Below are 461,373 nucleotides of genomic sequence, written 5' to 3'. Positions count from 1 at the left end.
CCTTCTGGGATTAATAAATCACCTACATTGTTTAATTCTTCATTTTTTCTTTGCAAATAAGCTGGATAAACCAACTTTGCGCTCATATTTAACAGCGAAGGGCGAGGCTTCACGGCAATAGTAAAAGCTGCGGAATTAAAGCCTCCACCAAAAAAGCGAAGTGATTTATTTTTTTGAATATTCTTAAACGTATAATTGAAATGACCAATATTTTCCTTTGCTAATTTATAGGTATTTGCACCGTCTTCAATGTAAATATCTTGCGGAAATTCATTGCCATTCAGCTGCAATTTAACTGTAAAATCATCGCCCTGCGTAACACTTAAATTCTTGTTTAAAACCACAAAATCAAAAGGAGCTTTAGGTAGAATTTCTTCGTTGTAACGGATAAAGCTAGTTGTTCCTTCTTTCAATATCGCGGGAGCTATTATGCCAATGAAAATGATAATCGCCAACGGCAATAAAATGTATTTAATATGCTTTCTATTATCATTAAGGTTAATTGCGCTCGCAAATGGAATGGGTCTTAAATCGCTAATTTTTTGATCGATACCCGCTAAAATTAACTGACTATTTTGAGGGGAATCATCGGCCAAAGCTTTAAGTTGCAAGGTATTTAATAGTCTATCTTTTACATTAAAAAAGTGATTGCCAATTAATCCCGCAGCTTGTTCTACACTTAATGTTTTGCTCAATTTAAGATAAGAAAGGGCTGGTTTAATTATCCAAAAACCAATAGCAACTAACGCGATAAATAAAAATGAAAAGAATAAAGTGGTTTTGGTTCCAGTTCCAGGATGAGCATAATAAACAAGCACAAAAAGGAAAAGATACAGCCCTAAAATACTTGCCGCAGCATAAATGCTTCCACGCAAAAGCTTATTTAAATAAAACTTTCGGGTAAATTCATTAATCTTAGCAAGTAAAAGATCGTAGTTGCTGCTCATCAATCAATAAAAATACATATTACATCCATAAAATGGATTAAATAAACACAAAGTCGGGTTTTAATATTTAATTGGTTATTTTTATTAACATAAAAAATGCCGTTTTGGTATATAACATTAAGCACAAAAGATGGGATTAATATCACCCGTTTGGGGTGATGTTAATTATTTTAAATCTATTTATTTTGCGAGGATAATGTCAAATCAATCACCCTCCTATTTTTCTAAATTAATACTCACAGTTTTAGTTAGCCTTTTTTTGAAGGTTGGCCATGCACAAAACTATAATTTTTCGCTATATGGTTTAAAAGAAGGCTTGGCGCAATCGCAAATTATGGCGATGTACCAAGATCATAATCATTTGCTATGGCTTGGAACTTATGGCGGTGTAAGCCATTTTAATGGCACCGATTTTACGTCCTATAGTAAGGCAAATGGCTTAGCATCAAATACTATTCATAGCATAACAGAAGATGGAAAAAACAGGATAATATTAGGTACAGAAGCAGGGATAAGCATAATTACAGCTGGTAAAATTGAAAATCTAAATTTTAAGGAACCCGTTGGACAATTGGTGTGCGATAAAAATAAAACTGTTTGGGGACTTAGCAGATACGGCTTGTTTAAATTGGTTAATAATCAAGTCGTTTTTGGCAGGCAAACTTTTGCGAAAGAAGCAACAGCTTTAAGTCTAGATTTAAAAGGAAATGCATACATCTCAGTATATGGAGAAGGAATTTATGCGTTGAAAAATGACACGTGGGTTTTAACCTATCCCTTTCCTGCAAATGCTAAAAATATTTACGGACGAAAAATCCTTTTTGATAATAAAACCCCAAATAAATTTTATGTACTAACACCTCAGGGTCTTTATGTAAATGAGAAAAATACATTTAAACCTTATACTCTAGTTCTGGCAAAGGATAATCTATTTTCGTCCATTGAGCAAGATAATATAGGGAATTTGTGGATAGGTGCTCAAAGAGGAGCCTATTTAGTCCGTCAAGATTCTACTGTAATTTATCTAAATAATGAAAATGGGTTATCGCAAAAACGAATAAACAAAATTTTTAAAGATGTTGAAAATAATATTTGGCTATCATCCGATGGAGAGGGGCTTTTTAAGTATGAGGGTGATGGTTTTGTTCATTTCGATAAGTTTAAAGGAGTTAATTACTCATCTGTCATAAGCGGTATTGTAGCCGATAAAAACGACAACTTATGGATAGGTACTTTTAGTAATGGTTTGATAAACTACAATAGTAAAAACAATACCGCATGGTATTTAAACAGACCAGAATTTAAAAATAAAACCGTTTTTTACTTGTATAAAGATGCGGATAAAAATGTGTGGGCAGCTATACAAGGCAATGGTATTTGGAAATATGATGGTACAGAACTTAAGCAAGCAATTCTGCCTAAACCTTATGATTATAACATCGTTTTAATTGATAAACAAAAAACACTTTGGTACACTACGCCTTTTAATTGCTTTTATGTTAAAAATGGAGTAGAATACAGAATATCTGGCTTTAAAGGGTACGCCAATAGTTTGCGTCAACTTAATGATAACACCATGTTGTTGGGCACAACAAAAGGAGTTTATTTGATTAAGGATTTTATTTTTGACGAAAACAATAGAATTAAGGAATTGGACGGTGTAAATGTCTTATCCATAAATGCTTATCGCGATGAAATTCTTTTTGGCACTTTAGGTGATGGTATCATTTCATGGAATCCTAAAACGAATAGCAGACAAAAATATACAACACTTAATGGGCTAAGTTCAAATGATATTTATAGCTTAACTTTTGATGGTAATGGGAATTTATGGACGGGTACTGGCAGAGGAATAAATAAATTAGGATACAACAATGCTGCTCATAAATTCGAAATTATAAACGATCGCAATCCTATTGTTATAGAGTGCAACCAAAATGCCATATTAAATTATAATGGAAGAATTTTGGTGGGTACCATTGCAGGGGTTGTTGCGGCAAAACCAAATCTTATAGCAGATCCTGCTGTTAAACCTTATGTATACATCAGGAGGTTAACAGTACATTACGACCAAGCAAAAAATGCCGACAGCATTATTAGAATTGCAACCGCGATTTCAAAACCAATCAGTTTAGATGCGGACCAAAACCAACTTACCATTAGTTTTAAAGGTGTCTTTTTAACGAGCCCTCAAAATGTGGTATATGAATATCGATTAAAAGGAGTTGAAGAAGACTTTAGCCGCCAAATTAAAATGGAAGAAGTGGAGTATCCGTTTTTAGAACCTGGCAACTATACTTTTGAAGTTAGAGCCGTAGTAAATGGGAAAAAATCTAATACAGCGCAACTAAACTTTATTATTGCTACACCTTTTTACGCTACATGGTGGTTTAAAATATTAGTCATTTTAGGGATAATACTTCTTATTTATTTAGGCCAGCATTATATTTTAAAAGCTCGTATCAAACGGAAAAGGGAAATAGAAGCCATTAAGTTAAATGAGCAAACTAAAATTAGAAAGCAAACCGCCGAAGATTTTCATGATGATATTGGTAATAAGCTAACGAGGATAAATGTGTTATCAGAAATATTGGATAAAAAAATTACTGAAACTCAAACCGACGAGAAAGAACTAGTGAAAATGATTAGAGATAATGCACAAACTCTTTACTCGGGCACGAAAGATATTTTGTGGGCATTAGACCCTAAAAGCGATAATTTATTCGAAATCTTAAATTACATTAAATCATTTGGGATTGACCTTTTTCAAGGAACTGGAGTTAATTTTAAAATGGAAGGACTTGTTGCTGAATATCAACAAACACATCTTTCCATGGAAGTTAACCGTAATCTGACCTTAATTTTTAAAGAAGTTTTAACCAATGCGTTAAAATATGCAGAAGCTAAAAGCGTAATCATTAAAATTAGTGTTACTGATAAAAAAACAATCGATATTTTAGTTACTGATGATGGAAAAGGATTTTCTACAGAAAAAATCACGCAAGGAAGAGGATTAAATAATATTAAAACACGGGCAAATAGAATAGATTCTACAGCTCAAATACAATCAGAACCAGAAAAAGGAACAAACATTACAATTTCTACAAATATTTTTGTCACATTTTAAGCGCTCTCACGTCTTATACAAGCTAGTAACCCACAAACCCGATGAATAAGAATATCAGAATTGTAATTATTGAAGACGACTCCGTTTTGCGCATGGCCTATAAATCGCTATTAAGCGATGTAGATGACTATTCAGTAGTTAATACCTACGCTTCTTTTGATGAAGCGAAAAAGGAATTAATAAACGATAATCCCGACATTACACTTTTGGATATTGAAATGCCTGGCACAACAGGGCTAGAAGCAATTCCTATTATAAAAAAGATACTTCCACAAACGCATGTAATTATTTTAACGGTTTTCGATTCAGAAGAAAAAGTTTTTAATGCACTAATTAATGGCGCTAGTGGTTTCTTAACAAAGAACTCAAGCTCAATTAAAATTATAGAATCTATACATGAAGTTGCGCAGGGCGGAGGTGCAATGAGCATGAATATTGCTAGAGTAGTAATGCGGTCGTTTCAAAAAAACCTAGATTCTCCTCTAACCAAAAGAGAAACAGAAATTTTAGATTTAATTGCTGAAGGACAAACGAAAACGCAAGTAGCCGACCAATTATTTATAGATTTAGAAACCGTACGCAGTCACGTTAAAAACATCTATATCAAACTAGATGTTAATTCTAAATCGGATGCTATAAAAATCGCTAAAACCAAAAAATTCATCTAATACATTATTTTAGTTACAAAAAATAGGTTAAAATCACCCGTTTTGGGTGATTGCTTGTGTACGATATCCTCGTAGTTTTACCATACACAAAATGAACCGACAATGTCACTATCAATCAAATATGTTCCAATCAGCGTAAGCAAATTAGAAACAGCAATAGCTTTCTTTAAAGAGCAATTGGGTTTAGAGCAAACCGAAACCTCAACGCTATTTCAATCAGAAAAACAATTAATTGTGAAAAGCCTTAATGGCGATACTAGTTTTTTGCTGTTAGAAAGTAACACGAAGCAAAGCCCTAGTAAAATTGTTTTAAAAACAGATGATTGTATAAAAGATTATCACACATTAAGCTCAAGAGGCGTAGTTTTTCAAACGCAACCAAATTATTTAAACGAAGGCCTTTCTGCAAGTTTTTCTGATCCCTTTGGCAACCAATATGTTTTGTTAGAAGAAAGAAGTTACGTAGAAGATTAATTTTTGGATCAATGTTAAAATACACGAAAGAACTAAGCAATAAAAACAAGCTGCAAACAGAAAGCACTTGCGAGGCTAACTATGTTAAAGAGGCAGATGGGCAAGTTTTTAAATGGGTGTTTAGTGGTCGAGAAGAATGTGCGGTTGGCAATAGAACACTTTCTGTACATCCCGATAGTTTTTTAATCTTAAATCAAGGCTCTAAATACACTGAGAAAATAGATTCTATAACACCCGTAAATACACTTACCATCGGTTTTAATCAAGCGTTTATAACCGACTTTAATAACAGCAATCAATGTACAATTGATGCGCTTTTATGTAATGAGGGAAAAGAAACAGAACAACCTCAATTTATGGAGGCGATTTATCCTTTTACTGGCGATATGCGCTTTAATATTTTGCACTTAAAAGCTCAAATAGATCAAGGAGTTTCTGATGAATTGCTAATTAACGAGTACTTACATCATTGCTTATTAAATTATTATAAAATATATAAAAAGGAAGTTTTGGCAACGGCCGAAAAATTATCTTTTGCAAAAACAAAAACTCGCACAGAAGTGTTAAAGAGATTAAGCGTAGCGAAAGATTATATCATTAGTAATTACGACAAAAACTTTAGTTTGGAAGATGTGGCTTCTGCCGCATGTTTATCAGTAAATCATTTGTTGCGCACTTTTAAAGAAGCATATAACGATTCGCCTCATCAATATTTAACTAATGTAAGGCTAAGCAGAGCGAAATATTTGTTGCGCACCAGCAATTGCCACATTAATGAAATTGTAAGCTTGGTAGGTTTCGAATGCCCAAGTTCTTTTATACGATTATTTAAAACAAAATTTAAAATTACACCAATAAATTATAAAAAAAATAGACTCAATTAAGAGTAAAAGAGTGATTTCTGCATATTTAGTTACTATGCCGTACACTACTTTTGAAAGTATCTGCAAGATAAATTTTTAGTACAAGTTTTTTCTTGTTAGGTTAGTTAATAGAAAAAAAGCAAACTGCCAGGATTGGAGTTTGCTTTTTTGTTTTAGTGTCATTTTTCTCTAAAAATACCCTTTTATTTTAGGTGAAATTCGCATATAGGTGATTTTCGCATGTTTTAAAATTTGCGTTAAATCTAACTTGCTTCATGGTTTAGCAGAATAAAAAGCTAGCCAAAAATTTAATTACAAACTAATTATTTAAAAACATGAAGCAAAAATTACTATTTTTTTTCGTGATGATTTCTTTGTCTTATTGCAGTGCGTTGTATGCACAAAATAGAACAATTTCAGGAAAAGTCACAGGAACAGACGATGGGTTGCCAATACCGGGCGTATCCGTAAAAGTAAAAGGCACAAATGTGGTAGTACAAACCAAAGGTGAGGGAGAATTCTCTATTTCGGTACCACAAGATGCAAGCAGTTTGATTTTTTCTTATCTCGGTTATACCGAACAAGAAGTAAGAATTACAGGCTCAACTAACATGAATGTTAAACTTTCTCCATCTTCAAGAGAGTTGTCAGAAGTTGTTATTTCTGGGTACGGAATTAAGCAAAGCAAACGAGATTTAACTGGAGCTAATGCAATTGTTTCTGGTAAAGACATTGCTAACATCCCAGTACAAAGTTTTGATAATGCATTGTCTGGTCGTGCTGCTGGGGTTCAAATCACTTCTTCAAGTGGTATTCCAGGAGCAAATGTTACCGTTAATATTCGCGGTATTAGCTCAATAACTGCCGGGAATGATCCCCTGTACATCATAGATGGAGTAGAGGTTATTTCTGGAGATAAATCTAGAGCCTTTCCTACTTCAAATGCTTTAGCGGGGATTAATCCTAATGATATTGAATCGATAAATATTATGAAGGATGCTGCTGCTGCCTCAATTTATGGAGCGCAAGCGGCAAATGGAGTTGTTATTATTACCACTAAAAGAGGTAAATCTGGCAAAACTCAAATTAATTTTAACGCCTACGGCGGAGTTTCGAAAGTGATTGAAAAAGCGCCAATACTTAACACAGCAGAATTTATCACCTTATCGAGAGAAGCGGTTATTAACAGATATGGTAGCATTGCACTGGCTCCTGCAGCTGTACAAACTGTATTAACTTCTTTTGGAGATCCGCTTACCGCACCAACTTATGATTGGCAAGACGCAGTGTACCGAAGCGGCGCTCTTCAAAATTATGATTTAAGTGCTTCTGGTGGTGATGAAAAAACGAAATTCTTTATTTCTGGATCTTATAATAAACAAATTGGGCAAGAAATTGGGCAAGATTTTAAACGCGGAGGTGTTAGGTTTAATATCGACCATAAATTAAGCAACAAAATTTCTTTTGAAACAAGTTTGAATTTAAGTTCGTTTACGCAAAATGGAACAAGTGGAGGAACTGCATTTGCAAGTCCAAACAGAACCGCGATGTTAATGCCACCTACAAATCCAATTTATAACGCAGACGGAACATATAACACGTTATTATATGGTGGTTATCCTAATAATGTGGTTCAAACGGCAGAATATAACATCACTAGAGCAAACACAAAAAAGGCAATCGGAAACTTTACTGGAAATTATCAAATTACTAGTGATTTCAAATTCCGCACCTCATTTTCTGCTGATTTCTCTTATATAGCCGAAGATGGTTATACCGACCCAAGAACACCCGATGGCGCTGGTGTGAGTGGAAGAGCTTCGGTTGCAAGTACAACATTTAAAGATTTTAATACTGACCAAACCCTTAATTACGCACATACATTTAATAAACACAGAGTAAGTGCAATAGGTGGATTAAGTTATAAACAGGAAATAAATGAAGGTAATAACGCTAGTGGAACAGGATTTCCTAGTTACCAATTTAAAACATTGCAGTCTGCAGCAACGCCAACAGTAGCGAATTCGTTTTATACTGCCTATAAACAAATAGGATATTTTGTTCGAGCGGATTATGCTTTTGACGATAAATATTTAGCTTCTGCAACTGTTCGTTATGATGGTTCATCAAAGTTTGGTTCAAATAAACGTTATGGTGCATTTCCAGCAGGATCTGTAGGTTGGCGTTTGTCTAAAGAAGCATTTTTATCAGATGTGAAATGGATTAACGAGTTAAAACTAAGAGCAAGTTATGGTATTTTAGGAAACTCGAGAATCGGGAATTTTGATTCGAGATCTCTATATCAAGGAGCTGGAGATTATGCAGGTTTACCAGGAATTAATCCAACATTGGGTAATGATAATTTGACTTGGGAAGAAGCTGCGACAGCGGATGCTGGAATCGATTTCTCTTTATTTAAAGGACGAATTTCTGGAGGTGTTGGCGCATTCATTAAAAAAACCTCACAACTATTGTTAAATAGAAATTTACCAATCACTAGTGGTTTTGCTACCATCGCTACAAACATTGGTAAACTCGAAAATCGTGGTATTGAAATAGAGTTAAATACGACAAATATCCTTGCGGGAGGTTTTAAATGGGAAACGGCTTTAAATGCAACTTTCTTAAGAAGTAAGCTATTAGAATTAAATGATGGTTTGCAAAGTTTAGACAACACGTATTTTGTTGGACAAGAATTGTTAATGTACAATACTTCTAAATATGCAGGTGTAAATCCAGCAGACGGAAATCCAATGTGGTACGATGCAAATGGAAATATTACATATAGTCCAGTTGCTGCTGACCGCCAGTTTTTAGGCAGTCAATTACCAAAAGGATATGGAGGGATAACAAATACGTTTAGCTACAAAGGCATCTCGCTTTCTGCGTTTATCCAGTACCAATACGGAAATAAAATTAACAATGGTGATGCTCAATTTACCAGACGTATGGGCAGTACAATTGATAGAAACCAAGACAGAAGTGAGTTACGTAGATGGCAAAAACCTGGTGATATTACCGATACACCAAAACCATACTACAATACAGGAGTTCCAGCGGCAGCGCAATCAGGTGGTGTAACGTATGCTTCACCTTATGGCGCTACAGGTAGATTTATTGAGGATGGGTCTTATCTAAGACTGAAAAATATCAGCTTCGGCTACACTTTACCTAGTAAATTACTAAGTAAAACAGGACTTAGAAACGTTCAAATTTATGCGCAAGCGTATAACTTATTTACGATAACCAAGTTTACTGGTCTTGATCCTGAAGTACAAGGAACTACCTCAGGTATTGTCCCTCAATACAAAAACTATACACTAGGAATTCAATTAGGGCTTTAATTTAAAAGGAACATAACAATGAAAAATAAAATAATCATAATAACCCTGGGTGTTGCGCTTACATTATCCTCTTGTAAGGATGTGTTAGACACAGAGCCTCGCCAATCAATTTCGGCACAGGGAGCCCTAAGTAGCATAACCGGAGTAAAGGGCTTGCTTACAAACGTTTACGATAATATTCAAGCATCTGGTTTATATGGTCGAGATGTAATTATCCAATCAGAAGTTTTGTCTGATAATTGCCGAATTACTACAGTAAACTCTAATCGCTTTATTTTAGAATACAATAATACCTTACGCACAGGTCATTTCGATGATTTTGCGGCCATTTATCCAATTATAAATAAATGTAATTTGGTAATAGATAATGTAGATAAAACTACTGATGGTACTCCAACTCAGGTAGCAAGTGTAAAAGGGCAAGCTTTGTTTTTAAGAGCATGGATGTACTTTACTTTAGCGAATGAATACGCTTATAATCCAAAACACATTCAAGGAGGCTTTGATTTAGGTGTTCCATTAATGTTAGAAGGCGTTTCGGGACTAAGTCAGGTTACGTATCCTAAAAGAGCTAAAATAGGAGAAGTTTATACTCAAATTAAAAACGATTTGGATGTTGCAATTTCTATATTGGATAATACTGGAGGCAAAATATTAGCGGGTAAAGCAGCAGCTCAAGCCTTAAGATCAAGGGTTTCTTTATACAACGAAGAGTGGCAGTCTGCAATTGATAATGCAACGTTAGCCATTAATTCTAACCTTGCAACATTTGTTACTACACCAACAGTAGCAGGCTATGCAAGTATCTTTAATCAGAAAATAAGCCCAGAATCTTTATTTGAATTAAATTATGAAGTAACAGAAAGCTTAGGAACCACTTCTATTCAAAACATTTATCAGCGTTTAGGAAATTCAGCAACCAGTTCTTCTGGTTATGGCGATGTGGTTCCGCAAAACAATTTATTAGCAGCGTATGAAGCTAATGACGTTAGAAAGGCCGCAACGTTACTTGCAGTTAATAAAGGCGGAGAGCCAGTATTTTGGGTGCAAAAATATGCAGGTTCTAGCGGAACATTTAGTGTTGATAATATTCGTATTATTCGTATTTCTGAAATGTATTTAAACAGAGCGGAAGCCTATGCCCGTTTAGGCGGACAAGACGGTTTAGCGCAAGCTGATGTAAATAAAATTAGAAATAGAGCAGGTTTGCCTTCTACGTTAGCAACTGGCGCAGCATTACTTGATGTGATTTTAAAAGAACGTAGAATCGAATTGGCATACGAAGGTGATCGTTGGTTTGATTTGATTAGACGTGGAGCTGACATCGTTAAAGATAATGGCACGCTAACGTTTGCCACAGATATAAGAATTCTAGCGCCTATTCCGCAAGCTCAATTAGATATAAATAATCCAAATCTGGTAAAAAATCCAGGGTACTAATTTTATTAAAAATGAAAAACGAAATAAAATATATTTTCATCGGATTAATCATGGTATTATTCTCCGCATGTAAAAAAGAATATACAACTTATGATGGACAAACCGTTGTCGAATTTATACCAGCTGTTAATAGTAAATCGCAAGGAACAGTTGCCGCCCCAGGTTCAGATAATGCAAAAGTTCAACTAGTTGGCGCTCAAAGAACAGCAGATTTAGAGTTAACTTATACTGTTGATGCATCGAGTACTGCGGTAGAAGGAGTTCATTATAGCCTTCCAAATAAAGGTAAATTTACCCTTCCTGCGAACAGTAGCTTTGGGTATATAAAAATAAACTTAATTCCAGGCAGTATTCCTAATAATACAACGACAAGTCAAAAAAAGTTAGTGTTAAAATTAGCTGGCAATGCCGATGTACCTGCTAGTGCTAATTATAAAACATACACTTTAACAATTACATTCTAAATTAAAATCAAACCATCCCAATAGCCTTTAAAAGTTATTGGGATAGTTTTTCATCACATTTTAGTTACCTAAGAATTTAGGTGGTTTTCGCTTATTGAGTTGTGGTTTTTGTGTTGAAATTTAATAAAAAAACACAAACATTATGGAACTTAAAAAAGCAATAGCAACATTAATACTAGGTATTACAGTTGTAACTCAAGCATTAGCTACAACAAAACCAACCGAAACTTATCAAACTGTGATAAGTCACTATATGGATAGCTATAAAGCATCTGATTATAAAAAACTCAGAGCTATTTTGGCAGAAGATGCTGTTTTTAAATCGAATAGAGATGTTAGGGTAGTAAAACAAAGCGGCGAGGCGATAATTGGGTTTTTGAAAAAAAAAGGCTTATCAGAGGAGCAAGATTGCAACCTTTCTTATGAAATTATTTCGAAAACCAATGCCATAGTTATAGCCAAAGTAAGCGTAAAATATGAGCTGTTTAATGGCGATCAAGATAATTTTTTAGTCATAGAAAATCAGGGGAAAGATGAATGGAAAATAACCCAAGTCTACAAAATGTATTTAGAAAATAATATCAACGAAAAGTCGGATAAAAAAATTCTAGCAGCAAATAAGTAGTTAACTGGAGCCGTTTTAGTTTTAAATCAAAAGACGTCAAGGACACAAATTATACGTGGACTTGACGTCTTTTGTAGTTTCTAATGTAAACCTATTAACAAATCATTCAAGCTAAGGCTCCATGACATTCGGCATTAATCAAATTTAAAATATATAGCAACGCTCATTTTTTTGATTTTCTCAGATAAGTTAACAAAGAATCAATATAAATTTTGTTTCAAAGTCTTACTTTTAACAGATTAAAACAAACACATGAAACAATTATCAATTGCAGTCTTACTTATATTAATGATTTCTAATAGTGTATTAGCTCAAAAAACGATTACTTCTTGGAATAAGAACCAAGTTATCGCTCATCGCGGAGCATGGAAAAAAAATAACCTTCCCGAAAATTCAATTGCTTCATTAAAAGAAGCTTTTAGGATAAAATGTTTTGGTTCGGAGTTCGATATTCATATGACTTTAGATAGTGTAATGGTGGTTAATCACGACCCGACCTTTTTAGGAATACCTATTTCAAAATCTACATATAAACAGTTATTGGCAAAAAAACTCTCTAACGGAGAATCAATCCCAACTTTAGAAAGCTATTTAAAAGAGGGAATGAAGCAGAAAAAGACGAAGCTTATTTTGGAATTAAAACCTCAAAATATGGGTAAGGAAAGAGATGAGTTTTTAGCTGAAAGCGCCCTGCAAATGGTTAGAAAATTAAAGGTAGAAGCATGGGTAGATTACATCAGTTTTGGTTATGATATTTGTACTTATATCATTGGTCATATGCCAAATGCCAAAGTTTCTTACCTTGCGGGAGAAGTACCACCTGAAAAACTGAAAGCAGATGGTTTTGTGGGTTCTGATTATCATTACTCTGTTTTTCAGAAAAACAATTGGATTGCACCATCTAAAAAACTTGGTTTAACTGTTAATGCTTGGACAGTAAATACAGCGCCAGAAATGGAATGGCTGTTGGCAAACGAAGTTGAATATATTACTACGAATGAGCCCGAATTATTATTTGAAACCATTAAAAAATCGCCAATAGCTAACGGATGGAAATTAAAATGGGCAGATGAATTTAATGCGAAAGGTTTACCAGATGCTAATAACTGGACATATGATGTTGGTGGTACAGGTTGGGGGAATAATGAAAAACAATATTACACCAATGCAGATACTTTAAACGCGAATATAAATAAGGGCAGTTTAAATATTATTGCTCGCAAAGCGGATAAAGAAAACAAGAATTACACTTCGGCAAGATTGGCTACCCGCAAAAAATTTGATTGGAAATACGGACGTGTAGAAGTGAGAGCAATGTTGCCAAAAGGAAGAGGCTTATGGCCTGCAATTTGGATGTTGCCAACGGATTGGAAATATGGAGCTTGGCCAAAAAGTGGCGAAATAGATATAATGGAACATGTAGGATATGACGCAGATACAGTTCATGGAACAGTACATACCGAAGCTTTTAATCATGTAAAAGGCACACAAGTTGGAAAAGCATTAAAAATGGAAAATCCTTATACAGAATATCATGTTTACGCAATAGAATGGTTTGAAGATCATATTGATTTCTTTATAGATGGACAATCCTATTTAACATTCAAAAATAGTCGTAAAAATATTGCTGAATGGCCTTTTGATCAGCCATTTCACTTGTTATTAAATGTTGCCGTAGGCGGAAATTGGGGTGGCACAAAAGGAATAGACGAATCTGTTTTCCCTGCAACAATGAAGATAGATTACGTAAGGGTTTTTCAAAAGTAAAAATCAGTTATTACTAATCTAGCATTGAACACAGATTAAAATCTGTGCATCTATGGCGCCATTTTAGGAACAATGACCTAAATCAATCCGTGTACTTGCGGCAGATTTAAAAAAGCTCTAAAAACAAAAAAGCCCCGATTTTCGTCGGGGCTTTTGGTAAAATATGATAATAATTAGATTACTTTCACATTAACGGCGTTTAAACCTTTTTTACCGCTTTCAACATCATATTCAACTTTATCGTTTTCACGAATTTCGTCGATAAGACCTGTTGAGTGTACAAAGATTTCGCTATCGCCGTTTGCAGGGATAATAAATCCAAAACCTTTTGTTACATTAAAAAATTTTACTGTTCCTTCTTGCATTGTATTGTATATTAATAATTAAGTGCGCAAGGTACATAATTTAATTTTAATAAATGCAAATACCTCATTTTTTGATAAATATACTATAAAATGAAAGTTTATTTCGATTGTTTTCCGGTTACAGTTAGCGTTATTTCGCTTGAATGTGGAATGCCTAAAGTTTTGCCTGGAGTAATTTTCAATAAGTTTTGCAGATAGACATCTATAATTCCTTGTATTAATTTTTTACGAGCTTCAAGATGTTCTGCCAGTACAATACTTCCTAATCTGTTTAAATACATTTTTCCATTTGCATCAACTACTACAGAAAAATTATAAGCAAATTCCTTATAGGATTTTAATATTACAATTTCATATTCAGGATAAAGATAATCGTATGATTTTGGACGATGATTAAGTTCATCTACCGTGCTTATTTTTTTTGCAGTTATAAACTTACTTTTTGGTTCAAAAATCACGGGCTCTCTAGCTGCAAATGCGGTATCTGCATTTTTAGGGTTTCTATAGGTGCGTTCGGATAATTGTTTAATAAAAAGTGTATCAGCTTTAGATGGTCTTTGTAGTTCACTAATCGTAGTGTGCAGTTTATTTTCGATGTAATCTTTCGTATAATAGGTGCAATAAACATCCGATCGTTCATCTTCATCGCCCAAAATTACTCTCCCATTTACCTGTAAACGCTGCAAAATCAAACTATCCTTGCTAATCACTTTTGCCCTGAAAAACTCTCTAGCGAAGTTATAAACCTTTTCATGATCATGTTGAATATAAAACCCTTGCATTCGAGCTATCTCTGGGCTATAGGCAAGCATTGTGTCTGGCGCCTTAAATTCTATTATCCACGTTGGTTCTTGTTGAAATCCGATTTTGTTAAAAGATAATCCATTTTTAAAGCGGCGCTTCACCTCATAAAAACGTACGCCATTAACATCCTTAAAACTTAAATTGTTTTCAGGAATTTCTGATGGAGCAATATTTTTCTGCTGCTTTTTTGACTCTGAACGACAAGCCGCTAAAAACAAAAAACATAGAACAATGGAAGAAATAATAATAGTTTTGAACTTCATCTTAAATCGGACACGAAATGTTTAACAGCGGCAAAGATATTATTGTTTCTTCTTTAGCAAAATAACATTTGCAACTTTTCTAGCACCCTCATGGTCCCATTTTTTATTATCTGATGGATAATTTACAATCCCATTTTCAGGTGCTTTGGAAACCCATAAAGTTGTAGAACCTCCACCGTCTAAATTAATAGCGCTTGTACAGCCCAACCAACGCATTACTTTGGTTAATTCGAAAAGACTTACTCCAGCAGAATTTTCTTGTCTACCATCTACAGTAAGTAAAATAATTTTCCCATTAGGCTTAATTCCAATTGCACTTCGTGGATGTCGTAATCGATTAAAAGCAGATGTATCTAAGGCTTCGTCTAGTTGATTAAAAATTAATAAAGGACCGCTTAGCATGACATTTTTTTCTGTTAGATTTTCCTCCCAATTCGAAGTGTTATCCCATTTTTTTAAAGCAAGTTTTCCATTTTCTATAACAAGTGCTGCTTTTTGATGCCTTGCTCTACTATTATTTTTCTCCAATTTAGTCGAGTTAATTACTTGTCCATTTACTTTGACGAAATCTACAGAACCACCATTTTTCACATCGAAAAAAGTGCCGTTTATTGCTGCAAAAGCAGCATTCTCTTTGCCAAATGTTGGTGTGGTTTTAAGCTCCTTTGGTGAAGCGCTAATTTCAAATACAGGAGAATTGCCTTTATTTTTCACTTCTACATAACTAATATTTTGATTGGCTAAGAAAAGATTTTTCTGATCGAAATGATAGGTAATTAATTTTGTTTTTGGCGCAACTCGTTGTTTGTGCCATTTTGCATTTACGAGTGTAATCGAATCTACATTTTGGGCAAAAGCTAAATTGCTAAATGTAATAAATAATAAAAATAAGGTTTTTTTCAACATAAAAAAGGCAAAATTTAACGTCAAGCAACAAGGTTTAAACCCTGCGTTTTAATTTAATTAGTTTCATAATTGTTTGATCATTTCTCCAAATTTCTATAACTACCGCTTGTCCGTCATTCGATTTAAAAAGACCACTAATATCATCAAGCGTATAGTTATTTATGGATTTAAAATTAATAGCAGTTATTTCATCATCGACTAAAAAGCCAGCCTTTTCTGCAGGAGAGCCTGCTTCTAACCTACTAATGAAATAACGTGTATAGGGCTTGTCTGTTGCATAAATCTCAATCCCAGACATATCATGATCAAATGGGTTCCTAAAATTATCATTCTTTTCCAAATACATGTTGGCATTTTTGTAATCGAAAATTACATGAAAACGATTTAAAATGTCGGAACCTAAGTTTCCATTTCTTTCTTTCACCCTTATCTTTGTTACTACTTCGCTATATTTAGGAAAATTAGTTAACACATCTTTAAACTTAAACCGCCCTATCTCTAGATTTGTAACTCTGCCAATATATCCGCTTATTTCACCACTTAGTCCTACCCCTAAATTTCCATAGATATTTGGAGACGGCACGGGGAAATTACTATTATTAAATGCTTCTAAAGATAGAGCATGGCTAGCCCCACAATCAACAATAACTTTGGCATTTATTAATCCTGTTTGAGGAGTTTCTACTTTTATATTAATGTATGGCTTATTATCAAAAAACTCTAGCGGTATTTTTTCTCCTCTTATTTTAGTTTTTCCATTATTAACGCTAAACTGTATTTTTTTTTGAACGTAGTTTATTTTTACTAAAAAGCTATTAAAAAAGCTGTATCCAATAAGACCATAAACTTTTTTGCCAACATAACCTGATAAATTAAAAAAATCTTGCTTAAAAATTACTGTTGATATTGATTCTATGCTTGCATCACCAACTTTTACATGTATGTTATTTGTTAAAAATGCATCAATCTCATCACCTCCACCAAAACCATTAATTTTAACCGACCTAGTTTCCATTATAGACAAGCTATCTTTTAATATAGGGTCTGTAATCACTAGAGGGTTTACTCCTGTATCTAAAATAAAGTTAAAAGGACCTTTTCCATTGATATATATTGGAATAATTATTAAATTTTTAATGAAGTCAAAATATAGGGTGTTCTTTTTACGCCCTCCTTCAAACGTGAAATTTTGAGCGTGGCAATTACCCACAAACAGAGTTTGCACAACCATTACTCCAAAAATTAAAGATAATAGTGGGATTTTTATTGCCTTTTGCCAATATTTCATGAAACTAAATTAATAAATTAGGGCGCACATTTTTATCATAAATGGATTTATAAATGGAAAACCTTTCTCAACGCTATAAAAAACAGTTTATTTATTTGATTTTAATTACAGCAGCTTGTTTTTCTGCTTGCGCACCTAATAGAATTATTGCTCATAAAGTTAAGAAAGAGTTTAAAAATTCAGCAATTATTAAACAGTATCAAGTCGGATTTGCGCTTTTCGATTTAGCAAAAAAAGAAATGATTTTTCAGAAAGACGCAGATAAATATTACACCCCAGCATCAAATACAAAACTCTATACTTTTTATGCGGGTTTAAAAATGATGCCCGATTCTATTCCATCCTTAAAGTATATTGAAAAAGGAGATTCACTTATTTTTTGGGGAACTGGTGATCCATCTTTTCTACATACAGAATTGAAAGGAACCAAAGCATTTAACTTTTTAAAATCGACCAATAAAAAACTATTCTTCGCTCCGGGAAGATATACAGGAGATTTTTACGGAAATGGCTGGCAATGGGATGATTATAACGAATACTATCAGGCAGAAATTAACGAATTACCGTTACTAGACAATATGGTTTTAGTGAATTCTACCGCTGCAGGATCAATGCATATTTTACCACAAACATTTGCCTCTTGTTTTGTAAAGGATAGCTTAAATGTTAAGCCATTTAAAGTTAGTAGAGATTTTAATAGTAATCGATTCAATTATCCAAATACCGTTATTCCAGCAAAATATGCGCAACAAATTCCATATAAAGTTAGCTCTTCAACAACAGTAAATCTTTTGAGCGATACGCTAAATAAATATGTGGGAATTATAAATATGAAGATGCCTATCGATGCAAAAACAATTTATAATGTAAAAAGCGATTCGGTTTTTAAACACATGCTTTTGCCTAGCGATAATTTTATTGCCGAACAATTATTGTTGGTTTATGCCAATAAGTTAGGCGAAGAATTGAATAGTGCTAAAGTGATAAATTATATTGAAAAACAATATTTATCGGCTTTGCCTGATAAACCAAAATGGGTAGATGGGTCGGGATTATCTAGAGGAAATTTGTTCACACCAAGAGATATGGTAAAGTTGTTAGAACTAATTTATGGCGAAGTAAATAATCAAGAAAAGTTATTTAGTATGTTACCTGCCGGAGGAAAAACGGGCACACTTAAAAATGCGTATCCAAAAACTGATAGCCCATTTGTTTTCGGTAAAACCGGAAGCCTTTCGAATAATCATAATCAAAGTGGATATGTGGTGACCCAAAAAGGAAAGGTTTTTATTTTTTCTTTCATGAACAATAATTTTGTTTTGCCTACGGCAGATGTTAGGAAGGAAATGGTTAGGGTGATGACTTATATTCATGAAAATTTTTAATTCTTAGATCCACTTTTTTGCAGCATTATGCAGCTTTTGTGAAATAAAATTGCAAATAAGTGTAATAATTTGATTTTTTTACTGATTTTAGTTTAAAAATAACGCAGATTCCCGAATCTAAAACCGTGAGACCATGAAATTATTTCTAATTAGCTTTTTGCTTTTATTTGGCCTTTCTGTTTCTGCTCAGGACCAGCTCATTTATCAGAGTAAAAACTTACCAAAGGCTGACACCACTTGGGTTTTTAAGCCAAAAAAGTATAAAAAGCTAGAAAAACTTCCTGTTATGTTTTTATTGCATGGTTATAGTGGAAATTATAAACAATGGAACGGCATTATGGATGCTCAAAAATATGCCGATGAATACGGTTTTATTATTGTTTGCCCCGATGGATTATTTAGTAGTTGGTATCTAAACAGTCCTGCAAAAGCCGATTGGCAATATGAAATTTTTTTCTTTGATGAGCTTTACCCCGATATAAAGCATAAATACAAAGTTGATGATCAAAATATTTTTATTAGCGGGTTAAGCATGGGTGGACATGGAGCACTTTATCTATTTATCAAAAAACCAGAACTTTTTAGTGGAGCAGGAAGTACAAGTGGGGGCGTGAAATTATCAGATGGATTTGGTAAGTTTGGATTGGGGGATTTACTCGGAAATCCATTGGCAGACAATGAATTATGGAAGAAGTTTTCCGTTTATGACAACATTGATAAATTAAAAGGGAATACAAAACCAATTATTTTTGATTGTGGAGCATCAGATTTTTTCTATGTTTCTAACAATCAATTAAAACAAAAATGCGATGAATTGAAACTTAACGCGACATATATTTCTCAGCCTGGATCGCATAATAAAACGTATTGGGCAAAATCTATTAAACAACAATTCGAATTTTTTAAAAACCAATTAAAATAGATACATGAAATTAAAACATCTACTAATTGCTTTAGCTCTTACTTTAAGCATCGGCGCTTGTAAAAAGAGCGATACAGCACCAGACTCAGGTCAATCAAATCAAGTTACTCCGCCAGTTGTTACGCCCTATACCGCAGATAATAGCTTTAAAATTGTAGCGTATATGCCGAGCTATAAAGATCCAGAAACAGTGGATATTAGCAAGTATAAAATGATTACGCATCTTTTTTATGCTTTTTTAGAAATTAATGCATCAGGAGACGGGTCTCTAAATGCGCTTTCTCAGCAAACTAGATTTATTACGGTAATGCAAAGGGCAAAAGCAAATAATGTTAAAGTTGGAATCTCGGTTTCGGGAGCTAGTGCAAACTTTGCTACTTTGGCAAGCTCTGCAACAGCACGCACCAAGTTTGTAACGAATGTAGTCGCATTTGCAAAAAATAACAATTTAGATGGAGTTGATATCGATTGGGAATATCCCAGTACATCAAATGGATCTGCAGATAATTTTACGTTATTAATGAAAGAATTATCAGTGGCGCTACATAACGTAAATAAATTTTTAAGTGCTGCGGTTACACCTGCTGTATATGCTGGCGGAATTAGAGATGGAATTAAGCCTGAAGTTTTCCCTTACATAGATTTCTTTAATATTATGCAATACGATGGTCCAAATTACGATACCACTGAGCCGTTAAACCACGCATCATACAAAATGAGTGTGGCGAGTTTAGATATTTGGTTGGGCTCAAAAGCTTTGCCTAGAGAAAAAGCAATTGTGGGCATTCCTCTTTATGGAGAAAATGCTTCGGGGGCGGCAAAAAGTTATAGAGATATTGAAAATTCTGGTGCAGATGTAAATTTAAATCTTGCAACCGTAGCAGGAGTTGAGTATGGCTTTAACGGAATTCCTTTAGTGAAACAAAAAGCCCAATTGGCAAAAGACAGAGCAAATGGCATTATGTTTTGGGAATTTTCTTTCGACTCTAATTCTTCAAAATCACTAATAAGAGCAGCCAACGATCAACTTGGAAGAACCTATTAATGCAAGGAAAAAACAGTTTTAATCAACTTAATGTTCCATTATCATCAAAAATTAATATAGATGGACAAAGCTATCTTTATTTTGGTGGTACAGCTTATTTAGGTATTCCGCAAAATGATAATTTTATAAAACTTTACCTAAAAGGAATTGAATATTTTGGACTGAATAATGGCACAAGTCGAAATAATAATATTCAGTTAGGCATTTATGATGAAGTAGAAAACTATGCGGCGAACAGATTTGGTTCAGAAGCCGCATTAATCACATCAAGTGGATATTTAGCCGCACAACTTACTGTAAAGCAATTATCAGCCTTTGGCGAAATAAGATATGCGCCTGCAACTCATCCCGCTTTGTGGTTAAAAGAAGATCCAAAAACCGCAGGTTCTTTTAAGGATTGGACAAAAAATATCATTAACGAAATTAATTTAAGTGAAAAGAAAAATTGGGTGCTAATTAGTAACTCAATGAATAATCTTTTCCCTGAGAGTTATGATTTTTCCTTCATCAACCAAATAAATAAAGAAAAACAAGTTGTTTTGGTGGTTGATGATTCGCATGGAATTGGTATAAATAACAATGGGTTGAGTGATTTATCAGCAATTCCGAGATGCAATAATGTGGATGTTTTACTCATCGCCTCAATGGCAAAAGCACTTGGAGTAGATGCTGGGTTGGTTTTAGGCCCAGAAAAAATCATCAAACAATTAAAAAAAAGCAATGAATTTTTAGGTGCTTCACCCCCATCTGCCGCAGGTATTTTTGCCTTTATGCATAGCGAAGAAATCTATAAAAGTGAGTTAGCAAAACTTAAAGAAAACATGTTGCTCATGAATAATGCTTTAGTAGGAAATAACGATTGGCATTTTATAACAGATTTTCCTGTGTTTTTCTGTAAAAATGCAGACCTTAGTGCAAAGTTACTCAAGCAAAATATTTTAGTTTCATCGTTTCCTTATCCAGATAAAGATGGACCAAACGTAAACAGAATAGTGTTAAGTAGTTGGCATAGCAAAGCTGATATTCAAGAATTAATAGCGTCATTATAACCTGATAACATGAAAAATTTTATCCCTATCCTTTTAGTTATTTTGCTAGGTCAGCAGAATTTAAGCGCACAAAAAACTGTAAAAGTTTGGGTGGTTAGACATGCAGAAAAACTAACAGACGATCCTAAAGATAAAGACCCAGATTTATCTCCAGAAGGAAAGGAAAGAGCCGAAGCACTTTTAAAAGAACTTAAAGGAGAAAACGTTGATTCTATTTTTGCTACAAATTATAAAAGAACCAAATTAACAGGCTTTCCATTGGCAGATAAAATAGGAATTTCTGTTAAAACATATAATCCAGAAGATCAAAAAACATTAGCAAAACAATTGATAGTTAACGCTAGAGGAAAGAATATTTTAATTGTTGGCCACTCTAATACAGTGCTTGAAATAGTGGAAGCATTTGGCGCTAAAAAACCAGTAAAAGAATTAACGGATGACGATTACGACTATCTTTTTGAAGTAACTGTTAAAGGAGATAAGGCGGATGTTAAGGTTAGTCGCTATGGGAAAGAACACCACAGTAAGGAATAAGTATTACAACTTTTCAAACGGAATGTCCATTAAATCATAGTTTTGCCAGCCATTAAAATCAAAATGCCACCATTCGTTGTAAATGACTTTAAAGCCATTTGCCTGCATAGTGTTGATTAAAAAATCTCTGTTTTTAATAATTGCTGGTGGAAGATTTTCGAAATGAGGTGCTGCTTCTGCTGCAAAGCTATCGTAAGGAGTTGGCATTGGTACATCTTTACCGGTTTTAAGATCAATAATAGTTAAATCTACAGCACAACCACGATTATGTTTAGAGCCTTTTGATGGATTCGCCACAAAGTTTTTATCGCTAGCTTTTTGGTAAAATGAAATGGTAATCGCATACGGACGATAAGCATCAAAAATCTTTAATCCGTATCCTTTTTTGTTTAAAATGGATTGAATTTTCTTCAAATGTTCTACAACAGGTTTTCGAGCGAAAGCTTTAGCTTGTTTATACATTACCTGATGCATAAAATTGTTTTTAGTTGCATAGCGAATATCTAAAACAACTGAAGGAATAGCTTTTTTAATTTCTACAAGCTCATTATTTGGGTTTGTTTCATTATTTGCTTTATAAGTTTTTAGATCATTTATGATAGTTAACCCATATGGATTTTGTGCATTTTTTTGTGCGCAAGAATTAAGACAAATCGCTAGAAAAAAAAGGAAGAGAAAGTTTTTCATCAGCTATTTATTGGTTGGAAACAACTAGCAATTCTAAATCCTTAAAAGGAAGATTGTACATATTAGCTAAATCTTTATTGGTTAAATGACCTTGATAACAATATAGTGCTTCGCGGATGCCAGGTCTATTCCAAACCATGTTCATTAAGCCGCCCATATCGCCAATGTCAACCAATATTGGCGCAAAGATATTGGTTAAAGCATAAGAAGCGGTACGGGGAACACGAGAAGCGATATTTGGCACACAATAATGAATTACATCATGTTTAATGAAAACGGGATCTTTGTGGTTCGTTACTTCCGATGTTTCGAAACAACCACCTTGGTCTATACTTACATCAACCACAACCGAATGCGGTTTCATTTTAGCAACGGTTTCTTCCATCACTAAGCAAGGGCTGCGACCATGTTCTGAGCGAATGGCACCAATAACCACATCGCAAGTTGTGATGGCTTTTGCTAACACAATAGGTTGCATTACCGAAGTAAAAACCCTGCTCCCTAAATTATTTTGTAGGCGACGCAATCTAAATATTGAACTATCAAAAACTTTTACTTCTGCACCTAAAGAAAGAGCTGTACGAGCGGCATATTCCCCAACAGTACCAGCGCCTAAAATTACAATTTCGGTTGGAGGAACGCCTGTAAATCCGCCGAGCATTAAGCCCTTGCCCCCAAAAGCACTACTTAAATATTCTGCGGCAATAAAAATAGAAGCAGCACCAACAATTTCGCCCATGGCACGTACTACACTTAACACATTTCCTTCATCACGCAAGTTTTCAAAACATAAAGCGTTAATTTTTTTATGAAGAATGGCTTTTAAGTCGACCTCTTTAAGTGTACCAATTTGCAAAGCAGAAATAAGCGTTTGACCTTTGTGCATCATACCAATTTCCTCTAAAGTTGGCGGAGCAATTTTTACAATAATATCTGCGGCATACACATCTTTTTTGCTGAAAGATATTTGTGCGCCTTGTTCGCTATAATCTTTATCGGTAAAATTCGCGCCAACACCAGCGCCAGATTCTATAACAACTCGATGGCCATTGTTTATTAATAATGCAACGGATAATGGTGTAAGTGCAATGCGACACTCTTGAAAAGAAATTTCTTTAGGAATGCCAATGTATAAACTATTGCTTTTTTTACTGGTTTCCAGCATCGACTCTTGGGGTTGCATTAAACCTCTTTGAGCAATGGCGGCCATGCCTTCGCGTAATCCTGTAGCCATGATATAATGTGGTAGTTTTTAGGTGTTTGAAGATACAGAAAATCTATGAATACCTCAACATTAAATCTTAATTAGAAATCTTACTAAAATTAAGAGTCCTCGTGGTATCTCCAGTAATCATAATTTCCACTTTTATATAGTGCTCTGGCAATAATTCTTCAATTTTTTGAGGCCATTCTATTAAGCAATAATCACCACTATAAAAGTATTCTTCATAACCGATATCGTATGCTTCTTGTAAGTTTTTTATGCGATAAAAATCAAAATGATAGACTAAACCATTTGCACTTTCGTATTCATTTACAATTGAAAACGTCGGACTGCTTACCACATCTTCAACACCTAAAACCTTACAAAATGTTTTGATAAAAGTTGTTTTCCCTGCGGCCATTTCTCCCTCAAAAACAAAGAATTTTTCGCCATTGGCAAAAGCTAAAAGTTGTTCTGCAACAGTATTTAATTCAGCTACGCTATTAATTGATATAGATTTCATTTTTGAGAACTTTGTCAATCTTTTAAAGATTGACAAAGTTAATATATCTAAGGCATTTTGCTAAGATGATCTAGGGTTCTTTAGATGGTAAAACAAAAAATTATTTGGAACTATATGTTACAACTGGGATAATCATTTCTTCTAACGAAATTCCACCATGCTGAAAAGTCTCGTTATAATAATTTACAAACTGATTATAGTTGTTTTGGTACACAAAGTAATGATCTTCTTTGGCAAAAATATAATTAGAACTGATGTTTATTTTAGGCAATTGCGCTTCATGCGGATTTTTAATTAAAAATACTTCCTTCGCATTATAATTTAAGTTTCTACCTTGTTTATAACGCAAATTCGTGTTTGTATTTCTATCACCAATTACTTTACTTGGGTGTTTAACTCTAATCGTTCCATGGTCTGTTGTAATGATAACTTTTACTCGCTTTTGCGAAATTTTCTTTAGCAAATCTAATAAAGGCGAGTGTTCAAACCAAGATAAGGTTAAAGAACGATAAGCGGCATCATCATTTGCCAATTCGCGGATCATTTGCATATCTGTACGAGCATGAGAAAGCATATCCACAAAGTTGTAAACAATGGCGTTAAACTCGTTTTCCATCAGATTACCAACTTTTTCTGTTAGGTCTTTACCTTGATCAAAAGTTAAAATTTTATGGTAACTAAACTTGCAATCTTTTCGTAAACTTCGTTTGATTTGATCTCCTAAAAAAGTCTCTTCATGTAAATTTTTTCCGCCTTCATCATCGTCATTTTGCCATAAAGCAGGAAAACGTTTTTCCATTTCTAAAGGCATCAAGCCTGAAAAAATAGAATTGCGAGCATATTGTGTTGCAGTAGGTAAAATACTCGAATATGTATCTTCTTCATCTAAACGGAAGTATTCACTAATCAATGGATTAATAATTTTCCACTGATCGTAACGTAAATTATCAATCAAGATAAAAAATACAGGCGTGTTCGAATTAATTAAAGGAAAAGCTTTCTTTTTTAATAACTCATTTGACAATAATGGCGCCTCTCCTTTCCCATTAACCCATCCTAAATAATGATCTTCAATAAATTTAGAAAACTGTGTATTTGCTTCCGATTTTTGCATGGTTAAAATTTCATGCATTTGCGGATCGTCTAATTTCTCCAATTCAAGTTCCCAAAAAACCAATTTTTTATAAACTTCTACCCATTCCTCATAACTTAATTTATCATTTAAAGTCATGCCTAAACGCCTAAAATCTTGTTGATAAGCAGAAGAAGTCCGCTCACTTACTAAACGTTTGTTGTCTATAATTTTCTTTATAGTTAATAATACTTGTTTCGGGTTAACGGGCTTAATTAAGTAATCATCTATTTTAGAACCAATGGCATCTTCCATCAGATTTTCTTCTTCACTTTTAGTAATTAATACCACAGGTACATCAGAACGGATGTTTTTGATTGCAGAAAGCGTTTCCAATCCGCTAAGTCCAGGCATATTTTCATCTAAAAAAACAAGGTCAAAATGTTCTTTCCCAAAAGCTTCTAACGCATCATTCCCATTGGTAAATGTTGTAACATGATATCCTTTTTCGTTTAGCAATAATATATGTGGTTTTAATAAGTTGATCTCATCATCGGCCCATAAAATTTTGGTTTCCTGCATTATATATACTTTTTATGTAAATTAAAGTTTTTAAAAGATCATGTCTTTTTTACTATCGATAAAAATAGCAATTTTTGTACCGTATAATTTATTTTTGAGAATTGAACAAAAAGAAAATAATAAACGACCCTGTTTATGGGTTCATCAGTATTCCTTCGGCCTTAGTTTATGATCTAATTTCACATCCGTATTTTCAACGGTTAAGATATATCAAACAATTAGGAATGACCCATTTGGTATATCCAGGGGCATTACATACGCGTTTTCATCATGCTCTTGGGGCAATGCATTTAATGAGTTTGGCGCTCGAAGTATTAAGAAACAAAGGCCATGAAATAAGTGCGGAGGAAGAAGAAGCGGCAACCATTGCAATTTTACTACACGATATTGGGCACGGCCCTTTTTCTCATGCATTGGAGCATACACTAGTCAACGGTATTAAGCACGAAGACATTTCTATGCTTATGATGGACCAGTTGAATGAAGAATTTGAAGGCCGATTAACACCTGCGATTAATATTTTTAGAGGCAATTATTATCGTAATTTCTTTTGTCAATTAATTTCTGGCCAGCTAGATTTAGATAGAATGGATTACCTGAATCGCGATAGCTTTTTTACTGGCGTCAGCGAAGGTGTAATTAGTTTCGACAGAATTATTAAAATGTTCAATATTGTTGATGATCAATTGGTTATTGAAGAAAAAGGGATTTATTCTATCGAGAAATTTTTAATCGCCCGCAGATTAATGTATTGGCAAGTTTATCTCCATAAAACAGTAATCGCAGCAGAACAATTGTTGGTTAAAATTTTAGAACGGGCAAAAGAGCTTGCATCTAGCGGAACTAAATTATTTGCTACACCTGCATTGCAGCATTTCTTGCAAAACGATATTACTGAACATAATTTTTTTGAGGATGAGAACCATTTGCTTCAATTCTCAAAATTAGATGATCAAGATATTTATGCTGCAATAAAGGTTTGGGAAAGCCATGAAGATCCGATTTTGTCAAAACTTTGCCAGATGTTAAATTCACGTAAACTATACAAAGTAGAGATAACAAATGTGCCTCCATCTGCAGAAAGAATAGAGCGTTTGGCAAATCAAACTGCTATAGCTTTAAACTTGTTGGATGATGATGTAGCTTATTTTGTTTTTACAGATACCATTAGAAATAGAGCTTATAATGCCGGAAATAGCAATATTAATATTTTAATGAAGAATAATGAGTTGGTTGATATTGCAAAAGCATCAGATTTATCTAACTTAGAATCTTTAGATAAGACCGTAAAAAAGCACATTCTTTGTTACACAAGAGATATTTAGCATTTTTTAACAAAATATTTAACCTTTTGCAACGTTTCGTGTCTTATCCTTGTAATGTGAGATTAACAAGTGTTGTTTATTTGTTCATATCAATTTAACATTTAACTTTGTAACATGCAATTTACTGCCAAGCAGATAAGCGAATTTTTAGACGGCGCCATAGAGGGAGATGCAACTGTAAAAGTTGGAGAGCTTTCTAAAATAGAAGACGGCAGTGCTGGCTCGTTATGTTTTTTATCAAATCCTAAGTACGAAAGTTATTTGTACACTACAAAAGCCTCAGTGGTTATTGTATCCAATGATTTTGTGCCATCACAACCAGTAAGTTGTACCTTAATAAAAGTAAAAGATCCATATAGTGCATTTTCTGTTCTTTTAGAAAAATATAACGAAGCACTAAATCAAGATAAAACTCAAGCTGGAATTACAGAACCTTGTTTTATTCATCCGACAGCAAAAATCGGAAAAAATGTTTTTATTGGCGCTTTTTGTAGTATTGAAGAGAATGTAGAAATAGGTGATAATTGCAGAATTTACACTCAAACATATATCGGCTCAGATACTAAAATTGGTGGCGATTGCACTATTTATCCAGGAGTAAAAATTTATAATCGCACTAAATTAGGAGATAGAGTAACAATTCACTCGAATGCTGTAATTGGTAGCGATGGATTTGGTTTTGCGCCTCAAGCAGACGGAACTTATAATAAGATTGCACAGATTGGCAACGTTATTATTGAGGACGATGTGGAAATTGGTGCAAATACTACAATTGACAGAGCAACAATGGGTTCTACTTTTATTCGTAAAGGAGCAAAATTGGATAACTTAATTCAAATTGCGCACAATGTGGATATAGGCGCTCATGCTGTAGTTGCTGCACAAACTGGAATTTCTGGAAGCACAAAATTAGGGGATAACTCTGTGATTGGGGGACAAGTAGGAATTGCGGGACATTTAAATTTAGGTAAAGGAACACAAATTGGTGCTCAGGCAGGAATTAATTTTGATACCGAAGAAAATAAACAATGGCATGGTAGCCCGGCACAACCACTAAAAGAATGGATGCGCTCTACTGTAATATTTAAAAAATTGCCGGAAGTTGATAGGCGCATTAGAGATTTAGAGGCCAAAATAGCGGAACTTACTGCTATACTAGAAAATATAAGTACAATACAAAAATAAGAATGAACGTTAAGCAAAAGACCATTAAAGGTGAAATTTCGGTTAAAGGTGTGGGTTTACACACAGGTGCAAATGTTACTTTAACTTTTTGCCCTGCTCCAGATAATCATGGTTTTAAATTTCAAAGAATAGACCTTCCTGGACAACCAATTGTTGACGCAGATTGTGATAATGTAACCGATACAGCTCGTGGAACAACCATTACTCAAAATGGAGCGAGCATAAGCACGGTAGAACACGTAATGGCATCTTTAGTGGGTATGGATTTGGATAATGTTTTGTTAAAACTTGACGGTCCTGAAACTCCAATTATGGATGGGAGTTCGATTTTATTTATCGAAGCCCTAGAAGAAGTCGGAGTGGTATCTCAAGAAACGGATAGAGAATATTTCACTATTCCTCATAACATTACTTATACAGAAGCAGATAGAAAAGTGGAAATCGTGGCTATGCCATTAGATGATTATCGCTTTACTTGCATGATAGATTACAATTCTCCTGTTTTGGGAAGTCAACACGCAGGTATTTCTAGCATAGCTGAATTTAAAAAGGAAATTGCTTCATGCAGAACGTTCTGCTTTTTACATGAATTGGAATATCAACTGCAAAACAACCTAATTAAAGGGGGCGATTTAAATAACGCAATTGTAATTGTAGATAAGGAAGTAACAAAGCCTGAATTAGAGCATTTGGCTAAGATTTTTAACAGAGCAGCAATAGAGGTTGCCCCACAGGGGATCTTAAATAATATGGAATTGCGTTACCAAAACGAACCAGCTCGTCATAAATTATTAGATATGATTGGCGATTTAGCTTTAGTTGGTGTGCATTTAAAGGGTCATATTATGGCCGCAAGACCAGGTCATGCTGCAAATGTTGCTTTTGCAAAGAAAATTAAAGCAGCAATTAAAAAAGAAAAAGGAAAAAAGATCCAAAAAATATATGATGCCAATGCAAAACCTTTATATGATGTAATGCAAATCATGGATATTTTACCGCACAGACAACCGTTTTTGTTTGTCGATAAAGTATTAGAGCTTTCTAAAACACATGTGGTAGGCGTTAAAAACGTAACCATGAACGAAGACTTCTTCAGAGGGCATTTTCCTGGCGCACCAGTAATGCCTGGAGTAATTCAAATTGAAGCAATGGCTCAAGTTGGCGGAATTTTAGTTTTAAGTACCGTTCCAGATCCAAGAAATTATTTAACTTATTTCTTGAAAATAGATAATGTGCGTTTTAGAGCGCAAGTTTTACCAGGCGATACGATTGTTTTTAGATGTGATTTAATGGAGCCTATTCGTAGAGGAATTGCCCAAATGAAAGGCATTGGTATGGTAGGAGAAAAAATAGTAGTAGAAGCCGAAATGATGGCTCAAATTTCAAGAGTAAAAGAAACCGAAACAGTATAATGATACAACCTTTAGCATACATACACCCACAAGCAAAAATTGCAGATAATGTTGTAGTTGAGCCATTTGCTGTAATTCATAAAGATGTGGAAATTGGTGAAGGAACCTGGATTGGTTCTAATGTTGTGATTATGGACGGTGCGAGAATAGGCAAAAATTGCCGGATTTTTCCGGGTTCAGTAATTTCTGGTGTTCCACAAGATTTAAAATTTGCTGGTGAAGTTACTACAGCCGAGATAGGCGATAACACAACCATCCGCGAATGCGTAACCATTAATCGTGGTACAAAAGATAAATGGAAAACCGTTATTGGAAAGAACTGTTTAATTCAAGCATATTCTCACGTTGCGCACGATTGTGAAGTAGGCGATTTCTGTATATTTTCTAATAGTACAACATTAGCGGGGCATATTACAATAGGTGATTATGTAGTTTTAGCAGGTTTGGTGGCTATCCATCAATTTGTTAAAGTTGGTTCGCATGCTTTTGTAACTGGCGGATCGTTGGTGCGTAAAGATGTTCCTCCGTATGTTAAGGCTGCAAGAGAGCCGCTGTCTTATGTGGGTATCAACTCTGTTGGTTTACGTAGAAGAGGGTTTTCTCCAGAAAAAATTAACGAAATACAAGAGATCTATCGTGTGCTTTTTGTTAAAAACAACAACGTTACTAAAGCATTAGATATTATAGAAGCAGAATTTCAACCAACCGAAATTCGCGATGAGATTGTAGATTTTATCCGCAACTCTAATCGCGGTGTAATGAGGGGTTTTGGTACGGGCAGCTAATTCATCCATTAGATGGAAATCAGCTTAAATAATGTTGGTCGTAGGTTTAATAAAGAGTGGATATTTAAAAATATTAACTACATTTTTAAACAAGGCGAAAAATATGCCATACTTGGGCCAAACGGTTCAGGTAAATCAACTTTGTTAAGCGTTTTATTGGGAAACTTAACTCCTTCTGAAGGAGAAATTACTTACACTGATCCTGACGAAATTAGAGTGGAGAATATTTATCAATCCATCAGCTTTGCGGCACCTTATTTAGATTTAGTTGAAGAATTTACATTACAAGAAACCATTGATTTTCATTTTCAATTTAAAGCTTACGCTGATGGTTTAAATGCTTCGTCCGTTTTAAGCCTGCTTGGATTAGAAAAATCTCAGGACAAAGCTTTAAAACACTTCTCATCGGGAATGAAACAGCGTACTAAGCTTGCTTTGGCATGTTGTGCGAATACATCTGTTTTAATATTGGATGAACCCACCTCCAATTTAGACACACAAGGAATAGATTGGTATTTGGCATTGATAGAAAAATTTGCTACAAATAAAATGATAATTGTTGGCTCAAATCAAGCGCATGAATATGATTTTTGCAAACATCAATTAAGTATTACTGATTACAAATAGCTGGTAATAGTTTGTCAAATCAGTATCAAATAAAACATATTTTAGGGTCTATTGAGTTCAAAAACTAGCCTATTTCTGTTTAAAACCACCTCTAAAAATTATTTTTAATTTACTATTGCAGAATTGAAATATAGTATATACCTTTGCGCCACGAAATAAGGCGTAATATTTAGCTAAATTTCAAACATATTGATAAAAACGATTGCTAGTATTCATCAATAAAGACGATAAGTGAAGAGGGATTTAGCAATTAGAATATATAAAAAGAATAAAATAAGAATTTTCATAGTTTAGTTTTAGGTTTAGGTTGATTGTAGCTTCGGAGTGGTTCCCGAAGCTATCTTTTTTTACAGCTTTTTGAAAAATAGTTTTTACCTTGCGCCTTCAAAAAACAACCAAATTAGTAGTGATTTTTAAAATATCATGGCAAAAGCATCAGAAATAAAAGTAGGTAACATTCTTCGTTTTAATAGCGAGTTGGTTACTGTTGAAGAATGGAATCATCGCACACCAGGTAAAGGCGGAGCATTTTATACAGGTAAGTTTCGTAACATCAAAACTTCTAGATTGGTAGAAGCTCGTATGAATACGGACGAGGTAGTAGAAATTTGTCGTGTTGAAACTAATGATTACCAATATTTATATGAAGATGGTGATTATTTAGTGGTAATGGATAATACATCTTACGAGCAATTTAACGTGCCTAAAACGTTATTTGGAGCATCTATTAAATTCTTAAAAGAAGGAATGAGCATTTTGGTCGCTTTAGAAAGCGAAGAACCAATTCAAGCAAGTATTCCGAATTTTGTAGAAATGGAAGTTGTGTATTCAGAGCCAGCAGTTAAAGGCGATACTTCTACAAATGCGTTAAAAGCGGCAACGGTTGAAAACGAAGTTGAAATTAAAGTGCCAATGTTTGTAAACCAAGGTGATAGAGTTAAAATTGATACACGTACTGGTGAGTATGTAGAAAGAGTAAAATAGAGCAGGATTTAAGGATTATAAGATTTTCTGGATTTCCTTAAGCTGTCGAAATAATAAAGCCGCAGATTCGCTGATTAAATCAATCGGTAAATCTGCGGCTTCTTTCGTCATACTCAACTTGATTGGGTATCCTAATGCGATAAAAGATTTTTAGCTTTGTATATTGCTTTAAGATTCCCGTTTTCACGGGAATGACGAAACAACGGAAAAACATGCTTAAATCAGCCCTGCGAAAACAAGCTTTAGCACAACGAAATTCTTTAACTGCGGATGAACTCCATGTGTTAAATGAAAAGCTATTAACGCAGTTTAAAAAGCTTGATTTATCGAATATTAGAATCTTACATATATTTTTACCAATCATTCACCAAAAAGAACCCGATACTTTTTTACTAATCGAATGGTTGCAAAAAAATCATCCCGAAATTCAGATTATTGTTCCAAAAGCAGATTTTGAAACAAGATTAATGAGCAATTTTATTTATGTTGATAAGAAAGATTTAATAAATAATCAGTACCAAATTCCAGAACCTCAACTTGCAAAACCTTTTAAAGGTATACCAGATATGGTACTAATTCCGTTATTAGCTTTTGATGAACGAGGATATAGAGTAGGTTATGGCAAAGGATTTTACGATCGTTTTTTACAAAATATATCCACTCAAAAAATAGGATTATCTTTTTTTGATGCTGTGGCAGAAATTAATGATGTACATTTGAATGACATTCGATTGGATAAATGCATCACACCTCACAAAATCATCGAATTTAATAGTTAAAACATGGAAAAGGAATTTAAAATAACTTCTGCTAAGCATTACGAAGAAACCATGATTAACATTTTCGAAATGCAAGAACAAGAAGATCCATTAACGAAGGCACAAATAGCAGAAATGGAAGTTATGATTAAAGCTGCGGATAAATACGAGGCAGAAGAGCTTTAATCTTTTAAATCAAGATATTTATTCATAAGCGAAACTACACCATAAAGAATCGTGCCCGATAAGAGTGTTAAAACAATCGTCGTTTTTAAGCTTTCTGCTTGAAATGCCAAGCAGAGATATACACCAATCCCAATACAACCGATCAGAATCCTAATTTTTATAGCTGTTTCTAATTTGAAGAGCTTTTGAATGAAGAATGAAATGAGATATAATCCGATTATGAATAAAAATGGTGTGATAGATTTTAGATATTCCATTTAATGAGTATTTAGATTATATGTTTGGATTAAAATTGTTATTGCTTAATCAAGTATACTTTAATTACTCCAACTAACATTAGATTTTGCTTTTTATTTTATAAAATAAAAGGATTGTTTCTTTGAAGTTAACAATATAATTATTGAAGAAAATTTTCGGGATTTTACAAAGCACTTTTAATAAAATCACTAATCAAATACGCGATTGTTTTTCCAGTAGTCAAATTTTTTCTGCCGTCTGTTAATTCAGTTGCGCCCTCACAAATGTGTAAATAGCTGTAATTTTTCCTGTTTGATAAAAGAATTTTACGAACATCATTTAAAGCAAAACCCGAAGGACTAATTGCGCTAGATAATACATTTTCAATACTGTCTAAATCTATTTCTAGTCCGCAGGGCGACGCCAAATCTCCTGTAAATTCAGTCCAGTTTTGGCAAATAGATTTATTGGTTTGTAATAAATCTTCGAAATAAAAAGCGCTTATGTTTTTACTCGCAGCTAGATGAGTGGGCAAATCCTGATTTACATAATTTTGATGCAAGCCAAAAATCTTGTATTGATTTAAAAAGCTATGCTGTATCGCATAACTAAAACCATTTCCACTATGCCTTCCCTCATTAATATCCCTTAAATCTGCATGCGCATCTATATTAACTACATTTATTGGCTTATTTAAAGCAATTGAAACCCCAGAAATTATCGGAGCAGCATTGTTGTGCCCACCACCAATTACAATTGGAATTTTTCCTGCTTGCACAATTTTTTGAATAACAGGGTAAACTAAAGCATCAATATCATTGGTCTTATTTCTCAAGCCCTGAACCCTACTATCTGTGGGTTCTTCAATTTCAAAATGACCCAACACCAAAACCTCTTCACCTTGTAAAAAAGGATTACTTTGAATATTTAGAAGTGCTTTAACTGCCGAATTCCAAGCGGTTTTTGCGCCACCAATTCCGTAGTTTGCTCTTATGCCAATATCTTCAGGAATGCCTAAAAGAACATATTTTGCAGAAGAGTTTTGCAATTCATTTAACGAAGAAATTACTTGCACTTTTTCGCCCAATCTTAACTCACCAGTCCGTTGATTTACCAATGCCAAAACATCGCTCTGCGAATAAATTTTAAAGCCATCCATTGTAAATTTCTCCGTTTAAAATAACAGTTTCTATTTGTAATTGTCCAAAACTATAAGGTAAAAATGCTAATGAAGACATAGCTCTTGTGATGAATAAATTCGCTTTTTTGCCAATGGTGATACTGCCCATTTCTCGACTTAATTCCATCGCAGCAGCACCGTTTAATGTGCTTGCATTAATCGCTTCTTCGGGTAGCATTTTTAACTTGATACAGGCTAATGAAACCACAAAATTCATATTGCCAGAAGGTGTAGAACCAGGATTATAATCTGTAGCTAAAGCAACGGTTGCATTCGAATTTAGCAAACCACGAGCATTCGCAAAAGGAATATTCAAATAAAATGAACACGATGGTAAAAGCGTTGCGATAGTGTTGCTGTTTGCTAAAACACTTAATACTTCATCATCGGTTTCTTCTAAATGATCTACCGAAATTGCCTGATGTTTAACACCAATTTGTACTCCGTCAGAAACCGAAAGTTGGTTGGCATGAATTTTTGGTTTTAAACCATATTTTGCAGCTGCGGATAAAATTTCATCAGTTTCTGAAACAGAAAAAAAGCCTTTTTCACAGAAAACATCAATGTAATCGGCTAATTTTTCTTTGGCAACTGCCGGAAGCATTTTATTGATAATGAGATCGATATATCCTTGATGATTACTTTTGTATTCAGTTGGATAAGTATGTGCGGCTAAAAAAGTTGCTTTTATTGGAATTGGGAAAACTTGCTTTAACCTTTGAATAACGCGAAGCATTTTCAATTCGCTTTCTATCGTTAAACCATAACCACTTTTAATTTCAACAGCTCCAGTGCCCTGCTTAATCATATCCTTAAGACGAAGGCTAGCGCTTTCGAAAAGCTCATCTTCAGAGGCTTGTTGTAGTTTATGTGCTGAGTTTAAAATCCCTCCACCAGCTGCGGCAATATCTTCGTAGGTTTTGCCTGCAATTTTCATGACGAATTCTTCTTCACGTGGAGCGGCAAAAACAATGTGGGTATGACTATCGCACCAACTTGGAAATACGAATTTGCCTTCGGCATCAACGGATGGAAGATGTAAAATAGAAGGAGGAATGTCGTTCATCAACCCAAAATCTTTAATTAATCCATCTTCTAATAAAAGCCAAGCATTTTCCAATACAGGTAAATTAGCCATTTCGCTGCCACGAAGAACCAATTTTTCTTTTGGATGTACGCCTACAAGACCTTTTATATTGGTGATTAACATTGTTGAATTACGGGCTATTCTATTTCTAACAATACTGGACAATGATCTGAATGTAATGCATCGGGTAATATTTTTACATTTTTTAATCTGCTTTCCATTTGTCGTGTAGCTAAATGATAATCGATACGCCAACCTAAGTTTTTACCTCTCGATCCTGCTCTATAACTCCACCAAGTATAATGATGCGGGTCTTTATTAAAATGACGGAAAGTATCGATAAAGCCATTGTTCATAAATAATTCCATCCACTCGCGTTCTTCAGGTAAAAAACCAGATGAATTTGCATTCGATTTTGGATTGTGAATATCTATCGCCTGATGGCAAATATTGTAATCGCCAGAGATAATTAAGTTTGGATATTGCTTGCGTAATTCATCAATATATACATCAAAAAAGCGCATAAACTCGTATTTTTTAATTTGCCTTTCATCGCCACTTGAACCCGAAGGCATGTATAAACTCATTAAAGAAAAGCCATCAAAATCTGCTCGTAAAATTCTGCCTTCAGCATCAATCCATGGTTCGCCGCAACCATAAGAAACGTTGTTTGGTTTAATTTTAGTTAAAATTGCTACGCCGCTATATCCTTTTTTCTCGGCCGGAAACCAATAATGATGATAGCCTAATTGCTCAATTAAACCAATAATTTCTGGAATTTGTTCTTTTAGCGCTTTTACTTCTTGCAGGCAAACCATATCTGCATCGGTAGCTTGTAGCCAATTAAAAAGACCTTTTGTAGCTGCGGCACGAATGCCATTTACGTTATAGGAAATAATTTTCATCAGTATTATGTGTTTTGTTTGACTGCATTTTTAGCCAATTCTTTTTCTAATTTTTTAGCTTCGCGTTTGGTTAAAACAGAAACAGTCATTTTGATATCGTTTTTAGGGCGATTGTTTTTATCGGTTAATTCCTCTGCAATTGCATCAACCATTTCTAATCCTTTTACCACTTCACCGTACACCGTATAATTACGATCTAAATGTGGCGTGCCGCCAATAGTTTTATAAACTTGACGTTGCCATTCGGGGATTTTAAACTTCATACGTTTGGTTTCAACTGCGTTTAAGGTAGAATCTGTCCAAATTTTTCCTTGTACAATATAAAACTGACAACTGCTCGATGCTTTTAATGGATTAACGTCATCACCTTCTCTTGCTGCGGCTAAAACACCTTTTTTATGGAACAAACTATCTCTAAATTCTGAAGGAATGGTATAACCTAAATCGCCATTTCCTAATAAAGAATCTGGTTTTGCATTTTTAGAATCAGGATCGCCACCTTGAATCATAAATGCTTTTATCACCCTGTGAAATAAAGTGCCATTGTACGTGCCATTTTTGGCTAATTTTAAGAAATTATCTCGATGCAAAGGGGTTTCGTTATACAATTTAATAATGACTTCGCCTTTTGAGGTGCTAATTTTTACATATTGATTTTTAGGCTTAGCGGCAAATGCCTGTATGCAACAAAGGCTTAAAAAAAGGAAGAGAATTTTTTTCATACTTAAAATGAATTTATGCTAAGTTATTTAAAAAACTAGAACAGCCTTATATCAACCCTTAAATTTTATTTACCAATTTTTAACAAAGCATAAAATCTGATTTTAAAAATTTATGTATAGCTTTGCCTTTGATGAAGTTAAAGCAAAAACTTGCCCTTAGTCTGTGCACTTTTTACCTAGTAAGCGTAATTGGTGTGGCGTTGAGCATGCACTTTTGCGGAGGAGAACTTGCTTCGGTTTCAGTTTTTACCGATAGAGCAGCATGTAAATATTGCAAAGCAGAGCCGAAAGACAAAAAAGACGATGGTTGTTGCAAAAACACCAAAGTTGAAGTTAAAGTTAAAGACAGTCATCAAACCGAAAGTTCGTTTAAACTTCCTAAGCTTTTTAGTTTAGAAACGTATCTCCCAAATAGAATTAGCGAACTGTTCAAGCCATTTTTTCCTGCATTTTTTAGCAGAATGGAAAATAAAGCTCCCCCAAGATCCACGGGAGTAGCGATACACGTGCTTAACTGCGTTTTCAGAAATTAACCAAAAGAATACTAAAGTAATAGCTTAATTAGCTGTGCTTTGCTATGTTTTATATTTCCCCAAAGGGAGATAATTTAGTATTCACTTAAAAATTTCGACAATGAAAACGATTAAAATCACCATATTATTTTTGTTATTTTTTGCTATAAAAATATACGCTCAACAAATAACTACCGTAGAAATGCAAGTAACTGGATTAACCTGTTCAATGTGTTCTCAAGCTACCGAAAAATCTTTGCGCACTTTAGATTATGTGGCCAATGTAACGCCAGATTTAAACAGAAATCTTTTCGTAATTACCTTTAAAAAAGACAAAGCCGTAAGTTTTGATCAACTGAATAAAAAAGTAAAAGATGCTGGTTTTTCTGTTGGAAAATTGGAAGCTACAATGAGCTTTAATCAGGCAAAAATTGATGAAAATGGTCAAACCATTATTAATGGCAATGTTTATCGTTTTATAAACGCAAAAGATAAAGTGTTAAACGGTTCGGTTAAAGTTAATGTTATTGATAAAAACTTTATTTCAAACTCAGCGTTTAAACAAAAATCAACAACTGTAAAATTCGATTCGTATGCTAGTGGAACAGCGCTAGTTAATGGCAAAAAAACAAGAGTTTATCATTTAAGTATTTAAAAGATGATAAAGAAAATAATTGCATTTGCGCTGATAATATTCGGCGCAAATCATTTGGTTTATGCACAAGAATTATATGTGTTTACTGAGCCTGCCAGCAATATGCCATCAAAATCTATCGGCATGAGATTAACAAATGAAGGCTTTTTCAGTCCTGATTTTAGAAGTAGATCTGTTGGCGAAGTAATGGTTGGATTTAATAAAAATCTAATGTTTCATGTGCAGGGTTTCCTTTCTGATATGGATGGAAAATATCGCTTAGAAGGCGGAAGTTTGTATGCAAAATATAGATTTTTATCTTTAGATGAAGCACAAAGCCATTTCCGTGGAGCTGCTTATGGGAGAATTAGTACCAGCAAAAGACCAGCCTATACGGAAGATATTAATTTGGAAGGCGATAATTCGGGCTGGCAAGGTGGATTAATTTTTACGCAGCTAATTCACAAATTGGCTTTATCTGCCACACTAGGTTATAGTCAAACATTTGAGGATAAAAGCAAGCAACTAATTGGAATGCCTACGCCAGATAAAATGTTGAATTACAGTTTATCTTCTGGCTATTTAGTGTTGCCTTTTGTGTATAAAAACTATAATCAGCCTAATTTTAATTTATATTTAGAAGTACTAGGTAAAACAAATCCAACTAACGGAAATTCTTATTTGGATTTAGCACCAGCTGTTCAGGTAATTTTAAATAGCAGAACAAGAATAGACTTGGGCTATCGTTTTCAAGCAACTGGAAATGTACAAAATAGATACTTGAAAAACATGTATTTAGCCAGAGTAGAATTTAATTTTTTTAACGTATTAAAATAAAAAATATGAAAAGAATACTTTTAATTATAACGATTTTAACCGGCACATTTATCCTTACAAAAGCACAAAGTATTGATGCTAAAAAAGGATTTAACAAAACATTACAAGCGTATTTCGACACTAAAAATGCTTTAGCAAAAGATGATGTTCGTTTAGCTAATATGAGCGCTAAAGGCCTAACCATAGCTTTGACAACATTTCCAGTTGAATCATTGTCTGCAACACAACAAACCGTTTGGAAAACACAGACTGCGCAGATTATAAAATCAGCAGATGCTATTGTATTACAAAAGGATTTGAAAGAACAACGTAAAAGTTTTTGGCCACTTTCATCAGCTATGCTGAAATTAGCAAAAGAACTTAAATTAAACACGAATGATGTTTATGTTCAGTATTGCCCAATGGCTAAAAAAAGTTGGTTAAACGAAGTTGAAGCGGTTCAAAATCCATTTTATGGCAGTATGATGTACGATTGTGGCGAAGTAACAGAAACTATCGCTAAAAAATAATGAAACTGTATATCAAAAATATGGTATGCAACCGATGCAAAATGGTGGTTAAAACTGAGCTCGAACAGCTTGGTTTTAATCCCGTTTCGGTACAATTAGGCAAAGTTGAACTGTTACAAGAAACACTCAGTACCACACAAAGTGAAACGATTAAAGAAAAACTTAACAAATTTGGATTTGAACTTTTAACGGATAAAAAGAAGCAATTAACAGAGCAAATTAAAACGGCTATAATTGAGTTAATTCATTATCAAACTGAACCTTTAAAAAGTAATCTTTCTGATTATTTGAGCAAAAAACTAAATACGGAATACGCTTATTTGAGTGCTGTTTTTTCTGAAACTGAACAAAGTACCATTGAAAAATATTTCATCCAGCAGAAGATAGAAAAAGTGAAAGAATTGCTTACGTATGGCGAGCATTCTCTGAGTGAAATCGCTTTTCAATTGAATTATAGTAGCGTAGCACATTTATCAACTCAGTTTAAAAAAGTAAGCGGACAAACACCATCCGAATATAAAGCGTTTCAACATACAATTCGTAAAACGTTGGACGAGATTTAATTGTAATTATATTTTCTTATCATACATCAACAAAGTGGAGGTGCTGCTTGTTGTAGCTTTGTATCACTAAAAAGATTTGATTATGAAAAAATTACTTTTATTTATTCTGGCAAGTAGCATCAGCATTGCTTCTTTTGCCCAAACAAAATGGACGGTTGATCCAATGCATTCATTTGTAAATTTCTCTGTAAAACACATGGGAATTTCATTTGTAGATGGTTCATTTAAGAAATTTGATGGAACAATCACAGCCGCAAAAACAGATTTAACGGATGCAACAATCAATTTTACGATTGATGTTGCGAGCATTAATACCAGTGTAGAAATGCGTGATAATCACTTAAAATCGGATGATTTTTTCAATGCAGAAAAATATCCAGCAATGACTTTTGTAAGTACTTCTTTAAAGAAAATTGCTTCAAAAGTTCCTAATAAGGCTAATAAATATTATACACTGAGCGGAAAATTAACCATAAGAGATGTAACTAAAGATGTCAAATTTATGGTTACTTATGGAGGTACAGCGAAAGATCAGCAAGGAAATACGAAAGCAGGTTTTACGGCAACTACAAAAATTAATCGTTTAGATTATAATATTAAATATGATCCAACTGGTGCTGGTATTGCAAAAGACGTTAACATTACATTGAACTTGGAGTTCGTTCAAGCTAAATAAAAATTTACATGTCATATTGAACTTGTTGAAGGATTTTTCTAAGAGAATTTGACAGGTTCATATTGACAAAATGCAAAATCTATGGAAACGCTAAATCAATTTAAAAATTTCACCTCAAGTTTAGCTCAAACAGAGTTGATGCCTGTACTTTTTATGGGGCATGGCTCGCCAATGAATGGAATTGAAATAAATGAGTTTAGTGAAAAATGGATTGAAACCGCTAAAAGTATTCCCGTTCCGCAAGCTGTATTGATAGTTTCTGCGCATTGGTTTACCAGAGGAACTCGAATTACAGCGATGGATTTTCCAAAAACTATTCATGATTTTGGTGGATTTCCACAAGCACTTTTTGATGTGCAATATCCTGCTCCAGGGAATCCAAAATTAGCACAAGAAACAGCGGATTTAGTAAAATCAACCTCGATAATTTTAGATCACGATTGGGGTTTAGATCATGGAGCTTGGTCGGTAATTAAACACATGTATCCTGCGGCAAATATTCCAGTTTTACAACTTAGTATCGATTATACAAAAGATGCTCAATATCATTATGATTTGGCTAAAGAATTATCCGCCCTGCGCAAAAAAGGCGTTTTAATTTTAAGTAGTGGCAACATGGTACATAATTTAAGAATGATGAGTTGGGAAATGATAAACGGTGGTGGTTACGATTGGGCTATTAAAGCCAATGAAAAATTGAAAAATGCTATCCTGAATAAAAACCATCAGTCATTAATGAACTTTCAAACTATGGGTAGTGATGTAATGTTGGGCATACCAACTCCAGAACACTATTTGCCATTAATGTATACGCTTGGTTTGCAAAAAGAGAACGAGGAAGCAACTTTATTTAACGATAAGGCTGTTGGCGGTTCTTTAACCATGACATCTGTAAAAATCACCTAAATCAATAAGTTTTCTCGTAATTATATAAATCATTCCGGTTAGGATATAACACTTGCGCAAACTCTTGCCGTAATTTTGTGTTATAAAATAATAACGATGAAACATACTTATCAAGTTACAGGCATGACCTGTTCTGGGTGCGAAAATAAAGTAAAAAGCAGTTTGCTTTTAGTACCCGATATTATGGATGTCGAAGTTTCAAAAGACACAAATTCGGCGACCATAACTATGGAAAAACACGTTGGCTTAAGCACTTTACAAGATGCTTTAGGTGGCAACGATTCAAAATATCAAATCTCTGCACAAGCGCATAGCGAAATACTAGAAGAAACCAAATCCTTTTGGGAAACCTATAAACCTGTGCTTTTGCTTTTTGGTTACGTAGGCATAATTTCTCTTATCGCCAGTTGGCAAAATGAAACGATAAATGGAGAACTATTTATGCGCTTTTTTATGGCAGGATTTTTTCTTTCATTTTCATTTTTTAAGTTAATTAACCTAAAAGGATTTGCAGAAAGTTATGCGATGTATGATATTGTTGGCAAAATCTTTAAACCATGGGGATACATTTATGCGTTCATCGAATTAGGTTTAGGGCTTGCTTTTGCACTTAATTTTAATCCTGTCGTAACGAATTTGGTTACGTTGATTGTGATGACAATTAGCATAATTGGCGTGTTGCAAAGTGTTTTAAATAAAAGAAAAATACAATGTGCATGCTTAGGTGCAGTTTTTAATTTGCCAATGAGCACGTTAACTATAATCGAAGATTTTTTGATGATTGCAATGAGTGCAACCATGTTAATTATACTATAAAATGAAAAAGACACTAATCACATTAGCTGCTGCAGCAGTATTATTTTCAGCTTGCAATCAGGCAGAAAAAACAAGTTCAAATGATCATTCGGCTACCAATCATCAACCTATAAAAGAGAAAAATGTAATGATGCAGGCCATGGATGAAAGCATGATGGCAATGCATAAAGCGAAACAAACAGGAAATCCAGATTATGATTTTGCTTCGATGATGATTCCTCATCATGAAGGCGCAATTGTAATGGCAGAAGCCGTTGTGAAAAATGGAAAATCTCCAGAATTAATCAGTTTTGCAAACAAAATAATTGAGGCGCAAAAAAAGGAGATTAAAATGCTCCAAGATTTCCTGAAAACAGCCTCTCAAAAACCCTCAAATAATGCTGATAAATTTAAAACCACGTTAAATAATTCGATGAATCCGATGATGGAGGGAATGAGTAAAGTGAAATTAACCGACAATATTGAGAATGATTTTGTAGCATTAATGATTCCTCATCACCAAAGTGCAGTTGATATGGCAAAAGCATATTTGCCATATTCAAATAACACTCATATTCAGTTAATGGCCGAAGATATTATTAAAGCTCAAGAAGAGGAAATTAAATGGTTAAACACACAACTTAATAAGTTTTAAGTAGTGATTTGTCATTCAGAGCGAAGCGAAGAATCTCTTGCCACCTATAGATTCTTCGTTCTGAATTGTGCCATCATTCTCGTGAAAACGGGAATCATAAAGCGTAAAAAAGTCTAAATTGCTTTACGATTCCCAATCAAGTTGGGAATGACGAATAATTATTTTTTCCGTTGATAGCGAAACTCAGATTTACCTTTTTTGCCATTTCTCTCTCCTTCTATCCAAGCTAATAACTCATCTTTACCTAGGTTTTGGTAAACAATTCGCTGCGGAAAATCATGCGTTGCATTTTCAAAAACAAAAGTGTTGTTCTCAGTAGATATTAATTTGAAATTTACAGTTTCACCATTGTTTTGTCCGTTGACATTTGAGCAATAATAAAAATTACCATTAATTTTTTTAATCAATAGCGTTTCCATCAAAACACTATCGCCATTTAAAGTATGACGGTAGCTTTTGCCACTTAATTCGACTTTATTTTGCACCCAACTTTCGGTGATTTTTCCTTTTGTGGTCTTCATCTCCCAATTACCTAATATAAAAGAGAATTGTTGTAAAGAGCTATTTTTTTGCGCATTGGCGGATAAATGAAATGCTACTCCAAAAACCAGCAGGATTAAATATTTCTTCATTTTATGGTAGATTTAATGTGAGCTAAATGATGTTTTCCATGCCAAGCATAGTTACCAAGTAAATAGCCTAAAGTAAATTCTTTTTTTGCCTCTGGATGAAAATAAGTCCGTTCAAAATCATTAGCGTTTAGTGTTCGAAGTAAAAAGACTAAGCGCTCATGAATAGCTTTTAAAATGGCTATAGAAAGGTGAATATTTCCAGTTTTTCCGTCAGGTAATTCTGCCCATTTATCTTCAAAATACGGACGAATAGTTGGGCATTCTTCAGTTAAAGTTAAATGAACACGAGTATATGCGTTAATGTGACTATCTGCTAAATGATGAACCACTTGTCTAACGGTCCAACCATCTGGGCGATAAGGAATTTCTAAATCAGCGTCGCTTAATGAAGAAGTAATTGTAGCAATTTCTTGAGGAAAATTCGCTAAATCTTCAATCCATAATTGAATTTGTTCATCATCAATTTTTACTGGCGGAATATATTTCCCGATGGGATATTTTAATTTTTCTAGCTCTTGCATAATTCAAATTACATAATTCTTTTAAGCATTTTTAAAACCCATTCTTTACCAACATAAGGAGGATAAATCATATTACTAAAATCTAACCTCGACTGAAAAACAACCGCTCTTTCGTGAGAGAAATTTTTGAAACCAAAAACCCCGTGACAACTTCCAATCCCACTTCCATTTACACCGCCAAAAGGTAATTTAGGGTTAGAAATATGAATTAAAACATCGTTTACACAAGTACCACCAGCGCTTGTATTTTTAATAATATGTTTGATGTTTTTTCCGTTTTTACTAAAAATATACAATGCTAACGCTTTGCTTTTTGAGTTGATTTGGTCAATTACTTCGTCTAAATTTTGATAAGAAATAATAGGTAAAACAGGGCCAAATATTTCTTCTTCCATTATTTTTGAGCCGTTAGGTATTTTACTTAACACAATAGGATTTATAGTTTGATTAGCTTCATCGAAAGTTCCTCCTAAATCTATTCTTGCACCTTTTTCTACAGCTTCATCAACTAAATCTTTTAATCTTTTATAGTGCTTGGTGCTGATAATTTTTCCATAAACTTTCGTGTCCAGTTTATCTGTTTTGAAATACATTTTGTTTACTGCAGCTTTATACAAACCAATAAATTCATCAAGCTGTTGCTCATGTACAAAAACATAATCTGGCGCAATGCAAGTTTGTCCGGCATTAACTAATTTGCCCCAAGCAATCTTTTCTGCTGCTTTTTCTATGTTTACCTCTTTATCAATAATCGTTGGAGATTTTCCGCCAAGTTCTAACGTTACTGAAGTCAAATTTTTAGCGGCAGCTTCCATTACTATTTTCCCAACTTCGGTACTTCCAGTAAAAAATATATGATCAAAAGGTAATTTCAATAACAACGTTGATATGCTGGCATTCCCTTCAAAACAGGCAACTTCTTGTTCATCAAATGCTTCGGCTATAATTTTGCCAATTACTTTACTAGTAGCTGGGCTTAATTCTGACGGTTTAACAATAGCACAGTTTCCTGCTGCAATAGCAGAAATTAATGGGCTCATGACCAGTTGAAAAGGATAATTCCACGGTGCAATAATCAAACAAACCCCTTTCGGTTCGTAGTATATTCTGTTTTTTGCAAAAGGAGTAGTTAAGGTGTTGCCAATGCGTTTTGGAGACATCCACTCGTTTAAATTTTTAATGGCAAAATCCAATTCTCCATAAATAAAAAACAACTCGGTAACCGCAGTTTCAAAAGCACTTTTGCGTAAATCGCTTTGCAACGCCCTATAAAGCTTGTCCTCGTACTTTTCTATGGCATCTTTTAGCGCTTTTAATTTAACAATACGTTGTGCCGCATTATTTTTTCTAAGCGTATATTTGTAAGCTTGTTGAGTTTTAAAAACCACTTCAATCTTTTGTTCCATACCGTTGAGCGCTACTGGGTTTGTGAATTGTTAAATATAGTTAAATGGCAATAAAATTCATTAAAAACACATCCAATTAAAGCATATTGCATATATAATCTTATAACACTATAAAATGAGAAAAAATTTATTTTTTGTTTTGATATTGATGGTCTTCTTCGATTATGCAAACGCACAAACAGTGAGACCAGGCGTGTTGGTAATTGGAAACGGAAATGCAGCAGTTGCGGCAGGACTTCAATCGGCTATTTCTGGTGTAAAAACAACTATTTTAGTACAAGCTGGAGGATTTGATATTTCGCCAATTGAAGCTGATTTAAGTTCGGGAATACAAGCAACATTCTCCAAAAAATATAATGCATTTCTGAATAAAAACGGCGGAAAACAGTCAGCAGAATTTGATAAGCAAGTAGCAAATAACGTGTTAACAGCTTGGGCGGATAGCATTAAAAATTTAACCATCATTAAAAATGTACAGTGGGTTAAAGCAGAACGTTCTGGAAATAATTGGAGTTTTAAATTAAGTGATGGAAGCACAATAAAACCTAAAGTGTTCATTAATCCTGGAGATGTAAAGTTGAACGAAGCTTTAAAAATTGAGGTAAAATCAACAAGAAATTGGATGGAATTAGCGTATAACACAACAGTTTACAGAACAAGCGTAGCTGCAGGGAAATCTGTTAACGGAACAAATGCTACTATCTTTTCATTATATGATTTCTTTATTCCTCAACAAGAGAATTTAGTATGGATAAACGATTCGCATAGCATGATTCTTGGTCAAGCGGCTGGGGCAACTGCAGCCTATTCCGCTTTTTATGATACTAAAACTTCACTTTCTAATTTGAAGAAAATACAAGGAGAATTAATTAATTATAAGTTAAATTTAATGCCTTTTGCCGATATAAAAACAATAGATACGAACTGGAAAGCGATACAAATGGTTGGCGTAACAGGAATTTTGAAAGCAGATGTTAACGAAACAACAGCCAGTTTTTCGCCAGATAAATTGGTAACCACCGAAGAAATTAAACAACCAATTAAAGATTTCTATTACAAAGCTCAAATTTGGTTTGATGATTATAAAAACCCGCAAATAACAATTGGATCTGCCTTAGAGATGATTTGTTATGTAGGAAATAAATCGCTAGAAAACACTAAAAAAGAGATTGCTAAAAAATGGAAAACGACCTATCAATTTAAAACAGAACTGGATTTAAATAGACAGATAAATCGCCGAGAATTAGCTGTTTTATTGCAGGATTATATGCCTCCATTTAATGTAAATATTGATCAGAATGGTAAAGTGGTTAGATAGCCTATGTGGTTTTAATTCTGCTCTGTAACATTTTATAATGCTTTAGATTATGTAATTGCTTTTTTCTATAAATTGCAAGCATAACCTAAACAAACATGAAGAAACTTTACCTTTTTAATCTGTTTTTTCTGCTATTGCTATGCAATGTCTCCGCACAAAATCAACAGGATTATAGTAACAATGCTCGTCTTGCCCAAAGGGTAAAAGCGCTCGCAGAAAAATATCCACAATGGGTTAAAACCAAATCTTTAACGCAAACCGTAGGTGGTAAAGACATCTGGATGTTGACCATTGGTTCTGGTAAAACAGAACAAAAACCAGCAATCGCAGTAGTTGGGGGCGTAGAAGGAAAACATCTTCTAGGCGTAGAAATGGCAATCGGCTTTGCGGAAAAATTAATGGCATCTTCTAATGTAGATAGCATTAAAAACCTGTTGAATAAACAAACATTTTATGTGTTTCCAAACATGAGCCCAGATGCTACTGAGCAATATTTCGCTAAAGTTAAATCAGAGCGTAGTGGAAATGCAACTAAAACCGATGATGATAGAGACGGAAAAGTAAATGAAGATGATGTAGATGATTTGGATGGAAATGGAAAAATTACTTGGATGCGTATTCTTGATCCAACAGGAAAATACAAAATAAATACAGATGATCCTCGCTCTTTATTACTGGCAGATGCTAGCAAAGGTGAAAATGGGAAGTATATTTTATTGCCAGAAGGAATAGATAACGATAAAGACGGTGATTTTAACGAGGATGGTGATGGCGGAATCCATTTCAATAAAAACTCAAGTTATAATTTTAAAGGATTTATTCTGGGCGCTGGAGATTATGCAGTTTCGGAAAAAGAGAACAGAGCGCTTTTTGATTTCTTGTTCGATGCCTTTAATGTGTATGCTGTAGTTACTTTTGGCCCAACAAATAATTTATCTACACCAATTACTTTTAATTCGGCAGCAATTTCTAAAAGGGTAATTACTGGCTGGTTCGATAGTGACGCAAAATCAAATGCTTTAGTTTCCGAACGCTACAATAAAATTACTAAAACGAAAGACGCTCCAAAAACACAAGCCGAAAGCGGCGATTTTTCACAATGGGCGTATTTCCATTATGGACGATTAAGTTTTAGTACACCAGGATGGTGGGTTCCTAAAACTACATCAGATTCGACCCGAAAAGAAAAGAAATTTACAAATGAAGATCCAATCGCATCTTATTTGCGCTGGGCAGCAAGTCAAGGAATTACCGATACATTTACACCTTGGAAAGCAGTTTCTCATCCAGATTTCCCAGGGCAAACAGTAGAAGTTGGAGGTATTGATCCTTTTGTATTGATTAACCCGCCGTATAAAATGGTGAATGGAATTGTAGCCAAACACACAGATTTTATTGTAGGATTAGCAGCAATGGCACCTCAAATAGATGTGGTAAATGTGAAGACTGAAAAAGTTTCCGATGGCTTAACTCGTGTTACATTAAGTGTTTTAAATACGGGCGATTTACCAACCTATACTAAAATTGGCGACCGCAGTTATTTCTTAAAAAAGATTGCTGTAAAAGTTAATCTCAACGCAAACCAAACAGTAGTAAGCGGACGAAAAACGCAATCGTTAGAAGGTATTCAGGGTAAAGAGTATAAAGAATTAACATGGTTGATAAAAGGTAGCGGCAAAATAACTATCGATGCTGGCAGCCCAACCACAGGAAGTAAATCTATTGAGGTAACACTATAAATCAGACAAGACAATGAGAATCAAACCTACTATTCTTCTGGCTGTACTAATTTTGTGTGCCGGAATTTTAAAAGCTCAAAAACCCGAAAATCTATTGGCGGCAGTTGGAACGCCACCAAATCCTAAAGTGCAAATTAGCTGGAACCGTTACAACGATCATACGGCGATTACTGAAATTTGTAAGAAACTAGCTGCGGCTCATCCAAACTTGGTTAAGCTTGAATCGATGGGAAAATCTTTTCAAGGAAAAGAACTTTGGATAATGACCATTACCGATACAAAAGTTGGCAGTGCCGATAAAAAACCAGCCATGTACATCGATGGAAATATACACTCTAACGAAATACAAGGAAGTGAGTTTGCTTTGTACACAGCTTGGTATTTAGCAGAAATGTTTGATGCAGGCAATAAAGCAATCCAATCTTTATTGGCCGAAAAAACATTTTATATCGCACCAACAATTAACCCAGATGCGAGAGATAATTTTATTCATCAGGCGAACACGGCACACTCTCCTCGTTCTGGATTAATCCCAATTGATAACGATAGAGATGGAGCGACGAATGAAGATGGCTTTGATGATTTAGATGGCGATGGAAACATTGTAATGATGCGTCGTAAAAGTGCAACCGGTCGTTACAAAGTTGACCCTACAGATTCAAGACGAATGATTATGGTGGGGAACGATGAAAAAGGTGAATATGAATTATTAGGATCGGAAGGAATTGATAACGATGGCGATGGTTTTGTAAATGAAGATGGAGAAGGTGCTTATGATCCTAATCGCGATTGGGGATGGAATTGGCAGCCAAATTATATTCAAGGAGGTGCGTATAAATATCCATTCTCAATACCAGAAAATAGAGCGATTTTAGATTTTGTAATGAAACACCCTAATATCGCAGCAGCACAATCTTACCACAATAATGGCGGAATGATTTTAAGAGGTCCAGGGGCTTTGGAAGATTTAGACACCTACAACGCACAAGATGTTAGAGTTTATGATGCATTAGGTAAAAAAGGCGAAGAAATGCTTCCAGGCTATAAGTATCTAGTGGTTTATAAAGATTTGTATTCTGTTTTTGGAGGAGAATTAGATTGGTTTTATGGCGGAAGAGGAATTTATACATTCTCTAACGAATTATGGACTGGCTATTCTATGTACAACAAACCTGATGGAGAAGATAGTCAAACCCAAATTTATACTTTCGATAAAGATCTATTGATGAAAGATGCATTTGTAGATTGGCATCCGTACAAACATCCAACTTATGGCGATATTGAAATTGGAGGATTTAAGAAAACATATACGCGTTTACATCCAGGCTTTTTGCTAGAAAGTGATGCGCATAGAAACATGGCTTTCAGTATTTATCATGCTTACAATACACCAAAATTAAATGTTGGAGAAATTGAAGTGAAAGAAATTGGTGGTGGATTAACACAAGTAACGGCAGTCATAACGAACGATAGAATGATCCCTACACATTCTAGTCAGGATGTAAAAAATAACATTGAAACACCAGATGTTATTTCTTTAACTGGCGGAAATGTAGTTGCGGGAATGGTAGTAAACAACCGCGATATGAACTTTACAACTGAACAAAAAATGGATCCAGCAAATATCAAAGTAAATAATATTGCTGGTAATTCTTATGTAACTGTTCGCTGGTTGGTAAAAGGTGGTAGTAAATTTACTGTGAATGTGAGCAGTAAAAAAGGTGGTTTAGCAAGTAAATCAAATTAAAATTTTGTGAATAATAGAATGAAAAAATATCTAGTTTTCTTTTTGCTTTTAACGGGTGTGGCACAAGCACAACAGCTTGCTCCTCTAACCGTTCAAAAAATAATGCGTGACCCAAAATGGATGGGTGTTTCTCCAACAAATTACCGTTGGTCAGAGGATAGCAAAACTGTTTTCTTTACGTGGAATCCTGAAAATAAAGAAAAAGATCAAGCGTATAAAGTAAGTGTTTCAACCAATAAACCAGAAATTGCAGCAGATAATGAAGCAGCAAAAGCTGCGGGAAATAATTATACGTACAATAAAGACAAATCTTTAGCCTTGTATGAAAAAGGTGGAGACATTTATTTTTACAATTTTAAAAGTAAAAAAGAATCTAGATTAACGAATACAGTTGACCGCGAAAATGGCGCTTATTTTTTATACAATAATGATGTTGTTTTTCAACGTGGAGATAATTTATTTCAACTGAATTTACAAACCAACGAGTTTAAACAATTAACCAATTTTGTAAAAGGAAAAAGACCAGCTATTCCAGAAAGAGCTGTGGCTACGATGCAAGATAGTTGGCTAAAAACAGAGCAAACAGAACTTTTCGATATTATTAAAAAACGTAATAAAACAGGAGGAAGGGTTCAAGGTTTTGGAGGTCGTGGTCGTTTTGGCGCTGCCGATGCTAATCAAAAAACAATTAAACCTATCTACCTTGAGGACAAATTTTTATCAGGTTTGGTGGTTAGCCCCGATGGAAGATTTGTAAGTTATCGTTTAACTACGCCAGTAATCACAAATCACAATACCATCGTTCCTAACTATGTTACCTCATCTGGTTATACAGAAGATATCGCTGGGCGTACTAAAGTTGGCGAGAACTTAACTGTATCCGAAAACTTTTTATACGATGGAGAAAAAGATAGTGTTTACACAGTTAAAACAGCTCAAATCACAGGTATAAAAGATTTGCCAGATTATGTAAAAGACTATCCTAAACAATTAGAAGAACGCACTCAAAAAAACGAAGATCGTAAAGTAAATTTAGGAAGCCCTGAATGGAATGAGAATGGAACTACGGCAATTATTACTGCTGACGCACAAGACAATAAAGATTTATGGGTTTTAAAACTAGATGCTGCAACAGGGAATGTAACCGTATTAGATCGTCAACGTGATGAAGCATGGATAGGCGGACCTGGAGTTGGCAGAGGTATAGATTGGATAGATAATAATCGTTTTTATTTCCAAAGCGAAGCAACAGGTTACTCTCATCTTTATGTTTTCAATGTAGCAACAGGTGAGAAAAAACAAATCACCTCTGGTAAATGGGAAGTGCAAAGAACACAACTATCAAAAGACAAAACCACTTTTTATATCACCGCGAATAAAGAACATCCAGGCATTACGCATTTCTATAAGGTTAGTGTAAATGGAGGCGAGTTAGTTCAAATTACTTCCATGAAAGGCGGTAATGAAATCACATTATCTCCAGATGAAAAATGGTTAGCTATTAATTACTCCTACATGTATAAACCTTGGGAATTATATATCCAAGCTAACAAGCCAGGGGCTAAAGCAGTTCAAATTACAAAATCTACCACTGCAGAATTTGATAGCTACAAATGGCGTCAACCAGATTTAGTTTCTTTCAAAAACCGCTACGGAGATGATGTTTACGCAAGAGTTTATCCAGCGGCAAATCCTCACCCAAATAAACCAGCGGTAGTGTTTGTACATGGTGCAGGTTATTTGCAAAATGTTCATTACTGGTGGAGCCAATATTTTAGAGAATACATGTTCAACAATTTACTGGCGGATAATGGATATACCGTTATCGACATTGATTACACAGCAAGTTCTGGATATGGAAGAAATCACCGCACAGGAATTTATAGAGATATGGGCGGAAAGGATTTAACCGATCAAGTAGATGGCGTTAAAATGTTGGTAGAGAAATATGGAGTTAACCCTAAACATGTAGGCTTGTATGGTGGTTCTTACGGTGGTTTTATCACCTTAATGGGAATGTTTAAAGAACCAGAAGTTTTTGCTGCTGGCGGAGCTTTACGTTCGGTTACAGATTGGGCGCATTACAATCATGGATATACCGCAAATATTTTAAATGAACCTTTAAATGATCCAATTGCTTATAAACGCAGCTCGCCAATTTATTATGCCGATAAACTAAAAGGAAACTTGTTAATGTTACATGGTATGGTTGATGAAAACGTGCACTTCCAAGATATTGTGAGATTGACACAACGGTTTATCGAGCTAGGCAAAGACAATTGGGAACTTGCTGTTTATCCAGTAGAAGACCACGGTTTTGTAGAGCCAAGCAGCTGGACAGATGAGTACAAACGTATTTTTAAATTGTTTGAAACAACGCTGAAGAAATAATTCCTTTTGTCATTCAAAGCGCAGCGAAGAATCTCATTTATATTTTAGCCGCAGATTTGCAGATTTTGTCATCCTGAGCGTAGTCGAAGGAAATCTGCGCATCTGCGGCTATTTTTTTAACCAACCCAACAAATAGACAAAAACTAATGATCATTAATAATGTATAGTTTTAATCTATATCGCTATCAATATTTAGTATGTATGATAAGTTAAACTTGGTTGTTTAAGAAGGCTTATTGGCTTATCTTTGCAAAAAAATTAATTTATATATGGCTATAGTAGGTAAAAAATTCCCGAGTGTTAGTATTGATGCAATGTCTGAAATGGGCGATGATTTGAAGATCAATATATTTGAAGAAGCAGTAAATAAAAATTCTAAAGTGTTGTTATTCTGGTATCCAAAAGACTTTACTTTCGTTTGCCCAACAGAATTACATGCATTTCAAGCAGCCTTACCTGATTTTGAAAAAAGAAATACAATCGTAGTTGGCGCATCATGCGATACAAATGAAGTTCACTTTGCATGGTTAAACACAGCAAAAGATAACGGCGGTATTGAAGGCGTAACTTATCCTTTATTAGCGGATACACACAGACACCTTTCTAACATCCTAGGTATTTTAGATCAAGATGTTGAATATAATGAAGAAGGTGAAGAAGTGTTTTCAGGATCTAACGTTACGTACAGAGCAACCTATTTAATTGATGAAACTGGTAAAGTTTTCCACGAAAGTGTAAATGATATGCCGTTAGGCAGAAACGTAAAAGAATATTTGCGTTTAATTGATGCCTATAGCCACGTACAAAAACATGGTGAGGTTTGTCCAGCAAATTGGGAAGAAGGTAAAGAAGCAATGAACGCAAACAGAACAGGAGTTGCAGAATACCTAAGCGCTAATTAATTAAAATCATATGTTTTTAGAATTAACAGAAGACAACCTTCAGCAATATTTGGCTGATAACAGCAAAGTGATGGTTCAATATGCAGCATCTTGGTGTGGCAATTGCAGAATCATGAAGCCGAAGTTTAAAAAAATGGCATCAGAAAATGAAGAAGTTGCATTTTTAATTGTTGATGCTGAAAAATATCCTAATTCGAGAAAGTTTGCTAACGTTGATAATTTACCAACTTTTGCAGCTTTTGAAAACGGTGCATTGGTTGATCAAGTTCAAACGAATAAAGCTGAAGGATTAGCCGAATTATTTACAAAAATAAAGTAATGAAAATTCCAGTTATAAGACAATTATTTCAAAATAGCACTCCAGAGAAATTGGAAGCAACATTAGAAGTTTTAGAAGCGTTTTGTGAGTTTAGAGGCGTAAGTGAAACAGAGGTTGATGTTGCAGGTGAAATGATTACCAATATTTGCGGAGCGTTAGAAGTTCATCAAATGGTAAAAGATGGTGCAGTTGAAAAAGATGCATTGAACGCTTTCGGACAAAGAGTAATGGGGTCGATTGATAGGTAATTACAATTAGTTCATTGGTTCACTTGTTCATTGGGTTGGGCTATATAAAAAAGGTCTTAGCGTTTTGCTAAGACCTTTTCTTTTATTCACAATCGCGTCATTGCTTCACCACCTTTGTCATTCAGAGCGCAGCGAAGAATCTCAAATAAGAACGCTAATAGAGATTCTTCGCTGCGCTCTGAATGACAAGTTTGAAATTAGGTTTCGTCCCGTGAAAACGGGAATCGTAATGCGTAAAAAAGCCTCTTATTGCATTACGATTCCCAATCGAGTTGGGAATGACGCAAGATGGCTTATACTCCTTACCCAATGAACTAATGAACAAGTGAACCAATAAACTATCTACGCCAAATTACGCCCTGCGTTTACAATACCATAAACAGTACGAATAGCTAATTTCTCATAAGCCTGTTTTTGTTCGTCGCTTAGTTTATGTTGTAGTTTTTCTAAAGCATAATGCTGAATAAGCACCAACGGCAAAATTATTTTCTCACGTACAGCAATAGAACGTTTCTCTACCGGATAATTTTCCATTAAACTATGATGACCAGCCAATTTCAGCAGCATGGTTTTAGAAAGCTCAAATTCTTCATGTAAGGTTTTCCAAAATTTGCCGTATGTTTTGTCTTGTGCTAAATAAGCAGTGATGGTAAAATCAGATTTACTCATAGACATCATACAGTTATCTATAATGGTTTTAAAATAGCCTGATTCCTGATAAGTTTTAGTTACTTGCTCCCAATTACCAGCTTTCTCTTGGTTTTTTAAAGCTGTTCCTATTCCGTAAAAGCCAGGTATATTTTGTTTTAACTGACTCCAAGAAGTAACAAAGCTAATAGCTCTCAAATCTTCTAATTTTAAGGCTTCACCAGAGTTCCTTTTAACTGGGCGACTACTAATTGTAATTTTAGAAAGTAAGCTTAAGGGAGATAAAGTTTCTAAGTAAGGTAGAAACAATGGATGCTGACGTAAAGCTAAAAATGATTCATAACTATCATTCGCCATCACTTCTAACGTATCGTAATTTTCTGGATCTAACAATACATTGTGTTTCTCTTTAACGCCTGAAGAAATACCTGCATTAATCAGTTGCTCAATATTAAAAGCAGCGCTATCAATAGAGCCATATTGTGAGCTAATTGTTTGTCCTTGTATGGTAAGTTGAATATTTTTGTTCGCAATTTCTTTACCCATTGATGCGTAAAAACGATGTGTTTTACCTCCACCACGAGAAGGCGGGCCACCACGACCATCAAAAAATGCTAATTTGATATTGTGTTTTTCTGCAACTGTAGTTAAATCAACTTTTGCTTTAAAAATAGACCAGTTGGCCATTAAATATCCGCCATCTTTTGTGCTATCAGAAAACCCAAGCATAATATCTTGTTTTCCGCCTCGGTGAGCTAAATGTTTTTGATAAAATGGATGCGTGTATAACGTTTCCATAATTTCGGCTGCGCCGGATAAATCATTTACAGTTTCAAAAAGAGGAACAAAATCGATGGTTAATTCATCAGCTTCCCAACCGTTCCATAAAAACAATTCTATCAATTGTAAAATGTCGCTAGCTTGCTGACAATTACTAATAATAAAACGATGACAAGCCATTTCGCCATTGCTTTGTTGCATCTCTTTAATTTGAGCAATGGTTTGCAACGTATCTTCAATCAAGCCGCTTTGCTCACCGCTGTAAATTATTTTGGCGTTTCTAAAAGAAAGTGCTTTTAGTTTTTCTGCTTCTGATAAATCATCATAATTCTCACTAAACAACGCATTAATTGGTTTTTGCTGACGGCAATACGCATGCACATCACGTAATATGCGACTATCTTGTCTAATGTCTAAGGATGCAAAATGACTACGGTACAATTCAACTTTACGCAATAGATCATCAACTAAATCTGCAAAAAGCCCATCATGATCAGTAGTTAAAATGTCTTTAATTTTATGAAGGTTTTCGATTAAGAAATCTGAAATATCTTTTGGTTCTAAATTACTATCGAATGCATTTTTATACAACACATCTTGTAAAACAGCAATAGCATCCTCAACTCCTCTAAATGTAATACGGCGTTTTATGTTTCTAAAATCACGGTAGTAACATCTAAATAAAATTTGACGCAGCATTTTAGAAACCTGCAACGTTGTTTCTGGGTGCACATTCGGATTGCCATCTCTATCGCCACCTGGCCAAAAACCTAATTCAATAATTTTTTTTGGATCGATATGATATTCGCTCAATAAAGAGTTTAATCCCGATTGGATATTTGCTGCGGCGAAATAAAATACGTTTTCTAAATACCATGCTAAACTCAACGCTTCATCAACAGGTGTTGGAGATTTTTTATTGAAGAAAGGCGTTTTGCCCAATTGTTGCAACAACTGATTAATGGTACTGATATCGTTTGTCTTAATCGCGATTGTTAAATCGTTAATAATAGCCAACACACTACCAGGGTAAAATTGTGTTGGATGTGCCGTTAAAACCAAGCGTAAAGAAAAATCTTCTATCAGCTGATCAACCTTGTGATGTAGTTTTTTATTGTCGTTAGCCTTTAAAAATAGTGCTCGTAACGAACTCTGTTCATCCGTAATATTTAACTTATTAAATGAAGCATCTTCAACCGCGTCAAACAATACCACTTGCCTTTCAATGTATTGAATAAACCGAAACAATAAGTCTATAATATCTTTGCTATTTGTGTTTTGAGTATATTTTTTAAAAAAAGCTTCAATCAGCTGCGCTGGAGTTTCATGTTGTTTTACACCTTCTTCGCAACTTTTAATAAATAAAGGAAGTAAAGTTCCAGTGTCTTTTACCTTATAAAATGGAAGGGTTAAAAACAGACTATTGTACAACTCGAAACGAGAAATAACCTCGTTATTAAAAACTGATTCTCGCTGACTGGTAGGTTGGTTTGATTCCATGGCGAAAAGGTACGGAATTTGTACCTAAACAACAAAAACATTACAAAATCAATTAAGAAAACGCTGAAATTATCAAATAATTTTAAAATTTACATAGAATTAACTCGAAAATAACTTTAACAAGATTTATAGTTGTTGTTACGCTAGCTAAATCAAATTATTTTAAATGATGCTCAAAAAAAATGACAATTAATTATTTTGAACTTTTATAAATAAATCTTATCTTGGATTTTATTAAAGGTTAAACAAATCTTTTAAAAGTATCCGCAAGATTTTTGTAAGAAAACTCTTGTAACAATTGTTAATTTTTTGGGAAAAAAAAGTCCCGGCATTTATGTCGGGACTTTTTTATTTAGCACCAAATCCATCCACCTTGCGTCATTCCCGCGAAAGCGGGAACCACGAAGTGCTCAGCGTAGCTAATCTTAAAGCTATATATAGCTTTCAATAGCATTACGATACCCAATCGAGTTGGGTATGACGATAAGAACTATAGGTTAATGCGCATCAGTAACAATATTTGCGTTCTTTTTAAACTTTTGCAGGTACAGCAAAGGAATAGAGAATAGCATAATTAGTCCGGCTACCCAATATGCATCGTTGTACGTAAGCAACATGGTTTGTTTAATTACCGATCCTTCAATTGCTTTCATTGCCATTAGCTTTGCATCTAAATAAGAAGCACCTTTTGACATGAAATTACCAATTAAGCCATTTAACTTTTGCGTAAATGAAGGATTATACTCGTTGATATTAGTCAGCAAGTTACTTCTGTGAAAGCCAGCACGAACGTGTATTAATGTAGTTAATGCTGCAATCCCGAAAGAACCACCTAACTGCCTACTCATGTTGTTTAATCCAGATCCTTGTCCAATTTCTGCACCTTTTAAATCTTGCATGGCCAACGTTGTTAAAGGAACAAACAATAACGCCATTCCAAAACCTCTAATTACTAAAGGCCAAAAGAAGTCGCCAGTTCCAGAAGCTAACGTTGATTTACTCAACATCCAACAGAACACAAAGAACAAGAACATTCCTCCCGTTGCCATAAACTGTGCAGGAACACCTTTCTTAAGCATAATACCAATAAACGGCATCATAGAAATGGTACAAATACCACCAGCAATAAAGAGTTTACCAGTTTGTAAAGGCGTAAAACCTAACAGATTTTGTGCAAAGACGGGGAAGACAAAGACGGAACCATACAAGCCAAAGCCTAAAATAAAGGAAGTAAACATCCCGATGGAGAAACTTCGCTTCTTCATAATCCTTAGGTTTACAATAGGATGGTCGGTGCTAGCTTCTCGCCAAATAAACAAGATCAATCCAAAAACAGCTGCAACAGCTAAGGCCGTAATATAAGGAGTAGAGAACCAATCTTCGCTTTCGCCTTTTTCTAATAAGGTTTGTAAACTACCAACAGCAATTGCCAATAATCCTATTCCATACCAATCTACTGGTTTTCCTTTTCCATCTTTTGGCGTCTCTCGAATAAAGGTAATGGTACAGTACGCGGCGAGTATCCCGACGGGAATATTTACATAAAATATCCAAGGCCAATCTGCAATCTCTAAAATATAACCACCAATTGTTGGTCCAACGGTTGGGCCTACAACCGCACCCAAACCAAATAGAGCAGTAGCAATACCAACATCTTCACGCGGCCAAGTTTCTATCAAAATAGCCTGAGCGGTTGAAATCAACCCACCACCAGCTAAACCTTGCAAAATCCTGAACAAAATCAGTTCATTTAATGAGGTGGCATTACCACACAAAAAGGAAACAAGCGTAAAAACGATGATAGAGGTTAAGAAATAATTTTTACGTCCGAAGCGACTACCCAACCAACCCGACATGGGTAAGATGATTACATTCGCAACGGCGTAACCTGTAGATAACCAAGCGATATCCTCGAGGGTTGCGCCTAAGTTACCTTGTATTTGAGGGATAGCTACGTTTACAATTGTGGTATCAATCAGCTCTAAAAGTGAAGCCGTGATTACCGTAAACGTGATTATCCATTTTTTAAAACCTACTTCGGCCATTGTGGTTAGTTATTTATAGATACAGAAACTTTCACGCTCATTCCTGGACGTAATTTTTCTAGTAATTCTTTGTCTTTAGCTAAAAATTTGATTTTTACTGGTACACGTTGTACAACTTTAACAAAGTTACCTGTTGCATTATCTGGAGGTAATAAAGAACCTTTTGCACCAGTAATTGGAGCGAAATTATAAACCTCACCTTCAATCGGCTGATCATCGTAAGCATCAACAGTAATTTGAACTTTCGAACCTACTTTGATTTTCTCTAATTGTGTTTCTTTAAAGTTAGCAGTTACAAATAAACTGTTCTCATTCACGATAGCGAATAAAGATTGACCAGGTTGTACCAACTGTCCTTTTTGAACATTCTTTTTAGAAACAATACCAGTTGCAGGGGCTTTAATTGCTGTGTATGATAATTGCAGTTTAGCAAAATCTACATCAGATTGACGTTGACTTACACCAGAATTGCTCACGCCAAGTTGAGATTGAGTAGTTCCAACTTGTTTAACGGCTGCATTATATTGATCTACCGTTGCTTGATAAGCTGCCTGAGCTGATGCTTTTGCAGCTTCTGCCGATTCTTTATTGGCCTTGGCTTGGTCGAAAGCTTGTTGTGTGATGGCGCCATCTTTTATCAAGTTTGCATAACGATTAAAATCTTTCTGTGCTAAATTTAATTTAACATTTGCCACCTGAACATTAGATTGAGCAGCTTCAATATTTGCTTTAGCTGTGCTTGTATTTGCAGAAGTTGCAGCAATTTGTGCTTGCGAAACACCTACACCAGCACTTGCACCAACCTGACCAGCTTGTGCTTGCTCTAATCTAATTTTGTAATCGCGATCATCTAAGGTTACTAAAACTTGATCTTGACTTACTTTTGTGTTTTCTTCAAAGTTAATGTCCTTTACATATCCACCTACGCGAGCTACAACCGGACTTATATCTCCGTCTATTTGCGCATCGTCTGTATCTACGTGTTTGCTAGCGTACATATATTCTTTAATACCTAATGCTGCACCAGCAATTATAAGTATTGCTAATACGATTGGTAAAACTTTGTTTTTCTTTTTTGCTTCCTTTGTCATTGTCGTATGTTGTTATGGTTATATTATTGAGAAATTTTTCCTGTTGATTTTAATAAAGTATAGTACGCTAACTTTGCATCGGCCTTTGCCAATTCTAAATTAATTTTAGCTTGATATAAAAGTGTTTCTGCATCAATTCTATCTGTTGCAGATGCGATGTTGTTTTTATATTTCGATTCTAATAACCGATCGTTTTCAGATGCCTGAGCTATAGAAGTTTCTAAAACATTAATTCGTTGTACAGCTAGGTTATAATTCTGATAGTTTTTATTCAACTCTGTTTTTACATTGTCTGATAAAATATCTTTTTGCAAACCGATTTCCTTTTGTTGAATTTTTGCTTCAGCTACTTTGTTCTTGTTGTTCCATAAAGAAGCTACATTCCAAGAAACGGTAGCACCAATAGTAATAGGCATAATAAACTGCTCTGATGGCGGAATAAAACTGCCACTCGGGTTGATGTAATATAAATTAGCACCAACACCTACGGTTGGTCTTGTGTTCGCTTTAATGCTTTTGATGTTAAAATCGGCCACCTTATTTTGCAAATCTAATTGTTGCAATTCTTGTCTGTTGGTAAAAGCAGAGCTGATGTAAGAACTTAACGGTTCAACAGTTTTTAAAGGTAAATCACTTTCGGTAATTGCTAGTTCAGTATCTTCAGGTAAACCTAAAAGGATATCTAAATTGTAATTGATGATTTTGCGATTGTTCTCTATTTCTAAATCCGTTAAGGAAACATTTGCTTGTTGCAATTGAAATCTCAATACATCATTTTTAGTTACGATGCCTTGTTCAAAAAAGCGTTGTGCTTGTTTTAATTGACTTGCAATAGCTTCTAAGTTTTGAGCAACTACTTTTTTGCTCTGCATTACTTTAAATAAAGAGAAGTAGGTATTTATAACAGCATAGCTAATTTCTTCTTTGTTTTTATCGGCATCTAAACGAGCAACATCCGTTAGTAATTTGGTGCTTTCTTGTGCGTATTTGTATTTGCCACCACCATAAATAACTTCTTGTATAGCTGCGGTGCCTACAAAAGCATCAGCTCTGCTTGGCAAATGAATAGGATTACCACCGCCAATAGTTAAGGTGTTTGTAGGAATTTCGGCATGATTGTATAAAAAACTTGCAGATGCACTTGGCAAAACATTGTCTTTAACAACCGCTAGTCTTGCTACAGCTTCATCAATTTTATTTTGCGAAAGCTTAAGGTTTTTGCTGTTGGCTATGCCTAAATCTATAGCTTCTTGCAGGCTTAATGTTTTAACCGTTTGTGCATTAATTATCGCTGGAAACAATAATGCGGTTAAGAGAATTTTAAATTTATGAGTTATCATTTGTTTGGGATTATTATATAGGATTGTACGAGGTGTTGTAAAAAAGCCGACAAACGTTGGCGAAGTTCTTCGCGTTGTTTATCGTTTTCGATATCAAATTTTGGATCATCTATCACTTTATCGGGTTGTGATGATACGGATGTAATAGCACCGAAAATTGTGGCAATCAGCATGCGACCATCTACTGCTCTAAAGCTGCCATCCTTTACACCATCTGCAAAAATTTCTTCTATTACTAAGCGATTTTCTCTTATCGCGTCTTTTATTTTGCTGTATATCTCTGGTCGCTGACCTAAAGAAAGTTCTCTTTGCATCATTCTGTGGAAGCATACATTAGAGAAAATCTTTTTAGTGTATTGGTCAATCACCTTCATTAGCTTGTCTACAGGTGATACCTGAAGCTCGCTTATTTCTTTCAATGTTGATTTATGTCCAGAAATACGTGCTTCCATAATTTCTAGAAACACACCCTCTTTACTGCCGAAGTAATAATTAATCATCGCCATGTTGGCGCCCGACTCCTTCGCAATTTGACGAGTAGAGGTACCCTCGAAACCAAATTCAGAAAACAACATCTCTGCTGCTCTAAGGATCTCAGTTTTTTTATCAGTTTTTTCCATTTGTCTTTTTGATGGCACAAAATTAATCAATCGATTGATTAATTTCCAAATTTATTTGGTATGGTTTTACAATTAGATGATAAATGAGCAAAATAATCTGTAGAACTGTCGTCATTGCGAGAAGCGCAGCGACGAAGCAATCTTTCTCGTCATTGCCACTTTGTATGTTTGTCATCCTGAGCTAGCTTGCACTGAGCGTAGTCGAAGTGAAGGACCTTTTCTTTCTAGTTCACATGCGTCATTCCCGTGAAAACGGGAATCGTAAAGCGATAAAAAGAAACTACCAATGCATTACGATGCCCAGTCAAGCTGGGCATGACGCGATGCTCTCACTGCTAACGGTGCGTTATTGCCTTAATCCCCACCACATTAAACTTCAATTTTCTTTTAATAAATTATCGTAATAGTAAACATAATTAACTGATAGTTAATTAGTTGTCGTTAGAAATTACTTGCATTGTTTCTTCTTTATCTCTACATTGGGAGCAGAAGAAATGGATGATTTTTGCAAAACAATCAAGCATACTTTTACCAGTTTACGCAGCTTAATGCATTAAGCGTAGGAACAGGGATAAACCGTAGAAATTAAAAACTATACAATGATCAATCTATTATTAAAAACAAACTTGTTCTCTTTATTTGGTGCGTTACCAGAAAAAAGAGGACGGCTCCCACCAAAAGTAAAAAACCTTAAAAAGTGGCTATACGGCTTAAAAACGACCATTGAAAGGTTGAAAAACCTAATTGCTACACAACATTGACCAATTGTAATATGCTTTTAGCTAATTGTTGTATAACAACGAGCAATTGTAATATGCTTTTAGCCAATTGTAATATAACAATGATCAATTGTAATATGCTTTTAGTCAATTGTAATATAACAATGATCAATTGTAATATGCTTTTTGTCAATTGTTGTATAACAATGATCAATTGTAATATGCTTTTAGCTAATTGTAATATAACAATGATCAATTGTAATATGAATTTCAGGTATTGTTAATAGCCACTAATTTATAATCATACTTTAAATAATCTTATACATTCAACATAAAACAATTTATCTATTAATTTCATACCCTGTTATTTGTTCCTCATTCATTTTTATTTGAATAAGAATAATAAAGGGCTAAATCTAAACTTATGAATAAACCAAGAATTATAACGGGCTTTGACCGTTACCGTAACACAGAACTAGATGTTAAGGCAAAATTTATTGTGGATAGCATGACAGGCAATCCGAATTTTGACATGCCTCTTCCGCCATTAGCAGATATTACAGCAGCAACTACTGCTTATATTGAAGCCTTAAGTAACGCCGAAGGCGGAGGGAAATCTCAAATTGCAATAAAAGACAAAGCCCGCTTACAATTAGAAGGGTTGTTAAATAAACTCGCACTATATGTTGAGGCCTATGGCAAAAGCGACGAAGTTGTTTTACTAAGCTCAGGATTTAGTTTAGCAAAAACAGTTACTCCGGTAGGTGTTTTGCCCAAGCCAGATGGCTTTACTGTACAGCCTAAAGAAAAAGGCACTATTAACTTAAAGTTAAGTGCAATACGTGGAGCAAATAGCTACCTGTTTGAGTATCGTGTATTAGGCGATGAAGCATGGATTATAAGTGTGCAAAGTAAAAGCTCTTTATCCTTAACTAATTTACAAAGTGGATCGCAATATGAGTTTAGAGTAGCAGGAATAGGTAGCGCTACAACTCGGATTTATAGCGACGAAGTTAGAAGCTTTGTGTTGTAGGGAGCGGATTGATTAATGTAAAAGGCCACTCATATAATGAGTGGCCTTTTTCGATTGAAAGAGTTTATGTTTATTCTTTACTTAGTTTTATTAACTCTCTCTTTCTCTGCAATAAATCTGTTGAATAACTTTAAGAAAGCATCAGATTCATTTGAATTTGATTTTTCAATCTTCCAAAATGATTCTCTTCTTTTCCTATCAGGAGATTTACTGGCGCTTTTTGGAGTTGAATAATGAATTACGCCAATTTTATATAGCTTACTGTGCGCTCGTGCATCAAATTCAGGATTAAAAGAGAAATCAATGGTAGAAAGATCTTTGCTATAATAGCGATAAAGAGAATCAGGTTCATTTTCTCCCTTTAGTTTATTTTCAAATTTCTCTATTTCTATTTCTTTTGTTTTAGGGTTTATTTCTGTTTTATCTGGCTTTCCTAAATCAAGTTTAAAGAAATCATAATCGTTAAAATTTAAGCCTTCTAATTTCAAAAACGTATCCTGTTTAAAAACCTTCCATTTATTTTCATCAGTAAGGACTAAACCACTTTTTTCTCCTTTTTTAAAAAAATAATACTGATATGATTTAATTCCAGTTGTGTCATTAAGATACACATCAGTATTTAGAGAAGTGCCTCCTGCATTGCTAGATATAACTGTAGTTTTATACACTATATAATCTTTATAATAAGCAATATCAATGCTATTTTTTACTTCGAAAATTTTCCCTGATTCAAATGTGAAGCCATACGAAGAATAAGTTATCATCGAAACAGCATCGTTTGAATGTTTTTGTTTTTGTGTGCAACCGGCTAAAAAAAGTAGTAAAACAAGAATTCTATTGATTATCATCATCTATCTTTACCTTTTTGCCTTCCTCAACAAATACTTGCCGATTAGATAAACAGCGGTAATTAATAAAATGACATTCATTATTTGCCATAACACAATGCCTATATCAGGTAAAAAAAAGTCCATATTTTAATTATCTATTGTAAAATAAAAGTAAACCCACTCGATTGAATGGGTTTACAAGTGAATAGGGTGGCTTTACTATAAATGTTAATTTTTTATTGGTTTTCCTCGGCTTTCTATTACTATAGGACTCAAAAATATTTGCTTCCGCTTCATTTTTTCGTTTTTGCTAGTAGTGCTTGAAATAGCAAGCCACTCTGAGATTAACTGATCTCCATTATTTATCTTAAGGAAGTAGTCATCTCCTCTAAATACCATAACTACTAATGCAAGGAGTTCATTTTTATAACCAATAAAATTTAATTTATCCATTTGAATTTTATTGATGATGGTCTTAAAGTCAAACAACTTATTAAGTTCTTTGTCATCTTTCTTAGAGATAATAACTGTGTCGACAATGCCTTTATTATTCACACCAATGTTGATAGAAAAGGCATGGGCTTTTTCATAAAACTCATCTGAATAGAAAGCTTTGTCGTTAAGCTTGATTGCTTTATGAAGAGCATTGTACATTTTGTCATTTTGCGCATGGCACACCGTAGTTGAAAAAATAGTAAGGGTTACCAATAAGATTAATTTTATTTTCATATTTTTCAATTTAATGGCATTTAGTTCCTAAGGTACCTTTTTTATATTTATTTAAAATATTTATCAGATCGGCCTGTGCATTACTACCTTTCAACCCCCACATCGGTGTATTCTGTAAGCCAAGCCAAGCTAGAGAGTTAGCATCACCATTTGAAAGTGCAGGAAAAATTCCTTGTAAAGAGTTTGATAGCTTACTAACAAAAGTTGATGCTATGTATTGATGTTGTGGACCGTTGTTATTTCCATATAATCCCCCCAGTGTCAGTAAATATGCATGCAGAATCTCATGATATAAAGTTACCACTGCCAATTCCTGAGATGCGCCCCCTAATACATTTTTATTTAGGGTTATATTTATCGCTCTGTAATCCTGCTGGTTTTGCGTAAAGAAACTAATATTCGAAGTAATGCCAGCGGTCGATGTATCAGGCAAATTATTAGCGTCAAGAAGGTTTCCTTCATTAATGGATAGAATTAAGTTGTCATCTTCTAAGAAAGTATTGTCCATTATATTTTTAAAATCATTTTTAACTCCACTGGCTAACGCCTTCTGAACAGCATCTTTTAAGCAAGAATCCAAAAGATTATTCAATGTGTCAACAGGAACTGGCTCTACTGGAATTTCACAACCTCTACAACCTTCTCCTCCATCCCCTCCACACTCTGCGGTATTAAAGTTTGCAGGATCTAAGCATGGATCATCTCCCCCAGGAGGAGGGCATACTTCTATTGTAGTGACATATTCAGCGAAAGGTTCGCCACAATAATATGGCTCAGGGCTGTCTCCAATATAATAGCAGTACTGAAACCATTCATAAATGTCGACATATTCGCAATCATCGCCACTAAAAGCTGTCTTTCTGAATTTGGTCTTATTTTCAAGAGAGAGCTTTTTTATAGCCCTTCCGTCTTTGATTATCAGTGCGAACAGAAATGCTCCATTCCATTCCCTATAGATGAGCGTTCCGTCAAAGTCCTTGTCAAGCTTGTTGCTTCTGTTATGGCTGATATCGCCGTTATGTCGTGCGAGATACTGCTCGGTAGGAATAAAGCTGATAATGCGTTGATTGACCTTTCCATCCTTGTTTTTATAGATGATCAATCTGTCAAGGCTAGCCTTCAGCACGTCCTTGTTTGCCGTTTTAACTGTGTTTTTGCCTTCTTCATGACTGTACAACATGGGTGTGACCTTGCTCGTGTATTTTAACGGCACCTCAACAAAATCGTAAAGTCTGGTCTTACCCTCCATTGCTTTCTGCCATATTGGGATCTTCATATTTCCCTTCTTTTGCGACATTAGGCTCGCTTGTAGTGCATCTGTTATGTACTGTCGAGGGTCTACTAAATTTCCTTCATTAGGCAGTAAGGATTCCTTAAAATAGTTTTTTGCCCACTCAACTTTTGGGTCAACATCTTCTCCAGACAAAAAGTCCTTTCGGCAGGAATAGACTAAGATAATGAGCATACACAAGGCCACTATGGCAATGTAGGGGTTTTTGTTTTTCATCATTGTTTAGATTTTTTACGGTTTGTTTAATAGCCTCAACCCTTTCCGAAGGAATTTTGACTGGCATTGTGAGTATTATCTTGCGCCAAAACTTGGCTTGCTCGTATTGTTTGTTCTTGCTATAAAATCTATAGAGTGCTTCTTTCGGCACAAACCTGTTGGGTACCATATAAACGGATTGTAGCAATGCTATTTCTGCTTCCTTGTTCATGTCAAGTTCTTCATAAATAGTTGCCATTTCCAGAAAGGATATGTGGCTGGTATAGTGCTTAAGAATTTCCTTTAACAGAAATATCTTTTTACTAGCATTGTGATGCCCTACAAGCACCGCGTTGTAGTTCTTCAGAAATTCGATATCACCTTTTAGTTGTGGGTAGAGTTCTGTATATATTTTTTGGCTTTCGAGAATATACCCTGTTGCAGACAATGTTTTTGCATGCTCCAATTTTCTGTAATTACCGATATTTTTTAGCTCAAAGTAATATTGGAAGAGGGCGAAGGTTGCTGTAATGGTTACTATCGTAGCATTTTGTAAATTTTTTGTTTTAACATTAAACACGCTTGGTAAGGCTAAATAAGCTAAGATGAACGCCAGTACTATTTTAAAAGGACGATGTTCAACTACATGAGTAAACAAAGCCGCAATGCCAATAACCAAAAAAAGAGCTAAAAGAAGTTTTAGAATATCATCCTTTAGGTTGGTATTGAGACGACGGTAAACTAGGCTAACTAAAAAATAGAGAGAAGTAAATAAACAAACTGCTCCAATGACCCCCGTCTCTACAATGAATTCCCAATAATCATTAAAGGCGTAAAAGGTATTATCAGCCAAAAGAAATTCCTTTTGTGTGAAGTTTCCGGCACTAAAATATGCTGCTTGATATAACCCATAATCTCTTTGGAAATTGCCCCAGCCAATACCTGTAATGGGCTGATCTAAGAACATGCTCCACGAAATTTTATAGATGAATATCCTACCTAGACTAGAATCGCTTTTTAGAAAAATAGTAGCAATAGAGATTGCAATCACTACAAAAAGAAATGAGAGGCCAACAGTTTTTTTGCTTAACGCAATTTTTTTAAAAACAAATACCAAAAAAATAACTCCCGATAATGCACCAACAAAAAATGCTCGGTTTAACATTACTGCAGATATAGCTAGTATTATGCACAGACAAGCAATGCTTAACATAAAAGAATAAGGTTTTAAATATTCTTTTATCATTAGCTTGTGATAAGGGACTTAATGATCTGTTTCATAAATTGTTGACATACATTTTGTTTTTAATAAAAATGAAGATATGTATTACAGAGAAGTGATTTTGTAGTCTTTTTGGGGGGGTAAGGGTTTGCAAACTTTCTAACTTACACTGTCATTTCCAGTCAAGTATGAAGGTCTACCTAGGAATGAACAACTCTGTTGTTGAAGCTATTGTAAAAGGTATGCTAGACTTTTTAGCCGCTTAATTAATTATTGTAATTTGGTTTTGTGTTAGCTTACTCGTCATTCCCGTGTACTTAATACTTGCTTAATTCAACCGTAAAAAATACTAGCCTATGAAAAAATTATCCCTATTCAAAGCCCTTTTACTAGTCCTTACCTTAACCTCCTTTATTTCAAAACCAGAAATAGATGCAAACAACAGTTGGATAAGAATTAACTTATTGGGTTATCAACCTAAAGCTACTAAAGTTGCCATTTGGGCAAGCAAAACAAATCAAGTTCCAGATAAATTTGAACTCATTGACCAACAAAGCGGAAAAGTAGTTTATACGTCCACCAATATTAAATCATTTGGCGCTTATGGTCCGTTTACGGCAACTGCCCGATTAAACTTCTCAGACTTTAAAATATCAGGAAAGTATTTCATCCGCATTGCGGAAATCAAATCTCCAGAAATTATCATTAACGATGAAGTGTATCGCCACACGGCAGACTTCGCGTTGCGTTACATGCGCCAACAACGAAGTGGATTTAACCCGTATTTAAGAGATAGTTGTCATACTCACGATGGTTTTGTGTTGTACGGTGCCAAAGCCGGAATTAAAGATAGCACACATTTCGACGCATCTGGCGGATGGCATGATGCAAGCGATTATCTGCAATATTCTACAACTTCTGCCAATGCCACCTATCATTTGTTAATGGCATATCGAGATTTTCCTCAGGCATTTGCCGATACCAAACAAGCAAATGGTTTAGATGGTAAAAACGGAATGGCAGATGTGTTAGACGAAGCAAAATGGGGATTGGATTGGTTGGTGAAAATGCATCCAAAGGATAACATCATGTTTAATCAACTGGCAGATGATCGGGATCATATCTCCATGCGAATTCCAAAAGAGGATAGTCAGTATGGAAAAGGTTTTGAGCGACCATTATATTATATAGATGGCGAACCACAACAACGCGGCAAGTTTATGAACAATACCAAAGGCACAAGTTCTACGGCTGCCAAATTTACCAGCGCCTTTGCTTTAGGGTCTAAAATTTTCGCATCGGCGGATGAAAACTATGCACAACAATTAAAGCAGAAAGCAATCAGTGCCTTGGCGTATGCGAATATTAAAAAAGGAGTAACGCAAACTGTTTCTGTAAAATCTCCTTATATATATGCAGAAGATAATTGGGTTGATGATATGGAATTGGCGTATGCATCGATGCCGTTAATAGCCGAAAAGACTTGGAAAAAGAATAGCGGAATTGCATTTGACTACGCCAAACAAGAAACTATCACTCCTTGGTTAACTAAAGATACGGCAAATCATTACCAATATTATCCGTTTGTAAATATTGGGCATTATGAATTGGCAAAGAACTCTCAGCCACATAAACAAAAGCTAGCTAGTTATTATAAACAAGGCATTGAACAGGTTTGGGAAAGAGCACAGAAGAATGCTTTTTATCGCGGTGTTCCATTTATTTGGTGTAGCAATAATTTAACGGTTGCTTTTGCACAACAATGTATGTGGTATAAGCAATTAAGTGGCGATGAAAGTTTTAATGAATTAGAACAAGCAAACTTCGATTGGCTTTTGGGTTGTAATCCATGGGGAACTAGCATGGTTTACGGTTTACCAAATTGGGGAGACACACCAACTGATCCGCATTCGGCGTTTACACATTTAAAAAATTATCCAATAGATGGTGGTTTGGTTGATGGCCCAGTTTATACGAGTATTTATAAAAATTTAATTGGTATTCAATTAACAAAACCCGATGCTTATGCTGATTTTCAAAGCGATTTAGCTGTTTACCATGATGATTATGGAGATTACAGTACAAACGAACCAACTATGGATGGAACGGCTTCGCTTATTTATTTATTAGCTGCTTATGATAGCAGGACGAAAACTATTCCGAAAGAATTTCAGAGTTTGCAAGGTGCAATTATTAGAGGTAAAGCCACCGAAAAGAAAGTTGCTTTAGTTTTTACGGGAGATGAATTTGCCGATGGTGGAAATAACATTAACAAAACATTGGTTGATGAAAATGTAAAGGCGTCTTTCTTTTTAACAGGGAGATTTTATAGCAAACTCAAAAACAGAAAGTTAATTGAAACTTTAAAAACCAATGGGAATTATTTAGGTCCACATTCTAATGCACACCTTTTATATAACGATTGGATTAAAAGAGATAGTTTGTTGGTAACAGAACTTCAATTTAAAACAGATTTAATGTGGAACTACGGAGCAATGGAAAAGGTTGGAATTAAAATGGATGATGCGAAATATTTTTTGCCACCATACGAATGGTATAACCAGCAAATTGCAGACTGGACAAGTCAGATGGATAAACAATTAATCAATTTTACTTCGGGCACTCGTTCAAACGCTGATTACACGTACCCAGAAATGGGGAAATCGTATCGAAGCACTGAAGAAATCTATAAATCGATACTAGATTATGATAAAAGCAAAGCCGATGGATTAAATGGTTTTATACTTCTACTACATATAGGAACAGATCCACGTAGAACGGATAAATTTTATAATCGATTACCAGAACTAATCAAATACCTTAAAACTTCTGGCTATGAGCTGGTGAAAATCAATGAATTATTAAAAACAGAGCAATGAATAACCTCGAATTAGTATTCACAAAATTAACTTGTCATTCAGAGCGCAGCGAAGAATCTCTAAGCATCAGCCTAACAAAATAGCCGAAGATTATCAGATTTAAGATTTATGCAAGCTTTTTAAAGACTTTTGTTAAGTAGGCAATAAAAAATCTGTTAATCTGTGGCAGAAATGTAAACCCAAGGCAGCGCCTCGAGGAATTCTATTGATTAAATGCATAAAGTTTTTTAAAATAAATATTTACCTTTGGCACAAATTATAACAAAAATGAGTACAGAAGAAAACAAAAATAGTTTTGAGTGGGTTTGGTACGTATTAGGTCTTTTAACTGGTATGGGTGCCATTTTATCGGTAAGCACTAACGTTGGTTTAGTTCTTTTAGGTGGAATTTTAGGTCTAATCTTCGCTGGAGTATTTTTAAATAAAATTGTAAAAGGTCGCGAATACTAGACTTTTTATATCCCTTTTTAATCTTTATTTACTATGAAGAAATTAAGCATATGCCTTGTTTTGGCATTATTTAGTCTTGCAGTAAACGCACAAAATGCACCGACTGTTATTAAATTCCCAGGTTTGGATGCTAGTCCATTGGACGTTCTTTATTATCCGCTTAATGCCTCAAAAGTTAAAAAGGAAGATAAGTCAATGCCTATTATCAAGGTTTTGTATTCTCGCCCGCAAAGAAAAGGAAGAGAAATTTTTGGTGTTTTAGAACAATTTGATAAAGTGTGGCGTTTAGGCGCAAATGAAAGCACCGAGATTTACTTTGATAGAAAAGTAACCATTGGTGATAAAAAAATTAAAGCGGGTACCTATAGTTTATATGCTATTCCGAGTAAAGATAAATGGACAATTATTGTAAATAAGCAAACTTGTAGATGGGGCCTTAATTACGATGAAACCAAAGATTTGGTTAGAGTTGAAGTTCCAATAACTAAACTAGAAAAACCTATTGAAGCTTTCTCTATGACATTTACAGAATTAGCTGATGGTGCAAATTTAGTAATGGCTTGGGATTTTACTCAAGTAGCTTTGCCAATACATTTCAAAAAATAGTTTAGCTAGCACAATACACATGAAGGGAGATTTAGTCTCCCTTTTTTTGTGCTGAAATTTTTCTTTTCCTTAAAAAGCTATCTAAGTATAATAAACCTAAGGCTACATCAACCAATAAGAATAGTTGAATAGTGGTAGGATTAATATATTTTCCTACATTAAAATTCATTGCTGGCATTTTGAAATCGAAAGTTAGATTGCTTGTTGCTAATGCGTAAATAAATATGCTTAGCATAGATAAGGCAAAGAATCCGCCAATGCTATAAATAATGCGATTATCTATTTTCGTTTTTAATGCAACAGGCTTCAATTCTAAATTCACCTTGTCCATTACATTGCGTGTAAAAGACATAGAAGGTTCTTCAAAATCTATCTTGTTAAGCTCGTTATGAACGACTAATAACTCTTGATAAATGCTATGATATTGAATATTGACAGCTATTTTAGTTTCAATTTCAATTTTTTCTTCGGCAGTACAATTACCGTCGATGTAGTTCCAAAGTTGTTCTTCTATCGTGTTCATATCAATTCCTTAACTTCATCTTTTAACAAATACTGTAATTTATCTTTTAATCGTTGTCTTGCTCTGTGCAGTTTTACCTTAACCGTATTTGGTTCCATACTTAAAGCCTCACCAATTTCTTCTAAACTTTGCTCGCCCTTATAAAACAGTGTGATGATTGCTGCATCATCTGGCAAAAGTAGATCAATTGCTTGGTTTAAATACGCATAGCTTGATTTCTTTTCCGCCGAATTACTGGCATCAAAATCAGTACCATTGTTTGCGATTTGTAAAACGTTTTCATCATCATTTATAGACTGAGTATCCAATCTTTTCTTGCGTAAAAAAGTCATCGCGGTAGTATACGTTATTGTATATAGCCAAGTAGAAAATTTAGAGGTTTGTTTAAATGTTCCCAATGCTCTATAGGCCTTAACAAAAACATCTTGTGCAACTTCTTCAGCATCTTCCCTGTTTTTTGCGAAACGTAAAGCTAGCGTAAACACAAAGCGCTGATGACTTTTAACTAATACCGCATATTGAGCGGTATTGCCATTTAGCACTGCTGTGATTAATTCTAAATCTGTTTCTTTTGGCTGCATAAGATATAACTAAGACGCAGAGTTTTAAAACTAGGTTACACTAATGTAGAAGTATTTAGTTGTTAGTATATAGTATTTAGATTAAAATAGGTTTTCCTCTACGTTCGTCATTCCCAACTCGGTTGGGAATCCTAATGCAATAGGAGGCTTTTTTACGCATTACGATTCCCGTGTTCACGGGAAAGACGAGCAAGATGGCAGGTAATTCGATTAACCAATTCTATAGTTAACCCATCATGGTCTTTCATCTTTATTCTTTTATCTTTTTTCCTCTAGGGTGTAACCTAAACTTTTTTGCTGTTGTCATAGTATTCAGAACACGTTTAGAAACAAGAATTCAAAATCAATAATTAACAATTTAAAAAAATAAAATCATGAATGAAGTATTTATACCAATAACGTTTTTCATCTGCACATTTGCAATGATATTCGGAATCAGATATTTTAACAACAAAGAAAAAATGGCAATGATTGAACGCGGAATAGATCCGGGCGTTCGCAAATCTACCCCACAACCATTTTTAAGTTTAAAATTCGGTTTATTATTAGTGGGTTTAGGCGTTGGCCTATTAGTGGCACTATTTACTGTAAGAGGAGTATTCGGTGGCGATATGACTAACGGAGAAAATGGTCAAGCAGTTGCAATTTACTTTGGTTGCCTAGGTATCTTTGGCGGATTTGGCTTAATCACCTCTTACATCATTGAGAAAAACTGGTTAGATAAACATAGTTAGTCCGAAAGTTGGGAAAGTCCGAGAGTCAGAAAGTCTGGAAGTTTATAATAACTCCCAGACTTTCTGATTCTATATCTTCGGACTTTCTGTCTTTCCGACTCTCCAACTAAAGCGGTTTCGGCAAAATAGCAACGGTTAAACGACTTACACAATTCATTTTCCCTTTATCGTTATACATTTTAATTTCCCAAATTTGGGTTTTTCCACCTATGTGTAAAGGTTTACAAATACCTTTCACTAGTCCAGAACTTACAGGGCGAATATGATTGGCATTTACTTCTAAACCAACGGCGATATGCTTTTCTGGATCAATACACATGTACGATGCAATACTTCCTAAAGTTTCAGCTAAAACTACAGATGCACCACCATGCAAAATGCCTGCAGGCTGGTGAGTTCTTTCGTCAACTGGCATTGTTGCACACACATAATCTTCGCCAACTTCTGTAAACTCAATCCCTAACAATGCACCAATATGATTTTTTGGTCTATCATTCAGCATTGCTGGCGTAAATTCCCTAAACCAAATCATAAATAACGTTCTTTAATCACATTTGTATGATGAAGAATATGACCAGCAAGTACATAGACTAAAGATCTTACACTCATATCTTTTCCATTTGCATTACCAATAATGCTCAATTCATCTTCATTTAAAGAATTGATTAGAAACAAATTCGCTTTTCTTAACAATGTGAATTCTTCAGAAAAACTAAATAAACTACGATCTTTAAAATGCGCAGCAGCTACGTAATCATCTTCTTCGAAACCCGGTAACTTCGCTTTTTCTCCTCTGGCAAAACTTAATAATCTAAAAACTAAAATGCGTTCGGTATCTACAATATGTCCAGCTAATTCTTTAATTGTCCATTTGCCGGGAGCATAAGCATAATCAGCCTTTTCGACTAAACTATTTATGAAATCTGCAAATTCTGTAGCTTGTTTAGTTAGTATCTCAATCACATCACCTTCAACAAGGCGAATGTACGTGTTACCCCATTCTGGGTACTCCTGTGTTTGTGGTCGGTTCATATGTAATACTGCTTTTTAATATAATTCTAAAGGTTGTGCCTTTGCCTAATTCAGAGTCTTTTACAAATATTTGCCCTTTGTGGTAATTCTCTACCATCCTTTTAGTTAATGATAAACCTAAACCCCAACCCCGTTTTCGCGTAGTATAACCCGGCTGAAAAACAGTATCGAATTTAGAGCGAGGAATACCTCTCCCTGTATCGCTAACATCTATGAATACTTCTTCTTTGGCTAAGTTTTCAATAATATTGATGGTAATCGTTCCTTCATTTTCTATCGCATTAGCTGCATTTTTCAATAGATTTTCAATCACCCAATCAAATAATGGAACACTCAATAAAGCTCTTACCTGATTATCTCCAGTAATAATAAAATTGATTTTATCGGAGGTCCTAATCTTAAAATAATCTACAAAATTTTGAATAACGATATACACAATGTGATCTTCGAGTATAGGTTTAGAACCAATTTTAGAAAAGCGATCGGTTATAATTTCTAATCGATGAATATCGTTTTCCATCTCTGCAACTAACGGATCATCCTCTGCATCAAATCTGGATTTTATGAGTTCTACCCAAGCCATAAGTGATGAGATTGGCGTACCTAATTGATGTGCTGTTTCTTTAGCCATACCAACCCAAACTTGATCTTGCTCAGCTTTTCGGGCCTGACTAAAAGCTACGTAAGCGGCTAAAACAAATAAGGCTACTACGCCAAGTTGTATGTATGGAAAATACCGTAGTTGGGTTAAAATGAAAGAATCTTTGTAATAGGCAATTAAGGGTTCGCCTTCGCTACCAACCATTCTGGCAGGTAAATGTTGCTTCTTCATTTTGGCCAATTGCCTTACATAATATAAAGAATCGTATTGTTGCTTTTGGTTTTTATCAACGTTAAAAAATGTTTTGGTGCTATCTAAACCATCGTAAAGATAAATTGAGTCATTTTTTTTAGTGATGATAATGCCCATTTTATTGTTTTTCTTAATCAGATCGAAAACACCCGTTAAGTGCTCGTCATCGTACATTTTCATTTGTGCTTCGAGAACTTTAACACGAAGTTGAAATTGAGCGGCTTCTTCTCGTTCCATCTTTTTTACAAAAAAACCAGAATAAAAAACAGAAGCACCACCAATAACGATAGCAAAAACAAGTAAAAATATCTTCCAGCGGCGCTTTTTCTGATATGGGTTCATAACGGTGCTGGCAAATTACAAAATAAGAAGGAAAGGGCAAAGAGTTTGAAAGTTCGAGAGGTGAACACCGAATGACAAATGAACGAATGAACCAATGAACGAATTACCTATCTTTGCACCCAGTATTAGATTATGGAACAAAAAGTTAGAGTTAGATTTGCACCAAGCCCAACTGGGGGCTTACACTTAGGCGGCGTTCGTACCGCATTATTCAACTATTTATTTGCTAAAAAACACAATGGAACATTCGTTTTACGTGTAGAAGATACAGATCAAACTCGTTTTGTAGCTGGCGCAGAAGAGTACATTGTAGACTGTTTAAATTGGTGTGGAATTACGCCAGATGAAAGTCCGCAAAAACCAGGAGCTTTTGGCCCTTATCGCCAAAGTGAACGTAAAGCGAGCTATAAACAATACGCAGAACAGTTAATTGCTAACGGATACGCTTATTATGCTTTCGATACGACTGAAGAATTAACTGCTAAAAGAAATGATCAGCCTAACTTTTTGTACGGACAAAAAAGCCGTATGGAGATGCGTAATTCGTTAACATTATCGCAGGGTGAAGTAGACAAATTATTAGCAGAAAATACGTCTTACGTAGTGCGAATTAAAATTCCAGAAAACGAAACTGTTTCTTTTGTGGATATGATTAGAGGACTGGTAAGTTTCGATACGAATTTAGTTGATGATAAAGTTTTGCTAAAAGCTGATGGTATGCCAACGTATCATTTAGCAGTTGTTGCAGATGATAAAGCAATGGAAATTAGTCATGCTTTTAGAGGTGAAGAATGGTTGCCATCTGCACCAATTCATATTTTATTATGGAAATATTTGGGATGGGAAGATGAAATGCCACAATGGGCACATTTACCGTTAATTTTAAAACCAGATGGTAACGGAAAACTAAGCAAACGTGATGGCGATAGATTAGGTTTCCCAGTTTATGCGATGAATTGGACAGATCCAAAAACAGGCGATATAACTAAAGGTTTTAAAGAATTAGGCTTTATGCCCGAAGCTTTTGTTAATCTTTTAGCCATGTTAGGTTGGAATGATGGAACTGATAAAGAAATATTCTCATTAGCAGAGCTGATTGATTTATTCTCGATAGAACGCATTAGCAAAGCTGGTGCAAAATTCGATTTCGAGAAAGCAAAATGGTACAATCACGAATGGATAAAACAGTCGTCAGCCCTCAGTCTTCAGTCTTTAGTCCAAGGCGCCTTAGCTGAAAAAGGAATCCAAGTAAAAGATGAGAATTTACTATTAAAAGTAATTGATTTAGTTAAAGATCGCTGTAATTTATTGGGCGATTTTGTGGATCAAAGTACTTACTTCTTTTCTTCGCCAGTTGAATATGATTTAGCAGCAGTTAAGCCAAAATGGAGTCCTGAAAAAGCGGCATTTTTCCAAGGATTTGGCCAAAACTTAACAGATGGTGCTACTGCTTTGCAATGGGAAGAACAATTTAAAGCATTAGCTGAAACAAAAGGATTTAAACCTGGGGAATTGATGTTGCCATTCAGAATTATGCTGGTAGGTGGCAAATTTGGACCTGGCGTTTTTGATATTGCTACCTTATTGGGTAAAACCGAAACACAAAGCAGAATAGAAAAAAGCATTGTTGCTTTCAACTAAGGATTATTTTTTAAATTGGTATAAGAATTGTCTCCAACTTTAAAATATAAATCGAAAAATTATGCAGTGGTTCGGAAAAGGTAGTGAAAATGTAGAGGATAGTAGGGGCAGTAGTGGCGGCGGAGGTCGCGTTGCTTTAGGCGGTGGTGTTGGAATTGTAATCGTTATTGTTGGACTATTATTTGGTAAGGATTTAACAGGATTAGTTAGCCAAATGCCTGCGGTTGAACAAGGAGAAGTTAAGAGAGGTACACCAACTGACCCCCAAGGTAAATTTGTAGCGGGGATTTTAGAATCAACAGATTCGGTTTGGATTGCTCAGTTTAAAGAATTGGGCGGAGAATACGAAAGACCAACATTAAGATTATTTACTGAAGGCGTTCAGTCTGCTTGTGGTAATGCAAGTTCGTCTGTAGGGCCGTTTTATTGCCCAGGCGATCATAAAGTTTACATCGATTTATCTTTTTATACAGAGTTACAAAACCGTTTTGGAGCCGCTGGCGATTTTGCACAAGCATACGTAATCGCTCATGAAGTTGGTCACCATGTACAAAATTTATTAGGAGTATCTGCTAAAATGGAAGAAGCTCGTGGCAGATTGAGTGAAGTGGAATACAATAAATTATCAGTTAAATTAGAGCTACAAGCCGATTTTTATGCTGGTCTTTGGGCGCATCATGCTCAAAACCTTAAAGATTTTAGATTGGAGGCTGGAGATATTGATGAAGCTTTAAACGCAGCCAATGCCATAGGCGATGATAAACTCCAAAAACAAATGCAAGGTGAAGTAGTTCCAGATGCTTTTACTCACGGTACTTCTGCTCAACGAATGTATTGGTTTAAAAAAGGTTTCGAAACCGGAGACATTAACCAAGGAGATACTTTCAACGCCACAAGGCTTTAAGAAAGCTCATTATTCTTAAATCTCTTTAAGCTCTCTCAAACAATTCTGTAAAAATTTTGTTTTCATTGCTTATAGTGGTTTTACGCATTAAAAAATCGTCTATAATTGCATAAGCCAAGTTTTAATTATTTTTTGAATGATTCTTATTGTAGATGATACGCCAGAAAACCTAATTTCTTTAAAAAAGGTTCTCGAAAAACATGATTTTGAAGTAGATACAGCTTCGTCTGGAGAAGAGGCACTAAAAAAAGTTTTAAAAAACTCTTATGTATTAATTATTCTTGATGTTCAAATGCCAGGTATGGATGGCTTTGAAGTCGCGGAAGCTATTTCTGGCTACAGTAAGGCTAAGGAAACTGCAATCATATTCTTGTCTGCAGCAAATACTGAATTTAAGTTTATAGCAAAAGGATACTCGTCTGGTGGTTTAGATTACATTACTAAACCAGTTGATATGAATATTTTGCTCCTCAAAGTAAAAACATTCTACCGCATTTATGAGCAAAATAGAAAGCTAAATGAAATGCAGAAATCTTTGCTCGAAGAAATCGAATTTCGTAAAGAAGCAGAGCGAAAAAAGGATGAGTTTATTAGCATTGCTAGCCACGAATTAAAAACGCCGTTAACTAGTGTAAAAGGTTACGTGCAATTGTTGGAAAGAAGTGTAAACAAAGGTGATACTGAAACCGTAAAAAAACATCTCGATAAAGCTCAAATACAATTAGAAAAACTGAATGCGCTAATTGCAGATTTGTTAGATATTTCTAAAATTGAAAGTGGTAAACTTAAATTCAATAAACAAAACTTCTCTATTGATTGCCTTTTAGATAATGTAATTGAAGTAATGAATCAATCCAATCCCGAATTTAAAATACATAAAAAAGGGATGGCGAATAGTGAGATTTATGGGGATGAAATGCGTATTGAACAAGTGGTTGTTAATTTTTTAACAAATGCAATAAAATATTCGCCCGGAACTAGTGAAATCCAATTAACCGTAAATGTAGAAAACGATGAACTGTATGTAGCAGTAAAGGATAGCGGAATAGGAATGCTGCCAGAGCAATTAGATCATGTATTCGACAAATTTTACCGTGTAGAGGAAACTTCACAACGTTTTCAAGGGTTAGGGATTGGCTTATATATTTCTTCTGAAATTATTAAAAGACATGGTGGACGTGTGGGCGTTAATAGTGTATATAAAGAAGGCTCAGAATTCTATTTCTTTATGCCTATAAATTTAAAAACTGAAGATTGATTAAAAATTACTCCTTAAATGAAACTATCTCTAAAAAGTAACCTTCGCTTGGGTTTGGGTTTATCATTGTTAGTCTTGATTATAAGCTCATTAGCGTCATATGTAAGCATTAGAAATTTAATTAAAACCTCAGATTTGGTTGCGCACAGTAACGAAGTAATGAATGGTTTGGATAATATTATCTCCACCTTAAAAGATGCAGAAACAGGGCAAAGAGGATATTTATTAACGGGAAACAAAACTTTTTTAGATCCCTATATTGGTGCTCAGGAAAAAGTTAACACATTCTATAATAAAGTAAATGCAGAAACAAAAGACAATCTTTTTCAGCAAAGAAAACTATATGAAATAAAAGAAATTTTAGATGCTAGATTAGGAATTATTGAAAAAACCATTGCTATTAAAGCGAACAATGGAACAGTGCCTTTAGCAAACTTATTAGATGGCAAAGCTTATATGGATAGGCTTAGGCAAATTATCAAGGATATGCAAACCGAGGAGAAAAGGCTACTTAACGTTCGTACAGCCGATATGAATACCCTTTCTGGGTATACGCCTTTGTTAATAATTTTGGCCTCAGTTTTCTCTTTACTAATTACCATTTTCTTTTACAGAAAGGTAGCTTCTGATTTTGATACACGTACAAAACTGCAACAACAACTACAAGCTTTAAATGAAGAAACAGATAAAAGAATACAAGTAATTCAGGGTATTGCCAGACAAATATCTAGTGGTGATTATAAGGTTAGATTGGATGATGCTACGAAAGATGGCTTAGGTAGTTTGGCTGTGTCATTAAATGCAATGGCAGAGTCGTTACAATATTCTTTTAGTTTATTAGAAGATAAAGAATGGTTGCAATCTGGTATTGCTAAACTTAACGATCAAATGGTTGGCGAAAAGGATATTAAAACCTTAGCTAATGATATGTTGAGTCATATTGTTGAACATACAAAAAGCCATGTAGCTGCACTTTATATTTTAGAAGAGGATAAAAATTTATACTTAACTGGTGGATATGCATTATCAGCAAACGAAAAAAGTAATAAAATAGCAATAGGAGAAGGTTTAGTTGGTCAATGTTTAAAATCTGAGAAGCTTATTTTATTGGATAAAATACCAGAAGACGAAACTACCATCAGCTATGCTACGGGACAAACAAAACCAAAAAATGTAGTTGCATTTCCATTGCATAGAGATGGAATTATGGTTGGTGTGATTGAGTTAGCGACGTTAAACATATACCCAAAAAGAAAAATAGATTTTTTAAATGCTATTTCTGGTACTATTGGTGTTGCAATTCATGTAGCACAGAACAGAAAAAAACTGCAAGAATTTTTAGAAGAAACACAAGCTCAAGCAGAAGAATTACAAGCACAACATAGCGAATTAGAAGGGTTGAATGCTGAACTTGAAGCACAAACACAAAAAATTCAAGCTTCTGAAGAAGAACTTCGTGTACAGCAAGAAGAGTTGTTACAAAGTAATCAAGAGTTGGAAGAAAGAACGAGTTTGCTCGAAGAAAAAAACCAACTTATTCAGGAACGAAATATTGATATTCAGCAAAAAGCAGAACAATTAGAGCAAAGTACTCGCTATAAATCGGAGTTTTTGGCTAATATGTCGCATGAGTTAAGAACACCTTTAAATTCAATTTTATTGCTGTCTAGATTAATGGCAGATAATGAAGAATTGGATAAAGAATACACCGAATACGCATCAGTAATTCAAAGTTCTGGTCAGGGCTTGCTAAATCTAATTGATGAAATTTTAGATCTTTCTAAAATTGAAGCAGGCAAAATGAGTCTAGAAATAGAAGAGGTTACAATAGAGGAAGTGACAACGGATATGAACTCTTTATTTAGCCCGATTGCTAAAGATAAACACTTAGAATTGGAGGTTGTGGTTGACAAAAATGTGCCAACACAAATGAGTACAGATAAAATGAGGTTAGAACAAATCTTAAAAAACCTGTTGTCAAATGCGTTTAAATTTACGCCAGCAGGAAAAGTAAGCCTCTTGTTATCGACGGATTTAAACCATAAAACCTTAATTTTTAAAGTTAAGGATTCTGGCATCGGCATTGCCAAAAACAAAATAAATATGATTTTTGAGGCTTTCCAACAAGCAGACGGTTCTACACGACGTAAGTTTGGAGGAACAGGTTTAGGCTTATCAATAAGCAGAGAGTTGGCGAAATTATTGGGCGGAGATATCAAATTGAAAAGTGAAGAAAATGTAGGTAGCGAGTTTACGTTAACAATCCCCATAAATTTTACCGAGAAAGAAGCATTTTTAGAAGAACAATTATCCAATAAGGAAACTTATCATAGCAATTATGCTGAGCTTGTTCCGCCACCAGCAGAACGATTTACGGTTGAACATATTCCAGGCGATGTAGAAGATGATCGAGCCAGTATCCAATCAGATGATAAAGTAATTTTAATTATTGAAGACGATACTGCTTTTGCTAAAACACTATTAGATTTTACACGAAAAAGAAATTATAAAGGTATCGTTGCAGTTCGTGGAGATGTGGGTATAGAATTAGCTAATCAATACAATCCTTTAGCTATTTTATTAGATATTCAGCTTCCCATAAAAGATGGTTGGCAGGTGATGGAAGAGTTAAAAGCAAATCCGACTACACGACCAATTCCAGTTCATATCATGTCCTCACTTTCGGTGAAAAAAGAAAGTTTACTAAAAGGAGCAGTAGATTTTATTGATAAACCCGTGGCATTGGAGCACATGAAACAAATTTTCGAAAAGCTTGAAGATGCGTTAAGTAGGTTTCCAAAAAAGGTATTAATTGTTGAAGAAAATGAGCAACATGCAAAGGCATTGAGTTATTTTTTAGGCACATCTAATATTCACAATCTAGTTGCTGGTAATGTAAAAGAAAGCATTGAAGCACTTCAAAAAAAGGAGATAGATTGTGTAATTCTAGATATGGGAGTACCTGATAAAGGGGCATATGAAACGTTGGAAACGATTAAGAAAAGTGAAGGCTTAGAAAATCTCCCAATTATTATTTTTACTGGCAAAAATTTATCCAAAGGAGAAGAAAGTCGTATTAAGCAATATGCCGATTCTATTGTGGTAAAAACTGCTCACTCTTACCAACGTATTTTAGATGAAGCAGGTTTGTTTTTACATCTGGTAGAAGAAAAAGGCAAGCAAAGTAAAACTGGTGTTAGAAATAATTTAGGTGGTTTAAACGATGTGCTAAAAGATAAAGTAGTATTAATTGCTGATGATGATGTGCGTAATATTTTCTCTTTAACCAAAGCTTTAGAACAACATAAAATGAAAGTTTTGCCCGCTACGGATGGTAAGGAGGCATTAAAAGTTTTAGGAGAAAATCCTAAAGTTGATGTGGTTTTAATGGACATGATGATGCCAGAATTAGATGGTTATCAAACCACAAAAGAGATAAGAACAATGCAAGCTTACAAACAATTGCCCATTTTAGCTGTTACTGCAAAAGCAATGATGGGAGATAGAGAAAAATGCATTGCTGCGGGAGCATCAGATTATATCTCTAAACCTGTTGATATAGATCAGTTAGTTTCTTTATTAAGGGTTTGGTTGTATGATAAAGTTTAAAATACTGTTTTAAAAATTTATGGAAGTTAAAGCAAAGAAGGTGTTAATAATAGACGACGATAGCAGGAATATATTTGCATTAAAAGCAGTTTTGAAAGCTAAAAAATTCAATTGTTTATCTGCAAGTAGTGCACAACATGGGTTTGATATTCTTGCAGATGATAAAGAAGTAGCCGTTGTTTTAATGGATATGATGATGCCAGATATGGATGGTTATCAGGCGATTTCGGAAATGAAAAACCACCCAGAAATGAAAGCTGTGCCAGTAATTGCGGTTACTGCACAAGCAATGGTTGGCGATAGAGAGCGTTGTATAAATGCTGGTGCAGTAGGTTATATTTCTAAACCTGTTAATGTAGATGAATTGGTTCTTCAATTAAAAAATTATATCTAGTGCCATATTCAGCTGCCATAAATGACGAGCAAGTAGAAGTTTTAATTACTGATGTTTTAGAACAATACGGCTATGATTTTACGGGTTATTCAAGGGCATCTTTAAAAAGAAGATTACTTAGACTATTTGGTTTAGATAAGCAGGTTAGTTTTGCAGAATTCAGATATAAAATTGGTAACGATAGCACTTATTTTAAACGTTTTGTAGAGCAAATTACGGTAAACGTTACCGAAATGTTTCGTGATCCTGCGTTTTATAAAGCATTAAGAGAAAAGGTTTTGCCAAAATTAGGAACTTATCCTTTTATTAGAATATGGTTGGCGGGTTGTTCTACTGGAGAAGAAGTTTATTCTATGGCAATTGTGTTAAAAGAATTGAATTTGCTCCATAAATCACTAATTTATGCTACAGATATTAATCCTACAGTATTAGAAAAAGCAGCCCAAGGAATGTTCCCACTCAGCCAAATGAAACAATATTCTGAGAATTATATCGCATCTGGCGGAACAAAAGACTTTTCATCGTACTACAGTGCAAATTATTCTTTAGCTAAATTTGATAATGAGTTAAAAACTAAAATGATTTTCTCTACCCATAACTTGGTTTCAGATCATTCATTTAATGAATTTCAATTGATATTATGCCGTAATGTTTTGATTTATTTTGATAGAGATTTGCAATTTAAAGTGCTGCAACTTTTTGACAACAGCTTAGAGAATTTAGGTTATTTAGCGCTCGGGACAAAAGAAACAACCGACTTTTCGCCTATTAGCAAACGTTACAAAAGATTAGAGACAGAAAAAATTTGGAGAAAATTAAGCGATGAAAACCTGTAAGGCATTAATTATTGGCGGCTCTGCTGGAAGTTTGGATGTGCTTTTTAAAGTGCTGCCAGCTCTCCGTATCGATATTCCGTTCCCAATTATTATTGTCTTACATCGTAAACAAGGTACAGACTCATTATTGTCAGGTCTTTTATCTTCTAAAACAGCATTGATAGTTAAAGAAATTGAGGAAAAAGAAAACATATTGTCTGGAACTATTTATGTTGTACCTTCAGATTATCATTTATTGATTGAAAAGGATTTAACTTTTTCATTAGATTATTCAGAAAAAGTAAACTACTCACGCCCCTCAATTGATGTAACTTTTCAGTCGGCAGCAGAAATTTATAGTGATGATCTAGTTTGTTTATTGCTTTCTGGTTCTAATGCGGATGGTGTAAACGGGTTGATTACAGTGAAGAATTATGGTGGAGAAACAGCGGTACAAGATCCGGTTACGGCGCAAGTAGAATACATGCCAGCACAAGCAATTTTAAGGGCTAATGTAGATCGAGTTTTAAAAATAGAAGAGATTGCAGATTATATAAATTTATTAGGTTAAAACGCTCAAAAGATGAATAAAAAGGTTTTTATTTTTGATGATAATGCAGATATTTTAGAATTATGTTCTTTAATTTTAGAAGATGCTGGTTATGAAATTAAAACTTCAGCTACCTCAAATCATATCGTAGATCAGGTATCAGCATATATGCCAGATTTAATTTTTATGGATAATTGGCTGCCAGATGTTGGTGGTATTGAAGCTACGCAAGAACTAAAAAGGCATCCAGATTTGAAACATATTCCAGTAATTTATTTTTCGGCCAATAATGATGTAAGTGCATTAGCAGAAAAAGCTGGTGCTGATAGTTATTTATCTAAACCTTTTGATATTCAAACACTAGAAGAAATTGTACATAATTATATTGGAAAATAGTTACTCGTCATTCCCGTGAAAACGGGAATCGTAATGCGCAAAAAATCTGAAATGCTTTAGGATTCCCAATCAAGTTGGGAATGACGAGTATAACCTTAATTCTTCATTCTGCCTTGCTCATCTTCTGTTCCAGTTGAACGTCTACGAGCTGGTTTAATTTCATTTTTACCAAAACGATAAGTGAAACTAATTCTTCCAATTTGGCTTTCGTTTTTCTGATATAAATCATATTTCAAGCCTGGATAAGCACTTGTTAATTCTGTATCCATCGTATTAAAAACATCACTTAATGCTAATTTTAAACTGGCTTTTTTATTGAATAGAGATTTACTTAATCCCATATCAACAAAATAACGAGATTGAATGCTCAACGTACCATAATCCAATGGCGATTCGTAATTTCCGCTTAATTCTCCAGTTAAACCACTTACAATAATAAACGTATGTTGCGTTTTAAATTGGAAAGATGTTTTTCCTGTTTTTAAAACTTTTCCTGCCAAGTTTGGCGCTTCAAAACTCAAATTAAATACGTTTAAGTTGTTATTGGTTTCCCACCATTTAGCAATTTTTACAGGGATATTTAAGTTAAAACCATAGCTGATGTTTTTAGCAATATTGGCATTAGTTTGGTACAATGCTTTTTGAGCTGGATCTGGTAAAATTACCTCTGTTATCACATCATTTACTCGGCTATAATTTATCGACAGCAAGTATTTTTGCATAAAAGTGTAAGAAACCTCAAAATTGTGTGTGTATTGTGGGTTCAAAAACGGATTACCTTTACTGTATGTGTATTGATCTAAATAATAAACGAATGGATTTAACGCATCATAACTTGGTCTGTCAATTCTGCGGCTGTAAGAAAATCCGATTTGATTATTTTTTGAAAGTGTTTGTTGTATAAAAGCTGTCGGAAAGAAATCCCAATAACTTCTTTTAACAACCGTATTATTTGTAATTAAATTACCAGTAGAATTCGTTTGCTCTACTCTTAAACCTAATTGTACACTTGTATTTTTAAACTGTTTATTGAAATTAGTGTAGGCAGCATTTACATTTTCGTCGTACACAAATTGATTACTACGACGAACATCATTTTGCCAAACATTATTTTTGTATTCTTCGGCTCTTAAATCATTATCTGTTTTTACCCAGCTACTTTTTACACCCGCTTCTAACTTTATACTTTTGCTTAATGCAACGGTATAATCTATCTTAAAAGCCTTGATATCTATTTTGGTAGGCGTAGCATTTCTAATGTAATTGGTTGGACGAATTGGCGTTCCGTTAGCATAGAAAAAACTATTGTTATAGGTTGCGTTATCATTACCATTATATCTCGAATAATCTAAATCGGCAGAAATTTCTTGTCCAGCAGTATCTAATATCGACTTGTAATTAAGGTTATAGGCAAGGTTGTTATACTTATTGCGTATGATATTATCAGATACCAACGATGAGTCTCTTTGCTGAAAAGAAGGGCCAATTAAAGTATTGCTATTGTTTGTTTCGGTACCGTTATTTAAATAACCATTCACCAATAAACCGATGGTGTTTTTTTTATCTATAAAATAATCAATACCCGCTTTAAAATTGTTATTATATCTCTTCCTAAAGCTATTTCCATCTTGCATAAAATAAGTATCTGGACTTCCATTACTAATGCGATCTATGCTAATAAAATTATCGCGACCATTTAGTCCATAATTGTAATTACCAAAAATGTTTACATGATTGGTTCTATTGTTCAGGTTGATACCAGCATTACCTCTAAAGTTTTTACCATAACCAGCAGTTGCATTTACACTACCGTTTGTACCACCATTTTTATTCTTTTTAGTTTTAATGTTGATGATACCAGAATTTCCAGAAGCATCATATTTTGAAGAAGGATTGGTAATTAGTTCAATCGTTTCCAGCTCAGAACTTTGCATATTTCTTAAAAGATTAGCAACATCAGCACTGCTCATATAGGTTTGTTTGCCATCTAATAAAATCAACACACCTTGTTTTCCTTGCATAGAAATGTTATCGTTTTGATCAACCGTTACGCCTGGTGCTTTTTGTAAAACTTCTAACGCAGATGAGCCAATGGCGATACTACTATTTTCTACATTCATCACCAATTTATCGGTTTTACGCTCAATAAGTGGTTTAATAACGGTTATGCTTACTGTATTTAGTGTTTTGCTATTCGTTTTTAAACGAATTTCTTCTAAGCTTAAAACTAAATTGGCATCTGTTAATTGAAAAGTTTTTCCTTTGTAAATACCGTAGCCCATCATATTAGCTTTCACGAAATAAGATCCAGTATTGATGTTTGCAAATTCAAATTTTCCATCAGCAGTTGTTAAAGCAGTTTTAACCAAAGATGAATCGGATGTTTTAAAAAGGCCAATAGTTACATAATCAATCGGCTTGCTTTGTTCGTCTAAAACAACGCCGTTTATGGTTCCTTGCTTTGTATTCGGAAGGGCGATGTTTCCTGTTAATAGTGCAAATAATAAAAAGTAAATAGTTCTCATTTTGTGTTTGTTTGGTTTAAAAAATAGGGCATAAAAATTTCACAGCGCTCACACGCAAATTTTTTCATTTCCAAAAATTTTAAGTTTAGTTTAAAAGACCGGAAGCCTTTTCTGTTAGTTTGTATCTTATAGACGAGAGGAACACAAAAAAGGTTACAAGAAATTTATTCTTTTTTTAAAGCAATTACTTGTAGGCCAAAAACACAACCTTTTAGCTCAAATTTTTCAAGCACCGAAAATAAGTTCTTTAATAACTATTTATTTAGTTATATTCACATTAAGAAATTCTGGCATGAGATATCTAAGTTTATCCATTTTGGTAATAATTGTAGTTTGTTTTTGTTTATGGCAACAATTGAGAGAACCTCCTATCAATTATAAGTCTAGTAAAAGAAAGCATAGTACTGGAATAAAATGGAATGATAGCCTTTTTAAGCATCTTCCAGAAAATATAGATACTAGTGTTATTGTTTTTGATATTCATGGCACACCATTACATTTTCATCAATATATTAAACCTGTTTTCGAGCATAATGCAATGATTTATCATGATAGGGGTTTATGGAAATTGCATCGTTTTACAGATGGTGCAAAGGATTCTTTGGATAAAGATGTGCATGCAACTGCAAAATCAGCAAGGTATATTGCTTTTAGAGAAGTAGATACCATTAGTAGTTGGAAAGTTAAATTAAATGCAATTGCCGAAACCCTAGCACAGGCTGATTATGTATTGGTGTTAAAAAGTAAACGTTTAATGTTACTTAAAAGAAAGGGGTTAATTGTTAAAACGTTAAAGATTGATTTAGGTTTTACTCCCATTGGCCAAAAGAGTGCAAATAAAGACGGAAAAACTCCTGAAGGAATCTATCACTTGGATATGAAATATGCACGACCTGATAAATTTTACAAAAGTATTTGGGTTTCCTATCCGAATGCGGAAGAAAAGGCATTAGCAAAGAGTAAAGGTATAGATCCTGGATTTGGAATATCAATTCACGGAACTCCAAAAACTAGAATTAATGCAAAAGATTGGACAGCAGGATGCATCGCACTTCAAAATAATGATATCGATACCGCATTTAAGTACATTCCTGAAGGCGTTACCATAGAAATTAAAAAGTAACGCCTTCAAAATGTAAAATCATTATTTCATTCCTAAAACATCAACCCCTTGTTCAAAAACAATGTCAACTGGAATACCCTTTTTGCTTAAACGATCTAAATCTGCTTGTAATTCTGGCTGAATAATTCCTTTTGCTTTTTGTGCTTTTTCTACCGCAACTTTATCGCCATTACCTTGTAAAGTAATAATGAAATTGCTCAAATCATTCATTGCAGCAGCAAATTTGTCGAAATCTACACGATATGTTCCATTTGCCGTTCTTTCAAAAGCACCTTTTTCTTTAAAGAAATTGAAACATTGCATGTTTGCTTTTCCATGTGCTTCAGATGCACCAAAGCGTACCGAACGTAAAATGCCAGCCATAAAAGTGGTGTAATAATCTTTTATATCGCCAGTTAATTCTCCTTTTTTAAGTAAGCCAGTTACCATATACAAACCTAAAATATCGGCCTTGCCTTCTTCTAGCCAAGAGTATTGTTCTTTTAACGCAGAGCGGATAGTTCCTTTGCCTGTAATTGTATTTTTTATGCCTAAACCATGTGCAACTTCATGAAACATTACATTGGCGAAAAAAGCATCAAACTTAATATATTGTTGTTGGTCTTTGTCAATCAATTCTTTTGATATCGGCACTAATATTTTATCAAATTTAGCCTGCATTGCATTTTTCAACTGCGAACGACGCGTTCCTTTTTTCTGCTGAATGGCTTCATCATTTGGTAAGTTTACAGCAATGGTTTTTGATCCTGCATTGCAATCTCCAGCATAATACACTACATCATAAGCATTTAACTCCGAATCAGTTCCTGGCACTTCTTTTTTATACTTTGCATCAACAGGTAAACCTTTTTGTAATTCTGGCAACATTGATACATATTTGGCCAAACGTTTACTCCAAACTTTATCCTTCACTAAAACATACGATTCGAAAGATGCACGAGCATTAAATAGCTTATCCTCGTAATTTTCTATCGGGCCAATAATAATATCCAAACCATTGGTTTTCATATCTAACCAAGCATAATCGCTGGCAGAATAATCATCAGTAACCAAAGCATCGGCTCTAAGATTTAAGTATTTTTTTAAGCCAGCATCATCAGCTAACAAAGCTGCTTGTTTAAGCAAACTACTTGCTTTTTGTAATTCAGTTGCATAAACAACATGGTATGGAACAGAAATCAATTTGCCTTTCTCAGTTCTAATCACAGAATACAAACCATATTTATCTTTTACATCAGATTTTTCTAGCGCTTCTTTGGTCATCCCAGCAGGATAAAAAGTTCCAGTTTCTGATTTTGGACCTATGCCAGTTACAAAAGGTTTGTCACCATTTAATCTATCCCATGGACCATAATTAATATCTATAAACTGCTTAGTTTTTTCATCCTTAATTGAGTTTTTAAGGCTATCACGTTGTGGATATGCTTGTTTCCAAAACAAATCATCCATAATTTTTGCAGCTTCTATCAATAATGGTAATACCTTTCGTTCACTTACAGTAAGTTGATTAAGATTGGTAGTTAATCGTACTTTCTCATAAATTGGTAAACGTTGTGCTACGTATTCTTGTAACGAATCTTTAGTTGTACTGTCTTTTTTATCAGTAGATTGTTCAGAATTATTACATGCAAATAGGCTCGCAGTAATTGAAAATCCGATAAATAAAGCGCCGATTTTATTAATGTTCTTCATTTGGTTACGAAATTGTTTTTCCTTTTATTTCAATGTACTAAATTAGCAAAAAATATAAGCATGTATAATTTTAATATATTGCATGCTCAACTTCTTATTCCTAAATATAAATCATGTTAGTAAACAAAATAACATTAAAAAGCGCTGTACTACTTTCTTGCGTATTGTTGTTAACCAATTGTAGCACGAGTAAATATGCTGCTACAGATAAAGTGTACAAAAATATGGCAAAAGGCTTTTCTAAAATAATTAAAGCCACTCCGCCCGAAGGTCAAACTATTGATTCGTTAAACAATGAGCAATATTTTGTGGGTACCGTAAACATGGGTATTCGTAAACCTAATTTTGTAATTATACATCATACTGCTCAAGATTCTACTGCACAAACTTTAAAAACTTTTACCATTGCCAGAACTGCTGTTAGCGCACATTATGTGGTTGGCAGAGACGGGAAAGTGTATCATATGGTAAATGATTATTTGAGAGCGCAACATGCCGGTGTTGGGCGTTGGGGAAATGATACTGATTTAAATTCTTCCTCTATCGGGATAGAAATGGATAATAACGGCACAACCGATGTGTGGACAGATGCTCAAATTAATAGCCTTTGTTCGTTATTAGCAACATTAAAAAAGAAATACAGTATTCCTACTGCTAATTTTATTGGTCACGCAGACATTGCACCAACTCGTAAACCCGATCCTAATAATTTTCCTTGGAAAACATTAGCTAAAAAAGGATTTGGATATTGGTACGATGATGTTTTGCAACTACCGCCAGCAGATTTTGATACTACAATTGCGCTAAGAATTATTGGATATGACGTAAGAAATTTACCTGCAGCAATTACCGCTTTTAAACGTCATTTTGTTGGTACAGATATTACACCAAAATTAACCGAACCAGATAAATTGATTTTATACAATTTGTATAAAAAGTACATGTAAGTTTAAGTCAAAAGAAAAGCCGCAGATGCGCAGATTAATTTAAAATCTGCGCATCTGCGGCTTACTGTTTTAAGCCAATTACACTTTAGGTTTCCAAGCTTCTTTTAGCGAAACTGTTCTGTTAAAAATTAATTGACCAGGTTTAGAATCTTTATCTACACAGAAATAGCCTTTACGGATAAATTGATAACCTATACCTTCTTCTGCATTTGCTAAATAAGGCTCAATGTAAGCTTGTTTAATCACATCCATACTTTCCGGATTTAAGTAATCTTTAAAATCACCTTCTTCGCTATCTGGCGATTCCACCGTGAATAAACGATCATATAAACGAACTTCTGCAGTTTGCGCATGTTTTGCACTCACCCAATGGATAGTTCCTTTTACATTAATTCCACTTGTATCTTCTCCACTTTTCGATTCTGGAATATAAGAACACTGAATTTCGGTTACATTGCCGTTTTCATCTTTCTTAAAATCTTCGCATTTTACAATGTAAGCATGTTTTAATCTTACAGTTGCACCAAGCGCTAATCGGAACCATTTTTTAGCAGGTTCTTCCATAAAATCTTCACGCTCAATCCACAATTCATTACTAAAAGGAATTTCACGCGTTCCACCTTTATCTTCAACTTCTGGGTTATTTTCGCCAATTAAAATTTCTTCTTTTCCTGCCGGATAATTGGTAATTACTAATTTAATCGGATCTAAAACGCCCATTACACGATTTGCACTTTTATTCAAATCTTCGCGGATGCAAAATTCTAACAACCCCAATTCAATTAAGTTTTCTCTTTTGGCAATGCCGATGCGTTCACAAAATTCTTTAATACTTTCTGGCGTATAACCTCTTCTACGCAAACCACTAATGGTAGGCATTCGAGGGTCATCCCATCCGCTAACTAAATTATCGTTTACCAATTGCATTAATTTGCGTTTACTCATTACCGTATACGTAAGATTTAAACGAGCAAATTCATATTGTTTAGAAGGAAAAATTTCTAGTTTTTCGATAAACCAATCGTATAATTCACGATGCGAAACATATTCTAACGTACAAATAGAGTGGGTGATATTTTCAATACTATCACTTTGTCCATGTGCAAAATCATACATTGGGTAAATGCACCAAGTATTTCCAGTTCTATGGTGATGGGCATGTTTAATGCGATAAATAATAGGATCACGCATTAACATATTAGAACTTGCTAAATCAATTTTAGCACGTAATATGCAAGCACCATCTTCAAATTCACCGTTTTTCATGCTCGCAAACAAAGCTAAATTTTCAGCTACGCTACGATTTCTATAGGCACTTTCTTTGCCTGGTTCTGTTGGTGTTCCTTTTTGTTCTGCAATTTCTTCAGCTGTGCTTTCATCTACATAAGCCAAGCCTTTTTCAATCAGTTTTATGGCAAAACCATGTAATTGATCAAAATAATCTGACGCATATAATTCGTTTTTCCACTCAAAACCCAACCAATGAATATCCTCTTGCTGGCTATTTACATATTCTGTTTTCTCCGTAACCGGATTAGTATCATCAAAACGCAAATTGGTATAACCACCATATTTTTGGGTTAAACCAAAATTAAGGCAAATGGCTTTTGCATGGCCAATATGTAGGTATCCGTTAGGCTCTGGCGGAAAACGTGTAACCAAAGTTTTCGTTTTTCCACTACTTAAATCATTCTCTATTAGCTCTTCAATAAAGTTCAATGATTTTTCTTCACTCATAAAAATTATAAATTATAGACGCCAAAGTTAAGAAGATTAAGGGTATTTTAAGGTCGTTTTTAAGGATTTGATTAATAAAACGGCTAATTTATTTACATTTACATCCTACTTTAGTATCAAATATGAACAAAACATTGAATAGACCAATTAGGGTTTTAGTGGCAAAAGTGGGTTTAGATGGGCACGATCGTGGCGCAAAAGTAATTGCAACCTCACTACGAGATGCAGGGATGGAAGTAATTTATACTGGTCTACGCCAAACGCCAGAAATGGTGGTAAATACAGCGCTGCAAGAAGATGTTGATGCAATTGGAATTTCTATTCTTTCGGGGGCACACATGACGGTTTTTCCAAAAATTGTCGCCATCATGAAAGAAAAACAACTAACAGATGTTTTGTTAACAGGTGGAGGAATTATTCCCGAAGGAGATATGAAAAAACTGCAAGAAATAGGCGTTGGCGAACTTTTCCCGCCAGGAACACCGATGGCAAGTATTGTAGAATACATAGAGAATTGGGTGATTACAAACAGAAATTTTTAAGAAATGGTTTATCAGCAAATTATAGCAGAAGTAAAAGAAAATATCTTTTACATCACCATAAATAGAGAGCAAAAACTTAATGCATTAAATAAAGAAGTGTTAACAGAACTGGCACACGCAATTAAGTTTGCTACACAGAGCGATGAAATTCGCGGCGTGCTACTTACTGGTGCTGGAGAAAAAGCTTTTGTAGCTGGTGCTGATATTTCTGAATTTCAAAACTATAGTTTAGCCGAAGGAAAAGAATTAGCGAAAGTTGGTCAAACAAATGTTTTTGATGCGATAGAAAATTGTCCGAAACCTGTTGTTGCCGCTATAAATGGTTTCGCCCTTGGCGGAGGATTGGAATTGGCGATGGCTTGTCACATTCGCATTGCGAGTGAAAACGCAAAACTAGGTTTACCAGAAGTAACATTAGGTTTGATACCAGGCTACGGCGGCACTCAACGGTTAACACAATTGGTTGGCAAAGGTAGAGCGATAGAAATGATTACTACTGCCGATATGATTACTGCGGAAAAAGCATACAGAATTGGTTTGGTAAATGAAGTTGTACCACAAGCAGAACTGATAAGCAAAGCTGAAGAAATCTTAAATAAAATAAAACAGAGAGCGCCATTAGCAATAGCAAGTGCGATAAAGGCAGTTAATTCATCCTTAAAAAATAATGTAAATGGCTTTGACATAGAGATTGAAGAATTTGCAAAATGTTTTCAGACTGAAGATTTTAAAGAAGGAGTAGGCGCATTTTTAGAGAAAAGGAAAGCAGTTTTTAAAGGGGAGTAAATTCACAAAATAAGAATTTTTAAAGCCGTTGATGTTTGATTATCAATGGGTTTTGTTTTTATGCGTACTGTTGGGTAGTTAAATATACCAGTGCGAGGGTATTTTATTGAGTAGTGTTTGTTGCAATATTTGTTTAAACAAATAATAAACTTAAAAACCAACAAACATGAAAAAATTAGCACTCACTTTATTAGCTGGCGCAATGTTGCTAGTTAATGTAAATTTAAAAGCACAAGACTCAAAAGGAGGCGTAAATGGCTTTAGATTTGGTATTGGCTTGGAGGGGGCATTACCTTCGGGCGGATTAAAAGCGTATGACGCAGGAGCTGGATTAACCTTAAGATTTAGTCAAGGTGTTGCCGAAAATTTTGATGCTACACTTACTTCTGGAGGGATAGCTTTTTTTCCTAAAAGTTTGAGTAATGCAACCGCTAACACCAAAGCTTCCATCTTTATTCCTATTAAATTGGGCGGTCGTTATATGTTTTCAAAAAATTTTTATGGCATGGCCGAAGCAGGAATGACCATCGCTAAAACCTATACTGTTAAAAGTTTTAGTGGTACAACTCCGAACTATGGTTTTGTAAGCAGCTCAAGCTTTACATATGCTCCATCTATTGGTGCACGTTTTGGTGGGTTTGATATTGGTGTAAGATATGAAGGTCTGGAGGGTGGTGGATTTATGGGTTTAAGACTAGGTTATGATTTTTAACTAAGACGAAAATAATTTCTTTAAAAGCATCAAAACTCTTTGATGCTTTTTTATTTTAACAAAATTTGCATGATTTTCATGAAAAAATAGTGTAGAAAATATTTCCCATATCAAATATTTCTTATATTTAGCTATTATTTGCCAGCCACTTATAGAAAGTATGAAGAAAATATTAATAGTTGATGATGAGGTTAATATAGGATTATTGTTATCAAAATTTTTAACGAGAAATTCATTTAGTGTTGAAACGACTACAAGTGGTAGTTCTGCTATGGATTACCTTTCGAAACAAAGTTTTGACTTGGTTTTATGTGACTACCGTTTGGAGGATACCGACGGAAAAGAAATGCTAATTAAAATTAAAGAAAGTTACCCAAGTACTGGTGTAATTATTATTACTGGTTATTCTGATATTAAACTAGCAGTTGAACTAATTAAATTAGGTGCATACGATTATATTACGAAACCGCTTTATCCGGATGAGATTTTAAACACCATTAATAAAGCAATTGAAACTCAAATTGCTCTAAATGAAAATAATTCAGAATCTGAAACCGCTGAAAATAAAAAGGATAAGGCATCTAAACAGATTCAAGCAGAAACTGGCGAATTTGTAGTTGGACAAAGTAGCGCTTCTAGAGAATTAATGAAGCAAATTATGCTGGTTGCGCCAACATCTTACAGTGTAATTTTAACAGGCGAAAGTGGTACAGGGAAGGAATCTGTTGCTAAAACTATCCATTTAAATAGCCCTAGAAAAGACAAACCATTTATTGCAATGGATTGTGGTTCTTTAACCAAAGAATTAGCAGGAAGTGAATTTTTTGGGCACGAAAAAGGATCTTTTACAGGAGCCTTATACACTAAAATTGGTCATTTTGAAATGGCAAATGGCGGCACATTATTTTTAGATGAGGTTGGAAATTTATCGTATGATATTCAGGCAGCTTTATTAAGAACAGTACAAGAAAGAAAGATTAAACGGATTGGTAGCACTAAAGAAATTGATTTAGATGTGAGGATTATTGTTGCAACCAATGAAAACTTAGGAGAATCTATTCAAAAAGGCAGGTTTAGAGAAGATTTATACCACAGATTTAATGAATTTTCGATCCATTTACCGCCGATAAGTCAAAGAGGGCGAGATATTATGGTATTTGCGCATACGTTTTTAGTGCTGGCTAATCAAGAATTAAATAGGAATATACAAGGTTTTTCTGCAGAAGTTGAAGAGTGTTTTTTAACTTATAATTGGCCAGGGAATGTTCGCGAACTTAAAAATGTGGTGAGGCGAGCTACTTTATCTACTGAAACACAAGAAATTCAATTAAAAGCATTGCCACTAGAAATTTCTACTTATGCAAAAGCAGCTTCAGTAGAAAATGCAGTCGGTAATTCTATTATAAGAACACCTATTTTGAGTAAACCTAGAAACTTAAAAGAAGCTGCACTAGAAGCTGAGTACGAAGCTATTTTGAACGTACTGAGAGAGGTGAATTTTAATAAAACTAAAGCTGCAAAAATTTTAAACATAGATCGCAAAACGCTTTATAATAAAATGAAAGCAATAGATTCAGATAATGAATAATCAGTTTTTAAGCTCTTAAATAAAACAAAACTGACTAAAACAATTTGAAGGCTTTTGTGTATTATTAATATATATCTAAAAGCTCCGTATGTCTCTATTTACCTATAAACAGCGCAACTATATCAACCTTGTTATTATCATAGCATTGGGGTGTTTAATAGCATATTCCCTAATGGGGATTTTCGGTTCTTTGTTAAGTACGCTTGTCTTATACACTATTTTGCGTCCAAGTTATATTTACTTAACTGAGGTGAAAAATTGGAATCGTAGGTTTACTGCAATATTGCTATTGTTTATCTCTATAATTGTTCTTGTGCTTCCATTTTATGCACTAAGTAGCATGGTTATTAATAAAATTACTGAGCTAAATAACGATCAAATTTATTTCAAGAATTTACTGTATAAAATTCAACACTTATTACCTGTTAATGGAAATGTAGAGAAAATTATAGAAGATGGACTGAAAAGCATTGGAAGCTGGGCAACAGGTTTATTTCCATCCTTAATTTCAGGTGTATTTAATATTGTACTTGGATTATTACTGATGTATTTTTTGCTTTATTTTATGCTCGTAGAACGAGAAGCTTTTGAAAAAGCATTAGTAAAATACGCTCCGTTTAGAGAACAAAATGCGTACCGTTTTGCCGAAGAAATGCGAAATACAACGTATGCAAATGTAGTCGGACAGGGATTTATAGCCATTGTGCAAGGTTCGTTAGTCAGTTTATCATTTTATGTTTTAGGCTACAAAGACCCACTTTTTTGGGGTGTAGTAACCTCCTTTATTTCTCTTGTTCCAGTTTTAGGCCCACCAGTAATATTTGTACCCGCCGCATTATTGCAATTGGCAGATGGAAATAATTTTGCTGGCTGGGCGATGATAATTTTCGGATTTGTGGTGATTATCAACATAGATAATGTGCTCAGATTTATGATTGCAAAAAAAGTTGGAAATATTCATCCAATAATTACTGTAATTGGCGTAGTTATTGGTATTCCTTTATTTGGTATATTAGGGCTGGTGTTCGGACCGTTGTTATTATCTTATTTTTTCTTGCTCATAAAAATCTATGAAACCAGTTCAATGGCGTCAGAAAGATTGGAAAGAATTAAAACAATTCATGAACATGATGAGTTATAAAATAAGATTAACAATAGCATAACATCAGCAATGCTATATTTGAAATAATAATTGTTAAACATTAAAATTAAAAGATCATGAATGATAATTCGAAAGTATTAATAGGGCTATTAGCTGGTTTAGCTGCGGGTGCAGCATTAGGTTTATTGTTTGCTCCAGAAAAAGGAAGCGAAACTCGCGATAAATTAGGTCAATCGTTAAAAGATTTTGGCGATTCGATTAAAGATAAAGCAGCAGATGAAATTAACAATCTAAATAGTTTAAAAGACAAAGTAGTAAGCTCTATTAAAAGCAAACTTCGCGATGTAGAAGATGAATATTCTTCGGAAGTTGAAAACGTTTGAGCTATTTAATTACAAAAACATATAATGGAAGAAAATAAGGAAAAAGATATTGAAGATCTATTTTTTGATGCTAAAGAATATATTGATACAAGAATTGAATATACTCGTTTATCGGCAGTAGAAAAAGGATCAAAAATATTTGCAGATTTAATTACTAACGGAGCTGTAATAATTTGTTTTATCCTAGCTTTTCTGTTTGGCACGTTTACCCTTGCCCTTTATCTTTCTGATGTTTTAGGTAGTCATACCCGAGGTTTTGGATGTGTTGCAGCTATTTATCTTTTGCTTGCCATCATCTTCTATTTCGCTAAGGATAAGTTTATAGAGAGATATTTGGTAAGCTTGTTTATCAGAAAATACTTTGATAAAGTGGCCGATAAAGACGACGACGATGAAGAGAAATAATAACATAAGAACTTTAGAAGAACTACAAAATGAGGTTCATCGTTTAAAAGCAGATTATAAACATAGAGGTGTAATGCTTAATCAGGATGCTAAAACCTATATTAAGCAATTTACATTAGGAGGTTTGATTAAAAAATATGCTACTCCGAGTGGTCTTTTAAAATTGGATGAAAATACAAATATCACCAGTAAAATTATGTCGGTAGCATTGCCGATGTTGTTAAACAGTACTCTTTTTAGAGGGTCTGGGTTGATTACAAAAGCACTTGGAGCATTGGTTTCTGGCAAAGTCGGTAAGTCTTTAGATGCAGAAAATTTATCTGGAATTTTTAATATCGCTAAATCATTTTTTAGTGGTAAAAAGAAAAAAGAGAAAGAAGTAGCATTTGTAGATTACGGCATCCCGCCGGATAGTGAAACCTATTAGTTCATTGGTTCAGTCGTTCATTAGTTTGGATTCTGAACTAAATGTATATTAAATAAAAAAGGTCTTAGCAATTTGCTAAGACCTTTTTTATTCTGTCCCCAGCCCAATGATACTAATGAACCAATGAGTTATTGAACTATAGATCCGTCTTTATCTTCAATTCTTTCAATTGTTTGTCATCAATTGTACTAGGACTATCAATCATTACATCTCTTCCCGAATTATTTTTAGGGAATGCGATTACATCTCTAATTGAATCTAAGCCTGCAAAAATTGAACACAATCTATCAAAACCGAAAGCAATACCGCCATGTGGAGGTGCTCCAAATTCAAACGCATCCATTAAGAAACCAAATTGTTTTTGAGCTTCCTCAGTGCTAAAACCTAAATGTTTAAACATTAAAGCTTGCAAAGCTCTATCATGAATACGAATAGAACCACCACCAATTTCAGTTCCGTTTACCACCATATCATAAGCGTTAGCACGAACATTTTTAGGATCTGTATCTAACATGGCAATATCTTCTGGTTTAGGAGAAGTAAATGGATGGTGCATCGCATGGTAACGTTCTGTTTCTTCATCCCATTCTAAAAGAGGAAAATCTAAAACCCAAAGTGCAGAGAATTTATCTTTATCACGCAAACCTAAACGAGAACCCATTTCTAAACGCAGTTCGCTTAATTGTTTGCGAACTTTATCAGTTCCACCAGCCATTACCAAAACTAAATCGCCTGGTTCGGTTTGGCAAGCCACCGACCATTTCGCTAATTCGTCTTCGTTATAAAATTTATCAACGGACGATTTTAAAGAACCATCTTCGTTATGACGTAAATAAATTAAACCAGTTCCGCCGATTTGTGGTTTTTTAATAAAGTCTGTTAATTCATCTAATTGCTTACGTGTGTAATGTGCGCAACCTTTTGCATTAATGGCAATTACCAATTCTGCATTGTCAAAAACAGGGAAATCTTTGCCTTTAACAATGTTATTCATCTCGATAAATTTCATATCAAAACGAGTATCTGGTTTATCAGAACCATAAAAACGCATCGCATCTGCATATTGCATACGAGGCACTTCTGGTAAATCGTAATTACGAACTTCTTTAAACAACGTACGAATTAAACCTTCGAACGTATTTAAAATATCTTCTTGCTCGATGAAAGACATTTCGCAGTCAATCTGTGTAAATTCAGGTTGTCTATCTGCTCTTAAATCTTCATCTCTAAAACATTTTACAATCTGAAAATAGCGGTCGAAACCAGAAACCATTAACAATTGTTTAAACGTTTGTGGCGATTGCGGCAAAGCGTAAAACTCACCAGCATTCATTCTGCTTGGCACAACGAAATCTCTTGCGCCTTCTGGCGTAGATTTAATTAAAACAGGAGTTTCTACTTCAATAAAATCTAAAGCATCTAAATAACGACGAACAGATTGAGCCATTCTATGACGTAAAATCATATTGTTTCTAATCGGGTTACGACGTAAATCTAGGTAACGGTATTTCATACGTAAATCATCACCACCATCAGTTTTATCTTCGATAAGAAATGGGGGTAATTTTGCTGCGTTTAATATTTCTAATGCAGTAACTTTTATTTCGATTTCGCCAGTTGGGATTTCTTTATTTTTATTTGAACGTTCTACAACGGTTCCGCTAACTTTAATTACAAATTCGCGACCAAGGCTACGAGCGCCAGCGCATAAATCTGCATTATCATTCATATTAAAAACCAATTGGGTTATACCGTAACGATCGCGGATATCTATAAAAGTCATCCCGCCTAAATCTCTAGAATTCTGCATCCAGCCGCATAGTGTTACATTTTCGCCTAAATTTTGCAGTGTTAAAGCACCGCAAGTAGTTGTTCTTAACATGGTTTTATATCGTATTTGTATATTATTAATTTATTATGCGTGCAAAAAAACATCAGCTGGCAAGTTAAAAAAGCTTACTAGTTTTTGTGCCATTTTTAATGTTAACTCTCTGCGTCCCGATAGAATTGAAGAAACATGACCTTTTGAACCGATAATTGGTTCTAAGTCTTTAGATTTAATTCCTTGCTCTTCCATTTTAAATTTGATTACTTCTATCGGGTTTAGTTCTGGTAATTTTATGTTTTTAGTTTCATAATCATTAACCAACAACAAAAGTAAATCCAATTCATCAGATTCTGGTGAATTTTGTTCAGCATGGAAAATTTCGATTGTACGAGCAAGTGCTTCTTTATAATCAGATTCTGTTTTTAGAATTTTTGTGATGGTCATAATTTGTTGCTTAATGCTATGTTAATATCAAAAGAAATAGTTTCTACGTTAATTTTATCATATTCAGAATGATTGCCAAACCAAATTACATATGCCAATTGTTTTGAAAAATTTATTGAAATAACTAATCTGTAATCGTTACCCTTTATATTAAAAACAACCCTGTTTTGTGCTACTAAACTTGCGTTTTTGTAGACAGATTTAAGTTGGTTAAAATTTGTAAACTTATGTTTTTCAAATTCTTTATGCCAAGCTAGTAATGGCGTTTTAGCTTTGTGGAATTTTTCAATATAATATAAGATAGTTCCTTTAGCTATCACATTCATTTGGCAAAGATAGGTTTTCTTTTTGAAAACAAAAACATTAAAGTTGTTATAAACCACAAAAGATAAGTGATGTTATATTGGTAAGCTTATCGGTTCTTTTTCATTACTTGCACAAACCTTTATTTTCTAAACCCGATAGGATGAATGCCATTTTTCATGGCAGAAAGTATAGCGGGGCTGATGGTTCAAAAAAGCTACTGCAATTGCTTTTCAAGCCTATTGTAAAAAATTTTTCTACCTTGATGCAACGTTTTTAAAATTACCCTGTCTATTAACATGAACGTTTAGAATTTGGAAACTGTATACATAGATAAGCACGTAGAGCTGGTAAATGAGTGCCGAAATGGTAGTCGTAAAGCGCAATTTGAAATTTACAAATTGTATGCTAATGCGATGTACAATGTGGCGGTGCGCATAGTAAATGACGATGCCGAGGCTGAAGACGTTTTGCAAGAAGCATTTTTGGATGCATTTAATCGCATTGCGGATTTTAGGCAGGAAACAACTTTTGGCTTATGGCTAAAGCAAATCGTAATTAACAGAGCGATAAATTACTTGAGAAAAAGGAAAGCGGAATTTGTAAGTATTGATGAGGTAGAAGTTGCAGATGAACCAAGTACAGATTACGAAGAAACAACGCTGAAAGTTGAAGCGATTAAAGCGGCAATGACCGAATTACCAGATGGATATAGAGTTGTTTTAACACTTTATTTGTTTGAAGGATACGATCACGAGGAGATAGCACATATATTAAAAATAACAGAAAATACATCACGCTCTCAATACATGCGGGCAAAAAGAAAGTTGAATAGTTTATTAGAAATGAAAGGAGTAGTAAGATGAACAATAAATTAGAGGGGTTTGTAAAAGACAATAAGAAGGAGTTTGAAGTAAGAGGTCCATCTGACAAATTGTGGGAAAAAATTGCAGCAGAGCTGGACAAAAAACAAGAACCGAAAAAAAAAATTGAGTTATATAAATGGCTCAGCATTGCTGCTATGTTGGTAATTAGTTTGGGCATTTATTTTACCTATAACTATACACAAGCAACCACAGGAATTAATGTTGCGGATATCAGCCCAGAATTTGGGCAAAAAGAAGTACGCTTTGTAAACCAAATTGAAGAGAAGAGAGATAGTTTAGCAATTTATGCCACAGCAAATCCTGAATTATATAAAAAGTTTACCAACGATCTGAAAAATTTAGATGCAGATTATGAGCGTTTAAAAGTTGAATTACCTGAAAGTCCAAATCAATTATTAATCGTAAAAGCGATGGTTAGAAATCGCGAAATGCAATTGCAGATTTTAAAACAGCAATTAATGATTATCAATCAAGTCAATCAATATAAAAAGGAGAATTCAATATGAAAAAATTAACGCTAAGTATTTCGGGCATGCTGTTGCTCGCTATACAAGTAAACGCACAGCAACAACCTTCAGTATCTGTTAATGTTAGCACTAGTCCAACGGTTTCAGTTACTAAATCATCAAATATATCTTACACTACAAATAGCAGTGTTAATGTAAATTCTGATGTGAATGTTACAACATCGGTAAACGTTCAGGAAGTGGGCGATGATCCGATGAAAGCTAAAACATTTTCTAAATCATTTAGCTTAGATAAAAACGATAAAATAAACTTGTCTAACCAGTACGGTAACATCGTTATTAAAACTTGGGATAAAGACGAGATTAAAGTAGATGTTGACATTAAAGCCTACGCAAAAACAGACGAAGATGCTCAAAAATTATTAGACGATGTTTCAATTACTGCAACTAAAACCGGAGATTTAGTTACATATAGAACAAATGTTGGTGAGCGAAATGGCGATTGGGGAAGAAGAGTAAAAAATGGAAAAACTGTTTGGAGAAGGGAAGCTAAAGTGTATTACACAGTTTATATGCCGTCGTCAAATGCTTTAACGGCTGGTCAAAGTTATGGAAACATTACCATGGACGATTTTTCTGGTCCAACATCTTTAAAAGTACAATACGGTAATTTAATTACTGGAGATTTAAGAAACACTAATAATTATGTAAATGTTCAATACGGAAAAGCCAATCTTAAAAATGTAAATCAGGCGAGAATTAATCATGAATATGGTGGTGGTTTAACAGTGGCTAGCATTAATGATTTGGAGCTTGATGCACAATACACTTCAGTAAATATTGGCACCATTAAAAATAACGCGAATATAAAACAGCAATACGGAAGTGGATGTACCATTGGTTATGCGGGTAGTTTAAATTTAACTGCAGAATATTCAAATGTTAAGTTGGATAAATTAGGGGGCATTTTTACTGGTAAAGTAGAGTATGGCAAATTAGATATTGGCACTGTAGAAAACGGCTGCAAGATTTTAAATGTTGACGCTGATTATTCTCCCGTTATTTTAGGTTTTTCGCCAGCTTTTAATGCAGAATTTACAGTTAACACAAGTTATGGTGGCTTTAAATACGGATCTAATGTAACTGCCAAAAAACAGGGTGATGATAGAAGTTATAGTTCATCAAAAAGTTATAGCGGCCAAATTGGTAAAGGCGGAACCGCTCGTGTCAGTGTTAAAACAGAATATGAGTCGGTAACTTTCAAATAAACAAACCAAACAAATAATACCGAAGCCTGTTGATGTAAATCGACGGGCTTTTTTTATATTCGTGCCAGATAAAATTAACTATGGAATTACTTACCAGTCCCGAAGCGTGGATTTCGCTTTTTACCCTAACACTTTTAGAAATCGTTTTAGGAATAGATAATGTAATATTTGTAAGTATTATTTTAAATCGAGTAAATGTTGCATCTCAAAAGCGAGCACGCCTAATTTGGATGATAACTGGTATCATTTCTCGTTGTTTAATGTTATTTGGCTTAAGTTGGTTATTACAGCAAAAAGGAAATTACATCATACCAGAAAGTTGGTTTGGCAAAGGTTTCGATTTAGCAAGTTTAGTAATGCTATTTGGAGGTTTGTTCTTATTGTACAAATCGGTAATGGAAATTCACCATAAATTAGAAGGTGAAGATCCAAGTACAAATCAAGAAAATAAAAAGCCATTAGCATTTGGCGCAGCTATTTTTCAAATTATGTTAATAGATGCAGTTTTCTCTTTTGATAGTATCATCACCGCTGGTGGAACTGCAAAACACTTAGAAGTCATGATTATCGCAGTAGTAATTGCCATGATTATCATGTTTACATTTAGTCCAAAAATAGCTGGTTTTATACACAAACACCCTACTTTAAAAATGCTGGCTTTATCATTTTTAGTAATGATTGGTTTAAGTTTAATTATTGAAGGTTGGGATGCTGCTGCGGCACACGAAATGCACCTAAAAAACTACATCTATTTTGGTATGGCATTCTCTGTCGGTGTGGAAGTTTTAAATATGGTTTTCAGAAAACGTCAACAAAAAAACCGAGTAGTAGAACTTAACGAGCCAACTATAAACGATAAAAACAAGTAAGTTTTTTCTTAACTAAAGGACACGAAGAGAATTTCGCAAAGTTGTGGAAGAATAACTTTGTGTCCTTTGCGTTAAACTTCTTTACCTTACGCCTCAATCTAAAAATATGATCACTTTCTCCGAAGCAACATTAGCAGAACTTTCTATACACAGAATTGGGAATAAACTCCAAGACGAATTTTATGTGCTTTCAGATCAATCTATGCATTTGGAAGATGAAATGTTAAAGCAATTGTTGTTGCAATATTTTTTATCTCCGTATGAAAAGGTAAACGAGATTTATCGTTTCATGCATCCAAATAACGATCTCAATTTAAATGAGGTCTATCATTTTGCAGCAGAAATTTTCGCAAACGGAGCAGTTTTCCATGATAATACTAAAAAGCTAGCCACTTATTTATTCGAAATATCTAATCACCCAAAAATAAAGTCTGGAGAATTATATGTAGCCTATTTTGAGAATGTTCAAATAGAAGGAGATTTACATGATGCCATTGGTATTTTCAAATCAGAAACTAAAGAAAGTTATTTAACAGTTTACCCAGAACAAGGAGGCTTTGGCTTAAAATACGAGCAAGAAGCCATTAACATTAATAAACTGGATAAAGGTTGTTTAATATTTAATACTGATGCAGCAGAAGGCTATAAAGTTGCTGTAATAGATCAAACTAATCGCAGTGCGGAAGCTGTTTATTGGAAAGACGAATTCTTAAAACTTAAAGTTCGTAACGATAATTATAGTCAAACACAGAATGTTTTGGGGGTGTACAAAAGTTTTGTAACCGAAAAACTAGATGAAAATTTTGAAGTATCTAGAACAGATAAAATCGATTTGCTGAATAAATCAATGAAATATTTTAAGGAAAAAGAAACCTTTGATATTGATGAATTTGCAAATGAAGTTATTGCAAATAAAGAAGGGATCGAATCTTTTAAAAGCTACAAGAAAAATTACGAAGAAGAATTTGATAGCCCTATTGCAGATAACTTTGATATTTCTGATGCAGCAGTTAAGAAACAAGCGAAAACGTATAAAAACATCTTAAAACTTGATAAGAACTTCCATATCTACATTCATGGCAATAAAGATTTAATAGAAAAAGGCTTTGATGATGATCGTTCGATGAATTATTACAAAGTTTACTTTAGAGATGAACAGTAAGTCTCTACTTTGACAAATTTCTAGCTTTGTTGCCCGTAATTTGTAAAAGTTAATTCTATTTAAACTTTTACAAACCAATATCTGGGTGTATAAAAGGTTTGTCAAAGTAGAAAACAATTTGACAATCAAACAATTTAACAATAGGTTTACTTTAGTATTTTAGCTTAATGGCAATCCCGCATAAGATACTTACCCGTAAAGATGAAATAACAGCTAAATTTTTTGAGCTGTTAGAAAAACATATGGGAGAAATTATGGCGGGAAAGGTTGACAAGATGTATCACATTAAGGATTTTGCAGCTCTTTTGTTTATCCATCCCACGCATTTCAGTAATACGATTAAATTAACGACTGGTCATTCGCCATGCCATTTTGCAGAAGAAAGAACAATGGATGAAGCTCGCAAAATGTTGAGTGAAACGCCAATGTCGATAGCAGAAATTAGTTACAAGTTAACGTTTAACGAACCCACAAACTTCACTAAGTTTTTTAAGTCGTTTGAAGGGATAACGCCCAAACAATACCGAAAGCAAATTATAGAATCGGAAACTAACACCATTAATTCGGAAACTAGCACCATTTTTTAAGCGCCTTTTTAACAGATATTTGCATTGTAATTTAAACATATAGCAAATGCAAACACAAAAAATAGCTCTAGTAACCGGTGGTAGCCGCGGACTAGGAAAAAATATGGCTTTGGCTCTTGCCAAAAAAGGTATCGATGTTATTTTAACGTATAACAGTAAACAAGCAGAGGCTGATGAAGTTGTTTCTTCGATAGCAACATTAGGGCAAAAAGCTGTTGCTCTTCAATTCGATGCAGGAAATGTGAAATCATTCGATGGTTTTATCGCCCAGGTAAAAGCCACTTTATCTGAAAAATGGGGAAGAGATAAATTCGATTTCTTAATCAACAATGCCGGAATAGGAATTCATAAAAACTTTACAGAAACTACGGAAGAAGATTTTGATTTGTTAAACAATATTCAATTCAAAGGAGTTTACTTTTTAACTCAAAAATCTTTGCCAATCATCGCCGATGGCGGAAGAATAATAAATTTAGCAACAGGTTTAACTCGTTTTGCCTTACCAGGATATAGCGCTTATGCTGCTATGAAAGGCGCAATTGAAATATTCACCAAATATTTAGCAAAAGAATTAGGGTCAAGAGGCATTGCTGCAAACGTTGTGGCGCCAGGAGCAATTGAAACAGATTTTGGTGGTGGTGTTGTTCGGGACAATGAACAATTAAATGCTGTAATTGCTTCAAACACTGCACTTGGAAGAGTGGGCTTGCCAGATGATATTGGGGGTGTGGTTGCATTTCTATGTTCTGAAGAGGGACGTTGGGTAAACGCACAAAGATTAGAAGTATCTGGCGGGCAGTTTATATAAAGATCAATGAATAAAGATTAAGTATCTAGTCCTTAATCTTTGTTCCTTTTCTATAAGTACTTGCAATTTGATTTTTAAAGCCTTAGTTTTAAGGTGTATGAGCTCAACAACTAAACCAAATAGCATTTTCAAAGTAATCGGCGCATCTTCATTAGGCACATTAATTGAATGGTACGATTTTTACATTTTCGGCAGTTTAGCCAGTATCATTGGCGCCCAACTTTTCCCTGCAGATGCAGGAGCTTCAGCCTTAATTAATACGCTTGCTATTTTTGCAGCAGGCTTTATCGTCCGCCCATTTGGTGCTTTAGTTTTTGGCCGCCTAGGTGATTTAATTGGTAGAAAATATACGTTTCTATTAACTCTGGTGTTAATGGGTGGCTCCACATTTTTAATCGGACTTATCCCGTCGTATTCAAGCATCGGCTATGCTGCGCCAATTTTGGTGTTAATTTTACGTTTAGTGCAAGGTTTAGCATTAGGCGGCGAATATGGTGGCGCTGCAACTTACGTAGCAGAACATGCACCGAAAGGTAAACGTGGGTTTTTTACCAGCTGGATTCAAACTACAGCAACTTTGGGCTTGTTCCTCTCCTTAGGAATTATAGTGCTTTCTAAAAACTTAATCGGTGCTGAAGCATTTGCAGATTGGGGCTGGAGAATCCCATTTTTACTTTCCATTTTATTGGTTGGCGTTTCAATTTACATCCGCTTAAAGATGCACGAATCGCCAATGTTCACTAAGCTTAAAACCGAAGGGAACATCTCTAAAAATCCGTTAAAAGAAAGTTTTAGTAAAAAAGGAAACTTTAAAATGGTGCTGTTAGCCTTATTTGGCGCAACAATGGGCCAAGGTGTAATTTGGTATACAGGGCAGTTTTATGCACAATCCTTTATAGAAAACACCTGTAAAATTGATTTTAACGATTCGCGATATATTTTGCTTTGGGGAATTGCTTTTGCGACGCCATTTTTTGTTGTATTTGGAGCATGGAGTGATAAAGTAGGTAGAAAATGGATTATGCTGACAGGAATGTTGTTGGGGATTGTTTTTTATCGACCAATTTATCAACTGTTTTTAGACAAGAGCGATGTAACTACTTGGAATACCTCATCAATTTTACAAGAAGATGCGCCAATAATTACAAGATTAGCATTACATGATAAGGGAGATAGTTTAATTACAACAAGTTCAAAAATAAGTCTTGTTAATGGTGCTTCATTTAATAAAGTATTGGTTGATACTGTGTATTCAGATTCAGCTAAAGCTATCGGCCACTCCAAAGAAATATATAAAGACAAAGTATTACCAACATCAACATTTTGGCTTTTTGTAGGTCTAGTTTTCTTCCAAATTTTATTAGTTACGATGGTTTATGGGCCAATTGCTGCATTTTTGGTAGAGCTATTCCCAACAAAAATTAGGTACACTTCAATGTCCTTGCCTTACCATGTTGGTAACGGAGTTTTTGGCGGTTTAGTTCCATTTATCGCCACATTAATTGCCAGTTTTGCAGGTTCTACGCCACTTTCTGGTTTATGGTATCCTATCGGGATTGCCACACTAAGTTTTATAATTGGAGCAGTTTATTTATCAAACAAAAGAGACGAAAACGTTAACGATTAAGCATATGAAATCTATTAAAAAAATATTAGGCGTTTTCTGGATTATTCTAGGTCCAGCAGCAATGATTTTTATGGCTTTTCAAGCTTGGGATAAAGTAAGCAAGGCTGAAGCAGGAATTGCGCAAACCAACACCGCATTGCAATGGGGAATTATCTTGTTAATCTTTATTCCGATAGCAATTGGGTTGGTTATTTTTGGTAAATACGCCTTAGCAGGAGAATATGATAAATTACCAGAAAACTCAGAAGAATTATAGGTGTTTTTAACATTAAGAAGTTAAGAAAATTTAAGCTTAATTTGTCTTAACTTCTTAATGTTTCCATTTTACAAAACCCTAACCAATAAACCCTTCAAATATTCTCCCTCAGGGAAAGATAAACGTACAGGATGATCTTCTGGTTGCGAGAATTGTTTAATCACTTGTACTTCTTTGCCAGCATCTAAGGCAGCCCAAGCAATAATTTGCTTAAAAGTTTCAATATCTACAGCGCCAGAACAAGAAAAAGTAGCCAATAAACCACCGCTTTCCAATAACAATAAACCCAAACGATTAAGGTCCTTGTAAGCACGAGCAGCTCTATCCAATGCAGAACGAGATGGTGCATATTTGGGCGGATCCAAAATCACAATATCAAATTTCTTTCCTTCTTCTTTAAAAGCTCGCAACTGTTTATTTACATCAGCTTGTATAGCAGTATGGTTTTTCGAATCGAATTTATTCAGTTCAATATTCTGTTTCAACGTTTCAATCGCTAAGGCAGAACTATCTACGCTCGTTACCTGTTTTGCACCTTTTTTGAATGCATTTAAGCTAAAACCACCACTATAACTAAAACAATCTAGTACATTTTTGCCATCAGCATATTCGGCTAATAATAAACGATTATCGCGTTGGTCGCAATAAAATCCAGATTTCTGCCCCTCGGCAATATTAATATGATAGGTAATCCCATTTTCCTTAACAGCGATGAAAGCTGCGGGAGCTTCACCCCAAAGCAAACCATTTTCTGCTGTAATTCCTTCGTGTGTACGAGCGGTTGCATCACTACGATCGAAAATCCCTTTGGGTTGTAAAGCCTTTACTAAGACATCAATAATTATCGGCTTTGCCTTTTCAATACCTGTACTTAAAATTTGTACAGAAAGAAAATCCGCATATTTATCTACAATTAAACCCGGTAAAAAATCAGCTTCGCTAAAAATTAAACGATAGGCATTGGTGTCTTTATTTTTTAAGAGATGCGCTCTCGATTCTATCGCTTTATTAATTTTCTGTCCGTACCAAGCTTCATCAATAACTTGATTTTCATCCCATTCTAACAGACGAACAGCAACCCGAGATTGATCATTGTAATAACCATATGCTAAAAAATCATTATTCGCACTGCAAACTTTAACAACATCTCCATTTTCAGGAGTTCCTTTGATTTTTTCTAATGCCCCAGAAAACACCCATGGATGACGTTGCAAAACTGCTTTTTCTTTCCCTTTTTTTAGCTTGATTTCTACCATGTTGCAAAGGTAATAAAATAGTTTTGGGTTGATGGTTTATAGACAATAGCCATGAACTAATGACCATTAGCCCTAATAGAATTACATATAAATTGTATTTTTACCAAATGGAAGAAATAACCTGGAGCGATTTTGAAAAAGTAGAACTACGAGCAGGAACCATACTTGAAGTTTTTGATTTTCCGGAAGCTCGAAAACCTGCCTATAAAGTAAAAGTAGATTTTGGTGAATTTGGAATTAGAATGAGCAGTGCACAAATCACCAAACATTACACAAAAGAAGAGTTGGTTGGCAAACAAATCGTTGGCGTAATTAATTTCCCTAAAAAACAGATTGGTAAATTTATGAGTGAGTTTTTAGTCACTGGTTTAGCAGATGCCAATGGCGATATTGTGTTAACCTCACTCGATAAAAAAGTGCCAAACGGCAGCAAACTAATATAAAATGACTTTTTATAATTTCGAAGAAAACGAAAATCCAGCAGTTGCTGATGAACATTTTATGCGTTTAGCCTTAAACGAAGCAAAAAAGGCATTTGATAAAGATGAAATCCCGATCGGGGCACTAGTAGTTTGTCAAGGTAAAATTATTGGGCGTGGACATAATTTAACAGAACAATTAAATGATGTTACAGCACATGCAGAAATGCAAGCTTTTACAGCCGCAGCACAAACTTTAGGAGGCAAGTATTTAAAAGATTGCACGTTATACGTAACCGTTGAGCCATGTGTAATGTGTGCTGGCGCTAGTTATTGGACGCAAATTAGTAGAATAGTTTTTGGTGCACATGAAGACAAACGCGGTTTTACCAAGATTAATCAAAACCTTTTACATCCAAAAACTGTTTTAAAAGGGGGTGTTTTAGCCCAGGAATGTGGGGCTTTAATGAGCACATTTTTTCAGCAAAAACGTAAAGAAAGTTGACAAACAATTGAATAAAACTTAACCTTTGTGAGTTATATTTGTACATTAACATTTTTAAACTTAAATAATAAATATTATGGCTTTTGAATTACCTGCGTTAGCATACGCAACCGACGCATTAGAACCGCATATTGATAAATTAACTATGGAAATACACCATGGTAAACATCACCAAGCTTACGTTACTAACTTAAATAAAGCTTTAGAAGGCAAGCCTGAAGCTAATTCGAGCATCGACGATATCATAAAAAACATTTCAAAATTTCCTGCTGCAGTTCGTAATAATGGCGGTGGTCATTTTAATCACTCATTATTCTGGACAGTTTTAGGTCCAAATAAAGGCGGTGAGCCAACTGGCGATTTAGCTAAAGCAATTAATGATGCTTTTGGTTCTTTCGCTGATTTTAAAACTAAGATTCAGGATGCTGGTGCAACTCGTTTTGGTTCTGGTTGGGCTTGGCTTTCGGTAGGCGCAGATAAAAAACTGGTAATTTCTTCTACTCCAAATCAAGATAATCCATTAATGGATATCGCTGAGGTAAAAGGCACTCCAATTTTCGGAGTTGATGTTTGGGAACACGCTTATTATTTGAAATATCAAAACATGCGCCCTGCATATTTAGCTGCAATTTGGAATGTAGTAAATTGGGATGCAGTAGCAGAACGTTACAAAAAAGCATTATAAATTTTTCTTTTTAGAAAAGCTCCAAAGGAATCCCTTTGGAACAAAAGCGGGGCAACTATCAAAGTTAGCCCCGTTTTTCGTTTCAATCTTTTTGTTTTTCGGCGGCTGTCATCCTGAGCTAGTCGAAGGATTTCTACTGTAATAGCGCTTCGATAAACTCAGCGTGACAGTAAGGGTAGGTAACGGAAAACAAAAAAGTATTTCCATTACAATAAGGTTTAGAGAACTCGGGGATGTACAATTATTTAGGATTATAAATCGTAAAAAGTATTTATATCTGTCGGTGAGATACCTGCAAATACGGAAATACAGAAAGAAGTCGCAACATCTAATATGAGATGCTAATGGTTCTGAGAAAGAATAATATCACATTCGTAACAGTTTAATTATTGGCTCAAGGTTATTTCGGGCTTCAGTCGCAGTTGGTTCGGGTTGAATTGTCACAAGCCCGAACCAAGTCCGACCTAACCCCGAACTAAGTCCGTCCCAACGGTTAATTTTTTAGCCTAATTTTACGACCCAATTGCTAAGAACAGCCGAAAGGAAGTCTACTATTTATAATAACATAAAAGGTATGGAAGCTTAGAATAATTCCATGTTTAAACTTATAATGATTTGAAAAGCTAGTTGCGGATTTCATTTGGTGAGACAGCAATCACTAGAATAACATTGTAAACTTGGATGCAGTAGTAGAACAATACTAAAAGATGAGATAGAAATACTAAAAGAGAGTTTTTAAGACTTTTGGATACCAAAATCTGCAAGCCTTATTTTTTTAATGATTATTTCTTAAATTTGAAACATGAAAAAATTAATTTTAATGATGATGTTGGTGCTAGGCACATTTTTTTCTAGCCAAGCTCAGAAAGTGCCAACTGCGGAAGAGATTGCTAAAAAGAATATCGAAGAGATAGATAAACGATTAAAATTAACTCCGACTCAGAAAAGTGTAATTTATAATTATACTTTTGATTTGGCGAAGGAACAATTGGCGCTTTACAAAAAGCAACAGGCAGGTACTTTTAAAGAGGAAGACGAAACGAAATTCTTTAAATTACAGAACGAAACCAACAAAAACATTAAAACCGTTTTAAAACCAGAACAGGTTATAGAGTACAACAAACTTACCGAAGAACGCTTAAGTGGTATCGATCCAAACAAGAAAAAAAGGAAACTTAAAAAAGGTGAAGAAGAAGAAAAAGTAGTAGGCATTGAGGGCCTTAAAACAGGTAATAACTAAATTCCAATTACATCTTTCTTTTTACGTTGCTTCATTGTTTTAGGAATAATTGCTAATATTTCTTCGCGTAAAGCATTCAACATTCTTTTTTTAATGAAGTTTTTGTGTGTAATTAAACTAATCTCACGTACAGGTTCTGGCGATTTAAAATAACGCACTTTATTGAGCTGTTTAGCGCTTAAATCAGCTAAAGCTAGCTCTGGTAACAACGTTGCGCCATCATTTACATCAACCATTCTAATTAGCGTTTCTACACTTCCAGTATTATAGGTTAACGATTGTAAACGATTATTTTTTGTAGAACGGCAAATGTTGAGCACCTGCGAACGCATACAATGTCCTTCGTTTAAAAGCCAAATATTCTCATCTTCTAAATCATCAGCGTCAATAGTTTTCTTTTTATAAAGTTTACTGTTTTTGCTAATATAGCTTACAAAATTTTCATAATATAAAGGCATTTCACTAATGTTAGCATCTACTAATGGCGTAGCCAAAATGCCACAATCAATCACGCCTGTTTTTAAATGATGAACAATATCTTCCGTGGTGTATTCCCAAATTAATAATTTTAAATCTGGATACTTTTCTAACATGGATGCAATAACTTCTGGCAATAAATAGGGGGCAATAGTTGGAATAATACCAATTTTTAATTCTCCAATTACATCTTGTTGCTGACTACTTATAATCTCTTTTATTTTTTTGTTTTCTTGTAAAACAATACGTGCTTGAGCAATAATTTGTGCGCCAATTTCTGTGGGAATAACAGGCTGCTTGCTTCTATCGAATAGTTTAACATTTAAAAACTCCTCAAGCTTTTGCACTTGCATACTTAATGTAGGTTGGGTTACAAAACATTTATCAGCTGCGCTAACAAAACTGCGATACGTGTCTACAGCTACAATATATTCGAGTTGAACTAATGTCATATAGTTAAAATTGATTATTAAATATAAATATATCAATTTTGATGATACTATCAAAACCCCCATTATTTATTGTTGTTAAATGTCATTTGTGCCCAGCAATATTACAATGAAGCAATAAAACAGTTGAGCCAATTACTATTGCTAATTAAATCTTACTTTTGTGTTTTAAGAATTTAAGCGTGGGTAAAGATAAATTAAGGAAATTCGCAGAGATAGATACCTTTCCAAATGTATATCAATTGCATTTAGGTAAAGTAATGCAAGGAAAATGGGCTTCAGATCATTTTAAAAACGATAATCCAGTTGTATTAGAGTTGGCTTGTGGTAAAGGCGAATACGCAGTAAACTTGGCAAAACTTTTCCCTGAAAAGAATTTTGTTGGTGTAGATTTAAAAGGAAATAGAATTTGGCGTGGGGCAAGAACTGGCGTAGATGAAGGCATTCAAAATTTAGCTTTTCTTCGTATTCAGATTGAAGATATTTTGGAATATTTTGCGCCTGGAGAAATTGATGAAATCTGGATTACATTTGCAGATCCACAACCACAAGAAAGTAGAGAGAAAAAACGACTAACTTTTCCAGGGTTTTTAGATAAATACAAAATTCTATTAAAACCAGGTGGCAAAATGAATTTAAAAACCGATAACGATGGTTTGTATGCCTACACCTGCGAAAAAGTGGCGGAATTAAATCTAATTACACATAAAAATACGGCTCATTTATATCAATCTGAGTTTGCAGATGAAGTTTTATCCATCAAAACACATTACGAAAGAATATATTTAAAATACGATAAAAACATCAATTATATTCAATTTTCATTTAGCTAATGGAAGCATCATTTTATGAACAAGTATTTGAAATTGCTCGTTTAGTTCCGAAAGGCAGGGTTACATCTTATGGTGCAATTGCTAAAGCTTTAGGCGCTGGTGGTTCGGCTCGTATGGTGGGTTATGCAATGAGTAATGCAGGAATTGCACAGCCAAAAGTACCTGCACATCGAATAGTTAATAGCAGCGGATTGTTAACTGGGAAATTCCATTTTTCACCACCAGAATTAATGCAACAACTGTTGGAACAAGAAGGTGTAAAAGTAGTAAACGATAAAATAAAAGACTTTAAAAAGGTATTTTGGAATCCTTTAGAAGAAATTATTTAACTAGTTTTTGCTTTGTAATCGGTTAGCATAAATACAACAAATATAGCTACGGATAAGCCAGCGTAATAAAAATGATCTACTTTATACTTACTAAAAACAGTAAGAGCAAGTACAGCTAAGGTAAAACTTACTACAAGTTCAATAAATCCATGAACGGGAAATGGAACTAGTTTTACTGCGCCACCTCTAAAAACGGTAAGTAGTGTTAGCAAAAAATGAATACCACCAAGTACCATTGAAAAGATTGCGGCAGTAGTTGATAAACCGATTATATTTGGTGCAACAATTAAAAACAGAGCAACAACATAATCTAAAACAGCGTGAACTTTGGGAGAGATAATTTTCATGATTGATTAGGGATTGAGTTCTTGAAATTACAAAAAATACAATTCAATATGGGAAAATTAGTAGAAGAATTTAACAGCTATCGTACAAAAATGAACGATAGAATTATGGAGACATCCAATACAAATATTAAACGGTTTTTCGCTTTAGACACAACAACTTATGCCGATGGCGCTTTAAATGTAAAAACTAAAGAAATGCTAGGTTTAGTAGCATCTATGGTATTGCGTTGTGATGATTGCATTAAATATCATTTAGAAAAATGTTATAACGAAGGTGTTAACGATGCAGAAATGAATGAGGTTTTTATGATTGCAAATTTGGTTGGAGGCTCAATCGTTATTCCTCATTATAGAAGAGCTGTTGAATATTGGGATGAACTATCAAGTAGTCTAGAGTCTTAAGTCAATAGTCTATTCATTTTCGTCATTGCGAGGCACGAAGCAATCTCCTTTAACAGATTGTCAACATGAAGGAGTTTGCTTCGTGCCTCGCAATGACGATGTTTTTAATAAAATTGGTATAAATAAAAATCTTGTCGAATATGGAAAACCTAAAACGCTGTCGCTGGTGCGGTACAGACGAACTTTACATCAACTATCATGATAATGAATGGGGGAAACCTGTTTTTGATGATAAAATATTATTCGAATTTTTGATTTTAGAAGGTGCACAAGCGGGTTTAAGCTGGATTACCATTTTACGACGAAGAGAAGGGTATAGAAAAGCATTTGCCAATTTTGATGTACAGAAAGTTGGAGCTTTTACAGAAGCTGATGTAGAACGATTAATGCAAGATGAAGGAATTATTCGTAACCGATTAAAAATTAATTCTACCATAAAAAACGCACAACTGTTTATCGCATTGCAAAAAGAATTTGGTTCTTTTGCAGATTATATTTGGGCATATTTACCTAATAAAAAGCCAATTGTTAACGATTTTAAAAACGGAGGTATTCCTGTAAGTACCGAAATTTCTGACGCGATTGCAAAAGACATGAAAAAAAGAGGTTTCAAGTTTTTCGGAACAACTATTTGTTATGCTTTTATGCAAGCCACAGGAATGGTAAACGACCATGTAATTGGCTGTATATCTAGATAAATTATTTTTACACCAATACTCCCTCTCCTTAAGGAGAGGGTTGGGGGTGAGGTTATTTTTTTCCAGAAGAATTATAAGCCTTAACATAAGCAGCCAAATTTTTCGCATCAAAACTTTCTGTTGCTTTTATGCTTTCAGCTAAATCTTCATCATTAGTTAGTTTCTGTAGCAATATGGTTTTTACAGCATTGCTATTATCCAAATTAACTTCTTGCATTGGTCCAGTTCCTGGTTTTTCTAAGAAATAACTTATCTTTCCTTTTGGGCTAGTACTTGCCTGATCGTCATTTCTTCGGCCACCGCCGCCAATCGTAATACCACCACCAATTCCACCACCAAAACCTCCGCTACCAATACCAACACCAAATGATGGTCTAACTTTTACTTTAGGCTGTGGCGCTTGTGCAACCACTCCTTTATCGCCGTAAGAATATAAATTTACAGCACCCGTTTCAAGCACTTTAAAAAAGCGGAATTCCATTTTCTTTTTAATCACAATGGGTTTGCTCGCGTAAGTTTCACCATTCCATACAAAAGATTGAATATCCTTTGCCTGATATTCAGCAATAGTTTGATCGTCTTGCATAATAGCAACTGAGCTAAAATTTGTGCCTTTTATTACGCCACGAACAAAATTCCCTTCGCTAATTAAAACTGCATCTTGTGCAAATAACTTAGCACTAAAAAGGAGAAATACGAACAAAAATTTAAATGCTTTCATACGCACAAATAACGTAAATTTTCTGGTCTTGTTGCATCATTTGAGTAAAGAATAAGGAGCAGAGAATAAAGATACATAGAGAAAAATAAAATCTAAATACCATTATCAAATTTGGTGGCTATTATTAACTTTACACTATCATGGATAATAAAAAACTTTTCCTTTTAGATGGGATGGCGTTAATTTACAGAGCGCATTTTGCATTGGGTAAAAACCCTCGTTTTACCTCAACAGGTATAAATACATCGGCTGTTATGGGTTTTGCGAACACGCTGATGGAGGTATTAAAGAAGGAAAAACCCTCTCATATTGCAGTAGTTTTTGATACCGCTGCACCAACTGAAAGACATACAGATTATGAAGCTTATAAAGCACATCGTGAGGCAATGCCAGAAGATTTATCTAAAGCATTACCCTACGTTTTTAAGCTGATAGAGGGATTTAATATTCCAGTAATTACCAAAGATGGCTTTGAGGCTGATGATATTATTGGAACCATGGCAAAACAAGCCGAAAAACAAGGTTTTAAGGTGTATTGTATGACGCCCGATAAAGATTTTGCACAACTCGTATCAGAAAATATTTTCATTTACAAACCTGCTCGTATGGGTAATGAAATGGAAATTTTAGGCGTAAAAGAAATTTTAGCCAAATGGGAAATTGAAAATGTACTGCAAGTTATAGATATTTTAGGTCTTTGGGGCGATGCTGTAGATAACATCCCAGGCATCCCAGGTATTGGAGAAAAAACTGCGAAATTGTTAATTAAACAATACGGCAGCATGGAAAATATCATTGCAAATAGCCATGAATTAAAAGGTAAACAGCGTGAAAATGTAGAGAATTTTGCAGCGCAAGGTTTAGTTTCTAAAAAACTAGCCACGATAATTTTAAATGTACCTGTTGAGTTTAATGAAGAAACATTACTAGTTGAAGAACCAAGTAGAGAATTATTAGAGCCATTATTTGCCGAACTAGAGTTTAGAACCATCGGTAAACGTGTTTTTGGAGAAGAATTTAGTGTAAACGATGCAAAAAACACAAGTCAGCAAAAAGATTTATTTGGTAATGATGTAGAAACAAAACGTAAAGAAGTTATAGAACAACCTTCGCTATTTGATACTCCAATTGATGCAAAAAATATTGATAATACACCGCATCAGTATTTTTTAATAGATAATCCCGTAAAGCGGAAAGAATTAATTGACGTTTTACTAAAACAACCAAGCATTTCTTTTGATACCGAAACTACTGGAACTGATGCTAATTTAGCCGATTTAGTAGGTTTATCATTCTCTATAAAAGCTGGTGAAGGCTATTATATTCCGTTGCCAGAAGATAGAGCCGCAACGCAAAGCATACTTGATGAGTTTAGGGTTGTGTTAGAAAACGAAAACATTGGCAAGATTGGGCAGAATATCAAATACGATATGTTGGTACTAAAATGGTATGATGTTCACATCAAAGGGAAATTATTCGATACCATGTTGGCTCATTATTTAATCGATCCAGATACACGTCATGGCATGGATGTTTTGTCTGAAAATTATTTGGGCTATACACCAATCTCCATCACCACTTTAATTGGCGCTAAAGGTAAAGCACAAGGAAATATGCGTGATGTACCCGTAGAAAATGTGGTAGATTATGCCTCGGAAGATGCCGATGTAACCCTACAATTGTCAACTATTTTCGAGCCGATGCTGAAGGATAGAAATGCAACAAAATTGGCCGAAGAAATTGAAAATCCCTTAGTGTATGTATTGGCTGATATTGAAAAAGAAGGCGTTAAAATCGATATCGACACTTTAAATGCGTATTCAATTGAGCTACAGATAGAAATTACCAAAGCAGAGCAAAGTGTTTATGAAAAAGCAGGGCTGAAGTTTAATTTAGCATCGCCAAAGCAATTGGGGGAAGTATTATTCGATCATTTAAAACTAGATCCGAAAGCTAAAAAAACCAAAACTGGTCAATATCAAACTGGAGAAGATGTGTTGACTTTGCTCGCTCATAAAAGCGATATTGTTCAGAATATTTTAGATTTCCGCCAGTTACAAAAACTAAAATCAACCTATGTTGATGCGTTGCCTTTACTAGTAAATCCTAAAACTGGACGGGTGCACACCTCATACAATCAGGCAGTTGCCGCAACAGGAAGGTTAAGTTCTAACAACCCGAATTTGCAAAATATTCCTATCCGTACAGAGCGAGGACGAGAAGTTAGGAAAGCCTTTATTGCTAGAGATGAAGACCATATTTTGTTATCGGCCGATTATTCTCAAATTGAATTGCGCATTATCGCGGAGATCAGTAAAGAAGAAAACATGCTTGATGCATTTAGTAAAGGCATTGATATTCATACTGCAACAGCAGCAAAGGTTTACGGAATTGCTATCGAAGATGTAGATTCTACTCAACGTAGAAATGCAAAAGCGGTAAATTTTGGTATTATTTACGGTCAGTCGGCATTTGGTTTATCGCAAAATCTAAACATCCCACGTAAAGAAGCGGCAGAAATAATTGAACAATATTTTACGCAATATCCGGGTATTAAACGTTACATGAGCGATACCATGCATTTTGCTCGTGAAAATGGATTTGTAGAAACCATAATGGGCAGAAGAAGGTATTTAAGAGATATTAATTCGGCAAACCAAACGGTTAGAGGTTACGCAGAGCGAAATGCGATTAATGCGCCAATACAAGGTTCGGCAGCAGATTTAATTAAAATTGCGATGATTAACATTCATAAAGATATGCAAGAACAGAAGTTGGGTTCTAAAATGACTATGCAAGTGCATGATGAGCTAGTTTTTGATGTGTTGAAAACTGAAGTCGAGCAAATGAAAGCCATCATTACGCATAGAATGAAAACTGCAATTAAAACGCAAGTGCCGATAGAAATTGAAATAGGTGAAGGTCATAATTGGTTAGCAGCGCATTAAATTTTATAGTTTAAAACAAACTATTTTCTCAAATATTAGGTTTAATAAATAGTCTTCTAAATGTAGCGCTTCCTTATTAACCTAATATTTGACTTATGAAAAATTTATTTAGACTAGCTATTTTATCTTATTTATTGATTTTTGCTACTTCTTGTTCGAAAGATAAAGATACAGACCCAATTGAAACACTAAATTTTACTGGCGTTAATACAAAAGCAGCAAATTTAACGATAAGGGTAATTTATCTCGTGCCCAGTGATAGGAGCTTGAAAAAGATTTACATTGACGGTGCTAAGAATTGTATTACGCAATTAACCACATGGTATAAAGGCGCTTTAGGATCTAACAAAACTTTTCATATCAACAATGACTTCATTGTAGAAACTATTCAAAGTTCACATAATGCCGCTTGGTTTAATGCAAATAATGGAACGAGCGGCGACAATGCAGATTACTATTTTTATCAAAATACAAAGAATGATATCAAATCTTTATTAGGAGCTTCTTATAACGAAACAAACTTTACGTATTTGGTGTATGTAGATGCACAAGGCAAAACTGGTGCTGGTGCTTTAAGCTTTACTGCAATGCCAGAAACTGATTTATTAGGATTAACAGGGCAAATGACAGAAGGTGTACCCCGCTGGATTGGAGGTGCAGGTCATGAACTTGGCCATGCATTTGGACTACCTCACCCCGATAATCAAAATGCAAATGCATTAATGTGGACTGGTTACACCTTGTACCCGAATTGTATTTTGCAAGACAATGATAAAGCTATTCTAAATGGCAATAAATTTTTTTATTAATATAGCTTAGTCTAATTTAAATATTCCTGCTAAATTTAAGATAAAATACTATCCAATGAAAAAGCATGTTTTTTTAATAGCGCTAGTTTTTGTTTGTTCTTGCGTTTTTGCACAGCAAGATACTACCACAGTTTATTCAGCTCCAGGGTATTCGAAAGATCCATTGCGCTCTAAATGGAAAAAGACTATTGAACAAAAAGACAGTTTATGGGTGGTAAATTTTTACGATAAAAAGGATATTTTACAAGAGAAAATCAGCTTTGCCGATAAAAAACTAGAGATAAGAAAAGGACCGTATGATTTTTACGATAACGGTAATTTAAAAGAAGAAGGTAATTATGAGAGGGGATATCAGAATGGAACATGGAAAAAATACTATCCAAATAAGCAATTAGCTGAAAATGCCAATTATACATGGGGCAATTTACATGGCATTTTTAAATCCTACTGGGATAATAATCAATTAAAAAAGGAAGGAAAATATTTCCGAGGTAAAAAGATAGGTGTTTGGAGATTGTTTTATCCAGATGGAAAACCCGCACTTAAAGAAAGATATACAGAACAAGGTGAATTAATTGATGGTGTATATTTTGATAAAGAAGGTAAAAGTGTGAATAGTATTTCCGTTATACAGCCGCCAAGTTATCCTGGGGGAATGCAGGCTTTTAATCGGTTTTTAGGTAAAGCAATAAGATATCCAGCAAATGCTGTAAAAAATAAAATTGAAGGAACTGTGAAATTAGAATTTACAGTAATGAAAGATGGCAAAATAGATGATATTAAGGTAAAGGAAAGTCCAGGTGCTGAACTAAGTAGGGAAGCTGTAAAAGTTTTAAATGCTTCAACAAATTGGATTTCTGCTAAGGAATTAGGAGAGCCTGTAAATATGCGATATATGGTGCCAATTAAATTTTCACTTCATGATTAGTTTTATTAACTTCATATAATCTTCATTTTAAAAGGGGAATTTACATCAATAAAAAAACGAAAAACATGAAAAAATTATTAAGTTTTATTGTAATCGCGGTACTTGGTATAAGTACTACTTTTGCACAAACAGCAGCTCCAGCAACTAAAGCTGCGGCAAAGAAAACTGTTTCAAAAGCTAAAAAAGCAAAGGCAGATGAGGCAAAAGCGCCAGAAGTAAAAACTGCTGCAAAAGCCAAAAAAGAGGCGAATGCTGCACCAGCTGCAGCTAAAGCTAAAGCAACTAAAGCTAAAGCAGATGTTGCTGCCCCAGCAGTGGCAAAAGCTGAAGCTAAAACAACTAAAGCTGCAAAAACTGCAACACCAGCTGTAGCAGCAAACGGTGTACGTCTTAAAAAAGATGGTACTGTAGATAAACGTTATGCGGCTAAAGCAACGGTGCCAGCTACAGCGGCTCCTGCAGCAAAAGCTGCCACAGCGGCAACACCAGCACCTGCTAAAAAAGAAGTTAAAAAAGTAGCTGCAGCGGCAGCGCCTACTACTGCAGCAAATGGTGTGCGTCTTAAAAAAGATGGTACAGTAGATAAACGTTATAAAGCTGGCGCAGCTTCATCAGCACCAGGCCCGCTTAAAAAAGATGGAACTCCTGATATGCGTTATAAAGTAAATAAAGAAGCGGCAGCAAAGAAAAACTAAGTCATAACTAGTTTTATTAAAAAAAGCCCTCCTGATTTTTAATCAGGAGGGCTTTTTAATTTAGGTGGGGTTTTATAAACCTATAGTTTCGCCAATAGCTGGCAAGAGTAATATTTTTTGTGCTCGTTTAAAACTTTCCACAGCAAGATGAGAATCAATTTCTATTACAGGGAAAGTATCATAATGTACACCAATAATTTTATTGCAGTTTATATAGTTTGAGGCAATAACTGCATCGTCAACATCCATTGTGTAATTACCTCCGATAGGTAAAATAGCGTAATCTAACTTGTAGAGTTCAGCCAATAATTTCATTTCTATGGTTAAGCCAGTGTCGCCAGCAAAATAAATTTGTTTATGATCTAATTCTAATACAAAACCAGCAGGATTTCCGCCATAACTTCCATCGGGTAACCCAGCAGAATGTGTAGCCCAAACCATGCGCACTGTTCCAAAATCAAAAGTGTGTTTGCCAAAATTCATGGGATGTACATTTTCAATTCCTTGTTTCATTACCCAACCAATTACCTCTGGTATGGCAATAACTTGAGCTTTTGTTTGCTTTGCAAGCGCAATTAAATCGCCTACATGATCGCCATGCCCATGACTTACTAAAATATAATCTGCTTCAATTTTTGTAATATCGATTTTACTAGCCAAAGGATTTGAGCTAATGAAAGGATCAAATAAGAATTTTTTGCTCTCCGTTTCTAACAAGAAACAAGATTGTCCGTAATACGTATATTTCATTTCAACTAATTTTATCCGCCAAACATACCACCAAGTCCACCTAGCATATCTTTGGTAGCAGCCTGCATTTCTGTAGCACTAACTTGGTCTGCTTGTGATAACGCTTTATTTATTGCCGTTAATAAAAGTTCTTCGACTTCTTCTCTGTCGGCATTTTTATAAAATTCTTCGTCAATTTCTACAGAAGTGATGGCTTTATTAGCGGTTGCTGTAACGCGAATTGCACCACCTTCAACTTCGCCAAATACCGAAATTGTATCTAATCGTTTTTTAATTTCATCTGCTTTTTGCTGAGCAGCCATTAATTTATCAAACATGATTTTTAGTTTTTAATATAAGTGGAAAATAAGGGGAATTGTTTTTAAAATCTTAAACCTAAGGTAAAAGCGGTAACTGTTTTGCTAAAATCTCTTTGAGAAGTAGCGGCGCCAGTCAATAAATTAATACTGTAAACTTTACTCACCCCAGCAACAGATAATATGGCGTAACCTGTATCTCCAGTACCAGCGCTAATAATGTCAAAACCATTTGAACCTTCTACGTCTATAGATAAATCTCCAATTGCAGTTAAAGTGCCAAGATTAGCATCTTGACTATATAATTTATTGCCAGTATAATCCATCACATAGAGTTTTGTGGTAGTCGCACCCACAAAATTACTGCTATACGCTGCGGCGCTTAAAGTTGCTGTAGCTGGGTTAATAGTTGCATCAACATTTACTGCGGCAGTTGTAGGGTTTATTCTTAAATTTTGCCCAGTATTGCTTACTACGCGAATAATATCTTCTACAGGATTAAAATCAAAACCAAAATTTACACCCGATAAGGCTGGGGATAAAGTTCCTGTGCCAACTTGGGTAAATGCTCCGGAACCCATATTTATAGTGTATAAGCGACCAGTACTTCCTAAAGCGTAAATCTGTCCATTTAGCGGTCTCATATCCATACCTAAAACAGTCTCGCCAGTTTGTAGACCTGTAATTAGCTTACTTACAGCTGCATCTGCAGTTAACGGATTAAAAATTAATAAACTGCTTTGGTTACTTGTTGCATCAAAAGTTACCGCATATGCAGCAGGGTTTGCAGGTATAGCAATGCCTTGTATCGCAGTTCCTATTGGGAATTTGCCAGATAATTTGGCTTTGCCAGTAGATAAATCAACAGTAAATAATTTAGTGCTATCACCTGTTTTTCCGACTGCTAAAACACTACTATTACTTGGAGAAATATCAAAACTTACACTACTACCAAAATCAAGTTCAAGATTACCAATTTTGGACAAAACGCCATCATTTGGTGAATCTTGTTTGTATAGTGTTTTAGCTGTCGGGTCAATATCATATAAAGTAGTTGTTGCTGCCCCAGCGATGCTATTTATATAAGCTACGCCTGAAATTGAACCACTACTAATTGCAGTTCCTGTGGCTACTACAACTCCAGTTTCTGGATTTAAACTTAAATTTTGACCTGTATTGCTTATAATTCTAATTCTATCTTCTGCCGGATTAAAATCTAAACTCACGGTAGTTCCAGTTAAAGCAGGCGTAAAAGCCGTACTTGAAACCACTCTTGCAATGCCAGAAATCACATTAATAATATAAAGTTTACTCGCATTCGTTACGCCGTATAATTCGCCAGTTGCAGGTCTAAAATCAATGCTTACTAATTTTTCTGAAGTCCCAAGACCTGTAATAGCGATTTTAGAAAGCTGAGTTTTAACATTTTTCGCATTAAATTTTAGCAAACTGTTATCAGATAATGCATAAAACTCTTGATCTGGACCAAAAAGAGGTAAGTTTTCTATAGTTTCCTCTTTTTTACAAGAGATTATCATGAGTATAAATAGCATGATATACCCAAATTTATGTAGTGATTTACCTCTTAAAGCGAAAAATTTCATCATACTTGTTTAGCGTTTGCTTATTCTAAAACGAATTTTATATAGTTATAGTTTTAAGCACAAGATAAGCTTAAAATTTCAGTTATGCTTTGTTGGCTTTAACATGTTTATCCTAGTTCATTAATCCTTTATTAAAACCAACAAATAGCTTAAATAAGTTTTCATAAACGGTAAAAGGCAATGTTTCTGGTTTATCGAAAACATCATGATAGGCAGAGATTCCACCTTGTGTATACAGGAAAAAAGCAGGAACTCCTTTTTCTGTAAAAAAATAATGATCACTATTCGCAGCTTTTCCTCGAGGATTTATTTTAACCAAAAGCTTATTTGCATCGTTTACCCGATTTAGCAAAGCAAACTCTTTAGGATATTGCGTTGCGTTTACCACTGTTGCGCCGGCTTCTCCTGTGCCAACCATATCCACATTAATTAAAAACCTTATTTTTTGTAAATCGATTAATGGATTTTCGGTAAAATATTTCGAGCCTAAAATGCCAGCTTCTTCTCCTGCAAAGCAGATAAATGCGATGGTATATTTTTGCGGATTTTCCGTATAATATTTAGCTAAACTCAGTAAAAATGAAACTCCGCTTGCATTATCATTTGCGCCAGGGAAATAGGTTTTTTTGCCCATTCCACCTAAATGATCGTAATGTGCGGTAATTAAAATAACTGAATCAGGTTTGGTTGTTCCTTTAACTACAGCGCAAATATTAGCCGCTTTAAATTCTGGCACAAAAACATTTTCGATAGTAGTTTCTATACTTTTTGGGATTTCAGTAAGCACAGATTTTTTGATTAAAATTTCCGTGTAATCGTTTATTTTTTGTGATACAGACCAAGTCAATTTATCTTTTAAATTAACTAGTATTCTATCTTTATCATCTAAAAAATTAACACTATCTTTTTGTGCTAAATCTGCTTTTGCTTTTACACCAGCACTTGCTTGTCCAACTATAAAATCTTCTCCAGGAATTAGCTTTTTGCCGTTAATTTTCAGCTCCATTTTCCCTGGAAAAGTATTTACAGAAAATGAAAATGATTGTTTAAAATCTTTTCCATCCATAGGTTTTAAGCCAAAAGACTTGAACTGATTTTCTATGAAGTCTGCTGCTTTACTCATTCCGTTTTTAGTGTAACCTCTACCCCAAAACTCTTTTGAGGTAAGTGTATTTAAGGTTTTACGAGCATAATTTAAATCTTGAGCATAACTATTTAAACTGGTTAAGAAGATTAAAAGCAGTATGATTTTTCTCATAAAGTGATTGTCGCAAATAATTTTGTTTAGCAATATAATAAATGGTTGGCAAACGGTAAACTCAAACATAGAAAAGCCGCAGATGCGCAGATTTTTCTTATCCTCAAGTAATCTGCAAATCTGCGGCTTATGTTTTCTAAACGTGATTTAGCCCGCTTTTGCTAAATAGGAATCAATCACTTTTTTGATGCTCTCTTTATTTTTAGCAGAACTCCAGTTTTCCTTTGCCGATTGATCTCCAAGTGCAAAAAACTGTTCATATAATAGTTTGTCATCAACTTTTGGAACTAGTTTAAGGTAATTGTTTTCTGCAAAAACTACATCCCAAGTTTCACGAGCATCTTTCCAAAACGCTTGTTGTTGTTTCCACCAAGTTTGCGCATAACCAAAAGATTTAGGATCGGTTTTAATAAACTCCTCCATACCTTTTTCCATTGCCAAAAGTTTATCGCCAGTTTCAGAGCGAATGATTTTTTTATTGTCTTGTTCAAACATCCAGCCATTTGCTGTTAGGTAAAGATTGTTGCCACGATTTAACACATTGTAATCGTTACGTTCAGTATTTTCTCTACGTGGAAGCGGAGAATCTGTAGTACTTTGCCATTGATGTCTACCATCAACATGCACCCAAGTTCCTATGGCTTGGTAACGCGGACTATCATCAACTTGGAAAACTTTTTGTGTCCATTTTCCTTTCACGGCATTTGCAGAAAGTGTTACTTTTTTCCACGCATTATCTTTGTCGTAAGCTAATATTTGAGTGTCTTCATAAGTCCAATCTTCTCTCCAATGTTTAATAATCATGCTATCTCCTCTCATAACCAATAAATGTTGAATGACAATTTTTTTAGGAGAATCTTCTAAAATGATAGCGATTTCTTTAGCCGAAGAACGATGTCTTTCATGAAATTTATAATCATCATCTGGAGAAAAAGTTTCTGCATAATTAAAAGTTACTTTGTAAAACCCAGCCAAAGCTTTAATCGCTTCGCGATCCTGTTCTATTTTAGTTTGGGCATTAATGCTTGATGCAAAAAGCAATAAGGCAAATAATAAGGTTAGTTTTTTCATTTTATATTGAGTTTAGTTTTTTTCTTTCTACCAAGCCAAATTAGTATTCCAGTAACGGGCATACTTGCAGCAATTAAACTGGCAAAAAATGCCATAATTTTTCCAGGCAAACCAACAATAGCCCCAACGTGGATATCGTAATTCATTCGAGAAATTTTATCAGCTGTGCTGGCATTCGCTAATTTGCCAAATAGGTGTTTTACTTCAATTTCTTTTAATGTATGCTGATCAAAATAGTAGTAATCAGCTTTCCAATACGTTTCTGGATCTGGGTTTTTAGCAATTTCTATTGATGCTTTTTCATTTTCAGGAACATGAACATCTAAACTTCCTTTAAACGATGGGTCTTCTTTTACAAAGCGAGCCCAAAGTTGATCAGCCGCTGCTGCATTTAAACTTAAAGCAGAAATTTTAGTGGTATCAGAAAAAGTTTCTTCGTAATTCTTAATTGCTTCCCCTCCAGAACTTAGCCAATAAACAGATTTTGCAAACCATTGAAAACCCATTACCATTCCCGATAAGGCAATGAAAATAACGATGAAAGACATATAAAAACCTAATACATTATGTAAATCATAATTAAGCCTTCGCCATTTTGATTTTAACTTTACACTAAATCGTTGCTTTCTTGCAGCTTTACTTTTTGGCCACCATAAAACTAATCCTGATATTAATAAAATAACAAATAACATAGTTGCCGTTGTTAATATCGGCTGACCAATTTCTGGAGGTAACCACAAATAGTAATGTCCCATAATTACAATTCTGAAGAAATCTTCACTCATGTCCTTAACTTTTACTACTTCGCCAGTGTATTGGTTTACAAAAACGATGTAATAATATTCGGGTTCGCCATTATAATAAACTACTTGAGTTGTTCTTCTGGGCTGATAATTAATGCTATGTGCTTTTTTGTTAGGGAGTGCTTTATCTGCAACTTCCTTTAATTTTGTAGGCGGTAATAAGGCTTTGTCTTGTACTTCCGTAAAACGATACGTTTGTACTGCATCTTCAATTTCTCTTTCGAAAGCTAAAATACAACCGGTTATGCCTAAAAAACACACAAATAGCCCAGAAATTAATCCGAGCCACAAGTGTATTCTACCTATCCAATATTTAAAACTTTTCGTTTTTTTCTTTTCTGGCATAAAATGATTTAAAATTTATAAGCAATACTTACGCGGTAATTTCTTGGCGCTTCCGCTTGATAGTAATACGCGTTTAACCATTGGTAATACGAGCCACTAAACAAGTATTTATCTAAAATATTAAAGGCGTTACCAGTGATTTTAAACTTAGAGTGCTCATAGAAAACACCAGCATCAACCTTAAAATAATTCGGTAATTTTTGTAAGCCAACACTCCAAGTATCTGTTGCTCTATCTGCCAAATAGGTAAAACCTCCAGAAACTCCAGCGCCTTTTAAAGTTCCTTCCTGCAAAGTATAGGTTAACCAAGCATTTGCTACATGTTTTGCAAAACCTGGCACAACATCACCAACATTTATGCCTGTAACACCAGGAGTTACTTTGGTTACTTTAGAATCTGTGTATGCGTAGTTTGCTATTAATTTAAGACCAGATGTAATTGTACCTCTTAGATCAAACTCAATACCTTGTGCTCTTTTTTCGCCTAAAACAACACTAAAATTTTGCGATGGCGTATTGGTTGGGTCAGCAGTTAATTCGTTTTGTTTAAGTATTCTGTAAGCTGATAAAGTTGTGTTCCATTTTCCATCAAACCAATCTTTTTTAATACCAATTTCATTATTGGTTCCTGTAATTGGTTCAACTTTTCCACCATTGCGTATTAAACCACTTTGTGGGGTAAAAGCTTGATCGTATACCGCATAAATCGCTGTGTTTTTATCAATTGAAACACTTAAGCCAACGCGAGGTGTAACACGTTTTGCCTGATCGGCTGCACCGCCCCAAGCAGATTGATCTACAAAAGTATAGCGACCTGCCAACGTTAAACGGATTTTGTTTTCGAAGAAACCCAATTCGTCTTGCGCATAAGCACTCAAATATTTCTGATCCATTAAACCACCAGCTGCAATTGCTCTTTGTGCTAAGGGAGTATCGCGGTCAAAATTTGGATAGCCATTTGATGGAAAACTATAATTTGGATTGTTTAAGTCAAATGGAGAGGATGGTAAATCTAAATTATGAGATTGGCCCCAGTCTGCAATGTAATTTTTCTTTCCGCCGTCAAATCCTACTAAAATACGATGATTTATTCCGCCAGTTTTGGCTTGTCCATTCACAAATAATTGCGCTAATTTCATGCTGCTTTCAGCATCCCAAATCCCAACATTTCTAATCACGGTATTATCTGCATTAACTGCAGATGGCCAAGAACTTGTTCCGGTTTGTAAATATTTGTAATAAGCCGCTTGAGCAGTTAACTTCCAATTATCACTAATTTGATGCTGCAAGTTTAATGTCAAGTTATGATCATTAATGCGAGTAGGCGTTACGCCCGGTTGCGTAAGTGTTAATTCTCTCGGAAATGCTGCGTAACCACCCGGAGAAAATATATAATATGAACCAACCTCAGTCATTTTTGCATTTTGCAAAGTATATTCTGCGGTAAGTTTAGTGCGATTTGATATTTGGTAACTCAATACTGGTGCAAAACTATATCTGTCATTTTGTTCATAAGGTCTAAAAGAACCTTTATTTTGAACCGCAGTATTTAATCGGAATAATAATTTACCATCGTTGGTTAATTTATGATCAAAATCTACAGTTGCTCTGTATAAATCAAAACTTCCCACGGTTAATGAAACCTCACCTTTATTAAATCCAGTAGGTTTTTTAGTTACTACATTATACATTCCACTCGGATCGCCATTGCCCAACATAAAACCTGCCGGACCTTTCACAAATTCAATGTGATCTACAAAACTCATATCTTCTGTTAATGGCCCCCAATACGATGAAACTACATTAAAACCATTGCGCATAGCCTGAATTTGAGAACCACGCATGGTAATGTTAGTGTACATATCTCCCCAATGTTCTAATCTTGTTGCACCACTTACATTTTTAATTAAACCATCGCTCATGCTAATAATTTGCTGATCTTTCAGCGTTAAATTGCTAACGGTTTGTATGTTTTGAGGAGCTTCTAAAAGTGGTTCGTTTAATCTCAGCGAAGCTGAAGGTAAGCTTACTTTATATCTGTTATTTTTCCCAGCAATGGTAACCACTTCTAAAGCTTGGCTATTTTCTGTAAGTACAAAATCAAGTACTAAAGTTTGTCCAGCTGTAATAGTTATATTTTTTTCTTGAGGATTAATACCAACAGCACTAACTTTTATAGTGTATGCACCAGGTTTAATTCTTGGAAACGTGTATTCTCCATTATCATTAGTAACGGCACTTATATTTTTGTTTTTCAAACCGATGTTTACATATGCGGTGGGTTGCCCATCGGTACTTGTAATTTTACCCTTTAAAATTCCATGTTGTTGTGCAAATGTTGGAGTAGAAAATAAGGTTAAGAGAAAGATAATTTTAAATCGTAGTTGTATTCGCATGATTATTGTTTTTATTTGGATTAATTCTAAACAGTGACAAATTAACAACGAAAAAAACTACTATCCAAATTATTTTGAATAATTCTAAATAAGGAATGAAAATAATTAATTTCGTGCAGACGAATAGTTGTAAAACAAAAAATGGGCAACCTTAATTGGCGCCCATTCTGAATTTACTAAAGTTTTTTTTGCTTAAATTTTGGAAAATTAAACTCGCTTATTGATGTAAAATAACTTGAATACCTAATGCATGTTCTGAACTGCTTGCTGGAGTTACTAAGCCACTTGAAATGATAGTGTAATATTTGCCAGCAGTTAAAACATTACCTGTTAATGTTGTTTTTACAGTTCCACCACCATCTTTTAAATCAAAAGAATAGGTTCCTGCTGTAATTGTAGTAAATGCACTAGCGGTTTTGTACGCTTTATTTGTAATTAAAGAATTTCCGTTGGTGATAGATAAATCTAACGCGGGCGCATCTGGCGATAAATTAATAAATCGGATAAAAGCTTTGTCTGTTGATGTTGCACTTAAATCGTCTGTAACTAATAATCCATCCAAACTACCAGGCCTATCAATTAAATAATAAGATTGGTAAACATTTGGAGTTAAAGAAATGCTTTTGGTTAATAAACTCTCTGATCTGCCAGCAGTTGTGAATTTTATAGTTTGGCTACCAGAAGCATATTGCCCATATTTAATAGTGCCTCCAAATGGTAATGCTGCACTATTTATTTTAACATCACTTAAATAAACATCATAAGTAGATAAAGTAGGTGATGCATTTACAATACTTAAAGCGGTAACGTTAGTAGTGTCCGCCGTGTCTTTTTTGCAGGAAACTAGCGTTGCAAGGCAAATTAAAATAAACGAAAAATAAATTTTCAGTTGAGTTAATTTTTTAAATCGATGAGTTAAATAAATCTGTTTCATGTTGAAATAATTAATGAGGAAGGTGTAAAAAATTAGGAGTTAAGTTTTATAAAAATCTCGCCAATACAAATATTAGTTTTATCTAAATAGGTCGATGTTAAACTTTGTTAAATGATAGAGGTTAAGAAACAAGCTCTTAACTAAATTTTAACAGTTTGTTTAAATGACGGCAGTTTTAGTCAAAATAGTTTAATAAAACTGGTAAAAAACGTAAAAAAATCAGATTCTTATTGCACAACTCAATTTTTATTTAAACCTTTGCGGCTCAAGTAATTTAATACAGGTTAGCATACAAAATAATGAGCAAGCACATCATCCATAAACTTTCTATTTTAGAAGCAAAAAATATTGCATCTAAAGGCTTGTTTATTGAGCGCTTACGACCCGTATTTTTCATCACCACAAATCGGCAAAATTATACGCCGCGTATTTAGTACATCTTACTAATACCAATGAGGAATTGATCCTCTCTAAAAACCCAATTAACAAGAATACCTTAATTTTTCGTTAAATAAATTAATGAATATAAACGATTTTATAGTGCAAGTTGCACTTCCTGAACATCGTGCCTTTGCAGAAGAAATCTGTGAAGAAATGGCAGAATCTGCTAAAGCACGTGGTACAGGTATCGCTAAGCGTTCGCCAGAATATGTTTCGGGCAAAATGGAAGAAGGCAAAGCGGTAATTGCTTTTCACAAAGATGGATCTTGGGCTGGCTTTTGCTATATCGAGACCTGGAGTCACGGACAATTTGTAGCCAACTCTGGCCTAATTGTAAGCCCGCAGTTTAGAAAAGCTGGCTTAGCAAATGCGATTAAAAAGGAAATTTTCGGATTGTCGAGAGCATTGTATCCAAAAGCAAAAATATTTGGCTTAACTACTGGTTTAGCTGTAATGAAAATCAACTCTGATTTAGGTTATGAACCCGTTACGTATTCTGAATTAACACAAGATGAAGATTTTTGGAAAGGATGCCAAAGCTGCGTGAACTTTGAAATTTTAAAAAGCAAAGACCGTAAAATTTGCATGTGTACAGCAATGTTGTATGATCCGGCAGAAAAGAAACATGAAGCTGCCAAAAATTTTGCTGAAGAATTGCAAAAAAACCCAACATTATACGAGCGTTTTATGCGTATTAAGCAGCGCTTAGTAGTAAAACCAAAATCTGGATTAAAATCCATTTTAGTATTGTTTACCCTTATTTTTAACAAATAGATGAAGAAGAAAGTTGTTTTAGCATTTAGCGGAGGATTAGACACCTCATTTTGCTGCATTCACTTAGCTCAAGACCGTGGATTGGAAGTCCACTCTGTAATTGTAAATACAGGTGGTTTTTCTGATGAAGAATTGCAAGAAATTGAAAAACGTGCCTATGCTTTGGGTGTAAAATCCCACGCAGTTGTAGATGAAACAGAAAGTTATTACGATGGTTGCATTAAATATTTAGTGTTTGGAAATGTATTAAAAAATGCAACTTATCCACTTTCAGTTAGTGCCGAGCGTGTAAGTCAGGCGACTGCAATTGCAAATTATGTAAAAAAAATCGGTGCTGATTACGTTGCGCATGGCAGTACTGGAGCTGGAAATGATCAAGTTCGTTTTGATATGATTTTCAATATCCTTATTCCTGGAGTTGAAATTATTACACCAATTAGAGATTTAAAATTATCCCGCGAAGCGGAAATAGAATATTTAGCAAAACATGGTGTTGAATATAGTGCAGAAAAAGCAAGATATTCGATTAATAAAGGTTTATGGGGAACATCTGTTGGAGGAAAAGAAACATTAACATCTAACGAAACTTTGCCAGAAAGTGCTTGGCCAACTCAAGTTTCGGAAACTGAAGCTAGAAGAATTGAATTGACTTTCGAAAAAGGAGAATTGGTTGGCATTGATGGAGAAAAACTAAATCCAGTTGTAGCTATTCAAAGACTACAAGCAATTGCTCAACCTTTCGGAATTGGTAGAGATATTCATGTTGGTGATACTATTATTGGAATTAAAGGACGTGTTGGTTTTGAAGCTGCGGCTCCAATTATCATTATTAAAGCACACCATACTTTAGAAAAACATACGCTAACAAAATGGCAATTAAGTTGGAAAGAGCAGTTGTCATCGTTTTATGGAAACTGGTTACATGAAGGTCAATTCCACGACCCAATTATGCGGAATATTGAAGCATTTTTAACCGATACACAGAAAATGGTGAGCGGTAAAGTGTTTGTAGAATTATTACCATATCGTTTCCAAATTATTGGAATTGAATCTAACCACGATTTAATGAGCAATAAATTTGGTAGCTACGGCGAAATGAATAACGCTTGGAGCGGAGAAGATGTTAAAGGTTTCTCTAAAATATTTGGTAATCAAGTAATGATTTGGCATAAAGTTAACGAAGAAGAAGCTTAAATCTTCTAATCTATTCGTCATTGCGAGAAGGAACGACGAAGCAATCTTAAAGATGATAAAATGAAAAATATAAAAGCAGGAATAATTGGCGGGGCCGGATACACCGGAGGCGAAATGTTGCGCATTTTAATTAACCACCCGAACATTGAAATTGCTTTTGTAAATAGTAGTAGTAATGCAGGGAATTTAATTTCTGATGTACACACGGATTTATTTGGCGATACCGATTTAAGGTTTACAAATGAAATTCCTCAAGATATTGATGTGTTATTTTTATGTGTTGGGCATGGCGATGCAAAGAAGTTTTTAGCTGCAAATCCAATTAATGAAAACATCAAAATCATTGATTTATCTCAAGATTTCAGATTAACTGCAAATGCTAAATTCGAGAATCGTGAGTTTGTTTATGGTTTGCCAGAATTAAATCGTTCTGCGATAAAAACTGCAAAAAATATTGCAAATCCAGGTTGTTTTGCAACTTGTATCCAATTGGGATTATTGCCTTTAGCGGAAAAAGGGTTAATTAAAAGCGAAGTTCATATTAATGCGACAACAGGCTCAACTGGTGCTGGACAAAGTTTATCAAGTACTTCGCATTTCAGTTGGAGAAATAATAATCTCTCAATTTATAAAGCATTTGAGCATCAACATTTAAATGAAATTGGAGAAAGTTTAGTACAACTTCAATCTTCCATTTCAGAGGCTTTAAATTTCATCCCACAACGTGGTGCTTTTACCAGAGGGATTTTAGCTTCAATGTATTTAGAAAGTGATTTGACTTTGGAAGAAGCGCAAAAATTGTACGAAGATTATTATAGCGCTCATCCATTTACACACGTAAGTCGGAAAAACATCGATTTAAAGCAAGTTGTCAATACCAATAAAGTGCTGGTCCATGTTGAAAAACACGGTAATAAATTATTTATCATCAGCATTATTGACAACTTATTAAAAGGCGCAAGTGGACAAGCAGTTCAAAATATGAACTTATTGTTTGGCTTGGAAGAAACGGCTGGCTTGAAATTGAAAGCAGCTAATTTTTAATCACATTGTCATGTTGAGCTTGTAGAATCATCTATAAAAATCAGAATGATAAAAACTCTTTAAAAAATGAATTTATTCGACGTATACCCTCTTAACGATATAGAAATAACTAAAGCAGCAGGCAGTAATGTTTGGGATGCCAACGAACAAAAATATTTAGATTTATATGGCGGTCATGCCGTAATTTCCATCGGACATACCAATCCTCATTATGTAAAACGCTTAACTGATCAACTAAATAAAGTTGGATTTTATTCAAACTCTGTTAAAATCCCTTTACAGGTTCAGTTAGCAGAGAAATTAGGTCAGGTTTCTGGCAAAAAAGATTTCCAATTATTTTTATGTAATTCTGGTGCGGAGGCAAATGAAAACGCTTTAAAGTTGGCATCGTTTTACAATGGGAAAAAGAAAATAATTGCTTTTTCTGGTGCATTTCACGGTCGTACATCTTTAGCTGTAGCAGTTACAGATAATCCTAAAATTGTAGCACCAGTTAATCAAACTGATAACGTAATTTTCTTACCTCATAATAACGAAGTTGCATTAGAAGAAACATTTAAAGCACAAGGCGATGAAATTTGTGCTGTAATTATAGAAGGAATTCAAGGTGTTGGCGGAATTAAAGAAACTTCAAAAAATTTCTTGCAAAAAATTCGCTCACTTTGTGATGAATACAATGCAGTTTACATTGCCGATTCAGTTCAGTGCGGTTACGGTCGTACGGGTCAGTTTTACTCACATGATTACGCAGGTGTAGAAGCTGATGTGTATACCATGGCAAAAGGAATGGGTAACGGATTTCCTGTTGCAGGAATTTCAATCGCACCAAAATTTAAACCTTGGCATGGAGAATTAGGAACAACATTTGGCGGAAATCATTTAGCTTGTGCGGCGGCGTTAGCTGTTTTAGAAGTTATGGAACAAGATAATTTGATGAAAAACGCTGAAGAAGTTGGTAATTACCTAATCACTGAACTGAAAAAATTTGAACAAGTTATCGAAGTTCGTGGTCGTGGTTTAATGATTGGTATAGAATTACCAGAAGAATTAGCACATGTAAAAAAAGAACTGCTATTTAAACATCTCATTTTTACAGGAGAAGCAAAACCAAATGTAATTCGTTTATTGCCAGCACTGAACTTAACAAGAGCACATGCAGATGAATTTTTGACTGCATTTGAGAAAGCGGTTAAGGGTGTAGGGCATAAGGTATAAGGTGATGAGAGACTACAAAAAACTTGACGTTTGGAAAAAATCTCATGAACTAAATATGTTCATTAAGAAAGAGATTGCAACAAAATTTCCAAAAGAAGAAAGGTTTGAATTAACGTCTCAACTAACTAGAGCTTCATTGTCTATTCCTTTAAATATTGTTGAAGGATGTGGTAGATTTACAGATAAGGATTTCGCCCATTTTTTAGATACTGCTTTAGGCTCGACAAATGAAATAGATTATTGTTGTTTATGTGCGTCAGAATTGAAATACATAAGCGAAGAAGAATATTTGAAAGTTAACCAATCAATTAATGAAGTTAGAGCGATGCTAATTTCTTTTTTGAAATTTTTAAGAGGCGGTGCAGGGAAACCTTAAACCCTACGCCTTAAACCTCAAACCGTTTTAAGATGAAACTTTTCACTTCCGTACATGATGTTCCAAACATCAAACAATTTGTAAACGATGCATTGGCATTGAAAGCAAGCCCCTATGCAAACCAAGATTTAGGTAAAAACAAAACCTTAGGTTTAGTTTTTATGAATCCAAGTTTACGCACACGGTTGAGCACACAAAAAGCTGCGCTTAATTTGGGCATGAATGTAATGGTAATGAACATGGACAAAGAAGGTTGGGCTTTAGAAACGCAAGATGGCGTGGTTATGAATGGTTCGACAGTTGAACATATTCGTGAAGCTGCGGCAGTTATGGGAGAATATTGCGATATTTTGGGCTTACGTTCTTTTCCAAAATTGAACAACCGTGATGAAGATTATAATGAAGATTTCTTCACTAAGTTTGTACAATATTGCGGCGTTCCTGTGGTAAGTTTAGAGAGTGCAACTCGCCATCCTTTGCAAAGTTTTGCAGATTTAATTACCATTCACGAAACTTGGAATCCATTAAGGGTAGGCGCTAATGCTAAACCTAAAGTTGTTTTAGCTTGGGCACCACATGTAAAAGCATTGCCACAAGCTGTTCCGAATTCTTTTGCCGAATGGATGTGCAAAGCTCAACAAGAAAACATGTTAGATTTTACAATTGCTCAACCAGAGGGATATGAACTTTCAGAAGATTTTACAACAGGAGCAAAAATAGAATACGATTTAGAAACCGCATTAAACGGAGCAGATTATATCTACGTAAAAAACTGGAGTAGCTATAAAGAATATGGTAAAGTTTTAACATATCCAGATGGCTGGATGATGAATAACGAGAAGTTAGGGCTTACAAATGATGCGAAAGTAATGCACTGTTTACCCGTTAGAAGAGATTTAGAACTATCATCAGAAATATTAGATGGACCAAACTCTTTAGTTATTCAAGAGGCTGGAAATCGCCTTTGGGCAGCGCAAGCAGTTTTAAAAACAATGTTGGAAGAATTAAAATAATATGTTACGGGTTATAGGTTGCGTGTTGCAGGTCTTGATGCCTAAACCCGGAACTCATAACCTACAACCCACAACTCAACTATGAAACAACTCACCATCATCAAAATAGGCGGAAATGTAATTGATAATTCTGAAAATCTACATCAGTTTTTATTAGATTTTACCGCCTTACCAGGAGATAAAATTCTAGTTCATGGTGGTGGTAAAATTGCAACAGAACTCAGCGAATCATTAGGAATTGAAGCCAAAATGGTAGAGGGCAGACGCATTACCGATATCGAAACCTTACGCATTGTAACGATGGTGTACGCTGGATTGATCAATAAAAATATGGTTGCGGCTTTGCAAGCAAAAGGGAGTAATGCCATTGGATTAACTGGTGCAGACGGAAATATTATTAAAGCAAAAAAACGTCCTGTAAAGGAAATAGATTACGGTTATGTTGGCGATTTAGATGAAAATTCCGTGTCATCAACTATGTTGGATAATTTATTAAAAGCGGGCTTAACACCTGTTTTATGTGCAATTACACATGATGGAGATTCGCAATTATTAAACACCAATGCAGATACTATTGCTTCGGCTTTGGCAGTTGCCATGTCATCATTATATGAAAGCCGATTGGTGTATTGTTTTGAGAAAAAAGGAGTTTTAAAAGATGTGAATGACGATACTTCGGTTGTAAGAGAAATCAAGGCGGATGAATTTGAAGGATTAAAAGCGGATGGAACGGTACAAGGAGGAATGATCCCAAAATTGCACAATGCTTTCGAAGCAATTAAAAAAGGAGTTTCGGCAGTTTATATTGGCAAAGCCGATGAACTTTCTGAATTAAGCGATGGAATTTTTGGAACTAAAATGTTAAAATAAGAAGATATAAAAGCAATCAACCATAAACTAGAATCATGAAAAAAATAACCATTATCGGTAGTGGAAACATTGGTCTTTCGCTTGCAAAAGGCTTAGTAAACAAAAACTATTGTAAGCCAGACGACATTACCCTAACCAGACGTAACTTAAAACTTATGACTGATGAAGTGGCCGCTGGTTTTAACGTGAGCGACAATAATATTGTCGCAATTTATAACGCTGATATTGTTGTTTTAGCAGTATTGCCGCAACAACTAAAAAAGGTTTTAGAAGAAATTGCATCCTCAATAAATCCAGAAAAACAGTTGGTTATTTCGGTAGTTTCTGGCGTAACATGTGAAGATGTGCGCAAAGAACTGGGCAATAATGTACAAGTAATTAGAGCAATGCCAAACACTGCAATAGCAATTGGACAAAGCATGACTTGTATTGCTAGCGATAATGCGGTAGATAAAAACATCAAAGAAGTAACTATACTTTTTGAAACCGTAGGCGCGGTAATTACCATTAATGAAGATTTAATGACCGCAGCAACTGCTCTTTGCGCTTGCGGCATTGCTTTCTTTTTGCGTAGCATTAGAGCTGCTTCACAAGGTGGAGTTGAAATTGGATTTCATGCCCACGACGCTTTAAAAATGGCTGTTCAAACTGCAAAAGGCGCAGCAGATTTGTTGCTATTAACCCAAAGTCACCCAGAGGGAGAAATCGATAAAGTAACCTCTCCAAAGGGATGTACAATTGCAGGTTTAAATGAGATGGAACACAATGGTTTTAGCTCAGCATTTATTAAAGGAATTAAGCTCTCAGCTAAAAAAGCAGCTGGACTATATAATGATTAATTTGAAATGAGGAATTTCGAAATCTTAAATCAAAATTATGATTAACAAACTCATACAAGAAAGTACAGAACTGCTGCGTGAATTGATTAAAACGCCATCTTTTAGTAAAGAAGAACAGCAAACAGGCAATAAAATTGAACTTTTTTTGCAACAACATGGCGTAAAAACTATTCGTAAGCTAAACAATATTTGGGCTTACAATAAATATTTTGATGCATCAAAACCCACTGTTTTATTAAACTCACATCACGATACCGTAAAACCAAATTCGGGCTATACACGCAATCCATTTTCTCCAGATATTGTAGATGATAAACTGTTTGGCTTAGGAAGTAATGATGCTGGCGGCTGTTTAGTGTCATTAATTGCTACCTTTTTATACTTTTATCCGCAAGAAAACCTAACCTATAATTTTTGTATCGCGGCAACTGCCGAAGAAGAAATTTCTGGAAATGATGGCCTAGAATTGGTAATTCCAGATCTTGGTCCATTAGAATTTGCAATAGTAGGCGAGCCAACAGAAATGCATTTGGCCATTGCCGAAAAAGGTTTATTGGTAATAGATTGTATTGCTCATGGGAAAGCTGGTCACGCGGCAAGAGACGAAGGTGAAAATGCAATTTATAAAGCTTTACAAGATATAGAATGGTTTAGAACCTATAAATTTCCAAAAGTATCCGAAGTTTTTGGCCCAGTAAAAATGACGGTTACCATCATTAATGCAGGTTCGCAACATAATGTAGTGCCAGCAAGTTGCACTTTTACGGTTGATGTTCGCGTTACCGATTCATATACCAATGAAGAAGTAGTCGAAATTATTAAGCAACACGTAAACTGCGAAGTTAAACCTCGTTCGGTTCGGTTAAAGCCATCAAAAATTGATAAAAATCACCCAATTGTACAATCTGGAATTGCTTTAGGCAGAGATACGTATGGCTCACCAACTACATCAGATCAAGCATTATTAGACATTCCATCTTTAAAATGTGGACCAGGTTTTTCTGGTCGTTCGCATATGGCGGATGAATTTTTATACGTACATGAAATTAAACAAGGAATAGAAGGCTATATTAATATGTTGAAACCCGTAGTAGGTGGAAAATAAATTGCCATTGCGAGGCAGGAAGCAATCTTAAAGCTTTTTGTTTTGCAAATGATAAAAGTTAATTTTAAAAAGGGGATTGCTTCGTGCCTCGCAATGACGAAGAATAAAAATGAAAATCTGGCAAAAAAATATTGAAGTAAATAAGGGCATCGAAGCATTTACAGTTGGTAAAGACAGAGAACTGGATTTACAAATGGCAGCTTTTGATGTGTTGGGTTCTTTGGCGCATGTAGAAATGTTGGCCAGTATTAATTTGCTAACAGCTGATGAATTAATTGAAGTTCAAACGGCATTAAAAGTTATTTATAAAGAAATTGCTGAAGGTAAATTTACCATCGATGATAGTGTAGAAGATGTGCACTCACAAGTGGAGTGGCTATTAACGCAGCGCATTGGCGAAGCAGGTAAAAAAATTCATAGTGGTCGCTCACGCAACGATCAGGTTTTAGTTGATTTAAAACTCTATTTCAGAGCGTGTATTCAAGAAATGGTAGAAAATACCTCAACCTTGTTTAACCAATTAATTACGCTGAGCAATACGCATAAAGACAAATTATTACCAGGTTATACGCACTTACAAATCGCAATGCCATCATCTTTTGGTTTGTGGTTTGGCGCTTATGCAGAAAGCTTGGCAGATGATATGGAAATGATGTTGGCAGCTTATAAAGTTTGCAACAAAAATCCATTGGGTTCGGCGGCGGGTTATGGTTCTTCTTTCCCTCTAAATAGAACAATGACAACTGAATTATTAGGTTTCGAAAAGCTAAACTATAATGTGGTTTATGCCCAAATGGGGAGGGGAAAAACCGAAAGAATTTTAGGTCAGGCAATGTCTTCTGTGGCGGCAACTTTAGCTAAAATGGCAATGGATGTTTGCTTATTCATCAACCAAAACTTCGGGTTTATTAGCTTCCCTGATGAATTAACAACGGGTTCGAGCATTATGCCGCATAAAAAAAACCCAGATGTTTTTGAGTTAATTCGTTCGCGTTGCAATAAAATTCAAGCTTTGCCAAACGAAATCGCCATGATGACAACTAACCTGCCTTCTGGATATCACAGAGATTTACAGCTATTGAAAGAAAACCTTTTCCCAGCAATTACATCTTTAAATGAGTGTTTGGAAATGACAACGTTTATGCTGGAAAACATCACTGTTAAAGACCATATTTTAGACGATAAAAAGTACGATTATCTATTTAGTGTTGATGTAGTTAACGAACTAGCCTTAAACGGAACTCCATTTAGAGAAGCCTATAAAATTGTTGGTGAAACTATTGATAATGGAACTTTTGCGCCAAATAAAACAGTTAAACATACACACGAGGGGAGTATTGGCAACTTGTGTAATCCAGAAATTGAAGCGATGATGAATGAAGTTTTGGCTCAATTCAAATTTGAAAAAACAAATCAGGCCATCGCCAACTTATTAGCTTAGTATTAAACCCATATAAAATGAATGTATCAGTATTAGCAAACACACTTATAGGCTCAGAAATCATTAAAATCGGCAACGAAGTAAATGATATGAAGCGTAAAGGTGCACAAATTGCAAACCTAACTATTGGTGATTTTGATTCATCCATTTTCCCTATACCCAAACCACTAGAAGAAGCAATTGTAAAAGCATATCGCGAAGGTCATACCAATTATCCGCCAGCAGATGGTATTTTGCCATTACGCGAAACAGTTGTCGAAATTTTGAAAGATCGTTACGAATTAGATTATGCACTAAATGAGATTCTAATTGCTGGTGGTTCGCGTCCATTAATTTATGCGCTGTATTTAGCCTTAATTGATCCTGGAGATAAAGTAATTTACCCAGCACCATCTTGGAATAACAATCACTATTGCCACCTTTCATCTGCTAACGGGATTGCCATAGAAACTACAGTAGAAAATAATTTTATGCCTACCGCAGCGCAATTGAAACCACATTTAAAAGGAGCAACTTTATTGGCTTTATGTTCACCGTTAAATCCAACTGGCACGATGTTTACACAACAACAGTTGGAAGAAATTTGTGATATTGTTATCGAAGAAAATAAATCACGCAAAGCCGATGAAAAACCATTGTACATCATGTACGATCAGATTTATTCGTTACTAACCTTCGATAAAGAACATGTAAATCCAGTTAGTTTACGCCCAGAATTAAAAGACTACATAATTTATATTGATGGTATTTCTAAATGCTTAGCAGCTACAGGAGTTCGTGTAGGTTGGGCTTTCGGACCAGAAAATGTAATTGGTAAAATGAAATCCATTTTAGGACATATTGGTGCTTGGGCACCGAAAGCAGAACAAGTTGCTGTGGCAGATTATTTCAAAAATAAAAACTTGGTTAATGAATTTTTAAGCAGCTTTAAAGCACAAGTTCAAGCAAGTTTAAACGAATTATACAACGGTTTTCAGCAATTAAAAAAAGAAGGTTTTGCTGTAGATGCAGTCATCCCAATGGGTGCAATATACCTAACTTTAAAAATAGATTACATAGGTAAAACAACTCCAGCAGGAGACTTACTAAAAAATAGTGCAGATGTAAATTTCTATCTAATTAAAGAAGCACAAACCGCAATAGTTCCATTCTCGGCCTTTGGCAATGAAGAAAACATGCCTTGGTTTAGAGCTTCAATTGGCGGCTGTTCTTTACAAGATATTAAAGACATGATGCCAAGAATTAAAACTGCTTTAAACAAGCTAAAATAACTATAGGATTTATTAACGTCATCCAACCAATTAACAATTGAACTAATGAGCCAGTGAACTATTTAAACTCACTAGTCTTATGAAACTCAATATCTGGATAATCCCTCATTGTCATATTAATCATAAACTCATTATCCGCTAAATAAACCGGATTACCATCCTTATCCTCACCAATATGTTGTTGTTTACGCTTCAAAAACTCCTCTAATTTCTTCGGATCTTTAGATGTTACCCAATTTGAACGCGTGTAGGTTAACATCCTAAAATGCGCTTTAGCACCATATTCATGCTCCAATCTAAACGCAATAACCTCAAATTGTAAATCACCAACCGCACCAATCACCTTTCTATTTCCAGGCTGCATCACAAACAATTGCGCAACACCTTCCTCAGTTAATTGTTGTAAGCCTTTTTCAAGCTGTTTTGTTTTCAAAGGATCTCTATTCTCAACCTCCTTAAAAATCTCTGGCGAGAAGCTCGGAATGCCTTTAAACTGCAATTTCTCACCTTCAGTTAATGTATCGCCAATTTTAAAAGTACCACTATCATACAAACCAACCACATCACCAGGCCAAGCCTCCTCCACAATACTCTTTTCATTAGCCATAAAATCCATTGGGTTAGAGAATTTTATCTTCTTATTATTTCTAGTATGATAAAAGAACTTATTACGCTCAAACTTACCCGAACAAATTCTTAAAAATGCAATCCTATCTCTATGATTTGGATCTAAATTCGCATGAATTTTAAACACAAAACCACTAAAGTTTTTCTCCGTTGCTAAAACTACACGTTCCTCAGCCTCTCTACTTTTCGGACTAGGAGCGATAGTAATAAACGTATCTAACAATTCTTTAATCCCGAAATTATTAATTGCACTACCAAAAAATACTGGTGCTAATAATCCCTCCAAATACATCTCCTTATCAACCTTACCATAAACACCCTCAACCAATTCCAACTCATCTTTTAAAGTCGATAAAGTCTTCGCTAGTAAAAATTTCTCCAACTTTTCATCCTCCAAATTATCAACCTCAATTACCGGAGCACTTATTTTCTTCTTATCAGATTCAAACAAATTCAGGTGATTATTATAAATACTATAAACTCCCTTAAAAGTGTGCCCCTGACCAATTGGCCAACTCAAAGGACACAAACTAATGTTCAATTTACTCTCAATTTCATCCAATAAATCAAATGCATCCTTACCCTCACGATCCATTTTATTAATGAAAATAATAACCGGAGTATTCCTCATTCTACAAACCGACATCAATTTCTCCGTCTGTTCCTCAACCCCTTTCACGCAGTCAACCACTAAAATTACACTGTCAACCGCCGACAAAGTTCTATACGTATCTTCTGCGAAATCCTTGTGACCAGGTGTATCCAAAATATTAATCCGCTTGCCATTATACTCGAAACCCATTACCGATGTAGCCACCGAAATACCACGCTGTTTCTCAATTTCCATAAAATCGGAAGTGCTGCTTTGGTTCGCTTTATTCCGTTTTACGGCGCCAGCAGTATTAATTGCCCCACCAAACAACAAAAACTTTTCAGTTAAAGTAGTTTTACCAGCATCGGGGTGGCTAATAATGGCAAATGTTTTTCTTTTTTCTATTTCAGGATTAACCATGGATTTGTATTGAGAATGAGTGCAAAAATTTAATAAAATAGCGAATACAGCAAAGCTTTATAAAAAGCGAAGTGGAAATAAAATGGCTGTAGCTTGTTTCATTGCGTCGCAAAGGTAAGAATATTTTCTTTCTAGTATAAAGTAGTTAGGCTAAGCATAAAAAAAGCCGATTTTGCAATCGACTTTTTCACTATTCATACTTATATTTTATCCTCTTCCTGGGCGGCCACCACCTCTTTCACCACGACTTTCCGAACCACCAGAACTCCTTTGTGGAGGCGCTTGTTGTGAACGCTCATTACGTTGTTGTTGTGGCTGAGCCTGTTGCACAGGTTGTGGTCTTTCAGCTCGCTGTTGAGGCGCTTGCTGTACCGGTTGCTGACGTTCTACCCTTTGCGGCTGAGCTTGCTGCGGCTGCGGTCTGCTCTCTCTCTGTTGAGGAGCTTGTTGCACCGGTTGCTGACGCTCTACACGCTGCGGTTGCGCCTGTTGTTGCTGCGGCATCTCTCTACTACGCTCTACTCTTTGTGGCTGGCTAGTGCCACTTTCACGATTTCTTCCAAATACACTTGGTCTAGAACCTGCACCATTGTTGTCAGTTCTTGGTGTACCAACACGATTATCGTTATCTCTATTTGGGGTAGTATTTACTTCATTACCACCTCTAGCTGGGCGAGTAGACATATTGCCATTTCCTCTATTAGCAGTTCCGCTACGATCACCCTGTGTTACATTGCCATTGCTATTTCCTCTTTCTGGGCGAGTACTTACGTTATTATTATCCCTTCCATCTCTTCCAACAGGGCCACGGCTAATGTTACCTTGTACTGCATTTCTCGGAGCAGCATTTGCATTCGAAGTACCTCTACTAGGTCTTGGATTATAGATGTTAACAGTATTATTATCAATTCTAGATGCTCCAGGTCTGCTGCTTCTATTTACATTATAAACAGTCACATTCTGATTAGTAGCACGTCTAACTTCCTCTGCTCTCGGTCCAGTATAATATGTCCTGTTATTACGAATATAAGTGTTGTTAATAATTACCGTATTTTGAATATAAATTCTATTCCTACCGCCATAATAACGAGGATAGCTATTGTAATAAATATTACTGTATGGAATAAAATTCCAGCACATATCTGGCACACGATATCCACCTCTTCCAATGTTAATACCTATGCTAATGCTTGGACCTAAAGGAGCCCACCCATAATAACCACCACCACTTCTCCAACTTACCCAAGCTGGTCCCCAAACTGTATCTGGTATCCAAACCCATTGGTTGTAGCTGTTATATATCCAACGTCCGTAGTGAAAAGGAGCCCAACCCCAATCGTAGTTAGAAACCCAAGTATTTCCATACTCAGTCATCGCCCAACGGCCATTACTATAATAAGGCCTAAACTCTTCCTGATCTACATCTGGTCGCCAAACGTAACCATATTGTGGATCTTGGATCCATTGTCCATAAGGCGACAATTCATCGTAAAACGACTGCAAGGAAACATCCTCTTGTTGCGCCATGACTTTTTGTGTGGTTCCGGTAAGAAGGAGCATGAGCCCCAGCGCAATTGCCGGTAATTTGATCATGTTTTTCATTTTTTGTGTGTTTTAAAAATTTATAATTAACCTAACACTATACTGTATATCAATTTGAACACCATTTTTAACAAAGAATTAATCGAAAGATAATAATCCCTCTAATTACCATGGTTTAACGTATTTCTTTACAATTAAGTGTTTTAAAGTGTGCCAAAAGCCACTCCTAGTATGTGTAAAAAATAAGTCGGGCAGAACTAAATTTGCTACATTATATTAAATCCAATCAAACAATAACGTTGGTTTGCTGTTTAGCCAAACCTTTGTAAAATTTTAAAGGTTCAACTTATTGGCTTAAAACTGTACTTTTGTAGCTTAAATTTTAGCTATGCAAAAAGGCACGTTGTTTCTAATTCCAGTTCCGTTAGCAGAAAATGCGACGCAGAAATCTTTCACTCCTTATTTAATTGATACTATTAATGCAATTAAAACATACATTGTAGAGAATGAAAAAACTGCCCGTAAGTTTTTAAAAGAAGCAGGAATTAAAACACCACAAAGTGAATTGTTAATTCACGATTTCGGAAAACACAAACGTGGAAACTCTTTAGTGCCTTATTTTACGCAACTAATGTCGGGTATTGATGTAGGTTTAATGAGCGAAGCAGGTTGCCCAGGAGTAGCAGATCCAGGAGCAGAAATTGTTTCAGAAGCCCACAAACGTGGGATAAAAGTAGTGCCTTTAGTTGGTCCAAACTCAATGTTGCAAGCTTTAATGGCCTCTGGTTTTAGCGGACAAAGCTTTTCATTTCATGGTTATTTACCAATTGATAAAGTAGATAGAGCAAAGCGGATAAAAGAACTAGAAAGTCTTTCAGAAAAAAATAAACAAACTCAATTGTTCATGGAAACACCTTTTAGAAATAATCATTTACTAGAAGATGTATTAAAGAATTGCCATGGCAGCACTCAACTCTGCATCGCTTGCAATATTAATGGCGAAGATGAATTTATTAAAACAATGACAGTTGGCGCATGGCGAGGTGAAAGAATAGACTTGCACAAAAAACCAACCGTGTTTTTAATCTATAAAGGATAACTTTTGTTATTCCTTGCCGTTGGCTTCATCAGTCAGCTAAAGCAGACTGCAAGGAATTACTGGGGTTAGAAGGTATTCTATTCATTGCCGTTGGCTTCAGCCAACGGAATTAAAATTAGCGATACATATTTTTCTGCTCAATAAACTCCAACACACTATCTGGAACAAAAAACTGAATGTTTTTATTTTCTTTTAGCGCCTTACGGATAAAAGTAGAAGAGATTTCCATTTCAGGGGTATCAGTAAAAGTAATAGATGGATGATTTTCCCATTCACTTACATCTACTCCAGGTCTAGGATAAACATAAATATGATAGTCCTTCAATAGAATTTCAAAATTCTTCCACTTTTTAAGAGAACTTAAATTATCAGCACCCATAATAAGCACAAATTCTTTTTCAGGATAACGCTCATGCAGATGTGTAAGTGTATCTATAGTAAAAGAAGGTTGTGGTAATTTAAATTCAATGTCACTTATTTTAATTTGAGGAGCATTTTCTGTCGCCAGTTTTGCCATCTCCAACCTGTCGTACATATTTGCCAAACCGCTTTTCTGCTTCAACGGATTGTGTGGTGAAACGACTAGCCAAACTTCTTTTAAACCACTAAAAGTTGCCATATAATTGGCAATAACTAAGTGTCCAATATGAATTGGATTAAAAGAACCGAAGAATAGACCAGTTTTCATTTTTCGTTAACTGTAAATAGTTAGGCGGTAACTGATAACTGAAGAAAGTCTCCCACTAACTTTTCAGCCTCTTTACAAGCAATTTCTAAATCGTGGTTTTTAAGTATCACATCAAATTTATCAGCGTACAACAATTCTTTTTCAGCTTTGATAAATCGCTCTTGTAATTTTTCTGCGCTATCTGTTCCACGACCAGTTAAACGTTCTTTTAGTACCTCTAAAGATGGTGGTTGTACAAAAATCGCCAAGGCATCATCCTCATATTTACGTTTTAAACGCAAGCCACCTTCTACATCAATATCAAAAATTACATGTTTACCTTCATCCCAAATCCGTTCAATTTCCGAACGAAGCGTGCCATAAAAAGTGCCGTTATAAACTTCTTCAAATTCTACAAACTCCTGACGAGCAACTTTATGTAAAAAGTCTTCTTTACTGATAAAATAATAATCGTCTTTGTGCTTTTCACTACCTCTAGAATCTCTCGTAGTAGCGGAGATAGAAAAACTTAATTGCGGAAATTTCTTCAATAAGTGTCTAACAATGGTAGTTTTACCAGCTCCTGATGGTGCAGAAAATATAATGAGTTTGCCTTGTTTCATTTTAATTGGAAAGTTGAAAAGTTAGAAAGTTGGAACGTTAAAACATTTCAACCTTACAACTTTACAATACATTTAATAACTGTTCTTTAATTTTTTCTAATTCTTCTTTCATGCCCACCACCAACTGCTGTATATGTGCATCATTAGCTTTTGCGCCCATGGTGTTAATTTCTCTGCCTATTTCTTGAGAAATAAAACCAAGTTTTTTACCGTTGGCATCTTTACTTTTTAAAGTCGCCATAAAGTAATCGCAATGGCTTTTTAGACGAGTTTTTTCTTCAGTAATATCTAACTTATCAATGTAATAAATCAGTTCTTGCTCTAAACGGTTCTGGTCGTAATTTACTTTACCAACTGTTTCCTCTAAAAATTGAGTAAGTCTAGCTTTAACCTGTGGAACCCTTAATGGAGCTAGTTTATCTATTTGTGCAAAAAAATCAAGTATATTTTGAATACGAAGCTCTAAATCAGTTCTTAAAACAGATCCTTCATCTTCTCTAAACTGATTAAAGTTTGCTAAAGCTTTTAAAAAGGTCTGATGTAAAACCTCCCAATCGTTTTCGCCAACTTCTTCTTCCGTATAGGTAATTACCTCTGGGAAATTTAAAGCTGTTTGCAATAGATTAGCCGAGTTAGCGCCCAATGAAGCGTTAATTTCTTCTAATTGCTTATAATATCTAGTTAATAAAACGGTATTAATTGTAGCTCCTTTTTGGTTATCGTCACTACGTTCAATGTTGATAGAAACATTTACTTTTCCGCGTTCTATATCTTTGCTGCAAGTATTGCGCAACAAAAGTTCCTTATCTGAATATGCTCTAGGTAATTTTAAATTTAACTCTAAAAATTTAGAGTTTAAAGATTTTATCTCTACTGCAAACTTTACGTTTTCATGATCTGTAGAGGCCAAGCCAAAGCCTGTCATTGATTTTATCATGTGCAAAGATAGTAAAAAGTATAAAGTTTTGACTTCAACAAATAGCAATTGAACAATCTAACAATACCTTAGCTATATTTTAAGATAGCCTCTTCCATTAAGGTGTATACTTTTTGTTTCAGCATAGCTAAATCTTCTAATTGCAAGCCTTTTACATCCACAGGTGTGATAAAAACAGTAGTTAATAAACCTGGGTGTGCTTTTAAAGGATGTACTCTTGGTAATAATTTTTTATTATTGATCATTACAAAAGGCATCAATGGTGTTTGAGTTTCGATAGCAATTTTAAAAGCACCATCGTAAAACTCACTAAGCGGAGCATCGCTTTTATTCATTGTTCCCTCTGGAAATATAAGAATAGATTGCCCATTTGCAATATCACGTTTTAATGCAGCTACAGATCGTTCTCTGCTTTCTTTACTACTTCGATCTATCATCACTACAATACGTTTATAAATCCACCCAAAGACAGGCACTTTAGCCATTTCTATCTTCCCCAATGGGCTAAAATATTGCGGAACACTAATGCAAACTGCAATTGCATCTAAATAAGAACCATGATTGCCAACGTAAATATGTGGCACTTCGCGATTAATTAAATGTTTGTTAGTGGTTTTTACCCAAAAGAAAGTAGTTAAACTAAATCCCCATGCCCAGCATCGTAAAAAAAACATGCCAACTCGTTTACCAGTTGCTGGAGCCAAGAGTGCGGTGGCTAATAAAACAAAAGGTAAGGCGATGAACATCAATAGGATAAAAATTAATGCAGCATAAAATAAATACAAAGCAGATAAAACTTTACCCATTTATTAACGTTTTTTAACTTAAGGGATTAACAAACAATCCTTAAGTTTACAAAATAAAATTAACTCTGTAATGAGATTGGCTCGTTTATCTTTTTTTGGCATACTATTCCTATTCGTACTTTCTTCGGCAACTGTTTTTGCGCAACAAGAATTTATGCTGAATGGCGTTCTTATGGAAAATGGATCAAAAATTAGAATAGCCCTAGGAGAAATTAGCAATAAACGTAATCATTATAGTGTTGGAAGCAATGACATGGGCTTGTTTCAAATTAGAGCTAATGTTGGAGATACTTTAGAAATTATTAAAAGAGGATTTAATGATGTACAAGTAGTAGTTGCTTCTACAAAAGATATGGTAATTACGTTAAATAGAGGAAATACGCTAAGTGAAGTAGTGATTAACGGACAAAGTAAAAAGCAAACGTTGGATGATATTAAGCGAGATTTTAAAAATAAGGGATCTTTTTATGGCGGCAAACCACCTATCCTTTCCTACTTTTTCTCACCATTGACAGCTATCTATGAATTGTTCGGTCGAACGCCAAACAATGCCCGCAGATTTAACAACATGTATGTTTCCGAACTTCAAAACAACCAAGTAGATGAACTCTTTAATAAATTTACTATTAATAAAAATACTGGTTTAGAAGGAAAAGCATTAGAAGATTTCATGGTTAATTATCGCCCAGATTACGAGAAAGCAAAAAACTGGACAGTTTATGATGCCACAAAGTGGATTAAGGATTCTTACAAGAAATATACAGATACGTTAACGAAACCAGTTAAATAATTTTCTTTGGCGGTTTGCACCTCTAAATCCAAAACTGTTAATTGAAAATTGCCAATTGTTAAAACTAAATAGCCAACGATTCACAAGCTTTCTCTGCAGCTAATTTCTCTGCATTTTTCTTGTTATAATCTCTTCCAATACCATGATTTTCACTGTCGATAATTGCATGAATGGTAAATAACTTAGTGCTTTCGCCTTCGCCATTTTCTACCATATCAAAAGAAATATCTTTACCATGACGTTGACACCATTCAATTAATTTACTCTTGAAATTCGTTTCCGTCATTTCCAAAGTATGCACATCAATATATGGCTTAACAATGCGTTTTAATAATAAGTTTTTGGTGAAGTTGTAACCTTTGTCTAAATAAACAGCGCCAATTAATGCTTCAAAAGCATCTCCTAGCATAGAATGATGTTTGGATTGTACATTTACCGTTTTCTGATCAAAAACAATCAGTTGATCAAAACCCATTTTACGAGCAAGTTGATTTAGATTGGCTCTATTTACAATTTTAGAGCGCATTTCGGTTAAGAAACCTTCTTCCTTGTAGGGGTAGATTTTGAAAAGAAGCTCCGCGATAACAGACCCTAAAATGGCATCACCTAAAAACTCTAAGCGTTCGTTGCTACTTCTACTGCCATTTTTTAAAACTTTAGCAACAGAACGATGTCTGAAAGCCATTTTATACAAAGTCACATTTCCAGGCACAAAGCCTAAAATGTTTTTAAGTTTTTTTACAAACTCTTTGTTGGGCGATAAGTAAAGTTTATATAAATTGAAAAATGGCATTAAATCTTATAACAAAAAATTAAAAAGTTAACTGTGTAATGTATAAATATACAATACAAATATCAACAAAGATAGTTTTCGTAGGTTAACCTTCGTATTTTTTGAAAATAACAGATGCATTATGACCACCAAAACCAAAGGTATTACTTTGAGCAGCACGAATTGTGCGCTTTTGAGCCTTGTTAAACGTAAAGTTTAATTTCGGATCAAACTCAGGGTCATCTGTAAAATGGTTAATTGTTGGAGGAACAATGTCATTTTTTACAGCTAAAATAGTTGCAATTGCCTCAATAGCACCCGCTGCACCTAATAAATGTCCTGTCATAGATTTAGTAGAACTAATGTTCAATCTATAGGCATCTTCGCCAAATAAATCTACAATCGCTCTGCTTTCACTTACATCTCCAAGTGGAGTAGAAGTACCATGAACATTAATATAATCAATGTCAGCAGTAGTCATTTTAGCATCTCTCAATGCATTTGCCATTACTAATTTTGCGCCTAAACCTTGTGGGTGTGGAGCAGTAATGTGATTCGCATCAGCACTCATACCGCCACCTACAATTTCTGCGTAGATTTTAGCGCCACGAGCTTTAGCATGTTCTAATTCTTCTAAAATAATGGCCCCAGCACCTTCACCAGCAACAAAACCTTCGCGGTCTTTATCAAATGGACGTGATGCAGTTTTTGGATCATCATTTCTTGTAGAAAGCGCATGCATGGCGTTGAAACCGCCAATACCTGCTTCGTTAATAATAGCTTCAGAACCACCAGAAATGATAATATCAGCAATATCCAAACGGATATAATTGAAAGCATCAATCATGGCATTGGTAGCCGAAGCACAAGCCGAAACAGTAGAAAAATTTGGTCCACGTAAACCATATTTCATAGAAATGTGGCCGGGAGCAATGTCAATAATTACTTTCGGAATAAAGAAAGGGTTAATACGTGGAGTTCCATCGCCCAAAAAGAAATTCTTCATTTCTTCCTGAAACGTTTTAAATCCGCCTATGCCCGAGCCCCAGATTACACCTACACGGTTGGTATCGATTTTTTCCCAATCATAACCACCATCTTTTACGGCTTCTGCTGTAGCTACTAAAGCATACTGCACAAATGGGTCTAACTTGCGAGCTTCTTTTTTATCCAAATGATCTTCTGGATTAAAGTTTTTAAGCTCACATGCAAATTTCGTCTTGAACTTTTCAGTATCAAAACCTGTAATGGGCCCAGCGCCGCTCACACCATTAATTAAACCATCCCAAAATTCTTGGGTGGTATTACCAATTGGAGTGAGCGCCCCTAAACCTGTAACTACTACTCTTTTTAATTCCATTTATACGTATTGTACGGAAAGCGTATTTTATTACTTAACGTTTTTTTCTAAATAAGCAACTGCTTGACCAACTGTACCGATAGTTTCAGCCTGATCATCAGGAATAGCAACATTGAATTCTTTTTCAAATTCCATAATCAACTCAACGGTATCTAAAGAATCCGCACCTAAGTCGTTTGTGAAAGACGCTTCTGGCGTAACTTCGCTTTCATCAACACCTAGTTTTTCTACAATGATAGCCTTAACTCTTGAAGCAATATCAGACATAATTTTATAATTTAATGGTTAAATAATTCTGTGCAAAGAAAAATAAAATTCTAACACTTTTCAAATGTTTTTATTTCTCAATCAATTTTAATGTTTTTATTTCAAACTTAATGTAAAATTAGTTTTATAATTTCGTAATTCTAAAAAAATATTCTGTTTTGAACAAAACTTATTTAAAACTCTCTTTAGACCTTGATTTTGTTTTAATCGCGATAACGGCAGCTGCAAAAGATTATATACTATGCCATAAAATTAATAAAAGCTTAGAATTTGATTTCGAAAAGGCTGATGATCACGAGGTTTATTATAATATTGATGAAGCCCCACTTTCGTTTTCTAAGTTTTATTATTTTGTAGAACAGGGTGAAATTGAGTATTATTTGGTGAGTAATCGGAACAGTGAAGGATTTTTAATTCCGGAGATGAATAAAGTAGATTTTTTTATGATCATCCATCAATATATTGATAAAGAAGATCTTAATTTTATCCTGACAAGATTAAATAAACTGACTGATATACAGGTAGCTGCGCAAATAAATCCGCTTAAATTAAAGTCAAAAGAGAATTTAGTAATGTAAATTTTATATTGTTCGTGTATTAAATACACTATATTTGAATCTTAATAAAACTGAAACGCAACATAAACAAATAGATAAAACAACGTTATTTTCAATAAATTTCCACTTTTTTGTTTTATCGTCAATAAAATAATAATAAATGAAACCTTTTCATTCAAGAACTAAAATAGTGGCCACTTTAGGCCCGGCATCAGCCAAACCAGAAGTTTTGTATAGTATGTTTAATGCAGGACTAGATGTTTGCCGCCTTAATTTTTCTCATGGTTCTCAGGCTGATCATCAAGAAGTTTTAGATACCATTCGTAGCATCAACAAAAAATATAAATATAATGTTGGCATCTTGGCCGATTTACAAGGGCCTAAAATTAGAATTGGAACTGTTAAAGATGGTGGTATTCACTTAGTTAATGGTAGCCGTACCGTAATTACAACCAAAGAATGTGTGGGTAATGAGGAGCGGATTTACATCACGTATGAAAACTTCCCACAAGATGTAAAAGCAGGTGAAATTATCCTTTTAGATGATGGAAAATTGCAAATGCGAGTACTTGAAACCAATTATAAAGATGAAGTTGTTTGCGAAATTGTACATGGCGGTATTTTAACATCTAGAAAAGGTGTAAATCTTCCAAATACTAAAGTTTCTATCCCTTCATTAACGATAGAAGATCGTAAAAACTTAGAATTTGTTTTAGAAAATGATGTAGAATGGATTGGTTTATCTTTTGTCCGCAATGCGGAAGATATCATCGAGCTAAAAGATATTATTAAAGCGAGAGGTAAAACAGCAAGAGTTGTTGCTAAAATTGAAAAACCAGAGGCAATTGCAAATATCGACGAAATTATTGCTGTTTCTGATGCGATTATGGTTGCTCGTGGAGATTTGGGAGTAGAAATGCCAATGGAAGAAGTGCCATTATTGCAAAAAATGATTGTACAGAAATGTAGAGCGGCTTCTAAACCAGTAATTATCGCTACGCAAATGCTAGAAAGCATGATTACTACGCCTCGTCCAACGCGTGCAGAAGTAAATGACGTAGCGAATTCGGTTTTGGATGGTGCAGACGCGGTAATGTTAAGTGGAGAAACATCAGTTGGAGAGTTTCCGCTAATTGTAATTGAAACGATGCAGAAAATTATTTGTAACATAGAAGATAACAGTTATCCTTTCCACCCAGAAAAGTTTTTAAAACCTAAAGCAGATAGTTTCTTAAGCGATGCAGTTTGTGATTCGGCCTGCTCACTTTCTAAACAAACCAATGCGGTAGGTATTGTATCAATGACGTTGAGTGGTTATACGGCATTCGAAATTTCTGCACATCGCCCTAAATCGCCTATATTTATCTTTACCAGTAACGAAGCTTTATTAAATACATTAAGTTTAGTTTGGGGAGTAAGAGGTTTCTTTTACGATAAGTTTGAAAGTACTGATGATACAATTACCGAGGTTAATGAATTTTTAAAGAAAAAGAAATTAATTAAAAAGGGAGATGTGATTATCAATACAGCTGCTATACCAATGGAGATTAAAGGCAAAACAAACATGCTTAAAATTACTGTTATAGACTAAATCTAACCAAATATAATAATAAGATGCCCTCGCTTTGCTTGGGCATTTTTTGTTTTCAGGAAAAAGGGAGAGATATCAGAGTACTGGAAGTCTAAAAAGTTGGGGAGAGCATTTTTAATTTTTATCTGTAAGGTTATACCAATTGTAAGAAAATGTAAAGGATTTATTTGCCTCGTCTTCGCTCTATAAAAACATCGAAAAAGTATATTTGTTAAAACGGGCTTTAGACGGAGTTAGTTCGGGGTTGGTTCGGACTTGTGACAATTGAATCCGACCAAAGTCCGACTGAAGTGCGAGTTAAATTCGAAGTAATAGTTAAGCTGTTACGAACATGGTATCATCCCAATATTAAGCAGAGCATAATCAAAGGTCAGCTTTATGTTTTCAATTGAAATTCACTATCTTAGGTTTACTAAAGTAACAACTATGCTCAATCTCAAATTATCCGATTTAAATAAATTTGATCTGCTTTATTTGAATCGAAGATTTCATAAATAGGCTTTTCCTAATATTTAAGAGTTGTGCCGTATCTAAATAACAGCAAACCATATATCGACAATGAAAAAATTAATTCTTTCAATTCTTACGGCAATTCTTTCATTAGGTGCCTTGGCTCAAAAGGATAATAAAGTAACCATCGGAACAATTGATAGCATCCAATCGAAAATTCTGAATGAACAAAGAAAAATCTGGGTATATGTGCCAAGTAGCTGGAACGCCGATTCTAAACAGCGATATCCTGTAGTATATTTATTGGATGGTGATGCCCATTTTTATTCAGTAGTAGGTATGATTCAGCAACTTAGTCAAGTAAATGGGAATACTATTTCCCCCGAAATGATTGTAGTGGGCATTCCAAATACAGATAGAACAAGAGACTTGACCCCAACACATGTAGATGCTGACCCTCCTTTTATAGACAGTGCATCTTCAAAAACATCAGGGGGTGGCGAACGCTTTGTTTCATTTATTGAAAAGGAATTGATGCCACGTATTGATTCTTTATATTCAACGCAACCTTACAAAATGTTAATTGGGCATTCATTGGGAGGCCTAACAGTAATGAACGTTGCAATAAATCATACAAAATTATTCAACTCCTACATTTGCATAGACCCAAGCATGTGGTGGGATAAAATGAATTTGTTAAATACAACTAAGAAATCTTTGAGAGAAAAGAATTTTTCAGGTACTACTTTGTATTTAGGAATTGCAAATACTATGAACGAAAGTATGGATATCACTAAAGTTCGGAGCGACACATCTATTGGTACCAAACATATCCGTTCAATTCTTGATTTGGATAAAAATATTAAAGATCAAAAGCAAAACGGATTAAGGTATGAAAGTAAATATTATAGCAATGATGACCATGGATCTGTACCCTTAATTGCTGAATATGATGCTTTTCGTTTCATTTTTAGCAAGTATCGTTTTAAGCTTTCCTTTAAAGACTTTACAGATCCTACGGTAGATTTAGTAAATAAATTCGAAAAACATTATCAGGAAGTTTCAAAACTGTTTGGTTATAAGCTTTACCCACCTGAAAATATGATAAACGGCTTGGGGTATGAATGTTTACAGCGAAATCAATACCCCAAAGCTGGAGGACTGTTTAAACTAAATGTTGATAATTATCCTGAAAGTTTTAATGTCTACGATTCATATGGCGACTATTTCCTGGCAATTGGCGATAAACCAAAAGCGATCGAATGTTTCAAAAAATCTTTATCCATACAAGAAAATACAACGATTCGGGAAAAATTGAATAAAACATTGCAAGGGAAATAAAAAGGGAGATTTGCTTTACTATTTTTAGATATTTGTATTGTCAACATGAATATTTTTTTTACTAGAAAGATACCTCAAAAAGGAATTCAGTTACTTGAAGAAGCTGGACATACGCTTACAATTCATTCAGAAACACTAGCATTAACAAAAGCAGAGCTGATTAATTTAGCCAAGCAACATGACGCCGTATTAAGTGTTGGAGGAAATCAATTAGATGCCAATTTTTTTGAGCAGTGCAAACATTTAAAATGCATTGCTTTAATGAGTGTTGGTTACGATAATGTTGATATCAATGCCGCAAGTTTGTATAAAGTACCAGTGAGCAATACATCTGGTGTGCTCAGTAAAGCGACCTCAGATGTAGCTTTTTTATTAATGCTTGCCGTATCTCGTAACGCATTTAATATGCACAAAAAAATTGAGCAAGGTAATTGGAAAGGTTTTGAACCAACCGCAGATTTAGGCATCGAATTATACGGGAAAACCTTAGGCATTTTTGGTTTAGGTAGAATAGGCATCGAATTAGCAAAAAAAGCTAAAGCGGCTTATGAAATGAAAATCATTTATCACAACAGAAAACGAAACATAGAAACGGAAAATTTATTAGATGCTGAGTATGTTTCTTTTGATGAATTATTAAAACAAAGCGATGTAATTTCTGTACACACTAATCTTTCTGATGAAACCAAAGATATTTTTGATCAAACTGCTTTCAAAAAAATGAAACCCTCAGCACTATTTATTAATACTGCAAGAGGAGCTGTACATAACGAAAAAGACTTAATCGACGCTCTACAAAATAAAACCATTTGGGGAGCGGGGTTAGATGTAACTAATCCAGAACCGATGGATAAAAATAACCCCTTGCTTAATTTACCAAATGTTTGCGTGCTTCCACATATTGGTTCGGCAACTGTAGAAACCAGAGATCAAATGGCGCTAATGGCCGCAAGAAATATCATAGCTGCATTAAACAATCAAAAAATGCCGCAGGTAATTAATAAAGAAGTTTACGAATAGATAAATTACCCACGCTTATCTATCTAAATGTATTATTCCTAATACTTTGAAACCAATAAATAGAAAACATCCTATTTTTATCCCATAAGAAAATAAGAATATGAATAAATATTTACTTACGGTATCAGCAATTGCATTAACATTTGCTGCAAATGCCCAACAAGGCAGTTTAACTGCCAAAGATTACGAGAGAGCCGAAGGCTTTATGAGTTACAATACCGAGAAATTTATTGATGGAGTTCCTGGAAGACCTAATTGGTTGGACAACGATAAATTTTGGTACACAGTAAAAAATCAAGGTGCTACTCAGACTTTTTTGGTAGATCCAGCTAAAAAAACTAAAACATTAACAACCGAATATTCGGATGCTGCTGCGCCTGCACAAGGAGGAAGACGCTTTGGAAATAGAAATGAAGTTTTATCGCCCGATGGCAAAAAAGCAGTATTTATTAAAGACTGGAATTTGTGGGTTAAAGACGTGGAGAGCAAAAAAGAAACACAATTAACTACAGACGGGATTAAAGATTACGGTTACGCAACTGATAATGCTGGTTGGACAATGAGCGATGGACCAATTGTTCGTTGGTCGCCAGATTCGAAAAAAGTAGCTACTTTTCAGCAAGATCAAAGAAATGTGAGCGATATGTATTTGGTAACCACCAATGTTGGTGCACCAGTTTTAAAGGCTTGGAAATATCCTTTGCCAGGGGATAAAGTAATTGCAACGATTAGAAGAGTAATTATTGATGTAGAAAATGCAAAGGTAGTTAGCTTAAATATTCCTGCAGATCCGCACAGAGCTACATTGAGTGATGACATTGCAAGTAGCGGTACTTTCGATGATATCGATTGGAAAGCCGATGCCTCTGAAATGGCGTTTTTATCTACATCAAGAGATCACAAACAAGAGAAATTCCGCATTGCGGATGCTAACACTGGCGCTGTTCGCGAAGTATTTGAAGAAACAGTAAAAACACAATTCGAATCAGGGCGTGGTGCAATTAACTGGCGCTATTTACCAGGTTCGAAAGAAATTATCTGGTATTCTGAAAGAGATAATTGGGGACACCTTTATTTATATGATTCAGCCACAGGGAAACTAAAAAATCAAATTACAAAAGGCGATTGGTTAGTATCAAGATTGCTTAAAGTAGACGAGAAAAACAGAGTACTTTACTTTATGGGTAATGGCCGCGAAGCTGGAAACCCTTATTTTAGTTATTTCTATAAAGTTGGTTTTGATGGTAAAAACTTGACTTTATTAACTCCAGATCAAGGAAATCACACCATTACCCAATCACCATCAAACAATTATTTTGTAGATACTTATTCTACCCCAGAAATACCTGCAACTGTGGCTTACAGAGATATGAAAGGGAAATTGGTAATCAGTTTAGAAAAAACAAATGTTTCTAGGTTAGCGGCCACAGGCTGGAAAGCGCCAATTTCAGTAAATGTAAAGGCGAACGATGGTACGACAGATATTTACGGCTTGGTATTTACACCAACCAAAATGGATGCGAACAAAAAATATCCAGTTATCGATTACATTTATCCAGGTCCGCAAGGCGGAAGCGTAGGCAGTTGGTCGTTCTCAGCATCGAGAGGTGATCATCAGGCATTAGCTGAATTAGGCTTTATTGTTGTGGTAATAGAAGGTACAAGCAACCCTTTCCGTTCTAAAAGTTTCCATGATATGAGCTACGGTAACATGGCAGAAAACACCTTGCCAGATCAAATTGCTGCCATCAGACAATTATCAAAAACATATCCGATTGATACCAATAAAGTAGGTATTTGGGGTCACTCGGGTGGTGGTTTTGCAACTGCTGCAGCGATGTTCCGTTATCCAGATTTCTTTAAAGTAGGTATAGCCGAATCAGGAAATCACGATAACCGTAACTACGAGGATGATTGGGGCGAACGTTACAACGGTTTAGTAGAAAACTCGAATTACGAAGCGCAAGCAAACCAAAACTATGCTAAAAACTTAAAAGGAAAACTAATGCTAGCACACGGTATGATGGATAATAACGTGCCACCATCTAACACCATGTTAGTTGTTGAAGCCTTAGAAAAAGCCAATAAAAGCTTCGATTTAGTGCTATTTCCAAATAGCGCACATGGTTATGGCCCATACTCATCGTACATGATGCGTAGACGCTGGGATTATTTTGTACAAAACCTATTGAATATGGAACCACCAAAAGATTATTTAATGGGTGGTGCACAAAGACCAAGAAATTAACAATAAACAGCATATAAAAAGCCTTAATCTTTAATGATTGAGGCTTTTTTAGTTTACATCGTTTTCATCCTTTTTTACATGATCTGCTAAATCGTACCCTTTTTTCGGTTCAATTTTATCATCCAAAAACAGTAAAATGATTAAAGAAATGATAGGAATGAGGAAAGAAATGAAAAACCAGAACCAAAAATTTCTGCCCATGCTTTTTGCAAAAACTCCAGCAACAATTTGCGGAATTAGCATTACACATAATAAAAGTAACTCGGGCATAATTGAATAGTTTTGTACAACAAATATAAAAACTCGCCCTGCAGATAAAAACCTAAATAATCATTAAATTAGTTCTCACAATAAAACAAAAATGGATACAAAAGGAAAAGTTATACTAACTGGCGCAACGGGTATGGTTGGTGAAGGCGTACTATATGAATGTTTAGAAAGCCCAAAAGTAGAAGCAGTTTTAGTCATCAATCGTAAACCCTGCGGGTACAATCATCCTAAATTAAAAGAAATTATCCATCAAGATTTCTTTGATTTCTCTTCCATAGAAAATCAATTAACAGGTTACAACGCTTGCTTTTTTTGCTTAGGCGTTTCTTCTGTTGGTATGGATAAAGACCAATACTTTAAACTCACCTACACACTTACATTGCATGTTGCCCAAACCTTAAGCAAATTAACTCCCGATATGACTTTTTGTTATGTTTCTGGAGCAAGCACAAACAGTAGCGAAAAAGGCGGTATAAACTGGGCAATTGTAAAAGGTAAAACAGAAAACGATTTAATGAAGTTACCCTTTAAACAAGTATTTAATTTTCGGCCGGGAATAATAAAACCTATTAAAGGATTAAAATACACGCATAAGTTTTATAAGGTTTTTATGTGGCTGTTCCCTATTCTAAAGGCCATTAATCAAAATAGCTTTGTAAGCTTACACGAAATAGGTTTAGCAATGATTAACACTTTAAAATCTGATAATGAGAGAAGGGTTTTAGAAGTGAAAGATATTATTGCTTTAGCGAAAGAGAGTTAAAACAAAAAAGACCGCCTTTTACAAAGCGGTCTCCCTTAATTAACAAGCACAATTACGCTACCGTTAACTTAAAATTTAACACCTAAACCCAATTGAAACACTTGGTTTTTATACTCAGGAGTTTGTGTACTTCCGTTTTCGTTGTTTTTCTGGAAATCCAAAGCATAACGACCATTGATACCAACTTTGTTATTAAAGTCATATCTAAAGCCAATTACACCACCCACCAAACTCTTTTTAAAACGGTCAGCATCATCCTCAACAATTTGTTGTTCAGTAGTACCAAAACCATTCTCAAATTTATTATTAGTAGATAATAAGAATGATACTTGCGGACCAGCCACAACATTTAATCCCTCAGCCAATTTAATACTAGCTAAAATAGGAATATCAATAAAATGAGTAGTTTGGGTAAAATCGCCAAAAGTAGAGCTAGATTTATAACCTTTAGTAGAGTACAAAGCCTCTGGCGTAAAAGCTAAATTAGGTAACAACGGAATATCTAACGTGATACCTGCATGGTAACCTACCAAATAATCGGTTTTAAAATTGTTGTTTCCATCATCCTTAATAATATTAGAATAGTTAACACCAGCTTTAACACCTAATCGGATAGCCTTATCTGTTGATTGTGCATTTGCAACGCCCGTAATAAACAAGCCAATTGCTAGAATAATTATTTTTTTCATCGTTTTTTACAATATTGATTTCCTATCCTTAAGGAATAAATGTGCCAAACTAATTTAATTACTCTTATAAAACGCTAAAATAACACACTTATAAATTGAATACTAGCTATTTATACCATGTTTAAACAATTAAATAAAATAGAAGCAAAGCCGATTAAAACACCCATCAAAGTGTATCAAATTTAATACAATAACCAGCTAGCAACCCGACTTACCTAATTAATATTTAATATTGATGATTAAGTAGTATAGCGTAAACTAAATACGGCCCATCTATTTTCTCTATGTACCTATATGGGAAAGAAAATAGAAATTAATCAGCGCATCTGCGGCAATAACCTAGCAATATTTTACCTAATTTTATACCCAATCTACAATCCGAAGAAATGAAAAGAACACTATTTTATACCTTAAGCATCGCCCTTGGCATTACCGCAACAAACGTAAAAGCACAACAAACATCGTACATAGACCTATTAAAACAAGAACCAAAATGGGTAGATTCAGTGTTTAATAAACTGAACAAAAAACAAAAAATAGCGCAAATGTTTTTCGTTGCAGCTTATACAAATAAGAGCAAATCATTTACTGATTCTATTGGTAAAGTAATTAAAAGAGAACGCATAGGCGGATTAGTTTTCTTCCAAGGAGGTCCTGGCAGACAAGCAGCGCTAACCAATCAATATCAAAAACTAGCTCGCGTACCTTTACTAATTGCATCGGACGGGGAGTGGGGTTTGGGCATGCGTTTAGATAGTACAATTGCATATCCTTACCAAATGGCTTTAGGAGCCGTACAAAATAAAGAGTTGATCTATAAAATGGGTTTAGAAGTTGCCAAAGACTTTAAACGCGTAGGCATGCACATGAATTTAGCTCCCGATGTAGATGTAAATAACAACGCAAAAAACCCAGTAATTAACTACCGTTCCTTCGGTGAAAACAAATATAACGTAGCCGAAAAAGGTGCGGCTTACCTAAAAGGAATGCAGGATGGTGGTCTGTTAGTGAGCATTAAACATTTTCCTGGTCATGGAGATACCGATGTAGATTCGCACTATGATTTGCCTCAACTTAAATTTACCAAAGAGCGATTAGATACCTTAGAAATGTATCCATTTAAAGAATTGGTGAAAAAAGGTGCAGCAGGTGTAATGGTAGCACATATGAATATTCCATCGTTAGATGCAACTCCGAATATGCCTTCTACCTTATCTAAACCAATAGTTACAGGAATTTTGAAAGAGGAAATTGGCTTTAAAGGCATTATTATTTCTGATGCAATGGGCATGAAAGGTGTGGTTAAATATTTTAAAGATGGCGAGGCCGATGTAATGGGTATCATTGCTGGTAACGATATTTTAGAATTATCTGAAAATAGTAAAAGAGCAGTTAAAATGGTTCGTGAGGCGATAAGAGACCAACGCCTAACGATGGAACGCATTGATGAAAGTGTAAAGAAAATCTTGACTGCAAAATATTGGGCAGGTTTAAATGTGAAACAAACCATTAAAGAAGAGAATGTAGTTGCAGAGGTAAATCGCCCTGAAAGTTTGGTATTGCTACAACAACTGGCCGATGCAAGTATGACTTTGCTAAAAGGAAGAGAGTTTGTACAACAATTAACGCCTGATAAAAGAACTGTAATTATAAATATCGGAACTTCTGAAGGAACTGTTTTTCAAAAAGAATTAGCAAGCACTTATAAAAATTCTATCGCTTTTAGCTTAGATAAAACTGCTAATGCAAACGCAATTGCAAAAGTATTAGCAGAAATTAAACCAGAAGATCAAGTAATTATAGGGATTGTAGATACTCGTTTAAGACCTGGAAATGGAATGGTATTAAGCGCAGATTTAAAAATGTTTATTGCTGATATGGCTAAGAAAGATGCAGTATTTGCGTTCTTGGCTAATCCATATAATTTAGCTTCCCTACCGGGATTAGAAAATGCAAAAGCACTTTTAGTAGCGTATCAAAAAGAAGAGTTTATGCAAAAAGCTGCGGCTTCGGTATTTAAAAATCAATTAATGCCAACTGGTAAATTGCCAGTTTCAGTAAACAGCTTCTTTAAATATGGGGATGGATTGTAGGTAGTAAGTCCTAAAGTTAAAATAGTCTGGAAGTCAGTAAAGTTAATACGCTTTAACTTTACTGACTTCCGGACTTTCTGACTATATATTTTATTTATTATTCTCAGGCTGTAATGCGCCGTAATTCCAGTTTTTCAGGAACTCAGTAATTTTCTTCACGCTGTGGCCTTTGCCTTCTTCTAAATAAGCAGAGTTTTGCGTATGGATTAGTTTGCCATCGCCATCTAAAATTAAAAATACTGGGTAGCCAAAACGACCTGGATAACTTAATTTTTTAAGTACTTCCTGATTTTTATTTTCTTCACTATAGTTTACTAAAACAGTTTCATAGTTTTTATTTAGATAGTCTTTAAGCGCCGCAGTAGAGTCTACCAAATCGTGAAAACGAATGCACCAAATGCACCAGTTTCCTCCAACCTGAACAAATACATGTTTCTTCGTTGCTTTGGCTTTTGCAACAGCTGCATCAATATCTGCTTGCGCATTAGCTTGTGGATTGTAAAGATGAACGGCTTCTTTTGTTGCAGTTTGCGCAAAAGCTGTACTAGCAATAAATAAAGTGAATAGTATTGGGATTAATCTTTTCATAAGTTAAAATTATAAAATATTTGCGTCAAAATTATAGAATAAAATAAAGACTAGTGTTTTAGTAGGGTAAAATTATTGTTGAAAAACCACTTTTCAACTGTAAAGATTTAAACGTACTTTGGGTTAAGTATTTTAACATGTCTAACAAACCACTCAAAATTCTTCAAGCCTCTGCGGGCTCTGGTAAAACATTCAGTTTAACAGCGCATTACCTTACTTTGCTCTTTAGTGGCGAAAATAAATACCGTGAAATATTGGCTGTAACTTTTACCAATAAGGCAACGGAGGAAATGAAAACCAGAATTTTAGAGGTTTTGGTTGGCTTGGCAAAAGGAGATCCCGCTAAGAAAATTGAAGATTACAGGAAGTTGATCCTTGCTGCATATCCAAATCTTAGTGCACAGGAATTACAGTTTAAGGCAGAGAAAGTTTACCGTAAAATCCTTCACGATTATAGTCGATTTTCGGTAAGTACAATTGATGGTTTTGTGCAAAAAGTAATTCGTGGTTTTGCTTTTGAGTTGGGTTTAAATGCTGATTATAATTTAGAGATGAATTATGATAAAGTGAAAGATGATTTGGTGAACAAATTAGATGAAGCTTTGGATCATAATAAACAACTTTTACAATGGATTATAGATTTAGCCATTGAGCGAATTAGTGATAATAAAAGTTGGAACTATAAGATTGAACTTTACAATTTAATCGGCGAAATCTTCTCTGAACGGTTTCAAATTTTCGAAACAGCAGTTGAAGATTTAGGCTTAGAAAACATCGATGAATTATTCAAAAAATACATCAGCATTACTAAATCTGAAATTAAAAATTTTGAAGATGAAATTATTGCTTTAGCTACTGAAGCTAACGAAGCAATGGATGTTTTAGGCGTCGAAACAGATGACCTAAAAGGAAAATCTAGAAACGGGTTAAAGAAAATAATCTTAGTTACCAGAGGTGATTTTTCTCATCTCGAAACATTATTCAAATATATTGACGAACCAGAAGAATGGTTTCAAAAAAATGTAAGCCTGCCGGAAGTTTATGAAACCATAAATCCTATTCTACAGCAAATAAAGGTTCATTACTTAGCACATTTACCAAATTACAGTTTAGCGATTGCTTTCAATAAAAATCTATACTATTTAAGGTTGATGCAGGAAATCGCTGTATTATTGAAACAATATAGAGCAGAAAATGACAACTTATTAATCAGCGATGCACAAAAGTTAATCTCCGGAATCACTGAAGATGCTGGAGATAATCCTTCATTCATTTGGGAGAAAGTTGGTAATCGATATCGCAATTTCTTATTCGATGAATTTCAAGATACTTCAACTAGCCAGTGGGGAAGTTTCAAGTCGCTTTTAACTAATGCTATTGCTACACCAAATCCAGATGTAATTGACCATTTAATTGTTGGTGACACTAAACAATCTATTTATCGTTGGCGAAATGGAGATTGGAATATTTTACATAAATACGCCAAAACAGATGTTGGTGCGCACAATGTTTTAGAAGATAGTTTAGCTGAAAATTACCGCAGTACGGAGAATATCATCACGTTTAATAATTTTTTGTATCGGCAAATTCCATTGACATTGCAAAATGAGTTGAACGAAAATTTATTAGGTAAACCAGAAAGTATTTCCGCTTGGTGGCAAGCACAAAACTACCAGCAAATTATAACAGATATTTATGGAGCATCAACTCAAAATTTTGCGCCAAATACTTTAAAAGGTGGAACGATTAAAATTAAGAAGTTTGGCAAGGATGATGCACCAAATGAAGCAAGATTCACCGAAACTGTTTTTAGAGATTTAGCTTTAGCCGATGTAATAAATGAAATAAACTATCTAAAAAACGAACAGAATTATTCATTAAAAGACATCGCTATTTTAGTTCGTTCTAATAGCGAAGCGATGTTGACTGTTCAGCAATTGATGGAGCAAAATTTACCGGTTTTGTCTGGGGATGCTTTGTTGATTTCTAATAACTCGGCCATACAATTAATCATCAATACCTTAAAAGTGTTAGTTGGTATTGATACGCAAACAGCCTTGTATAAAGCAAATTGTATTGCGCTGTATCACTCATTACAAGAAAAAGAGCCAAATGCCAATCATTATTTAAACCTAAATGGGGTATCGTTAAGTGGTTTGAGCAATGTTCTTCCATCCACTTTGTGCGAAAATTGGCAAAGCTGGTTACAATTGCCTTTGCCAGAATTGGTAGAGATTCTAATTGACAGTTATGGCTTAAAAAACCTGCAAGAACACCTTCCATATTTATTGGCGTTTAGAGATTTAACAGCGAATGCTAGTCGAATGGGAGAGAAAGGAATTATAGCGTTTTTGACTTGGTGGGATGAGGATGGATTGAAAAAATCATTGCCGTCGCCTGAAGGTGTAGATGCGATACAAATCATCACCATTCATAAATCTAAGGGTTTGGCTTTTAGGGCTGTTTTTGTGCCGTTTTGTAACTGGGAAATTAAAGGGAAAGTGAATTCAATTTTTTGGGTTTCATCAGAAGATACGGTTTACAAAGAGTTGCGTGGCATTCCATTAAAATACACTGAGGATTTATCAAATTCTTCTATCTCAAAAGCCTATTACGAGGAGCTACTATACAATAATATGGATGCTTTAAATATGCTTTATGTGGCAACGACACGATCTAAGGATTATTTGTACATCGCCACAATGGCTAAAAAAGAACCAAAGCTTTCTACAATGGGCGATGTGATTAACCTAACCTTTGATGCTGAATTTGACGAAAATAACTTGTATGCGATTGAAGATTATGTGAAGATTGAAAGCAAAGTTGAAGAATCTAATTTCATAAGCCTAGCTACTTATCCTACTACAACTCGTTTATCTGAATTGTATGTGCCATCGGAAGAGAAACATTTAAGGCATTTGGTGAATATCGAAAAATCTGGGAGAAAAGGATCTTTATTACACGATATTTTGGCAAATGCAAGTACAGAAAAAGAAGTTGAAGCTTATATAACCGGATTGGTTTTGCAAGGAATTATACAAGATGAAGAACAATCAGAATTAAAATTAGCTGTGTTAGAAGTTTTAAATAATGCTGACCTGAAAGCAATTTTAAGTAAGGCAACAGAAAGTATCACAGAGAAAAATATTATCGATGCTAAGGGGAAATTGCACAGACCAGATCGGGTTTTAATTACCAATGATGAAGTAATTATTTTGGATTATAAATTTACTTTGGAAGAGAGCGATAAACACATTGAACAAGTTGATAGCTATAAAAACCTACTATTAGCAATGGGATTTGAAAACGTGAAAACATATTTGTTTTATGCGGTTAGTGGTAAGTTAAAACTGGTTTAATATGGAAATGAGAACAAAACCATTTTTACAGGAGGTTGCTGAAGATTTGATAGCGAAGTTTGGTTCGCAATTGCAGAATTGTGCCATTATTTTTAATAACAAAAGGCCATCAGCGTATTTGCAGAAACATTTAGCAGATATAATTCAGAAGCCATTTTTTAGTCCGTCTTTTTTTACGATACAAGAGTTTTTTGCAAACGCTACAAAATACAAGATTGCCGATTTTTACCTGCAGTTTTTCACTTTACATAAAATCTATAATCAGCTATTAGTTGAAGAGAAATTGGAAACCATTTCTAGCCATAAATTTTTCCCATTAGCGAAGATTATTTTAAGTGATTTTAGTCAGATAGATAGTGATTTGGTTGATGCAGAAAAGCTGTATCAAGATTTAGAAGATATTTCCATCATTAACAAAGACTTTGATTATTTAAGTCCAGAGCAATATGAATTTTTAGCTCAATTTTGGACATCCTATTCTGAAGGAAAACATAAAAAGCAACAAGAGCTTTTTATAAAAATGTGGCGAAGAATGCCGAAGCTTTATCACAAGTTTCACGAGACTTTAAAAGCACAAGATTACATTACCAACGGTCAAGCTTATCGCCTGTTGGCAGAAGAAAATATTAATGAGCAAGAATTTTTAAAAACTTTTGAAAAAGGAAAGATTGTTTTTGTTGGTTTTAATGCTTTAAGTAGTGCTGAAGCCAAGATATTTACGCAATTACAGGAGGCAGAAAAAGCATTATTTTACTTTGATGCAGATAAATATTATTTAGATGATCCATTGCAAGAAGCAGGTTTGTTTTTGCGTAAAAACATCAATCAGTTGGGCTTAAAAAATGTGTTTGAGAGCCAACCAAGTTTGATGAAAACCACTAAGCATTCGGTTAATGTTTTTAAAGTTCAGGGGCAATCGGCACAAGCAAAAATTCTTAATCATATTTTGGTTGATGATTATGAGGAAACAGAAGAAATTGGCTCAACAGTTGTTGTTTTGGCAGATGAAAGTTTACTCATTCCAACTTTGCAAACCATCCCTACAAATTACAACGGGAACGATATTGATTTGAATGTAACAATGGGTTTTGCGTTGGCTACATCGAGCATATTTGGCTTGGCAGATTTGTGGTTAACTAGTCAGTTGGAAGTTTTAAAAAGCGACAAGGTTTCTTACAAAAATGTAGAGGCTTTTGTTACTCATCCATTGTCTGGTTTAAGCCAGAAAATGAGGGATAAAATTCAAACGGCTTTACTAAATGAAAACATAGTAGAGATAGATCATCAACGTTTGTTAAAGCAAAGCGGATTATTTGAAGTTTTCTATAAAAAAATTGATAAACCAGAAAATGTTGTCACTTATTTATTAGAAGTTCTCGATTATGTTTTAACTCGATTATCAAATGCGAAAACGCTAAAGAAAATTGATGCAGAATTGTTCGTAAAAGCCATTCAAGAGCTTAATAGATTACACGATACATTTGGTAAACATATAAGCAAGGAAGAAATTCCTTTTGTTATTTATTTGGTTCAAAAATCTTTGCAGGCAATAGCTGTTCCTTTAGCTGGCGATCCATTAAATGGTATTCAAGTGATGGGATTATTGGAAACCAGAAATTTGAATTTCGACAAGGTTGTTGTTTTAGGTTTTAATGAGGGAATTATCCCTAAATCGTCCATTGGAAATAGCTTTATTCCAGATAGCATTCGAAGGGTTTATGGTTTGCCAGTATTAGAAAACTTGGATGCAATTTCATCTTATATGGTGTATCGTTTAGTACAGCGAGCGAAAAATATCAACTTTGTTTATAACAGCTTAACAGATGAATCTACTTCTGGAGAAGCCAGCAGAATTTTGAAACAATTGGAGTTTGAAAGTGGTTTTGATTTCAAATACCATGAGCTTAATCTGGATGTAAAAACAGAACCATTTAAAGAAGTTAAGATAGAAAAAGAAGGAAATGAGTTTATTCAGAAAACTTTACAAGTTTATTTAGATAAAAAGAAAGCCATCTCTCCGTCTGCTTTAACGCAATATATCTCCAATCCGATAGACTTTTTCTTCAATTATATTGCCTTAATTAAAGAGCCAAAAGAGGTTAGCGCAGTTGTAGAAGCAAACGAAATCGGTTCGGTTTTACACAAGGTGATGGAATATTTCTACCAAGATTTAAGGGTTGCAGAAATTACCGCAGAGCTAATTAATGAACGAAGAAAACTAGTTCCGTCATTGATACAAAAAGCATTCAACTTCGTGATGTTTAAAAATCCTGATAAGGTACACGAGTACAAAGGAATGCAAAAAGTGGTTTTGGCAATTGTTGATGCTTATGTAACGATTATTCTAGATCAGGATGTAAAACAAACACCTTTCAATATCATTAGCTTAGAGCAAAAAGTAGAAGCAGAAATCGCTTTCCCGCTTAACGGAAAAGAAGCAAGCATTAAGATTTTTGGCTATATAGACAGAGTTGATGTTAAAGATGGTATTACAAAAATCATCGATTACAAAACAGGTAGCGATAAATTGACTTTTAAAGATATTCCTGAACTTTTTAATTCTGATGGAAAACATATCAATAAAGCTTTAATTCAGACTTTGCTTTATACGTATGCCTATGAACAATATGCTGGTAAAACCAGTGTAGAACCAAATCTATATATTGTTAAAACCATGAATAAGGATGGTATTTGGTTTAAATCTGGCCGGCAAAATTTATCTGGAGATTACCTCGAAGAAATTAAACCTGAGTTTTTAGCAGAGCTGAGAAAAAAACTAACCGAACTATTTGAAGCGCCTTATTTTGTGGCTAGTGCAGTTCCAGATAATTACAAATACTCTATTTATAAAACATTGTTTGGGAAGTAAGGGGTGGCTAAAGGCAAATTCTGTTCTTTCTTAAACGTTGGCTGAAGCCAACGGCAATGAATTATAAAATCTTATAATAGCACGTCTTTATTTTTGCATCATCCATTTCATTGCCGTCTGCTTTAGCTGACGGATTTAGATTATGGTTTTGGCTTTAGCCACATTTTCTCTATCTTCATTATTACCTAATGAAAAACTATGTCTTATACCAGAATATGGGTGCATCTTGTATTTGCAACAAAAAACAGAACACCATTATTAACAAAAGAAATCAGATATAAAGTTCAAAATCACATTATAGAAAACTGTAAAGAGAAATCAATTTACTTACAGATTATTAACGGCTATACAGAGCATCTCCATTGTTTAATATCTTTAGGAAAAGATCAAACCATTGCTAAGATTGCTCAATTAATAAAAGGAGAGTCGTCATTTTGGATAAACAAAAATCAACTCACCGAAGAACAATTTATATGGCAAGATGATTATTTTGCAGTGTCTGTAAGCGAATCAAACCTAGAGATAGTAACTAAATATATCAAAAATCAAGAAACTCATCATGCTAAAAAATCGTTTGATGATGAAGTTAAAGAATTTGAAAAATTATATGGATTTTAGTCTTCAAAAAATAACATGCTAACCCTAAATTTTCCTTCCTTCCCAGTTTTAGAAACCGAAAGATTACTACTTCGAGAACATGCATTAACTGATGCCGATACTTTATTCGCTATGCGAACTAACGAAAATGTAATGCGTTTTATCGATCGTGAACGACCAAAAACCACTCAAGATATAGAAACATTTATCTCTACTTTTAACGAAGGATTTAAGCAAGGTCAACACCTAGCTTGGGTAATTGCATTAAAAGAAAACCCTGCTCAAATGATTGGCTCTATTGGTTATTGGCGAACAAACTTAGCTAATTACCGAGCAGAAATTGGATACATGCTACATCCAAATTATTGGCGAAAAGGAATAATATCCGAGGCGTTGAATAAAACCATCGCCTTTGGTTTTAGCGAAATGAAGCTGCATACCATACAAGCCAATATTAATCCAGGTAATGATGCTTCACGACAAATTCTACTAAAACATGGCTTTGTAAAAGAAGCCTATTTTAAAGAAGATTATTATTTTAACGGTCAGTTTTTAGACAGTGAGATTTATTCTCTTTTAAAGTAGTTGCATGTTATGGGTTGTGTGTTGCATGGCCAGATATATAGCCCAATTGTTTATCTTAGAGAGTATAAATCATGACTTGTAACCTATAACCCGCAACTCATAACTCATTTATTATGTTAAAAACCGCAACACCAATCCTCGCCTCCTTAAACGCAGACGAAACCATCAAATTCTATACAGAAAAACTAGGCTTTACCTTTCACAACAATTGGGATGGCTATTTAATCTTCAGTAAAGATGAAATATCAATTCACTTGTGGCCAACTGAAGATGAAAGCATTCCAAAAAATACTGGTTGTTATATTTATGTAACTGAGGTTGATAAACTCTATGACGAATACGAAAAGCAAGGCGTTGTTCATCCCAATGGGAAGTTAAAAAACATGCCTTGGCAAATGCGTCAGTTTTCTATTTTAGATAACAGCGGCAACATCATTCATTTCGGAGAAGATATATCCGAAAAATAAGGAATAAAACACCGCAGCTTTAACACATTAAAGAACATAATTTTGTGTGTTCAGCAATTTAAAGTGTAATTAAAACACTACTTTAAAATTACGATACAATAGTTATATTTGCGCTTGGTAATTTTTGAATAAACAATGAGAGAGATCCAATTTAGAGAAGCACTACGCGAAGCATTAAGCGAAGAAATGCGTAAAAACGAGAACATTTTTTTAATGGGCGAAGAAGTTGCGCAATACAACGGTGCATACAAAGTTAGTCAGGGAATGTTAGATGAGTTTGGCGACAAACGTATTATCGACACACCAATTGCCGAACTTGGTTTTGCAGGTATCGGTATCGGTGCAGCAATGAACGGATTAGTTCCAATTGTTGAATTCATGACTTTCAACTTCTCATTAGTTGCAATAGATCAAATTATAAATGCTGCGGCAAAAATCCTTTCCATGAGTGGTGGTCAGTTTTCAGTGCCAATCGTTTTCCGTGGTCCAACAGGTAATGCAGGTCAATTAGGCGCACAGCACTCTCAAAATTTCGAGAATTGGTTTGCAAACTGCCCAGGCTTAAAAGTAGTAGTTCCATCAACCCCATATAACGCTAAAGGCTTATTAAAAGCATCCATTAACGATCCAGATCCAATTATCTTCATGGAATCTGAAGTGATGTATGGCGATAAAGGCGATGTGCCCGAAGGCGAATACACCATAGAAATTGGTAAAGCACAAGTTGTAAAAGAAGGTAGCGATGTAACCATTGTAACTTTCGGTAAAATGTTAACTCGCGTAGTAAACCCTGCTGTAGAAGAGTTAGCTAAAGATGGTATTAACGTAGAAGTGATTGATTTATTAACTGTTCGCCCTATCGATTACGCAACTATTATCGAATCAGTTAAAAAAACTAACCGTTTGGTAATTGTAGAAGAAGCGTGGCCATTAGCTTCAATTTCTTCTGAGATTACATTTAACGTTCAGAAAAATGCATTCGATCATTTAGATGCGCCAATTCTACGTATCACCTGTGCAGATGTGCCACTTCCATACGCTCCAACACTTATTGCAGCTAGTTTACCTAATGCAGAAAGAGTAATTAAAGCGGTTAAAGAAGTAATGTACGTTAATAAATAACATTGATTTTGTCACGCTGAGATTATCGAAGCGTAAAATATAAATCCTCTAAGTTTTCTTAGGGGATTTTTTGCTTTCTTTAAGTTCCTTTCAGGCCATTTGATTGTAAAGCAAAATCACAATTCCATCGGTTCCGATAGCCCCGCTTTTCACTTCAAGTCCTCGCTACGCTGTGGGCTTTCCGTTTCAATCGGGTTTAAAAAACAAAAATTTCTGCAACTATTAAAAATTAGTTTTAATAACTAATTTCAATCTAATTATACAACAGAAAATGGAAAGAAAAATAATTGGGGTTTGGGAAAGCGATTTATTAGATCAACCTACTCGAAATAGTATAGGAAATATAGTGATAGAATTTACAGCTGATGGTAAGCTTACCTATAAGATAGTTGAGAATAAAAAAATGCACATCATCAATATGATATATCACGTAATCGGCGATACCATATTTTCTAATCAACCATCTAATCCTCAAGAAGAGAAGACCAAATTTGAATTTAAAAACGATGATAGATTGTTATTAAAATTTGATGGCGAAATAACAATTTTTAAAAGGATAGAATAAGGGTATATTCCATGGCTGTACTGCTGTTGTTAGCTTCGCCGTCAACAGGTTTCTTCAACCCGCCAGAGAATCGCCTAGTCAACAAGACTTCTTCTCTAGTCAGTTAAACCTCTTGCTCGGTCAACAAGACTTTTCCTCCAGTCATTTAGACTTTTTGCTCGGTCAACAAGACTTTACCCTCAGTCATTTAGACTTCTTTCTCGGTCAACAAGACTTTTCCTCCAGTCATTTAGACTTCTTGCTCGGTCAACAAGACTTTTCCCTCAGTCATTTAGACTTCTTGCTCAGTCAACAAGACTTTTCCTCCAGTCATTTAGACTTTTTGCTCGGTCAACAAGACTTTTCCTCCAGTCATTTAGACTTCTTGCTCGGTCAACAAGACTTTTCCCTCAGTCATTTAGACTTCTTGCTCAGTCAACAAGACTTTTCCCTCAGTCATTTAGACTTCTTTCACTATAAACAACATTAATTTCAATTCTGTATCCCCCTCTCATTTGGATAGGGGGATAACCCCCCTAAAAGACTAGAAATTTCAAGTCTGTTTTTATATACCTTGAAACTAGTTAACACAATGTTCTATTTTATAATTTAAACAATGTCAAAAGTCTATGAAACAGGTTGCGCTAAAAACGCGGCCAACTTTGAAACCTTAATAACTTATGCAATTGGGTATGGAGCAATTTATAAGCCATCAAAAACCTCAATTAATATAGGCAACATGCAAATACAATTGGTAAAAGTAAAAGATGCAGTCAGCGAGCTTCATACAACATTAGCAAGTTGCAGCAATGCAATTGCAGCCAGAGAAATAGGGTTCGAGCCTATCCAGAAATTAAGCACCCGGTTACTAAATTCATTAAAAGCAACAGATACTCCAACACAAATTATCGAGAACGCAGCAACTATAAATAGAAAGTTGCAAGGCAAAAGAGTATCCCCTAAATTAACAGAAGAAGAGAAAAACGCACTAGCAGCAGAAGGAAAAGTGATCAACCAAATTTCAGCATCGCAACAAAGCTACGATAGCGTATTAGATCATTTTGATAAACTAGTAAAGTTGCTTTCATCTATCCCACAGTACAAACCCAACGAAACGGAATTAAAAATTACTACGCTAACTGCACTAAATACAACGCTTAAACAGTTAAATACAACAGTTATTACTAATGAAATTGCACTAAGTAATGTGCGTTTATTGCGTAACGAGGTAATGTATAATTTACAAACAGGCCTAGTTGTTACAGCACAAGATGTAAAAACCTATGTGAAATCATTATTTGGTGCAACAAGTGTACAATACAAACAAATTTCAGGCTTATCTTTTAGAATGGTTAAATAATTGTATAGGTGAAATAATGGTGAGCGTAAGTCCTCTAAGTTTTCTTAGTGGATTTTTTTTGTTTCCGCACCCTGTCATCCTGAGCTTGTCGAAGGATATCCTTGCTTTTTACCTCCAGTCTCAAAACTATCTAACCCATGTTTCTATATGGTTAAAATGTTTAAAAATCTATCCAACCTTTCTAGTCTAAATCCATAAATTAGCTCCCTCTAAAACTACATATGAATACACATTTTCAACCCATTGCAAGCGCATTAAACATTTCAATTAAACAAGTTAGCGCAACTCTTGGCTTATTAGATGAAGGCGCAACTGTACCTTTTATTTCGCGTTACCGTAAAGAAGTAACGGGCAGTTTAGATGAAGTGCAAGTTGCTGCCATAAGAGATTTAGCACAACAATTAAGGGAGTTAGATAAACGTAGAGAAGCCATTTTAAAATCGCTTACGGAGTTAGAGAAATTGACACCTGCTTTAGAGAAACAACTAAATGAAGCCAAAACAATTACAGCTTTAGAAGATATTTATTTGCCGTATAAACCGAAGCGTAAAACCAGAGCATCGATAGCTAAAGAAAAAGGTTTGGAACCTTTGGCATTGCGCATTTTAGCGCAAAGTAGAATTGACCCATTGCAAGAGGCTGCGGGTTATATTAACGATAAGAAAGGTGTAGCGAATGAGGCTGAAGCTTTAGCTGGTGCTAGAGATATTATAGCTGAATTGATTAGTGAAAACGCAGAATCTAGAACTAAAATGCGCAACCATTTTATGCAAAAGGCAACGTATAAAACAGTGTTAGTGAAAGGAAAAGAGGAAGCGGGAATTAAGTATAAGGATTATTTTGAGTGGGAGGAAAGTGCTAAATCGGCACCATCGCATAGGGTGTTGGCGATGTTGAGGGGCGAGCAAGAAGGGTTTTTGAAGTTAGATGTGTTGCCGCCAGATGAGGCTGCGCTAGTGTTATTGGAAAATCAGTTTATTACGAGTAACAATGCATGTACAGATCAGGTACAATTGGCGATAACGGATGGGTATAAAAGATTGCTTCGCCCTGCAATGGAAACTGAATTAAGAGCAACGATTAAGCAAAAGGCGGATGAAGAAGCGATTAAAGTTTTTGCAGAAAATGCTCGTCAGTTGTTGTTGGCAGCGCCGATGGGACAGAAAAATGTATTGGCTATAGACCCTGGTTTTAGAACGGGTTGTAAAGTAGTTTGTTTAGATAAACAAGGTCAACTGTTGGTTAATACCACAATTTACCCACACACTGGACAAGGAAATTTAAAAGATGCGGCTTGGCAAATTACTCAACTGTACGAAAAACATGCGATTGAAGCGATTGCAATTGGCAACGGAACTGCTGGTAGAGAAACGGAAACTTTTGTTCGTGGTTTAAAAATACCTGATGTTTTGGTGGTGATGGTGAATGAAAGTGGTGCGTCTATTTATTCGGCATCGCCTTTGGCTAGGGAAGAGTTCCCGACGCAAGATATTACGGTTCGTGGGGCGGTTTCTATTGGTAGGAGATTGATGGACCCATTGGCAGAGTTGGTGAAGATTGACCCGAAATCTATTGGTGTTGGACAATATCAACACGATGTTGATCAGCATAAGTTGCAACAAAGTTTGGATGATACGGTGATGAGTTGCGTAAATGCGGTGGGTGTTGAATTGAATACGGCATCGAAACAGGTGTTGGCGTATGTTTCTGGTTTGGGCGATACGCTGGCGCAAAATATTGTGAACTATCGCAATACGAATGGGGCGTTTAAAAACAGAGAGAGTTTAAAGAAGGTTGCTCGTTTGGGCGATAAGGCTTTTGAGCAAGCTGCTGGTTTTTTGCGTATCCGCGATGCGAAACAAGTGTTGGATAGAAGTGGGGTACACCCAGAACGTTATGCTTTAGTTAACCAAATGGCAAAGGATTTAGGTTGTACAGTTGATGATTTGATGAAGGATGTTACGCTGCAAAAGCAAATCAATTTGCAACGGTATGTAAGCACAGAAGTTGGTTTGCCAACATTAACCGATATTGTGAAGGAGTTGGCTAAGCCTGGTCGTGATCCGCGTGAAGCTTTTGAAGCATTTAGTTTTGCTGATGGCGTGAATTCTATTGGAGATTTGAAAACTGGAATGAAATTATCGGGTATTGTAACTAATATTACCAATTTTGGTGCTTTTGTAGATATTGGTGTTCATCAGGATGGGTTGGTGCATACTAGTCAGTTGGCGAATAGATATGTAGCAAACCCGAATGAGGTGGTTAAAGTAAGTCAGGTGGTTGAAGTAACGGTGGTTGATATTGATGTGGCAAGGAAAAGAATTGCTTTATCGATGAAGGAAGGGAGTCCGAAAGACGGGAAGTCGGGAAGTCCGAAAGTTGATGGGGCAAAGGGTTTTGGGGCTAAAGCAAATCCGGTTGTTGCTAAACCTCAGCAGCAAACTAAAAAAGAAGCAGATGGTGATTTGCAAGAGAAATTGGCGAAGCTAAAAGGGTTGTTTAAATAGGTTTTTAATCACCTAAGAAACCTAAGGACATCTAAGCTCGGCGTATCGTCTTTGCGAGAATCATTCTCCGATTTTTCATCGGTAATGATCGCGGCAATCTCCTTTTTGGTTTGTTTTTAGGAGGAGATTGCTTCGTACCTCGCAATGACGAGCATACTACAACTCTATCTGTCTTTTAATGCTTTCTTCTAAGGAGATTAGTGTTTCAGTGCGTTGTATTCCTTTTACAGCTTGTATTTCTTCGTTTAATACATGACGCAGGTGGTCGGTATCTCGGCAGGTTATTTTAGCGAACATACTATAAGAGCCAGTTGTGTAGTGTAGTTCTACTACTTCTTTTATTTTGCTGAGTTGTTCTACGGCATCCTTATATAAAGAACCTTTTTCTAAGTAAATACCTAAAAAGGCAGTGATATCAAATCCTGCTTTTTTAGGATCAATAATTAAATGTGAACCTTTGATGATGCCCATATCTACCAATTTCTTCATCCTTACGTGTACTGTTCCGCCAGAAATGATGAGTTCTTTTGCGATTTCTGTGTAAGGTTTTGTTGCGTCTTGCATCAACTGTGTTAAAATCTGAATATCGAGGTTGTCAATTTCTAAATTTTGAGTTTCTTTTTTGAGCATAATTTTCTGAAATTTTATTGATACTGCTAATTTATTACAATTATCGTAAAAATACAAGAAAATGATTAAAATATTTGCAACATATTTGGTATTTGTCTTATGTTTGTATCAAGCAAGTACAACAAAATAGTTCTTTAAATCATTTGCTTATACTCTGTAGGGTGGTGAAATTGGCAGACACACCTCCTTGTCTCGGTGGTGGAGAAATTGGGAAATCCGGTAACGGTACAACCACTCTATGAAGGTTCGACTCCTTCCCCTACAGCAACTCAATTAACAGTTAACGGTTAGCAGTTCACAACTGCCAATTGAAAATTGCAAACTGAGTACTAAAGAATGTTGGGTGGTGAAATTGGCAGACACACCTCCTTGTCTCGGTGGTGGGGATTATGGGACAAACGCAATTTATGGGTTGACCACAAATTAATTTTGAATTGCAGCTAACTACCCCTTGAAGGTTCGACTCCTTCCCCAACAGCCAGTTTTATAAATAATAAGTTAGTTAAGGGAAGCGGCCCAGGTACAGGTCGCTTTTTTTGTGGATCAGGATTTATAGGATTTATGGATTTTCTTGATCAGATTTTTTAATAAAAAAGCCGCAGATGCGCAGATTTTCTTATTTGAATATAATCAAAAGAAATCTGCGCATCTGCGGCTAATTTTTTGTTAGTCTAAGCTTACTTTATTCCGTATTTATCGCTATACTTTTTATCTAACTGTTTGTGTAAGTTATCTAGGTTGATGTCTCTGCCTTGAATAAATGCTTGTTCTACTTTGTTGCCAATCATATCTAAAGCATCGCCGCCTGAGATAAAGAAAGTAGCATCTTTGCCTATTTCTAAACTGCCTGTAGTTTTATCAACTCCCATCGCTTTTGCTGCGTTTAAGGTAATTGTTTTTAAGGCATCTTCTTTACTCATTCCCCAAGCAGATGCTGTACCTGCCATAAAAGGCAAGTTACGTTGTCTCCAGAAACCATCGCCTCCATCAAAACTAATTACTACTGTAACACCGGCATTGCTTAAACGAGCCACATTTTTGTAGGGCATATTTACATCATCATCTACATTATTAGGTAAAGATTGAGGTTTTTTAACCACTACAATTACATTGTTAGCTTTTAAGAAATCAGTTAGTAAATAAGCCTCATCTCCACCAACAATTACTGGGGTAATCCCGAAACTCTTTGCAAAGTTAACCGCCGCTACAATCTCTTTTTGTCCATCTGCTGTGATAAATAATTTTTCTGAGCCATTAAATACACCTTTCAGTGCAGCCAAACGAGTGTTTGTTACTGCTGGAGGTGTTTCGGTATATACTTTAGCTTCTGAGAAAAACTTATTTAATTCTGCTATTGCGTTGTTGGTGCGTTCGTTAGGATCAACAGCAGTTGTGCCAACAGGAAGTCTGCCGCCACCACCAAAACCACCTCTACCTCTTGGGGCAACAGGCCATGTCATGTGCATTGCATCTTCCTTTTTGATTGCCGCATCTTCCCAATTCCAAGCATCTAGCTGTACAACAGAAGAACTTCCTGAAATTGTGCCACCAGAAGGTGTAATTTGAGCCATTAAAATACCATTACTACGTAAGGTGTTAATTACTTTTGAATCTGTATTGTAGGCAATTATGGAGCGAATGTGTGCGTTGTTTTCTCCCAATTCATCATCATCAACGGTTGCTTTTACGGCTTCGATTTCAATTAATCCCAAATTAGTTGTTGGGGCAATGAAACCTGGATAAATATGTTTACCATTTGCGGTTATCATTCTAGCATCTGTCAGGTTTAATTTAACAACGGTTGCATCTCCAACTCCAGTAATTTTACCTTTATCAAAAATTAAATAACCGTTCTCAATCACTTTCCCATCTCCCGTATGGATGGTAGCGCCCATTATGATAACTCTTTGAGATTGTGCTTTTGCAGGAGAAATAGTTGCTTGTCCGTATGTTAAACTTACGGATGCAAATAAAGCTATAGCTGTACTTATATACTTATTCATGATTGTTTGCTCCTTCCATTTCTAGTTGATTTTGTTCTGCCCAATAATCTTCTTCACTTTCGCAAGCATAAAGACGTGGAGGTCTATTGCCAAAAGCACGTTGTGTACTGGCGCCAGCACTTTTGCTTGCTGCTAGTTTTTGAATGATACGAGCTTTTTCTGCTTTTTGTGTAGTTTGTAATTGTGCATCACGATCCATATCCCAATATGCGATACCATCTACAAAAGTTTTTTCTGCTTTTGCGTAAATAGAAAGTGGATTAGCTGACCAAATTACAACGTCTGCATCTTTACCTACTTTTAAGCTTCCAACTTTATTATCGATGTGCAACATTTTAGCAGGATTTAAAGTAACCAATTTCAAGGCTTCTTCTTCCGAAACACCGCCGTATAATACAGATTTACCAGCTTCTTGATTTAAGTGACGAGCCATTTCAGCATCATCAGAGTTAAATGCAGTGGTAATACCTACGTTGTGCATAATTTTTCCGTTGTAGGGGATGGCGTCTTGAACCTCCATTTTGTAAGCCCACCAATCTGAGAAAGTTGAACCTGCAATACCATGCGCTTTCATTTTATCAGCCACTTTATAACCTTCTAAAATATGCGTAAACGTGTTTATTTTGAAACCTAAACTATCGGCCACATGAATTAACATGTTGATTTCACTTTGTACATAAGAGTGACAAGTAATGAAACGTTTGTTATTTAAAATTTCTACGATTGCATCTAATTCTAAATCTCTACGCACATTATTTCCTTTAACAGCCAATGCTTTTTCATATTCTTTAGCACGGGTAAATTCATCAACAAATGTTTGCTCAACTCCCATACGAGTTGATGGGAACCGTTGATTATTTGATGAAGAACTTTGTTTTACGTTCTCGCCTAATGCAAATTTGATAAAACCATCTGCGCCAGCAAATTTCAATTCTTCTGGTAATTTACCCCAACGTAATTTAATTAATTGCGATTGTCCACCGATTGGATTTGCCGAACCATGTAAGATTTGAGATGAAGTAACACCACCAGCCAACTGGCGATAAATGTTTACATCTTCAGAGTTAATAATATCTCCAATGCGAACTTCTGCAGAAACGGATTGTGCACCTTCATTAATACCACCAGTTCCGGCAATATGCGAATGTTCATCAATTAAGCCAGCCGTAATGTGTTTGCCAGTTGCATCAATTACTTTAGCCGCACCTGCGGATAGATTTTTACCAACGGCTTTAATTTTTCCGCCTTCTAAAAGAACATCTGCATTTTGTAGAATGCCTTCTTTTTCGTTAGTCCAAACTGTTGCGTTTTTTAATAGCACCGCTTCTTGAGTAGGAACTTTTTCTGTGCCAAATGCAATAAATGGATAAATAAGTGCACCATTCGCGATAGCTGGTTTAGCAGGCTCATCACGTTTTGGCATTTCTTTGGCAGCTTCTTTAAAAGTACCGTTCCAGAAACCAGCAGGAGCAGAGTTAATGACTACATCTCCACTAAATGCAACTGGATTTCCGTTAGTTAAATAGCCACTTAAGCGAACATCTCCAACTGGATTTTTCTTTAAGTTAAAACCGATAGTTACCCAATCGCCAGTACGTGTAAAAGTTGCAGTAGCTTTAACGCTATCAGCGCCTAAACGCTCAATTGAAGCCATTGGTGCAGTTGCGGTTCCTGTAATTCTTAATACAGTTGAGCCAATTCCATCAATGTTTAAACTGTATGTTCCACGTAAATCGGTAACATCCATTTTATTGACTACAAAACGTTTGCCTTGTACCCAGTTTTCGAAAATGATATTTCCAGCTTTAAAAATATTATCAGATGTAATTAAGAAGTTAGCCAATTTACCTTTTTCAATTGAACCAACTTTATCACTAACCCCTAAAATGGCAGCAGGTATTTCTGTAACTGATTGTAAAGCTTGTTTTTCTGTTAAACCGTTAGTTATTGCTTGTTGAATGTTTGTCCAGAAATCTTTTGGCGTTTCTAAACCAAAGGTAGTTAGCGCAAATTTCACACCTGCTTTTTCTAACACACCTGGATTTGTTGGCGCTAATTCCCATCCTTTTAATTGAGCTAAACTTAAATTTCTAGCTTCGGTTGGGTCTTCAACATCAAAAGCTTTAGGGAAACTAATTGGAATAATTAAAGTTGCACCTGTTGCTTTTACCGCATCAATACGTTGATATTCATCTCCAGTAGATTTAATGATGTATGATTTACCAAACTCTTTGGCAATTTTATCAACGCGTAAAATATTTGCCCAACCATCTGCTTCAAAAAGCTGCGGTAAGGTTTGTTGTTTATTAAATTGTTCTAGGGAGATATTATATTCTTCCTTTTGATTTTTATACCAGCTTGCATCTAAATAAGTTTGGCGCAATAACGCGATAGAACCCATTAATGAAGAAGGATAATCGTTGGTTGATGTACCTCTATTAAATGAATAATTAGCTGCACTTTGATCGTTAAGCATCACGTCATTTTCTTTGCTATCATTTAAGGTAACAGCCGAAGATGTGCCACGAGCAATACCATCGCGGTTAATTACGTTCACACTACCAAATCCAGCTTTGCGTAAATCATCTGCTTTTTTGGTATCGATAGTGAAGATGGTTCTTACCTCAGTTTCTGGACGAATACTTTCATTCCAACTGTAAGCTCCTTTTTTAGTAGAGGTGAAAACAGATTGTCTGCCAAAGAAACCACCACCAGCAGCAACACGTTGTGTTTCAGGAATTCCGTAAGAAGTAAAAGCATCAATTAAAGAAGGATAAATATATTTTCCTTTCAGGTCTATCACTATATATCCCTTTGGGATAGCAGTACCTGTACCAACCGATTGGATGGTTTTGTCTTTGATTAGCAACACGCCGTTGCTAATAGTTTGATTGGCGTTAACCACAATGTTTGCGTTGGTAAAAGCATATAATCCCGGTCTAACATCAAAAGAACCATTAACGGGATAAGTTTGCTGCGCAAACAAAAATGCAGTAGAAAACACCAACGCGAGCGCAAGTAAAATTTTCTTCATAATGTTTAGTTTGTTAAGTCCTTAAATCTATTGATAAATAAAGATTTAAATAAATTCTATCCTAGATTTTACATAATTTAAAAAGGCTTAAAAAACAAAGGCTACCTCTAGAAATTAGAGATAGCCTTTATAGGTAGATTTTTAAGTCTTAAAATCCGTAACGTAATCCGATTTGGAACTGATAAGGATTACCTGATGGATTTACTACACCAGAATTGTTAACACGATAATTGAATGCTTTTGCAGCTGCATCGTAATTTGGAACTGCAGGAATAGCTGGAGATGTAGGTGTTGCGGCTACTGCTGCTGTCCCGTTTAAAGCATATAGAGCTTGGCTACCTAAAGTTTCATTTACTCCCCATTTCTTTTTGATTAAGTTGGCAAGGTTGAAAATGTCTCCAGAAATTTCGATGTTATGCGTTTTGTACAGTTTGATTTTTTTGCTAATTCTTAAATCAACCAATCCGTAAAAACCATTAATACCACCGTTACGTTCGGCAAGTTTGCCAGAATATTTTAAGATGTAATCTTTTAAACTTTGGCTAGCTAAAGGATTATCTAACAACGTTTGTAAGCCAGCACGTACATTTGCCGGTACACTCGTGTTGTTTCTATCAAAAATGTAAGCTAAATCATTAGTAGCTACAAAATCACCGTTATTGTTAGCGCCACTTAATAAGCTATAACGTGTACCACCAATACCAGAATAACGAACACCAATTGTAACACCATAAAATGTTGGTAAAGTACCATAAATAACTACTTTATTACGGAATTGATTATCCGAGTACGTCATGTTACTTAAGTTTCTTGGATCATCTTTTACTGGCAATGATAGTGTTGCAGAGTTGGCTACGTTGCCATTAAATGATGTATTGTCCTTGGTATCATTATAGGTGTAACTCACTGAGATTTCACCATCTTTAAAGTACTGCCAAGTTGCGTCTAAAACAACTGCAAACTGATTTACTTTTCCTTTGCTATTTAGTTCTAACACACGACCAAATTTATTGCTGATACGACCTGTTTTCCAATCTGGAGAACCATTGCTTGGCATAGTTGGTACAAATACACCACGGTTATCTTCATTTGGTAAAGTGAAAAATGCATTTGCAGTCATGTTTCTATCTACATACATATAATTATGACGACCTAAAGTTGCATAACCAGTAATGCCTACTTTTAATTTATCGGTAATTAATTTACTATAAGATAAGTTGGCTTTGTAAACAACAGGTATTTGAGCGTCTTCAGCATTGGTATTGATTGTTGGTACTTGGAAGTTTGTTAAGCTTGGAGTACTTACTGATCCATTTCTATAACCAATGAAATTTGGCGTTGGTACATCTGCACCAAAAACGTCAACTGTTGCTAAGTGTTTACCATCAAAAGTTAAATTATTAATGGTTACATAATTGTTAATGTCCGAACCAAAAATACCAGCACCTAAACGAATATAATCTGTGTGATTTTCATTTAAATCCCAGTTTAATTGAATTCTAGGTTGTACTAACAATTGAGTTAATTTGTGGTCTGTTCTTATTTGTAATTCATCAAACAAAGTTTGATTAAATGGCGATGTTGGATAAGCACTATAATCAACACGTAAACCTCCAGTAAAATCTAAACCTCTACCCAATTTAGTTTGCATTTGCCCATATAATGCTGCATTCCAAATCCCAGATTTTACAGTTGGATCTTTCATTAAAGGCACTTCACGATAAAACCTATTTGGAATTAAATTCTCAAAATTTTGAAGAGAAGTTGCTGTAGTTGAGTTTGTATATTCAAATCGACCGTTTACCTCACTACCATATAATGAAGTAGCGTCAGTATACATTACATCAACTCCAAAAGTATATTTAACCTTATCGGTATTGTAATATAAATTGTCAACTAATTGAAAAACATTGTTTGTAAAACCTTCTTGTCCAAAACGATGACCACCAATTTGAACAGCAGTTCTTAGTTTTGAACCATTAGTAAGCACTGATTCTAAATTGCCAACAATAGCTCTCGGAATTGCCGAACTCAATTGAGCGTTCTGAGTACTCGCTTGGTAAGTATATAAATGTTGAACTTTTAATTCATTGGTTACTTTACTATTCACGGTTGTACGCAAAGTTGCTAGCAAGCTATTATCAATGTTTTTGTCGTTACCATAACTTTCAAAAAAGTTAATCGCTGTATTATCAGCTAAACCTAATGGATTTCTATCGTTTGTATAATTATCGCGAACAGTTAATAAGTTTCTATCATTAATTTGCCAATCGATACGAGCGAAAGCTGCATCAGAACCACGTTTTTTAGCAAAAGAACCAAATTGACGTTCGTTTGAAACGCCATATTTTGTACGAGCAGTAGTTAGAAAACTGTTTAAAGTAGCGTTGGTAATGTTAAATCTAGCTTCATCAGCAGGAGATTTTATATCTGCAATAATTAATGGGCGAGCATCTTTTTGATGATCCCAAGCTACAAAATAGTGTAATTTGTCTTTAATAATTGGTCCACCCAACGTAAAACCATATTGATAGGTAGAGAAATCGTTATCACGTTTATTTCCTCTAATATCGTAAGGGCTTGCCAACCAATCAGCTCTGCCATAGCCAAATGCGCTTCCGCTTACTGTATTTGTGCCTGCTTTAGTTACGGCACTAATTGTTCCTCCGCCACTGCGGCCTAATGTTACATCATACTGGTTTGTTACTACTTTAAATTCCCTTACAGCTTCGATTGAGATTGCATAAGGCGCACCGCTTCTGCTGGTTGTGGCACCTGCCGAAGTTGGGTTTTTAGCATTCATTCCATCAATAGTGTAATTGGTTGATGAACCTAATTGTCCGGAAATGTTACCACCACGACTTAAAGGCGATAAATCCATTAATGTAGAAAAATTACGACCATTAACTGGTAATTGAGTAATAGCTTTCGCCGAAATAGTTGTTGAAGCACCAAAATTTTCAACTTTGTTTCTTAAACCAGAGGCATTTACTTGTACCACATCCAATGTTTGTGCGGTAGCTTGCATGTTAATAGTTACTTTAACTGCATCACCTTGATTAAGCATATAACCAGATCTAGTCTGCTCTCCCAACCCAATGTAAGCTACTTTTACAGTATAAGGGCCACCTAACGGAAGTTCTTTAAAGATGTACTCGCCAATGGTATTGGTGTTAGTTTTAGCAGTAAAACCCGTAGATTCATTGCGCACTTGAACGGAAGCACCCGGAATTGGTTTTTTTTGCTCATCAGAAATTGTTCCTGAAATGGAAGCTAATGTTGTTTGCGCAAATGTTTTTGTTGTATATAAAAAACAAAGCGTTAAAACTGATAATAAGAGTAATCGTTTCATCATGATATGAGATAAATTATTTTTTACAAAAGTCTTCTTCAAAAATTAACAGATTTCCTCATTTCGATTAAGGAATTGTAAAGAACCTACCATTTGATAACTGTTTGGGTTATCATTATGTTAAGAATGGTTATAAATTATTGGGAGTTTAATAAGACAGCTTTAGAGATTTAATTATTTACTATTTTTGAGAAAAAAAAGCTATGGATAATTTATATGGAATTCTAAAAAGTGCTCATTCAGGTTGGAGATACATTGTTTTCGTTTTACTTGTAGTAGCAGTTATTAATGCTTTATCTGGATGGTTAGGCAAAAAAACATATACCGAAGGCAATAGAAAACTAAACGTTTTCACCTTAATCAGTGCGCATATTCAATTATTATTTGGATTGGTATTGTACTTTATTAGTCCATTAACCAAGCTTCCAGCTTCTGAAGCGATTGGCCGTTATTGGAAAATGGAACACATTAGTATGATGATATTGGCGATTATTTTAATTACGATTGGTAATTCAAAGTCTAAAAAAATTACGGATGGTGTTGCTAAACATAAAGCTATTGCCATCTTTTTTGGTTTGGCATTGGTGATTATTATTGGAGCAATTTTTATGATGGTAAAAGCAGATCCATCTAAAACTTTCTTTGGTGTTTCTTAAGGTTGATAAATAAAAAACGCAAAATATTTTGATTATTTAACTTTTTGTATATTTTTGCTGCTCAATGATTAACAATAACTTACATACATGGCAATGGCGTGGTAATTCTCAAAAGAGTTTCGTCGTAGCTTTGTGCACCTTATAGTTTATCAACCTAAACCTAAACTAAAACCACATTTAAAAACCCGACGTAACCACACGCCGGGTTTTTTGTTGTAAATTAATTACGAACTGAAAATATAAAACTTTACGCTCCCTCCCTTTTCGGGAGGGCTGGGGAGGGGATAAAGAAAATGAAAACATATACCATACAAACACATGCTAAAAAGCGATTAGCAGACACCACAACTCCAGTAAGCATTTATTTGCGCTTACGCGATGTTTTTCCGAATACGATTTTGCTAGAAAGTTCTGATTATCATAGTCGTGAAAATGCTACAAGTTATGTTTGCGCTGAGCCAGTTGCGGGAATTATTCTCCAAGATGGAAAATTGAATATATACTTTCCTGATGGGACAAAAGAAGCAAAAACGGATTTCGTTTTAGCTGATGAAATTGCTGCGTTTAAAGCTCGTTTTAATCCAATTAATCAGACAAAAGACAAACATATTTCTACAGGTTTATTTGGTTATTTTACATGGAATGCTGTTCAGCATTTCGAAGACATTTCGTTTACTTCGGCTACACCAGATGATGAGAAAATCCCAACGATGCAATACCATGTGTATAGATATATCATCGCGATAGACCATTTTAAAAATGAAGTTACACTGGTAAAAAATGTTTTTAATAATGATGAAAATGAAGATTTAACAAAAGTTGAATACATTATTCAGAATAAAAATTACCCAGAATATAGCTTTAAAACCAATGGCGAAGAACAGTCTAATTTAACCAACCAAGGTTTTATGGATATGGTAGAGCAAATGAAAAAGCACATTTATCGCGGTGACGTTTTTCAAATTGTGCCATCGAGAGCTTTTAATCAAGGGTTTTTAGGCGATGAATTTAATGTGTACCGTTGTTTGCGTTCTATAAACCCATCTCCATATTTGTTTTATTTCGATTATGGGAATTTTAAACTGTTTGGTTCATCGCCAGAGGCACAAATCACCATTGGTAATAACGTAGCAAATATTTTTCCGATTGCTGGGACATTTAAACGTACTGGAAACGATGAAGAAGATGCGGCATTAGCAAAAAAATTAGAACAAGATCCGAAAGAAAGTGCTGAGCATGTGATGCTGGTTGATTTAGCGAGAAACGATTTGAGCAGACATTGTAGTGGAGTTGAAGTGAAATCGTTTAAAGAAGTTCAATATTATTCACATTTAATTCATTTGGTTTCTAAAGTGAGCGGAAATTTACAAGATGGAGTGAGTGCATTTAAAGTGGTTGCAGATACATATCCGGCAGGAACTTTAAGCGGTGCGCCAAAATATAAAGCCATGCAATTGATAGATCAATATGAGGGATTGGGGCGTAATTTTTATGCTGGTGCAATTGGGTACATGGGCTTTAACGAAGACTTTAATCATGCGATTATGATTAGAACTTTTATGAGCAAAAACAACCATTTGCACTATAGAGCTGGAGCTGGAATTGTAGCAGATTCTATTGCAGAAAATGAATTAAACGAAGTGAATAACAAGATAGCAGCATTGCGTAAAGCAATCGAAATGGCAGAACAGATTTAAGGTTTTTAATTTACGAATTACGATTTTTGAAATGAATAAAGATAATAAAGGGACGATTTTAGTAATCGATAATTACGATAGTTTCACCTACAATTTAGTGCATTTAATTAATGAATTAGGTTATGAAGCTGTAGTTTGGAGAAATGATAAATTCGCATTGGAAGATGTAGCAGCATACGATAAAATTTTGCTTTCACCTGGACCAGGAATACCAGAAGAAGCGGGCTTATTATTGGATGTAATCAAAACTTATGCGCCTACAAAAAGCATCATGGGCGTGTGTTTGGGTCAGCAAGCAATAGCTGAAAGTTTTGGTGGAAGCTTATTAAATTTAGGCAGACCAATGCATGGAATTGCCACACCAATTACAGTTTTAGATAAAACCGATTTAACTTTTAAAGGTTGTGTTGAGCCAATTGAAGTTGGTCGTTACCATTCGTGGGTAGTTAACCCAACAGATTTACCAGCAAGTTTAACGGTTACAGCAACTGATGGCGATGGACAAATTATGGCTTTGCGTCATAAAGAATTTGATGTTTGTGGCGTTCAATTTCACCCTGAAAGTGTATTGACACCAAACGGAAAACAAATGATGAAAAATTGGTTAGAGAATTAGCATTTGTACAAAATGAACATTTTAGATAAAATCGTTTTACGAAAAAAAGAAGAAGTTGCTGAAGCCAAACAAAAAGTTTCGGTTCTAGAATTAGAAGCTAATGCTAACTTTAACAGACAACCTTTAATTTTTAAAGATTTTTTAATTGATGAAAAACGAACTGGAATTATTGCGGAATTTAAACGTCGTTCTCCATCCAAAGGTTTAATTAATGGTACAGCAGATGTTGCTGAAGTAACTCAAGCATATAATTTGGCTGGAGCTTCTGCATTATCAGTGTTAACAGATACCGATTTTTTTGGTGGCAAAGCCGAAGATTTATTTCAAGCAAGAGCAGTAAATCAAATTCCGATTCTGCGCAAAGATTTCATGATTGATGAATACCAAATTTTAGAAGCCAAAGCTTGGGGTGCAGATATCATTTTATTAATAGCTTCTATTTTAACACCACAACAAATTATAGACTTCGGCAAGTTAGCTCAAAGTTTAGGTTTAAATGTTTTGTTAGAAGTTCATAATCTCGAAGAATTAGAAAAATCAATTTGTCCGCATTTGAATGCAATTGGTGTGAACAATAGAAACCTTGGCGATTTCACTGTAAACATTCAAACTTCGTTTGATTTAGTGGATAAAATTCCCAATGAATTTTTAAAGATTTCTGAAAGTGCAATAGATAATCCAGAAGTTATTAAAAAGCTGAAAGCAGTAGGTTACAATGGGTTTTTAATTGGAGAAAACTTTATGAAAACAGCTAATCCTGGCAAGGAAATTTTAGACTTTGTAAAGCACTTGTAAATCTTAATGTATTGGTTTAATATGAGGAATATGCTCATAAATAATCGCTAATGGCATAATGTTTGTTTCTAGTTAGGAAATAACTAATTTCTACTAAAAACAAATACCCATGAAAAACATTGCAAAAATTTTATCCTTATCTTTTATTGTGTTAGCTGTAACAGTTTTATTTTCTTGTAAAAAAGATAATAATAACGATGGAACACATAAAGTAAAATTTAAGGCAGAAACATCATCAGATGCTAAACTTTCTTCTGTAGTTTATACTAGTGAAACAGGAGATGTGACCACTAATTCATCTGTAAATAGTAGTTCATTTGCGAGTGCAGAACTAACTATTCCATCATCTATTCCAATAATTAGTTTTGGCGCAAACGGTACTGGCGCAAGTGCTGGCTCTACTTTAAAGGTTCAAATTTGGGTTGATGGTGTTATGGTGAAAGAAAACATAAGCACAGGCACTACATTGTCTGCTACCACTTCTTATACTTTTTAACAAAATCATTAACTAATAAAATGCCCAGTTTGTAAAAGCTGGGCATTTTTTTTAAGCCCAAACTTATTTAACATTTCATGGCTTTAGTATGAAAATGAAACGATGATAGATTTTGTATCTTTGTAACTATACATGGGAAAACAAAAAACATACGATACCGCCCTTAAACAAGAACGAGCGGTACTTGTTGGGGTGATTACACCTGGAGAAAAACCTGAACAAACAAAAGAATACTTAGACGAGTTGGCCTTTTTGGTTGATACGGCTGGCGGTGTTGTAGAAAAAAACTTCACGCAAAAAATGTTGAAACCTGATAGGGCAACATTCGTTGGAACAGGTAAATTAGAAGAAATACAGGCTTATGTAAAAGCTGAAGAAATAGATATGGTCGTTTTTGATGATGAATTATCGCCATCGCAACTGCGAAATATTGAACGGGAACTACAGGTTAAAATTTTAGATAGAAGTAATTTAATCCTCGATATTTTTGCTGGAAGAGCACAAACAGCACAAGCAAAAACACAAGTAGAATTAGCACAATTACAATATTTACTACCTCGTTTAACGCGTTTATGGACTCACTTAGAGCGTCAAAAAGGTGGTATTGGTATGCGTGGGCCAGGTGAAACACAAATTGAAAGTGATAGAAGGATGATTTTAGAAAAAATCTCTCTACTAAAAGAACGCTTGAAATTAATTGATCGCCAAAACGAAACGCAACGCAAAAACAGAACGCAATTAATTCGTGTGGCTTTGGTGGGTTATACCAACGTTGGTAAATCTACTATCATGAATATGTTGGCTAAATCTGAAGTGTTTGCAGAAAATAAATTGTTTGCTACGCTAGATACAACAGTCCGTAAAGTGGTGATAGAAAATGTTCCTTTTTTACTGTCAGATACCGTTGGATTTATTAGAAAACTACCTCACCATTTGGTAGAATGTTTTAAATCTACATTAGATGAGGTTAGAGAAGCGGATATTTTAATTCACGTAGTGGATGTTTCTCACCCAAATTTTGAAGACCAAATACATACGGTTAACGAAACTTTGAACGATTTAGGTGCAAGAGATAAAGATACCATCATGATATTTAATAAAATTGATGCGTATGTAACGCCAAAAACGGATGAATATAACGAAGAAGAAATTGCACCTTTAACTTTATCAGATTTCAAAAAAAGTTGGATGGCGCATCACAGTTCGCCTACTATTTTTATATCCGCCACGCGAAAAGAAAACATAGAAGAGTTTAAACAATTGTTGTACGATAAGGTTAAAGCCATACATACTTCAAGATATCCTTACGATAAGTTGTTATATTAGCAGAAACAATAGCCCATTTTTGTAATGAAGAAACTTATTCTTTTTAGCATTTTTTGCTTTTTATGTAGCGCATCCAAAGCTCAAGTTGTGAGTTTAAGTACAGCCGAATTAACAAAGTTGAAAGATCTGATTAATTCAGATAGTAAAGTTGAAATGTATTCGATAGACTTACTCCTAACCGCCAATGCATCGCTTACCGCAACTCCTAATCCAGCTGATACTATTTTAACTGAAGGCATTTTACAAGGCGATCCTCGTAAAATAAAAACAGCGAAATGTTTAGAGGATATGCAAAAGATTTACGCTTTGGCATTTGTTTACAAAATTACTGGCGACAAAAAATATTTAGATAAAACGAGTGAGTTTTTATTGGTTTGGGCGCAAAGAAATCAGCCACAAGGCAACCCAATTAATGATACAAATTTAGATCGAATTATTTTTGCATATGATTTAGTGAAAAGCGACTTAGCTACAGATGTAAATTCAGCAGTTATAAATTGGTTAAGCAAAGTGGCACTTCAAGAAATTAAAACCTATAATGAAAAGGTGAAAAGTAAGAGTGCAACTTATTTTAACAATTGGAATTCGCATCGCATTAAAGAAGTAGCAGAAGTTGCGTGGGCAATTAACGATGAACAATTGAAAACTTGGGTAATTGAGAATTATAAAAAACAGATTTCTAAAAATTTAATGCCTGATGGAAGCAGTCATGATTTCCATGAAAGAGATGCCTTACATTATCATATTTATGATGTAGATCCGTTAATGGTTGCGGCAACTATTTTGAAACGAGATGGCAAATTTGGTGAAAATCCGTATAGTTATAAATCACCAGAAGGAAATTCATTAAAAAACTCAGTTGATTGGTTAGTTCCATTTTTTACTGGTGAAAAAACACACGCTGAGTTTGTCAATTCTAAAGCAGCTTTTGACAAAAAAAGAGCAGCAAATGGAGAAAAGGGTTATATTGCAGGAACGCTGTTTAAACCACAAGAAGCGAAAACTAGTATAGCCTTAGCAAATTATTTCGACAAAGAGATGCTAACATTTTATCAAGCAAACATCAATGCTAAATTGAAATATCCAAGTTGGCAATTTGTATTAAACGAGGTAAAAAAATAAAATAATAGCTAGAATCGTCCTTCGACAAGTTCAGGATGACATAAGATAGAAGAATATGGAAAGTAAAAGACAACAGAAGTTTGCAGGATTATTACAAGAAGAGCTTGCGGCTATTTTTCAGCGTGAGGGAGCGGCTTACTTGCCCAATACATTAGTTACGATTACAAAAGTTCGCGTTTCGCCAGATTTGGCTGTGGCAAAAGTATATTTAAGCTTTTTAAACACAAATAACACTAGTCTTTCTGTAGCTACAGTTAATTCGCATGCCAGCGAAATTAGATATAAATTGGGTTCACGCATTCGTCACCAGGCGAGAGTTATACCAACGCTTTCTTTTTTTGTTGATGATACCAACGAATATGTAGAGCACATGGATAAAATTTTTAATAAAATTGCCAAAGAACGTAAGGATACCGACGAAGAAAACGATGAGCAACACTAAGTATATCCGCGAACCAGGAAATTTTTTTACTCACATTGTTCCAGCGCTTTTAGCAATTCCGGGATTATACCTTTTACTACAAAAATCACATACTTATTTTGAGTATACGGCAGCTTATATTTATGGTATCGGTATTCTAATTTTATTTGGTGTAAGCGCAACATATCATAGTGTACCTAAAACAGAATACGGCATTCGGTTTTGGCAAAAATTTGATCATTGCTGCATTTATTTAATGATTGCAGGTTCTTTTACGCCAACTGCATTACTCATTTTCGATGGCTGGTTGCGTTGGTTATTATTCGGATTAGTTTGGCTGATTGCCTTAATTGGCTGTTTATTGAAAATATTTAATCGTTTAAAAAGCCAGGCGTTATCTACAGGTTTGTATATCGGTATGGGTTGTTTGGTAATTCCTTTTCTGCAAAAAATGTTGCAAGTTTTGCCAACTGCAGCAATTGTATGGTTAATTATTGGCGGTGTATTTTACGTTGGCGGCACTTATTATTATGCGAAGGATAAACCCTTAAATAGATTTTTTCATAGTCATGAATTATGGCATGTGTTTGTGAATTTTGGTGCGCTTTCGCATTTTATTTACAACTACGTTTACGTTTTTAATGTGTGATGAATCCCTTACAAAAACTTCAAGTTTTTTTAAATAATCCGATAAATAAAATTGGAAAAGTGGTTGATTTCGAGCCATCAACAGCTACATTATTGCCTTTCGATTTTACCGCAAACAATTCAGAATTAACAACCGAAATTTTAGCAAATACTAATTTTTTTTCCCTTTGGGTAGATGAAAAGTTAGCTAAAAATAACGCTAAATATGGAATTGGAGGTTATAACGAACACCGCACAATTTATAGTAGAAGCGCTCATTTTGATACTGTTGAAGAACCAAGAAGATTACATTTAGGCATTGATATTTGGGGGCCAGCAGAAACGCCGATTTATAATTTTTACGATGCAAAAGTGCACAGTTTTCATTTCAACAATAATTTTGGAGATTACGGCGCAACCGTAATTTTGCAATATCAATTGGATGATTTGACTTTGTATGCACTTTATGGTCATTTAAGTTTAGCATCGTTAACAGGTTTACAAGAAGGTCAATTTATCCCGAGAGGAAAACATTTTGCCAGTTTTGGCATTGCAGCAGAAAATGGATATTGGCCGCCACACCTGCATTTTCAACTAATGTTTGACATGGAAGGGAAAAAAGGCGATTATCCTGGGGTTTGTCAATTTTCTAATCGTGAGGTTTATTTACAAAACTGTCCCGATCCAAAATTAATTTTGCAGCATACTTTTACATCGGCTTTACCTTAAAATGCGTAAATTTAAATATGTTCAAAATTGCAGTAGCTTTTCTTCTGTTAATTTCTGTTTCAGTTAAGGCGCAAGAACCTCAGCTAAAGGGTGGATTATCATCTTTTTTAACTGAAAATAAAATCTATCCACCATATTCCTTAAACAATTGCATACAGGGAACTGTGACTATTGGTTTTAAATTAAATTCTAAAGGCAATGTTTATTATTCGGTAGTTAACAAAGGAATTGGAACAGATTTAGATGATGAAGCGCTACGATTAATTAGAATGACGAACGGAAAATGGATCGTTCCATTAACATATGATACGACAACTTTAGTGGTGGTTCCTGTTAATTTTTCATTGACTGGCTACAATTGTGATCGAAAAGATAAAAAGGAAATCGCCCTAGCCATTCAGGCGTATAAAGACGAAGAGGAATTGACCAATGTTGTGCTCAATTTTTATCGAAATAAAGAAAAAGGAAATTATAAACCAGAGGATGAATTGAGAGTTTTACAAATTAAATCAGATTTGAGAATTGATGATGAATATTTAGATGATAAAGTTAAATCTGGGCTTAAAAAACAAAAGCAAGGCGATATACAAGGTGCTTGCGAAGATTTTAATTTTGTGAAATATATGGGCTCTGATAAAGCAAATGATTGGCTCTTAAAATACTGTAAATAATATGCGCTTACTTTTTCGTTCGCTTGCTTTTTTAGATTTAATATCACTTGTTTTTATGGGAATGCAATTGTGGAATATTGCAAATCACTACAACGAAATGCCTAACCAACTTTCCGTAAAAATAGAATCTCTATTAATGTTTCCGATGTTTTTATTAGTTTTGGTTGGTGCTTATGGATTGTTTTTCACAAAGAAATTCGGTTTTATACTCTACTACATTCAATTTCCTTTTAGATTATATTTATGGGTTTTCACTGTCGGATTTATAACCCTTTTACCCGAAGCACTTGATAATTTCGAAGATAAATGGCCTAATATCCTGCTAAAAGTCTGCATTATGACAGAGTTTATTAGGTTGTATTTAACTATAAAAGGACAACTTAAACTGAAGGGCCAGCAATAATATATATAGCTTTTGAAATTAGCTTTGCCTCTATTTCATTAACTTTTCCTATGTATTCACCATCAACCTGAAAATGGACTTTATGTTTTGTGATTATTTTTAGACTAGAAACCTGAAAACTTTCAATCTTTTTAGGATTCCAAGGTAATTTGCTAATCCATATTTTAAGAATTTCCATCACAGCATATTCTTTTACCAAAATAATTTCAAAAAGAGCGTCGTCTAGCTTCCCATCAGGATTTATTTGTAAACCAGAACCATATTGTGTGGCATTTGCAATGGCAACCATCGCGGCTTTCTGTTTAATTAATTTCTTTCCAATTTTAAACTCAACATCCATTTTTCGATGATACCAAAAGGCATGCCATGTGGCTTTCGCATACGTCCACATTCCACGTTCCTGTAATTCATCAAATTTTTTAACCAAATACGCATTAAATCCAATATCAGCCAAATGGATACACAATTCACCATTAATTAGAATAGCATGAATTTGTTTTGGTTTACCACTTATTGTTAAGGTTAAAGACTCTTGTATTTCCAATGGAATTCTCAATTCCTTAGCCATTCCATTAGCAGAACCTGCCGGGATAATTCCGATAGGTGTGCCTGTTTCCAATAAACATTCTGCTACAAGTTTTAAAGTCCCGTCTCCACCAACGGCAATTACACGATCTGCTTTTGATTGTTTGATAGTTTCTTTTAAATCAACAATTGCAAAATCTTTTGGCAATTCATAAATCTCAAAAGTTTCTTCTTTAGCTTTAAAAAATGACTTTATTTCTTTTTTAAAATCAATAGTGTGATTACCAGAGCCAGGGTTTACAATAAAGAGCAGTTTTTGAATTTTCGATTTCACAGATGGTTTATTATGTCTTCCTTACAAACAACTTATGCTAAACTCTGTTTTAATTATATCATGAATAACGCTACAAGTGTAAAAGTATATCACGGTTACGGCCACACACACAATTTAGTTGTTTATGGACATGTGTTTAAATTTAAAGCAAAAACCACGCAAAATTTTAGCATTAATCTTTTCGTAAATATTGTTCATCTCTTTAAACTTTTTGTGGTTAAGCCTTATGCTTTTGCAAGAGTTAGATTAAATTTTTACGAGCAAATTGTGTATCAGAAAGCAGAATACGATGGCTTTTTTAAGTTTGAATGGAAAGCAGAGAAAGATGTTTCGGCAGGTTGGCATTCGGTGAAAGTTGAGGCGCTAAATGACGATAACGATGAAGTTATCGCCGAAGCAGAAGGAAAAATATTTGTGCCGCACATTACTCAATATGCTTTCATTTCTGATATTGATGATACCATTATGATTTCTCATTCTGCTACAATTGCGAGGAGATTACGAGAGCTTTTTATAAAAAATCCGCGTACGCGAAAAACGTTTCCATCTGTACAAAAACATTATCAATTATTAGCAAAAGCACATACAGAAATCGACCAACCAAATCCGTTTTTCTACGTGTCGAGTAGCGAATGGAATTTGTATGATTATTTAGTCGAAACCTTTCGTTTTAACCAATTGCCAGAAGGGGCTTTTTTGTTAAATCAGCTGAAAAGATGGAAAAGCTTAATTAAAACTGGCAAAACCGAACACGAGGGGAAATTGTTAAGAGTAATGCGAATTATTGATGCCTTTCCAAACCAACAATTTGTTTTTTTTGGAGATAATTCACAGCAAGATCCAGCTATTTATCATGCAATTGCAGAAAAATATCCACTAAATATTGCTGCGGTTTATATTAGAAATATCAGACCAGAAAGACAGGCTTACACAGAAAAATTATTAGAAAAAATAGAGCAAAAACAAATAAAAACTTGTTTATTTACACATAGTGATGAAGCAATTGCGCACTCAAAAAAAATCGGATTAATTAAATTATAGAGTTATGAAAAGAATATTTTTAGGATTTATCCTCGTAATTGCAATGCAAGCTTGTTCAGAAAAGCTAGGAATGAATAATGTTGCTAATTCCAAGTGGGTTTTAAGCGAATGGCCAGGGCAAATAATGCCCAACACTACAAAAAAAGCAACTTTAAACTTTGATACAGACAATAAAGTAAGTGGCAAATCTTTTTGTAACGGCTTTGGAGGGATGGTTACAATTGATGGCGATAAAATAAAATTTAGCGAATTAATAGGTACAATGATGTATTGTGAAGATGTTGGTCAGGCAGAAGGTAAATATACTGAAGGTTTAAGAACTGCCAATTCATTTAAAATAGTAAGCGGAAAATTACAACTTTTAAAAGATGGTCAATTGGCAATGGTTTTTACAAAAACAGAGTAGTTAACTAATCGATTTCCCGAAGGGAGAAAAGGCTAAATTCATCAGCTTAAAATGTTGTAACCCAAAGGGGATGCCCACAATTGTGATGCAAAATAACAGGCCAAAAATTAAGTGAGTTAGTACAATCCAAATTCCGCCAAATACTAGCCAAATAATATTCATGATGGTTGATAAACAACCAATATTTGAGGAGGTATCGGTTATTTTAACGCCAAATGGTGCTAAACCAACTATGGCAAATTTAAAACATTGAATGCCAAACGGGATGCCGACAATGGTTAGGCATAAAACTAATCCGCCAAAAATATATTGAAAGAATATAAAAATTCCACCAAAAATAACCCAGATAATGTTGCCTATAAAACTCATGTTTTTAAGACAGGAGCGAAGGATTTTTGTTACAATTCAATTTGTTATAATTGCACATGGTTTTCAGATTACTCGATGATGAAATAATTTTTCCAAATACTGCTTTAGCAGACCCAGATGGATTATTAGCCATTGGTGGCGATTTAAGTGTAGAACGGTTGCTTTTAGCTTATCAAAGTGGAATATTTCCTTGGTTTAGTGAAGATGATCCTATTTTGTGGTACGCTCCTTATGAACGTTGTGTAATTTATCCCGATAGGATTAAAATTAGCAAAAGCATGCGCAAGGTTTTACAAGCTGAAGTTTTTGAAATTACAGTTAATCAGGCATTTGATAAGGTAATTGAAAATTGTGCAAAAACACCAAGAGTTGGGCAAGATGGCACTTGGATAACCAATGATATGCAAAAAGCCTATTTAAATTTACATAAAAAAGGTTTGGCACATAGTATAGAAGTTTGGCAGGATGAAAAATTAGTAGGCGGTTTATATGGCGTTAAAATAAACACGGTTTTTTGCGGAGAAAGTATGTTTAGTTTGGTAAGTAATGCATCAAAAGTTGCCTTAATTCATTTGAGTAAAAATATAGGTTTTGAGTTAATCGATTGCCAATTACCAAACGAACATTTAATGAGTTTGGGTGCAGAAATGATTAGTAGAAAGAAGTATTTATCGATGCTAGGCTCACTTTAAAATCTCATCAACTTGATCTCTTGTCATACCAGGTTTAATTGCTGGTAAATACAAAGCAGAGATAATATGGATATCAAAAGCTTCAATTTTAATATCGTTGCTATTCTTAATGGTGAAAACACTACTAGGTGCAAACTCAGAACTGTTTGAAAATCCAATGCATTTAACAATGTTTTTTTTGATTGCATTTTTAATATTTGCTCTAGTGCCAAATTTTTTGGTGTTAATTAAACCTTGACCCCAATAAACTTCACCATTCTTGGTTGTTCTTATTCTGTATGATCCTATTGCTTCTAATGGTTTATTTGTTGCAGTATACGCTTGAAAATCTTCTGGTTTTTCTCCAAAAACTAGCATAAAATTTTCTTCAGATTCATTAGATGCTTTTTTAATATCAAGTGGAGTTATTTTCTTTAACAAATTGAAAAACGAATCGACTTCTTTAACAATATAAGCAGATGTATCGCCATAAATTTTATATCGAATAGGTTTTACCCATTTAGATAATGTTTCATATTCTCCAACCTGTTTTCTCTTATACACTAGCTCATCGAAAACTGTTTTTTCGTTTTCTGTTAATTTCTGTGCAAAGGAATTTAAGCTCGAAATAATTAGCAAAAATAGAATGAATTTTATTTTTGAAATTTTCATAAATCTAATTTAATAACTCCTTAATATCATCTTTACTTAAAGATTTAAAGAAACTTTCTTCAGTAGTAATTAACGAGTTTGCTAAAGATTTCTTACGTCTTTGCAGGGCAAGAATTTTCTCTTCAACAGTATCTTTTGAAATAAATTTATAGATGAAAACCTTTTTATCCTGACCAATTCTGTGCGTTCTATCTATGGCTTGTTGTTCAACAGCTGGGTTCCACCACGGATCTAAAATGAAAACATAATCTGCTTGTGTTAAATTTAAGCCAACACCACCAGCTTTTATAGAAATTAAAAACACTTTTAAATCTTTATTTTCTTGAAATTCTGCTACGATTTCCCCTCGATTTTTAGTTCCGCCATCCAAATAAGCAAAAGGAATTTCTTCCTTCTCAAAACAATTTTTAAATATGGTGAGATGTTTTACAAACTGAGAAAAAATCAAAACTTTATGACCACCTTTTAAAACATTATCTAAGGTATGCATTACGTTTTTGAACTTGCCCGAATCAGAATCATATTCTTCATCTATCATCACAGGATGATTTGCTAACTGCCTCAACGCGGTTAAACCTTGCAACAACTGAATTTGTTTTTTTGCGTATGTTCCATTATCCATGCTGGTTAACAAATCATTTCTATATGCCGATTTAGTTTTTTCGTAATACGCAGCTTGGTCTTCCGTCATATCGCAATAATAAATTTGCTCTGTTTTTGGAGGAAGTTCTGCCGCTACTTGTTCTTTCGTTCTACGTAAAACAAAAGGCTTAATAATCGCTTGTAATTTTCTTGCTTTTTCTTCGTCTTTGCGTTTTTCAATTGCCTGTACATATTCTTCATTAAAAAAAGATTGTGTACCCAATAATCCAGGATTTAAGAAGGTAAGTTGTGTCCATAAATCGGCAACAGAATTTTCTACAGGCGTACCACTTAAAACCAATTTATGCCTTGATTTTAACACTCTAACTGCTTTGAAAGACTTAGAAGATGGGTTTTTTATATTCTGACTTTCATCTAAAATAATATAGTTGAAATAGAATTTGCTAATTATTTCCACATCAACACGAGTAATACCGTAGGTTGTAATTACGACATCGTACTTATCGAAAAGGCTAATGTCTTTATTGCGAAAAGTACCTGTATGTGCGTGGATTTTAAGTTTTGGTGTAAATTTTTTCGCTTCGTTTAACCAGTTGTAAATCAATGAAGTTGGCATGATAATTAGCGAAGTGCTATGCGTCCCGTTTTGCTCATCTTCTTCCTTCAATTTCTGCAACATCGCCAACGTTTGAATGGTTTTACCCAAACCCATGTCATCTGCAAGGCAACCACCGAAATTATATTCACGTAAAAAACTAAACCAATTATAACCCGCTTTCTGATAATGTCGCAAATCTCCTTTAAAATTTACTGGCATTTGTGTATCAGCAATGTGCTCGAAATCATTTAAGCGTTGCAGCTTTCTATCTAACGTTACATTGGCTAAACTATCTTCAGCTAAATCATTAATTAACCCAATGTGATGTTTTTTCAGTTTCAGGTTTTTACCGCCATCGGCTAAGCTAAACAAGCTGCTGTATTGTGTAAACCATTTTTCTGGAATGATAGCGATATCTCCATCAGGTAAAATAAATTCTCTTTTTTTATGAAGAATATGTTGTTTTAACGCGATAAACGGAATTGGATGAACACCAAAATATACAATTGCATTAATATCAAACCAGTCGTTATCTTCCTTAATTTCGAAGTCAATTTTATTTGCGCCAAAAACAAAACGCTTACTACTGCTCGCTTGTTCAATCTCAAAACCTTGTTCTTGTAAAGTTTCAATATGTTCGTTTACCCAAGTAATTATCGCATAAGCTGGATTGTCATTCTCACTTAAATTGGGTAATTCTAAATGATGAAAAAGTGCACTTATTTTTTTTAATCCTAAGTTTTGCAAGATGGAAAATTTCTGTTTTTCCCAATCGCTATTTCGCTTAATGCGAGTAAACGTATAATTGTCGTCCTCTTTATTTAAACGAACGGTAACTTTATGCTCATTGCCCATTGCAAAAGCATAGCTTCCGTATTTAAAATAAAGTTGAATTTGTGAAATACCACCATCAACATAAATAACTTTTATTACTGCTGTCGGATCATGTTTTTCCGTTTTAATTTCAAATCCTTCTGCATACACATGATGTTTTTCTATCAGCGGAGCTACAAATTTTTCGAAATAAGTTTCTTCTGTAGCTTTTGGAATAGCGATGTAACGTTTATTTAAAAATGGAACAAATTTCTTTCCTTCTATATCTCCTTCAAAGCAGTAAAGCACATCATTTAACAACATCCAAGCAGGCTGATTGCACACAACTTGTGCATCTTTAAACATAAAATCAATACGTAAACCTTGATATTTTATCGTTGGAAAATAGCGGGTTTCAGTTTCTCCTCGTCTAAAATGGAAAAGTACAGTTGCTGGTTCGGTTGCCAAATCAATTTTTCGCTCTGCCGGCCAACCATCTTTATCCATTAAATATAAACCATCTTTTATTTTAAGGATTTCGAGAACTTCTGCTAGTTTCTTTTCAATTTTTGGGCGAACGCTATCGTAAAACTTTTCGTCGTAAAATTTACTGAAGAATTCAAAAGGTCTTATTGCCTTTTTATGGTACTTTTTGATGATGTAATCTTGCTCTGTATCATCTAAAATTTTGATTAATTTAAAATCAACCTCTGTTAAATGTTTCGAAAATTCTTTAGCAGTATGTGTAAATAAACGCTGATAAGTTAAAGAAAAATCGCCCTGCGGATTAAGTTGTACAATATGAGGTTCAATTAAATAGCCTAAAAACTCATGCTTACATAAGGAATATACGATTTTGCAAGGTTTGGAACTATTTACGCGTAACATTGGTTAAGGGCTAAAAGAAAGAAAAGATAAGCAGCTAAAAATTTCTAAACTTACAGTAAATAGTTGTGTAATCAAAAATTTGATGGATGATTTTGAGTTTTTCTACTCGACCAAAGTTCTTACTGTTTCTTTAACAATCCACTTTCCATCGATTTTTTCTAAGCTGCTATAGCCAGCGCCATATGCGTATTGAAAAATTACCACTGCTTTTTGCATTGAGGAATCAATTTGGAGATTCAATACTGAAGGAAAAGTAATGACATAACCACCATCTCCACCTTTAAACATACCATGAGATATGGTAATTTCATTTTTCAGAAAATTGTTTTTGCTGTCTTTTTTCGGAGTTGAATAGAACTTTCGTGTAAAAAAGTCTTTAAATATTTTTTCGTATTGATTAGAAAGATAGACGCACCTTTTATTCGTTTCAATATTAGGGTTAAAATTCACGATAGAATCTATCTTTAATTTGTTTTTCCCAACTGGGATTTCATGTTCATCTTTTATAAAAACATCTATTACTTGATACTTTATTTGATTTTGTAATACCCAATATTTAGGACGGTCGTAATTAAATTGATCTCCATGAACGATTGGAAGAACAACCAATGGATTATAGAAAGATTTATAAATGGCATAAACCTCCTGTTGCAATGCCGACAACTTATCTAATTCTGATATGGTTATTGGTTTGATTTCGTTTTCCCAATTGGCAAAGAAGTTATTGAGCATTTTATGGGAGTTCTGTTCATACGCTTTTTCCAATTGCAAAGGTTGGTTTTGAGCAAATACCTTTACAGTAATTAGGAGTAAAATAATAAAGCAGATTTTTTTCATACGAACCAATATACGAGTATAATGCTTCGATAACTCAAAATACTGATTGTAAATTTTAAGTATTACAATAAACCGATAACTAATGAACCAATTTCCCATTGCTGTTCGTCGAAAAATTACAGCCGTTCGTCGTGAGTTACTTGCTCATGGTCTAAAAGGAGAGAAAGCACTGCAACTTTTTTGATGTGTTGGCGTCTTAATTACGAAGCCTGCCAGCAAGGGCTAGCAGAAAAATAAAAATTATAAACATCAGACAAACAATTATTTAAAATATTAAGGATATGAAAACTTCTATTAAAAACCTATTCGCAGCAGCATTAACACTAGTAGTATTAACCAGTTCTGCATTCGCATCAACAGATGTAAAAGAAAACAATGTTACTATCTTAAATCAGGTAAAAAACATTAATAAAATTGTAGTAAGCGGTAACGTTGAAGTAATATTGGTACAGGCGCCAACTGAAAGCGTAAAAGTGTACGATAGCTATTACTCAAAAAATGCTTTAGTGCAACAAGAAAACGGTGTATTACGCATCAGTTCTTTTCAAAAAGAAACTTTAACTGTAGCGGTTTATGTACGTAACCTTTCTTCAATTGAAGGTGGCGATAACTCATCTATTAAAACTTATGGTAAAGTTAATTTCTTAAGCTTAGATGTGATTTTAAAAGATAAAGCAACTGCTGATATCAATGCAACTACGGTTAATTTATCTACTTCGGTAAAAGATGACGCAAGCTTAAAATTGGGCGGTTCAACTACAGATTATTATGCAGTTTTAAGCTCGAATGCGAAATTAAATATGGGTTGTTTTGTAGCTGAAACTTCAAGTGTTAATTCTACTGCGCCGATCTACGCAAAAGTAACCACAGTTAAAAAACCAACTTTAGAAAGTATTATACTAATTGATGAGTTGGCTAAGTAGGTCTATATAAAGCTGAAAGCAAAAAGACTAAGCAAAAATTATAACTCCATCATATATCTAAAAAAGAGTGCCGACCTAAAGTTAGCACTCTTTTTTGCATTATGCCCCCTCTCTTCTGGAGAGGGGATGAAGGGGTGAGGCGGGTTACAAATCAAATTTAATCCCTTGCGCTAAAGGCAATGTATTCGCATAATTTATGGTGTTAGTTTGTCTGCGCATGTAAGCTTTCCAAGCATCAGAACCACTTTCTCTACCGCCACCAGTTTCTTTCTCTCCGCCAAAAGCACCGCCAATTTCTGCACCCGAAGTACCGATGTTTACGTTAGCAATACCGCAATCAGAACCTTGAGCTGATAGAAACTGTTCAGCTTCTCTTAAATTCAAGGTCATAATTGCTGATGATAACCCTTGCGGAACACCATTTTGCAAAGCGATAGCTTCATCTAATTCTTTGTATTTTATCAAATATAAAATTGGCGCAAAAGTTTCATGCTGAACAATTTTATATTCATTTTTAACTTCAGCAATACAAGGTTTTACATAACAGCCGGAAGTATAATCAGCACCACTTAAAACACCACCTTCAACAAGAAAATTTCCGCCTTCGGCTTTGCATTTTTCAATAGAATCTAAATAGCTCGCAACGGCATCAGTATCAATTAATGGGCCAACGTGATTGTGTTGATCTAATGGATCTCCAATTCGTAATTGACCGTAGGCTTTAACTAATTTAGCGGTAAACGCATCATACACACTTTCGTGAATAATTAACCGACGGGTAGAAGTACAACGCTGTCCTGCTGTACCAACTGCGCCAAATACAGCGCCAATAATCGACATATCTAAATCTGCATCTTTCGAAATAATAATGGCATTATTCCCGCCTAATTCTAATAAACTTCTACCTAAACGAGCACCAACTGCAGCGCCAACGGCTTTACCCATTCTCGTAGAACCTGTAGCAGAAACTAATGGAATTCTAGAGTCATTACTTAGTAATTCGCCTACTGCTCTATCTCCAATAACTAAATTAGAAACGCCTTCCGGTACATCATTAGCCGCTAAAACTTTTTCTACAATACGTTGACAAGCAATAGCGGTTAAAGGTGTCTTTTCTGATGGTTTCCAGATACAAACATTGCCGCAAACCCAAGCCAAAGCCGTATTCCAGCTCCAAACCGCAACAGGGAAATTAAATGCCGAAATAATTCCAACAATTCCTATCGGATGCCATTGCTCATACATACGATGATTTGGTCGTTCACTATGCATGGTTAACCCATATAACTGACGTGATAAACCTACTGCAAAATCGCAGATGTCAATCATTTCTTGTACTTCACCAAATCCTTCTTGCAAACTTTTGCCCATCTCGTAAGAAACCAACGTGCCCAAAGCTTCCTTGTTTGCTCTTAACGCTTCACCGAATTGGCGCACCATTTCTCCTCTTTTTGGAGCAGGTACTGTTCGCCAGTGTAAAAAAGCTTTTTGCGCAGTTTCAACTACTGTATTATAATCTTTTGCAGAAGCAACTTGTACCGATGCTATTTTTTGGCCATCTACTGGAGAATGGCTTTCAATAATTTTTTCGCTAGCTGTTTTGCCCCAATTACTGCCTGTGCTGTAGGCCGGATTACTATTTTCAATTCCTAATTGTTTTAAAACAGCGTTGATATTTGTTTTCATGTGATGATGTTTTAGCTGAAAATCGATTTATACAAAACAACAAAAAATTAAGCAGGTTTGCCAAATTATAAATAGCTGATTATCTTTTGTAGCTTTCTACCTACCTTGTAACTTTATTTATCAAATTAAATCCAATAAAAAAATATAAATCATGAATAAACATTTTATAGCCGGATTAATGAGTCTGGTAATTTTAAGCGGAATTTCTTCGGCACATGCCCAAGAAGAAAAAGCAAAAGTAGATCCAACCTATCGGGTAACTGCTACAAAAGTTAACGATTTAGTGCACACCAAATTAGATGTAAGTTTCGATTACGCAAAACGATATTTATATGGGAAAGCTTGGATAACACTAAAACCACATTTTTACACCACAGATTCTGTAATTCTTGATGCAAAAGGCATGGATGTTAAAAGTATTTCGGTAGTTGGAGCCAAAGGAAATACATCTGTAAAGTTTACGAACGATAAAGAGAAATTGTACATTCAGCTAAATAAAAAATATGTTAAGGATGAAAAATATACCTTATACATTGATTACACAGCAAAGCCGAATGAATTAACCATAAAAGGAAGTGCTGCAATAACCGATGCAAAAGGATTATATTTCATAAATCCCGATGGTACCGAAAAAAATAAACCAACACAAATTTGGACGCAAGGCGAAACTGAAGCTTCTTCAGCTTGGTTCCCAACTATTGATAAACCAAATCAAAAAACAACTGCCGAAATTTCGATGACGGTTTTGTCTAAATACGTGACTTTATCAAACGGTAAATTAGTTTCGCAAAAAGCAAATACAAACGGAACAAGAACGGATACCTGGAAAATGGATTTGCCACATTCGCCGTATTTATTTATGATGGCCGTAGGCGATTTTAAAATTTATAAAGACACGTACAAAGGCAAAGAAGTTAATTATTATTTAGAGCCAAAATATGCGCCTTACGCTAAAGCGATTTTTGGTAAAACACCTAAAATGATGGGTTTCTTTTCTCAGGTTACTGGAGTTGAATATCCTTGGAATAAATACTCACAAATTGTTGCCCGCGATTATGTTTCGGGAGCGATGGAAAACACCACGGCTACTTTACATGGCGAAGCTGTGCAAGCAACAGATAGAGAATTGTTGGATGGAGATCAGGAAAGTACAATTGCACACGAGTTATTTCACCAATGGTTTGGCGATTATGTAACTGCAGAATCATGGTCGAATATTACAGTTAATGAATCATTTGCAGCTTTTTCAGAAATTATTTGGAAACAGTATGATGCAGGAAAAGATGCTGCGGATAGAACGAGATATGAAAAATTAAATACCTATTTATCATCTACTCAAAATGGCGAAAGTCCAACATTAGTACGTTTTAATTATAACGATAAAGAAGACGTTTTCGATAATATCAGTTATCCAAAAGGAGCAGTGATTTTATATGCATTGAAAAATCAAATGGGCGATGATGCCTTTTTTAAATCGTTAAACCGTTATTTAACTACAAATGCATTTAAAAATGGAGAAGCTCAACAATTACGTTTAGCTTTTGAAGATGTAACAGGAAAAGATTGGTCGCCATATTTTAACCAATGGTATTATGCAGGTGGACATCCAATTTTAGATGTGAAATCTGATTATAAAGATGGAAATGCAACTATAAATGTGAAACAAATTCAGGCGGCAGATGTACAAACATTTACACTTCCTATAAAAGTTGATATTTATGCAGGCGGTAAAAAAAACACTAAAGAAATTGTAATTAATAGTAGAGAACAAAGTTTTAGTTTTCCTGTTTCGGCAAAGCCAGATTTAATCGACTTTGATGCTGATAAAATTATAGTTGGACAAGTTAAAGAAGATAAAACTTTAGAAAACTATATTTTCCAATATACAAATGCACCATCTTATGCCAATAGAATTAAAGCGATTGAGCAAGCAACATTGAAAAACAAAGAAACTGCAGCTCAACAAATGCTATTATTGGCATTAAAAGATCAAAATGAAGCGTTAAGAGCGTTGGCGATTAAAGGTTTTAATTTGAAAGATGAAAAAATAAAAGATATGGTTGGGTCTACATTGGCAACCATGGCAAAACAAGATAAAAACTCAAATGTTAGAGCAACTGCTTTAGCAAGATTAGCTTCATCTGGTGATAAAACCTATTTACCATTAGCAAAAGCAAGTTTAAATGATCGTTCTTATAAAGTAATAGGTACAGCTTTGCAAGCGATAAATATGTTAGAACCTGCTTCGTTAAATGGAGTAATGTCAGGTTTAGATGTAGATACCAAAGCACATATTCCTAACCAATTGGCGCAAGTTTATGCAGCTTTAGGCGATGATAGCTACAATGATTTTTACTTAAACATTGTAAATACAGAAGGCATTAATAAATTAGCTCAAGTGGTTGGTTTTTATTCTACTTATTTAGCTAAAAACACAAATCCAAAAATTACGCAAACTGGTGTTCAAGCTATCATTACCAATATGGATAGAACTAAATTAACACAGTATTTTGGGAAACAATTTGTGCAATTATTTACGACTGCAGAGCAAGCAAAATTAAAAGCCGCAGAAACGGCTCCAAGCCAAGAAGCAAAAGATAATTTAATTAAACAAGCTAGTTATTTTAAAGCAGGCGCTGATGACTTAGCGAAAAAATAATTCCATCGAATATTTTTAAGCCGCGGATTTGCAGATAATCTTTAATAGGAAAAATCTGAGAATCTGCGGCTTTATTGTGTTTAAGCAAACTCAAAAATTGCAGTTATCTTTCCTTCGGGTATCAATGATATAAATAATTTTCCACCCATCTTCTCCTTTAAAAAGTTGGAAAGAATTAACGCCGCAATGGCTAAATTTTTCGCCTACGTAAAACTTATAATCCGTCCAAACGCTGGCAAGATTAGCATCGATTAATATTTTAGTAAATACAATACGTTCATCGTATTTTTCGGGATGTGGAGTGCCAATACTTTTAATAAAATCGCTTACATTTTCTGTTCTAACTACAAATTTCCCATCCTTGTTTTTTGCGATTGTCTGCATAGTATTTTGAGTTGCAAAAGCTTTGCGTATCATGGCAGTATCGGCATTTCTCATACCATCAAATAATAAATTAATGGTTGCTTTTACCGCTGTTTCTTCGGTGTTTGATTGTGCATAAAGTTGAATGCTTCCAAATAGAAATAGAATAATGCTTAATCGTTTCATGACTTGAATTTTACTGATTTAAGTTAAATATATGGTATTTTTGCAATTAGTTAAAAGAACAAATAGGTTGTAAATCAATCATCCCGCCATTCACACTAGCAAAAAGCTAAATCTTTTATTATTAATCAATTACCTTATAGAGTGTGTGTATGTTGAAAATTATTTTCGTAAGTCAGCTTGTAAATAGTGTAAACTTATAATGTATTTTAAATAATTGGGAATTGTTCTTTAAATATTCGAGAAATGGAAGAAGAATTTGAATTTGATTTTAATGATGATGCGCAACACTCTGTAGAACGTTACGAAGAGATGATCCGAAACCAGGATCAATACTTTTTTGATGCGCAGGCATTTGAATATATAATTGACAATTATATAGAAAAGAACGATCCGGTTAAAGCATTACAGGTTATAGAATATGCCTTAAACCAACATCCGTATGCTGCGGTTTTTTTGGTTAAACAAGCACAATTATTATTATTTACCAACCAGGTAGATAAGGCCTTTGCTGCGCTAGAAAAAGCAGAAATGTTAGAGGCATCGGAGCCTGATATTTATGTTTTACGTGGAAATATTTATCAGAATTTAGATCGCCATGCGGAAGCTTTAGAAAATTTTGAAAAAGCATTAACATTAGCAGAGACTACTGATGAAATTTTATTGCAAATGGCCTACGTGTATCAAAATATGCACGATTATGAAACTGCAATAGTTTACATCAAGCGTAGCTTAGAGCAAAACATGGAAAATAAGGACGGTTTATACGAACTTGCTTTCTGTTATGATATTTTAGATAAACAGGAAGAAAGCATTCAATTTTACCAAGAATACATTGATAGCGATCCTTATTCTTATGCAGCGTGGTACAATTTAGCAAACTCTTATCACAAGTTAGATTTGTTTGAAAAAGCAATTGATGCGTATGATTATGCCATTTTAATTAAAGAAAACTTTGCATCTGCTTACTATAATAAAGGCAATGCTTTAGTTCAATTGGATAAATACCAAGAGGCAATTGATGTTTACAAACAAACTTTTGAATACGAACCACCAAACGCAGATACGTATTGTGCAATAGGAGAATGTTACGAGAAGCTTGAAAAAATGGACGAAGCCCGTTCTTACTACAAAAAATCGGTAAAAATGGATTCAAAAATGGCTGATGCTTGGTTTGGTATTGGAGTAACTTTGAATTTTGAAGATCGTTTTTTCGAATCGCTTCACTTTTATAAAAAAGCATTGGAATTGGATGAAGAAAATCCAGATTTTTGGTTTGCTATGGCAGATGCGCATTATAAATTGGGTCAGATAGAAGAATCCGTTGAGGCTTATTATAAAGTTTTAGAATATAATCCGCTAGATATTGAGGCATGGCTAGATTTTTCAACTGTGTTATATGAGCAAGGGAAATTGTTAGAAGCTTCAGAAACAATGTCAGAAGCCATTAAAAATAACCCAGACGCGGCAGAATTATATTACCGAATGGTGGCTTATTTATTTGCATTAGGTCAAAGTAATGATGCTATTGCTTATTTAGAAACAGCTTTGGTTACCGATCCGGAAAAACATTATATCTTGTTCGAATATTTGCCACAATTACAAGATAATGGATTGATTATTGAAGTAATCAATAAATATATCAAATAGAAATTAACAAGAATTAACAGCTTTATTTTAAAAAATAGCAGAGTTTTTTTAACCTTTGCAGCATATATGAATTACAAATTAAATGATATTCCTGAGCGTTCGGTAAAACCTCGTCAAGGTGGATTAACCATGGTGATGGATAAAGGGCTGAGCCTTAGACAAGTTGAAGACTTTATAGATGTTGCGGGCGTACACACAGATATTGTAAAATTGGGATGGGCTACTTCCTATGTAACTCCTAAACTAAAAGAAAAATTAGCTATTTATCGTGATGCGGGCATTCCAACTTATTTTGGTGGAACGTTGTTTGAGGCTTTTGCTATTCGTAACCAGTTTGATGATTATCGTAGGGTTTTAGAAGAATTTGGAATGGAATATGCCGAAATTTCTGATGGTTCTATGGATATTGAACATGATGAAAAGTGCGAATTCATTAGAAAATTATCGACTCAAGTTACTGTAATTTCTGAAGTTGGTTCTAAAGATGCAGCTAAAATATTTGCGCCATATAAATGGATTGCTTTAATGAAAGCTGAAATTGAAGCGGGTTCTTGGAAAGTTATCGCGGAAGCCCGTGAGGGTGGAAATGTAGGTATTTATCGTGGTACAGGAGAAGTTAGAGAAGGATTAGTTGATGAGATTTTAACGCAAATACCAGAAGAGACTATCATTTGGGAAGCACCACAAAAAGAACAACAAGTTTGGTTTATCAAGCTAATTGGCACAAATGTAAATTTAGGTAATATCGCACCTGCGGAAGTAATTCCTTTGGAAACCATTCGTTTAGGCTTAAGAGGCGATACTTTTGATTATTTCTTGAATAAGGGAAAATAGTTACTCGTCTTTGCGAGGAGATCATTGCCGTCGACTTTAGTCGACGGTTTTTTTATAAAACATGAGAACATTCGGATTAATCGGCTTTCCTTTATCACATTCATTTTCTAAAAAATTCTTTTCCGAAAAATTTGAGAATGAAAAAATAGGAGATTGTAGCTATGAATTATTTCCAATTGAAAAGGCTGATGAAATGATGGAGTTAATTCAAAAAAATCCATCGCTTCGCGGACTAAATGTAACTATCCCACACAAAGTAAATATAATTCCTTTTTTAAATGAAATTGATAATGCAGCGAAAGAAATTGGCGCAGTAAATTGTATTTCAATTAACCAAAGTGGTAATCAACCTAAGCTAAAAGGATATAATACAGATGCGTATGGTTTTTCGGAATCTTTAAAACCGTTATTAGAAAAACACCATCAAAAAGCTTTAATATTTGGCGATGGCGGTGCAGCAAAAGCAGTTAAATATGTGTTAAATCAATTGCAAATTCCCTATTTGGTGGTGGTGAGAAACCCTGCTCCAAATGCAATTTTATATTCGGCAATTACCGAAGAAATATTGAATGAATATACAGTGCTCATTAACACAACGCCTTTGGGAATGTCGCCAAATTTAGATTCTTATCCGCCAATTCCTTATCAGTTTTTAACCACACAACATTTGGCGTATGATTTAGTTTATAATCCAGAAGAAACTGAGTTTTTGAAAAGAACGAAAAATCAAGGTGCAAAAATTAAAAACGGATTGGAAATGCTATATCTACAAGCGGAACGTTCATGGTATATTTGGAATACATAATATGAAAAAAAATATCCTTTTACTATTTGTTTTGCTGTCTGTTATTGCTGCGTGTACCAGTGAAAGCCCAAATACACCAAAACCTAAAGGTTATTTCCGCATTAATTTTCCAAAAAAGCAATACAGAACATTTAACTCAGATTGCCCTTTTACATTCGAATATCCAGTATACGCACAAATAACAGTAGATAGCGATAAAAATGCTCAGCCTTGCTGGAATAACATGAATTTCCCTCAATTTAATGGCAAACTTCATCTTACATATCATGGTGTTTTTTCTGAAAAGAACTATAATGAAATGACGGAATCTGCTAGAACATTGGCCATGAAGCATACCATCAAGGCAAATTCAATTGACCAAAAGTTAATTAATTATCCTGATAGGAAAGTTTACGGAATTTATTACGCGATAGAAGGAAATACGGCATCTTCTGTTCAGTTTTTTTTGACAGATAGAGCAAAACATTACTTTAGGGGAGCTTTATATTTTAACGAACGCCCTCAATATGATTCTATTCAACCTGTAGTTAAATTCCTTAAAAAAGATATCGACAGAATGATTGAAACTTTTAAATGGAAGAATTAACTTGCTAATTAGATTCCCAAACTATTAACCATTAGCCAAATGATCAGTTTAAAGAAATTTACATTTAATCCTTATCAAGAAAATACTTACGTTTTATACGATGAAACTGGAGCTTGTGTAATTATAGATCCAGGGATGTATGATGGAGCTGAGCAAGATGAATTGGTAGCTTTCATTAAAGAAAATCAATTAAAACCAGAACTTTTATTGAATACACATTGTCATATTGATCATGTTTTAGGTAATAAATTTGTATTCGATAATTGGGCATTAAAACCACAATTTCATAAAGGAGAATTATATATTTTACAAGCTGTTGCAGGGTACGCACCACAAATGGGTATGCGCTATGAGCTTTCGCCAGAACCTGAAGTTTTTTTACCAGAAACGGGTGCTATCGCTTTTGGGAACAGTAAACTAGAATTGATTTTTGCACCAGGTCATTCGCCAGCGCATCTATGTTTTTATGCAGTTGATGAAAACTTTTTAATAGGTGGAGACGTATTATTTTATCGAAGTATAGGTAGAACAGATTTGCCTGGAGGAAATCATCAGCAATTAATAACTAGCATTAAAGAAAATTTATTTCAACTGCCAGATGATTGTGAAGTTTTTCCAGGTCATGGCCCTTCGACAACAATTGGCTTTGAGAAAATGAATAATCCTTTTTTAGTGTAGTTGCTTAACATCAGTTTTACCGCTTACATTTTCCCTATCTTTATAGCGTGAATACAGCATTTTATATTGCCCGCAGATATCTTTTTGCAAAAAAATCGACCAATGCCATAAATATTATTTCGGCAATTTCTGTATTGGGAGTTTTTGTAGGAAGCACGGCTTTAATTATCATTTTATCTGTATTTAATGGTTTTGAAGAAGTGGTACTTAAAATGTTTAATACCATTACGCCGCAAATAATTATCATGCCATCGCAAGGCAAAACTTTTAATCCGAATACGGTCTATTTTAAAGAATTACAGGCAAATAAATCAATATTCTCTTATACGGAAGTCTTGTCAGAAAATGCTTTAATTTGGTACAATAACAAACAATCACCCGCTTTAGTAAAAGGTGTAAGTAGTGATTTTTTGAAGAATAAGAGCTTAGATACCATCATGATTGAGGGTAATTTTGTGTTGGAAAATAAGAATGGACCAAATGCCGTTATCGGCTCCGCTTTACAAGCTTATTTAGGTGTAAATTCGAGTGATCCCTTTGAAAAGTTACAAATTTATTCGCCCAAAAAAGGAGTTAAAGCGAGTTCGATTAATCCAATGGATGATTTTACAGTATTGAGTATTCCACCATCTGGAGTGTTTGAAGTTCAACAGGATTTCGACAATTTAATTATTGTGCCTTTAGCATTTGCTCGCGAACTTTTAGGCGAAGATAAAAATGTATCGGCTATAGAAATTAATGTAAATGATGGTGTAGATGCCGAAACGTTAAAAAACCAGATTGCTGGGAAATTAGGGTCAAACTTTGTAGTTAAAAACAGAATACAGCAAAATCAAGGTTTGTATAATGTTTTAGGCTCAGAAAAATGGATGGTTTATATCATTCTAACCTTCATTTTAATTATCGCCATATTTAATATTATTGGCTCATTAACCATGTTAGTTATCGATAAACTTAAAGATATTTCTATTTTAAATAGTCTTGGAGCGGGTAAAAAATTAATTAAAAGAATATTTTTGGTAGAAGGTATGATGATAACGTTAACGGGTTGTATCTTTGGATTATTAATTGGATTCGTTTTCTGTTTAGTACAGCAACGTTTTGGATGGGTTAAAATGGGAGAATCGAATTTATTAATGTCTAATGCTTATCCAGTTGCGTTTAAATGGAAAGATTTCGTGCTCGTTTTTATCACTGTTAGTATTTTTTCTTTTGTTGCTTCAGCTTTGGCATCAAATTTAAGCGTAAAGAAAATAGATCAATTAAATCAAGACCTTTAAAACATGAATAGCTATAAAAAATTAATTCTCCTATTATTTGCCTCAATGGCTGTTTTATTTGCTTGCCAAAGTGATAAAAAATCTGGTGATGGTAAAAGTAAAACTATCATAGCTAAAGGATTATATAGCTTTGGACCAGAAATTAAATCGTTTACAGATTGCGAAGAGGGAAGAGAATATTGGGTTGCAGATAGCGCTAAAACGTTAGAATTAGCATACAGCAATCTTGGTTTCGAAAAACCATATACACCAGTTTATATAGAAGTGGAGTGTAAATTGGTGAAATCTGATACGACAACAGTTACAGGCGATTATGATTCGACAATGGTGGTAACTAAATTGCTTAAAATTAGTAAGCAAATCCCTGATGGACCTTGTTCACAGTAATAGAATTTTACTTTGAAAATTAATCATCCAGCTTTAACCAAACTCTTACAACAAGCATATTCGGCAGAAAAAGCTGCGGCTTTTGCGTATATCGGTCATGCAAAAAATGTTAAAACCGAAGCCGAAAAACTAGCCATAAAACAGATTGAAATTGATGAATGGGGACACAGAACCGAAGTGTTGTCCATTATGAATGAATACGACATTCCAATCTCCAAATTTTACGAATTTAAATATCACATCATTGGTAAAACAATTTCTGGTTTATGTTATGTAATTGGTCGATTTATGCCTTTTTTCTTTGCAGGAAAACTAGAAAGTGGAAATGTTTGCGAGTATTTTAGAATGCGACAATATTTTAATGCTTTAAATATTACAAAACACGATGAGCTATTGTACGATATGGGCATTAAGGAAAAAGAACACGAAGTTTACTTTTTAGAACAAGTTAAAGACGATAAATTTTTACCCTTTTTTGAAAAAGTATTTTCTTGGGGAGTTAATACAAGCTATAATAATATTGATTTAGCAGATAAGCAATTGTCTGAAAATTCTGGAGATTATTGCAAGAAATAAGTTTTGAAACCAGGCGAACTAAACGTATAAATTTTGCTTAAAAGCAGGGATTATTTCGTTTTTAACTGCTTTTTCAAACAACGTATCAATAGCTTTTTTACCTTCTTCGCCTAAATCTATCGAGTATTTATTAACGTACAATTCTATGTGTTTGTACATCACGGCCTCATCCATCTCTTGTGCATGCTGACGAATAAAATCAATACCCGATTTAGGATTTGCAAAAGCGTATTCTACAGATTTTCTGATTAATCTATTTACTTTTTGTTGTATTTCTAAACTTAGGTTTCGATTAATTACAATTCCGCCCAAAGGGATGGCGCAACCTGTTAATTGCTCCCAATAATTGCCTAAATCAACTACTTTATGTAATCCTTTATCCTGATAAGTAAAGCGATTTTCGTGGATGATTAAACCCAAATCAATTTCTTCGTTTAGTAAAGCATTTTCAATTTCAGAAAACACCATTTCTTTTTTGTTGATGAGTTGAGGATAAGCAACTCCCAATAAAAAGTTTGCAGTCGTATATTTTCCAGGTATTCCAGTTTTCAGTTGACAATTTTCAGTTTTCAGTTGCTGATTAATTCTCTCAAAATTTTCTTTTTTACAAATCAATAATGGGCCAACGCCAAAGCCTAAAGCGCTGCCCGAATTTAAAAGCGCATACTTTTCTACCACATATGCAAACGCATGAAAACTCAATTTGGTAATGTCTAATTCGCCATTCATTGCCTTTTGATTTAAGGTTTCTACATCATCAAAAGAAACATCAAAAGTTAAACCTTCGGTATCAATTTTACCATGAATTAAAGCATCGAAAATAAACGTATCATTAGGGCAAGGCGAAAAACCAAGTGTAAGTTTCATAGGGCAAAAATAAATCTTTGTAGTATAGAAGCCGCAGATTCGCAGACTTTTTACAAATCTTGGTTAATCCGGTACTTTTTTTTACAAATTTAATCTGCGCATCTGCGGCAAACAAAATCAAGTTGTATAATTGATTAAAAAATCGATAACCCAATTGTTTAAATTTTTAATTGCCAATCCAATTTGCCAATTTTCTTTATTTCTTGGCTCAACATAGTTGGAAATACTTCTTACTTGCAAACAAGGAATATTCGACGTATTGCAAGCATAAAATACAGCAGCACCTTCCATGCTTTCTGTTTGCGGATTAAATCTTTGTTCAATTTTAGCGATGCTATCACTATTTCCATGAACTTTATTTACTGTAATTCCTTTCACCATCGGTAAATCAGCTAATTGATAACTAGCTTTAAAAGTGTTGTTTCCAAAGCCTAATTCATAAATTGTAATAAATTCATCGTGGTTTTCGGCGCCTAATTCTGCAAACGTATCCATGTAAATATTAACTAAACTTCCCAATGGGATATTTTTATCAAAACTTCCGCTGATGCCAATATTTACGACCAAATTATAACCATTATTCAAATGCTGACCTAATGCAAAAGCCGTAGCCGTCATGCCTACACCTGTAATCAGAATATCAAATTTAGCTTGCTGTACAAAATTTTCATCCGGCAGGTTAAAATGTTCAAATACTTTGCCCAACTCGGCTTTAGTGGCAGCAACAACCAATAGTTTCATAAGGTAAATGTAAAGAAATTCTTTCTATGCCAAATGGTCGACTGCTAATGGTCTATCTGCTATCAACCTTAACCAATATATAGTATATTTGTTCTTTATTTGATACAAAATGATTTATATAACACGCAGAGAGAGCTTTAATGCGGCTCACAAATTATCAAGAACAGATTGGAGTGAGGATAAAAATACGGAGGTTTATGGTAAGTGCGCAAACCCAAATTGGCATGGACATAATTATCAATTATATGTAACGGTTAAGGGGGAAGTTAATCCAGAAACAGGTTTTTTAGTAGATTTAAAATGGCTAAAACAGATAATTAATATTCATGTGATAGATAAAGTAGATCATAAAAATCTTAATTTGGATGTAGATTTTATGAAAGATATTTTAGCGTCTACAGAAAATTTAGCTATCGCGATTTGGGCTATTTTGGCACCTCATATTAAAGAAAGTGGAGCACAATTACATTGCATTAAAATTTACGAAACCGAAAATAACTTCGTTGAGTATTTTGGTTAATAACCATTAAAAACAAATATAAACTAATGGAAAACGATAAATACAATCACGAAGAAGAAACTGTAGGCTATCAAAAGATAGACCGATACGATGATGAAAAAATCGCTTCAGTTGCAGTACATTATAAAGATATTTTAGGAAAATTGGGCGAAAATCCAGAACGTGAAGGTCTTTTAAAAACGCCAGAACGTGTAGCTAAAGCATTGCAATATTTAACTCACGGTTACGATATTCAGCCGCAAGAAATTCTTCGCTCTGCAATGTTTAAAGAAGATTATAGCCAAATGGTAGTGGTAAAAGACATTGAAGTTTATTCTATGTGCGAACATCACATGTTGCCATTTTTCGGCAAAGCGCACATCGCTTATATTCCAAACGGACACATTGTTGGTTTAAGTAAAATACCAAGAGTGGTAGATGCTTTTGCTCGCCGTTTACAAGTGCAAGAAAGGTTGACAAATGAAATTAGAGATTGTATTCAAGAAACATTGCATCCGGCAGGAGTAGCAGTAGTAATTGAGTGTAAGCACTTGTGTATGTCGATGCGAGGAGTGCAAAAACAGAACTCTGTAACCACAACTTCGGCATTTACAGGAGAATTTATTAGCAATGATAAAACAAGAGCAGAGTTTTTGAGGTTAATAACAGCAGATCTTCATTAATCTGAAATTTCCAAAGAACAAAATTTTTAACAAGATATAAACTTCCCTTTGGGGATTAAATAGTATGAAAGCATATATATTTCCAGGGCAAGGCGCCCAATTTGTGGGTATGGGTAAAGACCTTTATGAAAATCCGTTAGCAAAAGAATTATTTGAAAAAGCCAACGAAATTATAGGTTTTCGTATTAGCGATATCATGTTTAGTGGCACAGATGAGGAGTTGAAACAAACTAACGTAACTCAACCCGCTATTTTTCTTCACTCGGTGATTTTAGCCAAAGTTTTGGGAGATGATTTTAAACCAGATATGGTTGCTGGACATTCTTTAGGTGAATTTTCTGCCCTAGTTGCTGCAAATGCGTTATCATTTGAAGATGGTTTGAGATTAGTGATTGCTCGTGCAAATGCGATGCAAAAAGCATGTGAACTTCAACCAAGTACTATGGCAGCTATTTTAGGCTTAGTAGATGAAGTGGTAGAAGAAATTTGTGCAAGTATTGATGCCGTTGTTGTTCCTGCAAATTATAATTGCCCTGGTCAATTGGTTATTTCTGGTAGTATTGAAGGAATTGATGAGGCTTGTTTGAAATTAACCGAAGCTGGAGCAAAAAGGGCATTAAAATTAAATGTTGGTGGCGCTTTTCACTCGCCGTTAATGGAGCCAGCAAAAGTAGAATTGCAAGCGGCAATTGAAAGCACTAATATCTCATCGCCAATTTGCCCTATTTATCAAAATGTAAATGCAAAGCCAACTACAGATCCAGCAACAATTAAGGCAAACTTAATTGCTCAATTAACTGGTGCGGTACGATGGACACAAACAGCTACGAATATGATTGCAGATGGAGCAACTGAATTTGTAGAAGTTGGACCTGGAAACGTGCTACAAGGTTTGGTGAAAAAAGTAAGTAGAGAAGTGCAAACTAGCAGTGCAAGCGTAGCTTAAATGCCGAAATAAAAGTTGCTTTTAATCAAATTAGAGCAACTATAGATAATTAATACCTTTATTAAAATAGCTTTGACGTGAGTATTGGAGGTAAAATCAGGTTTCTATTATTATTGTTAGGCATTTGCTGTATTGTTACAGCTTTGTCACTAAATAACTCGATTACCAAAAAAGACCTCCTTTTACACGAAGCCGAAGTGTTGCAGCAAAACTTAGCTGTAAAAGAGCGAATCGTTCAAAGTTATCTTACCAATCCGGCTAAAATAAATGAGCTTAAACGGCTATATAAAAACGATAAGTTAGCGTTAGATTTTATAACGAATAATCGTACAAATGGCATAAATGTTTTAGTTTATAAAGATGAAAGTCTCCAGTTTTGGAGCTCAATTAAAGCTTTTCCTCCCAATGTTGAACGTTTAAAAGAAGGAACTTCTTTTACGCAATTACCAAACGGTTGGTACGAGATAGTTAAGAAAACTATTGATAACTATACGCTTGTGTTTTTAATAACCGTAAAAACACAATTTAGTATAGAAAACCAATACCTAAAAAATCAGATTGTACCCGAACTTTTTCCTCGCAATAGCTTGGATTTGGCAACTTTTACTGATAAAGACATTACAGAAATCTTTAGCGTTCATAAAGAATATCTTTTCCCTGTTAAGCTGAGTGAAGAATATGCTAAAAACATCTATGCTACCATACAAATTTGGCTTTGGATTGTCGGCCTTTTTAGCATCTGTTTATTTGTAAATTATTATTGCTCTTGGTTAGCTAGAAAAGGCTTAGTTGTTTCTGCTACATTGTTGCTAAGCGTATTTTTTATCGCTTTTAGGTTATCAGATCTTCAGTTTTTTTGGTTTAATCACCAATTTAATCTCGAAATTTTTAGCCCTTCCATTTATGCACAAAGCGATTTATTTCCCTCATTGGGAGATTTATTGTTAAACGTTATTTCCATTACATGGATTGGTTTGTTTGCTTACACCCATCGTCATCAATATATATTGCCAAAATGGATGACTAAAAGTAAAGTAGTTGGCATTTTGTTTCACGTGGTATTGCTACTTGTTTTATCTTTTGCGGCATTTTTAATAGATAATATTTTCTTTGGGTTGATATACAATTCTAAAATCAATTTTGATATTACTAACATCATAAACCTTGACTGGATAAGTTGGGTTTGTATTTTGATTTTATGTATAGTTTGGTTAAATGTGTATTTGGCGGCCAACATTTTTATCGAGCTAAGTAAGCAGCTTAAAACAACTAATAAAGAAAGACTAATTGTTTTTTTAAGCCTACTTGCTGGTTATTTTATATATAAACTGGTCAGTGATTTTAATGTATTCTTTTTAGTTTATGCCTTGCTCATCTTTATTATAGGATGGAATAATTACGTTCAATTTCGTAAGTTCTCAATAGGAACTTTTGCTATTCTTTTCTTATGCATGGCTTTCCTTACTGCAATTAAATACATCAAATTTAATGATATTAAGGAGAGAAGCACTAGGGCTGCTATTGCCGAAAAACTACTAAACTCTGATGATCCAAAAGTTATTAACTCTATTGATAGCTTTGAAAAGGGGATTTCTACCGATTCGTCTATTGTAGATTATTTTAAAAACCCTCAACTTACCAAAACGTTTAGCTTTCACGATTATATCGAAAAGAAATATCTAGATGGGTATTTATCTCGCTTCGAATATAATTTGTACGAGTATGATAATCGAGATTCGACATTAAAAAAGGAGGAAAGCCTTCCTATTTCAAAATATAAAAACTTAATAAAATCTGGAGCGATTAAAACGCCAGAAGCAACTTATTCTTATCGAATTAACGACACGTTTGGGTATCAAAATTACTTCGGTCTTATTCCAATATTTGATGGGACAAATCTATTAGGAACTTTAGTTATTGAGTTAAAATCTCAACCTTATGATGTAAATAGCCATTTTCCAGATTTATTAATTGATGGAAAGACGAAAAGCGATGAAGACTTTACCGATTATTCTTTAGCTTTCTATAAGGATAATAAACTTTATAGTCAGTCTGGAAAATATACTTATCCCATGGTTAATACACGCTTTAAAGGTGTGGTTGGCAAAATTGAATTTGTAAGCGACAATGCACAAGATGAACTAGATGCGGGTGCAACTATAACAACAAGTTACAGCCATGCAGTTAACCGACCAAATCATTCTAAATTAATTATAATTAGTAAAGAAAAAGTGTCTTATGTAGTTCGTTTGGCTACCTTATCATTTTTCTTTCTAGTATTTATATTATTTGGTATTGCACTTTATTTGCTCATCTGGATAATTAAAAACATCGATGATAATAAAGCTGGATGGTTCAGTTTTAATCGATATTTAATGATTAATGCCAACAGAATTTTGTATAAAACAAGGATTCAAGTTTCCATCGTTTTATCTGTCGTTGCAACGCTATTAATTGTAGGTTGGACAACTTTTTTCTACATCAAAGATGATTATTTGAAACAACAAGAAAGTGGGATTAGAGAAAAACTAAGGAAGGTCCAGCTTTCGTATGAAAATCAGATTTTAAAAACAGGAATAATTAAAAATGATAACGAATCTGTATTTGCATTTAATCAGTTTGCCGATATAAATGCTGCTTTTTTAAACCTGTATGATACTCAGGGTAATTTGTATCTAACATCATTGCCAAAAATGTACGATTATGGTATAATTGGAAAGAGATTGGGGCCAAAGGCGTTTATCGCTTTAAATTTGATGCAACGCTCAGAATTTTTAAATCCTGGAGAAAAAATCGGAAGCTTTACATATGCTGCGGCTTATGCGCCAATTCGTAATGCACAGAACCAAACTATAGCCTATATCGGTTTACCTTATTATGCAAATGAAGCAGATTATCAAGCTAAAATTGGATTGTTTATCAATACATTAATTAATATTTACGCCTTGGTTTTTGTATTAATTGGAGTGCTCGCAGTATTCTTAGCCAATCAAATTACCAATCCACTTACTTTTATTCAAGAAAGTATTAAAAAAACTAAGCTAGGACAAAAGAACCAGCCAATTGTTTGGCACCGACAAGATGAGATAGGATCGCTCATTAAAGAATATAATAAAATGATTGCCGCTTTGGAGTTAAGTGCCACTAAATTAGCACGATCTGAAAGAGAAAGTGCTTGGCGAGAAATGGCAAAGCAAGTGGCACATGAAATTAAAAACCCACTTACGCCATTAAAATTGGGAGTGCAACTACTAGAGAAATCATGGAAAGAGAATGATCCAAACTTTGAAAGGAAATTTGAAAGCTTTAATAAATCTTTTATCGAACAAATAGATAGTTTGGCTACCATAGCATCAGAGTTCTCTAATTTTGCTAAAATGCCTGATACAAAACTGGAGAATCTAGAATTGCTTCCAGTAATTGAACAAGCCAAATCGGTATTTAATACAGCTGATAATATTGAAATTGTTGTGCTAAATCGTACGAATAGAAAAGTGGTTGTATTGGGGGACAAGGATCAGTTGTTACGTACGTTTAACAATCTCCTTAAAAATGCAATAGAAGCCAGCGAAGGCAAAGAAAAATGCGCTATTCAAATCCGCCTTATAAACGATGAAAAGAATGTTTATGTAGAAGTTCAAGATAATGGCAAAGGGATTGATTTAGCGTTACAGGACAAGATATTTGTGCCTAATTTCACTACAAAATCTTCGGGAACTGGTTTAGGCCTAGCCTTTGTAAAACAAGCGATAGAAAACGCTGGTGGTACGATAGAATTTTCATCAGAAATTAACCAAGGAACTATTTTTTATATCAGTTTCCCTTTGGCTTAGTAGGGCTGCTCGTCATTGCGAGTCTCCGATTTTTCATCAGGACGAAGCAATCTTTCATGGTTAGAAAGATTGCTTCGTTGCTGCGCTTCTCGCAATGACGATTTGGTAATACAATAGCCTTAAAACTAATATTTTTATTAAATTATTAATCTAAAGGAACCTAAATTTAAAGAAGATTTTAGCGTAAAGCGATTTGACTTTTACCCATAATAAAGCCATCGGTATAAAGAATAATGGCATAAGTTCCTTTTATAAACTCTTTAGGGTTTGTCCAATCAATTTTATAAACGGCTTCATCGTTATTATATGAAAACTCAATTGCGGTGCTGTATTGCATTTGCTGACCGTCTATTTCAAACATATTATTCTCATTAGCAACTAAATTTCCTGCCGGATCAAATACTCTTAAATATACTTTGTGGTAATTTTTTTCTGCTAACGAGTTAGGCACTACAGTAAAATTTATAGTGAATTTAGTTGCCGTACTAGCACGAGTTACCTCTACATTTTTGCCACTGCTTTTAACTTTAAAAGCAATAATGTTAATGTTAGCAGCTTTTAATGCCGCTCCAACTTTTACTTTAGCATTTAAATTTTGATTTTCTTTTTCAAGATTATCCGCCTTTTCGCTGTAAGAATTGGCAGTTGTTTTAAGGCTATCTCGTTCGGATTTTAAATATGTATTTTCCTTTTCTAAACGAGTAATTTTATCGTTGTAATTTTTTACAAATTCTCTTAATTCCTTAATTTGATTTTGAGCTTTTTCTAAATCACCCTGTGTAAGCTGACCTTTTTGTAAAGCCAATTTTAATTCGGCTATTTTTTCTCTTGCTAACTTCTGCTCTTGTTGTAGTTTTTCGCTTAAGGTTACGTTTAATGAATTTACTTTATCGAGCTCTACTTCAATTTTTTCTACCTCAAGATTAAGGCGCTCTTTTTCAGTATTTACCGTTACAAAGCGATTACTCTGTTGTTTATCTTTAAAATATAGGTACGCGTTTATGCCTAAAAGCGCAGCTATCACAATAACTAAAAAGTAAACTTTATTTCTGTCGACTTTATTTACGGGATCTTGGTCTTGCATGGTTATTAATTTCAAATTGACAAAATATGCCGTCAATTAACTTTTAATCTTGGTATTTCGATTTTATAGGACAGCTAACATAATATAAAAAAATGATAAGTGTAAAATTTGTAGCACTTTTGTGTCAGATTTTTTAAAAAAAGTCGTTTATAGAAAAAGCCAAAGGACAATTTATGTACTTTGACGACTACAAATCAAACCTGTTTTTCTTTTATACAAAACCAAATAATGAATAAAAGCCATATTTACGCACTTTTACTCTTACTAGCTGCTCCTTTCCTTTCTATCGCACAAAACACCACAAAAATTGCTCCAAAACGTGAGTTTAGAGGTGTTTGGATAGCCTCTGTTACAAATATAGATTGGCCTTCAAAACCAGGTTTATCCGCCGATCAACAAAAACAAGAACTGATTGGTATACTAGAACAACATAAGAAAAATGGTATGAATGCCATTATGTTACAAATTAGGCCTACGGCCGATGCGCTTTATGCTAAATCTAGAGAACTTTGGAGTCACTGGTTAACGGGTACGCAAGGTATTGCGCCAGCGCCCGGATATGACCCTTTAGAATTTGCCATAAAGGAGGCGCACATTAGAGGAATGGAGTTGCATGCATGGTTTAACCCATATAGGGCAACAATGAGCGCAGGAGCGATTACAAGCCCTGAACACATCACTAAAAAACGACCAGAATTATTTTATACCTATGGAGGTCAGAAATTGTTTGATCCAGGATTACCGGAGGTGCGAGCCTATATTTTACAAGTTATTTTAGATGTTGTTAAAGAATACGATATCGATGGAGTTCATTTTGACGATTATTTCTATCCATACCGTATAGAGGGGCAACGAATCAATGATGCAGCAACTTTTGCAAAGTATCCAAACGGTTTTACAAATATTGATGATTGGCGTAGAAATAATGTTAATATTTTGATAAAAACAGTAAATGACAGTGTTCATTACTATAAAAAGTATATGAAATTTGGCGTTAGTCCTTTTGGTATTTGGCGGAATTTTAGAGAAGATACCTTAGGTTCTAAAACAAATGGTTTATCAAACTACGGCGAATTATATGCTGATTCTAGAAAATGGATTAAAGAAGGTTGGGTAGACTATATCAATCCGCAAATATATTTCACGTTTGGTAGATCTGCAGCACCTTTTGGTGTATTGCTAGATTGGTGGGGAAATAACACCTATGGACGACATTTATACATTGGTCAGGCGGCTTATTTAGTTCGTGTGCCTACAAAAGTAGATCCAACATGGATGAAATTAAACGAAATCCCCAATCAAATTAGGTACATGAGAGAGAATAACAGGGTGCAAGGAAGTGTGTTTTTTAGCTCTAAATCTCTTTCTACAAATGCTAAATCTCTTGCAGATTCGCTTAGAAATGATTTATATAAATATCCTGCTTTGCCGCCACAAATGCCATGGTTGGATGATGTGGTGCCAAATGTTCCTCAGAATTTTACTGCAGATGCGCTTGAAGATGGAGTTAATTTAAAATGGGAGAAACCCCTAAAAGCAGCGGATGGTGAAACAGCATCGGGCTATGTGATTTATCGTTTTGAGGAGGGAGAAAAGATTAACGTTTTAAATCCTAAAAATATATTGAATATTAGCTTTAGAGATTTTACTTTTTATGTCGATACTAATGCAGAAAAGGGCAAAAGATATAATTATTTGATTACCGCTTTAGATCGTTTAAAGAATGAAAGTGAACCTAGTGGACCAGTTGGAGTGCAAGCGAAATAGAAACTAAAATAGTCCTTTAGCAATTAGTTCTTTCTCCTTTAATTGATTTAAAATATGATCAAGCTGTAAATCGGTTAAGCCATAAATACTTTCTTGTGTCCAAAATGCATCGTAAAGTTCAGCTTTGCTGGAAATGCCCGAATTTATAAAACCTAATAAAACTTCTTCGATGTGATTTAATTGAGTAGAGCGATTAGGAAAGCGCAATAAATGTGCTTTAAGTGCTTTTTTAAGCAGTGGTAAATTCCCAAAATCTCGAATTAAAAATGCTTGAATTTTTTCAAAATCATTTTCGATATATAAATCCCAAGCTTCGGCTGCGAATGCTAAATCGGCTTTTTGCAATTTAACTTTTTGATGTAAAAGTTCACTTAACTGTGTTGGGTTTAATTCGCCTAATCCTCTAAAATTTGGCATTACTTCTATACTTTCTGGACAGATTAAAGAAATGGAAGTGTCTTCGTTGTAATTTGAGTTTATACTAGATAAAATACAAATCAGATTAATTTGACAAGTTAAATCGTATTCAAACCAAAGAACAACTTCATCATATTTATCAATGTTATTTAATTTTTCAGCTTCTGTAATTACTTTCTGTTGGTAATTGGTAGAATTTTCTCCAAAAGTTTTACAAATCCAATCTGATCTAAGCTCCCATAAGTTGGTTTTGGAAACCGGACCATCGGCTAAAATTTCACGCCAAACTAATATATCTCCCTCAATTTTTGTCCGATTAAAAACGTATAAAGTAGCATCACCATTTAAAATATGAAGTGTTTTCATACTAGTTTAAACCTTAATAATGACATTCTTCTTGTACATGATCCAAAGTATCACATAAAAGAAAAGTATCACAAATATCGCGTAAGCCAATGATGCATTTATTGGAGAAAAATGAGGTGTAAAAAAGGTTTGATTAAAATAAGTTAATGAACCAATTTCATCGCCATTTGGCTGTTTAATTTTAATCATGTTTAGTAAGCGTGGCGTTAATCCCGACACAAAAAATACGGTAATTGCATTTACTCCGTACACTACAAAAGGTTTTGTAAAACGATTATAGTTATGCACATCAATTATCCAATACGAAAGCGCCAAAACTATAGTAGCCAAACCGCCAGTATAAAGCACATAAGAACTTGTCCATAATGATTTATTTATTGGAAATTCTAAATCCCATAAAAGACCTGCAATTACACACATACATCCGACAGAAAATAACCATGCAATTTTCGAAGCTGGTTCAACATCTTTACGTTTTAAATAAACGCCAACCAAAACTCCAAATAAACCAGTTGCAATAGCTGGTAAAGTGCTCAAAATCCCTTCGGGATCCCAAGTGATAGAAGATTTCCATAAATGAGCTTCGCCTAAAATAGTTCTATCGAGCCATGCGCCTAAATTGGTTTCCTTTTCGAGATTTGCATAGCCAACCCCAGGTACGGGTAAAAACATCATTAATGCCCAATAGGCTAAAAGGATAATAATAATGGTTCTGAAAATATTTTTTTCGGATGATTTTAAGAATATCACAGAACAGATAAAAAACACAACTCCAATTCGTTGTAAAACGCCGGGAATACGAACATGTTTAATCGATTCTATGAAATTAAAGTCTTGAAAATTTCTAGGGAAAATGGACAGGAAAAGACCTAATCCAAATAAAATTAAACCTCTTTTTAATGCTTTTAAGATTGTTTTTTGATGGCTTTTTGGGTCTGCTTTTTTACTGCCCATTGCATACGCAATAGAAACACCAACTATAAATAAAAAGAAAGGAAATACAAGGTCGGTAGGCGTGCAGCCGTTCCATTCGGCGTGTTCAAGTGGAGCATAAATGTGGCTCCAACTGCCTGGATTGTTAACTAAAATCATTGTGGCGACTGTTAGACCGCGAAAAAAGTCTAATGATAATAGTCGCTGAGGTTTAAGTTCCATTTCTTTAAGTTAAAATTATCTTCTATAAGACTAATATATAGAAGATAATTTTAAATCATTCATAAAAATGAAAGCAAGAAAGGTAACTAGAACTTATAACGAACAAAAGCTTCCATGGCTTCGTAATCGGCTAAACCTAAATTATCGTAAGCTTTTGCGGTTTCTCTGTTCCTATCCTCAGCTCTTTGCCAGAATTCTCTAGCATCATCACCTGGAAAAACAGCTCTATCTTTTTGAGATTGGTGTTTGAAGATAGCAAACTTTTTACGTTCAACTTCTTGCGGACTAAGTGGAACAGACATTTCGATTTCGTGAGTTTCAAACTCTAACCACGCACCACGATACATCCATAACCAGCAATCTTTTACCCAGCTTTCTGTTTTTTGTAATCTTCTTAATGCTTCTAAAATAATATTGAAACAAACAATGTGTGTGCCATGTGGATCTTCAAAATCGCCAGCGGCAAAAACTTGCTCAGGTTTAATTTTTTGAAGTAATTCCATTGTTAACAAAACATCAGCTTCAGTTACTGGGTTTTTTTGATTTTTACCACTTTCATAAAAAGGCAAAGCCATAAAATGGATGTGATCATCTTCTAATCCGCAATAGCGAGCACCAGCAATAGCTTCTCCTTTTCTAATTAAACCTTTAACGGTTTGTATTTCTGGAGTATCTATTTGGTTTGGTTTTTTCTGCTCAATAAACTGACGCATTTTGGTGTACATGTTTTTCATTTCTGGATGAGCGATACCCATTTTCTCAGAAAAATCATTGTTAAACTCTACAAAACGTAATGCATCATCATCCCAAACAGCAGTATTACCCGAAGTTTGATAAGCCACGTGTACATCGTGTTTTTGATCAACCAAACGAATAAACGTTCCGCCCATAGAAATTACATCATCATCTGGGTGAGGAGAAAATATAACAACACGTTTTTTAGCAGGTTCAGCTCTTTCAGGCCTTTGGCTATCATCTGCATTAGGTTTGCCACCTGGCCAGCCAGTAATTGTATGTTGTAATTTATTAAAAATATGGATATTAATATTGTAAACAGGTCCTTTTTCTAAGGCTAGTTGTGCCATACCGTTGTTATTAAAATCGTCTTCTGTTAATTTTAATATAGGTTTGTGCAACGTATTAGCTAACCAAATTACCGCTTTTCTAGTCAATTGATCAGTCCAAACACAATCTTTTACCAACCAAGGTGTGTCAAATCGGGTTAACATAGAAGCTGCATCCTCATCTAACACAAATTCTACATTATCAGAAAGTTGTAAGTAAGTAGCAGGTACTTCACTCGACATTTCTCCTTCAACAGCCTTTTTTATAATAGGAGATTTTTTACGGTTCCATGCCATTAACACAATTTCTCGTGCTTTAAAAATGGTGCCAATTCCCATTGTAATTGCCTTTGTAGGTACGAAAGATTTACCGCCAAAATCACGGGCCGCATCTCTACGGGTCAAATCATCTAAAGTAACTAAACGTGTACCAGAGTTAGGTGCAGATCCTGGTTCATTAAAACCAATGTGACCCGTACGTCCAATACCTAATATTTGCATATCTAGACCACCTACATCACCAATTTTGCGTTCGTACGCTAAACAAAAAGCAGGAATTTCTTCCAATTTAAGCGTGCCATCTGGAATATGAATATTGTTTTTATCAATGTCTATATGATCAAACAAATGCTCATTCATAAATGAAACATAGCTCTGAGCAGCAGTTGGTTGCATTGGATAATATTCATCCAAATTAAACGTGATCACATTTTTAAAGCTTAAGCCTTCTTCTTTGTGTAAACGCACTAATTCTGCATAAACTGCGATGGGAGTTGCACCAGTTGCTAAGCCTAGCACTGCATTTAAGTTGTTTTTTTGTTTGTCTTTTATGATGTTCGCAATTCTATGCGCAACATTGATAGAAGCTTCTTTAGGGTTTTTAAAGACGGTAACAGGGAGTTTTTCGAACCTCGTTTCTTCTAAAAGATTTAATCTTGCCATTAATTCTGTTGTTGTTTAGTGAACGGAGCAGTAAATATAGCAGTTAATGCGCAATTTTTAATAAAGGAAGTTTACTTTTATTACAAGTATTTTTATAAAAGAGCTTTAGTGCTATAATCAAACGGTTGATATTTAAACGCAATTTTCCCTGTAATAAACAACAATAGTAAAGAATCACATTTAGAAGCTATAAACGGAAAGATTAATGTTTGAGGCTTATATTTCACGAAAATTTTTTTACTCCTACAACTTTAATATAACACCCACATCCTTTGCAAAAAGAGAACACTATTAAACCTACTTCGGGTTAAGGTAATAGTAACACCAAAGTAAGTCCATAGTAAGTCCGCCTTTTTGAAAAATAATGCGGACTATACGCGGACTAACTGCGGACTTACTATGAATATGACCTACACTTATCCCTGTTTGTTTGCATCGTTAAACAAGGTTAAGAAATGTTGAAATAAGATAGATGAATTAGAGAATTGTTAACCCATTTTTCTATCGAAGGATGTCTGTATCCACCGGAACTAATGCGGCTAAATCCATTCTCATTAAGGATGGCTTTTCTATTTAATCGCATGTCTATAAATAGGTGTTTCCTGCTATCGAAATTTATAATACTTCATTTTGGTTAGTGCTAAACCGACCGATACTGTCGTAATATTCAAATTGATTCGATACAGGTGCAATTATGTACAAAAAATTATAGCAGCCATTGTTAATGCTTAAAACTTTTCGGAATATAACGGGCATAAAAGCTCAAGTATTATGCGTTTTTGTGCATTTTTATGCGGCTATTGCTTTGAGAATTGTATCAAAATAGTTGCTTTATTTATTTTTTAAGTAAAAAACATTTATGATATTTACTTATCAGTTGCTGATTTGCGCATTAATGCGTTTTTAACAAATGTTAATAATCAACAAAAAATAGAACTTAATCACTAACCAAATTTATGATTATGAAAAAAGAATTACTCATGCTTTTTTTGGCCACATTTGTGTTTGCTTTCCAAATTATGGCGCAAGAAATGTCGATTTCTGGTAAAGTCACATCCTCAGAAGATGGGCTTCCAATTCCAGGTGCCACGATAAAAGTTAAGGGAAGTACTACTGCTACCCAAACTAATTCTGATGGAACATATTCCATTAAGGCTAAACAAGGAGATGTACTACAGTTTGTTTATTTAGGAAGAACCACTATTGAGCAAACGGTTGGTAAATCTACTACCATTAACGCAGCGTTAGTTGGTGATAACAAAAATTTGAACGAGGTAGTAGTAGTAGGTTATGGTACCCAAAGAAAGGGTAACTTAACAGGTGCTGTTACTACAATCGATATTAAAAAGACTTTGGAAAGTAGGCCAATTGCTGATGTGGGTAGAGCGCTGCAAGGTGCTGCTCCTGGATTAACAATTATTACCCCTAGTGGTGAAGTTGGTTCAGATCCAATTATCAAAATTAGAGGTCAGATCGGATCATTCCAAGGCGGATCAGCTCCGCTAATCTTGTTGGATAATGTGGAAATTCCAAGTATCCAGTTAGTTAATCCAAGTGATATTGCTTCGATTACCCTTTTGAAAGATGCGGCAGCAGCTTCAATTTACGGTGCCAAAGCTGCATTTGGAGTAGTGTTAATTACTTCAAAACAAGGGTCGGGAACTGAAAAGGCTCAAATTAGCTATACCAATAATTTCTCTTACCAAAACCCATGGAAAGACTTGAAGATGGGCGATATAAGTGCACTTACTTACACTGTTGATGCCGCAGAACGAATAGGAAAAGTTACACCGGAAGGCGCATTTTACGGAGTGGATAGAGCTAGCTTAAACAAAGCTATCGCTTGGAAAGAGAAATATGGAAGTACGATTGGTGCTGATGATCCAACTGTTTTCGGAAGAGATTGGTATGTTCAAAATGGTACCAAGATGGGTATTAGAACCTATGATCCATACGAATCGATGGTAAAAGAATGGGCACCTACAATGACGCATAATTTGTCGGTAGGCGGTACTACAGGAAAAACGAATTATAACTTGGGATTGGCCTTCTTAGATCAAGCCGGTATGATGAAGGCATCAAAATCAGACCAATTTACACGTTACAATGCCTCTTTAAGAGTTTCAAGCGAACTTAATAAATATGTTACTGTTCGCGGTAGCTCTATCTATTCTCGCAGAAATAAAGAATATGCGTATGTAACTGGCCCTACTGGAGCTGATCCATGGTTGTATATGTATCGTTGGGCCTCCATCTATCCATTTGGTAATGATGAAAATGGAGATCCCATTCGTAGTCCAGCAAGTGAAGGAAATGCGGCAAATACTGCAAACATTCTTCAGAATTACATGAACATTAATTTGGGGAGTACGGTAAATATTATGAATAACTGGAAAGTTGATTTCGATTATACATACACTAATCAAGAGTCAATAAATAAGCGTCCAGGTACGCGTTTTACCGCTAGAAATTCTTGGGTTGCTCCCAAATTAAGACTTGATGGAAGCGGTAGCCAAGTATATGTAAATTCAGAAGGTCAAGTTGTTGCTGCTGGTACTCCTGATGCAATGGCTGCATACGATCTTGCTTACGAAACTTATACTGCATTAGGCGCAGCACCAGACAACTTCTATAGATCAGCAGAGAATTATAATTCACATACCATTAATGCATTCACTACCTATAATTTGAAGCTTAAGGAAAATCATGATTTCAAATTTATTTTGGGATTAAATAGGGTGGCACTTAACATCGAATCGCAATTTACCCAAATAACTAATCTTACAGATATTAATAACCCACAGTTCGCGTTTGGTGTAGGTACTACAACAGGTGGTGGTGATAGGTCTCAGGAAGCACAATTGGGCTACTTTGGCCGTATTAATTACGCTTACAAAAACAAGTACTTGTTTGAGGCAAACTTACGGTATGATGGTTCATCAAAATTCCCTATGGCCCTATGGTATAGATGGTTCCCTTCTTTCTCAGCTGGATGGGTAGCTAGTGAGGAAAGTTTTATGGATTGGGCAAAACCAGCTTTAAGTTCATTGAAATTTAGAGGGTCTTACGGTTCTATTGGTGATCAAACCGTTCCTTCTGGGCTTTATATCTCTCAGTTAACGCCAATAATTTCTACTTGGATTGGTGGTGGTAACTCTCGCGTAAATTATGCGAGTACTCCTACTGCGGTTTCTGCATTCATTAAGTGGCAAGATATCGTTACAAAAAATTTAGGGGTTGATGTTGGCTTTTTAAACAATAGTTTAAATGCAACATTCGAGGTTTACCAAAGAAACACGAACAATGCAATTGTACCTGCAGAAGGTATTCCATTAACTTTTGGTGTAGGTGCTCCACTAAGTAATTATGGCTCATTGAAAACAACAGGTGTTGAGCTATCGGTTAATTACAACCATAAATTCGAAAATGGATTAGGGATTAATTTAACAGCAAACATCTCGAATTCAAAATCAATAATTACTGCATATGGATCGGCTACAGGTGTAAACAGCAATTATGTAGGTAAAAAAATAGGCGAAATTTGGGGTTATCGTACAGATAGACTTTATCAAATGGATGATTTTGAGTTAGATGGCGCAGGAAAACCGATCTTGATTACGTTAACAGCTGCAGAAAGTAAACTTGCCGCAGGTAAACAAGCGTATAAATTGAAAACTGTAAACGGAGTTAAACCAGTTTATCAGCCATTCGTACAAACATCAGCCAATTTCCGCTATGGTCCTGGTGATGTTAAATTCATTGATGTAAATGGCGATGGCGAGATTAGTAATGGATCCAATACATTGGCAGATCATGGAGACTTAGAAGTAATTGGTAACTCTAATCCAAAATATGAATATGGTTTTAGATTAGGAGCAGATTTCAAAGGTTTTGATATTAGCGCCTTCTTCCAAGGGGTAGGTAAACGTGAAATTTGGGGAGATGGATTCCTTGCCATTCCTGGATATCAATCATCTGATGGTGCAATACCTGCAGCGATTTCTGAAAACTATTGGACGCCAACGCATACCGATGCATTCTATCCTGCGGCCTATAATAATGCAGGAAGTAACGTTAATAACAATATGCAAATTCAAGATCGATATCTATTGAATATGGCATATTTGCGCCTTAAAAACCTAACAGTTGGTTATACAATACCTCAACGTTTTGTTAAAAAAGTTGGTATTAGCTCATTAAGAGTATATACTTCACTAGAAAATATCCTTACTTGGGATCACCTTGGCGATTTGCCGATAGACCCTGAAGCAATATCTGGTGTAGGATTTTTTAACAACACTTACAATTTAAGTCGTACCGGTACAGGGATACCAACTTTTAAAAGCGTGTCTTTTGGTGTTCAATTAAACTTTTAAAAAATAAAGCGATGAAATATTTTAAATACATATATAGAATAGCTGCGGTAGCAATCTTATTTATCTCCTGCAATAAAGACGTTCTCGATCGCCCACCTCTTACCACTTACGTAAATGGTGAATTCTGGCGCAATGAGGATGATTTGAGGCTATTTGGGAATGGGTTTTATACAAATTATTTTAATGGATATAATACCGCATTTGGTGTAGATTATGCGCCAGTAAGAGGGTATACATTTTCAGATGATTTAACTAGCAGAAATGCACAAACCAGTTTCGAAAGTAGTATTCCTTCATCTAGAGGTACAACTTCAGAGACTGAAGCTTGGTTAACAACTTATGCTGGTCCAAGTTGGAATTTTTCATGGGTAAGAAAAGCTAATATTTTCTTAAATAGAATTGAAACTGTAGCAAAACCAAATATTTCAGCAGATGCTTATAAGCATTGGACAGCAGTAGCTCGGTTCTTTAGAGGGTATGAATATAGTCGCTTAGTGAGTGTATTTGGTGATGTGCCTTATTTCGATAAAGAATTATCAGATACCGAGCTCCCATTATTATACAAAGATCGTGATAGTAGAGGCCTAGTAATGGATAAGGTTTACGATGACTTTAAATACGTGTTAGCAAACATGCGCAACACTGATGGAGTACAGAATTTAAATAGATATATAGCTGCTGCTTACATTTCTAGATTTATGTTGTTCGAAGGCACATATGAACATTATCATGGCCTTGATGCTGCACGTGCTAAGAAATACTTAGAATTTGCTGTAGAGGCTGGGGACATAGTGATGGCGAATTCAGCCTATAGTTTCACAAGTGACTTTAAAGCATTGTTTTCGTCAGAAAGCTTAGCAAGCAATAAAGAAGTGTTGATGTATAGAACTTATGACGGGGCTTTGGGTATAACTCATAGTATTGGTTCATATAGCAATGGAACAGAAGTAAATACACAGGATGCAAACTTGGTGTTAGCCAAGGCATTTATTGTGAATGATGGTAATGTTTGGCAAAACACTCCTATTGCAGCAGCTAAAACCTTTAGGATGCATGATTTAGTGGCAACTCGTGATCCACGTTTTGAAGCTACATTTATTGATACAGCAATGATTACCTCTGCCAGTTTATTATATGGCTATAAATTTGCTTCTAAAGATGCAATTTCATATTATGGAGGAGCAAAAGGCCCATATCCAGCAATTTGGGGCAGCAGCACCAATACAAATGATGCGCCAGTAATGCGTTTAGGTGAAGTGGTATTAAATTGGATTGAAGCTAAAGCAGTATTGGCAGAGTACTTAGGAGGGCCAGGTGTTACCCAAGGTGATTTAGACAAATCGATCAACGCTATTCGAAATCGCCCTATCGAAGCTGCGGCACTCACAAAATATCCAACTTTGACTAAAACTCCAAAACTTGTACTCGGTGCTTATCCAGTTGATCCTGTTCGTGATGCGGATGTTCCAGCTTTAATTTGGGAAATTCGCAGAGAAAGAAGGATGGAATTTGCTTATGAAGGCTTTCGATTGTTGGATATCAAGCGATGGATGAAATTAAATTACATGAACTTCTCTACTAATCCAGATTATTTCTTGGGGCCATGGGTGGATCTTAATAATACGCCATTGCTTAAAACCACTTATTTAACAACAGCTAACATTAATGTTGTTAAAGTTAAAAAGATGGATGGTACAATAGTAATATGGAATGGTAGCAATGCTGCCAATATGATAGGATTTTGGATGATTACAAATGCTACAAATAGAAATGCATTTACAGACAAATCATACCTATCACCTGTTGGGCTAACTCAGATACAACAATACAAAGAAAAAGGATATACCCTTACCCAAACTACGGGGTGGTAGTTTCGTTTTAGCCAAAAGAAAAGGCCATCTATTAAGATGGCCTTTTTTAATTAAATGAACTTTATAAGTTAAAGAATACGTAATCCTTTAACCCGATAATTTTCTAATTGCAAATCTTCAGGTTCTAACTCTGTAATCAAATAGCTGATGTTTTCTAAAGAAGCTACTTTTATTCTAAGTGAAATATTTAGTTTTTCAGAAATACATAGGATTGCAGATTTTCTTGATGAACTGAGCATGGTCTTCTTTAGCTGATTGATTTCCCAATCTGTATCTGTAAGGCCGTCAATGGGGTGTATAGCGCTAGTGCCCAATAAACATAAATCAGCATTAATTTCAGAGAGTTGACTAATTACATGTCCGCCATAGGTGATTTGCGAGTTTTTAGAAAACATGCCACCAATTAAAATCACCTCAATTTTTCGGTATTTGGCTAACTCAACCGCTACTAATGGGCTAATCGTAAAAAAAGTGGCCATTAAATTTTCTGGCAGCTGTTTTACCAATTCAATTATAGTAGTTCCACCTCCTGTTAAAATAACCATTCCATCTTTAATTAAAGGAATAGTCTTTTTTGCAATAGTTATTTTGGCATCTTTAGCATAAACCGTACTGTCATCAAAAGAAGAATGATAGGATTTAGAAAGAGCGCCTCCGTGAACCTTATATAACAAATTATCATCAGACATTTCTTGCAAATCTCTCCTAATGGTATCTTCAGAAACATTTAACAAGTGAACAAGATCTGAGGTAAGCACTCGATTATGCAGATTAATTTGTCGCATAACAAAGTCATGCCTTTCTTTCTTTAACATAATATATAGTTGTTTGGAATACTAAGATATAAAAATTAAAAATATTCTGCTGGTTTTTGCTGGTTTTTGCAATAAAAATTTGCAATTATCATTAAAATAGTTGCAAACTTTCTTTTATTAGTGAAAAACATTTATCATATTTACTTAACAATTGTAATTCTGCGTATTAATGCGTGTTTAGCAAGAGTCAAACAATCAACAAAACAAAACTTATTTATTAACCAAATTCATGTTTATGAAAAAAAAACTACTCATGCTGTTTTTGGGCTCGTTTTTGTTCGCTATACAGGTTATGGCACAACAAATAACGGTTACTGGTAAAGTGACTTCTGCAGAAGATGGATTGCCCATTCCAGGTGCTTCTGTAAAAATTAAAGGCACTCTTACCGCGGTACAAACAAGTCCTACTGGTTTGTATTCAATTAAAACGAAAGCTGGAGATGTACTTCAGTTTATTTATCTTGGCATGACCACCAAAGAGCAAACTGTAGGTACAGCAACTGCAATCAATGTGGTTTTAAGCCCTGATTCTAAAGTGCTAAATGAAGTGGTAGTAACCGCTTTTGGTATCGAAAGAGATAAGCGATCTTTAGCTTATGATGCACAAACGGTTAAAGGAACCGACTTAGCGCAAACGCAACGAGAAAATTTTATTAATGGTTTGCAGGGTCGTGTAGCAGGTGTTACCATTACGCCTACTAACGGTACGCCAGGCGCTTCATCTTCTATAATTATTCGTGGTGCAGTATCTTTAGATGGCGATAACCAACCATTATTTGTTGTAGATGGTTTGCCTATTTCTAACAATACTTTTAGTGAGTATAATTTAGTTGGACAAGGTACTTTTAATAGAAACAACGATTACGGAAATAGAGGTATGGATATTAATCCTGAAGAGATTGAGTCTGTAACTATATTAAAAGGCCCTGAAGCAGCAGCTTTATATGGTACTCAAGGCGCTTCAGGTGCCGTAATTATTACTACCAAAAAAGCTAAAGCAGGCGCCGCAAGGGTAAGTTATAGTAATTCATTTACTTCTCAAACCCCTTATCGTTTTCCTGATGTGCAGACTGTATATGGTGGTGGTGCTGGTGGTATTTTTGATGAAGAAATTCGTACAAGAACGTTTTTTGGATCGAAATACCCTGAGAAATATAAAATTTATGATAATCTAGGTAGTTTTTATCAAACAGGTTGGACACAAAGACACAATGCATCTGTTGAAGGTGGTTCAGAAGCACTTTCTGTTAGAACAGGCTTAAGTTATGTTAACCAAACTGGTGTAATAGATGGTACAGATTATACTACTTTAAATGCTAAAGTTTCAGGTACTGCTAAAATCAGTTCTAAAATAAGCATGAATGCTTCTATAAATTTTATTAACTCAAAAACCAATAAAACTTATAAGGGGGTAGGTAGCCCAATGCTGAGTGTATTAACATGGCCAGTGGTTGATGATATTAGAAATCGTTATACAGCTACTGGTGATAGAAGAACAATTACTGGAAGCTTAAGCGGCGAGCTTGATAATCCACTTTGGGGTATGGAAAACAATCCTAACTGGGATAAGGTAAGTAGGGTTTTGTCAAACATAGGTTTTAGTTATAAACCTACAACTTGGTTAAGTTTTCAAGGTACAGCAGGCGCTGATATTTACTCAATGCAGGGTTTAGGTGCCTATCATCCACAATCTTATAATGCTAACGTTACTGGTGTTTATGCTGGTGGAGGTATTAATACATTTACTGATAACTTTAAGTTATTCAACGCATCATTAGTTGGTATTGTTAAAAAAACCTATGGCAAATTTAAACCAGTATTACGTATTGGTTATGATGTTTCTGATAAAACAGAAGATGTAACCGCTCAGTATGGTAGCAAATTTTATCAAACTAATTTTTACAGCTTAAATAACACAGATCCTACAACGCAACGAGTTGCTTATGCTAACCCAATTATTCGTAAAATGGGTGTGTTTGGTCAAGCAGAGGTGGGTTATGATGATATGTTATATCTAACTTTAACGGGTAGACAAGATTTTACATCTACATTACCTATTGAAAGATATGCGTTTTTCTATCCAAGTACATCTTTAAGTTTTATATTCTCTGAGTTGCCAGTATTTAAGAAAATAAGCTGGTTATCGGAAGGTAAATTAAGGGGTTCTTGGGCACAAACTGGTAAAGATCCACGAAATGCTTATATCACAAAAACTAAGTTGGTTCCTCAAACTACAACAGGTGGTGGATTTGCAGTGGATGTAACCTTAGGTAATCCGGATTTACGTGCTGAGTTTACCACTTCAACTGATGTAGGTATCGATTTAAGTTTCTTAAAAAATAGATTATCTGCTAGCTTCTCTTACTATAAATTAGTAAGTGATGGACAAATATCTGCTCCACGTTTAAGCTATGCAACAGGTGCTATTTTGGAAAATATTAATAGCGGAAAGGTTGTTAACCAAGGTTTTGAATTGACTTTAAAAGGTTCACCAATTAGAAAGAGCAATTTCTCATGGGATATTATTGCCAACATTACTCGTGCTAGAGGTAAATTAACTGCATTGCCAGGCGATCAAACTACTTTCTATGTATCTGATACTTGGTTATTTGATAACGTTAGAAGACAATATTTTGTTGGAAGTTCAATCTCTGCCCTTGCAAGTTTAGATTATTTGAGAAATAACAATGGAGAAATTTTAATTAACCCTGTTAATGGTATGCCAATTAAAGATACCAACTGGACTCAGATTGGTGACACAGCACCAGATTTTGGTATTGGTTTAACAAACAGCTTTACTTACAAGAACTTCAATTTATCTTTCCTGTTTGATATACGTAAAGGAGGAGATATTTATAATGCTACAGAACTATATCTTTATGCAAGAGGTATGTCTAAAACTAGTTTAGATAGGGAAGAGCCTAGAATTATAAAAGGTGTTTTAAGAGATGGTTTAGAAAATAGTGGTACACCAACTCCAAATAATATTGTAGTTATTCCTTACATCACTACATCTTATTATTCTACCTACTATAATACAAGAGATTTCATAGAAAAAGATATCAATTGGATTAGGTTAAAGGATGTTACTCTAGGCTATACTTTACCAAAAACACTTTTTGCTAATAGTAAAACCTTTAAAAGCGCCTCTGTTTTCGTAACAGGAACAGACTTATGGTTGTTAACAAATTACTCAGGTGTTGATCCTTCTGTTAATGGCTTGAGCGCGGCATCTGGTGGTACTGGTGGTACTGGTATTGATTTTGGATCATCTGGCCAACCAAGAAGTTTTAGTTTTGGTTTAAGAGTTGGATTTTAATTATGAAAACGATGAAAAAATTATATATTGTATTAATTGCATTTGCAATAACATTTTCTGGTTGTAAAAAGTATTTCGATATAAATACTGACCCTGCAACGCCGCAAAACCCAGAAAGTAAAACATTAACCCCACCACTGTTTGCGCAAATGGAGCGTGGTGTACAATTTGACTCAAGATATTTAGGTGGATTGATTCAATATTTTGGTGGAGCGGTAAATGTTGGCGAACAACACGGTTGGATTCAGATCAGTGATGCCATGGGAGAAATTTGGCGTACTAATTATTATGGTTTAGGAGCAAACCTAAATTTAATTATAAGCGATAGCGAAGGTAAACAAGAATGGAATTATGTAGGTATGGCCCAAGCTTTAAAAGCTTGGGGATGGCAAATTACTACAGATTACCATGGTGATATTATCTTAAAACAAGCTTACGAGCCAAACCGTTATGTGTTTGATTACGATCCTCAATCAGATGTATATGCTGAGGTAGTTCGTTTGGCTAATGAATCGATTAAAAACTTTAGCAGAACTGATGGTGCTGGAACTGTTGCTAAATTATCTAGTCCAGATTTAGCTTATCAAGGTGATCCTGCTAAATGGATTAAATTTAATTATGGTTTATTGGCAAGAAATGCAAGTAACTTAATCAACAAATCAACTTACAATCCCACAAAAATTATTGAATATTGCGATAAATCATTAGCATCAAATGCTGATAACTTTATAGTGCCAAATAATGGTAGTAATTCTGCTGATGCAAATTTCTTTGGTCCACTAAGACAAAATATGGGGGCGTATCGCCAAACAAATATAATTGTTGGGTTGTTAGATGGAACCTATTTTACTGGCACTTCTGGTTTAGTTATTGATCCTCGTAGAGATAATATGATAACTGCATCTGCTGATGGGGTATTTAGAGGAACTCTACCTTATAGAGCTGATGCAGGAACAGTTGCGGCTAAAAATCAAATCCCTAATCTTTGGGGCGTATTAGGTGGTGCTAATCCTGGTGCTGGTTTAGGTAAATATATCTATAAAGATAAAGCTGGCTTTCCAATCATGACTTCCACTGAAATTCAATTCATTAAAGCTGAGGCTGCGTTTAGAAATAGTGACCCAACACTTGCTTACACAGCGTATCTAAAAGGCATCTCTGAAAGTATAGATTTTGTAAGTAGCCAAGGTGTGGCAATTACACCAGCTGCTAAAACTGCTTATTTAACAAGTGCTGCTGTAAAACAAAGTGCAGCAACATTAACTTTGAGAGATATAATGCTACAAAAATACCTAGCATTATATGGTTACGGTTTTGTAGAAACTTGGAGTGATTTACGTAAATATAATTACATCACTGGAGATTCAAAAGGTAACAATCCTTATGTAAACGTATATGTATTCCCTACCACGTTTTATTCTGATAATGGAGGTAAACCTGCGCAACGCTACCGCCCTAGATATAACTCTGAATATATTTGGAATGTGGCCGCCCTTGCAAAAATTGGCGCTGATAAAATTGATTATCACACTATACCAATGTGGTTCGCTCAGCCTTAACCTTTTAAATTGAAATAGAAATGAAAAAAATATTATATTTTATAGCAGTATGCACAGTATTACTTGCAGCATGCAAAAAAAATGAAGGTACTGTTGAAAACACAGAATACGAAAAGGTCGCCCCTGGAGACCCCAAGTATTCATACCTTAAATTCTTGAATTTAACCCCAGGTAGCCCAGTAGCTAACTTTTATGTAGATGGTTTAAAGTTTTCGTCGGCACTGTCTTCTACAGGTGTAGAAAATGCAGGCTATGCGTATAACGGATTGTATCCAGATTTGGGTTACGCAATCACAGCGCCAGGTTCGCATAAAGTAACAGCAAATATTATACCTTCTGCAACAGTAGATAAAAATTTAGAAGTATTAAATGCTACAATTACACCTGAGGCTGGTAAGTATTATACCATATTTACTACTGGACAATATAGTTCGACGAATAAATCTATTGGACCATTGTTGGTATTGGAAGATGTTAAGCCCGCTTTGGATACTTCAAAAATCTTTATTCGTATGGTTAATTTATATAATGGTAGCCCAAATTTAGATTTGGTAAAAACTGCGACAAGTACAAAAGTAGCATCAAACGTTGCCTATGGTACAGCATCAGCTTTCGCTGAAATTCCAAGTCCTGGGCCAGGAGCTGCACCATCAAATGTTTTTGCTTTAAATAATACGGCTACCGGTTTGCCTTTATTAAGCAATATTACCATTGGCTTAACTAAAGGTAGGGCTTATACGTTTTATTTAAGAGGTGTTTTAGGTAGTACAACTTATCCTTTATCAGGAACCGTTTATACAACTTTCTATTAAGTTGTAAATATTTTATTACAAAACCAAGTCAGTGATGACTTGGTTTTTTTGTATCTTAACTTTTTAAATGAAAAAGATATTACTGGTTTTTTTTCTGGTATATTGTGTGAATAACCTTAAGGCTGAGGTGTTTACGGTTACTTCAAATGCTAATGATGGGTCTGGTAGTTTACGTGAGGCCATTAAGTCTGCCAATGCAAATCCAGTTGGCGGAATTGACTATATTGAATTTAATATACAAGGAAACTCCGTTCTTGATTTTACAATTGCTTTAGAAAGTGAACTTCCTATTCTCACTTCCAATATTGTTATAGATGCTACAACTCAACCTTCAATTGCTGGTTTAGTTTTACCTAATGCAAATATTAAAATCAATTTAATAAGAGTTGTAACAGCTTACTTTTCTGGTCTTAGGCTAGATAATGCTAAAAACATTGAGATTTATGGATTATCGTTTAGCAACTTCAAATCCGATCCAGCTGGATCAGTAGATGATAAGAAAGCAGGGATATTCCTTTTAAATACCAGTGATGTAATTATTGGCGCACCAGGTAAACCAAATTGTTTTAACAATAATTATGCGGGTATATTATCTCCTTATATTATCCCAAGAAATGATGTGGTGAATATTAAGATTTCTTCAAACATTATAGGTTTGGGAGAGAATGGCCTAAATGCTCAACCTAATGAAACGGGCATTGATTTAAGCTTTTTAAAAAATAGTATTATTGGTGGTGATACTCCAGAGGAGGGGAATTTAATAACCGCAAATACAATAAAAGGCATAGCCTTAGGTGGTGCAGATGGAGGCATTAAAATAGTAAATAATGTAATTGGGTTAGATAAAACTTTTATTAAAACAATAGCTTCACCGTCTGCGATAGGGATTTATGTTAATGGTGAATTATCTATTCCCATTATCTCTAAAAATATAATTTGCGCACAGAATATAGGAGTTGAAATGGATTATGTAAATGGAGGATTTATAATTTCAAATAATAAAATCGGAACGAGCGTAACAGGCAATGAGAGTTTTGGCAATACAACTGGAATTCATGTAAATTTTTGTAATAAGGGCATGATCGGGGGTAGCGTTGTTAATGATGGAAATTCAATAGCATATAATAAAACAGGGGTTTTAATAGAAATTGCATATCCTATATCTATGTTAAAGAATAGTTTTTATTGCAATAGCTTAGCGGCAGTTACCTATAAAAATCTGCCTGCGGGCAAATTTATAACGCAATCTCATATTACAAACTTATCTGCAACAGGCGCAAGTGGAACCTATTTACCTAATTCCATCATAGAATTATTTTATACAGATTCATGTCCAGATTGCCAAGGTAAAACATGGTTTGCTACAGTGCCAACAGATGCTAATGGTAATTGGGTTTACGATGGACCTATTACAGGAAAAGTTACAAGCATGGGTACAAATCCTGATGGCGCTACTTCAACTTTTTCTAAGCCCTTTATCGATAATACGAGCGCATCGATTGCGGGGGTAGTTTGTGGTGCAACAACAGGTAGCATTGAGGTTAATGTATTTGATTCGAGTGTGTTTGCATGGTATAATGTTAATAATCCGAATGTTGTTGTTAGTAATGAACGTAAGTTGACGAATGTTGGTGCAGGCACCTATTTCCTTAAAGCTGGACAAAACGGATTATGCGATCCGCCACAATCAGCTAATTTTACGATTGACGGCAATGCCAATGGAATAAACGATCTCCAAATAGACAAAAACCAAACCTATTGCGGATCATCAATGGGATATATTAAAAAAATAACTGTGGTAAACGATCTTCCCCGAACATGGTATAGAGTTGGTGGAGGTATAGTAAGTGATAAAAATGATTTGGAGAATGTACCAGCAGGGAAATATTATTTTACCATTGGAGATGGAGCTTGTAAAGTAACCTCTAACATTTATACTATTGAAAATATAATAATTACATATACTGCGAGGCCTAATCAAGTGCAAATTAAAAATGCAACCTGCGGGAATGACAATGGAAGCATTGCTATTTTGGGATATGAAAATCAAAAACCAGATAGTTTTAAATGGTTCGATGCGCAAAACAATGAGATTAGGGCTACAGAAAATCTTTTAGATGTTGCTCCAGGAAAGTATACCTTAATGGGTTATGGTATTAATGGATGTTCAAACAAGATAGGAGAATTTGAGATTTTCGAAGCACCGCTACCTATCATAAATTATGCTGCAATGCAACAGTATATAAATTGTGATGGAAAAGCGATAAGTACATCGGGCATTGCGATAAACGGAAGTACCAATCCTTACACTTATAAATGGTTAAATGAAGATGGGAATACGGTATCGAGCTTGCTTAATATAAGTGGCGTTGCTCCAGGGAAATATATACTCAAGGTAATAGATAAAAATGGATGTGAGGTAGATGGGCAACTTTTAGATTTTACCACACTACAATCGTCAGCTTTAGATATTCCAAATTCTATTACACCCAATGGAGATGGAGTGAATGATGTTTGGGAAATAAAAGGAACTCATAATTATCCAAACGGTGATTTTAGTATATACAATCGTAATGGAAATCGTGTGTTTTATTCTAAAGGCTATGCCAAGCCATTTAATGGAGTTTATAATGGCAGAATATTGCCTACAGGAGTTTATTATTATGTTATTGATTTAAAAACTAATTGTGGCATACAAAGTGGAAGTTTAACCATTTTGAGATAAATGAAATACAATACCTTAAAATTTTATACTTTTGTATCAAAGTATTTTAACAATGGCAAACTTTACACTTACTCCTGAAACCTGGGAAAGGGTTAAAATTAAATTCTTAAGAAAATACCGTGATTTAACTCAAGCAGATCTTTCTTTTTCGTCTGGTCAAGAAGATCAGTTAGTGCAAAAACTAATGACTTTGGTTAAAAGAGATCAAAAGTATATTGAATTTACAATTCGTAAAGCATTGGCCGATCCAACTGGCAACCGATTATAATATCTCGTTTTTAAATCATAACGCTTTTTTGTAAGTTTACTTTTACTAATAAAAGGGTAAATGAAGAAAGTTAAAATCGGTATCTTATTGTTTTCCATTGGCTTGTTATCGTTAACATTTGCCTTTAAAGAAGATTTATTTCTTGTATCTAAAAACTTAGATGTTTTTGCCTCGCTCTACAAAGAGATCAATATCAACTATGTAGAAGAAACAAACCCTACAGGTTTAATGCGCACTGGCATTGATGCGATGTTAGAAGGCCTTGATCCTTACACCGAGTATATTCCAGAATCTGAAATAGAAGATTATAAATTAAAGTATGTTAGCACGCAGTATGGTGGTATAGGTGCAGGAACCTTATTTATCGAAGGAAAACTTTTTGTTAACGAGGTAAGTGAAGGAAATCCAGCAAATAAACAAGGCATTAAACCAGGTGATCAGATTGTAAAGATTAATGGGATAGATACAAAAGGAAAAGATCGAGGTCAAATCAGTCAATTATTACGTGGGCCCAAAGGCTCTTCATTAAGTTTAGTTATTATAAGAGAGGGCGCCGTACTAAATAAAACTATTATTAGAGAAGAGATTAAACAACCAAACGTATCCTACTCAGGCATTTTAGATAATCAAATAGGCTATATCCGATTAGATAAATTTTTAGAAAACTCTGGTCAGGAAGTCGCGACTGCTTTAGAAAATATCAATAAAGAAAAACCCAAAGGTATTATATTGGATTTGCGCAATAATGGTGGAGGTATTTTACAAGAAGCTGTTAAAATTGTAAACCTGTTTGTAGATAAAAACATTTTAGTAGTTACTCAAAAAGGAAGAAATCCCGAAAAAACAATCGCATATAAAACTGTAAATCAACCTGTTTCTCCACAAGTCCCTTTAATTGTTTTAGTAAATGGTTCATCAGCCTCAGCGTCAGAAATTGTAGCAGGTGCATTACAAGATTTAGATAGAGCAATTATTATTGGCCAACGCAGTTATGGCAAAGGTCTGGTGCAGCAAACCTTTAATCTCCCATACAATAGTTTGGTTAAGGTAACAGTTGCGAAATATTATACGCCATCTGGGCGATGCATTCAGGCATTGGATTATTCACATAAAGACAAGAATGGCGAGGCTGAGAAATTTGCAGATTCTGTAATGAAAGCCTATGATACAAGGGCTGGTAGAACTGTGTATAATGGTAATGGAGTTTATCCAGATGTATTTGTAGAACCGACGAAATTTAGCCCCATCACTATTTCACTAATCAATAAAAATCTTTTGTTTGATTATGCCAACAGCTATAAAAAAACAAACAAAGAAATAACTAATGTTAAAACCTTTCAGCTAAGTGATGTAGATTATACTCAATTTGTTAACTCATTAGCCGATAAAGACTATAGTTACACTTCACGTACTGAGCGTTTATTATCTGATTTAAGAACAGAAGCAGAAAACGAAAATAAGCTCGTAGCAGTAAAGGCAGATTTAGAAGAATTGAAATCTAAAATGTTAAGCGCTAAAAAAACTGATTTAATAACACATAAAGCAGAAATTAAAAGAGTGCTAGAAACACAAATTATTAGTCGCTATTATTTCGAGAAAGGAAAAATTGAGCAAGCATTTCAATATGATAAAGAAATAGTGCAAGCCAAAACGTTGTTTAATAATCATTCACAAATGCTTGCTATTCTTAAAGGAGACGGAGCATTTAAAACAATTGGAAGCCCATTAAAATCCTTAACATCAGAGAATTAAAATCTTGATTAACTATGTTTTACGTTGTTTGCGATTTAATTTGAAATTCTCAAATTCTCAAATGTTACTCCTGAAAGTGTTAAAAAGTGTTAAAATTTAAACATCTAATTATCAGTTGGTTGTGTTTTAAATCAATTAATTTAATGCTTTAAAATTTTGATTCATATATACTTTTACTCATATTTAGGGATTAATTAACTATTAACTAACCTAAATTTATTAATTTATGAAAAAACTTGTACTAAGTTTATTCATCTTGCTTACTGTAACTGTAAGTGCGTTTGCTCAAGAACGTACAATATCAGGTACTGTAACATCAAGTGAAGACGGTCTCCCAATCCCTGGGGCATCCGTAAAAGTAAAAGAGGCTCCCGCTACTAGTGTAGCAACAGGAGCAGATGGCAAGTTCTCATTAAGAGTTCCTGCAAATGCAAAAACGTTATTAATTTCTTATTTAGGCTTTACTCAAGTAGAGCGAGCAATTCCTGCTAATGGTGTTGTAACTGTAAATCTAGTGCCTGATACTAAAACATTAAGCGAGGTTGTGGTTACATCAGCACTAGGTGTGGCTAGAACTCAAAGATCTTTGGGTACTGCACAACAAACTGTAAAAGCAGACGATTTAACTCAAACAAAACAACCTGACTTGAACTCTGCATTAGCTGGGAAAGTTGCTGGTGTTCAGATCTTGGGTGGATCGGGTGCTCGTTTCGGTACTGCTGCTATTCGCATTAGGGGTATTAGTAGTATAGATGGAGGTCGTGATCCTTTGTTCGTTGTTGACGGAATTGTTGTTCCATCAACTAGTATAAATATGGATGACGTTGAAGAGGTAACAGTTCTAAAAGGCCCAGCTGCAACATCATTATACGGTCAACGTGGTGATGCTGGTGTAGTAGTAGTTAAATCTAAAACGGCTAGTAAAAAAGGGTTTGGTATTGATGTAAATCACAGCACAACTTTTGAAAGCGTAGCAACTTTACCAGAATATCAAAATGAATATGGTGGTGGTGGTACTCAAGCATGGAATACATTTGTGTATAACGCTGCAACAGATGCGCCTGCTTTAGCTGCAATGAATGGCGCTAGATGGCACGATTTTCAAACAGATGAAAGTTGGGGTCCAAAATTTGATGGTCTACCTTATGCTCCTTTTTACTCATGGAATAAGTTTGATCCTCAATATGCTACACAAGTACCTTATGTTGCTCAGCCAAATAACATTAGAGATTTTTATGAAACTGGTATTGAAAACAACAGTAATATTGCTTTCTCTCAATCATCAGAAAAATTTAATGCTAGGGTTTCTTATACAAACATAAACCGTACAGGTGTATCGCCAAACACTAAAGCAGATCAAAATAGATTTAGTTTTAACGGTGAATTTAAACCAATCGCAAAATTAAAACTAACAGGTAACTTTAATTACAATGTAATTAATTATTTTAATCGCCCAGCTGAGGGTTATGGAACTCAAACAGCAGGATCTTTCAATCAATGGTTTCATAGAGATGTAAATATAGAGAAGCTAAAAGCTTACAAAAACCCAGATGGAACTTTCACTTCTTGGAATATTACGAACCCAAGAAACGCAGCGCCTAAGTATTGGGACAACCCTTATACTGAGGCTTATGAAAACACGGCTCTTAATAATAGCACAAGAGCATTTGGTTCAATAATGGCTTCGTATAATATATTGCCAGAACTAACTTTGGATTTTACTGCCAAAGGTACTTATGCAAGTGCTCGTGGCGAATCGAGAATTGCATCTAGAACATTAGTTTTAGAAAGATACGCTAATTCTCAGTCTCGCTCTAGAGAAAATAACTATGTGGTTGATTTAGGTTATAAAAAACAATTTGGTGATTTTAACTTTAGTGCATCTGCATACGGAGAATTGCGTGTAAATCGTGATGAAGACATCTCTGGTAATACTGTGGGTGGCTTTACAGTTCCTGATTACTATAATCTTGCAGCTTCTAAAGATAGACCGACCTTAAATAGCAATTTCTTTGACAAAAAAGTTAGAAGTGTTTATGGTTTTGTATCAACAAACTATAAAAATTACTTATTCTTAGATTTAAACATTCGTAACGACTGGTCTTCATCATTGCCAGACGCTAATAATTCTTATTTATACGGTGGTGCTTCATTAGCATTTGTGTTTACAGATTTGTTACCTAAAAATGATGTTTTAAGCTTTGGTAAAGTATCAACATCATTCGGACGTACTGGTTCTGATATTGGTGCATTAAATATTTATCAGACTTATAACTCTGCTGGATTTTGGGGAACAACTCCTGCATTAACAACACCAGACAGAATTCCTAATTTAAATTTAAAACCAGCGCTTTCTGATGCTGTAGAGGTAGGTGTAGATTTAAAGTTCCTTAAAAATAGATTATCATTTAGTGCTAACTATTATAACCGTAAATCTACAGATCAAATTATCTCTGTTACACTTCCTTCTACAACTGGTTTCACTTCTGCTTTAATTAATGCGGGTGAAATTACTTCAAAAGGATATGAATTTACACTTGGTGGCACACCAATTAAAACAAGTAGTTTTAGCTGGGATTTGAATGCGAATTTTGCAACTGCTAAAAACAAAATAGTTTCATTATATCCTGGATTGGATAATTTTGATTTTGGTTCATTCGGTTACACTGGTACTCCTAGAATCAGAGTTGAGCGTAGAGTTGGTCAAGCTTTTGGAGATATCGTTACTGGTGGGATTAAAAAGGATGCCGCAGGTAATCAGTTAATTGATGATGATGGTTTCCCTATTCTTGAAGAAGGTCATCATTTAGGTAGTTTTGTTCCTGATTTAACAGGTGGTTTAACATCTAACTTCAATTACAAAGGTTTTACTGCAGGATTTTCAATGGATTTCCAAATAGGTGGTAAATTATTCTCTGTAACAAAGGGTAATATGATGGGTTCTGGTTTATCGCCAGAAACTGCTGGTTTGAATGATAAAGGAAAACCTAAAAGAGATGCTGTATCAGCTGGTGGTGGTATCTTAATTCCAGGTGTTCGTGCATCTGATGGTAAACCAAATACAACGTATGTGGATCCTCAAGATTATTATGAAGGTTATATTCCTTATGCTTGGGAAGAACAAACATATAGAGCAACTTACTTTAAATTAAGAGAGGTATCTATAGGCTATAATTTGCCATCTAAACTAGTTTCTAGATTTAAAGCACAAAGAGCATCATTAACTTTAGTTGCCCGTAATCCATGGTTAATCTATACCGCAGTACCTGGTATTGATCCATCTGAGTCGGCTGGTAACTGGAATGAAGGTGGTCAGTTGCCTGGAACAAGAACAATAGGTCTTAATTTGAAAATCACATTCTAAATTTAAGTAAAATGAAAAGAAATTTTTTAAAATATATAAGTTTTGCAGCATTAACATTATTTGTTATAGGCTGTAAACCAGGAGATTTTGGGGACCTTAACGTCAGCGAAAACTCACCATCACAACCACAAACCAATTTGCTTTTTACTAATGCAGAGAGAAATATGGCAGGTGTTGTAAGTTCATTAACGGGAAGAATGTTTACTCAGCAAAATTCTGAAACACTTTACACTTCTGAATCTCGTTATAACCTTAAAATATATAGTTACGCTGGTACCTATAGTAACCCTTTACAGGATTTAGCTTTAATCATTAAGCTTAATACCGACGCAGCCACTAAAGCTGCACCAAATGTAATTGGAAACGGTACAAATGCAAATCAAATTGCTGCTGCTCGTATTTTGAAAGCATTCTTTTTTCAAAGCATGACAGATCGTTGGGGTGATATTCCTTATTCGGAGGCTTTACAAGGGTTATCAAAAGCAACACCTAAATTTGATAAACAACAAGCTATTTATACAGATTTGTTTAAAGAATTGAAAGAAGCTAGCGCACAGTTTGATGCAACGACTGTATTAAAAGGGGATTTTCTTTTTGGTGGATCTGTTGCGAAATGGAAAAAATTTGCAAACCAGATCAGATTAAATATGGCACTTCGTTTGTCAAAAGTTGATCCAGCAACAGGTAAAACTGAATTTAATTTAGCATTAGCTGCTGGTGTATTAGCTTCTAATGCAGATAATGTTTCTTACCCTTACCTTGCAGAATCAGCTAATGAGAACAATATGTACAACAATTATAATGTTGCAAAACGTTATGATTTTACAATTAGCAAAACGTTATTAGATTATTTGCAAACAAACTCTGATCCTCGTTTAGGTGTGTATGCAGAGAGAACAGCTCCTTTAGTTAATGGAGTTAATACTGGTCCTTATGTTGGTATGCCTTTTGGTATAACACAAGCAGCAGCATCAGCATATTCTATTGGTGGTTTTAATACAGCAGGGGTTTTTGCAGCTGGATCAGTTTCTGCTTTTGGAACAAAGTTTAGACAACAAAATTCAGTTGTTACTATATTTACCTATGCTGAAACTAAGTTTGCTATTGCTGAAGCCTATAAGTTAGGATGGATAACAGGTGTTCCTGATGATGTTAATGCTGCACTTAATTATAATGATGGTGTAACTGCATCTTTATCACAACATGGCGCTGCAGCACCAGCAATTGCTACTTATCTTGCACAGGTGGGTATCGCTTATGATCCTGCAAATGCTGTAAAACAAATTATTACCCAAAAATGGGTAGCAAACTATGAAGGTTATGGCTTTGAAGCATGGGCAGATTGGAGAAGAACTGGTTTCCCTACGTTATCTCCGTCACCAAATCCTCAAAATCTAGGTGGTCAAATTCCTAGAAGATTATGCTACACTGCAGATGAACCTAGTTTAAATAAAACAAATTATTTAGCTGTAGTTGCAAGTCAAGGACCAGATGAATTAAGTACCCGTGTATGGTGGGATAAACCATAATTGGTTTTAATATAGTATAAAAAGGCGGGCTCAATGAGCCCGCCTTTTTTATTTGCCAGCTCAACTTAATAAATGAAACGATGATTTTTAGGGTAGGGTCGTTTTACCACGTAAAAAATAATGAGCAAAAAAGGGGGCATTTTAAATGCCCCCTTTTTAATTTTTATAAATATCTTATAGTTTAGTCCATAGCATGTAACCTTACTTTAAGCCCGTCCATAGATGGGTTTAATTGTAATTGACAAGCAAGCCTGGAATTAGGCAATAAATCTGGTAAAGTATCTAGCATTGCATACTCATCATCGCTCATTTCGTTGAGCTTTTCTTCACCTTCCATTACGTCTACACAACAAGTTGCGCATAATGCCATACCACCGCAAGTAGCTAAGATATCGTATTCGCTAGCTTTTAAAAACTCCATTAGGCTTAAGCCCATATCAGTTGGAGCGATTAGTTCACTAATATTACCTTCGCGGTCTTCAACTTGTATAGAAATGTCGTTTGCTTCCATGCTTAAAATTCAGTTACACCATTAACAGTAGTATATTTCATAGTATATTTAATACCTGGGTTCATATACTGATAAGCACTATGGCTCATTAATGCAGCTTCGTGAAAACCACATAAAATTAATTTTAATTTATTGGTATATGTATTAATATCGCCAATGGCATAAATCCCAGGGATATTAGTCGAGTAGTCGTCGGTATTTACTTCAATAGCACTTTTACTTATATTCAAATTCCATTGCTCTATAGGGCCTAATTTAGGGCTTAAACCAAACAGTGGGATCAAATGATCAGCTTCGAAAGAAGTAGTTTCCATAGTACGATTATGTATTACCTCTACATTTTCTAATTTGCCATTACCAGTAACTGAATTTAAATTACTGTTTAAAACCAAGTTAATCTTTCCGCTTTCTGCCAATTCCATTACTTTGGCTACCGAATCGGGTGCGCCACGGAAACTTTCACTACGGTGGATTAACGTTAGTTCAGAACATATATCTGCTAAGAAGATCGTCCAATCTAAAGCAGAATCACCACCACCTGCAATTACCATTTTTTGACCACGATATTTCTCAGGATCTAAAATCATGTAATTTACGCCTCTTCCATTTTCGAATTGCTCTAAGCCAGCCACAGCAGGTTTACGAGGCTCAAAACAGCCTAATCCACCAGCAATAACAACAACTTTGGCTTCGATAATGGTACCCATGTTAGTGGTTAATACAAAATCTGCTTCGCCGCGTTTTTCTAAACCTTCAATTCTTTCGCCCAAGGTATAACCTGGATGAAATGGTTTAGCTTGCTCTACCAAATTATCAATTAATTCTTGAGCCAACACAGTTGGATATCCTGGAATATCATATATAGGTTTTTTTGGATAAATTTCTGAAAGCTGACCACCAACTTGAGGTAAGTAATCAACAAGATGACAACGCATTTTTAATAATCCGGCTTCAAAAATGGCAAATAAACCTACAGGTCCGGCGCCAATAATGGCTATATCAGTAGAAATCATGTATTAAAATTTGAGGCAAAGTTACAAAATCACAAACACTATTTAGATATGTTCCAAATTATTTTAATTAAAATCTACAAATTCAGTAGTTTTTAATTGGTATGGATGTTATTCGCGATAAAATCAGAACAATATTTTGTTTCGGCAGATAACACCCAAATTGTAAGATGCTAAAAATTAATCATTTTCCGCTACCTTTGAACTATACATGGATAAAAACATATATTTCGCTTCTGATTTCCATTTAGGCGCACCTAATTATAAGGAGAGTCGTAAACGTGAAGAACGCATTGTAAGTTGGTTAAACTTTATTGAGCCAACATGTGGAGAACTCTTCTTAATGGGCGATGTTTTTGATTTTTGGTTCGAATACGGTACGGTTATCCCGAAGGGATTTATTCGTTTGCAGGGTAAATTGGCTCAAATGGCCGATGCTGGTATAAAAATCTATTTCTTTAAAGGAAATCACGATATGTGGGTGAATGATTATTTTACGAAAGAAATCGGCATCGAAATTATTAGTGATGAATTAAGTATTGAACGAAGTGGAAAGAAATTTTATTTGCATCATGGAGATGGATTAGGCCCAGGAGATGCGAAATATAAATTCCTAAGAAAAGTTTTCAGAAACCGATTTTGTCAGTGGTTATTTTCTGTTTTGCCACCGCGTATTGGATTGTTTATTGCAAATGGATGGTCGGGAAATAGCAGAGTTGCTAGCAATAAAAAAGAAGTGTTTTTAGGTGATGAAAATGAATGGCTTGCTATTTTTGCCAAAGAACAATTAGAAAAAGAGCATTTTGATTATTTCATTTTTGGACATCGGCACTTGCCTTTAGATATTCAATTGAATGCGAATAGTCGCTATGTGAATATTGGCGAGTGGATTAATTACAATTCGTACGGCATTTTTGATGGAGAAGATTTGAAACTTGAATATTATAATTCGGTTCAATAGTTCATTGGCTAACTCCAAACTCTCTTTGGCTTTGGTCTTTCTGCTTTAAGCTTTAATTCGTATTTTTGCATCTTTATTGCACAGGTTTGTGTTAAATAAACCCGATTGAAGTGGAATTTTCTTTTTCTGAAAATTTTAAACGTAAAGCGGGACTTGCTTTGTTTTGTGTAGCGAAGCATATTTTCAAAAGAATTTAAAACTATGTTAGAGAAATTAGAAGCGATAAAGTTGCGTTGGGAAGATGTAGAAGAGCAATTGAGCAATCCGGATACGATACAGGATATGAAGCGTTTTGCTGCTTTAAATAAGGAATATAAGGACTTGGGCAAGATTGTGGATGAATATAAAATCTACAAAAATGTAATGAGTAATATTGATGCCAACAAGGAGATTTTGAGCACTGAGAAAGATCAGGAGATGCGTGAGATGGCGAAAGAGGAGTTGGATTTATTATTGGCACAACAAGAAAAAATGGAAGAAGACATCCGTTTGATGTTGATACCAAAAGATCCTGAAGATGCTAAAAATGCAGTTTTTGAGATTAGAGGCGGAACTGGTGGTGATGAAGCAGCGTTATTTGCTGGCGATTTATATAGAATGTATAGCCGTTATTTTGATACTAAAGGTTGGAAAGTTGAAACTGTTGATGTAACTGAAGGTACTGCAGGTGGATATAAAGAGGTGATTTTAAAGGTGAGCGGAGAGGATGTGTACGGACAATTGAAATATGAATCGGGAGTACATCGCGTACAACGTGTGCCTGATACAGAAACACAAGGCCGAGTGCATACATCGGCGGCATCTGTTGCTGTTTTGCCAGAGGCTGAAGAAATTGATTTGTACATTAATCCGGCAGATATTGAATTACATACATCTCGTTCTGGTGGTGCTGGTGGTCAAAATGTAAATAAGGTTGAAACTAAAGTGCAATTAACGCATAAACCATCTGGAATAGTAGTAGTTTGTCAGCAAGATAGATCGCAATTGGGTAACCGTGTAATTGCAATGGAGATGTTGCGTAGTAAATTATATGACATCGAATTGCAGAAAAAGAATGGTGATATTGCTGCTAGACGTAAGACGATGGTATCTACAGGAGATAGATCTGCTAAGATTAGAACGTATAATTACCCACAGGGAAGAGTGACCGATCATCGCATTGGTTTGACCTTATATAACCTAAATGGCGTAATGGATGGTGGTGTGCAGGAGTTGATTGATGCATTACAGTTTGCAGAGAACGCAGAAAAGATGAAAGAAGGTGCTGTAATTTAATGAGTTACAATTATTTTAACTTTTTTGTTGTAAAATAAATTAAAGACGCTATATTTGCAATCCCAATCCGAAAGTGATTTTGTTTTGGGAAACGGGCCGGTAGTTCAGCTGGTTAGAATGCCGCCCTGTCACGGCGGAGGTCGCGGGTTCGAGTCCCGTCCGGCCCGCAAGAAGCCTTAACGAAAGTTGAGGCTTTTTTGATTCTAAGGCTATTTCAATCTCTTTGATAATAGAAGTCTATCAAACAAAAAAATAATAGAAGAGTTTTTTGTTTTTGTAAGCAAAGCCTAGATCCTTTTGAAGCCTAGTGATGTAGAAGGTTATTGGCGCCCTATATCTTTCAAGCAATATGGTTAGGAAAGGACAATGAAAAAAACCTTTATACACTTTTCGAACTGTTCACCTAATTCAGTTTGAGATTTAAAATGGGTCAAAAATGACCTTGTCTTGAAACGGGCTTTAGACGGGGTTAGTTCGGGGTTGGTTCGGACTTGTGACAATTGAATCCGAACCAACCCCGACGCAACTCCGACTGTTTGGTGTAATGAATCTGAATTAGAGATAAACTAGTATCGAACTAAGTATTAACTTGGTACAATTAGAGTAGTCGCTTTGGCAAAAAGGTTAAGATCACGCCTTTGAAATTCGCTAGTATATCCCAAAATTTTCTGTTGCTGTCTATTTCGCTTTCGCCGCAATCAATAATATCGCTCCGCTTAATAATAAAGTCTGCAGCTTCTTCAACTAACTTTAGGCTAATTAAATTTTTCATCGCCTTAGCAAAATAACTAGCATACACATGCGCCCATATCTCTATAATTAACGAATCGTTAGAGATTGCTAATTCCTTCCCAAAAAGACTTAAATAATCTATTTTGATACTATTAACTAATACTTCCGAACGTTGTTCGATATCGGTAGTCAGAAATTTTTGTAATGCTTTTGGTTTTTTTATTCTGATCAGCTGATTCTTAAAAACAACTACTAATTTGCATCCACTCAGCTCATACGTTTTTTCCATTTAAATAGGCTTTTTTCATAAATACTAAGACTTCCTCATTTACATCTTCTATAAAATAAAGTCTTAAATGATGATTGAAATCATTACTTCCTGGCACTAAAGCTATCTTACGAAAACAAAAATTATCTTCAAAAGGTTCTTTAAAAGGAAATACAATATCAATAAAATCTTTTCCTAATTTAATGATATAAGCAAATCGCTTATCAGCTACTATGGCAATCATAGATTTTGTGGCTTGCAATTTTATATCTCCAATTTCTTTATACTTCAATATAAAATGATGGAATAAATCAACTGTTGTATCGCTTTTTCCATTAAGAAAATCGCCAATCGTGTTATTTCCACAATAGTGAATTTGATTTGTATTCTTAAAAGGTTGATTGCATAAAGGACAAGTCCACATATTTGGATGATCAGATAAAATTAACACTAAGTTAGGTATTTGTGCAGATTATCAAACGTTTGCGTTGTGTAAATCATGATATTTCTATGGCATAAAAGGGTATTTTTTATACTTTACAAGTAAATTGAAAACAACCTGAAACCAAAAACACAAAATGGAAAGAAGAGATTTTATTAAAAATGGTGCTCTTGCTGCTGCAGGCATAAGTATTTTACCTACCGGAACTTTATTTGCAAAAGATAACGGGAGAGTAAGATTAGGCTACATTGGCGTTGGAGCAAGAGGAATGAGTCACATTAGCGAAGGTGTATTAAGAGATGACGTAGAAATTGTGGCCATTTGCGATACACAAGAAAGCTCGTTAAAAGTATGTAGATCATTTATTGCCAAATCTGGCAGACCAGCTGCTAAAGAATATACTGGCGGAATTGACGCATACAAAGCTTTATTAGACAGAAAAGATATAGATGCAGTAATTATCGCTACACCATGGCAATTTCACCATTCGCAAGCTATATACGCAATGAATGCTGGTAAATATGTGGGTTGTGAGGTAGTTGCAGGTTTAACTGTTGAAGAGCACTGGGATATTGTAAAAACTTCAGAAAAAACAGGCGTACCATACTCTACTTTAGAAAACGTTTGCTATCGCAGAGATGTAATGGCGGTGTTAAATATGGTTAGACAAGGAGTTTTCGGAGAACTTGTTCACTTAGAAGGTGGTTACCAACATAACTTAAGAAACGTACTATTTAATAATGGTAAGGATTATTATGGCGGAGGTGTAGAATATGGCCCTAAGGCACTAAGTGAAGCACAATGGCGTACTCAATTTAACATTGATCAAGATGGAGATTTGTACCCAACTCACGGTGCGGGTCCAGTAATGCAGTATGCAAACATTAATAGAGGAAACAGATTTACTAATTTAGTGTCTTTTAGTTCTAAAGCACGCGGTTTAGCGAGCTATGTAAATGATCTTTCACCAGGTCATCCAAATTCAAAAATCAATTATAAAAATGGGGATGTAACTTCTACGTTAATTAATTGTGCCAATGGCGAAACCGTTTTATTATCTCATGATACACATTTGCCAAGACCTTATTCATTAGGATTTAGAGTGCAAGGAACGGAAGGTATTTGGATGGATGTTGCTAAATCAATATATATTGAAAAACAAGCAAAAAAGAATGATGCGTGGGAACCAGTAAAAGAATGGTTTGATAAGTATGATCATCCAGTTTGGAAAAAATACGAAAAAGATGCCTTAGGTGCTGGTCACGGTGGTATGGATTGGTTTGTATTTAATGGATTTATTCAAGCGGTAAAAGCCAAAAGACAAACGCCAATAGATGTTTATGATTCTGTAACCATGAGTGTAATTACACCTTTATCTACAAAATCTTTAAAAGAAGGAAACAAGCCGCAAGAGTTTCCAGATTTTACAAAAGGTAAATGGAAAGATAGAAAAAACACATTCGCACTTGACGATAGTGGGTTTTAAGATTTTTAAGGAGGCTGAAAGAAATTTCAGCCTTTTTTATTTAATCTTTATGGCTTTCAACAAGCTGAGATTCAATAATTGTTTTATAATAGCCTTGGGTTTCTTCATTCTCGTCACTATTTAATAGATCCAACAGCGTATCAATTGCTTTTTGCCCTTGTATAGCAGGAAACTGTTCAACCGAAGCTACTGGCGGATGCTCCATAAAACCAATAATCGAAGAATTAGCATAGCTTACAAATTCAATTTCCTGATCAAGGTTTAAATTTAAACGCCTTAAAGATTTAATAGCAAATGCCGATACATAGTCGTTAAACGTAACAATAGCAGTTGGTTTGCGTTTGTGATTTAATAAAGTTTCTAAAGCTGCTTTAGTGCCAGCTTCAGTTAAATCGCAGTCTACAATTAAAGTAGGATCAAACTTTAACCTATTTTTATATAATGCTTTAATATAACCTTCTTTTCTTTGTCCACTGGCAACAAGTGTGTTTGGACCATTTATTAACCCAATGCTACGATGTCCTCTCTTTAATAAAAAGTTAACAGCTTCAATACTGCCCGTTTCTATATTACAAGCCACATAGTGGATATTTTTAATTGGAGGAATTCGATCAAAAAATACAACAGGAATTTGATGTTTCCTTAGTAATTCAAAATGATCAAAATTAGCAGTTGTTTTAGCGACAGAAACTAATAAACCATCAATTCTATGGTTTTTCATTTTATCTACTAGTTGCTTTTCCCTTTCTTCATCATCATGAGATTGAGCTAATAACACTGTATAGTTTTTCTTATACGCAATATCTTCAATTGCACTAATTGCAGATGCAAAAAATGCTTCAGCTAGCTCGGGTAAAATTACTCCTATGGTAAAGGTTTTTCCCTTTTGGAAAAAGATAGCCGTTTGATTGGGCTCATACTCCATTTCCTTGGCCATTTGCTTAACTTTTTGCTGAGTGCTTAAGCTAATGCTTGGATGACCATGTAATGCTCTAGAAACAGTTGAAATAGACAAATCGAGCTTTTTTGCAATTTCTTTAATGGTAATAGGTTTCTTTATCATCGGTTTATTGTGCCAAACGGCTTTCCGAAGATAACTATTTTATATGCAATACAAAATATCAAACGTTTGTGTTAAATTAGTTTTAAAAAACACTACCTAAAGCTAGCTAAAAAGCTCTTGCTCATCGCGATCTGCAACGGGGATTTTCTTCAGAAAATCATCAAATGTTGAACCTTCATTATCAGAATAAATACCATAAGCATCTAAAATATAACCTATGTTTTTATCCTTATCTTCAACTAAATAAAGCACAGAACTATCTGCTGGATCAGACATGCCTTCAAAGCGATAGGTTTTTACAACTGTTAAATCTTCGGGTGTATATATTTTATTGAAATTGGCCGATTGCATTTTTCCATGATCAGACATTCTAATTTCATTGTCTTTTCCTTTAAGTCTTAATTTCTCTAAAACTTGACTTAAAGTGTTCATTTCTACTGGCTGTTCCATGATTGTTAATTTTATATGGATAGAACAACGGTTGTGATAATTGGTTTTTTATTTCGATAGATTATTTGGAAACTATTAAAAACCAAAGTTTTAAAGTATTTGTTGTTGATTTGACTTTAACTAATAATTGATATGAAAAAATATTTGATGTTAGCAGGACTTTGCCTAGGTATTGCATTAAGTTCTTGCACCAGTACGGTAAAAGAAGTTGCTCAGGCTATACTTAACACAACTTCAACGAACAAACCAATTGGCGTGGCAAAATTTTATAGCTTACCAGATGGAAAAATGAAAATGGATTTAGAGATTAATTTTCCTGAAAGAGCAGATAGCACAGTAGCGGTACATTTTCATGAACATGGAGATTGTGGTAATATGGGAGAGAATGCTCATGGTCATTGGAATCCAACTAATGAAGTGCATGGTAAATGGGGTTCAGCTGCTTACCATTCTGGAGATATTGGCAACATAAAGTTGGATAATAAAGGCCATGGAACAATTTCTATAAGTACAGATCGATGGAGTATTATTGCCAATGATGCTAAAAATATAATTGGAAGAGGAATTATTGTGCATGGAGGAACTGATGATTATACAACCCAGCCTACTGGTAATTCTGGGCCAAGAGTTGGATGTGGAGTTATTGAAGCAGTGAAATAAATATATCAAGCCCTATATTAAGCGATTGAGGAAATTTAATCGCTTTTTTTATGCAATTTGAGGATAAAAAACATCCTGTTTAAAACTTAAAACAAGATGGCAACACTTAGCATTCCACAAAACGGCAAGGCTGTAAAAGGAAGAACCAAAAAACCACTCCCAAGCGTAGATTTAACTGCAATGGTAGACTTAGCTTTTCTATTGATAACTTTCTTTATGCTGACTACATCATTGTCTAAAATGAAAGCTTTAGAAATCGCTAAACCAGTACCCCAGAAGCAACCAATCGACTTTGTAGATTTCCCTGCATCACGAACAATGACCATTCTTTTAGGTAAAAATAACCAAGCAGTTTATTATATGGGCGAGGCAAAAAATGCAACAATGCAGATGATTAATTTGACCACGATCAAAAAGCAAATTCTTTCGAATAAATTAATGGTAGCCAAAACTCATACTAGCGATCGAGAAAAACAAATGCTGGTAATTATCAAACCTACTAATACTTCAAACTATAAGAATTTTGTAGATATAATTGATGAGATGAATATTTCTGATATTAAATCCTATGCAATAGATGATAAGTATATCGCAGATCAAGAGAAAACATTCATGAAAGCAAAGGGTATATAGCAAAAAAGCCTTCCAATTTTAAAATCGGAAGGCTTTTTATGCATTAATTCAGTATTTGATTATAAACCAAATTCAGCTTTTACTTTATCTACAAAATCTAATTTCTCCCAAGTAAATAATTCAACAGTAACTGTTTTTTCATCGCCGTTAGGTGTTCTAAAGATTTTTGTAACCGTTTCAGGTTTACGTCCCATGTGTCCATAAGCAGCTGTTTCACTGTAAATTGGGTTTCTTAATTTTAAGCGTTGCTCGATGAAATAAGGGCGCATATCAAAAATTGATTCTACTTTCTTACTGATTTCACCATCGGTTAAATTCACTTTAGAAGTACCATAAGTAACCACATTTATTGAAGTTGGTTTTGCAACACCAATCGCATAGCTTACTTGAACTAAAATTTCATCAGCAATGCCTGCGGCAACTAAGTTTTTAGCGATATGACGAGTTGCATAAGCCGCACTTCTATCCACTTTACTTGGATCTTTTCCAGAAAATGCGCCACCACCGTGAGCACCTTTTCCGCCATACGTATCAACAATAATTTTTCTTCCTGTTAAGCCGGTATCGCCATGCGGACCACCAATTACAAATTTCCCAGTTGGGTTAATATGATAGGTGATTTGATCATTAAATAAATGAGCATATTGAGGATATTTTGCTTTAATTCTAGGAATCAAAATGGAAACTAAATCTGATTTAATTTTTGCCAGCATTGTCGCCTCTTCATCAAAATCATCATGTTGAGTTGAGATTACGATAGCGTCAATTCGTTGTGGTTTATTGTCGTCAGAATATTCCAAAGTTACTTGAGATTTTGCATCAGGACGCAAATACGTAATTTCAGCATTTTCTCTTCTTAAATTAGCCAATTCGATTAATAGTGCATGAGATAAATCAAGAGCCAACGGCATATAATTTTCAGTTTCGTTAGTTGCATAACCAAACATCATTCCTTGGTCGCCTGCACCTTGCTCTTCTTTTGTAGTTCTATCTACACCTTGGTTAATATCTTGAGATTGTTCGTGAATAGCTGATAAAATTCCACAAGAATTTGCCTCAAACATATATTCACTTTTAGTGTAACCAATTTTTCTGATTACATCTCTAGCAATTTGTTGTACATCTAAATAGGTTTTAGATTTTACCTCACCTGCTAAAATAACTTGGCCAGTAGTAACCAGAGTTTCACACGCGACTTTAGATTCGCTATCGAATGCTAAAAAGTTATCAATTAATGCGTCCGAAATTTGATCTGCAATTTTATCCGGATGACCTTCAGATACAGATTCTGATGTAAATAAATACGACATTTTAAATAATTAAATTTTAAATAAACTTATTATGTAAAATGGATTTTGATCCTGTAAACAGGCAGTAAAATGAAGTGTGGTATTGGTTAGCACTTTTTTTTACGTGGTTGCAATCCCGCTAATATTTCATAGCATCGCAAATCAGTCCACTTTTAACACTGCAAAATTACTATTATATTATTAATAGTCAAAAAATATCAGGTATTTTGTGCAACCAAATCTTTATAAATTGTCAAAAGAAAACATCTTATTTATTATTAATCCAATATCTGGCGGTAAAAAAAAGCAGAAAATACCTGGATTAATAGATGCTCATTTAGATAAAACTAAATTTAACCCAAATTATAGTTTTACCGAATACATTGGTCATGCAGCAGAATTGGCCGAAGAAGCCGCTAATAAAAATTTTGATGTAATTGTAGCTGTAGGTGGAGATGGAACTATTAATGAGGTAGCGCCCAAAGTAATGCAATTGAACAAAACTTTAGGCATAATCCCTTTCGGCTCTGGTAATGGCTTAGCTAGGTCTTTGAAAATCCCAATGGATTCTAAAAAAGCAATTCAATTAATTAATACGTTTGATACCCAAATTATAGACGCAGCCAAATTAAATAATAAATACTTTTTTAATATGGCTGGAATGGGGTTTGATGCTCATATTAGTGCAGTATTTGCGGGGAATAAGCGTAGAGGCCTAAAAGGATACATTGAAATGGGGCTAAAGGAAATGATTGCTTATAAACCTCAAAGCTATCAACTAGAAATTGATGGAGTGAGCTATACTCGAGATGCCTTTGTGGTAAGTATTGCAAACTCATCTCAATACGGCAACAACGTATATATTTCACCAAAATCTTCTTTAACTGATGGATTATTAGATGTTTGCATAGTAAAACCTTTTCCGTTATACAAATTACCAATATTAGCTTATCAAATGGTACGGGCAACTACCGATAAATCTGAAATGATAGAAATTATTAGAGGGAAGAATATTAAAATCACTAGAATGAAAGAAGATTCTATCCACCTAGATGGTGAGCCGTTTTTTATGGGGAAAAATTTAGAAATAGAGGTTATTCCTTCTGTATTAAAAGTAATTTCGGCAGTAAAATAGAAATAATATAGCCGCTGATTAGCAGATTTTAAATGCATTTTAATCTGTGCATCTGTGGCAAAAAAATTAAATTAAAAACAGTGGCTAAAGAGAAAAAAAAGATAATTAGCGATTTCGGCGGAATAATGTATTCAACAGATTCTTCTTTTGTTTACGATGAAGAAACTCCATCAACTGAAGAGCCAATCACAAATGCGCAACAAGATTTAAGAGTTACACTCGATAGAAAAAATAGAGGTGGTAAAGCCGTAACTTTAATTACTGGATTTAGAGGAAGTGAAGAAAAATTAGTGCTTTTAGGTAAAATGCTGAAAACAAAATGTGGGGTTGGTGGAGCAGCTAAAGATGGAGAAATTTTAATACAAGGAGATTTTAGAGATAAGGTGATTTTAATACTCCAAAAAGAAGGTTACAAAGTAAAAAAATCTGGAGGTTAATATAGTATTAATTTTTAACATAAAACATTGATTATAAATGCTTTATATGTTAGTGTATTTGCCACAATAAGTAAAATTTTTCCTGAAAAAGCATATTTTTTGCGTTAATATCTGCTTAGCTTTGCATGATATTAAACCAAATATATGAGCAATAAAAATGTAAAGCAGCCCGATTTAGGCTATCTAAATTTAAGTGCTAAAACAGTTAAATATCAATTAAGCGTAGCAGAACTAGTTGAAGAAGCTTTAAAAAACGCAGAAGGTACTTTAGCTGATAACGGCGCATTAGCAGTTGATACGGGTAAATTTACTGGACGTTCTCCTAAAGATCGTTTTATAGTGTGCGATGAAATAACAGAAAATGCAGTTTGGTGGGGCGATATCAATATTAAAATTAGTCCAGCACATTTCGATCAACTATTTGATAAAATAACGAATCACTTAAATTCAAAACAGATTTATGTTCGCGATGCGTATGCATGTGCGGATGAAAATTATAAAACCACTATTCGCGTAGTTACAGAACATGCGTTCCAAAATCTTTTTGCGAATAACTTATTCTTAAGATTCCCAGAAGAGGAATTGCCTACACAACCCGAGTGGACAATTATAGCAGTACCCTCATTTTTAGCTAATCCTTTAACAGATGGAACTCGCCAAGCTAATTTCTCTATTTTAAATTTTTCAAAGAAGATGATTTTAATAGGCGGGACAGCATATACTGGCGAAATTAAAAAAGGAATCTTCTCTGTATTAAACTTTATATTGCCAGAACAAAAGAAAACATTATCTATGCATTGCTCTGCCAATGTAGGCGAAGATGGAGATACCGCTATCTTTTTTGGATTATCGGGAACTGGAAAAACAACTTTATCTGCTGATCCAAAAAGAGCTTTAATTGGCGATGATGAACACGGTTGGGGAGAAAATTCAGTATTTAATTTTGAAGGGGGTTGTTATGCCAAATGCATAGATCTGACAGCAGAAAAAGAACCACAAATCTTTAATGCGATTAAATTCGGCTCATTATTAGAAAACACAAATTATTTCCCAAATACACGTACGGTAGATTTTTCAAATATTGATAAAACAGAAAACACCAGAGTTGCTTATCCAATAAATTACATAGATAATGCCATGGTGCCTTCTGTAGCTTCAATTCCAAAAAATATTTTTTTCTTAACGGCTGATGCATTTGGGGTGCTTCCTCCAATTTCTAAACTAACACCAGGTCAGGCGATGTTTCATTTTATATCTGGCTACACCGCAAAAGTAGCTGGTACCGAAGCGGGTGTTACCGAACCTCAATTAACTTTCTCTGCTTGTTTTGGTAAAGCATTTTTACCCTTACATCCTGCTAAGTATGCCAAATTATTGGGAGAAAAGATGGAAAAACATAAAGTGAATGTATGGTTAGTAAACACAGGGTGGAGTGGCGGCCCTTATGGAGTAGGAAATAGAATGAAATTGAGTTATACCCGAGCAATGATTAGTGCAGCATTAAATGGAAGTTTGGCAAAAGCCGATTTTATAGAACATCCAGTATTTGGATTGTTAATGCCAACAAATTGTCCAGATGTACCTTCAGAAATTTTAAATCCTAGAAATACATGGGCAAGTTCTCAAAATTACGATAACAAGGCAAATGAATTAGCAACAGCATTTTTAGAAAACTTTAAACAGTTTGAGGACTTTGCAAACGAAGAAATTCAAAATGCACTCCCAAAAGTGGTTGAAAACGTACTTTAATGTATTTTTTTCACTTAAAATTTGCTTTTAATTAAATTTTTAGTTTTAATTGCGGAAGATTGTCTCGAACAAAGGCAATCTTTTTTGGTTATGCACTTTCCTTAACAATAAAAAAGAGGGCTAGCGTAACGAATTAATTGTGTAACGATTATTTAATTTGTAATTTAAAATCAATTTATAAATTTGCTAACGCAACAATTAATTTCAATAAACGTTGTGTGTATTACTATATTATTTAAATAATTTCTTTAAATTTAAAACAAGTACTAAAAACTAAAAAACTAAAAAAAAATGGCAAACGCACCAAAACCAACAACAGTTAAAAAAGAGAGTTCAACTGCATCTAATTTATTTGCAACTCTTGTAATTCCTATTTGTATCCTTATTGGGGTAACACTTTTCATCTTTGTATTGGGTAAACCATCAAACTTTACAATTGATGATTCTATTGCAAAGGCAAACAGTACAGTTTCATTAGCTTTCTTTAATGATGACACAGCTCACATTTTACCTAAAGTTGGTAACTATGGTGGTATGGCTTACAAAGGCGGATTTATCGTTCCAATTTTGATGGGTATGCTTTTAATGGTATTCGTATTCTCAATTGAGCGTTTAATTGTAATTGGTAAAGCAACAGGTAAAGGAAGTTTAGATTCTTTCGTTAAAAAAATTCAATCACTTTTAAGTTCAGGTAATATCTCAGCAGCAGCTGCAGAATGCGATAAACAAGAAGGTTCTGTTGCAAACGTAATTAAATCTGGTCTTAAAAAATATGGCGAGATGGAAACTGAGCAAAACATGGATACAGATCAAAAATGTTTAGCTATCCAAAAAGACATCGAAGAAGCTACTTCATTGGAAATGCCAATGTTAGAGCAAAACTTAACAATCATTGCTACTTTGGTATCAGTAGGTACGTTAATGGGTCTATTAGGTACAGTAACAGGTATGATTAAAGCGTTTGGTGGTTTGGCCAACTCTGGAGCACCAGATCAAGCGGCATTAGCAACTGGTATTTCTGAGGCTTTGATTAACACAGCTACAGGTATTGGTACTTCTACTCTTGCAATTATCATGTATAATATCTTGACTTCGAAAATCGATAAATTGACTTATGCTATTGATGAAGCAGGTTTCAGCATCATCCAAACTTACGCTTCTACCCATAAATAAAAATTATTTTAATTTTTTTTGCCGGCTTTTATGGAAAACCGGAAAAATTAACATCATTAATTAAAATATTATATTTTTTATATCATGGGCAGAATAAAAGTTCCTAGAAAGAGTACCTCAGTAGACATGACCGCAATGTGCGATGTGGCTTTCTTGTTGTTAACTTTCTTTATTTTAACGGCAACTTCCCGTCAACCAGATCCTTTGGATATTAAAACTCCATCGTCTTCGGTTCAATTTAAAGTGCCTGATAAAGATTTGGCAATATTGAGTATCGGTAAAGGGAAAGTTTTTATAGAAATCATAGGTCAAGACGTAAAAAAATTGACCTTGCAAAAAATGGCTACATTATATAGCACTTCATTTACTGAAGATGAAGCTAAACGTTTTGGTGTAATTTCATCATTTGGCGTTCCATTTGGTAACCTAAAACAGTTCATTAATTTGAATGGTGATGATCGTGCAAAATTTGAAGCTAAGCTAAACGGAATTCCTACAGATTCTACAACTAATGGAGAACTATACAGATGGATAGAGCAATCTCGTAGAGCTACGGCTGAATTGCACAATACCGAAATGCGTATCAGTATTAAGGGAGATTCAAAAGAAGAATATCCAACAATTAGAAAAATTGTAGATGTACTTCAAAAACAACAAGTTAACAAATTTAGTTTAATTACATCAGCCGAGGCTGCTGCTAAATAATATATACTATGGCAGAATTAAATACAGGTGGGGATGGCGGCAAAGGTGGCAAAGTAAGAAGTAAAAAACAATCTACACGTGTAGATTTAACCGCAATGGTTGATTTAGCGTTCTTATTGATTACTTTCTTCATGCTAACTACTTCCTTATCAAAACCATTAGCAATGGATATTGCTAAACCCGATAAAGACGTTAAAGATTTAAATAAACTTGAGTTGAAAGCATCTCAAACGATGACGATTTTATTAGGTAAGAACGATAAAATTGCATGGTACATGGGAGAGGCTGGTAAATCAACACCAACTATTGAAGGTTTTAATGATATTAGAGCATCACTCCTGAAAAATAAACAAGAAGTAAAAGATAAAATGGGTAAAGACATCATTATTGTGGTGAAACCTACCGATGCATCTACTTACGAAAACTTTGTTAATATCATGGATGAATTGAATATTACTAAAACTAATATTAATGCACCAGCTATTGATGATGATCCTAAACACCTAATGGATAGTGAAAAAGAAGCTATGAAAACAGGTGGGATTTTATAATAAAATAATAACAAATTAAAATATTAAGCAATGTTTGGATCTAAAATAGATTTATTTAACAAAGAGTGGCTTGATGTAATATTTGCCAAAAAGAATAAGAATTATGGAGCTTACGAGCTTCGTCAAACTAACGCGGCTAATACATCTAAATCGCTATTTATTGCATCGGCAATATTTATATTACTGTTCTTAGCGCCAAAAATTTACGCTCTGATTGCAGGAATATTGCCTGAACCACCTAAGGAGAAAGTGGTTGAAATGGTTATGCAGCCACCTCCACCAATTAATCCAGATGTGAAAACACCTCCACCAGTTGAGCCACCTCCACCAAAGCAGGATCAAATTAAATTTCCTCCTCCAATTGTGAAGCCGGATAACGAAGTGCGTGATGAAGAACCGCCTAAAGCAGAAGATTTGAAAAAGGCAGATCCTGGACAAAAAACAATTGAAGGTGATCCATCAGCAGATATCGTGCAAATTGCACCAGCAGGTGAAGGACCAAAACAAGCAGTACAAGTAGAGGATAATACAGTTTACAATTTTGTAAGTATGGAGAATCCACCTAACTATCCAGGTGGTATTCAGAAATTCTATGATTATTTAGCCAATGGAATTAAATATCCAGCAATGGCAACTGAAGCGGGAATTTCTGGAACACTATTTTTATCATTTACAGTTGAAAAAGATGGTTCTGTAACCGATGCTAAAGTTGATAGAAAAGTAGGTTATGGAATGGATGAAGAAGCGATTAGAGTGTTAAGAGCAAGTAAACGCTGGAATCCTGGCATGCAAAATGGTAAACCTGTACGTGTTAAATATAATATTCCAATTAAATTTAACCTGCAACAATAAACATCAACATGTTTAATCTGAATTACTTTAAACAGAAATCGCCACAACAGCGATTTCTGTTTATTTTAGGGCTTACGATGTTTCTTTTTTATTTGGTATTAGGTTCTATCCTCATTTTCTGGAAGAATTTAATCCCATTAGAAATGGAAGCAAAATATAGAATCATATTTGGTGTAGGATTAATAGTTTACGCTTTGATTAGATTTTATCGATTAATCAATCAAAAAGATACTATCGAGCGATGAAAAATATAGGTTTTGCACTAGTACTATTAGCTATTTTATCCTGCAATAGAGGACAAAAAAAAGGTGGAATTCCTGAAACAAGAACATCGGGGACAACTGAATTATTGGTGGATGAATCTTTTGCTCGTATTTTAGATGATCAAATAGAAGTTTTTAAAAGCGATTATCCTGATGCAAAAGTAACGACTATTTTAGGGAATGAGAACAAGATTTTGCCTGATTTTTTAAATGGTAAAGTTAAAATGATAGTGCTATCTCGGATGCTAAAACCCGAAGAAGAACGTTATTATAAACAAAAGCAAATTGCTGTTTTTACAGATCGATTTGCAATTGATGGAATTGCATTAATAACAAATGCTGCCAATGTAGATACTAATATTACTGTAAAAGAAGTATTAGATATTTTAAAAGGCACTGCTACTAGCAATAAGAAATTAGTTTTTGATAATGCTTATTCTAGTACAATAAGATATTTTAGAGACTCTGCAAAAGTTAAAGAATTACCTAAAGCTGGAGTTTATACCTTACAATCGAATAATGATGTAATTAAATACATCGCTGATCATAAAGATTATATCGGTGTAGTAGGTGTTAATTGGTTGTTAGAGAATAATAAAGAAATTTCGGCATCTTTGCCAAATATTAAAGTAATGGGAGTTAAGAATTTAGCTGGTAAAAAGGGCGATAGTTTGTTCTATAAACCTACCCAGAATAACCTAATTAATGGAATTTATCCTTTTTTAAGGAATGTTTATATAATGAATGCTGAAGGAAGAGATGGTTTAGGCACAGGATTTGCAAATTGGTTAACTAGCCCTCGTGGACAGTTAATTGTACTCAAATCAGGACTAGGTCCTCATAAGATGGTATCAAGAGATTTTAACATAAGAAACACGAACTAAAATTAATATTAAAACTAATGAAAAGAACATTGCTGTAACAGAACCAGATAAAGGTGCAGGAAAAGTTATTTCGATTAAAACAAATGATGACAATGAAAATGATTAAGAAAGCAATAACCTTAAGTTTAGGTTTAGTAATGATGGGTGGTGCCACATTTGCTCAAAGTTTAGCTGATGCGAAGAAGGCCATGGATGCAGAGCAGTATCAAAAAGCTAGCTCAATGCTTAAAACACTTATAAGCTCTCAAGCAACCAAAGGGGAAAATTATTTTAACCTTGGTGAAGTATATTTACGTACAGATGAAATTGATTCTGCAAGAGCGGTATTTACAAAAGGGATAACTGCAGAACCTAAATATGCATTAAACTATGTTGGTCTAGGTCACGCAGATTTGAAATCGGATAATGCAGCCTCTGCAAAAACAAATTTTGATAAAGCTTTGTCATTTGGTATGAAAGACTATCAAACTTACCTAACCATTGGTAAGGCTTATTTAGATCAAAAAACACCTGATTATGCCGCTTCACTTCCGAATTTGCAAAAAGCAGATGAATTAGATTCAAAAGATAAAGATCCTGAAACATTTGTTGCTTTAGGAGATTATTACGCTTTGCAGAAAAAGAACAGTGAAGCTTATAATGTTTATTTAAGAGCAACGGATATCAATCCTGCTTTATATCGTGTGAATGTACAAATTGGTAAAATGTATAGAGAAGCTTATGCATTTGCAGAAGCAGAAGCACAATTGAAAAAAGCAACCGCGGCAGATCCTAATTATGGTCCAGCTTATCGTGAATTAGCAGAATTAGATTTACAATGGTCTTACCAAGATCCGAAAAATGGTGCTGCTAGAAGAGCTGAGGCCTTAACTAATTATAAAAAATATTTAGACTTAACAGATAAATCTTTTGAATCGCGTTTACGTTATGTTCAGTTTTTAGTTTACGCTGATGATTTCGTTACATTATCAAATGAAGTAGCAACTTTAAATGCACCAGATGCTAATAACCCAAAAACATTCATTGTAATACGTATGCGCGGTTATTCTGCAATTGAGAATAAAAATTATCCTCAAGGTGTACAATTTATGAATGAATTGTTTGCTCGTAAACAAGATGCTTCTCGTATCATTGGCTTAGATTACCTTTATTTAGGTAAAGCTTTGCAAAATACTGGAAGTGATAGCTTAGCGGTGGTTAATATTACGAAAGGTGTTGAGTTGGATTCTAGTAAAGTAGAGGATTTAGCTGAAATAGGTAAGAAATACTATGCGGCAAAAAACTATGATAAAGCAATTCCAGTTTTCAAGAAAGTAATTTCATTGAATTCTAAAAATCCTAATATGGCAATGAATTATTACTATTTAGCATTAGCTGAATATGTGAAATCTGGTGCTAAGGATAGAGCTATGCTTGTAGAAAGTGACTCTGCGCTTGCTAAAGTAATTACATTAGCTCCCGAATACGATCCAGCTTTTCTTTATAGAGCTCGTATCAATAAAGCTATTGACGTAATAGATAATCCAGAAACTCAGAAAGGATTAGCAGTGCCTTTTTATGAAAAATATATAACACTTCTTACAGTAACTAAACCAGAAAAGGCTGCAGCGCACGTTAAAGATTTGGCTGACTCTTATAATTATTTAGGTTTCTATTATTCAGGTGTTGATAAAGAAAAAGCGAAAGAATATTTTAATAAAACTTTAGCTATCGATCCTGCAAATACATATGCTGCAGATAATTTGAAGATACTTAATACTCCAGCAGCACAACCTAAAAAAGCACCAATTAAGAAATAATAATTCTTAAACTAATAAAAGAAAAGGCAGGGTTTGTAATCCTGCCTTTTTCTTTTAATTTTGTCTAAAATAATATACATGGAAACTACAAGTACAGCACACGATTTTTTACCTATCATATTTCAAGTTATTGTTGCCTTAGGATTTGTTGTAGTAACTCTATTTGCTACTCACTTTTTAGGTCCAAAACGTAAAACAAGTGATAAACTTTCTACTTTTGAAGCAGGAGTAAAATCAGTAGGTAATGCTCGTCAGCCATTTTCTATTAAATATTTTTTGGTAGCGATACTTTTTGTATTGTTTGATGTTGAAGTAATCTTCATGTATCCTTGGGCTGTGAACTTTAGAGAGTTAGGTTGGAATGGAATAATTGAGATGTTCATCTTTATGGGGACACTTTTACTAGGGTTTATCTACATTTTAAAGAAAAAAGCACTAGATTGGAATTAATTATTTAGATTAATTCTAAATGCCAATCCCTTAACTATTTGCTTGTTAAATATTGTAAATTTGTTGCTTATTCTCGATTAGGAATAAGCATTTTTTGTTTAAAAACATGAGTGAAATCAATATAGTAGATGCGCCACCAGGTATAGAAGGCTCAGGCTTTTTTGCCACTTCCTTAGATAAGGTAATAGGGTTGGCTCGTTCACATTCGTTATGGCCCTTGCCATTTGCTACTTCTTGCTGTGGAATTGAATTTATGGCAACTATGGGTTCTCATTACGATTTTGGTCGTTTTGGCGCAGAAAGATTAAGTTTTTCTCCACGTCAAGCAGATTTATTAATGGTAATGGGTACCATCGCAAAAAAAATGGGGCCAGTACTTAAGCAAGTATATTTACAAATGGCAGAACCTCGTTGGGTTATCGCTGTTGGTGCTTGCGCATCTAGCGGGGGTATTTTTGATACCTATTCTGTGTTACAAGGAATTGATGAGATTATTCCTGTGGATGTTTATGTTCCAGGTTGTCCTCCTCGCCCAGAAGCTATTTTAGATGGTTTCGGGAAAATCCAAGAATTAGTTAAAAACGAATCAGGCAGAAGAAGATATTCAGATCAGTATAAACAAATGTTAGCTTCATACGGAATAGAATAATGGCTAAAGCAACAAATACAGAAATCATTAATTTGCTAGGCGAAAAATTCGGCGAGCAACTTTTTGATGTAACAGAACCTTATGGATTGCTTACTTTTTCTACTACTAAAGATAAAATTGTAAATGTTTTGTCTTTCTTGAAAGAGAATGGAAAAATCAATTTTAATTTCTTAACCGATTTAACAGCAGTTCATTATCCTGAGAAAAATCAGATTGCTGTAGTTTATCATTTGCATAGTATGGTAAATGGAATTAGAGTAAGATTAAAGGTTTTTCTTCATGAAAATGATGCGACTATTCCAACGGCATCCACTTTGTGGAACTCGGCAAATTGGATGGAAAGAGAAACCTATGATTTTTTCGGAGTTAAGTTTGAAGGACATCCTGATTTGAGAAGGATTTTAAACATGGATGAACTTAATGTACATCCGATGTTAAAACAATATCCGTTAGAAGACCCTAATAGAGTTGATAAAAAAGACGAATACTTTGGTAGATAACACATGAAGCATAATCAACCAGTATATACAGATAATGACCCGCAGAGCGAATTGGTAACCCTAAATTTAGGTCCAACTCACCCTGCTACACACGGTGTTTTCCAAAACGTATTGCAGCTAGATGGCGAGCGTATTGTAAGCGGTGTTTCTACTATTGGATATATCCACAGAGCATTTGAAAAAATTGCTGAACACCGTCCGTTCTATCAAATTACACCTTTAACAGATCGTTTAAACTACTGTTCATCTCCAATTAATAACATGGGATGGCACATGACGGTTGAAAAATTATTGAATATCCAAATTCCTAAACGTGTAGATTATCTACGTGTAATTATCATGGAATTGGCTAGGATTTCTGACCATATCATTTGCAATACCATTATTGCGCAAGATACTGGTGCAACTACAACTTTCCTTTATTTGTTCCAATTTAGAGAGCATATTTACGAAATCTATGAAGAAATTTGTGGAGCTCGTTTAACCACTAACATTGGTCGTATTGGAGGTTTAGAAAGAGATTTTAATGACATCGCCTTTGCGAAAATTAATAAATTTTTAAAAGAATTCCCTGTAGCACTAAGAGAATTTGAAAGCTTGTTAAACCGTAACCGTATTTTTATTGATCGTACAGCTGGCGTTGCCGAAGTTACTCAAGAAACTGCTTTAAGTTATGGTTGGACTGGCCCGCTATTACGTGCAACGGGTGTAGATTATGATGTTCGTGTGAGTGAGCCTTATTCATCTTATCAAGATTTTGATTTCGAAATTCCGGTAGGTACAAGTGGCGATATTTATGATCGTTATTTGGTGCGAAATGAAGAAATGTGGCAAAGTGTGAGGATTATTGAGCAAGCTTTAGAGAAATTAAAATCTGAACCTAAAGGAATTTTCCACGCTGATGTTCCAGAATTTTATTTGCCAGGAAAAGAAGAAGTTTATAATAATATGGAAGCATTAATCTATCACTTTAAAATTGTGATGGGCGAAATTGATGCGCCAAAAGCAGAAGTTTACCACGCTGTAGAAGGTGGTAATGGAGAATTAGGTTTTTATTTGATCAACGATGGTGGTAGAACTCCTTATCGTTTACACTTTAGAAGACCTAGTTTTATTAATTATTCAATGTTTGCAAAAATGAGTGAAGGCATGTTGTTATCGGATGCCATTATTAACATGAGTAGCATGAACATTATTGCAGGAGAATTAGATGCTTAAAGTAGAAGAAACACAACCTGTAGAATTTTCATCGGTTTTGCTTGCCAATTTTGATGAAATTGTATCACGTTATCCAGAGGGAAAACAAAAATCAGCTTTGCTACCTATTTTACATTTGGTACAGGCAGAATTTGGTTGGACAAGTCCTTTGGCAATGGATAAAGTTGCTGAATATTTAAATATAGAACCAATTGAAGTGTATGAGGTTGCATCTTTTTATAGCATGTACTTTTTACAACCAAAAGGAAAATATGTATTAGAAGTTTGCCGTACTGGACCTTGTTGCTTAGTTGGTGCAGAAAAAATAATGGATCATATTGAAAGTAAACTTGGCGTTAAAGAAGGTGAAGTTACTGAAGATGGTTTATTTAGCTGGAGAGGTGTTGAATGTTTAGCGGCATGTGGATATGCTCCAGTATTACAAATTGGTCCGGAATATACTTTCTATGAAAACTTAACTGAGCAATCAGTTGATCAATTAATAGATGATTTACGCAAGAAATAATGGGACGTAAACTATTACTCGAACATATCAACGTACCTGGCATTAATACGCTGGAAGTTTATCGCCAAAAAGGCGGTTACCGAGCCGTAGAAAAAGCTTTGAAAACTTTAACACCTGATGAAGTGGTGGAAGAAGTTAAAAAATCTGGTTTACGTGGCCGCGGTGGTGCAGGTTTCCCAACGGGGATGAAATGGAGTTTTTTGGCTAAGCCAGAAGGAGTTGCTCGTTATTTGGTATGCAACGCTGATGAATCAGAGCCTGGAACTTTTAAAGACAGATATTTAATGACCTACATTCCTCATGCATTAATTGAAGGAATGATTGTGGCAAGTTTCGCCCTTGGTGCTAAAACATCATACATTTATGTGCGTGGTGAAATGATGCCTCAAATCCGCATTTTAGAAAAAGCAATTGCTGAAGCTAAAGCTGCTGGGTTTTTAGGGAAAAACATTTTAGGAACAGGCTACGATTTAGAATTATACGTACAACTAGGTGGTGGTGCTTACATTTGCGGAGAAGAAACTGCTTTGTTAGAATCATTAGAAGGTAAAAGAGGAAATCCTCGTATTAAACCTCCTTTTCCAGCAATTGCTGGATTATATGGTTGTCCAACAGTAGTAAATAATGTAGAATCTATTGCTGCAGTTGTGCCAATTATTAATGATGGTGGTGATGAATATGCAAAAGTAGGTATCGGTAGAAGTACAGGTACAAAATTAATATCAGCTTCTGGAAACTTGGTAAAACCAGGAGTTTATGAAATTGAATTAGGCTTGCCAGTTGAAGAATTTATCTATTCTGATGAATATTGTGGTGGTATTGCTAATGGAAAAAGACTAAAAGCTACTGTAGCTGGAGGTTCTTCGGTGCCAATTTTACCAGCAAACTTAACACTTAAATATGCCAATGGTGAACCTCGTTTAATGAGTTACGAATCACTTTCTGAAGGTGGTTTTGCAACTGGGACGATGATGGGATCTGGAGGTTTTATTGCATTTGATGAAGACCAATGTATTGTTAGAAATACTTGGAATTTTGCTCGTTTCTATCATCATGAAAGTTGCGGACAATGCTCTCCTTGTCGTGAAGGAACAGGTTGGTTGGAGAAAATATTGCATAGAATAGAATACGGACATGGCAAAATGAGCGATATAGAATTGCTTTGGGATGTTCAGCGTAAAATAGAAGGAAATACTATTTGTCCATTGGGCGATGCAGCGGCTTGGCCAGTTGCAAGTGCAATTAGACATTTTAGAGATGAGTTTGAATGGCATGTAAAAGAGCCAGTGAAAAGCTTAAGCAGCAATTATGGCATTGCCAATTATGCTGTTCCGATAGAGAAAAAAGTTGAAGAGGTTAAACAGGATAATATTTAATCATGGCTGACTTAATGAAAGTAACGATAGACGGGATCACGGTAGAAGTAGCGCTAGGTACAACTATTCTCAATGCAGCAAGGCAAATTGGGGGTGATATTGTTCCGCCTGCAATGTGCTATTACTCTAAATTAGAAGGAAGTGGTGGTAAATGCCGTACGTGTATTGTTAAAGTAAGTAAAGGTTCTGAAAAAGACCCACGTCCAATGCCTAAATTGGTTGCATCTTGTCGTACCACAGTTATGGATGGCATGGAAGTGCAAAATATTACTTCACCAGAGGTTTTGGAAGCGAGAAGTGGTGTGGTAGAGATGTTATTGATTAATCACCCATTAGATTGCCCAGTTTGCGACCAAGCTGGTGAGTGTGATTTGCAAAACTTAGGTTACGAAAACGGATTACAACGCACACGTTATGAATTTGAGCGTCGTACTTTTGAAAGAATAGATATTGGCGATAAAATTCAGTTACACATGAATCGTTGCATTTTATGCTATCGTTGTGTTTTTGTAGCTGATCAAATTACAAATAAGCGTGTTCATGGTATTTTAAATCGTGGAGATCACTCTGAAATTTCTACTTATATACAAGCTGCAGTTGATAATGATTTCTCTGGAAATGTAATTGATGTTTGTCCAGTAGGTGCTTTAACTGATAAAACTTTTAGGTTTAAAAATAGAGTTTGGTTTACTAAACCTGTTGATGCACATCGTGATTGTAACCACGAAAAATGCAACGGTAAAGTAACGCTTTGGTATAAAGGAGCAGATGTTTTACGTGTTACTGCTCGTAAAGATCAATTTGGTGAGGTAGAAGAATTTATTTGTAACGAATGTCGTTTTGAGAAAAAAGCAACAGCTGATTGGACAATTGAAAATCCAACTCAGATTTCAGATACTTCGGTAATTTCATCAAATCACTACGAAACTTTTAGACCTTTACCAGTAATTAAAGAAAATTTGGCTTTACAAGAAGCTAATAAAGTTGAACTAGAAAAAACCAGTAAATTCTAATGGATATCAATTTTGTAATCGAAAAATTTGCCCTGGTAACAATCTTGTTTTCCATTAGTTTGGTAATAGCGATGTATTCTACTTATGCAGAGCGAAAAGTGGCCGCTTTTTTACAAGACCGTTTAGGTCCGGATAGAGCTGGTCCTTTTGGTATTTTGCAACCTTTAGCAGACGGTTTAAAAATGTTCATGAAGGAAGAAATTATTCCTTCAAACGCTAGTAAATGGTTATTTATGGTTGGTCCAGGTTTGGCTATGCTTTGTGCTTGTATTGGTACGGCAGTTATTCCTTGGGGACAAGATTTAAACATTGGAGGAAGAGTAGTTCCTTTGCAGGTTACAGATATTAACGTTGGTGTATTATATCTTTTTGGCGTAGTTTCATTAGGTGTTTATGGTGTAATGATTGGTGGTTGGGCTTCTAACAATAAATATTCATTGTTAAGTGCAATTAGAGCAGCTTCTCAAAATATCAGTTATGAAGTGGCGATGGGTTTATCTATCATCGCTTTGCTTTTAATGACAAATACATTAAGCCTAAAAGAAATTGTTGCTCAGCAACACGGTTGGCATTGGAATGTAATTTATCAACCCTTAGGATTCATCATTTTCATGGTGTGTTCTTTTGCAGAAACTAACCGTGCTCCATTCGATTTACCTGAGTGTGAAACTGAATTAATCGGGGGTTACCATACAGAATATTCCTCAATGAAATTAGGTTTTTACCTATTTGCTGAATATATCAACATGTTTGTTTCATCTGCCGTGATGGCAACATTATATTTTGGTGGTTACAATTACCCTTGGATGGATACCGTTGCAGCTCATGTTAGCCCAAATACGGCGGCATTAATTGGAACAGTTATTTTATTTGCTAAAATATTTGCATTTATCTTCTTCTTCATGTGGGTACGTTGGACAATTCCTCGTTTCCGTTATGATCAGCTGATGAATTTAGGTTGGAAAACATTAATTCCACTAGCAATTGCTAATATCATTGTCACAGGGATTGTTATCGCTGTTGTAAATAAGTTTTAAGAGAGAGATATGGAATCATTAAGTAACAAGAAAAAAGTACTAGAGCAAAAGCCTCTTAACCTTGCAGAACGCATGTATTTGCCTGCTATTGTTAAAGGTTTAGGTACTACAATGAGCCACTTTTTTAAGAAAAGTTCAACGATTAGATATCCAGAGCAGGAAAGAGAATTTTCTATCAACTGGAGAGGAATGCATTCTTTAAAAAGAGATGAAGAAGGTAGAGAACGTTGTACTGCTTGTGGATTATGTGCTTTATCTTGTCCTGCAGAAGCAATTACAATGATTGCCGCAGAACGCAAACCAGAAGAAAAAGATTTATACCGTGAAGAAAAATATGCTGCAGTTTATGAAATCAACATGTTACGTTGCATTTTCTGTGGATTGTGTGAAGAGGCTTGCCCTAAAGAGGCGATTTATTTAGATGGACCTATTGTTCCTTCTGATTATTTACGTAAAGATTTTATTTACGGTAAAGATAAATTGGTTGAAGCTCCTTTGGAGAAATAATATAATACAGTCGTCATTGCGAGGAACGAAGCAATCCTAAAGCAATGGACTTTAACAAATGAGATTGCTTCGTGCCTCGCAATGACGAGACGGTTAATAACTAAACAAAAAGAAAATTAATGGGTACATCAGTATTCTATTTCGTAGCAACATTAAGCATCATTTTTTCACTGATGGTTATCTTTTCGAAGAATCCAATCCACAGTGTTTTATACTTGATTCTTACCTTTTTTACTTTTACAGTTCACTATGTGCTCTTAAATGCACAATTTTTAGCGGTTGTAAATTTCATTGTTTACATGGGTGCAATTATGGTTTTATTCCTATTCGTGTTAATGCTTTTGAACTTGAATAAGGAAAATGAACCTAATAAATCAGCATTAGTTAAAATTTTAGGCGTAATAGCTGGTGGATGTTTATTAGTAACCTTAGTTGGTTCATTCAAAGCAGTTTCAATTAATAGCCCATTGGTATTACAAAACCCAAATTTGGGATTAGTTAAAAACCTAGGTAAAGAATTATTCGGCCCGTTCATGTTGCCATTTGAATTGTCATCAATTTTATTGCTTACGGCAATGGTTGGCGCAGTATTGTTAACTAAAAAAGAAGAAAAAGCAAATGGATAATTTAACTTCAAGCATGCAAACAGTTCCACTTAATCATTACATCTGGTTATGTGCTATTATCTTCACTATCGGGGTAATGGGAGTGTTAACACGTAGAAATGCTATTGTTATTTTTATGTCGGTAGAGTTAATGTTAAATTCAGTTAACTTATTGCTAACTGCTTTTTCGGTTCATCACAATGATCCAGCTGGACAAGTTTTTGTATTTTTTATTATGGCTTTGGCAGCTGCCGAAGTAGCCGTAGGACTAGCAATTATTGTAATGGTTTACAGAAATACGCAGTCGATAGATATTAATGTATTAAATCGCCTTAAGTGGTAATTAGATAGAAGATGATAAATAGTTTACTTTGGTTAATCCCTTTACTCCCGCTTTTAGGCTTTGTAATTAATGGCCTTGGCAGAAATACCTTTAGCAAAAGCCTAATTGGTTTTATCGGTAGCGGTGTAATATTTGCTTCTTTTGCATTAAGTGTTGCTTTATTTTTTGACCTACATTCAAGTGTTCAAAAACAATTTCCGGTAGAACTTTTCGATTGGATTAGCGCTGGGAATTTACATATTCCACTTTCGTTTTTATATGATCCATTAAGCGCAATTATGTTATTAATTATAACAGGAATTGGCTTTTTAATTCATTTGTATTCGGTTGGTTACATGCATGATGATGTTGGATTTGGTAAATTCTTCAGCTATTTAAACCTATTTATCTTCTTTATGTTGATATTGGTTTTAGGCTCAAACTACATCGTCATGTTTATCGGTTGGGAAGGTGTAGGTTTATGTTCTTACCTGTTAATCGGTTTCTGGTATACCAATAGCAATTACGCAAGTGCAGCAAAAAAAGCATTTGTTATGAATAGAATTGGAGATTTAGGTTTCCTTTTAGGTGTTTTCTTAATCTTTAATACTTTCGGTAGCGTAGAGTTTGCTAAAGTATTTCCTCAGGCTGCCTCAATGATGCCAGGAGCTGGAACAATTACTTTAATTACGATATTATTATTTATTGGAGCCTGTGGTAAATCCGCACAGTTACCTTTATTTACTTGGCTACCAGATGCAATGGCTGGCCCGACTCCAGTTTCTGCCTTAATACATGCTGCAACAATGGTAACGGCAGGTATTTATATGATTGCTCGTTCGAGTGTGTTATTCGATTTAGCGCCAACTACGCAAATGATTATTGCCATTATTGGAACAGCGACTGCTTTAATTGCTGCGATAATTGCCTTAACACAAACAGATATTAAAAAAGTATTGGCTTATTCAACTGTATCTCAATTAGGATATATGTTTTTAGGTTTGGGCGTTGGTGCATATACAGGTTCATTCTTCCACGTTTTAACTCACGCTTTCTTTAAAGCATTGTTATTCTTAGGAGCAGGTTCTGTAATTCATGCAATGCATCATGAACAAGATATGCGCCACATGGGTGGATTAAAATCTAAGTTGAAAATTACGTTTGCTACTATGATGATTGGTGCAATTGCAATTGCAGGTTTACCTCCGTTCTCTGGTTTTTTCTCTAAGGATGAAATTTTAGCTCACGCATTCGAATACAATAAAGTGCTTTGGGCAATTGGGTTATTCACCGCATTTCTGACTGCTTTTTATATGTTCAGGATGATGTTTTTAACCTTCTCTGGGAAATATCGCGGAACACATCACGCAGAAGAGAAAATTCACGAATCGCCAAAAATTATGACTTATCCATTAATTGTGTTGGCTATTTTGGCTGCAATTGGTGGAGTAATAAATATTCCTCATGTTTTTGGTGGCAATGAATGGTTAGCACATTGGTTAACTGGTGCGGGCATTGCTCAACATGAATTGGAATTAAGTCATGCCACAGAATTTGGGTTAATGGGAGCTTCTGTTTTAGCCGCTTTGATTGCCTTGTTTTATGCATACACTAAATATGTTAAAAATGCTCATGTTCCAGTTCCTGATGAAAGTAAACGTTCAATTTTAGCTAAAATATCATACAACAAATTCTATTTAGATGAGATTTATGATGCCATCATCACAAAACCTTTAGATGCATTTTCTAGATTTTTCTATCGCATTATCGATAAAAAAGTAATTGATGGTTTGGTAAATGGCTTTGGCTGGTCGGCAACTGAAGGAAGTAAAGGCTTACGCCTTTTACAATCTGGTAATGTTGGCTTTTATATATTTATGATGGTATTCGGTATCATCGCTTTGTTATTGTATACTTATTTATCTATCGCTTAATTCGGTTCAACACATATAAATGGAACTATTAATACTCATATTTTTACCACTTGTTGGCGCAATCATCACCTCACTACTTAAAGGCGGTTCGGCCAAAATAAGTGCTTTAGGTTTTGCACTGGTATCGCTTTGCGTAACTATTGGTTTATTAACAAAATTTACTCCGGATGCGACTACTCAATTTGCAGTAAACTATCCTTGGATACAGCAACTAGGAATTAATTTTCATGTAGGTATTGATGGAATTAGCATGATTACGGTTATTTTGACAAATGTTTTAATGCCACTAATCATCCTTTCTAGCTTTAAACACGAATACAAAAACGCCAATGCTTTTTATGCTCTTATTCTATTTATGCAAAGTGGATTGTTGTTGGTATTTACTGCATTAGATGGATTTTTATTTTACATCGGTTGGGAAGCAGCTTTAATTCCAATTTATTTTATTTGCGCCATGTGGGGCGGAAAAGATCGTATCAAAGTGAACATGAAGTTTTTTGTTTACACGATTGCTGGTTCGCTTTTCATGTTATTAGGTATCATTTATTTATATCTTCAAAATCCTGCAAAGAACTTTGATATCAATGCATTTTACGCTTTAAACTTAGATTCATATCAACAAGGTTGGATATTTTGGGCGTTCTTTATTGCTTTCGCGATTAAAATGCCAGTGTTCCCTTTCCATACATGGCAACCAGATATGTATACTGAAGCTCCTACTCCAGGAACGATGTTATTATCAGGTATTATGTTGAAGATGGGTATTTATGGTGTAATTAGATGGTTATTGCCAATTGTACCGCAAGGTGTTAACGATTGGGTTTGCGTGGCAATGATCCTTTCAGTTATTGGAATTGTTTACGCATCGCTAATTGCATTTACACAAAAAGATGCGAAGCGTTTAGTCGCTTATTCTTCTATTGCTCACGTTGGATTGATTGCGGCAGGTATTTTTACATTAAGCACTCAAGGTATGCAAGGTGTAATGGTACAAATGTTAAGTCATGGTATTAACGTTATCGGTTTATTTTTCGTGTTGGATATTATTTCATCTCGCCTTAAAACAAATAAAATTGAAGAATTAGGTGGATTAGCGAAAGTTGCTCCGAAACTAGCCATCACTTTCTTAATTATTGTTTTAGGAACAGTTGCCTTACCAGGAACTAACGGGTTTATTGGTGAGTTTTTATTGCTATTTAGCGTGTACAGTTATAATGCATGGTTAGGTTTAATCGCTGGGTTGACTATCATTTTTGGTGCAGTTTATATGCTGAGAATGTATCAAAAAGTAATGCTAGGCGAAACCAATGCATTAACCATCAGTTTTACTGATATTAAAGGAACAGAAAAAGTGGTATTATATACAATTTGTGTATTGATAATTGTAATTGGAGTTTATCCTAAGCCAATTTTGCATTTATCTGAAGCTTCGGTACAACATTTATTAGAACAAGTAAATCAAAAATTAACAGGGGTAAACTAAACATGAACATTATTATAACCATCGCCGCTACGGCTTTAATAGTACTTTATGCAGGTTTGTTTAAGGCAAAAAAAGCCTTGCTGCCCTTAACTTTAATTGGTTTATTAGTTGCATTAGGTTTCGTGGCTTGCTCATGGAATAATCCAACTACGTATTATGGTATGATGCGAATGGATAATTTCGCCTTAGCATTTTCAGCTATAGCAATTATAGGTACTTTCTTTATATTTCTATTAACCCAAAATTATTTCGCCGAAGGAAGTGATAACATTGCAGAGTATTTTACTTTGATTTTGTTTGCCCTATCGGGAATGATTATCATGGTTTCGTATCAGAATATGTCGATGCTGTTTATTGGCTTAGAAATCATGTCGGTGAGTTTATATATCCTAGCAGGAATACGAAAACTGAATTTTGCATCAAATGAAGCATCATTAAAATACTTTTTAATGGGTGCTTTTTCTACTGGATTTTTATTATTTGGTATTACCTTAATTTACGGTGCGACAGGTTCGTTTGATATCACAGTTATTCAGAATTATTTAGTTAATAATGTAAAATCAGTTTCGCCATTATTTTATCCTGGTGTTATTTTAATGATGATCGGTTTATGTTTTAAAGTTGGTGCAGCACCGTTCCATTTCTGGGTTCCAGATGTATACGAAGGCTCTCCATCCTTAATTACAACATTTATGTCGACGGTTGTTAAAACGGCTGGTTTTGCTGCGTTTTTAAGGTTATTTGCTGGAGCTTTCGAACCGTTACATGATTTTTGGATGCCAGCATTAATGGTAATTACGATCATCACTTTGTGTATAGGAAATATCACTGCGCTTTACCAAAAGAACTTCAAACGCATGCTGACGTATTCGAGTGTATCACATGCAGGTTACATGTTGTTTTCTTTAATCGTGCTAACTGCAAATTCTGCAAGTAATGTTTTAGTTTATGCTGCTGCTTATACATTTGCAACTATCATAGCCTTTGCAATTTTAATTTTAGTTAAACAAAAAACAGGTAATGATAACTTCGACAGCTTTAATGGATTAGGTAAAAGAAATCCGTTCACAGCTTTTGCATTAACCATTGCAATGCTTTCGTTAGCAGGTATTCCATTAACTGCTGGCTTTATTGGTAAGTATGTTATGTTTTTAAATGTGATGGAGAATTATCAAACCGTTTTAGTAGTTATTGCTATTGTAAACGCATTGATAGGCTTTTATTATTATTTTAAAGTAATCATAGCAATGTGGTTTAAAGAAGGTTCAGATGTCGTTTTAGATACTCCATTGCAGTACAAAATAGTATTGGTTTTATCGGTAATAGTTACCTTATTTTTAGGGGTTTATCCATCTCTTATTTTAAATTTGATATAGCCTAATGATATAGATTATTATTTGTAGTTTTACGAATAATTCAACTATGCAAGAATTCTGGAATTCACTACAGCATTTTATTGATCCCGAAAAATTACTTAAAGAGGGTGGTTTCTATGTTGTTTTGTTTGTAATTTTTGCTGAAACCGGTTTATTCTTCGGTTTCTTTTTACCAGGTGATTACCTTTTGTTTTTAGCAGGCATGTTTGTCGCCACTGGTAGGTTGGATGTAAATATTTCTGTCCTCATAGTGGGCTTATGTATTGCCGCTATTTCAGGAAATTTTACTGGATATTGGTTCGGAAGAAAAACAGGTCCCTTATTGTACAAAAGAAAAGATAGCATCTTTTTTAAGAAAAGATATCTTTTAGCAGCAGAGCGATATTACAGAAAACAGGGCGCCTTTGCCTTAATAATGGGCAGATTTGTACCAATTGTACGAACTTTTGCTCCTATTTTTGCAGGAGTAGTAAAATTAGACATTAAAAAGTTTGCATTTTATAACATTGTAGGTGCAATATTATGGATAGCATCCTTAACTTTGTTAGGATATTTTTTAGGCAGAAGATTTGCCCAACAAATTGAAGAATATTTGGTTTATATAATAATAGGTTTCATTGTAATTACCACCATACCATTGGTTATCACATTTGTGAAAAAACAGGTAAATAAAGGTGACGATGAAGATGAAACAGAGATTGAAGAAGAAAAATGAGTAAAGACGGACACCATCCTTGGCATAATGTTTCTCCTGGAGAGAACTTACCAGTAACTGTAAATGCAATTATCGAAATCCCGAAAGGTTCAAAAGCAAAGTATGAAATAGATAAAGAATCTAACCTAATTAAATTGGATAGGGTTCTTTTTTCATCTGTAATGTACCCAGCAAATTATGGTTTTATCCCACAAACGTATTGTGATGATAATGATCCATTGGATATTTTAGTATTATGTTCAGTTGACGTTTATCCGATGACCATTATTGAAGCTAAAGTAATCGGCGTAATGCACATGGTGGATAATGGCGAACAGGATGATAAAATTATCGCGGTAGCAAAAAACGATATGTCGGTAAATTACATTAACGATTTACACGAATTGCCACCGCATACGATGAAAGAAATTGTAAAATTCTTTCAGGATTACAAAGCGTTAGAAGAGAAAAAAGTAACTATTGAACACTTACTTGGTGTACGTTATGCGCACAAAGTGATACAAGAAAGCATTGAGCTTTACGACAAGAAATTTAGAAATAATTCTTAATGGGATTTCAAATATTTTTGACCTTCTTTTTAGTAGCCCTCAACGGATTTTTCGTTGCAGCAGAGTTTGCAATTGTAAAAGTTAGGGCTTCGCAAATAGAAATCAAAGCTAAATCGGGTAGTAGGGTTGCGAATATTGCAAAGTATATTACTCAGCATTTAGATGGCTATTTGGCTGCAACACAATTGGGTATTACTTTAGCCTCACTTGGCTTAGGTTGGGTTGGTGAGGGCGTTATGCATCATATTATTGACGGCGTAATGAGAAAAATGAACTATAGCGAAGCTATCATTACATCTTTTTCAGGTACAGCATCACCGATTATTGCTTTTTCTTTTATTACCGTTATGCATATTGTGTTTGGTGAATTAGCGCCAAAATCAATAGCGATACAAAAGCCAGTAGCCACAACATTATTTGTGTCGATTCCATTGCAAGGCTTTTATTGGGTATTTAGACCTTTTATTTGGTTGTTAAATGGTCTTGCATCCTTAATTCTTAAATTATTTGGCATTTCTAGTATTGGCGGACATGAAGCTGTTCACAGTACTGAAGAATTATATTATTTATTAGATCAAGGAAAAGAAAGCGGTGCATTAGATACAAATGAGCACGAATTAATTAAAAATGTATTCGATTTTAATGAACGTGTTGTAAAAAATATCATGGTGCCTCGAACAAAAATATCAGGTATCGAATTAAGCACGCCTAAAGACGAAGTTGTACAAATTATTATTGGAGAAGGCTATTCGCGTATGCCAGTTTACGATGATATTATTGATAAAATTATCGGTATTGTACACGCCAAAGATGTGTTGCCACTTTTAGCGGGTAATAAAGAATGGGCATTGGCCGATATTATTAGAAAGCCATATTTCGTTCCAGAAACAAAAAAAATTAACGATTTACTAAGCGAGTTACAACAAAAACGCATTCAAATTGCCATTGTAATTGATGAGTTTGGAGGTACCGCTGGTATGGTTACTTTAGAGGATATCGTTGAGGAAATTGTTGGAGAAATTCAGGATGAATATGATGAGGAAAAACCAACAGTAGAGAAAATTTCTGATACTGAATTTGTCATTAATGCTTACGCTACCGTTTATGATGTGAATGAGCATTTACCACATGATTTACCAGAAGATGAAGATTTTGATACAGTAGGCGGATTGGTTTCTCATGCGTTTGGTAAAATTCCAGAAGTTGGCGATAGTGAAGAATGTTACGGTTACTTATTTACTATTTTAAAGAAAACAGAACAAAATATTGAAACCATAAAACTTGAACTTGTAATTAGTAAAAGCGACATGGTAGATACGCATTAAAACTTTTAGCTAATGCATGTTTTTTACACACCCGATATTACTTCAAATCAATACACATTAAACGAAGAAGAAAGTAGGCATTGCAGTAAAGTACTTCGTTTAACTATTGGCGACATCATTCAATTGATTGATGGAAAAGGCGGTTTGTATGAAGCCGAAATAAGTGCAATTAGCAAAAAAAATGTTCAGCTAAAAATAACCAATAAACAAAGCGAATTTGGTAAGCGTAATCATTATTTGCACATCGCCATTGCGCCAACAAAAAACATAGATCGATTAGAGTGGTTTTTAGAAAAGGCTACAGAAATTGGAATAGATGAAATAACACCGATCATTTGTGATCGCTCTGAGCGTAAAATTGTAAAAGAGGAACGATTAGAAAAAGTAATTACTTCGGCAGTTAAACAATCATTGACGGCTTATCATCCTAAATTAAATCCAACTATTTCTTTTGCAGAGCTGATGAAGCAAAACTCCAATGGAGAAAAATTTATTGCACATTGTATAGAAGGAGAGAAACCATTTATTAATCAACTTACCAAATCACATCAATCGTATTTAATTTTAATTGGTCCAGAAGGAGATTTTAGCCCAACAGAGGTTGAAATCGCTTTGCAAAACGGCTATAAAGCAGTAACTTTAGGTAATACCCGACTAAGAACGGAAACCGCCGCCTTAGCTGCTTGTTTTGAGGTTAATTATATCAATAGATAATTTGATTTACGATTTGAGATTTACGATTTACAATTTTAAAACTAGTAAGCTACAGCAGCTCGCTTTAATCTTTGGGCTTTTAGCTTTTAGCTTTCTCACTAGTTTTACTATTCCTACGTACAAAATGGGCAAGTTAAAATATAATGGTGGCGGAGATTGGTATGGAAATAGAACAGCTTTACCCAATCTCATCGATTTTTGTAATAAGAATTTAGCTACTAATTTTTCTCCGGATGAAGGGATTGTAGAAGTGGGAAGTGCTGAGTTGTATAATTACCCTTTTGTGTACATGACTGGGCATGGAAATGTGATTTTTAGCGCACAAGAAGCTGCTAATTTGAGAAAGTATTTAATTGGCGGTGGATTTTTGCATATCGATGATAATTATGGACTAGACAAATTTATCAGACCTGAAATGAAAAAAGTATTTCCAGAACTTAGTTTTGTGGAATTACCAGCAAATCACAAAATATACAATCAGAAATTTAAATTCCCGGCAGGTTTACCAAAAATACATGAGCATGATGGTAAAAGAGCCCAAGGTTTTGCGCTAATTTGGCAAGGCCGAGTGGTTTGCTATTATACGTACGAGTGCGATTTAGGCAACGGTTGGGAAGACTTTGGAACATATCCGACAGACACGCAAGAAAGCCGTAATAAAGCACTTAAAATGGGTGCTAATTTAGTTCAGTATGCTTTAACACAATAAGAATGTATCAAATAAAAGTAAACGATAAATATAACTTTGATATAACAGCTGATCATAAACAGCTAAAAGTTAATAACGAAGTTGTAGAGTTAGATAGGCTTGCTTTAAATGCAAATAGTACCCATGTCCTGTTTAAAAATAAATCTTATAACATAGAAGTTATAGAGCTGAATAAGGAAGAAAAAACAGCTATTATCAAAGTAAATAATAACACCTATACATTAACCATAAAAGATCAATTTGATCAATTATTAAAACTGTTGGGTATGGATAATTTAGCAATAAATAAAATACAGCAAATTAAGGCACCAATGCCTGGGTTGGTATTAAGTGTTCTTGCAGAAGAAGGAGCTGAGGTAAAAAAAGGAGATAATCTTTTAGTGCTAGAAGCGATGAAAATGGAAAATATGATTAAATCGCCAACGGATGGTGTGATTAAGAAAATAGAAATTAAGCAAGGCGATAAAGTAGAGAAGAACGAAATACTAATCAGTTTTAATTAAAAAGAAAAGGGCAAACATTATTGCTTACCCTTTTCTTTTTACATCTTTATTTGCCCTTAACTTTAAATTGAGGTTTGCCGACGGATCTAATCTCTGATGAACCTAACATGGTCATCGCACAGCGGAAGCCAATATCAGCGGTTGATTCATCTTCTTGTAAATATCGTCTAGCTGCAGGATTTAACCATTGCGCTTGATCATCCCAAGAACCACCTTTGTACACTCTAGATTTATTATTTACTAAGGTAGTTACACCATATAAAGAACTTTCTTCGTCGCGGTAGCCACGTTGATCAGGATTATAAGCTGTAGTGCCTGTATTTCCGGCAGCTTTACCAGCTTGTAACTCTGCCCAAGTTTGTTTAACACCCGAATTAGCATTTACCATTTCCGGTTTGCCATATTTATCCTGTTTAAGTTTACCAGTAATTGGATCTCTATCTTTATTTTGATATTGGTTACCTCTAAATGCATTTAATGCATCTGCTTGTTCAAAAGTTGAGGCACGATAAATATCACGAGTCCATTCGTTTACATTACCAGCCATATTATATAACCCAAAATCATTTGGTTCATAACTTCTCACGTCCTGTGTAAAGGCAGCTTTATCATTTAGCGATCCGCCAACACCCATGTAATCGCCTTTGGCTCTTTTAAAGTTGGCTAGAATTAATCCTCTAGTACTTTTCTTAGCAGAAGTAATTCCTAAACCATTCCATGGATAGATTTTTTTCTCGTTAATGTTTTCGTACTGCGTATTTCCAATTAAACCTAATGCGGCATATTCCCATTCTAATTCTGATGGTAATCTAAATGGCTGTAAAATTACTCCATCTTCTAATCTCACATTTCGTGTTGCGATAGGTGCACCTCTTCCTGTAGTGGTTGCTCCTGCTGTTGCAGTAGGATTAAGATCAGGTTTTGCTTTTGGGCCTTTGTCGTCATATTGGCCATTCAAATAAACTTCCGTATTAAATGGAGTTGTTGGTCTTGCAGCTGCTGGTGTAGCTGCAGCATTTCTGCCCGTAGCCGTACCGTTTACAGTAGCAAAAGAGGTCATAAATCCTTTATCTCTCAATAATTTTTCATTCACCATGTCAGTTCTCCAAGCACAATATCTTTCTGCTTGTAATGCACTAACACCTACAACAGGATAATTTTGATAAGCCGGATGCCTTAAGTAATTATTTACATAAGGCTCATTGTAAGATAATGGTCTGCGCCAAACTAATGTATCGGGTAATTCTTCGTAATAATATTGTGCATCAGTTGGATAACTGCGTTTAATCCAGTTTAAATATTCTAACCAGTTGGTGTTAGAAACTTCAGTTTCATCCATATAGAAAGAACTTACACTCAGCTCTCTTTTATAATTGTAGTTACTTAAATCTTGTCCAGGAATATCAACAGCACTGCCTCCCATTATAAATACACCGCCTTCTATCTCGACTAAACCAGTTCCAGCCGGACCTCGTTTATATTTGCTAGCAACCTCAAAACCACCATTCTCCTTTTTGTTGTAGGCATAGCCAGTTTTACTCGAAACACCTGTCTTTGCGTTCTTATTACAAGAAGTAAAAACTGTAATACTGACTAAGAATATAAATAAATGTAAATATGTTTTTTTCATAATTGTGCTTTTGTAACACTTGACTGATAAAATTACATAAAAAATGAGCTATCTACCAAAAAAATATTATTTAATTTGAACGTAAATTTATTAGCAGAATGAGTATGTTTTTATGGCTAATAAAAGAACAAATAGTAGTTTGAAACGTAATCACTCCTAATTTAGTATAGTTTCCTTTTTCTTTATTTCAAAAGTATCTTTTACTAATACATTCGCTATTAGTATACATTTTATGCCTAATATACGTTGTATGATTTAGCAAGAAATCAGTAGAAATGAAAGGCGTTATTACTTTGAAATTAGTAAACACTATGTTAACTTGCATACCTGTTATATGTCTATATTTAACTAAATGAATCTGAAGTACTTTAGCACAGCAGCCTTAGGCATGTTTTCTTTAGCGATGTTTTGTAGTAGTGAGCTATTTGCACAGGTTGTACAACCGGGTACTCAAACAAATGGTAGTCAATCTAACAACATCAATACAGCAGTTCCGTTTTTGTTAATTACGCCAGATGCGAGAACAGGAAGTATGGGCGAAGCAGGTGTGGCAACGCAACCAGATGCGAATGCGATGAGTATTAATCCGGCGAAACTGGCTTTTTTAGATAAACCTTATGGTTTTTCAGCGTCATATAGTCCTTGGTTAAAAAATTTAGTGCCTGATATTAATTTGGCTTATATCAGTGGTTTTTACAAAGTAAACGATAGAAGTACAATAGGTGGGGCGTTACGTTATTTTTCATTAGGACAAATACAACTGACGGATGCAAATCAACAAGATTTGGGGATTTATAGTCCAAATGAATTTTCTTTTGATGCGACTTACTCACGTAGATTTGGCGATGAATTTTCTTTAGCAACTACAGGCCGATTTATTTATTCTAACTTAACATCTGGTCAGTTTTCTGCTGGACAACAAACCAAAGCGGGCACTGCATTTGCCGTAGATGTATCTGCATTTTATAAAAAACAAACTGTAGTATTTGGTAAAGATGCTATCATTTCTGCAGGCGCTAATTTTTCTAATATTGGCACAAAAATAAGCTATGCGGATGGTGGCGATAAATATTTTCTGCCAACAAATATGAAAATCGGTGGTGCAACTACTTTTATTATTGATGATTATAATCAGTTTACATTTGCATTGGATTTTAATAAATTGATGGTTCCAACTCAACCAATACGAGATTCTAATGGAACTATAATTTCAGGAAAAGATCCAGATCGTTCTGTGCCTGCCGGGATTTTTGGTTCATTTAGTGATGCGCCAGGTGGATTTAGTGAGGAATTAAAAGAAGTTAGCATTGCAACTGGCGTAGAATATTGGTATAATCAACAATTTGCATTAAGAGCAGGATATTTTTATGAAGCTCCAGAAAAAGGAGATCGACGTTATTTCACAGTAGGTGCTGGCTTAAAGTATAATATTTTCAACATAGATTTTTCTTATTTATTAGCTGATCCACAAAAAAGTCCATTGGCTAATACATTACGATTTAGCTTGTTATTTAATTTCGGGGATACCAAATAATGAAGATTAAAGTAGGGTTCGGGTTCGATGTACATCAATTAAAAGATAACCATCCATTTATAGTTGGCGGAGTAAATTTAGAACATCATAAAGGTGCTTTTGGTCATTCTGATGCTGATGTTTTATTACATGCTATTTGCGACGCACTTTTAGGTGCTGCCAATTTAAGAGATATCGGATTTCATTTTAAAAATACAGACCCACAATGGAAAGGAATAAGTAGTGTGATTTTACTTCAAGAAACGGTAAAATTATTGACTGAAAAGGGATATGAAATTGGGAACATAGATGCGATGTTATGTCTTGAAGCTCCTAAAATAAATCCTCACATTCCGCAAATGCAAGAAAATATCGCCAAAGCAATAGGAATATCTATTGATGATATTTCTATTAAAGCAACTACAAACGAACAAATGGGCTTTATCGGTCGGGAAGAAGGCGTAGTTGCTTATGCAGTTTGTTTGATAGAAAAGGTATAGAACACTTTTTAAATCCTATTTTTCTTAAAATCATCAAAAAAAGAGATTGCTTCGTTCTTCGTAAAGATGGTTGCGTTGCTGCCAAGAACTACTAATGTTATTAATTAAACCCGATAGCAAGGAATCCCGATTTTTCATCGGGAGAAGTGCATAGCGGGGCTTTCGGAGCAAAAGAATTACTGCTTTTGCTTTTCAAATAATTTTCTAACTAACCTCTAATTGCTCTTTTACGTTACCAGTGCGTTTAAGTGTTCCCCAGTTTTCTAGTTCGCCTTTTATGGCTTTTCTTATAGATTTAAATAGAACTAAATACATTAATTGACGCCAAAAAAACCGTTGTGGAATAATGTATAATAGGTTTTTTAGCTTTTCTTTTTCCATTTTAAAGGCAATTGCGGCAAAAAATAAATCGACTATAATGAAAATGCAATAGTATAATAATACTTGTCCAAAGCCATTGCTAAGGCTTACAATACTTTTTATGCCTTCTAAATTTAACTCACCTACTGATCCTAGTGAACACAAGCCGCCAATTAAAGAGAATATCATAAACAAATCTGCCAAAGGCGAAAATACGGGTAAAATAATTTGAAAAATTAAAATATTGGGCATCCCCACCATACCAAAATAACCATATTTTTTGTTGAATAATGTTTTTCTATTTTTCCAAAAACTTTGCATTACGCCAAAACTCCAACGGAAACGTTGTTTAAATAAAGTGCTTACTGTTTCGGGTGCTTCGGTATAGGCAATTGCGTTTTCGGCATTTTTAACTACATAACCTGCTTTTAATATGCGCATGGTTAAATCGCAATCTTCGGCAAGGGTATCAGTAGTAAAACCGCCAATTTCTAAAACTACACTTTTTCTAAAAGCACCAATTGCACCAGGGACTACGGTTATGGTATTAAGTAGTCCAAATGCTCTTCTATCCATATTTTGAGCAGTTATATACTCAATAGATTGCCATTTGGTGATAATATTATTGGCGTTACCTACTTTAACAGTGCCTGCTACAGCACCAATATCATCAGTATAAAAATGACGTATAAGTTCGGTTATGGCATTGTGTTTAAGCTGGGTATCGGCATCTATACAAACTAAATATTTGCCAGTTGCTTGTGCAATACCATAATTTAAGGCCGATGCTTTGCCACCATTTACTTTACTAAATATTTTTATTTTAGGGTTATTGGAAAAGTTGGCTTTTACCAATTCAAAGGTTTTATCAGTAGAACCATCATCTACAAAAATGAATTCTAGATGTGTATAAGTAGTTTTTAAGAGGCTATTTAGTGTTTGTATAATGGTAACTTCTTCATTATATGCGGGTATAATTACGCTTACCATTTCTGTTGGGTATTGAATAAGTAAGTGTGCTTCTTTGGCAGTTTTTTTCTTTTGTTTTATTGCTAAAACTACAATAGAAATACAGCGTATTAACGCCAAAATAATAGCAATAGAAAACACGAAGTATAAAATTAAACTCCCGTAGGATAAAATTGAAAGGAAAATATAATCGCCTGAACCTGTAAAGCCACTATCTGCATCTGATTTTAAGGCAGGCATTAGCTCATTTTTTGTTTTGCTTATTAAATTGCCAATTGTGGTGAATTTGTAACCATTATCTTTAAAATACTTAATAATTCGGGGTAAAGCAGCTATAGTAGCTTCTCGGTTTCCGCCAGCATCGTGTAATAAAATAATATTTCCTTGATCTTTTTGCGCAATTACTGAGTTGAAAATTTGATCTGGAGTTCTGCCCGGTTGCCAATCTTGTGGGTCAATATCTTCGCCAATGTTAATGTAGTTTTCGGCTCTGCTTTGTGCAACTGGCAAAACCTCTTCAATGGTTTGTGGCTCGGCATCGGCATTAAATGGCGCTCTAAATAAAATGGTACTATGTCCAGTTACACACTCTATTAATCTGCGGGTTGCATTCAATTCAAATTTTACACGTTTTGCACCAATTTTTGCCATATCTGGATGAAAAAATGTGTGGTTGCCAATCTCATATCCATCAGTATATTCTTGTCGTAACAAGTTCATATTTTGCTCGGCCATAATGCCTACTACAAAAAAACTAGCAGGTACTTTTTCTTTTTTAAGGATACTTAATATTTTTGGCGTATAAGTTGGGTCGGGTCCATCATCAAAAGATAGCACTATCTTTTTGTCGGCTTCGCCATATCTTCTTATTACATATTTTTTGGGTAGTTCGGTAATTTCTTGATTTTGAATCGTGTAATCTAACGAATCGAGAGTGATGTTAGCTAAACCTGGTTTTGGAGTTGATATTAAATCTAAAATCTCGCCAGAGCCAATATAATCTATCTTATTATTTAAGCCAATGTATCGTAGTTTTTTGGTTTCGATGCCGGTTTTTTTAAGAGCTTCTAAACTTAAATCTTTAGAAATAAAGGTCCATAAACGAGGGTCTTCTGAGCCTAAACGCCATAGGGCGATACCCGCAATATCCCAATCATCCGCTTTGCGAATAAGGTTGTAATTGGTTATAGCATCGGTAAAAAAAACACGATGATTAATCAAATTTTCATCGGTATAGCTGTAATTTAAATTTGCTGATGTGGTGTTGTAGGTGATTTTACTATTATAAGTTGATGCGACCGAAAGTGCATTTGAATACGTGGTTGGGGTGCCCACACTACCCTGAGGCCAATCATAACCATAACAAGCCAAGGCTAATATTACTTTGTTTGCTGGCATTTTTGCACAAATATGATCCAATTGTTCCTCTACCCATTCTTGGTTTGATATTTCGCCAGGATTGCTCAATTCGCTATGCTGATCGTAAGCCATTACAAAAATATAATCATTGTATTTTTGTAATACGTTAGGGTCGTAATCGTTATTATCTGGCGAAATATCTTGAGTAACTAATAAGTTTTGGGCATGTAATTGCGTATATAGATTTTGTTCAAATGCAATAAGTGGTTCGTCGGTAGTTTCTTTAAGTTCTTCAAAATCTATGTTTACGCCATCAAAACCATAGTGTTTAAGATTTGAAATTAACAAAGTAATAAACTCATTTTGTGCTTGCTTATTTTGTAATAAGTAATGAACGGCTTTGCTATTCCAGCCTTTTTGTTTAGCACTATAATTTGATACTACTGCAATTGCAGTTTTGTGATGTGCTTTAACCAATTTTATGGCATCTTCATCTACTTTGTCTGTTAAACCTATACCATCTTCGTTTAAAAAAAATGATTCGGTAATTACCATATCTAATTGCCCAATATGTTCTTTTAAATTGTTAAAATATTCGCCATTAACCCAGTTTACATAAAAGGCTGCATTAATTCTTTTTTTATTATCTGGATGCGCTAAATGATGTAGCTCTTTATCGTGATTAATTTTAACTAAGTTGGCTTTAAATACTTTAAAATCCCGATAAGGTTGCGAACGTTTAAGTACTTTAATTTGCTTATTAGTTAAAGGAGCGGTAGAAGTTATGCTTGGTAAAACAGGATATTGTACAGATAATAAAGTATAGCCTACACAAATTGCGGCAACAGTAAAAATGATAATTAATGATCTAAATATCCATTTAAAAGCGATCCAACGACCTTTTGTCGCGGTTTGAAAAATTTGTTTACCCTGCATTATCTAATTGCGTTTATTAGGTAACAAAAGTATAATGCTAAAATGAAGATTGAATGAATACTTAACTAGCCTAGCGTTTGCGAACAAAAAAACCTCCAACACATTTATTGTATGTTGGAGGTTTTTTGCAACTTAGATAAGTTTTGTTTATTCTTCTAAATAACCAAATTTACCTTCGTTATAATCAGCTATTGCTTGTTGTATTTCTTCAGGTTTATTCATTAAAAATGGACCATAAGATGCAATTGGCTCATTAATTGGTTCACCACTTAAAACTAGAATTACACTATTTTCTAATGCTTCGATTTCAATAGCTTCACCTTCATTTTTGAAGTGAACCATTTGATCTGTTTTCGTATTTTCTGAACCATTAACTTTTATATTTCCCTCAATAATTACAAATCCTGTATTAAAATTTGATGGGAAATTAAAACTGGTTTTTCCACCTTTAGTTAAGCGAACGTTGTACACTTCTATCGGGCTAAAAGTAGAAACACTTCCTTTTGTTCCTTTATAATCTCCAGCAATTACTTCAATTACACCTGCATTATCTGACAGAGTAAATTTTTGTACTTCGCTGTGTTTAACACCTTGATATTTAGGTGGGCTCATTTTATCCTTAGCAGGAAGATTTACCCAAAGTTGAACCATTTGAAATGGCCCACCTTTTTTGCTAAAATTTTCTTCATGATATTCTTTGTGCAAAATACCACTTGCTGCGGTCATCCATTGTACATCACCTGGATAAATAATGCCACTATTACCTGCACTATCATGGTGTGCAACTGCCCCATGATAAGCAATAGTTACGGTTTCAAATCCACGATGTGGGTGAACGCCAACTCCACGAGGTTCATTTCGAGCAGAAAATTCAATCTTCGCATTATAATCGAGCATGAAAAACGGGCTCATGTTCAATTTATATCCGCTAGGAAAGAAATTGTGTACCCTAAAACCATCGCCAACCATGTGTGGTGCAGGCGGATTTAAAATTGCTGAAACTTTTTTTACATTTGTTTCCATTGTATTCTCCTCTTTATTCTTATTCGAGAATTAAGCTTGTTTTACAAACTGTAATTCTCCTAAAATTCTTACTTCTTCACTTACCATTACCCCACCAGTTTCTAAAGCAGCATTCCAAGTTAAGCCAAAATCAGTACGATTAATTTTTCCACTCAATGTGAAACCTGCTTTTGTATTTCCCCAAGGATCAGTTGCAATACCGCCAAATTCTGCAGTTAATTTAACCGATTTTGTTACGTCTTTAACTGTTAAATCACCTTTTATAGTGTAGTCATCACCATCTTTTTCTACTGATGTAGATTTAAATTCGATGCTTGCAAATTTTTCAGCATCAAAGAAATCAGCACTTTTTAAGTGATTATCACGATCTGTATTTCCTGTATCGATAGAATTAATATCACCTTTAAATGAAATCTCAGCATTTGTAAAATCATCATCGTTTGAAGTTAATTCTGCAGAGAAAGATTTTAAATTACCTGTAACTGTGGTAATCATTAAATGCTTTACTTTAAATTGTAATTCGCTGTGAGTTGGATCTAATGTCCATTTAGTAGTTGCCATAATTTTATTTTTTTAATGTCCTTTTAAATTGATAACACAAAAGTAAGGCAAGCTGTTTTGCTACACATTGATGTATGGTAAGAAATCGGTTCAATAGTAATTAGTTCATTAGGGGATAGTTAGTTAATGAACAAGTGAACCAATGAATGAGTGAACAATTTACCTAAAATGTTTCTTGGCTAAATCTTTACGTACTCGACTTAATGATTCTGGAGTGATGCCTAAATAAGAAGCAATCATCCATTGTGGTACGCGTAAAGTTAGGTTTGGATAGAGTTTAATAAAGTCCAAATATCTTTCTTCGGCAGTTGCCGATAACAGCATATTTAACCTTTTTTGCATAAAACGAATAGAATTATGCAGCATCAAGATATTGAGTTCTAGTATTTCTGGAACAATGTTTTTGATGGCAGGGAAGAAATATTTTTGAACAATAACAACTTCAGTATCTTCAATAGCATCGATATAAAAGAAAGCGGGTTCATTAAAAACTGTAGTATCTCGGTCTGATAACATCCAGTCTTCTGGAGCAAATTGAATGATGTGTTCTTTGCCTTTTTCATCAATAGAAAAGTATCTTAATAAACCACTATTGATAAAATAAGCTTCCGATTTTAAATCGCCAGCATTTAAAAGAACTTGACCTTTTTTAATAGTCTTGATTTTTAAACAACTTACAGCTTCGTTTGCCTGCTCATCTGTAATGGCTAATCGTTCTTTCAGATAAGTTGCGAATTTGCCTAACATAAATGACTAGTTTTTAGGCTCAGGAATATTATCGAAATTTGCAGCACATTTGCCACACCCAGAAGCACAACCGCTACTTTTTGGAGAAACGGAACGATAAATCATTCGGCCTACATAAAATAATGCGCCAGCGAAAATGATAATCATTAAGATGAATTGAATATCCATAGTGCAAATTTACGATTTATTAAATAGGAGCATTCAGATTAGTGTCAAAATTATTGTTAAACATTAAGGAATTAAGAAAACTGAAGATTTGAATTCTTCCTTAATTGCCTTAACTTCTTAATGTTAAAAAGCTTCCATTAACCCAATACTACCACCAACCCAATCAAAATCTGCATTATAGCGTACCCCAATCATTTTACCTCTACTTAATCTTCCTAAATTAATGCAAAGCTGAGGTTCTTCACCTTCTGGCCATAAATACATCATTCTAATTTCTGCTTTTACGCCTGCATCTGGAGCCTGAATAAGTGGTTCATAAACTACTTTTCGTTGCAATATCCAATTTTCAGGATCAGTAATTTGTTTAATATCCGTTTCGGTTACATCTATAATTACACCCATGCCAGCAAAGCTGAAGAGCGGTTTTAACACGTAATTTTCCAAATCGGTTGGGATGATTTCAACTGTGTTTAAAAAACGAGTTTCGGGTACAAACTCACTTTTTAAAAAAGGCATAGTGTATTTGCTAATGCGATAAAACCAATTTGGATGTGTAATCCATTCTGTGTCTAATTCTTCACGAGGATCAAAACTATTTTTGAAAATGTCAGTATTTTCAGCAATTTCATCAAAAATTAAGCGATTATAAATACGTTTCAATTGAATTTTTAGCCCATTTTCTTCATAAAACAATTGATTACCTTCTTTTGAAATATCTTCTAATGCTAAAATTTTAATGCCCAAATGTTTCGCAGTAATAAAAAAATCGATCGCTGTTTTTTGGTTAGGAGCATCTACATCCATTAGTGCAACTTCATGCGGAGCATAATCTCCTACAACCACTTTTTTAAATAATTCGAAATAAGAATTTTCATCTAATCCATTAAAATAGGGACTTAGTTTATCATCTAAATTAAAAACCTCTTTGTATGTATTAGCTAAATGCGATTGAAATCCATATAATGATGGAAAACCTTGCATTTCTATCAACATTGGAGTAATTTCTCCCTTTTCATCTTTACATAATCCGTAATCAAACGTTAAAAAATGAGGATGCGAAGTTTCATTTGGCACATTCCATTGTTGTGGGATTGCATTTTGCGTTAATTCTTTAAAATTATCTTGTTTGATGAGTGAAATAATTTCTTCGCCAGCAGCAATTAGTTTTTCTTTTAATGCTTGAGGAATGAAAATAGGTGTTTCCGCAACTCTAAATGGAATAACAGGAAAACCTTCCCCCAGTTTTTCGAGTAGTTGATTGTATTTTTCTTCAGTAAAACTAGCATTAAATTGCTGACGATATTTTTCAATCATATTTTGAATTTATCTTAAACCTCCTGCAAAGTATGAATAGCTTGATTTAAGAAATTAGGCAAAATCACGCTTTGAGTAAGTGTAATCCTATCCGGATCATCAAGGCTATTTAGCATATCATAATATTTATCTTCTCCATGATTTTTTATAATTGCTGTTTTCTTTTCGTCTTGAAGCAAATACATTTTCATCCCGATTGGATCTGCCTCCGGGTGAAATTGAGTTCCAATAATTTCATCAGAAAAACGAATAGCCATAATACAACGTTCTAAATTTATATGCGGGCGTTCTTTTTCTAGTGCTAAAATGGAAGCGCCTTTTGCCTTAAAATCTGCTAAATCTGGTTGTACAACTTGCCAATCGCGATTATCAACTGAGTAAAAAGGATTGTGAAGCCCGTTAAATACGACTTCTTCAGTTCCACTTTCGGTAAGGCTAATTGGAAAAATGCCAAAGGAATTTGATTTTCGTCTAGTCACATTCCCTAATCCATACTTTCTACAAGCCAATTGAAAAGAATGACAAATTAAAAAAACATGCTTTTTATGTTCGTTTTGTTCGTTAAAATTTTCAATCTGATCTAACAACGTAAAAAAATCGTGCTCCCATTTTTCTCCTTCGCCATCAAACGGACTTCCTGGCCCTCCGCTAGAAATATAAATATCGTATGTTGTATCTGGTATTTCTCCTTTTTGCCTCAAATCAAAAAGATCGTAAGTCAAATTTAGTTGTGTTTCTTTATGGTAACTTTGTAAAAGTTCCTGTATCCCCCTCATCCCTTGGTTAGGGAAGCCATTGTTCATATCTATAACGGCTACCTTAATATTATTTTTCTCACTCATTTATCCTGCGCCTATTAATGTTTGCGTAGTAATATAGTCTACTACCGATTCAAAGCTACCAGTTTTCTCATAAACTGCAAGCTGTCTATCTGCTCCAGTACCATTTTCTAGTATTTTATGCACATAATTGATTTCATTTCTGCTGCCTAAATCGTCTACCACATCATCCACAAAATCTAATAATTCTAAAATTAAATTACGACAATTCACTTCCATTTCCTTGCCAAAATCGATTAAATTTCCATCAATTCCATAACGAGCAGCTCTCCATTTGTTCTCATTAATTAACGCTCTAGAATAGCTAATAAACTCCATATTTTGTAAACGTAATTTGTATAGTTTTGCGCATAAAGCTTGAAATAAAGCTGTAAAAGCCATCGTTTCATCAATTAGCATTGGGCAATCGCAAATGCGGAATTCTACCGTATCAAAAAACGGATGCACACGAATATCCCACCAAATTTTCTTTGCATTATCCATGCAATTTGTTTTAATTAACAGCTTTACATAATTATCGTAATCTTCTATGCTGTTAAAAATATCTGGAATACCAGTACGAGGAAATTTATCGAAAACCTTTGTTCTAAACGATTTATAGCCGGTATTTCTACTTTCCCAAAAGGGAGAATTTGTTGAAAGTGCAAACACATGTGGTAAAAAATAACGCACCTGATTTGCAATATGTATAGCTAACTCACGCGATTGGAAACCTACATGTACATGCAAGCCAAAAATTAAATTCGATCGAGCAGCTTCCTGTAACTCATTAACAATTTCGCTATAACGCGGATGCTCGGTAATCAACTGTTTTTCCCAATGCGAAAATGGATGCGTTCCAGCTGCGCCGATGCGTAAACCTTGTTCGCCAGCTAATTGAGAAACGGTATAACGCAACTGCGAGATTTCTTTTCTGGCCTGATCGGTATTATGGCAAATCCCCGTACCAACCTCAACCACAGCTTGATGCATTTCTGCTTTAACCTGATCTTTATGTATTTTTTGCGCAGATTCTACAATTTTTTGGTCGTGTGAAGTTAATTCTCGGGTAACGGGATCAACTACCATGTATTCTTCCTCTATGCCGAGCGTAAATTCGTTCATCATTTTAATTCCCTTTTATTAAAATCCCATTATTTCTTTGTTGCTGGAGCTTTTTTAGCTTTTGGCGCCGCAGTTTTTGCAGGTGCTTTTGGCTTTGCAGCAGCTTTCGGTTTTGCGGCGACTGCTTTTGCTTTTCCAATTAATGGTACGCCAGCGGCAGATGTTTTTACATATTCGCCCCATGTTAAATTATCCTGACCAAATTTTTGAGCCTTAGCTTTTTCAATGGCATAAGTTGCTGCGGTTTCTACCACCCATTCAAAATTTTCTGCACCCACACTTTCTACACCAGCATCTGGAGCTGGGTTACAGAAATCAATGGCTATTGGAATACCATCTCGAACTGCAAACTCAACGGTGTTGAAATCATAACCCAAGTACTTATTTAATTTAAGCGTATAATCTTCTATGGTTTTTAACAGTTTAGCACTTGGTTTTGGTCCATCAATTACATAACGTAAATGATGCGGGTTGCGTGGCTCGTATTGCATAATACGTACATATTTGCCACCAATGCAATAACATCTATAATATTCTTCAAACATAATTTCTTCTTGCAACATCATTACTGTTTGCTTGGTTTGACTATGCTTATCGAAGAAATCTTCTTTATCGTGGAGTTTGTAAACCTCTTTCCAGCCGCCACCATCAAACGGTTTCATGTATGCCGGAAAACCAGTATATTCAAAAATAGCATCCCAATCCATTGGCATGGTTAAATTTTCAAATGATTTTTCTGTGGTATCATCTGGATGTTCTCTTGATGGAATTAGAGCTGTTTTAGGTACAGGAACACCAATATTTTCAGCCAATGCATTGTTAAAAAACTTTTCATCGGCACTCCACCAAAACGGATTATTAATTACTGCGGTTCCGCCCATTGCAGCATTTTTTAAATAAGCACGGTAAAAAGGTACATCCTGAGAAATACGATCAATAATTACTGCATATTCTGGTTCTTCTGCCTGAAATACTTTACCAATTTTTACAAATTCGGCAGTAATACCCTTTTCGCCTTTTTGATTAACTCTATCTACAAAAGCTTGCGGAAATGACCTTTCTTGTCCAAATAAAATTCCTATTTTCTTCATATAATTGATGTTTTGATGAGGTTGAATGTTAATTTATAATTGAGCTATGTACTCTGGAAACATTTGTCGCCAAGTTGGCCAATCGTGGTCCGCATTTTGTCTAATATCTAGCCAATGATTAATTCCTTTTTGATGTAAAATGCCTGATAATCTTTCGTTATCGCCCTTACACATATCTCGATCTGATGTACCCAACACAATTTTCATGTGCCAAAGTTCTTGGTTCATATCGTTGGGTAAAAAGTCTACAGGGTTGTTAAAATAAGCGTCATTATTGTAAAAACCATCTAATTGTCCTGTAATATCAAAAGCGCCGCTCATACTAAACATATGGCTTACTGTCCAAGGATGACGAAAGGCAAAATTAGCAGCATGATAACCACCGAAACTACAGCCAGCAGTAATTACTTTGTGGTGACCGGTTTCGTCCTTTGCTAAAGGAACCAATTCTTCTAACAAGAATTTATCGTACCAAATATGATTTTTAATCCGATCTGCAGGATGAATGTCTTTGTTGTACCAGCTTAATTTATCAATCCCATCAGGACAATAAATTTTTATTTTACCATCATCAACAAAACCCTGAACGGCATCAATTAATTTGAAATCTTTGTTTTCGTAATAGCTTCCCATACTGGTGGGAAAAAGTAGAATTGGATACCCACTATGACCAAATATGAGCGTTTCTATATCTCTATTGAGGCTCGGGCTGTACCATTTTTTTAGCTCTTCTTTCATGGTAAATTATTTAGATACCTTAAGGTAGAAAAATATAGGTCAAACACAAAAAAATAAATTTATTAATTGCGGTAAATCTGTCTGTTATGTAAAAAATGTATCTCCTTAACCGATTTTTTAACAAGATGTGTACCTTTGCGGCAGATTAGTGAGAAAGCTATTTATTGACTATGTACACCACCTTAACGTTACCTACTGTTATTAAAACCATCCATCAGATAAAATCTGTTTACTTAAAGAAAGAAGTTGAAATAGAAATTTTCAGTCCCGATAATTTACTGGGAAACGAGCGTGTAAACCTATTGTTGATAAACGATGGGCAAGATTTAGCTCAAATGGATATGGAGAACACATTAAATTCTCTATATGAAAAATGGAAAATTGAGCCAACGGTTGTAATTGGAATCAAGGCATCTGCAGATAGATTATTGGAATATGGTGTTGCTGGTAAACCCGATTTTAAAAAAAGAGGATCAAAAGCGCAAGCGTATACAGATTTCATTATTAAAGAATTGTTGCCATATGTGCAAAGCGAAGTTGTGGTAACGATTAATGGTAAACGAGCTTTTGCTGGTTTTTCTTTAGGTGGCTTAACTGCTTTTGACATTGCTTGGAACAATGATAATTATTTTGATGCAGTTGGTGTTTTCTCTGGTTCTTTTTGGTGGAGGAAAAAAGATTTAAATGCTGGTTATACCGATGATGATCGCATTTTGCATCAACTAATTCGCGATACAAAAACTAATCCTGCTTTAAAATTTTGGTTGATGACAGGTACAAACGATGAAACTGCCGATCGTAACCAAAACTTCATTATCGATTCTATTGACGACACGATTGATGTGGTTAAAGAATTGATGAAAAAAGGCTATCAAAGACCTAATGATATTTTCTATTTTGAAATGGTTGGTGGCAAACACGATGTGCCAACTTGGGGCAAAGCCATGCCTAAGTTTTTAGAATGGGCTTTTGGTAAAACAGGAATTTAAGGTTCTAATTTTCTTGCCGGTTGCTGAAAAAAGCTATCAATTTTATTGATGTAATGATTGAGAAAAGTGATTTTCTTTAATCTTTGTTAAGCTGTAATTTCACAGCATGATAAAAGGATTATTTGAAACACACGTCTTTGTTGAAGATTTAGAAAGGTCAGTCGATTTTTACCAGAATGTTTTGGGGTTAACCAAATGTGGTTATAACGATGAACGCAGAATTACCTTTTTCTGGGTTGGCGAACCAAAAGGAGCAATGCTTGGTTTATGGGAAAAACCAAAAGAACAAATAGATAGTAGACATTTTGCATTTAAATGCGATGTTGAAGATGTAGTGAACAAGTCTGTTGAGTTTTTAAAAGCCAGAAATTTACAACCTTATAATTTTTTAAAAGATGGAAACAAAAAGCCAATGGTTTTTGCTTGGATGCCTGCTGTTGCCATTTATTTTAAAGATCCTGATGGGCATGATTTAGAATTTATAGCGATTTTAGAAGGGGAAGCAAAACCTGAAATGGGTGTAATTTCTTATGAAGAATGGTTGCAAAAGAAGGGGAATAATTAATTAGAAAGTTTTTGAAGAGCGTCGGCAGTATTAGGCAAAAAGTTAATATGATTTCCATTATTACTTTCGCGTATGAAATCTTTGATGCTTTTTGTGGTGTAGTCCGTAAAGTTGCCAACTATAACTAGCTTTACTCTATAGTTAGAAAACTTTTGCAGAATTTCTCCCGCCAAACCATTTTTGAGATCGAAGAAATCTGGTGTAATATTTTGTTCATAAATAACAATCCTATCAAAGCCTGAGTAATATAAGTTTCCTAATAAATCTAATCCATCATCTGCATTTCGAATAATGATGTCATTAGCAGTTACCTCAGCAATTTTAATGTTGTTTATTAAATGTTCTTTAATTTCCATAAGGAATAAAATTATAGATTTTAAAATAAATCTTATACACTGTAATGTTTTTTAGCACAACTCTTTTTATCTAAACTCAATTGAAATGAAAAGCCCGCAGCGCAGCGAGGACTTGTAATGTAAAGCGGGGCTGAAGTAACCGATGATTACTGAAACTTGCTTTTCAAATATTAATTACAAATAAGAGATTGCCCCCGTTCCTCGCAAAGACGAACTTCACTCCAAGCTCTTGACTATCAAAATTTAACAAAAAGTTAATCACATTTTTAGTGCTAAAACCCCTTAAAAATTCAATAAAAAACCTTATCTTTGCGCCAAATTACAGGCGCATTTTATGCAAAAGATTAGAAATATAGCTATTATAGCACACGTTGACCATGGTAAAACTACATTGGTTGATAAGATTTTACATTCTTGTTCTATTTTTCGTGATAACGAACAAACAGGAGATTTGATATTGGATAACAACGATTTAGAGCGTGAACGAGGAATCACAATCGTATCTAAAAACGTTTCAGTTCAGTACAAAGACGTAAAAATTAACATCATTGATACTCCTGGTCACGCGGATTTTGGTGGTGAGGTTGAGCGTGTATTGAAAATGGCCGATGGCGTTTTGTTATTATGTGATGCTTTTGAAGGTGCAATGCCTCAAACTCGTTTCGTAACGCAAAAAGCTTTGGCTTTAGGTTTAAAGCCAATTGTGGTTGTAAACAAAGTTGATAAAGAAAACTGTAGACCAGAAGAGGTTTATGAGCAAATTTTTGAGTTGTTCTTTAACTTAGAAGCTACTGAAGAACAATTAGATTTTCCTGTAATTTATGGTTCATCTAAACAAGGTTGGATGAGTACTGATTGGAAAGTTCCAACTACAGATATTTTTGCATTATTGGATGCGGTTGTGGCAAACATTCCACCTGCACCAATTAACGAAGGTACTTTACAAATGCAAATCACTTCATTAGATTATTCATCTTTCGTAGGTCGTATTGCAATTGGTCGTGTACACAGAGGTACAATTAAAGAAAACCAACCCGTAACGTTAATTAAACGTGATGGTAAAATGGTTAAATCTAGAGTAAAAGAATTATACACTTTTGAAGGTTTAGGTAAAGTTAGAACTACAGAAGTAAGTTCTGGAGATATTTGTGCAGTTGTTGGTATTGATGGTTTTGATATTGGTGATACTATTGCTGATTTTGATGCACCAGAACAATTACCAGTAATTAGCATTGATGAGCCAACAATGAATATGTTGTTTACCATTAACAACTCTCCATTTTTTGGTAAAGAAGGTAAATTGGTTACTTCTCAACGTATTAGAGAGCGTTTGATGAAGGAAATGGAGAAAAACTTAGCCCTTAAAGTGGTTGAGACTGAATCTCCAGATGCTTGGTTGGTTTACGGTCGTGGTATTCTCCATTTATCAGTATTAATCGAAACGATGCGTCGTGAAGGTTATGAAATGCAAGTTGGTCAGCCACAGGTTATTGTTAAAGAAATTGACGGTAAAAAATGTGAGCCAATTGAAACTTTAATTGTAGACGTACCGGGTGAAGTTGCTGGTAAGGTAATCGAATTGGTAACTCAACGTAAAGGTGAGTTGTTAATTATGGAGCCAAAAGGCGATTTACAACACTTAGAATTCGAAATCCCAGCTCGTGGTATTATTGGTTTACGTAACAATGTTTTAACAGCAACTGCTGGAGAAGCAATTATGGCACACCGTTTCAAAGCTTATGAGCCTTGGAAAGGTACAATTCCTGGTCGTTTAAATGGCGTTTTAGTTTCTATGGATAAAGGTATGACTACTGCTTATTCAATTGATAAATTGCAAGATAGAGGTCGTTTCTTTGTAGATCCAGGTGTTGATGTTTATGAAGGTCAAATTATGGGCGAGCACATTCGTGATAATGATTTAGTAATCAACATTGTTAAAGGAAAAGCTTTAACAAATATGCGTGCATCTGGTACTGATGATAATACTCGTATTGCACCAGCTATTAAATTCTCTTTAGAAGAATCTATGGAATATATACAAGCTGATGAGTACATTGAGGTTACTCCTGCAAGTATGCGTTTACGTAAAATCTTCTTAACTGAACAAGAACGTAAAGTAAAAGGAAAGATTTTCCAATCTTAATCAGAAAGGAATTTTAGATATAAGCCTGTAAACGAAAGTTTGCAGGCTTTTTTATGTCAAGTAATTTTGAATAGATAGGTTCCTGTCTAACACAAGTTTCTGATTTTCCCAACGGAAAAATAAGGCTATAACTCTTGTTTTGTCATCTTAGTTTCAAAACTTATAGCTCTAAAGTAAAAATCATAATACGATGATAATTATATAGTTACACCTATTTATTTTTGTGCTAAAGTTGATCACAAATGTTTCAAAAGGGTCTTTCATATCTAGGCGTATTTTTTTTAACTACCTTATCTCTATTGCCTTTAAGGTTTTTATATCTTCTGGCGGATATCTTTTATGTTTTAATTTATTATGTTTTTGGCTATCGTAGAAAGGTAGTTAGAGAGAATCTATTGAATTCTTTTCCTGAGAAAAAAATAGATGAAATTATAGCAATCGAAAAGAGATATTTTAAATATTTGGCGTCTTTGGTTTTTGAAGTAATCAAGATGAGAAGTATTTCTGAAAAAGAGTTAAATAAACGTGTAAAATTCAAGAATGTAGATTTAGTTGAAGCCTATCTTAAAAACAACGAAAGTGTACTTTTTTGCTCATCTCATTACGGAAATTATGAATGGGTGTGCATGGCAATTGGAATGACATTTTCTGGTCAACATCATCCAATTTACAAACCATTAAGCGATGAGATTTTTGATAATTGGTTTTTAAAAATGAGGAGTAGGTATGGTAACCAGATGGTTTCGATGCGCCAAACAATTAGAGCGATTCAGTCAACTAAGCATTATCCAACTATGTTCACTTTTGGAAGTGATCAAGCTCCATCAAAAGAAGATTCACAATATTGGACTACACTTTTACATCAAGAAGCTTCCATCCAATTAGGTGTAGAAAAAATTGCAAAGAAGACTAATAGACCTGTATTTTATTTAAAGACCAGTTATTTAAAACGAGGTTATTATGAGGTTGATTGTGTGCCTATTTGTTTAGATCCAAAAAATACTAAGGAATTTGAAATAACCGAATTGCATACCCATTTTTTAGAGGATTTCATTAAAGAAGAACCAGCATATTGGCTTTGGAGTCACCGTAGATGGAAGTATAAACCAGAAAAACCATTTCGTAAAAGCTCATCAAAAGATTATGCTACCGAAGATATAGAGGGTTAGGTTTTTAATCATTTGTCCTCCTATGTCTTAAAAAATATTGCGCCAAGTTTAATGCAATAAAAATATGATTTAACACATTAGGTATAAATCCATAATAATGACTTAATATTTTAAAACGCTCTTTTAAACTTGCTAAATGTTTTTGCTTGCTCATGCCGCCAACTAAATATTTGGCAACATATAGGTGCGTATTTACAATATTAGATGATTTTTTAGCCGCTTTGATAATCCAATCAATATCCGAACTGTATTTATAAGTTAAATCATAAGGTTCTGTTAAGCTACGCTTGATGTAAATTGCTTGGTGACTAACATTCATACCGAACTTAAAACTATGCCAATCGAAATGTTCTGGTGCTCTGTGACGGCGTTGTCCTAAACTTTTCCAGTTTTCATCATACATTTCTGTTTCGCCATAATAAATATCGCCCGATGGCGCCGAAGCAAAAATATCCGTTACCGTTTCTGGCGAATAAATTTCATCCCCAGAATTCATAAAAAGCACATAATCGCCTGTGGCTAATGTCAAACCCTTGTTCATGGCATCATAAATTCCTTGATCTTGCTCCGAAATAAATTGTGCTAAACGATTTTTATATTTAGTAATGATATCAGTTGTCCCATCATTCGAAGCTCCATCAATTACAATATATTCGATATTAGAATAGGTTTGGTTTAGCACCGAAAGCATGGTGCGTTCAATATCTGCTATGTTATTATAAACTATGGTAATTACGCTAAGTTTCGGATTTATGGTCATTGAGGCAAAGCGTTTAGTAAACTTTGATATAATTCTTCGTGTTCGTCTGCAATTAATGCGGGTGCAAAATGATTTAAAATAGTTCTTCGAGCTTCTTTTTGAACCGCTGCTGCATCTTCATGTAAAAAGAGCCACTCAATTCCATCCGCTAAATCTGTAGACGATTCATAGTTAGCCAAGTAACCATTCTGTAAATGGATTACCATATCCGGAATTCCGCCAGTTTTAAAGGCGATTACAGGCGTTGCACAAGCCAAACTTTCCATTACAGTATTTGGTAAATTATCTTCTAACGATGGCGTGATAAAAGCATCTGCAGCTGCGTAACATTTTGCCAAATGGTCGTCTTTAGAGATATGCCCTAAAAATGTTGTTTTAAACGGAAAATCTGGAGCATTTTTTTCATCCTTATTGCCGAAAATGACTAATTCTATTTGCTCATTTGGTATTTCTGGGCGAGCAGCTAGTTCATTTAGTGCATCAATTAAATATTGAGTGCCTTTATGTTTATCATTTTTTGAAGGCATAAAACCGCTCATTAACACAAAATGATGTGCAGGTATTTTAAGTATTTTTTTGGCTTCAGCTTTTACATAAGGCTTGAAAACATCAATTTCTAACGTATTTGGAATTACCGAAATTTTTCTAACGCCCAACAAACTACTTTGTTTAACCGAATTTGCCATCCAATTGCTTGGTGCTACAATGTGAAAATTTAATTCTGAATATGCTTTTTGCTTACGCAACCAGTTTTTATGCGAAATATCGTCTTTTCCGCTAAGGCGTAAAATAGGACAATCGCCACATTGTTTATGAAAATGTTCGCAACTGTAACGCACATGGCAACCGCCTGTAAATGCATTGCTATCATGAAATGTCCAAACAATTGGTTTTTCTAATTCATCTAGCTCTGCTAAAAATTTAGGAGATAAAAACCCATGATTAACCCAATGTAAATGAATAATATCAGCAGATTTTAATTCAGGATGATTGACAATTGATTTGCCAAACCATTGCAAAGAAAAAGGCGTTTTAACTGCTTTTACAAATAATTTAGCCAAATATCGCTCTGCCATAATATTAAAAATGGCTCTAGCATTAGCGAAAATATTTTTACTAAAAGTATCAATCTTTGGATTATGACCAAATTTGTAATACACCAAAACCTTCGAATCTACGCCATTTGCTTTTAACGCATCGCTTAAACGCAGGCAAGCTCTGCCAGCGCCTCCATTTCCATCGTAGGTATTTAAGTGTACAACTTTCAAATCAATCAAAAATACATTTTATTGTTTAGGCTTTGCAAAGCATAACGCTAAAAATTGCTATAAAGCATTGCATATTTTTCTTTTCTTTGCTAAACGTATGGAGAACCTTTTAACCGACAGAGATTTTTGGGTAAAATATTGGGAAAGTAAAACGGATTTATCGGTTACTATTCCTTCAACTTATTTATTTCATCGCCAACTGGCGGATATTGTAACCACAAATAAAGTACAAACTGCGATTGAATTAGGCGGTTTCCCGGGCTATTATGCTGTGTTTTTAAAGAAATATTTAAAACTCGATGTTACATTATTGGATTATTTTGTTCATCCTCCAATTACAGAACAATTGCTAAAAACTAATGGTTTGGCAAGTGATGATATCCATATTATTGAAACAGACTTATTTAATTACACACCAGAAAAACAATACGATTTAGTATTAAGCTGCGGGTTAATTGAACATTTTAACGATACGGCTGATATTATTAATCGCCATATTGCTTTTATAAAACCTGGAGGAACTTTATTCATCACGTTACCAAATTTTAAAGCTTTAAACGGTTGGTTTCAAAAGAACTTTGATAAAGAAAATTACGATAAACACAATATCAATTGCATGGATCCAGCTTTGCTGGCCAAAATCTGCAAAGATGCAGGATTAGAGGTAGTTCAATCTCGTTATTTTGGCAGATTTAGTTTGTGGTTGGAGAATGAAAAACAAAAATCTTTACCAGTTCGGTTGCTTAAAAAGACAATGTGGTTAGGCGGTAAGTTATTTACCAAAGTTTTTGCATTTGATTCGAAGCAATTGTCGCCGTATATAATTTTAGAAGCTAAAAAATCTTAAGTAATTACTTGTTTTTTAGAATCAGTTTGCAAATCAAATTTTTGATTACTTAGGAAAATACTTCGCCAACTTTTCCTTTACAAATCGCTTCACTCTATCCATTATATTCCCTTTTCTATTAGCTAAAAAGTGCTTAATGGCTTGGTATGCTTTTTTATCTTCTTCAACAACGGTTGGAAATTCTTTAATGGGCTGAGGATTGATGATTACATTGTAAATATCGCTCATGCCAGAATGTATGCCTGTACCATCATGTCCAATATTGTTAACTAAAGATTGAGAAGGATTTAAAGTTAAACCACCTTTTAAAAAGATAGAAGCGTACCAACGGATAGCCCACGAATTGTTTTTTCCATTCTTAAAATCCTGCATTTGTTTCCAAAAGTTCATGGTATTTTCAATAGAAAAATCGTGTTTCTTTTTGCTGTCAAATTGTTGGAGTAATGTGTCGATATTAGGTTCGAAGTTTTGCCAAGCTCTTGCCCAAGTTGCCCATCCCCAGCTAGTTGCTGCTCTATAAAAGAAACTTTGTGGTAAATGTTCATCCTTTAAAGAATACATATAAGCGCCAATATGCATTACTTTTTCTTCATCGCGGTAGCGATTTAAAGCTTCATTAAAATAGGTTAATGTATAAGGTGAAGAAATCAAATCATCCTCAAAAACAATTACTTGTCCGTAAGTTGCAGTTAGGCGGCTAACACCAGCAATTACTGAATTAGCTAAACCCATATTGGTTTTACTTTCTATAATCTCAACAGATTTAAAACCTTCAATTTTTTTAATAAAATCTCGTACTTCTTTTACTTTATCTTCGTCTGCGGTTGTTTTTGCACCATCAGAAAAAATAAATAAGCGACTTTCTGTTGCCAACTCATTTTGCTGCAAAAACTTAACGGTACGCTCAGTATGTTGCGGACGATTGTAAACAAATAAAGCTATTGGCGCAAAATTCTGCATGGTAAAGGGTTATAAATTTTAAACACCCAAACAGTTGTCGGCTTTGTAAAAAACGGAAGTGGCTTTGTTATAGAATAATCCAGGTGAAATTCCTGTAAATGGTAATTCTTTAAACCCATTTGAGGTTAAAAATGTTCTGGCTTCTTCATAAATTTCTCTTTCAGAATCATCCAATACTAAAACACCATTTGGAGTTAATGCAGCAACACTGTTTTTGCAACAGTTTACACGATCTCTACCATCAACAATAATTACATCGAATTTTTCTCCTAATAATGCAGCTTTTTTACTGTATTCTCCACCTTTTTCTAAATGCGTAAAAATCATTTCGGCGTTTTCTGCTTTCTCTTTTACAATTTTATTGAACCAAGCTTCATCGTGTTCTACCGAAACTACTCGGCCAACTCTTTTCGCATAAAATAAGGTCGAATTACCAGAGCCATATTCGAAAATTGAAAGGTCCTTAGTTAAACGAGTTTTAATAAAATCGATAAAAGAGTAGGTTACCCAAGGAAGTGGTAAACCATTATTATCTACAGCTTGGTGTGTATCAAATGCGGTAAACCAACCAATTGTAGCCAAATAGCCTTTATGTCCATAAGATAATAATGCATTTAGCCTTTTTGGCTTGCTGATTAGGGTTGCTAGTGCTTTAAATTTGCTCAACGTTTAACTATTTTTTGGAATACAGAGACCAAAAATAATGATTTTAACATCATTATTCCTTGCTGACGAGTTTTAGGAATGAATAAAATTAGGAAAGTAGCGGAAAAATAGGCGATAACCGTTGCAATTGCCGTTCCCATCATTCCCATTGATGGAATAAGTAGGAAGTTTAATATAATGTTGATGGCTGCACCTACACCTGTGCGTACAAATGTAAGCTTGTTAAAACCTTCTGTAATTAAAAATTGACTACTCGCTACGCCTAAGAAAACAAACATACTTCCCCAAACATGCACTGAAAGAACAGGCGCCGCTGAAGCATATTCAGGTTTGAAAAGTTTATAAATTAATGGAGAACCTATACTTATCACAATTGCAAATGATAAACTTATCCAGACCATTAAGTCGAAAAGATTTTGTAAGCGCTTCTGGTATCGTTCTGGACTATCTCTTTTTGCATTTAAAATGGCTGGGAAGAGAGAACTTACAATAACCACTGGAACAAAATTTAAGGCCTCACTAAACATTACTACTGTGGCATAAGCACCAGAAGCTGCGTTTCCATCTTCTCCTAAAATTTGCTTGAGCATGATTACATCGATTTTCATGTACACAGAAACCATGATTCCAGAAATAATCAATGGCCAAGATAACTGTAATAATTTTTTAGCTAATTCCTTATCGAAATTCCACTTAAAAATACTTAAACCTTGATTTTTATACACAATTAAATAGCCAAGCGAAAGTAATAGAATATCAAAAAGGTAGGCGTAAATAAAATAGATCAGCTCTGCGGAAAAAGCATAGATTAAAGTCAGTTTAATTATTGCCGAAACAATATTTCCTACAATCTGCACCTGCATGATGTATTTTGATTTTACTTCTGATTGGAAATAAGAATCAATAATAGTTAAGGATTGAAATATTCCTGAAAATGATAAAATAAAAATGAACAGGTAAGGGATGTCGGAAAGTGGAAAATAAAGCCAAAAAATGTAAATTAATGGTAGACCCAATAAACCTGCAGAAATCTTAAGAAAGAAAGCCGTTCCTAAAATTGTATCTCTGTTTTTAGGAAATTGATGCAGCTCTTTAACAATAAAAGTATCTAAACCTAAAGTCGCTAAAGCTGCAAAAAGATAGATATAAGAGGTAGATACATTTAAAAGACCATTTTTTACTGGCAATAAATAACTGGCTACTAATATGCTTGTTGCCATTTTAATTACCATACTACCAACCCGACCAAGCATTAGCCAACCCGTATTTTTTAAATACTTGTTAAATGCTTCTTCGTCAAAACCTTTTATGGCGGGTAATTTCATTAACGCAAAGATGTAAAAATTTATGCGCTCTGCTGAAAACTCTTTTCTATTCTACCCAATTGCTTGAAATGATGGTTTAAGTGAATTTCAATAAACTTTAACCATTGTTTTGCGTTTAGATAGCCTAACCTCGGGTGTTTAGTCTTTATTTTTGGATTAGCTTTGTCTGTTAACGGATAGATTTTTGCCAACTGCAATTCGAAATCTATTATAAATTGTTGTGCCGCCATTAGGTTAATTTTCTTTACTCTTTCGGCCAATCTTTTTGGAACATTATATTTTTTTCCTGGAGGTAAAGAGCCAAAAAACAAGATCATTTTAACTGCAAAATGAGTTGGCTTAATTTCACCATCGCCTTTTGCAGAATTATTTAGTGCAACCAAAGAAAGTAAACTTGAATCGAAAATATGAGAATAAACTTCGCTATAGCTCCAGCCTCCAATTGGAGGTGTAAGCACAAAATCTTCTTCAGCCATGTTGACTAATTTAGCTTTATAAGCAGCAACTAGTTTCGTAATCGATTGATATACTTTGCCTGTGTTCATTTTATAAAGTTAGCTTATTTCTGTCCTAAAAATTCTAATAACGAATCCTGATTGCTTCTAAATTTGAAAACATCTTTTAAGGTAAAAAACCGTTGTTGGTCAGATACGAAATTATAGGTCATTTTTGCACAAATTAGAGCTTTGTCTTCAAAACTATATAGCTTTAATAATTCACTAATTTGTACTGTTGATGGAGCTGAGTTTTGAATACTTGCCTGAATAACTTTTGTTTTATCATCATCAAAAGCTTCACGTTTTACGCTCAACCTTAGCTGTTCAAAAATTGTTGCACTCATGTCTCTTCTTCTTCTTGATGATTTACTCTCGTTTAAGAATTTCAAAAACTCATCCTTACTACTTAAAAAGGTAAACTCCTCTTTTAACGTATAGTAATTTTGCAAATCTGAAATTACAGGAACTAGATTTTTAGCAAGGAATAATTTTTTATCATCTTGATTAAAGGTCTTCAATAAAACAGCGGTTTGTGCAGTTGATAAATAAGAATGTACTGTGTAAGCTTGGATAACTTTAATTTTGTCATCATCGAAAGGTTCTTTTTTTACCATAGCCAATAAACTGTTAAATGGATTTATCGAATTCCCATTGGGGATTGTTGGAGGAACTATTCCAGTATTATACGAACCTGTATAATTATCAAAATCGTTTAAAGCATACTGTCCATTTCTATAGATTTTCAATTCATTTATCGTCTTTAATCCACTACGTAGCGTATAAGTTAAAACCAATCTTTGCTCTGGATGAACATTAATTCTGCCGTTAAAAATGCGTTTATTCCCTTGTAAAATAGTTAATGACGGAGATGCATTGTCAACATCGTAAAATCTAAATCTGCCTTTTGAAGATCCAACTAATTCATTATCAAGATAAACTGTAAAGTTACCTCGATCTTCGATTTGCAAAAATACTTCAGCTTTGTTGGTTTGGGAGAAACTTAGGTGCGCACTCAACAGTGCCATACCTAAAAGGATGTAAGTTTTCATAATAGTTCATTTGTGTGTGTTTGAAAGGAATTCAAACATCAATCCGAAATGTGTTAAGAAATGTTAAAAGTGTTGAAGCAATTCTTCTAGACTAGAAATCTGCCAATTTACGTCGGCTGGTTTTTCAATATTTAGTGGATTAAAAAAGATAGCTTTTAAACCAAAATCCTGTGCGCCTCGAATGTCTGCTTCCAAACTATCGCCAATCATAATGCTTTCGTGTTTTTGTGCTGATGCTTTTGCTAATGCATGCTCAAATATGATTTTATTGGGTTTATTTACACCAACATCTTCAGAAATAATTACTTGAGTGAAATAAGGATTTAAACCCGAAAGCTCCATTTTTGTTAATGTAGTTTCTTTAAATCCGTTAGAAATAATATGCAATTGGTATTTCTTTTGAAGGTAAGCCAAAACTTTCTCTGCGCCAGCAAATAAATTGGTTTTTGTAGGGCTGATTTTTACATAATCGTCTTCAAATTGATGAGGAACATGTTCTGGTTTTACACCTAATTCTAAAAACGTATTTCTAAATCGTTCTTCGCGGAGGGTTTCTTTAGTAATTTCTCCTAAATGATATTTTGCCCAAAGGCGATGATTATTTTCAGTATATAAATCAATAAATTCTTGTGCAGAATGAAGCCCCAAAGTTTTTAATTGATAAGCTTCATAAAGCTCCAATAAAGTTTCTTGTGCGTTACGGTCAAAATCCCAAATGGTATGGTCAAGGTCGAAGAAAATATGTTTAATCATCAGTAATTGTTAAACCATAAAGGTCGCAAAGATTTCTTCAAAGTGATCAAATCATTTATTTCTTTACAAAAAAGGAATAATTAAATATACGCCGAAACTTTCCCTTCAAGTTCTGCAATTAATTCTTCATCCATATATTGATAATCATCTGGAATATCTAAAACTATCAGTTCTTTGCCGCTTAAATCCTCTCTAAAATTCTCAGTTAATAACTGCTTGTGCCTTTTTTCCATTACAAAAATCAAATCTGCCCAATTAATAAGTTTAGCATTAATTTTTATTCTTGCAGAAACTGATGTGCCAGCAGATCTTACGTGATGAATGGGATGGTTTTGATAAATTGTTTCAGCAGTAGCGCTTCGCCATTTATTTCTACTACACACAAAAAGTATATTCATGTTAGGCTTTAGCTCCGTACGCCAAATCTCCAGCGTCGCCCAAACCTGGTACGATATAAGATTTACTGGTCATTTCATCATCAATTGCACCCAGCCATAAATCTGCCTTTGGCAAGTTTGCACGTACATGCTTTACGCCTTCTGTACTAGCAATGGCGGCAACTATATGAAGTTTTTTTATTTTGTATCGATTAATTAACTCTTTTGCACACAGCACCATACTTAATCCTGTCGCCAACATAGGGTCTGCAAGAATAACATCTTTCCCTTCTAAATCAGGTGCAGAAATATGTTCCATTTGGATAACGAAATCGCCATTCTTTTTGGTCTTGCGATAAGCGGTGATAAAAGCACAATCTGCACGATCAAAAATACTTAACATACCTTCTTGCATAGGTAAACCAGCTCTTAAAATAGTGGTTAAAACAGGTTGACTAGCTAATACTTTACTTTTTGCAATGCCAAGTGGTGTTTGTGTATCAATCTCTGTATAAGCTAATGTTTTACTAATTTCGAGAGCGAAAAAAGCACCCAAACGTTCCATGTTTTTACGAAATCTCATGGAATCTTTCTGAATGGTTTCATCTCTAAGTTCGGCGATGAACGTATTAGCAATAGAATTAGTTTTACTTAGGTCGAAGATCATATAGTAAATATAGCAAAAAAACATGTCATCTAGAGCTAGCTTGCACTGAGCTTAGTCGAAGTGACGGATAGTCTTTTTTGCGATTGAGTCTTCGACAAGCTCAGACTGACAATGTTATTTAATCTAAAGAATTCTTCAGCATTTCATCGTAAACAGTTTTCCATCCTTTCCATCTGCCAGCTTCAGAAAGTGATTCATTGTGCCATAAACTACAAAAAGTTCCATCGACTAATTTTACGCTCAACATCAATTCTTCTATTTTTTTTGATGCTCCTTCAGGATTCAATTTTTGATACTGTTGCAAGGTTACATCCATTACCGAAAAAGGATGAATTTTTAAATGCGTTTGTTTTTCTAACTGTAAATCGTACCAAAAAAATGAAGTGCAAGTTCCTGCTCTAAAACCAAGTTGAGAAGCATAGCCCATTGAATAATCGTGATTTATACCAACTTTAATAAGTTGTAAATAGGTTTGCGGAAAAGTTAATTTTAAAAAATGCTGACGAGAGAAATCAATCTTTTTTTGAGTGATTTCTTGTAAAGCTAAAAGCTCTTCGCTAATTTTTTTTGTCTCACTATTTGAAGCATAAGATGGATGAAGTCCAATTTGTGCGATTTGAGATACTTCACGTATTAAATTTTTAAAAACTTCATCTTTTGGGTCAATATTTTGGTCAAACTCTTCATGACCATGTTTAGCTAATAAAAAGAAGAAAATAGGTCGGAGATTATACTGTTCGTGAATGTTAGCTAAATATTCATACGTATCAAAAGGATCATGTTGTCCCAATCCTGTGCTAATAATGTTTGCAATTTTTTCGGTATTCAGTTTTATAGCGGCTTTAAAAAAACGAACTGTATTTTTTACTATCCCGCTTGATCGGAAATGATAAGCTCTATCTACATCAATAGTTGGAACAAACTCAAATTTTCTTTTCCCGAAATTTAGGGTTGGGAATTTTTTAAGCAAAATGTTCTTTAATATGAGCGCCCATCCATCAATTACCGGAGTTTTTAATACATCTAATTTATACTGAAGACTTTGCGTTGCAGGAAAACGTTGATGTTCATCAGCCTCAAATGGCAAATATTCTTCGTATCTACTTAAAAAATAAAAGGAAGCCGCAAAAACATCAAATGGTAAAGCGCTATTTTCTATGGCAAAAGGTACTTTTTGATCGCCAAATACAGTTTCTTTTAAGTTAATTGGCTCGATGTTGTGTTTTGTTAAAAAAGAGGAACGAGCGAAAAACAGTTCATCTCCCAATGGGATATCCGTGTAACTTATTTTGGGTAAGCTACTATTGCTAAAATCATCAGCAATGCTGGTAAATTCAAAATCGCATCTTAAAATCTCCCTAAAAATAAAATTAAACGTATACTTTATTCTAGGCGTAACTTTAGGAGTATAAATTAACAACTGCATAATTGGTTAAAGATATTTCTTATTAATTAAATATTTTAACATGATTTGTAATAATTTAAAAAGGATTTCTCATTTCGCTCTAAACGCGAATTAAGTGTAAAAACCGAGGGCAATAATTTGCGACTAAATAATTATTAGCTAAGGGTTACGAGAAAGAATACTATCACTTTCATAACAACGTAATTATTAGCCCAGGTTTAGTAGGGATTTGGTAGGGAGTTTACTCGGTTATATTCGAATGAACTCCCTGTTAGCTCCCTGTTTGGTCCCTGTAAACCCCCTGTTAAGTATAAGCTATTGTGCATTCTTTTATACCATAAATCAACGTCAAATTTAAGATTGATTTTTAAGCATCTAATCCAAACATAACTTGTTCTTCCCGAGCCAACTCGTTATCTTTACCCTACATGAAATTCAAACTCATTTCAGATTATAAACCAACCGGTGATCAGCCAAATGCAATAAAACAACTGGTAGAAGGTGTTAACGCAGAAGAAAATTATCAAACGTTGTTGGGAGTTACAGGTTCAGGGAAAACATTTACCGTAGCAAACGTAATTGAGCAAACGCAAAAACCAACATTAGTTTTAAGTCATAACAAAACATTGGCGGCGCAATTGTATGGAGAGTTTAAACAGTTTTTTCCCGAAAATGCGGTAAACTATTTTGTTTCGTATTACGATTATTATCAGCCGGAGGCTTACATGCCTACCACCAATACCTACATTGAAAAGGATTTACAAATAAACGAGGAGATTGAAAAATTGCGTTTACGTACCACATCGGCATTAATGAGTGGCAGACGAGATGTAATTGTAGTTTCGTCCATTTCCTGCATTTATGGTATGGGAAATCCCGAAGATTTTTCGCGTTCTGTTTTCCGCTTTGCGGTAGGAACAAAAATAAGTAGGAACTCTTTTTTACATAGTTTGGTAGAGATTTTATATGCTCGTACCATTAACGATTTTAAACGCGGAACTTTTCGTGTAAAAGGTGATACCGTAGATATTTACCCTGCTTATTTGGATGATGCGTATCGTGTTTCATTTTTTGGAGATGATATTGAAGAGTTATCGGTCATTGACCCTGTTACTGGAAAAACGATTGAAAAATTAGAAGATATGGCAATTTATCCAGCCAATCTGTTTGTTACGCCAAAAGATAGATTTAATTCTTCCATTTGGGGAATACAGGAAGAACTGGAATTGCGCAAAAATCAATTGTTAGGAGATAAGCAAATGCTCGAAGCCAAACGTTTGGAAGAAAGAGTGAATTTTGATATCGAAATGATGAAAGAGTTGGGTTATTGTTCTGGAATTGAAAATTATTCGCGGTTTTTTGATGGACGTTCTCCAGGTATGCGCCCATTCTGTTTACTAGATTATTTTCCAGAAGACTACTTGATGATTATTGATGAAAGTCATGTAACCGTTCCGCAAATTAGAGCGATGTATGGCGGCGACCGTTCTCGCAAAATGTCCTTAGTAGAATACGGATTCCGTTTGCCATCGGCTTTGGATAATCGACCGCTAAATTTTGATGAATTTGAAAAATTAGCACCACAAACTATTTATGTAAGCGCAACGCCTGCGGATTATGAATTGGAAAAATCTGATGGGATTGTAATTGAGCAAGTAATTAGACCTACGGGTTTATTAGATCCACTAATTGAGGTTAGACCGGCAATAAATCAGGTTGATGATTTGCTAGATGAAATTGATAAAACCATTAAAATGGGCGATCGCGTTTTGGTAACTACCTTAACTAAACGCATGGCGGAAGAACTGACCAAATACATGGATCGGTTAAATATTAAATGCCGTTACATCCACTCGGAAGTGAAAACCTTAGATCGTGTTGAAATTTTACGTGGTTTACGTTTAGGTGAATTTGATGTTTTGGTAGGGATTAATTTACTCCGTGAAGGATTAGATTTACCAGAAGTAAGTTTAGTAGCCATTTTAGACGCGGATAAAGAAGGATTTTTGCGATCGGATAGGGCTTTGATACAAACAATTGGTCGTGCGGCTCGTAATGATAGAGGTCGGGTAATTATGTATGCCGATAACATGACCAAATCAATGGAAAGGACTATTGATGAAACGAATAGACGTAGAGAAAAACAAATTTCGTATAATTTAGAGCATGGTATCACGCCAAAAACAGTAGGAAAAACCAGAGAAGAGATTATTGAACAAGGTTCTATATTAGATTTTTCTGAAGGTAAAGCTCGCTCAAAAGCGTATGTAGAAATTGATGAAGTTAGTATTGCTGCGGATCCGATTATACAGTACATGACTAAGCCAGAAATGCAAAAAGCGATTGATAAAACACGAAAAGACATGCAAAAAGCTGCTAAAGAAATGGACTTTTTAATGGCTGCTCGGATGCGTGATGAAATGTTTGCACTAGAAAAAATATTTGAGGAGCGGTTTGGCAAGTAACGATTTGGCTAAATCAATGCGTGTTATTTTTTTCTTTTTAAATTGCAAGCTCAAACACACACAAATGAAACTTTTTAAAAATGCAATCCTATTTGTTTTACTCATAGGGAGTAAAAACAGTTATGCACAATTGATAACGGTGCCTTTAGCTGGCAATGTTTACAGTTCCAATAAAGTTGAAAGCCGAAGAAACAGTACAATCAGCAATGATGGCATCATAAGATGGACAAATTCCCAGGATATTTTTACAGCTTATGTTCGCGTAGCAAAAACAGGAACATTAAAAATAGATCTTGATGACTTTAAAGTTACAGGAGATTCAGAAATCGAATTTAGTATCAACAATAAACCTTCAAAAATTTTATTAAGTGGAGGAATGATGGCTGTTAGTGTCGGAATGTGGGATATAAAAGACACAGGATATGTAGCCATACAAATTAAAGGGATCAGTAAAACTGGAGATGAATTTCCTGCTATCAAAAACTTAAAATTATCGGGTACCGCAACCGAAGGAAATTTGGGTTATGTGAAAGATAATGAAGGTAGTATGTATCATTTTGGTCGCCGTGGGCCATCTACACATTTAAATTATGAGTTTCCAAAAAATACAGATGTTGAGTGGTTTTATAACGAAGTAACAGTTCCGGTAGGAGAAGATATAATGGGTTCTTACTTTATGGCAAATGGTTTTGGACAAGGTTATTTTGGTATGCAAGTAAATTCGCCAACCGAAAGACATATTTTATTTTCTGTTTGGAGTCCGTTTACTACTGATAATCCAAAGGAAATTCCAGAGGATCATAAAATTAAACTTATTAAAAAAGGAGAAACCGTACATGGTGGCGAATTCGGCGGTGAAGGTTCTGGTGGTCAGAGCTACTTAAATTATATATGGAAAGCTGGGAACACCTATCGTTTTTTATTGCATGTGAAACCTGTTGCAAATAATTATTCAGAATATAGCGCTTATTTCTTCGCTCCAGAATTAAATAAATGGTTGTTAATTGCTACTTTTCAACGACCACAAACCCAAACTTATATTACTCAACCGTATTCTTTTTTAGAGAATTTTTCGCCAAATATGGGCGATATAACTAGAAAAGTTGGTTTTAATAATCAATGGATTTGTGATACTAAAGGTAATTGGACAGAAATTAATAAAGCGTTTTTTACTACAGATGTTACAGGTCGTAAAGGTTATCGCCAAGATTACCAAGGCGGCTTAATGAATGGTGGTTTTTATTTAAAAATAGATGGGTTTTTTAATGATTTCACGCCTTATAAAACACCGTTCGCCAGAGAAATGCATAATAAAAAACCAGAAATAGATTTTAGTAAACTTCCCTAGCCAATTCGTCATTGCGAGGTACGAAGCAATCTATCTAGCATGAAAGATTGCTTCGTGCCTCGCAATGACGATAAACTTAAAAATTATGCAAGGACAAAACAGAAAAGATATTTACCCAGGTTTAGAAGTTGGAATTATTTTAAAAAAGGACCAACGGAATGGAAATGTAACCTACGGTATAGTTAAAGATTTACTAACTTCATCTACATTTCACTCTAGAGGGATAAAAGTGCGTTTAGAAGATGGACAAGTGGGAAGAGTTTGCGAAATTGTAGAGGAAAATTGATGTTTTAAGGAAACAATTCAAACTTGAGATTGTAATTATAGTGCAATTATCTATTAAAAAAGTAACAATAAATTAACCGCCAAGTCTATATTTGCGTTAATACTTATATTATGATACTTATTAAATTTCTTCTTATAACAATTATAGTGCTTTGGATTATCCGAATTTTAATTCGAATGATATTTCCAGTTATGCTGAAAAATGTTTTTAGTAATATGCAAAACCAAGCTACTAATAATCAACAACAAAACTATTCTACAAAACCAGAAGGCTCTATTTCAATAGATTACATGCCTAAAAAAGAAAAGAAAGGCAATGCCGATAAACTTGGCGATTTTGTAGACTACGAAGAAGTTAAGTAGTTTCCAGTTAGCAGTAGACAGCTTTCAGTTGTCAGTTTTGGACGTCCAAAATCTCGATACTTGATACTCACTACTTGATACTAAAAAAAATACTTCCTAATCTGTATCAATTTTCTATTTTTGGGATTAGTTTAATCTTAAAATAACCTTAATGAACAATTGGTTTAAACAGAATGGCACACACGTAGCCATCATTGCGATATTTGTAGTTCTCTGTTTTGTATATTTCAGTCCTGTTTTACAGGGAAAAGCTCCCGCACAAAGTGATGTATTGCAAAGCAAAGCAATGCAAAAAGAAATTATGGAGTACAAGGACAAAGATGGTAAAGGCCCACTTTGGACTAATCAGATGTTTGGCGGTATGCCAGCTTATCAAATCTGGGTACAATACGCGTACAATGGTGCTACTTATGGCATTGCATTAATCACTAAAGCATTTCCAAATCCTGTAGGAACAGTTTTATTGTTGCTAATTGGCGCTTACTTTTTATTTATTACGTTAAAAGTAAATCCTTGGCTCGCTGCTGCGGGGGCAATAGCCTTTGCATTTACTACGTATAATTTCGTTTTACTTGCATCGGGACACAGCAATAAAGCGTTAGCAATTGGTTTTTTTGCACCAATTATAGCAGGGCTGATATTAACTTTACGAGGTAAATATTGGTTGGGCGCTAGTTTAACTGCCTTATTTTTAGCGTTAGAAATTAGAGCGAACCATGTTCAAATGACGTATTACCTATTTCTTTCCATCCTTATTTTTGTGGGAATAGAGATTTATCAGGCATATAAAAACAAAACATTACCAGCTTTGGGTAAAGCATTAGGCTTTTTAGGCGCTGCGGTAATTTTAGCGGTAATGATTAATGCCAGTTTATTATGGACAACATCAGAATATGCGAAAGAAACCAATCGCGGGAAATCTAATTTAACCAGCTCTTCTGCAGAAAAAAGTGAAGGAATGACTAAAGAGTACGCTTATGGTTGGAGCCAAGGCGTAGGCGAAAGTTTTACCTTCCTTATTCCTAATTTATACGGGGGTGCAACAAGTGTTGATGAACTGGTAAAACCAGAAAGCCACATGTACAAAGCTGTTGCAGAAATTACAGGAGGTGATCCTAACCAAACTCCACAAGCTATCCAACAGTTAGCCTCTCAATTTAATATGCAACAATATTGGGGTGAGAAATCGTTTACACAAGGTGGATATTATTTTGGCGCCATTATTTGTTTCCTTTTTGTATTCGGCTTATTTATTGTTCGTAGTCGCTTAAAATGGTGGATATTAGCAACAACTGTATTATTTATCCTTTTATCTTTTGGAAGAAATTTCCCATTGGTATCCGATTTATTCTTCGATTATTTCCCGCTGTATAATAAGTTTAGAGCAGTAGAATCCATCTTAGCAGTCGTAGGTTTAATGTTCCCTATTTTAGCATTTTTGGGAATTAAGGAAGCGCAAGAAGGTAACATCGACCAAAAGATTTTAATTAAAAAATTAACTTGGTCTGCAGGTATTACTGGCGGATTTGCATTAATTGTAGCAGTTATTCCAACACTATTTTTCAGTTTTAAAACAGATAACCATCCACAAATTGTACAAGCTTTAACTCAAGCTTTACAAAATAATGCTGGTGTGGCACAAAAAATCGCAAATGCATTAATTGAAGATCGTATTTCAATTGCTCGTGCAGATGCGCTTCGTTCATTCATATTTATCGTTGTTGGTTTTGGAATTGTTTGGGCATTCATCACTAAAAAAATGAACATGCAATTGGCTTTTGGTTTATTAGCTTTTGCAGTGTTAATTGATATGTGGCAAGTAGATCGTCGTTATTTAAACAACAAAAATTTCGAAGAGAAATCTACTTTAGCTAATTATTTTGAACCAACAGAAGAAGAAGTGAGGTTAGGGAAGGCAACTATAATTAATATAATTGCAGCTGATAAAGATCCTGATTTTAGAGTGTACGATCAATCAATTAATACTTTTCAAGACGCTAAAACTTCGTCATTTTTCAAAACTATAGGTGGTTATCATGCAGCAAAGCTGAAAAGATATGATGAGTTGATACAAAACCAATTCTCGAAAAGTGTAAATCAGGATGTTTTAGACATGCTAAATGCGAAGTATTTCATTACGCAAGATCCTCAAAATGGTTCTTATAAAATGTCGAGAAATGCAACTGCTTTAGGAAATGCTTGGATTGTTCAAGGCGTTCAATTTGTTAAAAACTCTGATGAGGAAATGAAAGCAATTAGCAGCTTCGATCCAAAAAATGAAGCTATTGTAGATGAACAATATAAAAAATTGTTAGATACTACGCGTTTAGGAGCAGATGCAACGGCATTTATCAAAATGGAAAAATATCATCCAGATCATATTGAATATTCATACAGCGCACCAAGAGATGTGATTGCTGTATTCTCTGAAATCTATTACGATAAAGGTTGGAATATGTATGTTGATGGAAAAGAAAAGCCATATTTCAGAGCAGATTATGTATTACGTGCTGCACAATTAGAAGCGGGTAATCACAAAGTGGAATTCAAATTTGAACCTAAATCATATTATTTGGGCGAGAAAATTTCATTAACTGGTTCGATATTATTGCTAGGCTTTTTAGGTTTCGCGTTTTATTCTGAAAATAAGAAGAAGAAAGCAGCGTAGTTATTTCCGCTACTAAAATATAGCCGCAGATGCGCAGATTTAATCTGCACATCTGCGGCTTTTTTACACTCGTCATTCCCGTGAAAACGGGAACCGTAATGCGATAAAAAAATTTACTATTGTATGGGATTTAGTTTAATCTGCACATCTGCGGCTTTTTTATCGCATTACGATGCCCAGTCAAGCTGGGCATGACGGCTAATGCATCCACTGGTTTTTGCGAGGGAGGTTCTTCACCGAGCGTGGCAATCTCCTTTATGCTTTTAACGAAACCTTTATTGTGTGTTACAAATAGGAGATTGCCACGTCGCTGCGCTCCTCGCAAAGACGACTAGGGGGCACACGAACACCAACTTCATGGTTTCCATTTGCATGGGCATGAGGACTAGTTATGTTTTAATCTTTGCTCCTTACTCCTTAATCCAATTAATAATCTTTCCTTAACATCTTATTAACCTGTGCATTGCAATTTTGTAAAATAAAATGAATCAAATGCCCGAGTTATTTTTAATAGTTTGCTTAGTTGTCGTTGTTGCATTCTTCTTTAGTCCTTATGATTTGACTATTGATGAAGAAGAAGACTAAAGCAGATCTTTTTACCTCACTAAATAACGCTTATTTATTAGGCAAGGCATTTTGTCCCCAAAAAATTAGGTTATGGAAAAAAGAGAAGTAGAAATTGCTGTAATTTCTGATGTTCACTTAGGTACCTACGGCTGTCACGCCAAAGAACTGTTGAAATATCTTAAAAGTATCAAACCAAAAATGATTATTCTAAATGGTGATATTATTGATATTTGGCAATTTAGCAAAAGATACTGGCCAGAAACACACATGAAAATTATCCGTAAACTCATGAAATTTGTGGTTGAGGGTGTTCCCGTGTATTATTTAACAGGTAACCACGATGAGCTTTTACGCAAGTTCGCAGATATGCATATGGGCGCATTTCATTTGCAAAATAAATTGGTTTTAGAATTGGATGGTAAAAAAGCATGGTTTTTTCATGGAGATATTTTTGATGTAACCATGCAACATTCTAAATGGTTGGCCAAATTGGGTGCGGTTGGTTACGATAGCTTAATTCTAATTAACAGCATGGTAAACTGGTGCTTGGCTTTATTTGGCAGAGAGAAAATGAGCTTTTCTCAAAAGGTAAAAGCAAAGTTTAAGGATGCGGTGAAATTCATCAATAGTTTTGAGCAAACTGCTGCAGATTTAGCCATAGAAAAAGGATACGAATATGTAGTTTGCGGGCATATTCATCAGCCTGAAATGCGTGAAATTACTACAGAAAACGGAAAGGTAACGTACTTAAACAGTGGTGATTGGGTAGAAAGTTTAACGGCTTTGGAATACAACAAAAAGGAATGGAAGATTTTCAATTATGAAGCTAAAGATTTTGAAAAAGATGAAGTTGAACAAGGCATATTATCTGATAGTGAAGACTTGCACAGTAAACTAGATATTAATACTTTATTACAAAAGATTAAATTAGAAATTGTCTAAAGCATAAAAATTACAGATATTAGGAGCGGATGAAGATACTTTATGCAATTCAAGGCACTGGGAACGGACATGTAAGCAGGGCAAGAGAAATTATTCCCTTGTTGCAACAACATGGCGACTTAGATATTCTAATTTCGGGCACACAAGCCGATGTAAAACTAACTCAGGAAGTAAAATATCAGCTGCATGGTTTTAGCTTTATTTTTGGAAAAAAAGGGGGTGTAGATCACTTTAAAACATGGCGTAATATGAATTTGCCACGTTTTATAAAAGACATGAAGTCGGTTCCTTTAAAAGAATATAATCTCATCATTAATGATTTTGAACCTGTTACCGCATGGGCATGTAAAAATCAAGGATTGGAAAGTGTTTCTTTAAGTCATCAGGCCTCTTTTAAGTCTAAAAAAGTACCAAGACCTAGGACAATAGATTGGGGTAAAATCATTTTAAGTCATTATGCGCCAACCACTCATCATATTGGTTTTCACTTCGAAAAATACGACGATTTTATTTATACGCCAGTAATTAGGAGCGAAATTAGAAATCTACAACCAACTAATTTAGGACATTATACCGTTTATCTTCCAGCGGTAGATGATAAACATTTAGTTAAAATACTCAAGGAAATCCCTTCAACTAGATGGGAAGTTTTTTCTAAGCATACTAAAACAGCTTACAGTGATGGAAATGTATTTGTAGAGCCGGTAAATAATGAAAAATTTAATCAAAGCATGGCAAGTTGTGAAGGTTTATTTACTGGCGGGGGATTTGAAGGGCCAGCTGAAGCGTTGTTTTTAGGAAAGAAATTATTGGTTGCACCAATGAGATTTCAGTACGAACAACAATGTAATGCCTACGCTTTAAAACAATTGGGATTGCCTGTAATTTGGGGAAGCAACCGAAATTGGTTGCCTATTTTAAAAGAGTTTGTAAGTAATCCACAAGAGCATCAGTTCAATTTTCCAGATGAAACGGCGGCAATTATTGATAACATGGTGAGGAAATACACTAAGTAAATAAGAATATTTAAATTCATTTGGCCGCAGATGCGCAGATTTTTGTAATCTGCGCATCTGCGGCTTTATATTGAATCTGTGTTTATCCTTTTTATCTGTGGTTAATATCTAGTAAACTAAAATTCCTCAATTTTTCTTTACTTTGCCTCTAGAAAACAGGCATGATCAATCAATTTAGAAATTTAAACCCCGTTAATCTTTTAATATTAGCTGCATACGCCATTTTTATGCGATTGGCTATTTTTTTAAATCTGCCAGATCAGCTAAACTTTGAATTTTTAGAACCTTACACTAAGTTTTTTATCCAAATCCCTTTAACAAACTACTTTTCTCCTGCCGGGAATATCTTTTTTGCTACTGTTCTTACTTTTATTCAAGCCATATTATTTAATAGGATAATTAACAATCATGGTTTACTAGCAAAACCGAGCTATTTACCCGCTTTGCTTTACATTACGGGATCAAGCTTATTTCTACAATTTTTAATTCTTAGCCCAGCGCTAATTTGTAATTTTCTATTGATCTGGATCATGGATAAGTTCCTGAAAATTGGGAAAACGCCAAATGCCATGATGACGATGTTTGATGTTGGAATGATTATCGCCTTTGGTACTTTAATTTATTTCCCCTTTATTGTGCTGTTAATTATGCTTTGGCTTAGTTTACTGCTATATCGTTCGTTTAACTGGAGAGAATGGATCGCTGGGTTTATTGGATTTTTAACCATCTTTTTCTTTGTCGCTGTTTTTTACTATTGGAATGATAATATCGCACAGTTTTATAAAATTTGGCGACCATTGGTAAATAAATTCCCATCAACACTGCAAATTAATTTCAGCGATTATTTAGTGCTCATTCCTGTAGGTTTAATTATGATATTGGCCTCATTACAACTACGTGAGAACTTTTTTAGGAGTTTTATTAGCACCAGAAAAGCGTTTCAAATGTTGTTTTTCATGTTTATTATCGCGATTATAAGTTTCTACACTAAACCAGATTTCAGAGTTTATCATTTTCTATTAAGCGTGCCGCCAGGAGCAGTGTTATTGGCGTACTATTTTTCGAATGCCAAAAAGCGTTGGTTTTACGAATCGCTGTTTGCCGTGCTTGTACTTTGCATCCAGTATTTTTTGTTTGTTTAACCTTTTTTAACAATTTGACAGCTTGAAACTTGCTAAAGATTAATAGCTTTGTGCCATGAAGTCTATCCTTGGTAAGGCTAATGCATAATCTGGTAATAGATATTGGGAATACAAATAGTAAGCTGGCCGTTTTTAATCAGAAGGAGTTGGTGCACTATGAGCGATTAAAAGAGCTGGATGAAGCTAGTTTAAAAGACTTAATTGAAAAGTATCAGATACAAAATGCTACGGTTTCAAGTGTAAATAAAGATATAAAAGAGCTGAGCGATTATTTAAAACAGTTCGTAAATTATATCCATTTCACTACAGAAATACAAGGTAAAATAAAAAATAACTATCAAACATTAAGCACTTTAGGTTTAGATAGGTGGGCAAAGGTTATAGCGGCACATTGTTTATACCCTAGCAAAAACTGTTTAATGATAGATGCAGGAACTTGCATTACTTACGATGTGTTAACTGCTACAAATGAATACTTCGGAGGAAGTATCAGCCTAGGAATAAAGATGCGATTTGAAGCATTAAATCATTATACTGGCAGATTACCCCTTGTGAATTGGAATAACGAAGAAAATAATATTCCCGAAGGCACAGATACCATTAATGCCATTAAAAACGGTGTTTTGCAAGGAATTTTGAATGAAGTTGAGGGTTTTATATCCCTAGAAAATAAAAGAAATAAAGACCTTAAGGTAATTATTACAGGGGGTGATGCTGATTTTTTGAACATGCAATTAAAAAATAGCATCTTTGCCACCCAAATTATACATGAACCATATTTGGTTTTAAAAGGATTAAATGAAGTTATTACATTATAATATGTACCAAAAATTAAAATATACACTTGCTGTTTGCCTATTGTTAACGAGTATAGTTGCCAATGCACAAGTTACTGTACAATCACCATACTCTAAATTTGGCGTAGGTAATATAAAAGGTTCATTGCTACCACAATACAGAGCAATGGGTGGTATATCTACAGCGGTTTATAAACCTGGTTTCTTCAATAGTATTAATATACAAAACCCTGCTTCGTACGCGGGTATTAATGCAACTACGTTAGATATTGGCTTGAGTGTTAATTCTACCGAGTTAAAAAACAGCACGCAAACAGAAAATAGTTTTAATGCTACATTAAGTCATATTGCTTTAGCATTTCCTGTAAGTAAAAAATCAGCTTTGAGTTTTGGTATTTTACCTTATTCAGAACTTGGTTATAATTTTAAAAACACCGTGAAAGTAGGTACTACAACAGCTAATACAAAAACTGTTGATTATAAATACAATGGTGAAGGTGGTTTAACAAAGGCGTATTTAGGCTATGGTGTTCAGTTTGGAGATCACTTTAGAGTTGGAGCCAATGCAGAATATTTGTTTGGTAATTTATCAGAAAATAGATCAACAGAATATGTAGATGATCCTGGAAGTATTAATTCGCGTATGCAGGTTAAAAACAGCGTAGGTGGTGTGAGTTTTTCTTATGGAGCACAATATGATTTTAGATTAGATAACAAAACTTTATTAGTATTAGGTTATTCGGGTTCTTCTTCATCAAAAATCAATTTGAAAAATAGCCAAGTAGTTACTCAATATTTTAATGATGCAACTGGTAGCGAACAAACCGCATTAGATACTCTTTTATTAGTAGAAAATAGCCCAACAAATTTAAAATTGCCTTTGATACATAATTTTGGTATCAGCATACAAAGAGATAATAAATGGATGGTAGGAGCAGATTATCGCATGGGTAAATGGTCTAATCTTTCAATTAATAATGTTAACCAAGGTTTACAAGATACTTATGGATTTTCTGTAGGTGGGCAATATACGCCAGACGTTACTGCAATTAATGGTTATTTTAAAAGAGTTGATTATAGATTGGGGTTTCAATATGACAAAACCTATATTCAAATGAATCAACAGGATATTAAACAAATGGCCGTTACTTTTGGTGTAGGTTTACCATTAGCATCCTATAGTAGAGGTGCTTTTTATAGAATGAATTTAAGCGCCGAATTGGGCAAAAGAGGTACAGTAAGCAATGGTTTATTGCAAGAAAAATACCTTAATATTCATTTAGGATTTACGCTTAATGATAGCAGTTGGTTCCAAAGGTTTAGATTTGACTAATGAAAACGTCGGGGATTAAATCTGGTATTTTAACTCTCTTTTTAGTGCAATTAATGATCTTATCATCTTGCGGTGATGACGATTTAAAAAATGCCACTTCTATTTCTGCCAAAAAAATAACCTTAAGTACCGACCGCTCGTACGGTGTTGATATTATTTATAGTGATTCTGCAAAGGTAAAAGCAAAAGGCTATGCTCCAATATTAGACAAAGTCACCCCATCTCAAGGTGCTATGTATAATGAAATGCCAAAAGGAGTTAAAATAGAATTCTATAACGATTTTCTTAAACCTACCGGAACAATTACATCTGGCTATGCCATTAATAAGCAAACCGAAAAAATAACCATCTTCAGAAAAAATGTAATTGTAGTAAATGATCAAATTACTTTTACTACAGAAGAATTAATATGGGATGAAAATAAACGGATGTATTCTTCGCCCTATGGCACAGTAACTTCAAAAAAAGATGGAAGCGTAGCTACAGGGACCGAGTTTACGGCACCGCAAGATTTCAGTACATACAAGATTATTCAAGCATCTGGAACAACCTACGTAAAAGGCGATTTAACGCCATAATATTTGGCTAGGTAAGCACTTAATTTAGTGTAAGTTTCATGATAAAGATCAAATAAAATTTAATGTTTTCTAATTAGTTGCAAATTTGTATCTTGCGCCCTCTTAAAAAAAAATAAAAAATAAGAATAATATGGGATTAATGACATTCATGCGTACCAAGATGGGGTATTTTCTAGTTGGAGGTATTGCGGTGGTATTAGCATTATTTGTTTTAGAACCTCTGCTTCAGCACAGTTCTTCACTTTTTGGTTCATCTAGAAACACCGTTGGCTCAATTGATGGTGAGGAAATTAAATACGAAGAATTTAATCCGAAAGTAGAGCAAAGCGTTGCACAATTTAAGCAACAATATGGTGGTAGCGTAAATGCACAAATGCAAGCTATGGCTGTAGATAACGCATGGCAGTCGGAAATTGCTGGTAAACTTTTAACTAAAGAATACACACGTTTAGGTTTAACTGTTTCTAGTGATGAGCTATTTGATTTATTGCAAGGAAAAAATCCTAGCCCGTTAATTGTACAATACTTTGGTAACCAACAAACTGGTCAAGTAGACCGTTCGGCAGTTTTAAGTTCGTTAAAAGCGCAACAAAAAGATCCAAAACTAAAACAACAATGGGATATGTTGCAAGCAGAAATAGAAAAACAAACTTTGCAGCAAAAATATACTAACCTTATTCGTAATTCTGTTTATGTTACTTCTTTAGAAGCTAACGACGAATATAACAACCGTAATAAACTAGCTAGTTTTAAATATGTTAATTTAGATTACAGTTCTATTTTAGACGCAGCAGTAAAATTGACAGATGCTGATTATCAAGCTTATTATGACGCTAATAAAAAACGTTTTGATAATCCTAGCGAAACTCGCGGATTTGAATATGTTCATTTCAGCATTAAGCCAACAGCAGCAGATAGCGCAGCAGCAAAAACTCAAGTAGAAAAGTTAGCAGCAGATTTTAAAACTACGCCAAACGATTCATTGTTTGCAGCAAATAATTCTGATGTAAAAGTTCCTTATACGTATATCTCTAAAGGTAAATTAGATCCAGCTGTAGATTCAGTTATTTTCAATTATCCGGCAGGTAGTTATTATGGACCAGTTTTATCTGGTAATTCATATAAGTTAGTGAAGGTAATTGATACGCGTTTCTCTCCAGATTCGGTAAAAGCAAGCCATATTTTAATTGATGCAAGTAAAATTGGAGAAGCTGCAGCATTTAAGTTAGCAGACTCTTTAAAATCATTAGCTCAAGGTGGTAGTAATTTCGGAGAATTAGCTAAAAAATACAGTATAGATGGTTCTAAAGATAAAGGTGGAGATTTAGGAACATTTGCTCGTAATACAATGGTTGCAGAATTTGAAAATGCTGCTTTTAATGGTAAAACGGGAGATATTAAAGTAGTTAAATCTCAATTCGGAATTCATGTAATTAAAATTGAGAAACAAATTGGTTCTTCTAAAGTTGCTAAACTAGCTTATATTGAGAAAAGTTTAGCTCCAAGTTCTAAAACTAGAGATGCGGCGTATAAAAAAGCAATTAGTTTCTTAAATGACGTTAAAGCAGCAACTTTTAGCTCGCTTGCACAACAAAAAGGTTATACTGTTGCAGTTGCTGATAAAATAGCTCCAACACAAGGTTATGCTCCAGGATTAGATAGTCCTCGCCCATTAATTAGAGATGCTTACGAAGCAGAAAAAGGTGATGTTCTTCCTCAAGTATATACTATGGAAGATGGTTTTGTGGTAGCTCATTTAACAGATGTGAAACCAAAAGGCCAATTGTCTTTAGAAGATGTTAAGAAACAAATTCAACCAATGGTGATGAACGCTGTAAAAGCGAAGTTATTAGCTGATAAAATTAATAAAGCCTTAGCTGGTAGCAATGCTATTGATCAAGTGGCTTCTAAATTAGGAAAAGCAGCAATACCTGTTCAAAACATGGTATTTGCTAATCCAATTATCCCTGGTTTAGCGCAAGAAAATGCAGTAATAGGTACTGTATTTGGTTCTAAAGTTGGTAAATTATCTAAACCAGTAACTGGAGAAAAAGGTGTATATGTATTTGTAGTAGATGGATTTGCTAATCCTGCGCCTATAGATAATATGTTTAAACAAAAAGAAACAATGCTATTAGGAATTACACAACGCTCTTTAGGCGCAGCTTTCCAAGCATTGCAAGATAAAAGTGATATAAAAGACAATAGAGTGAAATTCTATTAATCTTATTTACGTAATTTTGTAACCGTTCTAACTTTAGTTAGAGCGGTTTTTTATTTTTAAGAGCCATGGATATTCAAGAAAACATCGTTAATAAAGTAGCTTCAAGCGGATTGGTTACTTTAAATTTAGAGGAGTATTTCCACAAAGGAGAACGATTGGTGTATGATATTAAAGACAATCTATTTCATGGATTGATATTAAAAGAGCAGGATTTTAGAGCATTTATAAAAGAACATAACTGGGAACAATACCAAAATAAAAACATAGCGATTATATGTAGCGCTGATGCAATTGTGCCCACTTGGGCGTATATGTTATTAGCCAATAGAATGAAACCTTTTGCAAATGAAGTAGTTTTTGGCAGTCTTGAAACCTTAGAAACAGTATTGTATACAAAAGCATTAGCTAAAATTAACATTAATGAATTTGCTGGAGAACGTGTAGTAATTAAAGGATGTGCAGATTTAGAGGTGCCAGTTTCCGCTTATGTAGAAATTACTGCCTTATTAACCCCAGTAGTTAAAAGCATTATGTATGGAGAGCCTTGCTCTACCGTTCCAATTTACAAAAGAAAGGACTAGCAATTTTGGAGTGCTTTTTGTTTGCATAGCTGTATGAGAAAACTAATTTTATTTCTTACTCTCGGTTTAATCGGATTTAGTAGTTCGGCACAAGAGCTACCTTTAAAAAAAGAGCCCATCTTTAAAGAAGGAGAGGTATTGAGTTATAAGCTAAAATATGGCTTTCTTACGGCTGCAGAAGCAACGATAAAAGTAATGGCCTCTGATGTTAAGTTTGATAATAAGCCCGTATACAGACTAGTTGTAGATGCGCAAACGTCAGGTACTTTTGATATATTTTATAAAGTAAGAGATCATTATGATTCGTATATTGATAAAACAGACTTAACGCCTTACTTCTATCAAGAGAATATTCGTGAAGCAAGTTATCGTAGACAAGATAAAGCTAGATTTTATCAGGATTCGAAAAAAGTAGTTGCCAATAAAGGGACTTTCGCCACACCAACTACGCAAACTTTCGATTTAGTTTCTGCCTATTATTTTTCTCGCAGTTTAGACATTGCGAAATTAAAAATTGGAGATAAATTTAAGCTCAATTATTTTTTGGGTGATGAAATATCTCAATTGGAGATTCAATATGTGGGTAAAGAAAGTATAAAAAGCAAGTTGGGTACAATTAGATGCTTAAAGTTTAGTCCATCAATTAAGCCTGGCCGTATCTTTAAAAAAGATAGTAAACTGTATCTTTGGATTACTGATGATGGCAACAGAGTGCCAGTAAAAGCCGAAGTAGAAATTTTAGTTGGTTCAGTAACCTTAGAAATTAAATCTGCCGAAGGATTAAGATATCCGATAGGGAAATAATAAATAAATGATAGAAGTACAAGGTGCTTTAGTGCATGAAGATGTAATTAGTGAAAAGTTTGTGTGCAATTTGAGCAAATGCAAAGGGATTTGTTGTGTAGAAGGTGATGCAGGTGCTCCATTAGAAGTAGCAGAGACCGCAATTTTAGCTGAGATTTACCCTAAAATAAAGCATTTACTAGCTCCCAAAGGGATTAAGGCGATTGAAGAACAAGGAACTTCTGTAATAGATGCAGATGGAGATTTAACTACACCCTGTGTAGATGGGCATAAAGAATGTGCTTATGTAACTTTCGAAAATGGAATTACAAAGTGTGCTATTGAAAAGGCCTACGAACAAGGTTTGGTAGATTGGAAAAAGCCAATTTCTTGTCATTTATATCCGATACGAATTACTAAATACCCAGAATTTGATGTATTAAATTACGATAGATGGCACATTTGCCATGATGCTTGTACTTTTGGTAGAGAACTTAAGGTGCCAGTGTATCAATTTCTAAAAGAACCTTTAATTAGAAAATACGGTTTGGAATGGTATACTGAATTGGAAAATAGTGTAAATTCAAAGGATTAATATTTATAATTAAACAATTTAAAGCAAAGACGAATCTCACGTCAAATCACAATGAAAGGAATAATTTTAGCTGGCGGTAGCGGAACTCGTTTACATCCCTTAACACTTGCCTGTAGTAAACAAATGATGCCAGTTTACGATAAGCCGATGATTTATTATCCATTATCAACTTTAATGTTGGCTGGAATTAAAGAAGTTTTAATTATTTCTACACCACATGATTTGCCAAACTTTGAGAAGTTATTAGGTGATGGAGCTAATTTAGGCTGTAAATTTAGTTATGCTGTGCAACACGAACCAAATGGTTTAGCTCAGGCTTTTGTAATTGGCGAAAAGTTTATTGGAAAAGATAAAGTTGCATTAGTACTTGGAGATAATATTTTTCATGGAGATGGCATGGCAAAGTTGCTTCAAGCTAGTTCAGATCCTGATGGCGGCGTTGTGTTTGCTTATCAGGTTTCAGATCCAGAAAGATACGGCGTTGTAGAATTTGATAAAGATAAAAATGCTATATCTATTGAAGAGAAACCAACTCAATCAAAATCAGATTATGCAGTTCCAGGATTATATTTTTATGATAATTCTGTAGTTGATATTGCAAAAAATATTAAACCATCGCCACGTGGAGAATATGAAATTACCGATGTGAATAAAGTTTATTTAGAACAAGGTAAGTTAAAAGTTGGTGTGTTAAGTCGGGGAACTGCTTGGCTAGATACGGGAACTTTTTCCTCATTAATGCAAGCAGGGCAATTTGTTCAAATCATAGAAGAGCGACAAGGTTTAAAAATTGGATGTATTGAAGAAATCGCTTATCGAATGGGTTTTATTGATGCTGAACAATTGAAAAAAATTGCCACACCTTTGGTGAAAAGTGGTTATGGAGAGTATTTGTTGAAAATTATTAAATAAATATAATGAGCCAGCAGATTAAAATCGCAGTTATTGGATTAGGGTATGTTGGTTTGCCATTGGCGATAGAATTTGCTAAAAAATATCAAGTCATTGGTTTTGATATTGATGAAAACCGCATTAATGAATTAAAGACTGGAATTGATACAACGTTAGAAGCAAATCTTGATGATTTAAAAGAGGTGCTTGAAGAAAAAATTCTTAGCAAAGGGTTAGTACTGTCTTTTGACACTTCAGCTATTCAAAATTGCAGTATTTATATCGTTACTGTTCCAACCCCGATAGGTCATTTAAAAACACCCGATTTAAATTTTTTACTAACTGCATCAGCAATGCTGGGTAAAATATTGAAGAAGGATGATATTGTCATTTATGAATCTACCGTTTATCCAGGTTGTACTGAGGAAGATTGCGTCCCTATTCTTGAAAAATATTCAAAACTAAAGTATAATCAAGATTTCTTTTGCGGTTATTCTCCGGAACGAATTAATCCTGGAGATAAGATTAATACCTTAACAAAAATCAAAAAAGTTACCTCTGGTTCAACACCAGAAATCGCTCAATTTATCAATAATTTATATGCTAGTATTATTACTGCTGGGACACATTTGGCTCCAAGTATAAAGGTTGCGGAAGCGTCTAAGGCTATTGAAAATGCACAAAGAGATGTCAATATTTCATTTGTAAATGAATTGGCATTGATTTTTGATAAGATGAATATTGATACTGCTGATGTGCTTGAGGCCGCTAGTACAAAGTGGAATTTTTTGAACTATAAACCTGGTTTGGTTGGTGGGCACTGCATTGGTGTTGATCCATATTATTTAGCCTATAAGTCTGAGTTATTAGGGTATAAACCAGAGGTGATTTTGTCTGGGCGTAGAGTAAATGATAATATGGGAATGTTTGTAGCTAAAAAGGTTGTTAAGATGATGCTTGCTCAAGATAAAGTAGTTAGTGGTTCCAACGTTCTTATTCTTGGTTTTGCTTTTAAAGAAAACTGTCCAGATATCAGAAATACTCGTGTAATTGATATTTATAAAGAATTAAAGTCCTTTGGTATAACAGTAGACGTATTTGACCCATGGGCGAATAAAGTTGAAGTTGAGGATGAATACGACATTAAACTTTTAGATAAAATATCTTCCCAAAATTATGCTGCTGTTATTTTAGCTGTTGCACATCATGAATTTACAGCCATCGATTATGCTACTTTAAAAGATACTGGTGCCCTAATTTTTGATACTAAATCCTTTATAGATCGTAAGCTAATAGATGCTAGATTGTAATGTTTTAGATTAAACACAGTTAAACACATCATTATTTTTGCCTACTAAGCAATCCTATTGTGAAGAGCTTAACGTGTTTATATTAAACTTAATGTATATTTTTAATGGGATTGAGGTTAGTAGCATATGCATTCGATATGTTTTATATGTGCTCTATACCGTTAGATGGCCCTACTTTGCTGCTCATTTATATCTTATTTTAAATGTGCCGAAGGGAGCGTTATAACATAAATCTATCGAATTTTAATAAAAAAGGTATTTCGTGATTTGCCATTCAAAAAAAATCATTCGTATCAAATTATCAAAAAGAGGTTGTCGTTTTACACCATTCTTCAGTGCTATATTTATTATTTATAGCGACCATACTCTATAAAAGATTAATTTTCTTTCAGCAAAAATTAATCTGTATCTTCGCAATCATTAAAAATTGTTCAAATAATCTATGAAAGTTGCTTTAATAACAGGTGTTACAGGTCAAGATGGGGCTTACTTAGCCGAGTTTTTGTTAAAAAAAGGATATTTTGTACATGGTATAAAAAGACGCTCCTCTTTGTTCAATACTGATCGAATTGATCATTTATATCAAGATCAGCATGAAAACAATGTGCATTTCAAATTGCATTATGGTGATCTAACAGATTCTACTAATCTTATCCGCATTATTCAGGAAACTCAGCCAGATGAGATTTATAATTTGGCTGCAATGAGCCATGTTCAAGTAAGTTTTGAAATGCCTGAATATACTGCCAATGCAGATGGAATTGGTACTTTACGTTTATTAGAGGCCGTTAGGATTTTGGGCTTGGTTCAAAAAACAAAAATTTATCAAGCTTCTACCTCTGAATTATACGGTTTGGTTCAAGCTGTACCTCAAAGTGAAACTACGCCTTTTTATCCACGTTCTCCTTATGCAGTAGCTAAAATTTATGGCTATTGGATTACTGTGAACTATCGTGAAGCGTATGGTATGTTTGCTTGTAATGGGATTCTATTTAATCATGAAAGTCCATTAAGGGGAGAAACTTTTGTAACTCGTAAAATTACAAGAGCGGCTTGTAAAATTGCTTTAGGCTTGCAAAATTGCTTATACCTTGGTAATCTTTCTGCTCAACGTGATTGGGGACATGCTAAAGATTATATTGAAGCCATGTGGTTAATTTTGCAACAAGAAAAAGCAGAAGATTTTGTGATTGCTACAGGTGTTACTACCACTGTGCGTGATTTTGTACGTATGAGTTTTGCAGAATTAGGTATTGAAATTGAGTTTAGTGGAAAAGACGCAAATGAACAAGGCGTAATTATTGATATCGACCCATTGAAAGTTGAAAGTTTAGGATTAAATGTAGATGGTTTAAAACTAGGCATGACTGTTGTTAAGGTAGACCCGAAATACTTTAGACCAACAGAGGTTGATTTGTTATTGGGTGATCCAACTAAATCAAAAACTCAATTGGGCTGGGAACCTAAATATGATTTGCCAGCATTGGTAAAAGATATGATGCAAGCAGATTTGCATTTGATGAAAAAAGACGAATATTTAAAACAGGGTGAGTTTAAAACTCTAAATTATTTTGAATAGCTTAGGCTTACTACATATGAAAAGAAATATATTTCAATTATTTGCAATCTTACTGATTAGCTTAAGTTTTAGCAGTACTGTATTAGCACAAAATAATTATGCAAATATTAAAGTAGACGAGCTTTCTGATGCCCGAATTTTAGAAATTGTTAAGAGTGCAGAGTCAATTGGTTTCACAAGTGAAGCACAACTAGAACAAATGGCTTTAGCCCGTGGAATGAAGGCAGAAGAAGTACGGAAATTTAAACTTCGTGTGGAGAAACTTCGCAATCCAGGCAATACTAATAGTGATCAATCTTCAACAATCACAACTAGTACAAGTAGAACTTATACTGAGCAACCTGCAGTTAATGCTGATGAGGAAAAGAACAAGAAAACAGAAGAAGAAAGCCTTGCTCCTAAGATTTTTGGCTCAGATTTGTTTCGCAATGGGAATATTACTTTCGAACCAAATTTACGTATCGCTACACCTAAAGGATATATTATAGGTCCGGATGATAAATTAATAATTGACCTAACTGGAGATAACGAGAAGACTTACAATTTACAAGTTAGCCCTGAAGGCACCATCAATCTAGAGTTTGTAGGTAGAATTGCTGTTGGTGGTTTAAGTATAGATCAAGCTAGTTCAAAAATTCGATCAGCGATGTCTTCCACTTACCCAGCGTTACGTTCTGGTCGTACAAATGTAGCTATCAATTTAGGTAATATTAGAAGTATAAAAGTAACCATAACTGGTCAGGTTGTTAAAGCTGGTACTTACACGATATCTTCATTATCTACTATTTATAATGCACTTGGTGCTTCTGGTGGGCCATCTACAAATGGGTCATATCGTAATATTCAGGTGATAAGAAATAATAAAGTTGTTTCTAAAATAGATGTTTACGATTTCTTATTGGGAGGCATTCAAAGAGATAATATTCGTTTGCAAGATCAGGATGTGATTTACATTCCTGTATTTGAAAAAAGAGTTGAAATGCAAGGAGAAGTCGTTCAACCAGCTTTATTTGAGGTGAAAAATGGGGAAAATTTGCAAGATGTAATCAATTTTGCGAGTGGTTTTACAACAAAAGCATATACTGCCCAAATTAAAAGTTTTCAAAATACAGATAAAGAACGCCGCATTAGCGATATTTCTTCAGTGGCATTCAGTAGTTATACTCCAAAAAATGGAGATGTATATCTAGTAGAACCTATTTTAGATCGTTTTGAAAATCGTGTCGAAATTGCAGGTGCAATCTTTAGACCTGGTCAATATGAATTGGAGAAAGGCTTGAGTTTAAAAGCATTGATTATTAAAGCTGCTGGTTTAACTGAAGATGCTTTTTTAAATCGCGGATATATTAATCGTTTAAATGCAGATAATACTCCGAGTTTACTATCATTTGATGTAGCAAAGCTGATGGCTGGAACCATACCCGACATTTCTTTACAGCGTGAAGACAAGGTGACGATTTCATCGATTTTTGATTTACGTGATGAATATAAAATTACGATTCAAGGAGAAGTAAGAGCACCAGGCATATTTAATTATGCTGATAGTATGAGTTTAGAGTCAGTTATTCAGCTAGCTGGGGGCTTTAAAGAAGGCGCAACTGCTAAACGAATTGAAATCTCTAGAAGAATTAAAAATAGTGACGTTAGTTCGGTATCTGCTCGTACAGCTCAAGTTATTACTGTAAATGTAGATCAAAATCTAAAAATTTTAGGGAACACAGTCGTTTTAAAACCATTTGATGTAATTTCTGTTCGTAGTTCATCGGGATATCAGGTGCAAAAGCAGGTAACATTAGAAGGAGAAGTACTTTATCCGGGCCCATATACAATTATAAAAAAGAATGAACGAATATCTGATTTGATTAAAAGAGCAGGTGGATTAACCCCTCTTGCTTATACAGATGGAGCTTCTTTGAAACGACCTGGTGCCGAAAAAGTTAATCCGACTGACAAAAATGCAATTAATAATAAAGAAGAAGAAGATAAAAAACTGCTAAACTTAAAACGAATGCAAGGGACTGGTGTAAAAGATACATTAGCTGCAGAGGTAGAGCAAAAACTTATTCAATCTGATTTAGTAGGGATTAATCTTACTGCTATTTTAGACCGACCACTCTCTAAACAAGATCTTATTGTGGAAGATGGAGATGTAATTCGTATTCCACGTCAATTGCAGGTTGTTAAAGTTACAGGGGAAGTACTTAGTCCGAACAGTATTGTTTATTTAAGTGGCAGAAACTTTAAAGATTATGTAAATGGTGCTGGTGGTTTTACAGATAAAGCCCTTAAGAATAAAGCTTTTGTGAAATACGCTAATGGAACTGCTGCTGGAGCTAAAAAGTTCTTATTCTTTAATAACTATCCCAGAATTAGGCCAGGAGCAGAGATTTTTGTGCCAAAACGAGCAGAAAAAGAACGATTAAATGCACAAGCATGGATTGGAATTGGAACTGCGATCGCCTCATTAGGTGCAATTTTAGTGAGTTTGTTGAAGTAGGTTATAAGCAGATTGAAGCAATTCTAAGGAATAAAATATGAATGAAAAACAAACTAATATAACATCAAATGAAGATGAAATTTCATTAAAAGATGTTGTCTTAAAAATAGGTGAATGGTGGCATTATCTTCTATCTAAATGGGTCGTTATTTTAATATTTGGGATTTTTGGTGGAGGCTTTGGGTATTATTATGCATATAGGCAGAAGCCTATTTACACAGCAACAACTACATTTGTATTAGAAGGTGGTGAAAGTAGTAGTGGTGGATTAGGACAATATGCTGGCTTAGCCTCGATGGTTGGTATAGATTTAGGTAGTGGCGGTGGTGGTATTTTTCAAGGTGATAATATTTTGGAATTGTACAAATCTCGAAGTATGATTGAGAAAACACTATTAACGGAGATCGAATATCAAGGTAAAAAACAGTTGCTCATAGATTATTATATCAATTTCAACAAGCTCCACGAAAAATGGGCGAAAAACAAAGAATTACAAAATATTACATTTACGTCTGATAAAAAGGAAATAAAGGAAAATAAACAACGCCTTCGAGATAGTATTATAAGCATTATTATAACAGATCTTAATAAAAACTATTTAAGTGTAACGAAGCCAGATAAAAAATTGAGTATAATAAGTGCTGATGTTAGATCGGAAGATGAATTTTTTGCCAAAACTTTTAATGAGCAAATTGTAAAAAACGTAAATGATTTTTATATACAAACTAAGACTAAAAAATCATTAGAAAATATTAAAATTTTGCAGCAAAAAACAGATTCTGTTAGAGCCGCGATGAATGGTGCTATTTATTCGGCTGCTGCTGTGTCTGATGCTACCCCAAATTTAAATCCGACACGACAGGCTCAGCGAACTGCCCCTATTCAGCGTTCTCAATTTTCTGCCGAAACGAATAAGGCAATTTTGAGCTCATTAGTCCAAAATTTAGAAATGTCAAAAATGGCATTATTAAAAGAAACACCATTAATACAAGTTGTAGATCAACCCGTATTGCCCCTTAATGTAAATAAATTTGGGAAGTTAAAAGGAATATTCTTAGGCGGTTGTCTAGCAAGTTTTTTAAGTATTATATTTATTTCAATCAGAAGAATTCTTAAAGAGCTATTATTATAATTAAGCTCAATACATTTTATATTATGTTAGATTTAACCAATAAAAGTATTTTAATTACCGGAGGCACAGGGTCTTTAGGGAAAGCTTTAACTAAAGAAATTATAACTAGTCATCCAAACATTAGAAGAGTAATTATTTTTTCTAGAGATGAACAGAAGCAATTTCAAATGGCTCAGGAATATCCTGAAAAGGATTATCCACAGTTAAGATTTTTTATAGGCGATGTTAGAGATGAACAAAGATTAGTAAGAGCTTTTAAAGGCGTTGATTTTGTGATACATGCAGCAGCGATGAAACATGTACCTATTGCAGAATACAATCCAGATGAATGTATAAAGACTAATGTTTTCGGAGCACAGAATGTAATTCATGCCTGTTTCCAAACTAATGTTCAAAGAGTAGTTGCATTATCTACAGATAAAGCCTGTGCGCCCATTAATTTATATGGAGCCACAAAACTAACTTCCGATAAATTATTTGTAGCGGCTAATAATATTAAAGGCGACAATCCAATTGTATTTTCTGTAGTAAGATATGGAAATGTAATGGGTTCAAACGGTTCGGTTATTCCATTCTTTATAAAAAAGAAAACTGAAGGCAAACTACCAATTACAGATCCTAACATGACACGTTTTAATATTTCTTTACAGGGAGGGGTTGATATGGTAATGCATGCTTTAGGAAACGCATGGGGGGGGGAGATTTTTATCCCTAAAATCCCATCTTATAAAATTACAGATGTTGCAACTGCAATTGGTCCATTATGCGAACAAGTAGTTGTTGGTATCCGCCCCGGTGAAAAGGTGCATGAAGAAATGATTACACCATCTGATTCTTTTTACACTTATGATCTAGGAAAGTATTATACCATTTTGCCAGCTACCCATAAATGGGATTTAAATGAATTTAAAAATAAATTTGGGGCTAAATTGGTCGAAGAAGGTTTTGCATACAATTCGGGAAATAATGAGGAATGGGAGACTGTAGATACTTTAAGGAACTTAATTAAAGAACACGTGGACGATAGTTTTGAAATATAATGATAAATCATTCAATTCCTTATGGTCGACAAAATATTACTGCTGAAGACATTCAGATTGTAATAGATACACTACAATCAGATTATTTAACTCAGGGTCCTAAAATATTAGAATTTGAACAAAAGTTTTCTGAATATATCGGTTGTAAATATGCTGTTGCTGTTGCAAATGGAACCGCCGCTCTACATTTGTGTACCCTTGCTTTAGAAGTAGGTAAAGGAGATAAAGTAATTACAACACCAATTACCTTTGCAGCCTCTGCTAATTGTGTTCGCTATTGTGGTGCTGAAGTTGTTTTTTCAGACATCGACCCAACTACATATTTAATAGATATCGAAAAGGTTAAAAATTTATTGGCATCTTCACCAAAAGGAACCTATAAAGGAATTATTCCAGTTGATTTTGCAGGTAGAGCCACTAACCTAGAAGAGTTTAAAGCGTTGGCAGATGAATATGATTTGTGGATAATTGAAGATGCATGTCATGCGCCAGGTGGATACTTCATTGATAGTGAAGGGAAAACTCAAAACTGTGGCAATGGTAATTTTGCCGATCTTGCAATTTTTTCATTTCATCCAGTAAAACATATTGCCTGCGGTGAGGGTGGGATGGTTACTACGAATGATGAAATACTATATCAAAAGCTGTTAATGTTAAGAACCCATGGTATCACGAAACAAGCTGATACCTTTACAAATTCAATTGAATTGGCTGGTGGCGAGGATAAATACCCTGCCTGGTACATGGAAATGCAAATGTTAGGGTTTAATTATCGTCTAACAGATTTTCAGGCTGCGCTTGGCTTGAGCCAACTCGAAAGAGCTGAAGAGGGACTTCTAAGAAGAAAAGAAATTGCTGAAAGGTATAAAACAGCATTTGTAAATAAAAGCTTTATTAAAGGGCAATCAGATGTAGTAGAGGGGCATGCATATCATTTATACATAATAGAAGTTGAAGATAGATTAGGCTTATACAATTATTTAAGATTGCAACATATCTATGCACAAATTCATTATATTCCATGCCACCTTATGCCATACTATAGGCAATTTGGGTGGAAAGAAAATGATATGCCTTTAGCAGAAAGTTATTATAAGTACTGTATTAGTTTACCAATGTATCCAACTTTAACAGAAGCAGAACAACTTTTTGTTATTGAAAAAATTAATGAATATTATAACAAATAAAATATGAAAATTCGTTACTGCTCAAAATGCCTATTTCCTGAAACAAAACCAGATCTTTTTTTTAATGAAGAAGGGGTTTGCTCTGCGTGTGAAGCTTCTGGACAAAAGAATAATCAAATTGATTGGGAACAACGTGAAAAGGATTTTCATACAATTATAGATAAGTATAGAAAAGAGCCTAATGAAATAGGTTACGATTGTTTAATCCCAGTCAGTGGAGGAAAAGATAGTACCTACCAAGCTTACTTTATGAAAGAAGTCTGTGGCTTAAATCCGCTTTGTGTTTGTTTTGAAACAACAAATCTTACTGAAGTAGGCCAAAAAAATATTGATAACATTTCTAAAATGGGTATTGATGTAATTTATTTCAAAAAGAACTATAATGCTTATAGAAGTATGGTGGTTGAAGGTTTTAAAAGAGTTGGAGATGAAATGTGGCCAAATCATTTAGGTATTTTTACCATCCCTATTCATATTGCCGTTAACTTTAATATTCCATTAGTAATTTGGGGAGAAAACCCGCAACAGGAATATGGCGGACCAATTGAATCTGTCGAAAATAAACACTTGAACAGAAGGTGGTTGGAAGAGTTTGGTGGATTATTAGGTAATAGAATTCAAGATATGGTTGGTGTTGATGGGTTGACCGAAAAAGATTTAACTCCATATTTTTATCCTTCAGATGAAGATATTGATCGAGTAGGCGTTGTTGGTATTTTTCTAGGGCATTACTTTTTTTGGGATGCTAGAAAACAACTAGAGATTGTTAAAAAGCATGGTTTTTCTGTAAAAGAAGACGGACCGGTAGAAGGTACATATACCAATTATGAGAATCTAGATGAAAAGATGCATGGGCTGCATGATTACCTAAAATACGTGAAATATGGTTTTGGTAGGGCAACTGATCATGCTTGTATTGATGTTAGAAATAATAGGATTACTCGTGAGAAGGGTTTAGAATTGGTGAAACAATATGATGGGAAATACCCTCATTATGGTGTTAATGAATTTGTGGCTTATTCTGGAATGACAAAAGAAGAAGTAGACCACATTCTAGATTCTTTTACAAACCCAATTTTATTTGCGCAAGATGAGCAAGGCAATTTTTTACGTGATGGCGATGGAAATTTGATCAGAAACTTTGATTTTGAATAAATGGTAGCAATTATAGATTATGGAATGGGAAATGTGGCCTCTGTTCAGAAAGCCCTGAATTTCTTAAGTGTAAAGAATGTGATTACAGATGACCATGATGCTATAAAAGCAGCTGATATTATTTTGCTGCCAGGTGTTGGTTCTTTTGCACAGGGTATGAAAAATCTTCAGGAGAGAAATCTAATCGAATTACTGAAAGATGAGGTAATGGTAAAAAAAAAGAAATTCCTTGGCATTTGTTTAGGTATGCAATTGATTATGGAAAAGGGAATTGAACCTCATGAATGTGAAGGCTTAGGCTGGATTGAGGGACAAGTAGTTAAATTTGAACTAGAACATCTTAATGTACCACATATGGGTTGGAATAATATTGATGTTTTGAATAATACCTATTATGAGAATTGTGAAACAAAAGACTTTTACTTTATTCACAGTTATCATGTTTTACCAAAAAATAAAATAGATATTGCTGCAACCGTAGATTATGGCTTTGATGTAGTTGCAAGTATTCAAAGGGGAAATATTTTTGCTACTCAATTCCATCCTGAAAAAAGCCAAAATGCAGGGCTAGCCATTTTAAAAACATTTTTTGGGATAAATGCTTAAAGTTAGAATTATACCGATATTAACCTTTAATGGTTTTGGGTTGGTAAAGACAAAAAAATTTGCTAACCCAAGGATGGTTGGAAATCCAGTTCAATATGCAAAAGTTTACAATAGTAGGGGTGTAGATGAATTGGTATTCGTGGATATATTTGCAAGTACCCAAAAACGTAAGATTAACCTTAAATTAGTTGCTGATGTAATCAAGGAATGCTACATGCCTGTTGCAATTGGCGGTGGGATTGAAAGTATCAATGACATTAACGACCTCCTAAAAATTGGGGCGGATAAGGTAATCATTAAAACAAAAGCGTTATTAGATAAAGAGTTCATTAAACAAGCTGTCACTTTTTTTGGGAGTCAGTGCATCAGCATTGCTGTAGATGCATATGCTACATCTGAAGGGTACAAAATTTTCAACAAATTAAATATAGATATCAGTATAGCTGATTTTATTAGAGAAATGACAGACTGTAAAGTGGGGGAGTTTGTGTTAATGAGTGTGGACAAAGACGGTATGATGGACGGGTTTGATATTGATCTAATTAATCATGTAATCAATATTACCAATATTCCGGTTATAGTAGCAGGAGGCGGTGGTAATATGGAGCACTATAATGAGTTATTTTCAAAAACCAATGTTAAAGCAGTGGGCTCGGCAAGCATTTTCCACTTTACTCAGTTTACACCTTTAGATATCAAGAATGAACTGAAGAAAATAAACATTCCAGTAAGGATCTAACAATAATAAAGGTGAAAACAATAGCTATAATACCTGCTCGAGGTGGAAGTAAAAGAATTCCAAAAAAAAATATAAAAACATTTTTTGGAAATCCTATTATATCCTATTCAATTCTTGCAGCCTTAAATAGTGGTTTGTATGATGAGGTGATGGTTTCTACAGATGATGAAGATATAGCAAAAATGGCCCTAAAATATGGCGCAAAAGTGCCATTTATGCGAAGTAAGGAAAATAGTAATGATTTTGCTACCACTGTGGATGTAATAATTGAGGTTTTGGATTGGTATAAGGAAAATGAAAATACTGTATTTGAACAATCTACTTGTATCTATGCGTGTGCTCCATTTGTAAATCCAAAATTGCTGAAAAGATCTTTCGAGTTATTAAATGCAAAAGACGCAGATTGCGTCTTCCCAATTTTATCTTATTCACATCCTATACAGAGGGCATTAATATTACAGGAAAATGGAAGTGTTCTTGCATTCAGAGATGTTAATCCAAATGCTAGAACACAGGATTTAACAAAAACATATCATGATGCAGGTATGTTCTACACCTTTAATGTGCCTAAATTATATTTGAGTAAGAGTTTAAGAACAGAAGATTCATTTGCGATAGAAATAAGTGAACTTTTGGCTCATGATATTGATAGTGAAGAAGATTGGTTATTAGCAGAGATGAAATATAAGCTATTCGCAAATGAGATTATATAAGTGTTTAAAGAATCAAATTTTTGTGGTTGGAGATTTTAAACTAGTCCCTATTCGTGATATGGACAAACTTGAAATTTTAAAGTTTAGAAATGAACAAATGTATCATTTACGTCAATCTAAGCAGATAACCATTGAAGATCAGAATACTTACTTTGACAATATCGTCTCTAATTTGTTTGAACAGAAGGAACCAAATCAATTGTTGTTCTCGGTTTTGAATAATAACGAATTTATTGGATATGGTGGCTTGGTTCATATTAATTGGATTGATAAGCATGCAGAAATATCTTTTGTGATGAGAACAGAACTTGAAGCGGAGCATTTTGCTGATTACTGGAAAAATTACCTTTCCCTTTTAGTTAATGTGGCATTTACTGAATTGAAGTTCCATAAAATATTCACGTATGCTTTCGATTTACGGCCTAAACTTTATACTGCATTGCTTCAATCTGGTTTTAAAGAAGAAGCAAGATTAAAAGAGCACTGCTTTTTTAATGGCAAGTATATTGATGTGCTTATTCATACAAAAATTAACAATAATGCTTAAATTTAGAAGAGCGACTGTTGATGATACACTGCTATATTTTGAATGGGCAAATGATGCAGAAGTTAGAGCACAGTCTTTTAGCTCACAAAAAATAAATTTTGAAGACCATAAAAAATGGTTTCTTTCTAAATTGATGAACAAAGAGTGTTTTTTGTTTGTGTTTACAAACGAAAGTAATACAAATATTGGACAGGTAAGGATTCAGGAAGAAAACGAACAAGGTGCTATAATTGGTCTCTCAATAGCGGCAGAATTTAGGGGGCAGGGGTATGCCAAGGAAATGTTAAAACTTGCATCAGACTTTTTCTTATCAACAAGATTACAGTTTGTAATAAATGCTTACATTAAGGAAAGTAATTTAAATTCTAAGTATGCTTTTGAAAATGCAGGATTTGAATTTGTAAATATGATCGAATACGAAAACTTTAACAGTTTTCATTATATAAAAAAGTTAAAATGAAAATAGATTCTTTCGAAATCAACCAAAATAGTGGTGTTTTTATTATTGCAGAACTTTCTGCTAACCATAATGGGAGTTTGCAAAATGCCTTGGATACCATTAAGGCTGCTAAACGTGCAGGTGCCGATTGTATTAAGCTGCAAACATACACTGCTGATACGATGACGATTGATTCTAAAAATGATGATTTTAGATTAAAACAAGGGACTATATGGGATGATAAATATTTTTATCAGCTCTATCAAGAAGCTTATACACCTTGGGAATGGCACAAACAATTATTTGATACGGCTAAAGCAGAGGGCTTGATTTGCTTTTCATCACCATTTGATTTTACTGCTGTGGATTTATTAGAAGGGTTAAATACCCCAGCCTATAAAATTGCATCTTTTGAAATTACTGATATCCCTTTAATAGAATATGTTGCTTCAAAAGGTAAGCCCATTATTATTTCTACTGGAATTGCAGAAATGGAAGATATTGAGTTAGCTCTTTCTGCTTGCAAAAGAATGGGTAATCATGATATAGCGTTACTAAAATGTACATCAAGCTATCCAGCACCTATAGAAGAAGCAAATCTGATTATGATTAAAGATTTGGCAGAAAGATATGGTGTTGTTTCGGGTTTATCCGATCATACTATGGGTAGCACTGCTCCAATAGTTGCTACGATAATGGGTGCGAAAATTATCGAAAAACATTTTATATTAGATCGTTCAATCGGTGGGCCCGATGCTTCTTTTTCGATGAATGAACAAGAATTTACTGATATGGTTAAGGCGGTTAGAGAAGCAGAGAAAGCGATTGGCATTGTAGATTACAATTTAACTGAAAAACAAAAAAAAGGGAAAGAATTTTGTCGTTCGCTATATGTTGTTAAGGATATAAAAGAAGGTGAAAAAATTACTCCAGAAAATATAAAATCTATAAGACCTGGATATGGCTTACATCCTAAATATTATAGTGAAGTGTTAGGAAAGCATGTTGTTGAAGATTTGGGTAGAGGGGATAGATTGACACTAAACTCTATTCAATAACAATTTTATTTATTGAGTGAATCTCTAAGCTATAGTTTGATGTTGACAAACAATTAGCAAACTAACCAAACAATACAATTAATATGCTATTCTTGCACCATCTTATTGTTAAACTAGTAACCTTGTTAAAAAACTATTATTGGCGGGTGCTATATCAAACCTATAGAAAGAAATATAATATCCCTACATCATTCTGGTTTGGGGGTGAAGCAATCATGTTTTATGGTGATGGGGAGATTGAAATTGGGGAAGATTCATATATTGGGAGGTACTCAAGTATTCAAGCATCTAAAGGCTATAAGGTTAAAATTGGAAGAAATGTTGCAATAAGCCATTATGTAATGATTTATACCGAAAACAACATGGCCGATCAAGATTTTAACATAAAACCATTAAAAACAAATAAGGCAAATACAACAATTGGTGATGCCTGCTGGATTGGGGCAAAGGTGTTTATTAAAGAAGGTGTAAAGATTGGCAATAATTGTATTATAGGCGCCAATAGTGTGGTAGTATGTGATATTCCTGATCACTCAATTTGTGGTGGAATTCCTGCTAAAATAATTCGACAAAAAAATCTATAATGCCTGAAAAAAAAGCAATTTTTGGTAAAAAAGAGATAGTTTTTACTGCTGTAAGGTATTTCATATATGGTTTACAAACTGCAAGAGGTTTCATATTAGCCTATTATTTAGGGCCTTACTTTTTAGGAATTTATGGCTACTTAATGCTATACCAGCAATATCTTTCCTATACCAATTTAGGGATCAATTATTCTGTAAACTCGGAATTAGCTGTTCTTAATGAAAATGGAACTGAAGAGCGCAATAAAATTATAAATTCTGCTTTTACAGGGATCTTTTTTATCTCTGCAATTATCATTTTTATTGGGGTTATTGGCTATTTTTTTAAAATTTCACTTTTTCCTGTCAATCAATCTTATAATTATATTAAAATACTGATTCCGCTAACCATACTCATCAACTTTCAACAAATTTTTGTCAATATATTTCGAATTGATAAAAAGCTGAAACCAATTATTATTGGGGAACTTATACTCTCTCTTGGATTGCTTACAACAGTATTATTTTTTAAAGGAATCTATTTGATTAATGCGGTGTTTTACCTTTGGGTTTTGCTATTAATTATTATAAATGTATTTTATTTATTGATTTATGGCAAAAGAATAAGCTTTAACACCACTAGAATAAAACTATTGTTCAAGTCTGGACTTCCCTTATTGATTTATGCTTTTAGCTATTATTTAATGAGTTTAATGGTAAGGACCTTAATTGGTGCTTTTTACCCAGTTGAAGTAATGGGTTATTTTTCTTTTGCTAACAACATTACCACAGCAATCATGCTGGGTGTAGATACCATTACTTGGATAATTTTCCCCTCAATTATTGCGAAATTAGGTGATATCGCGATTGGTCAAGAAGAATTAAAGAGCTACTTAATCTCATTTACGAACAAATTGGTTATTTTGGTATTATGTATTGTTACTTTAAGTATACTTTTTCTGCCTATCTTATTCTATATCCTCCCAAAATATAAGCCAGTTGAGTTTAGTCTTGTTATTCTATTAACTAACCAGATTATTTTTAATAGTGGTTTTGCTTTTGTTTCTCTTTGTATTGCCAGAAAAATGCATAAACAGATGGCACTAATAAGTTTGTTAAGTGTAGTTGTTAGTACTATATTTTGTGTAGTATTCTGTTACTATAAGCTTTCTTACATTTGGCTTGTTGTATCCAATGTGATAGGGAGTTTATGTTTCATAAATTTATTGATTTATTTCATTTCAAAAAATTTTAAGCTACAACACATTGACCTTATTAAAAGTTTTGATTGGATTTTACAATTATTGTTTTGTTCAATTGTGATGGCAAGTGTTTTTCAACATTATTTGTTAGTTCTTTTATTTTTAATGGGAATCATGCTGTATAAATTAAGTTCTTTTAAAGAACTTTATATACAGTTTATAGGTATATATTTTAAAAGAACAAATTAGAATGTTGGATATTTACGATATAAATTATGAATTCTGTTCTGAAAAATTAGGAAACTTAAATTTTCCAGCAGATACTTTACCCCAAAAGGGAATAATTATTAGAATATTGTCTTTGCTCAAAGGTTTTGCATCCTATGCATTAAAACCTAAACTAGATACATTGATTAAAAAGGATGCAATCCTTTTCTTTGTAATGGCGCAAAATGAAATCCACAGCATAAAATCCATTACATCTAAAATCCCAGAAAGTTATCTATTCGGAATGGATTCTTATAAAAATGGTTTCCCATTAGCAAAAATATATTTCTATAGCATTTTTTTTATCCCGGTGGTATTTTACCGCTACCTAATCTGTAGAAATGAATATCAAAAAAAGTCGTTTTCTTATGCTTTTGATGGTTTTTGTATTGCATATGCTTCAAAAATTATTTTGAAAAATTATTTGCGAGAAATTAGTCCCAAAAAAATTATTATCGCCAATCAGCTGAGTTGCTATCATAGATCTTTAGCCAATACCGCCAAAAACTTAGGAATTGAGACCATATACATCCAACACGCATCAGTTACCGAAAATTTTTCAGACTTGAATGTTTTTTCAAGTGCATTGTTAGAGGGGGAAGATAGTTTGATGAAATATCAATTAAATGGTACTGCGAATTCTAATCTATATTTAATTGGGATGCCAAAATTTGATCAATTTTTTGACAAAATAAAGCAAAGTGAGTTGGTGAAAACTATAGGTGTTTGCACCAATGGCACCGACGATTTTGATGCTTATGTAGAATTGATAAATAACCTCCATCAATCTTTTCCTGAAATTGAGCTAATTATTCGTCCTCACCCCTCAGATCGTAGAAAATCGGCATGGTTTGATCTTGCAATGAAAAATAACGCCAAATTTTCAGATGTAAAAGAGGTAGAATCATTCAAGTTTTTTGAATCAACAAGCTTAATAATTGCTGGCGATTCTAATATACACCTTGAAGCTGGATTGCTAAATATTCCATCTATTTATTTTGATTCTTCAAAGAAAAATATAGATTGGTATGGGTTTGTGAAAAATAAATTAGCCCATTATGCAGATGATGCAGCACATGTATTAGCGCAAATTAATCATTTTTCAATAAACCTATTAGAAACTAGAAGTAGAGCTAAATTCTACGTGGAAACTGTAAATACTAAATTTGATGGAAAAAGTTCAGTTCTTGCGTCTTTAATAATTCAAGGGAATCATTATAGCTATAACTTTAAAATAGAAACAGATCAATTTGGGAATACTATTTTTAGAGTTATTTAGTTTAAATTTACACAAGAACTATGTTGAAATTTAAAATCGGTTTTGTGCTTCCAATACTCATAGTAGCATGTTGTTTGCTTGGGTTTGCATACATGTTTTTTGTTGATTTTTTTTTAATTTTTTTCCCTGTAATCATAATTTCTTTAATGTCAATTCCTCTTTTGATTAGAAAAAAATGGGATGTTTTTTCAATTTGGTCTTGGGTTTTATATTCTAGTATTTTAGGAGTTTTATTGCGTTCTTTTTATATATATTTTGATTTGCCGAATCCACAATCGATTGACACTGTGTTTTTATTGGGTAAATCGAAATCATTTTTATTCCCTGCAATGGTTTTAATTTTCGTTGGAATTGCATGCATGGTAGGTGGGTATTTATCTACAAAAAAGCGATTTAAACTAAAAAGTAAAATTTTTGTACATGATAAATGGAATCCAAAAGCATTTTTTACAACATCAATATTACTATTGGTTATATCTATTGTTGGATTAATATTATTTATCAAAGCACAAGGAGGACTCTTTTCTATTGCAAGTATCTCCTCTAATTATAGAGGGGTTTCCGAAACCCTTGCCGAAGCATCGCCACATGCTTATCTTAGACTATTGGTTTCTTTTTCTGGCATTAATTTATTTCTTTTAACCACTTGGTTAATAAAATATAACAATAATAAAGTAATGGCTTATATTTTATGGGTTATCTCGTTTTTAACATTTGTTTTTTTTAATTTCTATGTCAGCCAAAGAGGAGCTATTGTGTTTTGTATGGTTCAGCTGATCGCATTAAGCTATTATCTTCAAAACTTTAAATTGCCAAAAGTAAAGCTTCTTATAGGTCTTGTAGTTGCTTTAGTTATATTTCAAATCATGACTAATTTAAGAGGGGTTACAGATGTTGCAACTCAAGAAGTAAAAGTTGATTTTGTTAAAGCTTTAGAGCCGGCAATATTAACAACAAATATGATTGATGTGAGCAAAACTGCACATATAGTTGATGCTATACCTACTAAACTAAATTATGAATATGGTTCAACATTGATTACAGTTTTTTTCGCTTGGATACCAAGAGAGCTATGGCCTAATAAACCCGTAACGAATGTTGACAATACAATAGGTATGAAAGTTTTTGGATCAACAACCTATGGTTCAGGTGGAGTACCACCTGGTATTATTGCAGAGCTCTATTGGAATTTTTGGATTCCAGGTGTTTTACTAGGTTGTTTTTTAATTGGTTTTTTATTGAAATTAATAAATCAAACTATTCTTAGTAATATTGCAAATTCAAACATTGTGATTATCTACGTTGTTAATTTCATGTTTATTGGTTTATCTTTTGTTGGAAGTAGTTTTGGTAGTTTGCTTATAGGTGTTCTGTTAACTCTTATACCTACAATAGTCATATTAAATTTTATAACGGAACGGAGATGATACAGAAAAAGGCACTTATATGTGGTGTTTCAGGGCAAGATGGGGCTTATTTAGCAAAGCTATTAATCGAAAAAAATTATCAAGTATTTGGAGGAAGTAGAGATGCTCAAAATTCAAATTTTGAAAACTTAAAGCATCTTGAGATTTTTAATTTGATTGAATACGTGTCTATTTCAGTAAATGACTTCAGAAGTGTTCTTCAAGTAATTATGAAGATAGAACCTGATGAGATTTATAACCTAGCTGGTCAAAGTTCTGTTGCGCTTTCATTTGAACAACCAGTAGAAACTTTAGAGAGTATTGGCTTTGGCACACTTAATTTGTTAGAAGCAATTAGATTTTCTAAACTTCCAATAAAATTATACAATGCAGGTTCTAGTGAATGTTTTGGAAACGTAAATGAAGCTGTGAACGAAGAAACCCCATTTAGACCAAGAAGCCCTTATGGTGTTGCTAAAGCGACAGCATTTTGGGAGGTTTCTAATTATAGAGAGGCCTATAACCTATTTGCCTGTACAGGTATTTTATTTAATCACGAATCGCCATTTAGGAAGGAACGATTTGTAACCAAGAAAATTATTTCTTCTGCTTGCAGAATTTTTAAGGGCAGTACCGAAAAGCTAGTATTGGGGAACATAAACGTGTATAGAGATTGGGGTTGGGCACCAGAATATGTCGAGGCTATGTGGTTAATGTTGCAACAAAAAAAAGCTGAGGATTTTGTAATCGCTACTGGCGAATCGATCAGTTTAAAAGAATTTGTAATTTATGCATTTGAAAGCCTAAATTTAGATTGGACAAAATACGTTACTTATGATGATAGTTTATTAAGACCTACCGATATTGATAAAGGATTAGCTAACCCAAAAAAAGCAAAAGAAGTTCTCAAATGGGAGCCCAAAATCAAATCAAGAGCACTAATAGAATTATTAATTAAATGTGAGTTGAACGAAATATATATATAAATGAAAATTGATAAAGAATTTTTCAATGAAAATGGCTACTACGTTATTAAAAATGTGTTTTCAAATGAAGAAATTTCAAGCTTTAGAAATTTAGCCTACGAAACGCTTGAGCAAGATAAAAAAAATGACTTGGTTATTAAGGTGAAAACCGAGATCAAAGATGTGTTTTACCCTAAGGGGGATTTATTGAGTAAACCATTAAGAAAATTGCTACTTTCTGCTAAAATTTTAAAAATTGCTGAAGAAATTCTTGGAGAAACCCCTATTTATTTTAGAGATAGCACTTACCAAATTGGAGTAGGTGATCGTGGTTTTCACAGAGATAATGTTGATAGAATTGCCAATGAAGGACCAGATTGGATTGGTGAGTATGGAATTGTTAGGATAGGAGTGTACATGCAAGACCACGATAAATATAGTGGTGGTTTAAAAGTAATCAAAGGGTCTAATAATGGCAAAAACATTAAAAGGGTATTTGTAGATAGCAAAGCTGGAGATGTAGTGGTTTGGAATTTGAAAACATTGCATAGCGGCAATGCAGCAAGATTAAAGTTTTTGCCGAATGTGGTAATGGGTTATAGGCTAGAAAATATGTTGCCTACTTTCTTATTTAAAGATAGTCAACAAGAAAGAATTTCATGCTTTATGTCTTTTGCTAAAAAAGGAATTCATTTAGATAGATATATTGAAAAATATATGAATGTGAAAATGACTGATCATATAAAAAATTCTATTCCTTTAGAAAACATAGAAGGTCTTGTAAAAGAAAGTGTGATAATACAAGAGGTAGATGGCAAATAGAATAGGAATAAATCTACTATATCTAAATCCAAAATTAGCTGGCGGCTCTTTTATTTATGCTATTAATTTAGTCAATAATCTTGCAATCATTGATCATAAAACACAATATGTAATTTATCTTAATAAAGATTGTGAAAATTTACCTTTTGTGGTATCTGCTAATTTTATATTTAGAATTCTTCCCTTTCGATATACAAGTGTTTACAAAAGATACTTATGGGAACAATTTGTGCTTCCATATTATATTTTAAGAGATGGTATTAACTTATTACACTCTCTAGGATATGTTGGGCCTATTCTTTGTTCTGCTAAGAAAGTAACTTCTATTCTGGATATCAATTATAAAGGGCATGGAGCGAGTATGAATAGAGGTAAAAAAATTCTATTAGGATCTATGATTTATCTTACAGCTAAAACTTCACGATATTTAATTACAATTTCAGAATTTTCTAAGCAACAGATAATAAAATATATCGGTTTTAATGTAGATAGAGTTAAAGTAACTCTACTATCGGGTATGACTGATGCAAAAAATGAAAATAATCAATCTATTGATGTTAAGTCAATCTATGGTATAAAGAGTGATTATATAATTGCTTTCAGTAGTCCAAGCCCACACAAAAATATCAATAGATTAATTGAAGCATTTGCTTTGGTTCACAATCAAATCTCAGAGATTAAATTAGTGTTAGTTGGTTACAAAACAAAGGTTGTTGGCATGGAAAAAATGATTTCTGATTTAAATTTAGACGAAAGTATCGTATTTACAGGCTTCGTTCCAGATGAACATGTAAAACCATTAATTGCAACTTCAACGCTTTTTGTATTTCCTTCCTTATATGAGGGCTTTGGCATTCCCATCTTAGATGCTCAAGCAGATGGTGTTGCCGTTGCTTCATCAAATGCAGGGTCGTTACCTGAAGTGGGAGGAGATTCACCACTGTATTTTAACCCTTTAGATGTTGAAAATATGGCTGCTGTAATGTTAGAAATTTTAAATGAGAAAATATTAAGAGAAAAAATTATAAAGAATGGGTTAATCAATAGAGCTAGATTTTCTTGGAAAAAAACCGCTGAAGATACCCTAGCTGTATATAATGAAATGTATTAGTGGATGGAAAGAATACTGATTGTTAATAGCATCTACAAACCAGAGCCAGGCGTGTCTGCTCAAATTGCCGAAGCCTTAACGGTTGAACTAGACCAACTGGGGTACTTCGTTACTATTCTAGCTCCATTTCCTTCAAGACCCAAAGGCTATAAGTTTGATTTTAAGTATACAAAGCATAAAACACATATAGAAAAGATAGGGAATAGTAGCAATCTCATACGCTTACCTTCTTATATTTATTCTGGGTCAAATCCAATTCTTCGCTTAATCGAAGGCATTTCTTTTGGTCTGGCATGTTATAGATATATTAGAAGAAATAGCCACACTTTAGATAAAGTTTATATGAACACTTGGCCTATTTTTGGTCAGTATGGAGTTGCCAAAGCCTGTATGTTTGAAAAAAAACCATATATCGTTCACATACAAGATGTATACCCTGAGTCGTTTACAAATAAGCTCCCAAATTTTCTTAAAAAAATTACTCATACATTATTATTTAAAATTGAGAAGTTTGTTGTTCAAAATGCTTCTCAGGTTGTTGTAATCTCAGAAACCATGAAAAAGCTAATCATGAGTACGAGAAAGATTAAAGAAGAAAAAATTCAAGTAGTAATCAATTGGCAAGATAGTTCTCAATTTAGTTTGAATGAAAAGCAACCAAAATCAGATAAATTTACATTTATGTATCTTGGAAATATTGGTACTGTTGCAGGAATTCCCTTTCTATTAAAGTCCTTCGCTTCTTCAAATTTAATGGCAAAATTGATTATAGCTGGTTCAGGGTCACAAAAATCAGATTGTATAGCTTATGCTAAATCTTTTCCAAAAGTCGATATTGAATTCCAAGAAGTCCCTGATGGGAAAGTGCCTGAAATACAAGCACAGGCAGATGTGTTTTTATTGCCAATTATAAAAAATGGCGCAAGCAGCTCCGTCCCTTCAAAGCTTCCATCCTATATGTTTAGTGGGAAACCAATAATTGCCTGTGTTGATCATAATTCGGAAACCGAAAAATGTATTAAAAGTGCAAACTGTGGTTGGGTAAGCGAACCAGAAGATGTACAACAATTGGTGGCTATTTTAAGAAAGGTTGTAGAATTGCCACCTTCAGATTTGGATATTCTTGGCGCCAATGCGTTAAGATTTGGTCAAAAATATTTTTCAAAAGAAGTTAATCTTAATAAATTAATCAACCTAATTACTAAATAATGCTTTATTTAATAGTTAAAAGAGCAATAGATTTGTTGGTGTCGTTTATTTTGATACTAATTCTATTTCCAGTTTTACTCATCATTGGAATTGCTATTTATATCAGTAATCCGGGTTCGGTTATTTATAAACAAATAAGGATGGGCAAGGGCCGAAAAGTTTTTAAACTCTTAAAGTTTAGATCAATGATTGTAAATGCACCAGATATACGTAATGAAGATGGGTCTACATTTAATAGTGAAAATGATCCAAGAGTTACTAAAATTGGACGATTTATACGGAAAACAAGTCTAGATGAATTGCCACAATTATTTAATGTATTTCTTGGAGATATGAGTTTGGTAGGCCCGAGACCAGACCCCATAGATGCTGTAAATTTTTATCGTGAAAAGGATTTTATGAGACTTACTGTGCCACAAGGTATTACAGGGTGGGCACAAGTTAATGGGCGCAACTCTATTAGTTGGGAAAGGAGAAGAGATTATGATTTGGAGTATTTACAAATTAAATCAATTCTTGCAGATATTAAAATTTTAATCATGACTTTTATACAAGTCTTAGGTCGAGCTGGAATAAATACACATGATACATGAAAATATTACTGACAGGAGCAGGTGGGTTTACTGGAGGTGTATTGCTAAATACGCTTCTTAAACATGGACATGAATTAATTACATTATGTAGAAAAGCTCCTATTCATAAAAAAACTGGTGTCACCTATAAAGAAACAGATATTAAAAATATATATGATGTTTTAGGAACTAACATAAATATTGATGCAATACTTCATGTTGCTGCATCTGTGAATTTTGATACTTCATGGGATGGGATTACTCAAATAACTTCAGATAATATATTGTCTACCCAAATATTAGCAAATTTTGCTGCAGACGTTAATGTGAAAAAATTTATTCTTTCCTCTACTTGTTCAGTTTATGAAAAAAATAAAGGAATAATTGATGAAGAGAGCCCAGTTCGCCCTCTCAATTATTATGCAGTTTCCAAATTATCAGCAGAATGGTTAGCCTACTCCATCTTAAAAAATAAAGTTCCAGAATTTGGGATTCTAAGATATTCTTCAATTTATGGAGATGGTCAACGATCCAATACAATTCTTCCAATTTTTGTTGATAAAGCAATAAAAAATTCCAATATAAAAATTTTTGGCAGTGGAAATAGAATTCAGGATTATGTTCATGTAGAGGATGTTGCATCAGCTAACTTGCTCTGTTTAGAAAATAAAATTGGTTTCGCCGATTGTTATAATATTGGATCTGGTGATGCTGTTTCAGATATTCAGTTGGCAAAAACAATTATAGCAAATTGGGGCTCTAATTCAATGATTGAAATTCTAAATTTAAATCAAAATGAAGAGATTGGATTTAATTTTTCAATTGAAAAAGCCAGGAAAAACCTTGGATATAGCCCTTCTTCATTAGTTCAGGGGCTTAGAAATTACTAATATGAAAAGTCTTTTTATTGCCGATATTCACGCAAATAAATATGCTCTAAAAGCAGTTTTACAACATAGTACTACGCAAAAGATTGATCAAATATATTGTCTTGGTGATATTAGTGGGTATTTTGAGGGGACTTCTGAGGTAATTAGCTTGCTGAAAACCTATGATGTGAAATGTATAAAAGGGAATCATGATGGCTTTATTAGTGGTCAGGCCCAGATAAATAATAAAAAGGCTTATTATGAGGCTTACCTCTCTACTCTGAAAAAGTTAACCAACCAAGAGAAAAATTGGATAAGTTCATTGCCTAATCAGTTGATACTAAAAGAAAAAGGACATATTACAAATTTATATCATGGTGGCCCTAATGATCTTTTAAATGAATACACATATCCAAGCAAAATTAAATCATCTTATTTTGAATGGAATGGAGCAAACTTTTTCCTATTCGCACATACACATTTACAGTTTGGGATAGGTATCAACAATAAGTTATTCCTTAATCCCGGTTCTGTAGGATTGCCTAGAAATGGTGATTATAGAGCCCATTTTCTTACAATTGATTTCGAAAATATAGATGTAACTCCCTATAGAATCAGTTATGATATAAATAAAATGATTGATGATTGTTTATATTCAAAGGCTATTCATCCTACTTATTTACATAATCTCATTTTTGGTAGAACGTCAACAAAACCGCTATCAGCACATACTATTGATCAATCCTATTTACAGGAGTTCATTACTTTAAATCCCAATATATACATAATTAATACTAAATTTGGCTTAATTCTTGAAATCGAATGTATTCAGAATAACGCTAATATAATTTATATAGCATTTTATCAAGATAATACAGTTGAAATTAGCTCTTCAACTCTAGTTTTTCATTGGCAATTAGATTTAAATCTTACTGAGATGAATGCTATAAATTTAGAAAAAGATAGTGCAGGTTATTATTACTTGGCGAAATATGAAAAGAATGATTTTAATAAAAATATAAAAGCAAATATTTCTCTAGCCTTAGAGATTGTGAGTAAATTTAAAATAAAGAATGTCAAAATATAATATTTTAATTACCGGTACTGGAGGATGTGGTGTTGGAGAAGGTTTATATAAATCCTTAAAACCCCTAAAAGATTATAATGTTTTTTCTTGTAATAGTAGTGATAACTCTCTTTATCTTTTTGATGATCCTACTACCAGTTTTATAGTTCCTCCAGCATCTCATCATGATTATTGTAAATGTCTAATTAATATTTGTAAAACACACCAAATTAGTGTTGTGTTGCCCGGATCAGAGCAAGAACTTGTAGTGTTGGTTAACAATAGGAATCTTTTTAGCTTAGAAGGGGTTGTTATTTTTGCTAATACTGCTGAGGTAATTAATACTTATGATAACAAATGGGAAACCTTTGTGAGTCTCAAAGCATTAAATGTTAAAACTCCAGATACAACAATAGACATTGATGATAAGAGTTTTTTTATGAGAAATTCTTATCCTATTATTGTGAAACCGATATATGGGAATGCTTCTAAAAATGTTTTCATCGTTGAAACCAAAGAAGAATTGAAATGCATTTCTGCTTATCTCGGATTTAAAAAAATAGATTTTGTGATTCAAGAGTATGTAGGAAGTGCTAAAGAAGAGTACACTATTTCCGTTCTATCTGATCTTTCAGGGAATTTTTTGGGATCTATCGTATTAAAAAGAATTTTAGCGGGAGGGTTTTCTCAGTATATAGAATGTGAAAGCTTTGACGAACTTGACCGAATTGCACAGCAGGTTGCTAAATCTGTAAATTCAAAAGGCCCCTTAAATATTCAATGCAGAATAATGAATGGAGAGCTATATGTCTTCGAAATCAATCCAAGATTTTCTGGCACCAGTCCATTTAGGGCATTATTAGGCTTTAATGAAGCTGATATTTTATTTAAAAAGATGTTCCTTGATGTAAATGTTTTTAATAGGGATAAGATACAAACTGGAAGTTTTGGCGTTAGAGGTTTCCAAGAAAAAGTATATTTAAAATCAATTAAATCTCAACTACAAATCAATTCATAATGACAATTCCATTTTCACCACCTTACGTAGATCAAGATATCATTGATGAAGTTGTTGATACACTTCAATCAGGTTGGATTACTACTGGGCCAAAGGTTAAAGCTTTAGAAAAAGAAGTTGTAAAATTAACTGGCTGTCCAGAAGCATTATGCGTTAATTCGTGGACATCGGGTGCGATTTTAATCTTAAAATGGTTTGGCGTTGGTCCTGGCGATGAGGTTATTGTGCCAGCTTACACCTATTCAGCTACAGCTTTAAGTGTTTTACACTGTGGAGCAACCCCGGTAATGGTAGATGTTAATGTGGATTTTACAATTGATCCTGATAAAATAAAAGCTGCAATAACAGAAAGAACTAAGGTTATCATGCCAGTTGATATTGCTGGGTTAATGTGTGATTATGGGACTATTAATGACATTGTTAATGAAGTAGCTATAAAAAAAATATTTAAGCCAACTAGCGAAAAACAACAGCAATTAGGTAGAATTTTAGTGCTTTCAGATGCAGCGCATTCTGTCGGTGCATCCTATAAAGGTATACAATCGGGTGTGGCTACAGATATTACCATATTTTCTTTTCATGCCGTTAAAAATATAACTACGGCAGAAGGTGGCGTGATTTGTATTAATCTACCTAGTGATTTTGATACTGCTGAAGAATATAAATTAATGAGAATTTGGACACTGAATGGGCAAACTAAAGATGCATTTTCTAAATCTCAATCAGGTGGCTGGAAATATGATATCCTTTTTGCAGGGTTAAAAGTGAATATGCCAGATTTATGTGCTGCAGTTGGGCTTGCTCAAATTAAAAAATACGATAATAATTTGCTGCTAGAACGAGAAAGAGTAGCAAAGCAATATGAATTATTTTTTCGTCAAAAAGCTTGGGCACAGCTTCCAATTCTGGAGGATCAAAATAGAAAATCATGCTATCATTTATATCCACTAAGAATTAATCAGATTTCTGAGATTCAAAGAGATCAAATGATAGATTTTATTTCTTCATTGGGTGTGGCAGTTAATGTGCACTTTATACCGATGCCCATGTTAACGCTATTTAAAAGTTTAGATTACCAAATAAGCAATTATCCTGTTGCTTTTGATAATTATTCAAGAGAAATATCGCTCCCAATATACCCTCAATTAACTACAGAAGAAATTGAATATGTATGCGAGGCAATAGCACAGGCATACCAAAAGATTATGGTTTCTTAGCTGTTCTCTTTATTAACGCTATTTAATTTTAGTGCCAGTTATGGTTTGTTCTGTACTTTGAATTCCGATTAGAGGGTGGTCAAAAAATAAACATATTGGTTATTACGATGAAAGCTGTAATAATTTTATCTCACATATGGGAAATGCCGGATTTGTTAAGGTAAACAATTTATTTTTTTTAAATTTGTTTATCCCTATTCTTCCTTACGTGTTTTCAATTTATGCAGCAAATCGATTTAAGTATAATTATAGTAACCTTTAATACAGAAGAAATTTCATTAGCCTGCATTAATTCAATACTCACTTCTAAAACAAGTTTCAATTTTGAGATTATCGTTGTTGATAATCATTCAATGGATCAAACTACAACTAGAATCAAAGAAGAGTTTAGTGAAGTTGTTTTAATAGAATCGAATACTAATTTAGGTTTCGCTAAAGGTGTAAATCTTGGCATTAAACAATCAAAAGGTAAACACTTACTCTTGTTAAATAGTGATACATTGTTGTTTGCAGATACCCTGGAGACTTTAATGAATGACGCTATAGTACATAATTATGGGATCGTGGGTGCTACCATGTTGAATAAAAATCAAACTATTCAGCGGAGTTGGTTTGATTTTCCAACCACTTTAAAAATATTTTTACGCTTAACCAATTTAAGTATTGTCCTCTTTAAATTGTTGCATTCTCCTTTTTTTAAACATTTATTCTTTTGGAAAAAACCTGCATTTTTACTTCAAGCCGAGCAAGTATCTGAAATGGACTATTTATCTTTTGCTTGTATTTTGTTTAAAAAAGAAGTTATTGAAGCGGTTGGTTTACTAGATGAAGAAATGGTCTTTTATCATGAAGATTGTGAGTTTGCCTTAAGAGCTAGCAAACAGGGTTATAAATTTATGTACAGTAAAGCTAAAGTAATTCACTTTGGGGGTACATCTTCTATTAATAATCCAATTTTTTCTTTTGAAAATGATATTAAGGGCCTATTGCATCTTTATAAAAAGCATTATTCTAAGCGTAGTTTTAGCACTTTAAAAAGAGTAATTCAATTGGCACTTTATTGTAGGCTTTTTTTATGGCGCTTTGGCTATTTTAAACGTATTCATAAATTTTTAATCTATGAAGATTTGGGCGAACGTACACCAAAAAATGAAGCGCTTTTTGCCAAATACAAAGAATTAATAAAAATGGCTAGCACTTATTCTTAATTAGTGCATCTTTATAAACGTATTTATTTATTGTTTTTACTAGCGCACTAGTTAATGAACATACATCATTTGCATGAGTAAGCTTCATCGTGAAATTTGGCGAGATGCCCTAAGTTATTTACCGGTAAAGATTTTGCCAGCATTCTCTGGCTTATTCACCATTTATTTGTTAACGAAAAGTCTACCTACAGATTTGTATGGATATTATGCATTTGTATTGGCTACGGTAGTGTTATTTGGTCAGTTAATTAATGGTTGGATAAATAGTGCTGTTGTTTATTTGTACCCAGATTATCAAAGTACAGGAAATTCGATTGATCTTAAGGTAAATGTAATTGCTATTCAGTTTTGTTTTTTTATTTTGGGAACAACTGGTTTTATTCTTGTCAATTATTTTGCAGACATTTCAATTGCCACCATTGGTTTAAGTTTACTATTGCTTTTTTTGCAAAATTTCTTAAGCCTGCTGTATAGTTTTTTGCAAGCAGAGCGAAGGATTCCTCTCCAAACTAAATCCAGTATTTTACAAAGTATTTTCCAAATTATAGGGATGATTATTTGTTGCTTTTTTTTTAAGCAAAATTTAAATCTGGTTATTTTGGCTTTAATTGTTAGTTATTTTGTTGCTAATTTTTATTTGTTGTGGATGGGGAAAGTTTGGAAGGAATTAATAAAAACATCAATTTTTAATTTAATTGCCCTCGCTCATATAAAACGCATTTTGTATTACGGCTTACCTATATGTGTTTGGTTTTTTGCCACTCAATTTTATGCATTTGGCGATCGCATTTTGTTTAGGTATTTGAATATTGATGATTTAGTTGGTAATTATAGCGCCTTTAAAGATTTAGCAATTGGTTTATCTGGTTTCGTTACCATGCCATTGTTACTTGCTTCACATCCACTAATTATGCAGGCTTGGAAAAAGGGTCAGGATAATAAAGTAATTGAACGTGTTTTACGTCAAAATATTAGCATATTAAGTGTGGCGTTTACCATTAGTTTTATTGCATTGCTGCTTATTGGAGATTGGTTATTGGTTAAAATAGTTGGGCCCAATTATGTTTTAAATACGGATTTAATGTGCCTTGTGTTGTTGTCTGTTTTTTTTGCTGCTTTATCTTTATATTTGCATAAGGGGTTAGAAGTAACAGGAAAAACGCTATTGATGCTGAAAATTGCTCTACTTGTTTCAGTTTTAAGTTTTGTTGCAAATTGGTTAGTTTTACCAGTTTATGGGGTTTTAGGAGCCTGTATTGTTTCCGTTTGTGCACAGCTTTTATATTGTATATTGGTTTATAGCTATACTAGAAAAGTTTTTAGAATTCAACTTTCAAAGCTGTTTATTTTCGAACTTCTTTTTTTTATTGGCTTCGCTTTTTGCCTTACCTCTTCCTTGTTGCCATTTCACATTACGCTATTGTGGCGGCTTGTATGCTTCTTTTGTATTGCCTTATACCTAGTAATACGTGCAAGTAGACTACTGTTTGCCAGAATTTAATAGTCTGTTCAGCAATCGCGAAAGAATATAATCTCGGCTGGTGCTTTCCATTCACTCGTCCTTCCCAACTTGATTGGGAACCGTAACGCAATAAGAGGCTTTTTTACGCATTACAATTCCCTCCTAGGCTTATCGGATGGGGATTGAAATGCAATGAGCTTTAAGGATTTCCACTTTCGTGGGAAAGACGGCAGTAGAACTCCAAAAACAATACCTTTTGTTAAGGTCTTCTTTGGGTCTTGTTCGAGACTCCTTCGAGAAAACCCGCCATTTCTCGAAGGAGTCTCGAACAAGACCTTAACAAGTACACAAGAAAACAATAAATTAAGCAATGCCGTAATGCATGATATAATTGTTCCAGTAAACACCCCGCCCGTTTGGCACCCACTGATTTTACATCGGAAGGAATTGTGATCTATATTGCCTTTTCTTGGAGCTCTTTAGTAGACACAAATATTTAAGGATCTGTGTCTACACAGTAACCAAAGGAGTTGAATTGTGGAGTTTAATTTAGGGTTGAGTTTTTTGGTAAAAATTAATAGCTATATTAGTGATTTAAAAATTATCCCTATTTTTTGCTGTTTTATGAAATATAAACTTTTATTTTTAGTATTTATTTGTAATATAACTGCGCTATTTGCACAAACATTGCCTGTTGGGATGTTAGGGAATATAGATGATTTTTACCGCAGGCAACAAGTTTTGGGAAATGACACCTCCAAAGTGTCTTACATGGTTAGGCCATTGTATTTATCGCCAGTTGTGCAAGAACATCAACGTTTGGATGATTCTCCTGAAGGGCTTTCAAAAGAATATTTTAGGTCATTATTGTATCTTTCTGCTAATCAGAAGATGGCAGTATATGCTTTACCAGTAGTTTGGCAAAACCAATTTAATAGTCATCACCCCTATGGGATAAATGATGGGGCAATGATAGGAGCCAAGGGGTATCAAACGTTGCTGTCTGCTGGAATTTATGCTCGTTTTGGCCCTTTAAGTGTACAGTTTAAGCCCGAGGTTGTGTTTGCGCAAAATGCTGCTTTTCAGCAAATCGAAGCTAAAAAATATCCAGCATCTTTTAATAGTGCTTATAAAAGTTATTATAATAAAATTGATTTACCTGAGCGTTTTGGAACGGGTACTTATCACCAATTTAATTTAGGTCAAAGCAGTATTCGGTTAAATTTTGGGCCAGCATCTATTGGTGTTTCGAACGAGAATTTATGGTGGGGCCCAGGGTTTAGGAATGCATTACTGATGACCAACAATGCTGGAGGTTTTAAACATGCTACCTTAAATACAACCAGGCCAATTGCTACCGCTATTGGTTCTTTTGAGGCTCAAATTATAGGTGGTAAATTAGAGCAATCGGGGGTTGTTACTTCTCAGGAAAGTCAGTTTGTTCCAAAAGCAAAAGATTGGCGTTATTTATCAGGCATTATCGTTACTTATCAACCTAAATGGCTACCAGGTCTTTATTTAGGTTTTGATCGATCTTATATTGTTAATGCTAGCACAATGGGACATGGCTTTAGTGATTATTTTCCTTTTCTTTCTGGATTGGAAAAATCTGGTTACCAAAGTGGAACAGTTAATTTAGAAGATTCCAAAAAAAGAGATCAATACATTTCTTTTTTTGCTAAATGGGTAATGCCCGAAGCTAAAAGTGAGGTTTACTTGCAATGGGGTAGAAATGACCATGCTTGGGATTTAAGAGATTTGGCTGTAGAGCCCGAGCATACCCGAGCCTACGTTGCAGGATTTAGAAAATTAGTTCCCTTTAGAGGTAGCGATGATGAATTTATACAATTGGCCTTAGAGTTTACGCAGCTAGAAGGCTCTTCTACTAAAACCACAAGATTTTCTGAGTATTGGTACTCTCATTATCAAGTTACAGATGGTTATACCAATAAGGGACAGGTGATAGGCGCAGGAGTAGGGCCAGGAGGTAATATGCAAAGTTTTGACATTAGCTGGGTAAAAGGTTTTAAGCGTTTGGGCGTATTATTAGAGCGAAGTGTACATCAAAATGATTTATATTATGCCGCTTTCCCAAATACCATTGAACCCAGAAGGCATTGGGTAGATTTAGATGCTACGCTAAATGGTGATTGGACTTTTGGGCAATTTTTAGTGAGTGCACAATTGGGTTTAGCGCATTCTTTAAATTATCAATATCGTTTCGAAAATCCAGTTCCAAATCAATTTTGGGTATGGGATAAATATAATGCAAATAATTTTCATGCTAAAGTAGGCCTAGTTTACACCTTTAACTAATTTTAATTTACACGATGCTCTCTATTTTTAAACGAAACTCTCCAGTAGTAACAGATTTAAGCTGGCTTGGGGTAGATATTCATTCTCATTTATTGCCAGGAATAGATGATGGCGCTCCAGATCTCGAAACTTCTATTTTTTTAATTAAAAACCTAAACGAGCTCGGCTTTACCAAGTTTATTTGCACGCCGCATATTTTTAAAGAATTATATCCCAATACGCCCGAAACAATACATGCAGTGCTACATGGTGTAAGAACAAGCTTACAAAAAAATGGCTCTACAGTAGAAATAGCTGCAGCGGCAGAGTATATGATTGATGCTGATTTTGAGCTAAATGATAGTTTATTGTGTTTGCCAGAAAAACATGTGTTGATAGAAATGTCTTACCTATCTGAAGTGCCAAACATAGAGCAAGTCATATTTGATCTTCAGATTAGAGGTTATACTGTTATTTTGGCACACCCAGAGCGCTATAACTTTTATCATAAAAACCTATCTCGTTATCAGCGCTTTAAAGATATGGGCTGCCTATTTCAACTTAATCTACTGTCTGTAACAGGGTATTATGGTAAAGAAGTGAAGCAGGCAGCAGATTACCTGCTCAAAAAAAACCACTATGATTTGGCGGCAACAGACTTGCACCATGAAAAACATTTAAGTGTGTTGCAACAAATAGTAAAGAGTGGCGAACTATTTAGAATGATTGGGGATTACCCTTTTAAGAACAAGCAGCTATTTGGGTAAAAGCAACAATAATAATACCTTTAACTCAGTATACTATGCCATATACCCTATAAGTGCCCTTAATTTTATATTAAACTTATTATCTTTACAGGCATATTCTTTTATACATCCCTATACTATGAAGCAACATTTTACTCCCTATACTTTTAAAAATCTACTCATACTTGCCCTTGTTTTAGTGCTCTCTGCTTGCGCAAGCACCAAGAAAGTTACTTATTTTCAGGATATCCCTTTAGCTGGTCAATCTCAAATTAAAGAAATGGCTCAATTTACTGAGCCTGTTATACAATCAGATGATATTCTTACCATTAATATTTTTAGTATTGACCCACAAAGTGCCTTAGTTATTAATCAGGCTAGTAGTTTACAAACTTTAGGTGCAAATTCAGCTGCGAATACTAATCAACAGCAAATTATGGGATTTTTAGTAGACAAAAATGGTGAAGTTGAAATAGTGGGCATAGGCAAAGTAAAACTAGCAGGGTTGACCACCTATCAAGCAAAAGCGCTGATTAGAGAGAAAGCAGAAACGTTATATAATAAACCAAGTATCGAAGTACGTTTTGCAAACTTTAAAGTAACAGTTTTAGGAGAAGTTAATCGCCCTGCTGTATATACCATGCCTAACGAAAAAGTAACTTTTTTAGATGCTTTAGGGTTGGCGGGCGATTTGACTATTTTTGGTAGAAGAGAGAATGTAATTCTAATCCGTGATCATGCAGGTAAAAAAGAGTTTATTAGGTTCGACTTAAACTCTACTGAATTTTTAAATAGCCCTTATTTTTATTTAAAACAAAATGATGTTATTTATATAGAACCAAATAAGGGTAAGGCCGCATCATTAAATGCTGCTCGTACACAAACTTATGCCATTATAGGTTCTGCTTTGTCTGTTTTAGTCGTGTTATTTAGCAGACTATAGTCCTTTTATTTTACCACATTTACCGTACATATTATCAATGAATACTATACCCAATCATATTATCTCAGAGAAAGAGGAAGAAGGCGTAAATTTTAAACAATTGTTTGCCAAACTAATAGGGAAGTGGCCTTGGTTGCTACTTTCTGTAGTTATCTGTCTTGGAATTTCTTATCTCTATGTCCGCTATAAAACACCGATGTATAAAATCTCTGCAAGGGTTTTGGTGAATGACGAAAAGAAAGGTGCTGGTATGTTGGGTGGGAGTAATTTACTAGGTGATTTAGGTGGGCTTTTGGGTTCTAAAAGTACTGTAGACAATGAAGCGGAAATTCTGAAAACACGATACTTGATGGAGCAAGTGGTTCGAGATATGGACTTAAACATAACCTATTATCACAAGGGTAGAGTTAAAGATGTGGAATTATATAAATCACCGTTTAAAGTAAATTTAATAACTTCTCCAGATACCATTAAATTGGCTAAATTTAATGTAAAGATATTAAATGCTAATAAAATCGTTGTTAGTTTTGAGGATCACCAAAAGACAGCAAGTTTTGATCAGGTTATCAATTTGCCAAAAATAGGCACATTTACAATTAGCGATGTACATGAGGTGCCTTTTTTGAATGAGGAATATAATTTTACTATTTCTTCTGTTGATCAGAAAGTAGTGGACCTGATGGAGGAATTAGAGGTAGGGGTTACTAATAAATTGGTAACTATTGTTGATCTTAGTATCAACCACCCAATCCCCAAAAAAGGCGAAGATATTTTAAATAAGTTGATACAAAAATATGTAGAGGCCAACTTAAAAGATAAAAATGAAGTTGCTGATAGTACGATTAAATTTATTAAAAATCGTTTAAATTATATTGGTACCGAATTAGGAGATTTAGAAAGCAACATACAGGGCTTTAAACAGAAAAATAATTTGGCAGATATGAGCGAGCAATCAAAATTGCTGGTGCAAAACTCGGCTGATTATATGAATGATTTGGCTAAAGTAGAAATACAGCTGAGTATGTTAAGTAGTTTGCAAGATTACTTAAAAGACGAAAGTAAGCGAGTGCTACCAAGTTCTTTAATGCCAGCAGATTTGGTTTTTACAGGTTTAATGGAACGTTATAACGCCCTATTGTTAGAGCGAGATAGACGATTATTAGGGTTAACTGAAACTAATCCTTTGATTTTGAATCTGGATCAGCAAATTGCGAACATGCGTAAAGATATGTTGGCCAATTTAATTTCTACAAAAAACAGTTTGCAAATTACACGTAATAAGCTGAATACACAACTGAAAGGCGCAGAAGGGCAAGTTAGACAAGTTCCTGCTATTGAGCGTAGTTACTTGAATTTGGCTCGTCAACAACAAATTAAACAAGAACTGTATATTTTCTTGATGCAAAAGAGTGAAGAAACGGCTATTTCTAAAACTTCCACTATTGCTAATTCTAAAACTATAGACCCACCGAAATCTGAAGTCAAACCGTATACCCCTAAAAGAAGTATTGTCGCTCTTCTAGGATTGATCATGGGGTTCGGTATCCCTATTGGTATCATTTATTTGCTAGATGTATTTAATGTAAAGGTTAATAACAAGGATGATATTTTAAAAATGACTAATGTGCCCATATTAGGAGAAATTAGCCATAATGATGAACAAGATAATTTAGTAGTTGCCAATAGTTCTCGTTCGGCTATTGCGGAGCAATTTAGAGCCTTGCGTACCAATCTCTCGTTTTATATAGGTAATGAAGATCATAAAGTAATCCTTTTTACATCCAGCATGTCTGGAGAAGGTAAATCGTTTATGGCCATTAACTTAGGGAATATCTTAGCCATTACTGGTAAAAAAGTTTTGTTAATGGAATTAGATTTACGTAAACCTGGTTTATCTGCTAAATTGGATTTGCCAAATAAGCAAGGGTTTACCAATTACATTATTCAAAAAGACATGGATGCTAAGGATATTATCAAACCTTTGAGTATCCATGAGAATTTATTTATTATTAATTCGGGACCCATCCCACCTAATCCGGCAGAAACGTTATTAAACGAGCGGACTAAAGCTTTAATAGAAGAATTAAAGACGCAGTTTGATTATATTATTATAGATGCCCCTCCAGTAGGTATTGTAACCGATGCGCAATTAATTGAGCCTTATGCAGATATCTGTTTGTATTTGGTACGCCAGAAATACACCTATAAAGCGCAATTAAACATTGTAGAGGAATTGCATAGAGATCAGAAAATGAAAAAATTGGGCATTGTGGTGAATGATATTCAAGCCTCTAATTCTTATGGTTACGGCTATGGTTACGGCTATGGTTACGGTTATGGTTATGGTTACGGCTATGGATATGGCGCATATGGAAATGAGAATAAGAAAAAGAATTTCTGGAAGCGACTATTTAAAAAAGGTTAAGTATTCATAATGATCAATATACCAGGTGTGTATGAAAATGGTTCAGTGTAGTCTAATTATTCGTTCTTTTAATGAAGAGAAACACATTGGTCGTTTGTTACAAGGTATTGCTAAACAAACACTTTTTCCTTTTGTAGAGGTTATTTTAGTAGACTCGGGGTCTACTGATGAAACAGTTGCCATTGCCGAAAGCCACGGCGCCATTATTGTCCATATCAAACCCGAAGACTTTTCTTTTGGTAAAGCAATTAACGTGGGTTGTGCAGTAGCGAATGGAGAGTTTCTACTTTTTGCTAGCGCCCATGTGTATCCTTTGTATACCGATTGGTTACAAAAAATGCTGAGCCCTTTCGAGCAACCTAAAGTAGCTTTGGTTTATGGTAGACAAGTTGGTAATGAATTGACCAAATATTCTGAACATCAATTGTTTAAAAAATGGTTTCCAGCAGTTTCCAATTACGAACAGGTTATTCCTTTTTGTAACAACGCAAATGCAGTGATTAGAAAAGAGCTTTGGTTACAACAGCCTTATGATGTGCAGCTTACTGGGCTTGAAGACTTAGATTGGGCTACTAAAATACAAACTAAAGGTTATGTAATTGCTTATGAAGCTTATGCTCCTATTGTACATGTGCATGAAGAAACCCCATCAAGAATTAAAAACAGATATAGACGCGAAGCTATTGCACTAAAAAACATTTATCCAGAAGAGAAATTTTCTTTTTGGAGTTTTATCAGATTAACCACCACTAATATTTGGTCTGATGCCATTCATGCTATACACGATGGGAAGTTCTTTGTTTCAATTGCCTCTATTATCATGTTTAGAACCATGCAATTTTGGGGAACTTATTTAGGATATAGTACTAAAGCAAAGCCAGATGAAACTTTGCGTATGCGCATTTATTACCCGAATGATTTTAGAAGAAAACTTTTCAAAAAAAGAGAAACAGAAAGCCATTTAGGTTTCGGAGAAAAAATTAATTATACAGAGATGGAATATTCATCGTATGAAAAAGAATAAACTAACAGCCATTGTACCCATGCGCCATTCTAGTGAACGTGTGCCTGGAAAAAATTATAGAGATTTTGCAGGAAAACCCCTATTTCATCATGTGGTGGAAACCTTATTAGCCTGTAAGCAAATAGATTTAATAGTAATAGATACAGATAGCCCAATTGTGAGGGAACAATGTGCAAAAGCATTCCCAACTGTATTGGTATTAGAGCGTCCTGAACATTTAAAAGATGGCAGTATCCCAATGAATGATGTATTGCTAAATGTGATTAATCAGGTGCCGTCAGATTTTTACCTGCAAACACATAGTACTAATCCAATTTTAACAGCTAATACCCTAAGTGCAGGTATTGAGAAATTTCTATCACTTTATCCAATTTACGATTCCTTGTTCTCTGTAACTAGAAAACATGTAAGATTTTGGGATAGCTTGGCCAGACCGATCAATCATAATGCAAATATTTTATTACGAACGCAAGATCTCCCTCCAATTTTTGAAGAGAATTCTTGTTTTTATCTTTTTACTAAAGCGATTTTAGCACAAAAGCATAACCGAATTGGAGATAGGCCATTTCTTTATGAGATACCTGAAGCAGAGGCCCAAGATATTGATGTGGAATTAAACTTTATTATGGCCGAATTATTATATAAAAACCTGAATAAACTGTAAATGAAAGTACTGATTACATGCCCACCAATGCTCAGAGCAATTGATCAACTTAGACACTTGTTTGAAGAAAAAGGAATAGAATTGATTACGCCAAACGTAGTTCAAGTACTAACCGAAGAAGAATTAATTGCTATTGTACCAGAAGTAGATGCTTGGATTATTGGAGATGACCCAGCAACAGAACGTGTTTTTACGGCTGGTAAAAACGGTAAACTTAAAGCTGCTGTAAAATGGGGAGTTGGGGTAGATAATGTAGACTTTAAAGCTTGTGAAAAATTAGGTATTCCGATAGAAAACACACCTAGAATGTTTGGCAATGAAGTAGCCGATATGGCTATTGCATATTTTACAGGTTTAGCTAGAGAAAGCTATTTAGTTGATAGAGAAGTGCGCAAAGGGAATTGGATAAAACCTCCGGGTATGTCTATTACTGGTAAAACAGTAGCTCTTGTTGGCCTTGGAGATATAGGATTGGGTGTAGCCCGACGATTGAAAGGTTTTGAGGTGAATATAAATGCCTATGATCCATTTACCAAATTAAGCGCAACCGAAGCAGGAGTTAATCAAATTCTTAAATTTCCGGAGGCTTTAGCTGATGCAGATTTTGTGATTATTACCTGTGCACTTACACCATCTAGTTATCACTTAATTAATGAAACAAGCATTGGTTTGATGAAAAATGGAGTTAAACTGATAAATGTTTCTAGAGGAGCTTTAATAGATGAAACGGCATTAGTGGCTGCCTTAAAATCTGGAAAAGTAAGTGGTGCTGGTTTAGATGTTTTTGAAATAGAACCTTTGCCAGCCGATAGTGAATTACGGACTTTTGAACAATGCATTTTTGGTACTCATAATGGTTCAAATACAAAAGAAGCAGTGATTAGGGCAAGCCATAAAGCCATCAGTCTACTTTTTGGTTTTTTAGGGATTAATTAAAAATGGCAAACATGAAAACGGTATTAATTACGGGGGTATTAGGTGGAATAGGTAGTCAGTTGGCTAAAACATTTAAAGAAAATAAGTATAAAGTGATAGGCTTGGACATTAGAACTGCGCCAACACCAAATTGTGATCAATTTTATAGATTTGACCTTCATCAGTATTGTTCAGACCCTGTTTATAAAAAGGAAATGGAAGCCATTTTTGAGCAAGAAATTCCTGAATTATTTTTACTCATTAACAATGCTGCGGTACAACTATTAGCCAGTGTAGATGAACTTAGACTAGAAGATTGGAACCAAACTTTAAATGTAAATTTAACAGGCCCATTAATGTTAAGTCAGTTTTTTCTTTCTAGGCTCGAAAAATCATTAGGTTCAATTATTAATATTGCTAGCATTCACCATCAATTAACTAAAAAGAGATTTGTGGCTTATGCTAGCTCTAAAAGTGCATTGGTGGGGCTTACCAAAGCCATGTCTGTAGATTTGCAAGGTAGGGTAAGAGTGAATGCCATTAGCCCTGCGGCAATAGATACTCAAATGCTAAGGGACGGGTTTAATAACGATGAAGCAAAAGTTCAATTGTTAAATGAGTTACACCCTAGCCAGCGAATAGGTAAACCACAAGAAGTATCGCAATTGGCTTTGTTATTAGCTGAAGATAAATTAGGCTTTATCAATGGGGCAAATTTGAATATTGATGGTGGTATTAGTAATGTATTAAAAGATCTTGAGTAAGCTCGCATCATATAAAAACATAGACCGAATTTGGAATTCACCAACTTTGATGACATGGTTGAGTTATTCTACCAAGGCATTGGCATTGTTTGGTATTTTACCTTTAGTTTTAAATAGATTTTCTTCTGGAGACATTGTCCTTTGGTATTTGTTTTCTACCATTATCTCCTTACAGAGCATTGCCGATTTTGGATTTAGACAGACTTTTTCTAGAATTATATCTTATGCTTTTGGTGGTGCAAAAGATATTGAAATTTTTAAAACGGATAAGGTAAATAAACTGTCAGACCATAATGAGGGGCCGAATAAGTTATTGTTAAACCAGATCGTTTCAACAATGAAAAGTATGTACTTATGGTTAACACTAATTGTTTTTATATTAATGGCCATATTTGGTACCTGGTCCATGTATCATCCAATAACAGATGCGTCGAATATTACTGAAGCTTGGTGGGGTTGGTGGCTTGTCCTTATTGTTTCTGTTGCTGGTTTTTATAGTAAGATATATCTTAACTTTTTAGAAGGGCTAAATAAGATTGCCTTGGTAAGACGTATTGAAACACTTACTTCCATTGGTGCTATTTTAACTAGTATATTAGTGCTTTATTTGGCACCAACCTTACTTAATTTGGTTATTGTTAATCAATTTTGGGTAATTGTTGTGTTGCTTAGGGATATTTATTTGTGTAGAACGGTTGATGATGGCATTTATAAACATGTAGCTAAAAAATTGCCATTTGATAAGCATATCTTCCAGAAAGTATGGCAACCTGCCTGGAGAAGCGGGATATCTGGTTTTATGTCCGTTGGCTTAACTAATTTAACAGGATTAATTTATGCACAAATAGGGAACGCACATGAAGTGGCATCCTATTTATTAGCACTTCGAATTATTAATCAAATTAAAGAGGTATCTATGGCTCCTTTTTATAGCAAACTGCCGGTATTAGCGATGCTTCGCGTTAAGGAAAATTTAAAAGAACTTATCCACGTATGTAAAAGAGGAATGTTCTTAAGTCACATGGTTTTCATCATTGGATTTATTACTGTAGGTTTTTCAGCGAATTGGTTATTGACATTAATACATAGTCAAGTTCCATTTGTAAACCAAAAGTTATGGATGTTATTGGGAATTGCTTTTTTTGTTCATCGTTTTGGTGCGATGCATATCCAAGTGTACATGTCAACTAATCATATTATTTCTCATATTGCCGATGGTGTCTCTGGAATTTTATACATTATCTCATCCCTAGTCTTAAGTCAATATATCGGAATATACGCCGTGCCAATTGGTATGTTAGTCGGCTATTTAGGTTTTTATGCATGGTATGCTGCCAAGTATTCGTACCAATCGTTACAAGTTAATGCATGGCAGTTTGAAAAATCTACCTCTGCATTGGCAGTATTAATCTTGATCCTTTATATTTTAATAAGTTCGAAAATGAATTATGGAAAAATCTAATTTAGAGTTAATTAAATTTAATGCAAAAAGAATTGCTAGAGTAGTCGTAGACTTTACGAGAAATTTGATTTTTGACAAAAATGGGGCTAATAGGGGAGTTTTTTTAATATCTTCTTCTGAAATTCGCGGCAAAGAAGATGAGATTATAAAGCGCCTAAGATATTTCGATAATAAACTTGATATTCACGTGTTAAATAGAATATCACCTAGTCAACAACTTGATTATTCTTTAATTGGAATCGTTGATAGTAAGAGCTTTAACGTCGGTTTTTCTCGATTAAAAATTAATGAGGTATTTAATTTTGATTATGAAGTAAATCATATTGATGGATGGGAATATCATTACCTGCTTTCAAAAGTTTATAAAAATGACTGTGAAGAAGGTATTCAATATGGTAAAAGAAAGTTAAATGAATTGAAGCTTAAACAATCAAAGGAATATTCAAAGGCATATATTTTAGGTACAGGTCCATCACTAGAAAAAGCAGACGAAGTTGATTGGTCAGATGGTATTCGCATAGTTAGTAATACGATAGTTAAAGATTATGAGTTATTTAAATACATAGATCCACATTATATTGTTGCAGGTGATGCAATTTATCACTTTGGCATGAGTAAGTTTGCAGAGAGTTTTAGAGCTGATTTAAGGCATTGTTTAAGTTTAACAAACACTTATTTTGTATTCCCAGTATACTTTTACCCATTTTGCTTAAAACAGTTTCCGGAATTTAAAGATAGATTAATTCCAGTTCCTCAGGGAAAATCCGAATTAGTACATTTTGATCTAACTCAAAGATATTTATTGCCTTTGTTAGGAAATGTGTTACCTTTATTGCTGTTGCCATTAGCCTGTACTCTGTCAAAAAATATTAATTTATGGGGCTTCGATGGTCGTTCCCCAAACGATAAATTGTTCTGGAAAAATTCATCAAGGCATTTTTACACAGATTTGGTGCAAGGTATTACTCAACTACACCCAGCTTTCTTTGAGAAACTAGTCCCCAAGGAAGCACCTGAATCATATGTTAAAACTGTTCATGGAGATGTGCTTGATCATGCATTATCTGTTGCTGAGGAAGCTGGATTTATTTTTACAATGATGCATTTTTCGTACACAGAAACACTAAGCAAACGATATGCAAAAAACTAGTGATTTTAAATATACATTTTCTTTTACAGCGTATTTTGTTTATTTATTGGTGATTATTAAACTTGTAATCACATCGCAAAATTATATAATTTTCTTAGCGGGTTTGTTGCCACTAGCACTACTTTCCATAGTAAAATTTGCTAATATCAAGAATTATAGATCCGAGTTAATTAAAGCGGCTTCAATAATTGTGATTTTTATCTGTATCTATTACTTTTTAGTGAATTATAATCTTCGACAAAGCCAGAAAGCACTTAATTCTATCATTGTTATTGTGATGTACATTGCATCCTCCTTCTTGATTTTAAGGAATAGAAAGTTATTGGAAATTAAGTATATGAGAAATGCATTTCTATTTATATCAATTTTTATCGTTTTTATTCCTCACCTTTTAATTACAGGAAATCTGAAGTTTGGAGCATTTTATAATCTGATTGATAAAAGTCTAATTACAACAACAACTGTGGAAGCTCCTTTAATCATTTCGATATTGTTTTTGCTGTCTATGTTTGATGCTGTCTACAATAAGAAATGGAATACTATTAACCTTTTCTCAATCTTTTTTTCAGTATTTGTTTTAATGGTATTCAGTAGGAGGGGATTTATATTTAGTAGCATTTTCTCATTATTTTTCTATCATATTTGTTTTAGATTGAAGAGAAAATTTTTAATATATCTTTCTTTTTTAATGTTGTTTTTACCAATGTTTTGGGAGATCATCTCAGTCTATATAGTAATGTTATTTAAAACCGATTTGATTACCTCCATAGTACAACGAAATGATGTTAATGAGATTGCAAATGCAACAGGTCGTGCACTTGCTTGGACTAATATTCTTAGCATTTTTTTTACGTTTGATTATAAATATTTTTTTGGATACCCAGGAGGGCCACCAGAAAATCTGTTTATTGAAGTTAAAGGAGAAATTGGTGATCGATATTCACACGCACACAATACATTTCTTCAACTCTTTTTAGATGGGGGATACTTTATTTGTATTATCTTCATTATTATGTTAGTGAGGGCTTTCAAAAATTACAATAATGCAAGGGCTCTTGATAGCAGTAACCATAATTTTTATTTTGTATTAGTGGTTTTTCTTTTTTCATTGTCAGCAACAGAGACCTTAATTAGGCTTCAACAATTCTCTTTGTTTATTTTTACTTTTGCCTTATTAGGCTTTAACCTTATTAATTTAAAAACTATAAATAATAATTTTAAACCTTCGGCAGAACTGAAAGTTTAAAATGAAATTAATTAAAGTCTGTTAAATACTTTCGTCTTGAAAATAAATTACACTCAATAATGAATGTAAAAAAAAAACTTCTAATCGTTACACCTTATATGCCTTATCCACTAAATTCTGGTGGAAATATTTCTCAGTTTGAGATGAATGATTCTCTTCGCAAAAATTATCATCTCATTATAGTTTTTCCTTTACGTACAGCTGAGGATTTGATAAACTTTGTAGTGCTTAAATCTAAATGGGAGGATGTTACTTTTTATCCTTTTTATGCTAAGCGTTTTTCTAAGATTATTAAGGCATTAAAACAAGTGCCTAGCGTACTTTCTAGATTATATAATAAGTTAGAAAGTACTGGCAAAGAGATAAATGAAACAGATCGGTTTGTGATTAGTAGTACCTCTCTTTTTCGTTCAAGGCGAATAGAATTTGACAAGGCATTTGTTGGTCATGTTAAAAAAGTAATAACAGAAATAGACAAAATAAATGCGATACAGGTTGAGTTTTTTGATTTTTTACCACTAATTAAATATCTACCTAAAAATATTCCATCAATTTTTGTTCATCATGAGTTAAGATTTATAAGGGAAAAAAGAGAACTTGAAATTATACAAATAGACCTGCCTCTTTTATCAAGGCTACAGAGAAAAAATGAAGAATTTGAATTTTTTTGGCTTAAACAATATGATCAGGTTTTGACTGTTTCAATAGATGATTGCAAACTATTAGCTGATAGAATATTTCCTGCTAGAGTAACGGCCTCACCTTTAAGTATTAAATACCAAAACGCGACACCTGTAACTTATAAATTCGATAACAAGCTTATCTTTTTGGGTGGAAGTGAGCATTTTCCGAATAGGGAAGGTGTTAATTGGTTTATAGGAACATGTTGGGAAGTGTTGAAAGCCAAGCACAAAGATCTTTCATTACTCATCATAGGGAAATGGGGAGCACAAGATGTAAAGCAATATGAAAATTTTGATGGGGTTAAGTTCATGGGCTTTGTAGATGACCTTTTCTCAGTTATGGCAAATAGTATATTCATTGTACCCATTAGAATAGGGAGTGGTATTAGAATGAAGATTATAGAAGCAGTTAATCACGGACTTCCCTTTGTTACCACAACAGTAGGTGTGGAAGGACTAAGCTTTAAAAAAGATGAAGATTGTTTGATAGGAGATACTTCACTAGCATTTGCAAGTAGAATAACTGAGATTATTGAAAACCCTTCACTTGCACAAGAGTTGATTGCTCATGCAAGAGAAACACTTGTTCAGGGATTTTCGTACGAGAATTCGATAGAACTAAGAAAGAATATATACGAATCGATTTTTTAAATGCCATTTGAATTTAACAAGTAGATAATGAGTGGAATATCAGTTATAATTACTTATTACAAAGGTGAAAACTATATTTTTAATTGCATAGGTACCTTAGTAAGGTCTTTTGAACTATCAAAGAAAAAACTGCAATTACAGGTTATTGTTGTAATTGATTCGATGGAAGATGCTGATTATATTGTTCTTGAATTCAAGAAACGCTATTTAGATTTGAATCTTTTGATTATTAGAAACGCGGAAAACATTGGTGTTTCTAAATCTAGAAATATTGGCCTTGAGAATATTAAGTATAATTTTTATACCATAATGGATCAAGATGATTATGTACGTGATGCCTATTTTAGCGTTTTAGAAAATGAGTTATCAGATCATACTGCGGTACATCTCATTAATGGCGCTATCAGGTACGCTGACCAACAAATTGAAATTCCTATTTATCATTTTGCTCCATCTTTTTCTTTCAAAAGCCTCATTTTTCAATCAACCTTTATTTTTACCCCAGGCTTGGTTATATTCAATAAGGATCTTGTGCCACCTAAAAACTTGTTTTTAGAAACTTCCAATCAATACAAAGGATGTGATGATTTAGCCGCATATCTTAACATTTTAAAGGGTGAGGTAGAAGTAAGGGTGAAATATATACCTGCTGATTTATTTGTTTATTGCTTACATAATAATAATTACAGTAACAATGTAGAGGAGATGCTATTCTCTTATAAGTCGGTGATTGATCATTTTGAAAATGACCCCCAGCTCTCAAGGCAACATAGAAAATTGATAGATAAAGTAAATGTGCGATATCATTTCCTATATGCTCGCAAAAAATTAAAGGTGGGTATTGCGAAGCTTATATTTGGTTATCCGTATCAATTTTTTAACCACTACCTCTTTTCGTTGAAAGAGAAAAACCGTATCAATAGACTGATTTATTGGACCAGGTATAAGCTAAAACAAAAGGGAAAAATTTAATCATGAAAGTTTTAATTATCCATAATCGATATAAGGAAAAGGGAGGCGAGGAAACTACTGTAGCTAATGAATATGAATTATTGAAGGCTAATAAAGTAGATGTAGAAGTTGTTTATTTTGATAATAATGGCTCTCAGGTATCACAGCTACTCAAATTTTTAAGTTACCCTTTTAATCTAAGATCATATTTCAGAATTAGAAAAATCATCGCTCAAGCAAAGCCAGATGTTGTCCATATTCATAATTTTTTCTTTGCTTGTTCTCCATTAGCATTCTGGGCATTAAAACACAAACATATTCCATTTGTAATAACCATTCAAAATTTTAGGTTAATCTGTCCATCTTATACCCTATTTAATAAGGGTTCACTGTACTTGAAAAGTATAAAGAAGAAATTTTCATTTGAACCTGTACTCGATAAAGTTTATAGAAATTCGATGTTGCTAACATTTTGGCTCTATGTAAGTAATTTTTTCCATTACAAGATTGGAACATGGGGTTTAACTTCTCAGTTCATTTTTGTGTCTAAATTTTCGAAAAATATTTTCGAGCAATCCGCGTTGGATAAATACAGAGCTAAGTTTTCTTTTAAACCCAATTTTATGGAAGCTCCCTTACCAACAGTTAAAGGGCAAGAAGATTACTTTATTTTTATTGGGAGATTGACAGAAGAGAAAGGAATAGATGTATTAATAGAGAGTTGCAATTCGTATAACTTTAAACTAATAATTATAGGTGATGGAGATATGAAAGGCGAAATCCTTAAACTCTCAAACCAAAATGATAATGTAACTTATTTAGGCTTTAGGGATAAGACAGATATTATTAATTATTTGTCTAAAGCCAAGGCATTGATATTTCCCTCTATTTGGTTTGAGGGAATGCCACTAACAATTATCGAATCATTTTCGGTTGCCACCCCAGTTATTGCAAGTAATTTAGGCGCAATGAGTGAAATGATCCAAGATCATGTAAATGGATTTCATTTTGTAGCCAATGATGCAATTGATCTGATATCTAAAATAAAGCTTATCCAACAGCTGGATACTGAAGAATACAATGCATTAAGAGATACAACAAAGTTAAATTTCAACAATACCTATACCGCAGAACTTAACTATAGATTTTTAACAGATATCTATCAAAAAGCAATAGAACAGAACGATAAGAAGAATGCCTAACCTATGATGAGCAAGTGCAAAAGTATATTTTTAATTTTTAGCTTAATGATAGGCGCCTTAATGATTTCATGGGTGTTTAAGGAAGTTAGAGAGATTGAAATATATGTCTCGCCTTTAGGAGATGATTTGGCTAAAGGAGACAAAGTATCTCCTTTTAGAACAATCATACGTGCACAGGAATATATTCGATCTTTAAAACTAGAAAATTATTCTAAGGTTTTGGTTAATTTGAGAAAGGGTGTTTATATTATTGATAAACCCTTACTATTTACTGTAAAAGATGGGGGTACTAAAGATTGCTTAATTGAATACCATGCTTACCAGAATGAGGAAGTTATTATTTCTGGAGGTATAAGGCTTGCCTCAAATTGGCAAAAAATAAAAGGAAGCTCTAATCTTTGGAAGTTAAAGATAGATAATTCCTTACCGCCAATAAATCAATTATTTGCGAATGGGGTTAGGCTAACGCGTTCAACATCTCCAATGAAATACACTGTTGGTGCTTTAAAGCAATATGGGAAAGTTTTAGATAGTCTTGGGCGTTATAATTTTGAGGCCATAGAAAAATTGAAACGACGTGATCTTTTACCTTTTTGTAGTTTCGTTTATAGCGATAAAGACTTAGAGGGTATTGCTGATTTAGCAAATGTAGAATTGCTCATTTATCATAGCTGGGAAGGTAGCAGGCATACTATTGCTTCTGTTAATGAATTAGAAAAATCGGTGTTTTTAAAATCACCATCAGTTTTACCAGTGGGCTTCTTCTCCAATCGCAATCGTTATGTAATAGAGAACTCAAAGCAATTCTTAAAAAATGCAGGTGATTGGTGTTTTGATAATAAAACCAATGAACTGTGGTATGTTTCACAAGAAAACAAAAACCCTAATCAGATGGAATTTGTTACACCAATTGTCGATCAGCTTTTGATGGTAAAAGGTGATGTAAAGACTAATTCACCTGTTCAGAATCTAAAATTCTCAGGAATAAAATTTAGCCATAATCGAGCTCCAAGGGGTATTAACGTAGAAGGAATATTGATAAGTGCCAAAACCAAATTGCCATGGATGGATGTTAAGACAGGTTTCTCCGGTTATCAGACCTCAGTTGAATGTGGTCAGTCCATTTGGCTACAATATGCCACAAACATAATTTTTCAAAAATGTACCTTCTCAAAACTTGGGACTTATGCCCTAAGAATTGATCAATATGCTACTCAAACTCAAATTGATGCGTGCGAATTTTATGACCTAGGAGGTGGTGGGGTTATTTTGGGTTATAACATAAGGAATGCGCCAACACAAGGTATGCTAGCAGCTGCATCTCCATCAGAAAATGTGATTAAGGACTGTAAGATTTATAATGGAGGCATTATTTATCCATCAGCAGTAGGTATTGCAATTATGAACGCTACGAACTCATATATCATTAACAATGAAATTTATAATTTTGGTTATTCCGGTATAAGTTCTGGTTGGACATGGGGTTTTGGCCCAAGTTATACCTATGGTAATAGAATAGAAAACAACAAAATTCATGATGTAATGAAGTTATTGGCAGATGGTGGCGGTATTTATACTTTAGGGAGACAACCCAATACTTCAATTGTGGGTAATGTAATTTACAACATTTTCAAATCTAAGGATGCAGTTGGGTCTGATAATAATGGGATCTTTTTTGATGAGGGATCTTCTGAAATGTTTGTGGGTGGAAATCTGATTTATAACATTGAAAATCAAAAAATACGATACAATCAAACAGATTCTGCCAAAATAAAATGGAAAAGGTAAGATGTGTAGTTATGCGAGTCGGTATATTTAAAATTTTACAGAAAATTCTACTATTTAAACCTTACTTTCGTAAAAAAATACACAGAAAGAGCAAGTGTAAGTTTGTATATTTAATAATTTGATTTTCCCTGTTTTTTGAGACAATTTTAGCGTAATGTGTTTAAAAGTTGATGTTTTTGGTGTTAAATATTCGGTAACTGATTACGATAAAGCCTCGAGCGCAATCATTGAAAATGCGAAAAAGAATAATTCATTCGGTGTATCTGCCTTAGCTGTTCATGGCCTAATTGAATGTTATAATAACCCACTTCTAAAAGAAAAAGTCAATAAATTAAACCTAATAGTTCCAGACGGCCAACCTGTTAAATGGGTGATGAATAGCTTTCACAATACAGCTTTAAAAGACCGTGTATATGGACCAACCTTAACACTGGAAGTTTTAAAAAAGGCCAATAAGGAAAAGCTGTCAATTTATCTGTACGGCAGTAAACAATCGACACTCGACGCCTTTTCCAAAAATATTAATGAATGGTTTCCTGAGATTAAGATAGTAGGAATTCATCCAGATCGATTTAGAGATGCTACTGAGAGTGAAGATGTGGCTGATATTGATAAAATCAATAAGTCAGGGGCTCATGTGGTGTTAGTGGGGCGTGGATGTCCAAGACAAGAAATTTGGGTATCAGATCATTTGGGGAAAGTAAACGCAGCTATGATGGCAGTAGGAGCGGCATTCGATTTTCACGCAGGCAGCTTACCTCAAGCACCAACTTGGATGCAAAAAAATGGTTTAGAATGGCTTTTTAGGTTAGTACAAGAACCAAAAAGACTATGGAGGAGATATTTGTTCACCAATTCTAAATTTATCATGCTATTTATCAAACAAAAATTAAAAAATTAAAATTTATGGAAATCGCTTTAATTACTGGCTCGGCAGGACTTATTGGTAGTGAATCAGTTGCTTTTTTTGCCGACAAATTTGATTTAATTATTGGTATTGATAATAATTTAAGACAATATTTTTTTGGCGCTGAGAGTAGTACTGAATGGAATAAAAATAGATTATCAGAGACTTATACTAATTATCGTCATTATAATGCAGATATTAGAAATCCTGAAGAGTTGGCAGCTATATTTCAAGAGTATGGCACTGACATTAAAATGGTTATTCATACTGCCGCACAACCTAGTCATGATTGGGCTGCAAAAGAACCATTTACAGATTTCACTGTCAACGCAAATGGGACTTTGAATATGCTAGAGATGACAAGATTAAATTGTCCTGACGCCGTATTTATTTTCACATCAACCAATAAAGTTTATGGAGATAATCCTAATTTTTTACCATTAATTGAGACCGAAACACGCTGGGAGATAGATGAAAGCCATCCGTATTTTAAAAATGGTATTGATGAACAGTTAAGTATTGATCATACTAAACATTCATTATTTGGAGCCTCTAAAGTTGCTGCTGATGTATTAGTACAAGAGTATGGTAGATATTTTGGAATGAAGACAGGAATATTTAGAGGTGGATGTTTAACAGGCCCTAATCACTCTGGTGCACAATTGCATGGGTTTTTGTCTTATTTAATGAAATGTGCAATTACGAATAATCACTATACCATTTTTGGATATAAGGGGAAGCAAGTTAGAGATAATATACACAGTTATGATTTGGTAAATATGTTTTGGCATTTTTATCAAAGTCCAAGAGCTGGTGAGGTTTATAATGCTGGTGGTGGGCGTTATGCAAACTGCTCAATGATAGAAGCTATTAAGTTATGCGAGAAAATTTCTGGTAATAAAATGCAATATAGCTATACTGATGATAATAGAATCGGTGATCATATTTGGTATGTAAGTGATCTTTCAAAATTCAAAACACATTATCCTAATTGGAATTGGACTTTTGATCTAACAACTACACTTTCTCAGATACATGAAAGTATGAGTGAAAGATTGCGGAAATAAATTTTGTTAAGATGAGATTAAAGCTTTTAATAGGATGTTATTCCGATGATAATCATAAAGAAGCTCTTCATTTACTTGAGTTTGACAACTTCAATAAACTGTTTGAATTGTTAGGTTCACACCATGTGCCTAATCCATCTTATTTAGTGTTTTCTCCCGATAGTTCAGTGATATATACAGTTAATGAAAATCATACAACTAAAGATAAGCTTAGCGCTATACAATTAAACTTGGCTACGGCTGAATTTAAGAATGTAAATCAAATAAGTGCAGAAGGCTCAGATCCATGTTACATTAGTATAGATAGCAAAGCCAAACATGTATTTGCCGCTAATTATACAGATGGTACTTTATGCTGTGCATCAATTAACAAGAATGGTGCGCTTGGGTACCCAGTTCAGGTGATTAGTCATAAGAGAGATTCTTTAGATCAATTGCATCCAAAGACTCATATACACGCTACTGTATTATCACCAAATGAAGATTTCTTACTCGTAACTAATCTTGGGCAAGATACTATTACCGTCTACCGTTATCAACCTAATAACCTTGCTAAACCATTAGATGATACTCCTTTTTCAATTTTCGACCTATCAGTAGGTGCTGGTCCCAGACATTTGCGCTTTTCGGAAAATGGAAAATATGTGTATGTTGTAGGCGAACTTGATGCAAGCTTGCATGTACTAAGTTGGGAAAATGGGAATTTAAAACCTATACAAGTGCTAAAGCTAATGCCAGATGATTATCAAGGTGAAAATAGTGCGGCTGACTTGCATTTTGGTACAGGCGGTAAGTTTTTATACATATCTAATCGAGGTGATGCTAATCAAATTATCATTTTTAAGGTAGATATACTTACTGGAAAAGCCGAACTATTACAAAGAAGTGCTACTAATGGTTTGGGGCCAAGAAATTTTGCTATTTCCCCTTCTGGTGATTTTATGATTATTGCACATCAACATAGTAATGACCTTCGCGTATTTGAGATAGATAAAAACTTAGGTACAATTAACGATACTGGGATTGGATATGCTTTGCATAGCCCAGTATGTGTTCAGTTTTTGTAATACTCTTAGTATTGATAGCTTTCATAAGAGAATATTAATACGGTGAAAAGGATTGCGATTTACTTTTCAATACATTACGATGTTTAGGCATGCAAAGCATAACGTGATGGTTTTTTGCCCTATATTGTTTAGCCGCAGATTAACAGATTCTCTTCGGCACTTCGGCAAGCTCAGTGCAGGCTGAGCTCAGGATGACAAATCAGCGCATCTGCGGCTTAAAGCTGATTGGATGAAGTGTTTAACAATGATATATATTCATTATTCGTTTGTAAAAATATTCCTACAATTGGGTATTTTTCGTTAAAAAAGGCGGTGTTCTCCTGTATTTCTTATACTTTTAGTTAATTTTTTATAGTTTTAGTTAACTTTGTAACTATAAAGTGGATTCTTCATAATTATCATCCCTATTTAAATTATGGCTGCCCAAACTCGTTATGTTTATCTGTTGAAGTATATTTTGCCGATAACAGATTTGATGATGATTAATTTCATTTATTTTGCTTCTTTTTATTTAACAGGTGATTTGGGTAGACAGGTTTCTAAAGAAATTGCCGTAAATTATGTTATTGTTTGTAATTTAATATGGTTGTTAAGTGCAGCTTCCTTTGGATTGTATACCACTTATGGAGCTCGCAAATTAGAGCGCATTTACAGAGGAACTTGGAGAAGTGCAACTTTGCATTTTGTACTGTTTGCTATTTATTTGGTGTTTACAAAGGGCGCTGATTTTTCGAGAACTTTTTTAGTGATTTTTTATGTACTGTTGGGGTCAGCTTTTGTTGTGAACCGTTTTTTAGGCACAGCGTTCCAATATTTACTTATGAACAAGTTTAATGGAAGCCTTAAAGTAGCGGTAATGGGTGCTAATGATACCGCAACCCGTTTGATAGATTATTTGAAACGACAACGAAGTTTAGAATTTTATGGGACTATAGGAGATGATGCATCTATCTACTTTAAAGAGAATGATGTAATTGCTGCACAGGTATCAGAAAAACTGGCCGCTGCTGTGTTAGCTAATGTGAAAGATATTTATGTAGCGGTTGCGCCAGAGCGTATGGCCGATGTGCAAGCCTTAATAGAAGAAGCAGAGCGCCAATGTGTACACCTAAAATTTATACCCGATTTAAGCGTGCATATATCTGCTAATTATAATATTAGCTATTTGGGGGGTGAATTTCCAATTATTACACTAAGAAATGAACCTTTAGAAGAAATTGGTGCTAGGTTTAAAAAGAGATTATTTGATCTTGTGTTTTCATCGCTAGTTTTCATTTTTATTTTGTGGTGGTTAATCCCATTAATTGCAATTTTAATTAAGCTTGATTCAAAAGGTCCAGTTTTCTTTCTTCAAAATCGTGCTGGCAGAAATAATAAGCATTTTAAAGTTTTTAAGTTTAGAACCATGACCGTAACTGAGTCTGATGGTGAATATAAACAGGCCAAAAGAGGGGATGCTAGGATTAGTAAAGTAGGGTCTTTTTTACGTAGAACGAGCTTAGACGAAATGCCGCAATTTATTAACGTACTTTTTGGAGACATGAGTGTGGTTGGCCCAAGGCCTCATCCTTTATTAATGAATGATCATTTTCAAGAGATTATCAATAAATATATGGTTCGTCATTATGTAAAACCAGGTATTACCGGTTGGGCACAAGTGAATGGTTTTAGAGGCGAAACCAAAGAAAAGGAAGACATGGAAAACCGTGTAAAATATGATATTTATTATCTTGAAAACTGGACTGCTATGCTTGATGTAAAAATAGTTTTTATGACTATAATTAATGTAGCACAAGGAGAAGAGCAAGCCTATTAAATAGCTGCAGTATAATATATTTCACGACTAGCATTCGCAAAAACAGTTAAAAGTTATCCTGTAAAGACGAATAATCTGCAAAAAATAACACATTCGCGTTATAACATCTACTTATATATAGCTTTCATCGACTAATTTACTGCCTTGGTAGATTGCATGTAACCCCAACATTTTTTATCGGTATTTTTAATATATAATCAATACTACTTCTAGCAAAACTGCCAGAAATTGTGTAATTAATGTTTTAAATTATTGCCTTTAAGTAGTTGTTTAATAGCGCTATAATGGCTTTCGATTAGTTAATTTCCTTAGCATGGTTTACTATTTACATTTCTACTATGTCTATTAAAACCCGTTATTTTTTTCTTCTTAGTTACATTTTACCAATTATAGATTTATTCATTTTAAATGCAGCCTATTATGGAGCTTATTTTGTAACAGGAGAAATGGGTAAAATACTAACTGAAGAAATTCACAAAGATTATGTTGTTGTTTGTAATTTGATTTGGTTGGTTTCTACAGCTATTTTTAGTCTCTATACCATACAAGGTGAAAAGAAGTTAGAAAGAATATACAGAAGTACATGGAGAAGTATTGTTTTACATTTTATTATGTTTTCTATTTATCTAATCTTTTTAAAAGGGGTAGATTTTTCTAGAACATTTTTAATTGTATTTTATGGTTGGCTTAGCCTAGGCTTTATTTTGAATCGTTTTATTTGCACCTCACTTCAATATGTTTTGATAAATAAATATAGTGCTACTTTAAAGGTAGCTATTATGGGGTCTAATTATACTGCTTTACGTTTATCGAATTATTTAACAAAAGATAGTAATGTAGAGTTTTATGGTTCTGTTGGGGGAGATGAAAGCATTTATTTTGATAAGGGAGCCGCAATTTCTAAAAATGTTGCAAGGAAATTTACCGCGGCAGCAATGGCAGGAGTTAAAGAAGTATATGTTGCTATTGCTCCCAAACGTATGGCAGAAGTGCAAGCATTATTAGATGAAGCTGATAAGCAAGGAGTAAGATTGAAGTTTATTCCAGACTTAGGCTTAAATCCATCTACTAAGTATACTATTAATTATTTTGGAGAGGGATTTCCAATGATTACTTTAAGAGATGAACCACTTGAGGAAATTAGTGCCCGATTTAAAAAACGCTTATTTGATTTTCTTTTTTCTTCTATTGTGATAGTTTTTCTTCTTTCTTGGCTTATTCCAGTTATTGCATTAGTTATTAGACTTGATTCTAAAGGGTCTATTTTCTTTTTACAGACTAGGGCTGGTAGAGATAATAAGCTTTTTAAGGTGTTTAAATTTCGCACTATGGCAGTTACAGAAAACGATAGTGAATACACGCAAGCAAAAAAAGGAGATGCTAGAATTACTAGAGTTGGATCTTTTTTGCGTAGTACAAGTTTAGATGAATTACCTCAGTTTATTAATGTCCTTTTAGGGGATATGAGTGTTGTTGGCCCAAGACCTCACCCACTGTTAATGAATGATTATTACCAAGAAGTTATTAATAAGTATATGGTACGCCATTTTGTTAAACCTGGTATTACTGGGTGGGCACAAGTTAATGGTTTTAGAGGCGAAACCAAAGAAAAGGAAGACATGGAAAACCGTGTAAAATATGACATTTATTATCTTGAAAACTGGACTGCTATGTTTGATGTAAGAATAGTTTTTATGACTATTATAAATTTGGTAAGGGGAGAAGACAATGCCTACTAATGTTAAAATAGCGTTTCAGAAATAATTGTGTTGTAGAAAAAAACGGGCAATTTAATGTTGTACTTGTGGTGATTTAATTTAACTTAATTTAACCATCTATAAAAGTGCGTAGTGTTTATACAGCTGTAAACACTAGATGATCAGTAAGTTGGTAGCGATATTAAATTAGCTAACCTTTAATTTAATTTTGGTAAAAGCGCTTATTTTTCTATGGTATAATATTTGTTACTATATTTACACCAAACTAAAAAGACATTGTTTAGCCAAATCAACATAGTTCCAAGATGGATTATATTCTTGCTAGATTTAGGTATTTGCTTACTTTCATTAGCAATTGCTTATTTCTTAAAATTTAATTTTGATTTAAGTGGATTAAATTTTACTGAGTTTAGTAGAAACCTTCTCATTTTAAGTGCAATTAACATTGTCGTTTTTCTTAATGTTAAAACTTATTCGGGTATTATTAGATATACCAGTGCTCAAGATACATTTAGAATTTTATTTGCAGTGATTGCTAGTAATGGCATTTTCTTCTTTATAAATGTAATAGCTATCGCATTTAAACAAGCGCTGTATATTTCGAACATTGTATTGGTTGTAAATGGATTAGTTAGTTTTTTATTATTGATTACTTATAGGGTATTGATTAAATACTTTTTTTTATACATTAAGAACTTAAATCTCGATAAAAGAAAAGTTATTATATATGGTGCAGGTGAGGCTGGCTTAGCAACTAAACGTACTTTTGATCACGATGGGAAAGTAAACAAAACTATTATTGCCTTTGTTGATGATGATGATCGTAAAGTTGGTAAAACAATAGATGGTATAAAAATTTGGGCAGCTACAAAATTGGAAGAATTGGTTAAGAAACACGAGTTAGATGAACTTATTTTTGCCTCGTATAGCATACCCATTGAAAGAAAAAATTACATCGTTGATATCTGCCTAGAAAATGATGTAATAGTTTTAAATATTCCACCAGCTGATGTTTGGGCAGGCGGTAAATTACATACCACACAAATTCAGAACATCAATATTGAAGATTTACTAAATAGAAAACCCATTCAAATTGATATCCAATCAATACAAAATCAGCTACACGAAAAAAGAATATTAATTACAGGTGCTGCTGGCTCTATTGGAAGTGAGGTAGTTAGACAATTGATGAAGTTTGAAACAGGGCTAATCATTTTATGTGATCAATCTGAAACTGCTTTACATGATATTTATTTAGAGTTAGAAGAAACGCATACCAATACCAATTTCCATGCTTTTGTAGGCGATGTAAAGGATGAGAAAAGAATGGATCATCTTTTTGAGACTTATAAACCTCATTACGTATACCACGCTGCTGCTTATAAACATGTTCCTTTAATGGAAGATAATCCTGTAGAGGCAATTAAGACAAATGTACTTGGTACCAAAACTATTGCAGATTTATCGGTAAAACATGGGGTGCAAAAATTTGTTATGATTTCTACTGATAAGGCTGTAAATCCTACTAATGTAATGGGCGCATCTAAACGGATTGCGGAGATTTATGTGCAATCCTTAAATAACTCGCTAAGTACTAAAGACTTTATTTTTAGTAATGGTTTAAGTTACATAAATGAACTTAATGTAAAACCAATTACCAAGTTTATTACCACACGATTCGGTAATGTGTTGGGTTCAAACGGTTCGGTTATTCCACGTTTTAAACAACAAATTGAAAAGGGCGGTCCTGTTACAGTTACGCACCCAGAGATTACTCGTTATTTTATGACCATTCCAGAAGCATGTAGATTGGTTTTAGAAGCAGGTTGTATGGGTAAGGGGGGTGAAATTTTCATATTTGATATGGGGAAATCAGTTAAAATTATTGAGTTAGCTAAAAAGATGATTCGATTAGCAGGGCTGGTACCTAATCAAGATATTAAAATACAATATTCTGGTTTAAGGCCAGGAGAGAAACTTTTTGAAGAGCTATTAAATGATAATGAAAATACAATGCCAACTCACCATGAGAAAATTATGATTGGAAAAGTTCGTGAATATGTATTCTCTGAAATTGAAACTCAAATTTACACTTTACTTCAATACGCTAAACAAAATGATGATCGTCAAGTTGTAATGGCGATGAAAGATTTAGTACGAGAATACAAAAGCAAGAATTCTATTTTTGAAGAATTAGATCAGCAATCTTAACGATTGGTTAATCAAAATCACAACTATTATTATGAAAAAAAAACTATTTGGACTTCTGCTAGTCTTTAGCACTTTTTATGCCTCCGCCCAACAAATCATTCCATACAGCTATAATCAATATCAAAGGTTAAATCGTTCTTTATATAGCTTAGATACTAGATTTCATACATCTCTAAAACCAGTTATTGGTGATGATACGACTATTACACGTGAACTAGATTCGCTACTAACTATTGGTACAGATCAAACGCGTAACTCGTGGGTAACGCGTAAGTTATTTAATGAACATTTAGTAGAAATAAATCATGAAGATTATTCAGTTTATATCGATTTTCTTCCTGATTTTCAAATTGGTAAAGATTTTAGTCATGCAATTACAACTTGGAATAATACACGTGGTTACCAAATTGGAGGAACTATTGGCAAGAAATTTTCTTTTTATAGTAGCGGATTTGAAAACCAAGCTAGGTTTAACGCTTATTTAACTAATTATGTTAATACTAAGAATATAATACCAGGCATGGTAAATGATAAATATGTTCTAGTTGCGCCTAGAAGAACAACAAAAGACTGGGCTTATGCTACTGCTGTTCTTAATTATACTGCTAATAAGTATTTCACATTTACTTTAGGTCATGATAAGAATTTTATTGGAGATGGTTATCGTTCTATATTATTATCTGATGTTTCTGCCGCTTATCCATATTTTAAAATAACTACTACCTTAGGAAATGTAAAGTATATGGTAATGTGGGCCCAGTTTCAAGACCCTCTGAGCCCCCAGCTTTCTTTTGATAATGGATTTAGGAAAAAATGGGGTGCCTTTCATTATTTAGACTGGAATGTGAATAATCGATTGTCCTTAGGGTTTTTTGACTCGGTAATTTGGCAAGATGCTGATGAAAAAGGGAAACGTGGTTTTGATGCTTCTTATCTAAATCCAGCAATCTTTTTACGAACAATAGAAGGAATGAATAATTCTCCCGATAATGCTTTATTGGGATTGACCGCCAAATATAAATTGTTTAGTAATGGAACAGTTTATGGGCAGTTAGCGTTAGATGAGTTTACGGCAAAAGAAGTATTTACAGGCAAAGGATATTGGGCAAATAAATCTGCTTATCAATTAGGTTTAAAAGGATTTGATGCTTTTAAAGTGCCTAATTTAAATTACTTAGTTGAATTTAATGCGGCTAGACCATTTACTTATTCTTCAAGAAGCTCACTATTAAATTATGGCAATTATTCCGAAGCTTTGGCTCACCCGATTGGGGCTAATTTTAGAGAATTCTTAACTATTTGGAATTATCAGTTAGGACGTTGGGGATTTTATGGTCAAGGTAATTATGCGCAATATGGATTAGATCAAAATGGAGTAAATTTTGGCAAAGATATTAATGAATCTTACGATACTCGTAACCAACAATATGGATACCATACAACTGGAGGTTTAAAAACAAACTTCTATTATCTCGATGGTCGAGTTTCTTATTTGCTTAATCCTAAATATAACTTAAGGTTTGAATTAGGTGGCATAATTAGAACTGAGAAAAATAGTTTAGGAACTGATCGCACTGGTCAAATTACTTTTGGTTTGAGAAGCACATTCAGGAATATTTATCAAGATTTTTAATATTACGTGGTTAGGGATGGTTTTCGCAGATGTGGGGAACAGCCCAATTGAGTGGTTTTACTATAAAATTTATAGAAGATATTTATTGTTTTATCCTTTTGGAATAATTTTTGCTTTGCATTAAAATCGGAATGTAAATCTCTCTATGGGTTATCAAGATCACAAATGTAGGGTATGTGGTAGTGATTTTCACTATCAAATACCACGTGGGTTTTTATTAAAAAATGTATTAGGTTTTTTGCCAGTTCGGATATACTGGTGTCCTAAATGTATTGCAAAAAGATACGTTTGGGTTTATGGAGATACAAATAAAAAAAAGAATAATTATTAGTAAATTGATTACTCAAAATTATTAACTCAGAGTTATTCTTCGCGACTTAAATAGTCTTGATAAGCTAATTTTAAACCTTCTTTTAAATCAATTTGATGTTTCCAGCCTAAAGCGTGTAATTTAGAAACATCCATTAATTTTCTAGGTGTTCCATCAGGTTTGGAGCTATCAAATGTTAAATCACCATTAAAACCAATTACTTCTTTTATTAATAACGCTAAATCTTTTATCGTTAGGTCTACTCCAGTACCGATATTAGTTAAGTTAGGTTCATTATAAGTTTGCATTAAAAAATAACAAGCATCTGCTAAATCATCTGCAAATAAAAATTCTCGCATTGGTGTACCAGATCCCCAAATTACAACTTCAGTCGCATTAGTTTTTTTCGCTTCATCGAATTTTCTAATCAGTGCTGGCAATACATGTGAGTTTTGAAGGTGATAATTATCATTGTAGCCATACAAATTAGTTGGCATTACTGAAATAAAATTACAGCCATATTGTGCACGATAAGCATCACACATTTTAATGCCTGCAATTTTGGCAATAGCATAAGGTTCATTTGTATCTTCTAATAAACCCGTTAATAAATATTCTTCTTTTAAAGGTTGTGGGGCTAATTTTGGGTAAATACAGCTGGAACCTAAGAACATTAATTTTTTAACACCATTTACATAAGATTGATGAATAACATTATTTTGTATGGCTAAGTTCTCATATAAAAAATCTGCACGATAGGTATTGTTCGCTACAATTCCGCCTACTTTAGCTGCGGCTAAAAAAACATATTCAGGTTTTTCTACACTAAGAAAATCAGCAACTTCTTGTTGATTTCTTAAATCTAATTTATCAGAAGTTTTAGTAATAAGATTTGTAAAACCTTCTTTTTGGAGTTTACGATAGATGGCTGAACCAACCATACCTCTATGACCAGCAACGTATATTTTTGAATTTTTTTCCATTAATGTTTATTTGTTTTTAGCATTCAACTACGCTCAGACTAAGATTAATTATAAAACTAAGAAGCCATGGTTTTAGTTGTCCGACTTATTGCCATTTTTTTTACGGCATTAACAATAGATTTTTTATCATAACCACATATTGCCCAAAGCTCGGGTTGTTCCCCATGTTCAATAAATTCATCGGGAATGCCAAGTCTTACCACATTTGCTTTATAGTTATGGTCTGCCATGAATTCTAAGATTGCGCTGCCCATTCCGCCTTGTAAACAGCCATCTTCTATAGTGATGATGTTTGTGTATCTTTTAAATACATCATGCAGTAACATAGCGTCTAAAGGCTTCACAAAGCGTAAGTCAAAATGAGCAGGATGAATGCCTTCGCTATTTAACTCTTGGCAAGCTTCTACTGCAAAATTACCTACATGACCAATTGATAAAATGGCAACGTCTTCTCCATCACATATTTTACGGCCTTTACCTATTTCCAATGCTTTAAAAGGTCGTTCCCAATCTGGCATAACACCATTTCCACGTGGATAACGAATAGTAAATGGCCCCATGTTTTCTTGTTGTGCCGTAAACATCAAGTTGCGCAATTCCTCTTCATTCATTGGCGATGCAACTACCATATTAGGAATACAACGCATATACGCTAAATCATAAGCGCCATGGTGTGTTGCACCATCAGCTCCTGCTAAGCCAGCTCTGTCTAGGCAAAAAACTACATTTAAGTTTTGTATTGCCACATCGTGGATGACTTGATCATAAGCTCTTTGCATAAAACTAGAATAGATATTGCAAAAGGGAACTAAGCCTTGCGTAGCTAAACCAGCTGAAAAAGTAACTGCATGTTGTTCTGCAATACCCACATCAAAAGCACGATCTGGCATAGCTTTCATCATAATGTTTAATGATGAGCCCGAAGGCATAGCAGGCGTAATGCCTACAATTTTCTTATTAGTTTCTGCCAATTCAACCATCGTATGACCAAATACATCTTGGTATTTTGGTGGTTGCGGTTTATCTGGAACTGATTTTTTAATTTCACCAGTAATTTTATCGAAAAGACCTGGTGCATGCCATTTGGTTTGGTCTTTTTCCGCCAATGCAAAACCTTTACCTTTTACTGTTACGCAATGCAACAATTTAGGGCCAGGAATAGCAGATAAATCTTTTATAATAGAAGCTAAACGTTTCACATCATGGCCGTCTACTGGGCCAAAATATCTAAAATTTAGTGCTTCAAATAAATTGCTTTGTCTAAGCAAGGTGCCTTTAATGCTTTTCTCTATTTTCTTAACGTATTTATGTGCATTCGGACCAAGTTCTGAAAGTTTGGTTAATACATGTGATACATCATCGCGAAAGCGATTGTAAGATTTTGAAGTGGTAATGCTAGTTAAGTATTCTTTAAGTGCGCCAACATTTGGATCAATAGACATGCAATTATCATTCAAAATCACTAATAGATTTGAATTTTCAATACCTGCGTGATTTAATCCTTCAAAAGCTAAACCAGCTGTCATTGCTCCATCACCTATTACAGCAACATGTTGTCTATCTTTTTCACCTTTATAATGAGAAGCAACCGCCATACCCAATGCAGCAGAAATAGAGGTAGATGAATGGCCTACACCAAATGTATCATACTCGCTTTCGCTGATTTTTGGAAAACCACTTATGCCATTTATAATACGATTGGTATGGAATTGATTTCTTCTTCCTGTTAAGATTTTATGCCCATAAGCTTGATGACCAACGTCCCAAACTAGTTTATCATAAGGGGTGTTTAATGCATAATGTAGCGCAACCGTTAATTCTACTACACCTAAACTTGCACCAAAATGTCCCCCATTCACACTTACAACATCAATAATGTATTGACGCAATTCTTGACAAATTTGCTCTAGGTCTTGTTCGCTATACTGCTTTAAATCAGCAGGATAGTTGATAGTAGATAATAAAGCTCCGGTTTTAATTTCCATGCACTATTTTAAATTACAAATTACGGCATTTTGTTTAATAGTTTTATCAAGAATCGTTTCAAATTCGTATCATTATTACGTTATCGTTCTTTATTATATATCGCTGCAATACCTTTTTGTACAATTTTGAAGATAAATTAGAGCTTAAAACAGATAAATTTCTCACCGTAAATTGCTAAGTAATAAGAGTTAAAAGGTATTCAATATCTGCCCTTGAATTAAGCAATAATTTAGTATTTTTACCAAAAATACTTTCCCATAATGAAACGAGATACTTTAATTTTTGACTTAATTGATAAAGAATTAGATAGACAAGAGCATGGCCTTGAACTAATTGCATCAGAAAACTTTGTGAGCAAACAAGTAATGGAAGCCGCAGGTTCTGTATTAACTAATAAATACGCTGAAGGTTTACCTGGAAAACGCTATTACGGTGGTTGTCAAGTAGTAGATGAGATTGAGAATTTAGCTATTGAAAGAGCAAAGAAACTTTTCGGTGCAGCGTGGGTAAATGTACAACCACATTCTGGGGCACAAGCAAATGCTGCGGTGATGTTAGCTGTTATTCAACCAGGAGATAAAATTTTAGGATTTGATCTTTCACACGGTGGACATTTAACGCATGGTTCTCCAGTAAATTTCTCAGGTAAATTGTATCAGCCACATTTTTATGGAGTTAAAAAAGAAGATGGTTTAATTGATTACGCAAAATTAGAAGAAGTAGCTTTAGCAGAAAAACCAAAATTGATTATTTGTGGTGCATCAGCTTATTCTAGAGAATGGGACTATGCATTTATTCGTAAAGTGGCAGATAAAATTGGTGCTTTGGTATTGGCAGATATTTCCCACCCAGCTGGTTTTATTGCAAAGGGTTTGTTAGCAAATCCACTTCCACATTGCCATATTGTAACAACTACAACGCACAAAACGTTACGTGGCCCAAGAGGTGGAATGATTATGATGGGTAAAGATTTTGAAAACCCATGGGGATTGAAAACTCCAAAAGGCGAAATAAAAATGATGTCAGCTTTGCTGGATATGGCTGTATTTCCAGGAACTCAAGGTGGCCCATTAGAACATATAATTGCAGCTAAAGCCATTGCTTTTGGTGAAGCATTATCTGATGATTATTTAACTTATATTAAACAAGTTGGCGCAAATGCACAAGCAATGGCAAAGGCTTTTGTAGCAAAAGGATACGGGATTATCTCTGGTGGTACTGATAATCATTTGATGTTAATTGACCTTCGTAATAAAAATATAACAGGGAAATTAGCGGAGAAGGCTTTAGAAAATGCTGATATCACCGTAAATAAAAACATGGTTCCATTTGATGATAAATCGCCATTTGTAACTTCTGGTATGCGTGTTGGTACTGCTGCGATAACTACTAGAGGCTTTAAAGAAACAGAAATGCAAGAAATCGTTGATTTAATTGACCAAGTTTTAACTCAACCAGAAGACGAAAATAATCTAAAACAAGTAAGAGAAAAGGTATTAGCCTTGGTTAACCGCTTTCCCCTTTATAAATAAGGTCTCATTAAAAAATGTTTACTAACACCATTACTTCTCCAGAAGATGAGGAACAACGTTTAACGGCTTTGTATTCTTATGATATTTTGGGAGATGGGTTAGCGAATGAATTGGATAATTTGGTAAAATTGGCAGCGCAAATTGCTAATGTACCAATGGCCTATGTAGCATTTGTAGATCGTGATGATATTATTTTACGATCTACAATTGGTATTGATTCTGAGTATAAAAAAATTCCCAGAGACATTGCCATTTGTCAGCATACAATGCTATATGATAACATTTTTGTTGTTCCTGATTTGTTGCTGGAACCTGAATTTGCAAATAATCCTAAATACGCTCATGTAGATAATATTCGTTTTTATGCCAGTGCTCCTTTAAAAGATGCTGAGGGTTTTGCATTGGGTTGTTTATGCGTGTTAGATGATATTCCAAGAAATTTAAACGAACATCAAGTTGAAGCATTAGAAACATTAGCCGTTCAAGTTGTAGCTCAACTCGCATTAAAAAGGAAAAATCTACAATTAGAAGCGCAAACTAAACGCTTTGATGAATTTGCAGATATTTTCACCGCATCACCAGAAATTCATTGCATTTTAGATAGAAACGGAGTCATACTTTTTATAAATGATGCGGTTACTTCCATGCTGGGCTATACTGTAGAAGAGGCTGTAGGGCAAAGCATGTGGAGTTATTGCTATCGCGAAGATATTGATAAGACCGTTTATGCGATAGAAAGAGGACTGAAAAATAAAGATAAGCAGTTTAGTATCGATTTTAGATTGGTGAGTAAAACTGGTCAAGTGAAATGGATTGGATGGGGAATGGTATCCAAAGGCGATCGATGGTATTCTTATGGAAGAGACATTACCGAACGCAAAAAGGTTGAAAGTGAACTAACTAAACTTTCATTTGTAGCAAGTAAAGTAAACAATGGGGTAGTTATAAATGATGCCCAGAATAATGTTACTTGGATAAATGATGCTTTTGAAAAAATAACAGGTTTTAACCTCGAAGATTTAAAAGGTAAGCCATTGGGCGATTTAATAAGTGGCCCCGATACCGATTGGTCACTCATAGAAAATGCAAGAGCACTCACCCAAAAAAAACAATCTTTTACTGTAGATATTTTAGCTTATCGGAAGGATAAACAACCTATTTGGCTATCAATTTATAATACTGTTGTTTTAGATGATGAAGGTAAAGTAGAAACCGAAGTAGAGATTATTATCGATATTACGGAAAAGAAAAAGGCTGAAGAAGAACTCCAGATTTTATCGTTAGTTGCTAGTAAAACCAATACTGGGGTAACTATTTCTAATGAAAATGGAGAAATTACTTGGGTTAACGAAGCGTTAGAAGACCTTATTGGGTATTCGCTAGATGAGCTTTCTGGTAAAATGTTAGGAGATGTGCTATCAACTCCTGAAACGGATAGAGAACTCATTTCTCAATCAAGAAAAAAGGCAATTAATAAACAAGCCTATATTATTGAGGTTTTAGCGCTTAAAAAAGATGGGACACCTATTTGGTTGTCTGTGGCTAATACACCTATTATAAATGCGCAAGGGCAGTTAGAGCGACAAGTTGAGCTCATTTATGATATTACGCAGCGTAAGCAGGTAGAAAAGGAAATGGTGGAAGCTCGTGAACAGGCTTTACAATTGAGCGAAGCTAAGGAAATGTTTCTTTCGGTAATGAGCCATGAAATTAGAACGCCTTTAAATGCGGTAATCGGAATGACTCATTTATTGTTAGATAATCATCCGAAACCATCGCAAATTGATGATTTGAATATTCTGAAATTTTCTGGAGAGAATTTATTGAATATTATCAACGATATTCTTGATTTTACAAAAATTGAAACTGGTAATCTCCAATTAGAGTCTATTCCTTTTGATTTACATACGTTGTGCGTTGATATTACTAACTCTTTACAAGTAAGCGCTGGCAAAAAAGGCAATTTGTTAACGTTAAAGTACGATGATAGAGTGCCTGAACAATTGCTGGGCGATAAAACTAGGTTGTATCAGGTTATCGTAAACCTATTGGGCAATGCCATTAAATTTACAGACAAGGGCAGAATAGATTTTAAAATAAAGCTAAAATATAATGACGAGGATTCGTGTTTGATTTGTTTTGAAATTAAAGACACAGGAATCGGTATTGCTAAGGATAAACAATCTTATATTTTTGAAACTTTTACTCAAGCTGGGGCTGATATTTCTAGAAAGTACGGAGGTACAGGCCTAGGACTTGCTATAACTAAAAGATTGTTAAAACTACATCACTCAGAAATTAAAGTAGAAAGTACAGAGGGGAAAGGAACCTTATTCTCATTTATTATTGATTTCAAAAAAATATCAAATTCTACAGCAATTCCCGCAACTATAGCCGCACCTAGTGTATTTACAGGTAAAAAAGTATTAGTAGTAGATGATAATGAAGTAAATATCCTGATTGCAAAAAGGTTTTTAAGTAAATGGGGATTGATTATCGATTTTGCAACTAATGGGGAAGAGGCGATTAATAAAATTGTAAATAATGTGTACGATTTGGTATTTATGGATATCAGAATGCCAGGTATTGATGGTTTTGATGCTACGCGTATTATTCGCGAAATTGATGGCGATTACTATAAAAAATTGCCAATTATTGCATTAACGGCTTCAACTTTACACAATGAGAATATGAAGTTTAAAGAATCTGGTATGAATGGACATATCTTAAAACCATTTAATCCTGAAGAAATAAAAGAGGTTTTGGCAATTTACTTGAAAAAGTAAAGGGCCGGTATTTCATGAAGAAATATCGACCCTTACCATCTAAATTAACGCTCTCGATAATATAAACGCAAGCAAATACCAATTGTTTTAAAAAAGTTTATAATTTTTTAATTATTTTCATAACAACCTAATTCAGAGGGAAATATTCTTGATTTATTATTTAAGTCTTTGTGCAAATAAGAGTTGAAATAAGCATCCGAACTCAAATTAAAGCCCTTATTGTTTGCTGAACTAACTTTACTCAATTTAAAATTGCCCATTTCGGGTTTAATAAATGAAGGATCCATATTTAAAATGTTTCCATTAGTTGTATAAGTAGTGGTCGAAACTTTTAATAAGTTATTTTTTACTGTTGCTAAGAGTGTGGTCTTTGCATCCTTTTTATCAATCACAAATTCATCAGCCAAACTGCCCCAAATAATATTATTATAAAGTTCCGCAGTAAGGTTAGCCGATTGAGTGTTGCTAATGTAATCTGATAAGTAAACTGCTGCGGTTTTTCTAGCGAAATTTATATTATAACCAGCAAAAGTATTCTGTTTTAAATTATATACGCCGCCGCCAACTCCATACAATAAATACTGACCGCAATTAAAAAAGAGGTTATTAAAAGCTGTCAGCTCTGTTTGATAGCCCAAAAACCCAACAACTTCCATGTTTTTAATAATACTATTGGTTAATAAAAGTTTAGGGTTGTTATTCTCTGATAACGAATCTACAGTAATTCCAGCAACACCATTTTTTATAATCGCATAATTGATTTTAGAATCTTTACTTTCAGGATAAAAATGAAGTCCGTTCCATTGGCCAGTCTCATCAGCATATAATTTTTCTAATCTATCACTTGCAAATAAAATGCTATCAGCTTTAGTACCATTTGCGGTTAATGTTCCCTTTATGCTCATGGTAGAATTTCCATGGAAAAGAATTTTTGTGCCAGGTGCCATAGTTAAATTAGCACCTTTTGCAACAGTTACCGATTTATAAATCAAGTACGGAAGTTTGCTATCCCAAGTGGTATTCGTTTGTATCGTACTACTATTTATAAAATTGGCATTTTGTCCATAAGCCACCAAAGGAATGCTTTGCTTTTTGCCATTAAAGTAAAATAGAATTGAATCTTGTACAATAAAAGGTAAACTTTGATTGGTAGGATTGATATTAACTTTTATAAAAACGTTAATCGAATCGTTGCCATTTACTCTTAAATCGTTCGTTTCTGGAGTTGCTAATCCATTAATATTTAAACTAAACGAAGAAGCATTGCCACCGCTTAATTTTATATTGTTAATATTAATTGCTTTTGCATTCGGATTATAAACTTTTAATCGTCTGGTGCTAGAACCAATAGAAGTAAAAACAGTGTCGAATAAAATACTGTCGGTAGAAAAATTCACTTTTGCATCTAAATCCAAAGTAATATCCTCATCCTTATTGCAAGCAGCAAAGAAGAAACTAAGAACAATACCTAAAAATAGTAGCTTTAAACGCATAATTATTTTGCAAAAGCAATTGCTGCTATACTTAATTTTTTAACGCTGGCATTTAATAACGCATTTCCGCAGGCTTCTAATGTTGCGCCTGTTGTAATTACATCATCAATTAACAAAACGTGAAGATTTTCTATTTGTTTTGCCTGATGAACGTTAAAAACCGACTGCATATTCTCGTAACGTACATATCTTGATTTTTTAGTTTGGCTATCCGTCGATTTATCACGTAATAAATGAGTTGTGCTCATTGGAATATCCAAAACTTCGGCTATGCCTTTAGCAATAAATTCACTTTGATTATAACCTCTTAATTTTTCCTTTTTTGGATGAAGTGGAACAGGAATAATCAGATCTATATCATCGTATGGAGTACTTAATTTTAACTTTTCTCCCAAAAGATTTCCTAATCTTACACCAACTTCAGTTTGCCCTTTATATTTTAAGCTGTGCATCAAATTTTGAACTTTTGTACCTTTTCTAAAATAAAGCATTGCCATTGCAGCATTGCAAGGTAATCGACCCCATAATTGTTTAGCAACTGGATTATCCGCATACAAATGATAATCTGTATAAGGTAAATCGTACAAACATTTGGTACAAATTTCCTTTTCTCCGTAATACAAATGCGTACCACAGGCATTACATAACTCAGGAAAAAGTAATCCGATTATATCTGTGGCTAAACGTTTTACAGCTATCATAATTCCAATTTAGTAAATTTTTAAGGAAATAGAGAATAGAGAAACGGAAGTAGGAAATGGAATGATGGGTCTTCGACAAGCTCAGACTGACAATTGCCTATTTCAATCTAAAAACTAAGCCTTTGCTTCTTCTTTAACCGCCAGTTGTCCGCAAGCGGCATCAATATCTTTACCACGGCTGCGCCTGATATTTGTATTTACACCATGATTGCGCAAATAGGTAGCAAAAGCATCAATTTTATCGCCTTCGGCATTAATAAAATCTGCAAATTGAATAGGGTTGTATTCAATTAAATTCACCTTGCAAGGAACATGTTTGCAAAACCTAACCAGATCCATTGCATCCTCAATTTCATCATTAAAACCATTAAATACAATGTATTCGTACGTAACTGGATTTTTAGTTTTTTGGAAATAATATTTAAGTGCTTCGGCCAATGCTTTTAGAGAATTATGCTCAGTTATCGGCATAATTTCGTGACGTTTTATATCGTTGGCAGCATGTAAAGAAAGTGCTAAATTGAACTTCGCTCCATCATCACCCAATTTTTTAATCATTTTGGCAATGCCCGCAGTAGAAACAGTAATCCGTTTGTAGCTCATGTTTAAGCCATCTGGAGCTGTAATTCGTTCTATCGATTTTAGTACATTGGCGTAGTTCAATAAAGGCTCGCCCATGCCCATGTACACAATATTTGTGAGCGGAATATTATAATTTTTTTTCGCTTGCCGATCTATCAAAACTACTTGATCATAAATTTCATCGGCGTTAAGATTTCGTTTGCGATCCATGTAACCTGTTGCACAAAACTTACAAGTTAAACTACAACCAACTTGCGAACTTACACAAGCGGTCATGCGTTCCTCCGTAGGAATTAAAACGCCTTCAACTATGTTGCCATCGTATAAACGGAATGCGTTTTTAATGGTATGATCGTTACTAAATTGAGCACTATTTATTTCAACAACATTGATGGAATAGTTATCATCTAGCTTTTTGCGAAGATCTTTTGATAGATTACTCATTTCCTCAAAACTTCTGGCAGATTTCTCCCAAAGCCATTGATAGACTTGTTTTGCTCGGTAAGCTGGCTCCTTCATTTCTGTGAAATGTTGTTGCAAACTTGGCAAATCCAACGAACGAATATCTATTTTTTTAGTGCTAACCATAAGGTGCAAAGGTAATTAAAAAGGTTGAGGGTAGAAAGGTTGAAGGTATAAGATGAAACTATCTTGATACTAACTACTTCATGCTAATTATTTCCTTTTCGGGCTACGAGTTTTTGCTCCTGGTGCACCTTGTTTTCCATTTGATGGACGAGTAGGTCTTTTACTTGGACCAGATTTAAACCAATCAGAACTAGGCGAACCTCCTCCTCTTGGTGAAGAACCAGCATTTTTAGAATCACCTTTGGGTTTTGAACCACGAGTTTTATCTTTTGCGAAGCGCTGCGCTGGTCTTTCTTCTTTTTCTGGAGCTGATTTTTTATTAACTCTTTTCGGAACAACAGGTTTTTCAGAACTAGATTTAGCAACTAATTTGAATATCTCGGCTTGTTCTTCTTCAGTTAATTCTCTCCAATCGCCTACGGCTAAACCTTTAAGCGTAATATTCATTATGCGTGTTCTTTCTAACTTTGTTACTTCAAAGCCAAAATGCTCACACATTCTACGTATTTGACGATTTAAACCCTGTATCAACGTAATTTTAAAAATAAAAGGACTTTCTTTAATCACTTTACATTTTTTAGTCATTACACCCAAAACAGGAACACCTTTAGCCATTCCTTCAATAAATTGATCGGTTAAAGGTTTATTTACCGTTACAATATATTCTTTCTCGTGATTATTCCCAGCACGAAGAATTTTATTCACTAAATCACCATTGTTGGTTAAGAAAATTAACCCCGATGAATCTTTATCTAATCTCCCAATGGGAAAAACACGCTCGCTATGATTTACATGATCTACAATGTTTCCTTTTACATTAGCTTCGGTAGTACTCGTGATACCAACTGGTTTATTATAAGCTAAAAGGATAGAATTTTCTGCTTGTTTAGGTTCAATGCTATTGCCATTTACACTAATTAAATCGCCAAAAAATACCTTGTCGCCCACTTTAGCTTTACGGCCATTAATAAAAACTTGACCTTGCTCAATGTATCTATCAGCAGCTCTTCTTGAGCATAAACCGCTTTCGCTAATGTATTTATTTAATCGTGTTGTAGAATCAGACATTGAGTAGAATTAGTAATTAATCTACAAAGTTAACATTTTAACACATCTATATAGTACAACCAAGTAGAAACATAGGCCCATCGTTATAAATCTGATGTGCCTATGTGAAAAAGGTTTAAAAACTATGATCGTCGGCTGTTGGGCCATAACTTGCAGGAACTGGAATATCTAATAAACGGAAGTAAACGCCAAGCTGTGCTCTATGGTGCGTAGTTTGACTAAATGCAATGCGAATAATTCCATATTTATCCATATCACTCAAAATTTGTTCACCATTACGTAAAACCCATCTTTTAGTTAATTCTTCTTCTTTTGCTTTCGCCAATTCTTCTTTTGCGCCTTCATAATTTTTCTCAAATATTGCTAGCAACTCTTCATTATTGTTTACTACAATAGGTTCGTAAGGGGCGGTGGAAAAATCTAACTCATCAGTTGTTAAACCTAAGCTTATCCAACTAGGCAACTCTGCAATATGAGTTGACAATGGCATCATTTTCATGCTTTTTTCATGTGGAGCCCACTCTGCTTTATCAAATGGAACCAATGCTAAAAATTTGCGAGTGGTTTGCGCTTCGCTTTCTAATTCTTTTAATAATAATTCGATAATATTCATAATTTCTCTGTTTTATAACACAAAGAAAAGTAAGGCGACTGACAACCCTATGGCAGTGCGAAAAAAAGAAATGAAAAAATATTAATAGTTAACAGGAAGTAGTTTCATATAGTCGTTTAATGACATATGTTCTGTTTTTCTGAAAGGAATTTCAGTACATTTTACGTTGATGATATTATTTAGTTTAAAATCGCGATACTCATTTCTTAAATGGCACCAGGCAATTAAATGCCAGCTAAATGCATAAAAAACTAATCCAATTGGTTCTACCTCACGCTTGCTAACTTCTTCTTTTTTGTTTTTATAATCGATTTCGATGATGCATTTGGCTGAAATCGCATTTTGCAGAATTGATAAATAGTCGAAATTATTAGTTAATCGCTCTGGCAATTGCAATTTGATGTTTTCATTTAAAATTTCTAGTTTTTCTTTTTGCGCAGTGCGAAGAACAGTTTTGACTTTATTTAATGCCGTTGTATAATGTTGAGTGATAGATTTATCGGCAAAACCACCTAAAAAACGCTCCATTAATAACAATGCATTTGCTTCATCAGAATTAAAAGAAATGGGCGGTAAGAAATAGCCTTGAACAATAAAATAACCTTTAGGTTGCTCGAAACTTAACGGAATTCCTTGCTCGCCTAATGCTTTCATATCCCGATAAACTGTACGCACACTAATATCAAATTGGCTAGCAATTTTTTCAGCAGTTACATATTTTCTTGACTGCAAGAGTACTAAAATTCCAAAAAGCCTATCAATGCGGTTCATAGAACAAATATATGGTTTTTCATCACCTGAGAAACCTAAGATTAATAGCAGATTTTGCACAATCCTCAACCAAATCATGTTATTTCTGCAAACTATTTCGTTATTAATTACTTTATACTGTATCAAATCTAAGTTTAATGACATCAGGTATTCAAAAACGTTTTATTCGGGCTACAAAAGGCAAAGTTGTGATAGGATTTTTATTTGCCTGTTTTGCGTTATTAACGGCTTGGGGAATTAGCAAATTCGTGTTTACAGAAATGCTATATACAGTAGAAAAATTATCTACACCTAATAATAGATTGAGAATTGTTAGTGAGCTTTCCAATAAAATAGCTAGGCTGGATCAATTACAAAGAGATCAAGCCTTTAATAATGCCGCGAATGAAGGAAATTTTATAAAAGAAACGAGGTATTTAAGGCTGAAATTAGATACGTTATCAATTTTGTATAAAAAAGATGCGCATCAGCTAAAACGTATAAAATCTATCAAAAGATTATTATCTGATCGAGATAAGCAGTTTTTACTGTATTTAGAAGTAAGAGAAACTTTAATTAATACAAAATCTTTTTCTGAGGAAGTTAAAAAACTGAATGAATTGGTTTCTGAAAGATCCAGACAAGTAGATAGTGCGGTTATCACTACAGCAACATCTACAACTACGGTAGTTCCAGAAGAAGAAGAAAAATCGAAAGGCTTTTTAAGTCGACTTTTTGGCAAGAAAAAAGCGGAGGTTTATAAAATTATAAATGAAGAATTTAAAATTAAACACGACACCCTAAATGCGCTTGCCGAAGATAGTATAATGAAAAGTATTGGCGGTTCTTTGCAGGATATTGAACTAGAACAGCGCCAAAAAAGTGAAAAATTTTTAAAACGTGAATCTGTTTTGGCTAACTCTAGCAATGCGCTAACTAAACAAATGCTTGATATTTTAAGAGAGGTTGAGGCAGAGGCATTAGCGCAAATTGACCTAAACGGAACTCAGGCTAAAGAAGTTGTAAATGATGGAGTTATTCAAATCACAGCAATTATCATTGTGTTTTTCTTAATTACTGTAGTTTTGGTGTATTTAATATTATTGGATATTACCAAGAGCAATAAATATAGAAAGGCTTTAGAATTGGCAAAAGATGAAGCCGAATATCACGGTAAGGCTAAACAACGTTTCCTTTCTAATATGAGCCATGAAATTAGAACTCCTTTACAATCTATTTTGGGTTATTCTGAGGCTATTGTGCATCAAGCAAATCCAAATAAAAAAGACATTGACGCGATCTATCAATCTGCTGTGCATCTTCTTCAAATTGTAAATGAAATTTTAGATTATAACAGAATTATTTCTGGTGAATTTAGTTTCAATAAGCAAGCTTTCAATATTAATAATTTACTGGCGGAAGTAGTAGCAGTTATGCAGCCGTTGGCAGAACAAAAATCAATTAAATTAATTTCAACTTTGGATATTGATGATAACATCTACGTCGTCGGAGATCCATTTCGTTTAAAGCAAATATTATTTAATTTATTAGGGAATGCGATAAAATTTACGCTAAAAGGAGGTGTTTTTTTAAGAATATCATGCAAACAACAAGAAAATGACTTGCATTTTAGTTTTATTATTGAAGACACTGGGATTGGTTTTGGTAATGAACATATAGAACGAATTTTTAATGAATTTGAACAAATTGATACTCCTGAAAAATACTTAATTAATCGAACTGGAACAGGCTTGGGTTTGGCTATTGTAAAATCTCTTATTGAAAGCCAAGAAGGTAGAATTCATGTAAAAAGTAAGGTAGGCGTGGGTACTACATTTAGCGTTTATTTGAAATATATTTTGGCAAATGAACAACAAAGTGAAACAATTAATTCAAATCAATTTGCTTTTTTAAATACAGGTAAAGTATGGGTAATAGATGATGATAAGCTTATTTTAGATTTGTGTGGGCTTATTTTCGATCAACATCATATTCCATATCAAAGTTATAGCGAAGTGGCTAGTGTATTAAATGAACAGACTGATGAAAATGTTAAATATGTTTTAATTGACATGCGTCTTCCAGAAATGTCTGGCATAAAATTATGTCATTTGTTAAAGAAACGTATGTCGCCAGAAGTTAAGTTTTACGCAATAACAGCCCAAGTATTACCTGATGAAAGAGAAATGGTATTGAAAGAGGGTTTTGAAGGAATAATAATGAAACCGTTTAGGTCTGAAGATCTACTTTCTATATTTGATAAGTCCGAAATAGCAATTGAACCTGTAGATTTTAATATTTCTTCTTTAGAGAAAATGACCTTGGGAGATCAACAAATGCTGGAAAAAATATTGCAGCGTTTTAAAGAAGATTCTGCTTCCGATGCCGATGAACTTAAAGTAAATCTTTCTGCAAATGATCAAGCAAATAGTCGTTTAATTATACATCGTCTTGCGGGAAGAATTGCTCAAATTGGCTCGAAAAAATTAGGCGCATCTTTTAGATTATTGGAAGAAGAGATTGCGAAAGAAGAAACAATTAATAGTCACCAGAAAAAGGCAATTTTTGATTTACTTCTGAAATTGGAAGAGCTGATTACTTTAATAGACAAAAAAGATTATTCGATGCCATAACGTTCCATTTTATTATATAAAGTTTTTCGATCTATATTTAAAAGTTTCGCAGCTTTTGATTTGTTGTATTTAACCTTAATTAAAGTTTCTGTAATTAATGCCTTTTCATTTGTCTCATTTACAGCTTTTAAATCGGATGGGTTAGTGTTTGGTAATCGATTTACTGCAATCATCATTTCATCAGGTAATGCATCTATTGTAGCAATTTCGGTTGGACTAAGCAAAACCATTCTTTTAATTACGTTTTTTAATTCACGTAAGTTTCCAGGCCAATCGTATTGCAATAGTAAATCTTTCGCATCAGCAGAAATACTGGTTACATTTCTATCTAATTCAGTATTTGATAATTCTATAAAATGATTAATAAAAAGCTCTAAATCTTTCCCTCTATCACGTAGTGGAGGTAATTGTATTTTAAATTCATTAAGGCGATGATATAAATCTTCCCTAAATTCACCTTGTTTTATACTATTTGCTAAATCGTCATTTGTTGCCGTTATAATACGTACATCAACTTCAATTTGTTTATTGCTACCCAAGGGTTGTATAACGCGTTCTTGTAAAGCCCGCAGTAATTTTATTTGGACTTCATAACTTAAATTACCCACTTCATCTAAAAAAAGCGTTCCTCCATTTGCTACTTCGAATTGCCCTTTTTTATCATTTAAGGCACCTGTAAATGCCCCTTTTACATGGCCAAAAAGTTCGCTAGCTGCTAAATCTTTTGATAATGCTCCACAGTCAATTGCTATAAATGGTTTGTCCGCTCGTTTGCTTTGTAGGTGTAATGTTTTAGCCGCAAATTCTTTCCCAGTTCCGCTTTCTCCCTGAATAATAACCGACATATCTGTTTGCGCAACCAAATTAATATGCTCATATAATTTGTCTGCAACGGGACTTTTTCCTTTAATAAAATCAGTATTGTTTAAGCTTTTAGCTTGATTATCTGTTTGTTTTTTGAGTAATGAATTCTTAACAATCATTAATAATTCATCGGGATTAACAGGTTTAGTGATGTAATCGAAAGCCCCAAGCTGTATAGATTTAACTGCAGTTCGTACATCATTAAAACTAGTCATGATAATAAATGGAACCGTAATTCCTTTATCTCTCACATAACTCAACACATCCAATCCAGTTCCATCTGGCAAACGATAATCAACCAATAAAAGATCAAATCCTTGTTGTGTTAATACTTTAAACGCTTGACTAAGATTGGTTACAGTTGTAATTTCATACTTGTTTTTGATTAAAAAACCTTCAATTATTTGAGCAAATGTAGTATCGTCTTCAATAATTAATATCTTAGCCATATAGCAAAAATAACAAAAGCCAGATAGAAATACCTGGCTTTTGTTATATTAATAGTGAATATGAGTGTTATTCTACTGGTTTACCTTCTTTGTCTAATTTTAAAGAACCAACTTCTTGTTCTTTTTTAACATCGATTTGATAATACTCTTTTTTGCCATCTTTCACAGTAAAAGCTGCAGTTGGCGTCCAAAGTTTATATGGCTCAGAACCTAATACAGTTTTTATAGCATCTGGAAGCTCTTCTAATTTAATAGGGGTTTTAATAACGCTATCTTGTACAGTAACGATTTCGATTTTGTTTTTTACTTCACTTGCCTGTACTGCTGTAAATCCTGCGAAAGCTAAAAATGTAGCTGATAAAATTAATTTTTTCATAATTATGTTTTAAAATTTATTTGTGAAACAATAATTGCTAGTGTTACATAATGGTGCCATAAACCAAAAATGTTTTTAATTATTTGATAATAAGATATTTATGATTTAATAAAGCTTTTTGAATTGTAGAACTTTTCTACACAATGCTGATAAAATCAGCAAGTATCTTTTCAATAACTGAGTTTGTTGCAATAAATTTCCAGTTTTAATGGTATTCCGCTTAATTTGCATGTATGCTAAAATATTTGTCAGCCAATTGGATATTTCCTGTTTCTTCAAAACCTATTAAAAATGGCGTTATTGGAGTTTCTGAAGATGGGAGTATCAATGCTGTTTTAACGAAAGAAGAAGCTCAAGGAATTGAAAATATTCAGTATTACGATGGTTTTTTAGTGCCAGGATTTATCAACACACATTGCCATTTAGAGTTATCACATTTGCACCAAAAAATTGCTGAAAAAACTGGACTAACAACATTCATTAAGCAAATATTAGGTTTGCGGCAACAACCAGAAGAAGAAATTATCTTGGCAATGCAAAGCGCTGATCAGGAGATGTATGAAAATGGAATTGTAGCTGTTGGCGATATTTCAAATTTATTAATTTCTAAATCTGTAAAACTAGAAAGCAAAATCTATTATCACACTTTTGTGGAAGTTTTTGGTTTTAATAGACCATCTGAACCTATAATTGAGCAAGGTTTACAATTAAAAAAGGATTTTGCACCTTTAAAAGCCTCTGTTGTTCCACATGCGCCATATTCTGTTTCTAGTTCGCTTTTTGATGATATTGAAAAAGTAACCTCATTTGATGATATTTTAAGCATTCATAACCAAGAAACTGCTGGAGAAAATGAGTTATTTGAAACTGGAACTGGAAAATTTGCAGACTTTTTCGCTGAAGTTGGGATAGCACAAAGTGATGCGCATAATTCGAATAAAAATTCTTTAAAATATCATTTGCCACAACTTTCAAAAAAAGTAAATACGTTATTAGTACATAACACATTTAGTAGCAAAGCTGATGTAGATTTTGCTAAAAAAGAACATCAGAAATTGTATTGGTGCTTATGTCCGAATGCTAATTTATATATTGAAAATACATTGCCAGATGTAGATTTATTAAAAGAAGAAAACTTAAAAATTACTTTAGGAACGGATAGTTTGGCGAGTAATCACCAATTAAATATTTTGGCAGAGATGCAAACTTTGCAAGAACATAAAAATGTTTCTTTTGAGGAATTGTTAAAATGGGCAACGTTAAATGGTGCCGAATTTTTAGGAATTGAATCGCAATTTGGAAGTTTGGGAATAGGCAAAAAACCTGGTGTAGTTTTAATCAGCAATGCTGAAAATGGAGTTATTAATAAAGAAACAACTATAAAACGTTTATTTTAGCAAAATGGCTAATCGCATTACCACACTTTTCAATATTAAATACCCAATAATTCAGGCGGGAATGGTTTGGTGTAGCGGTTGGAAATTGGCATCTGCGGTTTCTAATGCTGGTGGTTTAGGTATTATTGGTGCAGGTTCTATGTATCCAGAAGTTTTGCGAACACATATTCAAAAATGCAAAGTTGCAACTTCAAATCCTTTTGCAGTAAATGTGCCATTGTTGTATCCAAATGTTCAAGAAATTATGGATATTTTGGTGGAAGAAAACGTGAAAATTGTGTTTACTTCGGCGGGTAATCCTGCAACTTGGACATCCTTTTTAAAAGAGAAAAACATAACAGTAGTTCATGTAATTGCCAATACTAAATTTGCATTAAAAGCCCAAGAATGTGGTGTTGATGCCATCGTAGCTGAAGGTTTTGAAGCTGGTGGACATAATGGAAGAGAAGAAACTACAACTTTATGCTTAATCCCAATGATTAAAGCTGTGGTCAAAATTCCTGTAATTGCTGCTGGTGGTATTGGAAGTGGAAAGGCAATGTTGGCAGCTTTTGCTTTAGGTGCGGATGCGGTGCAAATTGGTTCTGCTTTTGCTGTTGCCGAAGAATCTTCAGCACATCCAAATTTTAAAGAGAAAATTATTTCTTCTGCAGAAGGCGATACCAAATTGAGAATGAAAAAATTGGTGCCAGTTCGCTTGCTTAAAAATGAATTTGCAGACGCAGTTGCACAAGCTGAGGCTGAAGGTGCAAATACAGAAAAACTGATTGAGCTTTTAGGTAGAGCAAGGGCAAAATTGGGCATGTTTGAAGGTGATATGGAGCAAGGCGAATTAGAAATTGGGCAAGTATCAGCTTTGCTTGATAAAATAAAACCTGCTGCTGATATTTTACACGAAATTTGGGATGAGTTTTTGAAAGAAAAACTAAGGATAAACAATTTGAAATTTTAAGCAAATGATTTTAAAGAGGATATTAGCTTTAATAACAGTTATTTTACTTGTGATTGCTATCATTTTGGTTAAGAAAAAGGCTAAAAATCAGACTCAACAAGGAAAAATAAAAACAGAGATTAAAGGTAGCAAATAGTTAGGATGAAGCACATCAATATAAAAGTAACAGGGAAAGTTCAAGGTGTTTTTTTTAGAGCAAGCACTAAAGCTGTTGCCGACCAAATGGGAGTAAGAGGGTCGGTTAAAAATGAAAAAGATGGTTCAGTTTACATTGAAGCAGAGGCTGATGAAACTACTTTAGAAATGTTTGTAGAATGGTGCAACGAAGGTCCGGATAAAGCTAATGTAGAAAATGTAACGGTTGTAGATGGAGAATTGAAGAATTATCGCAACTTTGAAGTAGTAAAAAAGAACTTGCTATGGTAAAGTAGATTTACGGTTTTAAATTTACGAATTACGAATTGGCAAAAAACATTAATGAGTTTTAGATTTTGAATTGTTGAGTTTGCGCTTAAGAAAACTAAAATCTAAAATCTAAAATCTAAAATAATTTGTCTGTATATAAAAAATTTGCTGGTCAAACAATGATTTATGGTATTAGCACCATATTTTCAAGACTGTTCAACTTTATTTTAACTCCAATTTATACCAGAGTTTATGCAGAAGGTGTATATGGTATTTTCACTAAAATGTTCAGTTATGCTTCTATTATCAATGCAATTTTGGCATTTGGAATGGAGACAACTTTTTTTCGCTACCTCAATAAACACGAAGAAAAAAAACAAGAAGTTTACAATAACAGTTTTTTAGTTATTGCTTTTATTTCAGTTCTATTTTTAATTACTGGATTAGTTTTTACAGACTATTTTACAAGATTTACCTCTAGCAGCGATGGTCTTGCAAACTACAATGAACAACGAAAATATGTTCAATATTTAATTTGGATATTGTTTACAGATGCAATTTGTGTAATCCCGTTTGCAAAATTACGAGCAGATGGAAAACCACTTAAATATAGCGTTGTTAAATTTTTAAACATTGGTGTTTTTGTTGGGTTAAACTTGATTTTTATCTATGTTATTCCAGCAATTATTAAACAAAATTTAGTGGGTGCAACATGGTTGGCTACTTGGTTTAAACCGAATTGGATTGGTTATGTTTTTATGGCTAATTTAATTGCAAGTATATCCACTTTCATTTTACTAATTCCAGAATTTAAACAAATTCAATTTAAGTTTGATAAAGAACTTTTCTATAAAATGCTCGCGTATAGCTGGCCAATTTTAGTAGCTAATCTATCGTTTATCATTAATGAAAATTTGGATAAAATATTGCTGAGTAAATACCTTCCAGCAAATATTGCCGATCATGAAACTGGGATTTATGGTGCAGTTTGTAAGCTGGCTATCTTTATCAGCATATTTAATACGGCGTTTAGACTTGGAGCAGAACCTTTCTTTTTCAGTCATGCTAAAAATGAAAATGCAAAAGCTACGTATGCCAATATTCTCAATTATTTTGTGTTGGCTTTGGCTATTTTGTTTGTGGGTTTAATCGCAAACATCGATCTGATTAAACATTTCATCGCTGCAAAATATTGGGTTGGTTTACCAGCAGTTCCATTTTTGCTTTTTGGTTACGTTTGCTTGGGTATCTACATGAATTTGGCGGTTTGGTATCGTTTATCAGATCAAACGCGATATGGTTTATATATTTCGTTAGTTGGTGCAATTTTTACTATCGTGATGAACATTGTATTGATCCCGAAATACAGTTATATGGCATCGGCTTGGGTAAGTATGATGGCCTATTTCATCATCATGATTATTTCTTACATTTTAGGACAAAAATTTTATCCAATTCCATATAACCTAAAAAGAATGATAGCTTATTTAAGCACTTCTTTGGTTTTGGTATATTTATCATTTTATGTGTTTAAACAAAATATTTATATTGGAAATGGTCTTTTAGCGCTGTTTTTGGTAGGGATATATTTTATGGAAAAAGATAACGTTAAAAGAATACTGACAACAAAATAATGAAGATCAAAATCATCAATCACTCTGCTCATCCACTTCCTACTTATGAAACTGCCCATGCTGCAGGTATGGACTTAAGAGCATTTACACCAGAACAAATTACGATTAAACCTTTGCAACGTCTTTTAGTTCCAACAGGTCTACATATAGAATTGCCAATTGGTTATGAGGCGCAAATTAGACCACGTAGCGGATTAGCATTTAAACATGGAATTGGAATTGTAAACTCACCAGGAACTATTGACGCTGATTATCGTGGGGAAATTAAAGTGTTATTGGTAAATTTATCGGATACAGATTTTGTGATAAATAACGGTGACAGAATTGCACAAATGGTAATTGCTAAACATGAAACCATAAGTTGGGAAAGTGTTGAAGAATTAAATGATACTGCTCGTGGTGCAGGAGGTTATGGACATACTGGAAAATAGTTTTCAGTTTGCATTTTTCAGTTAACAATAAAAAGGTAGGAAGTTTGTCAGTCTGAGCGTAGTCGAAGACATCGTAAAATATAAATTTTAAAATGAAGTTCAAGTTGGCATTTCTTTTCTTGCTTTTTGTAAATAGTGTACTATTTGCGCAAGAATCTCCACCTCAAGAAAATAGAGAGGGAAATGCCATAAAAGAACTTTTCTTTGCCGGACTTAAAGAAAAAATGGCAGAGAATTATACTAATGCCAACTTAAATTTTTCTAAAATTTTAACAATTGATCCAAAGAATGATGCAGTATATTTCGAACTAGCGTCACTTAATTATCGTCAAAATAAATTGTTAGACGCCGAAACTGCAATTAAGCAAGCGATTAGTTTAAACCCTAAAAACATTTGGTATTTAAAACTTCAAGCAGAAATATACAAGCGCAATGGCAATATGGAAGCATTGGTTAATGTATTTAATCAGCTTATTCAATTATCGCCAGAAACTGATAGTTATTATTTTGATAGAGCAAATGCGCTTTTCATTGCTGGAAAAACAGAAGATTCGAAAAAAGCTTACGATGAAATAGAACAAAAATTTGGCAGTTCTAAAGAATTAACCTTTGCAAAACAACGTGTTACTATTCAAGAAAATGAAACACCAAGTAATGAAGCGATAAACAAATTACTAGCCGAAAACCCAACGGATGTAAAGAATTATCTCTATTTGAGTGGTATTTTGTTAGAGAAAGATAAAAAAGAAGAAGCTTTGGCTCTCTTGCAAAAAGCTAAGATTTTAGAGCCTGATAATTATGAAGTTGATTTGGCAATGGCCGATATTTATAATTCGCAGAAAAAAAATGAATTGGCAATTGTTCCATTAAAATCGGCTTTTGGTCATCAGGCGATGCCGATTGCGAATAAAATTAAAATTGTGACTTCAATGCTGCCGCGATTTAACAATCAAACCGTAGTTAAAGATGCTACAGATTTAATACAAATTGCGGTAAAAACACATCCAAATGATCAAAAACTACTGGTTCTATATGGAGATGTGCTATATCAACAAGGCAATTTAAGTGGGGCGAAAGAACAATATTTAGCAGCTCTAAAAATTTCAGATCAAATTTATGCGGCATGGGAAAAATTGCTAGGCATACAAACGTTATTAGGCCAATACGCAGAGGCGATAAAAACGGGAGAAGAAGCAATATCAATTTATCCAAATCAAGCAATATTGTATTATTATAGTGCATTTGCTTTGCATAGAAATGGACAAAATGCGGAAGCTGGATTAGAAATTAAATCGGCTTTGCAACTAGACCCTGATGATGCGAATTTAAAAGCGATGATTTTTGCTTTGCAAGCAGAAGTATTAATCGACCAAGAAAAATTGAAAGAAGCAGATGTAGCATTTGATAAAGCCATCGCATTAGCTCCCGATAATTATTTAACACTGAGCAATTATGCCTATTATTTGGCGTTAAGAAATCAGAATTTGAGCAAAGCAGAAATGTTAGCTGAAAAATCAGCAAAGGCCTTACCTAAAAATGCATCAATACTAGACACATATGCATTAGTACTTTTTAAATTAGGTAAGTACGATTTAGCCTTAAGTTGGATGGAAAAGGCTTTGCAAAACAATGAGGCCTCAAATCCTGTTTATTTAGAGCATTATGGTGATATTCTTTTTTCGAAAGGAGAAAAAGATAAAGCGGTAATGCAATGGCAAAAAGCCAAACAAGCAGGAAATGTATCCGAAAAATTAAATAAGAAAATCAATGAAAAGAAGTATATTAAATAGCCTTTTATTAGCTGTATTAGTAGTAATGGGTATTGGATGTAGGCCAAAAAAGGTGATTATTACTACTCCACCAATTGGACAGACAACGGGTGAACTTAAAGTTGATAAAAAACCTGAAAACTTAGAACTATTAAAAAGTAAAGATCTTCCTTTTAATACATTGGCTTTGAGAGGGAAAGCGGATTTGGATATTAATGGCGATGAAAATAATGTAACCATGATTATCAGAATACAAAAAGATAAAAAAATATGGGTAAGTGTTACCGCAATTGCTGGAATAGAAGTTGCCAGAGCTGTTATTACACCAGATAGTTTGCTGTTATTGGATCGTTTGCATAAAAAATTCACAAAAAAACCATTTAGCTATATTTATAACTATACCAATAAACAAATTAATTTTGGGTTATTGCAATCAGTATTTTCTGGTAATACGATTAAAGATTTTATGGTAGAGAAATCTGCATTAGTGCAAGAAAATGGAGTTTGGGTTTTAAGTGGTACAGCAGACGATTTGGCTTATCGTAGTTTGTTTAATACCTTGTTAAAGGTTCAAGAAACGTCATTAAATGATGCAAAAGCTGCACAAGCTTTTAAAGTGACTTACGGAAATTATACACCTGTAAATAACGCATTATTTCCTTCCAGTCTGAAAATCAATTCTATGTCTGGCGATAAAAAAATAAATGTAAACATCGATTTTATTAAAATAGAAAGTAATACTCCGGTTGATTTTCCATTTACAGTTCCTAAAAGTTTTGAGGTAATCAACTAATTTTTTATATTTTTGGTCTAATGAAGTTAAAAAAACTACTCCTTTCCTTATTGTTTTTGGTGTTTTGCTCTAGCGGTTTTGCACAATCTAGTAAAGAGCTTACGCGTAAAAAGGAAGCGCTGCAAAGAGATATCGAATTAGCGCAAAAAAACCTGAATCGGACCACAAACGGTAAAAAATTAACGCTTAGTCAAATTAATGCGATAAAAGCGCAAGTTAGATTGATGCAAGAAAAAATCTCTACCATCAACTCTGAAATGAAAAATTTGGATAACCAGATTACAGAAAATACTGGTAAGGTGCATAATCTGCAAACTCGTTTATCAGATTTGAAAAAGGAATATGCTGGTATGATAAGATTTGCACAACGCAATCAAAATTCTTATGATAAAATGATGTTTATTTTTGCAGCTAAAGATTTTAATCAAGCTTATAAACGCATTAAATACTTACAGCAATTTGGACAATATCGTAAAAAGCAAGCGTCTTATATTCAAGGAACAGAAAAAGATTTAAACAATAAAATTGTTGTATTAGATAAAGATTTAAAGAATAAAAACAGTTTGCTAAAGGAACAAGTAAACGAAAAAGGCAAGTTAGATAAAAAGAAAAACGAGCAAGCCGTTGTACTAAATCAATTAAGCAAGCAAGAGAAACAGTACAAACAAGATATTTCTAAAAAGAAGCAACAGCAAGCAGCTATTGATAAAGACATTAGAGCTGCTATTCAGCGAGAAATTGCGTTGGCTAAAAAGAAAGCAGATGATGAAGATAGAGAAAGACAAAGAATAGCTGCGGCCAAAGCGAAAGCAGAAAACAAACCAGTTCCAGTTACTTCATCGCCAAAAGCTCAAACAAATAGTGAGGCTTTACGAGCTACACCAGAAGCCGCTAAACTTTCGGCAGCTTTTGAAAACAATAGAGGTAGTTTGCCATCTCCAGTTGCAAATGGATATATTACCTCACACTTTGGAACCTACATGGTAGATCAAGCTTCTGGGCGTAATGAAGGTGTAACTTATCAAACTGGTGAAGGCGCTGCGGTTAGAGCAGTTTTTAATGGCAAAGTTTCTACCATTTTCGATAAATTTGGGAAGTATTATGTGATCATAAAACACGGTGAGTATTTCACTGTTTATGAAAATTTAAAGAGCGTTAGTGTAAGCAAAGGTCAGGATGTAAGTACTAAACAAACCATCGGCGTTGCCGGAACTACAGATGGTGTTCCTGAGGTTGGATTCCAAATTCATAGGGGTAGCGCTCCTCAAAATCCAGAAAGTTGGATTGCTCGATAAACCTTTAGGAAATTTATTTGTCTATATTTGTATAAAAATCAATTAGAGATGTATTCAGGCGTATTATTGGAGTTCTTAAACATGGGTGGCGGAGAGGTTGCCCTCATTATGGTGGCTATACTTTTGTTATTTGGAGGTAAAAAATTACCAGAATTAGCAAGAGGTTTAGGAAAAGGAATTAGAGAGTTTAAAGATGCTTCGGAAGGTGTTAAGCGTGAAATCCACCGCAACATAAATTCCGTAGATATAGACAACGAACTAAAAGAAGAAGAAAAGAAAGAGGAAGAGAATCATGCAGAGCGTCATCATCCAACTGAAGATGATAGTTTAATGCATGCGAATTCAACTGAGGAAAGTAAAGCACTTCCAGAAGAGGATGCTGTTGATCAAAAAAACAAGGAAAGCTATTCTTAATAGAAAGTTTTCAATTAACCAGATTAAAAATAATTAACATAAATCCAATGACACAACCTACAATTTTATTAGCCGGTTTAGGTACTGGTGAAATCGTATTAATAGTTTTAGCGCTTTTATTATTATTTGGCGGTAAAAAAATCCCTGAATTAATGCGTGGTTTAGGTAAAGGCGTAAAAGAATTTAAAGACGGTAAAGACGGCGTTGACGGAAGTGATAACGAAAATAAGCCAAGTTAATCTGAATTTATTTTTTGTCTTTTAAATTTAAGTTTTGAAGAAATATACCTCTTTAACAGAGATACAAGGAAAATTTACGCAAAAAGAACTCGTTTTACCAGAGCTTTTATCGTACTACTTTAAGCAGATAGAAAAAAATCAACACCTCAATGCAATTAATGAGGTGTTTTTTGATTCTGCAACAAAGCAGGCAAATCTGGTACAGCAAAAAATTGAAAATGGCACTGCTGGTAAATTGGCTGGCATGGTTATCGGTATTAAAGATAATATCTGTTACCTCGATCATAAAGTTTCTGCATCTTCAAAAATGTTGGATGGCTTTGTATCTCCTTATTCATCAACCGTTGTAAATCGTTTATTGCAAGAAGATGCCATCATTATCGGCAGATTAAACTGCGATGAATTTGCCATGGGAGGTTCTAACGAAACTTCATATTTCGGGCCAGTAAAAAATGCTGTAGATGAAGAAAGAGTTGCTGGAGGCTCATCTGGAGGTTCGGCCGTTGCGGTACAAGCAGATATGTGTTTGGCCGCTTTAGGTACAGACACTGGTGGATCTGTTCGTCAACCAGCTGCATTTTGTGGTTGCATTGGTTTTAAACCTACTTATGGTCGTATTTCTCGTTATGGAATTATTGCCTACGCTTCTTCATTTGATCAGGTAGGTACACTTACTTCTTCCGTTAGTGATGCAGCTTTATTACTAGAAGTTTTAGCCGGAGTAGATGATAACGATAGTACAGTTTCATCTATACCAGTTCCTGCTTACTCACAACATCTTTCACAAGTTGGAAAAAGGAAAATAGCGGTTTTAAAAGAAACGATTGAAAATGATGCGCTAGATTCAGAAATTAAATCTGCCATTTTAAATGCTATTGAAACTTTAAAATCTCAAGGTCATAACGTCGAATATGTTTCTTTTGATTTATTGGATTACATGGTGCCTGCTTATTATGTACTAACTACTGCGGAAGCTTCATCTAATCTTTCGCGTTACGATGGTGTGCATTATGGGTATAGAAACATGCAAGCAGAAAGCCTAAATCAGTTATATAAAAACAGCAGAGCTGAAGGTTTTGGTGAAGAAGTAAAAAGAAGAATTTTGCTTGGTGCTTTTGTGTTAAGTGCTGGATATTATGATGCGTATTATCAAAAAGCACAGCAAGTGCGCAGACTAATTAGAGAAAAAGTAGAAGCTTTACTAACTGATTTTGATTTTCTATTAAGTCCTGTTACACCAACTCCAGCCTTTAAAATGGGCGAAAACATGCAAGATCCATTGGTAATGTACATGGCTGATATTTATACGGTGCTAGCTTCTTTGGCTGGTATTCCAGCAGTTGCGCTTCCTTTGGGCAATAATAAAAAAGGTTTACCGTTAAGTGTTCAATTAATGACCAAACACTTTAACGAGCAAGAACTGCTCTCTTTATCACATCGTTTTTTAAACGAAGTTTAGCTTAAAAATCTTAGATTAGATTTTGCAACTGATAGCCTATGAGAAAAATAGTACTAATTCTGTTGAGTTTTTTGGCTTTTTTAAATGCCATAGCCCAAACTCCTAAAAGAACAATACAAGGTGATACACTTTTAAAGGACATCACTTTCTCATTACCTTCAGATACAATCGCAGTTCCAATAATAGATAAACCTTTATTTTTTAATCAGAATTTAGTTTTTAAACTACGCTTAGATTCCATTCAAAAAACTGTACCGCTTAGTTACAATGAGTATGTACAGAATTTCATTGATATTTATAGTAGACGTAAAGATATGATGGGCAAAATGTTAGGCCTATCTAATTACTATTTTCCAATATTCGAAAGAGCACTTAAAGCTTATAATATTCCGGCCGAGATTAAATATTTGCCAATTATAGAATCTTCGATGAATCCACACGCTGTATCAAGAGTTGGCGCAACTGGAATGTGGCAGTTTATGTTTAGTACTGCAAAGGCCTATGGTTTAAACATGGATAATTTTGTAGATGAACGCAAGGATCCTATTCAAGCAAGTTATGCGGCGGCGGCTTATTTTAGAGATGCATACGAAGAACTTGGCGATTGGCTTTTAGCAATTGCAGCTTATAACTGTGGCAAAGGAAACGTTACTCGTGCTATAGATAAAGCGGGCTCAAGAGATTTTTGGGTGATACGTCCATATCTGCCTAAAGAGACCCGCGATTATGTGCCCGCCTTTATTGCAGCTGTTTATGTAATGAATTATGCGAGTACACATGATATTGCTAAACAAGTTCCTGCCATCAATTTTAAAACTGATACTATTCAGGTTAATCACTTTGTGGCATTAGCAGATTTAGCTAAGGCGATAAATTATGAAGAATCAACTTTGTTTGGCTTAAATCCATCCTATAAAAAGAAAATTGTAAACGGAACTTCAGTTTTGCCTAAAAGGATAATTTTACCTAAAGTAGAACAAGCAAATTATGCTAAAATTTACGAGGTTTTAAATGCTGATATCGCTGTAGAAAGAGAAATCATTTTAGCATCGACAGATGATGTTAGAGATTTGCGTAAAAAAGTAAGTAGTAAACCCACAGCTAAAATAACCTATTATAAAGTTAAACCGAATCAAAATTTAGGTAGCATTGCTAATCAATATCACGTAGAAGTACAAGATTTAAAAGTTTGGAATAATTTGAAAAGCAATACCGTTATTCCTGGTCAAAAGTTAAAAATTTATGGAGCTCCATCAGCACCAAAACCGTCAATAAAATCAAGTTACATTACCTATAAAGTTAAACTTGGAGATACTTTATCTGGCATAGCCGAAAAATTTGAAGGAGCAACTGTTGCAAACATTAAAAAAGTTAACCGATTAACAAAAGCTACTTTACAACCAGGTATGGTATTGAAGATTAAAGGTTAGGCTTCTATTTCAAGAAATTATTTTTCATTAAAGAACAATTCATTAGCTTACTTTTCTAATTCTTACCGTGTTCTGTAGCTCATAGAACACTAAAAAAACAGATATATTACCATAAAAATAATTGTAACTTTGCCTGTTACCAAAAAGTATTTTATGAGTAAAACGAATAGAAAACAAGACGCTTTAGATTACCACTCGCAAGGACGACCAGGCAAAATTCAGGTTGTACCTACCAAACCATATTCTTCACAAAGAGATTTAACGTTGGCATATTCGCCAGGTGTGGCTGAGCCTTGTTTAAAAATTGCAGAAAATAAAGATGATGTGTACAAATACACGGCTAAAGGCAATTTGGTTGCTGTAATTAGTAATGGTACAGCAGTTTTAGGTTTAGGGGATATTGGTCCGGAAGCAGGTAAGCCTGTAATGGAAGGTAAAGGTTTGTTGTTTAAAATCTTCGCTGATATTGACGTTTTCGACTTAGAACTCGATACTAAAAATGTAGATGATTTTGTAAAAATAGTTAAAGCGTTGGAGCCAACTTTTGGCGGTGTAAATTTAGAAGATATCAAAGCACCTGAGTGTTTTGAAATTGAACGCCGACTAAAAGAGGAAATGAATATTCCAGTAATGCATGATGACCAACACGGTACCGCTATAATTTCTGCGGCCGCATTATTAAACGCCTGCGATTTACAAAAGAAAAAAATAGATAAAGTTAAAATTGTAGTTAACGGAGCTGGTGCCGCTGCTATTTCTTGTTCTCGCCTGTATGTTTCTTTAGGTGCGAAAAAAGAAAATATCGTAATGTGCGATAGAACTGGTGTTATTCGTCACGATAGAGAGAATTTAGATGCCATAAAAAGAGAGTTTGCAACAACTCGTAAACTTGATACGCTGGAAGAAGCTTTAAAAGATTCGGATGTATTTATCGGACTTTCATCAGCAGATTGTGTGACTGCGGAAATGTTAAAATCGATGGCTAAAAATCCTATCGTTTTTGCAATGGCAAATCCAAATCCAGAAATTGCGTACGATTTAGCTATAAGTTCCCGTAAGGATTTGATTATGGCAACTGGCCGTTCAGATTATCCAAATCAAGTGAACAACGTATTGGGTTTCCCTTATATTTTTAGAGGCGCTTTAGATGTTAGAGCAACAAGTATTAATGAAGAAATGAAAATCGCTGCGGTTCGTGCTATCGCAGAATTAGCTAGAAAAACTGTTCCAGAAGCAGTGAATATGGCATATAATGCCCGTAATATTAAATTTGGAAAAGAATATATCATTCCAAAACCAATGGATTTTCGTTTAATGACCAACGTTTCTATGGCGGTTGCAAAAGCAGCAATCGAATCTGGTGTTGCACGTAAAACGATTACAGATTGGGATGCTTATGCAGAAGAATTGAAACGTCGTTTAGGTATGGATGATTCAATTATGCGTGCCATTACAAACAAAGCGAAATCCTCACCAAAACGTGTAGTTTTCGCAGAAGCGGATAATTATAAAATTTTAAAAGCCGCTCAAATTGTTAAAGATGATAATATTGCTATTCCTATTTTATTAGGGAATAAAGAAGTTATACAGCAAATTATAGATGAAAATGCTTTGGAACTTGATGGAGTTCAAATTATTGAACCAGCATTAGAGCCAGAACGCATGAAAAAATACGCTGAATCACTTTACAATAAAAGACAGCGTAGAGGAGTTACATTATTTGAAGCTCACAAACTGTTACGCGATAGAAATTACTTCGGCGCATCTATGGTAGAATTTGGCGAAGCCGATGCCATGATTTCTGGCTTAACAAAAAATTACGTTTCTACCATTAAACCTGCTTTGCAAGTAATAGGGACAGAAGAAGGCGTAAATCGTGTAGCAGGTATGTACATGATGATGACTGAAAAAGGACCAGTATTTTTTGGTGATACTACAGTAAATGTAGACCCAACTGCTCAAGAATTAGTAGATTTAACATTATTGTTAGAAAAATCGGTGCGGAAGTTTAATATCCAACCACGTATCGCATTATTATCGTATTCTAACTTTGGCTCTAATGAGGGAACAGTTCCAGAAAAAGTGAGACAAGCAGTTAAAATATTACATGAAAAACATCCAAATATTATAGTAGATGGTGATATGCAAGGGAATTTTGCTATTAATAATGACATGTTAAAAGAGAATTTTCCTTTTAGCCGTTTGGCAGATGAACCAGCAAATACATTAGTTTTTCCAAATTTAGAATCTGGAAATATTGCCTATAAACTTTTACAAGAATTAGGTGGAGCAGAAGCTGTAGGTCCAATTTTATTAGGATTAAAAAAACCTGTTCACATTGTACAATTAGGTAGTTCGGTAAGAGAAATCGTAAATATGATTACCATTGCCGTTTTAGATGTGCAAGGAAAAGAAGAAACATTAAATACAAAAAGAAGAGGAATTTTAAATAGAATAGCTAAAAAATAATCGCTCATGTTTGCATATATTGATGGTAAGTTAACATTTAAGTGTCCAACATATATTGTTGTAGAAGCTGGAGGTGTAGGTTACCACATCAATATATCGCTAAATACTTATTCCGCTTTAGCTAATGCAGAGCGATGCAAGGTATACACTTGGTTACATGTTAAAGAAGATGCGCATACGCTGTATGGTTTTGCTGATGAGGGTGAAAGAAGACTGTTTTTGCATTTAATTTCGGTATCTGGTATCGGTCCGACTACATGTAGAATGATGCTTTCGTCTATTACTCCAGTAGAAATTCAAAATGCAATTATACAGGCGGATGTGGCTTTAATACAGCAAATTAAGGGGATTGGGGCGAAATCTGCTCAAAGAATAGTACTAGAATTACAAGATAAACTGAAGAAAGAAGGACCTGATTCTTTAATTTCTATGCCTTTGCATAATACAACTAGAGATGAGGCGTTATCTGCATTAATTATGCTCGGATTTGGTAAACAAGTTGCAGAAAAAGCCATAGATAATGCTGTTAAAAGAACAGATCAGGATTTAACTGTAGAGCAAATGATTAAAATAGCTTTAAAAAATTTATAATTTAATTTCGCTTGAGAAACGCACTTGTTCTAAGTATTTTCTTGTTTTTTATCTTTGTAGGCAAAAGTGCCTTTTCTCAAGTTACGCCCTCAAAGTCGAGAGCAGATTCGTTAAAAAACTCTTTTAATTTACGTGAAAAGCAATATTTAGGTCTAAGGACCTACACCAATCCATTTTTAACTTTGCCCGAAAATATCAAAAGGGAAGTTGAATATGACGCACAAAATAAACGATACATTATTACCGAACGTGTTGGAGGTAGACTGTATTCGCCTCCTCAATATTTAACTATTGAGCAATATTTAAGATTAGTAAACAGTGAGATTAAACGTGATAACTGGCGCATTTTATCGAATGCAGAAATTGCTGATGTAAGAAAAACAGGAATTATCCCTCAGGTAAAAATCAATAGCCGAGTTTTTGAAAAAATATTTGGTGGAACTACAATTGATATTCAACCTCGTGGAGATGCTGAACTTACATTTTTAGGTCGTATAAATAAAAATGAAAACCCTTTATTTAACGAAAGACAGCGAGTTCAAAGCAATTTCGATTTTAACCAACGTATCCAAATGGATGTTGTGGGTGATATTGGAACGAAGATGAAAATCAAAATGAACTACAATACTGAGGCTCAGTTTGATTTTGAAAATCAGGTTAAATTAGATTATACAGGTGGTAAGGATGATATCATTAAAAAAATTGAAGCGGGTAATGTAAGTCTACCATTAAATAGTACATTAATTAATGGTACACAAGCCTTATTTGGAATTAAAACCCAATTGCAATTTGGCAAACTAGACGTAGCCGCTGTATTTACACAACAGAAATCACAATCTAAAGAAATACAGATAAATAATGGTGCTCAACAAAATGAATATAGACTTAGCGGCAGTGATTATGAGGCCAATAAACACTACTTTTTAGGTAAATATTTTCGAGATAATTACAATAAGTCTTTATCAAATCCACCAACCATAACTTCAGGAATTTTAGTTACAAAAATTGAGGTTTGGATTACCAATAAAACTGGAAATACTCAGGATTCAAGAGATGTTTTGGCTTTTCTTGATTTAGGAGAAAATCAACCTTATAATACCGCACAAGTAACGGGTGGTTCTTCGGTTTTACCATCCGCTTTTACTAACCCCACTTTTCCAACACAATCCAATAATTTATTGGCGAATATTCCGCCAGATTCTCGATTAACAAATAGCAATAGTGTAATTTCTTATTTTGCAGCAAATGGTGCGACAGATAATTTTGCGAAATTAACATACGCCAGAAAATTAACGGATAGAGAATATAATTTTCAACCTCAATTGGGTTATATTTCCTTAAATAATGCTTTAAATGCGGATGAAGTTTTGGCGGTTTCTTATCGTTATACGTACAACGGAGTTGAATATCAAGTAGGAGAATTTTCTACCGATGTAACTTTTGATCAGGAAAAACCGAAAGTATTGTATTCGAAATTATTAAAGAATGAAACTATAAAAACTAATTTGCCAACTTGGGATTTGATGATGAAAAACATCTATTCTATTGGTGGTTATCAAATTAGTAATCAGAACTTTAAATTAGATATTTTTAGAATTGATGATAAGACAGGAATAGAAATGCCTTTGATTAGAGAAGGTACAAAAACTGCTCTAAAACAATACATTGCGCTAACTAATTTAGATCAATTAAATCAGCAAAAAGAACGTAAACCAGATGGTGTTTTTGACTTTGAAGCAGAGAATAAACCTTTTGTAAGCAGTCAAAATCAGCAAAATAGCCAGAGTAATTATTCTCCAACGGGAGCTGGATTAAGCAGCTTAATTAATAATACAAATAGCGGTTACGTTACTATAGATCCTTTAAATGGAAGAATAATTTTTCCTTTAATCGAACCATTTGGAAGTGATTTGGCGACTAAATTTAATCTTCCAGCAGAGCAAGCTTTAGCTGATAAATATACTTATCAGCAATTATATGATTCAACAAAGGTTGCGGCGCAACAACAGTTTAGTAATAAAAATTTGTACATTATAAAAGGAGCTTATCAATCTGAAATTGCGTCAGAATTTTCGTTAAATTCTATCAATGTAACCGAAGGTTCTGTAAAAGTTTTTGCTGGAACAATTCCATTGCAAGAAGGAGCCGATTTTACTGTAGATTATCAGGGTGGAAGAGTTAAAATTGTAAATACTGCATTGTTAACTTCTGGTCAGCCGATAAGAATTACAACAGAAAATAATGAACTTTTTGGATTGCAACAACGTTCGCTCTTTGGTACGCGTTTAGATTATCATGTAAATAATAAACTGACTTTGGGTGGTACGTTCATGAACCTCACGGAGAAACCGTTAACTCAAAAAGTAAATTATTTAGAAGAACCGATTTCAAATACCATTTTCGGCTTCGATATGAATTATAGTTCGCCATCTCGGTTTTTGACCAAATTAGTCGATAAAATTCCTTTTATATCTACCAAAGCTCCATCAAGTATTACGTTTGCAGGAGAATATGCGCAATTAATTCCGGGACATCCGAGTGCTATAAATTCTGGCGGAGAAAAAGGTGGTTCAAGTTATTTAGATGATTTCGAGGCATCTCGATCAATTATTGATCTTAAAAGTTCGGTGCCATGGCAAATAGCGGGTACGCCACAGCTTTTCCCAGAATCGCAAATGGTAGATAATTTAGCTTATGGTTACAATAGAGCAAAACTGGCTTTCTATAATATCGACCCGACATTTTATCTTAAAAATTCAACAACAATACCTTCAAGTTTAAGAAATAATACTGCCGAATTATCTAATCACTATGTGCGGGAAATCATTGAACAAGAAGTATTTCCATTTAAAGAAATAAGTACTGGTCAGGCTATTAATTTACCCACTTTAGATTTAGCTTATTATCCTAGCATTCGTGGACCTTACAATTATACCACCACTGGTTTTTCTGCAAATGGTTTGTTAAATAACCCAAAAGCACGTTGGGGTGGTATTACCAGACGGGTAGATATTAACGATTTTGAGGCGAATAACATCGAATATATTGAGCTTTGGGTAATGGATCCGTATATGTACAAACCAACATCACAAGGTGGAGATTTGTATTTTAATATTGGAAATATTTCTGAAGACATTTTAAAAGACGGCAGAAAGTCGTTAGAAAATGGATTGCCTGCAAACGAAGATCCATCTAAATATGATGAAACCAGTTGGGGACGAGTAGCTAAATTACAACCAGTTGTACAGGCTTTTGATAATGAACCAGCCGCCAGAAAAGCCCAAGATGTGGGTTTAGATGGTTTATCAAATACAAATGAGAAAGTAAAGTTTGCAATATTAATTAATCAGATTAAATCACAGTTAAACCCTGATGCGGCGCTAGCTTTTGAAAACGATCCATCATCTGATGATTACTCTTATTTTAGAGGAACTAATTTGGATAATAGCAATGCTGGTATTTTAAAACGTTATCAAAATTACAATGGTACGGAAGGGAATTCTAAAACTTCGCAACAATCTGCCGAGGAATTAGGTTTAGAAAATTCGGCATCAACTTCGTTGCCAGATGGCGAAGACATTAATAGAGATAACAACATGACACAATCTGATGAATATTTTCAGTACAAAGTGTCTATGCGCCCAGGAGATTTAATTGTAGGACAAAACTTTGTAACCGATAAAGTTGTTTCACAAGTGAAGCTTGCTAACGGCCAAACTCAAAATGCGACTTGGTATCAAATTCGTATTCCTTTAGCGCAATATCAACAAAAAGTAGGTGGAATTCAGGATTTTAAATCGATACGATTTGTTAGGCTATTTATGACAAATTTTGCAGATACAGCGATTTTAAGGTTTGCGAAAATCCAATTAGTAAGAGGTGAATGGAGACAGTATAATGCTAAAAATGAGGCGCTTAAAGTAATTGCTGATCCTTCATTGTTGCCTGCAAGCCCTGATAATTCTACTTTAGAAGTTGCCACAGTAAATATAGAAGAGAACGGTAAACGCACACCAATACCTTATGTAGTACCTCCAGGAATTGAACGTGAACGTGATTTTAGTAATTATCGTGGAGATACACGTCAAAATGAACAATCTCTTGCGGTAATTATAAAAAAATTAAGAGATGGTTATGGTAGAGCTGCGTTTAAAACTGCAATTAATGATTTTAGATCGTACAAACGACTAGAAATGTATATCCATTTGGAAGCGATTAATGGTTCGGATTTGGCTGATAATGATTTAAGTGCTTTTTTACGTATCGGAACTGATAATCAAGATAATTATTACGAATACAACCAACCATTAAAAGTTACATTGCCTGGTACTAGCGATCCATATGCGATTTGGCCAGATCAGAATAAAATGGACATCGATTTGGAGTTATTCCAAAAAGCCAAAACAGCTAGAAATAATGCTCGCACAACTGGCGGATTACCTTGGCCGATAAATGTGCCTTTTACGTTTATTGATAAAGGAAATACCATTATTGTAAAAGGTCAACCTGATATGAGTAAAGTTAGAGTTTACATGTTAGGGCTTAAAAATCCATTACGTAATCCAGCTTCACCAGCAGGTGATGACGGTATGGAGAAAAATGCACAAGTTTGGTTTAATGAACTTCGATTAACCGAATTTGATGAACGTGGAGGTTGGGCTGCGACTGCTAGAATGAATGCAAAATTGGCTGATTTTGCAGATTTAAATATTTCAGGAAGTAAATCTACCATCGGTTTTGGTTCTTTAGAAAAGAAAGTTAGCGAACGCAATAGATCAGATAATACTTTTTTTGATGTTTCATCAAGTGTAGAGTTAGGTAAATTCTTGCCGCAAAAATCAGGAATCAAAATACCAATGTATATTAGTTATTCTAAACAAGTACTTACCCCACAATATGATCCGCGTACGCCAGATATCGAATTGAAAAATGCACTAAATGGAGCATCAAAAGTTCAACGTGATTCTATTCTAAATTTTGCTCAAGATTATACCACTAGAAGTAGTATTAACTTTACCAATGTACGTAAAGAACGACTTAATACAGAAAAGAAAGTAAGGTTATGGGATATAGAGAATTTTAATGTTTCTTATTCGCAGAGTAAATTTTCACATCGTGATTTTATCAATGAAACAAGTATTCAAAACACATATAGAGCTTCATTAGGATATAATTATGCAAGTACGCCTAAAAGTTATTTGCCATTTGATAAGTTAATTAAATCGAATACCTTGAAATTATTGAAGGATTTTAATTTCACTTTATTGCCAAGTTCTATCAATTTTAGAATAGATGTAGATCGTTTTTATTCTGAAAACACATTGCGAAATAATGATCCAAATAATTTCATCCCAATTAATACAACATTTAATAAGAACTTTTTGGTATCAAGGGTTTATGGCATCGCATGGGATTTAACAAACTCTTTGAGTTTAGATTTTGACGCAACAAATTACTCGATAATAGACGAACCAGATGGAAAAATTGAAGGTTTAAAAAGAGATACACTTTGGCAAAACTTAAAAACATTAGGACGTACAACAGATTACAATCACAACTTAAATATCAGATATAATTTACCAATTAATAAAATACCTGGATTAGATTGGATTAATATTGCAACAATTTACGGCACTAATTTTAACTGGCAAACTGAGCCATTGGCTACGTTAAGAGATCCAAATGTTAATCTTGGTAATACAATTCAAAACTCAAGAACGATACAGGTAAATCCAACCTTAAGTATGACTACTTTGTATAATAAGTTAGGATTCGTAAAAAGGAGTTTAAATAAAACAGATACGATTAATAAATTTTCTGATGTTTTGGTAGGTCTATTAACTAGTATTAAAAACATAAATGTGGCCTTTACTCAAACCAAAGGAACATTTTTGCCAGGATATTTACCTAAAACCAAATATTTTGGAATAGATGATGTTACCGGAGCACCAGGCTTTGGTTTTATATTTGGTAGCCAAAGAGATATTAGAGAAATGGCACTAAATAATGGTTGGCTATCAACCGATGAACTTCAAACGCAATTATATATTAATACGTTACGTGAAGATTTTCAGTTAACAAGTACTATTGAACCATTAAAAGATTTTAAAGTTACTTTAACAGCTACTAGAAATAGAACGTTAAATTATTCGACCAACTTTAAATACGATAACAGCATTAGTTCTTTCAGAAATTTGAGTCCAACCACAACTGGCGATTATAGTGTATCTATTATTACATTAGGAACAGCTTTTAAAGATAAGAATGGAAGTGTGGTTTCGAGTTTGTTTAATGAGTTTATGGCTAATAGACAAACTATTTCTCGTCGATTGGGAAGTGAAAATCCAAATTCAACTGGTAACACCAATGGATATGCAGATGGTTACGATAAAAATGCACAAGACGTAGTAATTTCTTCATTTATTGCAGCGTATACAGGCAAAAATGCAAATACAATGAGCTTAAATAATTTGCCAAAAATACCTTTGCCAAATTGGAGAATTACATATGGTGGTTTAACGAAAATTCCTTTCATTGCCGAGCGATTTTCTGAATTAGGTCTAAGACATGGTTATCGTTCTACGTATAGTGTAAACGGATTTAATAGCTTGTTAAAATATCAAGAAACGGATGGTTTTGTAAGCAGTAGAGATGTAAATCAGAATTTCTTGCCGTTATATCAATTTGCTCAAGTTAGTATTTCAGAACAATTTGCTCCTTTAATTGGAATTGATACCAGATTGAAAAACAATTTAACTGCCAACTTCGAGATTAATAAAACACGTATAATGGCATTGAGTTTATCAAATAGTCAATTGGCACAATTATCTGAAAATAACATGGTATTCGGATTAGGCTATCGAACCACTAAATTTAGATTTCCTTTTGGTTGGTTTAGCCAAATGAAAATGAATAATAATATGGATTTCAAACTAGATGTTGCTGTTAGAGATAATAAAACGGTAATTTATAGAGCAGATATTGCTGAGGCGGAAGTTTCATCTGGACAAAAAAATATTACTTTAAGACCGAGTGTAGATTATGTATTAAACCAACGTTTTAATGTGAAGCTTTTCTACGATTCTAATCTTACTAAACCTTATACTTCTCAATCATTTAATACCTCATTTAGCAATTTCGGATTTAGTTTGCGCATAACTCTAAATTAGTAATTGGTATAAATGCGTTTAATAATTACCTTTGATGCCAGTAGAGTTTTTCAAGCTCGATAAAAACAGATTGATTAAAAAACTAATATAAAAACAATGAATTTTCCATCAGAATTAAAATACACCAAAGACCACGAATGGGTAAGAGTGTCAGATAGCGAAGCTTTTATTGGTATTACAGATTTCGCACAGCGTGAGTTAGGTGATATTGTGTATATCGATATTAATAGCGTTGGCTCTGAAGTAAGTAAAGATGAAGTTTTTGGTACTGTAGAAGCAGTTAAAACGGTTTCAGATTTATTTATGCCTATAACAGCTACTGTTTTAGAAGTAAATGGTGATTTAAATGATAACCCTGAGCTGGTAAACTCTGATCCTTATGGTAAAGGATGGATGGTTAAAGTATCGCTAACAGATGCAACTGAAGTTGATGGATTATTAGGCGCAGAAGACTACAAAGCTTTAGTTGGTGCTTAATTAATGAGTAATACAATCAAAGCACTAAAACATCAACGATGGTCTATACTTTGGGCTATTATTGTTTTAGTGCTTTGTGTTATAAAACTGCCAGATAGTGGCACAGAATTCTTTTTTGAAGGATTTGATAAAATGACACATTTAGGTTTTTTTTATGTACTCACCATCTCACTATTTTATGGCAAAATTAAATACCAACATAATTTTACTTTTCGTTCATTAACCATTTTTAAAATAATTCTTATCTCGGTAATATTAGGTGGAGGTATAGAATTATTGCAATGGAAGGTGTTTACCTACAGATCTGCCGAATGGTGGGATTTTGGTAGCGATATGATCGGAACCTTTATGGGGGTGTTTAGTTACGTTTTATTACACCTATCAAACTACAATGAGAAAAAGGTTTAAGCTTATTTTAATTTTATTAATGGCTGTGCTATTTAATTCGTGTAGTCTTTTTAAACCTTCTTGCCATTGCCCTAAAATGCCCCGTGCTAATTATCAAATGCAATAATTAGACTTTCATTATATTAATTCTCCTCCGTCAAAAAAGCAATTTACCCCCAATTCTGTAACGACAAAGTTAGTTGTATTTAAAATGTTACCCACATTTTTACACTTGTTAACAAACTTTTGCGGCTTGAGCTAGTCTGATAGGGTAACTTTACAAAATTATATAAAAATAGAAATGAAGAATTTTTTACAAAGATCCATACTCATCGCACTTTTATTCGTGAGTTATTTTGCTAATGCTCAAACTAGTGGCACAGCTACTGGTAAAGTACTAAATGGCAAAGATAAGTCACCCCTTGATTATGCATCTATAGCTATCAAAAAACTAAGTGATTCGAGTACCGTTGGTGGTACAAATACAAGTGCCACAGGTACTTTTACAATTAATGGATTAACACAAGGCAAATACAGATTATACGTAGTATACCTAGGTTTAAAAACCATTACAAAAGATTTCGAACTTACTGCAGCAACCCCAGGTATTAACTTTGGTAATTTAACGATGGAGGATACTGGCGTTACTTTAAATGCAGTAGAGATTAAAGGAGAAATTCCTCCGGTAGTAGTTAAAAAAGATACGTTAGAAATTAGCGCATCTACACTTAAAGTGAAAGAAAATGCAGTGGTTGAAGATCTTTTAAAGAAAGTACCAGGTGTAGATGTAGCTAAAGACGGTACAATTACCGCTCAGGGTGAAACCATCAAAAAAGTAAGAGTAGATGGAAAAGATTTTATGGGAAGCGATCCATTATTAGCAACAAGAAATTTACCGGCAGATATGGTTGATAAGATTCAAATTATTGATGACATGTCAGATCAATCTAAATTCTCTGGAGTTGATGACGGTAACCGTGAAAAAATCATTAACATCACTACTAAAAACGGTGTTAAAAATAAAGGAATTGTTGGAAACAGTACAGTTGGTTATGGCACAGATGATCGTTACGACGTGAATTTGAATGCAAACTATTTCAACAAACAACAGCAGATTTCATTCATTGGTCAATTCAATAATGTGAATAAGCAAAATTTTGGCGGTGGAATAACTGGCGGTGGCGGCGGTGGTCGGGGGCAATTTGGTGGTGGTAGCGCATCTTCTGGTGGTATTACGACAACTAATGCTGCTGGTATTAACTTTGGTGATACTTATGATGACGGAACTCAAGTGAATGGAAGTTACTTCTTTAATAAAACTTCATTATTTAATACCAATAATAGCTTTACTCAAAACTTACTGGCTAATAATACAATTACAAATTTAAGTGATTTGAATAGTACAAGTGATCGATTAAATCATCGTTTAAATTTCATGATTGATACTAAGCTTGATAGCAATACTTCAATTAGAGTTCAACCTTCAATATCATATACAGAAAATACTGGATATAGCATATACAACTATAACCGTACTGTTGGAGCGAACAATACAATTGGAAACCAGAATCTACAAACTAATTCTGAAACACCATCGATTAGTAATAGTATGCTTATTCGTCATCGTTTTCAACGTAGAGGTCGCACATTATCATTAAACATCAGCACTAGTATAAATGATAGCGATGCAGATAATTTTAATTATAATTTGCAAACTGTTAAAGTTGGGTCGGTTTCAACTAGTACTTTACTTAACCAATTGAATGATAATAATACTCATTCATTAAGTAATACTGCTCGTTTAGTATTTACTGAGCCTCTATCCAAAACATTAAGTTTAGAAACAAATTATCAAAATGGATATAGTTTTGATAACAAAGAACGTTTTGTATACACTTTCAATAATGCGACCCAGAGCTATGATATTAAGGATAATACCTATAGCAATGAATATGAAAATACAACGTGGACAAATTCGATTGGTTTAAGCTTACAGAAAACTGAGAAAAAATACAATTGGAATGTAGGGTTAGCTGGTCAATATACAACACGTGCCAACGTAAATGTTACTACGGGTGAAGAACTTAATAGAGATTTCATTAATCTTACGCCAACGGCACAGTTCAGATATAATTTCAGTAATAGTAAACGATTAACCATTAGATACAACGGTAGAACAAATCAACCAACTATTGATCAGATTCAACCTATTCCTGATAATACCCAGACACAGATTGTTCCTATAGGAAATCCAAACTTGAAACCATCATTTCAAAACAGTTTGAACATCTTCTATAACAATTTTGATTTTGCAACCTACAGAACGTTCTTTATTGGTGGGTTTTTCAATCAATATTTCAATGCAATTGCTAATGATCAAAGGGTAAATACAACTACTGGTATTATTCAGAATGGTTATGCAAATGTTGATGGTAATTTCAGTGCATCTGTTTTCAGTAATGTAGGTCAGCCGATTATTAAAGGAAACAAATTAACCTTACAAATTAATGTAAATGCTAATTATGATAAAAGTACCAACCTATCTGATGGTCTTGAAAACGTAACCAAATCATTAACTTTATTAAATGGCTATAAATTGGTTTCAAACCTTGATAAATTAGATTTAATTGCAGGAATTTCTGGTAGCTGGACACATGGAGATTATTCATTAGCATCTACAGTTAATTCTTATACATTAGCACCAAATATTGATGTGAGCTATTTATTTCCAGGAAATATCCGTTTGCAATCCGATGTAACTTATAACCAAACAACTGGTAGAGGAGCAGACTACAATACAAGCTATACTTTGGTAAACGCTTACATGAGTCGTCAGTTCTTTAAAAACAAAGGAACATTTAAATTGTCGGTAAACGATTTGTTTAATGAAAATACTGGTATTTCGAGAACAGTAGCAAATAACCAGATTTCTGATGTGAACTTTAATGTATTAAAACGTTATTACATGTTTTCATTTACCTACTCATTAGGAAATATTGGCGGAAGATCGATGCAGATGCCAGGTCAAGGCGGTGGTCAAAGAATGAGAATGGGCGGAATGTAAACTCATTTCAAACTAATGAAAAAATCGTCATCATTAATTTGGTGGCGATTTTTTTTGCCTAAAAATAGCATCTTTATTTACGCTTTGTTATTTGGATTTAATATAAATAAAGGGTAAATTGCGCAATATTTCATTATGAAGCTTTCACAGTTAAACCCAGGAGAACAAGGAACAATCGTATCATTTACAGATTTAGAAATGTCTGTTAAATTGATGGAAATGGGCTGTCTTCCAGGTGAAGTTGTTGAAGTTGAACGCTTTGCTCCACTTGGAGATCCTATAGCTATCCGCGTTGCAGGATATCAACTTTGTTTACGTAAAAGCGAAGCTTCTGTTATCATAATTCAGTAATACATTGGCGGATATTAAAGTTGCATTAGTTGGTAATCCGAATACCGGAAAATCTACCCTCTTTAATCTGTTAACTGGATTAAATCAAAAAATTGGAAACTTTCCAGGTATTACCGTTGATAAGAAAGTTGGTTTTTGCAAACTATCAGCTACTCAAAATGCCGAAATTATTGATTTACCAGGTACGTACAGTTTATATCCAAAAAGTAAGGATGAAAGTATCGTTTTTCAAGTATTAGCAGATAAAAATAATTCAAGCCATCCTGATGTTGTTGTTTTAGTAGCCGATGCCACTAATTTACGCCGTAATCTTTTACTGTGTTCTCAAGTGGCAGATTTAGGTTTGCCTATGCTCTTGGTGCTCAACATGACAGATATGGCTCGCAAAGAGGGTATTCATGTTAATGTAAATAAATTATCAGAGCGATTAGGGATACAGGTTGTAGCCATGTCGGCGAGAAAAAACGATGGTTTAGACACGTTAAAAAAAGCTATTTCTCACACTACAGCGATCAGTACTCAGGTTTCGGGTATAGATGTAACTATTTTTGCACCAGAGGCGATTGCCGAAGTAAAAGCAAAAATCAAAACAGAAAATGATTATTATGCGTTGCAAGTTTTGCATCAACATGAGCATTTAACATTTTTTACAGCTAAAGAACAACAAGAAATTGAAGCCATTGAAAAGGCTCATCATTTCGAATCATCAAAAATACAAGGTGCCGAAACCATAGCGAGATACCGTTATTTGAGTACAGTTTTAACAGATCTAATTTTTGATACAGGCGCAGAAAAGAAATTTAAGGTTACGGATAAATTAGATTCAATTTTAACCAATCGCTTTTGGGGATTTTTCATCTTCATTCTCATTTTATTCTTCGTTTTTAACGCAATTTTCTCTTGGTCTTCTTATCCAATGGAACTCATTGAAAATGGTTTTGTATGGCTAACTGAATTCGGTCATGCCCATTTACCTGCCGGAGTATTAACCAATCTTTTATTAGATGGAGTAGTTGCTGGGCTTGGTGGAATCATCATATTTATCCCTCAAATTGCTATTCTGTTTGCGTTAATTTCCATTTTAGAAGACACTGGCTATATGGCTAGGGTTACTTTTATGATGGATAAAATTATGCGAAAATTTGGTTTAAGCGGTAAATCTGTAGTACCAATGATTGGTGGAATTGCCTGTGCAGTACCCTCAATTATGAGTGCTCGTAACATCGAAAACTGGAAAGATCGTATCATTACCATCATGGTTACGCCATTAGTAAGTTGCTCGGCAAGGTTACCAGTTTATACCTTGTTGATATCGCTGGTTGTACCTAATAAAATGATTTTAGGTTTTTTAAGCTTGCAAGGCTTAACGCTCATGGCCATGTATGTAATTAGTATTGTGGCTGCAATTTTAGTCGCATTGGTCATGAAATTTATCATTAAGGCTAAAGAGAAATCGTATTTTATTATGGAATTACCTGTGTATCGCATGCCGCGTTGGAGCAATGTGATTTACACGATGTACGAAAAATCTAAAACTTTTGTGCTAGAAGCCGGTAAGGTAATTATTGCTATTTCTATCGTTTTGTGGGTATTGGCTACTTATGGGCCGAGTAAAAGATTTGATGCTATAGAGAAGAAATACACTGCTATTGAAGCAAATTCTACTGATAGTGTGCAACTGGCATCTTTAGAAAGAGATAAAGCGGCAGAAAAATTAGAAAATTCTTACGCTGGTATTTTAGGACAAACTATCGAACCAGCCATTAAACCTTTAGGTTTCGATTGGAAAATAGGTATTGCATTAATTACTTCTTTCGCCGCTCGCGAAGCTTTTGTAGGAACAATGTCGACCATTTATAGCGTAGATAATGGCGATGAACAAACGGCTACTATCCGCAATAAAATGAGGGATGCTAAAAATCCTGAAACTGGTTTGCCTGTATTTACATTCGCCACTTCATTATCGTTAATGTTATTTTACGCTTTCGCGATGCAATGTATGAGTACAGTTGCGGTAGTTTATAGAGAAACTAAATCGTGGAAATGGCCAGTGATACAATTGGTTTATATGACGGCAATGGCTTATGTAGCCAGTTTGATTGCCTATCAATTCTTAAAATAATTAGTAGATTTACTTCGTGGATAAAGTTGATGTTTTAGCACAGTATATGCCTGCGCCTGCAGCTCCAATCATTTCTAAATGGATTGATTATTTTCAGTGCGAATTTAAAATCTCCAAAAACAGAACGACTAAACTTGGCGATTATCGACATCCGTTTAAGGATAAAGGGCATAAGATTTCTGTAAATAACGATCTTAATCCCTATGCTTTTTTAGTAACTACGGTACATGAGTTCGCTCATCTATTAACATGGAATGATCATAAAAATAAAGCGAAACCGCATGGAGCAGAGTGGAAGCATAATTTTAAACGGATGATGAACCCGTTTTTTGAATTACAGGTTTTCCCGACAGATATTCATCATACTATCATTAATTATCTAAATAATCCTGCGGCATCAAGTTGTACTGATTTAAGATTGGCTAGAGCATTAAAAAAATACGATACACATTTATCTACTAGTAGAATTGAAGAGTTACCCCTACATACAGTATTTACGCTAAAGGATGGTAGGAAATTTACAAAAGGCGAGCGAATTAGAAAACGCTATAGATGTGTTTGTTTAGACAATGGAAATACTTATTTATTTAATCCATTAGCCGAAGTATTGTTGGCTACCGGAACATAAATAGCTTCATTATCTTTTACAACCCATTTAAAGTTTAGTTTCTGATCTTTAAAATTAATGGGGTCATTTAAAAGGCTATCGATAAATGCATCTCTTTCTTTAACTAAAACACTAGCGCTATAACTGTTTTGGATTTTACTTCTTAATATAATATATCGCGAATCTGGGTAAGTGGTAATACTTTCAAACACTACATCGAATTTATCGCTACCGTTTAGCACGTTATTTAATGAGTTTACATTTTCAAGGTAGCTCTGATCTGGCTTATTATTCTTGCTTAATGGCAAGTCTATATAAGGTAATGAATTTATAGCGGACTGGGTTGCTGCCGTTTTATTCTCTATTTTGAAAACGGTATTACTGCGCAAATAAGTGCGTGTATCTTTAAAAACTGTACCTTCTTCATTCACTAATTCATTTTTATCCTTTTCTAAAATTAAGCTATCATTCTTAAAATAATATCTTTTTAAACTATTGCTAATACCTCCATTATAGGCATGTTCTATTACTAAAATAGCTTTATTAGCTAAACTATATTTTTCTACATAGAATGATAAATCGCCGAGCATGTATACTAAACTTGTGCTTTTTGAGAGTTGGGTTAAGTTTTTGTCTATCGAATCTGTGTATTGTATAATAGATTTTGCGGTGAGGTTGGTTGCATATTCATCTGCTACATCTGCTTGCGGATGATCGGATTTAATATAGTTACAGCCCAGCATTGTACTAAATGCGGCAATTAAGATTAAAAAATATACAGTTTTCATGGCGCTTTCAATAATGTAGGTGTGTTGTTTATGGTTTGGCTATTATCGTGCCAAGCTCAGGGCTTAACCCTTTCTTAGGAGTGGGATGTTTATGATGGAAATTAATAGTATATAAATGCATGTGCTAGGTTCTTACTTGCGTTTTCTAGGTTTCTTCTTGCGTTTGCTAGGTTCTTACTTGCGTTTGCTAGATTTCTTCTTGCGTTTACTAGGTTCTTACTTGCGCTTGCTAGGTTTCTTTTAACGGGTGTTATTTTATTGCACTGTTTTGAGTTTATTAAACCTGATTGGAGTGGAAATACTTTTTTGTTGCAGATGCTTCACTTCGGCTGCACTCAGTGCAGGCTAGCTCAGCATGACAAACACAAAAAAGATTGTAACGGAAAGCAGGGCTGTCGGGAGCGATGGATTACTGGTTTTGCTTTACACCGCTAAATCTCCTGAAGGGACTTCCAAAGGTTAATAAAGATTCTTCGCTTCACTCTGAATGACAAATTGGGGGTTAGATTTTATTAGTATGAGGGAGATTGCTGCAGTCGGTGAAGAACCTCCTTCGCAAAGACGGGAATGGGTAAATAACCACCCCGCCCTTCGGACACCTCTAGGGGAGGGGAATGTTAATAAGCCAATATTTTTTCTACTGTTTGGGCTAATCTGTGTTTTGCTAAGAAGCTATCTTCTAACACTTTGCTCATTGGGATGGCGGTGTCCAGACTTGTGCAACGGAGTACGGGAGCATCGAGATTTGTAAAGCAATGTTCGCCTATCCAAGCGGCTAATTCGGCACCGAAACCGTTGCTTAGGGTATCTTCGTGTAAAATAATAACTCGGCCTGTGGCTTTTACTGCTGTTGCTACGGCTTCTTTATCCCATGGTTGTAGGCTTACTAAATCCACCAATGTGGCTGAAATTTCTGGATGTGTATTTAAATATTCTAATGCCCAATGCACGCCCAAACCATAGGTGATGATAGTTAATTGTTCGCCTTGTTTTAAAACATTTGCCTTACCAATTTCGACGGTATAATAGCCATCGGGTACGTTGCCGATTAAGCTGCGATATAGGTATTTATGTTCGAAATAAATTACGGGGTTGGGGTCTTCAATTGCGGCAATTAATAAGCCTTTTGCATCATAAGGAAAAGCTGGGTAAACTACTTTTAAGCCTGGGGTTTTGGTAAACCAAGCCTCGTTACTTTGCGAGTGGAAAGGGCCAGCGCCGGTTCCTGCACCTGTTGGCATACGTACCACTACATCGGCTTTTTCGCCCCAACGGTAATGTGTTTTGGCTAAATTATTAATTATCTGATTAAAGCCGCAGGTTACAAAATCTGCAAATTGCATTTCGACAACGGCTTTGTATCCATTAATAGAAAGTCCTAAACCTGCCCCGACAATTGCAGATTCGCAAATAGGGGTGTTGCGTACTCTGGCTTTACCAAATTGGCTTACAAAACCATCGGTTATTTTAAAAGCACCACCGTATTCTGCTATGTCTTGCCCCATGATAACTAAATTATCATACCGTTGCATTCCTTCTCTTAATCCGTCGGTAATTGCATCTAAATAGCGTTTTTCTGTTTGTGCCGAGGTAGGGGCGACTACTTTTTGATTGTAAGGCGCATACATATCATCCAACTCTGTTGTAGGGTTAGCGATGGGTTCTTGCTCGTTAAATGCGGCTTCTACTTCTTGTTCGATATCGGTTTTGAATTTGCTTTTTATGGAGGCAATTAACTCATCGTTTAATATGTTTTGGGTAATGAGATAGTCTTCAAAATTCTTTACAGGATCTTTTTTTGTCCATTCATCAAACAGGTGTTGAGGAACATATTTAGTGCCGGATGCTTCTTCGTGGCCCCGCATACGGAAGGTTAGACATTCTATTAAAACAGGGCGAGGATTTTGTCGGATGCTTGCCGCAATTTCGCTTAGTTTATCATACACTTCGAGGATGTTATTTCCGTCTAATTGAATTCCTTCTATTCCGTATCCAATTGCTCGATCTACTAAATGTTTACAATTAAATTGCTCGTTTATAGGTGTTGAAAGACCGTAACCATTGTTTTCTATTAAAAAGATAACGGGTAAATTCCATACGGATGCTACGTTTATGGCTTCGTGAAAATCGCCTTCACTGGTGGCGCCTTCACCTGTAAAAACTAAGGTAGCGTGTTGTTTGTTTGCAATTAAATCGGCTAGTGCAATTCCATCGGCCAATGCCATTTGAGGACCTAAGTGAGAAATCATACCTATGATTTTATATTCTTGTGTACCAAAATGGAAAGAACGATCTCGACCTTTTGTAAAACCTGATATTTTCCCTTGCCACTGCGCCATTAACTTTTTAAGGGGAATGTTTCTGCTGGTAAATACGCCTAAATTGCGGTGCATTGGCAAAATATATTCATCGCTCTGCATGGCTAATGTGCTACCAACGGCTATGGCTTCTTGTCCAATTCCTGAAAACCATTTGCCAATTCGCCCTTGGCGGAGAAGAATAAGCATTTTTTCTTCGACCATACGGGGATAAAGTAATGTTTTATAAAGTGCTAAGAGTTGAGCATCGTCTTTATCTTTTCTATCGAATTGCATATTTGGTTGGTAATTGGTATCTAGTATTTGGATTGAGGTAAGACTTCGGACTTATGACTCAGGACTACTCTTCCTCTCTTCCCATTGTTTGGAGAAAGATTTTGGTGCTATTTCTGGCATATCACGGTATTTACCCCAACTCTTTTTAAAGAATTTTTTGAGGAGGAAATTTTTCATTTTGCCACTTACCATATCCATTAATGAACGTTTTTGCATTCCTTTTTTCCATAATTTCCAGCCAATTTCTTCGACTTTGGTATTTACGTGGTCGGCAGCTGCATCTCTACGGTTTAAGAGTAGCATTTTATGAATATCTATTTTAACTGGGCATACTTCAGAACATTTTCCGCATAGGCTAGAGGCGTAGCTTAAATGTTTAAATTCTTTCATCCCTTTAAAATGAGGAGTGATAATGGAACCAATTGGTCCGCTATAAGTTGTGTTATACGTATGGCCACCAATATTTTTATACACTGGACAGGCGTTTAAACATGCGCCGCAGCGAATGCAATATAGGGCTTGACGTTGGTCTTTTTGAGCTAATAAATTGGTGCGACCGTTATCTAAAAGGATAACATACATTTCTTCTGGACCATCGGTTTCATTGGCTTGCTTTGGTCCGCTAAGAATGGTGTTATAAACTGTTAAGTTTTGTCCGGTACCATGACTTGCTAGTAGTGGCCAAAATAAATCAAGGTCGGCGATGGATGGAATTACCTTCTCTATACCCACAATTGCGATGTGTATTTTAGGGAAAGTAGTGCACAAGCGAGCATTGCCTTCATTTTCTGTTAGGGCGATGCTACCGGTATCAGCAATTAGAAAGTTTCCGCCAGAAATACCGATATCAGCTTTAAGATATTTGTCTCTTAATAATTCTCTTGCTTTTTGAGTTAATTGTTCTGGGGTTGCATCTACTGGTGTACCAAATTTATCGTGAAAAAGCTGAGCTATTTCCTCTTTGGTTAAGTGCATTGCAGGCGTTACAATGTGATAAGGTTTTTGACCAAGGAGTTGTACAATGTATTCGCCAAGATCGCTTTCTAATGATTCGATATCATGTTCTTCTAGAAATTCGTTGAGGTGAATTTCTTCGGTAGTCATCGATTTAGATTTGATAACGGTTTTGCCGTTATTTCTTTGAATGATGTTTAGGATTTCTTTTTGAGCTTCGGCAACATCATTTGCCCAAATTACTTTACCACCTCGTTTTTGAAAGTTTGATTCGAATTCTGGCAGAAATTTATCTAAGTTCTCCATCACCCGCCACTTTACTACATGTGCTTTTTTCTTTGAAGCTTCTAAGTTTTCGAATTTGGAAAGACCTCGTTCTACTGCAGTATTGTATTTCCCAATGTTATGGTTAATGGTTTTACGATGTGGTAAGTCGAAAGCCTTTTCATCAGCTTTTACCAAAAATTCTTCTGCAGTATTGATCATGTTCAAATATACAAGCAGAAAGCTAAAAGACCAAAGGCTAAAAGCGAAGAAAGGACTAGGCTTGGCATATTTATGTAAAAAAGAAAGCCACAGAAATTAATCTGTGGCTTTAAATTTATTGTTTGCCTAAATCTAGTTGGTTGTTTTTGGCGAACCGTCTTGATTTTTATCCACAACTGGTCTGTTTGCTCTATTTGCAAGTTCCCAAGCGATGTAATACGTTAAATGCGCTCTTTTTGCTAATAAATCGAAATTGATTTTGCTCACTTCATCACCTAATCCGTGGTAATCTTTACCTAACATACCATCGTAATAGAAAATGATTGGAATGTTGTTTTTAGCAAAGTTATAGTGATCTGAACGGTAGTAAATTCTTTCAGTATCTTTTGGATCATCATATTTGAAATCCAATTTAAGGTTAGTGTAAGTGTTGTTTATTTTTTCTTGAATTTGACCAAGTTCTGTACTTAACATTGATGAGCCTACAGAATATACATAGTTTGCGCTATCTGCTTTGCCTAAATATTCTTCGCCAATACGGCCAATCATATCTGTATTTAAATCGGCAATGGTGTTTGCCAAAGGAAATACTGGGTGCTCAGCATACCATTCAGAACCCAATAATCCTTTTTCTTCGCCAACTACAGTCATAAATAAAATACTTCTTTTTGGACCTTTACCAGCTTTTTTTGCTTTAGTAAAAGCTTCAGCCATTAATAAAACACCAGTTGTACCAGAGCCATCATCATCAGCTCCGTTGTAAACTTTATCTGTAGCGTTTGGATCATTGTTTAAACCAATGTGATCGTAATGACCGGTAAGTACTAAAACTTCATTTTTTAATTTAGGATCAGAACCTTCTAAAAAGCCTAAAACGTTTTCTGCTCTAACATCAGTTTCTTTACTTGCAGCACTAAATGCTACAGGAATGTTGATTGAAACAGTTGCGGGTTTTACAGTTTCAGTAATTTTCTTTTTAAGGTCATCTAAATTAGTGTTTGCAGCAGCTAAAATTTGATTTGCCACAGCTGTACCAATAGCTATTGTTGGTAATGCAGTTGCAGCAGCCATATTTTTCATTCTTTCGTCTGTTTTTAAATACGGATTACTGTTTTGCAAAACGGCTTTTCTTTGAGGAGAAAGATTATCAACAGTTGGGTCAATTACTAAAACACCAGCTGCTTTATTATCTAACAAGTATTTAAGTTTTACTTGTAAACTACCTGGGCCAGCTGGCATACGACGGCCTTGTTGTGGCGTAGACGATGGTTTTGCTGTTGGATCTCCAGTTGCGAAAATCATGACTACTTTACCTGCTACATTTTGTCCTTCGTATTCGTTAAAATCAGCTTTACTTATGCCATAACCAGCAAATAATATTGATGTTGCTTTAACATCGAAGCCTGCTGCGCTTACACCGCTAGGGGTAATGTAGTAATCTTTAAGGTTTTCTTTAGTTTGACCATTTACGGCAAGAACAGATTTAGTAAGGCTAATTGAAGCATAGCCTAATTTTTGGAAATATGGGTCAGTTCCATCTTTTACAGGGCCTTTTAAGCCAAAGCTTTGAAATTGCTTTTTGATGTATTCTGCAGCCATCCAAGCACCTTTTTTACCAGTTTCTCTGCCTTCATATTCATCAGAAGCGATCACTGAAAGATGGCTGTATGCTCTATCTTTATTTATGATTTCGCTAAATTTAACAGCGTCAGGATTTTTCTGAGCCGTAGCACTCAAGCTTAACATTACTGCAAAGCCGGTGTATAGAAGTGTTTTTTTCATCAGTTTTATATTATTTGTGGTCATGAAATTAATAGGAACAACGATTTATTTGGTCTCGTATATTCAAATCATTTCATCAGTTTATAAGTTACAAGGTTATTTTTAGCACGATATTTTTTCTACTCTTTTTGCATGTCTACCACCTTCAAAAGCTGTACTTAAAAAAGTTGAAGCCATTTCTTTTGCCAAATCGGTAGATACAAACCTAGCGGGGATACACAAAATGTTGGCATCGTTATGTTGTCTGGCTAAGGCTGCTATTTCATTTTCCCAACAAATTGCCGCTCGTATTTGCTGATGTTTGTTAGCGGTGATGGCTACTCCATTTGCGCTGCCACAAATTAATATACCAAAGTCAAACTCTTTGCTTTCTACTGCCAATGCTACGGGATGGGCAAAATCGGCATAATCTACAGAATCTGCAGTGTATGTGCCAAAATCTTTTAGCTCGTGGGCTGATAAATAATCTTTTAAGATTTCTTTATACTCAAAGCCAGCATGATCTGCTCCAATAGCAATTCTTAATTTATCTTCTGTGGGCATTTTCAAATTTAATTAGAATTATACAGCTTACGCGTAAATTTTTTGTTGCGCTTATGTATGTTTTTTATTCAGAGTGAAGCGAAGAATCTTTTTATTTATCTAGAGATTCTTCCCTTCGCTCTGAATGACAGAGTTAGTTTTTATAAAATAATGCTTCAGCTTTTTGTTTTTTCTTTTGGATATTGGCTGAAATCATGATACTTAATTCGTACAATAAAAATAGCGGCATGGCTACAATCATCATGGTAAAAGGATCTGCTGTAGGAGTTACTACTGCTGCAACTATCAAAATTAGTACGGCTGCATATCTTCTATTTTTCCTCATAAATTGTGGCGTCATTACGCCAAGTTTAGAAAGGATAAAAATGACAACCGGTAATTGGAAAATAATTCCAGTTCCAAGTGTTAAAGTGAGTACTGTTGAAAGGTATGAATCGATAGTAAACGTATTTTGAATGCTAGGATCAACTGTGAAATTAATTAAGAAGTTGATAGACCAAGGCGCTATAAAGTAGTAGCCAAATAAAACACCTAATAAAAATAATATAGAGGCAAAGAAAACAAACCCTTGTGATGATCTTCTTTCGGTATCCAATAAAGCAGGTTTAATAAACAACCAAATTTCAAATAAAAGATAAGGTACACCTAAAATTAATCCAGCAGTTACGCAAGAACTCATTTGTAAGGTAAACTGACCAGACATTTCAGTATTGATAATTTTAGCATCAATTTTAGTGATACAAAAATCTTGAGCAACTGATGGGAACATTGCTGCAATTTTGCATCCCATTCTATAAGTCCAAAATGTTGGGTCTTTTGGCCCCATTATAATCTTACTCCAAATAAAATCTGAGTAATAAAAAGCCACACAGGTTAACAAAGTAACTACAGCTAAACCTCTCAGTAAATGTTTACGTAATACATCAATGTGATCAAAAAAGGACATTTCTGCCTCTAAACTTTTTCCTTTATTTTTTATGGATTCAATTAAATCCTTTGCTTTGTTCTCGCTCATTGAAATTAGTTAGTAAACAAAAATACCATTCTGTTTGAAATAGAATGGTATTTACGATTTAAATCTATAAAAAGATTATATTATTCTGAGAATTCGAAAGTTTCCATAAACTTAGTGGTAAAGTTACCAGCTCTAAAGTTAGGATCTTTCATCAATTGTAAGTGAAAAGGAATAGTTGTTTTTACACCTTCAATTACAAATTCACTTAATGCACGTTCCATTGTACAAATCGCTTCTTCACGAGTTTGTGCAACGCAAATTAGCTTTGCAATCATCGAATCGTAATTAGAAGGGATTTGATAACCTGCATAAACGTGAGTATCTACACGAACACCATGACCTCCAGGAGAATGGAAATTTGTTATTCTACCTGGTGATGGTCTGAAATTATTGAACGGATCTTCAGCATTGATACGACATTCGATAGCATGCATGTTTGGTACATAGTTATTTCCAGAAATCGGGATGCCAGCAGCAACTTTAATTTGCTCTTTTATTAAATCGAAGTTAATTACTTCTTCAGTTACTGGATGTTCTACTTGGATACGAGTATTCATTTCCATGAAGTAGAAATTACGGTGTTTATCTACCAAAAACTCTACTGTTCCAGCACCTTCATAATTAACAGCTAAAGCACCTTTAATAGCAGCTTCACCCATTTTCTCACGTAATTCTGGAGTCATAAATGGAGATGGCGCTTCTTCAACTAGTTTTTGGTGACGACGTTGAATAGAGCAATCTCTTTCCGATAAGTGACAAGCTTTGCCATATTGATCTCCAATAACTTGAATTTCAATGTGGCGTGGATCTTCAATATATTTTTCTAAATAAAGACCATCATTACCAAAAGCAGCACCGGATTCTTGACGAGCGCTATCCCAAGCATTTTCAAATTCTTCATCTTTCCAAACAATACGCATCCCACGACCACCACCACCGGCAGTAGCTTTTAAAATTACAGGATAGCCCATTTTATTGGCTATTTTAATACCTTCTTTAACGCTTTCCAATAAACCTTCAGAACCTGGAATAGTTGGAACACCAGCAATTTTCATGGTTTCTTTAGCAGAAGCTTTATCGCCCATGCCATTGATTTGCTCTGGTGTAGCACCAATAAATTTAATTCCGTAATCGCGGCAAACCGAAGAAAACTTAGCGTTTTCAGACAAGAAACCATAACCAGGATGAATTGCATCGGCATTGGTTAATTCTGCCGCTGATATAATATTTGGAATACTTAAATAAGAATCTTTACTAGGAGGAGGACCTATACAAACAGCCTCATCGGCAAAACGTACGTGTAAACTCTCTCTATCTGCGGTAGAGTAAACAGCAACCGTTTTTATGCCCATTTCTTTACAGGTACGTATAATACGCAAAGCGATTTCGCCCCTGTTGGCAATTAATATTTTTTTAAACATAATTTTTTATAATTAGCTGATGAGCTAATGAATTAAATAGGTTCTACTAAGAATAATGGTTGATCGTATTCTACTGGAGATGCATTATCTACCAATACTTTAACAATACGGCCAGAAACTTCACTTTCAATTTCGTTAAATAATTTCATCGCTTCGATAATGCAAACTACTTTACCAACTGCAATTTCATCGCCAACGTTTACAAATAAAGGTTTATCAGGGCTAGAAGAACGGTAAAAAGTACCAATCATTGGTGATTTTACGGTAATGTATTTTGATGTATCTTCAGCTGCTGGAGTGCTTGCTTTCGTTTCTGCAACTTGAGGAACTGCTGCTGGAGCTGGTTGTGCTGCAACTGGTGCAGGTAAAGCCGCATTTACATAAACCGGCGCTTGGTTAGTTTTAATGGTAATTTTGAAGTTTTCTTGCTCAATAGCAACTTCATTTACCCCCGACCGAGAAACAAATTTAATGAGTTCCTGAATTTGTTTAATATCCATTCTTTTGTTGTTATGTTAAAAAAATTGGTGTCTTTATGAATTAACTAAGTTATTATTTTTTTTGGTTTTTTTCACTTGTTCAATAGTTCATTTGTTCACTTGTTTGTGAGCTATTTGACCAATGAACTGATGAACAAATTAACTGCTGTACGCCCACTTTAAATATACAGATCCCCAAGTAAAACCTCCGCCAAATGCGGCTAAAATAAGATTATCTCCTTTTTTAAGCTTACTTTCCCATTCCCATAAACAAAGTGGAATTGTACCGTTGGTTGTATTGCCGTAACGTTCTATATTGATCATTACTTTATCTGTGCTAACGCCCATTCTTGAGGCAGTTGCATCAATAATACGTTTGTTTGCTTGATGTGGAA

413 protein-coding genes and 3 tRNA genes (2 of these 416 running past the window's edge) are annotated in these 461,373 nt (G+C 34.4%); 288 read left to right on the top strand and 128 right to left on the bottom strand.

Features of this window, described 5'->3' with window-relative positions; genetic code table 11:
* A protein-coding gene (locus tag GM921_RS17645; RefSeq protein WP_235969827.1) for a DUF4175 family protein crosses the window boundary here: on the bottom strand, positions 1-947 show its 5' end (the start). The gene continues 2,371 nt to the left of window position 1, outside the view; the window shows 947 of its 3,318 coding nt (coding positions 1-947); the start codon lies at positions 945-947; its stop codon lies off the left edge, out of view.
* A gap of 196 nt (positions 948-1,143) precedes the next feature.
* Here GM921_RS17645 and GM921_RS12225 point away from each other — a divergent pair, with 196 nt between their 5' ends.
* From GM921_RS12225 to GM921_RS12185, 9 genes are all read left to right on the top strand, one after another.
* The gene (locus GM921_RS12225) at positions 1,144-4,074 is read left to right on the top strand and encodes a ligand-binding sensor domain-containing protein (RefSeq protein WP_182922923.1); all 2,931 of its coding nucleotides are present in this window, start codon (positions 1,144-1,146) and stop codon (positions 4,072-4,074) included.
* Positions 4,075-4,115: 41 nt separating this feature from the next.
* On the top strand, positions 4,116-4,742 hold the full coding sequence (locus tag GM921_RS12220) for a response regulator transcription factor (RefSeq protein ID WP_182922922.1): 627 nt from the start codon (positions 4,116-4,118) through the stop codon (positions 4,740-4,742).
* A 102-nt stretch (positions 4,743-4,844) separates the two neighbouring features.
* Complete coding sequence (locus GM921_RS12215) at positions 4,845-5,216, top strand: VOC family protein (RefSeq protein WP_182922921.1); 372 nt, start codon at positions 4,845-4,847, stop codon at positions 5,214-5,216.
* A gap of 11 nt (positions 5,217-5,227) precedes the next feature.
* The gene (locus GM921_RS12210; RefSeq protein WP_182922920.1) at positions 5,228-6,100 is read left to right on the top strand and encodes a helix-turn-helix domain-containing protein; all 873 of its coding nucleotides are present in this window, start codon (positions 5,228-5,230) and stop codon (positions 6,098-6,100) included.
* A gap of 314 nt (positions 6,101-6,414) precedes the next feature.
* The gene (locus GM921_RS12205; RefSeq protein WP_182922919.1) at positions 6,415-9,423 is read left to right on the top strand and encodes a SusC/RagA family TonB-linked outer membrane protein; all 3,009 of its coding nucleotides are present in this window, start codon (positions 6,415-6,417) and stop codon (positions 9,421-9,423) included.
* An 18-nt stretch (positions 9,424-9,441) separates the two neighbouring features.
* A complete protein-coding gene (locus GM921_RS12200) occupies positions 9,442-10,863 on the top strand; it encodes a RagB/SusD family nutrient uptake outer membrane protein (protein WP_182922918.1) in 1,422 nt (473 codons plus the stop codon).
* An 11-nt stretch (positions 10,864-10,874) separates the two neighbouring features.
* Positions 10,875-11,327: a hypothetical protein gene (locus tag GM921_RS12195; protein WP_182922917.1), complete on the top strand. Its 453-nt coding sequence runs from the start codon at positions 10,875-10,877 to the stop codon at positions 11,325-11,327.
* A 142-nt stretch (positions 11,328-11,469) separates the two neighbouring features.
* Positions 11,470-11,952, top strand: a complete 483-nt coding sequence (locus GM921_RS12190; RefSeq protein ID WP_182922916.1) for a nuclear transport factor 2 family protein — start codon at positions 11,470-11,472, stop codon at positions 11,950-11,952.
* Between the two features lie 252 nt (positions 11,953-12,204).
* On the top strand, positions 12,205-13,719 hold the full coding sequence (locus GM921_RS12185; protein WP_182922915.1) for a family 16 glycosylhydrolase: 1,515 nt from the start codon (positions 12,205-12,207) through the stop codon (positions 13,717-13,719).
* A 173-nt stretch (positions 13,720-13,892) separates the two neighbouring features.
* Here the strand turns inward: GM921_RS12185 and GM921_RS12180 are convergent, their stop codons facing one another.
* The 4 genes from GM921_RS12180 to GM921_RS12165 form a co-directional block, all read right to left on the bottom strand.
* Positions 13,893-14,084, bottom strand: a complete 192-nt coding sequence (locus GM921_RS12180) for a cold-shock protein (RefSeq protein ID WP_090993574.1) — start codon at positions 14,082-14,084, stop codon at positions 13,893-13,895.
* Between the two features lie 98 nt (positions 14,085-14,182).
* On the bottom strand, positions 14,183-15,151 hold the full coding sequence (locus GM921_RS12175) for a hypothetical protein (RefSeq protein ID WP_182922914.1): 969 nt from the start codon (positions 15,149-15,151) through the stop codon (positions 14,183-14,185).
* A 39-nt stretch (positions 15,152-15,190) separates the two neighbouring features.
* Positions 15,191-16,057, bottom strand: a complete 867-nt coding sequence (locus tag GM921_RS12170) for a phosphodiester glycosidase family protein (RefSeq protein WP_182922913.1) — start codon at positions 16,055-16,057, stop codon at positions 15,191-15,193.
* Positions 16,058-16,091: 34 nt separating this feature from the next.
* Positions 16,092-17,345, bottom strand: a complete 1,254-nt coding sequence (locus GM921_RS12165; protein WP_182922912.1) for an aspartyl protease family protein — start codon at positions 17,343-17,345, stop codon at positions 16,092-16,094.
* A 53-nt stretch (positions 17,346-17,398) separates the two neighbouring features.
* Between GM921_RS12165 and GM921_RS12160 the strand changes: the two genes are divergently transcribed.
* From GM921_RS12160 to GM921_RS12140, 5 genes are all read left to right on the top strand, one after another.
* The gene (locus GM921_RS12160; RefSeq protein WP_182922911.1) at positions 17,399-18,730 is read left to right on the top strand and encodes a D-alanyl-D-alanine carboxypeptidase; all 1,332 of its coding nucleotides are present in this window, start codon (positions 17,399-17,401) and stop codon (positions 18,728-18,730) included.
* Between the two features lie 133 nt (positions 18,731-18,863).
* Positions 18,864-19,652 (top strand): alpha/beta hydrolase, encoded by a 789-nt coding sequence (locus GM921_RS12155; protein WP_182922910.1) that lies wholly within the window; start codon positions 18,864-18,866, stop codon positions 19,650-19,652.
* A gap of 4 nt (positions 19,653-19,656) precedes the next feature.
* Positions 19,657-20,697, top strand: coding sequence for a glycosyl hydrolase family 18 protein (locus tag GM921_RS12150; RefSeq protein WP_182922909.1), 1,041 nt, complete (start codon positions 19,657-19,659; stop codon positions 20,695-20,697).
* Positions 20,697-21,746, top strand: coding sequence for an aminotransferase class I/II-fold pyridoxal phosphate-dependent enzyme (locus GM921_RS12145; protein WP_182922908.1), 1,050 nt, complete (start codon positions 20,697-20,699; stop codon positions 21,744-21,746). Before GM921_RS12150 ends, GM921_RS12145 begins: the two co-directional genes overlap by 1 nt.
* A gap of 9 nt (positions 21,747-21,755) precedes the next feature.
* Positions 21,756-22,280 (top strand): histidine phosphatase family protein, encoded by a 525-nt coding sequence (locus tag GM921_RS12140; RefSeq protein WP_182922907.1) that lies wholly within the window; start codon positions 21,756-21,758, stop codon positions 22,278-22,280.
* Positions 22,281-22,283: 3 nt separating this feature from the next.
* Here GM921_RS12140 and GM921_RS12135 read toward each other — a convergent pair whose 3' ends face one another.
* From GM921_RS12135 to porX, 4 genes are all read right to left on the bottom strand, one after another.
* Complete coding sequence (locus GM921_RS12135; RefSeq protein WP_182922906.1) at positions 22,284-22,967, bottom strand: M15 family metallopeptidase; 684 nt, start codon at positions 22,965-22,967, stop codon at positions 22,284-22,286.
* Between the two features lie 7 nt (positions 22,968-22,974).
* Positions 22,975-24,201, bottom strand: coding sequence for an alanine dehydrogenase (locus GM921_RS12130; protein WP_182922905.1), 1,227 nt, complete (start codon positions 24,199-24,201; stop codon positions 22,975-22,977).
* 67 nt (positions 24,202-24,268) lie between these two features.
* Positions 24,269-24,694 carry a tRNA (adenosine(37)-N6)-threonylcarbamoyltransferase complex ATPase subunit type 1 TsaE gene (tsaE, locus tag GM921_RS12125; RefSeq protein ID WP_182922904.1) on the bottom strand — a complete coding sequence of 142 codons (426 nt, stop codon included), beginning with the start codon at positions 24,692-24,694 and terminating at the stop codon, positions 24,269-24,271.
* A 100-nt stretch (positions 24,695-24,794) separates the two neighbouring features.
* Positions 24,795-26,348, bottom strand: coding sequence for a T9SS response regulator signal transducer PorX (porX, locus tag GM921_RS12120; protein WP_182922903.1), 1,554 nt, complete (start codon positions 26,346-26,348; stop codon positions 24,795-24,797).
* A gap of 101 nt (positions 26,349-26,449) precedes the next feature.
* Here porX and GM921_RS12115 point away from each other — a divergent pair, with 101 nt between their 5' ends.
* The 8 genes from GM921_RS12115 (at position 26,450) to GM921_RS12080 (ending at position 33,610) form a co-directional block, all read left to right on the top strand.
* Positions 26,450-27,673 carry an HD domain-containing protein gene (locus tag GM921_RS12115; RefSeq protein ID WP_182922902.1) on the top strand — a complete coding sequence of 408 codons (1,224 nt, stop codon included), beginning with the start codon at positions 26,450-26,452 and terminating at the stop codon, positions 27,671-27,673.
* A 114-nt stretch (positions 27,674-27,787) separates the two neighbouring features.
* A complete protein-coding gene (gene lpxD / locus GM921_RS12110) occupies positions 27,788-28,858 on the top strand; it encodes a UDP-3-O-(3-hydroxymyristoyl)glucosamine N-acyltransferase (protein ID WP_182922901.1) in 1,071 nt (356 codons plus the stop codon).
* Between the two features lie 2 nt (positions 28,859-28,860).
* Positions 28,861-30,270: a bifunctional UDP-3-O-[3-hydroxymyristoyl] N-acetylglucosamine deacetylase/3-hydroxyacyl-ACP dehydratase gene (locus GM921_RS12105; protein ID WP_182922900.1), complete on the top strand. Its 1,410-nt coding sequence runs from the start codon at positions 28,861-28,863 to the stop codon at positions 30,268-30,270.
* Positions 30,270-31,055, top strand: coding sequence for an acyl-ACP--UDP-N-acetylglucosamine O-acyltransferase (gene lpxA / locus GM921_RS12100; protein ID WP_182922899.1), 786 nt, complete (start codon positions 30,270-30,272; stop codon positions 31,053-31,055). The genes GM921_RS12105 and lpxA overlap by 1 nt, the downstream gene beginning before the upstream one ends.
* Positions 31,056-31,067: 12 nt before the next feature.
* A complete protein-coding gene (locus GM921_RS12095; protein WP_182922898.1) occupies positions 31,068-31,682 on the top strand; it encodes an ABC transporter ATP-binding protein in 615 nt (204 codons plus the stop codon).
* Positions 31,683-32,105: 423 nt separating this feature from the next.
* A complete protein-coding gene (efp, locus tag GM921_RS12090; RefSeq protein WP_182922897.1) occupies positions 32,106-32,666 on the top strand; it encodes an elongation factor P in 561 nt (186 codons plus the stop codon).
* Between the two features lie 212 nt (positions 32,667-32,878).
* The gene (locus GM921_RS12085) at positions 32,879-33,445 is read left to right on the top strand and encodes a 5-formyltetrahydrofolate cyclo-ligase (protein ID WP_182922896.1); all 567 of its coding nucleotides are present in this window, start codon (positions 32,879-32,881) and stop codon (positions 33,443-33,445) included.
* Between the two features lie 3 nt (positions 33,446-33,448).
* A complete protein-coding gene (locus GM921_RS12080; protein WP_182922895.1) occupies positions 33,449-33,610 on the top strand; it encodes a hypothetical protein in 162 nt (53 codons plus the stop codon).
* Here GM921_RS12080 and GM921_RS12075 read toward each other — a convergent pair.
* The 5 genes from GM921_RS12075 to GM921_RS12055 all read right to left on the bottom strand — a co-directional run bounded on the left by GM921_RS12075 (position 33,607) and on the right by GM921_RS12055 (position 37,741).
* The gene (locus GM921_RS12075; RefSeq protein ID WP_182922894.1) at positions 33,607-33,867 is read right to left on the bottom strand and encodes a hypothetical protein; all 261 of its coding nucleotides are present in this window, start codon (positions 33,865-33,867) and stop codon (positions 33,607-33,609) included. The two genes, GM921_RS12080 and GM921_RS12075, sit on opposite strands and share 4 nt — an antisense overlap.
* Before the next feature lie 164 nt (positions 33,868-34,031).
* A complete protein-coding gene (locus GM921_RS12070; protein WP_182922893.1) occupies positions 34,032-35,006 on the bottom strand; it encodes a formimidoylglutamase in 975 nt (324 codons plus the stop codon).
* A complete protein-coding gene (gene hutI, locus GM921_RS12065) occupies positions 34,993-36,237 on the bottom strand; it encodes an imidazolonepropionase (RefSeq protein WP_182922892.1) in 1,245 nt (414 codons plus the stop codon). Before hutI ends, GM921_RS12070 begins: the two co-directional genes overlap by 14 nt.
* Positions 36,238-36,251: 14 nt before the next feature.
* A complete protein-coding gene (locus GM921_RS12060) occupies positions 36,252-37,019 on the bottom strand; it encodes an exodeoxyribonuclease III (protein ID WP_182922891.1) in 768 nt (255 codons plus the stop codon).
* Positions 37,020-37,024: 5 nt separating this feature from the next.
* Complete coding sequence (locus GM921_RS12055; protein ID WP_182922890.1) at positions 37,025-37,741, bottom strand: peptidylprolyl isomerase; 717 nt, start codon at positions 37,739-37,741, stop codon at positions 37,025-37,027.
* Positions 37,742-37,872: 131 nt separating this feature from the next.
* On the opposite strand from GM921_RS12055, the gene GM921_RS12050 reads away from it, so the two are divergent.
* The 9 genes from GM921_RS12050 to GM921_RS12010 all read left to right on the top strand — a co-directional run bounded on the left by GM921_RS12050 (position 37,873) and on the right by GM921_RS12010 (position 43,828).
* Positions 37,873-38,274: an HYC_CC_PP family protein gene (locus tag GM921_RS12050; RefSeq protein ID WP_182922889.1), complete on the top strand. Its 402-nt coding sequence runs from the start codon at positions 37,873-37,875 to the stop codon at positions 38,272-38,274.
* Positions 38,275-38,374: 100 nt separating this feature from the next.
* The gene (locus tag GM921_RS12045) at positions 38,375-38,908 is read left to right on the top strand and encodes a heavy-metal-associated domain-containing protein (protein ID WP_182922888.1); all 534 of its coding nucleotides are present in this window, start codon (positions 38,375-38,377) and stop codon (positions 38,906-38,908) included.
* Positions 38,909-38,911: 3 nt separating this feature from the next.
* Positions 38,912-39,724: a hypothetical protein gene (locus tag GM921_RS12040; RefSeq protein WP_182922887.1), complete on the top strand. Its 813-nt coding sequence runs from the start codon at positions 38,912-38,914 to the stop codon at positions 39,722-39,724.
* 5 nt (positions 39,725-39,729) lie between these two features.
* Entirely contained in the window at positions 39,730-40,233 is a 504-nt protein-coding gene (locus GM921_RS12035; RefSeq protein WP_182922886.1) for a DUF3347 domain-containing protein, read from the top strand.
* A complete protein-coding gene (locus tag GM921_RS12030; RefSeq protein ID WP_182922885.1) occupies positions 40,233-40,796 on the top strand; it encodes a helix-turn-helix domain-containing protein in 564 nt (187 codons plus the stop codon). Before GM921_RS12035 ends, GM921_RS12030 begins: the two co-directional genes overlap by 1 nt.
* Positions 40,797-40,878: 82 nt before the next feature.
* Complete coding sequence (locus GM921_RS12025) at positions 40,879-41,472, top strand: YceI family protein (protein ID WP_182922884.1); 594 nt, start codon at positions 40,879-40,881, stop codon at positions 41,470-41,472.
* 81 nt (positions 41,473-41,553) lie between these two features.
* On the top strand, positions 41,554-42,378 hold the full coding sequence (gene ygiD, locus GM921_RS12020; protein WP_182922883.1) for a 4,5-DOPA-extradiol-dioxygenase: 825 nt from the start codon (positions 41,554-41,556) through the stop codon (positions 42,376-42,378).
* Between the two features lie 96 nt (positions 42,379-42,474).
* Positions 42,475-43,194 carry a heavy-metal-associated domain-containing protein gene (locus tag GM921_RS12015; RefSeq protein WP_182922882.1) on the top strand — a complete coding sequence of 240 codons (720 nt, stop codon included), beginning with the start codon at positions 42,475-42,477 and terminating at the stop codon, positions 43,192-43,194.
* A gap of 1 nt (position 43,195) precedes the next feature.
* Entirely contained in the window at positions 43,196-43,828 is a 633-nt protein-coding gene (locus GM921_RS12010) for a DUF305 domain-containing protein (protein ID WP_182922881.1), read from the top strand.
* Between the two features lie 158 nt (positions 43,829-43,986).
* Here GM921_RS12010 and GM921_RS12005 read toward each other — a convergent pair whose 3' ends face one another.
* The 3 genes from GM921_RS12005 to GM921_RS11995 are packed head-to-tail and all read right to left on the bottom strand — an operon-like array spanning position 43,987 to position 46,387.
* A complete protein-coding gene (locus GM921_RS12005) occupies positions 43,987-44,460 on the bottom strand; it encodes a DUF6265 family protein (protein ID WP_182922880.1) in 474 nt (157 codons plus the stop codon).
* Positions 44,457-44,981, bottom strand: a complete 525-nt coding sequence (locus GM921_RS12000; protein WP_182922879.1) for a YfiT family bacillithiol transferase — start codon at positions 44,979-44,981, stop codon at positions 44,457-44,459. Before GM921_RS12000 ends, GM921_RS12005 begins: the two co-directional genes overlap by 4 nt.
* Before the next feature lie 8 nt (positions 44,982-44,989).
* Entirely contained in the window at positions 44,990-46,387 is a 1,398-nt protein-coding gene (locus GM921_RS11995) for an aldehyde dehydrogenase family protein (RefSeq protein ID WP_182922878.1), read from the bottom strand.
* A 115-nt stretch (positions 46,388-46,502) separates the two neighbouring features.
* Between GM921_RS11995 and GM921_RS11990 the strand changes: the two genes are divergently transcribed.
* The 7 genes from GM921_RS11990 to GM921_RS11960 all read left to right on the top strand — a co-directional run bounded on the left by GM921_RS11990 (position 46,503) and on the right by GM921_RS11960 (position 55,051).
* The gene (locus tag GM921_RS11990) at positions 46,503-47,705 is read left to right on the top strand and encodes a hypothetical protein (RefSeq protein WP_182922877.1); all 1,203 of its coding nucleotides are present in this window, start codon (positions 46,503-46,505) and stop codon (positions 47,703-47,705) included.
* A 95-nt stretch (positions 47,706-47,800) separates the two neighbouring features.
* A complete protein-coding gene (locus GM921_RS11985; protein WP_182922876.1) occupies positions 47,801-49,444 on the top strand; it encodes a M14 family metallopeptidase in 1,644 nt (547 codons plus the stop codon).
* Between the two features lie 13 nt (positions 49,445-49,457).
* On the top strand, positions 49,458-51,191 hold the full coding sequence (locus GM921_RS11980) for a M14 family metallopeptidase (protein WP_182922875.1): 1,734 nt from the start codon (positions 49,458-49,460) through the stop codon (positions 51,189-51,191).
* A gap of 18 nt (positions 51,192-51,209) precedes the next feature.
* Positions 51,210-53,582 (top strand): S9 family peptidase, encoded by a 2,373-nt coding sequence (locus tag GM921_RS11975; protein WP_182922874.1) that lies wholly within the window; start codon positions 51,210-51,212, stop codon positions 53,580-53,582.
* A 269-nt stretch (positions 53,583-53,851) separates the two neighbouring features.
* Positions 53,852-54,484 (top strand): peroxiredoxin, encoded by a 633-nt coding sequence (locus tag GM921_RS11970; protein ID WP_182922873.1) that lies wholly within the window; start codon positions 53,852-53,854, stop codon positions 54,482-54,484.
* Between the two features lie 10 nt (positions 54,485-54,494).
* Positions 54,495-54,803: a thioredoxin family protein gene (locus GM921_RS11965; protein ID WP_182922872.1), complete on the top strand. Its 309-nt coding sequence runs from the start codon at positions 54,495-54,497 to the stop codon at positions 54,801-54,803.
* Complete coding sequence (locus GM921_RS11960) at positions 54,803-55,051, top strand: DUF6952 family protein (RefSeq protein WP_182922871.1); 249 nt, start codon at positions 54,803-54,805, stop codon at positions 55,049-55,051. Before GM921_RS11965 ends, GM921_RS11960 begins: the two co-directional genes overlap by 1 nt.
* Before the next feature lie 342 nt (positions 55,052-55,393).
* Here GM921_RS11960 and GM921_RS11955 read toward each other — a convergent pair whose 3' ends face one another.
* The 5 genes from GM921_RS11955 to GM921_RS11935 all read right to left on the bottom strand — a co-directional run bounded on the left by GM921_RS11955 (position 55,394) and on the right by GM921_RS11935 (position 63,075).
* Positions 55,394-57,979, bottom strand: a complete 2,586-nt coding sequence (locus tag GM921_RS11955) for a phosphoenolpyruvate carboxylase (protein WP_182922870.1) — start codon at positions 57,977-57,979, stop codon at positions 55,394-55,396.
* 497 nt (positions 57,980-58,476) lie between these two features.
* Positions 58,477-60,024, bottom strand: a complete 1,548-nt coding sequence (locus GM921_RS11950) for a DHA2 family efflux MFS transporter permease subunit (RefSeq protein WP_182922869.1) — start codon at positions 60,022-60,024, stop codon at positions 58,477-58,479.
* Positions 60,025-60,029: 5 nt separating this feature from the next.
* Positions 60,030-61,115, bottom strand: a complete 1,086-nt coding sequence (locus GM921_RS11945; RefSeq protein WP_182922868.1) for an HlyD family secretion protein — start codon at positions 61,113-61,115, stop codon at positions 60,030-60,032.
* A 23-nt stretch (positions 61,116-61,138) separates the two neighbouring features.
* Positions 61,139-62,455 (bottom strand): TolC family protein, encoded by a 1,317-nt coding sequence (locus tag GM921_RS11940; RefSeq protein ID WP_182922867.1) that lies wholly within the window; start codon positions 62,453-62,455, stop codon positions 61,139-61,141.
* Positions 62,452-63,075 carry a TetR/AcrR family transcriptional regulator gene (locus tag GM921_RS11935; RefSeq protein WP_182922866.1) on the bottom strand — a complete coding sequence of 208 codons (624 nt, stop codon included), beginning with the start codon at positions 63,073-63,075 and terminating at the stop codon, positions 62,452-62,454. Before GM921_RS11935 ends, GM921_RS11940 begins: the two co-directional genes overlap by 4 nt.
* Before the next feature lie 599 nt (positions 63,076-63,674).
* Between GM921_RS11935 and GM921_RS11930 the strand changes: the two genes are divergently transcribed.
* Together GM921_RS11930 and GM921_RS11925 are read left to right on the top strand one after the other, a co-directional pair.
* Complete coding sequence (locus tag GM921_RS11930) at positions 63,675-63,836, top strand: hypothetical protein (RefSeq protein ID WP_182922865.1); 162 nt, start codon at positions 63,675-63,677, stop codon at positions 63,834-63,836.
* 382 nt (positions 63,837-64,218) lie between these two features.
* Positions 64,219-64,827 carry a fibronectin type III domain-containing protein gene (locus tag GM921_RS11925; protein WP_182922864.1) on the top strand — a complete coding sequence of 203 codons (609 nt, stop codon included), beginning with the start codon at positions 64,219-64,221 and terminating at the stop codon, positions 64,825-64,827.
* Between the two features lie 77 nt (positions 64,828-64,904).
* On the opposite strand, the gene GM921_RS11920 is transcribed toward GM921_RS11925, so the two are convergent.
* From GM921_RS11920 to GM921_RS11905, 4 genes are all read right to left on the bottom strand, one after another.
* The gene (locus GM921_RS11920) at positions 64,905-65,678 is read right to left on the bottom strand and encodes a hypothetical protein (protein WP_182922863.1); all 774 of its coding nucleotides are present in this window, start codon (positions 65,676-65,678) and stop codon (positions 64,905-64,907) included.
* 207 nt (positions 65,679-65,885) lie between these two features.
* Positions 65,886-66,386 carry a hypothetical protein gene (locus tag GM921_RS11915; protein WP_182922862.1) on the bottom strand — a complete coding sequence of 167 codons (501 nt, stop codon included), beginning with the start codon at positions 66,384-66,386 and terminating at the stop codon, positions 65,886-65,888.
* Positions 66,387-66,396: 10 nt separating this feature from the next.
* Positions 66,397-67,896, bottom strand: coding sequence for a hypothetical protein (locus GM921_RS11910; protein ID WP_182922861.1), 1,500 nt, complete (start codon positions 67,894-67,896; stop codon positions 66,397-66,399).
* Positions 67,793-69,118: an O-antigen ligase family protein gene (locus tag GM921_RS11905; RefSeq protein ID WP_182922860.1), complete on the bottom strand. Its 1,326-nt coding sequence runs from the start codon at positions 69,116-69,118 to the stop codon at positions 67,793-67,795. Before GM921_RS11905 ends, GM921_RS11910 begins: the two co-directional genes overlap by 104 nt.
* A gap of 332 nt (positions 69,119-69,450) precedes the next feature.
* Here GM921_RS11905 and GM921_RS11900 point away from each other — a divergent pair, with 332 nt between their 5' ends.
* From GM921_RS11900 to GM921_RS11890, 3 genes are all read left to right on the top strand, one after another.
* Positions 69,451-71,973, top strand: a complete 2,523-nt coding sequence (locus GM921_RS11900) for a glycoside hydrolase family 9 protein (protein ID WP_182922859.1) — start codon at positions 69,451-69,453, stop codon at positions 71,971-71,973.
* Positions 71,974-72,240: 267 nt separating this feature from the next.
* The gene (locus GM921_RS11895; RefSeq protein ID WP_182922858.1) at positions 72,241-72,423 is read left to right on the top strand and encodes a hypothetical protein; all 183 of its coding nucleotides are present in this window, start codon (positions 72,241-72,243) and stop codon (positions 72,421-72,423) included.
* A gap of 33 nt (positions 72,424-72,456) precedes the next feature.
* Positions 72,457-73,029, top strand: a complete 573-nt coding sequence (locus GM921_RS11890) for a DUF2911 domain-containing protein (protein WP_182922857.1) — start codon at positions 72,457-72,459, stop codon at positions 73,027-73,029.
* Positions 73,030-73,060: 31 nt separating this feature from the next.
* On the opposite strand, the gene GM921_RS11885 is transcribed toward GM921_RS11890, so the two are convergent.
* Both GM921_RS11885 and GM921_RS11880 read right to left on the bottom strand, forming a co-directional pair.
* Positions 73,061-73,552: a hypothetical protein gene (locus GM921_RS11885; protein ID WP_182922856.1), complete on the bottom strand. Its 492-nt coding sequence runs from the start codon at positions 73,550-73,552 to the stop codon at positions 73,061-73,063.
* Positions 73,549-74,133: an RNA polymerase sigma factor gene (locus GM921_RS11880; protein ID WP_182922855.1), complete on the bottom strand. Its 585-nt coding sequence runs from the start codon at positions 74,131-74,133 to the stop codon at positions 73,549-73,551. The genes GM921_RS11885 and GM921_RS11880 overlap by 4 nt, the downstream gene beginning before the upstream one ends.
* 374 nt (positions 74,134-74,507) lie before the next feature.
* Between GM921_RS11880 and GM921_RS11875 the strand changes: the two genes are divergently transcribed.
* Positions 74,508-74,867 (top strand): DUF6249 domain-containing protein, encoded by a 360-nt coding sequence (locus GM921_RS11875; RefSeq protein WP_182922854.1) that lies wholly within the window; start codon positions 74,508-74,510, stop codon positions 74,865-74,867.
* A gap of 106 nt (positions 74,868-74,973) precedes the next feature.
* Here GM921_RS11875 and GM921_RS11870 read toward each other — a convergent pair whose 3' ends face one another.
* The 3 genes from GM921_RS11870 to GM921_RS11860 are packed head-to-tail and all read right to left on the bottom strand — an operon-like array spanning position 74,974 to position 77,094.
* Positions 74,974-75,399, bottom strand: coding sequence for a hotdog fold thioesterase (locus GM921_RS11870; RefSeq protein ID WP_182922853.1), 426 nt, complete (start codon positions 75,397-75,399; stop codon positions 74,974-74,976).
* Positions 75,396-75,899, bottom strand: a complete 504-nt coding sequence (locus GM921_RS11865) for a DinB family protein (RefSeq protein ID WP_182922852.1) — start codon at positions 75,897-75,899, stop codon at positions 75,396-75,398. The genes GM921_RS11870 and GM921_RS11865 overlap by 4 nt, the downstream gene beginning before the upstream one ends.
* Entirely contained in the window at positions 75,859-77,094 is a 1,236-nt protein-coding gene (locus GM921_RS11860) for a sensor histidine kinase (protein WP_182922851.1), read from the bottom strand. Before GM921_RS11860 ends, GM921_RS11865 begins: the two co-directional genes overlap by 41 nt.
* 132 nt (positions 77,095-77,226) lie before the next feature.
* On the opposite strand from GM921_RS11860, the gene gltX reads away from it, so the two are divergent.
* The 8 genes from gltX (at position 77,227) to GM921_RS11820 (ending at position 86,661) form a co-directional block, all read left to right on the top strand.
* Positions 77,227-78,735, top strand: coding sequence for a glutamate--tRNA ligase (gltX, locus tag GM921_RS11855; protein ID WP_182922850.1), 1,509 nt, complete (start codon positions 77,227-77,229; stop codon positions 78,733-78,735).
* A 61-nt stretch (positions 78,736-78,796) separates the two neighbouring features.
* Positions 78,797-79,639, top strand: a complete 843-nt coding sequence (gene ypfJ / locus GM921_RS11850) for a KPN_02809 family neutral zinc metallopeptidase (protein WP_182922849.1) — start codon at positions 78,797-78,799, stop codon at positions 79,637-79,639.
* Between the two features lie 136 nt (positions 79,640-79,775).
* The gene (locus tag GM921_RS11845) at positions 79,776-80,897 is read left to right on the top strand and encodes an ATP-binding response regulator (RefSeq protein WP_182922848.1); all 1,122 of its coding nucleotides are present in this window, start codon (positions 79,776-79,778) and stop codon (positions 80,895-80,897) included.
* Positions 80,898-80,915: 18 nt separating this feature from the next.
* The gene (locus tag GM921_RS11840; RefSeq protein WP_182922847.1) at positions 80,916-84,506 is read left to right on the top strand and encodes a response regulator; all 3,591 of its coding nucleotides are present in this window, start codon (positions 80,916-80,918) and stop codon (positions 84,504-84,506) included.
* Positions 84,507-84,525: 19 nt separating this feature from the next.
* Positions 84,526-84,900, top strand: coding sequence for a response regulator (locus GM921_RS11835; protein ID WP_182922846.1), 375 nt, complete (start codon positions 84,526-84,528; stop codon positions 84,898-84,900).
* Positions 84,900-85,736, top strand: a complete 837-nt coding sequence (locus GM921_RS11830; RefSeq protein WP_182922845.1) for a CheR family methyltransferase — start codon at positions 84,900-84,902, stop codon at positions 85,734-85,736. The genes GM921_RS11835 and GM921_RS11830 overlap by 1 nt, the downstream gene beginning before the upstream one ends.
* Entirely contained in the window at positions 85,723-86,286 is a 564-nt protein-coding gene (locus GM921_RS11825; RefSeq protein WP_182922844.1) for a chemotaxis protein CheB, read from the top strand. Before GM921_RS11830 ends, GM921_RS11825 begins: the two co-directional genes overlap by 14 nt.
* A gap of 12 nt (positions 86,287-86,298) precedes the next feature.
* The gene (locus GM921_RS11820) at positions 86,299-86,661 is read left to right on the top strand and encodes a response regulator (RefSeq protein WP_182922843.1); all 363 of its coding nucleotides are present in this window, start codon (positions 86,299-86,301) and stop codon (positions 86,659-86,661) included.
* A 95-nt stretch (positions 86,662-86,756) separates the two neighbouring features.
* Here the strand turns inward: GM921_RS11820 and GM921_RS11815 are convergent, their stop codons facing one another.
* The gene (locus GM921_RS11815) at positions 86,757-89,186 is read right to left on the bottom strand and encodes a TonB-dependent receptor domain-containing protein (protein ID WP_182922842.1); all 2,430 of its coding nucleotides are present in this window, start codon (positions 89,184-89,186) and stop codon (positions 86,757-86,759) included.
* A gap of 292 nt (positions 89,187-89,478) precedes the next feature.
* Between GM921_RS11815 and GM921_RS11810 the strand changes: the two genes are divergently transcribed.
* On the top strand, positions 89,479-90,309 hold the full coding sequence (locus tag GM921_RS11810; RefSeq protein ID WP_182922841.1) for a L,D-transpeptidase family protein: 831 nt from the start codon (positions 89,479-89,481) through the stop codon (positions 90,307-90,309).
* 21 nt (positions 90,310-90,330) lie between these two features.
* On the opposite strand, the gene GM921_RS11805 is transcribed toward GM921_RS11810, so the two are convergent.
* Positions 90,331-92,001 (bottom strand): dipeptidyl-peptidase 3 family protein, encoded by a 1,671-nt coding sequence (locus GM921_RS11805; protein ID WP_182922840.1) that lies wholly within the window; start codon positions 91,999-92,001, stop codon positions 90,331-90,333.
* 113 nt (positions 92,002-92,114) lie between these two features.
* Between GM921_RS11805 and GM921_RS11800 the strand changes: the two genes are divergently transcribed.
* On the top strand, positions 92,115-92,948 hold the full coding sequence (locus GM921_RS11800) for an N-acetylmuramoyl-L-alanine amidase (protein WP_182922839.1): 834 nt from the start codon (positions 92,115-92,117) through the stop codon (positions 92,946-92,948).
* A 78-nt stretch (positions 92,949-93,026) separates the two neighbouring features.
* Here the strand turns inward: GM921_RS11800 and GM921_RS11795 are convergent, their stop codons facing one another.
* The gene (locus GM921_RS11795) at positions 93,027-94,685 is read right to left on the bottom strand and encodes a glutamine--tRNA ligase/YqeY domain fusion protein (RefSeq protein ID WP_182922838.1); all 1,659 of its coding nucleotides are present in this window, start codon (positions 94,683-94,685) and stop codon (positions 93,027-93,029) included.
* 122 nt (positions 94,686-94,807) lie between these two features.
* Between GM921_RS11795 and GM921_RS11790 the strand changes: the two genes are divergently transcribed.
* From GM921_RS11790 to GM921_RS11755, 8 genes are all read left to right on the top strand, one after another.
* On the top strand, positions 94,808-95,227 hold the full coding sequence (locus GM921_RS11790; RefSeq protein WP_182922837.1) for a cobalamin B12-binding domain-containing protein: 420 nt from the start codon (positions 94,808-94,810) through the stop codon (positions 95,225-95,227).
* A 3-nt stretch (positions 95,228-95,230) separates the two neighbouring features.
* Positions 95,231-96,013: an enoyl-CoA hydratase/isomerase family protein gene (locus GM921_RS11785; RefSeq protein ID WP_182922836.1), complete on the top strand. Its 783-nt coding sequence runs from the start codon at positions 95,231-95,233 to the stop codon at positions 96,011-96,013.
* Between the two features lie 166 nt (positions 96,014-96,179).
* Positions 96,180-96,725 (top strand): hypothetical protein, encoded by a 546-nt coding sequence (locus GM921_RS11780; protein ID WP_182922835.1) that lies wholly within the window; start codon positions 96,180-96,182, stop codon positions 96,723-96,725.
* 160 nt (positions 96,726-96,885) lie between these two features.
* Entirely contained in the window at positions 96,886-98,313 is a 1,428-nt protein-coding gene (locus GM921_RS11775) for a sigma-54-dependent transcriptional regulator (protein WP_182922834.1), read from the top strand.
* Between the two features lie 88 nt (positions 98,314-98,401).
* Complete coding sequence (locus GM921_RS11770; protein WP_182922833.1) at positions 98,402-99,454, top strand: AI-2E family transporter; 1,053 nt, start codon at positions 98,402-98,404, stop codon at positions 99,452-99,454.
* A 77-nt stretch (positions 99,455-99,531) separates the two neighbouring features.
* A complete protein-coding gene (locus tag GM921_RS11765; protein ID WP_182922832.1) occupies positions 99,532-99,798 on the top strand; it encodes a YtxH domain-containing protein in 267 nt (88 codons plus the stop codon).
* Between the two features lie 24 nt (positions 99,799-99,822).
* Entirely contained in the window at positions 99,823-100,203 is a 381-nt protein-coding gene (locus GM921_RS11760) for a phage holin family protein (protein ID WP_182922831.1), read from the top strand.
* Positions 100,190-100,630: a hypothetical protein gene (locus GM921_RS11755; RefSeq protein ID WP_182922830.1), complete on the top strand. Its 441-nt coding sequence runs from the start codon at positions 100,190-100,192 to the stop codon at positions 100,628-100,630. Before GM921_RS11760 ends, GM921_RS11755 begins: the two co-directional genes overlap by 14 nt.
* A 136-nt stretch (positions 100,631-100,766) precedes the next feature.
* On the opposite strand, the gene aspS is transcribed toward GM921_RS11755, so the two are convergent.
* From aspS to GM921_RS11740, 3 genes are read right to left on the bottom strand one after another with little or no spacing between them, the layout of a single operon-like run.
* Positions 100,767-102,512: an aspartate--tRNA ligase gene (gene aspS / locus GM921_RS11750; RefSeq protein ID WP_182922829.1), complete on the bottom strand. Its 1,746-nt coding sequence runs from the start codon at positions 102,510-102,512 to the stop codon at positions 100,767-100,769.
* A gap of 33 nt (positions 102,513-102,545) precedes the next feature.
* The gene (locus GM921_RS11745) at positions 102,546-102,902 is read right to left on the bottom strand and encodes a helix-turn-helix domain-containing protein (RefSeq protein WP_182922828.1); all 357 of its coding nucleotides are present in this window, start codon (positions 102,900-102,902) and stop codon (positions 102,546-102,548) included.
* Positions 102,899-103,228 (bottom strand): type II toxin-antitoxin system HigB family toxin, encoded by a 330-nt coding sequence (locus GM921_RS11740; RefSeq protein ID WP_182922827.1) that lies wholly within the window; start codon positions 103,226-103,228, stop codon positions 102,899-102,901. The genes GM921_RS11745 and GM921_RS11740 overlap by 4 nt, the downstream gene beginning before the upstream one ends.
* 291 nt (positions 103,229-103,519) lie before the next feature.
* On the opposite strand from GM921_RS11740, the gene GM921_RS11735 reads away from it, so the two are divergent.
* From GM921_RS11735 to GM921_RS11695, 9 genes are all read left to right on the top strand, one after another.
* Positions 103,520-104,071 (top strand): RNA polymerase sigma factor, encoded by a 552-nt coding sequence (locus GM921_RS11735; RefSeq protein WP_182922826.1) that lies wholly within the window; start codon positions 103,520-103,522, stop codon positions 104,069-104,071.
* Positions 104,068-104,598, top strand: coding sequence for a hypothetical protein (locus GM921_RS11730; protein ID WP_182922825.1), 531 nt, complete (start codon positions 104,068-104,070; stop codon positions 104,596-104,598). The genes GM921_RS11735 and GM921_RS11730 overlap by 4 nt, the downstream gene beginning before the upstream one ends.
* Complete coding sequence (locus GM921_RS11725) at positions 104,595-105,827, top strand: hypothetical protein (protein WP_182922824.1); 1,233 nt, start codon at positions 104,595-104,597, stop codon at positions 105,825-105,827. The genes GM921_RS11730 and GM921_RS11725 overlap by 4 nt, the downstream gene beginning before the upstream one ends.
* Before the next feature lie 80 nt (positions 105,828-105,907).
* The gene (locus GM921_RS11720; protein WP_182922823.1) at positions 105,908-106,696 is read left to right on the top strand and encodes a TerC family protein; all 789 of its coding nucleotides are present in this window, start codon (positions 105,908-105,910) and stop codon (positions 106,694-106,696) included.
* 106 nt (positions 106,697-106,802) lie between these two features.
* The gene (locus tag GM921_RS11715; protein ID WP_182922822.1) at positions 106,803-107,858 is read left to right on the top strand and encodes a nucleoid-associated protein; all 1,056 of its coding nucleotides are present in this window, start codon (positions 106,803-106,805) and stop codon (positions 107,856-107,858) included.
* Between the two features lie 167 nt (positions 107,859-108,025).
* On the top strand, positions 108,026-108,445 hold the full coding sequence (locus GM921_RS11710; RefSeq protein ID WP_182922821.1) for a helix-turn-helix domain-containing protein: 420 nt from the start codon (positions 108,026-108,028) through the stop codon (positions 108,443-108,445).
* 46 nt (positions 108,446-108,491) lie between these two features.
* On the top strand, positions 108,492-109,253 hold the full coding sequence (locus GM921_RS11705; RefSeq protein WP_182922820.1) for an SDR family NAD(P)-dependent oxidoreductase: 762 nt from the start codon (positions 108,492-108,494) through the stop codon (positions 109,251-109,253).
* Positions 109,254-109,350: 97 nt separating this feature from the next.
* On the top strand, positions 109,351-110,880 hold the full coding sequence (locus tag GM921_RS11700) for an MFS transporter (protein WP_182922819.1): 1,530 nt from the start codon (positions 109,351-109,353) through the stop codon (positions 110,878-110,880).
* 4 nt (positions 110,881-110,884) lie between these two features.
* Positions 110,885-111,136, top strand: a complete 252-nt coding sequence (locus tag GM921_RS11695; RefSeq protein ID WP_182922818.1) for a DUF6814 family protein — start codon at positions 110,885-110,887, stop codon at positions 111,134-111,136.
* Positions 111,137-111,204: 68 nt separating this feature from the next.
* On the opposite strand, the gene GM921_RS11690 is transcribed toward GM921_RS11695, so the two are convergent.
* The gene (locus GM921_RS11690) at positions 111,205-112,392 is read right to left on the bottom strand and encodes a class I SAM-dependent rRNA methyltransferase (protein ID WP_182922817.1); all 1,188 of its coding nucleotides are present in this window, start codon (positions 112,390-112,392) and stop codon (positions 111,205-111,207) included.
* 107 nt (positions 112,393-112,499) lie between these two features.
* Here GM921_RS11690 and GM921_RS11685 point away from each other — a divergent pair, with 107 nt between their 5' ends.
* The 4 genes from GM921_RS11685 to GM921_RS11670 all read left to right on the top strand — a co-directional run bounded on the left by GM921_RS11685 (position 112,500) and on the right by GM921_RS11670 (position 115,241).
* Positions 112,500-112,835, top strand: coding sequence for a tRNA-binding protein (locus tag GM921_RS11685; RefSeq protein ID WP_182922816.1), 336 nt, complete (start codon positions 112,500-112,502; stop codon positions 112,833-112,835).
* A 1-nt stretch (position 112,836) separates the two neighbouring features.
* Complete coding sequence (locus tag GM921_RS11680) at positions 112,837-113,316, top strand: nucleoside deaminase (protein ID WP_182922815.1); 480 nt, start codon at positions 112,837-112,839, stop codon at positions 113,314-113,316.
* A gap of 76 nt (positions 113,317-113,392) precedes the next feature.
* Positions 113,393-114,001, top strand: a complete 609-nt coding sequence (locus GM921_RS11675) for a superoxide dismutase (protein ID WP_202985657.1) — start codon at positions 113,393-113,395, stop codon at positions 113,999-114,001.
* 802 nt (positions 114,002-114,803) lie between these two features.
* Positions 114,804-115,241 carry a hypothetical protein gene (locus tag GM921_RS11670; protein WP_182922814.1) on the top strand — a complete coding sequence of 146 codons (438 nt, stop codon included), beginning with the start codon at positions 114,804-114,806 and terminating at the stop codon, positions 115,239-115,241.
* On the opposite strand, the gene GM921_RS11665 is transcribed toward GM921_RS11670, so the two are convergent.
* Positions 115,238-116,170 (bottom strand): hydrogen peroxide-inducible genes activator, encoded by a 933-nt coding sequence (locus tag GM921_RS11665; protein ID WP_182922813.1) that lies wholly within the window; start codon positions 116,168-116,170, stop codon positions 115,238-115,240. The genes GM921_RS11670 and GM921_RS11665 overlap by 4 nt on opposite strands.
* Before the next feature lie 179 nt (positions 116,171-116,349).
* Here GM921_RS11665 and trmB point away from each other — a divergent pair, with 179 nt between their 5' ends.
* The gene (gene trmB, locus GM921_RS11660; protein WP_182922812.1) at positions 116,350-117,000 is read left to right on the top strand and encodes a tRNA (guanosine(46)-N7)-methyltransferase TrmB; all 651 of its coding nucleotides are present in this window, start codon (positions 116,350-116,352) and stop codon (positions 116,998-117,000) included.
* Complete coding sequence (locus GM921_RS11655; protein WP_182922811.1) at positions 117,000-117,329, top strand: MGMT family protein; 330 nt, start codon at positions 117,000-117,002, stop codon at positions 117,327-117,329. Before trmB ends, GM921_RS11655 begins: the two co-directional genes overlap by 1 nt.
* Here GM921_RS11655 and GM921_RS11650 read toward each other — a convergent pair.
* Positions 117,326-117,676 carry a hypothetical protein gene (locus GM921_RS11650; protein ID WP_182922810.1) on the bottom strand — a complete coding sequence of 117 codons (351 nt, stop codon included), beginning with the start codon at positions 117,674-117,676 and terminating at the stop codon, positions 117,326-117,328. The genes GM921_RS11655 and GM921_RS11650 overlap by 4 nt on opposite strands.
* 48 nt (positions 117,677-117,724) lie before the next feature.
* On the opposite strand from GM921_RS11650, the gene GM921_RS11645 reads away from it, so the two are divergent.
* Together GM921_RS11645 and GM921_RS11640 are read left to right on the top strand one after the other, a co-directional pair.
* Positions 117,725-118,078 carry a carboxymuconolactone decarboxylase family protein gene (locus GM921_RS11645; RefSeq protein WP_182922809.1) on the top strand — a complete coding sequence of 118 codons (354 nt, stop codon included), beginning with the start codon at positions 117,725-117,727 and terminating at the stop codon, positions 118,076-118,078.
* Positions 118,079-118,218: 140 nt separating this feature from the next.
* Positions 118,219-118,776 (top strand): DNA-3-methyladenine glycosylase I, encoded by a 558-nt coding sequence (locus GM921_RS11640; protein WP_182922808.1) that lies wholly within the window; start codon positions 118,219-118,221, stop codon positions 118,774-118,776.
* A 52-nt stretch (positions 118,777-118,828) separates the two neighbouring features.
* On the opposite strand, the gene GM921_RS11635 is transcribed toward GM921_RS11640, so the two are convergent.
* Positions 118,829-119,497: a hypothetical protein gene (locus GM921_RS11635; RefSeq protein ID WP_182922807.1), complete on the bottom strand. Its 669-nt coding sequence runs from the start codon at positions 119,495-119,497 to the stop codon at positions 118,829-118,831.
* A 140-nt stretch (positions 119,498-119,637) separates the two neighbouring features.
* Between GM921_RS11635 and polA the strand changes: the two genes are divergently transcribed.
* The 4 genes from polA to GM921_RS11615 all read left to right on the top strand — a co-directional run bounded on the left by polA (position 119,638) and on the right by GM921_RS11615 (position 124,877).
* On the top strand, positions 119,638-122,445 hold the full coding sequence (gene polA / locus GM921_RS11630) for a DNA polymerase I (RefSeq protein WP_182922806.1): 2,808 nt from the start codon (positions 119,638-119,640) through the stop codon (positions 122,443-122,445).
* A gap of 95 nt (positions 122,446-122,540) precedes the next feature.
* Positions 122,541-123,254: a zinc metalloprotease gene (locus GM921_RS11625; RefSeq protein ID WP_182922805.1), complete on the top strand. Its 714-nt coding sequence runs from the start codon at positions 122,541-122,543 to the stop codon at positions 123,252-123,254.
* Positions 123,255-123,309: 55 nt separating this feature from the next.
* On the top strand, positions 123,310-124,182 hold the full coding sequence (locus tag GM921_RS11620) for an energy transducer TonB (protein ID WP_182922804.1): 873 nt from the start codon (positions 123,310-123,312) through the stop codon (positions 124,180-124,182).
* 65 nt (positions 124,183-124,247) lie between these two features.
* The gene (locus tag GM921_RS11615) at positions 124,248-124,877 is read left to right on the top strand and encodes a hypothetical protein (RefSeq protein WP_182923961.1); all 630 of its coding nucleotides are present in this window, start codon (positions 124,248-124,250) and stop codon (positions 124,875-124,877) included.
* A 72-nt stretch (positions 124,878-124,949) separates the two neighbouring features.
* Here the strand turns inward: GM921_RS11615 and GM921_RS11610 are convergent, their stop codons facing one another.
* From GM921_RS11610 to GM921_RS11575, 8 genes are all read right to left on the bottom strand, one after another.
* The gene (locus GM921_RS11610; protein ID WP_182922803.1) at positions 124,950-125,627 is read right to left on the bottom strand and encodes a metal-dependent hydrolase; all 678 of its coding nucleotides are present in this window, start codon (positions 125,625-125,627) and stop codon (positions 124,950-124,952) included.
* Between the two features lie 11 nt (positions 125,628-125,638).
* The gene (locus tag GM921_RS11605) at positions 125,639-125,944 is read right to left on the bottom strand and encodes a YbaB/EbfC family nucleoid-associated protein (protein ID WP_182922802.1); all 306 of its coding nucleotides are present in this window, start codon (positions 125,942-125,944) and stop codon (positions 125,639-125,641) included.
* 44 nt (positions 125,945-125,988) lie between these two features.
* On the bottom strand, positions 125,989-127,530 hold the full coding sequence (locus GM921_RS11600; protein WP_182922801.1) for a DUF4394 domain-containing protein: 1,542 nt from the start codon (positions 127,528-127,530) through the stop codon (positions 125,989-125,991).
* A 109-nt stretch (positions 127,531-127,639) separates the two neighbouring features.
* Positions 127,640-128,785 (bottom strand): M28 family metallopeptidase, encoded by a 1,146-nt coding sequence (locus tag GM921_RS11595; protein WP_182922800.1) that lies wholly within the window; start codon positions 128,783-128,785, stop codon positions 127,640-127,642.
* Positions 128,786-128,932: 147 nt separating this feature from the next.
* On the bottom strand, positions 128,933-129,856 hold the full coding sequence (locus GM921_RS11590; protein WP_182922799.1) for a DUF6607 family protein: 924 nt from the start codon (positions 129,854-129,856) through the stop codon (positions 128,933-128,935).
* Entirely contained in the window at positions 129,853-131,004 is a 1,152-nt protein-coding gene (locus GM921_RS11585) for a PepSY-associated TM helix domain-containing protein (RefSeq protein ID WP_182922798.1), read from the bottom strand. The genes GM921_RS11590 and GM921_RS11585 overlap by 4 nt, the downstream gene beginning before the upstream one ends.
* Before the next feature lie 8 nt (positions 131,005-131,012).
* Positions 131,013-133,400 carry a TonB-dependent receptor gene (locus GM921_RS11580; protein WP_182922797.1) on the bottom strand — a complete coding sequence of 796 codons (2,388 nt, stop codon included), beginning with the start codon at positions 133,398-133,400 and terminating at the stop codon, positions 131,013-131,015.
* A gap of 217 nt (positions 133,401-133,617) precedes the next feature.
* On the bottom strand, positions 133,618-134,334 hold the full coding sequence (locus tag GM921_RS11575; protein WP_182922796.1) for a DUF4397 domain-containing protein: 717 nt from the start codon (positions 134,332-134,334) through the stop codon (positions 133,618-133,620).
* Positions 134,335-134,853: 519 nt separating this feature from the next.
* Between GM921_RS11575 and GM921_RS11570 the strand changes: the two genes are divergently transcribed.
* The 11 genes from GM921_RS11570 (at position 134,854) to GM921_RS11520 (ending at position 145,917) form a co-directional block, all read left to right on the top strand.
* Positions 134,854-135,549, top strand: a complete 696-nt coding sequence (locus GM921_RS11570; RefSeq protein ID WP_182922795.1) for a GNAT family N-acetyltransferase — start codon at positions 134,854-134,856, stop codon at positions 135,547-135,549.
* The gene (locus GM921_RS11565; protein ID WP_182922794.1) at positions 135,550-136,743 is read left to right on the top strand and encodes an argininosuccinate synthase; all 1,194 of its coding nucleotides are present in this window, start codon (positions 135,550-135,552) and stop codon (positions 136,741-136,743) included. It abuts the gene before it with no gap.
* A gap of 60 nt (positions 136,744-136,803) precedes the next feature.
* Complete coding sequence (gene argC, locus GM921_RS11560; protein ID WP_182922793.1) at positions 136,804-137,787, top strand: N-acetyl-gamma-glutamyl-phosphate reductase; 984 nt, start codon at positions 136,804-136,806, stop codon at positions 137,785-137,787.
* Between the two features lie 66 nt (positions 137,788-137,853).
* Positions 137,854-139,002, top strand: a complete 1,149-nt coding sequence (locus tag GM921_RS11555; RefSeq protein WP_182922792.1) for an aspartate aminotransferase family protein — start codon at positions 137,854-137,856, stop codon at positions 139,000-139,002.
* Between the two features lie 4 nt (positions 139,003-139,006).
* A complete protein-coding gene (locus GM921_RS11550) occupies positions 139,007-139,378 on the top strand; it encodes a four helix bundle protein (protein ID WP_182922791.1) in 372 nt (123 codons plus the stop codon).
* A gap of 32 nt (positions 139,379-139,410) precedes the next feature.
* Entirely contained in the window at positions 139,411-140,391 is a 981-nt protein-coding gene (locus GM921_RS11545; RefSeq protein WP_182922790.1) for a Rossmann-fold NAD(P)-binding domain-containing protein, read from the top strand.
* Positions 140,392-140,472: 81 nt separating this feature from the next.
* Positions 140,473-141,261: an acetylglutamate kinase gene (gene argB / locus GM921_RS11540; protein ID WP_182922789.1), complete on the top strand. Its 789-nt coding sequence runs from the start codon at positions 140,473-140,475 to the stop codon at positions 141,259-141,261.
* Between the two features lie 35 nt (positions 141,262-141,296).
* Positions 141,297-142,100 carry a pyrroline-5-carboxylate reductase gene (gene proC, locus GM921_RS11535; protein WP_182922788.1) on the top strand — a complete coding sequence of 268 codons (804 nt, stop codon included), beginning with the start codon at positions 141,297-141,299 and terminating at the stop codon, positions 142,098-142,100.
* Positions 142,101-142,137: 37 nt separating this feature from the next.
* Complete coding sequence (locus GM921_RS11530) at positions 142,138-143,205, top strand: M20 family metallo-hydrolase (protein ID WP_182922787.1); 1,068 nt, start codon at positions 142,138-142,140, stop codon at positions 143,203-143,205.
* A 109-nt stretch (positions 143,206-143,314) separates the two neighbouring features.
* Complete coding sequence (gene argH / locus GM921_RS11525) at positions 143,315-144,646, top strand: argininosuccinate lyase (protein WP_182922786.1); 1,332 nt, start codon at positions 143,315-143,317, stop codon at positions 144,644-144,646.
* Positions 144,647-144,663: 17 nt separating this feature from the next.
* Entirely contained in the window at positions 144,664-145,917 is a 1,254-nt protein-coding gene (locus GM921_RS11520) for a pyridoxal phosphate-dependent aminotransferase (RefSeq protein ID WP_182922785.1), read from the top strand.
* A gap of 58 nt (positions 145,918-145,975) precedes the next feature.
* Here GM921_RS11520 and GM921_RS11515 read toward each other — a convergent pair whose 3' ends face one another.
* Positions 145,976-147,556: a peptide chain release factor 3 gene (locus GM921_RS11515; RefSeq protein WP_182922784.1), complete on the bottom strand. Its 1,581-nt coding sequence runs from the start codon at positions 147,554-147,556 to the stop codon at positions 145,976-145,978.
* 207 nt (positions 147,557-147,763) lie between these two features.
* Complete coding sequence (locus GM921_RS11510) at positions 147,764-149,158, bottom strand: DUF6600 domain-containing protein (protein ID WP_182922783.1); 1,395 nt, start codon at positions 149,156-149,158, stop codon at positions 147,764-147,766.
* Between the two features lie 328 nt (positions 149,159-149,486).
* On the opposite strand from GM921_RS11510, the gene GM921_RS11505 reads away from it, so the two are divergent.
* Positions 149,487-150,197: an SAM-dependent methyltransferase gene (locus tag GM921_RS11505; RefSeq protein WP_182922782.1), complete on the top strand. Its 711-nt coding sequence runs from the start codon at positions 149,487-149,489 to the stop codon at positions 150,195-150,197.
* 115 nt (positions 150,198-150,312) lie between these two features.
* Here GM921_RS11505 and nadD read toward each other — a convergent pair whose 3' ends face one another.
* The 4 genes from nadD to GM921_RS11485 form a co-directional block, all read right to left on the bottom strand.
* Complete coding sequence (nadD, locus tag GM921_RS11500; RefSeq protein WP_182922781.1) at positions 150,313-150,885, bottom strand: nicotinate (nicotinamide) nucleotide adenylyltransferase; 573 nt, start codon at positions 150,883-150,885, stop codon at positions 150,313-150,315.
* Positions 150,886-150,905: 20 nt separating this feature from the next.
* Positions 150,906-151,487 carry a guanylate kinase gene (gene gmk / locus GM921_RS11495; protein ID WP_182922780.1) on the bottom strand — a complete coding sequence of 194 codons (582 nt, stop codon included), beginning with the start codon at positions 151,485-151,487 and terminating at the stop codon, positions 150,906-150,908.
* Between the two features lie 61 nt (positions 151,488-151,548).
* Positions 151,549-152,412 (bottom strand): YicC/YloC family endoribonuclease, encoded by an 864-nt coding sequence (locus GM921_RS11490; protein ID WP_182923920.1) that lies wholly within the window; start codon positions 152,410-152,412, stop codon positions 151,549-151,551.
* 80 nt (positions 152,413-152,492) lie between these two features.
* On the bottom strand, positions 152,493-153,230 hold the full coding sequence (locus GM921_RS11485) for a lysophospholipid acyltransferase family protein (protein WP_182922779.1): 738 nt from the start codon (positions 153,228-153,230) through the stop codon (positions 152,493-152,495).
* A 70-nt stretch (positions 153,231-153,300) separates the two neighbouring features.
* Here GM921_RS11485 and GM921_RS11480 point away from each other — a divergent pair, with 70 nt between their 5' ends.
* Positions 153,301-154,020 carry a hypothetical protein gene (locus GM921_RS11480; protein WP_182922778.1) on the top strand — a complete coding sequence of 240 codons (720 nt, stop codon included), beginning with the start codon at positions 153,301-153,303 and terminating at the stop codon, positions 154,018-154,020.
* 64 nt (positions 154,021-154,084) lie between these two features.
* Here the strand turns inward: GM921_RS11480 and rnc are convergent, their stop codons facing one another.
* The 3 genes from rnc to GM921_RS11465 all read right to left on the bottom strand — a co-directional run bounded on the left by rnc (position 154,085) and on the right by GM921_RS11465 (position 156,419).
* The gene (gene rnc / locus GM921_RS11475) at positions 154,085-154,813 is read right to left on the bottom strand and encodes a ribonuclease III (RefSeq protein ID WP_182922777.1); all 729 of its coding nucleotides are present in this window, start codon (positions 154,811-154,813) and stop codon (positions 154,085-154,087) included.
* An 85-nt stretch (positions 154,814-154,898) separates the two neighbouring features.
* Entirely contained in the window at positions 154,899-156,152 is a 1,254-nt protein-coding gene (gene fabF / locus GM921_RS11470; protein WP_182922776.1) for a beta-ketoacyl-ACP synthase II, read from the bottom strand.
* Positions 156,153-156,182: 30 nt separating this feature from the next.
* Positions 156,183-156,419, bottom strand: a complete 237-nt coding sequence (locus GM921_RS11465; RefSeq protein ID WP_031266521.1) for an acyl carrier protein — start codon at positions 156,417-156,419, stop codon at positions 156,183-156,185.
* Positions 156,420-156,577: 158 nt separating this feature from the next.
* On the opposite strand from GM921_RS11465, the gene GM921_RS11460 reads away from it, so the two are divergent.
* The 5 genes from GM921_RS11460 to GM921_RS11440 all read left to right on the top strand — a co-directional run bounded on the left by GM921_RS11460 (position 156,578) and on the right by GM921_RS11440 (position 163,626).
* Positions 156,578-156,997, top strand: coding sequence for an IPExxxVDY family protein (locus GM921_RS11460; protein WP_182922775.1), 420 nt, complete (start codon positions 156,578-156,580; stop codon positions 156,995-156,997).
* Positions 156,998-157,136: 139 nt separating this feature from the next.
* Positions 157,137-158,567, top strand: coding sequence for a pyruvate kinase (gene pyk, locus GM921_RS11455; protein WP_182922774.1), 1,431 nt, complete (start codon positions 157,137-157,139; stop codon positions 158,565-158,567).
* Between the two features lie 558 nt (positions 158,568-159,125).
* The gene (locus GM921_RS11450) at positions 159,126-160,358 is read left to right on the top strand and encodes an alpha/beta hydrolase-fold protein (protein ID WP_182922773.1); all 1,233 of its coding nucleotides are present in this window, start codon (positions 159,126-159,128) and stop codon (positions 160,356-160,358) included.
* Positions 160,359-160,403: 45 nt separating this feature from the next.
* On the top strand, positions 160,404-161,378 hold the full coding sequence (locus GM921_RS11445) for a 2-hydroxyacid dehydrogenase (RefSeq protein WP_182922772.1): 975 nt from the start codon (positions 160,404-160,406) through the stop codon (positions 161,376-161,378).
* A 100-nt stretch (positions 161,379-161,478) separates the two neighbouring features.
* Positions 161,479-163,626 (top strand): S9 family peptidase, encoded by a 2,148-nt coding sequence (locus GM921_RS11440; RefSeq protein ID WP_182922771.1) that lies wholly within the window; start codon positions 161,479-161,481, stop codon positions 163,624-163,626.
* Positions 163,627-163,674: 48 nt separating this feature from the next.
* On the opposite strand, the gene GM921_RS11435 is transcribed toward GM921_RS11440, so the two are convergent.
* Positions 163,675-163,896, bottom strand: coding sequence for a hypothetical protein (locus GM921_RS11435; RefSeq protein ID WP_182922770.1), 222 nt, complete (start codon positions 163,894-163,896; stop codon positions 163,675-163,677).
* A 91-nt stretch (positions 163,897-163,987) separates the two neighbouring features.
* Here GM921_RS11435 and GM921_RS11430 point away from each other — a divergent pair, with 91 nt between their 5' ends.
* On the top strand, positions 163,988-164,659 hold the full coding sequence (locus GM921_RS11430) for an NAD-dependent epimerase/dehydratase family protein (RefSeq protein WP_182922769.1): 672 nt from the start codon (positions 163,988-163,990) through the stop codon (positions 164,657-164,659).
* A gap of 68 nt (positions 164,660-164,727) precedes the next feature.
* On the opposite strand, the gene GM921_RS11425 is transcribed toward GM921_RS11430, so the two are convergent.
* Positions 164,728-165,348, bottom strand: coding sequence for a porin family protein (locus tag GM921_RS11425; RefSeq protein ID WP_182922768.1), 621 nt, complete (start codon positions 165,346-165,348; stop codon positions 164,728-164,730).
* A 386-nt stretch (positions 165,349-165,734) separates the two neighbouring features.
* Between GM921_RS11425 and GM921_RS11420 the strand changes: the two genes are divergently transcribed.
* Positions 165,735-167,441, top strand: coding sequence for a glycoside hydrolase family 3 protein (locus GM921_RS11420; RefSeq protein ID WP_182922767.1), 1,707 nt, complete (start codon positions 165,735-165,737; stop codon positions 167,439-167,441).
* 90 nt (positions 167,442-167,531) lie between these two features.
* On the opposite strand, the gene GM921_RS11415 is transcribed toward GM921_RS11420, so the two are convergent.
* Positions 167,532-168,029 carry a thioredoxin family protein gene (locus GM921_RS11415; protein ID WP_182922766.1) on the bottom strand — a complete coding sequence of 166 codons (498 nt, stop codon included), beginning with the start codon at positions 168,027-168,029 and terminating at the stop codon, positions 167,532-167,534.
* Positions 168,030-168,166: 137 nt separating this feature from the next.
* Between GM921_RS11415 and GM921_RS11410 the strand changes: the two genes are divergently transcribed.
* The 10 genes from GM921_RS11410 (at position 168,167) to GM921_RS11365 (ending at position 181,439) form a co-directional block, all read left to right on the top strand.
* Entirely contained in the window at positions 168,167-171,388 is a 3,222-nt protein-coding gene (locus GM921_RS11410) for a UvrD-helicase domain-containing protein (protein WP_182922765.1), read from the top strand.
* Position 171,389: 1 nt separating this feature from the next.
* Positions 171,390-174,257: a PD-(D/E)XK nuclease family protein gene (locus GM921_RS11405; protein WP_235969826.1), complete on the top strand. Its 2,868-nt coding sequence runs from the start codon at positions 171,390-171,392 to the stop codon at positions 174,255-174,257.
* 198 nt (positions 174,258-174,455) lie between these two features.
* Positions 174,456-174,875: an IS200/IS605 family transposase gene (tnpA, locus tag GM921_RS11400; RefSeq protein ID WP_182922764.1), complete on the top strand. Its 420-nt coding sequence runs from the start codon at positions 174,456-174,458 to the stop codon at positions 174,873-174,875.
* Between the two features lie 15 nt (positions 174,876-174,890).
* A complete protein-coding gene (locus tag GM921_RS11395) occupies positions 174,891-175,439 on the top strand; it encodes a GNAT family N-acetyltransferase (RefSeq protein ID WP_182922763.1) in 549 nt (182 codons plus the stop codon).
* 113 nt (positions 175,440-175,552) lie between these two features.
* A complete protein-coding gene (locus GM921_RS11390) occupies positions 175,553-175,906 on the top strand; it encodes a bleomycin resistance protein (RefSeq protein WP_182922762.1) in 354 nt (117 codons plus the stop codon).
* Between the two features lie 135 nt (positions 175,907-176,041).
* The gene (locus tag GM921_RS11385; protein WP_182922761.1) at positions 176,042-177,028 is read left to right on the top strand and encodes a pyruvate dehydrogenase complex E1 component subunit beta; all 987 of its coding nucleotides are present in this window, start codon (positions 176,042-176,044) and stop codon (positions 177,026-177,028) included.
* 271 nt (positions 177,029-177,299) lie between these two features.
* Positions 177,300-177,593: a hypothetical protein gene (locus GM921_RS11380; protein WP_182922760.1), complete on the top strand. Its 294-nt coding sequence runs from the start codon at positions 177,300-177,302 to the stop codon at positions 177,591-177,593.
* 112 nt (positions 177,594-177,705) lie between these two features.
* Positions 177,706-178,062 carry a hypothetical protein gene (locus GM921_RS11375; RefSeq protein ID WP_182922759.1) on the top strand — a complete coding sequence of 119 codons (357 nt, stop codon included), beginning with the start codon at positions 177,706-177,708 and terminating at the stop codon, positions 178,060-178,062.
* A 126-nt stretch (positions 178,063-178,188) separates the two neighbouring features.
* Entirely contained in the window at positions 178,189-178,932 is a 744-nt protein-coding gene (locus GM921_RS11370) for a hypothetical protein (RefSeq protein ID WP_182922758.1), read from the top strand.
* A 221-nt stretch (positions 178,933-179,153) separates the two neighbouring features.
* A complete protein-coding gene (locus GM921_RS11365) occupies positions 179,154-181,439 on the top strand; it encodes a Tex family protein (protein WP_182922757.1) in 2,286 nt (761 codons plus the stop codon).
* 156 nt (positions 181,440-181,595) lie between these two features.
* Here the strand turns inward: GM921_RS11365 and GM921_RS11360 are convergent, their stop codons facing one another.
* The gene (locus GM921_RS11360) at positions 181,596-182,069 is read right to left on the bottom strand and encodes an Lrp/AsnC ligand binding domain-containing protein (protein WP_182922756.1); all 474 of its coding nucleotides are present in this window, start codon (positions 182,067-182,069) and stop codon (positions 181,596-181,598) included.
* Between the two features lie 155 nt (positions 182,070-182,224).
* Between GM921_RS11360 and GM921_RS11355 the strand changes: the two genes are divergently transcribed.
* Both GM921_RS11355 and GM921_RS11350 read left to right on the top strand, forming a co-directional pair.
* Positions 182,225-182,334: transfer RNA gene (locus tag GM921_RS11355), tRNA-Asp, on the top strand.
* Positions 182,335-182,406: 72 nt separating this feature from the next.
* Positions 182,407-182,550 (top strand) — tRNA-Asp (locus GM921_RS11350).
* 196 nt (positions 182,551-182,746) lie between these two features.
* On the opposite strand, the gene GM921_RS11345 is transcribed toward GM921_RS11350, so the two are convergent.
* The 3 genes from GM921_RS11345 to GM921_RS11335 all read right to left on the bottom strand — a co-directional run bounded on the left by GM921_RS11345 (position 182,747) and on the right by GM921_RS11335 (position 190,458).
* Positions 182,747-184,072, bottom strand: coding sequence for an amidohydrolase family protein (locus GM921_RS11345; RefSeq protein WP_182922755.1), 1,326 nt, complete (start codon positions 184,070-184,072; stop codon positions 182,747-182,749).
* On the bottom strand, positions 184,065-187,106 hold the full coding sequence (locus GM921_RS11340; protein ID WP_182922754.1) for an amidohydrolase family protein: 3,042 nt from the start codon (positions 187,104-187,106) through the stop codon (positions 184,065-184,067). Before GM921_RS11340 ends, GM921_RS11345 begins: the two co-directional genes overlap by 8 nt.
* Positions 187,107-187,254: 148 nt before the next feature.
* Positions 187,255-190,458, bottom strand: coding sequence for a TonB-dependent receptor (locus GM921_RS11335; protein WP_182922753.1), 3,204 nt, complete (start codon positions 190,456-190,458; stop codon positions 187,255-187,257).
* Between the two features lie 203 nt (positions 190,459-190,661).
* On the opposite strand from GM921_RS11335, the gene GM921_RS11330 reads away from it, so the two are divergent.
* From GM921_RS11330 to GM921_RS11275, 12 genes are all read left to right on the top strand, one after another.
* On the top strand, positions 190,662-191,114 hold the full coding sequence (locus GM921_RS11330) for a cytochrome B (protein WP_182922752.1): 453 nt from the start codon (positions 190,662-190,664) through the stop codon (positions 191,112-191,114).
* A gap of 293 nt (positions 191,115-191,407) precedes the next feature.
* On the top strand, positions 191,408-192,811 hold the full coding sequence (locus GM921_RS11325) for an anthranilate synthase component I family protein (protein ID WP_182922751.1): 1,404 nt from the start codon (positions 191,408-191,410) through the stop codon (positions 192,809-192,811).
* A gap of 31 nt (positions 192,812-192,842) precedes the next feature.
* A complete protein-coding gene (locus GM921_RS11320) occupies positions 192,843-193,427 on the top strand; it encodes an anthranilate synthase component II (RefSeq protein WP_182922750.1) in 585 nt (194 codons plus the stop codon).
* Positions 193,428-193,439: 12 nt separating this feature from the next.
* Positions 193,440-194,222: an indole-3-glycerol phosphate synthase TrpC gene (gene trpC, locus GM921_RS11315; RefSeq protein WP_182922749.1), complete on the top strand. Its 783-nt coding sequence runs from the start codon at positions 193,440-193,442 to the stop codon at positions 194,220-194,222.
* 109 nt (positions 194,223-194,331) lie between these two features.
* Positions 194,332-194,718: a hypothetical protein gene (locus tag GM921_RS11310; RefSeq protein WP_182922748.1), complete on the top strand. Its 387-nt coding sequence runs from the start codon at positions 194,332-194,334 to the stop codon at positions 194,716-194,718.
* A gap of 132 nt (positions 194,719-194,850) precedes the next feature.
* Entirely contained in the window at positions 194,851-196,044 is a 1,194-nt protein-coding gene (hflX, locus tag GM921_RS11305; protein WP_182922747.1) for a GTPase HflX, read from the top strand.
* Positions 196,045-196,068: 24 nt separating this feature from the next.
* A complete protein-coding gene (locus tag GM921_RS11300) occupies positions 196,069-197,166 on the top strand; it encodes an alginate lyase family protein (RefSeq protein WP_182922746.1) in 1,098 nt (365 codons plus the stop codon).
* Between the two features lie 55 nt (positions 197,167-197,221).
* Positions 197,222-197,608 carry a 30S ribosome-binding factor RbfA gene (rbfA, locus tag GM921_RS11295; RefSeq protein WP_182922745.1) on the top strand — a complete coding sequence of 129 codons (387 nt, stop codon included), beginning with the start codon at positions 197,222-197,224 and terminating at the stop codon, positions 197,606-197,608.
* On the top strand, positions 197,595-198,236 hold the full coding sequence (trhA, locus tag GM921_RS11290) for a PAQR family membrane homeostasis protein TrhA (protein ID WP_182922744.1): 642 nt from the start codon (positions 197,595-197,597) through the stop codon (positions 198,234-198,236). The genes rbfA and trhA overlap by 14 nt, the downstream gene beginning before the upstream one ends.
* Positions 198,236-198,943 carry a peptidoglycan DD-metalloendopeptidase family protein gene (locus GM921_RS11285; RefSeq protein WP_182922743.1) on the top strand — a complete coding sequence of 236 codons (708 nt, stop codon included), beginning with the start codon at positions 198,236-198,238 and terminating at the stop codon, positions 198,941-198,943. The genes trhA and GM921_RS11285 overlap by 1 nt, the downstream gene beginning before the upstream one ends.
* A gap of 17 nt (positions 198,944-198,960) precedes the next feature.
* A complete protein-coding gene (locus tag GM921_RS11280; protein WP_182922742.1) occupies positions 198,961-199,614 on the top strand; it encodes a TonB family protein in 654 nt (217 codons plus the stop codon).
* 1 nt (position 199,615) lies between these two features.
* On the top strand, positions 199,616-200,017 hold the full coding sequence (locus tag GM921_RS11275) for a hypothetical protein (protein ID WP_182922741.1): 402 nt from the start codon (positions 199,616-199,618) through the stop codon (positions 200,015-200,017).
* Here the strand turns inward: GM921_RS11275 and GM921_RS11270 are convergent.
* On the bottom strand, positions 199,995-200,876 hold the full coding sequence (locus GM921_RS11270) for a diacylglycerol/lipid kinase family protein (RefSeq protein WP_182922740.1): 882 nt from the start codon (positions 200,874-200,876) through the stop codon (positions 199,995-199,997). The genes GM921_RS11275 and GM921_RS11270 overlap by 23 nt on opposite strands.
* Positions 200,877-200,936: 60 nt before the next feature.
* On the opposite strand from GM921_RS11270, the gene GM921_RS11265 reads away from it, so the two are divergent.
* Positions 200,937-201,917, top strand: a complete 981-nt coding sequence (locus GM921_RS11265) for an App1 family protein (protein WP_182922739.1) — start codon at positions 200,937-200,939, stop codon at positions 201,915-201,917.
* A 4-nt stretch (positions 201,918-201,921) separates the two neighbouring features.
* Complete coding sequence (locus GM921_RS11260; protein WP_182922738.1) at positions 201,922-202,323, top strand: META domain-containing protein; 402 nt, start codon at positions 201,922-201,924, stop codon at positions 202,321-202,323.
* Here the strand turns inward: GM921_RS11260 and GM921_RS11255 are convergent, their stop codons facing one another.
* Positions 202,324-202,692: a YccF domain-containing protein gene (locus GM921_RS11255; RefSeq protein WP_131551847.1), complete on the bottom strand. Its 369-nt coding sequence runs from the start codon at positions 202,690-202,692 to the stop codon at positions 202,324-202,326. It lies immediately after the preceding gene.
* A gap of 56 nt (positions 202,693-202,748) precedes the next feature.
* On the opposite strand from GM921_RS11255, the gene aat reads away from it, so the two are divergent.
* Positions 202,749-203,384, top strand: a complete 636-nt coding sequence (gene aat, locus GM921_RS11250; RefSeq protein ID WP_182922737.1) for a leucyl/phenylalanyl-tRNA--protein transferase — start codon at positions 202,749-202,751, stop codon at positions 203,382-203,384.
* Here the strand turns inward: aat and GM921_RS11245 are convergent.
* The 3 genes from GM921_RS11245 to GM921_RS11235 form a co-directional block, all read right to left on the bottom strand.
* Complete coding sequence (locus GM921_RS11245) at positions 203,376-204,035, bottom strand: DUF2927 domain-containing protein (RefSeq protein WP_182922736.1); 660 nt, start codon at positions 204,033-204,035, stop codon at positions 203,376-203,378. The genes aat and GM921_RS11245 overlap by 9 nt on opposite strands.
* Before the next feature lie 4 nt (positions 204,036-204,039).
* Positions 204,040-206,937, bottom strand: a complete 2,898-nt coding sequence (locus GM921_RS11240) for a DEAD/DEAH box helicase (protein WP_182922735.1) — start codon at positions 206,935-206,937, stop codon at positions 204,040-204,042.
* A gap of 102 nt (positions 206,938-207,039) precedes the next feature.
* Positions 207,040-207,774, bottom strand: coding sequence for a hypothetical protein (locus tag GM921_RS11235; protein ID WP_182922734.1), 735 nt, complete (start codon positions 207,772-207,774; stop codon positions 207,040-207,042).
* A 281-nt stretch (positions 207,775-208,055) separates the two neighbouring features.
* Here GM921_RS11235 and GM921_RS11230 point away from each other — a divergent pair, with 281 nt between their 5' ends.
* Positions 208,056-208,697 (top strand): GIN domain-containing protein, encoded by a 642-nt coding sequence (locus GM921_RS11230; RefSeq protein ID WP_182922733.1) that lies wholly within the window; start codon positions 208,056-208,058, stop codon positions 208,695-208,697.
* Between the two features lie 144 nt (positions 208,698-208,841).
* Here the strand turns inward: GM921_RS11230 and amaB are convergent, their stop codons facing one another.
* Positions 208,842-210,383 carry an L-piperidine-6-carboxylate dehydrogenase gene (gene amaB / locus GM921_RS11225; protein ID WP_182922732.1) on the bottom strand — a complete coding sequence of 514 codons (1,542 nt, stop codon included), beginning with the start codon at positions 210,381-210,383 and terminating at the stop codon, positions 208,842-208,844.
* A gap of 151 nt (positions 210,384-210,534) precedes the next feature.
* On the opposite strand from amaB, the gene GM921_RS11220 reads away from it, so the two are divergent.
* A complete protein-coding gene (locus GM921_RS11220) occupies positions 210,535-213,042 on the top strand; it encodes a M1 family metallopeptidase (protein WP_182922731.1) in 2,508 nt (835 codons plus the stop codon).
* Positions 213,043-213,132: 90 nt separating this feature from the next.
* On the opposite strand, the gene GM921_RS11215 is transcribed toward GM921_RS11220, so the two are convergent.
* On the bottom strand, positions 213,133-213,591 hold the full coding sequence (locus tag GM921_RS11215; RefSeq protein WP_182922730.1) for a nuclear transport factor 2 family protein: 459 nt from the start codon (positions 213,589-213,591) through the stop codon (positions 213,133-213,135).
* Positions 213,592-213,834: 243 nt separating this feature from the next.
* On the opposite strand from GM921_RS11215, the gene GM921_RS11210 reads away from it, so the two are divergent.
* The 8 genes from GM921_RS11210 (at position 213,835) to GM921_RS11175 (ending at position 220,384) form a co-directional block, all read left to right on the top strand.
* Positions 213,835-215,238, top strand: a complete 1,404-nt coding sequence (locus tag GM921_RS11210; protein WP_182922729.1) for a tetratricopeptide repeat protein — start codon at positions 213,835-213,837, stop codon at positions 215,236-215,238.
* 66 nt (positions 215,239-215,304) lie between these two features.
* Positions 215,305-216,072 carry a phosphosulfolactate synthase gene (locus GM921_RS11205; protein ID WP_182922728.1) on the top strand — a complete coding sequence of 256 codons (768 nt, stop codon included), beginning with the start codon at positions 215,305-215,307 and terminating at the stop codon, positions 216,070-216,072.
* Positions 216,073-216,133: 61 nt separating this feature from the next.
* On the top strand, positions 216,134-216,877 hold the full coding sequence (locus GM921_RS11200) for a shikimate dehydrogenase family protein (protein ID WP_182922727.1): 744 nt from the start codon (positions 216,134-216,136) through the stop codon (positions 216,875-216,877).
* 1 nt (position 216,878) lies between these two features.
* A complete protein-coding gene (gene gldD, locus GM921_RS11195; RefSeq protein WP_182922726.1) occupies positions 216,879-217,463 on the top strand; it encodes a gliding motility lipoprotein GldD in 585 nt (194 codons plus the stop codon).
* 39 nt (positions 217,464-217,502) lie between these two features.
* Positions 217,503-218,141: an MBL fold metallo-hydrolase gene (locus GM921_RS11190; RefSeq protein ID WP_182922725.1), complete on the top strand. Its 639-nt coding sequence runs from the start codon at positions 217,503-217,505 to the stop codon at positions 218,139-218,141.
* Positions 218,142-218,188: 47 nt separating this feature from the next.
* Positions 218,189-219,421, top strand: coding sequence for an ABC transporter permease (locus GM921_RS11185; protein WP_182922724.1), 1,233 nt, complete (start codon positions 218,189-218,191; stop codon positions 219,419-219,421).
* A gap of 3 nt (positions 219,422-219,424) precedes the next feature.
* The gene (locus GM921_RS11180) at positions 219,425-219,808 is read left to right on the top strand and encodes a hypothetical protein (protein ID WP_182922723.1); all 384 of its coding nucleotides are present in this window, start codon (positions 219,425-219,427) and stop codon (positions 219,806-219,808) included.
* A 12-nt stretch (positions 219,809-219,820) separates the two neighbouring features.
* Positions 219,821-220,384, top strand: coding sequence for a hypothetical protein (locus GM921_RS11175; RefSeq protein WP_182922722.1), 564 nt, complete (start codon positions 219,821-219,823; stop codon positions 220,382-220,384).
* Between the two features lie 18 nt (positions 220,385-220,402).
* Here GM921_RS11175 and GM921_RS11170 read toward each other — a convergent pair whose 3' ends face one another.
* Positions 220,403-221,251 (bottom strand): menaquinone biosynthesis family protein, encoded by an 849-nt coding sequence (locus tag GM921_RS11170; protein WP_182922721.1) that lies wholly within the window; start codon positions 221,249-221,251, stop codon positions 220,403-220,405.
* Positions 221,252-221,368: 117 nt separating this feature from the next.
* Positions 221,369-221,992, bottom strand: a complete 624-nt coding sequence (mqnB, locus tag GM921_RS11165) for a futalosine hydrolase (protein ID WP_182922720.1) — start codon at positions 221,990-221,992, stop codon at positions 221,369-221,371.
* Positions 221,993-222,101: 109 nt separating this feature from the next.
* Here mqnB and GM921_RS11160 point away from each other — a divergent pair, with 109 nt between their 5' ends.
* From GM921_RS11160 to GM921_RS11145, 4 genes are all read left to right on the top strand, one after another.
* Positions 222,102-222,512: a 6-pyruvoyl trahydropterin synthase family protein gene (locus GM921_RS11160; RefSeq protein ID WP_182922719.1), complete on the top strand. Its 411-nt coding sequence runs from the start codon at positions 222,102-222,104 to the stop codon at positions 222,510-222,512.
* Between the two features lie 26 nt (positions 222,513-222,538).
* Positions 222,539-223,174, top strand: coding sequence for a GTP cyclohydrolase I FolE (gene folE, locus GM921_RS11155; protein ID WP_182922718.1), 636 nt, complete (start codon positions 222,539-222,541; stop codon positions 223,172-223,174).
* A gap of 64 nt (positions 223,175-223,238) precedes the next feature.
* A complete protein-coding gene (gene fabD, locus GM921_RS11150; protein WP_182922717.1) occupies positions 223,239-224,120 on the top strand; it encodes an ACP S-malonyltransferase in 882 nt (293 codons plus the stop codon).
* Positions 224,121-224,197: 77 nt separating this feature from the next.
* Positions 224,198-227,953: a sensor histidine kinase gene (locus tag GM921_RS11145; RefSeq protein ID WP_182922716.1), complete on the top strand. Its 3,756-nt coding sequence runs from the start codon at positions 224,198-224,200 to the stop codon at positions 227,951-227,953.
* Between the two features lie 178 nt (positions 227,954-228,131).
* On the opposite strand, the gene GM921_RS11140 is transcribed toward GM921_RS11145, so the two are convergent.
* Complete coding sequence (locus GM921_RS11140; RefSeq protein ID WP_182922715.1) at positions 228,132-229,037, bottom strand: hypothetical protein; 906 nt, start codon at positions 229,035-229,037, stop codon at positions 228,132-228,134.
* 228 nt (positions 229,038-229,265) lie between these two features.
* Between GM921_RS11140 and GM921_RS11135 the strand changes: the two genes are divergently transcribed.
* Positions 229,266-230,804, top strand: a complete 1,539-nt coding sequence (locus GM921_RS11135; RefSeq protein WP_182922714.1) for a glycoside hydrolase family 10 protein — start codon at positions 229,266-229,268, stop codon at positions 230,802-230,804.
* A 3-nt stretch (positions 230,805-230,807) separates the two neighbouring features.
* Here the strand turns inward: GM921_RS11135 and GM921_RS11130 are convergent, their stop codons facing one another.
* The 3 genes from GM921_RS11130 to nagB form a co-directional block, all read right to left on the bottom strand.
* Positions 230,808-231,587, bottom strand: coding sequence for a DUF1835 domain-containing protein (locus GM921_RS11130; protein WP_182922713.1), 780 nt, complete (start codon positions 231,585-231,587; stop codon positions 230,808-230,810).
* A gap of 6 nt (positions 231,588-231,593) precedes the next feature.
* Positions 231,594-232,679, bottom strand: coding sequence for an acyltransferase family protein (locus GM921_RS11125; protein ID WP_235969825.1), 1,086 nt, complete (start codon positions 232,677-232,679; stop codon positions 231,594-231,596).
* Positions 232,680-232,828: 149 nt separating this feature from the next.
* Positions 232,829-234,748 carry a glucosamine-6-phosphate deaminase gene (gene nagB / locus GM921_RS11120; RefSeq protein WP_182922711.1) on the bottom strand — a complete coding sequence of 640 codons (1,920 nt, stop codon included), beginning with the start codon at positions 234,746-234,748 and terminating at the stop codon, positions 232,829-232,831.
* 962 nt (positions 234,749-235,710) lie between these two features.
* Between nagB and GM921_RS11115 the strand changes: the two genes are divergently transcribed.
* Together GM921_RS11115 and GM921_RS11110 are read left to right on the top strand one after the other, a co-directional pair.
* Positions 235,711-239,124: a SusC/RagA family TonB-linked outer membrane protein gene (locus tag GM921_RS11115; protein ID WP_182922710.1), complete on the top strand. Its 3,414-nt coding sequence runs from the start codon at positions 235,711-235,713 to the stop codon at positions 239,122-239,124.
* An 11-nt stretch (positions 239,125-239,135) separates the two neighbouring features.
* Positions 239,136-240,995 (top strand): RagB/SusD family nutrient uptake outer membrane protein, encoded by a 1,860-nt coding sequence (locus GM921_RS11110; RefSeq protein ID WP_182922709.1) that lies wholly within the window; start codon positions 239,136-239,138, stop codon positions 240,993-240,995.
* Positions 240,996-241,063: 68 nt separating this feature from the next.
* On the opposite strand, the gene GM921_RS11105 is transcribed toward GM921_RS11110, so the two are convergent.
* A complete protein-coding gene (locus GM921_RS11105; RefSeq protein ID WP_182922708.1) occupies positions 241,064-241,810 on the bottom strand; it encodes a DeoR/GlpR family DNA-binding transcription regulator in 747 nt (248 codons plus the stop codon).
* 235 nt (positions 241,811-242,045) lie between these two features.
* On the opposite strand from GM921_RS11105, the gene GM921_RS11100 reads away from it, so the two are divergent.
* The 8 genes from GM921_RS11100 to GM921_RS11065 all read left to right on the top strand — a co-directional run bounded on the left by GM921_RS11100 (position 242,046) and on the right by GM921_RS11065 (position 257,138).
* Positions 242,046-245,129, top strand: a complete 3,084-nt coding sequence (locus GM921_RS11100) for a SusC/RagA family TonB-linked outer membrane protein (protein ID WP_182922707.1) — start codon at positions 242,046-242,048, stop codon at positions 245,127-245,129.
* Between the two features lie 11 nt (positions 245,130-245,140).
* Positions 245,141-246,688: a SusD/RagB family nutrient-binding outer membrane lipoprotein gene (locus GM921_RS11095; RefSeq protein ID WP_182922706.1), complete on the top strand. Its 1,548-nt coding sequence runs from the start codon at positions 245,141-245,143 to the stop codon at positions 246,686-246,688.
* Between the two features lie 20 nt (positions 246,689-246,708).
* Complete coding sequence (locus GM921_RS11090; protein ID WP_182922705.1) at positions 246,709-247,500, top strand: DUF4397 domain-containing protein; 792 nt, start codon at positions 246,709-246,711, stop codon at positions 247,498-247,500.
* Between the two features lie 67 nt (positions 247,501-247,567).
* Complete coding sequence (locus tag GM921_RS11085) at positions 247,568-250,225, top strand: gliding motility-associated C-terminal domain-containing protein (protein WP_182922704.1); 2,658 nt, start codon at positions 247,568-247,570, stop codon at positions 250,223-250,225.
* Positions 250,226-250,277: 52 nt separating this feature from the next.
* Positions 250,278-250,493 carry a hypothetical protein gene (locus GM921_RS11080; protein WP_182922703.1) on the top strand — a complete coding sequence of 72 codons (216 nt, stop codon included), beginning with the start codon at positions 250,278-250,280 and terminating at the stop codon, positions 250,491-250,493.
* Between the two features lie 60 nt (positions 250,494-250,553).
* Complete coding sequence (locus GM921_RS11075; protein WP_182922702.1) at positions 250,554-252,245, top strand: S41 family peptidase; 1,692 nt, start codon at positions 250,554-250,556, stop codon at positions 252,243-252,245.
* A gap of 226 nt (positions 252,246-252,471) precedes the next feature.
* Positions 252,472-255,609: a SusC/RagA family TonB-linked outer membrane protein gene (locus tag GM921_RS11070; protein WP_182922701.1), complete on the top strand. Its 3,138-nt coding sequence runs from the start codon at positions 252,472-252,474 to the stop codon at positions 255,607-255,609.
* 11 nt (positions 255,610-255,620) lie between these two features.
* Complete coding sequence (locus GM921_RS11065) at positions 255,621-257,138, top strand: SusD/RagB family nutrient-binding outer membrane lipoprotein (RefSeq protein WP_182922700.1); 1,518 nt, start codon at positions 255,621-255,623, stop codon at positions 257,136-257,138.
* Between the two features lie 181 nt (positions 257,139-257,319).
* Here GM921_RS11065 and GM921_RS11060 read toward each other — a convergent pair whose 3' ends face one another.
* Positions 257,320-257,649 (bottom strand): 2Fe-2S iron-sulfur cluster-binding protein, encoded by a 330-nt coding sequence (locus GM921_RS11060; protein ID WP_182922699.1) that lies wholly within the window; start codon positions 257,647-257,649, stop codon positions 257,320-257,322.
* A 2-nt stretch (positions 257,650-257,651) separates the two neighbouring features.
* A complete protein-coding gene (locus tag GM921_RS11055; RefSeq protein WP_182922698.1) occupies positions 257,652-258,662 on the bottom strand; it encodes an NAD(P)/FAD-dependent oxidoreductase in 1,011 nt (336 codons plus the stop codon).
* Between the two features lie 208 nt (positions 258,663-258,870).
* Here GM921_RS11055 and GM921_RS11050 point away from each other — a divergent pair, with 208 nt between their 5' ends.
* The 3 genes from GM921_RS11050 (at position 258,871) to GM921_RS11040 (ending at position 261,062) form a co-directional block, all read left to right on the top strand.
* Positions 258,871-259,620 (top strand): UDP-2,3-diacylglucosamine diphosphatase, encoded by a 750-nt coding sequence (locus tag GM921_RS11050; RefSeq protein WP_182922697.1) that lies wholly within the window; start codon positions 258,871-258,873, stop codon positions 259,618-259,620.
* Between the two features lie 201 nt (positions 259,621-259,821).
* Positions 259,822-260,895 carry a peptide chain release factor 1 gene (gene prfA, locus GM921_RS11045; protein WP_182922696.1) on the top strand — a complete coding sequence of 358 codons (1,074 nt, stop codon included), beginning with the start codon at positions 259,822-259,824 and terminating at the stop codon, positions 260,893-260,895.
* Between the two features lie 93 nt (positions 260,896-260,988).
* Positions 260,989-261,062: transfer RNA gene (locus tag GM921_RS11040), tRNA-Asp, on the top strand.
* A gap of 431 nt (positions 261,063-261,493) precedes the next feature.
* Here the strand turns inward: GM921_RS11040 and GM921_RS11035 are convergent.
* The gene (locus GM921_RS11035; RefSeq protein WP_202985655.1) at positions 261,494-261,916 is read right to left on the bottom strand and encodes a hypothetical protein; all 423 of its coding nucleotides are present in this window, start codon (positions 261,914-261,916) and stop codon (positions 261,494-261,496) included.
* Positions 261,900-262,346, bottom strand: coding sequence for a DUF5655 domain-containing protein (locus GM921_RS11030; RefSeq protein ID WP_182923960.1), 447 nt, complete (start codon positions 262,344-262,346; stop codon positions 261,900-261,902). Before GM921_RS11030 ends, GM921_RS11035 begins: the two co-directional genes overlap by 17 nt.
* Before the next feature lie 127 nt (positions 262,347-262,473).
* Between GM921_RS11030 and GM921_RS11025 the strand changes: the two genes are divergently transcribed.
* On the top strand, positions 262,474-263,823 hold the full coding sequence (locus GM921_RS11025) for a Gfo/Idh/MocA family protein (protein WP_182922695.1): 1,350 nt from the start codon (positions 262,474-262,476) through the stop codon (positions 263,821-263,823).
* 40 nt (positions 263,824-263,863) lie between these two features.
* Here the strand turns inward: GM921_RS11025 and GM921_RS11020 are convergent, their stop codons facing one another.
* On the bottom strand, positions 263,864-264,886 hold the full coding sequence (locus GM921_RS11020; RefSeq protein WP_182922694.1) for a LacI family DNA-binding transcriptional regulator: 1,023 nt from the start codon (positions 264,884-264,886) through the stop codon (positions 263,864-263,866).
* Positions 264,887-264,988: 102 nt separating this feature from the next.
* The gene (locus GM921_RS11015; RefSeq protein ID WP_182922693.1) at positions 264,989-265,336 is read right to left on the bottom strand and encodes a hypothetical protein; all 348 of its coding nucleotides are present in this window, start codon (positions 265,334-265,336) and stop codon (positions 264,989-264,991) included.
* A gap of 132 nt (positions 265,337-265,468) precedes the next feature.
* Between GM921_RS11015 and GM921_RS11010 the strand changes: the two genes are divergently transcribed.
* Together GM921_RS11010 and GM921_RS11005 are read left to right on the top strand one after the other, a co-directional pair.
* A complete protein-coding gene (locus tag GM921_RS11010) occupies positions 265,469-265,996 on the top strand; it encodes a superoxide dismutase family protein (RefSeq protein WP_182922692.1) in 528 nt (175 codons plus the stop codon).
* A 96-nt stretch (positions 265,997-266,092) separates the two neighbouring features.
* Positions 266,093-266,629 (top strand): ExbD/TolR family protein, encoded by a 537-nt coding sequence (locus GM921_RS11005; RefSeq protein ID WP_182922691.1) that lies wholly within the window; start codon positions 266,093-266,095, stop codon positions 266,627-266,629.
* A gap of 59 nt (positions 266,630-266,688) precedes the next feature.
* Here the strand turns inward: GM921_RS11005 and metK are convergent, their stop codons facing one another.
* Positions 266,689-267,939: a methionine adenosyltransferase gene (gene metK, locus GM921_RS11000; RefSeq protein WP_182922690.1), complete on the bottom strand. Its 1,251-nt coding sequence runs from the start codon at positions 267,937-267,939 to the stop codon at positions 266,689-266,691.
* A gap of 229 nt (positions 267,940-268,168) precedes the next feature.
* Here metK and GM921_RS10995 point away from each other — a divergent pair, with 229 nt between their 5' ends.
* The 30 genes from GM921_RS10995 to GM921_RS10850 all read left to right on the top strand — a co-directional run bounded on the left by GM921_RS10995 (position 268,169) and on the right by GM921_RS10850 (position 294,955).
* On the top strand, positions 268,169-269,053 hold the full coding sequence (locus GM921_RS10995) for a diacylglycerol/lipid kinase family protein (RefSeq protein ID WP_182922689.1): 885 nt from the start codon (positions 268,169-268,171) through the stop codon (positions 269,051-269,053).
* A gap of 80 nt (positions 269,054-269,133) precedes the next feature.
* Positions 269,134-269,490, top strand: coding sequence for a translation initiation factor (locus GM921_RS10990; protein WP_317170976.1), 357 nt, complete (start codon positions 269,134-269,136; stop codon positions 269,488-269,490).
* Positions 269,491-269,634: 144 nt separating this feature from the next.
* Positions 269,635-271,239 carry a phosphoenolpyruvate carboxykinase (ATP) gene (pckA, locus tag GM921_RS10985; RefSeq protein WP_182922687.1) on the top strand — a complete coding sequence of 535 codons (1,605 nt, stop codon included), beginning with the start codon at positions 269,635-269,637 and terminating at the stop codon, positions 271,237-271,239.
* Positions 271,240-271,530: 291 nt separating this feature from the next.
* Positions 271,531-272,412 carry a MotA/TolQ/ExbB proton channel family protein gene (locus GM921_RS10980; RefSeq protein WP_182922686.1) on the top strand — a complete coding sequence of 294 codons (882 nt, stop codon included), beginning with the start codon at positions 271,531-271,533 and terminating at the stop codon, positions 272,410-272,412.
* A gap of 84 nt (positions 272,413-272,496) precedes the next feature.
* Complete coding sequence (locus GM921_RS10975; protein ID WP_182922685.1) at positions 272,497-273,117, top strand: ExbD/TolR family protein; 621 nt, start codon at positions 272,497-272,499, stop codon at positions 273,115-273,117.
* Between the two features lie 8 nt (positions 273,118-273,125).
* Positions 273,126-273,668: an ExbD/TolR family protein gene (locus tag GM921_RS10970; protein WP_182922684.1), complete on the top strand. Its 543-nt coding sequence runs from the start codon at positions 273,126-273,128 to the stop codon at positions 273,666-273,668.
* A gap of 30 nt (positions 273,669-273,698) precedes the next feature.
* The gene (locus GM921_RS10965; RefSeq protein WP_182922683.1) at positions 273,699-274,520 is read left to right on the top strand and encodes an energy transducer TonB; all 822 of its coding nucleotides are present in this window, start codon (positions 273,699-273,701) and stop codon (positions 274,518-274,520) included.
* A gap of 8 nt (positions 274,521-274,528) precedes the next feature.
* Entirely contained in the window at positions 274,529-274,765 is a 237-nt protein-coding gene (locus tag GM921_RS10960; RefSeq protein WP_182922682.1) for a hypothetical protein, read from the top strand.
* Positions 274,762-275,667: a PstS family phosphate ABC transporter substrate-binding protein gene (locus tag GM921_RS10955; RefSeq protein ID WP_182922681.1), complete on the top strand. Its 906-nt coding sequence runs from the start codon at positions 274,762-274,764 to the stop codon at positions 275,665-275,667. The genes GM921_RS10960 and GM921_RS10955 overlap by 4 nt, the downstream gene beginning before the upstream one ends.
* 92 nt (positions 275,668-275,759) lie before the next feature.
* A complete protein-coding gene (locus GM921_RS10950; RefSeq protein ID WP_182922680.1) occupies positions 275,760-277,466 on the top strand; it encodes a tetratricopeptide repeat protein in 1,707 nt (568 codons plus the stop codon).
* A 78-nt stretch (positions 277,467-277,544) separates the two neighbouring features.
* Complete coding sequence (locus GM921_RS10945) at positions 277,545-277,916, top strand: NADH-quinone oxidoreductase subunit A (protein WP_182922679.1); 372 nt, start codon at positions 277,545-277,547, stop codon at positions 277,914-277,916.
* A 106-nt stretch (positions 277,917-278,022) separates the two neighbouring features.
* Entirely contained in the window at positions 278,023-278,565 is a 543-nt protein-coding gene (locus tag GM921_RS10940; RefSeq protein ID WP_131551933.1) for an NADH-quinone oxidoreductase subunit B, read from the top strand.
* Positions 278,565-279,065, top strand: a complete 501-nt coding sequence (locus GM921_RS10935) for an NADH-quinone oxidoreductase subunit C (RefSeq protein WP_182922678.1) — start codon at positions 278,565-278,567, stop codon at positions 279,063-279,065. The genes GM921_RS10940 and GM921_RS10935 overlap by 1 nt, the downstream gene beginning before the upstream one ends.
* A 3-nt stretch (positions 279,066-279,068) precedes the next feature.
* Complete coding sequence (locus GM921_RS10930) at positions 279,069-280,283, top strand: NADH-quinone oxidoreductase subunit D (RefSeq protein WP_182922677.1); 1,215 nt, start codon at positions 279,069-279,071, stop codon at positions 280,281-280,283.
* Positions 280,276-280,788, top strand: a complete 513-nt coding sequence (locus GM921_RS10925) for an NADH-quinone oxidoreductase subunit NuoE family protein (protein ID WP_182922676.1) — start codon at positions 280,276-280,278, stop codon at positions 280,786-280,788. The genes GM921_RS10930 and GM921_RS10925 overlap by 8 nt, the downstream gene beginning before the upstream one ends.
* Positions 280,788-282,164 (top strand): NADH-quinone oxidoreductase subunit NuoF, encoded by a 1,377-nt coding sequence (gene nuoF, locus GM921_RS10920; RefSeq protein WP_182922675.1) that lies wholly within the window; start codon positions 280,788-280,790, stop codon positions 282,162-282,164. The genes GM921_RS10925 and nuoF overlap by 1 nt, the downstream gene beginning before the upstream one ends.
* Before the next feature lie 2 nt (positions 282,165-282,166).
* Positions 282,167-283,177 (top strand): 2Fe-2S iron-sulfur cluster-binding protein, encoded by a 1,011-nt coding sequence (locus GM921_RS10915; RefSeq protein WP_182922674.1) that lies wholly within the window; start codon positions 282,167-282,169, stop codon positions 283,175-283,177.
* Entirely contained in the window at positions 283,177-284,214 is a 1,038-nt protein-coding gene (gene nuoH / locus GM921_RS10910) for an NADH-quinone oxidoreductase subunit NuoH (RefSeq protein ID WP_182922673.1), read from the top strand. The genes GM921_RS10915 and nuoH overlap by 1 nt, the downstream gene beginning before the upstream one ends.
* Before the next feature lie 9 nt (positions 284,215-284,223).
* Positions 284,224-284,721 (top strand): NuoI/complex I 23 kDa subunit family protein, encoded by a 498-nt coding sequence (locus GM921_RS10905; protein WP_182922672.1) that lies wholly within the window; start codon positions 284,224-284,226, stop codon positions 284,719-284,721.
* A 119-nt stretch (positions 284,722-284,840) separates the two neighbouring features.
* Positions 284,841-285,347, top strand: a complete 507-nt coding sequence (locus GM921_RS10900) for an NADH-quinone oxidoreductase subunit J family protein (protein ID WP_131551941.1) — start codon at positions 284,841-284,843, stop codon at positions 285,345-285,347.
* On the top strand, positions 285,340-285,669 hold the full coding sequence (gene nuoK / locus GM921_RS10895; RefSeq protein ID WP_182922671.1) for an NADH-quinone oxidoreductase subunit NuoK: 330 nt from the start codon (positions 285,340-285,342) through the stop codon (positions 285,667-285,669). The genes GM921_RS10900 and nuoK overlap by 8 nt, the downstream gene beginning before the upstream one ends.
* 11 nt (positions 285,670-285,680) lie before the next feature.
* The gene (gene nuoL, locus GM921_RS10890; RefSeq protein WP_182922670.1) at positions 285,681-287,582 is read left to right on the top strand and encodes an NADH-quinone oxidoreductase subunit L; all 1,902 of its coding nucleotides are present in this window, start codon (positions 285,681-285,683) and stop codon (positions 287,580-287,582) included.
* A gap of 19 nt (positions 287,583-287,601) precedes the next feature.
* Entirely contained in the window at positions 287,602-289,065 is a 1,464-nt protein-coding gene (locus GM921_RS10885; RefSeq protein WP_182922669.1) for a complex I subunit 4 family protein, read from the top strand.
* A gap of 2 nt (positions 289,066-289,067) precedes the next feature.
* On the top strand, positions 289,068-290,441 hold the full coding sequence (locus GM921_RS10880; protein ID WP_182922668.1) for an NADH-quinone oxidoreductase subunit N: 1,374 nt from the start codon (positions 289,068-289,070) through the stop codon (positions 290,439-290,441).
* Between the two features lie 46 nt (positions 290,442-290,487).
* Positions 290,488-291,156: a DedA family protein gene (locus tag GM921_RS10875; protein ID WP_182922667.1), complete on the top strand. Its 669-nt coding sequence runs from the start codon at positions 290,488-290,490 to the stop codon at positions 291,154-291,156.
* The gene (locus tag GM921_RS10870; protein WP_182922666.1) at positions 291,153-291,704 is read left to right on the top strand and encodes an inorganic diphosphatase; all 552 of its coding nucleotides are present in this window, start codon (positions 291,153-291,155) and stop codon (positions 291,702-291,704) included. The genes GM921_RS10875 and GM921_RS10870 overlap by 4 nt, the downstream gene beginning before the upstream one ends.
* Positions 291,704-293,029: a hemolysin family protein gene (locus GM921_RS10865; RefSeq protein WP_182922665.1), complete on the top strand. Its 1,326-nt coding sequence runs from the start codon at positions 291,704-291,706 to the stop codon at positions 293,027-293,029. Before GM921_RS10870 ends, GM921_RS10865 begins: the two co-directional genes overlap by 1 nt.
* Before the next feature lie 12 nt (positions 293,030-293,041).
* On the top strand, positions 293,042-293,743 hold the full coding sequence (locus tag GM921_RS10860) for a 16S rRNA (uracil(1498)-N(3))-methyltransferase (RefSeq protein ID WP_182922664.1): 702 nt from the start codon (positions 293,042-293,044) through the stop codon (positions 293,741-293,743).
* 124 nt (positions 293,744-293,867) lie between these two features.
* Positions 293,868-294,452: a DUF4159 domain-containing protein gene (locus GM921_RS10855; RefSeq protein WP_182922663.1), complete on the top strand. Its 585-nt coding sequence runs from the start codon at positions 293,868-293,870 to the stop codon at positions 294,450-294,452.
* A gap of 2 nt (positions 294,453-294,454) precedes the next feature.
* The gene (locus tag GM921_RS10850; RefSeq protein WP_182922662.1) at positions 294,455-294,955 is read left to right on the top strand and encodes an acetyl-CoA carboxylase biotin carboxyl carrier protein subunit; all 501 of its coding nucleotides are present in this window, start codon (positions 294,455-294,457) and stop codon (positions 294,953-294,955) included.
* Between the two features lie 46 nt (positions 294,956-295,001).
* On the opposite strand, the gene GM921_RS10845 is transcribed toward GM921_RS10850, so the two are convergent.
* Positions 295,002-296,585 carry an SUMF1/EgtB/PvdO family nonheme iron enzyme gene (locus GM921_RS10845; protein ID WP_182922661.1) on the bottom strand — a complete coding sequence of 528 codons (1,584 nt, stop codon included), beginning with the start codon at positions 296,583-296,585 and terminating at the stop codon, positions 295,002-295,004.
* A gap of 352 nt (positions 296,586-296,937) precedes the next feature.
* Here GM921_RS10845 and porV point away from each other — a divergent pair, with 352 nt between their 5' ends.
* Together porV and ispF are read left to right on the top strand one after the other, a co-directional pair.
* Positions 296,938-298,119 carry a type IX secretion system outer membrane channel protein PorV gene (gene porV / locus GM921_RS10840; protein WP_182922660.1) on the top strand — a complete coding sequence of 394 codons (1,182 nt, stop codon included), beginning with the start codon at positions 296,938-296,940 and terminating at the stop codon, positions 298,117-298,119.
* Entirely contained in the window at positions 298,119-298,598 is a 480-nt protein-coding gene (gene ispF, locus GM921_RS10835) for a 2-C-methyl-D-erythritol 2,4-cyclodiphosphate synthase (RefSeq protein ID WP_182922659.1), read from the top strand. Before porV ends, ispF begins: the two co-directional genes overlap by 1 nt.
* A gap of 204 nt (positions 298,599-298,802) precedes the next feature.
* Here the strand turns inward: ispF and GM921_RS10830 are convergent, their stop codons facing one another.
* From GM921_RS10830 to GM921_RS10785, 10 genes are all read right to left on the bottom strand, one after another.
* Positions 298,803-302,222 (bottom strand): glycosyltransferase, encoded by a 3,420-nt coding sequence (locus GM921_RS10830; protein WP_182922658.1) that lies wholly within the window; start codon positions 302,220-302,222, stop codon positions 298,803-298,805.
* Between the two features lie 147 nt (positions 302,223-302,369).
* Positions 302,370-303,245 (bottom strand): pirin family protein, encoded by an 876-nt coding sequence (locus GM921_RS10825; RefSeq protein ID WP_182922657.1) that lies wholly within the window; start codon positions 303,243-303,245, stop codon positions 302,370-302,372.
* Positions 303,246-303,275: 30 nt separating this feature from the next.
* Positions 303,276-303,806, bottom strand: a complete 531-nt coding sequence (locus tag GM921_RS10820; RefSeq protein ID WP_182922656.1) for a YceI family protein — start codon at positions 303,804-303,806, stop codon at positions 303,276-303,278.
* Between the two features lie 159 nt (positions 303,807-303,965).
* On the bottom strand, positions 303,966-304,553 hold the full coding sequence (locus GM921_RS10815; RefSeq protein ID WP_182922655.1) for a Crp/Fnr family transcriptional regulator: 588 nt from the start codon (positions 304,551-304,553) through the stop codon (positions 303,966-303,968).
* Positions 304,554-304,559: 6 nt separating this feature from the next.
* Complete coding sequence (locus tag GM921_RS10810) at positions 304,560-304,721, bottom strand: FeoB-associated Cys-rich membrane protein (RefSeq protein ID WP_182922654.1); 162 nt, start codon at positions 304,719-304,721, stop codon at positions 304,560-304,562.
* A 123-nt stretch (positions 304,722-304,844) separates the two neighbouring features.
* Positions 304,845-306,035: a hypothetical protein gene (locus GM921_RS10805; RefSeq protein WP_182922653.1), complete on the bottom strand. Its 1,191-nt coding sequence runs from the start codon at positions 306,033-306,035 to the stop codon at positions 304,845-304,847.
* 14 nt (positions 306,036-306,049) lie between these two features.
* Entirely contained in the window at positions 306,050-306,877 is an 828-nt protein-coding gene (locus GM921_RS10800) for a type 1 glutamine amidotransferase (protein ID WP_182922652.1), read from the bottom strand.
* The gene (locus tag GM921_RS10795) at positions 306,878-307,981 is read right to left on the bottom strand and encodes a carboxylate-amine ligase (RefSeq protein WP_182922651.1); all 1,104 of its coding nucleotides are present in this window, start codon (positions 307,979-307,981) and stop codon (positions 306,878-306,880) included.
* Between the two features lie 26 nt (positions 307,982-308,007).
* Entirely contained in the window at positions 308,008-309,069 is a 1,062-nt protein-coding gene (locus GM921_RS10790) for an ATP-grasp domain-containing protein (protein WP_182922650.1), read from the bottom strand.
* A gap of 33 nt (positions 309,070-309,102) precedes the next feature.
* Positions 309,103-309,807 carry an esterase family protein gene (locus tag GM921_RS10785; RefSeq protein WP_182922649.1) on the bottom strand — a complete coding sequence of 235 codons (705 nt, stop codon included), beginning with the start codon at positions 309,805-309,807 and terminating at the stop codon, positions 309,103-309,105.
* A gap of 170 nt (positions 309,808-309,977) precedes the next feature.
* Here GM921_RS10785 and GM921_RS10780 point away from each other — a divergent pair, with 170 nt between their 5' ends.
* Both GM921_RS10780 and GM921_RS10775 read left to right on the top strand, forming a co-directional pair.
* Complete coding sequence (locus GM921_RS10780) at positions 309,978-310,796, top strand: alpha/beta hydrolase (RefSeq protein WP_182922648.1); 819 nt, start codon at positions 309,978-309,980, stop codon at positions 310,794-310,796.
* 106 nt (positions 310,797-310,902) lie between these two features.
* Positions 310,903-311,361 (top strand): VOC family protein, encoded by a 459-nt coding sequence (locus GM921_RS10775; RefSeq protein WP_182922647.1) that lies wholly within the window; start codon positions 310,903-310,905, stop codon positions 311,359-311,361.
* On the opposite strand, the gene GM921_RS10770 is transcribed toward GM921_RS10775, so the two are convergent.
* The gene (locus tag GM921_RS10770) at positions 311,358-311,717 is read right to left on the bottom strand and encodes a DUF4180 domain-containing protein (RefSeq protein WP_182922646.1); all 360 of its coding nucleotides are present in this window, start codon (positions 311,715-311,717) and stop codon (positions 311,358-311,360) included. The two genes, GM921_RS10775 and GM921_RS10770, sit on opposite strands and share 4 nt — an antisense overlap.
* A gap of 334 nt (positions 311,718-312,051) precedes the next feature.
* Here GM921_RS10770 and typA point away from each other — a divergent pair, with 334 nt between their 5' ends.
* Positions 312,052-313,860 carry a translational GTPase TypA gene (gene typA, locus GM921_RS10765; protein ID WP_182922645.1) on the top strand — a complete coding sequence of 603 codons (1,809 nt, stop codon included), beginning with the start codon at positions 312,052-312,054 and terminating at the stop codon, positions 313,858-313,860.
* 242 nt (positions 313,861-314,102) lie between these two features.
* A complete protein-coding gene (locus GM921_RS10760; RefSeq protein ID WP_182922644.1) occupies positions 314,103-315,029 on the top strand; it encodes a lysophospholipid acyltransferase family protein in 927 nt (308 codons plus the stop codon).
* Between the two features lie 4 nt (positions 315,030-315,033).
* Here GM921_RS10760 and GM921_RS10755 read toward each other — a convergent pair whose 3' ends face one another.
* Together GM921_RS10755 and GM921_RS10750 are read right to left on the bottom strand one after the other, a co-directional pair.
* Positions 315,034-315,789 carry a glycosyltransferase family 2 protein gene (locus tag GM921_RS10755; protein WP_182922643.1) on the bottom strand — a complete coding sequence of 252 codons (756 nt, stop codon included), beginning with the start codon at positions 315,787-315,789 and terminating at the stop codon, positions 315,034-315,036.
* On the bottom strand, positions 315,786-317,066 hold the full coding sequence (locus GM921_RS10750; RefSeq protein WP_235969824.1) for a glycosyltransferase: 1,281 nt from the start codon (positions 317,064-317,066) through the stop codon (positions 315,786-315,788). Before GM921_RS10750 ends, GM921_RS10755 begins: the two co-directional genes overlap by 4 nt.
* Positions 317,067-317,154: 88 nt before the next feature.
* Between GM921_RS10750 and GM921_RS10745 the strand changes: the two genes are divergently transcribed.
* Complete coding sequence (locus GM921_RS10745) at positions 317,155-317,904, top strand: class I SAM-dependent methyltransferase (protein ID WP_182922642.1); 750 nt, start codon at positions 317,155-317,157, stop codon at positions 317,902-317,904.
* A 45-nt stretch (positions 317,905-317,949) separates the two neighbouring features.
* Here the strand turns inward: GM921_RS10745 and GM921_RS10740 are convergent, their stop codons facing one another.
* The 9 genes from GM921_RS10740 to GM921_RS10700 all read right to left on the bottom strand — a co-directional run bounded on the left by GM921_RS10740 (position 317,950) and on the right by GM921_RS10700 (position 325,624).
* The gene (locus GM921_RS10740; RefSeq protein WP_182922641.1) at positions 317,950-318,864 is read right to left on the bottom strand and encodes a glycosyltransferase; all 915 of its coding nucleotides are present in this window, start codon (positions 318,862-318,864) and stop codon (positions 317,950-317,952) included.
* An 18-nt stretch (positions 318,865-318,882) separates the two neighbouring features.
* Positions 318,883-319,530, bottom strand: a complete 648-nt coding sequence (locus tag GM921_RS10735; RefSeq protein ID WP_182922640.1) for a class I SAM-dependent methyltransferase — start codon at positions 319,528-319,530, stop codon at positions 318,883-318,885.
* Positions 319,527-320,855 carry a flippase gene (locus GM921_RS10730; RefSeq protein ID WP_182922639.1) on the bottom strand — a complete coding sequence of 443 codons (1,329 nt, stop codon included), beginning with the start codon at positions 320,853-320,855 and terminating at the stop codon, positions 319,527-319,529. The genes GM921_RS10735 and GM921_RS10730 overlap by 4 nt, the downstream gene beginning before the upstream one ends.
* 20 nt (positions 320,856-320,875) lie before the next feature.
* The gene (locus GM921_RS10725) at positions 320,876-321,400 is read right to left on the bottom strand and encodes a DinB family protein (protein ID WP_182922638.1); all 525 of its coding nucleotides are present in this window, start codon (positions 321,398-321,400) and stop codon (positions 320,876-320,878) included.
* A gap of 14 nt (positions 321,401-321,414) precedes the next feature.
* The gene (locus tag GM921_RS10720) at positions 321,415-322,401 is read right to left on the bottom strand and encodes a DUF4476 domain-containing protein (protein WP_182922637.1); all 987 of its coding nucleotides are present in this window, start codon (positions 322,399-322,401) and stop codon (positions 321,415-321,417) included.
* 63 nt (positions 322,402-322,464) lie between these two features.
* A complete protein-coding gene (locus GM921_RS10715) occupies positions 322,465-323,154 on the bottom strand; it encodes a YjjG family noncanonical pyrimidine nucleotidase (protein ID WP_182922636.1) in 690 nt (229 codons plus the stop codon).
* An 80-nt stretch (positions 323,155-323,234) separates the two neighbouring features.
* Entirely contained in the window at positions 323,235-323,552 is a 318-nt protein-coding gene (locus GM921_RS10710; protein WP_182922635.1) for a low molecular weight protein tyrosine phosphatase family protein, read from the bottom strand.
* A 1-nt stretch (position 323,553) separates the two neighbouring features.
* Complete coding sequence (gene upp / locus GM921_RS10705) at positions 323,554-324,198, bottom strand: uracil phosphoribosyltransferase (protein WP_182922634.1); 645 nt, start codon at positions 324,196-324,198, stop codon at positions 323,554-323,556.
* A 118-nt stretch (positions 324,199-324,316) separates the two neighbouring features.
* Positions 324,317-325,624, bottom strand: a complete 1,308-nt coding sequence (locus GM921_RS10700) for a polysaccharide deacetylase family protein (protein ID WP_182922633.1) — start codon at positions 325,622-325,624, stop codon at positions 324,317-324,319.
* A gap of 407 nt (positions 325,625-326,031) precedes the next feature.
* Here GM921_RS10700 and uvrB point away from each other — a divergent pair, with 407 nt between their 5' ends.
* The 66 genes from uvrB (at position 326,032) to GM921_RS10370 (ending at position 403,747) form a co-directional block, all read left to right on the top strand.
* On the top strand, positions 326,032-328,068 hold the full coding sequence (uvrB, locus tag GM921_RS10695) for an excinuclease ABC subunit UvrB (protein WP_182922632.1): 2,037 nt from the start codon (positions 326,032-326,034) through the stop codon (positions 328,066-328,068).
* Between the two features lie 64 nt (positions 328,069-328,132).
* Positions 328,133-329,416, top strand: a complete 1,284-nt coding sequence (locus tag GM921_RS10690) for a DUF3472 domain-containing protein (protein WP_182922631.1) — start codon at positions 328,133-328,135, stop codon at positions 329,414-329,416.
* Between the two features lie 85 nt (positions 329,417-329,501).
* Entirely contained in the window at positions 329,502-329,702 is a 201-nt protein-coding gene (locus tag GM921_RS10685) for a YwbE family protein (RefSeq protein ID WP_182922630.1), read from the top strand.
* A 110-nt stretch (positions 329,703-329,812) separates the two neighbouring features.
* Positions 329,813-330,064: a DUF4834 family protein gene (locus tag GM921_RS10680; protein WP_182922629.1), complete on the top strand. Its 252-nt coding sequence runs from the start codon at positions 329,813-329,815 to the stop codon at positions 330,062-330,064.
* Between the two features lie 151 nt (positions 330,065-330,215).
* Complete coding sequence (locus GM921_RS10675) at positions 330,216-332,732, top strand: YfhO family protein (protein WP_182922628.1); 2,517 nt, start codon at positions 330,216-330,218, stop codon at positions 332,730-332,732.
* A gap of 657 nt (positions 332,733-333,389) precedes the next feature.
* Positions 333,390-334,241, top strand: a complete 852-nt coding sequence (locus GM921_RS10670; RefSeq protein WP_182922627.1) for a UDP-2,3-diacylglucosamine diphosphatase — start codon at positions 333,390-333,392, stop codon at positions 334,239-334,241.
* Positions 334,242-334,270: 29 nt separating this feature from the next.
* Positions 334,271-335,257, top strand: a complete 987-nt coding sequence (locus GM921_RS10665; RefSeq protein WP_182922626.1) for a glycosyltransferase family protein — start codon at positions 334,271-334,273, stop codon at positions 335,255-335,257.
* Positions 335,258-335,418: 161 nt separating this feature from the next.
* Positions 335,419-336,399: a DUF6427 family protein gene (locus tag GM921_RS10660; protein WP_182922625.1), complete on the top strand. Its 981-nt coding sequence runs from the start codon at positions 335,419-335,421 to the stop codon at positions 336,397-336,399.
* Positions 336,400-336,479: 80 nt separating this feature from the next.
* A complete protein-coding gene (locus GM921_RS10655) occupies positions 336,480-337,217 on the top strand; it encodes a type III pantothenate kinase (protein WP_182922624.1) in 738 nt (245 codons plus the stop codon).
* A complete protein-coding gene (locus GM921_RS10650; protein ID WP_235969823.1) occupies positions 337,198-338,529 on the top strand; it encodes an OmpP1/FadL family transporter in 1,332 nt (443 codons plus the stop codon). Before GM921_RS10655 ends, GM921_RS10650 begins: the two co-directional genes overlap by 20 nt.
* Entirely contained in the window at positions 338,529-339,107 is a 579-nt protein-coding gene (locus tag GM921_RS10645; RefSeq protein WP_182922623.1) for an LptA/OstA family protein, read from the top strand. The genes GM921_RS10650 and GM921_RS10645 overlap by 1 nt, the downstream gene beginning before the upstream one ends.
* 130 nt (positions 339,108-339,237) lie before the next feature.
* Complete coding sequence (locus GM921_RS10640) at positions 339,238-341,331, top strand: peptidylprolyl isomerase (RefSeq protein ID WP_182922622.1); 2,094 nt, start codon at positions 339,238-339,240, stop codon at positions 341,329-341,331.
* A gap of 65 nt (positions 341,332-341,396) precedes the next feature.
* A complete protein-coding gene (locus GM921_RS10635; RefSeq protein ID WP_182922621.1) occupies positions 341,397-341,912 on the top strand; it encodes a DUF2480 family protein in 516 nt (171 codons plus the stop codon).
* Positions 341,913-341,945: 33 nt separating this feature from the next.
* Positions 341,946-342,716 (top strand): DUF3108 domain-containing protein, encoded by a 771-nt coding sequence (locus GM921_RS10630; RefSeq protein ID WP_182922620.1) that lies wholly within the window; start codon positions 341,946-341,948, stop codon positions 342,714-342,716.
* A gap of 7 nt (positions 342,717-342,723) precedes the next feature.
* Positions 342,724-343,290, top strand: a complete 567-nt coding sequence (locus GM921_RS10625; RefSeq protein WP_182922619.1) for a DUF3109 family protein — start codon at positions 342,724-342,726, stop codon at positions 343,288-343,290.
* A 51-nt stretch (positions 343,291-343,341) separates the two neighbouring features.
* Positions 343,342-344,202, top strand: coding sequence for a glucose-1-phosphate thymidylyltransferase RfbA (gene rfbA / locus GM921_RS10620; RefSeq protein WP_182922618.1), 861 nt, complete (start codon positions 343,342-343,344; stop codon positions 344,200-344,202).
* Between the two features lie 5 nt (positions 344,203-344,207).
* Positions 344,208-345,491 carry a nucleotide sugar dehydrogenase gene (locus tag GM921_RS10615; protein ID WP_182922617.1) on the top strand — a complete coding sequence of 428 codons (1,284 nt, stop codon included), beginning with the start codon at positions 344,208-344,210 and terminating at the stop codon, positions 345,489-345,491.
* A 442-nt stretch (positions 345,492-345,933) separates the two neighbouring features.
* Positions 345,934-347,070: a GDP-mannose 4,6-dehydratase gene (gene gmd / locus GM921_RS10610; RefSeq protein WP_182922616.1), complete on the top strand. Its 1,137-nt coding sequence runs from the start codon at positions 345,934-345,936 to the stop codon at positions 347,068-347,070.
* Positions 347,071-347,086: 16 nt separating this feature from the next.
* The gene (locus GM921_RS10605) at positions 347,087-349,567 is read left to right on the top strand and encodes an SLBB domain-containing protein (RefSeq protein WP_182922615.1); all 2,481 of its coding nucleotides are present in this window, start codon (positions 347,087-347,089) and stop codon (positions 349,565-349,567) included.
* Between the two features lie 37 nt (positions 349,568-349,604).
* The gene (locus GM921_RS10600) at positions 349,605-350,699 is read left to right on the top strand and encodes a lipopolysaccharide biosynthesis protein (RefSeq protein ID WP_182922614.1); all 1,095 of its coding nucleotides are present in this window, start codon (positions 349,605-349,607) and stop codon (positions 350,697-350,699) included.
* 23 nt (positions 350,700-350,722) lie between these two features.
* Positions 350,723-351,739 (top strand): UDP-N-acetylglucosamine 4,6-dehydratase (inverting), encoded by a 1,017-nt coding sequence (gene pseB / locus GM921_RS10595; RefSeq protein ID WP_182922613.1) that lies wholly within the window; start codon positions 350,723-350,725, stop codon positions 351,737-351,739.
* Positions 351,739-352,926, top strand: a complete 1,188-nt coding sequence (gene pseC, locus GM921_RS10590) for a UDP-4-amino-4,6-dideoxy-N-acetyl-beta-L-altrosamine transaminase (protein ID WP_182922612.1) — start codon at positions 351,739-351,741, stop codon at positions 352,924-352,926. Before pseB ends, pseC begins: the two co-directional genes overlap by 1 nt.
* Positions 352,927-352,929: 3 nt before the next feature.
* On the top strand, positions 352,930-354,081 hold the full coding sequence (locus tag GM921_RS10585) for an N-acetyl sugar amidotransferase (protein WP_202985654.1): 1,152 nt from the start codon (positions 352,930-352,932) through the stop codon (positions 354,079-354,081).
* A complete protein-coding gene (gene hisH, locus GM921_RS10580) occupies positions 354,082-354,687 on the top strand; it encodes an imidazole glycerol phosphate synthase subunit HisH (protein WP_182922611.1) in 606 nt (201 codons plus the stop codon).
* Positions 354,680-355,426, top strand: coding sequence for an imidazole glycerol phosphate synthase subunit HisF (gene hisF, locus GM921_RS10575; RefSeq protein ID WP_182922610.1), 747 nt, complete (start codon positions 354,680-354,682; stop codon positions 355,424-355,426). Before hisH ends, hisF begins: the two co-directional genes overlap by 8 nt.
* 11 nt (positions 355,427-355,437) lie before the next feature.
* A complete protein-coding gene (pseF, locus tag GM921_RS10570) occupies positions 355,438-356,139 on the top strand; it encodes a pseudaminic acid cytidylyltransferase (protein WP_182922609.1) in 702 nt (233 codons plus the stop codon).
* Entirely contained in the window at positions 356,126-356,686 is a 561-nt protein-coding gene (locus GM921_RS10565; RefSeq protein WP_182922608.1) for a GNAT family N-acetyltransferase, read from the top strand. Before pseF ends, GM921_RS10565 begins: the two co-directional genes overlap by 14 nt.
* Positions 356,679-357,146 (top strand): GNAT family N-acetyltransferase, encoded by a 468-nt coding sequence (locus tag GM921_RS10560; RefSeq protein ID WP_182922607.1) that lies wholly within the window; start codon positions 356,679-356,681, stop codon positions 357,144-357,146. The genes GM921_RS10565 and GM921_RS10560 overlap by 8 nt, the downstream gene beginning before the upstream one ends.
* Positions 357,143-358,183, top strand: coding sequence for a pseudaminic acid synthase (gene pseI, locus GM921_RS10555; RefSeq protein WP_182922606.1), 1,041 nt, complete (start codon positions 357,143-357,145; stop codon positions 358,181-358,183). Before GM921_RS10560 ends, pseI begins: the two co-directional genes overlap by 4 nt.
* Positions 358,184-358,305: 122 nt before the next feature.
* The gene (locus GM921_RS10550) at positions 358,306-358,767 is read left to right on the top strand and encodes an acyltransferase (RefSeq protein ID WP_202985653.1); all 462 of its coding nucleotides are present in this window, start codon (positions 358,306-358,308) and stop codon (positions 358,765-358,767) included.
* Complete coding sequence (locus GM921_RS10545) at positions 358,767-360,197, top strand: oligosaccharide flippase family protein (RefSeq protein WP_182922604.1); 1,431 nt, start codon at positions 358,767-358,769, stop codon at positions 360,195-360,197. Before GM921_RS10550 ends, GM921_RS10545 begins: the two co-directional genes overlap by 1 nt.
* Positions 360,198-360,459: 262 nt before the next feature.
* Entirely contained in the window at positions 360,460-361,494 is a 1,035-nt protein-coding gene (locus GM921_RS10540; RefSeq protein ID WP_182922603.1) for a glycosyltransferase family protein, read from the top strand.
* A 20-nt stretch (positions 361,495-361,514) separates the two neighbouring features.
* A complete protein-coding gene (locus GM921_RS10535) occupies positions 361,515-362,921 on the top strand; it encodes an O-antigen polymerase (protein WP_182922602.1) in 1,407 nt (468 codons plus the stop codon).
* The gene (locus GM921_RS10530; RefSeq protein ID WP_182922601.1) at positions 362,918-363,886 is read left to right on the top strand and encodes a GDP-mannose 4,6-dehydratase; all 969 of its coding nucleotides are present in this window, start codon (positions 362,918-362,920) and stop codon (positions 363,884-363,886) included. Before GM921_RS10535 ends, GM921_RS10530 begins: the two co-directional genes overlap by 4 nt.
* Positions 363,887-364,687: a phytanoyl-CoA dioxygenase family protein gene (locus GM921_RS10525; protein ID WP_182922600.1), complete on the top strand. Its 801-nt coding sequence runs from the start codon at positions 363,887-363,889 to the stop codon at positions 364,685-364,687.
* Positions 364,677-365,798: a glycosyltransferase family 4 protein gene (locus tag GM921_RS10520; protein WP_182922599.1), complete on the top strand. Its 1,122-nt coding sequence runs from the start codon at positions 364,677-364,679 to the stop codon at positions 365,796-365,798. Before GM921_RS10525 ends, GM921_RS10520 begins: the two co-directional genes overlap by 11 nt.
* A 3-nt stretch (positions 365,799-365,801) precedes the next feature.
* Complete coding sequence (locus tag GM921_RS10515) at positions 365,802-367,007, top strand: glycosyltransferase family 4 protein (RefSeq protein ID WP_182922598.1); 1,206 nt, start codon at positions 365,802-365,804, stop codon at positions 367,005-367,007.
* Positions 367,007-367,600: a sugar transferase gene (locus GM921_RS10510; RefSeq protein ID WP_182922597.1), complete on the top strand. Its 594-nt coding sequence runs from the start codon at positions 367,007-367,009 to the stop codon at positions 367,598-367,600. The genes GM921_RS10515 and GM921_RS10510 overlap by 1 nt, the downstream gene beginning before the upstream one ends.
* Complete coding sequence (locus GM921_RS10505) at positions 367,597-368,469, top strand: NAD-dependent epimerase/dehydratase family protein (protein WP_182922596.1); 873 nt, start codon at positions 367,597-367,599, stop codon at positions 368,467-368,469. Before GM921_RS10510 ends, GM921_RS10505 begins: the two co-directional genes overlap by 4 nt.
* 1 nt (position 368,470) lies before the next feature.
* Positions 368,471-369,535, top strand: coding sequence for a metallophosphoesterase family protein (locus tag GM921_RS10500; protein WP_182922595.1), 1,065 nt, complete (start codon positions 368,471-368,473; stop codon positions 369,533-369,535).
* Positions 369,522-370,532 (top strand): ATP-grasp domain-containing protein, encoded by a 1,011-nt coding sequence (locus GM921_RS10495; RefSeq protein WP_182922594.1) that lies wholly within the window; start codon positions 369,522-369,524, stop codon positions 370,530-370,532. The genes GM921_RS10500 and GM921_RS10495 overlap by 14 nt, the downstream gene beginning before the upstream one ends.
* Entirely contained in the window at positions 370,532-371,749 is a 1,218-nt protein-coding gene (locus GM921_RS10490; protein ID WP_182922593.1) for a DegT/DnrJ/EryC1/StrS family aminotransferase, read from the top strand. The genes GM921_RS10495 and GM921_RS10490 overlap by 1 nt, the downstream gene beginning before the upstream one ends.
* Before the next feature lie 221 nt (positions 371,750-371,970).
* Positions 371,971-372,957, top strand: a complete 987-nt coding sequence (locus GM921_RS10485) for a glycosyltransferase family 2 protein (RefSeq protein ID WP_182922592.1) — start codon at positions 371,971-371,973, stop codon at positions 372,955-372,957.
* A gap of 73 nt (positions 372,958-373,030) precedes the next feature.
* A complete protein-coding gene (locus tag GM921_RS10480) occupies positions 373,031-374,458 on the top strand; it encodes a lipopolysaccharide biosynthesis protein (protein ID WP_182922591.1) in 1,428 nt (475 codons plus the stop codon).
* A gap of 585 nt (positions 374,459-375,043) precedes the next feature.
* Complete coding sequence (locus GM921_RS10475; RefSeq protein ID WP_182922590.1) at positions 375,044-376,735, top strand: capsule assembly Wzi family protein; 1,692 nt, start codon at positions 375,044-375,046, stop codon at positions 376,733-376,735.
* Positions 376,736-376,749: 14 nt separating this feature from the next.
* Positions 376,750-377,481, top strand: a complete 732-nt coding sequence (locus tag GM921_RS10470; protein WP_182922589.1) for a tyrosine-protein phosphatase — start codon at positions 376,750-376,752, stop codon at positions 377,479-377,481.
* Between the two features lie 118 nt (positions 377,482-377,599).
* Entirely contained in the window at positions 377,600-378,403 is an 804-nt protein-coding gene (locus tag GM921_RS10465; protein WP_182922588.1) for a polysaccharide biosynthesis/export family protein, read from the top strand.
* 37 nt (positions 378,404-378,440) lie between these two features.
* On the top strand, positions 378,441-380,828 hold the full coding sequence (locus GM921_RS10460) for a GumC family protein (RefSeq protein ID WP_182922587.1): 2,388 nt from the start codon (positions 378,441-378,443) through the stop codon (positions 380,826-380,828).
* A gap of 31 nt (positions 380,829-380,859) precedes the next feature.
* Entirely contained in the window at positions 380,860-381,852 is a 993-nt protein-coding gene (locus GM921_RS10455; RefSeq protein WP_202985652.1) for a glycosyltransferase family 2 protein, read from the top strand.
* Positions 381,839-382,516, top strand: coding sequence for an acylneuraminate cytidylyltransferase family protein (locus tag GM921_RS10450; protein WP_182922586.1), 678 nt, complete (start codon positions 381,839-381,841; stop codon positions 382,514-382,516). The genes GM921_RS10455 and GM921_RS10450 overlap by 14 nt, the downstream gene beginning before the upstream one ends.
* The gene (locus GM921_RS10445) at positions 382,517-383,452 is read left to right on the top strand and encodes a phosphoglycerate dehydrogenase (RefSeq protein ID WP_182922585.1); all 936 of its coding nucleotides are present in this window, start codon (positions 382,517-382,519) and stop codon (positions 383,450-383,452) included.
* Between the two features lie 11 nt (positions 383,453-383,463).
* Positions 383,464-384,195: an SDR family NAD(P)-dependent oxidoreductase gene (locus GM921_RS10440; RefSeq protein ID WP_182922584.1), complete on the top strand. Its 732-nt coding sequence runs from the start codon at positions 383,464-383,466 to the stop codon at positions 384,193-384,195.
* Complete coding sequence (locus GM921_RS10435) at positions 384,188-385,657, top strand: MATE family efflux transporter (protein ID WP_182922583.1); 1,470 nt, start codon at positions 384,188-384,190, stop codon at positions 385,655-385,657. Before GM921_RS10440 ends, GM921_RS10435 begins: the two co-directional genes overlap by 8 nt.
* Entirely contained in the window at positions 385,644-386,807 is a 1,164-nt protein-coding gene (locus GM921_RS10430) for a hypothetical protein (protein WP_182922582.1), read from the top strand. Before GM921_RS10435 ends, GM921_RS10430 begins: the two co-directional genes overlap by 14 nt.
* Positions 386,794-388,053, top strand: a complete 1,260-nt coding sequence (locus tag GM921_RS10425; RefSeq protein ID WP_182922581.1) for an O-antigen ligase family protein — start codon at positions 386,794-386,796, stop codon at positions 388,051-388,053. The genes GM921_RS10430 and GM921_RS10425 overlap by 14 nt, the downstream gene beginning before the upstream one ends.
* A 59-nt stretch (positions 388,054-388,112) precedes the next feature.
* Positions 388,113-389,387, top strand: coding sequence for a glycosyltransferase family 4 protein (locus tag GM921_RS10420; protein WP_182922580.1), 1,275 nt, complete (start codon positions 388,113-388,115; stop codon positions 389,385-389,387).
* A gap of 27 nt (positions 389,388-389,414) precedes the next feature.
* Positions 389,415-390,359, top strand: coding sequence for a glycosyltransferase family 2 protein (locus GM921_RS10415; protein WP_182922579.1), 945 nt, complete (start codon positions 389,415-389,417; stop codon positions 390,357-390,359).
* A gap of 2 nt (positions 390,360-390,361) precedes the next feature.
* Positions 390,362-391,540, top strand: coding sequence for a glycosyltransferase family 4 protein (locus tag GM921_RS10410; protein ID WP_182922578.1), 1,179 nt, complete (start codon positions 390,362-390,364; stop codon positions 391,538-391,540).
* A 45-nt stretch (positions 391,541-391,585) separates the two neighbouring features.
* On the top strand, positions 391,586-393,328 hold the full coding sequence (locus tag GM921_RS10405; protein WP_182922577.1) for a right-handed parallel beta-helix repeat-containing protein: 1,743 nt from the start codon (positions 391,586-391,588) through the stop codon (positions 393,326-393,328).
* A 154-nt stretch (positions 393,329-393,482) separates the two neighbouring features.
* A complete protein-coding gene (locus GM921_RS10400; RefSeq protein ID WP_182922576.1) occupies positions 393,483-394,229 on the top strand; it encodes a WecB/TagA/CpsF family glycosyltransferase in 747 nt (248 codons plus the stop codon).
* 5 nt (positions 394,230-394,234) lie between these two features.
* Positions 394,235-395,302: an NAD-dependent epimerase/dehydratase family protein gene (locus GM921_RS10395; protein WP_182922575.1), complete on the top strand. Its 1,068-nt coding sequence runs from the start codon at positions 394,235-394,237 to the stop codon at positions 395,300-395,302.
* Positions 395,303-395,313: 11 nt separating this feature from the next.
* Complete coding sequence (locus tag GM921_RS10390; protein ID WP_182922574.1) at positions 395,314-396,369, top strand: lactonase family protein; 1,056 nt, start codon at positions 395,314-395,316, stop codon at positions 396,367-396,369.
* A 415-nt stretch (positions 396,370-396,784) separates the two neighbouring features.
* On the top strand, positions 396,785-398,185 hold the full coding sequence (locus GM921_RS10385) for an undecaprenyl-phosphate glucose phosphotransferase (RefSeq protein ID WP_235969822.1): 1,401 nt from the start codon (positions 396,785-396,787) through the stop codon (positions 398,183-398,185).
* A gap of 338 nt (positions 398,186-398,523) precedes the next feature.
* Complete coding sequence (locus GM921_RS10380; protein WP_202985651.1) at positions 398,524-399,924, top strand: undecaprenyl-phosphate glucose phosphotransferase; 1,401 nt, start codon at positions 398,524-398,526, stop codon at positions 399,922-399,924.
* A 255-nt stretch (positions 399,925-400,179) separates the two neighbouring features.
* A complete protein-coding gene (locus GM921_RS10375; RefSeq protein ID WP_182922573.1) occupies positions 400,180-402,114 on the top strand; it encodes a polysaccharide biosynthesis protein in 1,935 nt (644 codons plus the stop codon).
* 31 nt (positions 402,115-402,145) lie between these two features.
* A complete protein-coding gene (locus tag GM921_RS10370) occupies positions 402,146-403,747 on the top strand; it encodes a gliding motility protein RemB (protein ID WP_182922572.1) in 1,602 nt (533 codons plus the stop codon).
* A 363-nt stretch (positions 403,748-404,110) separates the two neighbouring features.
* On the opposite strand, the gene fcl is transcribed toward GM921_RS10370, so the two are convergent.
* Together fcl and dxs are read right to left on the bottom strand one after the other, a co-directional pair.
* Entirely contained in the window at positions 404,111-405,040 is a 930-nt protein-coding gene (fcl, locus tag GM921_RS10365; RefSeq protein WP_182922571.1) for a GDP-L-fucose synthase, read from the bottom strand.
* Between the two features lie 56 nt (positions 405,041-405,096).
* On the bottom strand, positions 405,097-407,025 hold the full coding sequence (gene dxs / locus GM921_RS10360; RefSeq protein WP_182922570.1) for a 1-deoxy-D-xylulose-5-phosphate synthase: 1,929 nt from the start codon (positions 407,023-407,025) through the stop codon (positions 405,097-405,099).
* Between the two features lie 261 nt (positions 407,026-407,286).
* Between dxs and glyA the strand changes: the two genes are divergently transcribed.
* Both glyA and GM921_RS10350 read left to right on the top strand, forming a co-directional pair.
* The gene (gene glyA, locus GM921_RS10355; protein WP_182922569.1) at positions 407,287-408,558 is read left to right on the top strand and encodes a serine hydroxymethyltransferase; all 1,272 of its coding nucleotides are present in this window, start codon (positions 407,287-407,289) and stop codon (positions 408,556-408,558) included.
* Between the two features lie 14 nt (positions 408,559-408,572).
* Entirely contained in the window at positions 408,573-411,344 is a 2,772-nt protein-coding gene (locus tag GM921_RS10350) for a PAS domain S-box protein (protein WP_182922568.1), read from the top strand.
* A gap of 107 nt (positions 411,345-411,451) precedes the next feature.
* Here GM921_RS10350 and GM921_RS10345 read toward each other — a convergent pair whose 3' ends face one another.
* The 6 genes from GM921_RS10345 to GM921_RS10320 form a co-directional block, all read right to left on the bottom strand.
* Positions 411,452-412,837 carry a hypothetical protein gene (locus tag GM921_RS10345; RefSeq protein WP_182922567.1) on the bottom strand — a complete coding sequence of 462 codons (1,386 nt, stop codon included), beginning with the start codon at positions 412,835-412,837 and terminating at the stop codon, positions 411,452-411,454.
* Positions 412,838-412,839: 2 nt separating this feature from the next.
* The gene (locus GM921_RS10340; protein WP_182922566.1) at positions 412,840-413,538 is read right to left on the bottom strand and encodes a ComF family protein; all 699 of its coding nucleotides are present in this window, start codon (positions 413,536-413,538) and stop codon (positions 412,840-412,842) included.
* A gap of 114 nt (positions 413,539-413,652) precedes the next feature.
* Positions 413,653-414,708 (bottom strand): 23S rRNA (adenine(2503)-C(2))-methyltransferase RlmN, encoded by a 1,056-nt coding sequence (gene rlmN / locus GM921_RS10335; RefSeq protein WP_182922565.1) that lies wholly within the window; start codon positions 414,706-414,708, stop codon positions 413,653-413,655.
* Between the two features lie 87 nt (positions 414,709-414,795).
* The gene (gene rluF / locus GM921_RS10330) at positions 414,796-415,776 is read right to left on the bottom strand and encodes a 23S rRNA pseudouridine(2604) synthase RluF (RefSeq protein WP_182922564.1); all 981 of its coding nucleotides are present in this window, start codon (positions 415,774-415,776) and stop codon (positions 414,796-414,798) included.
* A 115-nt stretch (positions 415,777-415,891) separates the two neighbouring features.
* Positions 415,892-416,389 carry a DinB family protein gene (locus tag GM921_RS10325; RefSeq protein WP_182922563.1) on the bottom strand — a complete coding sequence of 166 codons (498 nt, stop codon included), beginning with the start codon at positions 416,387-416,389 and terminating at the stop codon, positions 415,892-415,894.
* Between the two features lie 81 nt (positions 416,390-416,470).
* Positions 416,471-417,304 carry a helix-turn-helix transcriptional regulator gene (locus GM921_RS10320; RefSeq protein WP_235969820.1) on the bottom strand — a complete coding sequence of 278 codons (834 nt, stop codon included), beginning with the start codon at positions 417,302-417,304 and terminating at the stop codon, positions 416,471-416,473.
* Here GM921_RS10320 and GM921_RS10315 point away from each other — a divergent pair.
* The gene (locus GM921_RS10315; protein ID WP_182922562.1) at positions 417,298-419,772 is read left to right on the top strand and encodes a hybrid sensor histidine kinase/response regulator; all 2,475 of its coding nucleotides are present in this window, start codon (positions 417,298-417,300) and stop codon (positions 419,770-419,772) included. The genes GM921_RS10320 and GM921_RS10315 overlap by 7 nt on opposite strands.
* Here GM921_RS10315 and GM921_RS10310 read toward each other — a convergent pair.
* A complete protein-coding gene (locus GM921_RS10310) occupies positions 419,757-421,085 on the bottom strand; it encodes a sigma-54-dependent transcriptional regulator (protein ID WP_182922561.1) in 1,329 nt (442 codons plus the stop codon). The two genes, GM921_RS10315 and GM921_RS10310, sit on opposite strands and share 16 nt — an antisense overlap.
* A 67-nt stretch (positions 421,086-421,152) precedes the next feature.
* On the bottom strand, positions 421,153-421,461 hold the full coding sequence (locus GM921_RS10305) for a hypothetical protein (protein WP_182922560.1): 309 nt from the start codon (positions 421,459-421,461) through the stop codon (positions 421,153-421,155).
* Between the two features lie 233 nt (positions 421,462-421,694).
* Between GM921_RS10305 and GM921_RS10300 the strand changes: the two genes are divergently transcribed.
* The 21 genes from GM921_RS10300 to GM921_RS10200 all read left to right on the top strand — a co-directional run bounded on the left by GM921_RS10300 (position 421,695) and on the right by GM921_RS10200 (position 450,937).
* Entirely contained in the window at positions 421,695-422,858 is a 1,164-nt protein-coding gene (locus GM921_RS10300; RefSeq protein WP_182922559.1) for an amidohydrolase family protein, read from the top strand.
* A gap of 4 nt (positions 422,859-422,862) precedes the next feature.
* On the top strand, positions 422,863-423,810 hold the full coding sequence (locus tag GM921_RS10295; RefSeq protein WP_182922558.1) for an NAD(P)H-dependent flavin oxidoreductase: 948 nt from the start codon (positions 422,863-422,865) through the stop codon (positions 423,808-423,810).
* A 141-nt stretch (positions 423,811-423,951) separates the two neighbouring features.
* Positions 423,952-424,236, top strand: coding sequence for an acylphosphatase (locus tag GM921_RS10290; protein WP_182922557.1), 285 nt, complete (start codon positions 423,952-423,954; stop codon positions 424,234-424,236).
* 125 nt (positions 424,237-424,361) lie between these two features.
* Positions 424,362-425,849 (top strand): lipopolysaccharide biosynthesis protein, encoded by a 1,488-nt coding sequence (locus GM921_RS10285; protein ID WP_235969819.1) that lies wholly within the window; start codon positions 424,362-424,364, stop codon positions 425,847-425,849.
* Positions 425,849-426,280, top strand: coding sequence for a dUTP diphosphatase (gene dut / locus GM921_RS10280; protein ID WP_182922556.1), 432 nt, complete (start codon positions 425,849-425,851; stop codon positions 426,278-426,280). The genes GM921_RS10285 and dut overlap by 1 nt, the downstream gene beginning before the upstream one ends.
* 92 nt (positions 426,281-426,372) lie before the next feature.
* The gene (locus GM921_RS10275) at positions 426,373-428,070 is read left to right on the top strand and encodes a tetratricopeptide repeat protein (RefSeq protein ID WP_182922555.1); all 1,698 of its coding nucleotides are present in this window, start codon (positions 426,373-426,375) and stop codon (positions 428,068-428,070) included.
* The gene (locus tag GM921_RS10270) at positions 428,048-428,842 is read left to right on the top strand and encodes a DUF4292 domain-containing protein (protein WP_182922554.1); all 795 of its coding nucleotides are present in this window, start codon (positions 428,048-428,050) and stop codon (positions 428,840-428,842) included. Before GM921_RS10275 ends, GM921_RS10270 begins: the two co-directional genes overlap by 23 nt.
* Before the next feature lie 20 nt (positions 428,843-428,862).
* A complete protein-coding gene (locus GM921_RS10265; RefSeq protein WP_182922553.1) occupies positions 428,863-430,137 on the top strand; it encodes a murein hydrolase activator EnvC family protein in 1,275 nt (424 codons plus the stop codon).
* Positions 430,138-430,185: 48 nt separating this feature from the next.
* On the top strand, positions 430,186-430,551 hold the full coding sequence (locus tag GM921_RS10260) for a Sec-independent protein translocase subunit TatA/TatB (protein ID WP_182922552.1): 366 nt from the start codon (positions 430,186-430,188) through the stop codon (positions 430,549-430,551).
* 47 nt (positions 430,552-430,598) lie between these two features.
* Entirely contained in the window at positions 430,599-430,790 is a 192-nt protein-coding gene (locus GM921_RS10255) for a Sec-independent protein translocase subunit TatA/TatB (RefSeq protein ID WP_182922551.1), read from the top strand.
* A 34-nt stretch (positions 430,791-430,824) separates the two neighbouring features.
* Positions 430,825-432,249 (top strand): Asp-tRNA(Asn)/Glu-tRNA(Gln) amidotransferase subunit GatA, encoded by a 1,425-nt coding sequence (gene gatA, locus GM921_RS10250; RefSeq protein WP_182922550.1) that lies wholly within the window; start codon positions 430,825-430,827, stop codon positions 432,247-432,249.
* A 38-nt stretch (positions 432,250-432,287) separates the two neighbouring features.
* Entirely contained in the window at positions 432,288-433,679 is a 1,392-nt protein-coding gene (locus tag GM921_RS10245) for a lytic transglycosylase domain-containing protein (RefSeq protein WP_182922549.1), read from the top strand.
* Positions 433,680-433,832: 153 nt separating this feature from the next.
* Positions 433,833-436,148, top strand: coding sequence for an NADP-dependent malic enzyme (locus GM921_RS10240; protein WP_182922548.1), 2,316 nt, complete (start codon positions 433,833-433,835; stop codon positions 436,146-436,148).
* Positions 436,149-436,154: 6 nt separating this feature from the next.
* Positions 436,155-436,739 (top strand): Holliday junction branch migration protein RuvA, encoded by a 585-nt coding sequence (gene ruvA / locus GM921_RS10235; RefSeq protein WP_182922547.1) that lies wholly within the window; start codon positions 436,155-436,157, stop codon positions 436,737-436,739.
* A gap of 11 nt (positions 436,740-436,750) precedes the next feature.
* Positions 436,751-443,908 carry a T9SS outer membrane translocon Sov/SprA gene (gene sov / locus GM921_RS10230; RefSeq protein WP_182922546.1) on the top strand — a complete coding sequence of 2,386 codons (7,158 nt, stop codon included), beginning with the start codon at positions 436,751-436,753 and terminating at the stop codon, positions 443,906-443,908.
* A gap of 96 nt (positions 443,909-444,004) precedes the next feature.
* Positions 444,005-444,385: a glycine cleavage system protein GcvH gene (gene gcvH, locus GM921_RS10225; protein WP_182922545.1), complete on the top strand. Its 381-nt coding sequence runs from the start codon at positions 444,005-444,007 to the stop codon at positions 444,383-444,385.
* Positions 444,386-444,388: 3 nt separating this feature from the next.
* Positions 444,389-444,793 carry a VanZ family protein gene (locus GM921_RS10220; RefSeq protein WP_182922544.1) on the top strand — a complete coding sequence of 135 codons (405 nt, stop codon included), beginning with the start codon at positions 444,389-444,391 and terminating at the stop codon, positions 444,791-444,793.
* 280 nt (positions 444,794-445,073) lie between these two features.
* Positions 445,074-447,836 (top strand): outer membrane beta-barrel family protein, encoded by a 2,763-nt coding sequence (locus GM921_RS10215; RefSeq protein ID WP_182922543.1) that lies wholly within the window; start codon positions 445,074-445,076, stop codon positions 447,834-447,836.
* Positions 447,837-447,971: 135 nt separating this feature from the next.
* A complete protein-coding gene (locus GM921_RS10210; protein ID WP_173272985.1) occupies positions 447,972-448,187 on the top strand; it encodes a FeoA family protein in 216 nt (71 codons plus the stop codon).
* Positions 448,188-448,200: 13 nt separating this feature from the next.
* On the top strand, positions 448,201-450,309 hold the full coding sequence (gene feoB, locus GM921_RS10205; protein ID WP_182923910.1) for a ferrous iron transport protein B: 2,109 nt from the start codon (positions 448,201-448,203) through the stop codon (positions 450,307-450,309).
* A gap of 46 nt (positions 450,310-450,355) precedes the next feature.
* Positions 450,356-450,937 (top strand): SprT-like domain-containing protein, encoded by a 582-nt coding sequence (locus GM921_RS10200; protein ID WP_182923909.1) that lies wholly within the window; start codon positions 450,356-450,358, stop codon positions 450,935-450,937.
* On the opposite strand, the gene GM921_RS10195 is transcribed toward GM921_RS10200, so the two are convergent.
* The 9 genes from GM921_RS10195 to GM921_RS10155 form a co-directional block, all read right to left on the bottom strand.
* The gene (locus tag GM921_RS10195; protein WP_182922542.1) at positions 450,889-451,704 is read right to left on the bottom strand and encodes a hypothetical protein; all 816 of its coding nucleotides are present in this window, start codon (positions 451,702-451,704) and stop codon (positions 450,889-450,891) included. The genes GM921_RS10200 and GM921_RS10195 overlap by 49 nt on opposite strands.
* A 617-nt stretch (positions 451,705-452,321) precedes the next feature.
* Positions 452,322-454,298 (bottom strand): alpha-ketoacid dehydrogenase subunit alpha/beta, encoded by a 1,977-nt coding sequence (locus GM921_RS10190; protein ID WP_182922541.1) that lies wholly within the window; start codon positions 454,296-454,298, stop codon positions 452,322-452,324.
* Positions 454,299-454,349: 51 nt separating this feature from the next.
* The gene (locus GM921_RS10185) at positions 454,350-455,738 is read right to left on the bottom strand and encodes a LutB/LldF family L-lactate oxidation iron-sulfur protein (protein ID WP_182922540.1); all 1,389 of its coding nucleotides are present in this window, start codon (positions 455,736-455,738) and stop codon (positions 454,350-454,352) included.
* A 132-nt stretch (positions 455,739-455,870) separates the two neighbouring features.
* Complete coding sequence (locus GM921_RS10180) at positions 455,871-457,520, bottom strand: M28 family peptidase (protein ID WP_182922539.1); 1,650 nt, start codon at positions 457,518-457,520, stop codon at positions 455,871-455,873.
* 102 nt (positions 457,521-457,622) lie between these two features.
* Complete coding sequence (rpiB, locus tag GM921_RS10175) at positions 457,623-458,063, bottom strand: ribose 5-phosphate isomerase B (protein WP_182922538.1); 441 nt, start codon at positions 458,061-458,063, stop codon at positions 457,623-457,625.
* A 133-nt stretch (positions 458,064-458,196) separates the two neighbouring features.
* Positions 458,197-459,078, bottom strand: a complete 882-nt coding sequence (tatC, locus tag GM921_RS10170) for a twin-arginine translocase subunit TatC (protein WP_182922537.1) — start codon at positions 459,076-459,078, stop codon at positions 458,197-458,199.
* Between the two features lie 80 nt (positions 459,079-459,158).
* Positions 459,159-460,499, bottom strand: coding sequence for an acetyl-CoA carboxylase biotin carboxylase subunit (gene accC / locus GM921_RS10165; RefSeq protein ID WP_182922536.1), 1,341 nt, complete (start codon positions 460,497-460,499; stop codon positions 459,159-459,161).
* A 32-nt stretch (positions 460,500-460,531) separates the two neighbouring features.
* On the bottom strand, positions 460,532-460,999 hold the full coding sequence (gene accB / locus GM921_RS10160; RefSeq protein WP_182922535.1) for an acetyl-CoA carboxylase biotin carboxyl carrier protein: 468 nt from the start codon (positions 460,997-460,999) through the stop codon (positions 460,532-460,534).
* Positions 461,000-461,137: 138 nt separating this feature from the next.
* Positions 461,138-461,373: the final stretch of a beta-ketoacyl-ACP synthase III gene (locus GM921_RS10155; RefSeq protein ID WP_182922534.1), read on the bottom strand. The gene runs 760 nt beyond the window's last position; the window shows 236 of its 996 coding nt (coding positions 761-996); its start codon lies off the right edge, out of view; it ends in the stop codon at positions 461,138-461,140.

The organism is Pedobacter planticolens (assembly GCF_014172375.1).
In the GTDB taxonomy this organism is placed as follows: Bacteria; Bacteroidota; Bacteroidia; order Sphingobacteriales; family Sphingobacteriaceae; genus Pedobacter; species Pedobacter planticolens.
This window is presented reverse-complemented; position numbering and strand designations above follow the sequence as displayed.

Bases quoted from the DNA above. Each gene is read 5' to 3' on its own strand.
- GM921_RS12225 (WP_182922923.1), top strand. From the start codon at position 1,144: ATGTCAAATCAATCACCCTCCTATTTTTCTAAATTAATACTCACAGTT.
- GM921_RS12220 (WP_182922922.1), top strand. From the start codon at position 4,116: ATGAATAAGAATATCAGAATTGTAATTATTGAAGACGACTCCGTTTTG.
- GM921_RS12215 (WP_182922921.1), top strand. From the start codon at position 4,845: ATGTCACTATCAATCAAATATGTTCCAATCAGCGTAAGCAAATTAGAA.
- GM921_RS12210 (WP_182922920.1), top strand. From the start codon at position 5,228: ATGTTAAAATACACGAAAGAACTAAGCAATAAAAACAAGCTGCAAACA.
- GM921_RS12205 (WP_182922919.1), top strand. From the start codon at position 6,415: ATGAAGCAAAAATTACTATTTTTTTTCGTGATGATTTCTTTGTCTTAT.
- GM921_RS12200 (WP_182922918.1), top strand. From the start codon at position 9,442: ATGAAAAATAAAATAATCATAATAACCCTGGGTGTTGCGCTTACATTA.
- GM921_RS12195 (WP_182922917.1), top strand. From the start codon at position 10,875: ATGAAAAACGAAATAAAATATATTTTCATCGGATTAATCATGGTATTA.
- GM921_RS12190 (WP_182922916.1), top strand. From the start codon at position 11,470: ATGGAACTTAAAAAAGCAATAGCAACATTAATACTAGGTATTACAGTT.
- GM921_RS12185 (WP_182922915.1), top strand. From the start codon at position 12,205: ATGAAACAATTATCAATTGCAGTCTTACTTATATTAATGATTTCTAAT.
- GM921_RS12180 (WP_090993574.1), bottom strand. From the start codon at position 14,084: ATGCAAGAAGGAACAGTAAAATTTTTTAATGTAACAAAAGGTTTTGGA.
- GM921_RS12175 (WP_182922914.1), bottom strand. From the start codon at position 15,151: ATGAAGTTCAAAACTATTATTATTTCTTCCATTGTTCTATGTTTTTTG.
- GM921_RS12170 (WP_182922913.1), bottom strand. From the start codon at position 16,057: ATGTTGAAAAAAACCTTATTTTTATTATTTATTACATTTAGCAATTTA.
- GM921_RS12165 (WP_182922912.1), bottom strand. From the start codon at position 17,345: ATGAAATATTGGCAAAAGGCAATAAAAATCCCACTATTATCTTTAATT.
- GM921_RS12160 (WP_182922911.1), top strand. From the start codon at position 17,399: ATGGAAAACCTTTCTCAACGCTATAAAAAACAGTTTATTTATTTGATT.
- GM921_RS12155 (WP_182922910.1), top strand. From the start codon at position 18,864: ATGAAATTATTTCTAATTAGCTTTTTGCTTTTATTTGGCCTTTCTGTT.
- GM921_RS12150 (WP_182922909.1), top strand. From the start codon at position 19,657: ATGAAATTAAAACATCTACTAATTGCTTTAGCTCTTACTTTAAGCATC.
- GM921_RS12145 (WP_182922908.1), top strand. From the start codon at position 20,697: ATGCAAGGAAAAAACAGTTTTAATCAACTTAATGTTCCATTATCATCA.
- GM921_RS12140 (WP_182922907.1), top strand. From the start codon at position 21,756: ATGAAAAATTTTATCCCTATCCTTTTAGTTATTTTGCTAGGTCAGCAG.
- GM921_RS12135 (WP_182922906.1), bottom strand. From the start codon at position 22,967: ATGAAAAACTTTCTCTTCCTTTTTTTTCTAGCGATTTGTCTTAATTCT.
- GM921_RS12130 (WP_182922905.1), bottom strand. From the start codon at position 24,201: ATGGCTACAGGATTACGCGAAGGCATGGCCGCCATTGCTCAAAGAGGT.
- tsaE (WP_182922904.1), bottom strand. From the start codon at position 24,694: ATGAAATCTATATCAATTAATAGCGTAGCTGAATTAAATACTGTTGCA.
- porX (WP_182922903.1), bottom strand. From the start codon at position 26,348: ATGCAGGAAACCAAAATTTTATGGGCCGATGATGAGATCAACTTATTA.
- lpxD (WP_182922901.1), top strand. From the start codon at position 27,788: ATGCAATTTACTGCCAAGCAGATAAGCGAATTTTTAGACGGCGCCATA.
- GM921_RS12105 (WP_182922900.1), top strand. From the start codon at position 28,861: ATGAACGTTAAGCAAAAGACCATTAAAGGTGAAATTTCGGTTAAAGGT.
- lpxA (WP_182922899.1), top strand. From the start codon at position 30,270: ATGATACAACCTTTAGCATACATACACCCACAAGCAAAAATTGCAGAT.
- GM921_RS12095 (WP_182922898.1), top strand. From the start codon at position 31,068: ATGGAAATCAGCTTAAATAATGTTGGTCGTAGGTTTAATAAAGAGTGG.
- efp (WP_182922897.1), top strand. From the start codon at position 32,106: ATGGCAAAAGCATCAGAAATAAAAGTAGGTAACATTCTTCGTTTTAAT.
- GM921_RS12085 (WP_182922896.1), top strand. From the start codon at position 32,879: ATGCTTAAATCAGCCCTGCGAAAACAAGCTTTAGCACAACGAAATTCT.
- GM921_RS12080 (WP_182922895.1), top strand. From the start codon at position 33,449: ATGGAAAAGGAATTTAAAATAACTTCTGCTAAGCATTACGAAGAAACC.
- GM921_RS12075 (WP_182922894.1), bottom strand. From the start codon at position 33,867: ATGGAATATCTAAAATCTATCACACCATTTTTATTCATAATCGGATTA.
- GM921_RS12070 (WP_182922893.1), bottom strand. From the start codon at position 35,006: ATGGATGGCTTTAAAATTTATTCGCAGAGCGATGTTTTGGCATTGGTA.
- hutI (WP_182922892.1), bottom strand. From the start codon at position 36,237: ATGTTAATCACCAATATAAAAGGTCTTGTAGGCGTACATCCAAAAGAA.
- GM921_RS12060 (WP_182922891.1), bottom strand. From the start codon at position 37,019: ATGAAAATTATTTCCTATAACGTAAATGGCATTCGTGCCGCAGCTACA.
- GM921_RS12055 (WP_182922890.1), bottom strand. From the start codon at position 37,741: ATGAAAAAAATTCTCTTCCTTTTTTTAAGCCTTTGTTGCATACAGGCA.
- GM921_RS12050 (WP_182922889.1), top strand. From the start codon at position 37,873: ATGAAGTTAAAGCAAAAACTTGCCCTTAGTCTGTGCACTTTTTACCTA.
- GM921_RS12045 (WP_182922888.1), top strand. From the start codon at position 38,375: ATGAAAACGATTAAAATCACCATATTATTTTTGTTATTTTTTGCTATA.
- GM921_RS12040 (WP_182922887.1), top strand. From the start codon at position 38,912: ATGATAAAGAAAATAATTGCATTTGCGCTGATAATATTCGGCGCAAAT.
- GM921_RS12035 (WP_182922886.1), top strand. From the start codon at position 39,730: ATGAAAAGAATACTTTTAATTATAACGATTTTAACCGGCACATTTATC.
- GM921_RS12030 (WP_182922885.1), top strand. From the start codon at position 40,233: ATGAAACTGTATATCAAAAATATGGTATGCAACCGATGCAAAATGGTG.
- GM921_RS12025 (WP_182922884.1), top strand. From the start codon at position 40,879: ATGAAAAAATTACTTTTATTTATTCTGGCAAGTAGCATCAGCATTGCT.
- ygiD (WP_182922883.1), top strand. From the start codon at position 41,554: ATGGAAACGCTAAATCAATTTAAAAATTTCACCTCAAGTTTAGCTCAA.
- GM921_RS12015 (WP_182922882.1), top strand. From the start codon at position 42,475: ATGAAACATACTTATCAAGTTACAGGCATGACCTGTTCTGGGTGCGAA.
- GM921_RS12010 (WP_182922881.1), top strand. From the start codon at position 43,196: ATGAAAAAGACACTAATCACATTAGCTGCTGCAGCAGTATTATTTTCA.
- GM921_RS12005 (WP_182922880.1), bottom strand. From the start codon at position 44,460: ATGAAGAAATATTTAATCCTGCTGGTTTTTGGAGTAGCATTTCATTTA.
- GM921_RS12000 (WP_182922879.1), bottom strand. From the start codon at position 44,981: ATGCAAGAGCTAGAAAAATTAAAATATCCCATCGGGAAATATATTCCG.
- GM921_RS11995 (WP_182922878.1), bottom strand. From the start codon at position 46,387: ATGGAACAAAAGATTGAAGTGGTTTTTAAAACTCAACAAGCTTACAAA.
- GM921_RS11990 (WP_182922877.1), top strand. From the start codon at position 46,503: ATGAGAAAAAATTTATTTTTTGTTTTGATATTGATGGTCTTCTTCGAT.
- GM921_RS11985 (WP_182922876.1), top strand. From the start codon at position 47,801: ATGAAGAAACTTTACCTTTTTAATCTGTTTTTTCTGCTATTGCTATGC.
- GM921_RS11980 (WP_182922875.1), top strand. From the start codon at position 49,458: ATGAGAATCAAACCTACTATTCTTCTGGCTGTACTAATTTTGTGTGCC.
- GM921_RS11975 (WP_182922874.1), top strand. From the start codon at position 51,210: ATGAAAAAATATCTAGTTTTCTTTTTGCTTTTAACGGGTGTGGCACAA.
- GM921_RS11970 (WP_182922873.1), top strand. From the start codon at position 53,852: ATGGCTATAGTAGGTAAAAAATTCCCGAGTGTTAGTATTGATGCAATG.
- GM921_RS11965 (WP_182922872.1), top strand. From the start codon at position 54,495: ATGTTTTTAGAATTAACAGAAGACAACCTTCAGCAATATTTGGCTGAT.
- GM921_RS11960 (WP_182922871.1), top strand. From the start codon at position 54,803: ATGAAAATTCCAGTTATAAGACAATTATTTCAAAATAGCACTCCAGAG.
- GM921_RS11955 (WP_182922870.1), bottom strand. From the start codon at position 57,979: ATGGAATCAAACCAACCTACCAGTCAGCGAGAATCAGTTTTTAATAAC.
- GM921_RS11950 (WP_182922869.1), bottom strand. From the start codon at position 60,024: ATGGCCGAAGTAGGTTTTAAAAAATGGATAATCACGTTTACGGTAATC.
- GM921_RS11945 (WP_182922868.1), bottom strand. From the start codon at position 61,115: ATGACAAAGGAAGCAAAAAAGAAAAACAAAGTTTTACCAATCGTATTA.
- GM921_RS11940 (WP_182922867.1), bottom strand. From the start codon at position 62,455: ATGATAACTCATAAATTTAAAATTCTCTTAACCGCATTATTGTTTCCA.
- GM921_RS11935 (WP_182922866.1), bottom strand. From the start codon at position 63,075: ATGGAAAAAACTGATAAAAAAACTGAGATCCTTAGAGCAGCAGAGATG.
- GM921_RS11930 (WP_182922865.1), top strand. From the start codon at position 63,675: ATGATCAATCTATTATTAAAAACAAACTTGTTCTCTTTATTTGGTGCG.
- GM921_RS11925 (WP_182922864.1), top strand. From the start codon at position 64,219: ATGAATAAACCAAGAATTATAACGGGCTTTGACCGTTACCGTAACACA.
- GM921_RS11920 (WP_182922863.1), bottom strand. From the start codon at position 65,678: ATGATGATAATCAATAGAATTCTTGTTTTACTACTTTTTTTAGCCGGT.
- GM921_RS11915 (WP_182922862.1), bottom strand. From the start codon at position 66,386: ATGAAAATAAAATTAATCTTATTGGTAACCCTTACTATTTTTTCAACT.
- GM921_RS11910 (WP_182922861.1), bottom strand. From the start codon at position 67,896: ATGATGAAAAACAAAAACCCCTACATTGCCATAGTGGCCTTGTGTATG.
- GM921_RS11905 (WP_182922860.1), bottom strand. From the start codon at position 69,118: ATGATAAAAGAATATTTAAAACCTTATTCTTTTATGTTAAGCATTGCT.
- GM921_RS11900 (WP_182922859.1), top strand. From the start codon at position 69,451: ATGAAAAAATTATCCCTATTCAAAGCCCTTTTACTAGTCCTTACCTTA.
- GM921_RS11895 (WP_182922858.1), top strand. From the start codon at position 72,241: ATGAGTACAGAAGAAAACAAAAATAGTTTTGAGTGGGTTTGGTACGTA.
- GM921_RS11890 (WP_182922857.1), top strand. From the start codon at position 72,457: ATGAAGAAATTAAGCATATGCCTTGTTTTGGCATTATTTAGTCTTGCA.
- GM921_RS11885 (WP_182922856.1), bottom strand. From the start codon at position 73,552: ATGAACACGATAGAAGAACAACTTTGGAACTACATCGACGGTAATTGT.
- GM921_RS11880 (WP_182922855.1), bottom strand. From the start codon at position 74,133: ATGCAGCCAAAAGAAACAGATTTAGAATTAATCACAGCAGTGCTAAAT.
- GM921_RS11875 (WP_182922854.1), top strand. From the start codon at position 74,508: ATGAATGAAGTATTTATACCAATAACGTTTTTCATCTGCACATTTGCA.
- GM921_RS11870 (WP_182922853.1), bottom strand. From the start codon at position 75,399: ATGATTTGGTTTAGGGAATTTACGCCAGCAATGCTGAATGATAGACCA.
- GM921_RS11865 (WP_182922852.1), bottom strand. From the start codon at position 75,899: ATGAACCGACCACAAACACAGGAGTACCCAGAATGGGGTAACACGTAC.
- GM921_RS11860 (WP_182922851.1), bottom strand. From the start codon at position 77,094: ATGAACCCATATCAGAAAAAGCGCCGCTGGAAGATATTTTTACTTGTT.
- gltX (WP_182922850.1), top strand. From the start codon at position 77,227: ATGGAACAAAAAGTTAGAGTTAGATTTGCACCAAGCCCAACTGGGGGC.
- ypfJ (WP_182922849.1), top strand. From the start codon at position 78,797: ATGCAGTGGTTCGGAAAAGGTAGTGAAAATGTAGAGGATAGTAGGGGC.
- GM921_RS11845 (WP_182922848.1), top strand. From the start codon at position 79,776: ATGATTCTTATTGTAGATGATACGCCAGAAAACCTAATTTCTTTAAAA.
- GM921_RS11840 (WP_182922847.1), top strand. From the start codon at position 80,916: ATGAAACTATCTCTAAAAAGTAACCTTCGCTTGGGTTTGGGTTTATCA.
- GM921_RS11835 (WP_182922846.1), top strand. From the start codon at position 84,526: ATGGAAGTTAAAGCAAAGAAGGTGTTAATAATAGACGACGATAGCAGG.
- GM921_RS11825 (WP_182922844.1), top strand. From the start codon at position 85,723: ATGAAAACCTGTAAGGCATTAATTATTGGCGGCTCTGCTGGAAGTTTG.
- GM921_RS11820 (WP_182922843.1), top strand. From the start codon at position 86,299: ATGAATAAAAAGGTTTTTATTTTTGATGATAATGCAGATATTTTAGAA.
- GM921_RS11815 (WP_182922842.1), bottom strand. From the start codon at position 89,186: ATGAGAACTATTTACTTTTTATTATTTGCACTATTAACAGGAAACATC.
- GM921_RS11810 (WP_182922841.1), top strand. From the start codon at position 89,479: ATGAGATATCTAAGTTTATCCATTTTGGTAATAATTGTAGTTTGTTTT.
- GM921_RS11805 (WP_182922840.1), bottom strand. From the start codon at position 92,001: ATGAAGAACATTAATAAAATCGGCGCTTTATTTATCGGATTTTCAATT.
- GM921_RS11800 (WP_182922839.1), top strand. From the start codon at position 92,115: ATGTTAGTAAACAAAATAACATTAAAAAGCGCTGTACTACTTTCTTGC.
- GM921_RS11795 (WP_182922838.1), bottom strand. From the start codon at position 94,685: ATGAGTGAAGAAAAATCATTGAACTTTATTGAAGAGCTAATAGAGAAT.
- GM921_RS11790 (WP_182922837.1), top strand. From the start codon at position 94,808: ATGAACAAAACATTGAATAGACCAATTAGGGTTTTAGTGGCAAAAGTG.
- GM921_RS11785 (WP_182922836.1), top strand. From the start codon at position 95,231: ATGGTTTATCAGCAAATTATAGCAGAAGTAAAAGAAAATATCTTTTAC.
- GM921_RS11780 (WP_182922835.1), top strand. From the start codon at position 96,180: ATGAAAAAATTAGCACTCACTTTATTAGCTGGCGCAATGTTGCTAGTT.
- GM921_RS11775 (WP_182922834.1), top strand. From the start codon at position 96,886: ATGAAGAAAATATTAATAGTTGATGATGAGGTTAATATAGGATTATTG.
- GM921_RS11770 (WP_182922833.1), top strand. From the start codon at position 98,402: ATGTCTCTATTTACCTATAAACAGCGCAACTATATCAACCTTGTTATT.
- GM921_RS11765 (WP_182922832.1), top strand. From the start codon at position 99,532: ATGAATGATAATTCGAAAGTATTAATAGGGCTATTAGCTGGTTTAGCT.
- GM921_RS11760 (WP_182922831.1), top strand. From the start codon at position 99,823: ATGGAAGAAAATAAGGAAAAAGATATTGAAGATCTATTTTTTGATGCT.
- GM921_RS11755 (WP_182922830.1), top strand. From the start codon at position 100,190: ATGAAGAGAAATAATAACATAAGAACTTTAGAAGAACTACAAAATGAG.
- aspS (WP_182922829.1), bottom strand. From the start codon at position 102,512: ATGTTAAGAACAACTACTTGCGGTGCTTTAACACTGCAAAATTTAGGC.
- GM921_RS11745 (WP_182922828.1), bottom strand. From the start codon at position 102,902: ATGACCATCACAAAAATTCTAAAAACAGAATCTGATTATAAAGAAGCA.
- GM921_RS11740 (WP_182922827.1), bottom strand. From the start codon at position 103,228: ATGAATGTGATAGCTAAAGGAACTATCTTATATTATATTGAAAAATTC.
- GM921_RS11730 (WP_182922825.1), top strand. From the start codon at position 104,068: ATGAACAATAAATTAGAGGGGTTTGTAAAAGACAATAAGAAGGAGTTT.
- GM921_RS11725 (WP_182922824.1), top strand. From the start codon at position 104,595: ATGAAAAAATTAACGCTAAGTATTTCGGGCATGCTGTTGCTCGCTATA.
- GM921_RS11720 (WP_182922823.1), top strand. From the start codon at position 105,908: ATGGAATTACTTACCAGTCCCGAAGCGTGGATTTCGCTTTTTACCCTA.
- GM921_RS11715 (WP_182922822.1), top strand. From the start codon at position 106,803: ATGATCACTTTCTCCGAAGCAACATTAGCAGAACTTTCTATACACAGA.
- GM921_RS11710 (WP_182922821.1), top strand. From the start codon at position 108,026: ATGGCAATCCCGCATAAGATACTTACCCGTAAAGATGAAATAACAGCT.
- GM921_RS11705 (WP_182922820.1), top strand. From the start codon at position 108,492: ATGCAAACACAAAAAATAGCTCTAGTAACCGGTGGTAGCCGCGGACTA.
- GM921_RS11700 (WP_182922819.1), top strand. From the start codon at position 109,351: ATGAGCTCAACAACTAAACCAAATAGCATTTTCAAAGTAATCGGCGCA.
- GM921_RS11695 (WP_182922818.1), top strand. From the start codon at position 110,885: ATGAAATCTATTAAAAAAATATTAGGCGTTTTCTGGATTATTCTAGGT.
- GM921_RS11690 (WP_182922817.1), bottom strand. From the start codon at position 112,392: ATGGTAGAAATCAAGCTAAAAAAAGGGAAAGAAAAAGCAGTTTTGCAA.
- GM921_RS11685 (WP_182922816.1), top strand. From the start codon at position 112,500: ATGGAAGAAATAACCTGGAGCGATTTTGAAAAAGTAGAACTACGAGCA.
- GM921_RS11680 (WP_182922815.1), top strand. From the start codon at position 112,837: ATGACTTTTTATAATTTCGAAGAAAACGAAAATCCAGCAGTTGCTGAT.
- GM921_RS11675 (WP_202985657.1), top strand. From the start codon at position 113,393: ATGGCTTTTGAATTACCTGCGTTAGCATACGCAACCGACGCATTAGAA.
- GM921_RS11670 (WP_182922814.1), top strand. From the start codon at position 114,804: ATGAAAAAATTAATTTTAATGATGATGTTGGTGCTAGGCACATTTTTT.
- GM921_RS11665 (WP_182922813.1), bottom strand. From the start codon at position 116,170: ATGACATTAGTTCAACTCGAATATATTGTAGCTGTAGACACGTATCGC.
- GM921_RS11655 (WP_182922811.1), top strand. From the start codon at position 117,000: ATGGAAGCATCATTTTATGAACAAGTATTTGAAATTGCTCGTTTAGTT.
- GM921_RS11650 (WP_182922810.1), bottom strand. From the start codon at position 117,676: ATGAAAATTATCTCTCCCAAAGTTCACGCTGTTTTAGATTATGTTGTT.
- GM921_RS11645 (WP_182922809.1), top strand. From the start codon at position 117,725: ATGGGAAAATTAGTAGAAGAATTTAACAGCTATCGTACAAAAATGAAC.
- GM921_RS11640 (WP_182922808.1), top strand. From the start codon at position 118,219: ATGGAAAACCTAAAACGCTGTCGCTGGTGCGGTACAGACGAACTTTAC.
- GM921_RS11635 (WP_182922807.1), bottom strand. From the start codon at position 119,497: ATGAAAGCATTTAAATTTTTGTTCGTATTTCTCCTTTTTAGTGCTAAG.
- polA (WP_182922806.1), top strand. From the start codon at position 119,638: ATGGATAATAAAAAACTTTTCCTTTTAGATGGGATGGCGTTAATTTAC.
- GM921_RS11625 (WP_182922805.1), top strand. From the start codon at position 122,541: ATGAAAAATTTATTTAGACTAGCTATTTTATCTTATTTATTGATTTTT.
- GM921_RS11620 (WP_182922804.1), top strand. From the start codon at position 123,310: ATGAAAAAGCATGTTTTTTTAATAGCGCTAGTTTTTGTTTGTTCTTGC.
- GM921_RS11615 (WP_182923961.1), top strand. From the start codon at position 124,248: ATGAAAAAATTATTAAGTTTTATTGTAATCGCGGTACTTGGTATAAGT.
- GM921_RS11610 (WP_182922803.1), bottom strand. From the start codon at position 125,627: ATGAAATATACGTATTACGGACAATCTTGTTTCTTGTTAGAAACGGAG.
- GM921_RS11605 (WP_182922802.1), bottom strand. From the start codon at position 125,944: ATGTTTGATAAATTAATGGCTGCTCAGCAAAAAGCAGATGAAATTAAA.
- GM921_RS11600 (WP_182922801.1), bottom strand. From the start codon at position 127,530: ATGATGAAATTTTTCGCTTTAAGAGGTAAATCACTACATAAATTTGGG.
- GM921_RS11595 (WP_182922800.1), bottom strand. From the start codon at position 128,785: ATGAGAAAAATCATACTGCTTTTAATCTTCTTAACCAGTTTAAATAGT.
- GM921_RS11590 (WP_182922799.1), bottom strand. From the start codon at position 129,856: ATGAAAAAACTAACCTTATTATTTGCCTTATTGCTTTTTGCATCAAGC.
- GM921_RS11585 (WP_182922798.1), bottom strand. From the start codon at position 131,004: ATGCCAGAAAAGAAAAAAACGAAAAGTTTTAAATATTGGATAGGTAGA.
- GM921_RS11580 (WP_182922797.1), bottom strand. From the start codon at position 133,400: ATGCGAATACAACTACGATTTAAAATTATCTTTCTCTTAACCTTATTT.
- GM921_RS11575 (WP_182922796.1), bottom strand. From the start codon at position 134,334: ATGAAACAGATTTATTTAACTCATCGATTTAAAAAATTAACTCAACTG.
- GM921_RS11570 (WP_182922795.1), top strand. From the start codon at position 134,854: ATGAATATAAACGATTTTATAGTGCAAGTTGCACTTCCTGAACATCGT.
- GM921_RS11565 (WP_182922794.1), top strand. From the start codon at position 135,550: ATGAAGAAGAAAGTTGTTTTAGCATTTAGCGGAGGATTAGACACCTCA.
- argC (WP_182922793.1), top strand. From the start codon at position 136,804: ATGAAAAATATAAAAGCAGGAATAATTGGCGGGGCCGGATACACCGGA.
- GM921_RS11555 (WP_182922792.1), top strand. From the start codon at position 137,854: ATGAATTTATTCGACGTATACCCTCTTAACGATATAGAAATAACTAAA.
- GM921_RS11550 (WP_182922791.1), top strand. From the start codon at position 139,007: ATGAGAGACTACAAAAAACTTGACGTTTGGAAAAAATCTCATGAACTA.
- GM921_RS11545 (WP_182922790.1), top strand. From the start codon at position 139,411: ATGAAACTTTTCACTTCCGTACATGATGTTCCAAACATCAAACAATTT.
- argB (WP_182922789.1), top strand. From the start codon at position 140,473: ATGAAACAACTCACCATCATCAAAATAGGCGGAAATGTAATTGATAAT.
- proC (WP_182922788.1), top strand. From the start codon at position 141,297: ATGAAAAAAATAACCATTATCGGTAGTGGAAACATTGGTCTTTCGCTT.
- GM921_RS11530 (WP_182922787.1), top strand. From the start codon at position 142,138: ATGATTAACAAACTCATACAAGAAAGTACAGAACTGCTGCGTGAATTG.
- argH (WP_182922786.1), top strand. From the start codon at position 143,315: ATGAAAATCTGGCAAAAAAATATTGAAGTAAATAAGGGCATCGAAGCA.
- GM921_RS11520 (WP_182922785.1), top strand. From the start codon at position 144,664: ATGAATGTATCAGTATTAGCAAACACACTTATAGGCTCAGAAATCATT.
- GM921_RS11515 (WP_182922784.1), bottom strand. From the start codon at position 147,556: ATGGTTAATCCTGAAATAGAAAAAAGAAAAACATTTGCCATTATTAGC.
- GM921_RS11510 (WP_182922783.1), bottom strand. From the start codon at position 149,158: ATGAAAAACATGATCAAATTACCGGCAATTGCGCTGGGGCTCATGCTC.
- GM921_RS11505 (WP_182922782.1), top strand. From the start codon at position 149,487: ATGCAAAAAGGCACGTTGTTTCTAATTCCAGTTCCGTTAGCAGAAAAT.
- nadD (WP_182922781.1), bottom strand. From the start codon at position 150,885: ATGAAAACTGGTCTATTCTTCGGTTCTTTTAATCCAATTCATATTGGA.
- gmk (WP_182922780.1), bottom strand. From the start codon at position 151,487: ATGAAACAAGGCAAACTCATTATATTTTCTGCACCATCAGGAGCTGGT.
- GM921_RS11490 (WP_182923920.1), bottom strand. From the start codon at position 152,412: ATGACAGGCTTTGGCTTGGCCTCTACAGATCATGAAAACGTAAAGTTT.
- GM921_RS11485 (WP_182922779.1), bottom strand. From the start codon at position 153,230: ATGGGTAAAGTTTTATCTGCTTTGTATTTATTTTATGCTGCATTAATT.
- GM921_RS11480 (WP_182922778.1), top strand. From the start codon at position 153,301: ATGAGATTGGCTCGTTTATCTTTTTTTGGCATACTATTCCTATTCGTA.
- rnc (WP_182922777.1), bottom strand. From the start codon at position 154,813: ATGCCATTTTTCAATTTATATAAACTTTACTTATCGCCCAACAAAGAG.
- fabF (WP_182922776.1), bottom strand. From the start codon at position 156,152: ATGGAATTAAAAAGAGTAGTAGTTACAGGTTTAGGGGCGCTCACTCCA.
- GM921_RS11465 (WP_031266521.1), bottom strand. From the start codon at position 156,419: ATGTCTGATATTGCTTCAAGAGTTAAGGCTATCATTGTAGAAAAACTA.
- pyk (WP_182922774.1), top strand. From the start codon at position 157,137: ATGAAACCTTTTCATTCAAGAACTAAAATAGTGGCCACTTTAGGCCCG.
- GM921_RS11450 (WP_182922773.1), top strand. From the start codon at position 159,126: ATGAAAAAATTAATTCTTTCAATTCTTACGGCAATTCTTTCATTAGGT.
- GM921_RS11445 (WP_182922772.1), top strand. From the start codon at position 160,404: ATGAATATTTTTTTTACTAGAAAGATACCTCAAAAAGGAATTCAGTTA.
- GM921_RS11440 (WP_182922771.1), top strand. From the start codon at position 161,479: ATGAATAAATATTTACTTACGGTATCAGCAATTGCATTAACATTTGCT.
- GM921_RS11435 (WP_182922770.1), bottom strand. From the start codon at position 163,896: ATGCCCGAGTTACTTTTATTATGTGTAATGCTAATTCCGCAAATTGTT.
- GM921_RS11430 (WP_182922769.1), top strand. From the start codon at position 163,988: ATGGATACAAAAGGAAAAGTTATACTAACTGGCGCAACGGGTATGGTT.
- GM921_RS11425 (WP_182922768.1), bottom strand. From the start codon at position 165,348: ATGAAAAAAATAATTATTCTAGCAATTGGCTTGTTTATTACGGGCGTT.
- GM921_RS11420 (WP_182922767.1), top strand. From the start codon at position 165,735: ATGAAAAGAACACTATTTTATACCTTAAGCATCGCCCTTGGCATTACC.
- GM921_RS11415 (WP_182922766.1), bottom strand. From the start codon at position 168,029: ATGAAAAGATTAATCCCAATACTATTCACTTTATTTATTGCTAGTACA.
- GM921_RS11410 (WP_182922765.1), top strand. From the start codon at position 168,167: ATGTCTAACAAACCACTCAAAATTCTTCAAGCCTCTGCGGGCTCTGGT.
- GM921_RS11405 (WP_235969826.1), top strand. From the start codon at position 171,390: ATGGAAATGAGAACAAAACCATTTTTACAGGAGGTTGCTGAAGATTTG.
- tnpA (WP_182922764.1), top strand. From the start codon at position 174,456: ATGTCTTATACCAGAATATGGGTGCATCTTGTATTTGCAACAAAAAAC.
- GM921_RS11395 (WP_182922763.1), top strand. From the start codon at position 174,891: ATGCTAACCCTAAATTTTCCTTCCTTCCCAGTTTTAGAAACCGAAAGA.
- GM921_RS11390 (WP_182922762.1), top strand. From the start codon at position 175,553: ATGTTAAAAACCGCAACACCAATCCTCGCCTCCTTAAACGCAGACGAA.
- GM921_RS11385 (WP_182922761.1), top strand. From the start codon at position 176,042: ATGAGAGAGATCCAATTTAGAGAAGCACTACGCGAAGCATTAAGCGAA.
- GM921_RS11380 (WP_182922760.1), top strand. From the start codon at position 177,300: ATGGAAAGAAAAATAATTGGGGTTTGGGAAAGCGATTTATTAGATCAA.
- GM921_RS11370 (WP_182922758.1), top strand. From the start codon at position 178,189: ATGTCAAAAGTCTATGAAACAGGTTGCGCTAAAAACGCGGCCAACTTT.
- GM921_RS11365 (WP_182922757.1), top strand. From the start codon at position 179,154: ATGAATACACATTTTCAACCCATTGCAAGCGCATTAAACATTTCAATT.
- GM921_RS11360 (WP_182922756.1), bottom strand. From the start codon at position 182,069: ATGCTCAAAAAAGAAACTCAAAATTTAGAAATTGACAACCTCGATATT.
- GM921_RS11345 (WP_182922755.1), bottom strand. From the start codon at position 184,072: ATGAATAAGTATATAAGTACAGCTATAGCTTTATTTGCATCCGTAAGT.
- GM921_RS11340 (WP_182922754.1), bottom strand. From the start codon at position 187,106: ATGAAGAAAATTTTACTTGCGCTCGCGTTGGTGTTTTCTACTGCATTT.
- GM921_RS11335 (WP_182922753.1), bottom strand. From the start codon at position 190,458: ATGAAACGATTACTCTTATTATCAGTTTTAACGCTTTGTTTTTTATAT.
- GM921_RS11330 (WP_182922752.1), top strand. From the start codon at position 190,662: ATGGATAATTTATATGGAATTCTAAAAAGTGCTCATTCAGGTTGGAGA.
- GM921_RS11325 (WP_182922751.1), top strand. From the start codon at position 191,408: ATGAAAACATATACCATACAAACACATGCTAAAAAGCGATTAGCAGAC.
- GM921_RS11320 (WP_182922750.1), top strand. From the start codon at position 192,843: ATGAATAAAGATAATAAAGGGACGATTTTAGTAATCGATAATTACGAT.
- trpC (WP_182922749.1), top strand. From the start codon at position 193,440: ATGAACATTTTAGATAAAATCGTTTTACGAAAAAAAGAAGAAGTTGCT.
- GM921_RS11310 (WP_182922748.1), top strand. From the start codon at position 194,332: ATGAAAAACATTGCAAAAATTTTATCCTTATCTTTTATTGTGTTAGCT.
- hflX (WP_182922747.1), top strand. From the start codon at position 194,851: ATGGGAAAACAAAAAACATACGATACCGCCCTTAAACAAGAACGAGCG.
- GM921_RS11300 (WP_182922746.1), top strand. From the start codon at position 196,069: ATGAAGAAACTTATTCTTTTTAGCATTTTTTGCTTTTTATGTAGCGCA.
- rbfA (WP_182922745.1), top strand. From the start codon at position 197,222: ATGGAAAGTAAAAGACAACAGAAGTTTGCAGGATTATTACAAGAAGAG.
- trhA (WP_182922744.1), top strand. From the start codon at position 197,595: ATGAGCAACACTAAGTATATCCGCGAACCAGGAAATTTTTTTACTCAC.
- GM921_RS11285 (WP_182922743.1), top strand. From the start codon at position 198,236: ATGAATCCCTTACAAAAACTTCAAGTTTTTTTAAATAATCCGATAAAT.
- GM921_RS11280 (WP_182922742.1), top strand. From the start codon at position 198,961: ATGTTCAAAATTGCAGTAGCTTTTCTTCTGTTAATTTCTGTTTCAGTT.
- GM921_RS11275 (WP_182922741.1), top strand. From the start codon at position 199,616: ATGCGCTTACTTTTTCGTTCGCTTGCTTTTTTAGATTTAATATCACTT.
- GM921_RS11265 (WP_182922739.1), top strand. From the start codon at position 200,937: ATGAATAACGCTACAAGTGTAAAAGTATATCACGGTTACGGCCACACA.
- GM921_RS11260 (WP_182922738.1), top strand. From the start codon at position 201,922: ATGAAAAGAATATTTTTAGGATTTATCCTCGTAATTGCAATGCAAGCT.
- GM921_RS11255 (WP_131551847.1), bottom strand. From the start codon at position 202,692: ATGAGTTTTATAGGCAACATTATCTGGGTTATTTTTGGTGGAATTTTT.
- aat (WP_182922737.1), top strand. From the start codon at position 202,749: ATGGTTTTCAGATTACTCGATGATGAAATAATTTTTCCAAATACTGCT.
- GM921_RS11245 (WP_182922736.1), bottom strand. From the start codon at position 204,035: ATGAAAATTTCAAAAATAAAATTCATTCTATTTTTGCTAATTATTTCG.
- GM921_RS11240 (WP_182922735.1), bottom strand. From the start codon at position 206,937: ATGTTACGCGTAAATAGTTCCAAACCTTGCAAAATCGTATATTCCTTA.
- GM921_RS11235 (WP_182922734.1), bottom strand. From the start codon at position 207,774: ATGAAAAAAATCTGCTTTATTATTTTACTCCTAATTACTGTAAAGGTA.
- GM921_RS11230 (WP_182922733.1), top strand. From the start codon at position 208,056: ATGAAAACTTCTATTAAAAACCTATTCGCAGCAGCATTAACACTAGTA.
- amaB (WP_182922732.1), bottom strand. From the start codon at position 210,383: ATGAAAACAAATATCAACGCTGTTTTAAAACAATTAGGAATTGAAAAT.
- GM921_RS11220 (WP_182922731.1), top strand. From the start codon at position 210,535: ATGAATAAACATTTTATAGCCGGATTAATGAGTCTGGTAATTTTAAGC.
- GM921_RS11215 (WP_182922730.1), bottom strand. From the start codon at position 213,591: ATGAAACGATTAAGCATTATTCTATTTCTATTTGGAAGCATTCAACTT.
- GM921_RS11210 (WP_182922729.1), top strand. From the start codon at position 213,835: ATGGAAGAAGAATTTGAATTTGATTTTAATGATGATGCGCAACACTCT.
- GM921_RS11205 (WP_182922728.1), top strand. From the start codon at position 215,305: ATGAATTACAAATTAAATGATATTCCTGAGCGTTCGGTAAAACCTCGT.
- GM921_RS11200 (WP_182922727.1), top strand. From the start codon at position 216,134: ATGAGAACATTCGGATTAATCGGCTTTCCTTTATCACATTCATTTTCT.
- gldD (WP_182922726.1), top strand. From the start codon at position 216,879: ATGAAAAAAAATATCCTTTTACTATTTGTTTTGCTGTCTGTTATTGCT.
- GM921_RS11190 (WP_182922725.1), top strand. From the start codon at position 217,503: ATGATCAGTTTAAAGAAATTTACATTTAATCCTTATCAAGAAAATACT.
- GM921_RS11180 (WP_182922723.1), top strand. From the start codon at position 219,425: ATGAATAGCTATAAAAAATTAATTCTCCTATTATTTGCCTCAATGGCT.
- GM921_RS11170 (WP_182922721.1), bottom strand. From the start codon at position 221,251: ATGAAACTTACACTTGGTTTTTCGCCTTGCCCTAATGATACGTTTATT.
- mqnB (WP_182922720.1), bottom strand. From the start codon at position 221,992: ATGAAACTATTGGTTGTTGCTGCCACTAAAGCCGAGTTGGGCAAAGTA.
- GM921_RS11160 (WP_182922719.1), top strand. From the start codon at position 222,102: ATGATTTATATAACACGCAGAGAGAGCTTTAATGCGGCTCACAAATTA.
- folE (WP_182922718.1), top strand. From the start codon at position 222,539: ATGGAAAACGATAAATACAATCACGAAGAAGAAACTGTAGGCTATCAA.
- fabD (WP_182922717.1), top strand. From the start codon at position 223,239: ATGAAAGCATATATATTTCCAGGGCAAGGCGCCCAATTTGTGGGTATG.
- GM921_RS11140 (WP_182922715.1), bottom strand. From the start codon at position 229,037: ATGCAAGACCAAGATCCCGTAAATAAAGTCGACAGAAATAAAGTTTAC.
- GM921_RS11135 (WP_182922714.1), top strand. From the start codon at position 229,266: ATGAATAAAAGCCATATTTACGCACTTTTACTCTTACTAGCTGCTCCT.
- GM921_RS11130 (WP_182922713.1), bottom strand. From the start codon at position 231,587: ATGAAAACACTTCATATTTTAAATGGTGATGCTACTTTATACGTTTTT.
- GM921_RS11125 (WP_235969825.1), bottom strand. From the start codon at position 232,679: ATGATTTTAGTTAACAATCCAGGCAGTTGGAGCCACATTTATGCTCCA.
- nagB (WP_182922711.1), bottom strand. From the start codon at position 234,748: ATGGCAAGATTAAATCTTTTAGAAGAAACGAGGTTCGAAAAACTCCCT.
- GM921_RS11115 (WP_182922710.1), top strand. From the start codon at position 235,711: ATGAAAAAAGAATTACTCATGCTTTTTTTGGCCACATTTGTGTTTGCT.
- GM921_RS11110 (WP_182922709.1), top strand. From the start codon at position 239,136: ATGAAATATTTTAAATACATATATAGAATAGCTGCGGTAGCAATCTTA.
- GM921_RS11105 (WP_182922708.1), bottom strand. From the start codon at position 241,810: ATGTTAAAGAAAGAAAGGCATGACTTTGTTATGCGACAAATTAATCTG.
- GM921_RS11100 (WP_182922707.1), top strand. From the start codon at position 242,046: ATGAAAAAAAAACTACTCATGCTGTTTTTGGGCTCGTTTTTGTTCGCT.
- GM921_RS11095 (WP_182922706.1), top strand. From the start codon at position 245,141: ATGAAAAAATTATATATTGTATTAATTGCATTTGCAATAACATTTTCT.
- GM921_RS11090 (WP_182922705.1), top strand. From the start codon at position 246,709: ATGAAAAAAATATTATATTTTATAGCAGTATGCACAGTATTACTTGCA.
- GM921_RS11085 (WP_182922704.1), top strand. From the start codon at position 247,568: ATGAAAAAGATATTACTGGTTTTTTTTCTGGTATATTGTGTGAATAAC.
- GM921_RS11080 (WP_182922703.1), top strand. From the start codon at position 250,278: ATGGCAAACTTTACACTTACTCCTGAAACCTGGGAAAGGGTTAAAATT.
- GM921_RS11075 (WP_182922702.1), top strand. From the start codon at position 250,554: ATGAAGAAAGTTAAAATCGGTATCTTATTGTTTTCCATTGGCTTGTTA.
- GM921_RS11070 (WP_182922701.1), top strand. From the start codon at position 252,472: ATGAAAAAACTTGTACTAAGTTTATTCATCTTGCTTACTGTAACTGTA.
- GM921_RS11065 (WP_182922700.1), top strand. From the start codon at position 255,621: ATGAAAAGAAATTTTTTAAAATATATAAGTTTTGCAGCATTAACATTA.
- GM921_RS11060 (WP_182922699.1), bottom strand. From the start codon at position 257,649: ATGGAAGCAAACGACATTTCTATACAAGTTGAAGACCGCGAAGGTAAT.
- GM921_RS11055 (WP_182922698.1), bottom strand. From the start codon at position 258,662: ATGATTTCTACTGATATAGCCATTATTGGCGCCGGACCTGTAGGTTTA.
- GM921_RS11050 (WP_182922697.1), top strand. From the start codon at position 258,871: ATGGATAAAAACATATATTTCGCTTCTGATTTCCATTTAGGCGCACCT.
- prfA (WP_182922696.1), top strand. From the start codon at position 259,822: ATGTTAGAGAAATTAGAAGCGATAAAGTTGCGTTGGGAAGATGTAGAA.
- GM921_RS11035 (WP_202985655.1), bottom strand. From the start codon at position 261,916: ATGGAAAAAACGTATGAGCTGAGTGGATGCAAATTAGTAGTTGTTTTT.
- GM921_RS11025 (WP_182922695.1), top strand. From the start codon at position 262,474: ATGGAAAGAAGAGATTTTATTAAAAATGGTGCTCTTGCTGCTGCAGGC.
- GM921_RS11020 (WP_182922694.1), bottom strand. From the start codon at position 264,886: ATGATAAAGAAACCTATTACCATTAAAGAAATTGCAAAAAAGCTCGAT.
- GM921_RS11015 (WP_182922693.1), bottom strand. From the start codon at position 265,336: ATGGAACAGCCAGTAGAAATGAACACTTTAAGTCAAGTTTTAGAGAAA.
- GM921_RS11010 (WP_182922692.1), top strand. From the start codon at position 265,469: ATGAAAAAATATTTGATGTTAGCAGGACTTTGCCTAGGTATTGCATTA.
- GM921_RS11005 (WP_182922691.1), top strand. From the start codon at position 266,093: ATGGCAACACTTAGCATTCCACAAAACGGCAAGGCTGTAAAAGGAAGA.
- metK (WP_182922690.1), bottom strand. From the start codon at position 267,939: ATGTCGTATTTATTTACATCAGAATCTGTATCTGAAGGTCATCCGGAT.
- pckA (WP_182922687.1), top strand. From the start codon at position 269,635: ATGAGCAATAAAAATGTAAAGCAGCCCGATTTAGGCTATCTAAATTTA.
- GM921_RS10980 (WP_182922686.1), top strand. From the start codon at position 271,531: ATGGCAAACGCACCAAAACCAACAACAGTTAAAAAAGAGAGTTCAACT.
- GM921_RS10975 (WP_182922685.1), top strand. From the start codon at position 272,497: ATGGGCAGAATAAAAGTTCCTAGAAAGAGTACCTCAGTAGACATGACC.
- GM921_RS10970 (WP_182922684.1), top strand. From the start codon at position 273,126: ATGGCAGAATTAAATACAGGTGGGGATGGCGGCAAAGGTGGCAAAGTA.
- GM921_RS10965 (WP_182922683.1), top strand. From the start codon at position 273,699: ATGTTTGGATCTAAAATAGATTTATTTAACAAAGAGTGGCTTGATGTA.
- GM921_RS10960 (WP_182922682.1), top strand. From the start codon at position 274,529: ATGTTTAATCTGAATTACTTTAAACAGAAATCGCCACAACAGCGATTT.
- GM921_RS10955 (WP_182922681.1), top strand. From the start codon at position 274,762: ATGAAAAATATAGGTTTTGCACTAGTACTATTAGCTATTTTATCCTGC.
- GM921_RS10950 (WP_182922680.1), top strand. From the start codon at position 275,760: ATGAAAATGATTAAGAAAGCAATAACCTTAAGTTTAGGTTTAGTAATG.
- GM921_RS10945 (WP_182922679.1), top strand. From the start codon at position 277,545: ATGGAAACTACAAGTACAGCACACGATTTTTTACCTATCATATTTCAA.
- GM921_RS10940 (WP_131551933.1), top strand. From the start codon at position 278,023: ATGAGTGAAATCAATATAGTAGATGCGCCACCAGGTATAGAAGGCTCA.
- GM921_RS10935 (WP_182922678.1), top strand. From the start codon at position 278,565: ATGGCTAAAGCAACAAATACAGAAATCATTAATTTGCTAGGCGAAAAA.
- GM921_RS10930 (WP_182922677.1), top strand. From the start codon at position 279,069: ATGAAGCATAATCAACCAGTATATACAGATAATGACCCGCAGAGCGAA.
- GM921_RS10925 (WP_182922676.1), top strand. From the start codon at position 280,276: ATGCTTAAAGTAGAAGAAACACAACCTGTAGAATTTTCATCGGTTTTG.
- nuoF (WP_182922675.1), top strand. From the start codon at position 280,788: ATGGGACGTAAACTATTACTCGAACATATCAACGTACCTGGCATTAAT.
- GM921_RS10915 (WP_182922674.1), top strand. From the start codon at position 282,167: ATGGCTGACTTAATGAAAGTAACGATAGACGGGATCACGGTAGAAGTA.
- nuoH (WP_182922673.1), top strand. From the start codon at position 283,177: ATGGATATCAATTTTGTAATCGAAAAATTTGCCCTGGTAACAATCTTG.
- GM921_RS10905 (WP_182922672.1), top strand. From the start codon at position 284,224: ATGGAATCATTAAGTAACAAGAAAAAAGTACTAGAGCAAAAGCCTCTT.
- GM921_RS10900 (WP_131551941.1), top strand. From the start codon at position 284,841: ATGGGTACATCAGTATTCTATTTCGTAGCAACATTAAGCATCATTTTT.
- nuoK (WP_182922671.1), top strand. From the start codon at position 285,340: ATGGATAATTTAACTTCAAGCATGCAAACAGTTCCACTTAATCATTAC.
- nuoL (WP_182922670.1), top strand. From the start codon at position 285,681: ATGATAAATAGTTTACTTTGGTTAATCCCTTTACTCCCGCTTTTAGGC.
- GM921_RS10885 (WP_182922669.1), top strand. From the start codon at position 287,602: ATGGAACTATTAATACTCATATTTTTACCACTTGTTGGCGCAATCATC.
- GM921_RS10880 (WP_182922668.1), top strand. From the start codon at position 289,068: ATGAACATTATTATAACCATCGCCGCTACGGCTTTAATAGTACTTTAT.
- GM921_RS10875 (WP_182922667.1), top strand. From the start codon at position 290,488: ATGCAAGAATTCTGGAATTCACTACAGCATTTTATTGATCCCGAAAAA.
- GM921_RS10870 (WP_182922666.1), top strand. From the start codon at position 291,153: ATGAGTAAAGACGGACACCATCCTTGGCATAATGTTTCTCCTGGAGAG.
- GM921_RS10865 (WP_182922665.1), top strand. From the start codon at position 291,704: ATGGGATTTCAAATATTTTTGACCTTCTTTTTAGTAGCCCTCAACGGA.
- GM921_RS10860 (WP_182922664.1), top strand. From the start codon at position 293,042: ATGCATGTTTTTTACACACCCGATATTACTTCAAATCAATACACATTA.
- GM921_RS10855 (WP_182922663.1), top strand. From the start codon at position 293,868: ATGGGCAAGTTAAAATATAATGGTGGCGGAGATTGGTATGGAAATAGA.
- GM921_RS10850 (WP_182922662.1), top strand. From the start codon at position 294,455: ATGTATCAAATAAAAGTAAACGATAAATATAACTTTGATATAACAGCT.
- GM921_RS10845 (WP_182922661.1), bottom strand. From the start codon at position 296,585: ATGAAAAAAACATATTTACATTTATTTATATTCTTAGTCAGTATTACA.
- porV (WP_182922660.1), top strand. From the start codon at position 296,938: ATGAATCTGAAGTACTTTAGCACAGCAGCCTTAGGCATGTTTTCTTTA.
- ispF (WP_182922659.1), top strand. From the start codon at position 298,119: ATGAAGATTAAAGTAGGGTTCGGGTTCGATGTACATCAATTAAAAGAT.
- GM921_RS10830 (WP_182922658.1), bottom strand. From the start codon at position 302,222: ATGCAGGGTAAACAAATTTTTCAAACCGCGACAAAAGGTCGTTGGATC.
- GM921_RS10825 (WP_182922657.1), bottom strand. From the start codon at position 303,245: ATGGAAACAAATGTAAAAAAAGTTTCAGCAATTTTAAATCCGCCTGCA.
- GM921_RS10820 (WP_182922656.1), bottom strand. From the start codon at position 303,806: ATGGCAACTACTAAATGGACATTAGATCCAACTCACAGCGAATTACAA.
- GM921_RS10815 (WP_182922655.1), bottom strand. From the start codon at position 304,553: ATGTTAGGCAAATTCGCAACTTATCTGAAAGAACGATTAGCCATTACA.
- GM921_RS10810 (WP_182922654.1), bottom strand. From the start codon at position 304,721: ATGGATATTCAATTCATCTTAATGATTATCATTTTCGCTGGCGCATTA.
- GM921_RS10805 (WP_182922653.1), bottom strand. From the start codon at position 306,035: ATGATTGAAAAATATCGTCAGCAATTTAATGCTAGTTTTACTGAAGAA.
- GM921_RS10800 (WP_182922652.1), bottom strand. From the start codon at position 306,877: ATGAGTGAGAAAAATAATATTAAGGTAGCCGTTATAGATATGAACAAT.
- GM921_RS10795 (WP_182922651.1), bottom strand. From the start codon at position 307,981: ATGATGAACGAATTTACGCTCGGCATAGAGGAAGAATACATGGTAGTT.
- GM921_RS10790 (WP_182922650.1), bottom strand. From the start codon at position 309,069: ATGAAGAAAATAGGAATTTTATTTGGACAAGAAAGGTCATTTCCGCAA.
- GM921_RS10785 (WP_182922649.1), bottom strand. From the start codon at position 309,807: ATGAAAGAAGAGCTAAAAAAATGGTACAGCCCGAGCCTCAATAGAGAT.
- GM921_RS10780 (WP_182922648.1), top strand. From the start codon at position 309,978: ATGTACACCACCTTAACGTTACCTACTGTTATTAAAACCATCCATCAG.
- GM921_RS10775 (WP_182922647.1), top strand. From the start codon at position 310,903: ATGATAAAAGGATTATTTGAAACACACGTCTTTGTTGAAGATTTAGAA.
- GM921_RS10770 (WP_182922646.1), bottom strand. From the start codon at position 311,717: ATGGAAATTAAAGAACATTTAATAAACAACATTAAAATTGCTGAGGTA.
- typA (WP_182922645.1), top strand. From the start codon at position 312,052: ATGCAAAAGATTAGAAATATAGCTATTATAGCACACGTTGACCATGGT.
- GM921_RS10760 (WP_182922644.1), top strand. From the start codon at position 314,103: ATGTTTCAAAAGGGTCTTTCATATCTAGGCGTATTTTTTTTAACTACC.
- GM921_RS10755 (WP_182922643.1), bottom strand. From the start codon at position 315,789: ATGACCATAAATCCGAAACTTAGCGTAATTACCATAGTTTATAATAAC.
- GM921_RS10745 (WP_182922642.1), top strand. From the start codon at position 317,155: ATGGAGAACCTTTTAACCGACAGAGATTTTTGGGTAAAATATTGGGAA.
- GM921_RS10740 (WP_182922641.1), bottom strand. From the start codon at position 318,864: ATGCAGAATTTTGCGCCAATAGCTTTATTTGTTTACAATCGTCCGCAA.
- GM921_RS10730 (WP_182922639.1), bottom strand. From the start codon at position 320,855: ATGAAATTACCCGCCATAAAAGGTTTTGACGAAGAAGCATTTAACAAG.
- GM921_RS10725 (WP_182922638.1), bottom strand. From the start codon at position 321,400: ATGAACACAGGCAAAGTATATCAATCGATTACGAAACTAGTTGCTGCT.
- GM921_RS10720 (WP_182922637.1), bottom strand. From the start codon at position 322,401: ATGAAAACTTACATCCTTTTAGGTATGGCACTGTTGAGTGCGCACCTA.
- GM921_RS10715 (WP_182922636.1), bottom strand. From the start codon at position 323,154: ATGATTAAACATATTTTCTTCGACCTTGACCATACCATTTGGGATTTT.
- GM921_RS10710 (WP_182922635.1), bottom strand. From the start codon at position 323,552: ATGAATATACTTTTTGTGTGTAGTAGAAATAAATGGCGAAGCGCTACT.
- upp (WP_182922634.1), bottom strand. From the start codon at position 324,198: ATGATCTTCGACCTAAGTAAAACTAATTCTATTGCTAATACGTTCATC.
- GM921_RS10700 (WP_182922633.1), bottom strand. From the start codon at position 325,624: ATGCAGTTGTTAATTTATACTCCTAAAGTTACGCCTAGAATAAAGTAT.
- uvrB (WP_182922632.1), top strand. From the start codon at position 326,032: ATGAAATTCAAACTCATTTCAGATTATAAACCAACCGGTGATCAGCCA.
- GM921_RS10690 (WP_182922631.1), top strand. From the start codon at position 328,133: ATGAAACTTTTTAAAAATGCAATCCTATTTGTTTTACTCATAGGGAGT.
- GM921_RS10685 (WP_182922630.1), top strand. From the start codon at position 329,502: ATGCAAGGACAAAACAGAAAAGATATTTACCCAGGTTTAGAAGTTGGA.
- GM921_RS10680 (WP_182922629.1), top strand. From the start codon at position 329,813: ATGATACTTATTAAATTTCTTCTTATAACAATTATAGTGCTTTGGATT.
- GM921_RS10675 (WP_182922628.1), top strand. From the start codon at position 330,216: ATGAACAATTGGTTTAAACAGAATGGCACACACGTAGCCATCATTGCG.
- GM921_RS10670 (WP_182922627.1), top strand. From the start codon at position 333,390: ATGGAAAAAAGAGAAGTAGAAATTGCTGTAATTTCTGATGTTCACTTA.
- GM921_RS10665 (WP_182922626.1), top strand. From the start codon at position 334,271: ATGAAGATACTTTATGCAATTCAAGGCACTGGGAACGGACATGTAAGC.
- GM921_RS10660 (WP_182922625.1), top strand. From the start codon at position 335,419: ATGATCAATCAATTTAGAAATTTAAACCCCGTTAATCTTTTAATATTA.
- GM921_RS10655 (WP_182922624.1), top strand. From the start codon at position 336,480: ATGCATAATCTGGTAATAGATATTGGGAATACAAATAGTAAGCTGGCC.
- GM921_RS10650 (WP_235969823.1), top strand. From the start codon at position 337,198: ATGAAGTTATTACATTATAATATGTACCAAAAATTAAAATATACACTT.
- GM921_RS10645 (WP_182922623.1), top strand. From the start codon at position 338,529: ATGAAAACGTCGGGGATTAAATCTGGTATTTTAACTCTCTTTTTAGTG.
- GM921_RS10640 (WP_182922622.1), top strand. From the start codon at position 339,238: ATGGGATTAATGACATTCATGCGTACCAAGATGGGGTATTTTCTAGTT.
- GM921_RS10635 (WP_182922621.1), top strand. From the start codon at position 341,397: ATGGATATTCAAGAAAACATCGTTAATAAAGTAGCTTCAAGCGGATTG.
- GM921_RS10630 (WP_182922620.1), top strand. From the start codon at position 341,946: ATGAGAAAACTAATTTTATTTCTTACTCTCGGTTTAATCGGATTTAGT.
- GM921_RS10625 (WP_182922619.1), top strand. From the start codon at position 342,724: ATGATAGAAGTACAAGGTGCTTTAGTGCATGAAGATGTAATTAGTGAA.
- rfbA (WP_182922618.1), top strand. From the start codon at position 343,342: ATGAAAGGAATAATTTTAGCTGGCGGTAGCGGAACTCGTTTACATCCC.
- GM921_RS10615 (WP_182922617.1), top strand. From the start codon at position 344,208: ATGAGCCAGCAGATTAAAATCGCAGTTATTGGATTAGGGTATGTTGGT.
- gmd (WP_182922616.1), top strand. From the start codon at position 345,934: ATGAAAGTTGCTTTAATAACAGGTGTTACAGGTCAAGATGGGGCTTAC.
- GM921_RS10605 (WP_182922615.1), top strand. From the start codon at position 347,087: ATGAAAAGAAATATATTTCAATTATTTGCAATCTTACTGATTAGCTTA.
- GM921_RS10600 (WP_182922614.1), top strand. From the start codon at position 349,605: ATGAATGAAAAACAAACTAATATAACATCAAATGAAGATGAAATTTCA.
- pseB (WP_182922613.1), top strand. From the start codon at position 350,723: ATGTTAGATTTAACCAATAAAAGTATTTTAATTACCGGAGGCACAGGG.
- pseC (WP_182922612.1), top strand. From the start codon at position 351,739: ATGATAAATCATTCAATTCCTTATGGTCGACAAAATATTACTGCTGAA.
- GM921_RS10585 (WP_202985654.1), top strand. From the start codon at position 352,930: ATGAAAATTCGTTACTGCTCAAAATGCCTATTTCCTGAAACAAAACCA.
- hisH (WP_182922611.1), top strand. From the start codon at position 354,082: ATGGTAGCAATTATAGATTATGGAATGGGAAATGTGGCCTCTGTTCAG.
- hisF (WP_182922610.1), top strand. From the start codon at position 354,680: ATGCTTAAAGTTAGAATTATACCGATATTAACCTTTAATGGTTTTGGG.
- GM921_RS10565 (WP_182922608.1), top strand. From the start codon at position 356,126: ATGAGATTATATAAGTGTTTAAAGAATCAAATTTTTGTGGTTGGAGAT.
- GM921_RS10560 (WP_182922607.1), top strand. From the start codon at position 356,679: ATGCTTAAATTTAGAAGAGCGACTGTTGATGATACACTGCTATATTTT.
- pseI (WP_182922606.1), top strand. From the start codon at position 357,143: ATGAAAATAGATTCTTTCGAAATCAACCAAAATAGTGGTGTTTTTATT.
- GM921_RS10545 (WP_182922604.1), top strand. From the start codon at position 358,767: ATGCCTGAAAAAAAAGCAATTTTTGGTAAAAAAGAGATAGTTTTTACT.
- GM921_RS10540 (WP_182922603.1), top strand. From the start codon at position 360,460: ATGGATTCTTATAAAAATGGTTTCCCATTAGCAAAAATATATTTCTAT.
- GM921_RS10535 (WP_182922602.1), top strand. From the start codon at position 361,515: ATGTTGAAATTTAAAATCGGTTTTGTGCTTCCAATACTCATAGTAGCA.
- GM921_RS10530 (WP_182922601.1), top strand. From the start codon at position 362,918: ATGATACAGAAAAAGGCACTTATATGTGGTGTTTCAGGGCAAGATGGG.
- GM921_RS10525 (WP_182922600.1), top strand. From the start codon at position 363,887: ATGAAAATTGATAAAGAATTTTTCAATGAAAATGGCTACTACGTTATT.
- GM921_RS10520 (WP_182922599.1), top strand. From the start codon at position 364,677: ATGGCAAATAGAATAGGAATAAATCTACTATATCTAAATCCAAAATTA.
- GM921_RS10515 (WP_182922598.1), top strand. From the start codon at position 365,802: ATGGAAAGAATACTGATTGTTAATAGCATCTACAAACCAGAGCCAGGC.
- GM921_RS10510 (WP_182922597.1), top strand. From the start codon at position 367,007: ATGCTTTATTTAATAGTTAAAAGAGCAATAGATTTGTTGGTGTCGTTT.
- GM921_RS10505 (WP_182922596.1), top strand. From the start codon at position 367,597: ATGAAAATATTACTGACAGGAGCAGGTGGGTTTACTGGAGGTGTATTG.
- GM921_RS10500 (WP_182922595.1), top strand. From the start codon at position 368,471: ATGAAAAGTCTTTTTATTGCCGATATTCACGCAAATAAATATGCTCTA.
- GM921_RS10495 (WP_182922594.1), top strand. From the start codon at position 369,522: ATGTCAAAATATAATATTTTAATTACCGGTACTGGAGGATGTGGTGTT.
- GM921_RS10490 (WP_182922593.1), top strand. From the start codon at position 370,532: ATGACAATTCCATTTTCACCACCTTACGTAGATCAAGATATCATTGAT.
- GM921_RS10485 (WP_182922592.1), top strand. From the start codon at position 371,971: ATGCAGCAAATCGATTTAAGTATAATTATAGTAACCTTTAATACAGAA.
- GM921_RS10480 (WP_182922591.1), top strand. From the start codon at position 373,031: ATGAGTAAGCTTCATCGTGAAATTTGGCGAGATGCCCTAAGTTATTTA.
- GM921_RS10475 (WP_182922590.1), top strand. From the start codon at position 375,044: ATGAAATATAAACTTTTATTTTTAGTATTTATTTGTAATATAACTGCG.
- GM921_RS10470 (WP_182922589.1), top strand. From the start codon at position 376,750: ATGCTCTCTATTTTTAAACGAAACTCTCCAGTAGTAACAGATTTAAGC.
- GM921_RS10465 (WP_182922588.1), top strand. From the start codon at position 377,600: ATGAAGCAACATTTTACTCCCTATACTTTTAAAAATCTACTCATACTT.
- GM921_RS10460 (WP_182922587.1), top strand. From the start codon at position 378,441: ATGAATACTATACCCAATCATATTATCTCAGAGAAAGAGGAAGAAGGC.
- GM921_RS10455 (WP_202985652.1), top strand. From the start codon at position 380,860: ATGAAAATGGTTCAGTGTAGTCTAATTATTCGTTCTTTTAATGAAGAG.
- GM921_RS10450 (WP_182922586.1), top strand. From the start codon at position 381,839: ATGAAAAAGAATAAACTAACAGCCATTGTACCCATGCGCCATTCTAGT.
- GM921_RS10445 (WP_182922585.1), top strand. From the start codon at position 382,517: ATGAAAGTACTGATTACATGCCCACCAATGCTCAGAGCAATTGATCAA.
- GM921_RS10440 (WP_182922584.1), top strand. From the start codon at position 383,464: ATGAAAACGGTATTAATTACGGGGGTATTAGGTGGAATAGGTAGTCAG.
- GM921_RS10430 (WP_182922582.1), top strand. From the start codon at position 385,644: ATGGAAAAATCTAATTTAGAGTTAATTAAATTTAATGCAAAAAGAATT.
- GM921_RS10425 (WP_182922581.1), top strand. From the start codon at position 386,794: ATGCAAAAAACTAGTGATTTTAAATATACATTTTCTTTTACAGCGTAT.
- GM921_RS10420 (WP_182922580.1), top strand. From the start codon at position 388,113: ATGAATGTAAAAAAAAAACTTCTAATCGTTACACCTTATATGCCTTAT.
- GM921_RS10415 (WP_182922579.1), top strand. From the start codon at position 389,415: ATGAGTGGAATATCAGTTATAATTACTTATTACAAAGGTGAAAACTAT.
- GM921_RS10410 (WP_182922578.1), top strand. From the start codon at position 390,362: ATGAAAGTTTTAATTATCCATAATCGATATAAGGAAAAGGGAGGCGAG.
- GM921_RS10405 (WP_182922577.1), top strand. From the start codon at position 391,586: ATGATAGGCGCCTTAATGATTTCATGGGTGTTTAAGGAAGTTAGAGAG.
- GM921_RS10400 (WP_182922576.1), top strand. From the start codon at position 393,483: ATGTGTTTAAAAGTTGATGTTTTTGGTGTTAAATATTCGGTAACTGAT.
- GM921_RS10395 (WP_182922575.1), top strand. From the start codon at position 394,235: ATGGAAATCGCTTTAATTACTGGCTCGGCAGGACTTATTGGTAGTGAA.
- GM921_RS10390 (WP_182922574.1), top strand. From the start codon at position 395,314: ATGAGATTAAAGCTTTTAATAGGATGTTATTCCGATGATAATCATAAA.
- GM921_RS10385 (WP_235969822.1), top strand. From the start codon at position 396,785: ATGGCTGCCCAAACTCGTTATGTTTATCTGTTGAAGTATATTTTGCCG.
- GM921_RS10380 (WP_202985651.1), top strand. From the start codon at position 398,524: ATGTCTATTAAAACCCGTTATTTTTTTCTTCTTAGTTACATTTTACCA.
- GM921_RS10370 (WP_182922572.1), top strand. From the start codon at position 402,146: ATGAAAAAAAAACTATTTGGACTTCTGCTAGTCTTTAGCACTTTTTAT.
- fcl (WP_182922571.1), bottom strand. From the start codon at position 405,040: ATGGAAAAAAATTCAAAAATATACGTTGCTGGTCATAGAGGTATGGTT.
- dxs (WP_182922570.1), bottom strand. From the start codon at position 407,025: ATGGAAATTAAAACCGGAGCTTTATTATCTACTATCAACTATCCTGCT.
- glyA (WP_182922569.1), top strand. From the start codon at position 407,287: ATGAAACGAGATACTTTAATTTTTGACTTAATTGATAAAGAATTAGAT.
- GM921_RS10350 (WP_182922568.1), top strand. From the start codon at position 408,573: ATGTTTACTAACACCATTACTTCTCCAGAAGATGAGGAACAACGTTTA.
- GM921_RS10345 (WP_182922567.1), bottom strand. From the start codon at position 412,837: ATGCGTTTAAAGCTACTATTTTTAGGTATTGTTCTTAGTTTCTTCTTT.
- GM921_RS10340 (WP_182922566.1), bottom strand. From the start codon at position 413,538: ATGATAGCTGTAAAACGTTTAGCCACAGATATAATCGGATTACTTTTT.
- rlmN (WP_182922565.1), bottom strand. From the start codon at position 414,708: ATGGTTAGCACTAAAAAAATAGATATTCGTTCGTTGGATTTGCCAAGT.
- rluF (WP_182922564.1), bottom strand. From the start codon at position 415,776: ATGTCTGATTCTACAACACGATTAAATAAATACATTAGCGAAAGCGGT.
- GM921_RS10325 (WP_182922563.1), bottom strand. From the start codon at position 416,389: ATGAATATTATCGAATTATTATTAAAAGAATTAGAAAGCGAAGCGCAA.
- GM921_RS10315 (WP_182922562.1), top strand. From the start codon at position 417,298: ATGACATCAGGTATTCAAAAACGTTTTATTCGGGCTACAAAAGGCAAA.
- GM921_RS10320 (WP_235969820.1), bottom strand. From the start codon at position 417,304: ATGTCATTAAACTTAGATTTGATACAGTATAAAGTAATTAATAACGAA.
- GM921_RS10310 (WP_182922561.1), bottom strand. From the start codon at position 421,085: ATGGCTAAGATATTAATTATTGAAGACGATACTACATTTGCTCAAATA.
- GM921_RS10305 (WP_182922560.1), bottom strand. From the start codon at position 421,461: ATGAAAAAATTAATTTTATCAGCTACATTTTTAGCTTTCGCAGGATTT.
- GM921_RS10300 (WP_182922559.1), top strand. From the start codon at position 421,695: ATGCTAAAATATTTGTCAGCCAATTGGATATTTCCTGTTTCTTCAAAA.
- GM921_RS10295 (WP_182922558.1), top strand. From the start codon at position 422,863: ATGGCTAATCGCATTACCACACTTTTCAATATTAAATACCCAATAATT.
- GM921_RS10290 (WP_182922557.1), top strand. From the start codon at position 423,952: ATGAAGCACATCAATATAAAAGTAACAGGGAAAGTTCAAGGTGTTTTT.
- dut (WP_182922556.1), top strand. From the start codon at position 425,849: ATGAAGATCAAAATCATCAATCACTCTGCTCATCCACTTCCTACTTAT.
- GM921_RS10275 (WP_182922555.1), top strand. From the start codon at position 426,373: ATGAAGTTCAAGTTGGCATTTCTTTTCTTGCTTTTTGTAAATAGTGTA.
- GM921_RS10270 (WP_182922554.1), top strand. From the start codon at position 428,048: ATGAAAAGAAGTATATTAAATAGCCTTTTATTAGCTGTATTAGTAGTA.
- GM921_RS10265 (WP_182922553.1), top strand. From the start codon at position 428,863: ATGAAGTTAAAAAAACTACTCCTTTCCTTATTGTTTTTGGTGTTTTGC.
- GM921_RS10260 (WP_182922552.1), top strand. From the start codon at position 430,186: ATGTATTCAGGCGTATTATTGGAGTTCTTAAACATGGGTGGCGGAGAG.
- GM921_RS10255 (WP_182922551.1), top strand. From the start codon at position 430,599: ATGACACAACCTACAATTTTATTAGCCGGTTTAGGTACTGGTGAAATC.
- GM921_RS10245 (WP_182922549.1), top strand. From the start codon at position 432,288: ATGAGAAAAATAGTACTAATTCTGTTGAGTTTTTTGGCTTTTTTAAAT.
- GM921_RS10240 (WP_182922548.1), top strand. From the start codon at position 433,833: ATGAGTAAAACGAATAGAAAACAAGACGCTTTAGATTACCACTCGCAA.
- ruvA (WP_182922547.1), top strand. From the start codon at position 436,155: ATGTTTGCATATATTGATGGTAAGTTAACATTTAAGTGTCCAACATAT.
- gcvH (WP_182922545.1), top strand. From the start codon at position 444,005: ATGAATTTTCCATCAGAATTAAAATACACCAAAGACCACGAATGGGTA.
- GM921_RS10220 (WP_182922544.1), top strand. From the start codon at position 444,389: ATGAGTAATACAATCAAAGCACTAAAACATCAACGATGGTCTATACTT.
- GM921_RS10215 (WP_182922543.1), top strand. From the start codon at position 445,074: ATGAAGAATTTTTTACAAAGATCCATACTCATCGCACTTTTATTCGTG.
- GM921_RS10210 (WP_173272985.1), top strand. From the start codon at position 447,972: ATGAAGCTTTCACAGTTAAACCCAGGAGAACAAGGAACAATCGTATCA.
- GM921_RS10200 (WP_182923909.1), top strand. From the start codon at position 450,356: ATGCCTGCGCCTGCAGCTCCAATCATTTCTAAATGGATTGATTATTTT.
- GM921_RS10195 (WP_182922542.1), bottom strand. From the start codon at position 451,704: ATGAAAACTGTATATTTTTTAATCTTAATTGCCGCATTTAGTACAATG.
- GM921_RS10190 (WP_182922541.1), bottom strand. From the start codon at position 454,298: ATGCAATTCGATAGAAAAGATAAAGACGATGCTCAACTCTTAGCACTT.
- GM921_RS10185 (WP_182922540.1), bottom strand. From the start codon at position 455,738: ATGATCAATACTGCAGAAGAATTTTTGGTAAAAGCTGATGAAAAGGCT.
- GM921_RS10180 (WP_182922539.1), bottom strand. From the start codon at position 457,520: ATGAAAAAAACACTTCTATACACCGGCTTTGCAGTAATGTTAAGCTTG.
- rpiB (WP_182922538.1), bottom strand. From the start codon at position 458,063: ATGCCCACAGAAGATAAATTAAGAATTGCTATTGGAGCAGATCATGCT.
- tatC (WP_182922537.1), bottom strand. From the start codon at position 459,078: ATGAGCGAGAACAAAGCAAAGGATTTAATTGAATCCATAAAAAATAAA.
- accC (WP_182922536.1), bottom strand. From the start codon at position 460,499: ATGTTTAAAAAAATATTAATTGCCAACAGGGGCGAAATCGCTTTGCGT.
- accB (WP_182922535.1), bottom strand. From the start codon at position 460,999: ATGGATATTAAACAAATTCAGGAACTCATTAAATTTGTTTCTCGGTCG.